Genomic DNA, 450,831 nt, shown 5'->3' with positions numbered 1-450,831 from the left:
CCAGTTCGTCGGTGCGGCGCTCATATTCCTTGGTCCAGTTCTCGGACCGGGGCTGCTCGCGCACGTCCCCCACCTTCATCTGCTGGCGGTCGTTGGAGCCCAGCATAACGACCACGGCGGTCGGTTTCTCGGTCTCGATCAGCGATTTGATCTGTTCGGGCCAGTTGTAGAAATCATCGCGCACGAAGCCGGATGAACCATTGGAGCGCGCGACGATCCTAACGGCTGGGTTGTCGGCAAAGGCTATGTCCAGGCCTTCGGCGAGGCCCGACGCCATGAAGTCGCCGACGACCAGGACGATGCGGGCGTCTGGCGCCTTTTCCGCTATCGGTGTTTGTGGCTCGACCGGCGCACGCGGAACCCTTGGTTTACGCGGCTTTGGTTTTGCCTTCTGGATGTCGAGCGGCGGCTCGACCCGCTCGCTGCGGCGCGGAAAGAGAAGGTCGCGCAACGACCATCCGCGATCTTGCTGCGGCTGCTCCTGCGCCATGGCCGGTACATGGAAGGCGCCGGCGGCGCCGATCGCCAGCAGGACGATCGCCAGAAAAAGGATCGGCGTGCGACGAGCAAGGATCGCGATACGCGCGGCCGAAACCAATCACTCCTCCATCCCCTTGCGCCTGGTTCCGCAAACCGGAGCCGGTTTTGCGGCCGGGCGCAAGTTCAAATTGCCATGGCGCCTGATATGCGCGCCCAAAATGCGCGCGGCGCTGTGGCCGGCTCTATTTTTGCCTGAGCCATTTGAGTACTTCCATGCTCGGGTAGCCGTCCTGGGTCAAGCCAACCTTTGCCTGATAGGCCATGATGGCGGTCTTTGAGCCGTCACCGATCTTGCCGTCGAACTTCCCGTCGTAAAGCCCGTGCTGCGAAAGCCGCTTCTGCAGCTCCTGCCGTTCCTCGAAGGTGAGCTTGGTGAAGGGCCGCTTCCAGTCCTGGACAAGGCCGTTGCCACCGGCGATTTCGTCGGCAAGAAGGCCAACGGCCAGGGCATATTTGTCGGCATTGTTGTAGGCCTTGATGACCGAGAAATTTCGGATCATCAGGAAAGCCGGCCCGCCACGGCCGTCCGGCACTTTCAGCGTCGCCTTGTCGGTGAGGTTCTTGAACGGCTTGCCGCTGGCCCTGGCGACGCCAAGCGCCTGCCATTGCGCCAGCGTCTTCGATCCGCCCGGCAGCTTGCCGGCCGGTATCGTGACTTCGTAGCCCCAGGTCTTGCCGGCCTGCCAGCCATTCTTCTTCAACAGATTGGCTGATGTCGCCAGCGCATCGGGGATGGAATTCCAGATGTCGCGCTTGCCGTTGCCATCCATGTCGACGGCATAGTGCTGGTAGCTGGTGGGGATGAACTGGGTCTGGCCCATGGCGCCGGCCCAGGAGCCCATCAGATGGCTTTCATCGATGTCGCCGGTCTGCAGGATTTTCAGGGCCGCGACCAGCTGGGTGCGGGCATATTTCGACCGCTTCGGGTCGCCATAACCCAAAGTCGCCAGCGACCGGATGACGTTGCGCATGATGTCGTCGCGCTTGAGGATCTCGCCATAGTTCGATTCCATCGACCAGATGGCCAGCAGAATGTAGCGATCGACGCCGAACCGCGCCTCGATCCTGTCCAGCCACGGCTTCCACTTCTTCGCCATCTGCTGCCCGACGGCGACAGACTGGTCGTGGACGCGATTATCGAAATAATCCCAGGCGGGCGCGGTGAATTCAGGCTGGGTGCGCGCCTTCTCCAGCACCACCGGATCGGGCTCTTTGATGTCCCTGAAAGCCTGGTCGTAGACAGCTCCGGAAACGCCACCGGCGACGGCAGTGGCGCGGAAGCTGGCGACCCATTGCCGGAAACCGGCATCGGCGAAAGCGGGTCCGGCAGGCATCAGCAGAGCGAGCGAGAGGCTGGCGGCCGTCATGACGCTGGTGAAACGTTTTGCGGCATTGCGAACGGACATGTTTTCCTCCTTCTCTGTCTCAGGAAAGACCATTCATCGCCGAACCGGGTTAGGAATTAGTTTACCATAGGTGCCGCTTGGAACGAAAAGACACCTCGATGCTTTAACCGGTGGAAGTTTCCCTCACCCGCCCCCACTAATCTTCAATTCCGGCGTGAAAATGTCGCGGGACAGGGATTGCGGAGCCGGCCAGCAAACGGATAATTGAAAGCATGAAGAGAGTTCGCAAGGCAGTTTTCCCGGTCGCCGGTCTCGGCACGCGGTTCCTCCCGGCCACCAAGGCCGTTCCCAAGGAAATGCTGACCGTCGTCGACCGGCCGGTCATCCAGTATGTGGTGGACGAGGCGCGCGAGGCGGGCATCGAGCATTTCATTTTCGTGACCGGCCGCAACAAGGCGGTCATCGAGGACCATTTCGATATCCAGTTCGAGCTCTATGACACGCTGGCCCAGCGCGGCAAGGACGAGCAGCTTGCCCGCCTGCAGCGCCTGCAGCCGGCGCCGGGGCAGACCAGTTTCACCCGCCAGCAGGTGCCGATGGGCCTCGGCCACGCCGTATGGTGCGCGCGCGAACTGGTCGGCGACGAGCCGTTCGCGCTGTTGTTGCCCGACATGATCATGCAGTCGGAAAAGAGCTGCATGAAGTCGATGGTCGAGCTTTACGAGGAAACCGGCAACAACATCATTGCCGTGCAGGAATGCGACCCGGCGGAGGCCCACAAATACGGCATTGTCGGCCGTGGCGAGGATACGCATCACGGCTTCCGCATCACCGAGATGGTGGAGAAGCCGAAGACCGGCACGGCGCCCTCCAACCTCTACATCAACGGCCGCTACATCCTGCAGCCCGAGATCTTCAAGATCCTCGAAGGCCAGGAAAAGGGCGCCGGCAACGAAATCCAGCTCACCGACGCGATGCTGAAGCTGGAGAAGCAGCAGGCTTTCTACGGCTACCACTATCAGGGCCGCACCTTCGACTGCGGTTCCCCGGAAGGTTTCGTCGAGGCCAATGTCGCCTTCGCGCTGTGGCGCAGCGACATGAAGGAGAACATGGCCGGCGTCATCCGCACGCTTCTCGACGAGATGACGCCATCGGAGCGGCGAGTCGCGGTATCTTAGCTGGATGGGTAATGCCAGCGCGAGCGGCTGACCGCCCCTCCTGCGCACGCGTGTTTCAGCGCTGCACTTTCAGGCCGAGGTAGATGCTGTTGGCAGTGTAGTCGCGGCCGGGCAGGTTGCTGGTCAGCTTTTCGGTTCTCACCCGGCTGGTGAGGCCGGCATAGCGGTTCAGCCACCAGGTCAGCCCGGTCTCTGCGCTCAAGATCCTGTCATGGCCGTCGATGCCGACATAGTCGCGCCAGTCGAGGCCCAGGGCCGCGTTCGCTGTAAGGTTGGCGCGGATCTGCCGTTCGGCCGTCAAGCGGCCGGAATAGAGGATATCGCCGCTTTCACCCGCCGTGGTGGTGGTCTCGACAGTGGTCTTGCCGGTCAGGCCGATCGTCGTTCCGCGCTCCGGCGACCATTTGAGATCGGCGTTGACGGTGGCGCCGGAAATCGCCTCCAGGCTCTTGTCGTCGATCGCTTCCCTCAGCCAGCCGGCCGAGAACTCGCCGGAGAGCTTCTCACCCATGTCGAGTTGCAGGCCGGCGCGAGCGCCAAGGCGGGTCGAGGAACGCTCGAAGCCTTCATTGTCGATGCGCTGATCGTAGGCCCGTCGGCCGACCTCGATTTCGGTGAACGGGGTGAGGGCCGGAGAGATTTCGTAGCCGGTGCGCAAGGTTGCCGTGTAGAGCGTGTTGTCCTGATCCTTCTGCGACAGCGTGGTGCCGTCCGAAAGCTCGGCGTCGCCGTAGAAGTCGTGCGAGACCGCGCCGGTCAACGTGTATTGCATCTTGCCGACCGCTTTTTCGACGCCAAGGCTGCCGTCGATCGTCTGCCGCAGCGGCTGGGTACTGACGCCGGCAATGGCGTTGGGCGAGGACGCCGTTTCCGGCACGGCTTCGTAGCCGAGCTTGGCGATGGCGCGCAGCTCGTTGTCGAGGTCGACATTGAGCTGGCCTTCGATGCGGCCCTGCGCATCGTGAACCCGGTAACCCGACACCGTATCGCGGAACAGGCCATAGCCGTCGATGGTGGCGGAGTTTTCGCGCCAGTCGGAGACGGCGGTAAAGCGCAACGCTGTCTCAGACAGCAGCGCCGAGGTGCCGGCACTGCTCGAATCGCCGTTTGTGGTGGCGGTCAACCCCTGTTCGATCGATGGCCGGATGACGAAGGAACCCCATTTGACGCCGGTGGGCGCGAAGGGGTCGTCCTCGGCTTTCTTGTTCTGGCCCTCGATGGCGGCGGTACGCTCGGCGCCAGGGTCGAGTTTTTGCCTATCGGCGCTGTCGACGGTGAGAGCACGGCGGTTAGCCGCTTCCTGGTCTGTCGTGGCGCTGTCGGTATCGTCGGTCGCGGCTTGAGTGGTGTCCGTGGTCGCGGTCGCCGCCTTCTTCTTCTTCGACTTGTCGGCCGTCTTGGTGCCCGTTTTGGTCCTGTCCTGATCCGCCGCGTTTTGGCCGGCGCTTGACGGACGGCGGCGAGGCTTGGGCGGCGTCGGATTGTCGGTGGCCGTGTCGTCGGTCGCCTGCGGCGGATCGAAAATGCTGCCGGTGGCGGCATCCGTGCCCGTGTCGTCGGGCACAGCGCCGGCGCTGGCCGGCAAATAGGTGCGCGGCGGCGCATCGTCCTGTGCGGTGTTGGCCGACTGTTGCTGGCCCTGGGTGGCAAGGGCGAGCTGCCTTGCCTTGCGCTGCTGGTCGGACAGGATCGCCGATTCGGAAACCTCGCCGCGCAGCTCCGTTTCCTGGGCGTGGAGAGGTGCCGGGCGAAGCAAGGCAAACATGCTGGTCGCCAGCAACAAGGTGCATACCGCCTTGCCCCGTCGTCCACTCGATTTTTCTGGCTGGGCCCCGGACATCGCCACCACTGCTTGCGCGGCGCTGTGCGCGCCATACTTACCGAACCGTAAATGGGGATGGTTAACGGAGGGTTGAGGCGGCGATCGTTCGTCCGGTCAAAGTGCCGCTGTCTGCGGGTCCTGTGACCTGTCCGAAGCCTCCGCCGCCCGGGCGCCAGCGCCATTTCTGTTGGACAGGCGGGCGGCAACGCGCTAATCGCATCATCCATGCATGGCAGACCCCTCGATAAGAAGCCCCTGGACAGGCAAGCGTCGATCGATTCGGCACTGAGAACGGTGGCGACCGAGCAGGCCGGAATCGCCGCCCTTGCCGAAGCGCTCGAGAACGGACTGGCCGCGCCTTTCGCGCAGGCCGTCGACATGATTTCGAAGATCGAAGGCCGGCTGATCGTCACCGGCGTCGGCAAAAGCGGCCATATCGGCTCGAAGATCGCGGCGACGCTGGCTTCGACCGGCACGCCGGCCTTCTTCGTCCATCCCGTCGAGGCCAATCATGGCGATCTCGGCATGATCGCCAGGGATGACGCCATCATCGCCATCTCATGGTCGGGCGAGAGCAAGGAGATGCTCGGCATCGTCGCCTATTCCAGGCGTTTTTCCATCCCGCTCATCGCCGTCACATCGGGCGAGACATCGGCGCTGGCGCGCGCGGCCGATGTGGTGCTGCTTTTGCCGCGCACCCCCGAGGCCTGCCCGCACGGGCTGGCGCCGACGACGTCGACGCTGCTGCAGCTGGTCATCGGCGATGCGCTGGCGATCGCTCTGCTCGAGGCGCGGGGTTTCACGCCGGACCATTTCCGCACCTTCCATCCCGGCGGCCAGCTCGGCGCCAATTTGACCATGGTCTCCGAGATCATGCGGGTCGGCGACCAGATGCCGCTGGCCGTGCTCGGCACCAAGATGCCGGAAGCGGTGATGACGCTGTCGCAGAAGAAGGTCGGCTGCGTCCTGATCGTCGACGCCAATGGCGAACTGGCCGGGATCATCACCGACGGCGATGTCGCGCGCAATTTGCACCGCAATCTGGCCGACGTCATCGTCGACGAGGTGATGACCCGCACGCCCAAGACGGTCGATCCGCAGACGCTTGCCGGCACGGCGATCGCGCTGCTCAACGAGCACAATATCGGCGCGCTGGTGGTGACCAGGAACAACATGCCGCTGGGCGTGGTGCATTTCCATGACCTGCTGCGCATCGGCGCCGCCTAGGCATGCCGATATTCAGGTGAGGCCGGTCTGCAAATGGCTGATAGCTGCGCTTCGCCGTTCTACTGCGTCGCAGTAGACTGGGCTCACCTACAAAAAGTACACTCCGCTCCGGCTCTCGTAAGCCACCTGGTTTGGTCGCTTCGCGCCCGTCTTCGAGTCCGGCTTGGCCTGACCTGAATCTGAGCATGCTTACCGAGGTGGGTGCGCTGTGAAAGTTCAGACGCGTTCCACTGTAAGCTCCAGGTCTGTATCCGCGGCACCCGTCACGCGTACCTGTGTACCGGCCGGCAGGTCAGGCCCGGAGACTCGCCACAGCGTGTCGCCGAGCTTGATGCGGCCGCGGCCGTCCTTGATCGGCTCGGCAAGCGTCGCCATGCGGCCGACCATCTGGGCGCCGCGCCGGTTGAGCAGCGGCTGGTCGGTTGGCTGGTCGCGCCCGCCCATGAGTTTCTTGCCGACGAAGGCTGAGACCAGCGAGAGCGCCAGGAAGGCAAGGACCTGGACCTGCCAGCTCCAGATCGCCGCATCCCAGATCAGCAGCGACACCGCGCCGATGATGAGCGCGGCGATGCCGATCCACAGCATGAAGAAGCCCGGCGCGATGACCTCTACGACCAGCAGCACGAAGCCCAGGACCATCCAGTTCCACGGGCCGAGTTCGGAAATGATGCGATCGAACATAAGAGTGACCTCCTACGAACTCAGTTGTCGCTCGGGCGCACGACCGGGGGGCGGGCGGCTTGGCGCTGTGCGCCGGTCGTGCCCTCGCTGCGGAAGACTTCCTTGGCGATCTCGCCGATGCCGCCGAGCGAGCCGATCAGCGACGACGCCTCGAAAGGCATCAGCACGATCTTGCTGTTGGTGGCGGTGCCGATCTTGCCCAGCGCCTCGGTGTATTTCTGCGCGACGAAGTAGTTCAGCGCCTGCACGTCGCCCTTGGAAATCGCTTCCGAAACCACCTGGGTGGCGCGGGCTTCGGCCTCAGCCGAGCGTTCGCGCGCCTCGGCGTCGCGGAAGGCGGCTTCCTTGCGGCCTTCGGCCTCGAGGATCTGCGACTGCTTGAGGCCTTCGGCGGCCAGGATCTGCGCACGCTTGTTACGCTCGGCGGTCATCTGGCGGCCCATCGATTCGATGAGGTTGGCCGGCGGGTTGATGTCCTTGATCTCGACGCGGGTGATCTTGATGCCCCACGGATGCGCCGCCTCGTCGACGACGCGCAGCAGGCGCTCGTTGATGGCGTCGCGGTTGGACAACAGCTCGTCGAGGTCCATCGAGCCCATGACGGTACGGATGTTGGTCATCGTCAGGTTGAGGATGGCGTTCTGCAGGCCGGCAACCTGGTAGGCGGCCTGTGCAGCATTGAGGATCTGGTAGAAGGCGATCCCGTCGACACCGACGATGGCGTTGTCGCGGGTGATGATTTCCTGGCTCGGCACGTCGAGCACCTGCTCCATCATGTTCATCTTGGCGCCAATGCGGTCGACGAACGGCGTGATGATGTTGAGGCCGGGGCTCAGTGTCCTGGTGTAACGGCCAAAACGTTCGACCGTATAGTTGTAGCCTTGGGGAACTGTCTTGATGCCTTTGAACAGCACCAGCACGACAAGCGCGACAAGAACAACGACCGCAATATCGAAACCACTGAAATCCATTTGGCTCTCCCTCAGAAGCGGGCCGCGAGAGCCATTCCCGCGCAGCCGACTTCGCCAAAGACTTAAGTGTGTTTCAGGAGCGTTACAATCAGGTGATGAAGGATTGTTTGTGGGTCTGCACTCACCGGTTGAAGGCAAACAGCTCCGCATCCATGTCGGCGAGTCCCTTGATCGAAGCCGAAACAATTTCGGAAGCGATGCGCGAGAAGGTGATGCCGTTGCCGCCGTAACCCATGACGGCATGGATGCGCGGATGGCGGGGGACGGCGCCGATATAGGGCAGGCCGGTGCTGGTTGTGCCGAAGGAGCCGGTCCAGGCGAATTCAGGCCTGACGTCGAGGTGCGGGAACAACTGGCCCAGCTTGTCGGCAATTCGGGCACTCTTGTCGGCGATCAGTTCGTCGCGCCGCGTCTCGTCGACAAAGTCCTCGTCCTCGCCGCCGCATATGACCCTGCCGTCGGCCGTCGAGCGCATATAGAGATACGGGTCTGACGCTTCCCAGATAAACGCCGGACCCGGCCAGAGTTTTCGCGGTTGCGGGCGCGTCGCGATCGCCCAGGTCGAGATGATCCGGTGGGCCGCCGCCGGCACGATGTCGACCAGTTCGTAGCCGGTGGCCAGAACGACATGCCGTGCCGTGATGCTGGGACCGTCTTTCGTGGCCACGATCACCTCGTCGGCACTGTCTTCGATCACCGTCGCCTCGACGGGAGCGAGGAAGCGGGCCTTGCGCTCCAGCGCCTTGAGCAGCAAGCCGGCCGTCAGCTTGCGCGGGTCGAGCGCGATGTTGCCGTGGCTGAGGATGGCGCCGCCGCGGTTGATGCCGAATGTCTCCGCCAGCGGCTGCGGCGTCAGATAGGTTGCGGCAATGCCCGCCTGCCGCCGCGCTTCGGCTTCCTCGCGCAGCTCCGACGGGCCGAGCACCGTGCCGGCCAGATAGAGCGACTGGGTGCGGCGCAGGCGACAATCGATTGCGAGATCCTCGATACGGCCAGCGAGGTTGGAAACGGCGAGGCGCGAGCGGCGCCAGGCCTGCTGTGCCTTGGCCTTGCCGATCATCTTCGAGAGCGTTGAAAGCGGCTGATCGATTTCAAACTGGACCAGTGCCGTGGTCGCAGCGGTCGAGCCTTTCAGCGGCCCGCGCCGGTCGATGCAGATCACCTGATGCCCGTCCGCCGTCAGCGCCTCGGCCATCATGGCGCCGCTGATGCCCATACCGATGATCAGGACATCGGCCTTGACGTCGCGGGTCAGCGCCGACGCCGGCACGGCAGGCGCCCGATAGGCGGACCAGACGGGCCGGCCGGTTCTGAGGTCGAGTTTGCGGGGCATCGAATTCTCCGAAGGTGCGCCTCAACGCCCCGCAGTGGCCCTTGTTCCGGTTAGAGCGGCGAGCCGCTCTAACTCTCTGGTTGACGAAATTCCCAAGGGAAAGCGCTATGCGCTTTTCCCGCAAAACCGTTTCACATTTTTCCTGGAATTTCTCCTAGACCCAGCCGGACAGTTCGCGCCGCACCATCGCCTCGATCACCGCCATGCCCTCGGCGCTGTCGTTGAGGCAAGGGATGTGAGCGAAGTTCTTGCCGCCGGCGTGATGGAAAGTCTCGGCGACTTCCCGGCCGATCTCATCCAGCGTCTCGATGCAGTCGACGGAAAAGCCGGGATTGACGATGGCGATGGATTTGACGCCGTCCTTGCCCAGTTTCTCCACCGTCTTGTCAGTGTAGGGCTGCAGCCATTCCTGGGCGCCGAAGCGGGACTGGAAGGTGGTGATCAGCTTCTTTTCGTCCCAGCCGAGCCTGTCGCGCAACAGCCGGGTCGTCTTGAGACAGTGGCAATGGTAGGGATCACCTTTTTCAAAATAGGGCCTTGGGATGCCGTGGTATGAGGCGATGACCACTTCCGGCTCGAAATCCAGCGTCGCGAGATTCTGCTCGATCGAACGCGCCAGCGCCTCGATATAGACCGGCTCGTCATAGTAAGGCGGCACGCTGCGGATGGCGGGGGCCGCGCGCATCTTCATCAAGGCGCGAAACAGCTGATCATTGGCGGTGGCCGTGGTCGTCGCGGAGTATTGCGGGTAGAGCGGGAACGAAAGAATGCGGTCGCAGCCCTGTGCGACCAGACTTTCGGCGACACTCGCGGTCGAAGGATTGCCGTAGCGCATCGCCCAGTCGACGACGACATTGGGCAGGTCGCGCAACGCCTCGGCCAGCTTTTCGCCCTGGGCGCGGGTGTAAGTGCGCAGCGGCGACTCGTTCCTTTCCTGGTTCCATATCCGGGCGTAGTTGGCGCCGGACTTCTTCGGCCGGGTGGTGAGCACCAGGCCATAGAGGATCGGATACCAGATCGCCCTGTTGAGTTCGATGACGCGCGGATCGGACAGGAATTCCCTGAGATAACGCCACATCGGCTTGAAGTCGGTGCCGTCAGGCGTGCCGAGATTGATCAGCATGACACCGACCTTGCCGGTCTTGACCGGCGGATGCCCGGCCGGCAGTGGGCCAAGGGCCTTCGCGGCTTTGGGATCGACAGCGATTGTGAGCGTCATAGGGGTTCTCCAGGAGGCGCGAACCTAATCATCCTGCGCGGGCTTTCAATGTCGCGTCTGGCCGCACCTTAACGCGTGTCCAGCTGAAAACAGAACACCCGCCCGGTTTCCCAGGCGGGTGTTGAATGGCAAAAGGCGAAGTGACGTTACTTCGCCGGGATGGTCAGCGTCGCGCCGGGCATCAGCCGGTGCGGCCTTTGACCCTTGTTGGCCTCGTAGATGAGTTTCCACTTGGTGGCGTCGCCATAGGCTTTCTTGGCCAGATCCCAATAGGTGTCGCCGGTAACGATGACATGGCTGCCTGTTGCCGGTGCGGCTTCAGCGGGCTTTGCCGGTTCTGCCGGCTTGGCGGGTTCCGCCGGCGCCGGTGCTGCCGGTGCAGGGGTGGCCTCGGCGGGCTTTGCCGGCTCGGCTGGTGCGGGTGCTGGAGCCGCGGGAGCCGGCGCGGCCGGTGGCGCAGGTGCATTCTCCGTCGATATGGCAGGCGGCGTGTTGGCGATATTGCCCGAATTGGCGGGCAGTTCGGGCATTGCCGGTGCCGCTTCGGCGGGCTTTGCGGCCTCGGCGGGCTTGGCAGGTTCTGCTGGCGCGGGGGCAGGCTTTGCCGGCTCTGCAGGCTTGGCCGGTTCCGCTGCCGGGGCCGCCGCGACGGTCGCGGCGATCTCGGTGATGCGGCCGTCGAGCTTGGGCGTGTAGGGCCGGTGGGCGCCGAGATAGTCGGCCACGACCTGTTCGAGACCGGGGCCGTAGTCGTAAGCATTCTTGGCCTTTTCGGCGAAGACCTTGTAGCCGTCGCCGCCCTGGCGCACGTAATTGTTGGTGGCGACGAGATAGTCCTTGTCGGGCTTGATCGGCGTCCAGGCGCCGTTCTCCATGACCTCGACGGATTTGACGCGGCCGGCATTGGGCGCGACCGATTTGTCGAAGGCGTATTTGAGGCCAGCCACCTGTGGGAAGCGGCCGGCGCCGTCCTCGATCTGGCTGAGGCCGCTTTCGAGGCCGACGACCAGGTCCTTGCCCGAAATCTGGAAGGTCGCCAGCGTGTTCTGGAACGGCAGCACGGTCAGCACCTCACCCATGGTGACGGTGCCCTTGTCTATCGAGGCGCGCAGGCCGCCGCCATTGGAGATGACGATCTCGACGCCCTGTCCCTTGACGCGGTCGAGGATGGCGTCGGAGACAAGGTTGCCCATCGCGCATTCCTTGGCGCGGCAATTCTCGCGGCTGCCGTCGATGACGTCGGTGGTCTCTGCTACTTCCTTGTTCTTCAAAGCCTCGATCGGCGCGCCGAGTTCCTTGATACGGGCGAGCACGGCGGGATCGGGCGTGATCGACTTGTCGAGAAAGATCGGGTCGCCGCTCGCCGACTTGACGACGCCATTGTCGTCGAACACCACCTTGAACTCGCCGAGATATTTCGAATAGGAGGCCGCCTGCACCACCGGCACCTTGTAGCCGCCGGGGTTGTCGACCATCGTCGGGTAGGGGCCCGCCGCCTTCGGATCGGTGTTCGACAAGAGCGTATGGCTGTGGCCGCCGACAACCACGTCGATGCCCGGGATCTTGGCGATGATGTCGCGTTCCCTGTTGTAGCCGATATGGGTCACGGCGATGATCTTGTTGACGCCTTGCGCCTTCAGCTTCTCGACCTCGGCGGTAATCGATTTGACGTCGTCCGCGATTGCGATGTTGGGACCGGGCGAGGCGAGTTCGGGCGTGTCGTTGGTGACGGCGCCGACAATGCCGATCTTCTGCCCACCGACCTCCACGACGATCGACGGCTTGATCTTGCCGGCCGCGCCGGACTTGTCGTTGGGCACGACATTGGCACTGACGATCGGGAATTTTGCCTTGTCGAGGTAAGGCACCAGCGCGCTCTCGCCATCGTCGAATTCATGGTTGCCGAGCGTCACCGCGTCGGGTTTCATCTGATTGAGGAATTCCTCCTCCACGGTGCCCTTGTAGGTGGTGTAAAACAGCGATCCTTGGAAGCTGTCACCCGCATTGAGCAGCAGCACGTTCTGGCCTTCGAGCTTCTTGCGCTCCTGGGCGATCGCCGTGATCAACCGGCCGGCGCCGCCGATGCATTCGCCCTTGGTCTCCTCGTCGGCCGAACAGGTAGACTCATATTTGTTGTTGCCTTCGATGCGGCTGTGCCAGTCATTGAAATGCAGGATATTCAATGTGTAGTCGGCAAAGGATGCGCCGGCCGACAGGCCAAGCGTCGATGCGGACAGGGCGGCAATGGCGGCAAGCTTTTTCATCTTCGTCTCCCGGTGGGCTGATCGGAGGCGTTTAACGCCCTTGCTTGACTGGGGTATAACAGCCAGCGTTTTGACCATGTTCCCATCGCGTTCCGGCTGACGCAAGCGGAAATGCCGCCACTTTTTGCAGGCGCAAAAAAGGACGGCGGCCAATCGGCCGCCGTCCCCAATGTGTCCAGTGTTTGCCGGTTCAGGCGCGTCGCGTCAGCACGAAGTTCTGGCCGGACGAACTGGTGCAGTTCAACTGGCTGGTGGAGATCAGCAGGCAGTTGAAGCTGACCGGCGTCTGGCGGATCAGCGACGTCCCGTTGATCTCGACCGAAGTGGCGCCGGTCATCGTGTAGCTGCCATCGGCCAGCTTCTGGCCGGTGTCGGTGGCGACGGTCGTGAACTTGCCGCCGGTGAAGGTCGACAGGCCGGTGCCCTTGGCATCGATCCACGAGCCCTCGACGCCTTTCGGCGCGGCCGCCATCGGCGGTGCGTCGGGACCGCTTGTGGTACAGGCGGCAAGCATCATGGCAAAGGAACCCGCCACGCCGATCGAAAGAACTTTGCGCGCAATAGTCATCTGAAATCCTCTCCAACCGCATCGGCCCAAAAATCGGTTTCGATTTTGGCAGGCACGATGCGAACGTCCAAAGTGCTGGAACGGGCGTGCGTCCCGCAAGACGCGCGCTGCCCCAGGCCGCATCTCTTCAATCGCCCGATTTCCGGGCGATTGCAAGGCAATGGCGCATGGTGCGCAGGGTGCTATCGGACGAGGATGTTGCGGAATTGCCACGGATCGCTGCGGTCGAGGTCCTCCGGGAAGAGGCCCGGGCGTCGGTCGAGCGGCGTCCAGTCGGTGTAATGGCCTTCGACCGGTCCGAGATAGGGCGACTGGACTTCCAGGCAGCGCTTGTAGTCCATCTCGTCGGCTTCGACGATGCCGGCATCGGGATTTTCCAGTGCCCAGACCATGCCGGCCAGAACCGCCGAGGTGACCTGAAGGCCGGTGGCGTTCTGATAGGGCGCCAGCTTGCGCGCCTCGGCCAGCGACAGGTGCGAGCCATACCAGTAGGCGTTCTTGTCGTGGCCGTAGAGCAGGACACCGAGTTCGTCGACGCCGTCGACCAGTTCGTTCTCGTCGAGCACATGGTGCACCGGCTGAGGCTTGCCGGCGGCGCCGAACATCTCGTCCAGCGACAGGATCGCGTCATTGCAGGGATGGTAGGCGTAGTGGCAGGTCGGCCGGTACTGGACCTTGCCCTTCTTTGAGCGAACGGTGAAGAAATCGGCGATCGAGATCGAACTCGTTGTGCGTCACCAGCAGGCCGTATTGCGCGCCCGGCGTCGGGCACCACGAGCGCACGCGCGTGTTGGCGCCGGGCTGCTCCAGGTAGATCGCGGCCTTGGAGCCGTGCTTATGCTTCTTGGCGTTCTTCGGCATCCATTTCTCATGCGTGCCCCAGCCGAGCTCGGCGGGCTGCAGGCCTTCGGAAATGAAGCCCTCGACCGACCAGGTGTTCCAGAACACATCCATCGGCTTCGGCTTCTTGGTGCGCTGGGTGTCGCGCTCGGCGATATGGATACCCTTGACGCCGGCCTTCTTCATCAGCTTGGCCCAGCCCTCGCGGTCTTCCTGCGCCGGCTCCGAGAACTCGAGGCCAAGATCGGTGGCGAGGTTGACCAGCGCCTGCTTGACGAACCACGAGACCATGCCGGGATTGGCACCGCAGGTGGAGACGGCGGTAGCACCACCGGGCTTGTCCTGCTTCTCCTGGATCATCGCCTCGCGCAGCGCATAGTTCGTGCGGCTGGCATTGTCGGCCTTGGCGTCGAAATAGAAGCCGAGCCACGGCTCGACGACGGTGTCGATGTAGAGCACGCCGAGCTTGCGGCAGAGCCGCATCAGGTCCACCGAGCCGGTATCGACCGACAAATTGACGCAAAAGCCCTGGCCGCCGCCATTGGTCAAAAGCGGCGTCAAAAGTTTCTTGTAGTTCTTCTCGGTCACCGCTTCCTGGACGAAAGCGATGCCGCGCTCGTCGAGCAGCTTGCGGTCGGTGTCGCGTGGGTCGAGTACCGTCATGCGCGACTTGTCGAACTTGAAATGGCGTTCGATGAGCGGCAGCGTCCCCCGTCCGATCGAGCCGAAGCCGATCATCACAACAGGGCCGGTGATCTCACCGTAAACGGGCCAGTTTTCATTCGCCATTTTATCGAGCACTCCTCAAAAAACACTCCGGAACAGCCGCTTGGCCGCGGCGCGACAAACCATAGATCATTGTCACAATAAAGGGAAAAGCAGCGAAACGCCTGGGAACGCAGCTGTGGAAGTGCTCGGCGATGCCACCGGGAGGCGATGGCCTGCCCGATGGCGGATGTTGAGCCGGCGTCGTATCAGCGAGCGCCGCCGGACGCGTTGATGCGTTCGCCGGTAAGCCACGCTGCCTCGTCCGAGGCGAGGAAGGCCACGGTCGGGGCGATGTCGTCCGGCTTGCCGAAGCGCTGGCCGAGGGGGACGCCAGCGATCAGCATATTGCCGAAATCGGTGCCGACCATGCCTTCGGTCATTTCGGTATGGGTATAGCCAGGCGCCACGATGTTGACACGGATGTTGCGGGCTCCGAGTTCTCTCGACAGGCTGAGCGTCAGCGTATCGATCGCGGCTTTGCTGGCGGAATAGAGGCTGGTGTTCGGCACCGGGTTCCAGCTCGAGATCGTGCCGATGTTGACGATGCTGCCGCCGGTCTCGGGGAAGTGGCGCATGGCCGCCTTGGTGGTCAAGATCGTGCCCAGCACATTGGTGTCGAACAGCCGCCGATAATCCGCCTCACTGGTTTCCTCGAAAGTGCCGAAGCTGGCGGTCGCGGCGTTGTTGATCAGAATGCTTGGCTTGCCGAATGCGATCTCGGCGGCCTCGAACATCTTCTCGACTTCGGCGGCCTCGGCCACGTCACCCTGAACCGCGGTCGCCTTGCCGCCGGCGGCGACGATCTCCTTGACCGTGCGTTCTGCAGCCTCACGGCTGGAGGCGTAGTTGACGACGACGGCGGCGCCTTCCGCCGCCAGCCGTTTGGCGATGCCGGCACCGATGCCTCGCGCGGCACCGGTGACGATGGCGACCTTGTTGTTGAGCTTGCCCATTTTGGTTCTCCGAATGGATGGATGGATTTGACATCAAGCCAATTGGCTATTCCCAAACGGGTCAGGTAGAGTGAATTTCACCATATAACTAATTCCAGGGTGGAATAGATGGACAGGCTTATGGCGATGAACACCTTTATAAGGGTCATCGAAACCGGTTCGTTCTCGGCGGCCGCGCGGCATTTGCGCGTCGGGCAGCCAGCCGTCTCGAAGGCCATCGCGCAGCTCGAGGAACGGCTCGGCGTTCGCCTGCTGTCGCGCACCACCCGAGGTCTCTCGCCGACCGATGCCGGCGTCAGCTTCTATGAAGGCGCCAAGCGCGCGGTCGACGAGGCCGACGAAGCCGAGAACACGGCGCGTGGCACTGCGGCGGCGCTTACCGGGTTGCTGCGCATCGGTACGTCGGTGACCTTCGGCCGCCTGCATGTCGTGCCGAGGCTGAAAGCCTTCCTGGATGCTCACCCGAGGCTCGACGTCGAGGTGGCGATGGACGACAGGAACGTCGACCTCGTCGAGGAAGGGGTGGATGTCATGCTGCGCCTGGGTGAAAGCTTCGCTCCCGCTCATATCGGGCGCAAGATCGCCACCTGTCGTCGTCTCGTGGTGGCGGCACCTTCCTACCTGGCACGCGAGGGCGAACCCATCGCGCCGGATGAGCTGTCGCGGCACGAGGCGATCCTTTTCGTCCGGGCAGGCACTTCCAATCGCTGGACATTCCGGCGAGGCGCCGAAGAGGTTTCGCTTGCCGGCCAAGGGCGGCTGCGCGTGACTTCCGCCGAAGGGATACGTGAGGCAGTACTTGCCGGCATCGGCTTCACGGTCGGCTCCGAATGGATGTTCGACGCGGAACTGCGCAGCGGTGCGGTACGGCCGATCCTGGTGGACTGGGCGCTGCCGCCTGTTGAATTGTGGGCGCTGTTTCCAGCCGGACGCAAGGCCAGCGTCAGGGCAAGGACATTCGTCGAGTTCCTGGCCAGCAGCCTGTAGCGGCTTAGCGCGTCATCGTCTTCAGATGTTCGATCAGCCGGTCGCGGTCCGATGTCAGGCCCTTATAGTCGAGCTGATCGAGATCGAGCGCTTCGAGCTGGGCGGCAAAGGACAGTGCGAGCGTCGCCCGGTCCGGGTGCCGCGCCAGCACGGCGAGCGGGTCGAGATGGATGCGGATGGTGAACAGGATGTCGCGTGAGGACGGCAGCTTGCGCAGCGTCTGCCGCTCGACGCGGATGAAGGCGTGCGCCTCGACGTCACCGTCGGGGAAGCGTGTCGGCCGGTTGGTGGCGCGGTCGATGCGCTCGACATTGGACAGCGGATGGTAGAGCGCATTGTCGGCCTGGATCGACCAGTTGAAGCGCTCGACCGCCTGTCCCTGCAGGCCGTCGAACATGCGGTTGATCAGTTCGGCGGGACGCGTGCCCGGACCGAAACCGGGCACGGGCTCGTGGATTTGCTGCAGCGGCTTGCCGAATTTTTCGAGCAGCGACCAGGACGAAGGAAAGCACAGCGAGCCGGCGGCGAGCCGCCAGCCGCTGTCGTCGCGGCGCATCAGGATCAGGTCTTCCTGGACCAGCAGCGAGGCCGCGACCAGCGGCGCGTCGGCAAGATCCGAAGGCAGAGCAGGGTGGTTCGCGGCGCCCACCACCGCGATGCCCGCATCGGTGCGGCGATGGGTGCGCGGAAATCGCTCCGGCAAATACGCGCCGAGCAAGTCGAGCACTTCCCGCTGGGCATCCCGCGTGCCGTCCTCCTCGACGAAAACCCGGTCGGGGATTTGGGCATAAAGCCGGCGCTTCTCGGCGAGATAAGGCAGAAGATGGCCGTCGACCTCGATCCAGTTTGCCGGCTCAAGCGGCTTCAGCCCGATGTTGAACAGCTTCGACGAGCCGTCATAAGGGGTGTGGGTGGGCAGGGCCTCGACCAAACTCATGCTTCCTTGAGAGCGTCGAGACCGGTGGCGGTCATCCTGGCCAGGAATTCGGTGACCGCGTAATCCGCGGCGCCGGCCTTGGCGAAGGGGTCGGCAGCCAGCCTGGCATCGAGGATCTCGCGCGGGCATTGCGCGATAATGATGCCGCCGGTCCGCGGTTTCTTCGGCCCGGAAGCGACGAATATACCATCCGAATAGCAGCCCTTCAGCCATTCGATATGCGCCGCCTGCAAGCGGTCGATCTCGGTCAGGGGCACTTTGTAGTTCAGCGAAACGACGAACATGGCGTTATCCTGGTTCACACAAGCTTTGCGGGAATCAAGCCGCGCAGCGAATTGCCGACAAAGAGTGCCTTGGCCGACTTCAGATCGTCGTAGCTGTAGATTGCTTCTTCCGCCCGGCCTTCATCCAGAAGCTCGGCGCGCAATACGCCAGGCAGCAGGCCGCAATCGAGCCGGGGCGTTGCCAGCACGCCGTTGCCGAAATCGGCGAAGACATTGGTGATGGTGCCTTCGCAGATTTCGCCGCGCTCATTGACCAGGATCACCTCGTCGGCCTGGGTGACGAGATACTCGGAACGGGCATGGGTGTAGAGCTGGCGCCGGCTGGTCTTGTGGCGCAGCAGCGTATTGCCTGAGTCGAGCCGCGTCCGCGCCAGCCGCAGCACCCAGACCTTGTCGGCGGCGAGCGGTTCGTAGGGCTGTGCCGAGGCCGTCGCGTCGCCGTTGCGTGCCAAAGCGAGCCGCGTGCGCATGGCGGTTCGGGCGCCATCAAGGGCGTCGCTCAACACCTCGGCTATCCGTTGCGGATCGCAGGCGAAGCCGAGCTCCGCCGCCGAGCCATAGAGGCGTGCAAGGTGGCGATCGAAGCGCAGGAAGCCCGTCCCGGGCTGCCAGCGCATGGTTTCGATCAGCTCGAAATCGGCGGTGTCCCCGTCGCGAAGCGGGCTTTGAGCAGACACTCCTGATACTCCTCCTCGGGCGTCGAATCGAAGACGATGCCGCCGCCGACATTGTAGACGGCCTCGCCGCTGGCAAAGAGCGAGATGGTACGGATCGCCACGGAAAAGCGCATCGTGCCCCCCGGTGCGATCCAGCCGATGGCGCCGCAATAGACGTCGCGCGGCGTGCTCTCCAGATCGTGCAGGATCTCCATAGCGCGAATCTTCGGCGCGCCGGTGATCGAGCCGCAGGGAAACAGTGCTGCAAACACCTGGCGAATGGTGAGACCCGGCAGCAGCTTCGCCCTGACGTCGCTCACCATCTGGTGGACGGTCGGGAAGCTCTCGATGCGGAACAGTTCCGGCACTTCCAGCGTGCCGACCTCGCTGATCAGCGAGATATCGTTGCGCAGGAGGTCGACGATCATCCGGTTCTCGGCCTGGTTCTTCTCATCGTTGCGCAGGAAGGTCTTCTGCCGCTCGTCCTCGGTCTTGGTCGCGCCGCGCGGGGCCGTGCCTTTCATCGGATGCGTTTCGATCATCCCGGCCGCATTGATCTCGAAGAACAGTTCGGGCGAGCGCGACAGCACGATGGGATCGCCCAGCGTCACCAGCGCGCCGTACTTCACCGGCTGGCGTTCGGTCAGCGCATCGAAGGCGGCAAGCGGGTCGCCCGACCATTGCGCCTGCACCGGAAAGGTCAGGTTGCCCTGGTAGCAATCGCCTTGCCTGATGTGCTGGTGCAGCCGCGAGAAGCGTTTCTCATAGTCCTCGAATGACCAGGCCGCCCGCGCATCGAAGATCGGGCCGTTCGGGGCTGCTGCGTTGCGTGGCGGCACCGCTTCTTCGACCGGAGCATCGAAAGCACCGAGGCAGATCAGCGGCGCGCGACGCCCCTTGGGCAGCAACGGAACGAGTTTCGGCTCGAGCAGATAACCGGCCTCGTAGGAGAAATAGCCGGCCAGCCATTTGCCGGCGTCGTGCGCGGCCTGCGCTGCTTCCAGCGCCGCCTGGAAATCCCGGGCCTCATGCGCCACGATGATATCGGCCGGCCGGTCGAATACGAGCTGACGCGCGCTTTCGTCGTTGCGGAAAATGGCGGCGGGCAGGGACATGGGGACCAGGATCGATGAAGCCGTCGATCGCTCTATATGGGGGGGCGCTCGCGTGCAATCGAGGGAACGGCACCTTGCCCCTCAAAGCCGACCTCGTGGCGACCTTGCCTGCCAAAAAGAAATCAGCGGGGCCTGTGGCCCCGCCGGCTTGATGATCTGCCTTTGCCGCTCAGGTGTTGCTGGCGGTTCCGGCTGTCGGAAACTGCTTGGCGAATTCCTTCTCGTCGCCGGCGGCGAGCAGCTTGGCTTGGTCGATCCAGCGTTCGCGGGCGATGCGGCCGTCGAAGTTCATCACGTCCTCGATCCGCTTGATGTCGGCTGCGGTCCAGGCGGCGATCTGGGCGAAGGTGGTGACGCCCTGCGCCTTGAGCAGCTTCTCGTTGACCGGGCCGATCCCGATCAGCCGGCGCAGATTGTCGGGCTTGCCAGCCGCAGGCTTGGCTGCCGCCGGGGCGGCCTTCTTGGCGGCTGCCGGCTTGGGCGCGGCCGAACTCTTTGCTGCCGAAGCCGTGGAGGCAGCAGGTTTGCTCGCGGCGGGCTTGGCGGCCGCGGGCTTCGGTGCAGCCGACTTGGCGGCGGCAGCCTTCGCCGGCGCCGCCTTCGCGGCTGGTTTGGCAGGCGCAGCCTTGGCCGCCGCCGGAGCGGATTTGGCTGCCGCCGGCGTTGACATCAGGGCGGCCGGCGGCTGACTGGCGGCCTTTGCTCCACCCGTCTGCGCGTCGCGCAACTGGCGCTCGAGGTCGGCGCGGGTCTTGCCGCATGCATTGAGTTCGCCGGTCAGGCGATCGCTGTCGGCACGCAGCTTGTCGCGCTCGCCGCGGGTGCGGTCGAGGTCGCCGCGCAAACTGTCGAGCTCACCACGCAGGCGACCCCAGATGAACCAGCCAACCAAAACGCCTACAAGGAACGCCAGGACCACGTAGAAAAAAGTGCCCATTGTCTCTCTCCAGTCAGATCCGTCTGCCGTGGGTCATGACCTTCGGCGATGGACTACTCGGTGATGGTTCCGCGGGTTCGCAGAACAGCCGGCTTCGGTTCGAGCTGTCGGCGATCGGCTTCTCCAGCCCATGGCCAACGGCCGTTGTCGCGTTCGCCTGAGCGTCAGGACCGGCTGAGATTCTCCCTCGCCGATCCGCATAGGCTCCGGCTGAGCTTGCGGCGAAGGCTATCATAGAGCTTGTGGAAAGCTATGGGAAAAACTTCCGCCTAGAGTTCTTCAAGAACAAATATTTAGCGAAAGAACAGTGCCGTTCCAACATGCATTCCGGCTAAACTGTTCTTTGCAAGCGAGAGCGTCTCAGCCGTCGAGCATTTCCAGTTCATCGATCAGGCCGCTGATGACACCGAGCCCGATCTGCCAAAAGGCGGGATCGGTGGCGTCGAGGCCAAAGGGCGCCAGAAGCTGCGAATGATGCTTGGTGCCGCCGGCGCGCAGCATCTCGAAATACTTGTCCTGAAAACCGCGCTCGGCGTTCTGGTAGACGGCGTAGAGCGAGTTCACCAGGCAGTCGCCGAACGCATAGGCATAGACGTAGAACGGCGAATGAATGAAGTGCGGGATGTAGGTCCAGAACACCTCGTAACCCTCGCGCAGCTTGATCGCCGGGCCGAGGCTTTCGGCCTGCACTTCCAGCCAGAACTGGCCGAGCCTGTCGGATGTCAGTTCGCCGTTGCGGCGCTCGGCATGCACCTTGCGCTCGAATTCGTAGAAGGCGATCTGGCGCACCACCGTGTTGATCATGTCCTCGACCTTCTGGGCGAGCATGGCCTTGCGCTCGCGCCGGTCGGTGGTCTGCTCGAGCAGCGAGCGGAAGGTCAGCATCTCGCCGAAGACCGACGCCGTCTCCGCCAGCGTCAGCGGCGTCGAGGCCATCAGCGCGCCCTGGCCGGCGGCCAGCACCTGGTGCACGCCGTGGCCGAGTTCATGCGCCAGCGTCATCACGTCGCGCGGCTTGCCCATGTAGTTGAGCAGCACATAGGGATGGGCCGACGGCACGGTCGGATGGGCAAAGGCACCCGGCGACTTGCCCGGGCGCACCGGCGCGTCGATCCAGTTGCGGTCGAAGAAGGTGCGCGCGATCTCGGCCATCTCGGGCGAGAAGCGCTGATAGGCGGAGAGCACGGTGTTGCGTGCTTCGTCCCAGCCGATCACGGATTGCGGCGTCTCCGGCAGCGGCGCGTTGCGGTCCCAGTGGTTCATCACGTCCATGCCGAGCCAGCGCGCCTTCATCGCGTAGTAGCGATGCGACAGGCGCGGATAGGCCTCGCGCACCGCGGTGGCGAGGGCGTCGACCACGCCGCGCTCGACGCGGTTGGCGAGATGGCGGGAATCGGCAATGTCCTCGAAGCCGCGCCAGCGGTCGGAAATTTCCTTGTCCTTGGCCAGCGTGTTGGTGATCAGGGTGAAGGTGCGCAAATTCTTGCGGAAGGTCGCGGCCAGCGCCTCGGAGGCGCGGCGGCGCACCTCGCCATCGGCATCCTGCAGGCGATTGAGGGCTGGCTCCAGCGTCAGATCCTCGCCGTCGACGTCGAAGCGAAGGTCGGTCATCGTCTCGTCGAACAGGCGGTTCCAGGCGCCGCGCCCGGTGATCGACTTCTCGTGGAAAAGCTGCTCGACGCGGTCCTCGAGCTGGTAGGGTTTGTCCATTCTGAGGTCGAGCACCCAGGGCCGGTAGTGGCCGAAAGCGGGATCGCTGGTGAGCGCGCTTTCGATCGCGTCGTCGTCGATCAGGTTCAGTTCAAGCGCGAAGAACAGGAGATGCGCGCTGGCGTCGGTCATCTTCTCCTGGATGTCGCCATAGAGCTTGGCACGCTGCGGATCGGCGGTGTTGCCGGCATAGACGAGGCCGGCATAGGAGACGATGCGGCCGATCAGTTCCTCCAGCGCCTCGTAGGCGACCAGCGCCTCGCCCAGCTTGCCGGCGCCGCCGCGCCCGGCCTCGGCGGCGAGCGTGCCCTTCCAGCGGGTCTCGAAAGCGATCGCGTCGGCGGCTGCCCTGGCGATGTCACGCTTCAGTTCCGGGGCTTCCATGCCGGCATAGAGGTCGGCAAGGTTCCATTCCGGCAGATCGCCAAGCTCGGCCGCGCCCTGACCGGACGCCGGTGCCGCAAGCCGCCGACCAAACATCATGCGCATCGACAATACCTTCTGTGAAATATGAGGTCAGAATCAAGGGGATCAGGCAAGCCGGTCAAATCGTAAGGAATTCGTTCACCGGGTTTTTTGAAACCTTATTTAGAACCCTGTGCCAAGATGATCCATGGGGATTTCGGGCGCGGGCAGTTCAAGACAGTCATGACAGGTTCCATACTCATAGTCGATGACGATCCCGTGCAGCGCCGGCTGCTCGAGGCGGCGGTGACGCGGTTCGGCCACACGGCAATCGTCGTCGACGGCGGCGAGGCTGGCCTCGATGCGCTCGACGGGCCTGGCGCCCGCGACATCTGCGTGGTCATTCTCGACCTGGTCATGCCCGGTCTCGACGGCATCGGCGTGCTGAAAGCGATGCGCGAACGCGACATCACCGTCCCGGTCATCGTGCAGACCGCCCAGGGCGGCATCGACACCGTGGTGTCGGCGATGCGCCACGGCGCCTTCGATTTCGTCGTCAAGCCGGCGTCACCCGACAGGCTTCAGGCCTCGATCGCCAATGCACTGAAAGTCGAAGCGGTCGAGGGCGAGGTCAAGCGCACGTCGCGCAAGCGCGGCGGATTGCTGACGTTCAGGGACATGATCACCCACAGCCCGGCCATGGACAGGGTGATACGCCTCGGACAGAAAGCGGCCGGATCCAACATCCCGATCCTGATCGAAGGCGAATCCGGCGTCGGCAAGGAATTGGTGGCGCGCGCCATTCAGGGCAGCGGCGACCGCCGCTCGAAACCCTTCGTCACCGTCAATTGCGGCGCCATTCCCGACAATCTGGTCGAATCGATCCTGTTCGGCCACGAGAGGGGCTCCTTCACCGGTGCCACCGACAAGCACACCGGCAAGTTCGTCGAAGCGCATTCGGGCACGCTGTTCCTCGACGAGATCGGCGACCTGCCGCTCGACGTGCAGGTCAAGCTGTTGCGCGCCGTGCAGGAGGGCGAGGTCGATCCGGTCGGCGGCCGTTCGACCGTCAAGGTCGATATCAGGCTGATCTCGGCGACGCATCGCAACCTCCTGCAGCAGGTCAAGGACGGCAAGTTCCGCGAGGACCTGTTCTACCGGCTCAACGTCTACCCGATCTTCGTGCCGCCGCTGCGCGACCGCCGCGACGACATTCCGCATCTGGTCACGCATTTCATGGAAAAGGTGGCGCCCGCCGACCCGCGCCATCGCCTGCAAGGCATTTCGCCGGCAGCGCTTGCCGTGCTGGAGGCCTATGACTGGCCCGGCAACATAAGGCAGCTCGAAAACGCCGTCTTCCGCGCCTCGGTGCTGTGTGAAGGCGATGTGCTCGATGTCGATGATTTTCCGCAGATCCGCGCGCAGGTGGAAGGCACGGTCAATCTCGAAACGGACGACACGGCACCTCGCCTGTCATCGCCTCCGGAACTCCGCGATGAGGGGGACCTGGTCGGCGATGCCGCTCCAGCCGCCGAGCAGGATCGGCCGACCCTGCTTCAGCCCAGATTCGGCACGCTGCGGGCGCTCGACGAACGCGGCAATGTGCGGGCGCTGGCCGATGTCGAACTCGAGATGATCAAGCTCGCCATCGACCACTACAACGGTCAGATGAGTGAAGTCGCCCGCCGCCTCGGCATCGGACGCTCGACGCTGTACCGCAAGCTCAAGGAATATGGCATCGACCCGGAGACGGGTCGTGTCGACCGCCTCGCTTCCTAAGGTGCGTTGATATTCAGGTGAGGCCGGCCTGCAAACGGCGGCTTCCTGCGCTTCCCCGTTTTACTGCGTCGCAGTAGAACTGTGCTCACCTACGAAAAGTATGCTCCGCTCCGGTTCTCGGTATCAACCGTTTTCGGCTCGGCCTGACCTGAATCTCAACACAACTTGGGAGCGCTGGATCTCTTCCAAAAACCAGGTTCGCGTTTCCGGCACAAGGCCGGGACCAGCTTGCAATGGCAGGATTGGCCTCTATCGGGGTTTCGTCTGGAATATGGCATGCCTGTGGACAGCTCTGTTCACGCATTAACGCTAACGGTAACAGATCGTGTTCGGCCAAAGCCGGAATCCTGATCTAAACCAGCGGTTTACCAAGAAACCTTGTGAACAATTTTTGACGGGATATCGCCATGGTGTTACCGCATTTCGGCTTCAATAAGCGATGATTAACCATTAGGATCGATATTCGGATGTGAAAACGACACATCCGTTTGGGCAAATCCGGGGACAAACGGCAGCCTGCAAGGCCTTTTGATTTGAACAGAATCGAACGACTCAAAAACGGGCGTCATGATCACTTGAGCGTCTGGCCGAGATGGCTGGCAGCGGTGATTGTCGCTTTTGGTTTTGTTGCCGCGGCGGTCACCGGCGCCAGCGCCGAAACACGTACGCTGAAGCTTTATCACCTGCACACGCACGAAAAGGCCGAGATCGTCTACAAGCGCAACGGCCGCTACGTTCCCGAGGGCCTGCGCAAGATCAACATCATCCTGCGCGACTGGCGCCGCAATGAACCGACCAAGATGGATCCGCGCTTGCTGGACCTGGTCTGGGAGGCCTATCGCGAAAGCGGCGCCACCGACTATATCCAGGTTGTGTGCGGCTACCGTTCGCCGGCGACCAATTCGATGCTGCGCAGCCGCAGCCGCGGTGTCGCCGAGAAGAGCCAGCATATGCTCGGCAAGGCGATGGATTTCTATATTCCCGGCGTGCCGCTGAAGAAGCTGCGCAACATCGGCCTGAAGATGCAGGGCGGTGGCGTCGGTTACTACCCGACCTCCGGTTCGCCGTTCGTCCATATGGATGTCGGCAATGTTCGCCACTGGCCCGGCATCAGCCGCCAGGAACTGGTCAGCCTATTCCCCAACGGCAAGACGCTGCATGTGCCGAGCGACGGCCGTCCGCTTCCCGGCTATGAGCAGGCGATGGCCGCTTACAAGGCACGCAAGGGTGCTGGTACGCCCAATGTCGAGCTTGCGAGTGCTGGCGGCAGCGGCAAGAAATCCGGTGGCTTCCTTTCCGCTTTGTTCGGCGGTGGCGGCGACGACGAAGCCGACGACAGCGCCGATGTCGAGACCGCTTCGGCCGCCCCCGCGCCCAAGCCCAGAAACCTGAAGCCGGCCGCGACCGCCAAGAGCGGCAACCTGCCGGGCATCGCCATCGTGGCGCCCGAGAATGCGCAGCGCGCCAACGTTCCGCAGATTGCCGACGAGCAGGCGCCGGAACCGGAAAAGGATACGCCGGAAACGATCATCGCCGCGCTGCCGGCCAAGGAGATTCCGCTGCCCGATTTCGCGCCGCGGCCGAAGGCCGATGTCGGCGCGCAGCCTGAGAACGTTCCGTTCGCCATGGCGGACGCGACGGCTACCACCGAACAGGCCGTGGCGACCGCGCAGGCGCCGGCGAACATGCCGTTCGGCAAGGCTGACCCCGCAGCGCTCGCGGCGGCGGCTGCCGCCGATCCGGCGCAGGTTGCCGTCAACAATATCCCTGTGCCGACATGGCGTCCTGAACGCACGCTGCCGGCGGATCTCGCGCCGCCGCCCAGCAAGGATGTGCTGATGGCGCTGGCGGATACGGCCGAAAAGGGCAAGACCGCGACGGATGCGTTCTCGGTGCTACCCTCTGCGCGGCCCGAGCCGGCCAAGCCGGACGCCGTCAAGGCCGTGCTCGACGAGGCCAACGCCCAGGTCGGCAATGCCGACGAATACAAGCAGGTCGGCAATGCGGACGAATACAAGGTTGCGTCGCTCTCCGAAGAGCCGCGCTCGGCCTTCAACGATCCGTCTTACGTCGATGTCGCCTCGCCGCGCCAGGCCGTTGCCGCCCGTCCGGCCGGTTCCGATCCGGCCGCAGCGATCGGCGCCGGCGTGAAGACAACCCGCAAGGAAGCCAGGGCCACCGCTCGCGACCAGAAGCCGGGCCCCAGGGCCATGGTGGTCGCCGCGGCGCCCCAGGCCGCCCGCTGGGCGCTGACCAGCGGCGACAACGTCGCCACCGTTTCGAGCGCGACGACGGCGCCGGGCTATGCCTACAACATCGTGCATACGCCGCCGAGCGAGGTCTATACGGCCGGCTTCCAGACCGACGCCCAGGCGCCAGATCCCAGCCGCTTCACCGGCAACGCCGTCAAGTTCCTGTCGGTCGCCCGCTTCCAGACGAAGTAGCGGCTGGCCAGATAAAACAGAAGCCGCGCTGGGCAACCGGCGCGGCTTTTTGCTTTTCAGGTTGCGGCAGATGCGATGCCGTGATGTTGGGCATCACACGCGGCTGAACTTCTCGTGAGGCCGGAACGGCACCCTCATTTCCGGGTTAGTGTGTGTGCGTTCCAACCTGAGGATATTCATGAAGAAGATTCTACTGGCGTCAGTTCTGGCATTGGTTGCAGCATCTGCCGCGATCGCTCCATCGAAAGCCGAAACCGTGATCATCAAGAATGGCAAGCATCACTGCAGGACCAGGCTGGTCATTGGGTGCACCATCACAGGGTGACCGAGAAGGTCAGGGTCTGCCACTGATCCGGAACCGATAGGATCCGGGAGAATTGGCCCGGTCGGCGGGAGTCGGCCGGGCCTTTTCGTGCCAGCTGATGCAGCGCGTAGGTCCTGGTTGCGAGCCTTAGTCGATTTCCAGCGTGGCTGCCTCGCCTCTGGCCAGAAGCCGTGCGGCGTCACGCGCCGGCGGCAATCCGAAATGGCGCGCATATTCCCGGCTGAACTGGGATGCGCTTTCATAGCCGACGGCAAAGGCGACACGCGCGGCGCTGCCCGGTTCTGCTATCAGCAGATGACGCGCCTCCAGCAGCCGGACCTGCTTCTGGTACTGGATCGGGCTCATGGCCGTCGCCGCCTTGAAGTGGCGGTGGAACGAAGCGTTGCTCATATGGGCCAGCGCGGCCAGTTCCGTCACATCGATAGGCTCGTTGTAGTGCGATCGTATCCAGGCGGTGGCGCGGCGGATCTGCGACAGGCGGCCGTCAGCGCGCGCGAGCTGACGCAGCTTGGCGCCTTGCGGCCCCTGCAGCAAGCGAAACGCGATCTCGCGTTCGAGCATGGGCGCCAGCACCGGAATTTCGGACGGACGGTCGAGCAGCCGCAGCATGCGGCGCCAGGCATCGAGCAGTTCGTCATCCAGCCGGTTGGTCACGAAGCTGTCGCCGTCGACCGCCGGCTTGTGGTCGATAAGCAGGCTGGCGATCAGCTCGACATCGAGGGCGAAGGCGATGGCCATGTAAGGACGGGCGCTGCTCGCCTCGATCAGCTGGCTGGTGGCGGGCGTCTCCACCGCATAGACGAAATAGCTGCCGGCGCCGTAGCGAAGCGTGCGGTCGCCGATCAGCACAGTCTTCGCACCTTGCAGCACGAACAGCACCGTCGGTTGGCAAAGCTCCGGCAGCGGCGGGGTCGGAACCTCGCTGCGGCCGATCGTAACCCGCGGGATGGCCGTCTTTGTGCGCCGCCCATGCGCATGGCGGCCGGCGATCGCGATCAGTTCCTGCAGGGCGTCTTCCATGTCTTCAGCATTGCCGATCCATGCAGGCCGCGCAACCGGTTGAGAGGATTAGGCAAGAGGACGCGAGTATCCGGCGCGCCAAATCGGCCGGCGCACGTCATGTCTGGGTTTCAAAGAAGGAGATGTGGACATGACGACGAAAACGAATGCGCTGATCACCGGGGCCAACAAGGGCATCGGCCTCGAAACCGCCCGCCGGCTGGCGGCCATGGGGTTCAAGGTCTGGCTCGGCGCCCGCGATGCCGAGCGCGGGGAGGCTGCGGCAAGGGTGTTGCGCAATGAAGGGCTCGACGTCGAATGGCTCGCGCTCGACGTCGCCAGCGACGACAGCGTCGCGGCGGCGGCCAGAAACTTGACGGCGCAGGTCTCCAGCCTCGACGTGCTGGTCAACAATGCCGGCATTGCCCCAGGCTATGTCGACGCGCTCGGACCTGACGGCCGCTACGAACGGCCGCCAAGCCGCGAGGATGTCGCCGACATGCAGGCCACCTATGACGTCAACGTCTTCGGCCCGGTTCGCGTCACCCAGGCCTTCCTGCCGCTGCTCCTGGCTGCGCCGGCCGCCCGTATCGTCATGGTCAGCAGCTATCTCGGCTCGATCGCGCGCGCCGCCGGCAACATCCAGTCGCCCAATGTCATGGGCTACGGCAGCTCGAAGACCGCACTCAACGCCATCACCGTGGCGTTTGCCAGGGAGCTTTCGCCTCGCGGCATCATGGTCAACGCCGCCGCTCCCGGCTACACCGCGACGGACCTCAATGCGCACAGAGGCGGCCGTACGGTGCAGCAGGCCGCCGGGGTCATCGTGCATCTGGCGATGCAAGAGGCTGGCGGGCCGACCGGCGGCTATTTCGACGAGAACGGTCCGTTGCCCTGGTGAGTGAGGGCCAGGCTATTTCCTGAGCTGGCTGGCAGCGCGTGCGAGCGCTTCGATCTCGTCCCATTTGCCGGCCTTGACCATGTCGTCGGGCGCGACCCAGGAGCCGCCGACGCAGATGACGTTGGGCAGGCTGAGGTAGTCGGCGGCGTTCTTGCCGGTGATGCCGCCGGTCGGGCAGAATTTCACGTCGGCCAACGGCGAGGCGAAAGCCTTCAGCGAGGCGATGCCGCCGGACTGCTCGGCCGGGAAGAATTTCAGGAAGCGCAGACCCGCCTCGCGCGCGGCCATGATCTCGCCGGGCGTGATGGCGCCGGGCAGCAGCGGAACCTCGCTGTCGGCGGCGGCCGCCAGAAGCTCGCGCGTGATGCCGGGGCTGACGATGAAGCGCGAGCCGGCTCTGGCCGCCTCGTCGAACTGCCTGCTGTCCAGAATGGTGCCGGCGCCGACAATGGCTTCCTCGACCTCGGCCGCCACCCGCCGGATCGCTTCCAGCGCGTCGGCGGTCCTCAGCGTGATCTCGATCGCCGGCAGGCCGCCGCGTGCCAGGGCACGGGCCAGCGGCACGGCGTTGGCGACATCATCGATCTTCAGCACCGGGATGACCGGCTGGCCGTTGAGGAGCGACAGGAGTTTTTCGGTCATGCTGGGCATCTGCCTCTCCATAGCCAAGGGGTGATTTCAACCGATTAGCAGACGGGTGTTTGCCTGTCCACGAAACCGGTCGCGTCGCGATGTCACGCGCCGCCAGGCAGGTTACGGGCTCCATCCCGACAGGGCCATGACAGATACCGAAGTCCGTTTCGCCTTGAATCGGCTTTTACGAGCGTCTAGTTGCTCTGGCAATGACACCGTCCGACCCATCCCAGCCCGTCCGCGTCGCCGCGCTCTACCGGTTTGCCCGGCTCGACGCCTTCGAGACGCTGCGCGCGCCGCTCGCGGCCTTCTGCTGCGGACACGGCATCAAGGGCACGCTGCTCCTTGCGCATGAAGGCATCAACGGCACCGTCGCCGGCAGCGAAGAAGCGATCGCCGAGCTCATCGACTGCATCGAAGCCATCGACGGGTTGGCCGGCCTGGAGGTCAAGTTCAGCAGTGCCGCGGACATGCCGTTCCACCGCATGAAGGTGCGGCTGAAGCGCGAGATCGTTACCATGGGCGTCGAAGATATCGACCCGGTGGCGAGTGCCGGCACCTATGTCGCGCCCGCCGACTGGAACGCGCTGATTTCCGAGCCCGACACGATCGTCATCGACACGCGCAATGCCTACGAGGTTTCGATCGGCACGTTCAAGGGCGCGGTCGATCCGGCGACCGCGAGCTTTCGCGAGTTCCCGGCCTGGGTGGAAGCGCACCGGGAGGAGCTCGAGGGCCGCAAGGTGGCGATGTTCTGCACCGGCGGCATACGCTGCGAAAAGGCGACCGCCTATGTCAAGTCGCTCGGCTTCAAGGATGTGTTCCATCTCAAGGGCGGCATCCTCAAGTACCTCGAGGAGGTTCCGGCGGAGCAGAGCCTGTGGCAAGGCGAGTGCTTCGTCTTCGATGAACGAGTTTCGGTGTCGCACGGTCTCGCCGAGGGTGACGCGCAACTCTGCCGTGCCTGCCGCCATCCGCTGACGGCGAGTGAGTTGGCATCGCCCAGATATGCCGCAGGCATTTCTTGCCCGCATTGCTTCGACGCCCGCACCGACGAGGACCGTCAGCGCTACGCCGAGCGCCAGCGGCAGGTCGAGCTTGCACAGGCGCGGGGCAAGGGGCCGCATATCGGGTCCTGATCCGGGCGAGGGAGCCCGGCAAAGCGGCGGCCTGTCATTGCAATGTCAGGTTTCGGGACCTACGTCTTCGGCGTTCGAAACCTGCCCGTTCGGCCGGGCAAAAGCTGGAGGCACTGAATGTTCGATCCCAAGAAGCTTCTCGACGATCTGCTCGGCTCGCAAATTCCCGGCACCAGCGGCACCGTCCGCGACAAGGCGGGCCAGGCGGTGCAGATGGCCAAGGACAACCCGCTGGCCGCCGGTGCGCTGGCCGCCGTGCTGCTTGGAACAGGGGCCGGCCGCGAGGTGACCGGTGCCGCGGTGAAGCTGGGTGGATTGGCCGCGATCGGCGGCCTCGCCTACAAGGCCTACCAGAACTACAAGGCCGGCAACGCGCCGGAGCAGGCGCCCGCCGCCGGCGAACCGGAATTGCTGCCGCCGCCCAAGGACACCGCCTTCCATCCGTCGCAGGCGCCGCAGGGCGAGGATGAATTCACGCTGACCCTGGTGCGGGCGATGATCTCGGCGGCCAAGGCCGACGGCCACGTCGACGACGAGGAGCGCAAGAAGATCGCCGGCAAGCTCAGCCTTTCGGGGATCGACGCCGATGCCGAGAAATTCCTGATGGCGGAGCTGGAGCGGCCGCTCGACCTCGACACGCTGGTGGGGGAGGCCAAGACCGACGCGCAGAAGCTCGAACTCTACACGGCATCGCGTCTCACCATCGATCCCGACACGCGCGCCGAGCGCGGCTATCTCGACCTGCTTGCCGGCCGGCTTGGCCTGCCGGACGCGCTGGTCGACCATGTCGAGGCGACGGTTTCGGCGGCCAAGGTGCCCGCAACAAAGGCCGGGACTTCGCCCAATCCACGCAGGTAGGGTCAGATCGGGACAGGCCGTCTTTCCGCGTTAACCTTTCGTTAACTCAGGAAGCGCATGATTCTACACAGTCGGATCGGCTTTTCCTCCTCCCAAGCCCGGTTCAGATCAGGGCGGTCGCCAATGACCGCCCTTTTTGTCGGCCCATGCCGGGGCTTTCTCCGAAAACCGGACATGATTTTTCGAGGGCATGCTCGCGCAGGTCCGCTTGCCATCGCTGCCGTCATTTGCGATGCCTTCTGCCGAGCCAGATCCTGAAAATCAGTCGGGCACGCTCGGCGCTGCCGGAGGACATCAGCCATGACCGAAGAAAGAACCGCCATCGTCACCGGCGCCGGCACGGGCATCGGCAAGAGCGTCGCCACGGCGCTGCTCAAGGCCGGCTGGAACACGGTGTTCTGCGGCCGCCGCAAAGCGGTGCTGGATGCCGCGATCGTCGAGGCAGGCCGGACCGAGGCCAAGGCACTGGCGGTCGCCTGCGACATCAGCAAGGCCGGCGAGGTCGACGATCTGTTCGAAACGGTGGCGGAAGCCTTTGGCCGCGTCGACCTGCTCTTCAACAATGCCGGCATGGGTTACAAGTCGACGCCGATCGACGAGATCCCGGTCGAAGTGTGGAACGATATTGTCGGCGTCAATCTCACCGGTTCGTTCCTGTGCGCCCGTGCCGCCTTCGGTGCCATGCGCAAGCAGCGGCCGATGGGTGGGCGCATCATCAACAATGGTTCGGTGTCGGCCTATGCGCCACGCCCGGGCTCGGTGCCCTATACGGCGACCAAGCATGCCATCACCGGCCTGACCAAGACGCTGGCGCTCGACGGCCGGCCCTACGACATCGCCTGCGGCCAGATCGACATCGGCAATGCGCTGACCGACATGGCGCAGCCGATGACCGTCGGCGTGCCGCAGGCCAATGGCTCCATCGCCGCCGAAGCGGTGATGGATGTCGAGCACGTCGCCGATGCCGTCGTCCACATGGCCAGCCTGCCGCTCGAGGCGAACGTACTGTTCATGACCGTGATGGCAACCAAGATGCCGTTCGTCGGGCGTGGGTGAGCAGCGGACGCTGGCAGGGCCTCCGCCGCCGGCTCATTTGCCCGCCAGCGGCGCGCCGGGCTTGAAAAGCAGGATGGGCCTGATCTCGTAGACGGCGGTCGGATTGACGCGGCGAAGGTCGCGGGCGATGGCGATGGCCTCGTCCCGCGCGGCGCAGTCGACGACATAGAGGCCGAGCAATTGTTCCTTGGTCTCGGCGAAAGGACCGTCGATGACCACGCCGTCGCCCGGACCGCGCAAGGTGAAGGCATCCTGCGTCGCCCCCAGACGCGCAGACGGTCCAAGCGTGCCTTCCTCACGAAGCCTTGTGTTGATCTTCAGCAACTCGGCCATCAGTGCCGCATCTTCCTGCGGCGTCAGCGCCTTGATCGCGTCTTCCACGTGATAGGCAAGGATTGCATAAAACATACGAGGAACCTCACTTCGATCCTTATCCGAGGACCGTAGCCGTTCTCGAGATGCACGCCCAGTCTTGGCCGCTTGCCTGCGGACGGCTCATGACACCGCCATGGCAGCCGGCCACAAACCATCCCGACCCGCGCGGCAGACGCCAAGCCTCACTTGGCGAGGAACGCCCCGATCCGTTCCAGCGCGCGCAAGATGTTCTCCTCGGAGTTGGCGTAGGAGAGCCTGACATAGCCTTCGCCGAGAATGCCGAAATCGGGGCCGCCGATCAGCGCCACGCCGGCGTCGTCGAGCAGCGCGGAGGCGAGCTTCTTTGCCTTCCAGCCGGTCTTCGAGACATTGGGAAAGGCGTAGAACGCGCCCTTGGGCGTGATGCAGGAAATGTTGGGCAAGGCGTTCAGCCCCTCGACCACGACCTTCCTGCGGCGGTCGAAGGCGCGCATCATCGTGTCGACATCGTCCTGCGGGCCATCGATGGCCGCGATGCCGGCGAACTGGCTCGGCGCGTTGACGCAGGACCAGCAATTGACCGCCAGCTTGCGCACCTTGTCGTAGAGATGGGCACCCTTGTCGCCGTTCGGCCAGATCGACCAGCCCATGCGCCAGCCGGTCATCGCCCAGGTCTTGGACCAGCCATTGAGCACGATCAGCCGGTCGCGGATTTCGGGGAAGCCGAGCAGCGAGCAATGCGTCTCGCCGTCATAGGTCATGACGTCGTAGATCTCGTCGGAGAGGATGGCGACATCGGGGTGCTTCTCCAGCCCCTTGACCAGCTTCTCGATCTCGGCGCGCGGCGTGACGCCGCCGGTCGGGTTGGCCGGCGAGTTGAGGATCAAGAGCCTGGTCTTGGAGGTGATCAGCGCCAGCGTTTCCTCGGCTGAAAAGGCAAAGCCGTTTTCCTCGCGCATCGGCACGGGAATGGGGGCCGCACCGGTGAATTCGATCATCGAGCGGTAGATGGGAAAGCCGGGGTCGGGATAGAGGATCTCGGCGCCGGGTTCGCCGAACATCAGGATGGCGGCGAACATGGTCGGCTTGCCGCCCGGCAGGATCATCACCGTCTCGGGCGAGACCTCGACGCCGGTGGTGGTCAGCGTGCGCCGCACCACCGCCTCGCGCGTTGCCAGAAGCCCGTTGGCGGGCGTGTAGCCGTGGTGGCCGTCACGCAGCGCCTTGATCGCGGCCTCGACGATGTGCTGCGGCGTCTTGAAGTCAGGCTGGCCGATGCCGAGATTGACGATGTCGCGACCCTGTTGGGCCAGAGCAGTCGCCCTCGCGAGCACCGCGAAGGCATTTTCCTCGCCGAGACGGTCGAAGGCCGAAATCGTGTGGAGCATTTTTCCCGTCCGTGTGGTTCTTACTGTGGGGTTGCGTTTTTGTGAGCTTCGGCCCGCAAAAGTCAAACGGATTGGAGTCTTCGGTGTCGGAAAATCTCAAAGATTGGCAACCGCGCCCGCGACCCGAGCGCAAAGCGATCGACGGCCGCTATGTCAGGCTCGAACCGCTGAGCGCCTCAAAGCACGGTGACGGGCTCTATGAAGCGTCTTCCGTGTCCGATGTCGACGGCCGCTTCGCCTGGCTGCCCGACTATCCGCCGGAAACCCGCGCCGCCTTCCAGCCCTGGCTGGACAAGGTCGAGGCGAGCGAAGACCCGCTGTTCTTCGCCGTCATCGACAAGGCCAGCGGCAAGGTCGCCGGCCGCCAGACATTGATGCGCATCGATCCCGCCTACGGCGTCATCGAGATCGGCAACATCTATTGGGGGCCGCTGATCTCGCGCAAACCGGGCGCGACGGAAGCGCAGTTCCTGTTCATGAAATACATCTTCGACGAACTGGGTTACCGCCGCTACGAATGGAAGTGCAACAACCGCAACGAACCGTCGAAGCGGGCCGCGGAACGGTTCGGCTTCAAGTTCGAAGGCATTTTCCGCCAGCACCTCATCGTCAAGGGTGAAAACCGCGATACCGCATGGTATTCGATCATCGACAAGGAATGGCCGGCCCTGCGCAAAGCCTATGCAGCGTGGCTCGATCCGGCCAATTTCGACAGCGCCGGCCAGCAGAAGCGACGGCTCGAGGATTTTCGCGCGGATTTCGGCGCCTAGGAGTTTGCCATTGGCGCATTCCCACGACCATAGCGGCCATGATCACGGCGGTGCCGGCCATGTGCATGGCGCGACCGACAAGAAGCGCGTGCTGATCGCCGCCTGCCTGACGGCGGGCTTCATGGTGGCGGAAGCGCTTGGCGGTCTCTTCACCGGATCGCTGGCGCTGCTGGCCGATGCCGGCCACATGCTCGCCGACGCCATCGCACTCGGCCTTGCCTGGTATGCCTTCCATCTTGCCGGGCGGCCGGCGACCGGGCAGCTCACCTATGGCTTCGGCCGGGTCAAGACATTGGTCGCCTACACCAACGGCATCGCCATCTTCGCCATCGCGCTGTGGATCGTCTACGAGGCCTGGCAGCGCCTGCTCACACCGGCGCCGGTGCTGGGCGGACCGATGCTCGTGGTGGCGATCCTCGGCCTGCTGGTCAATATCAGCTCCTTCCTGGTGCTGCATGGCGGCGACCGCGAAAGCCTCAACATGCGCGGCGCCATCCTGCATGTGCTGGGCGACCTGCTCGGCTCGGCAGCGGCAATCGTGGCGGCCCTGGTCATCCTGGCGACCGGCTGGACGCCGATCGACCCGATCCTGTCGGTGCTGGTCTCGCTGCTGATCCTGTCGACGGCCTGGTCGCTGATGCGCGCCGCAGCCCATGTGCTGCTCGAAGGCGTGCCGCCAACCCTCGACCGGGATCTGATCGCCACGGACATCCAGAGCGCGGTCAAGGGCGTGCGCGAGGTGCATCATATGCATATCTGGTCGCTGGACGGGACAAGCACCATGGCGACGCTGCATGCCTGCCTCGACGAGGACCTCGATGCCCATCAGGCCGTCAGCGCCATCAAGAAGCGGCTTGCCAGCGAGCATGGCATCAGCCATGCCACCGTGGAACCGGAATTCGGCCAATGCGCCGACGAGGCCGACGACCACGATCATGAGCATGAGCACGATGCGGCCGCGCATCACAGCCACCATCACTAAGCCCGGTCGGTAACCGGCCCCGCCTCAGGAGTTCCACAGCTTTGAAAGCCAGCTTGACGAATGCCCGCTGCCCCGGTGCTGCATGATGGACCGCGACACCAGGAATGCCGCTATTGCCGCGCTGTGGATCATGCTGCTGTTCGGCATTGCCGCCTTCTACCTGCCAACCGTGATGCTGGCACTCGGCAGTCTCTCAACCGTGCTCGCCGGTATATTCGGCATCGTCTTCGTGCTGGCGTTTTTCCTCGTCTTCTGGCTGCGCGCGCGCAGCCAGCGCAAAAATCAGGACAAGTAAGGGAATTTTGACATGCGCATTCTGATCACTGGCGCCGCGGGCATGGTCGGCCGCAAGCTCATCGCCCGGCTGGCCAAGGACGGCACGCTGCGCGGCAAAAAGATCGCCGCGCTCGACCTGCACGATATCGTGCCGCCGCAGGCCCCGGCCATGGAGGGCGTCAGCATCAGCACCCATACCGGCGACCTTGCGGAAGCGGGCGCTGCCGAAAGCCTTGTCGCGTCGCGGCCGGATGTCATCTTCCATCTCGCCGGCATCGTGTCGGGCGAGGCGGAAGCGAATTTCGACCTCGGCTACCGCGTCAATCTCGACGGCACGCGGGCTTTGTTCGATGCGATTCGCCTGGCGGGTTTTGCGCCGCGCGTCGTCTTCACCTCGTCGATCGCGGTGTTCGGCGCGCCGTTCCCGGATATCATCCCCGATGACTTTCACCCGACGCCGCTGACCTCCTATGGCACGCAGAAGCAGATGAGCGAGGCGCTGCTTGCCGACTATTCCAGGCGCGGCTTCTTCGACGGCATCGGCATCCGCCTGCCGACCATCTGCGTGCGGCCCGGCAAGCCGAACAAGGCGGCCTCCGGCTTCTTCTCCGGCATCATCCGCGAGCCCTTAAGCGGGCAAGAGGCGATCCTGCCGGTGCCGCGCTCGGTTGTGCACACCCATGCCAGCCCGCGCTCCGCGGTGAACTTCCTGATCCATGCGGCGGAGATCGACAGTGCCGTGGTCGGGCCGCGCCGCAATCTGACGATGCCTGGCGTCGCCGTCACCGTCGGCGAGCAGATCGAGGCGCTGGAGCGTATTGCCGGGCCGAGAGTGGTAAAGCTGATCCGCGAGGTACCGGACGAGACGATCTGGGCGATCGTCAAGGGCTGGCCGACCCGCTTCGAGGCGAAGCGGTCACGGGAGCTCGGCTTCAGCGCCGAGAAGAGTTTTGACGAGATCATCCGCGCCCACATCGAGGATGAGCTGGGCGGCCAGATTCCTGGGTAGGAGTTGCCATCCCATTTCGATGGGATGGGGAAGGGCCTAGACGCTGCCGGTCAGGCTGGCCGACAGCAGCAACAATCCGAACAGGAAGACGAAGGCGGCGCCGCCGATCTCGACGATCGAGTGGATGCGGTTGCCCATGCGGCCGTCGCCGGCGAAATACACCGCCCAATTCTTGGCGGTCACGGCAAGCGTTGCCAGCGCCGAGACGGTGATGGCAGTGCCTAACGACATTGCCAGCACCGACAGCAGGCCGCCGATCCAGAGCCCGTTGAGCAGCGCGAAGCTCAGCACGATCAGTGCGCCGGAGCAGGGGCGGATGCCGACGGCCGCCACCGCCGACCAGGCGGTGCGCCAGTCGAAGCGATCGCCCGACAGCAGCGCTGGATCGGGCGCATGCGAGTGGCCGCAGGTTTCGCAGACCTCGCCCACCGCGTGATCGTGATGCGCATGGTCATGATGCGCGTGATCGTGCGCGCCATGGTCGTGATGGTGGTCATGCGCGGCGTGCTCGTGATGGCTGTGCGAATGGTCATGGTCATGGTCGTCATGCCCATGCAGTGCGTGCGAATGCGCATGCGCCGAATGGCTGTGCGCGGCATGCGAATGACCCGCGTGAGAGTGCCCAGCGTGCGAGTGACCCCCATGCGAATGGCCGGCGTGCGCCGCCGAGAGACTGTAGGCGGGCGCCCTGCCGAACAGGCGCAGGATGGACGGGCCGAGCTTGCGCCACAGCAGCCAGGCGCCGAACAGAGTGACGAGAGCAAAGCTCATGATCTCCATGAACCAGGCCGCGTCGGTCATCGAGATGGTTGTGCCGCGCAGGACGAAATAGGCAAGCAGCATGACGGCGATCGCCGTCAGGCCCTGCAGCAGTGCCGAGACGAAGGACAACAGGATGCCGCGCTTGAGCGCCACTTCATTGGCCACCATATAGGAGGAGATCACCGCCTTGCCGTGGCCGGGACCGGCGGCATGGAAAATGCCATAGGCGAAGGACAGGCCGATGAGCACCCAGAGCTTGCTGTTGTCCTGGCGCATCGCCTTCATGGCTGTCGCCAGCGCGCGATAGAATTCCTGCTGGCGCAGGTTGATCCACATCAGGATGTGGGCGAACGGGCCGGTGGTGGGCGCCATGCCGTCATTCACGCCGATGCCGAGCGAAGACTGGGCGTGCGCGGCATTGGCGAAATGCATTGCGGCAAAGGCGAGGGCCAACAGGCCGAATGCCAAACGCAGGGACGGTTTCGTCACCGGCTTCATCCTTCTGGCTGACAGGTCAGTTCGAGCTTGGTGGCAAAGATCTTGCTCATGTCGGTGCCTGTCGGGTCGTTGAAGAAGGCATCCGTCAGGGTCTTCTGGTTTTCCTTGATGGCTTCATCCGGATCCGGACGGATCACCTTGCTGGTGCAATTCGACGGCAGGCCCGCAACGGTGATGTTGGAATCCTCGGTGAAGTCGATCGCCGTGTAGAAGGTCGGATCGTAGACGCCGATGTCGATTGTGCCGGTCAGCTTGATCGGCTCCTTGGGTTCCGACTCGAACAGGATGATCAGCTGGTCGTTGTCGAAATTGGCCATCAGATGTGGAGGCGGCACCATCGTCACGTCCTTGCCGTTCTGCGTGACGAGCTGGAAATAGTTGAATTCGGCCAGCGAGGCATGAACGGTGTCGGCGACCTCCTTCAGCTCCTTGTCGTCAAGCTTCAGGTCGGAGTTTTTGTCGAACTCCATCATCACCGTACTCGAAAACAGGTCGTCGAAGCGCCAGAGATGACGCAGCGCTTTCACACTTTGGTGATCCGGAGAGAGGATCACGTCCAGGCGTGCCTCGGCAAAGACGTGCGGATGCACGTAAGCCGGTCCCGTCGCGGCAAGGGTCGCCGCCAGGGCCGAAGCCGTTATGATTGCGTGCCGTTTGAGGTGCATTCCCGGTCGCGATTCCCTTGGCTTTGGAGAGGACCCGAAGGTTACCAGAAAGGGGGCGAAATTGGGACCGCCAGTGCGCGTCACCCAAAAGTGCGCAGCGGTTTTGGGATCATGACACGCACAAACTCAGTGCGTGTCACCCAAAAGTGCGCAGCGGTTTTGGGATCATGACACGCACAAACTCAGTGCGTGTCACCCAAAAGTGCGCAGCGTTTTGGGACCACGACACGCACACTACAGGAGCCCGGGGCAGGTCAAGCGACCTCACGCGTCCTGAACCACTGCACCAGGAAGTCGACGAAAACACGGACCTTGGCCGGCAGATAGCGGCGGTGCGGGTAGACGGCGAAGATGCCGCCGCCCGACAGGATGCGGTCGTCGAGCGCCGTCACCAGCTGGCCGCTCTTGAGATCGGGCGAGGCGATGAAATCCGGCAGGATGCAAAATCCGAGTCCCGACAGGGCCGCAGCCCGCGCCGCCATCGGGCTGTTGACCTCGATCGGGCCTGATACGGCGACGCTCAACTGATCGTTGTTGTCGCCCTTGAACGCCCAGTTGTTCAGCCCGCGGCCGTTGGTGTCGACGATGCAGGGCATGTGGCCGAGATCCTGCGGCCGCGTCGGCATGCCATGCTTGGCGATCAGTTCGGGCGAGGCGCAGAGTTTCACCGAAAACGGCGCCAGGCGTCTCGCGATCAGCGACGAATTCTCCAGGCGCGAGATGCGCACGGCGAGATCGAAGCCCTCCTCGACCAGGTCGACGAAGCGGTCGTCGAGCTGGATGTCGAGCACGATGTCGGGGTGCTGCTTGGCGAAGTCGATCAGCGACTGGCCGATCGGCGCATCGGCGAAGGTGCGCGGCGCCGACAGTTTGATCCTGCCGCGCACGTCGCCGGAGGATTCGCGCACGGCGTCCGCCAGGCTGTCGACCTCGCGTACGATCTCCGAGGCGCGCCGGTAATAGGTGTGGCCGGCCTCGGTCATCGAGAATTGGCGCGTCGTGCGGTTCAGCAGCAGCGCGCCGAGTTCGTCCTCCAACTCGCGCACATATTTCGACAGCAGCGCCTTGGAGCGGCCGATCTTGCGCGCCGCCGCCGAAAAGCCCTCGGCCTCGACGACGTCGATGAAGGCGCGCATGCGGGTCAGTGTGTCCATGGTTCAGGCCCCTTGTGCTGCGTCGAGAAGTTTTCGGCCGAGCCGTATCAGGGCAATGTCGCTCCCGGAAGGGCCTAACAGCGAAAGCCCGAACGGTGCGCCGGCGACCGAGCCGATGGGCAACGTGATCTGTGGAAAGCCGGAAAGCCCGGCGAGGCACAGAAGATGCAAGGCGCGCTCGCGATAGGCCTGGAACTCCTCCGGCGTCGAGTTCGACATAGGGCGCCGGGCCCGGCACCGTCGGCAGGACAAGGAAGCCGTCCTTGCCGAGCAGGGCGCTCAGCTCGCCACGAAAGGTCAGGCGGCGCACTTTTTCGGCCTGCGCCGTGCGGTCATCGACGGCGCGGCCGAAGCCGAAACGCTCCTCGACGCCGGGACCAAGGTCGCGCTCGCCGCTGGTGATCCATTCGCCATGCATGCCCCAGGCTTCCTTGGCCTGCAGCCGGCGAAAGCACCAGTAGAGTTCATCAGAGGAAGAGCTGAAGTGCTCGGTCGAGGTCGCCGGCGCACCGAAAACCGTGCCCACCAGCGCCTTCATTGCGGCATATCCGGCAAGTGCGGGGCGAGCGACCATCTCGTCCAGCCAGGTGAGCGATATCGGGCGGTCCAGCGAATGCTGGTGCGGGTCGCGGCCGAGCAGCAGCTTGCCGACGGTCTCATAGGTCTCGATGTCGTCGGCGAACCAGCCGAACGTGTCGAAGCTCGGCGCCAGCTTCATGGTGCCGTCGAGTGAAATGCGGCCATGTGTGGTGCGCAGCCCGATCAGGCCGCAAAAACTTGCCGGCGCGCGGATCGAGCCGCCGGTGTCGGAACCGGTCGCGATGTCGGCCAGCCTGCCCGCCACCGCCGATGCCGATCCGGACGACGAGCCGCCGGTGACGCGGTCGGGCGCCGCAGGGTTCACCGGAAACGGAAGATGCGCGTTCTGGCCGAACAGCGCGAAGGCCAGTTCGTCGGTCTGCGTCTTGCCGACGAAGCGGGCGCCGGCATCGAGAATCGCCTGCACGGCCGGCGCCGTGCGCGAGGCGGCATTGCTTTCGGCGAACTTCCTGGAATTGCCACAGCCGGTGCGGTAGCCGGCGACGTCGTAGATGTCCTTGACAGCCAGCCGCAGCCCCGCGAGCGGGCCGAGTTCGGCATGAGCCACTGGCACCTGGCGAAGATCGAGGAAGGCGTTGTAGGGGCCGTGCGTGCCTGTCATCGTTCGATATCCGGATACGGTTGCATGTACATTGTTCGATGCCAGAAATTTTACAACCTGCGATACGATTTTTATTGATTGTGAAATCCTTCGCCCCTATATCGCACTTGCCCAAAGTCGCACGTGCCTGTGGGTGTCCGCCGATCCTCGAATGGTGAGGGAAATCGGTAAGGTAACTGGAGCCAACCCCTCCAGTCGGTCTAGCGGCCAACCGCCAGCCCGAGGACACCTTGAAGCAACGACGGTGCGGGCCTTTCTGGTTCTCTGCCGGTTGTCCAAAGACCGGGGTTACTGAAGAGGCACACCTTCATTGCCGGCAGTGCGGAACGGGGTTCTCCCAATCCAAGCCAAGGCAGACAAAGCGGACCGAAGCCGGGCAAGGCCGAGGTTCATCGCCGCGAGACGGCGTTTCATGGTTCCGGGGTCTCCACCGGCTGGTTCCATGGATTTTCCGTCCCGCCTTTGTCCACCGCGTGTTCGCGAGGCCGACAGCCCGCGTCCGCACCCTTGTGCGCGCCGAAAGGCGTGTTTGGAGAAACCCGATGGCTACCCAGCGCATCCTCGATTTCCTCGCCACCCGACGTCCGTCCGGCCCTTGCCTCGTCGTCGACCTCGATGTCGTGCGCGACAATTTCCGCGCCTTCGAGAAGGCGCTGCCCGATTCCAAGATCTACTATGCGGTGAAAGCAAACCCGGCGCCGGAAATCCTGCGCCTCCTTGCTGCGATGGGCTCGTCCTTCGACACCGCTTCCGTTGCCGAAGTCGAGATGGCGATGGACGCGGGTGCGCCCGCGGACCGCATCTCCTTCGGCAACACCATCAAGAAGGAGCGTGACATCGCACGCGCCTACCAGCTCGGTATCAAGCTGTTCGCGGTCGATTGCGTCGAGGAGGTCGAGAAGATCGCCCGCGTCGCTCCCGGCGCGCGCGTGTTCTGCCGCGTGCTGACCGACGGCGAAGGTGCCGAATGGCCGCTGTCGCGCAAGTTCGGCTGCGTGCCGGCCATGGCCGTCGACGTGCTGCGTCATGCCAAGGGCCTCGGCCTCGACGCCTATGGCGTGTCGTTCCATGTCGGCTCGCAGCAGACCGACTTGACCGCCTGGGACCGTGCGCTGGCCGACGCCAAGAAGGTGTTCGCCACGCTCGCCGAGGAAGGCATCGTCTTGAAGATGGTCAACATGGGCGGCGGTTTCCCGACGCGCTATTTGCGCGACGTGCCGGCGGCCCAGGCCTATGGCCAGGCGATCTTCTCGGCGCTGCGCAAGCATTTCGGCAATGCCATTCCCGAAACCATCATCGAGCCGGGCCGCGGCATGGTCGGCAATGCCGGCGTCATCAAGTCGGAAGTCGTGCTGATCTCGAAGAAGGCCGACAATGACAATGTGCGCTGGGTGTTCCTCGACATCGGCAAGTTCGGCGGTCTGGCCGAGACGATGGACGAGGCGATCCGCTATCCCCTCGTCACTCGCCATGACGGCTCGGAGACCGCGCCTTGCGTGCTCGCCGGCCCGACCTGCGATTCGGCCGACGTGATGTACGAGAAGACGCCGTATCCGCTGCCTCTGTCGCTGACGATCGGCGACGAGGTGCTGATCGAAGGCACCGGCGCCTACACGACCACCTACTCGGCGGTCGCCTTCAACGGCTTCGAGCCTCTTCGATCCTACGTGATCTGACGGTTCGAAAGAACTGATCAGATCATCCCGGACGGGCGCTTGCCGCCCGCCCGGGCTCGCTTGTGGAACAGATCTCCGCTCGCCAGGGATTGCGGAAATGGAAATGTCAGTTGAAATCGTAGCTCATGCGCCGGCCTTCTCGATGGTCGCCGAAACCGTCGCCGACGTCGCGGCACGCGAAGCCTTGCTCGATCGTGCCATGGGGCCGATGCGGCGGAAAAAATCGTCGGAGAAGCTGCGGCGGGGCCGCCGGCCTTCGGAAGGCCTGGCTTTCGTCGCGCGCGATGCCTCAGGCGGCGTCGCCGGCACGGTGCGGCTGTGGGACGTCAGGCTGGGTGAGGGCGGCCCGGCAGCATTGCTGCTTGGCCCGCTCGCCGTCGATCCGTCGCTGAAGAATGCCGGCATTGGCTCGGCGCTGATGCGCCACGCCGTGGCCGAGGCGGCGCGTCTCGGCCACGCGGCGATCCTGCTGGTCGGCGATGCGCCCTACTACGGACGCTTCGGCTTCTCGGCCGACAAGACGGGCCGGCTGGCGATGCCAGGCCCCTATGAGCGGCATCGCCTGCTGGCGCTGGAACTGGTGGACGGCGCGCTCGACGGCGTGCACGGCACGCTGAAGGCTTGCGGCCGCAAGCTGAAGGCCCAGGCGCCGACACTGGCCGCATGAGGCATCGACCCCGCTATTCCTCAAACAAACGCCGCCTGAAAAGGCGGCGTTTTGATTCATTGACCCATCGGGTAATCGTGCGTGCTCAGCCGATCAACTGGCTGAGCGCCATGGCCACCGTCATGTCGCCTTCGACTTTGATCTTGCCGGTCATGAACGCCATGGTCGGGTTCAGGTCGCCAGCGATCAGCGATTCGAGATCGTCGAGCGAGAGCTTTATGGTGCAGTCGGTGGGGGCATCGGTGTTCGAGACGGTTGCGCCGTCGATGACGATGACGCCGTCGCCGCCGGTGTCGAACTTCACGGAACGATCAAACCCGCTGCTGGCCACGCGCGACTTGATCTTCTCGGCAATCTCCTGAACGCTCACGCTGTTCTCCCTGTCTGGTTGTACCTGTCGCGCAGGGCATTTCGGTCCGGCCGAAGCCCATGCGGCATCTCTGGCGATCACGGTCGCTGCCGCATATAGCTTCTGGTTGACGTTTACGTCAACGCAAATCCTGGAGACTGGTTCCTGTCGCCGCGTCAATAGCCTGTCGGGCACCAGTGGTCAGTGGGCCGGCGGCGCTTCCGCTTCGGCAGGCTTCGCGGTCCCGGCAGCCGCGGTGTCGGAATCCTGCCGACGGCGTAGCCAGTTGTCGCGGATCTCGTCCTTGCTCAGGAAATTGACCTGATCGATCAGAACCTCATGCACCAGGTTCGTGCCGACGCGGCTGTTGACGGTGTCGCGGATGGCGGCGCGAAAGGAATCGAGATCGATCGTCGCCTTCTTGGTGAAGTCGATCTGGGGATTGGCGTAGAGGTAGCTGTATACCTGGTCGGTGATGAGCGCTTCGGCCGGAATCGACAGTTTCTTTATCTGCTCCGGTTCGACGGTGTAGACGAGCTTGGCCAGGAAATAGCCGCCGATCTTGGAATCGCGGATCAGCGGCACCGAAATGACGTCGGTCTTGACGTAGTCCAGCCCGCCCAGCATCGGCTTGGGTTTCTCGCCGACGCCGCGTTCACCGGCTGCCTGGAACGAATAGAAGACGGCGCCGAGCGTGGCGGCGCAGACCCAGACCGCGATGGCGATGATCTTGATCATTCAGAGCCCGACATCATCGCGCTCTCGAGCCTGTTCCATCCCAATTCAATCGGGATGGGGCTCTATGTTTGAGCATGATCTTTTCCAAAAACCGGCATCCATTTTTCGGGATCATGCTCTAGCCTTTCATCCGGCCGAACTCGCCGGCGGAGTAGGTGCCGTCGGTTTCGGCGCGCTGGATGGCGCTGCGCAGCAGGCTGGCGACCTCGTTGACGGCGCTCAGATGCGCCAGGATCGCCGCCTCGTTCTTCGCCAGTTTCTGGCGCAGCCGGGTCAGGCCCTCGCGGTGCTGTTCGAGGAACTCGGCTTCGCTGCCGCCCTTCATGGCGCGGGTCAGCTCATAGAGATAGCGGCTCTTGCGGGCGTTCGACGCCTTGAGATCATAGCCGGTATCGCTGCGGATGCCGGCAGTCTCTTCCTCGACCACCTCCTCGATGCGGCCGATGATGGCGGCAAGGTTTCCGGGCCGCGCGAACGGTATCGGAGCCTCCGACGCGGTCGTGCGGGCCGGCAGGTTGGCAGTGAATTCGGAAGAATCGGCCATGGTGTTTCCCAGTCTAGATCTTGATGTCTGTTTTTATGGTTGTCTCGTCGCCGGTCATCGATCTGGCGGCCTTGCGCTGCAATTCCTGGACGAGCGAGGTGGACAGACGGGTCTGCTGATCGATCTCGGTCTTTTCCGGTCCGTTTGACACCGGGCCGATCGGCACCTTGCGCTTGCCGTCCATATAGTGGTCGGCAAGCAGCGACTTGGCGATGCCGATGCCGCCGCGCTCGGCCATGACGTCGGCGACGCGCTCGGCGAGCTGCGACTTCCACATGTCGCCGGCCAGACCCGTGCCATAGACGCCCTCTGTGTCCTTGGGCAGCATGTTCTGGATGAAGGTCTGCAAGACCATCGCCTCGAACTTCTTGAATTTTTTGGCCGGATCGGCTGTCGCCGCCGCCTTGTCGGCCGTGGCGCGCGACAGGATCGAGCCGGCATCGACAGACGAAGCGGTATCTAGCGAACCGGGGGTGTCGACCGAAAAGGCACCGGCAGCGGCGCCCGCGCGCTTGGTCAGCGCGGCGCGGGCAGCCTCGATATCCATCGGATCGGCAGCTCGGGCGACATCCATAACGATGTCGCTGGGTGGAGAAATCGCCAAGAAAGTCCGCCTTTTACCGGGTTTCCTTAGCCAGACCATGCCTCAACAAGCTTGTGGCAGGCTTGCGCGAGGGGGAGGAGGGCGGACTGTGGGGATTGAGCGGCTGCTTCGGGTTCTCGCCGACCTTGCCTGCGGCGGTAGGCGGATGGCCGGAGTGCCCTGCCAACGTCGAAAGTCGCTCCGCTGCCTCTACAGGTCTTGACGGGAATTGGCGTGCCTGTTTGAGAACGGGGGGCGAGACATTCGCTGCATGGGAGACGGGCAAGCGGTGGGCAAACAGTGAAGCGCGTTCTTCGAATGCTTGCCGCCGTGATTGTGGCGTCCGGCCTGGCCGGGTGCACCAGCATTTCCTACTACGCGCAGTCTGTGGAGGGCCACGTGCAGATCATGGCCGCGCGGAAAAATGTCGGAAGGCTTATCCGCGATCCCTCGACGCCCGAGGCATTGCGCGCAAAATTGACGTCGGCCAGCGCCATACGCCGCTTTGCCACGGAAGAACTGGCGCTGCCCGACAACAGCAGCTATCGCAGCTATGTCGACATCGGTCGGGCCGATGTGACCCTTGCCGTTTTTGCCGCGCCGCAATTCTCGCTTACGCCGATAACCTGGTGCTTTCCGGTCTTCGGTTGCGTTCCGTACCGGGGTTACTTTTCCCGGAAATCAGCGGCTGAAAGCGTCGCCGGACTGCAGCGGCAAGGACTGGACGTTTATGTGTCAGGCGTCACCGCCTACTCCACGCTGGGCTGGTTCAGCGACCCGCTGCTCAGCACCATGCTGCGTCAGGACGACACTTACATCGCCAGCCTTATCTTTCATGAGCTGGCGCATCAGAAGATCTATGTGAACAACGACTCCGCGTTCAACGAGGCTTTCGCGGTCGCCGTCGAAACCAGCGGTGTGAGGAGATGGCTCCGAGCTACCGGCAATCGCGCCGGATTGCGCCGCTACGAAGCCGATCGCAACCGCCGGGCGGATTTTCTCGGACTGATAGCGAAAACGCGCGATGAGTTGCGGCAGGTCTATGGAAGTCCCCGCGCCCCTGAGCAGATGGCGATTGCCAAGGCCGCCACGATCGACAGGCTGCGGATGCGCTATCGGCAGATGCGCGACAAAAGCTGGGCCGGATACCGGGGATACGATGCCTGGTTCGATGCCCCGATCAACAATGCAAAGCTCGCCGCGACTGCCGTCTACGGTGAACAGGTTCCAGCGTTCCTTCATCTGTTCGATTTGTGTTCCGGCGATTATCCAAGGTTCTACGCTGCTGTTCGCCGGATCGCGGATTTGCGCGAACCTTCCCGCGCCGAAGCGCTTAAGGCCGCGGATACCTGCAATTGACTTGGGCAAGCACGGACCTAGCAGCCTGGCGTCGCATTGCTCGTCAACAGTGATGATCCAATGTCTGCGTCGAGCGCGAAGCGCTCGCAGCGCTCGCCGTCGAACACATCGATGAAGCTCTCGATGTGCTTGAAGCCGAGCTTCGCCAATATCCGCAGCGACGCGAAATTGCGCGTTGCTGCCTCGGCCGTCACCTGTTCAAGCGCCAGGGTTTCAAAGGCGTAGCGCAGGACTTCGCGCGCCGCCTCGCTGCCCATTCCGTGCCCCCAATGCGCGCGCGCCAGCACAAATCCCAATGCGGCTGCCTTGGCGTCGGTTGTGCCGAAGGACAGGGTTATCGTCCCGATCGCGTCCGATACTCCCGCCTGGTCTATGGACCACTGGATCGCCCTACCGTCGGCGAACCGCTGACGCGAGCGGGCCAACCATCGCTCGCCCGCTCCTATGTCGCTGGGAATGTGATCACCGGCAAGGGAGGCGGATTCGACATCCGTCGCGCGCGCAAACCATGCCGGGATATCCCGTTCGCCGGGCGCCCGAAGCACGAGCCTTGGTGTCATGAGTTTGGGAAATCGGACTGCTTCCATGAGGGCATTTTCGACCCGAGGCGGCGCCAATGCAACGGCGCGGGCAGGCCGCGTCCGCCAGCTGGAAATGACGGCCCCGGTTGCGTCCGGAACCAGCCATTCAGCCGCGATCAGCAAGGTCGCGAATGCGAACCGTTCCTTATGGGACTTCGTAGAGTTCCAGCGGCAATCCATCTGGGTCGCTGAAGAAGGTAAACCGTTGATCTGTATATGGGTCGATGCGGATTGGCTCAACGGCGACGCCGGCGGCTTCCAGGCGCATGATCACGGGATCAAGATTGGCCACGGCAAATGCCAGATGCCTCAGGCCTGTCGCCTCTGGATAGGACGGCCTCGTCGCTGGGGCGGGGAAGGAGAACAATTCCAGCTGGACGGACCCGATCCGCAGATCGGCCTTCCATGACTGTCGCTCTTCCCGATAGACCTCCCGGATCAGATCGAGGCCGAGGAGTTCGACGTAGAACCATCGCGACCGGTCGTAGTCGGTGCAGATGAGCGCGACGTGGTGAATGGCGTTCAGCATGTTGTGAACTCTAGCGAAGCTTGGATTTGAGGCCAAGGTCACCAGCGGGCACGAAGCACTTTGTTATGTCGCCACTCAAAGATACAGTACGGCAGCTTCCAGGCTTGGCGGGGATCGGCGGACGGCGACCATGCGGCGCATTGCTGACCGGCAGATTTTGAGCCGTCAACTTTCCTGGCGCGCCGCGAAATTAGTAGCATTTCACGCTGGTTTCACGACACGTATGGAATACGGTCCAAGGGACGGGGAGAACCGGAATGAACGCTCATCGCGGCACGACTACCGCCGGGCTGGCCGTGTCGGGCGGTGTTCAAGGCATCGCCGGCATTGTCGATCCGCGTCAGGTGCAGTTTCGCAACTTTGGCAATGTTGCCGGCGCGGACGAAGCCAAGCTCTATCATGGCCTGGAGACGCCTTGGGCCACTCAGTGCCTGTTTGCCAAGCTGCTGCGCAGGATGAGTGCGGCATCCGCCGGAGGTGGCAATAAAACCAACGAGCGGATTCCGGCAGGATACACCTATCTTGCCCAGTTCGCCGCACACGACATTATCCGCAATTCCTCGCTCAGTCCCTTGTTGGCGGCCCACGAGGCAGAGCGCCGCAACGAACGCGAGGAGGCGCTCCTGCTCGACGTGCTTTACGGCGGCGGACCGTTCTCGGACCCTGGTTTGTATGTTGTGGCCAAGCCCGGTGAAGTTGTCAGGTCGCTCATGCGTACCGGGACAATGGCACCGCCGTCACCGAACGCCATGGCGATGCCCGCGGGCGCCTGTCCCTTTGCCATGCGCGACTTGCCACGCTTTCAGCAGGCCGATCTGAGCGATGGATTCGAAAGTGGTCGGACGGATGTCTTGGTCGCAGACCAGCGTAGCGACGACAACGCCAACATTGCGCAAATGACGGCGCTTTTCCTGCATCTGCACAATGCCGTGGCCGGTGCACTGAGCAGCAGCGGAATACCCAAAAAAGACGTCGAACTGCCGGCAGGTGCGTATCTTTTCGACCGGACACGCCGCGTCACGACGGCGATCTACCGGAATGTGCTGCAAAATGATTTGCTGCCGCGCCTTATCGCCAAGCCGATATGGGACCTCTACAACGCGAACGGGTTCAGACCACTGGTCGACATGCCGCAAGGTGTCCCGATTGAGTTTTCCCACGCGGCATACCGCTTGGGCCATTCCATGGTCAGGCTTTCCTATGTCTTCAATGACCAGCATCCGGAAGGCGAAGGGCTGGAAAACGTGTTGCTCAACCGCTCCTCATCACGCCCGCATAGATTCCCGGTCTCCGAACACTGGATCGCCGATTGGTCGCATTTCTTCCAGATCGCCGGCTCGACGCCGCAGTTCAGTCGGCGTATCGGACCAACGGTCAACGAAGTGCTGCTGAGTGCCTACAGCATGCCGATCCTGTGCGTCGGCCCGGATTTAAAGCCACTTGACCCCGCCACGGCGGGTCTGTTGAGCGAGGCAGACAGGGCTGCGCTACCCGATCCGAATGCGTCGGGACTTTTGTTCAGCGATTTGGTCCGAGGAACCATTGGTGGCCTGCTCAGGCTCGATGCCTTGATCGAACAATTGCCTCAGGCCGCTCTCGCTACCGCGCCGTTACTCGGCGATGCCGGGAAGCGTGACCAGGCTATTCGATCCTGGCTTCAAGGTTCGACCGTTGCCTTCACCGCGGCCGAGGCGACTGAGCTGGCAGAAAATCCGCCGTTGCTGTTCTGGCTGTTGTTGGAGGCCGCGATCGAACAGGACGGGCTGTGTTTCGGTACCATCGGATCGGTGATTGTAGGGGATGTCTTCATGGCAAGGTTAGCGGCCTCGCGCGCCATGATCGAAGACGACCCAATTACGCAAGACCTCGTCGCCAGACTGTTTCCCACCGGCATCCCGCGAACAATGGCCGACCTGATCCTTTTCGTCGCCAGCGCGCTCAATCTGGGCGACGCCTGGCCCCGGTTTATCACCCCGCCTACAACTCCTGGAGCTTAACCATGGCTGACCCCGTCGACAATCTGGACGCCTTTCCCGAACCGATCCAAACCCTTAACTTCGAGGCGACCGGCCGCAAGGTGGTGCAATGGGCACAGGATCCCAGCACGCGTCCGCGCGACTTGGCCGAGTTCAAGGCGCAACTCGATGGACTCGTCGTCGTGCCGGACCGCTACAAGGAAATCCAGATCGTTCAGGGATACGACCACGTCTTCTTCCTGCGGTTACCGCCCAACAATCAAGTGACGCAATCGCAAAAGAAGCTCCAGGCCGAACAAGGTGGCATGGCCGACTATGGCATTCCGGAATTCTATTTCGATGCCATTCTCGAAAAGGTGCCGTTCAACCGCGACAGTTTCTTCTACTCACGCATTGCGGACTACACCATTCGGGGCTGCCGATAGAACGGGCTCTGGCAAAGGCATATGGCTGACGACAATGCCGGCCCCGGCCAGCCCTTGGCGCAGTGCCTCGATGGCATCTGGACTGTAGATCGGAAAGCTGTCCATGAGCCATGTGCCGACGTTGCCCGGCTCCGGTGACTCATTTCCAAACCACGTCGTCTTCAGCTGCGCTAAAAATCGGTCGGCCTCTTCATGCGCCGCTTTCTCGTTGCCGAGCAAGGCGAGCGCCGCAGCCTTCCAGCCGCCGATGTACGACACACTATCGGCGGCGCGCTCGGCCGCTTCGACGCAACCGGCATAGTCGCCAAGCAGGAACCGCACGCCCGCCTGATAGCTCCATTGCAGGCGTGAAACGCCGAGTCCGGTCTGCAGCGCCAGAGTGGCAATACGCCGCGCGTTCTCGCGATCATCGCAATAGGCAAGCCCGAGAGACGCGGAGACCAAGGTCCAGGGGTCGTTGCCATTGAGTTCGCAGGCCAGAAGGAAGCTGATGGCTGCCTGCTGCGGGATGCCGTTCATGGCGTAGGACCACGCCAGATGCAGTTGGCTTCGGGAATCGATCGGATCGATCTGGGTCGCCTGCTTGGCAAACGTCAGCGCTTCGGCGTGGCGTTCGCGTCGCCGGCCGATGCCGGGGAAGATCAAATGCCGTGAATTGATGATGCCGGCCAACCCGGCGTAGGCGGCAGCGAACCGTGGTGACTCTGCGATGATTGATCTGAACAGAGCCTCGGCCCTCTCCTCTGACTCCGGGCGCCATTGAAAGATCAGCTCCTGCGCCCTCAGCCAGCGGTCGAACTGCTCCAGCGACAGGTCCGGGATGCTGGCGATCTGAACCAGCCGTTCGGACGACATGCTGACGCCCAGCGCGACGGCGATGCGGCGGATGAGCCTCTGCTGGGTCTGGTACCACTGGCTGTTTTCGATGACAAACTGCTCACTCCAGATGTAGCGCCCCGATGCAAGCTGCTTAAGCGTCATGCTGAGACGCAATGTCGGCCCGTCGATAAATCCGGTCGCCTCGATGCAATAGGCATTCTCGGTGAAGCGGGGGGGATGCCCTTCCCATTCCATTACCGCCCAGTCGCGGAATTGCACCAGGGACGCGACCAGTTCACTGCGGAAGATTTGCACGGCGTTCCGCGCGCGGACGGAACCGCTCACCAATTCGAACTCCCGCACGAACAGCAGCACGCCGGCGGCGGGCTCTTGCAGCCGTTGCGCCTGGGACCCGAACGCCTCGGCGGCGATTGCGGTCACCGCCCCCCTGTCCGTGGCCCCGATCGTACCAAGCTTGATGTCACTGACCAGTGCCTGCGTGGCGGCTGAAGGTTCGCTGTCGAACTCCGTTTCAAGCAGGTCCCAAAGCCCCTTATAGGCCCTCAAGGCCGTTGCTTGGTCGCCCATCCGAGCCGACGCTTCCATGACTGCGCGGCACCCGATCTCGTTGGTCGGATCGAGATTGAGCAGGGCTTGTCCGGCTCGCTTTAGCGCTGGCCAGTCTGCCGCAGCCTTCGCCATCGCTTCCAGACACGAGATAAATTCATCCTGAAGGCATTGCCGCTGGACGAGGACCCAATTCCGAAACGAGGGGTCGATGTCGTCCAGGCCATTGAGAAAGCTTTCGGCGACACGCTGCCTCTCCAGAAGGATGGGCGGAATCCTTCCAGCTTTCAGATCGTGCCTGATCTCACTCACATCCACTGTGACGAGCGACTGCTTCAGCGTCACGTTGAGCCGGTCTCCGAGGAAGACCCCTTCGACTTCAGCCAGGCAGGTCTTGAGATCGACTACGGTTTGCCTGAGCGAGGCCCTCGCTCGTGCCTCGTCCGATTCACTCCAGAGCAAACCGCAGATGCGCTCGCGGGTTTCAAAACCATGAGGGCTGAGTGCAAGATAGGCAAGGACGGCACGCGATTTGCGGTTTCTCACGGCGATGTCTCGCCCAGATTGGCTCAGCGCTACCTTGTCAAGCGTCGTGACACGGATCAGCGGCGCAGTCCTCGTTGGGGAGTTGTGCCCGATCATCGTTGTCCCGCAACTGCCTCCGTCTACATAAGATCGGCGCGGCCGCTCGGGCCGGCCTGGTCAATGAGGGAACGAAGCCGACGCGACTGGAACGGCGACGGAAGAGGTTGCAGCCCTGGGACGAAGACTTTGGCGACGGGAATGTCAAACATCGGCGTGGTCAGATCTGCTGCGTATATGCGGTATTGCTTTTTAAGCATTTCGCCAACCAAGGATACGAAATTCAAGCCCTTTTCGGCATTTTTGTGCATCAGCAGGCTACTGGACAGGTGGGAGATGAGGTCCGTGTCGATTGCGCCAGGGGTCTCGGGGCGCTCCTCCTGCCGGCTGTCGACCTCGTCGAGCCTCTCAACTCCCTGTTCTGCGCGTTTCATTGCCGCCACATCGAGAGCCAATTCCATCTGGCACATTTCCAGCAGCGCCGCCCTCAGGGCGTTGCCCGCGTCCAGCCTGCAAGCCAGCCCGACTACCAGACCGCGACCATCCGCGTCGAAGGATAGCGCCGCGATTACAGGCGCGGGAAACTCACCCGATATGTCGAGAAACTGGGTGCATCTGCCGAGCTTCTCCTGCCTTATCCGCGCAAGCAGATCGAGCACGCCCGCGCCGGCAAGCGCTTCCAGTCCGATCAACCGGCCGCCGCGCCTGCTGCGCCACCAGGCGGCAGCCGCATCTCGCTCGATTGCTTCCAGCAGCGCCGAGGTCAGGGCAGCCTCGTGGGTTATCCCTGCGGCGCATCCGCAACTGGTCACCCAGGCGCTCCGGTTGGCGCTGCGAATGAAAAGTGTCTCTGGCAAATAGCCCTGCCGACGGTCGTCCAGCCGGCGCACGGGCACCCATCGGTCACTTTCACCGAAACCGGACTGCACCCGGAAATCATCGAGGTGTTCAGCCAGCCGAACGTCCTGCCAACGGCCTACACCATCTATCATCGTGCGGTTCATCGTCCCGTGCGGCACTTGCCATTCGCTATGATATTCGATGCCCTCGCCGATGCAGGCCTCGAATGCGCGCCCCAGGGTGAGGCCGACACCACTGAAGCTGGCAGAAGCGGGTGAGGCCGAATCTCCCCAACTGCGGCGTACCTGCGCACCAAAGAAGTGCAGCCCCGGTGCGTAGCGGGCGTGCAAGCGGAACAGATTGCCAAAGTTTGCCGCAGCTGAGAGTAGTCCTTGGCGGTTATTTGTCGCTATCAAGCCGGGATCTGTATCACCAGAGTCAAGGTAGCCGAGCGCACCGAGCAACCCGCGTGCCATTGCAGCCTGTTCAGGCGCTAGATCTTGCGGCCGTGAACAAAATCGCGCTGCCAGTTCAAACGCGTTTGCGGCGGTCAATCCACAATCCTCGCTGTTGAAGAAACCCTTTCCCTATTGTCTGCCACTTTCGCCCTACGATCTTGATCGGGTCAACAAAACGTTGCGTGCGAGGCGACCCAAGCTCGGCAAAGACACGGAGCTAAAGATGGCCGTCATCTCACGCTGATTTCACGCTAGCTGGTCTAATGGTTGTTTCCGAGACGTCATCTCGACTGCCCCGGAGCTGAACGACCCGAACCGGACCCATCGAGACGATGGAAGATCGGCGCCAATTCATTTTCCTCCCGGGAGCGGCGCCGCGGGGCCATGACCGGATGGGGCCGGTCTGTGCCTCGCGGCCCACTGGGAAGGGCGAAGCGGCTTCTTCGACACAAGGCCATTCTGGGTTTCCTCCCGGGAGCGGCGCCGCGGGGCCATACCGGATGGGGCCGGTCTGTGCCTCGCGGCCCACTCGGAAGGGCGAATTGGCTTCTTCGACACAAGCCCATCCTCGGATCAAGAAATTCGACAACACAGGAGATCAAAAATGGCAGCGCATGGCACCCCGCCCCGTGGCATTGATGCGACACGATCGCCGTTGTTCGAAGGCCGCTTCGGTCGCATGTTCCGAAATCTGGCACCCGCAACGTTCGGGGCAAACGACCAGGACAACCGACGCAACCTCAAGGCGCTCGGCGCCGCCATGTCTGCTGACATTGACGAGCCGAAAGATGGGCTCGATGCCGAGGAAAGCGGGATTCCTGCCCTCTATACCTATTTTGGCCAGTTCGTTGATCACGACATCACATTCGATCCCGTCAGCACCTTGCGTAAATCGCTGGATCCCGATGGGCTCGTGGATTTCCGCACGCCGAGCTTTAATCTGGATAATGTCTATGGCCGGGGTCCAGCCGACCAGCCTTACATGTATACGAAGGAAGGCCGCTTCCGCCACGGCGATGCAATGACAGGGGCCGGTGGCCAGCCCGGCCACGATCTGCCGCGCTTCGCCGGACGAGCAATCATCGGCGACCCCCGCAACGATGAAAACAGTCTGGTGTCGCAGCTGCAAGGGCTGATGCTCAACGTGCACAACCGGATGGTCGATGACAATCCGGGCCTGGGTTTTGAAGCGGTCCAGCAGCTCGTCCGCTTCCACTACCAGTATGTTGTCGTGAATGACTTCCTCTCCAGGATCGTTTCGCAACCGATCCTAGACGCACTTAAGACGGACGGCCGCTTCGATCAAAAGCGATTGCGGTACTTTCACTGGCGCAACTTGCCGTTCATGCCAGTAGAGTTTTCGGTCGCCGCCTACAGACTTGGCCATTCGATGGTAAGGCCCGGTTATCGGCTGAACGACGACAAGCTGCTGCCGATCTTCCCACGCGCCGGCAAGCCGCATGAGGAGGCGCTTACCGGCTTCCAGACGATGAAGCCCGGTCGCGCTCTGGACTGGGGTCGATTTATCGACATTGACAAGCGCGCAGGTGGATCGGATCCCGAGACTGGAGATCCTGCCAATGTGCGTCGGCTGCAATTTGCCTACAGGATCGATACATCCCTCGTCGGTTTCCTGCACGATCTGCCGAAAGCCGTGGCGGGCGACCCGCCGGCCTCCCTCGGCGAGCGCAATCTCTTGAGGGGCTGGCTTCTCGGCCTGCCGTCCGGCCAGAGCGTCGCACGTGCCATGGCCATCGAGCCCCTGGCCGATGCGGACATCATAATCGGCAAGGCTGTGGATGCTCCCGAGGATGGTGATGTCGTAGGCCCGATCATCGATGCCGTCACAGCCAAGGGTGGCGACGGCAAGGCCTTCGCCGACAACTGCCCACTTTGGACCTATGTCCTTGCCGAAGCGGCAACAAACAAGACCAACATGGCTATCCCGATTACAGGAGGCGGCACACGTTCCACGCCGCAGCTTGGACCGGTGGGCGGCCATATTGTGGCTGAGGTGTTCCTAGGATTGCTGTTCGGCGACGGCATGTCCTACCTGTCGCTCGATCCTTTGTGGAAGCCTGTGAGCGGGGCAGGCTTCAGACTGAAGGATCTGGTCTCCTACGGGCTCGGCATGGGGCCGTCGCTTCACTACCGGTGAGACAGCGCTCGTTGCAAAATAGACCGCTGTGGCCGATCTCATGCGATCGGCCCTGCGTTCAGCGGCGATATCTGCTTTTGAAGGCCGGTAATAGCCGACCAAGTGACCGAGATGCGGCACAAAGCGGCCGTTCGCGTCGTTCAGGGCGTGCGTCCGCAACGGGCGGTGACCAAATTCCCGCAGCTATTCCTCGCTCCGCTTCTGCGCGATCAGGTCCAGCCGTTCGCGGTCGGAGCGTTCGCGCTCGTCGCGGTTGCGCACGTCCTTGTAGGCGCGCTCGACCATGTTGGTGCGGGCATTTGCCGTGGCGATGAGGCCGGCCTCCTGCCTGGCGCTTTCCAGGCTCGTCTCCTGGCGTACCACCGCCTGGGCGATGCGGCGGTGATAGAGATCGGGGAACAGGCCGGAGAGCGAATTGTCCTGGTCAAAATGGCCGATCAATTCCCTGGCCTCGGCTTCCGCCGCGTTAGCCGCGGCCAGGAAAGTGGCGTGTCGGGTCTCGTGGAGCGCCTTCAGCTGTTCCTGCACCTTGACCAGTTTCTTCAGGCGGTCCTTGCGCGTGCTCATCTCACCTCGCCAAAGTCAGGTCGACGAAGCCGTCGACGAACAGCGACAGCATGGTGCCGATGGCGAAATAGAAGATGATCATGCCGCCGGCGATGACGAAGGGCTGGGAGATGAAATAGATCGGGATCTGCGGCGTCAGCTTGTTGACGAAGCCGATCGTCAGATTGACCAGAATGGCATAGGCGACGAACGGGCTGCCGAGGCGGATGACCAGGAAGAAGGTGTCCGACACGGTGTCGGTGATGTCGACCAGGGCGGCCTGCGGGTTGAAGAAGACGTTGACCGGCGCGACCGTGTAGGACGCCACCAAAGCGCGGACGATTTCGTGGTCGAAGTCGAAGACGAACAGCATCAACAGCGCCGAGAACGAGATGATGGCGGCGAGCGCCGCCTGCGGTTCCGGTTCCTCGATCGCCGGCCCGCCCGAGCCGCCATAGCCGATCAGCATGGCGATGGCCGAGCCCATGAAGCGCAATGCCTCCATGTAAAGCCTGGTCATGGCGCCGATCAGCCCACCGACCAGCAGTTCCGATATGATCATCGGCACCAGGATCTGCGGGCGCGGATCGACGAAGGGAATGATGCGGTCCCACAGGAACGCGAGCAGGCCGCCGGTGGCGGCGACCGCCACGAACAGCCTGACCTGCACCGGCACGCGGGCGCTGGACAGGCCCGGCATCAGCATGAAGCAGGCGCCGATGCGGCAGAAGGCGAGGAACGCCGCGATGACGACGCTCTGCGAAAGAACGCTCACGATATGGTCCCGAGCACCCTGATCTCGACGCCCTTGGCGATTTCGACATGCGAGAGCACCGGCAGCGTGGTGAACAGCCGCTCGATGATCATGCGCACATAGGGGCGGGCGTCCGGCGCGGTGACGAGAACGAAGCGCTCGCCGGCCTCGAGGAATTTCTTGATCGCCTTGGTGGCGTCCTGGCCGAATTCCTCGAGCTGGCGCGGGTCGATGTCGAACTCGCGCACCTCGCCCTTGGCGTCGCGCTTGAGGCTTTGATGGAAGGCGAGATCCCAGCGGTTGCCGAGGCGCAGCACCTTGAGTACGCCGCCTTCCGAAAGATCGCCGCAGATCTGCTGGGCCATGCGGATGCGGACGTGCTCGACGATCTGCTCGGTGCGGCGCACATGCGGCGCGATCTCGGCGATGGCCTCGATGATCAGATGCAGATTGCGGATCGAGACGCGCTCGGCTAGCAACAGCTTCAGCACCGCCTGCAGGCCGGGATAGGAGATGTGCGTGGTGCAGATTTCGTCGGCGAGCTTGCGGTATTCCTGGTCCTGGCGTTCGAGCAGCGCCTTCATGTCCTTGTAGGACAGAAGCTGCGGCAGGTTGTTGCGGATGACTTCCGAGAGATGGGTGAGCAGCACGGACATGTTGTCGGCAAAAGTGTAGTTCTCGCGCTTCAAATCCTCGGCGAAGGTTTCCATGACGGAATAGGCGCGCATGCCGAAGGCCGGCTCGCGGATCTCTTCGCCGGGGATTTCGGGTACGTCGCGGCTGCCGAGCAGAACCATGATCTCGCCGACGCGCATCGAATATTCGGCGACCACCGTGCCGTGCACCTTGATCTGATAGCTCTTCGGCGGGATGGCGAAATCGTCGGCGACACGCACTTCCGGCACGACGAAGCCGTATTGCTGGGCGAATTTCTTGCGCATCTTGGCCATGCGGAAGACCAGCTCCTGATGCGAGACCAGAAGCCGGGTCGACAGCTGCTTGCCGATCAGCAGTTCGATCTCGGCGGTGGCGAGCGAGGCCTTGACCGAGTTCTTCTCTTCCTCGGCCTTGGTCGCCTTTTCCTGCGTCTTCAGCGCCTCGGCCTCGGCGAGGACGCGGTTGGCGCGCATCGGGATGATGTAGCCGAGGCCGGCCATGCCGCCGGCCAGCGCGAAGAAGGGGAACAGCGGCAGGCCGGGCATCAGGCCGAGCAGCACCAGCAGCGCCGCCGCCACGTAAAGCGCACGCGGATGGGCGCCGAGCTGGCCGAACACGGCCTGGTTGGTCGAGCCGCGGGTGCCGCCCTTGGAAACCAGCAGGCCGGCGGCGAGCGAAACGATCAGCGCCGGGATCTGGGTGACCAGACCGTCGCCGACCGACAGCTTGATGAACACGTCGGCGGCCTGGCCCATGCCCATGCCGTGCCTGATGTAGCCAATGGCGATGCCGCCGACGATGTTGATGGCGGTGATGATGAGGCCGGCGATGGCGTCGCCGCGCACGAATTTCGAGGCGCCGTCCATCGAGCCGAAGAAGGAGCTTTCTTCTTCCAGTTCGCGGCGGCGCAACTGCGCGGTCTTGTCGTCGATCATGCCGGCGGAAAGGTCGGCGTCGATCGACATCTGCTTGCCGGGGATGGCGTCGAGGGTGAAGCGGGCGCCGACTTCGGCGATACGCGTTGCGCCCTTGGTGATGACGATGAAGTTCACCACGATCAGGATCATGAAGACGATGAGGCCGATGACGAAGTCGCTGGCCATCACCAGCTTGGAGAAACCGGCGATGACATAGCCTGCGGCGTGCGTGCCCTCATTGCCATGCGACAGGATCATGCGCGTGGTGGCGATGTTGAGGGATAGCCGCAGCATCGTGGCGATGAGCAGCACGGTCGGGAACGAGGAGAAATCGAGCGGCCGCTGGATCCACAGCGCCACCATCAGGATCAGCACCGAAAGCGCGATCGAGAAGGCGAGGCCGATGTCGATGAGGAAGGCCGGGATCGGCAGGAACAGCACGGCCAGGATGATGACGATGCCGAGCGCGAAGAAGATGTCGCGGCCATTCTTGGCCACCGCGCCGGGCTGGATGCTTTCGCTGATCGCCATATAAGTCCTCGAACCATAGGCTGCCGCGCATGGGACAGCCCGGCGAGGGTAGTTGGCCAAGCTTGCGCGAGGGTGGGAGAGTGGCTAGATCGACGATCCCGCAAGAAGGAAGACCCATGCTTCTGATCATCGGCACGATCCGTTTGCCTGCCGGAAAGCTGGAGGAAGCAAGGCCGGTGATGGAGCGCATGATCTCGGGCAGCCGCGCCGAGGATGGCTGCCTGGAATATTCCTATGCGCGCGACGTGCTCGATGCGGGGCTGATCCGGGTCACCGAGGTGTGGCGCGACAGGGCCGCGCTCGATGCGCATTTCCGCTCGCCGCACATCGCCGAGTGGCGCGCGAGCTGGCCGGCGCTTGGTATCGGCGAGCGCAATCTCGTGCTGTATGAAGCCGGTGAGCCCATGGCGACCTGATCGACCGCTCTCGGCTGGACAGCAACCGGGGGCAATCAGGACTTGGCTGTGGCGGCTGTGGCGACGCCGACCAGCCAGCGCCTGACGGCGCGTTCTTCCGCTTCCGACAGCCCCTGCGTCAGCTCGCTCTCGATCGCCTGCACGCGCAGACGGCAGGCGTGCAGCAGTGCGCGACCGCTGTCGCTGAGATCGATGTGCTGGATGCGGCCATGCACGGCATGCGGCTTGCGCACCAGCGAGCCGGCCCGTTCGAGATTGGCGACGATGACGCTGAGCGTTTGCGGGGTGAGCAGCGCCAGCCGGGCCAGATCGGCATTGGAGAGGCCGGGATAGGCCGCAAGCATGGTCAGCGTGGCAAATTGCGGCTGCGTCACGCCGAGATCGCCCAGTGCCCTGTCCATCCTGAGCCGATGCGCGCCGGCGGCCTGGCGCAGGAGATAGCCGAGGTAGCCTTCCTCGCCGCGTTTGCCTTCGCCGGGGGCGGGTATCGATGCGTGCGGATTCGGCTTGCGCATAATGTAAGAGCTCTTATATGTTGTTCGTGCACTGATATTAGGGCATTACGGAGTCCCTGACGATGGGTCATCGGATCTTTCTTGCCGGCGCCTCCGGCGCCATCGGCCAGCGACTGATCCCGCAACTTCTGGCCGCCGGCCATCAGGTGACGGGCACGACGCGCAACGCGGACAAGGCCGCGATATTGCGCGCCCTCGGAGTCGGGCCGGTCGTCGTGGACGTCTTCGATGCCGAGGCGCTGTCGCGCGCGATGCTCGCCGCCCAGCCTGATATCGTCGTCCATCAACTGACCGACCTGCCGCCAGGGCTGGATCCGAGCCGGATGGGCGAGGCGGTCGTGCGCAATGCCCGCATCCGCGACGAAGGCACGCGCAATCTGGTCGCGGCCGCCGTCGCGTCCGGTGTCCGGCGCATGGTGGCGCAAAGCATCGCCTGGGCCTATGCACCAGGCCCGGAACCGCATGGCGAAGCCGACCCGTTGGATGGCGGCGCGAGCGGCAATCGCGGCATCAGCGTCGGTGGCGTCATTGCCCTGGAAAAAGCCGTTCTCAACGCGCCATTCGCCGGCGTTGTGCTGCGATATGGCCAGCTCTATGGGCCGGGAACAGGAACCGATACGGCCGCCGGCGCATCGCCGGTGCATGTCGATGCCGCCGCCTATGCCGCGCTGCTCGCGCTCGACAAGGGTGCGCCGGGCGCCTTCAACGTGGCGGAACCCAACCCGGCGGTCTCGACGCAGAAAGCGGTCGATGAACTCGGCTGGCGCCCGGACTTCCGTTTGCCTGCCTGAATTCGGAGACATCGATATGATCGGCAATCAAGCTCGCTTGCGCACCGGCCAATCTCTTATCGCCATCAGCGCCGTAGCGGTCCTGTTTGCGCTTGCGGCAAAGTGGGCCGGCCCGGGTTTCACAGGCGTCGTGCGTGACGGCATGGAAACGCACATACATATGGCAAACGCCGATGCGGACGACACCGCCCGGGCACGGCCGAAGACGGTCGTGACGCCGATCTCCTGCGAGAGACTGCCCAACGTGCCGGGCAAGTCGATCACCACCGCGATCGTGGCGTTTCCGCCAAACGGTTTCACGCCTCGCCACCGGCATCCGGGCTCGGTAAGCGCCTTCGTCCTGAAGGGCACGTTGCGCTCACAGCTACAAGGGAGTCCCGCCGGTACCTACAGCGCGGGGCAGACATGGTTCGAGCCGCCTGGCACCGTCCATCTCTTCGCCGAGAATGCCAGCACCACCGAGCCCGCCGAATTGCTGGCGACATTCATCGCCGACGATGATTGCGGGGCGCTGACCATACCGGACTGACGACAGAACCGATTGCCTCCCGACTATAGCGGGAAGACCTCGTCAGCCGGTTTCACGGCCATAATGGCGCCTTTGATGTCGCCATTGTGGTTGTCATGCCGTGCCGCCCGGCGTATCAGGCAGGTCTGCCTTTTGATATCGGCGAGCCGCCCGAGTGCTTTCCAGAAACCAGCCACAAGTCTATGCCCGCCGGCTGCGCGCGGTGCTTCTGCGATCAATTCCGCTGCTCGAGGCGCGCGGCATCGCCGTGGTCATGCTGGCGGGCGTCGTCGGCGTCATGGCGGGCATACTGGTCACGGCGATGAGCCAGATCGTGCAGGATCTACACGGGCTGTTGTTCGGCGTTCAGCCCGGCGGCCGGCTTTCCGGCATGTTCTCGCTCGCCAATCCCATGCAGGCTCTGATCCCGGCGATCGGCGGCGCCCTGCTTGGGTTGACGGTGATATGGCTGCGGCTGCGCAAATTCCGCACCCCGGTCGATCCGATCGAGGCCAACGCGCTCTATGGCGGTCGCATGTCGCTGACCGACACCTTCATCATCGCCGGCCAGACGATGATCTCCAGCGGCTTCGGCGCTTCGGTCGGCCTGGAAGCCGGCTACACGCAGGTCGGCTCCGGCCTGGCGTCGCGGCTGGCGCGCATCTTCAGGCTGCGCCGCAACGATGTCCGCGTCCTTGTCGGCTGCGGTGCGGCCGGGGCCATCGCCGCCGCGTTCGACGCGCCGCTGACCGGCGCCTTCTACGGTTTCGAACTGGTCATCGGCATCTACTCGGTCGCCAATGTCGCGCCGGTCATGACGGCCGCGATCTCAGCCTCGCTAACGGCGGAAATGTTCGGCGGCGTGCCGTTTCCGTTGGAGCTTTCTGGGCTGCCGCAACTGACCGCCAGCCAATATGTGCCGTTCCTGCTGCTCGGGCTGCTGGGCGGCGCGGCCTCGATCGCCATCATGCAGCTGGTGACGCTGATCGAGCGTGGTTTCAACAGGCTGTCGGTCGATGCCTCGCTGCGCCCCGTCGTCGGCGGTGTCATCGTCGGCCTGCTGGGGCTGATCACGCCGCAGGTGCTGTCCAGCGGCCATGGCGCGCTGCACCGCGAATTCGCCATGAACTACGGGCTGACCGTAGTGGCCAGCGTCTTCGTGCTGAAATTGGCGGCGTCGGCCATCTCGCTGGGCTCCGGCTTTCGCGGCGGCCTGTTCTTCGCCTCGCTGTTCCTCGGCGCGCTGCTCGGCAAGGCATTCGCCGGGGTGATGGCGTTGGTTTCCCCGGCGACCGGCATCGACCCTTCGGTTGCCGCCGTCGTCGGCATGACCTCGCTTGCCGTCGGTGTCGTCGGCGGCCCGCTGACGATGACCTTCCTGGCGCTGGAATCGACCCGCGACCTGACGCTCACCGGGGTCGTGCTGGCCGCCTCGATCATGGCGGCGATCCTGGTGCGCGAAACCTTCGGCTATTCATTCTCGACATGGCGCTTCCATCTGCGCGGTGAGACGATCCGCAGCGCCCACGATGTCGGTTGGATGCGCAGCCTGACCGTCGGCTCGATGATGCGCAAGGACATCAAGACCATCGATGCCGCGACGACGCTGGCGGACTTCCGCAAGCAGATCCCGCTGGGTTCGGCGCAGCGCGTCATCGCCGTCGACCCGGGCGACCAGTATGTCGGCGTGCTGATCGTGGCCGAACTGCATAGCGATCCCGCCGGCGGCGAGGTGCCGGTGCGCGATCTCGCGCAGTACAAGGATGCCGTCCTGGTGCCCAGCATGAACGTGCAGACCGCCGCCGAGACGTTCCAGCGCGCCGGCGCCGAGGAACTGGCCGTCGTCGAGGATTTCACCGACCACATCGTGCTCGGTCTGCTCACCGAGGGCCACCTGATGCGGCGCTATGCCGAGGAACTCGAAAAGGCACGCCGGGACCTCTCGGGCGAAGGATAAGGCTTCTCCCTACGCGTCCCCTTGTCAATCGGCTGCGCGGCTTACTCATGCGACCTCTCCGACTTCCAGGCTGGCCCAGCTAGTGGCGCCGTGCGCCCATGTATGGCTTGTCAATTGTACAGTGGTACTGTACATAGTGTTAAGTGCGGTGAGGAGACGGCATGAGCAAGGGGTCGGACAAGGCTTCGGCGAAAACGGGCGAGACACCGGCCGCGACGCACGCCCACCAAGTGCTGGGCATGCGCCTCAAGAGCCTTCGCCTCGCCCGCAGGCTGTCCTTGCGGGAGCTTGCGGAAGCAACCGGGACGAGCGCCAGTTTCATCAGCCAGCTCGAACGCGGCCTGACAGGGGCCAGCACCGCCTCGCTCAACCAGATGGCCTCGGCGCTCGGCGTTAGCGTCGCCATGCTGTTCGAGGAAAGCACGGCGCAAAACCATGGCGTTCTGAGACGAAGCGAGCGGCCGAGCCTGCCGCCCAGCGACGGCTGCCGCAAGATGCTGCTGTCGCGCCCGCCGCTGAGCGATATGGAGGTCTATGTCGGGGAATTCGACATTGGCGGCTCGACCGGGCCCGATCGTTACACCCACGGCGACGCGCAGGAGATGCTCGTCGTGCTGCGCGGGGTCGTCGAGGTCTCGCTCGGCGACGCCCGTCACGTCCTCGAGGAGGGCGACAGCATCGAATACACGACTTCGACACCGCATCGCTCAGAGAACATCGGCAGTGGCCGAGCCGAAGTGATGTGGATCATCGCGCCGCCGACCTCGGTGCGCGCCGAGCTTGATCAATACACGGCCTGGAAACCGCTCGCGGCCAGGTAGGTCCAATCCAATGCGGGCATCAATGGGAGAATGACAATCATGCAGAAAACGAAAGCTTTGTATCTCAGCGCCGTGATGGCGCTTGGCGTGCTGGCAACCGCAGCGTTCGCACAGGAGAAGCCGGTTGCGGGTGAGGTCAAGGAGGGGTCGCTGAAGGGCAAGACCCTGACGTTCGTCTCCTATGGCGGCATCTACCAGGACGGCCAGGCGGCCGCGCTGAAGGAGTTCGTCGACAAGTCCGGCGTCAAGCTGCTCAATGACGGTCCGACCGAGATCGCCAAGCTGCAGGCGCAGGTCGAGTCCGGCAATGTCACCTGGGATGTTGTGGATACCGACGACCTGCCGCCTTACGTCTATTGCGGCAAGCTGTTCCAGAAGCTGGATCTGACGAAGCTCGACGTCTCGAAAATCCCGGAAGGCCAGGTCGGCGAGTGCTCGGTGCCGGCGATGAACTACGGCGTCGTGCTGATGTACAACAAGGAGAAGTACAAGGATAACCCGCCCAAGAGCTGGGCAGACTTCTTCGATACGGCAAAGTTCCCGGGCGTGCGCGGGATCGACGGCTCCGGCAGCCCGACGGGCGGCTTGCTCGAACAGGCGCTTAAGGTCGCCGGCGGCGATCCGAAGGCGATGACGGTGGCCGATATCGACAAGGCCATCGATGTGGTCCGCAAGCTCGGCCCCGATACCATCTTCTGGAAGACGGGTGCTGAATCGCAGCAGCTGGCGGAGTCCGGCGAGGCCGACATGCTGATGATGTGGACCGGCCGCGCCATGACCGCGGTCAAGAACGGCGCCAAATACGCGCCGGCCTGGCAGGATTGGCTGGTGGTGATGGACCAGATGACGATCCCGGTCGGCGTCAAGGATACGGACGCATCCTACGCGCTGCTCAATGCCTATCTCGGCAAGCATGCACAGGAGGTTCTGGCGGAGCAGACGTCCTACACGCCGATCAACAGCGACGCGCAGCCCAAGGTCGACGCTTCCGTCTCCGCCTTCCTGACCAACACGCCGGAGCGCCAGAAGCAGGGCTACAAGCAGAATTTCAAGTTCTGGGTTCCGAACTTCGCGGTGGCACAGGAAAAGTGGTCGGCGCTGATGGCCGGCAACTGACCGGCTGGCGGAGGCAAAGCCCGTGAGCGCGCTCGAACCGACAACGCCTTCCGTCCCGAAACGGAGTTGGCTATCGCGGCCGTTCGCGCTCACGCTGCCGGCGCTGATCCTGCTGGCAGCCGTCATCGGCTATCCGCTGCTCACCATCGTGTTGCGCAGCCTCTCGGAGCCGCAATGGGGCGTGCAGAATTACCTCTGGTTCTTCGGTGCGCCCGTCAATCTCACGGTGCTCCAACGCACCTTTGTCATCTCGGCATGGGTTACGATCGTCTGCGTGGTCTGCGCCTATCCTTATGCCTATCTGATGACCGCCGTCGGGCCACGTGCGCGGCTCGTCCTGGTGCTCTGCGTGCTCATCCCGTTCTGGGTGAGCGGGGTGGTTCGCACGCTCTCCTGGGTTATCCTCTTGCAGGATTCGGGTGTCATCAATTCGCTGCTGCGCGCGGCCGGGTTCGACGGCATCCGTCTGATCCGCACCCAGACCGGCGTGGTCATCGGCATGGCGCAGGTGCTGTTGCCCTTCATGATCCTGCCGCTCTATTCGGTGATGAAAGGCATCGACCTCAGGCTGATGCGGGCGGCGCAAAGCCTGGGCGCCCGGCCTTCGCGCGCGTTCTTTACGGTGTACCTGCCGCTGTCGCTGCCGGGCGTCTATGCCGGCGCGATCATCGTCTTCATCCTGGCGCTGGGCTTCTACATCACGCCGGCACTGCTCGGCGGCCCGCGCTCGACCATGCTGTCGACGCTGGTGCAGACCCAGGTGCTGAGCCTTTTGCAATGGGGCCGCGGCGGTGCCATGGGCGTGGTGCTTTTGGTCACCACCTTCGTGCTCCTGGCGCTTGCGGCGCCGGTGATGCGGTCCAGGTACCGGGAAGCGGGGCGGCACTGATGGAAATGAAGCCGCTCACACGCGCCATCCTCGGCCTCGTCTGCCTGCTGGTGGCGATATGGCTTGTCGCACCGACGCTGGTCGTCGTGCCGATGTCGTTCAACGAGAACAAGTCGCTCGCCTTCCCGCCGCAGGGTTTTTCCTGGCAATGGTACCAGAACTTCTTCACCAATCCGGACTGGATGTCGAGCTTCCTGAACTCGGTGAAGGTCGCCTCGATCGTGGCGGTGCTTGCGACAGTGCTCGGCACGCTTGCCGCCTTCGGCCTCGACCGCATGAAAGCGCGGCCGGCCAACCTCCTGCGCATGCTCATGCTGACGCCTATGGTGGTCCCCGGCGTTGTGCTGGCCATTGGAATCTACGCCGTTTATCTCGACGCCCATCTCGTCGGAACGCTGACTGGCTTTGTCCTCGCCCACACCATCCTTGCGCTTCCCTTCGTGCTGATCGCGGTCTCCGCCAGCCTCGAAGTGTTCGACCGGCGCCTCGAGACGGCGGCGGCGAGCCTCGGCGCGGGAGCGCTGACCGCGTTCCGCACGGTGACCTTGCCGCTGATCCTGCCGGGCATCCTGTCCGGCCTGCTCTTTGCCTTCGCCACCTCCTTCGACGAGATCGTGGTGTCGCTGTTCATCACCAACCCCTACCTCAAGACCTTGCCCGTGCAGATATTCTCTTCCATCACCCGCGACGCCGACCCGACGGTCGCCGCTGTCGGCACCATCCTGCTTTTGGCCACCACGATCCTGATCGGCGGCGGCATGCTTCTTCTTGGCCGCGAGCGGAAAGGACCCCAATGAAGCCGGGACAGGAGAGCAAGGGCGCGGCGATCGATCTCGAATCGATCAGCAAGGCCTATGGCGGCTTCAAGGCGCTGGACGGCGTGTCGCTGCGCATCGAGCCCGGCGAGTTCATGACGCTGCTCGGCCCGAGCGGTTCCGGTAAGACCACGACGCTGAATGTCGTGGCCGGCTTCACCGATCTGACGAGCGGCAAGCTGCTGGTCGGCGGCAGGAACGTCGTCGGCGTGCCGGCGCACAAGCGCAACATCGGTGTCGTCTTCCAGCACTACGCGCTGTTCCCGCATATGAGCGTCGGCCGCAACGTCGCCTATCCGCTGACGCTGCGCGGCGTCGATCAGGCAGAGCGAAAGGCGCGCGTGGCAAGGGCGCTCGACATGGTCAAGATGGGCGACTTCGCGCATCGCTATCCCAGCGAATTGTCGGGCGGACAGCAACAGCGCGTGGCGCTGGCCCGCGCCATCGTCTTCGACCCACCGCTGTTGCTGATGGACGAGCCGCTCGGCGCGCTCGACAAGAAGCTGCGCGAATGGCTGCAGCTCGAGATCAAGCGCATTCACCGCGAGCTCGGCACCACCTTCGTCTATGTGACGCACGACCAGGAGGAGGCGCTGGTTCTGTCGGACCGCATCGCCGTGTTCAATCGCGGGCGCATCGAGCAGGTCGGCACCGGCCGCGAACTCTACGACGAACCGGCGACGCTGTTCGTCGGCCGCTTCATCGGCGACTCCACGGTGCTGCGCGGAGAGGCGCGAAGCGACGGCACGAGCACGGCGCTGCGCATTGCCGGCGAGACGGTGACGGCACCGCGCCGGATCGCCGGCGAAGCCAGCCCGGTCATGTTGCTGCGCCCCGAAAAGCTCGCCATCCGCCGGTCCGGCCAGGACGCGGCAGGCACCACCAACCGGCTGCCGGGGACGATCGCGGAGGCCATCTATCTCGGCTCGGGATCGAAATACGAAGTCAGGCTCGCCGACGGCTCCGTGGCGATTGTGCGCTCACCGCTGACCGGCGACAGCTTCGGCCTTGGCGACAAGGTGGAGCTCTGCTTCGACGGTGCCGACGCCAAGCTTCTGGCCGACGACAGCTCGGCCGACGCGACGCTGACCTGATCCAATCAATTCGAAAGTCATCCCATGCAAGCCAAGCGCAACGGCGACATATCGTTCTGGTATGCGGACCTGGGAGGGGTTCCCGCGCCCCGGCCACCCTTGCCCGGTGATATCGAGGCAGATGTCGCGATCGTCGGTGCCGGCTATACCGGCCTGTGGACCGCCTATTATCTGAAGAAGGCGAGGCCCTCGCTGCGCATCGCGCTGATCGAGCGCGAGTTTGCCGGTTTCGGCGCTTCGGGCCGCAATGGCGGCTGGCTGTCGGGCGGCTTCTCCTGGTCGCGCGAAAAATATCTCAAGACCTCGACCCGGCAAGGTGTCAGCGCCATGCAGGCGGCCATGGCGGGCTGCGTCGACGAGGTGATCCGGGTGGCGAGCGCGGAAGGGATCGATGCCGATATCCGCCGCGTCGACAACCTGACGGTGGCCACCAACCCGGCGCAGCTCGAACGCGCGCGCGCGGAGTGCGAAACGATCCGCGCCTGGGATTTCGACCCGACCCGCGTCGAGATGCTGGATCAAGCGGCGACGCGGGCGCGCATCAACATCCGCAATGTCATGGGCGGCTTCGTCGTCCACGGCCAGGCGCGGGTGCAGCCGGCCAAGCTGGTGCGTGGACTTGCCGCCGCCGTCGAGCGCCTGGGTGTGGCGATCTACGAACAGACGACGGTGACGGCCATCGCCAAGGGCAGCGTGACGACGAACCGCGGCACGGTGCGGGCGGAAACCATCATCCGCGCGACAGAAGGTTTTACCGCGGGCATTCCCGGCGAAGAGCGGACCTGGCTGGCGCTCAACAGCGCGCAGATCGTCACCGAACCGCTGTCCGAGGCGCTTTGGCGCCAGATCGGCTGGGAGGGTCACGAGCTTCTCGGCAATGCCGCCCACGCCTATTGCTATGCCCAGCGCACGCGCGAGGGGCGCATCACCATGGGCGGGCGCGGCGTGCCCTATCGCTACGGCTCGCGCACCGACGTCAATGGGCAGACGCAGCAGGCTACGATCGACCAGCTGCATCAGATCCTGACGACGCTGTTGCCGCAGACGGCGAGCTGCCGCATCGAGCACGCCTGGTGCGGCGTGCTCGGCGTGCCGCGCGACTGGTGCACGACCGTCGGGCTCGATACCGCGACCCGCATCGGCTGGGCCGGTGGCTATGTCGGGCTTGGCGTGTCGAGCTCCAATCTTTCGGGTCGCACGCTCGCCGACCTGATCCTCGGCCAGGACACCGAGCTTACAAAGCTGCCCTGGGTCAACCGCAAGGTCAGGCCATGGGAGCCGGAGCCGTTCCGCTGGCTCGGCGTGCATTCGATGTACCAGCTTTATCGCATCGCCGACGGGCGCGAGGCCGCCGGGCTTGCGCATACGTCGAAACTGGCCGCGCTCGCCGACGGCATTACCGGCCACTGACTGATGGAGACCAGTTTGATCGACCTTTCGACCTTCCACGATCTCGCCAAGGCCGACATCGGCGCGTTCTCACCCAAGCCCACCTCCATCGAGGGGGACCAGGTCGAGGCGGTGCGCTCGCTTTTCCAATCGCCGGACGGGACCGTCGACATCGGCATCTGGGAATGCACGCCCGGCCGCTTCACCGCCGACCGCACGGGTTCGTCGGAGATATGCCATATCATTTCGGGGCGGGTCGAGGTGAGCCGCGCCGACGGCGAGGCGCGTGAACTGGGGCCAGGCGACCTTCTCGTGCTGCCGCGGGGATGGAAGGGCGAATGGCGCATCCGCGAGACCACGCGCAAGCTCTACATGATCCAGTCGGCCGGCTGATCGGCTGATATCAGCTAGGCGGGGTCAGTGCTCGATCGGCCCCTTGGCCATCACCAGTGCTGTGCCGGCGGTGGTCGGACGCTCGATGACGCGACGCACGCGCGGCGGCTCGTCGCCGCTGTGCAGCGCCCGCAAGCGCTCGCCGACCATGGCGTCGGCATGGGTGATGCGGCCATTGTGGCGCACATATTCGAGCCAGGTCGGCGTGTGGTAGTGCTCGATCCATATCGAGGGATTTTCGAGATCGCGCGCCAGTGTCCAGTTGCGGGCGCCGTCGCGGCGGCGGATGCGGCCGCGTTCGGCCATGGTGGCAAGGAATTCCGCCTCGTCCTCGTGCTGGATGATGTATTCGATCATGATGGCGATGGGGCCGCTGCGCGGCTTCAGGTCGAGCGCCAGATGCGGCTCCTTGAAGCGGTTGAGCGGGTCGAGGTTCAGCACCTGCTGCTGCGGCAGCGGCAGGACAAGGCCGATGGCGCCGCCGGCCAGCATGGCGATGGCGGCGGCGATCAGCGCCGTCTCGGCGCCATGCGCATCGGCGACGACGCCCCAGATCCAGCTGCCCAGCGCGATGCCACCGAAGGTCGCGGTCTGGTAGACCGACAGCACCCGGCCGACCACCCAGCGCGGCGTCGCCATCTGCACGGTGACGTTGAAGTGCGAGAGCGCGATCACCCAGCAGGCACCGCCGACCAGCAGGCCGAGCGACGTCTGCCAGGCGTGATGGCTGAGCGCGGCATTGAAGGCGCAGACGGCGAAGCCGGCGAAGGCACAGCGCACCATCGTCTCGCTGGAGAGCAGCTGCCGCAGCCGCACGCTGATCAGCGCGCCGCCGACGGCGCCGATGCCGAAGGCGCCCAGCATGATGCCGTAGGTCAAGGCATCGCCCTTGACGACGTCGCGTGCCACCAGCGGCAAGAGCGCCAGGACGGCGCCGGCGGAGAAGCCGAAGGCTGCGCCCCTGACCAGCACCTTGCCGATATTGGGGGACATGGCGACATAGCGCAGGCCGGCACCCATGGCAGCGCCCAGCGACTCGCGCGGCAAGGTCGACACCGGCACATCCGGCTTCCAGCGGGCCATCACGATGATGAGGCCGATATAGCTCACCGCGTTCGCCGCGAAGGCGGCCGCGGCGCCGGCAGCCGCGACGATGATGCCGCCGATCGCCGGGCCGACGCTGCGTGTCAGGTTGAAGCCCATGGAGTTCAGCGCAACGGCCGCGGGCACCTTGTTGCGGGGAACCATGTCACCGACGGACGCCTGCCAGGACGGGCTGTTGAGCGCCGTGCCGCTGTCGATCAGGAAAGTGAAGGCAAGCAGCGTCCAGGGCGTGAGCAAATTGTAATAGGTGAACACCGTCAGAAGCACCGAAACGACCAGCATGAAGGTCTGCGCCACCAGCATCACCTTGCGCCGGTCGAAGCTGTCGGCGATGGCGCCGGCGACAAGCGCGAACAACATGATCGGCAAGGTCGTCGAGGCCTGGACCAGGGCGACCTGATAGGGCGAAGTGGCGATCGTGGTCATCATCCAGGCGGCGCCGACGCCCTGGATCAGGCCACCGAAATTGGAAACGAGACTTGCCGACCAGACGGCGCGGAAAATGCCATGCCGAAACGGCGCCAGCGCCGAAACGCCTTCGCTGTCCGGTTTCTCGTCAATCATGGATGGGTTCCTGCCAGAGCGTGCTGATCCTTGCGGTTTCTCCGCATCGTTTGCCGAAACTATGGCATTGCGCCGCAAAGGGCGAACGTCATGCGCGGAAGATCATGGTCCAACAAGGGGATAGAGGAGGGCCAGCTTTGCTGTGAGGGGCCGGGTTCATCCGCGCGCAGCATGCCTTGCATGCCGCGATGAAATCGGCCGATAGCTGGAGCCGTTCTTTCGCGCCTTCATGTTCTGAAGCGGAATGTGCTTTTCCGCGACTTCTTCAGAACCCGTTCTGGATGCGCTGGAAGATGACGTTGGTGAAGGCCGATATCTGGCCGCCAATGAACGGGCCTGTGAGCGCCACCACCAGCATGATGGCGACGATCTTCGGCACAAAAGTCAGGGTGATTTCCTGGATCTGCGTCAGCGCCTGGATGAGGGCGATGCCGATGCCGACCGCCATGGCGACCAGCACCACCGGAGCGGACGCGGTCAGCACCGTCCACACCGCGTACTGGACGATGTCGAGGGCGTCGGCCTCGTTCATGCGGGCGGTTGGCCTAGCTTGCCGGCTTGATCGACACGCCCGGGCCGACGGGGACCTTGGTGCCATCCTGCAGCACCGCGATCAGTCCGCTGCTGGCGAGCGTCACCGAAGCCACTGTTCCGGTGGTCTTGCCGTCGGCCGACGTGATCGAGCGGCCGATGATCGCATCGGCCTGCGACAGCGCCGAGGACTGCATGATCTGGTCGAGCTTGGTGTTGGTCTGCACCGATTGCTCGACCTGCGAGAAGGTGGCGAGCTGGGCGACGTACTGCGTCGAATCCATCGGCTTGGTCGGATCCTGGTTCTTCATCTCGGCAATCAGAAGCTTCAGGAAGGACTGGTAGTCGACCGCCGTCTTCGAGGTCGACGTGGTGGTCGAATTGGCGCCAACCGGTATCGTCGTCGTCATGTCCACGGTCATCAGTAGCGTGCTCCCACGGCCAGCGGGCGCGGTTCGCCCGGAACATCGTCATTGCCGCCAAGCGCGCGGCGTTCGAGAGGATAGAGCGAACGGATCGCCTTCAATGCCTCGTAAATATGATCCTCGCCGACCATACGGTCGATCTGCTTCAGTGCGCTGCAGATATCAGCGTCCTCGAAACTTGCGATGAGCAACGGCAGCGAGCGGCGGAACATTTCGCGGGCGTCATCAGCGCCGGCCGGGTTGATCAGCATGACCTGCACGATGAAGTAAAGCTGCCTGAGCGGCGTCGACGCCTGGTCGGCCTGGATCACATGACCTTCGAGCAGGAACTGCACGTCGTTCATCAGTTCAATGGTGACCTTACGGTCGACGCGGATGACCGCGCCGTTGATGTAGATCTTCTCGTTGGGCTTCAGCGATATCTTCAGCGTGTTGGTCATTGAATGCCGTCGCGGATGATCTGGGACACTTCGATCAGCCCTTCGAAATTGTTTGTGCGGCCCTGGCGGATGTCCTCCGCCTCGCGCAGCAGCCAAAGGCCGATGGAAATCAGGTTGGCACGCAATTCCTTGGGAAGCGCATTGTCGCTGGAGCCAAGATCCTCGACGAAGATTGTCCAGACGCGGTTGGTGAAATTCAGCGCCTCGATCGCCTCCATCGAATCCTGGCCGGCCGTGGCGGCCGCCGACAGCATGTCGATCGAGCGAGTCAGGAGTTCGCGCTCACGGTCCTTGGCGTCCGAGACGGAGGTGCTTTGGACATCGGCGTAGGAGAATTGATACATCGTCGGCTCTACCGTTCCGCTGGAAGTTGTCAGGTCAGGTAATTCAACAGGCTGAGCTGCTGCAGACGCGCTGTCAGGGCGAAGGACGTCTCGATATGCTGAGTCAGATCCGCGACTCTGGTGGCGGCCGTGGCCGGGTCGACGGCTTCGAGATCAAGGATATGGCGTTCGAACAGATCGATCTGCGTCTTCATGCGGTCGCTGGCATCGGAGACGCGCTTCTGCACGATACCGGTCTCCGACTGGACCTGGGCGATGCCGCTCAGCGCCTCGCCGACCAGTGTCTGCGAGTGGGTGACGATGCTATCCTTCGCCGCCCGGCTGATGTTGCTGGACATCAGGCTGGAGACCATTGCCGCGGCCATGGCGAGCTTCCTGATGCCGTCACTGTTGGCGCTGGTCGAGGTCTCGGTGGTTTCGTTGAGCGCGATGCGGCTGACGATCTGCTGGTCGGTGGCGTTTGACATATTGGTCTGCCAGCCGGCGCCGAGGAACTGCGGCGCAACGTCGTTGGTGATGAAATCGTCCATCTGGGCGGCGGTGATGTTGGCCGCTGCCGGATCGTTGGGCGTGAAGCCGAATTTGGCGACGAAGGAGGCGTCGAAGGCGGCCTTGGCCGGTGAGCCGGCGGCCGTGAAATCGTTGATCGGCTTGACGTCGGTGTTGGTGCCGGCAAACAGATATTCGCCGTTGACGCTGGTGTTGAGGATCGAGGTCAGCTGCTGGAGGGTCGTCTGGCCGGTCGACTGCGTCAGGCTGTTGGAGTTGTCGCCCGATGATGCGGTGGTCAGGGCGGACAGGAAGGTCTGCGCCACGCCGGAGAGCTGGCCGAGCGACGTCTGCGTCGACGCAAGCCTTGCGGTGACCAGCCCGTTGGAATCGACGATCACGTTCAGCCGGTCGAGGTCGCGTGAAAAGGTGACGGACTGGGCGGTGCGTCCGCCCAATGCCAGGCCGACATCGGCGACCCTGCCGGTCGAGGATTCTTTCGTGGCTTTGACGAGGTCGGCCTGCATGCGCATCTGTTGATAGCGCATGGCGTTGGTGAGGGCGGCCGAAGAGACTGAAGTCATGGGTTATCCCACCGCGTTCAACAGGGCCGTCATCATGTCGTCGACGGTCTTCATCATCCGGGCCGATGCCTGATAGGTATGTTCGAGGTCGAGCATCAGCGACATTTCCTGGTCGACATTGACGCCGGTCGCATTGGATAGCGCCTCGGAGCTGCGCTGTGCCAGCGCTTCCTTCGCGTCGGCGGCGGTCGAAGCCTGCTGGCGCATGCCCTGCAGCCAGCCGATCGAATTGGCGGCGTAGTCGGAAACGCTTGATGTTGCCGAAATGCCGGCGGCGGGGTCGAACGTCATCGGCTGGTCGAGCCGGTCGCCATAGGCAATCAGAAGGCTGGAATAGGAAGCGCCGCCGCTGGTGTTGGCGACATAGGCCGCACCGTTGGCGCCGCCGTCGCGCAGCAATGTCGGATTGCCGCCAGCGCTCGGATCCATCGCCGCATTGATGCTGATCGTGCCGGCCAGGCCATTGACCAGCGTGCCCGCAGCCGGCACCGCCGGCGCGCCGGACCAGGTGAACAGGCCGGCGGCGTTGGGCATCGAGGGCGCGGTCTCGGCAAAGGCCGTGATCAGGCCGCGCGCGGTCTCGTCGAGCTGGCCCTGCATGGTCGAGGCGACGCCGTCGCGCAGCTGCAGCAGGCCGGCAAGCTTGCCGCTGGCGGTGGTGTTGCCGCCGCTTCCCGCCGAGACCGGCACATTGTCGATATAGATGGTGTTGCCGGGGGCACCGGCGGCATAGCCGGCCGCCGGCGTGAAGCTCACCGTGCGCGGTATCGTCTCGAACAGCGTGGTGCCGTCACCCGTGGTGATGACCATGTCGTTGTCGCCGCGCGTGAAGGTCGATATCGGAACATAGTCCGCGATCTTCTTCAGCAGCGCGTCGCGCTGGTCGAGCGCATCGGAAACATCGGTGCCGGAACGGGTTCCGGAAATGACCGCCTGGTTGGCATCCTGGAACTGGCCGAGCAGCGAGTTGAGGTCCTTGACCGCCGTGTCGATCTGGCCGTCGGTCTGGGTGCGGAAATCCTGAATGGCCTTGGAGCCTTCATTCAGGGAGCGCACGACCTGCTTGGCCGCGTCGATGACGCTGGAGCCGAGATTCTGGTTGGACGGCGAGGTGGCGTAGAGCTGCAGCGCCTGCTGCAGATTGGCGATGGCCGTCGAGGGCGAGGAGGCATTGTCGACGCCGTTGACCGAAACGTCCAGCTGATCCATGCCGCTGTAGAGCGCGTTCTGGCCGCTATAAGCCGACAAGGCACCGAGATTCTGCCGGAAGAGCAGGTCGTTGGCGACGCGCTGGATATCAACCGAACGCGCGCCGGGCGCCGTACTGGTGACGACGGCGATGCGGCGCGCATAATCCGGATTGGAGGCGTCCGAGACGTTGCGCGTGACAACGCTGGTCTGACGCGCGGTACTCATAAGCGCCGATTGGGCGATGCTCAATGCGGAAGATAACGACATGCTGGTCTTTCACGGGCCACGCCCGGTTTATCTCTTCAGGTTGACAAGGACGTCCATCAGGTCGGAACCGGTCTGGAAGACTTTCGAATTGGCGGTGTAGCTGCGCTGCGCCGCGATCATGTCAGTCAATTCCTCGGCGATATCGACGTTTGAATTCTCGAGCGCGCCGGAGATGATTGAACCGGCCTTGCCCTCATTGGCGAAGCCGACACGGATCGCGCCGGAATCGGTGCCTTGCGCATAGACATTGCCGGGCAGGGCCTTGAGCTGGTCCGGGCTTTGCACGTCGGCCAGAGGGATCTTGTAGAGCGGCTTGGTGGAACCGTCCTTGTACTGGGCGTAGATGGTGCCGTCCTTGCTGATCTGGACCTTGTCGATGGTGCTGGGCGCGTTGCCATTGACCTGGGCGTCGGAGACCGTGAAGCCTGTGCCGAGCTGCGTCAGCTTCGACAGGTCGAGATTGAGGCTCGCGCCACCCGGCACGGTGAATGAAACGCCGGTGGTCGCGCCGGTGAGCTTGCCGGTCGTGGTGTCGAAGGTCAGGTTGGCCGTGCCGAGGGCGCCGCCGGTGTAGGGGAACGATGTTCCTGGCGTCGCCTTCGACTGATCGAAAACCGCCACCTGCCAAGTGCCGGCACCGGTATTGGTGAAATAGACGTCGAGCAGTTTTTTGTTGCCGAGGTTGTCATAGGCGACCATCGACGATTTCGAGGTGTACTGCGCCGTGGCGGCGTTGGCGCCGGGCAGGTTGGCGGCGACGACCGGCGTCGCACCCGCTGGCAGATTGCCGCTGTAAGTACCCTGCGTGCTTGGTGTCGCGGTTAGGCCCTGGTCGGAGATGACGACCGGCTCCAGGCCTTCGAAGCCGTTCACCGTCGCCGCCGGGGTGCCATTGGCGTAGCTGTAAGCCATCAGCTGGAAGCCGGCCGCGTTGACCAGCCTGCCCTGTGCGTCGGGGACGAAGGCGCCGGCGCGGGTCAGGAAAGGCGTGCCGCTCGGATCCTGGACGACGAAGAAACCATCGCCGCTGACGGCAAGGTCGGAGACAGAGGTCGTGTACTGCAGCACGCCCGGATCGCTCACCGCCTGCCGGATCGTCGTGGTGACGCCGCCGGAATTATAGGCGCCGCCCGTCGACGGCATGATCAGGGTCGAGAATTCGGCCGAGGACCGCTTGTAGCCGGTGGTGTCGGAATTCGCGATGTTGTCGGCGGTTGTCGACAGGCGGTTGGCCTGGGCGTTCATGCCGGAAACGCCGGTCCGCATCATTCCGTAGAGGCTCATCGAGATGTCTCCGCAATATCCATGCCACTGGTGGCGAGGCTACGCGTCCTGTCTTGCGCGAGGCTGGCGCGGCGCGGCATCAGAAGACGAGCCGGTAGCCGAGGAAGCGTTTGGAATCGATCGGGTCGGTGCCCAGCTTCTCGCGCAGCTTCTTGCGCAATTTGCTGATGTGGCTTTCCACCACGTTCTCCTCGACCTCTTCGTCGAAGATGCCGTAGATGGCGTTGAAGACCTGGGTCTTGGTGACGCGGCGGCCGCGGTTGCTCGCCAGATATTCGAGGATGCGGCGTTCGCGGCGCGGCAGGGGCAGCGGCTGGCCATCGATCTCCGGGTCGCGGCCGTCCATGAAGATGCGCATGGCGCCGATCTCGGTGTAGGCGACATCCTCATGGGCGCGCCGGCGGATGGCGGTGATGCGGGCCAGGATCTCTCTGATGTGGACGGGCTTGCGGATGACGTCGTCGACGCCGCTCTCGAACAACCGCAGCGTGTTTTCCAGGGAATGCTGCTCGCTGAGCGCAATGACCGGAGCGCCGGTGCGGTCGCGGATCTGGCGCGGAGAGATGGCGCCGTCGCGGCAGTCGCCGATCAGGAAGGCCCGCACCGATCGCAGGTCGGTGTCGGCGGCCGAGTTGACCCACTCGCCGAATTCGCCGGGCGCGAAGCCCGCGCAGGCGACGCCCTCGCGATCAAAAAGTGAATTGTATCCCTCAGTTACGAGCTCTCGCTCGTCAACGATCACGATCATCGGCCCCGCCTCCGAATCAGCACATTTGCCCCGTGGGGAAAGGCCTAACCGTTGGCGGGAATCCTGAACAACCGTCATTTCTTGTAACTAGTTTCTTGGGAGTCTGGAATCGTGCCGGTTGCATTAGCGTGCAACCAGATATGCTTGCGGGGGGAAGTTCTGGGTAAGTCAAAACGGCAAGCCCTGAGCAGTGCTACGGGCGTATTAGGGGCAGAAGATACGCTTACGGGTTGCAGAAGGTGCGGGCGTTGGTTGTCCATTTGCCGAAACCGGTGGCGACCATATTGGCGATCACCCTGCAGACATAGACCTTCTGCGCCGGGTCGTTGTCGGGGCCGGCATGGTAGCGGGCGACGGCCATCGACCAGGTCTCGTGGCGGGCATGGAGACTGGCCAGGAAACGCGCTGCATAGTCGACGTTCTGGAGCGGGTCGAGCATGTCCTCGACGCTGCGGAAGTGCGAGGAATGATAGTGGTGGTTGATCTGCATGCAGCCGAGATCGATCAGCGTCTTGCCCTCGCGCTGGGCATTGGCGAAGGTGGCAAGCGCTTCGGCCCGGCTCCTGGGGAAGATCGCTTTTCCTTCTATATTCAATGCGTTAGGCTGAAGGCTGCCTTTCTTGCCCGTCTCGGTCAAGCCGACGGCATAGAGGATGCCAGCGGGCACGCCATAGCGATCAGCGGCGCGCAGGATCTCGGGCTCGCAGGGATTGGTAGCGGCGAGGGCGGCGTTGGCGAGGCTAGATAAAGATATCGCCGCCAGCGCGCTCGCGAGATGGCGAAGCGGCGCGGCCGTGGGCTTGCGCGTCATCATGATTACCCCTTGCGGACTGCTGGCCCGGTTGCTGGCCGCCGGCTCCACCGTTGCCGCCACTGGAGTTTCCGGGCTGAAAGGCGGATTGGTCGCGGCCAGGCGCGGCGGTGAGCGGGGCGGTTGCATCCGTCCGGGTCGTAGCCGGAACTGCCACCGAAGGTTGCATGATGGTGACCTTATCAACCTCGAAGCCCAGCCCGCGCAGCGACTTGACGATTGCCTCGCTGTCGCTGGAAAGCCGGCGGTAGGCGTCGTGTGTTTCGGGCTTCAATTCAATCGAGAGTTGTTCTCCCGAGAGGCGAAGATGGGCGGTGACCATGCCCAGTTCGGCCGGGTAAAGTTCGATCTTCAACACATGTGTCGGAACGGCAACAGAGCCGGCCATCTGGGTGGTCGCGGCGGCGGTCGAAAACGCCTGCTGCGGACCAACATCCGCCGCTACGGCGTTGATTACGTTGAGTGCAGCCTGGCTCATCGGCGCCTGCGGCGGAGCAGGGAAGCTGCGCTCGGAAACCACGTCGACGCGCGCCTGGGCCGAGAGCTGTTTTCCTGGCTCCGACCGCAACGAGGACTGGACGTCGGCGATGGACTTCAGCTGCGGCGCCGCCTGCTTCTGTTCGACGCCCGGCACATCGGCGGTTGTGGTCTCGGGCAGCGGGCCGGCGGCCATTGCATTGTCACGCCGTGGCGCGCCAGTGCCGGCGCTCGCGTCGCGGCCGGATTGGCCGTCGAGCTTCTTCAACGGCCCGTCCACGAGTGAGACCTGCTCGGGCTTCGGCATCGGTTCGAGGTCGTCGTGCCCGGCGGCGGATGTCGCCCGATAGGCTTTTGACAGGAGCTGCCCGTCGAGCGCCGGTTCCTGTCCGGCCTCGCTTGCGTCGGTTGACTTGGCCGATGTCGAGAAATGGCGCAGGTCATGAAATGCCATCAGCAAAGGCAGATGATCGTCGAGCGGCATTGCGCTGGCTTCGGTCGCTGGCGTTTCGGTATCGGCGTCCTTGTCCGCCTCGACGCCCTTGGCGTCCTTCACGGATTTCGCTGCCGTCGATCCGGTGGGCGTGGTCCTCGCCCTGCCGGCCGGCATTGCCTCGTCCTCGCCTGCCTGTGCCGCAAGGCCGGCGGCAAGCTTGCTCCAGCGCGGGTCGCGCGCGCGTCCCTCGGTCGTCGGCTGCTTTTCCGCCTGGCCCGCGCTGCCATGCACCATCTTGCCGAAACCAGCATCATCCTTCTTGCCGGGGGCGGCCGGCTGCTCCGCCGTGCGCGCGGCGGTAAATCCTGGCAGGGCCGGGCCGAGACTGGGGGTCATTTCGGGGCGGCTCCAAGCATCTGGTCGATCAGGTCGAGCTGTCGACGGGTTTTCATCATGGCGGCGTCGGTCGGATCGGTCGTGTCGGGACCGGCAGAAGCTGCCGGCGCCGATGCCGGCAGGACCGTCGCCGAATCGGCTGAAGGCGCCGGCGCGCTCGGTGCGGGGGCCACCGTCCCGCCGGATGGCGAGGCGGCGGGCTGTTCGGAGACGGCACCTTCGACGGGCGGCAATCCGGCCGCGTCGGTGGCCTGTGTGGCGGCGACCTCGGATTTGGGCTGCGGTGCAAGGGGTGCAGACGCCGGAGTTGCCGCCGGAAGGGAAGCAGGCGGCGCCACCACCTCACCGGCGATCGCCTGTGCGGCGTCGAGCAGGGCACGGTCACCGTCCGACAGCTTGCTGCGGTCGATCTTGCCGAGCTTGGTGCGCACATCCTCGATCGTACCGGAAGTCACCGTGGACAGGCTCGAGTAAAGCTCGGCGCGCGGATCGCCCTGATTGGTGTTGCCGTCGCGGCCCTGCTCGGCCCGCGCGGAGGCAAAGGCCGACAATTCGCTGAGGCCGTCGATCGCGGCGCGGCGGGCGATACGCAGATAGATCACCTTCTCGCGCTCGGGATCCATCATCGAGGTGATGTCGGCGAGCTTGTCCTGGCTGATCGACATGTGCAGGGTAATGACGCCGGAGACGAAGGAATCGGCGAACTGGCTGGCATAGGGTGAATAGAGATAGCGCTCGACATATTGGGTGGAGGCACGCGCGAACCGTGCTGCGTCGCCTCTCGTAACGGCGATGCCGACCGAACGCCGCAGGGCCGCTTCCTCGACCAGTGTGCCGGGGCTGAGCAGCTTGGCCTCATCGAGCAGCGTGAGCGCCATCACCGGGTCGTCCGTCGCCATCAGCGACCCTTTGACCAAGGCAAGAAAAGCGCCGAGGTCGCTGGGCAGCGTCATAGGATCGATTGGCCTCAGGACTTCGATCGCACCGGTGGGTCGGCCAACCAGATAGTTTATGACGCCCTTGGCGATTGAGAGGTCTTGGGCATCGACGGCCTTGGCACGAGAAACCGCCGCCTCGACGGTCACGGGATTGCCGCCGCTCATGCCGTAGACCAGCAGCGCGCGAAAATTCTTGGGGTCCTTGAAGTCCTCCGCATCCGCTTCGCGCAGCCGGGTATCAATCATCTCGAGCAGCTTGGCCTGCATCGGCATCGCGGCGTGATCGCCGGCGGCGATGCGGTCCTGGACCAGCTGCAGCGAGCGCACCAGCTGGTAGGGCTGCAGCGTGTCCTGGGCAAAGCCGGCCGACGGATATCCGGCTGCCAGCAGCAACAGGCCCATCAGCCGGCTGGTGACGGCCGCCCGCTTCATCCTCCGGTCGCCATCAGGATCTCGATGCGGCGGTTGGCCGCCGACAGGGGATCGGCCGGATCCTTCGGCTGGCGGTCGGCGAAGCCGGCGACCTCGGTGATGCGGCGTTCGTCGACGCCGCCGCGCACGAGCATGTAGTAGGCGGAATGCGCGCGCGCCGTCGACAGCCGCCAATTGTCGTAGCTGGCGCTGCGGAAGGGGCGCGCATCGGTGTGGCCGTTGATGCTGATCGTGCCCTTCTGGCTGTTGACGATGCGGCCGATCTTTTCCATCGCCAGCACCAGTTCGCGGCTCGGCACCGCCGATCCGACTTCGAACATGCCGAAGTCGAGCTGGTCGGTGATCGAGATCACGACGCCCTTGTCGGTGGCTTCGACCGAGACGCCGTCGTGCAGCTTGTCGCCAGGCTTGAACGCATCGGCCAGCTGTTGCTTGACGTCGGCCGCGGCCTTCACGGCAGCGGCGGTCGGCGGCTTCTCCCCGGCCTCAGGCGCGGTCGTCTCTTGCGCGGCGGCTGCACTATCCGCCTTGGCGGCAGCCACGGCCTTGCTGTCGCCCGCCTTGGCATCACCGGCATTGGCACCGCCGGCCTTGGTTTCGCCAGCCTTGGTTTCGCCAGCCTTGGCCATCGTCGCGGCGGCGTCCTTGCCATCCTCGACCAGGGGCTCGAGCGGGGCATCCTTGACGGGCGGCGCCGGCGGCACGGCCTTTACCTTGGCGACCTGCGTTTCGGCGGCCTTGTCGCCTGGCTTGAGCGGATCGCCCTCGATCTTGGGGCGTTGGGCGCTCGCCTCGGCGGCGGGTGTGGCCACCTGCTGCGACCAGAAGTCCGGCTCGAAGGGATCGCGGTAGGATGCGCCGCCCGAGGCGCCCGTCGCCGGCCCGGCGCTTTGCGCGCCGCCGTCGCCCTTCTGGCTGACATTCTGCATGACGCCGGTGTCGGTGGCGATTTCGGAGAGCACCGCATAGGGGTCGGCGAAGAGGTGATCGTCGGTTTGTTGCGGCTGTTGCTTGTCCTTCTTGGCGTCGGATGAGCCCGCGTCACCGCTGCCAGCCTGGCCGGGTTTGGCTTTCGTCTGCTGCGGTTTGTCGGCCGTCGAGCCAATGGCGCTTGGCCCGTCGCCCAGATCCTCCAGCCCCTTGCGACTCGAATTGCGGTCGACCAGCTTGACCGGGTTGAAGTAGCTGGCGACGGCCGCCTTGGTCTGTTCATTGGCGGCGTTGATGAGCCACATGACCAGGAAGAAGCACATCATGGCGGTCATGAAGTCGGCGAAGGCGATCTTCCAGACGCCGCCATGATGGGCCTCATCGTGGTCGTCATGACCCCGCCGCACGATGATGATCTCGTGCCTGCCGTGATCGGCCTCGGCGACACTCATGACAAGACCTCGGAAAGGGTTGTCGACCATTCGGCCATGCGTGTCTCGAACACGGCCTCGTCAATGGTCACGGTCAGGTCGAAACCTGGCGCCTCGACGAAGTCGAGATTTGCAGCGCGTGGTCCAAGAGATGCCTTCAGCGTTTCGAACAGCGACAGTGGCCCGCGGACGGCGATGCGCACCGCTTCGCCATCGCCGACGGCTTCGCGAACCGCGCCGGCGAGCGCTTCAAGCGAGCGCTTCTGCAGATCGTCGCTGACAATGGCGCCGATGATGCGGGCGACCGTGGCGGTGACAAGATCCGTTACGCGTGCCTCCATGGCGTCGATGCGCAGCGAGACCGCCTTGCCGATATCGCCGCCGAAGCTTTCGAGGAAAACCCTCGCTTCCTCGGCGTGCGCCTGGCGCTCCGCTTCCAGCGCCGCGTCATTGGCAGCGACAAGCCGTTCCGCCAGCGTTGCCTCCGCCTGGGCAACCGCCTCGGCGATCAGCGTGCCGATATCGGCCTGCGGTGCGGATGCTTCCGGCCTGTGCTCGGATGCGGCCTGGGGCTGGCTGACGCGCGGCGTGCGCGTACCGAAATCAGGGAGAAGATCGAAAAGGGCTGCGGAGGCCATGATTTACGCCGCGACTTCCTGGGCCGCCCATTTGCGCAGGATCTGCGCTGTGCGCTCCTCGTTAAGATCGACCATGCGGGCAAGCCGCTCCTGAGGCGCCGGCCTGATCTTCTGGCGAAGATCATCGAGTGGATTGGTGCCCGGCCGCGAGCTAGGCAAGGCGCCGATGGCGGCACCCGCATCGGCGGAAGCAGCCGCCTCGGGTGTCGGCAGCGACCGCTGGACTTCATCGAAGTTCGGGCCCGACAAAGCGGGCGCCGCTTTTGCCGTCAGCGCTGCCGCCATCGGCCGCAGACCGAAGAAGGCCACCAGGAACACCACGACGATGAAAGCGCCGGCGTTGATCAGCGTGCCGGCGTGCTGGCCGATGGAATCCAGCATTCCAGCCTGCGGGATCGCTTCGCCGTCGAGCCCGTCGATGAATTCGACCGCCGAGACGTCGATGACGTCGCCACGCTTGTCGTCGAGGCCGGTGGCCGACGTGACCATCTTCTGGATCTCGGCGACGCGCTTGGCGATCTGCTCCGGGGTCGCGTCCTTGCCCAGGATCGCCTTCAGCCGGTCCTGGTTGACGACGACGGCGATCGACATCTTGGTGACGGTGTAGCCGTTGGAGACGGTGGCAATCTTCTTGGAGTTGATCTCGTAATTGGTGATCTCTTCCTTGCGGTCGTTCGCCGAGGTCGTTTGCGGACCCTCGGTGCTGGCCGCCTGGGTCTCCGGCAGGTTCTGTTCGACGCTCGCCGGGGTCGAAGCCTGCTTCTGATTGCTGTTCTCATTGGCGCGCACCGACTGCACCGAGCGCTCGACACGCGAATTCGGATCGAAAATGGTTTCTTCCGTCTGGCGGGTGTCGGTGTTGACCTCGGCCTTGACGCTGGCGCGGAAATTGTCAGGGCCGAGATATGGCGCCAGCGCGCGGCGGATGTTGTCGCCGATCTGCGCCTCGACCGTCTGCTCGACGCCGAGTGTGCGCGCCGCACTGGTGTTGGAGGGATCATCGCCGGCGGCCAGCAGATTGCCGTTGGAATCGAGCACCGTCACCTTGTCGGCCGACAGGCCAGGCACGGCGGCGGCGACGAGATGGCGGATCGACTGGGCGCTTTTCTCTGCGTCGATGCCGGCATAGCGGATGACCACCGATGCCGAGGGCTGCTGTTCGTCGCGGCGGAAGTTGGCGCGCTCGGACATGACAATGTGGACGCGAGCCGCCTTGATGCCTGATATGGACTGGATGGTGCGGGCGATCTCGCCTTCCAGCGCACGCACGCGGGTGATCTGCTGCATGAACGAGGTCAGGCCCATCGCACCGACATTATCGAACAACTCGTAGCCGGCATTGGCGCTGGTCGGCAGACCCTTTTCGGCAAGCAGCATGCGCGCCTGCGCCGTGGTGCCGGCCGGCACCAGAACCGAGGTTCCGTCGGCGCCGACGTCGAAGCCGATGCCCGCCTCGCCCAGCACCAGGCCGATCTGGTTCACGTCGGAGCGGTCGAGCCCGACATAGAGCGTGTCGTAGGCCGGGCGGTTGAGGTAGACCGAGGCGATGCCGATGACGCCCATCACCAGAACGGCGATGCCCGCCAGCATGGCGAGGCGCTTCACACCAAAACCACGGAGATTCGAGATGATGCTCTGGATCTGTTCCGGCACGATAGAGCGACTCCCAGCATGATTGTCCGCCGGAACACTAACCCTCGAAGCTTGTGCGAAAATGAAATCGGGCCGCGCTTGCGGCGCGGCCCTTGAATTGGAGGGAGCAGTGTCTGCCAGCTACGGCCGGATCAGCCGTTCTTGAACAGCGACAGGATCGACTGCGAGGAGCTGTTGGCGATCGACAGCGACTGGATGCCGAGCTGCTGCTGCACCTGCAGGGCCTGCAGGCGGGTCGATTCCTTGTTCATGTCGGCATCGACGAGCTGGCCGACGCCGCGGTCGATGGAGTCCATCAGGCTCTGCGTGAAGGTTTTCTGCAGGTCGATGGAGCTCTTGGCGGCGCCCAGGATGGTGGCCTGGTCGGTCAGCTGGCTCATGACCTTGTCGATCTTGCCGATCATCTGGGTGATGATGTCGTCGGTCACGCCTGCTGCCGTGATGTCGAGATTGAAGGCGGAAACGTTGTCGATCCTGGGGACCACCGCGCCCGCAGCCGTCTGGCCAGCGGTGTTGGCGGCGATGTCCGTGCCACCGCCGGCGATCGCAGCCGCGTAGGCTGTGTCGTACAGGTTCTGGGCGGCCGCTGTCGCGTATACGGAAGTCTTGCGGTCGAGCGTGCCCTGGTTCTTGACGGCGGTGGAAAGACCGCTGTCGAACAGTTTCGTGCTCTCGACATTGATGTCGATCGTTCCGAGCGAGATGGCGCCGGAGGAGGAGCGATTGAAGGACGCGACGATTTTGGCGTCGGGTTGGACGCCGTCATTGGGGGCTGCGACCTGCGTCGATGTCACCGAAAGGAAATTCGAACCCGAGAAGGTGGCGGCATCGGCAAAGGACTTCATCTGCGCCTGGAGCGTGGTGATTTCCGTCTGTGTCTTTGCCTTTGCGGCATCCGTCTGGCCGACGGTGGAAAGCAGCTTGGTCTTGAGCTGGCCGATCGACGTCAGGACATTGTTCATGCCGGTGTAGGCGGTGTCGACCTTCGAGGCGCCGAGGCCGAGCGCATCCTGCACCGTCGACAGCGCCTGGTTGTCCGAACGCATCGTCGTGGCGATCGACCAGTAGGCGGCGTTGTCGGAGGCCTCGGAGACCCTGTAGCCCGTCGAGATTCGCGACTGTGTATGCTCAAGCGATTTGTTGGTGGCGTTGAGGCTTTGAAGTGCGGTCAACGCCGCAGCGTTTGTCATGATGCTCGCCAAGAAACTCGCTCCTTTTTCCCAGGCCGGTCTTTCTCAAAAAACCGGCATTGCCCTCGCGAGCCGGTGGCCCGCCCGTCGATTGCCGTCGCCCCGACCGGGCCGATTCGCCAATCCGTTGTAAGCTATGGTTAACCATGACTAACGCGTTATGGTTAACGGCCTGTTAAAGGCCCGCTTTCGAGGGTTAAGAAACGAGGGTTGTGCGGGGCTGGAGCAAACGCAAAACGGGCCGCGCTTTTGGCGCGGCCCGTTTGCCTGGTTTGGTCTGCTGCTAGAGCGATCAGCCGCGGAAGAGCGACAGGATCGACTGCGACGAGCCGTTGGCGATCGACAGCGCCTGGACGCCGAGCTGCTGCTGGACCTGCAGCGCCTGGAGGCGGGTCGATTCCTTGTTCATGTCGGCATCGACGAGCTGGCCGACACCGCGGTCGATGGAGTCCATCAGGCTCTGCGTGAAGGTCTTCTGCAGGTCGATCGAGCTCTTGGCGGCGCCGAGCTTGGTGGCGGCGGTCGTCATATCCTTGAGCGCGGCGTCGACAACGGTCATCATCTGCGAGATCTGACTGTCGCTGGCGGCCGTGGTACCAGAGAAGATGGCCAGGCTGGCGACCGAATAGGTATCGGTGGCCGCAGCCGCAGCGCCCAGCGTCGGGGCCGAAGCCGTGGCAGTCTCGGCGCCAGAGACGCCGAGACGATTGGCGTCCAGGATGCCCTTCGACGTAGCAGCGGTGCCGGCTTCATACAGCTTGATGCTTTCCACGTTGACGTCGATCGTCGAGATCGAAACCGCGCCAGCGGAGGTGCGGTTGAAAGCCGAAACGACCTTGACGTCAGCGGCGGTGGTGGCCGTCGCGCCGCTGTTCACCGACAGCATGTTGGTGCCGGAGAAGGTGGCGGAGTCGGCGTAACCCTTCAGCTGTGCCTGAAGAGCGGCAATTTCGACCTGGGTCTTTTCCTTGGCGGCGTCGGTCTGACCGTAGGACGCGGTCAGCTTCTGCTGGATCGCGTTGATGGTGGTGATCGCGCTGCTCATGCCGGTGTAGGCGGTGTCAACCTTGGAGGCGCCGAGGCCGAGCGAGTCCGAAACGGTGGACATGGCCTGGTTGTCGGAGCGCATCGTGGTCGCGATCGACCAGTAGGCGGCGTTGTCCGAAGCCTGGGAGACACGATAGCCCGTCGAGATGCGGGACTGGGTGGTGTCGAGGCTCTTTTGGGTGGCGTTAAGGCTCTGCAGCGCCGTCAATGCAGCGCTGTTCGTCATGATACTGGCCATGGCTACTCGTACCTTGTTTTTACAGGTGTTTTTTTGACATACCGGCTTTTCCGGTATGACGGAGCGGCATCATGCCAATGATCGTCGAGAGATCACCCGCCATCTGCGAGCGACTATGGCGGCGAGTTCCTACCAAAGGGCTAAATCGGACGGTTAATCGAAAATAATTCGAGAAGAAAACGACGATGTCCGGCGCACTGCCCGGTCCTGTCGGCGGACGCGGCTTCGGGCCGGGATCGTGACGTCAGGTGAAGGAGCGCACCAGGCTGCCGACGAGCAGGTTCCAGCCATCGATCAGGACGAAGAACAGGATCTTGAACGGCAGCGACACCACAGTGGGGGGCAGCATCATCATGCCCATCGCCATGGTGATGGTGGCGACGATCAGGTCGATGACCAGGAATGGCAGCACGATCAGGAAGCCGATCTCGAAGCCGCGGCGGATCTCGGAGATCATGAAGGCGGGCACCAGGATGCGCAGGTCGACCGTCTCCTTGGCAACGACCTGGCCGCGCTCGCGGGCGAGGTCGGCGAAAAGGTCGAAATCCTTGTCGCGCACATTGTGCAGCATGAAGGTGCGGAACGGATCCGAAATCTTCTCGAAGGCCTCGGTCTGGCTGATCTGGTTGTCCATCAACGGCTTGACGCCGGTGTTCCAGGCCTGATCGAAGGTCGGCGCCATAACATAGAAGGTCATGAACAGCGACAGTGAAATGAGGATCAGGTTCGCCGGCGTCGACTGCAGGCCGATGCCGGCGCGCAGGATCGAGAAGGCGATGACGAAACGGGTGAAGCTCGTCACCATGATCAGCAGCCCGGGCGCCACCGACAGCACCGTCAGCAGGCCGAACATCTGGATGATGTAGCCGACGGTGGTGCCGTCGGCCTTGCCGATGCCGCCCAGGTCCAGCTGTTGCGCCGCCGCGACGGAGGTGGCGGCGCCGATCAGCGCCGCGGCGAGAAGGAACTTCTTCATTCGAGCAGCAATGTCCTGATGAGAACCTGTTTGGCGTGCCCCTGGCTGCGGATCGAGGCACGTTCCTCGATATCGGCTTTCAGGTGCTGGTAACCGCTGGCGCCCTCGACCTGATGCATCTTCAGCGTGCGCACGAAGGCCAGAAGGTCCTGATGGATGTCCTCCGTCATCGCCGGCGGCTGCGGCGCGTCGTAGACCACGGATACTTCCATCCTGATCCAGGTGTCGGCGGGGGAGGCGATATTGGTGGTGATCGGCGCCAGCGCGACAAGCGTCAGTCCCGTGCCAGGCTGTTGCGCGGCAGCGGGTTCGGCGATCTTGCCCTCATTTTCAGGTGCAGCTGGCACCGATGATGGTGCGCCGGCACCCTTGAGATAGCCGCCGGACATCCAGCCCATGCCGATGGCTGCGACCGTCACCACCAGCAGCATGGCGCCCTGAACCACAAGGGATGGACCCTTGCGAGGCTGGAGTTGTTCGACATTGGCCACGGCGCTTTGTTCTCCAATCCCTAGAACGGAAGAACCTGGTCGAGAACCTGCTGGCCATAGGCCGGCTGCTGGATCTCGGTGATGCGGCCGCGCCCACCATAAGAAATGCGCGCCTCGGCGATGCGTTCGTAGGGGATCGTGTTCTCGGCGCCGATATCGGCCGGCCGCACAATGCCGGCGATGGTCAGCACCCTGAGCTCGGCGTTGACGCGCACTTCCTGCGACCCCGTGATCATCAGATTGCCGTTCGGCAAGACATCGGTGACGATCGCCGCGACATTGAGTTCAAGCGTTTCCGATCGCTTGATTTCGCCATCGGCCGTCGTGTCCGTGGCGGAGTTGAGCGTGCCAGCACCCTTGCCGGCGGTGCTCCACTTATCCCATTGCGCGCTGAGGTCGAAGCCGAGCTTGCGGTTGGCGGTGCGGCTTCTGTCGTTCTGGTTCTTGAAATTGGCGCGGTCGTTGATCTTGATCTTGACGGTCAGGATGTCGCCCTGCGAGAGCGCCCGGGGATCGGTGAAGAGGCGGCTCTGGCGATCGTCCCACAGCGAGAACTTCTTCACCGGTGCCCGAGGTGGCTCGGGGTATTTATACAGGGAAGACGTGTTGCCGCCGTCAATGCCCGAGCCGACCGGCGACAGTGACGGTTCCTTGCCGACTTCCCTGAGGTTGGTGCCGCAGCCGGACAACACTGCTACCGCGCACAGGATGAGCGTTCTGCGGATCATGACGGATCTACCCTTCGGGCTGCGCTGGCCATGATGCCGGTGAGCGTCGCCGCCGCCTTCTGGTCCATTTCGTTGAGAATGACGCCGGCCTTGCGTGAATCGAGCTTCATCAGGATAGCCGCGGCCAGGTCGGCGTTGACAATCGCCAGGCGTTCGGCCGCCGCATCGGGCTTCATGCCCGCATAGATCTTGACGACGCCGTCCTCGGCCCGGGCCAGGAACACTTCACGCCGCTTCAGCCAGGTCTCGTATTCGGCTTTCTTGGCGTCCAGCGCCTTCATGCGCTCGTCGATGCCGGCCTGCAGCTGCTTCAATTCCTCGGCCTGCAAGGCATAGCGGCGGTCGCGGGCGGCGTCGGCGATGTTGGAGCAGAAGCGCTCGATCTCGCTCTGGTCGGGCGCCTTCTCCCGCGCCAGTTGCTGCGGCGCCACCGCGGGCTGCGCTCCGGGCAGTACCTGGCGAACGACATCCTCGCCATGCGCGCCGCCACTGGCAACGGCCATGGCCGCGAGAGTCGCGGCCGCGAACAGGATTGCGCGGGAGGAGCGTCTGTCGCGGGATGGGAGGGAGGGGATCATCGGCATCGCCTATTGAAGAACCAGATCGGCTTGCAGGGCGCCGGCCGACTTGATGCCTTGCAGGATGGCAATGATGCCGTCCGGCTTGACGCCGAGGCGGTTGAGGCCGGAAACGAGGGTTTGCAGGTCGGGTCCATCGAGCACCGCGACGCGGGCATCGGGCCGGCTGGCGTCGATGGCGGTGAACGGCTCGACAGCGGTTTCGCCCTTGGAGAAGGGTTCGGGCTGCACGACGCGCGGCGCTTCGGTGATGCGCACTGTCAGCGTGCCGTGGCTGATGGCGACGCGCGAGATCTTGACGTCGTTGCCAATGACGATGGTGCCGGTGCGCTCGTCGATGACGACGCGGGCCGGGGTATCGGATTCGACCACGAGGTTTTCGATCTCGGCATAGAAGCGCGCGGCCGAAACGCCCTTTGGCCTTCTGATCTGCACGGTGCGGGAATCGCGCTCACCCGCGACGCGCATGCCGAAGCGCTGGCTGGTATAGTCGTTGATCGCGTCGGCGATGCGGATGGCGGTCGAGAAATCGGGATTGCGCAATTGCAGCGTCAGCGTCGACTGGTCGTCGAATTCGGCCTTCACCGAACGCTCGACGATGGCGCCGTTCGGCACCCGGCCGGCGGTCGGCACGCCTTGCGTCAATTGTTCGGCCTGGCCCTGGGCGGTGAAGCCCGAAACGATGACCGCGCCCTGGCCAACGGCGTAGATCTCGCCATCCGCCGCCTTCAGGGGCGTCATGATCAGCGTGCCGCCGGCCAGCGAGGTGGCGTCACCCATCGATGAGACGTCGATGTCGATGCGGGCGCCCGATTGCACATAGGGGGGCATGTTGGCGGTGACGATGACGGCGGCGACGTTCTTGGCGCGCGCGCTGCCGCCTTCGGTGGCGATGCCGAGATTTTCCAGCATGGCGCGGATCGACTGCTCGGTGAACGGCGAATTGCGCAGGCTGTCGCCCGAGCCGGCGAGGCCGATGACCAGGCCGTAGCCGACCAGCTGGTTGTCGCGCGAACTCTGCAACTGGGCGATGTCCTTGATGCGCGAGGCGACCTGGCCGGGCGGCAGCGAGCTTGGCCCGGGCGAAACGCGGAACATGCGGGTAGTGGTCGCCGGATCATATTCCGGATCGTCGTAGACGCCGCCGTTCTTGGCGGCGAGTTCGCGCTTGGCCTTGGGCGTCAGGCCGTCGGCCAGCGCCGGCTGCAGGCCTAGCGTGGCAGCGAGCAGAAGGGCAAACGGGCGCATCATGAAGCGCTGACCTGGATGGTTCCGTCGGCCATCACCGTGCCGGAGAGGATCTTGCCGCTATCGCTGTTGCGAACCTTGATGAGGTCGCCGGCCGAACCTGGTTGCAAGGTTACCGCGGTGGCCGATATCGTCAGTCCGCCGGCGATGAAGAAGACCTGCACGGCAGCACCCTGTTCGACCAGCCAGGCCTCGCGGATGGCGGCGGTCGGGATGTAGCGACCGGGCAGCAGCGTGCGCTTGGCGATCTTGCCTTGAAGCTCCTCGGCGCGGGTCGCCATCGCATCGGGCTTGTGCTTGCCGGGGATGAGGGTCACCTGTTTCAGGGCGGCGAGTTCGATGGTCTCGCCGGGGTAGATGACGCGGCTGGGGATCAGCACGACCTCGCCGGCAGGCTGATTGCTGGCGATCTGCGTTGCCGATTGATTTGTCGATTCCTGGGCGAACGCCGGCAAGCCGCCGGCCACCAGCGCAAGGACCAGCGCGGTGCGGCGGAATGCGGAGCAGGAGATCGGCATGGCCATCATCGCTACCTGATGTTCTTGGAGACGACCGAGGCCATGTCGTCGGCGGCCTGGATCACCTTGGAATTCATCTCATAGGCGCGCTGCGCCGAGATCAGCTCGGTGATTTCCTTGACCGGGTCGACGTTGGAGGCCTCGAGATAGCCCTGCTGGATGGTGGCGAAGCCGGGATCGCCGGGCACGCCGGCATTGGCCGGGCCGGAGGCCGTCGTTTCCTGGAACAGATTGTCGCCGAGCGGCGCGAGGCCCGCCTCGTTGGCGAAGTTGACGATCTGGAGCTGGCCGAGATTCTGCAGGTCGGTCTGGCCGTCGATGCGGGCAAAGACCTGACCGGTCTTGTTGACGATCACCTCGACCGCATCGGTCGGCACGGTGATGGCCGGAATGACATTGGCGCCATCCACCGTCACCAGCTGGCCGGTGGCGTTGGTGTTGAAGGCGCCGGCGCGGGTGTAGAGCGTGCCGCCATCGGCGCCCTCGATCTGGAACCAGCCCCTGCCGGTCAGCGCCATGTCGAAACTGTTGCCGGTGCTGGTCAGTTCGCCCTGGGTGTGCACGTTGCGCACGGCCGTCGTCTTGACGCCGAGACCGATCGAAACGCCTTCCGGCACCAGCGAGGCGTTGGAGCGATTGGGTACGCCTTGCGTGCGGTCGACCTGGTAGAGCAGGTCGGAGAATTCGGCGCGCGCCCGCTTGTAGCCGGTGGTGTTGATGTTGGCGATGTTGTTGGCGATGACTTCCAGATTTGTCTGCTGGGCATTCATGCCGGTGGCGGCGATGGAAAGTGCTTTCATGACCTGCTCCTCAGATACCCATGCGACTGACTTCGAGGTAGGCCGAAACGACCTTGTCGCGGATGGCGACGGCGGTCTGAAGCGCCTGCTGCGCGCTCATCACGGCATCGACGACCTGGCGGGTGTCGGCATCGCCCTTGAGCGCCTGGAGCGACACCTGTTCGGCATTCTGCAGCGTGTTGACGGTCTTGGAGGCTGCCTGGCTCACCGCTTCGGCAAAGGAGGTGCCAAGGTTGCCCGAAGTCGCCGGCGCGACACCGCCCTGAAGCAGGTCGGTCGCCGTATCGCCCAGCCCGGGCTTCAGGTTGAGCGCGCCGATGCCGTTCACGATCATTGGTTCCTCATCAGGTCGATGGTCATTGAAATGAGGTCGCGCGCCTGCTTCACGACTTGCAGGTTGGCCTCGTAGGAGCGGTTGGCCTCGGTCATGTCGGCCATTTCGATCAGCACGTTGACATTGGGCATCTTGACGTAGCCCTTCTCGTCGGCGGCCTCGTTGCCGGGCTGGAATTCAACGGGGAAGACACTCGGATCGCGGTCGATCGAGTTCACTTCAACCGTCGAGGCGCCGGAAGCCCGGTCAAGCTCGGAGACGAAGCTGATGGTCTTGCGGCGATAGGGGTCGGCGCCGGGCGTGGTGCCGGTCGACTGGGCATTGGCGAGGTTTTCAGAAACCACGCGCAGGCGCTCGGACTGGGCGCCGAGGCCGGATGCTGCGACTTTCAGGGCTGCGGTCAGTGCGTCCATGGTCAGCTCTTCACCGCCATCATCATCATCGAGTGGAAGGCCTTGACGATCGCCGTGTTGAGCTCGAAGGAACGGCGCACCTCGCCGGCCTTGAGGAGCTGGTCCTCAAGCACGACGGTGTTCTTGGACGGCATGACCACGCCGTCATCTTCCTGCGGCTTGATGGTGAAGCCGGCATTGGTCGCCGCGCTGCCGAGATGGCCGGCCTCGGTGGTCTGCAACGACACAGCCCTGCGGTCGAGCACCTTCTCGAAGGGCTCGACATCGTTTGCCGTGTAGCCCGGCGTGTTGGCGTTGGCGATGTTGCCGGCGATCGCCGACTGGCGCACGGAAAGCCACTGCGCTTGCTTGGCGGCGAGATCGAAAAGGGAAACGGGCTCCATGGGAATCTCCGGGCATGTGCCCAAAGACTAGGCCGCCAGTCTTGCGCGGACCTTGCGGGCAGCCGCTACCTGGACAGCTGGATAAACTGGTTGGTGCTGGTCAGCATGACCCATTTGCCGTTGCGCTGCTCGATCGACGAGACCGTGCTGGAGTCCGGCAGTATCGAGCCGCGCTGGACGATCCACAGGCCGGTGTCGTCCTCGATCATGGCGCGGCCGTTGGCGACATGAACCATGCGGAATTTCGCGACATCGGCCGGGAAGGGCTGGTCGCCGGGCGGCTGTGCCGGGGTGGCGTCATCCTGCACCGTCCCGGTGGCGAGCAGGTCGATGCTGGTGTTGGGAAGGTCCTTGGCCGTCAGCGGCGCGCTGCGCGAGGTCACCACGCCGCCACCCTCGCGTCCCGAATTGGTGCCGGTGCCGCCAAACTTGATCGCCTGAACGCCGAACTGTTCCTGGTTGAAGAAGATATACCAGGGAAACAGGGCGCAGATCAGGCCGAGCGTGACGCCGAGCGCGGCGATGACGAAGTCGCTGCGCCGGTCCGCCTTCTTGCTCAATTTTGGAAATTGCGCCTTTGGCGGCTGCGGCCATTCGGTGACGGGAAACAGGCCGTCGATCAGCGATTCGCGGCTAGCCTGCGCCATCTCGGCAGGCTCGACGCGGGGGACCACAGGCGCGACGGGCGCGGCAGCCCGAGCCACAGGTTCGGATCGGGGTAGGATCGGCTTGACGGCTCTGGCCAGAACAGCCGCGGTCTTGGCTGCGATGGCGCTGGCGGCTTTTGCCTTGGCCCTCCTCTCCTCCTCGGCTCGAGCTTCCTCGGCGGCGTTCGCCGCGGCGATCATCTCATTCAGGATGCGCTCGGTGTATTGGCGTTCAGTCTCCTGATTCGGCATTCAGCTTTCCCTTGAGATGGCGGGCGAGATCGGAGAACGGATCGGCGGATGGGCGGTCCCTGGGTGATTGCGTCAGCGCCTCGTAGATCAGCGGCACCTGGCGCACGGCGATGTCGAGCTCGGCGTCGGCGCCACCCTGATAGGCGCCGAGCAGGCGGATGTCGCGCGTGTCCTCGAAGCGGGCGATCATCGACTTCAGCCGCGTCACCAAAGCGCGCTGTTCGACGCTCCAGGCCTTGCCGGCCAGGCGCGATATGGACGACAGCGGATTGACCGGCGGATAGCGACCCTGTTCGGCGATCGCGCGGTCGAGCACGACATGGCCGTCGAGGATGCCGCGCACGGAATCGGCGACCGGATCATTGTGGTCGTCGCCGTCGACCAGCACGGAAATGATGGCGGTAATCGACCCCTTGCCTTCGGCCCCCGGTCCGGCGCGCTCAAGCAATTTGGGAAGTTCGGTGAAAACCGAGGCGGGATAGCCGCGGGCGACCGGCGGCTCGCCGGTTCCCGTCGCCACCTCGCGCAACGCATGGGCGAAGCGGGTGATCGAATCCAGCACCAGGAGCACACGGTGGCCCTGGTCGCGAAAGTGCTCGGCGACGCGCATGGCGGTGTCGGGCGCGCGCCGGCGCATCATGGCGCTCTCGTCGCTGGTGGCGACGACGGCCACGGTCTTGGCCATGCTGTCGCCGATCGTGTCCTCGAGGAATTCGCGAACCTCGCGGCCGCGTTCGCCGATCAGCGCCACGACGACGGTGTCGAACGCGTCGGCGCCGGCGAGCATGGCGAGCAGCGTCGACTTGCCGACGCCCGAACCCGCGAAGACGCCCATGCGCTGGCCAAAGCACAGCGGCGTGAAGATGTCGATGACCTTGACGCCGGTCATGAAGGCGGTACCGACGCGCTGCCGCGCCATGGCGCCTGGCGTCGTGGCGCCGCCCGACAGGTCTTCGCCCCTGATCAGCGGCGGACCGCCATCGATCACCCGGGTGAGCGCGTCGATGGTGCGGCCGCGCCATGAAGCATGGGGTGCCACCGCCAGCGGCCCCCTGCGGAACACCGCATCGCCGATGCCGGCATCGGCGCTGCGTTCGAAGGGAGCAACGACCACTTCGTCGCGGCTGATTTTGACGATCTCGCCGCGGCGCGCGCCGGACTGGCCGCGCTGCTCGACGATGTCGCCCAGCCTGGCGAAATCGGAAAGACCTCGCACCTTGTAGTGCGTGGACGTGACTTCGGTGACGAGGCCGCCACGCTTGACCAGCCCGTCGGCGTTGCCGAAACGCCGAATTACCCGTTCCAGTGCGGCGAGCCGATCTTCGGGCGCCGGCTGCAACTGCCTTTCGGGTGCGCGGATGGAGGACCGGTCGAGCGACATACTATGACTTCGAGCCGAGCGTCTTGATCGCCTCGTCAGTGGAAGAATCCGTCTGCCGCATCAGGGCGGCAGTGTTCTCGAAGGCGCGCTGGACCATGATCAGGCGGGTCATCTCCAGCACCGGATTGACGTTGGATTCTTCGACGAAACCCTGGGCGATGCCGACATCGGAGCGGTCGGTGACCGGCTCGGGGGTGCGCGCCGGCACGATGCCGGAATTGCCGTAGCGAACGAAATTCTCGCCCGGGTCGAAATTGTAGAGGCCGATCGAGCCGACAAGCTGGTCGTTCTGGCGCAGCGAGCCGTCGGCGCCGGCCTTGGGCGGACCGTTGCGGGGGTCGAGCTGGATCGGCGCGCCGCCGGCGTCGAGCACCGGATGGCCTTCGATCGACATCAGCTCGCCATTCTCGTTCATCGAGAAGCGGCCGTCGCGGGTCATGACGGTACCGGCCGGTGTGTCGATGGCGAACCAGGCGTCGCCCTGGATGGCGAAATCGAACGGATTGCCGGTCTCGGTCAGCGAACCGTGGGCGCCCGAAAGATAGGTCTTGCCCGACGAGGCGAAGGACACTGATTTCTGCCCAGTGCCCGACACCATGTCCTCGAATTTCACGCCGGTGGCGCGAAAGCCGACAGTGTTGGCGTTGGCGACATTGTCGGCGATGGTGTCGAGCCGGCGCTCGAGCGCCATCTGCGCGGAAAGGGCGACGTAGAGACTATCCTGCATGATCAGAACTTCAACTTCTGCATGGCCATCATCAGGTCGGTGGAGATGCCCGCCGTGACCGGTTGGGCAAAGAGCACGCTGACTGACGTCACGGCCGTCGAGGTCGGATTGTTGATCTCGTACATGCTGGTGAAGCGGGTCAGGAACTTGCCGAGTTTCACGGGGTCGGTGAAATCCGAGATGTCGAGCTTCTGTTCGAAGAGCTGCGCCTGCTTGTCGATGTCGGCAGTGGCGAAGGAATCGGGGAGCCCCAGCGCAGTGCGCACGACGCTTGCAAGGGCGGTGTCGGCGAGCACATCGTACCAGCTGGTGATGTCGGGCGCCTTGCGCTGGAAATAAAGCGCCAGCCGCACGCCCTCATTGGTCTTGCCGGCATCCTCCTCGAGCGTCTGGCGCATATACTTGTCGACAGTCGGCTGCTGCGCCGGATTGATGGTGGTGGCGGCTTCGCCGTACTGCTCGAAGTTGAAGGCCGAGGCCAATGCCGCGTAGGCCGGGTTTTTCTGTTTGTTGGCGACGCTGTTGGGGTCGCGCACGCCACCCTGCAGGACCTGTTTGATGAGGTCCTTGTTCTCCGTCGCCGAATCGAGACCGAACGCGGCCAGCGCGTAAGTGTAGAGCCGGCTGTTCGACATCAGGTCGTCGACCGATTTCACCTTGGTGATGTTGGCGAGATAGTAGGTCGTCTCGCCCTTCACATAGTCCGAATTCGGATCCAGGCCGGCGATCTGCGCCTGCGTGGCGTAATTCTTCGTCACCAGCTGCTGCGCCTTGTTGTAGATGGTGGCGTCGGCGCCATTGGCGGCGAAGTTGAAGGCGCTGACGAATTGGGCATAGCGCTTGTCGGTCAGCTTGTTGGCGAAACTGTTAGGGTCGGTGACGCCTTCCTTGAGCGCCTTGACCATGAAGGCCTTGGCGTAGTCCATGTCCTCCAGCCCGTAGGCCTTCATGGCAAATTTGAAGAGCCGGTCATTGTTGACGAAATCATCGATCGATTTCACCTTGGTTATGTTGGCCAGGTAATATTTGGTATCGCGGTCGACAGTCGGCTGCTGCTCGATGCGGTCGATCGACTTGTTTATGTCCTTGGTGATCAACTGGTAGCTGGTAAAGGTATTGAGCAACGTCATGCCTCCGGCCGAAGCTTAATGTCGCGACAATAACCTCACTTCCTTGCGCGAAACTGAATCGCCCAACATTCGGTTCCGTGGCAGCCCGGATTCAAGCCTCACACAAGGCACGGGGACTATCCCTTGGACCTGTTGTGAAATGCGGAAGGACCTGTCGTGGGCATTCTGATTGGACTTGTGGTGACGCTCGGCTGCGTCCTTGGCGGCTTCATGGCCATGGGCGGGCATCTGCACGTGCTGGTCCAGCCGTGGGAAGCCGTGGTCATCTGTGGCGCCGCACTGGGGACGTTCCTCGTCGCCAACCCAATGAAGACGGTCAAGGATACCGGCAGGGGCATTCTCGAGGCGTTCAAGCAGGCGGTGCCGAAAGAACAGGACTATCTGGAAACGCTCGGCGTGCTGCACAGCCTGATGCGCGAATTGCGCTCGAAGTCGCGCAGCGAGGTCGAGGCGCATATCGACAATCCGGAAGAATCAGCGATCTTCCAGGCCTTTCCGACGGTGCTCAAGAATCACGATCTGATGAATTTCATCTGCGACTACTGCCGCATCATCATCATCGGCAATGCCCGCTCGCACGAGATCGAGGCGCTGATGGACGAGGAGATCCAGACCATCAAGTCCGACAAGATGAAGGCCTATCACGCGCTGGTCGCTGTCGGCGACGGCCTGCCGGCGCTGGGCATCGTCGCCGCCGTGCTTGGCGTGGTCAAGGCGATGGGCGCACTCGACCAGTCGCCGGAAATCCTCGGCGGCCTGATCGGCGCCGCGCTTGTCGGCACATTCCTCGGCATCTTCCTGTCCTATGCCGTGGTCGGGCCCGTCGCCACCAAGATCAAGACGGTGCGCGAGAAGAAGAACCGCCTCTACATCATCGTCAAGCAGACGCTGCTCGCCTACATGAACGGCGCGCTGCCGCAGGTGGCGATCGAATTCGGCCGCAAGACGATCTCGTCCTATGAGCGGCCGACCATCGACGCCGTCGAGCAGAGCACGATGAACACCGGCGGCGCCGAGAAGAAGGCCGCTTGAGCAATGCACGACAGATCGGTGCCGACACGGTCATGACCAGCCCAGGCAGCCCCGCGCAAGCGCGTTCGCTGATCATCGAGCGCCTGGTCGGCGACAGCGGCGAGGCCGATCAGGTCATCGACGCCGGCCGCGCCATGGCCGAACGCGCCGTGCCGCTGCTGCAGAAGGGCCTTTCGGACGAGCTCGGCGTTCCCGTCATCGTCGACCTCAAGGCCGTCGAGGTCAGCCGCGTCCCCGAGGCGCGCTCGCGCGCCGGCGACAATTTCGCCATGACAGTCGTCGGTTCGCCGGCATCCTCTGATGCGATGACGCTCGTCATCGACGCTGCCGCGATCGCGATCATGGTCTCGACGCTGTTTGGCGGCGATCCGGATATGCCGGCGTCGCCGATCGAGCGCGATCTGTCGCCGATCGAGGCCGATGTCTCGACCATGGTGTTCCAGGAGGTGGCGCAGGCGCTGAACGGATCCGGGCGGCGCTCGCTCGACCTGCGTCTGCCCGTGCCGCGGGCGATGTCGGGTACCGAGGCGAAACGGCATGTGCTGCGCGACGGCGCTGCCATCCGCATCGTCCTTGGCATCTCGACGCCGGTCGACAGCGGCTCCATCACGGTGACCATGCCGCAGCGTGTCGTCCTTGCCGGCCGCGATGGCACCGCCGGCCTCAGCGAAGACGATCATGGCAGCAGTTGGCGCGCACGCTTTTCGGAAGAGGTGATGCGCTCGACGGTGGCGCTCGAAGCCACCATGCCGCTGACGCGGCTGACGCTTGGCGACCTCGCCAATCTCCAAGTGGGCCAGGTCATCGACTTCGACGAAACGGCGCAATCACGAGCTCGCCTCAGCGCGCGCGGCCAGACGCTGTTCGTATGCGAGTTCGGCAAACTGGGGCAGAATTACACCGTCCGAATCAAGCATCCCTTCGATGCCGGGCAGGATTTCATCGATGGGCTCATGCCGGCCGGTGCCGGGCGCGCCTGAGCTTTTGGAGACAACGCATGGCCAAGACCAAAGTGGAAGCAGAACTCGACCAGCCGGACGAGCAGCTAGACCGCGCCATCGAGGAATTGCGCGGGGTCCTGCATGAAGAGGAGCAACGCCCAGATGCGGCTTTCAGGGCCGCCGCGGGCGCCAATTCAAACGTCATCATGAACATCCCCGTCGATGTCCAGATCATCCTCGGCAGCACCGAGATGGCGGTGGCCGACCTGATGGCGCTGCAGAAGGGTTCGACGGTGGCGCTCAACCGCCGCATCGGCGAACCGGTCGACGTCGTGGTCAACGGCCGCAAGATCGCCCGCGGCGAGATCACGGTGCTCGAAAGCGATCCCTCGCGCTTCGGCATCAGGCTGACCGAAATCATCGCCGGCACGAAGGGCGCCTAGACATGGCTGGTGGGGCTTGCCGGTTGCAGCGGAGGCGAGAGGCAGCATGACGCCGCTGACGACCTTGACGCGCGCGCAGAAGGCGGCCGCCATATTAGTGGCGATGGGCAAGCCGTCCGCCAGCCGCCTGTTGAAATTCTTCAAGCAGGAAGAGCTCAAGGCGCTGATCGAGGGCGCGCGGCTGCTCAGGACCATTCCGCAGAGCGATCTCGAGCGCATCGTCGCCGAGTTCGAGGCCGAATTCACCGAGGGTGCCGGCCTGCTCGATTCCGCCGACAGGATGGACACCATCCTCAACGAATCGCTGTCGCCCGAAGAAATGAACGCCATCATGGGCAACAAGAAGCCGGAGGCGGCGCCCGAAGGGCCGCCACCGATCTGGCCCGATCTCGAAAAACTCGAACCTTCGCGGCTGGGCACCTTCCTGGCCGGCGAACATCCGCAGACGGCGGCCATGGTGCTGTCGAAGCTGGCGCCGCAGGCGGCGGCGAGCGTGCTTTTGACGCTGACGAAGGAGATGCGCGGCGAAATCATCAAGCGCATGGTGACGATGGCCAATGTTCCGGCGGCCGCCACCAGGATCGTCGAAAACCGGTTGCGCACCAGCGTGCTGTCGGAAACCTCGACCAAGGACACTTCGGCCGGACAGGCGCGCGTCGCCAGCGTGCTCAACGAGCTGGACAAGCCGCTGCTCGAGGAGGTCATGCAGGACCTGGAAGCCGCCGGCACGCCCGACCTCGACGGTGTGAGGGCAAGGCTCTTTGCCTTCGACGACCTGCCGCTGCTCACCCAGAAGGCGCGCGTGCTTCTGTTCGACGGACTGTCGACCGAGCTTGTCACGCTGGCGCTGCGCGGTACATCGGCGGCACTCGCCGAAGCGGTACTCTCGGCAATCGGCGCACGGTCACGGCGCATGATCGAAGCCGAACTTGGACAAGGGTCGGAGGGAGTTCCGGCTGCCGACATACTGGCGGCGCGCAAGACCATCGTGACGACGACCATCCGGCTGTCGCGCGAGGGCGCATTCGAACTTCCCGCGACGCAGAACGCCGCCTAAGGCATGTCCGACGCCGCCGACAAGGACTCCAAAACCGAAGAGGCGACGGAAAAGAAAGTCCGCGACACCATCGAACAGGGCAAGCTGCCCCATTCGAGGGAAACCGCGATTCTCGCCTCCTTCGTCGCCATACTGGTGTTCACCGTCTTCTATGCCAAGGACGCGGTCATCAACCTCGGCATGTTCCTGTCGATGTTCCTCGAGAAGCCCGAGGCCTGGCCGATGAACACCGAGACCGATGTCATCGATCTCTACAAGATCGTCATGCTGGAAGTGGGCCGCGCCGTCGTCAGCCTGCTGGTGCTTTTGACCGTCGCCGGCATCGGCGCCTCGGTGCTCCAGAACATGCCGCAATTCGTCGGCGAGCGGATCAGGCCGCAGCTGTCGCGCATTTCGATCACCAAGGGCTGGAACCGGATGTTCGGTGCCCAGGGCTGGGTCGAGTTCCTGAAATCCCTGGCAAAGGTCGGCTTCGCCATTGCCGTGCTCACCTTCACGCTGTCGGAGGATCACCGCAAGCTGCTTGCCGGGATGATCACCAATCCGGTCGCTTTCGGCCTCGTCATCCGCGGCATCGCGGTCGACATATTGGTGGCGATCGTCTTCGTCATGGGGCTGATCGCGGCGATCGATATCGTCTGGGCGCGCTTCCACTGGAAGCAGGACCTGCGCATGACCAAGCAGGAGGTGAAGGACGAGTTCAAGCAGTCCGAGGGCGACCCGATCGTTAAGTCGCGGCTGCGCTCGCTGGCACGCGACCGCGCGCGCAAGCGGATGATGACGGCGGTGCCGCGCGCGACGCTGATCATCGCCAACCCGACCCACTTCTCGATTGCGTTGAAATATGTGCGCGACGAGGATTCGGCGCCGCTCGTGGTGGCCAAGGGGCAGGATCTGGTGGCGTTGAAAATCCGCGAGATCGCGAAGGAGCACAACATTCCGATCTTCGAGGACGTGACGCTCGCCCGCTCCATGTACAAGCAAGTTTCGGTCGATAATGTGATCCCGTCGCAATTCTACCAGGCCGTCGCCGAACTGGTGCGGATCGTCTACTCGAAAAAGGCTGAGCGCAGACAGATTTCATGAACCGCCAACCACACGCAAAATCCCGCGAGATCATCGTCGCCAGCGCCATCGAGCAGGTGGTCGGCGAACTGAGATTGATCGATGTCGCCGACTACATCGCCTTCATCCGGCTGGAGCATTTCGCCTGCCTTTCGGATCTGGTCGATTCAGCAGTGGAGCTGTTCTTCATGCCGGGCACGCTCAAACTGGGTCATGGCGGCGAGGCGCATGTCGACTGGAGCGGCAGTCCACGCATCGTGCTCGACCTGGAACTCAGGCCACCCGGTGTGACCGTCTATTTCCAGCTGACGCTGAGCGAGGCCGGCAATTCGGTCGCGGTCAATTACGTGTCGTTCGAAAAGCCCGGCGAGGACCCCGAGCACAATACGGCGCTGCTGGAGGCGGTGATCGAACAGGCCCGGATCCGCAAGGTCGAGCCGCTGGCCTTCTGAGGTCTGTTGATATTCAGGTGAGGCCGGCCTGCAATTGGTGGCTCCGTGCGCTTCCCCGTTCTACTGCGTCGCAGTAGAACTGAGCGCACGTACCCAAAAGTACGCTCCGCTCCGGTTCTCGGTATCAACCATTTTCGGCTCAGCCTGACCTGAATCTCAACAGACCTGAGCGCCTTATCAGCGATTACTCGATCAGGCCCAACCGCAGCGCCTTGGCGACCGCCTGGTTGCGGTTGACGGCGTTGAGCTTCTGGGTCGACTGGGTCAGGTACTGGTTGGCGGTATGCACCGACAGCTTCAGGAGCCGCGCGATCTCCTCGCTGGTGTTGCCGTTGGCGGTCAGCTTCAGGCATTCCAGTTCGCGCTTGGAGATGGCTCGCATCCTGCCGGCATCGCTCGGACGGATACGCGCGACAGCGGCGAAGAGGGAAAAACAGCGGGCGTGGATTTCGTAGAGCGCATCCTGCGGCAGCGCGATCTCCGATCCCAGGAAGACGACAAGGCCGCACTGACCGCGATCGGCGTGGACGGGAAAGGCAATGCCGCTGGTGCCGGGCGCCAGGGGGGATATCTGCGCGGTCCAGGCAAGGTTGCCGAACATTTCGGCCATGGCCGCGACGCCGTCATCCGTCCACCAGCGTGGCTCCGTCGAGTTGTGGGTGTGGCGCACGATCTCCTCGCCATTGGCGCCCGAGATGAACTTCGTCGCCACGGCAATGCCGGGATAGTCGGAATCGAAGCACGGCACCAGCCGCGCCCGTTCCGGCGACGGGCTGACGAAGTACAGGCCGAAGGCCGAGGCGTTGATGTCGACCGATATCCAGCGACAGCGGCGCACGGCATCGGGAATGGTGACGGCGTGATGTGTCTCGGAGCTGAGCGAGAAGGCGCCGAAGGGGCTGCGCTGCTCGTTGAAAAGGGCCTCCGCGGCGTCCTTGATGTCGGCGTGTTTCAAATGATGCCACTCCTGATCGCCGTGGCGATGGCCATCGCACGGTTCGAGGCCGCGAATTTCTGGATGGCGTGGGTGATGTAGCTGTTGACGGTGTTGGAGGAGACGCCAAGGATGACCGCCACCTCATCGGTGGTCTTGCCCTCCGAGACCCAGAACAGGCATTCGCGCTCGCGATCGGAGAGCGGATCCTGCATGGCGGCGGCGGCGATCAGCTGCGGGATATGCGAGAGCGCGTAGCAGCATTTCAACTGCGCCTTCATCAGCGCCGGCTGGTCGATATGGCCTGATGTCGCCGCCGAGAACAGGGCGAACAGACGCTGGCGGCCGACATTCAGCCGCAGCGAGTAGATCTCGGCATGGCCGAGCACGTCGAGAAGGCGGGCCTCTTCGCCGGAGACCAGCCCGTCGGCATCGGGCGCCTCGGCGGCCACCAGCGGTCTAGGCCGGATGCCGGGCGCGACCGTGAGGGCCCCTTGGGCAAGGCTGGCGATCAGCCGCTTGCCGATCAGTTCGATGGCGTCGAAGATCCAGTTCGAGGAGACGATGCGCGCGTCGTTGCGGTCCTGGTCATGGACGATGGCGACCAGCATGTAGCTGTCGGCGCCGATCTCGGCGATCAGCTCCATGAAAAAGCTGGTCAGATCACCGCGCGACGTCAGGCGCGAGCCCAATGTGTCGGATTGAAGAAGCGCGGCGGGACTGCTCATTTGTTGCTTTTGGCCGGAATCGTTTCTGCCGTCCGGATGCTGGAGGCCAGCCGCCGAACCCGAAAACGCGTTACTTTTACGAGACACACACGAGGCGCGGGGCCGCGCCCAACCAGACGGAATCCATTCAGGGAACGCGAAGACATCCGCGTCTGGCGCCGGAAGATTCCGGAACGTGAGACTTTGGGTGGTCGCCGCGCCCCCCAAGGACCGGCTGATTCGGGTCTAATCTACCCGCAGATGAATCCGACATCAAACGCGATTTGACAAAATCGAATCCGACGGACTCACATGCGACTCAGAGGTCGACTTTCGCGGCCTTCGAGCGTGCGAAAATGCCGGGACTGCGCAAGCCGGCCATATCCGCGCTCCGTCCGATGCGATAGATTCGCAAGCGCCGAAGGGGTGGGCACCTTCGGCAATGGAGTTCGTAGCTGCGTTACGGCCGCGGTCGTTGGCAGCGGTGCCATGCGGGCTCCCGGCATCTTTTGTTGCGGGGGAAACGATGAGCGATTCATTTCGGGAAGTTACTTCCGTCTCGTGGTTCGGACGGATCAAGCGCGCGGTCGGTGGGGTTATCTTCGGCCTGCTTCTAATCGTGCTGATGGCGATCGGGCTGTTCTGGAACGAGGGCCGCGCGGTGCAGACGGCGCGCTCGCTGGCCGAAGGCGCCGGCGCCGTGGTCTCGATCGGCGCCGACAGGGTCGATGCCGGCAATGACGGCAGACTGGTGCATGTCAGCGGGCCGGTGACGGCCGATAGCGGCCTGTCGGATCCGGATTTCGGCATCGCCGCGCAAGGACTGCGGCTGTCGCGCAGCGTCGAGATGTATCAGTGGAAGGAAGAGTCCAAATCCGAGACCACCAAGAAGCTTGGCGGCGGCGAGGAGACGGAGACCACCTACAGCTATTCGAAAGTGTGGGACGACAGCCAGATCGACTCTTCGGACTTCAAGAAGCAGGACGGCCATCAGAACCCGCCAATGGCGATCCACAGCCGCGCCTTCCAGATCCCTGAAGGCAAGCTCGTCGCCTTCGATCTGGACACGCCGGTGCTCGACCGCATCGACGGCGACAAGGCATATTCGCTGTCGGCCAGCCAGTCGGCGGCGATCAAGGCCGCCTATTCCGGCACGAAGCCGCTCAGCGTCGTTGATGGCAAGATCTATCTCGGCAGCGACAACACGACGCCCGCATTGGGCGACTACCGCATCGGCTACGAACTGGCGCCGCTCGGCGTGGTCAGCATTGTGGCGCGGCAGGCCGGCAGCCGCTTGGAGCCGTACCAGACGCAAGCGGGCGATGCGCTGCTGATGGTCGATACCGGCAACGTGCCGGCCGACAAGATGTTCGCCGAGGCGGTGAGCGCCAACACGCTGATCACCTGGCTGCTGCGCGCCGCCGGTCTTTTGCTGCTGACCACCGGCTTTGCCCTGTTCCTCGGCCCGATCGGCGTGATCCTCGACGTCATCCCGTTCCTCGGCAGCATGGCGCGGATGGGAACCGGCATCATCGCCTTCTTCCTGGCGATCCTGGTCGGCACGACGACGATCGCGATTGCCTGGTTCTGGTATCGGCCGGTTCTGGCGGCAGGCATACTGGCGGCCGGCGTCATCGCGGCGGCGGCGGTCTATTATCTCGGCCGCTCACGCAAGGTTGCCGCGCCAATGGCCACGCCGAGCACAGGTACCGCAACGTAGCTTGCAAAAAAGGGCTGATATGCCGCCCTTTTTCGTCGTACCTCTTATTGTCCGCTCCGGGTTTGTGGGCAGGCTTAGCGGTCCTCGAAACCGGTCAGCACGCCGACGGCGTTGATGCCGATCTCCTCGACGGCATAGCCGCCTTCCATGACGAACAAGGTGGGAAGGCCGAGCCTGGCGATGCGGCGACCGATCTTGGGATAGTCGGGGCTTGTCAGCTTGAACTGGCTGATCGGGTCCTTCTCGAAAGTGTCGACGCCGAGCGAAATGATGACGATGTCGGGCGCATAGGCGGCGAGCTTGGCGCAGGCATCCTCAAGCGAGGCGTTCCAGGCGTCCCAGCCGGTGCCGAACGGCATGGGATAGTTGATGTTGAAGCCTTCGCCGGCGCCTGCGCCGCGTTCATCGGCATGGCCGAGGAAGAACGGGTATTCGACCATCGGATCGCCATGCAGGTTGAGGACCTGCACGTCGGCGCGGTCGTAGAAGATTTCCTGCGTGCCGTTGCCATGGTGGTAGTCGACGTCGAGGATGGAGATGCGTTTGGCGCCCTGGTCGAGGAACCACTGCGCGGCGACCGCGGCGTTGTTGATGTAGCAATAGCCGCCCATGAAGCCGGCGCCGGCATGGTGGCCTGGCGGGCGGCAGAGCGCGAAGGCCGACCTCTCGCCGCCCTTGACCAGGCCGGCCGCGGTCAGCGCCACGTCATAGGACGATTTGATCGCGGCCCAGGTGCCTTCGACGAAGGTGGCGCCGGCATCGAAGGAATAGTAGCCGAGCAGGGCATCGACACGCTTCGGCGGCACGTCGCCACGCAGGCCGCGCGTCGGCCAGGTGAAGGGCATGGCCGTGCCCTCGTGGCCGGAGGCTACCCATTGCGGCCAGACCGTCGGCAGGAAGTCGATATAGTCTGATTTGTGGATGCGCTTGGCGGCGGCAAGATCGTGCTCGAGCGGCAGGACGATCGGACCGAGCTTCTCGCTTTCGACCCGTGCCTTGATGAATTCCGCCCGCGAGGGTTTTTCAAAACCCGGCACGATCGCCGAGGTGACCAGTTCCATCTGGCCGGCATGGCCAGCATGAAGCGGCGAATAGACAGTCTTCATGAAATTCCTCTCGAAATGCGAAATCAGTCAAGGTTGAGATAGGGGCTCACCAGAGCGAGCCACATGGTTTCCACATCGTCCTCGATGAGGTCGTATGTCCTGCGATCTCTCTTCAGTCCGACCAGCCGGCAGGCGTGCCCGACCTCCATCATCACCAGGCCAAGCCGTTTGGCGATCTTGTCTTCGAGAGCCGGATTCACATGCCGCAGCCAGGCGGCGTAAAGCGCGATGATCTGCTGATCATATTCGTCCTGGATAGGCCTGAGATCGGCGTTGCCGGATATGGCCTCGATCACCGGCATCAGGGTCGCGTTTTCGAGATAGATACTGGACGTGTCGATGAAGAGCTTGCGCACTTCGCGCCGAAATTCGTCGCGGTTGGTGGGCCGGGGGACCTTGATGCGCTTCTCGATCACTTCGGGAAAGGAGGACAGCCAGCGCCGGGCGAGGTCCAGAAGAATGGCTTCCTTGTTGGGAAAGTATTGATAGACCGAGCCGACCGACAGGCCCGCGCGCTGCGCAATGGCGAGCGTCGTCGGCGTCCTAGTTCCTTGCTCCCGCGTCAAGATCAGCGCCGCGTCGAGAATGCGGTCGACCACCTTGCTCGACCGTTGCTGCCGAGGCTGCTTGCGCGGCTCGAGCGCTATCCTGGTTTTGCGGTCGAGACTGCGCTTCACTGCTCTATGTCCTCGTTCCCCGCCTGGTCCCAACACGAGCGCAGGGTGCTGTCCGCAATACATTCTAAATTCCGCATGTTGACAAACGCGAATAATCAGTCGCATTCTTTATCCACGCTGTCCCTAGGGATAACAAGGGGAATTTCGAAGGCAGCGGACTGGCATCGTTTTTTGTTCCGTGGCGCCGCTCCGGTGGAGTGGCAGGTCGTTGAGCGCAGGGCTGTCGGTCTCAGTCGGTCATCAAAAGCGCGGAGTCGCGATGTCTGCTACGGGTACGGGTCACAATGCGGATCTGATCGTCATCAATGGTCGTGTGCTGACCATGGACGGTGGCAATCCCGTAGCCGAGGCCGTTGCCGTCAAGGATGGCGCCATCATCGCCGTTGGCAGCCGGGTCGCCATCGAAGAACTCAAGGGAACGGCCACGCAGGTGATCGACGCCAAGGGCGGTTCGGTCCTGCCCGGCTTCATCGAAGCCCATATGCATCTGTTCTCGGGAGGGGCTGAGCTCGCGCATCTTCAGCTTGGCGGTGTCCATGGCTTCGAAGCGCTGCAAAAGGCGATCCGCGACTATGCATCGACCAAGCCCGACGCAAAAATGCTGGTCGGGCAGGGCGTCGACTACACGGTGCTCGGCGACGAGCGGGTGACGCGCCACCATCTCGATGCGATCCTGCCGGATCGCCCGTTCTGCATGGCGGCGCCCGATCATCACACGATGTGGGCCAACACCAAGGCGCTGGAGATGGCCGGCATCCTGCAGGGTCGCGCGCTTGGTCCAGGCAATGAAATCGTCATGGGCGAGGATGGCCTGGCAGCCGGCGAACTGCGCGAGGGCGAGGCCTTCGGCCCGGTGCTCGATCTTGCCGGCGAGGGCCGGGTGCGGCTGGGGCTGGCGACCGGCGGCGAGCCGGATCCAATGCCATCCGCGGCCGAACGCGCCGGCGACCGCGACATCATGCGGCGCGGCCTGGCCTGGTGCGCGCGTCACGGCATCACCTCCATCCAGAACATGGACGGCAATCTCTACCAGCTCGAGCTGCTGGCCGAAATCGAGGCCGAGGAGGGGTTGCCCTGCCGTGTGCAGATACCCTTCCACTACAAGAATTTCATGACGCTCGACATGCTCGACAAGGCATCCGTCATGACCGAGAGCTACAACAGCGAGTGGCTGTCGTCGGGCATGGTCAAGGTGTTCTATGACGGTGTGCTCGATTCCTGGACGGCTGTGATGGTCGAGCCGTATGCCGACCGTCCCGACTGGGTGGGCGAGCCGCTTTTCACACCGCAGCAATTCATCGATCTCGCCGTTGCCGTCGACAGGCGTGGACTGCAGATCGCGGTGCACTCGATCGGTGATGGCGCAGTGCGCGCGGTGCTCGACGGCTACGAGGCGGCGCAAAAGGCCAATGGCAAGCGCGACAGTCGCCATCGCATCGAACACATCGAGGTCACCACCACGGCGGACGTGCCGCGCTTCGCCGAACTCGGCGTCATCGCCTCGATGCAGCCGCCGCACCCGCCCGGCGCCATGGATTTCCCGCTCGAGCCGACCGTGTCGCGCATCGGGCCGGCCCGCTGGCCATTGAGCTATGCCTGGCGAACCCTGAAGAATGCCGGCGCGCATATCGTCTTCGCCTCGGATTGGCCGGTGTCGCCGATCGACCCGATCCTGGGCATTCAGGCGGCAGTGATGCGCAAACCATGGGCAGACAGCGACCCGGACCAGAGTTTTTCGCTGCAGGAATCGCTCGCCGCCTACACGGTCGAGGGCGCCTATGCCGAATTCGCCGAACACCGCAAAGGCACGCTGAAACCAGGCTATGTGGCCGACCTGGTGGTGCTGTCGGCCGATATGGAAAAGACGGCGCCGGCCGATCTGCACAAGGTGCGCCCGGTGACGACGATTTGCGGCGGCAAGGTGACCTATCAGGCCTGACAATGGCATGAGGCTTGCTGGCTAAAGACGGACTGAACTGTGATTCAATGCCGGGCTTGCCAACCTACCGGGCGTGTGGTCACATCGAACAGGGGAACAGCTCCGCCAGCAAGAGCGGGGTCAACAGTGAGGCGTAATCGTGCCGGACAAACCGGATCGGAATGCGATTGAAGTAGTAAACGTCAGTAAAATTTTCGGATCGGGTGAGGGGCAGGTCGCCGCCCTCGACAAGGTGTCGGTATCCATTCGCGAGAACGAGTTCTTCACGCTGCTGGGACCGTCCGGCTGCGGCAAGACGACCCTTCTGCGACTGATCGCCGGCTTCGACTTTCCAACCGCCGGTGAAATCCTGCTCTACGGTCAGGACATCGCGCCGCTGCCGCCCTTCAAGCGGCCGGTCAACACCGTCTTCCAGTCCTACGCGCTGTTCCCGCATATGACGGTTGCCGACAATATCGGCTTCGGCCTGGAGATGCTCGGCAAGCCGAAGGGCGAGATCAAGGCGCGCATCGCCGAGATGCTCAAGCTGGTCAAGATGGAAGCGCTGGCCGGCCGCCGCACGGCCCAGATTTCCGGTGGCCAGCAGCAGCGCGTGGCGCTGGCCCGGGCGCTCGCGCCGCAGCCGAAAGTGCTGTTGCTCGACGAACCGCTCTCGGCACTCGACTACAAGCTGCGCAAGGAGATGCAGATCGAGTTGAAGCGGCTGCAGCACGAGACCGGCATCACCTTCATCTTCGTCACCCATGATCAGGAAGAAGCGCTGACCATGTCGGACCGCATCGCGGTGATGTCGTCGGGCAAGATACTGCAGGTTGGCTCGCCCTGGGATATATACGACAAGCCGGCGGAGCGCTTCGTCGCCGACTTCATCGGCGAGACCAACTTCCTCACCGCCGCCATATCGGGCACCGGCAACGGCAAGACACGCGCGACGCTCAAATCCGGGACGACCATCGAGGCGACCGTTGCCGAAGGGTTCCAGCCGAAGGACAACGCCACGGTGGTGGTGCGGCCCGAGCATGCCAAGCTGACCAAGGACAAGGGAGACCTGTCTGGCACGGTCGAGAACATCGTCTATTTCGGCACCGACACGCATATCCATGTCCAGCTCGACAGCGGCGAGGCCTTCACCGTGCGCCAGCAGAACACGCGCAGCGCAGGCTGCGGTTTCGAGCGCGGCGACAAGGTCGGCATCCTGATCGGCAACGACGCCGCGCAAGTGCTGAGGGACTGATGGCCACCGCGGAAGAAGTCGCCAAGGCAGCGGAACGGCGTGATGTCCGTGACCGCTGGCTTTTGTCAGCACCGGCGCTGCTGGTCATCCTGCTCGCCGCGACCGGCCCGTTGCTGATCGTGCTCGTCTACTCGTTCCTGACGCCCGGCGCCTATGGCGACGTGAAATGGCAGTTTTCACCCGACGCCTGGGTGTCGGTGTTCATGGAACGTGACATTTTCGACGACACGCTTTCGCTTGCGGCGGCGCATGTCACCATCTTCTGGCGCTCGATCAAGCTTGCGGTGGTGACGACGCTGGCGACCTTGGCGCTCGGTTTCCCGACCGCCTATTTCATGGCGACGCGCAGCGAGAAGACCAGGGATCTCTGGCTGTTCCTGATCACCATCCCGTTCTGGACCAACCTCCTGATCCGGACTTTCGCGGTGCTGCAGATCATCCGCAACGAAGGCATCATCAACACGATCCTGCTCAAGCTCGGCATCATCTCGGCGCCGATCCAGATCCTCTACACCGACACCGCGATCCTGATCGGCATGGCCTATGTCTACCTGCCGCTGATGGTGCTGCCGATCTACGCCAGCATGGAGAAGCTCGATTTCCGCCTGGTCGAGGCCGGCTATGATCTCTACGCGACACGCTTCAAAGTGCTGCGGAAGATCATTTTCCCGCTGGTCAAGCCCGGCGTCATTGCCGGCTCGATCCTGGTCTTCATTCCGGCACTCGGCGCCTATGTGACGCCGGTCGTGCTGGGCGGCGGCAAGAACATGATGCTGTCCAACCTGATCGAATTGCAGTTTGGACAAGGACGCAACTGGCCGCTTGGCTCGGCGCTGTCGATCACGGTGATGGTCATCGTCATGCTGGCGTTGCTTGCCTATGTGCGCAACGCCGGCAAGTCAGGGGTGCGTCATGGCTAGCAACTTCTCCATCAAGCACCAGCCGGGCTTCACGGCGATCGCGGCGACCTGCTTCGTCGTGCTCTATTTGCCGATCATCGTGCTGGTCCTCTACGCCTTCAACGCGGCGAGCTCGACATCCGAATGGGGCGGCTTTTCGCTGAGATGGTTCCAGTCGGCCTACCAGAACACGCAGGTCATCGACGCAACGCTGCGCTCGTTCCAGATCGGTGCCATCGCGGCGGTGCTGTCGACCATCTTCGCCACGATGGCGGCACTCGCCACCACGCGCACCGCCCCCTATCCCGGACTCACCTTCAAATATGCGGCAATCAACCAGCCGCTGATGGTGCCCGAGATCGTCACCGGCGTGGCGCTGCTGATCTTCTTCTCGCGCATCAAGATCTTCACCGGCTATTCCGGCCTCGGTTACCTGATCGCCGCGCATACGGCGTTCTGCATTCCGTTCGCCTATCTGCCGATCCGGGCGCGGCTGGAGAATATGGACCTGACGCTCGAGCGCGCCGCGGCCGATCTCTACGCGACCCCGTGGAAGACCTTCCGCCGTATCACGCTGCCGCTTTTGTGGCCCGGTATCCTTGCCGGCCTGATGCTGGCCTTCGTCATCTCGCTCGATGACGTCGTCATCACCGAGTTCGTCAAATCGGGCGGCCAGGACACGCTGCCCACCTACATGCTCGGCCAGATCCGCCGTGGCGTCACACCCGAGATCAACGCGATATCGACCGCCTTCCTGCTGCTTTCGGTCGCGATCGTCACGTTGTTTTTCTTCGTCAGCAGGAAACGAGACTGAACCTGAAAATGGGAGTTAGAACGATGAACTGGAAGACAACGGCGACCGCCATGGGGTTGGCGCTGCTCGCTTCGACGGGCCTCGCCCGCGCCGAGGGCGTGCTCAACATCTACAATTGGGGCAACTACACCAGCCCCGACGTGATCAAGAAGTTCGAAGACAAATACAAGATCAAGGTGACCATCACCGACTACGATTCCAACGACACCGCGCTTGCCAAGATCCGGCAGGGCGGCACCGGCTTCGACATCGCCGTGCCGTCGCAGACCTACGTCCCGATCTGGATCAAGGAAGGCCTCCTGCTCGAGACCGATCCGGGCAAGATGGAGAACTTCAAGAATGTTGCGCCGGAATGGGCCAATCCCGAATTCGATCCGGGCCGCAAATATTCGGTGCCGTGGGCCTGGGGCACGATCGGCGTCGTCGTCAACACCGATGCCTACAAGGGGCCGGCCGATACGTGGGGCATCGTCTTCAACACGCCCGACGAGCTGAAGGGCAAGGTCAACGTCGTTCCCGAGATGAATGACGTCATCTTTGCGGCGATCAAATATGTCGGCGGCCAGCAATGCACCGACGACAAGGCGGTGCTGAAGAAGGTGCGCGACCTTTTGGTGGCGGCCAAGCCGAACTGGATCGCGATGGAATACAACACCATCGAAAAGATGGGTGCCGGCGACTTCAAGGCAACCAGCGACTGGAACGGCTCGGCGCTGCGCCAGCGTCTGGCCAATGCGGCCATCCATTACAACTATCCGAAGGAAGGCTTTGGCCTGTGGAGCGACAATGTCGTCGTCCTGAAGGAAGCCAAGAACGTCGAGAACGCCAAGCTGTTCCAGAACTTCATCATGGATCCGGAAAACGCGGCTGGCCTCTCGGCCTTCCACCGTTACGCCAACGCCATCACCGGCTCGGACAAATACATGCCGGCCGACATGAAGGACGCGCCGGAAGTCGTCATTCCGGCCGACGCCAAGCCGAAAGGCGAATTCCAGAAGATGTGCGCGCCGGAAACGCAGGAACTCTACACCAAGATCTGGACCGAACTGCAGAAATAATCGCTGCATGCCAGACCCGGCGGCAAACACCGCCGGGTCTTTCCTTTTCCGGGAATGGCCTTTCATGGACTCCTATCGCAACAGCGATCCGCGGCCGCCGATCATGCAGGGCTCGCCGCCAGTCATGGTGTTGCCGAAGCTCGACTGGGACCGGCCGCCTTGGAACCGCTGGGCGTTCCAGCACATCAGGGAAATTCTGCCCACCGCCGAAGTCTGGCGCGGCAATGGCCATCGCCATCGGCTCGAACGCGCCGAGGTCGATCTCGACGGGCTGCCGGTCGAGGACAGCGAGGGCAGGCCCTCGACGCTCTCCGGGTTGCTGGACGAGACCTATACGGATGGTTTCCTCGTGCTCAAGCACGGCAGGATCGCCTATGAGCGCTATTTCAACGGCATGGACGTGCGCACGCTGCATCTGTCGCAGTCGATGTCCAAGTCCATCACCGGCTCGGTGTTCGGCATATTGGCCGGGCGAGGCCTGATCGATCCGGCCAGGCCGGTGACCGACTATTTGCCGGAACTCGGCGCCACAGGCTGGGCCGGCGCCAGCGTTCAGCATGTGCTCGACATGACGACGGGCGTGCGTTTTTCCGAAGAGTATACCGACCGCTATTCCGACATCGGCCAGGTCGATGTCGCCACCGGCTGGAAGCCGGTGCCGCCGGGCAGCGATCCGGACTTCCGCTGGCCCTCGCATATGTTCGAGCTGATCCTGGGCTTGAAGGACACGATCCGCCCGCATGGCGCCCAGTTCCAATATCGCTCGATCGAGACCGACGTGCTCGCCTTCATCATGGAGCGGGTGACGGGCAAGCGGCTGGCGCAGCTGGTGTCGGAGGAACTCTGGCAAAAGCTCGGCGCCGACGAAAGCGCCTGCTTCACCGTCGACAGCGCCGGCTATGCGCTGGCCGATGGCGGCTTCAACGCGACGCTGCGCGACTATGGCCGCTTCGGCCAAATGATCCTCGACAATGGCGGCGGCATCGTGCCGGCCGACTGGATCGAGGCGACACGCAATGGCAGGCATGGCCCTGATTTCTCCGCCAGCCTGCCGCAGGGCAGCTACCGCAACCAGTTCTGGATCGAGAATCCCAATTCGCGCGCGCTGATGTGCCGGGGCGTGTTCGGGCAGATGATCCATATCGACTGGAACACGGGAATGGTCGTGGTGAAGCTTTCGACCTGGCCGGATTTCAGCAATCTCGCCTACTCCACGGCGACGCTGAAGGCCGTGCACGCCATCGCCGCCGCGCTGCTCTAGGCCCCCCACAAGAAACGACCTTGAAGGAAACGCCATGACCGGCAAGACCGCGTTCGAGATTCGCCACGGCTTCCGCCGCAACGAGGTGCTGCTTTCCAACTGGCGCGAAAGCCCGTTCAACCGATGGTCGTTCCAGAACCTTGGCGAACTGGTGCCGACGGCACGCGTGGCCGCGGCGTCGGCTGGTGCCGAGGCACAAGCGATGGATTTCGGTGGTTTGCTCGGCGAAAAGGTTTCGGTTGCCAGCGCGCCGGAGACGGTCGCCGAATTCCTCATACGCTCCACCACCGACGCGCTGACGGTGATGAAAGGCGGCAAGGTGATCGGCGACTGGTTCGCGCCGCACATGGATTTCGGCGCCCGCCACATCATCTTCTCGATCAGCAAGTCGGTGACCGCCATTATAGCCGGCATATTGGAAGGCGAGGGGGCGTTCGATCCGGAAGCGCCGGTGACGACCTACATTCCCGAAGCCGCTGGCTCGGCCCATGGCGATGCGAGCACGCGCCATGTGCTCGACATGAGCGTCAGCCTCGATTTCGAAGAGGCCTATCTCGATCCGGAAAGCGCCTTTGCCCGCTATCGCCGCGCCACGCTATGGAACCCGGGTGGCGGCACGGAAAGCCTGCGCGAATTCATCCTGTCCTTGCAGCGACTTGCCGAGCCGCACGGCCAGACTTTTCGCTACCGCTCGCCCAATTCCGACCTGCTCGGCCTGCTGCTGGAGCGCGCGTCCTGCCAGCGCTTCAGCGACCTGATGCGCGAGAAGCTGTGGCTGCCGCTTGGCGCTGTCAGCGAGGCCTCGATCGGCGTCGACATGGAAGGCACGGCGCGCACCGCCGGCGGCATTTCGGTGACGCCGCGCGACCTGGCGCGCATCGGCGAGATGATGCGGCAAGGCGGTACCGCCAATGGCCGCCGCATCGTGCCGGAGGCCTGGGTGCGCGATACCGTCAGCACCGGCGGCAGTGCGGAGGCCTGGCAGCGTGGCACGATGGCTTTCCTGTTCCCCCATGGCCGCTATCGCAACAAATGGTACCAGACAGGCAAGCCGAGCGGCGCCTATTGCGGCATCGGCATTCATGGCCAATGGCTCTATGTCGATCCGAAGGCGGAGGTGGTCATCGCCAAGATGTCGTCGCAGCCGGTGCCGGTCGACGATCCGCTCGATGCCGAGATTGTAGCGTTCTTCGAAGCGCTGACCCAACTGGTCTGACCCGTCGGGCGCGGCTTCGTTGCCGCATGCTTTCCTGTGGACCGCCCGCGACGGTTGAAAACGTCGCGGTTGGCGAGACAGGCGTCTGCGCCTATGGTCGCCGCTCTTTTGATGAGAGCAGGAACGACATGGCATCCGACATCAAGCGCATCGCAGCCATTATCGCGGCAGAGATCAAGGCGCGGCCCGAACAGGCGGCGGCGGCGATCGAATTGCTCGACGAGGGCGCGACGGTGCCGTTCGTGGCGCGCTACCGCAAGGAGGTGACCGGCGGGCTCGATGACACGCAGTTGCGCGACCTTGCCGAGCGGCTCGCCTATCTGCGCGAGCTCGACGCCCGCCGCGACACCATCCTCGGCTCGATCCGTGAGCAGGGCAAGCTGACCGAGGACCTGGAAACCAAGATCGCTGCCGCCGCCACCAAGGCGGAACTGGAAGACATCTATCTCCCCTACAAGCCGAAACGCCGCACCAAGGCCGAGATCGCCAGAGAGCGTGGGCTGGGGCCGCTGGCCGAGGCCATCCTTGCCAACCGTTCGCTCGTGCCTGCCGAGGTAGCGCTGGCCTATGTCACCGAGGAGGTGGCCGACGTCAAAGCTGCACTTGAAGGCGCGCGCGACATCCTGTCGGAGCAGTTCGCCGAGAATGCCGATCTGGTCGGTAAACTGCGCACCTACATGAAGGACCGTGCCTTCATGCGCGCCCGGGTGGTCGACGGCAAGCAGGAGGCCGGCGCCAAATTCTCCGACTATTTCGACCATGTCGAGCGCTGGGCAAACGTGCCGAGCCATCGCGCGCTGGCCATGCTGCGCGGCCGCAACGAAGAGGTGCTGTCGCTCGACATCGAGGTCGATGCCGACGATGCGTCGCCGGTGAAACCGGTCGAACGGATGATCGCCAACGCCTATGCGATCGGCGCCAGCCTGCCCGGCGACCGCTGGCTGATGGAGGTCGCCGGCTGGACCTGGCGCATCAAGCTTTCGCTGCACCTGACGCTCGATCTGATGCGCGACCTGCGCGAGCGGGCCGAGGAAGAGGCGATCCATGTCTTCGCCCGCAATCTGAAGGATTTGCTGCTGGCCGCGCCGGCCGGATCGCGGCCGACGATGGGGCTCGATCCCGGCATCCGCACCGGCGTCAAGGTGGCCGTGGTCGACGGCACCGGCAAGCTGGTGGCGACGACGACGGTCTATCCCTTTCCGCCCAAGAACGATGTGCGCGGCACGCAGGCCGAACTCGCCAAGCTCATCCGCCTGCACAAGGTCGAGCTGATTTCGATCGGCAACGGCACCGGCAGCCGCGAGACGGAGAAGCTGGTGGCGGACATGCTCTCCGACATGCCTCCGGACGGCGGACCGAAGCCGCTCAAGGTGATCGTCAGCGAGGCAGGCGCCTCGGTCTATTCGGCGTCGGCGACGGCGGCGGCCGAATTCCCCGGCCTCGACGTGTCACTGCGCGGCGCGGTGTCGATTGCGCGCCGCCTGCAGGATCCGCTGGCCGAACTGGTCAAGATCGAACCCAAATCGATCGGCGTCGGCCAGTACCAGCACGATGTCGACCAGTACCGGCTCGGCCGCTCGCTGGAGGCGGTGGTCGAGGACGCGGTCAATGCGGTGGGCGTCGATCTCAACACCGCTTCGGCGTCGCTGCTGGCGCGGGTTTCGGGCCTTGGCGCATCGCTCGCCGACGCCATCGTCGCGCATCGCGATGCGACCGGCCCCTTCGCCAGCCGCAAGGACCTTCTGAAGGTGCCGCGGCTGGGACCGCGCGCCTTCGAACAGTCCGCCGGCTTCCTGCGCATCGCCAATGGCAGCGAGCCGCTCGATGCCTCGTCGGTGCATCCGGAAGCCTATGGCGTGGCCAAGAAGATCGTCGCCGCCTGCGGCCGCGACGTGCGCTCGCTGATGGGCGACAGTGCCGCGCTCAAGGCGCTCGATCCGCGCGTCTTCGTTGACGAGCGTTTCGGCCTGCCGACGGTGCGCGACATTCTGGCGGAGCTGGAAAAGCCCGGCCGCGACCCGCGCCCCGGCTTCAAGACGGCGACCTTCGCCGACGGCGTCGATGACATCAAGGACCTCAAACCCGGCATGCTGCTGGAAGGCACCGTGACCAATGTCGCGGCCTTCGGCGCCTTTGTCGATATCGGTGTCCATCAGGACGGGCTGGTGCATGTCTCCCAACTGGCCGACCGCTTCATCAAGGACGCGCATGAGGTGGTCAAGGCCGGCGATGTGGTCAAGGTGCGGGTGGTCGACGTCGACATCAAGCGCAAGCGCATCGCGCTCTCCATGCGCAAGGATGGCGGCGAGGGTGGTGCGTCGCGTGGTGGGCCGCGCGACAATGGCGGCGGCAGACCGCCGCCGCGCTCGCCAGCGCCGCAACGCCAGCCGGAACGGCCGGCCCAGCAAGGGGCCTTCGGTGCGGCGCTGGCGGATGCGCTGAAGCGCAAGTAGCTACCAGGCCAGAACGGCCGGCTCCTTCTCAATCTGCTCCAGCAGCCAATCGCGAAAGCTGGCGACGGGAGGATGGTCGCGCTTGTCGTGCGGGACGACGAGGTAATAGGCGCTGCGGCTTTGCATGGGCTGGCCAGGCGCCGGCACCAACTGGCCGCGCTGCAATTCGCCCGCGATCAGAAGCAGCGGCAGCAGCGCCACCCCAAGCCCCGCCATGCACGCCTGGGCGGCAGTGCCGAATTGTTCGAACTGCATGCCTGGTCCGGCCGGCGCGCTCAGACCCTGATGCTCGAACCATTCGGTCCAGGCGCCGGGTCGCGTCGCCATATGCAACAGCGGCAGGCGGCCAATATCGGCCGGCGTGGCGATGGCGCGGCCGGCGAGGAATTCGGGCGACGCCACCGGCGCGACAGTTTCACGCACCAACAGTGTCGAATCGGCCTCCGGCCAGTCCGGCAGGCCGTAATGGATGGCAGCATCCAGCCTTTCCCTGGCGAAGTCGAAGCGGCCGACGCGGGTGACGAAGTTGATGGTGATGTCGGGATTGCTCTCGACGAAATCGGGGATCATCGGCATCAGCCAGCGCGTGCCGAAGGTCGGCAAAATGGCAAGGTTCAGGATGCCACTATGCCGATTGCTCATCAATCCAAGGGCCGCGTCGCGCAATTGGCCAAGCGCCGAACGCACTGCTTCGGCGTAGATTTCCCCAGCCGTCGACAGCCGGACATTGCGGCTGTCGCGCTCGAACAGGCGGCGGCCGAACTGGTCTTCGAGCAACCTGATCTGCCGGCTGACCGCGCCCTGGGTCAGATCCAGCTCTTGAGCAGCGGCAGTAAAAGACCCAAGCCTGGCCACCGCCTCGAAGGCGGCGAGGGCACTGATGTTGGGCAGGAGGCGGCGCTGGACACTCATGATCTATTCCTAACGCTCATTGATCCGTGAATCAATTTCGTTTGATTTTTTAAGGCTGCGGGCCGATAAGCTGGGCTTCACCCGTTTGAGGATCGACAAGCCATGGCCGCCGACAAGAATGCATTCGTCTGGGAAGACCCTTTCCTGATCGAGGACCAGCTTTCGGAAGAAGAGCGCATGGTGCGCGACGGCGCGGCGGCCTTCGCCGCCGACAAGCTCGCGCCGCGCATCGAGGATGCCTATCTCAATGAAAAGACGGATGCCGGCATCTTTCGCGAGATGGGCGAGGCCGGCTTGCTCGGCATTACCATCCCGGAAGAGTATGGCGGCCTCGGCGCCAATTATGTGACCTACGGGCTGGTCGCGCGGGAAGTCGAACGCGTCGATTCCGGCTACCGCTCGATGATGTCGGTGCAATCGTCGCTGGTAATGTATCCGATCCACGCCTATGGCTCGGAAGAGCAGCGCAAGAAGTACTTGCCCAAGCTTGCCAGCGGTGAGTGGATCGGCTGTTTCGGCCTGACCGAGCCGGATGCCGGCTCCGACCCGGGCGGCATGAAGACGCGCGCCGAGAAGACGGCGAACGGCTACAAGCTCAGCGGCTCGAAGATGTGGATTTCCAACGCGCCGATCGCAGACGTGTTCGTCGTCTGGGCGAAGCTGAAGGGCGAGAACGGCAAGGACGAGATCCGCGGCTTCGTGCTGGAAAAGGGCATGAAGGGGCTGTCGGCGCCGAAGATCGGCGGCAAGCTGTCGCTGCGCGCGTCGATCACCGGTGAAGTGGTGATGGAAGGCGTCGAGGTCGGCGAGGACGCGCTGCTGCCGAACGCCAAGGGCCTTGGCGGCCCGTTCGGCTGTCTCAACCGGGCTCGCTACGGCATCTCCTGGGGCTCGATGGGTGCGGCGGAAGATTGCTGGCACAGCGCCCGCCAATATGGTCTCGACCGCAAGCAGTTCGGCAAGCCGCTGGCCGGCACGCAGCTTTACCAGAAGAAGCTCGCCGACATGCAGACCGAGATCGCGCTGGGATTGCAGGCATCCTTGCGCGTCGGGCGGCTGCTCGATGCAGGCAAGATGGCGCCGGAAATGATCTCGATCGTCAAGCGCAACAATTGCGGCAAGGCGCTCGACATCGCCCGCCAGGCCCGCGACATGCATGGCGGCAACGGCATCCAGATCGGGTACCACGTCATGCGCCACGCGCAGAATTTGGAGACGGTCAACACCTATGAGGGCACGCATGACGTGCATGCCTTGATCCTGGGAAGGGCGCAGACAGGCATTCAGGCGTTCTTCTAAGTCATGCCTCAAGCTGGTTTCAGCTGCTTAAATTAGGTGCACCGCAACATCTGTGCTTGGAGAATGGCCAGCAGATGTGTCAGGGTTCGGCGAATTCGTTTGAAACGCCGATCTCCGGGGCCCCATGGCAATTCTGGCAGCCGTCTACCATCTGACCCATTACAAATACGACCGGCCGGTGGTTCTCGGGCCTCAGATCGTCAGGCTGCAGCCGGCGCCGCATTCCCGGACAAAGGTGTTGAGCCATTCGCTCAAGGTCGAGCCGGCGAACCATTTCGTCAATCTGCAGCAGGATCCCTACGGCAACTTCCTCGCCCGCTTCGTCTTCCCCGAGCCGGTGACGGAATTGAAGATCGAGGTCGATCTCGTCGCCGACATGACGGTCTACAATCCGTTCGATTTCTTCGTCGAGCCGTCGGCCGAGACGTTCCCGTTCGAATATCCGGAAGAGATCAGGGACGATCTCGCGATCTACCGGACGCCTGAGCCGGCAGGGCCGCTGCTTTCGGCCTTCCTGAGAACCATCGACACCAGCGCGAAAAACACCGTCAATTTTCTCGTCGACCTCAATGCGCGCCTGCAGCGCGAGATCGCCTATATCGTGCGCATGGAGACTGGCGTGTTCTCGCCGGAGGAAACGCTGGCCGCCGGCAAGGGCTCGTGCCGGGATTCGAGCTGGCTCTTGGTGCAGATCCTGCGCAATCTCGGCATCGCCGCGCGTTTCGTCTCCGGCTACCTGATCCAGCTGAAGCCCGATCTCATCGCGCTGGACGGTCCGGCCGGCACATCGGTCGATTTCACCGATCTGCATGCCTGGTGCGAGGTCTATCTTCCAGGTGCCGGCTGGATCGGCTTCGACCCGACCTCGGGCCTGCTCACTGGCGAAAGCCATGTGCCGCTTGCCGCAACCCCGCATTTCCGCAACGCGGCACCGATTTCCGGCATGGCGAGCTTTGCCAATGTCGAGTTCGGCTTCGACATGCGGGTCGACCGCATCGCCGAGCACCCGCGCATCACCAAGCCGTTCTCCGACGAAAGCTGGCAGGCGCTCGACGCGCTTGGCAACAAGGTCGATGCGGCACTTGGCGAAGGCGATGTGCGGCTGACGATGGGCGGCGAGCCGACCTTCGTGTCGATCGACGATTTCGAGTCCGCCGAATGGAACACCGCCGCCGTCGGCCCGACCAAGCGCGAAAAGGCCGATGCGCTGATCCGAAGGCTGCGCGAACGTTTCGCGCCCGGCGGTTTCCTCCACTACGGCCAGGGCAAGTGGTATCCGGGCGAAAGCCTGCCGCGCTGGACCTTCTCGCTCTACTGGCGTGCCGACGGTCAGCCGGTGTGGAGCGATCCGTCGCTGATCGCGCGGGAGAAGAGTTCGGCGGATGTCGGTCCGAAACAGGCCGAAAGCCTGCTGACTGCGATTGCCGGCGAGCTCGGCATCGACAAGGCCATGGTCAGCGAGGCCTATGAGGATCCGGCCGAATGGCTGCTCAAGGAAGGCAAGCTGCCGGAAAATGTCGATCCGTCCAATTCGAAGCTCGAGGACCCGGAAGAGCGCAGCCGCATGGCAAGAGTGTTCGAGCGCGGGCTGACCAAACCGTCGGGCTATGTGCTGCCCGTGCAGCGCTGGAACAGCCAGGCGTCGGGACCGCGCTGGCGTTCGGAGAAATGGAAGACGCGGCGCGGCCGGCTGTTCCTGGTGCCCGGTGATTCACCGGTCGGCTACCGCTTGCCCTTGGGCACACTGCCCTATGTGCCGCCGGCGCAATTCCCCTACATCGTGCCGGTCGACCCGTCGCTGCCGCGCGGCCCATTGCCGGCGCGCGAGGCGATCCTGCCCGCTGCGGCGCCGGCCGAACTGGAAGGCGCCGACGAGATGGCGCGCCGCCAGCAGGCGGCGTCGTTCACCGCCGCGACCGGCCAGCAGGACCGGGTCGAACAGGAGATCACCGAGATCGGCGGCGCGGTGCGCACCGCGCTCTCCGTCGAGCCGCGCGACGGAAGGCTGTGTGTGTTCATGCCACCAGTCGAGGCGCTGGAGGATTATCTCGAACTGGTCGCTGCCGCCGAGAACGCGGCGCGTGCCATCGGTCTTCCCGTGCATATCGAGGGCTATGGGCCGCCGCATGATCCGCGTCTCAACGTCATCCGTGTGGCGCCCGACCCCGGCGTCATCGAGGTCAACATCCATCCGGCTTACAACTGGGAGGATTGCGTGGCGACGACCACGGCGATCTATGAGGAGGCGCGGCTGACGCGGCTTGGCGCCGACAAGTTCATGATCGATGGCCGCCACACCGGCACAGGCGGCGGCAACCATGTCGTGGTCGGCGGTGCGACGCCCAATGACAGCCCGTTCCTGCGCCGGCCTGATCTGTTGAAGAGCCTGGTGCTGCAATGGCAGCGGCATCCGTCGCTGTCCTATCTGTTCTCCGGCCTGTTCATCGGCCCGACCAGCCAGGCGCCGCGTTTCGACGAAGCGCGCCACGATTCGCTTTACGAACTCGAAATCGCCATGGCGCAGGTGCCGCATCCGAACCAGGGCGCGGCCCCCTTGCCATGGCTGGTCGACCGGCTGTTCCGCAATTTGCTGACCGACGTCACCGGCAATACCCACCGCTCGGAAATCTGCATCGACAAGCTGTTCTCGCCGGATGGCCCGACCGGCCGGCTGGGACTGGTCGAGTTCCGCGGCTTCGAGATGCCGCCCAATGCGCGCATGAGCCTCGCGCAGCAGCTTCTGGTTCGCGCCATTATCGCACGTGCGTGGAAAAACCCGCTCGACGGCCGCTTCGTACGCTGGGGCACTTCGCTGCACGACCGTTTCATGCTGCCGCATCATGTCTGGGCTGACTTCCTCGATGTGCTCGACGACCTCAAGCTCAACGGCTTCGAGTTCCGTCCCGAATGGTTCGATGCGCAGCTCGAATTCCGGTTCCCGTTCTGCGGCGAGGTCCAGCATGCCGGCATCAAGCTCGAGCTGCGGCAGGCGCTGGAGCCATGGCATGTCATGGGCGAACAGGGCGCGATCGGCGGCACCGTGCGCTTCGTCGATTCCTCGGTCGAGCGGCTGCAGGTCAAGACCGAAGGCCTCAACCCGGAACGCCATGCCATCGTCTGCAACGGCCGTATCGTGCCGATGAAGGTGACCGATAACCGCGAGGTCGCGGTCGCCGGCGTGCGCTTCAAAGCCTGGCAGCCGGCTTCGGGGCTGCATCCGGCGCTGCCGGTCAACACGCCGCTGGTGTTCGACATCTATGACCGCTGGTCGGGAAGGGCGATCGGCGGCTGCGTCTACCATGTCGCGCATCCCGGCGGCCGCAATTACGACACCTTCCCGGTCAACGGCAACGAGGCGGAGGCGCGGCGGCTCGCCCGCTTCGAACCGCGCGGCCATACACCATCGGCCTATGTGCTGCGCGAGGAACAACCGGCGGAAGATTTCCCGATGACCCTTGACCTCAGGCGACCGGCAAGACTCTGATCAGCGATGGCAAAGGGGAATCACAAGAGGATACGCGGCAAGCCGCAGATCCATAGCCTGCTGGAGCACTACCAGCCCATCGACGGCGTCGTCGACGAGATGGTCGACGCCGCAGGCAATCCCCGTCCGGTCTGGAAGCATTTCATCGAGGCGCTCGACGATCTCGGTGCCGAGAAGCTCGGCCAGCGTTTCGCCCGTGCCGACCAGTATCTGCGCGATGCCGGCGTCTATTACCGCGTCTACGACAAGGCCGGCGCCAATGAGCGCGAATGGCCGCTGGCTCATGTGCCGCTGCTTATCGAGGACAGCGAATGGGCCGCGATCAGCGCCGGTCTCGTGCAGCGCGCCGAGTTGTTCGAGGAAACCATCGCCGATATCTATGGACGCAACCGGCTGATCGAAAAAGGCATCCTGCCGGCGGGATTGATCGCGGCCAGCCCCGAATATTTGCGGCCTGTCGTGGGTACCACGCCGGCCGGCGGCCATTACCTGCATTTCTGCGCCTTCGAGCTCGGCCGTGGGCCTGACGGCCAGTGGTGGGTGCTGGGCGACCGTACGCAGGCGCCGTCGGGCGCCGGCTTTGCCCTGGAGAACCGCGTCGCCACGACGCGCGCGCTGTCCGATATCTATGGCGAGATGCATGTGCATCGCCTGGCCGGCTTCTTCCGCCGTTTCCGCGATGCGCTGATCGGCATGGCCAGGGAAAGCGAAGGCCGCGTCGCCATATTGACGCCGGGGCCGCTCAACGAAACCTACTACGAACACGCCTATATCGCCCGCTATCTCGGCATCATGCTGCTCGAAGGCGAGGACCTGACCGTCTCCGGCGGCAGGCTGATGGTGCGCACCGTTTCAGGCCTGATGCCGATCAGCGTGTTGTGGCGACGCCTCGATGCCGCCTTCGCCGATCCGCTCGAATTGCGGTCGGATTCGCAGATCGGCACGCCGGGGCTGGTGGAAGCCATCCGCCGGGGCGCGGTTGCGACCGTCAATGCGCTCGGCTCAGGGCTGATGGAAACACGGGCGCTGCTCGCCTTCCTGCCCAAGATCGCGCGCGAATTGCGTGGCGAGGAGCTGCTCTTGCCGAGCGTCGCGACATGGTGGTGCGGGCAGGCGACCGAACGCGCCCATGTGCTTGCCAATATCGACCGCATGGTAGTCGGCCCGGCGCTGTCGACGAGACTCGCCTTCGAGGATGATGGCCAGACCACGCTCGGCTCGACGCTGTCGGCCGGGGAGCGGGCCGAGCTGGTGGCGCGCATCGAACGCGATGGCGGCGCCTTTGTCGGCCAGGAAGCGGTGACGCTGTCGACGACACCGGTCTTTGTCGGCGGCTGGCTGGAGCCGCGGCCGGCGAGCCTGCGCGTTTATCTGGCGCGCACGCCCGAGGGCTGGACGGTCATGCCAGGCGGGTTCGCCCGCGTCGGGCTGTCGCTCGATCCGACGGCGATCGCCATGCAGCGCGGCGGCCAGGCGGCCGACGTCTGGGTGGTCAGCGACAGGCCCGTCGAGCGCGAGACGCTGCTGCCGCAAGAGGGCGACAGCTTCACGCGCACCAGGCCGGGCAGCCTGCCCAGCCGCGCTGCGGAAAACCTCACCTGGCTCGGCCGCTATATCGAGCGTTCGGAAGACACGGTGCGCATCCTGCGCGCCTATCACGTGCGGCTGGCCGAGACCTCCGATCCAGACATGCCGTTGCTGGCCGACGTCAGGGACTATCTCGAACCGTTCGGCATCGACGTCGAGACGGCGATCCCGTCAGGGCTGATCGGCACGCTCGACAGCGCCGTCTATAGCGCGGGCCAGATCCGCGACCGGTTTTCCCCCGACGGCTGGCTGGCGCTCAAGGACCTGTCGAAGACCATCCACCAGTTCGCGACGACGGTGGCGCCGGGCGATGACGCGACGCGGGCCATGACGGTGATCCTGCGCAAGCTCGCCGGTTTCTCCGGCCTGCTGCATGAGAACATGTACCGCTTCGCCGGTTGGCGGTTCCTTGAGATCGGCCGGCGGCTGGAACGCGGCATCCAGATCGCCCGCACGCTGTCCCGGCTGACCAGCCCCAAGGCGCCGGACGGCGCGCTCGACATGATGCTGGAGATCGGCGACAGCGTCATGACCCATCGCCGGCAATATCCGGTGCAGGCCGGCCGGCGCACGGTGATCGATCTTCTGGCGCTCGACCCGCTCAATCCCCGCTCGATCCTGTTCCAGTTGGAAAGGCTGAAGGCCGAGATCGGCCTGTTGCCGTCGGTCGGCGGCGAGGGGCACATGTCGCCGGCGGCGAAGGAGATCCTGCAGCTCAACACGGCCATAGCCATCAAGGAGCCTTCGGACATGACGGCAAAGGCGCTGGACGAACTCGCCTATGAAATCGGCGGTCTCTACAACAGCCTCGCCAAAGCCTATTTCGGCTAAGCAGGTTCCGCAAAAGTGTCTCACGGTTTTGCGGCAAGAACCTGCGGCAAAACAAGAAAAGTAGTCCATGCTTTACGACATCAGGCTTCATCTCCATTACGACTATGCAGCGGCGGCGGGCGGCGGTCGCCACCAGATCCGCGTGCTGCCATCGACGATATCGGGCGTGCAGCGCGTCATTGCCGCTTCCCTGTCTTTTGCCCCGGCGCCCAATGAACGGTCGGATTTCTCGGATTTCTTCGGCAACAACGTCACTTCGATTGCCTTTCGCGACGCGCATGACGCGCTCGACATCAGGATGAGTGCACGCGTTTCGGTGTCGCGGCCGGAGCCGGGGCTCGACGTGTCGCCCGATATCGGGCGGCTGCGGCAGGAACTGGCCGCGGTGCGGTCGCTGGCGTCTGACTCGCCGCACCATTTTCTGGCGGGAAGCGCTCACTCCGGCATCGATGCGGCGATCACTTCCTATGCGCAGGACAGCGTCGGCACCTCGGCCGCCGGCACGGCAATGGATCTGTGCAACCGCATCCATCGGGATTTCACCTATGACGGCGAGGCGACCACGGTGCGGACCCGCGCCAGCGATGCCTTCAGGCTGAAGCGCGGCGTCTGCCAGGATTTTTCGCACATCATGATCGCGGGCTTGCGCGGCCTCGGCATTCCGGCCGGTTATGTCAGCGGCTTCCTGCGCACCATCCCGCCCAAGGGCAAGCCGCGGCTGGAAGGCGCCGACGCCATGCATGCCTGGGTCAAGGTCTGGTGCGGGCGTGACGCCGGCTGGCAGGAGTTCGACCCGACCAACGGCATGCGGGCCAGCAACGACCATATCACCGTCGGCTACGGCCGCGACTATTCCGACGTCGCGCCGATCGTCGGCGTGCTGAAGACCACTGGCGGACAGGTCGGCGAGCAGGCCGTCGACGTTATTCCGGTTGCGCTCGAGAAGGTATGAAAGCGCGCTGAGAAGCGCGAAGCGTTCCGCTGCGTGGACGAAGCGACTTCTCAAACATCCAAGGGGCCGCTAATCTCTGTTCGTTTCGGCGCGGGCGCGGGGTCTTGTAATTGAAAGCGGTCAGCGTCGTCATCCCTGCTTACAATGCGGCGGCCACGATCGCGACAACGCTGGCGTCGCTTGGCAGTGAGGCCGAGGTCATCGGCGAGATCCTGCTGGTCGACGATGCATCGACTGACAACACGGCTGATGTGGCACGGCAGGCAGCGGCGCAATTGTCTTTGCCGCTGCGTGTGCTGCCGGCTGAATGCCGCGACGCCGGCGGCGCCCGTAACGTGGCGCTGGCGCAGGCGCTCCATCCCTGGGTGTATCTGATCGACGCCGACGATTTGCATCTTCAGGGCGGATTGCGCGCGCTGCTGCGGCAGGCGGAGAACCAGCCGAAAGCCGGCATGATCGTCGGCGCCTACCGGCGGCGGGTGAACGGGCAGGATCGGCAGATCAAGGTGCCGAACGGCTATCAGGCTGCGTGCCTGGCAAATGCTTCGGCCTATGTGAAAGGCGACATACGCTCCGTCGCCGTGGGCAGCGTGCTGGCGTCCCGGCAACTGATCGGCGATACACGGTTTCCGGTGGGCCTTGCCTATGACGAGGACACGCTGTTCTGGGCGCGGCTGATGAGCAAGGCTTCGCTGGCCATGATTCCGCAACCCGTCATGGTCTATGAGGTTTCGCCGGCTCGTTCCGACGACCGCTTCGCAATCAACCCGGTGCGGCGCTTCCTGGAGTGGCGCCGGGAATTGCGTACGCTCACCGATTGCGGCATCCCGGTCTCGGCGCTCAAGACCAGGGAAGGGCTTGTCGCCCTCAAGATCGCCCGCGTCCACTACGCACGTGGCGACCTCGACGTCGCCGCGCGCTTCCTGGCAGTGGCCGCGGCCGCGCCAAAGCGGCGGTCAGAAGCCTGGCGCTGCCTGCGTTACAGGCTCAAGCTCGCGGTGCGACGCCGGCTGTCGGCGCCGCGGGTAGAACTGCAGGGCGTCTTGTAGTCGTAAGGTTCCGCCATTCGCTTATCGCGGCCAGCCGACTTTCGCGCGGCGTGGAACCAGCTGTCGGCCAACAGCTTATCTACGCATATTTGCGTGGAGCTTACATGCTGCAGACATCCGGATTGCCGCACGGCCGGCCAACCGACGGCGCCGTTGCCCCGAAGAACGGGGCGCAAAGCGCGGCTGAGCACGCCGCGCTGACCTATGTCAGCGATGCCGAGCCCGGCATCCGCCGGCTGAAGACCGGCAAGGGATTTACCTACAAGGGACCGGACGGGAAAGCGGTCTCGGATGCCGCCAGGGCGCGTATCGAGGCGATCGTTATTCCGCCGGCATGGACGGATGTGTGGATATCGCCGGATGCCGACGGGCACATCCAGGCGACCGGCAGGGATCAGCGGGGGCGCAAGCAGTATCGCTATCATCCGCAATGGGCCGAAGAACGCGACGGCGCCAAATATTCGAGCCTCGTTGCCTTCGCCGAAAGCCTGGCCAAGCTGAGGCGCACGATCGACGGTGATTTGCGCCGCCACGGCCTGCCGTTCGAGCGCGTCGTCGCCGCGGTCGTCTGGCTGCTCGACAATACGATGATCCGCGTCGGCAATGCCGCCTATGCGCGCGACAACAAGAGCTTCGGCCTTACGACGTTGCGCGACCGCCATGTCGATATCAAGGGATCGAGCCTGCGCTTCGCCTTCAAGGGCAAGTCCGGCAAGGAATGGAAACTGAAGCTGGTCGATCGCCGTATCGCCGGCATCGTGCGGGGTGCGCAGGACCTGCCGGGCCAGAAACTGTTCCAGTATCTCGACGAGGAAGGCAACAGGCGCCCGGTCCGCTCCGACGACGTCAACCGCTACATCAGGGACGCCGCCGGCGATGCGTTCAGCTCCAAGCATTTTCGCACCTGGGGCGGCACCATCCATGCCGCGTCGCTGTTTGCGCAGACGGAGCTGCCCGAAGCCAAGGCCCAGCAAAAGCGGGTGATGAACAGCGTCATCGACAAGGTGGCCGAGCGGCTGGGCAACACGCGCGCTGTCTGCCGCAAGTGCTATATTCATCCGCAGGTTTTCGAAGCCTGGTCGCAGGGACGGCTGCTGGCAGAAATGGCGGAAGCCAACAAGGGCAAGCGGCCCATGGAGGGTCTCGATGACGAGGAAGCGCTCGTGCTGAGATGGTTGAAGACGCACGAACGGTGACTGGCGGCAATTGACGGTCGCTCTATCCGTCTTTTTTTATCGACGTCGTGTCGGGATCGGTCATACTGTTTCGTCCTTTGATACAGAAAAGGACCGACCATGCTCTACGCCATACTCTGCTATGCCTCCGAAGACGTCGTCAGCTCCTGGAGCAAGGCGCAGGACGACGAAGTCATGGCCAATCTCATCAACGTTCAGGACAAGTACGCCAAGGCTGGCCGGCTTGGCCCGGTGGCGCGGCTTTTGCCGACGACAGCGGCGACGACGCTGCGGAAAGTGAAAGGCGAATCGGTCGTCATCGATGGGCCGTTCGCCGAGACCAAGGAGCAGTTCCTCGGTTTCTACACGCTCGAATGCGCCGATCTCGACGAGGCCGTCGAATTCGCCCGTGAGCTCTCCGAGGTCAACCCGAGCGGCGGATCCTATGAGATCCGGCCGGTCTCGGTGTTCAATCCCACTAAGGTGGTCGTATGACCGAACTTGCCTGGATCAGCTCCGCGATCAGCGCTGCTCGCCCGCAGGCAATGGGCGCGCTGCTGCGCTATTTCCGCGATCTCGATACGGCGGAGGAAGCTTTCCAGGATGCCTGTCTCCGGGCGTTGAAGAACTGGCCGCAGAACGGGCCGCCGCGCGACCCGGCGGCCTGGCTGATCTTCGTCGGCCGCAACAGCGGTATCGACGCGGTGCGCAAGCGCGCCAAGCAGGCGCCGATGCCGGAAGAGGACCAGATCTCCGATCTGGAGGACGCCGAGAGCGACATCGCCGAGCGGCTGGACGGCGCGCACTATCGCGACGACATATTGCGGCTGCTCTTCATCTGCTGCCATCCTGACCTTCCGGCAACGCAGCAGATCGCGGTCGCACTGCGTATCGTCTCCGGTCTCACCGTCAAGCAGATCGCTCGCGCCTTCCTGGTCGGCGAGAGCGCCATGGAGCAGCGCATCACCCGCGCCAAGGCGCGCATCGCCGACGCAGGCGTGCCGTTCGAGACGCCGGGCGCTGCCGAGCGCTCCGAGCGGCTCGCCGCGGTGGCGGCGATGGTCTACCTGATCTTCAACGAAGGCTATTCGACCAACAGCGGCGAGGCGCCGGCCCGCGCGCCGCTGTGCGAGGAGGCGATCCGGCTCGCCCGGCTGTTGCTGCGGCTGTTCCAGACCGAGCCGGAGATCATGGGGCTGACGGCGCTGCTTTTGCTGCAGCATGCGCGCGCGCCGGCCCGCTTCGACGCGGACGGCGAGATCGTGCTGCTCGAGGACCAGGATCGCAGCCTGTGGAGCCGCAAGATGATCGACGAGGGGCTGGCGCTGGTCGACAAGGCGTTGCGCCATCGCAAGCCCGGTCCCTACCAGGTGCAGGCCGCGATCGCCGCTTTGCATGCCCGGGCAGAGAAGGCCGAGGACACCGACTGGGTGGAGATCGACCTGCTCTACGGCCTGCTCGAGCAGATGCAGCCGTCGCCCGTCATCACGCTCAACCGCGCGGTGGCGGTCTCGAAAATACGCGGCCCGGAAGCCGCCCTTGCGATGATTGAGCCGCTGGAAGAAAGGCTTTCCGGCTATTTCCACTTCTTCGGCCTCAAGGGCGGGCTGCTGATGCAGCTCGACCGGGGTGAGGAGGCGCGGGTCGCCTTCGACCGCGCCATCGCGCTGGCCAACACGGCGGCGGAAGCAGCCCATATCCGCATGCATATCGACCGTTTGATGAAGGACGGCGCCGTGCGCGTGCCGGCGAAAAAGGCCAACTGAGCCGCGTTTGCCCATCTGGCTCAATCGTGTCGCCCGGGCTTAGACCATGCCGGGGTGGCGATTTTCCCTCGAAACGAGTAAGGCCACGCCATGACTGTGCCTGAAGTGCCTTTTCGGTACGCGGGCGAGATGGCGCGAGGCTTTGACCCGACGCCATATGATGACGACGGATCTGAAAGGGACAAAAATGACCATAGCGAAGGAAACGGCCGAGCTTCTGGCGAAACTGGGTGTGGCCAAGGACGCGCTAGTCGGCGGCGACCTGATCGTGCACAGCCCGGTGACGGGCGAACAGATCGCGGCCCTGAAGACCATCTCGCCGGCCGATGCGGCCAAGACCATCGATGCCGCCCACAAGGCGTTCCAGTCCTGGCGGCTGGTGCCCGGCCCGAAGCGCGGCGAACTGGTGCGGCTGCTCGGTGAGGAGTTGCGTGCGCACAAGGCCGAGCTTGGCCGGCTGGTATCGATCGAGGTCGGCAAGATCCCGTCCGAAGGCTTGGGCGAAGTGCAGGAGATGATCGACATCTGCGATTTCGCCGTCGGCCTGTCCAGGCAATTGTACGGCCTGACCATCGCCACCGAGCGTCCGGGCCATCGCATGATGGAAACCTGGCATCCGCTGGGCGTGGTCGGCGTTATTTCCGCCTTCAACTTCCCGGTCGCGGTATGGTCGTGGAATGCGGCGCTGGCGCTCGTCTGCGGCGACGCGGTGGTGTGGAAGCCCTCGGAAAAGACGCCGCTGACCGCACTTGCCTGCGAGGCGATCTTCAAGCGCGCGGTCAAGCGTTTCGGCGCCGACGCGCCGCAGGGGCTGGCGCCGGTGCTGATCGGCGACCGCGCCGTCGGCGAAATCCTGGTCGACCATCCCAAGGTGCCGCTGGTCTCGGCCACCGGCTCGACCCGCATGGGCCGGGACGTCGGCCCGCGTCTGGCCAAGCGCTTTGCCCGCGCGGTGCTGGAGCTCGGCGGCAACAATGCCGGCATCGTCTGCCCGACCGCCGATCTCGACATGGCGCTGCGGGCGATTGCCTTCGGCGCCATGGGCACCGCCGGCCAGCGCTGCACGACGCTGCGGCGCCTGTTCGTGCATGAGAGCGTCTACGATGCCTTGGTGCCGCGGCTGAAGAAGGCCTATCAGAGCGTGTCTGTCGGCAATCCGCTGGAGACCTCTTCGCTGGTCGGGCCGCTGATCGACAAGGCGGCCTTTGACACCATGCAGAGGGCATTGACGGAAGCCACGGCCCATGGCGGCAAGGTGACCGGCGGTACGCGCGTCGAAAATGGCCACCCGGATGCCTATTATGTGCATCCGGCGCTGGTCGAGATGCAAAGCCAAGTCTCGCCGGTGACGGAAGAAACCTTCGCGCCCATCCTCTACGTGATGAAATATTCCGATTTCGACGCCGTGCTTGACGAGCACAATGCGGTGGGTGCTGGCCTGTCATCGTCGATCTTCACGCGCGATCTGCAGGAATCCGAGCGGTTCCTCGGTGTCGACGGTTCGGACTGCGGCATCGCCAATGTCAACATCGGCACGTCAGGAGCCGAGATCGGCGGCGCCTTCGGCGGCGAAAAGGAGACCGGCGGCGGCCGCGAAAGCGGCTCCGATGCGTGGAAGGCCTATATGCGGCGCGCCACCAACACGGTGAACTATTCCAAGGCGCTGCCGCTTGCCCAGGGCGTCTCGTTCGACATCGATTGAGAACGCCGAGGTCTGCCCAAGATCAGTGTCGGTGATGCTCGGCGAGCATCAATCGACACAGGGCGTACACGTCGCTGTAATGCTGGACAGCTTCTGACGCTTGTCCAGCATCGGCCCTTCGGATACCGCTCCGATCAGCGGGCCGGCCGTAGGACCAAAGGCTTCGGCGAAGCTTGGGCGCGGGCACAGCGATGCAATGCCGGATGAGCGGCAACGCTGGCCATCAATAGTGGGTGAATGTGTACAGTGGCCACAATCACGGACGCAGCTTCATTGCTACGCGGAAGCGCAAAATCGGTATCTCTTCTTGTCCGACCTGATTGCGGACGGAAATCCGCCTTACGCTTTCCCCAAAATCAGCCCTTGTGCAGGGCGCTGCTCAGTCACCGCCTTGCGATGGCGGAAAACAAGCCTTGAAGGCATTGTCGACGACAGCCAGCTTGGCGGCCTGCACGGTCATGTATTCCTCGTAGAACCCGTGCGACACCCACATCACCGAATGGCCGCGTTGGCCGAGCCAGCCAATGCTGCCGAGTTCCTCGGCGGTGCGCAGTTTGCGGCCGAGATGGGTCCGCGACAGCTTGAGCCATTTGGCGAAATCGCCGATCGAAACCACACTGGTCGGAATCCGCTCCAGGCCGGCGTGGTCCGGATCGATGCCGGACATCAGCCAGTCCATGACGATGCCGCCATTGTTGAGCCAGATGAAAAGGGAAAAGGTCTGGTTGGGTTCGCGCACCGGCTTTGAGGTCAGCAGGCCGTCAGCGATCAGCGGCTGCAGCGTGGCAAGCATGTCGGGCCGTTCCAGATATCTGCCCAGCCGGTCGCCGCCATCGATATGGTCAAGCGTGCGCAGATGGGCGGTCACCCAGCCGGTGAACCTCTCGATGGTGGCGGCCGTCGGTTGCAGGGGATGCGTGCGGCCGTCCCCGCCAGCCACATACTCGGCGATGTTGTAGTGCAGCATCTCCTTGATGAATGCATCCGCCGTATTGCGGCTGGCCACGGCGTTCTTGTGCACGACCTCGATAAAACGCGATACGGTCAGTTCCTTGCGGCGGTCGTTCGGGTCCCGCCGGAAGTGCATGGCAAGGCCGACATGGGCCATCAGCCAGCGCTGCTGCGTGGCAAAGATTGAAGCCAGTCGCGGGGTTTCCTCATAGATTCGGATCAGGGACTGCGACTGTTCCTGTACGTAGCGGTGCAAGGCCGGATGGGCGGCTATGTCTTCCAGATTCAGCGCGGATCTCCCGATCTCTTGAATCAACTGGGATAGCGAAGTCACGTTCCCTATTTTTCAGCCTTCAACACCTGTGTCCAGACGTACCATTTGCGGACAACAGGGCCAGCCGAGGCATGGATCGACAGTGACGGGTTATGGCTTGGATAACAGCCGAAGGGCTGCCCGTTGAATCGACCTTCATCAGGCCAGGCATAGTGTCCGTCTCATCCGAGCGGCCGGGGGCACGCCTTTCGGACATGAATGCAGACCAGCCGTGGTTTTGACGAGCGATAAGACATCGCGCGGCGGCGAAGCTTTGCCGCGTTCTACTTCGAAATGCGAGTGGCTGAGTGGATTATTGAAAGAGTATCGCAATTCCCGCCACTGCCAGGGCCTTGGCGACGCTTCCATCTGCACCATCGCCTCGGTCTAGTAGGCTTCCCGCCTTGCTTGCACCACTGTGCGAGGGCCCAGTGAAAAACCGGCGCCCCCGAAATCTGTCTGGGGCGCCGAACGATCATAAGCGGTCCGCGTCAGCCATTCGGGTAATAGCCGCCATCGGAGCCGTCGCCCATGTATGTGCCGCCGCCCGTATCGACCTGCAGTTGCTGGTCCAGCTTCTCTATCTGGCCGAGCAAAGCTCGATATGCGCCGCCACCGGTGGCCGAGCGGTGAATGCTTTCGGCCTGCATCATCAGATCGTGCTCCTGCTGAGGGGTGATCGCCTTTGCATCCATGGCCTCGACGATCCCCTGCCTGACGCCCTGCAACTGGTCCAGGACCGCACTTGCCTCGACGGACATGCCGCCCGGTTCGACCCGATGGCGATGCACCGCGTAGGCGCTCGATAGTGGCACCGCCGCCAGAAGCGATGCGATTGCTATGACCTTCGGTGTAAAATTGCGCATGGTTGCGCCTCCCTTCAACGGGAAAAGCGGTAAGGCTATCGCTTTCCGATCGCGGGCAATCTGCTCCCGTCACGTCGCGATGATCCTCTCATCGCCGGCGGTTCGTGGCCCGTACCCATCGATATAGGGGCGTTCCAAACCGCTGGACGGCAAGGAACGCAAAGTTGACAGTTTGTGATCGGCGGAGAGCCGGCTCACTCTCCCGGTTGTATGCCTGCCTGCCAGGAGTACCGGGTCCGCGACGGCAATCGCCGGCACCAGCGACCAAAACGGTCGATATAGATGTAGATGACCGGCGTCGTGTAGAGGGTCAGGATCTGGCTCAGGATCAGGCCGCCGACGATGGCGATGCCGAGCGGCTGGCGCAGTTCCGCGCCCTCGCCAAGGCCGATCGCCAGCGGCACGGCGCCGAACAGCGCTGCCATGGTCGTCATCATGATCGGGCGGAAGCGCAGCAGGCATGCCTGGTAGATGGCGTCATGCGCCGATTTGTTCTCGTTGCGCTCCGCGGCCAGCGCGAAGTCGATCATCATGATCGCGTTCTTCTTGACGATGCCGATCAAGAGGATGATGCCGATCAGCGCCATGATCGAGAACTCGATGTTGAACAGGGTCAGCGCCAGCAAGGCGCCGACGCCGGCCGAGGGCAGGGTCGACAGAATAGTCAGCGGGTGCGCGTAGCTTTCGTAGAGAATGCCGAGCACGACATAGACGGCGATCAGCGCGGCGAGGATCAGCAGCGGCTGGTCGGAGAGGGAGTCCTGGAAGACGCGCGCCGTGCCCTGGAAACTGCCATGGATGGTGGCCGGCATGCCGATGCGGTCGGCCGCCGCGTTGATGGCCGCGACGCCTTCGCTGAGCGCGACGCCCGGCGCCAGGTTGAACGACAGGGTGGTGGCGACGAAGAGGCCCTGGTGGTTGACGGACAGCGGCGTGCTGCCGGGGCCATAATGCGCGACGGCCGACAGCGGCACCATGATCTCGGCTCCGGTGCTGACCGCCGAGCCGGTCGAGGCGGCCGTCCTGCCGGTGCTTGTGATGGAATTGTTGGCCTGGTTGCGCGCCGCGTCGGCGGCGACCGTCTGGGCGCTGGTGGACCGGCCTGGTGCGACGAATGTGCCGGCAACCGCATTGCTCGCCTGCGATCCTCCAACCGAACCGCCCGATGTGCTGACATAGACGTTTTTCAGCGCATCCGGGTTTTGCCAGTATTGCGGCGCCACTTCCATGATCACGTGGTACTGGTTGCGCTGGACATAGATGGTGGACACCTGGCGCTGGCCGAAGGCGTCGTAGAGCGTGTTGTCGATCTCGCTGGCCGATATGCCGAGGCGCTTTGCCGTGTCGCGGTCGATGGTGACGTCGGCTTCCAGGCCCTTGTTCTGCTGGTCGGAGTTGACGTCGGTGAGCCTGGGTTCCGTCTGCAGCGCGGCGGCGAGCTTCGGCGCCCATTCCGCCAGCTCATCGAAACTGTCGCCTTGCAAGGTGTACTGGTACTGCGCGTTCGATTGCCGCCCGCCGACGCGTATATCCTGCACCGCCTGCAGGAAAAGCGTGGCGCCAGGCACACCAGCCAGTTTGGGCCGCAGCCGGGCGATGACCTGGTCGGCCGAGATCTTGCGCTCGGCCAACGGCTTCAGCGACACGAACATGAAGCCGGAATTGGTCTGACCGCCGCCGGTGAAGCCGACCGCGGCGTCGACCGCCGGATCCTTGCTGACGATGCCGGCGAACTGGCTGAGCTTTTGCGACATCGACTGGAAGGAGGTCGCCTGGTCGGCCTGGATCGAGCCGGTCAGCCGTCCGGTGTCCTGCTGCGGGAAGAAGCCCTTGGGAATGGTGACATAGAGATAGCCATTGAGGCAGAGTGTGGCCGCGAGCACCGCCATGATCAGCAGCGGATTGTCGAGTGCCCAGGACAACGACCGGCGATAGAAGCCCAGCATGGCCTCGAAGATGCGCTCGCTGAAGCGGTAGAGCCGGCCGTGTTCGCGTTCTCCCTCGGGGCGCAGCAGGATCGAGCACATCATCGGCGTGGTGGTGAGCGATATTGCGAGCGAGACCAGGATCGCCGCCGACAGCGTGACGGCGAATTCGCGGAACAGCCGGCCGACGATGCCGCCCATCAGCAGGATCGGGATGAAGACGGCGATCAGCGACAGGCTCATCGACAGCACGGTGAAGCCGACCTCCTGGGAGCCCTTGATCGCTGCTTCCATGCGGCCCATGCCGGAAGCGGTGTGGCGGGCGATGTTCTCCAGCACGACGATGGCGTCGTCGACGACGAAGCCGGTGGCCACCGTCATCGCCATCAGCGACAGATTGTCGATGCTGAAGCCGAGCAGATACATGACACCCAGTGTACCGACGAGGGACACCGGCACGGCCACGATCGGCACCAGCGCCGAACGCACGTCGCGCAGGAAGGCGAAGACGACGAGGATCACCAGGCCGATGGCGATCATCAGCGTCTGCGCGACCTCGCTCAGCGAAGCGCGGATGGTTGTCGAGCGATCGACCGCCAGCGACAGGTCGATGGCCGGCGAGATCGAGGCGCGCAGCGCCGGCAGCAACGCCTTTACCCGGTCCACCGTCGCGATGATGTTGGCGTTGGGCGAGCGGTTGAGGATGATCAGCACGCCCGGCTTGCCGTTGGCAAGACCGGCATTGCGAATGTTCTCGACGAAATCATTGACCTGGCCGACGTCGGAAAGCCTGACCGGCGCGCCATTGCGGTAAGCGACGATGAGGGAACGGTAGGCTTCGGCCTGGTTGGCCTGGTCATTGGCGTAGATCTGGTAGCGCCGGCCGCCGACATCGACGGCGCCCTTGGGGCTGTGGGCGTTGGCCGAGGCGAGTGCGGCGCGCACATCCTCCAGCCCGATGCCGTAATCGTAGAGCACCTGCGGGTTGAGCTCGACGCGCACCGCCGGCAGCGAGCTGCCGCCGACCGACACCTCGCCGATGCCGTCGACCTGCGAGAGTTTCTGCGCCAGCACGGTGCTGGCGGCATCGAAGAGCTGACCCTTGGACAGAGTGTCCGATGTCATCGACAGGACGAGGATCGGGGCGTCGGCGGGATTGACCTTGCGATAGGTCGGGTTGGAACGCAGGCTGGACGGCAGGTCGGCGCGCGCGGCGTTGATCGCCGCCTGGACGTCACGCGCGGCGCCGTCAATGTCGCGGTCCAGCCCGAACTGCAAGGTGATGCGCGCGCTGCCGACGCTGCTCGACGAGGTCATTTCGTTGACGTCAGCGATTTCGCCGAGATGCCGCTCGAGTGGGCTGGCGACGGTGTTGGCCACCACCTGGGGGCTGGCGCCGGGCAGCGAGGCCGTCACCGAGATGACGGGGTAGTCGACCGCCGGCAGCGGCGCCACCGGCAATTGCGGAAACGCCACCAACCCGGCCGCCAGCAGGCCGAAAGTCAGCAGCGTCGTCGCCACCGGCCGCCGAATGAAGGGAACCGACAGGTTCATGGCCCGGCGTCCGCACCATTGGTGCGAGGAAGATTGGGGGCACGGGCAAGGTTGGGTTCGATGCCTCTGAGACGAGCCGAGAGACGATCAAACCAGAGATAGATCACCGGCGTGGTGAACAGCGTCAGCAACTGGCTGAGCAGCAGGCCGCCGACGATGGAGACGCCCAGGGGATGGCGCAGTTCCGAGCCGACGCCGGTGCCGAGCATAAGCGGCAAGGCGCCCAGCATCGCCGCCAGCGTCGTCATCAGGATCGGGCGGAAGCGCAGCAGGCAGGCCTGGTAGATGGCCTCGCGCGGCGTCTTGCCTTCATGGCGCTGCGCGTCGAGCGCGAAGTCGATCATCATGATGGCGTTCTTCTTGACCACGCCGATCAGGAGGATGATGCCGATGATCGAGATGATGGTCAGGTCCTGGCCGGCGATCATCAGCGCCAGCAACGCGCCGATGCCGGCCGAAGGTAGCGTCGACAGGATGGTGATCGGGTGGATGAAGCTCTCATAGAGCACGCCGAGCACGATGTAGACGGTGACCACCGCCGCCAGGATCAGGAACAGTGTGTTGTCGAGCGAAGCCTGGAAGGCGCGCGCCGCACCCTGGAAGCTGGTGATGATGCTGAGCGGCATGCCGATGTCGGCCTGCGCCTGCTGGATCGCGGTGACCGCCTCGCCGAGCGACACACCTGGCGCCAGGTTGAACGAGACGGTGGTGGCGGGGAATTGCCCCATATGGGTGATCTGCAGCGGCGTGGTGGCGATATGGGTGGCTGCCACCACCGATAGCGGCACCGGGGCGCCGCCAGTCGAGGAGGGCAGGTAGACGGAAGAGATCGCCTTGAGCGAATCCTGCTCTGAAGGGGCGGCCTCGAGAATGACCCGGGACTGGCTTGACGTGGTGTAGATGGTCGACACCATACGCTGGCCGAAAGCATCGTAGAGCGCATTGTCGACGGTCGCCGGCGTGATGCCGAAGCGCGCGGCCTGGTCGCGGTCGATATCGACAAAGACGGCAAGGCCGCTGTTCGATAGGTCGCTGGCGACGTCGGCGAGCTGCGGCAGCGTGTTCAGCCTGGCAAGAAGCTTCGGCGTCCATTCTCCCAGCTCATCGGCATTGGCGTCCTGGAGCACGAATTGGTACTGGGTGCGGCTGACCTGGCCGTCGATGGTCAGGTCCTGAACCGGCTGCATATAGAGCATGACACCGGGCACGGCGCCGGCTTCCTGTTTCAGCCGCGCGATGACCTGCGTGATATCAGCGGTGCGCGCTTCATGCGGCTTGAGGTTGATCAGGATGCGGCCGACATTCATCGTCGTGTTGGTGCCGTCGACGCCGATGAAGGACGATAGGCTGTCGACATCGGGATCCCTAAGGATGATGGCGGCCAGCTGCTGCTGCCGGTCGGCCATGGCGGCATAGGAGATCGACTGTGGCGCCTCTGATATGGCCTGGATGACGCCGGTGTCCTGCACGGGGAAGAACCCCTTGGGGATGACCACGTAGAGGGCCGCCGTCAGCACCAGGGTGGCCGCCGCCACCACGAGCATCAGCGTCTGCCGGTCGAGTACCCAGGTCAGCGCCCGGCCGTAGCCGCGGATCACCCAGTCGAAGAAGTCGCGGCTGGCGCGCTGCAGGGCGTTTTCGCGCACCGCCGCCACCGGTTTGAGCAGCTTGGCGCAGGCCATCGGCACCAGCGTCAGCGACACCACCGCCGAGATCAGGATGGTGGTGGCAAGCGTGATGGAGAATTCGCGAAACAGCCGGCCGACGACATCGCCCATGAACAGAAGCGGGATCAGCACCGCGATCAGCGAAACGGTCAGCGAGATGATTGTAAAGCCGATCTGCTGCGACCCTTTCAGCGCCGCCTGCAGCGGCGTAGCGCCCTCCTCGACATAGCGGGCGACGTTCTCGATGACGACGATGGCGTCGTCGACGACGAAGCCGGTGGCGATGGTCAGCGCCATCAGCGAAAGATTGTCGAGGCTGAAGCCGAACAGGTACATGACGCCCAGTGTGCCAACCAACGACAGGGGAACCGACAGGCTCGGGATCAGCGTGGCGCGCGCGCTGCGCAGGAAGACGAAAATGACCAGCACGACGAGGATGATCGAGAGCGTCAGCTCGTATTCGACGTCGCGCACGGAGGCGCGGATGGTCGTGGTGCGGTCGGTCAGCACCTTCACGTCGACGGCGTTCGGCAGCGAGGCCTGGAGCTGCGGCAGCAGCGCCTTGATGCGGTCGACCACGTCGATGACATTGGCGCCGGGCTGGCGCTGGATGTTGAGGATGATCGCCGGCGTGCTGTTCATCCAGGCGGCAAGTCGGTTGTTCTCGGTGGCGTCGACCACGTCGGCCACATCGCTTAGCCGCACCGGCGCGCCGTCCTTGTAGGCGACGATCAGCGAACGGTATTCGTCGGCGCTCTTCAGCTGGTCGTTGGCATTGATGGTGTAGGCGCGGGACGGCCCGTCGAAATTGCCCTTCGGCGTGTTGACGTTGGCGCTGCCCAAAGTGGTGCGCAAATCGTCGAGGTTGAGGCCATAGGCGGCGAGCTTGCGCGGATCGGCCTGGACACGCACCGCCGGCCGCTGGCCGCCGCTGAGGCTGACCAGGCCGACGCCCGGCAGCTGCGATATCTTCTGCGCCAGCCTGGTGTCGGCAAGCTGCTGCACGTCGCGCAGCGGCATGGTGGCCGAGGTCAGGCCGAGGGTGAGCACCGGCGCGTCGGCCGGATTGACCTTGGCGTAGATGGGCGGCGCCGGCAGGTCTGCCGGCAAAAGATTACCGGCCGCGTTTATGGCCGCCTGAACCTCCTGCTCGGCGACATCGAGCGATATCGCCAGGCTGAACTGCAGCGTGATGACCGAGGATCCGGCCGAACTGACGGAGTTCATCTGGTTGAGGTTGGCGATCTGGCCGAGCTGGACTTCCAGCGGTGCCGTGACCGAGGACGTCATGACGTCAGGGCTGGCGCCGGGATAGAAGGTCTGCACCTGGATGGTGGGGTAGTCGACCTCGGGCAGGGCCGAGACGGGCAGATAGCGATAGGCCAGCAGGCCCGACAGCATGATGGCGACCATGAACAGCGATGTCGCCACCGGCCGCAGGATGAAGGCGCGCGACGGGCTCATTGCTGCTGCCCGGACTCCGCGTGACGATGCTTGCGGCCCTGGCCCTTGCGCTTGCCCGTGTCATCCGGCTTTGGCGCATCCGATGCGGGCTGGTCCGGCGCCGACGCCTGTGACTGAGGCGCTGTCCCGGCGGGCGTGGCAGCCGATGCCGGAGGTGACTGCGCCGAGACCGGTGCCGAGGGCTGTGCCGGGGCCGGCGCATCCTGCTGAAGGTTGACATGGGCGCCGTCGCGGAGCTTGTCGGCGCCGTCGACGACGACACGGTCGCCGGGGTTCAGGCCGGCGAGGATCTCGACGTGTTCGCCGTTGGTGACGCCAAGCGTGACCTTGCGCACGGCGACCGTGCTGTCGGGGTTGACCAGATAGGCGAAGGTGCCGGGCAAGCCGCGCTGGATCGCCGCGATCGGGGCGATCGCCACGTCCTTGTGCTCGTCGACGAGAAGCGCGACGTTGACGAACTGGTTCGGGTAGAGGACGCGCGTCTCGTTGGCGAAGCCCGCCCGCAGCTTGATGGTGCCGGTGCTCGGGTCTATCTGGCTGTCGAAGGTTTCGAGCTGGCCGTCGGCGAGCTTCTTGGCTCCGGCGCGGTCGAAAGCCGATGTGGGCAAAGTGGCTCCCTGCTGCATGCGCTGCGCGATCGCGGGCAATTCATCCTCGGGCACGGTGAACAACACACTGATCGGCTGGACTTGCGTGATGATGACGATGCCGTTGGCATCGCCAGGGGTGACGTAGTTGCCCTGATCGACCTGGCGCAGCCCGGCCCGTCCGTCGACGGGAGCCAGGATGCGGCAATAATCCAGATTGAGGGTGGCGGTCTGTATCATCGCCTGGTCGACCTGGACGGAACCCTGGTCCTGCGCGACAAGGGCGACCTGCGCGTCGAGGGTCTGCGGTGTCGCCGTCCCCTGCGCCACCAGTTTCTGGTCGCGGACGAGGTCGAGCTGGGCATCCCTGAGCATGGCCTGGTCGCGCACCAGCTGGCCCTGGGCCTGGGCGAGCGCCGCCTGATAGGGGCGGGGATCGATCTCGGCCAGCAGGTCGCCCTTCTTGACGTCCTGGCCCTCCTTGAAATTCACCTGGATGAGCGGGCCGGTGACCTGCGGCTTGACGGTGACGGTGGAGAGCGAGGTCACCGTGCCGAGCGCATTGAGGGTGACGTCTATCGTGCCCTTTTCGACGGCGGCGGAGCCGATCGTCGTCGGCTGCGCGCCGCGTCTGCCGCCGGGTTGCCTCGCCTCGACATGCGGACGCTGATAGAGATAGGCGGCGGTTGCGGCGACAATGGCAATGAAGATCAGCCACGGGATCCAGCGACGCGATCGGCGTGGCGCGACGGTCGTCTGCAGGGGCATTTCCAATTGCTGGTCCATGGCGGCATTCTTTCACCCCCATCCACCAATATGGCCGAAGCCTGACGAAGTCGAATTAACAGTTGGACAGGTTTGGCGCGGCCTCGCGGACCGCTCAATCACACGGGATTGCGGCTCACTCGGCCGCTTGAACGCGGCTCGCCTGGACGAGGGCGCGGATCTCCGACCTGCAGGAGCCGCAATTGGTGCCGGCCTTCAGCGCGCCGCCGATGGCTTCGACGGTGGTGCAGCCGGCTGCCACTGCCGCCACGATCTGGTTGGCTCCGACGCTGAAACAGGAGCAGACGGTCGCGCCCGCGTCCGGCCGTTCGGCACCGGCACGACCGGCGACGATCCTGAAGCGCTCGCGCTGGCTGGCGTGGACCTCTTCGAGCTGTTCGGCCGCCCAGCCGCGCGATACCGCGACCGGGCCCCGGGCGACGAACAAAGCACCCGTGAGGTGCTCACCGTCGAAGGCGGCGATGCGGTGCTGGCCGGCGTCGCGGTCGTGATAGGCGAGCATTTCGGCCGAGGGGGCCTCGAAGAGCGAGCCGGCGAAGGCTGTCCAGTCGGCGTCGTCGTTGGCAAAGGCAAGTTCAACCCGCCATCCGCCCCGGCACCTGGCAACCGCCCAGTAGTCAGCGGCAATCGCCTCGGGACGGCGGCGCATCACGGCGAACGCAAAGGCCTTTGCGGCAAATTTCTCGATGCGGGCCGCGACATGTTTCAGCGCCGGCTGGCCTGAGACCGGATCGATGAGCGGTGCGGTCAATGCGTCGAGCCGGCCTTTTGCCGCGAACTGATCGGTCCAGTGCATCGGCGCGAAGACGCTGCCTTGGCGCTGGCGTGGCGTGATCAGGGCGCGGACCAGTACGTCGCCGCGCGGGCTGGAGATACGCACGATGTCGGCGTCGCCGATGCCGTGGTGCTGCGCGTCCAGGGGATGGATTTCGACAAAGGGCTCGGCGATGTGCTGGGACAGGCGCGGGCTTTTGCCGGTGCGCGTCATCGTGTGCCAATGGTCGCGGATGCGGCCGGTGTTGAGGATGAGCGGGAAGTCGGGGGTGGTGCGGGTTTCCGTCGTGGGACGGATGGCGATGAAGCGGGCTTTGCGGTCGGCTGTGTAGAAATGGCCGTTGGCGAAGAAACGGGTGGGGTGCTGCTCTGTCGTGCCGCCTCCTGGGCTCGGCGCTGGCCATTGGAACGGCGCCAGCCTTGCATAGCCCTCAGCATCAATTCCGGCATAAGCCCCAATATCGAAGTCCCGCCCACCATCATTCTCGAACCCCGACAGCGCGGCGTGCTCGCCAAAGATCTCCGCCGGCGTCTCGTGCGCGAACGCCTCGCCAAAACCCATCCGCCGCGCCACCTCCGCGATGATCCACCAGTCGGGCCTCGCCTCGCCGGGCGCCGACAGAAACGACCGCTGGCGCGAGATGCGGCGCTCGGAGTTGGTGACGGTGCCGTCCTTTTCGCCCCAGGCGGCGGCGGGCAGCCGGACATGGGCGTGACGCACTGTGTCGGTGCTGGCCAGGACATCCGAAACCACGACGAACCGGCAAGCCTTGATTGCTGCTTCGACGGCGTCCGCGTCCGGCATCGAATCGACCGGGTTGGTGGCCATGACCCACAGCGCCTTGATGCGCCCGTCGGCCACGCCTTGAAACACCTCGACGGCCTTCAGCCCGGGCTTTTGCGCGATGCCGGGCGCATTCCAGAAGCGCTGGACGCGGTCGCGGTGTTCGGGATTTTCGATCTCCATATGGGCGGCGAGCATGTTGGCCATGCCACCGACCTCGCGGCCGCCCATGGCGTTGGGCTGGCCGGTCACCGAGAACGGGCCGGCTCCCGGTTTGCCTATGCGGCCGGTGGCGAGATGGCAGTTGATGATGGCGTTGACCTTGTCGGTGCCGGACGACGACTGGTTCACGCCCTGGCTGTAGACGGTCACCGTCTTCGCGGTCGCGGCGAACAGGCTGTAGAAACGGCCAAGTTCGTCTTCGCTGAGGCCTGTTGCTGTGGCAACACTGGTGAGATCGAGCGCCGATGCGGCGAAAAGAGCTTGCCCGAAGCCGGTCGTGTGCGCCGTGATATAGGCGCGGTCGAGTGCATTGTGCTGGCCGAGCCAGGCGAGCAGGCCGGTGAACAGAGCGACATCGCCATCGGGCGCGATCGCCAAATGCATGTCGGCGATATCAGATGTCATGGTGCGGCGCGGATCGACCAGCACGATCTTCATCTCCGGCCGCTTTTCTCGGGCAGCGGCGATGCGCTGGTAGAGCACGGGGTGGCACCAGGCGAGGTTGGAGCCGACCAGCACGATGAGGTCGGCGCGTTCCAGATCCTCATAGGTTCCCGGCACCGTGTCGGAGCCGAAGGCGCGGCGGTGGCCGGCGACGGACGAGGCCATGCACAGCCGCGAATTGGTGTCGATGTTTGCCGAGCCGACGAAACCCTTCATCAGCTTGTTGGCGAGGTAGTAATCCTCGGTCAGCAGCTGACCCGAGACATAGAAGGCGACCGCATCCGGTCCGTGCTCGGCGATGGTTTGCGAGAAGGTCGAAGCGACGTGGTCGAGCGCCTCGTTCCAGCCTGTCCGGCGGCCGTGGATTTCGGGATGAAGCAGCCTGCCGTCGAGGCCGACGGTCTCGGCCAGTGCCGAGCCCTTGGAGCAGAGCCGGCCGAAATTCGCGGGATGATCGGGGTCGCCGCGGACGGACACTTGCCCGTCCGCGGCGACCTTCGCCAGCACGCCGCAGCCCACCCCGCAATATGGGCAGGTGGTCCTCACCTCGCGTGCTGCGTCGATCTCCATGGTCAGGCGGCGCAGCTCGCCAGCGCTTCCAGCGCCAGGAACAGGCGCTCGCCCTCGACCTTGACTGGGATGGTGCGCACCGCGCCCTCATCGGCGCCGAGCGCCTTGCCTGTCTCCAGCGAGATCACCCAATTGTGCAAGGGGCAGGTCACCGCCGCGCCATGGACGATGCCTTGGCTCAGCGGCCCGCCCTTGTGCGGGCAATGGTCGTCGATGGCATAGACCTGATCGTCCTGGGTGCGGAAGACCGCGACCTTGCCTTGCGGGGTGGCGACACAGCGCGCACCACGGCGGGGGATGTCGGAGAGGGAGCCGATGGCGATCCAGTTCATTGGGCTCACTCCGCCGCCTGCGCAAACCCGACCGAAGCCATCGGCCGGAATTCGTGCTTGTCCTTGCCGGAGACGCGTTCCGACCATGGATCGACCTGGGCGAATTTCTGGCTGAAGACGAAGCGGTCGTAGTAGGCTTTGCGCTTGGCATCGTCGTCCATGATCTGGCGCTTGATCTCGGGGATGCCGATGCGTTTAGCCCATTTGTAGATGCGTTCGAGATATCGGCCTTGCTCACGGTACATCTGCGTCAGCGCCACGATGTGCTCCAGCGCCTCGTCTTCTGTCTTCACAAGGCCGAGCACTTCGGTGCCCTTGATGTCGAGGCCGGCGGCACCGGCGAAATAAATCTCGTAGCCTGAGTCGACGCAGATGACGCCGACATCCTTGCAAGTCGCCTCGGCGCAGTTCCTCGGACAACCGGACACCGCCATCTTGACCTTGGCCGGGGTCCACGACCCCCACATGAATTTCTCGATGCGAATGCCCAGCCCCGTCGAATCCTGCGTGCCGAAGCGGCACCAGTCGGAGCCGACGCAGGTCTTCACCGTGCGCAGGCCCTTGGCATAGGCATGGCCGGAGACGAAGCCGGCCTGGCCGAGATCGGCCCACACCGCCGGCAAATCTTCCTTGCGGATGCCCAGCATGTCGATGCGCTGGCCGCCGGTGACCTTGACCATCGGGATCTCGAACTTGTCGACGACATCGGCGATGGCGCGCAGTTCGGCGGCATTGGTGACGCCGCCCCACATGCGCGGCACCACCGAATAGGTGCCGTCCTTCTGGATGTTGGCATGCACCCGCTCATTGATGAAGCGCGACTGGTAGTCGTCGGCATAGTCGTCCGGCCAATCGCAGACGAGATAGTAGTTGAGCGCCGGCCGGCATTTGGCGCAGCCGCAGGAGGTCTTCCATTCCAGCTCCTGCATGACGGCGGGAATGGTCTTCAGGTGCTTGGCCTTGATCAGCCGGCGCACCTCGTCGTGGCCGAGCGTGGTGCAGCCGCACATCGGTTGCACGGCCGCAGGGTTGTAGGTGTCGCCGAGGGTCAGCACCATCAGCTTCTCGACCAGCCCGGTGCAGGAGCCGCAGGAGGCCGACGCCTTGGTGTGGGCGCGCACATCGTCGAGCGAGGTCAGGCCCTTGGCCGTGATCGCGCCGGTGATCTTTCCCTTGCAAACGCCGTTGCAGCCGCAGATTTCCGCATCATCCGGCAAGGCTGCAACGGCCGCCATAGGGTCCAGCGGGGCACCCCCCTGGTATGACTGGCCGAAGATCAACGTATCGCGCATTTGCGAAATATCGGTCTGCTTCTTCTTGAGATCGTTGAACCAGGCGCCATCGGCCGTCTCGCCATAGAGCACGGTGCCGATGATGCGGTCGTCCTTGAGCACCAGCCGCTTGTAGACGCCGGCCGAGGCGTCGCGCAGCACGATCTCCTGGCGGTCGTCGCCATCGGCGAAGTCGCCGAGCGAGAACAGCTCGATGCCGGTGACCTTGAGCTTGGTCGGCGTGTCCGAATGGACGAAGGCAGCGGTCTCGTCGCCGGCAAGCTGGCTCGCCGCAACGCGCGCCATTTCGTAGAGCGGTGCGACCAGCCCGTAGACCATGCCGTTGACCTCGGCGCATTCGCCGAGCGCGTAGATGTCGGGGTCGTTGCTGCGCATGCCGGCATCGACGACGATGCCTCTGTTGACGGCGATGCCCGCCTCTTTCGCCAGCGCCGCATTCGGCCTTATGCCGACGGCCATGACCACCAGCGTCGCCGGAATGATGGTGCCGTCGGCGAGTTCCACCTGCTCGACCTTGCCATTGCCCGTGATTGCCTGCGTGTTGGCCTTGGTGATGACCTTGATGCCGCGTTGCTCCACCGCGCGCTGCAGGAGATAGCCGGCGGCCGGATCGAGCTGGCGCTCCATCAGCGTCGGCATGACATGCAGCACGGTGACGTCCATGCCTTGCGCGTTGAGGCCGGCGGCGGCCTCCAGCCCGAGCAGGCCGCCGCCGATGACCACGGCCTTGGCCCTGGACTGGGCGGCAAGCATCATCGCCCGGACATCGTCCAGATCACGATAGGTCAGCACGCCGGGCAGGTTATGGCCCGGCACCGGGATGATGAAGGGCACCGAACCGGTGGCGATGACGAGCTTGTCGTAAGGTTTGGTGACACCGTGATCGGAGGTGACGGTCTTGGCCGCCCGGTCGATGGCGACAATCTTGTGGCCCTTGTAGAGGGTGATGTTGTGCTTGATGTACCAGCCGTCACCATGGATGATGATTTCCTCATAGGCCTTTTCGCCCGACAGCACCGGCGACAGCATGATGCGGTCGTAATTGACGCGCGGTTCGGCGTTGAAGATGGTGACGCTGTAGCGGCCCGGCGCCTGTTCCAGCAGGTGCTCCAGCATGCGCCCGGGGGCCATGCCGTTGCCGATGATGACTAATCTTTCTGTCATGATGCTACTCCGCGGCTTCGACGAAGCGGTGGCGTTCGTAGAGGAATTTCAGCACGGCCTCGCGGCAGCGCAGGAAGGTGCGGTCGGAGGCGAGTTCGATGCGCCGGCGCGGCCTTGCCAGCGGCACGGGCAGCACCTCGCCGATGGTCGCTGCAGGACCGTTGGTCATCATGACGATGCGGTCGGACAAGAGCACCGCCTCGTCGACATCATGGGTGATCATGATCGTCGTCGAGCCGAGCCTGGAATGGATGTCCATCACCGCATCCTGCAGATGTGCGCGCGTCAGCGCGTCGAGCGCGCCGAAAGGCTCGTCGAGCAGCAGGATCTTCGGCTCCATGGCGAGCGCGCGGGCAATGCCGACGCGCTGTTTCATGCCGCCCGAGATCTCGGCCGGGCGCTTGTCCCTAGCATGCGCCATCTGCACGAGGTCGAGATTGCGCATGATCCAGTCATGCCGCTCGGCCTTGCTCTTCGAACGGCCGAAGACTTTCGAGACCGCTAGGTTGATGTTTTCGTAGACGGTTAGCCAGGGCAGCAGCGAGTGGTTCTGGAACACCACTGCGCGTTCGGGACCGGGGCTGTCGACTTCCCTGTTCTCGAGCAGCACCGCCCCGGCGGAAACCTTGGTCAGGCCGGCGATCAGGTTGAGCAAGGTCGACTTGCCGCAGCCGGAGTGGCCGATGATGGAGACGAATTCGCCCTTGTCGATGGTCAGCCTGATATCCCTCAGAACCTCGCTGACCTGGCCGCCGCGGGCGAAGGATTTGTCGATATGGTCGAGTTTCAGATAGGCGGTCATCGCACTGTCCTCACTTTGCCGTTGTGCCGCGGGTGACGAAGACGCCGACGCCGGCGACCAGGCGGTCGAGGCAGAAGCCGGTGACGCCGATATAGGCGAGCGCGACGATGATGTCGGGCAGCCGCGACGAGTTCCACGCGTCCCAGATGAAGAAGCCGATGCCGACGCCGCCGGTCAGCATTTCGGCGGCGACGATGGCGAGCCAGGACAGGCCGATGCCGATGCGCAGACCGGTGAAGATGTAGGGCGCGGCGGCCGGCACCATGATCTTGACGAAGAACTCGAACGGGTTGAGCCGCAGGATGCGCGCGACGTTGCGGTAATCCTGCGGGATGTTGCGCACGCCGACGGCGGTGTTGATGATGATCGGCCAGATTGAGGTGATGAAGATGACGAACAGCGCCGACGGGCTGGAATCGCGGAACGCCGCCAGCGACAGCGGCAGCCATGCGAGCGGCGGCACGGTGCGCAGGATCTGGAACACCGGATCGAGGCCGCGCATCGCCCAGATCGACTGGCCGACCAGCGCGCCGAGCGCGACGCCGACGATCGCCGCCAGGCCAAAGCCGATGGCGACGCGCTGCAACGAGATCAGCACCCGCCAGGCCAGCCCGATGTCCTGCGGGCCATTGTCGAAGAACGGATGCGCGATGAGATCGTAGGCCTCGTTCCACACCTGGCTCGGCGGCGGCAGGCTCGATGTGGGCGACGAGCAGGCGACCTGCCAGACGACGAGCATCAGAGCGATGACGATGACGGGCGGCACCAGCGTGCTCGCCAGCTTGCCGGCGATGGCGAGCGGGTCGAAGCGGCGCCGCGCCTTGGCGGCGAAGGCGATCACCTCGGCCGGTTTGGCCGGCGCGGGAAACGCCTTCACCTTGGTGTCCTCGATGGCTTGGATGGACATCTTTTGGAAAGCTCCTTGGGGGCAGGTAGGGGCGACAACGGCGCAAGAGGCGCCATTGCGCTTGGGTCAAGCCGACGCCTTGATCTTCAGGCTGTCGAGATAGGCGGACGGGTTGGCCGGATCGAAGGTCTTGCCGTCGAAGAAGGTCTCGACGCCTCGCGACGAGGAGGCCGGAATGTCGGCCGCCGCCACCCCGAGATCCTTCGCCGCCTCGCGCCACAGATCCTCGCGGTTGACCTGGTCGACCAGCGCCTTGACGTCCGTGGTCGGCGCGAATTTGCCCCAGCGGATGTTCTCGGCGAGGAACCAGGCATCATGGCTCTTGAAGGGGTAGGAAACGCCGCCCTTCCAGAACTTCATGTAGAAATCGGTGCCGTTGGCGACGCGGCCATTGCCGTAGTTGATGTCGCCCTTAAGGCGGCCGATGATGTCGGCGACCGGCACGTTCATCCATTGCCGCTTGCCGATGATGGCGGCCATCTCGTCCTTGTTCTCCTTGGCCTCGCACCACTGCTGGGCTTCCATGACGGCCATCAGGATCGCCTTGGTGGCGTTCGGGTTCTTCTCGATGAATTCGGCGCGCACACCGAGCGCCTTTTCCGGATGACCCTTCCACAATTCGCCCGTGGTGGCGGCGGTAAAGCCGACGCCCTGGTGGACGAGCTGCTCGTTCCACGGCTCGCCGACGCAGAAGACGTCCATGTTGCCGACCTTCATGTTGGCCACCATCTGCGGCGGGGGCACGACGATGGTCGAGACGTCCTTGTCGGGATCGATGCCGCCGGCGGCCAGCCAGTAGCGCAGCCAGAGGTCATGCGTGCCGCCCGGGAAGGTCATGGCGGCCTTGACCTCCTTGCCGGCTGCCTTCTTGGCGGCGAAGGCGTCCTTCAGCTTGGAGGCGTCGAGACCGACGCCGGTGCCGGCATATTCCTGCGCGACCGAAATGCCCTGGCAGTCGTAGTTGAGCCGCGCCACGATCGCCATCGGCATCGGCTGGCTGTTCTGCGTCACCTTGCCGGTGTGCATGAGGTAAGGCAGCGGCGTCAGTATGTGGGCGCCGTCGATGCCGTTTGCGGCACCGCCAAGCATCAGATTGTCGCGCGTCGCGCCCCAGGAAGCCTGCTTCAGCACCTCGACATCGGGCATGCCGAATTTGGCGAACAGGCCCTTCTCCTTGGCGATCATCAGGGGTGCGGCATCGGTCAGCGCGATGAAGCCGAGCTTGGCGCCGGTGACTTCCGGCGCGGCGGTGGCGGCATAGGCGCCGGATGGAAAGAGCTTGCGGGCCGCCATGAACAGGCCGGCCGTCATGGCGCTGCTGACCAGAAAATCGCGACGCGTCACATCCTTTGGCGATGTTCCCGTCCCGATCCAGTTCTTCATCGTCTTCTTCATCGTCGTCTCCGGTTGAACGCGATTCCAAAACAAAAAAGCCGCCGGCCAGGTCTTCGCGCCCGAAAGACCGGGAGCGCGTTTTGACCTGAGCGGCAGCTTTGCCTGTGGCGCCCGCCATTGGACGCCTGTTCCGTGACCCATGAAGGGCCTGGTTATTTCAATGCAGGAACCGTGCCAGTTTCGGATGAAAGGAAAAACATCAATGAAATCAGCGATTCATGTCCGTCGACGGCCTGCCGGGCAATATGGCGAGCAGGCCAAAGATTGTTCATTAGGACCATTGCGCGCACAATTTTTGTGCAATGCACAAGAATGGCGCGGAAATGATCAGGCTTCCGTGCGGACCGATTTCTGGCGCGCTATATAGGCGTCGATCTCGTCGGGATCGAAGATCTGCCCGTCGAAAAAACCGTCCGGGCCGAGCACCAGGCCGGCGCCGGTTGCGCCGACCGCGGTTGCGACCTTGAGCGCGCCCTCGACCTTCGCGTTGGCGCCGGGAAGCGCGACACCGAGCGGCTTCAGCGCCGAGCGGTAGAGATCGGGCCGGTAGCAGTCGCGCGCTATGGCGAGATTGCCGGGCGTGTGGGCGACATGTCCCCAGCGCACCATCTGCGTGTAGAACCACAGCGCATGGCTCTTCCACGGAAAGTTCGCCGCCTTGTCGAAAGGCAGGAAGAAGTCGTCGATATCTCGCTCCGCCCCGCCGCCCAATTGCAGATGGCCGGTCAGGATCGGCATCTGCACCGCCGGCGGCTGGCCGAGGAAGCCGGGCTGCGCCATCACCGCGGCCAATTCGGCGTGGTTGGCCGGATCCTGGCACCAGCGCGCCGAATGGTGCAGCGCGCGCAGCAGCGCCGCCAGCGCCTCGGGATTCTCGTCGGCCCAGGCCTTGCGCACGCCGATCACCTTCTCCGGGCTGTTGCGCCATATCTGCGCCTTGACGGTGACGATATGGCCGGTGCCGGCGGCGACCGCGGCGCTGTTCCAGGGCTCGCCGACGCAGTAGCCGTCGATGCGCCCGGTGGCCAGCGCATCGGCCATGAAGGGCGGCGGCACAATGACGATCTCGATTTCGCGGTCTGGGTCGATGCCGCAAGCGGCCAGCCAGTAGCGCAGTTCGTAATTGTGCCCGGAATGCGGATGCACGACGGCAAAGCGCAGCGGTTCGCGGCCCGCGACCGCCCGATCGCGAATAAATGCGCGCAGTGCCGCGCCCGCGCGCGCGGGATCGAGATCGGCTTCGGCACCATGCGCCGCCATGCCGGCCCAGACAGCGTTGGAGACGGTGACGCAATTGCCGCCGAGCCCGAGCGAGAACGGCACGATGGTCTCGGAAGCGAGCGGCGTCAGCCCGAGATTGCAGGCGAGCGGCATGGGCCCCAGCATATGCGCGAGATCGAAGTGGCCGATGGCGATGCGGTCGCGGATGTTGGCCCAGGAGGTTTCGCGGTGCAGCGTCAGCCCAATGCCTTCGCGGGCGGCGAAACCAAGCTCGCTGGCGGCGACCAGCACGGCGCTGTCGAAAAGCGGCATGAAGCCGGCGGTGATCTGGTGCCTCATGCTCATTCGTCCTCCGCCGGCCCCAGCAGCCCGGCCGCCGTCACCAGGCTCTGGGCGATGTCGCTGATCTTGCGGTTCTGGTTCATCGCCGTCTTGCGCAGCAGCGTGTAGGCGGCCTCTTCGGAGAGGCCGCGCGACTTCATCAGAATGCCCTTGGCGCGATCGATGACCTTGCGGCCCTCAAGTTCACTGCGCGCCTCTTCCAGTTCGCGCGCCATGCGCGAGAAGGCATTGAAGCGGCTCACCGCCATGTCGAGGATCGGCTTGACGCGCTCTTGCCGCAGACCGTCAACGACATAGGCGGACACGCCGGCATCGACCGCGGCCTCGATCGAGGCCTGGTCGGAGCGGTCGACGAACATGGCGATCGGGCGCTTCACGGCGCGCGACAGCTGGAACATGTTTTCGAGCATATCGCGGTTGGGGTTTTCGAGATCGATGACGATGACGTCGGGTTCGATCTCGGCAATCCGCCGGGCAATGCCGGTCACGTCATGGATGACAGTGACAAGCTGATGGCCGGCCTCGCGCAGGCCGGCCTCGATGATCGAGGCGCGGATGCGATTTTCATCGATCACCAGGACGGCTAGGGAGGATCGGACCATGCCTGCATTGTGGGCAAGGCCGAGAAATTGTGCAATGCGGCATAGCACGTCGGTTGAAGGAGCGTGGCTATGCCGCACTATCGCTTGCCGCTGGGATCGCCTGTGAAAACGGCGCGGCGCTTTTATTTCATGGGTAGATCAGCCGCAGACGCGGACCTGCTCGATCACCTTGTGGTGGTGGCGCCAGTGCTTGACCAGTTCGATATGGCAGCGGTGATGGCGGTGGTGGCGTCGATAGTCGCCATTGTAGTTGCCATCATACTGCACGTTCTGGTCGTCGCCATACTGGTTGTCGTAATTCTGCCGGTGATGGCGGCGAACGACAATCTGGCCGTTGTCGGACTGATCGTCCGATGAATATTGGTTGCCATCGTCGGATTGGATAATCACGCTTGCGGCTTGCGTCGGCGCAATGACTGCGGCTGTGGCGGCCAATGCCACCATGGAAGCCAGAAATAGCTTTTTCACGTCTCGTCCTCCTGTGGTTCAATGCGTATCAACTCGCGGAGAGAATTAGCGTTCCAAAATGAATCGCGGCGCTTTTCGAAGCCGGGACGACAAGTCGGTTCTACAGGCGAACGAAGGCCGTGAGCGGGAGATGGTCGGAGGCGACGCGCGAAAGCGGCGTGTCGTGCGCTTCCACGGCTGCGATCATCCCGTGCCGGTTGGTCATGATCCTGTCGAGCGCCAAAAGCGGCAGGTTCGAGGGGAAGGTGGGAACCGCCGGTGGCTGCGGCCCGAACGTCGCGTGCAGTGTGTTGAGCGCCGAGCGGTTGCCGAGCCGCCATTCATTGAGGTCGCCAAGCAGCAAAGTCGGCTTTTCGTCCGGGCTGCTCATTAGATCGAGCACGACACGGGCCTGCTGCGAGCGCGAATGGCGCAGCAGGCCGAGATGGGCGGCGATAATGCGCAGCGTCTCGCTCCCGTTCAATTCGATCTCCGCCACCACCGCACCGCGCGGCTCCAGGCCCGGAAGCCTGATCTGATGCACGTCGCGGACGACGCCCTTCTTGAACAGGAGGACATTGCCGTGCCAGCCATGGCCCTTGCCGGTGGCCGAAATCGGCACCGGCACCAGGCCGGTTTCCCGCTCGAGGCGAGGCAGATCCAGCAGGCCATCACGGTCGCCGAAACGGTTGTCCGCCTCTTGTAGCGCGATCACGTCGGGGTCGATTTCGCGAATGACGCGGCTGGTGCGCTCTGGATCGAACTTGCGATCGACGCCGATGCATTTGTGGACGTTGTAGGAGGCGACCAGCGTTCCAGTGGCGGCGGTCGCCTTGTGCGCAGCCGCGTTTGCCTTGCGCATCCGCCTGTCGCGAATGGTCAAAAGCATGCTCGCCGGGAGGCTGCGCCCGCTCATCCGCATCACATGTTCGCCATTTCATCTGGTCTCACCACACACCTCAAATAGAGCCTTTGCGTCTATGTTCCATGACCGACGTCAAACTATCCGGCAAACACGTCTTTCTATTAAAGCCAGGGGTTCTAGAGATAGGGCGATCCCAGCCACAGAATACGATCGAACAGCCGGATGATGAATGGCCGAGCCCGCAAGGAGTCCAGCGTGACGGGAACGGCCGCTTCGATCGCCGATCCGATCCGGGCTTCGATCTCGCGGGCAAAGCCTGCGTCGAGGACCTCCAGATCGATCTCGAAGTTCAACCGCAGCGACCGGGCATCGAGGTTGGACGAGCCGACATAGGCCCACACGCCGTCGATCGAAAGCAGCTTGGAATGGTCGAATGGGCCTTCCGTGCGCCATATGCGGCAATAATTCTTCAGGATCTGGTCAAATTGCGCGGTCATGGCGCGGTCGACGAGGAAGAGATTGTTGACCGCCGGCACCACTACATCGATCTCGACGCCGCGCCGGGCGGCGGTGATCAAGGCGCTGATCAGTTCGCGGTCCGGCAGGAAATAGGGCGACATCAAACGGATCGACTTGCGCGCCACCGAGAAGGCGCCGATCAGCAGCTTGTGATTGGTCTCATTGCTGGCATCCGGCCCGGATGCGACCGCCCGCACCAGCATCGGCTGGCCGGGGGCCGGCGACAGCGGGGCAATTCGCCAGGCATCGCCCTTCAACCCTTCGTTGGTGGCGAAGCGCCAGTCTTCGGCAGCGACCGAGAACAGGTCGGCGACGACAGGTCCGGTGACCTTGAAATGCGTGTCCCTGGCGCTGTTGGAGCCTGCGAACTCAGCCGAAAATCCCTTGCGGATGTTCATGCCGCCGGTGAAGACAACCGTGCCGTCGACCACCAGGATCTTCCGATGGGTTCTGAGATTGGCGTAGGGCAGGCGCAGGCCCATGACGATATTGCCGTTGAAGACATCGGCGGGGATGTTGGCGCGGCGCAGATGGCCGAGGATGCTGGGAACGGAGTAACGGGCACCGACGGCGTCGATCAGCACGCGAACGGTAACGCCGCGCACGACGGCACCGGCCAGCGATTCGACGAAAAGCAGGCCGACGGCGTCATTGTCGAAAATATAGGTCTCGAGCAGGACGCTGCGCTCGGCGCCATCGATCGCCGCGCACATGGCGGCATAGGCCTCGTCGCCGGTCTCCAGCACGTCGATGGCGTTGCCCGGGTTGAGCGCGCGCCGCGCCACCCTGTCGCCCAGCGTCCGCAGGCCGGTGAAGCGCTGACCGTAGCGCTCGACGATCAAGGCTTCTTCTGCGGCGATGTCGCGCTCATGCTTGGAGGATACCGCGTCGCCGGCAAGCGGGCGCTGCGCGGTGATCGTGGCGCGACGGATGCGGTTGATGCCGGCGACGGCATAGATCAGCACGCCGAGGATCGGTGACAGCACCATCACGCCGACCCAGCCGGTGGCTGCGCGCACATCCTCCTTGGTCATGACGGCATGGGCAATGCCGACGGTCGCCATGACCACCGAGATGATCGCCAGGATTTGGGTCCAATGAGTCGCAATGGTCTCGAACATTGCCGGGACTATCCAGCGAGCGGTTGCAGAAGGCAATGCGGCCGGTTCATGCCGCGCATTCGCCGGGTGGCGGTCGCGACCTGGGTGGGGAGATCTAGTCCCAGGCAGAGTTTGAACCGATGAAGTTCCTCTGAACTCCCGCTTGGGAAAACCAACTTAACGCGAGGGAAAGCATAGAGATGGCCTGGTCCGGCATCGTCCTGGTCGTCCAGGGCTTCCTGTACTTTGGTACCACATCTGTTGTATATCAGGGGGAACGAAATTAGCGGTATAACACTTTAATTGGAGGCGGGGGGAGCGCCGAATGATGAGATTCAACTTCAAGGGGCCTCCCGTGGGGGATGCCGAAATGTCGGTCCAGTGCCAGGGCCAGTTGCTGCCTTTCGTCCAGGAAATCGTCCAGGCGGCGGTCGCGGCCGGCTGGAATCGGGACGATGTCCTCCTGGCCTTTGTCGAACTCACCTGGGATCTGTACGAGAAGCGTCGCGGTGATCCGTAGCCGCCGCTCGTGACCTGTTGGCTCGGCGCCCCATCTTGCCTAGCCGCCGATTTCGGTGCCAAAAAAACGAAGCAATGGATTCTCGGAAGCCTCGCCACGGCTGATAAACGAAACTCGGGGCATGGCGAACACCTGCCGTTCCCGTGGAATGGAATGCTCGTCAACTTCTTCGGTCGGTCATTTTTTCTGTCTTTTCGCGAATAAGAATTTTTCTTTGCGCATGGGAGTTCTTCCCTAGCCGAGACGCCTGCGTTACGTTGGTTCCGGGTTCGGGCAAAGGGGATTTCAGGCGGCGGCAAGGCGGCTGAGGCGACGCGAATGAAAAATGCGGGCGAAGCTCGGGAAAGCGGCGTTTCCCGAGGCGTCGATCGGGTAGCCCGATATGTCCTGGACATCATTCCAGAAAGTGCCGGTCCCAGAAGAGCCACCGCACGTGGCAGCGTCATCCATTCCGTCCGCGGTCCCGGGTCGCAGACGTTCCTGGCCAAGGAACATTCCACGGGCATCGTGCTGAAGCCCGGACGCAAATTCAGAGCCTCGCTCGGCAGCGACAAGATCACGGAATACGATGCGCCGGTCGGATGCCTTGTCATCAATCCCGCTGGAGTCGACAGCAGCCTCACCTGGTCGCAGACCAGGGAAAACGCCGTCGTTTCCATCTCTCCCGAAGCACTGTCGGAGTTGGCTGCGCACGAATTCGATCGTTCCGATGTGGAACTTGAACCGCCTGCGTTCGGCAAGGTCGACCTGAAGGCGCTCAATATTCCCCAGATGATCACCATTCCCCAGATGATCACCGCCGAGCTGACCGGCAAGCTGCCGCCGAACGATCTCTATCTGGACTCGCTGCTCACCGTGTTCGGCGTCCATCTGCTGCGCACCTACACCGGCCGCAGCCGGCCGGCGGCGTCGGCCAAAGGCGGGCTCTCCGCCGCTGGTGCTCGGCGCGTGCGCGAGTACCTCGACGAGAATTTCGTGCGAAAGGTCATGGTCGCCGAACTGGCGTCGGTCGCCGGGGTTTCCTCCAATCATTTCATAGCAAGGTTCGCCAGCACGTTCGGCATTCCGCCGCATCGCTACCTGATCAACCTGCGCCTGGACTTAGCCGAAAAGTTACTCGTTGACGGCGAGCTAGCAATCGCCGAAATCGCCTACCTCGCCAGGTTTTCGGATCAGAGTCATCTGGCCGCAACCATGAAGAAATACAGGGGCAGAACACCGACCATGACCGGATATGCGCCGGGCAGAAACTGAAAGCCTGGGATGGCAAAGTGGCAACACCTGCCGTCCGATAATCCAAGACCGGAATTTCCTACAAGGCTTCCGGAGTTTTCCAAAATACGTCCGTCACGACTATGCCCCAGGCATTACCGGAGTCATTCGAAATAGCATGGAGCCTGTGCATTATTCGCCATCTGGCCGGACTGATCGAATGAACCGGAGCGACAATGCAGCAACAGCTCGATCAATCACGAACTGTTTTTGGGGGGAACGGGGAGGGCGGTCTCGGGTTGAAGTGCATCTGCGAAATATCAAGGGACCGAAAGATGCGGTCTGAAGATGGCCCTCCGGGATCGGCGTCCGGACCCGGTCCCGCGCGACTGCCGGCGCTGAACGTGAAAGGCGGCCTTTCCGCCCACAGCGCGCGCAAGGTGCAGGAATTCCTGGATCAGAATTTTACGCGCAAGATAGCGCTTGCAGAGATGGCGGCGGTTTGCGGGCTTTCATCCTATCATTTCGTGCGGGCTTTCTCCCGGACGTTCCGGGTGCCGCCGCATCAATATGTGCTTGATCTGCGGCTGGACTTCGCTGAGCGGCTGCTTGCCGAAAGCGGCATGACGATCGCCGATATCGCGCATTTGAGCGGCTTTTCGAGCCAGAGCCATTTTACTACCGTAATGAAGAAATACCGGCGATTGACGCCATTGCAGGCCCGCTTCGGCAAGCTTAATTCGAAGCTTAGGTGATATATTGATCGCTTGATTGTTTTACTTTGCCTTATTAAAGCACGAACTAAAGTAACTATCCGTTAACTCCCGCGAAGTTGCCGCAGTTTTTCTGACAAAACAGCAATTTCCTGAAATACGGCAAACCAGAATCGTGGCTTTCTGCGAGTGCTGGAATTTGTCAGACATTTCCTGGCGGCTGGCGAACGGAGAGGACCATGACCGACAATCAGATTTCGAGTGGCTCGTTTGTTCAGCATCGCGCGGCGCATTTCGCCAGGCATTGGATTGCCGGGGCTGATCCCCGCTCTCGCTCGGTTCGCCGCCGGCTGATGGCGGTCCTGCGCATGGCGCATAGCGTGCTCGGCATGCGCCGCAAGCGCCTGGGCCTGGGAGCGCTGGGCGCCGGTGGGGCGCTCGGGGCTGTGGTGGGGATCATGATCCCGCAGGCGGCGCTCGCGCAAGTTGTCATTGGCAACGGGGTTCTGACAAACGCCGCGAACTGCACGAACCCCTCAGCAGGGGTGCAAAGCATAGCGATCGGTTGTGGCAACACCGCCCCCGGCGCCGCCTCAACCGCCGTTGGCAATAACGCCCACGTGAATGGCAATAACGGCGTGGCGTTGGGCACCGGTATCACCGCTACAGGCGATGCTTCGATCGCCATTGGCTATGCGATGGGTGCCAATGGCCTCAACGCCATAGGCATAGGTGTCTTCGCGAACGCGACCGGCGTCAATGCTCTTGCCGTAGGCGGGAACGCCCGCGCACTCGTGGATGGAGCATCAGCCTTTGGCGTCAACAGCACCGCAAATGGGGCGAACGCCGTCGCTCTCGGCTCAACGGCCAGCGCTTCGGGTGGTGCCTCGGTGGCGATTGGATTGTCCTCCAACGCCTCATCGGCAAACGGTTCAGCCATAGCCATGGGCGTCGGCGCCAAGGCAAACGCTGGAGCGGGCGGCGGTTCTCCCGTTTCCATCGGCACGAATGCCAATGCAAGCGGCACCGCTCCTGCCGGCTTCACGTTCGAGGCCGTCGCGCTCGGCACAGCTTCAACCGCAACGGGGGCATGGTCGGCCGCGGTAGGCTCGAGCGCATCCGCGACCGGGACCGGGTCCAGCGCGTTCGGAACCTCCGCCACAGCGTCGGCGAACCAGTCCACGGCAATCGGTAACGGGGCGGCCGCCTCCGGTGTCGGGACCACGGCGATGGGTTACCTGGCCAAAGCCGCCGGGACGAATGCCGTTTCGGTTGGCAACCAGGCCAGCGCCGGAGGGTTGAACTCGCAAGCTCTCGGCAACGTCGCCAATGCTTCGGGCAACTTCGCGCTGGCGCTCGGCAATTCGGCCGTGTCGAGCGGAGTAGGCTCCGTCGCGGCGGGCTCAGGAGCCCAGGCCACGGGCGTGTCCGCCACCGCACTCGGCAACAACGCCGCGGCGACCGCTGCGAACGCAAGTGCGCTGGGATTGGGCGCCACTGCGGGCGGTGTAGACGGCACGGCGATCGGCAAGCAGGCCAATGCGAGCGCGCAAGACGCCATCGCCATGGGCACCACCTCAATTGCGAGTGGCACCGCCAGCACAGCGGTTGGCAACGTCGCCGTCGCCAGCGGCGCGAACGCCTCCTCGTTCGGGTCCGGCGCGAATGCCACAGGAGACAATTCCCTCGCTGCCGGCGTCAGCGCCAACGCCGGCGGACTCGACAGCACCGCTCTCGGCATCGGAACCGTAGCCAGCGCCGACAATTCCACTGCCGTCGGACGTGAAGCCCGCGCCACCGGACTCAACAGTACCGCACTCGGCCGCGGCGCCCAAAGCAGCGCCGTGAACTCCATCTCTCTCGGCGCTGGGACGAGGGCGACCGGGATAGGCGCCGTCTATGTCGGCTCAAGCACTTTTGCAACGAGCGCCAGTGGAGACAACGCCATCGGCATCGGCACGGACGTGACGGCGTCTGAGGACGACGCCATTGCAATGGGGCGCGACAGCCAGGCGACGGCAACCAACGCCATCGCTGTCGGTCTACAGTCCGCCGCGCTCTCCGCCGACTCCGTCGCCATCGGCACGGGCGCGACTACCGATGGCGGCAAGGCCGTGGCCATCGGCGCCGGCAACACAGCCTTTGGCGACGGCGCAGTCGCAATCGGCGATCCGAGTTATGCCAGCGGTACCGGCGCCTTTACCGGCGGCGCCAACAACATCGCCAACAGCGATGGCACGGCGAGCGCCACCGCGGCCAATATGGCGGCGGGCGCTGTCGCCATCGGCAACAACAACAAGGCGATCGGGCAGGGCTCCGTTGCCCTGGGCAATGGCTCGACTGCTGGTGCTGCCGGCCTTGCGGGCAATGTCGCGCTGGGCAATGGCGCGACGGCTGCTGCGAGCTCCGGCGATGTGGCGCTTGGCTCTGGCTCGGTGACCGTCGCAGCGGTGGGCACGCCCAATGCCGTGATCAACGGCACGACCTATGCCTTCCAGGGCATCAATCCGACCTCGACGGTCAGCATCGGCGCGCCGGGTGCGGAGCGCGCGCTCACCAATCTGGCGGCGGGGCGGATCAGCGGGTCCTCGACCGATGCGGTCAACGGCTCGCAGCTCTTCGCCACCAACCAGGCGGTCGATGCCATCGGCACCACGCTCAACAACATCAATGTCGGCGGCGGCATCAAGTATTTCCACGCCAATTCGGCCCTGCCGGATTCCCAGGCCCTTGGAACGAATTCCGTCGCTGTCGGACCCAACGCCGTGGCCAACAATGCTGGTGACGTCGCGATCGGCCTGAATTCGACGTCAGGAGCAACGACCAATGTCGGCGGAGCCACGATCGGCGGCGTGAACTACACCTTCGCCGGCGGCACGCCGGCGGGCGCCTTCTCGGTCGGGTCGGCCGGCGCCGAGCGTCAGATCCAGAACGTCGCGGCCGGACAGTTGAATGGCGGCTCGACCGACGCGGTCAACGGCTCGCAGCTCTTCGCCACCAACCAGCAGGTGACCGCCAACACCACAGCCATCGCCAATATCGGCAGTGGTGTCACCAATCTTGGCAACACGATCAACAACATCGCCGGCGACACCTCGACCGCCTATACCGACGCCAATGGCATAGGCATCCGCTACGCCCGCACCAACGAGGCCGGGCTGGCGCAAACCGATTCCTTCGCGCAAGGGGTAGGCTCCACCGCCGTCGGCTACCAGGCGACCGCGACCGGCGTCAGCGGGCTGGCGCTCGGCCGCGACACACTGGCCAGCATTGACGGCAGCGTGGCGCTTGGTTCGGGTTCCGTGTCCGACCGGGCCGTGGCGCCCGCAACCGGCCAGATCGCGGCCGGTCCTTCCAACTTCATCCAGTACAACACCACCGACAAGACGCTGCTCGGCGCCGTGTCGGTCGGCACCGCCACGTCCTACCGCCAGATCACCAATGTGGCTGACGGCACGCAGGCGCAGGATGCCGTCACCGTGCGCCAGCTGCAGGGTGTGATCGCCTCTGTCTCGGCGACGTCGACCAAGTATTTCCACGCCAATTCGGCGGCCGGCGACTCGCTCGCGGTGGGTGCCGAGTCGGTCGCTGTCGGCCCGACGACGGTCGTCAACGGCGACAATGGCGTCGGCATCGGCAACGGCGCCATTGTCGACCAGACAGCACCGGGCGGCACGGCCATCGGCCAGAACGCCCATGTCATGCTGGCCGACGGACTGGCCCTCGGCACCAATTCGCTGGCGTCCGGCATCCAGTCGGTGGCGCTTGGCGCCGGCGCCCAAAGCACCTTCATCAACAGCGTCGCGCTAGGCTCGCAGTCCATCACCACGGTCGGCGCCCAGGCCGGCTACACGGCCTTTGCACTCACCGCCCCACAGACCTCGTTCGGCGAAGTGTCGATCGGCGCCGCGGGAGCCGAACGCAAGCTCACCAATGTCGCGGCGGGCTCGGCCAATACCGATGCGGTCAACGTCTCCCAGCTTAAGGGCGTGTCGCAAAACGTCGCCAATCTGTTCGGCGGCAGCACCACGGTCAATCCCGACGGGTCTATCACCGGACCGACCTATACCATCCAGGGCAACACTTACTCGACCGTCTATGACGGGTTCACGGCCGTCAACAACGCGCTGACCAACATCAGCAATGGCGGCGGCATCAAGTATTTCCACGCCAATTCGACGCTGGCCGACTCCACCGCCAGCGGCACAGACAGCGTGGCGATAGGGCCGGCCAGCGTGGCCAGCGGCACCAACAGCCTTGCCGCCGGCAATGGCTCGACGGCCACGGGCCAAGGCGCGGTGGCGCTCGGCCAGGGCGCCAAAGCCAACAACGCCAATGACGTGGCGTTGGGTTCGGGCTCGGTGACGCAGACCGCGGTCGGCACCTCCAGCACCGTCATCAACGGCAAGACCTACGCCTTCGCTGGCACCACCCCGATCGGGACCGTCAGCGTCGGCGACGCAGGCGCCGAGCGCACGATCACCAATGTCGCCGCCGGACGGGTCAACGCCGGCAGCACCGACGCGATAAACGGCTCGCAGCTCTACGCCACCAACACGGCGGTCGAGGATTTGAAATCGGGCCTTGGATCGCTCACCCAGAATGCCGTCACCTATGACACCAATCCGGACGGCAGCAAGAAGAACAGCATCACGCTGCAGGGTGGCGACGTCAACGCGCCGGTGGTCATCTCCAATGTCGGCCCGGGTGTTGCCGGCACCGATGCGGTCAACGTCACCCAGATGAACAACCGTGTCGATTACGCCATCAACACCTCCAACAGCTACACAGACAAGGTGGCCGCCACGACCTTGCAGCAGGCCAACAACTATACCGACCAGAAGCTCAGCCAGCTCAACAGCGACTTGGGCGGCATACGCGACGAAGCCCGCCAGGCGGCGGCGATCGGCCTTGCGGCTGCCTCGCTGCGCTACGACGACCGTCCCGGCAAGCTGAGCGTCGCGGCCGGCGGCGGCTTCTGGCGGGATTCGAGCGCCTTGGCCTTCGGTGCGGGCTACACGAGCGAGGACGGCCGCATCCGCGGCAACGTGTCGGGCACGGCCGCTGGCGGTCATGTCGGCGTCGGCGCCGGCATCAGCTTCACCTTGAACTGAGGCAGGAATGAAAGGACTTGTCGTACTGACTTGCCTGGCGCTCTGCGGCGGCCTCGCGCCGGCCGCGGGGCAGGTTGCGTCGCCCTACAGGATCAAGCCTTCGGATGTGGTGCTGCCGCCCGACGTGAAACTGGGAACCTATCAGCGCACGATCCGTCCCTTCGAAAACTGGACGCTGATCTGCGACGAGAACCTCAAGGCGCGCAAGAAGGTCTGCAATGTCTCGCAGGTGATCGAGGACTCCTCGGGCAACATGGCCTTCAGCTGGTCGCTGGCCGCTACGCAGGACGGCAAGCCCTACATGATCGTCCGCACCGCGCCGAACGCCAGGAGCGACGGCCTGGTGTCGCTGAAGTTCGACGGGCGGGACCAGGCGATCGACGTCCACCTGAACGGCTGCAATGAAGTGGTCTGCGTCGGCATGCTGCCGGTCGGCCCCGTCATGCGCCAGCAGATCTCGCAGAACGCCACGCCGGCGATTTCCTATCCGACCGTCGACGGCAAGACGATCACCGTGACCGCAGCAACACTCAAGGGGCTGACGGCAGCCCTTTCGCCACTCAAATGACCGGGGCAGCACAATGAGCCAGCAGGACCAGTTCATGTCCGCAAAACGCAGCAGCCCGGCCGTCGAGGCGGATCGGCAGCGGATCGTCGAACCCAGGCGGCGGCGATGGCCGCGCGTCGTCGGATTTTCATTGTTGGGGCTCGTCGTGGCGGGCCTTGGCTTCGCCGCCGGGAACTATGCCGCGATCGCCAATCTGGTCGGCAGCGCGACCGCCGCACAGGCCGAGACAGCCAACCCCGCACTTCCGGACACGCCTTTCCTCGAGCACGTCAAGCAGGCCGGAGTGCAGGCCTGTTCGACCATCTATCCGGTGCTCGGGCAGATTTTAACGACAGGCACGAAATACAGCGTCAAATCCTTGTGGAACGACCAGGCGGCCGACAAGCATGCGGTCCAGGCCTTCGTCGGCATGGACTATGCGACGGAACGCTATAGCGGGCCTGCCGCCGGCGTCGTTTTCGCATCGCCCACCGCTTCGGGTTGCGAGGGGACGATGGTGCGGGTGGCGCCGTTCGCCAGCCCGTGCGCCGACCTCCCGTCCATTCTTCCACAAGGCAGCAAGATCACCGACCATCTCGGGCAGGTGGAGGTGTACGAGCTCGGCGGCAATGCCGGTGAGGCCCTTCTCTTGCCGACAGGCAAAAGCTGCGTGGTGATCTCCGTCGCTTCAGCGGCGAAGTAGGCGAAGCGACCAGGATCAAGGAAAGGGGTGCCGACCATGAGATTGCGGGCTTTGGCAGTTTTGGGCTTGACCTTGTTGTGGAGCGGACACGTCGTCTCGGCCGACCTGGTGGCGCCTTCGGAGCCGCAGCAGGAGGAAAAAGGCATCTGGGCGGCCATCGCCTATTCGCAGTCCGACAGCAAATACGGCTTCTTCTGGGGGGCGGACAAGCGGCAGGAGGCGAAGGACATCGCGCAGAAACATTGCGAGAACGCCGGCGGCAAGGCGTGCAACGTCGTCTCCGTCTTCCGCAACCATCGCCATTGGACTGACGACGACGAAACCGGCTTTCCCTACAAGCACTGCGGCGCGCTGGCCATGGCCGACAAGGTCGAGAACCGTTTCACGCCCTGGGGCGTGAACTCGGCAGAGACCCGCCGGGAGGCCGAAGACCTCGCCTTGCAGGCCTGCGAGGCGTCAGGGGCCAAATGCAAGATCCGTGAATGGGTCTGCACATGAAGCGTGGCCTCAAGGCCGCCTGCGCATACGGGGCAATCGCATTCTCGTTGATGCCGCCAGCGTCGGCTGAACAGCAGACTGCGACTGCTCCAAATGGGCCGTCATCGCTGCGCGAAGTCTATCAGGACTGGAGCGTGGCTTGCTCTGTCCAGGAGAATGCGAGGGTCTGTACGCTTTCGCAGGACCAGGTCCAGCAGAACGGCCAAAGGCTGCTTGCCATGGAGATACAAAGGCGCGCGGACGGGTCGACGATGGCCACCCTGCTTCTGCCCTTCGGCATCTTGCTCGATCCGGGGGTGACGCCCCAGATCGACGATCAGCCGCCATTGTCCCCTCAGCGCTTCAGGACCTGCTTGCCGACAGGCTGCATCGCGGTGTTTTCCATTGACCGATCCGTGCTCGGAAAGCTGAGGGTAGGCGAGGTGCTGAAGCTCAATGTCACGACAGATGCAGAGACGCCGCTGACATTCCCAGTGTCGCTGCACGGCCTGACCGCGGCGCTCGACCGCATGGTCGCGTTGAGCGCACGGTAGGGACAAGGACCTACGCCCCCGCTTGGGCTGCAGATGATTATTTTTCCCGCATCGCCCGGCGGAAGTTCTGCGTGATCGGCTCGGCGAGGTAGGAAAGCACGGTACGGGCGCCCGTCCGGATCATCGCCTCACTCGACATGCCGGGCAGCAGCTTGCGACCCTCCAGCTTGGCGAGTTCGTTTCTGTCGATCAACACCGTCGCGGCGAAATAGGGTGCGCCGCTGCGCTCCTCCACCATGCGGTCGGCTGACACGATCTCCACGACGCCGTCGAGCGGCGGCAGATTGTAGCGCGCGAAGGCCGGGAAGCTGACGTGCGCGGGCTGTCCGGGAGCGATCGTCTCGACATCCTCCGGTTTGACCATGGCCTCGACCACGAGTTGTTGTCCGAGCGGCACGATCGTCATCAATGTCTCACCGGGTTTCACAACGCCGCCAGCCGTGTGGACCTTCAGGTCCATGACGATGCCGTCGACCGGGGCGACGACATCGGTACGGGCAAGCACGTCCCTGGCGGAACGCTCCTCCTGTCTAAGATCGAACAATTCCGCTTCGACCTTACTCAACTCGTCGACGGCCTCGTTCAGCCGCACTGTGCCGAGATTCAAGATCTGCATGTCGATCTCGGCCATGGCACTTTTGGCACGGGCGATCGCGGCGATGTTGGTAGCGCGATCCCCCTCGATCTCCTGCTGTTGCCGCCTGAGCAAAAGGTTCCGTTCGCGCGTGGTCAGTCCCTTCGCGAGCAGGGTCTCGAGATCTTTGGTTTCACGCTCGATCGCGTCGATCTGCTTATCTTTGGTGACGATAAGCCGCTGCAGCCCTGTTATCTCTTCCTCGGTCTGGCGACGGCGCTGATTGAGAATTTCCTGCTCGTCCGTCAAGTTGTGATGCTTGGCCGCGAACACGTCACGCTGCGCTGCAACCGCGTCCTTCGCGGCGGTGGCGGGATTTGCGAGCAACGCCGGGTCAAACGCGATCACGTCCTTGCCGTCACGCTCGGCCCTGAGGCGCGCGGCCAGCGCCTCTCGCGTGGCGATCCGGTTCTGGATCAGGTAGAGCTGCGCCTTTGCCTGGGTGTCGTCGAGCCGGATGAGGACCGTGCCCGCCTTGACGATATCACCGTTGGCGGCATCGAGCTCCGCGATGATGCCGCCCTCGAGGTGTTGGATGAGCTTGCGGTCGCCAGCGACCTTGACGACGCCCGGTGCCACCGCGGCGCTGTCCAACGGCGCCAGGGCCGCCCAGCCGCCTGCCGCGCCGAAGAACAGGAACATGATCGCGAACCCGGTGCATGTCACGCCCGTTAGACGCAGGGGCACGGGTTCCAGCAGGGAGGGCGGCGGGACGGGTAACGGCACGACGTTCATAGCTGTTCTCATTTCATGCCTGGTTCGCCACGACAGCCGTGCTCATTGCGCTTTGACGCGACGTACGCTTTGAAGAGGGACGCGGCCGGTTGTCGGCGCCGATCACGGCGGCGGAGATTTCCGGCGCCGGATTTGCTGGTATCGCCGGATTTGCGGGTATCTGAGTGACCTGGCGGACGCGCGCGGCGAGTTCGTTGAAGACATGGTCGCGTGAACCGAAGAGGTCTTGTTGGCCCCGGTTGAGAACCAATATCTTATCGACCTTGTCCATCATGTTCGCCCGGTGCGCGATCAGGATAATGGTCGTGCCTGCCGCCTTCATCGCGCCGAGGGCGGCGATCAGAGCGTCCTCACCCTCGCGGTCGAGGTTGGAATTGGGCTCGTCCAGGATGATGAGTGCCGGATCGCCATAGAGTGCCCGCGCCAGACCGATGCGTTGGCGCTGGCCACCCGACAGCACCGCGCCGGCTTCGCCGATCTCGGTGGCGTAACCTTTCGGCAGTCCTTTGATCAGTTCGTGGACTCCCGCCAGCTGCGCTGCCTTGACCACGTTGTTGAAGACCGCCGGGGTGATAGTCGCGAAGCGGCAGATGTTTTCGGAGACGGTGCCGGCGAAGAGCTCGATGTCCTGCGGCAGGTAACCGACATAGTGGCCACGGTCCTCCGCCGCCCATTGGGCAACGTCCATGCCGTCCAGCAACGCACGCCCTCCGGATGGGCGCCAGGCGCCGGCCAGTATCCGCGCCAGGCTTGTTTTGCCGGCCCCGCTCGGGCCGATCAACGCCATGGCTTCACCCGGATTGAGCCGGAAGCTGATGCCTTTCAGGATGTGCTCGCCACCTGGTCGGGCCAGCACGAGGTTCTCGGCCTCGAACCTGCCTTTTGGACGGGGCAGCGGCAGAACCGGCGTCGCTTCCCGGTGGTCTCCGGCGACCGCGGTGAGACGCCGGTAAGCGGCACGCGCTCCGACCGTCGCCTTCCATGTGCCGATCGCTTGCTCGACCGGGGACAGCGCGCGCCCCATCAGGATCGAAGCGGAGATCATGATGCCGGGCGAAGCCTCGTTGCTAAGCACCAGGTAGGCGCCAAGGCCCAGTATGGCCATTTGCAGGGCCAGCCGGTGGCAACGGGCGATGGCCGCGATGACGCCGCCACGGTTGGCGGCAAGAACCTGTCCCTTGTTTGCCTCGTCCTGCTGCGCCTTCCAGCCCTCCAGCAGTGGCTTCAGCATGCCCATCGCCTGCACCACCTCGGCGTTGCGGATCGCCGCCTCGGCTTGCACATAGGCCCGCGACTGTGCGTTCGCGGCCTCGGTCAACGGCTTGCGTGTGAGGTATTCGTTGAGCACCGCCAGGGCAAACAGGACGACCCCGCCGCACAGCGCCAGCCAGCCCAGCCAAGGGTGCATGACGAATATGGCGGCGAAGAACAGCGGTGCCCAGGGCGCGTCAAGGATTGGGAAGATGCTTGGGCTGGTGAAGAAATTCCGGACTTGATCCAGATCGCGCAGCGGACGGGCGTTGGCATGGCCGGGCGCCGAGGCGGCATACTCCACCGATGCGGTCAGGAGAACCGGCGCCAATCGCGCGTTCATCCACGATCCGACGGTCGCCAGCAGACGCCCGCGCACCACCTCCAGCCCCGCCATTGCCACGAGCGCGGCTGCCGCCATCAGCGACAGCATCACCAGCGTCTCAAGGCTGTGGCTGGATAGCACGCGGTGGTAGACCTGCAGCATATAGAGCGCCCCGGTCAGCATCAGCACGTTGACGCCGCCGCTGAACCAGATAAGCGGCCGGATGGCGCGTCTGGCCTCTTTCATCACCACCTGCAGGGCAGGGGGCTGTTGTCTGTTTTTCATCATCGGGACGACATCTCCGTGCAACGGATCGCGGGAGGCAGTGCGGGGGCAGCCATAGCTGCCCCCGTTGGTCAAGCGTCAGGCAACATCTACAAAAATGTGCTGCAGCGCCGTCTGATCCAAGTCCGCGTCCGCCACGTGGAAGGCGAAGTCGAGATGGGCATCCGGCGTCGTGGTCTGCGTCGAGGTGAAGCCGATGTCCGTGATCTTCAGCACATCGTTGTCGGTGGGATCCCAGTTCTGTAGGGCGAAGGTCGTGCTACCACCACCGGAGCCCGTCGCCCGCTGCAGGTCGATCGCCGTCGGTGTCTCCTGAAGGCCGGCTAGGTTCGGGTTGCTATCGGGGCCGGTGAGACCGTTGCCAGACTGCATGATCTGGACACCCTGAAGTACCCAGTTCTCGCCTGCACCGTTGTAGTCGTTCCTCTCGACGATGACGAGACCGTCGTTGTTGTCGAGCGGGAAGTCGGCAGCGTAGGCGGTAGGTACCTGCCCTGTCTTGAAGATGTCGGCGTTTGAGACGTACATCGCCTTCGTGGTAAACGTGTCGGCGGCGGTGCCTGTGCCGCCCGCGACCCCGTCGGTACCGAAATTGACGAGGTTGAGGATCAGCATCAAGTCCTCGCTGTTGCCGATACCGTCGAACTTGATTGCCATATCGTTGGCCGTCTGGTTCGGGACGTTATTGGCACCGTCGTCGGTGACGATGCCGGGGCTGTGGTCGAAGAACCGCAACGTCAGCAACTCACCCTTCTGGATCGTGTCACCGGCAACCCCGTTCGTGGCTTGGGTTGCAGAAACCCAATCCTCGAAGTTGCTGCTGATCTGCTGGCCGGCATTGAAGATGGTGTCGTTAACACCGCCGACAACCGGATTGCCGTCACCCGTCGCGTTGAACCCGAAGGGGCTCCCGTTGGGGTTCGAGTTACCGGTGAACTGCACGAAGAAGTCCCGGTCAGTCTGATCGGTCGTGGTGCTAGCGTCGAAAAGCTTCTCCACCACGATGTTTGGGTGACCGACGTTGCTCACCGGCTCCTTGGACAAGAGCTCAGAGGTGTGCAGGATGTCCTTGGTGAAGCCCTCGACCGTGTCGTTCAATGTGATGGTGTAGGTGTCGGCAACCTTGTTGAAGACAAGGGTGCCACCCGCCGTGGCAGTCTGGTTGCCGGCCGTGTTCGGGTCACTATCGTACGAGATTTGCCAGTTGAACGATGCTGAGGTGTCGCTTTCCGACTGGAGCGTCGCGAACGAGCCAAGGAACGAAGTCGTCCCTGGTGCCGGCACAAGGCCGGTGAGGTTACCGGTGAGCCCGATCTGGATACCGGCAAGGGCTCCCTCGGCATCGACGAAGTCAGAGTGCGCGGCGTCGTAGAACGAGGCCGGATGGCCGTCCGTGCCGATGTCGTACCCGAAGGCTCCGGTAGCCGACGCGTTGAGCGTGTTGGCGAGAGTCTCGTGGGTCCCGGTGCCGTTGCCGGTGTTCTGGTCCCCGTCGAACGGCACCGTGATCGTCGGGCCGTCGTCCCTGATCTGCACCTTGTCGCCAATGGCGATGCTGGTGCTGTTGGTGTCGCCGTCGCCGTCGGTGGCGGTGATCACCGCCAGCAAGGCGCTGTCGAGCATCGTCTTCACATCATTGGGGTTGGTCGTGTCCGGATGGGCGATCGCGACATATTGCGCGATGCTGAGGATGCCGCCCTGGCTGATGGAGATGGCGATGGCGACGGGATCGCCAGTCGTGGCGCCGTCGTTGCCGACGTCGATCCGGCCAACGACGAGGCCGCCCTCGACGTTGAGCAGGATGTTGCGGCCGTCGAGCGAATCGAAGCCGGAATCGGCATTCGCGCCGCTGACGCCGAGCGAAAGCGTCTGGGTGCCGGGGCCGTCGGTGCCGAAGCTCGAATTGGGTGTGACCACCGCCGAGGCGCTGGCCGCCCAGCCGAGCGCTGTGCCGAGCGCCGCGAAGGCGGCGGGCAAGGCGCCGGCTTGGTCATTGGAGCCGGCATCGACGCCGGCCGTCTCGTCATGCAGCACCTTGGCCGCGTTCTCGGTCAAGGCCGCCGTCGGGCCGTCGTCCCTGATCTGCACCTTGTCGCCAATGGCGATGCTGGTGCTGTTGGTGTCGCCGTCGCCGTCGGTGGCGGTGATCACCGCCAGCAAGGCGCTGTCGAGCATCGTCTTCACATCATTGGGGTTGGTCGTGTCCGGATGGGCGATCGCGACATATTGCGCGATGCTGAGGATGCCGCCCTGGCTGATGGAGATGGCGATGGCGACGGGATCGCCAGTCGTGGCGCCGTCGTTGCCGACGTCGATCCGGCCAACGACGAGGCCGCCCTCGACGTTGAGCAGGATGTTGCGGCCGTCGAGCGAATCGAAGCCGGAATCGGCATTCGCGCCGCTGACGCCGAGCGAAAGCGTCTGGGTGCCGGGGCCGTCGGTGCCGAAGCTCGAATTGGGTGTGACCACCGCCGAGGCGCTGGCCGCCCAGCCGAGCGCTGTGCCGAGCGCCGCGAAGGCGGCGGGCAAGGCGCCGGCCTGGTCATTGGAGCCGGCATCGACGCCGGCCGTCTCGTCATGCAGCACCTTGGCCGCGTTCTCGGTCAAGGCCGCCGTCGGGCCGTCGTCCCTGATCTGCACCTTGTCGCCAATGGCGATGCTGGTGCTGTTGGTGTCGCCGTCGCCGTCGGTGGCGGTGATCACCGCCAGCAAGGCGCTGTCGAGCATCGTCTTCACATCATTGGGGTTGGTCGTGTCCGGATGGGCGATCGCGACATATTGCGCGATGCTGAGGATGCCGCCCTGGCTGATGGAGATGGCGATGGCGACGGGATCGCCAGTCGTGGCGCCGTCGTTGCCGACGTCGATCCGGCCAACGACGAGGCCGCCCTCGACGTTGAGCAGGATGTTGCGGCCGTCGAGCGAATCGAAGCCGGAATCGGCATTCGCGCCGCTGACGCCGAGCGAAAGCGTCTGGGTGCCGGGGCCGTCGGTGCCGAAGCTCGAATTGGGTGTGACCACCGCCGAGGCGCTGGCCGCCCAGCCGAGCGCTGTGCCGAGCGCCGCGAAGGCGGCGGGCAAGGCGCCGGCTTGGTCATTGGAGCCGGCATCGACGCCGGCCGTCTCGTCATGCAGCACCTTGGCCGCGTTCTCGGTCAAGGCCGCCGTCGGGCCGTCGTCCCTGATCTGCACCTTGTCGCCAATGGCGATGCTGGTGCTGTTGGTGTCGCCGTCGCCGTCGGTGGCGGTGATCACCGCCAGCAAGGCGCTGTCGAGCATCGTCTTCACATCATTGGGGTTGGTCGTGTCCGGATGGGCGATCGCGACATATTGCGCGATGCTGAGGATGCCGCCCTGGCTGATGGAGATGGCGATGGCGACGGGATCGCCAGTCGTGGCGCCGTCGTTGCCGACGTCGATCCGGCCAACGACGAGGCCGCCCTCGACGTTGAGCAGGATGTTGCGGCCGTCGAGCGAATTGAAGCCGGAATCGGCATTCGCGCCGCTGACGCCGAGCGAAAGCGTCTGGGTGCCGGGGCCGTCGGTGCCGAAGCTCGAATTGGGTGTGACCACCGCCGAGGCGCTGGCCGCCCAGCCGAGCGCTGTGCCGAGCGCCGCGAAGGCGGCGGGCAAGGCGCCGGCCTGGTCATTGGAGCCGGCATCGACGCCGGCCGTCTCGTCATGCAGCACCTTGGCCGCGTTCTCGGTCAAGGCCGCCGTCGGACCATCGTCGTCGGTGAACAGCTTGTCGCCGACCGATTGGGTCACCGTCACGCCTTGCGACAGGTCGACCCGGCCGACGTCGAATTTGCCGACCACCGCCGTCGCCTGGAAGCGGTTGAATGTTTCCACTGCCTGTGTGCTGCTCTTGTCGGTGAACCACTGCACCGTATAAGCATCGTTGAGGTGCTGGGCGGTTATGGTTCCGTCCGCGTTGAAGGTGACGAAGCTGTTCGACACCGTCGTGTCGGTGACCGGCTGCCCGTTGCCGTCCTTGATGACGACGCGAACGATAGCCACCGCCGCATCGTCGGCAAGCGCGCTTTGGCCGGCGTCGTTGCCAAGGTTGCTGCCGCTGCCGAGATTGTTGTCGATATAGCTTCGGCCTTGCTCGGGAGAGGTCGTCGCGCCGCCGGCGCTGAACGCGCCGATCTTGACGGTGAAGTTGGTGCCCGGACTGCCCTCGGTCTGCGAGATGAAGAGCTTGGCGTCGATGACATCGATGAAGTCGGTGTAGCTCATATTATCGATGTCGCCATAAGTGCCCGGTGCCTGACCTTTGACGAAGCTGAACACGGCCGTCTCACCCGGATCGAACATCTGGTTGTTGACGCCGATCGTGGCGCCAATGCCGCCCTGGCTGGTCTTGATGTTGTCACCTGAATTGTCGAGCGATCCGTCTGCCTGGATGACCGGATGTATGCCGCTCACCACCAATCCTGCGCCCGATGTGCCGACTGCCACGAACAGATGGTTGCCGGAGTCGAGATTGTCGAAATTGAATGAGGTCGATCCCGAAGCAGAGACATTGAGAAGGTTGGTCCAGTCGATCCGGTCATCTGGATTCGCGGTATTGGGATGAGCAATGGCCTCGAAGGTCACCATCTCGATGCTGGCGCTGAGATTGTCCCCGGCAGCTTTCAGGTAGAAAGCAGCGACCACATCGCCTACTCCTTCGGTGGCGCTGGTCGTGGCTAGCACGATCGTGCCGTTCGCATAGGAATGCAGATAGATGGCGTCGCCATCGACCGTTTGCAGCGGGCTGCCATTAAAGATGACCTGGTCGCCGTCAAGCGGCGCGCCGCTGCCATCGGAGAAGAACAGCTTGCTGATCGTCGCCCCGTCAGGATTGACCGTGACGAGGCCGGCCGCGCTGACCGCGGCCTCCACATTGTCGGCATAGGCGAGCTGGCCAGCAGACAGTTGCAGGTCACCGGCAAGGCCGTTCAGGAAAGTCTGGAAAGCGGAGGAAAGCCCACTGAGATTGGCGCCGATCACGGTGTCGTTGCCGTCTACCTGCGTCTGCTGCCCCGAAGTCTGATCAAGGATCAATGTGCCGTTGATGGTGATGGTGGTGGCCATGGTCGTCGTCCTCTTTGGCGAGGTTTGATGGCGAGGTTTTATTAGAACGATCCGCACGTCCGGTCATGCCGGAATGCCCCTACCCGAGTGCATCCGGTCGCGCACTGTGCGGCCCTCCTACGCGATTGTGCCGCCGACGCGGAGGACGCGTCCATTCCCGCTTCGATAGTGTTAGGGTGAATGGCCGTAGCTGATCGAACGATATATATCCTTCGATAGATCAGGTCGGCGCGCGGCTGCACTGTTGTCGCGGCCATTGCTATCAGGCGGCTTTCCGGCCCGTTGCGGGCATGTCGATGCCGGGTTGAAAGCGATAATCAGAGCAGGCCGGTTCGGCCTGTTCTTGGACGCTCGGCATCGTTGCCATTCGCTAGCCAGGCCAATTCCGCCCGGCTGCCGAGTTGCAGCTTTTCGTAGACGTGATGCAGGTGCATCTTCACGGTGCCTTCGGATACATGCAGCCGCTGTGCGATGGTCTTGTTGCGCAACCCGCGCGAGACGAGGTCGGCGATCTCGGTCTCCCGCCCGGTCAGCCTGGATTTCGGCTGGGGCTGCGATCGGGGCATCAGCAGTTGCTGGACGATCTTGTTGTCGATCCACTTCTTGCCGACCGCCACCGCATTCACGCATTCGACGAGATAGCGGTGACTGATGCCGTCGAGCAGCAGGCCGTCGCCGTCGAGCGCCTGTATTTCCTTGATGTCGAGCCTGCTGTTCGGTTGCACGATGAAGATGACGCCGAGCGTGCTGTTGCAGGCCTTAAGCCGGGAGGAAAGACCGATCGTCTGCGGATCCGCGATGTTCAAGCCGACGATGACGATATCGGGCCGATGGCGCGCTACATAAGGGAGAATGTCTGCAGGGCGGCGGCACTGGGCGACAACATCGTGTCCAGCCTTGCGCAGTACCCATTCCAGACCGGCGAGATACACCCCCCGCGGGTCCGCAACAACCAAAGTTGACATGCGAACCGTCCGTAAAAAACGCAACGAACTTGTCTAAAAATCCGTAGATCAGGAAACCAGAGCTTAGGCAGTTTGTCAAGAAATAGCTAATATATAGTTTGCTATGATAGCAAGCCAATGCTTTTGAGGCAGCCGGCATGGACACTTCGCACGGCAGCAGGTCGGAATCGTCGTCGCGGCGAGGGCCTTTGAGCACACTCCGATGCATCAGGATCTTTGAGGATCCTCGGGTGCTCGGACTCAAAGGCCGCAGGCCGTGATCGTCGGCAACGGCCCAGCGCCTGGGGTTGCTAGGGGGACTGGCAGCGGAAGGCCGCTGGGCCTGACCGACAGGGGCCTTGAGGACGGGCGGCGCCGGCTGGCGGGAATATGCACTCCTATTGATATCCGCGAAACATGCGAATGAAGGAAGTCAAAGCCGGCTGAAGGCCGTGCGACATGTCACCGGCAAGGAAGTCGAGTTTATCGGATGAAGCGCCCCGCGGCCGGTACAGCCTCCTACTGCTGGGTAGCCCAACAGGCTTAGTTGCAAATTTGCTAATATACGGACAAACTCATTGGAGCGGGGAGGAACCCGAAAACTCACCGCAATGGCCGGTGCGGCGTCCGTCGCGCCCCAAAGCCCACCCGCACCGGCCATTCCCCACGGTTAGCCTACAGCCGATCGAAATCAGCGAGCCCGAGACGTCTTCGCTGACCCTCTGCATATGCCAGGGCAAACGACTCCAGTTCGAATGCTCGGGTTAGTTCCTCGTCGCCATCGACCACACGGACGAACCACTCCCCGCAGGCTTCGATCACTTCAACGCAAGGATTGACCTCGCCGTCACGCGCTACGCTATCCATCGCAAGCTCCTTAGAAAGCAATGGTGAACGTCGATTTTGTAACGGTCGCCCGAATCCGTTTTCAATATCAAATGTGTATCGGGACATTCGTTGTCTCTAGGAATTTATCCGCGCGGCAGGACGGTGCCCTCCATCCTCAGCCGAAGATCAGGCCCCCCGATCGGCACGCACGCCTCTGTCTGAGAGCGCGGGCTTTAAACCGCCTCTTCAGCGACATCAGGAGGCGTTGGCTCCGGACGCGACTTGAAATCATCCACCCGGATGCAGTTGAGGGGATCAAGGTAGCTGATTCTTATTTGAAGAATTTGGTAGCGGGAGAGGGACTTGAACCCCCGACCCCAGGATTATGATTCCCGTGCTCTAACCAACTGAGCTACCCCGCCAGGGCGGCGAAAGGCCCGAAATCCTCCTTAAATCGAAAGGCATTTCGAGGCGTTCGCCAAGGTCGCGCGGATATAAGGTTGGGAGGGCGAGCCTGTCAAGCTTCGAAGCATTCCATATCGCCGCATATTCTCATTGCCGAAAAAAGCTTTGCCGCATGGACATTTGGTTGCAACCGCCGGGGTTGAGTTCGAAGGGGCACGTCGCTATGTCTCGGCCACGAGTTTTTAGAGTTTGAAACAGATGAAGCCGCGCATTGCAGTCCTCGGTTGCGGATACTGGGGCAGCAACCATATCCGCACCCTCAAGGCGCTTGGCGCGCTGCACGCGGTTTCCGACGCCAACCGGGCGCGTGCCGAAGGCTTTGCCAGCGAACAGGATTGCCTGGCGATCGAGCCGGACCAGCTGTTCGGCCGGGACGACATCGACGCCATCGTCATGGCCTTGCCGCCACAATACCATGCCGACCTCTCCGTGCGCGCCGTCGAGAGCGGCAAGGACGTGCTGGTGGAAAAGCCGATCGCACTGACCGTGCCGGATGCCGAGCGCTCGGTGCAGGCGGCCAAGGACAATGGCCGCGTCTTCATGGTCGGCCATGTCCTGCGTTTTCATCCCGCCTTCGAGACGCTGAAGGGGCTGATCGACAATGGCGAGCTTGGCGAGGTCCGCTACATCCACTCGCACCGGCTTGGCCTTGGCAAGTTCCATACCGAGAATGATGCGCTGTGGGACCTGGCGCCGCACGATCTGTCGATGATCCTGGCCATCACCGGTACCGAGCCGATCGAGGTGCGCGGCGAGGGTGCGGCGCTCCTCGACAATCTCAGCGACTTCGCGCATCTGCACATGCGCTTTCCCAACGGCCTGCGCAGCCATCTTTTCACGTCGCGGCTCAACCCCTATCGCGAAAGGCGGCTGACCGTGGTCGGCACCAAGGCGATGGCGGTGTTCGACGATGTCGAGCCGTGGGAGCGCAAGCTTGCCGTCTACCGCCATGCGGTCTGGCAGGACAGCGGCCAATGGGCCTTCACCACCAACGAGCCGTCCTATGTCGCGGTTGCGCAAGGCATGCCGCTGACGCGCGAGCTTGAGCATTTCATCCACTGCATCGAGACACGGGCCGAGCCGCGCACCAGCGGCGAGGAAGCAATCAGGGTGCTGCGCATCCTGACGGCGGGGACGGTCACCCACACCAAGTCCTGAGACCGTTTGGAGATTCTACTCTGGCGGCCATCTGATGGCGTTTTCTGCGCTTCCCCGTTCTACGGCGTGCAGTAGACGTGAGCTCACGGACCCGAATGTCCGCTGTGCTCCGGTCCTCGAAACCACCACCATATGACTCGCCAGAGCGAATTTCGAAACGGTCTCTGAGAGGGTAGTGTCTATTCGGCCGGAATTTGCGCCGGCCTTGCCGCCAGCTTCGTCAGCATGGCTTCGGCCTCGGCGCCGCGCTCTGAGCGCTCGATGAAGCCGCCGCCGAAGACGCGCGCTTCGTTGCCGTCGTCGGAATAGAGCACGCAGGCCTGTCCGGGCGCGATGCCCGACTCGCCGTCGGCCAGTTCGACCGACGTCACTCCAGCGACGTGGCGCAGCACCGCCGGACGCGGCGGCCTGGTCGAGCGCACTTTGGCGAACAGTTCGAGGCCGCCTTCGGGAATATCACCGAGCGGTCCGTCGCCAAGCCAGTTCATGTTGCGCAGATAGATCTTGTGCGTCTCCAGCGCCTCGCGCGGGCCGACGACAACGCGGGCCCGTTCGGCATCGAGATGGACGACATAGAGCGGCTCGCCGGAGGCGATGCCGATGCCGCGGCGCTGGCCGATCGTGTAGCGCAATATGCCCTCATGGCGGCCGAGCACGCGGCCGTCGATGTGGACGATGTCGCCCGGATTGGCGGCGGCCGGCTTCAGCTTGGCGATGATGTCGGAATATTTGCCTTGCGGCACGAAGCAGATGTCCTGGCTGTCCTGCTTGGCGGCCACCGTCAGCCCCATCTCCTCGGCTATGGCGCGCACCTGCGGCTTCGACAGGCCGCCCAGGGGAAAGCGCAGATAGTCGATCTGCGCCTGCGTGGTGGCGAACAGGAAATAGCTCTGGTCGCGGTCGGCATCGACCGGCCGGTAGAGCGCGCGGTGGGCGCCATTGGCGCCGGAGCGGATGTAATGACCGGTGGCGAGCGCGTCGGCGCCCAGTTCCTTGGCGGTGGCCAGCAGATCGGCGAACTTCACGGTCTGGTTACAGGAGACGCAAGGGATCGGCGTCTCGCCGGCGACATAGCTCTCGGCGAAGGGGTCGATGACCGCCTTGCGGAAGCGCTCCTCGTAATCGAGCACATAGTGGGGAATGCCAAGCGTCTCGGAAACACGGCGGGCATCATCAATGTCCTGTCCCGCGCAGCATGAACCGGCCCGGTGCGTGGCCGCGCCGTGATCGTAAAGCTGCAAGGTGACGCCGACGACATCGTAACCTTCGCGTTTCAACAGGCCGGCGACCACGGACGAGTCCACGCCGCCCGACATGGCGACGACAATGCGGGTGTTTTCGGGACGTCCGGGAAGGTCGAGACTGTTCATGATGCTTTCATTCTGCGCGGCGTCTGAATGCCAATGTCGAGAATATAGGTCAAGCTTTGCGGCGGCGCCAGCTTGCAAGGCGATCGACGGATTGCGGGCGATCCGCAATCGGCCGGATTTTTTCCAATCAATTCAAGGCTTCCAGCCGGATGTTTCAAATGCCTGCGAAAAGACTAACGCGGCGTTCACGATCCTTACCTAGTCATTAGGGTCTGCTTAGGCAATTTTTAAAGCTGTGGCGGTAACGTGGCGGGGATTGGGTCTTTGAGTTTTTTGTAGAGAGTACGATGACCGATCTGGTTAGACCTAGAGTTAAGTATGTTATCGGGCCTGACGGCAGCCCTCTCACGATTGCCGATCTGCCGCCGACCAATACGCGTCGCTGGGTTATCCGGCGCAAGGCGGAAGTGGTCGCGGCGGTGCGTGGCGGGCTTTTGAGCCTCGAAGAGGCATGCCAGCGCTACAAGCTGACCACCGAGGAATTCCTGTCCTGGCAGGCGTCGATCGACGAATATGGCCTTGCCGGGCTGCGCACCACGCGCATCCAGCAATACCGGCACTAGGTCCGGGTTGAAGATACAAAAGGGCGCGGCACTCCGCGCCCTTTTGCTTTTAGGTCGTGTCTTTGTTGGTCAAACCGTCAACGCCACCTTGCCGATCGGCTTGGTGGCGAGAAAGGCGTGAGCGGCCCCGGACTCTTCGAGCGGGAAGCTCTTGGCCACATGAACGGTGAGCTTGTTCGCGTCGATCAACCGGCCAAGCTCCATCAGGCCTTCGCGGTCAGGCACGACAGACATGCGCTCGACACGGATGCCGCGCGCGCTAGCCAGCGCCCTGGTGGCCTCGTTGAGGTCCAGCAAGGACACCAACACGCCGCCATTCCTGATGACCTTGAGCGAGCGTTCGGCGTGCTCGCCGCCGATTGGGTCGAGCACCAGATCGATGTCGCTGATCCGGCCGGCAAAATCGCCTTGAGTGTAGTCGATGACCTCGTCGGCGCCGAGCTTGCGGACGAAATCGAGCTTGTTGGGGCTGGCTGTGGCGATGACATAAGCGCCGCGCGCCTTAGCGATCTGCACTGCCAGATGGCCGACGCCGCCGGCCCCCGCATGCACCAGCACGCGCTGGCCCGATTTCAAGGCGCCATGGCGGACAAGGCCCTGCCAGGCGGTCAGACCGGCCAGCGGCAACGCGCCTGCCTGGATATGGTCCGCCGCCTTCGGCTTCGGCGCGACCTCGTCGGCCGGCACGACGGCAAGCTCGGCGTAAGCCGCCGCCTGCTTGGGAAAGCGCGGCATGCCGAACACCTCATCGCCGACCTTGAGGCCGGTGACGCCGGCGCCGAGCGCCTCGACGGTTCCCGAAATATCCCAGCCGAGGATGAAGGGCGGCTCTCCGAGCAGCGGATAGTAGCCGGCGCGCACGGCGCCATCGACCGGATTGATGCCGGCCGCCCTGACGCGGACCAGCACTTCACCGGCCTTGGGAGCGGGATCGGGCTGGTTGGCAACGACAAGGATTTCGGGTCCGCCGAAGGAATTCTGAATAACGGCACGCATGGTGTCTCTCCCTGCTTGGTTGGTGCCGCTATCATTTGGATAGTAATATTATCTTGTCCAGTATGTACCTTTTTGATATATACGTACCCCATGGATAGTGATGACGACTCCCCTTTCGGCTATGATGCGTTCCGGCGGACCTGCCCTTCGCACACGGTGCTTGAGATGCTGGCCAGCAAATGGGTCTATCTGGTGGTGTGCGCGCTGCGCAAAGGCCGGCTGCGCAATGGCGAACTTGCCCGCAAGCTCGAAGGCATCACGCCCAAGATGCTGGCGCAGACATTGCGCGTGCTCGAGCGCGATGGCCTGGTGCGGCGTGAGATCTTTCCGGTCATTCCGCCGCGCGTCGAATATGAATTGACCGAGCTCGGCCAGAATCTAGGGGAGCTGCTTACCCAGATCAGGGCATGGGCGGAGCAGCACGCGCCTGACATCAAGGATGCCCGTGCCAGGGCGATCGCCGTCAATGAAGGGGATTGGGCCGCCTAGAGCGGGGATCTCGCGGCAAGTGGTGGCTCGGGCCGATGGCCCGATGAGCTCCCCGCCCGCGCCGGTGCCGATCTCGCCGGGTCAGCCGATCATGGCGCTGCGGCCGCCGGTTTCGGCTTCGCGGACCTTGGTGTCGCGCGATTCCAGCATTTCAGCTTTGGAAAGCTCCGCTTCAGCTTCGCCGAGTAATGATTCGGCAGTGCTTCGCTGTTGGGCGAGGTCGCTTTGCGAATTTCTGAGGTTGTCGCGGCGCAAGCGCGCCGCCTTGGCGAAGGTCGGATAGGCGAAATGATTGATGTCGGTGATGCCGGCTTTCTTTTCCTCGGCGGTGATCTGAAGCTCCAGTTCGACGGCCATGCGTTCGAACTCGGCGATCATCATGTCGAGCTGCAGCAGCTGCCGCCGCTTCTCATTCACCTGAAACTGTTTCAGCCGAACGAGGTTTTCACGTGACTTCATGATTCGGTACTCCCGGAAACGCACACCCGCACATATCGTCCAAACCACCTGGAAAGGCCCAGGCATTGCCCGTGTCCACCGGCATCTCCCGAACTATGGGAAACAAAACCCTAAAGTTTTTTGCCGGCGGTAACCATTCGTTTACGGGCATTGTTAATCATACGGGTCAGGACTTAAGGCCGGGTAAAAATTCCGGTCGCCGAAGCGAAGGCGCGTCGATGAGTCCCTGGAGTCGCTTAGTCCAGGTTGTTAATGTGTTGCATTAGGAATTTGGGTATGAGATTCGTTATTAGATTCAAGAGGGTGTAGATAGGGGTTAAAAAATCTGATACCGTCATGGACGGGAAATTAGGTTTTGTTAACCATTCAATGGCAGCCTCTGCACAAGGCAACCACTGCTCCGGGGCAGGACGGGTCGTGAAATGGTCCGGCAGCAGAAAAGGGGAATGAAATGCGTGTTCTGCTGATAGAAGATGACAGTGCAACCGCACAAAGCATCGAACTGATGCTGAAATCGGAAAGTTTCAACGTCTATACGACGGACCTCGGCGAAGAGGGTGTCGATCTGGGCAAACTCTACGACTACGATATCATCCTTCTCGATCTCAACCTGCCCGACATGTCCGGCTACGAGGTCTTGAGAACGCTTCGCCTGTCCAAGGTAAAGACGCCGATCCTGATCCTGTCCGGCATGGCCGGTATCGAGGACAAGGTGCGCGGCCTCGGTTTCGGCGCTGACGACTACATGACCAAGCCGTTCCACAAGGACGAGCTGGTGGCGCGCATCCATGCCATCGTGCGGCGCTCCAAGGGCCACGCCCAGTCGGTCATCACCACCGGTGACCTGGTGGTCAACCTCGACGCCAAGACCGTCGAGGTCGGCGGCCAGCGCGTGCACCTCACCGGCAAGGAATACCAGATGCTGGAACTGCTCTCGCTGCGCAAGGGCACCACGCTGACCAAGGAAATGTTCCTCAACCACCTCTATGGCGGCATGGATGAGCCGGAATTGAAGATCATCGACGTCTTCATCTGCAAGTTGCGCAAGAAGCTCGACGCGGCATCCGGTGGCCAGAACTACATCGAGACGGTCTGGGGCCGCGGCTACGTGCTGCGCGAACCCGAAGACATCCGCGTCAGCGCCTGAGCGGTAAGCGCCGCCCGAATCATTTTTCATCTTCAACAGAAAACCCGGCTTCGGCCGGGTTTTTTGCGTCATTGATCAGCGATGAGCGGCCTCTGCTGCCTCAAGCTGCGATTTTCAGGTTGCGAAAGCGCTCGAGCAATTGCGGGCGATTGAACGGCTTCAGGAGATAGCCCTGGGCGCCGGCGCGCTTGGCCCGCATGATCGAGGCGATGTCGAGCTCGACCAGCGAGATCAGGATCTGCGGCCTTATCGGGCTTTCCATGGCGCGCACGCGGCGGATGAGGTCAACCGCCTGTACGTCCGGCAGGGCACCGTCGACGACGATGATGTCGGGCATGTCGGCGGCGCACATCTCCAGTGCGTCAAGCCCGCTGGCTGCTTCGATGACCACCATGTCGGAGCCACCCAGGATGCGTTTTGCAACCTTCCTGATGACGCTTGAATCGTCGACGAACATGCAGCGTTTCATTTCCGGGTCCTCTTTGCCTTGGGGCAATCCGGTCGTGCGGGGCATCTGACGAGCACCCTAGGCCGATCTGGTAAAGAACCCGAAAAGTCTTTAGGTAAAATTTTTGGAAAGATGCCGCCGGAGAGGCTTTTCTTCGCGAATGCTTCGCTGCCGCTGCGGATTGAGCCGTCACGGCAATATTACGCCGTTGAAATACTTTGTTCTCCCGGCAAGCCGGCCGGACGCTCAGGCTGCCGAAAGCACGATTTCTTCCGCCGTCGCATGGATCGATATCGTCATGCCGGCCTCGCGGGCCAGCAGCAGCGTGTAGTAGGGCTGCACCGAATGCGCATCGATCGGCTCTTCCGGCTTGTGACCGGAATGCAGTTCGAGGAATTTCGGCGGCACGCGCAGCATCGGACCGCTTGCCGAAAGAGAAATGCGCGGCTCGGTTTCGAGATTCTCGAGGGTGACGACCAGCTTGCCGCCACGCGGAATGGCGGCGTTGGCGACGAGGATCAGGTTGAGCAGCAACTTGACCTTGTTCTTGGGCAGCAGCGCGCGCGCCCCGTTCCAGGTCAGTTCCGGCTTTTCGTTCTTGAGGAAGGCGATCGCCACCGCTTCGGCGTCGCCGGTGTCTATAAGCATGCCAGCGGAGCCTGCCGCGCCGAAGGCGATGCGGGCGAACTGCAACCGGGCCGAGGCGTTCTTGGCGCTCTGGCGGATGAGCCGCATGGCGTCTTCGTCGGCGCCGCCCTCGTCAAGCAGTTCAAGCCCATTGTTGATCGCGCCGACCGGCGAGATAATGTCGTGACAGACGCGGCTGCACAGAAGCGCCGCGAGGTCAGGCGCGGAAAGGGTGAACAGATCGGCCATCGGTGAAAATCCCTGCAAAATTCCACAATTCCTGGCCGAGCGATTGATCGTCGCGCCTGCCCACACGAATCACGCCTCAACCCGAGGCTTTCTGAATACACAGCACCCGTACGTACAGCAACAAATCCAAAATTGTCGTCGGCAAATGGCGCGTTTGCGCAGACTTTCAGCGCCGCGCGACCCCAAAAGCCAGCCTTCGAACCGCCATCTTCCTGTGGGAGTTAATGGTTGAAAAAGGATTACGGCATAGTTTGCCCCTAACAGTCATCCTTAACGGCCGCCTAAAGAGCCGGACCGGATGCGAGGCGTCGGCGAAAGTGCTCCATGACGGAGATTGGAAGCATGTTTTCCCGATTCTACGACCGGAGTTTCCTCCGTGTCATCTCAGGCCGGAAGTTTATCCGTGTCTGCTCAATGGCGATCACGCTCATGGGCGTTTTCGTCTTCTCGACTTCAGCCCTGAGGGCCCAGGAGTACACCGCTCAGGAGATTGTCGATTCCGGTCACAAGTTCTTCGGCGCGACATCGGGTGGGCTCGCCACGGTCGTCGAGAAGATCTTCGCCTCCTACGGCCTGCCCAATGGCTATCTGCTCGGTGAGGAGGGGTCGGGTGCGCTGATCGGCGGCCTGACCTACGGCGAAGGCACGCTCTACACCAAGAATGCCGGCGATCACAAAGTGTTCTGGCAAGGCCCGTCGCTGGGTTGGGATTTCGGCGGCGAGGGGTCCCGGGTGATGATGCTGGTCTACAATCTCGACGATGTCAGCAACCTCTACAACCGCTATGGCGGCGTCGCCGGTTCGGCCTATGTGGTGGCGGGCGTCGGCTTCAATGTGCTGAAGAACAACAACGTGCTTCTGGTGCCGATCCGCACCGGCGTCGGCGCCCGGCTCGGCGTCAATCTTGGCTATCTAAAGCTGACCGAGCGAGCCACCTGGAATCCGTTCTAAAGTCCACCCGTCATGACCGCAATGCCAAGTTTTCGATGGGAATTGTAGGCCTTTGACCCTCCACACGCTGTGGCAAGCTCTTGCCGCAGCGCCGGATTTCCGCCATGCCAGTGTGATGCGGTCCAGTTCCGGCGGTTGCCGCCGATAGCGGGTAGTCCTTTGGTTCAGTCGGTCCTGTTCTTTGCCCTCGGCTTTCTCGGCGCCGGCCTTCTGGCGCTGATGGTGGCTCCGGCCGTCTGGCGCCGTGCCGTCGCGTTGACCCGCAAGCGCGTCGAGGCCTCCATCCCGCTGACGCAGACCGAAATCCAGGCAGACAAGGACCGCATCCGGGCGGAATACGCCATGGCAAACCGCCGCCTCGAAATGAACGTCAAGGCGCTGCGCGAGAAAGCGGCCGAACAGCTCGTCGAGATCAGTCGTGGCCACGAGGCGTTGAAGGGGCTGGCGATCGAACGGACGGACAAGAACCACGCACTCGCCGAACTCGGCGCCAAGAACGAGGCGCTGCGGCAGCGCGAAGAGGAACTGCACCGGCTTTCGGAGCTGCTCAAGGAAACCGAACGCAAGCTGGAGAAGCGGGCGCTCGAGCTCGAAAAGCTGGAGCACATGTATGACGATGCCAGTTTTTCCTCCTCCAGCCGCCAGATCGAGCTCGTGGCGCGGGAGTCCGAATTGCAGAAGCTGGCCAGCGATATCGCGCTGCTGCGCGGCCAGCGCAAGGAAGCGGACCGGCGCCAGCAGGAGATCGCGGCCGAAAGCAAGGCCGCGCGCGACGCGCTGAAGGCGGAGAAGAAAAGGGTGGCCGAACTCGACAAGAAGGTCGAACGGCTGCTGGCGACGCTCGCCGATCGCGAGGACAAGCTCGACCGCCGCGAAAAGGAGCTGGCGCGGCTGCGCGAAAAGGCGAAGGCCGAGGATGGCGCACCGGCCTTGCGGCTGGTCGGCAAGCCGGATGAAGCGGGCAGGCATGACGATGCCAAACAGCGCGATGATCTGGACCAGGCGATCGCCAAGCTCGATAGCGACCGCGAGCGGCTGGAGGCCAGGCTGACGGCACTGGCGCGCGAGAACAAGCGGCTCAAGGCGGATCTCGGCGCCGCGGCATCGTCCGGCACGGCGAATGCCAGTGCCGCGCTGCGCGAGCAGATGAACGAGCTGGCGGCTGAAGTCGTCCACCTGACGGCCAAGCTCGAGGGGCCCGATTCCCCGATCGCCAAGGCGCTGGCGGCGCCGCAGGACAGCCGATCCAGCGGCGGCGACCGCAGCCTCGCCGACCGCGTGCGGGCCTTGCAGAAGGCGGACGCGAACTGAAACGGCGGTGCCCCGCCGCCGCCCTTGCTCAACGATTCGAGAAGTGATGCAGGGCAATGGCTGACGCGGCGGCGACATTCAGGCTGTCGAAGCCTTTCGACATGGTGATCCGCACGGTTTGCAGGCGCGCCAGCAGGCTTTCTGGCAGGCCTTCGCCCTCGGTGCCGAGATAGAGCGCCAGGCGCTGGGCCGGCCTTGCGTCGCGTATGTCGGTATTTCCGCGCGGCGATAGGGCGAATTGTTCAAAACCCCGTTCGGCGAGCGTCGCCGTAAAGCCTGACGTGTCGGTGAAGGACGCAAACGGGATCTTGAGCGCGGCGCCGACGGAAACACGGATCGCCTTGCGGTAAAGCGGATCGCAGCATGTCGCATCCATCAGCACCGCATCGGCGCCGAAGGCGGCGGCGTTGCGGAAGATCGAGCCCATATTGTCGTGGTTGGCGATGCCGACGAGCACCACCACCAGGGCCTGGCCGGACAGGGCATCCAGCAACGGTCCGACCGCTTGCGGCGTCTCCTTGCGGCCGATGGCCAGGATGCCGCGATGCATGTGGAAGCCGGCGATCGCATCCATCACCGCGCTGGTGACGATGTAGACCGGCAGGTCCGCCGGCGCCTTGTGCAGGATGTCCTCCAGGCCGTCGAGCCGGTTTTCCAGGACAAGAATGGATTCGGCGCCGAAGCGGCCGGACGACAGAAGCAGGTCGAGGACCACTTTGCCTTCGGCGACGAAACGGCCTTGCCGGCCGGCAAGATCGCGCTCGCGGATATCGAGATAGGCGGCGACGCGCGAATCCCGTGGGTCGTCGATGCGGATTGGGTCCATGTCCTGCGCTCAAATATCGAGAGCGTGGTCCGCGCGTCGGGAGAGACGCACAAGCCACGCTCCGGAAATCGTCAGCGAGGTAAGCGGGCGCAGGAGCGTCCGGTCAAGTCCCGGCGCGGCGCAATCTCTGCGCCATCTGGGACAGGTCCTCCTTGCCGGTGCCGAAAATACCATCCAGCACGACAAGCAGTTCGCGCACCGCGTCGGATTTGCAGGAGTAGTAGATCATCTGACGGTCGCGGCGGGTTTCCACGAGGTCAAGCGCTCGCAGCTTGGCCAGATGCTGCGAGAGCGCGGATTGGCTGAGCATCACCTTGTCGGCGATGGCGCCGACCGACATTTCACCGTCGATCAGATAGCTCATAATCAACAGCCGCTTTTCGTTGCCCATGAGCATCAAAAATTCGGCAGCAGATTCGGCGTTTGCGATTAGCTTTGTCGAGACCATGAATGCCCCATGCTGTTTGCTCATCGAGGCGCCATGGGGGCAATGGTGCCTGAATCCATAAATTCACTTGCGAAAGGCCACCGACGAGTCAGCGCCCTCTCTGGAGGGTAGAACATTTCTTTCAAATCTCAAGTGTTGCTTTTGATCAAATGCAATTAAGTTTCATTATTTGCCTGCCCGGCCGCCCGGCCGCCCCTGGCCATTTCGACCAGAACGGGTCGCAATTCCCGCGCTGATACCAGCGGTTGTGGGAAGAATACGCGGCAAACATTGTCTCCCGACACCAGATCCATGCCATCAACGTCCAAACCGGCAATGCTCCAGCCGTCGCCAGATGCCCCGGCGTAATGATGCGCGTAAACGGCGACCGCGTCCAGATGGTCCGCGTTCATGTGCTCGACGGCGGATTGTTCGCCCGCCGCAAGCTCTTGGACGATGGGTCCGACGGTGACGAAATCGGAGCGATCGAGCAGATAGGCCTTGCCGAAACCGCCATTGAGGCTGGCGCGCTGGGGCTCGAGGCGAAAGATCGAGAAGTCGCCGAGCCGGGCATAGAGGCTCGCCTTGGGATTGCGGTTGAGATAGCGGCGCTCGGCGCGGGCGTGCGTGTCAGAGCCACGCTCGAGCCGCGACGCCTGGCAGATCAGCGTCAGGCGCGGATACGCCAGCGGGTCGCCCTTGCCGGGCTCGCCGAGCAGCAGGGAACAGCGTGGATCGGCAAGCATGGCGGGCGTGTGCGCCGAGAGCATCGAGACCAGGATCAGCGGTGCGCCATCGATATCGGTGGCAACACCAACCCGGCTCGCCAGCGGCGACCCGGTCTGCGGCTCCAGCACCGCCAGGGCGCCGAAGCGGGCGCTGCGCAGAAGCGTCTTCGCCAAGCGGATCGCCTCGGCGTCGGTCTGGCGGATCACGTCCTTCTTTTGATCGTCCAAGGGTCTCGTCCTGCTAAGTTGATTTTCATATTCCACTTATCAGACGATGATGCCGGTTTTGGCAAGCGTTCTATGCAAGCCGCCCAAAACCGCATCGCACATCTGGACTGATACTACTTCGGCGCCATGCGGATGGCGCCGTCGAGGCGGATGGTTTCGCCGTTCAGCATCTGGTTTTCGATGACGTGCAGGGCAAGTGCGGCATATTCGGACGGTTCGCCGAGGCGGGACGGGAAGGGCACGGCGGCGCCGAGCGAATCCTGCACCTCCTGCGGCATGCCGGCCATCATCGGTGTCTTGAAGATGCCGGGTGCGATGGTGCAGACGCGGATGCCGGAACGGGCGAGGTCGCGCGCCACCGGCAGGGTCATGCCGACCACGCCGCCCTTCGAAGCGGAATAGGCGGCCTGGCCGATCTGGCCGTCATAGGCGGCGACCGAAGCGGTGTTGACGATGACGCCACGTTCGCCGCCCTGCAGCGGCTCGAGCCTGGCGGCGCGGTCGGCGACCAGGCGGATCATGTTGAATGTGCCGATCAGATTGACCTCGATCACCTTGCGGTATTGATCGAGCGGGTGCGGCCCGTCCTTGCCGATGGTCTTCATACCAATGGCGATGCCGGCGCAATTGACCAGGAGGCGCGGCTCGCCAAGCTTGCTCGCCGTCTCGGCGACGGCGGCGGCGCCACTGTCGGCGCTGCTGACGTCGCATTGCACGGCAATGCTGCCGATTTCGGCCGCGACCTTGGCGGCCCGGTCGATGCCGACATCGAAGATGGCGACGCGGGCACCCTTGGCGGCAAGGGCACGCGCCGTTGCCTCGCCAAGCCCGGAGCCGCCGCCGGTGACGATCGCGATCTGGCCGTTCGGGTTCATGGCGTCATCCTCTCCCGGAGCAATTCACTATTTCACGAAAGCGCCGAACCGTTTCACATTTTCCCGGAATTGCTCCAAGAAGACAGGGACGGATCAGGCCCGGATCGACGGTCAAGGTCAAGCCATCGCCTAGACGTGCTCGGCGACCCTGGCCTGGGTGGCATGGCCGACCTCGCCCGTGAGCCTGGCCACCGCGCCCGGCGTGATCTCGTGCGACAAAAGGCGGTCGAGATCGACAGGGCGCGGCATCGAGATCTGGCCGCGCGGGATGCGCTTGAAGCCGAGCGGCCCATAATAGGGCTCGTCGCCGACCAGTATGACGGCGGGCGCGCCGGCCTTTGCAGCCGCTTCGAGTGCGATCGCCACCAGCCGACGGCCGATGCCGAGATTCTTGAAGGCTGGCCGCACCGCGAGCGGCCCGAGCATCAGCGCGCGGCCGGCGCCGGCGGCGATGCGGGTCATGCGCACCGAGGCGACGACGAGATCGCCATCGACCGCCACAAAGGACAGCGCACGCTCGTGGCCGCCGGCTTCGCGGATCTTGTAGGCGGCCAGCACGAAGCGGCCGGGCCCGAAGGCCTCGTCATTGATGGCTTCGATTTCGGGGTCGTGCGCCGGAGTTTCCGGCAGGTATTTCACGTCGGCAAGGCTCATGGTCTTTGCGTTCCGGTAGAGGAGGAAAGGTTGCTGCAAACGGCAGCGTTCGCCAGTCAGCGCTTCATCAAGCGCGGGCGCCCTTTCGTCGTCGGTCAAACCGGATCAAAGCAAAGTCGAACATGCGGAGTGTCCGCTAGCATCAATTTTCGGCCGCCGCAATTGGCCTGATGTGTTCGCCGTCTCCGTCAAGTGACGGTCTGTTCAGCGCCTGATGTCTTCGGCGGGGCAAGCTTGCGCCTAGATAATGTGAAAGGACGCAAGGAGATTCGCATGGGATTGCTGGTCGAGGGCAGGTGGCAGGATCGTTGGTACGATACGGCGGACAATGGCGGCAGGTTCGTGCGAACGCAGTCGCAATGGCGTGACTGGATCACCGTCGACGGGGCGCCGGCCGAAGGCCGGAGGCGCGGCTTCAAGGCCGAGCCGGGCCGTTACCATCTCTATGTCTCGCTCGCTTGCCCGTGGGCGCATCGGACGCTGATTTTTCGCGCGCTGAAGAGGCTCGAAGGCATCATCTCCGTCTCGGTCGTGCATCATTTCATGGGCGCCAACGGCTGGACATTCCTGGCCGAGGACGGCGCCACGGGCGACACGCTTTACGGCTTGGATTTCCTGCACCAGATCTATGCCAAGGCCGATCCCGCCTATTCCGGCCGGGTGACCGTGCCGGTGCTTTGGGACAAGAAGGAGCAGACCATCGTCTCCAACGAGTCTTCAGAGATCATCCGCATGCTCAATTCGGCGTTCGACGCATGGGGCGATGCAAGCCTTGATTTCTATCCCGAGGATCTGCGCAATGAGATCGACCGCGTCAACGCGCTAATCTATCCCGCGGTCAACAACGGCGTCTACCGCGCCGGCTTCGCCACCACGCAGCGTGCCTATGAGGAGGCGTTCGGCGAATTGTTCGCGGCGCTGGATACGTTGGAGGAACGGCTGTCAAAACAGCGCTATCTCGTCGGCGACCGCATCACCGAGGCCGACTGGCGGCTGTTCACCACGCTGGTGCGCTTCGATCCGGTCTATGTCGGCCATTTCAAATGCAATTTGCAGCGCATCGCCGACTATCCGAACCTGTCGAACTATTTGCGCGATCTCTACCAGGTGCCAGGTGTCGCCGCGACCGTGAACCTCCATCATATCAAGGCGCATTATTACGGCAGCCACGAAACGATCAATCCGACACGGATCGTGCCGGTGGGGCCGGAACTGGACTATGGCGCGCCGCATGACCGGGCAAGGTTCGCGACCTGAGATCTGCAGTCCCCGCGGCGGGGATGGTCGCTATCGGAAGGTTTCCGTGTTGATGCGAGCCTGTCTGTCAAGCTCGGCCTTCAGGAAAGGCATGCTTACCAATAGGGCGACGCGGGTTCCTCCTCAAAAACCTCGGCGATACGTCGCAGCGTTGCCGGCGTCGTTCCCTCCGGCAAACCATCGAGCGGGAAGAAGCCGGCCTCGGCGATCTCGTGGTCCGGCAGCTTCGGTATCGTCTGACTGAATTGCTCGATGACGTAAAAGCCGACATGGTCGCGGCGGCTGGAGCGGCGGTTGAAGTGCATCGACTTCAGCACCGCCGGCGCGTTCAGCGCGATGTTGCCTTCCTCGGCGAGTTCGCGCACCAGCGCCTCGGCCAGCGTTTCTCCGACCTCGACGCCCCCACCGGGAAGCTGCCAGCCGGGCACATAGGTATGGCGGATCAGGAAAACGGAATTCGTCGCGGTATCATGGACGAGGCCGCGCACGCCGAGTGTCATTGGCCGCCGCAGTACGAAATAGAGATGGAACAACCTGGCCCGCAAACCCGACCAGCCGGTCTGGCGGAAGATGTCGTCCGGATTTGCCATCAGGTGCGAAACCGTGGGTGATAAGGAAACCTTGAGTGGAAAGCGGGGCGCTGGTCGCCTATGAGGGATGGATGTTCAGGCTCGCGCATATTTCAGATGTCCATCTGGGGCCGCTCCCCGATGTATCCTATCGCGATCTCGCCTCCAAGCGCGTGCTCGGCTACGTCAACTGGCAACGCAATCGCCGGCGCCATATGCATGACGCCGTCATCGACGCCATCACCGCCGACATCAAGGCGCAGAACCCCGACCACCTCGCCGTCACCGGCGACCTCGTCAATTTGGCGCTCGACGGCGAGATCGAGATGGCCAAGCACTGGCTGGAGACGCTGGGATCGCCGAACGACGTTTCCGTGGTTCCGGGAAACCACGACGCCTATGTGCCCGGCGCCTTCGACAAGGTCTGCCGCTCATGGGCGGCCTGGATGAGCGGCGACGGCGTCAACACGCCGGTCGACCGCAACGCGTTCCCCTATCTGCGCGTGCGCGGCAATGTCGCGCTGATCGGCGTCTCGACGGCGCGCGCCACGGCCCCCTTCATGGCCAATGGCTTCTTCATGGAAGGGCAGGCGGACCGGCTCGGCAAGATCCTGCGCGATACGGCCGGGCAAGGCCTGTTTCGCGCGATCATGATCCACCATCCGCCGGTGCGCGGCGCCGTTTCGCAGCACAAGCGGCTGTTCGGCATCGCCCGCTTCCACAAGGTCATTCGCAAGAACGGTGCGGAGCTCGTCCTGCACGGTCATTCGCATCTGCCGTCGTTGTTCCAGATCGGGCTGCGCGGCACCAAGGTTCCAGTGGTCGGTGTCGCCGCCGCTGGCCAGGCGCCGGGTGGCAAGCATCCGGCCGCACAGTACAATCTGTTCGATATCGATGGCGAAAAGGGCAATTGGCGCATCCGCCTGACGCGGCGCGGCCTGACCGGGCCGGCGATACCGCCCGCCGATCTGCAGACCTTGGAACTGGGTGTGGAGGCCAGCGCTTCTATGGCCGCAGGCTGAACACCATCGCCACGAGGCGGTCCCAGAACAAGGCGACCGACACCGCCAGGCCGACCAGCGCGCCGGCGGCGACCAGGCCAAGGCCTGACAGGAAGGCCGACCAGCCTTTGCCGCGTTGCGGCGACCGCAGCGGCGGCTCGGCCTCCGCCACCTCGGCACGCCTCATGCCGGCGACGGCCGGCTCGACCCCGCCCTCCATCATCCTCTGGCGCTCGACGATGCGCTCGGCGACATAGCGGGTCACGGAATCGGCAACTGGCTTCATCTCGGTCAATTCGGCCAGCACCACACGGCCGATGCGGGTGTCCTTGAGGAAGCGGTAGGTGCGGCGGTCGCGCCCCATAGCGACATGACTGACGGCATCGATCCACAGGCGCGGCTGCAGCCCTGACGAAACGACGAAGTCGAAATTGTCCATGTCGGCGGGCACATCGGCAAAGACGGGTGCGAGTTCGGCGGCCAGGAGATCGAGGCGCATGCGATGCGCCTCGCGCATGTCGACGACGACATCGTCGCGGTCGGCGAAGGCGTTCTTCACATCACGGATGGCATCGGACAGTTTTCTCGACGGATCGATCTTTTCGCCTGCGTCCTTCATCGGCGTCTGCCTCGCGGGTTTGGTTAACACGGGGTTAACACAGACGCCGGCAAAATGCACTGGCGAGATGAAGCGGACAGAGGCGGTCTAGGATGTTGCGCTGAAGCGCGTCGCGTTGCGCGACGCGCTTCAGATCTTTGTTTCATGCATGTCGTTCTCCCAAAACCGAGGTCACTTTCGGGCGACATGCATTAAGCAACTCAACTGGCCGCGGCAGCGAGTTTGGGGCGAACGGGCCTGGCGCGACGGTTCATATTGCGCCGGATGACGTTGGCGATCAGATCGGGCGCTTCCTCGATCAGCATGTGGCCGGCCTGCAGCACGTGATGCACATGAAAGCGCGCCGGCAGGTCGTCGGCCTGGGTGTAGGGCAGCACCGCGTCATCACTGCCCCATACCACCATCACCGGCATGGCCAGCCTGTCCAACAGTTCACGCGGGATGACGCCTTGGCGGTCGTCCCTGGTCATGGCGGCGGCGATCTCGACGAGTTTTTCCGATTGTCCGGGCCGCTTGCGCATCTCGCAGAGCATATCGGCGATGTGATCAAAAGGTCGCGCCAGTGGACCCGACATGGCGGCAAGGCAGGCGAGGATCTCGGACGGGCTCCGTGCGACGGCATAGCGGCGCAACAGCGGCCCGTTGATCTCCGGGCCGAAGCCGCCAGGCGCCAGAAGCGTCAGCGAGGCCACCTTCTCCGGCTCGGCCAGAGCCATCAAGGTCGCCACCGCTCCGCCCATCGAATGACCAACGAGATGGATGCGTTTGACCTTGCGTGCCGCAAGGTCGGCAAGAACGGCCCTTGCTGCCACCTTTGCGGGCCCGGCACCGGCAAAGTCGAACGACAGGCCATGTCCCGGCAGGTCATAGGCAAGCGTGCACGCGGAAGGGGCGAGCGAGGCGATCACGTCGCGCCAGACGTTGTGGCTACCGCCAAAACCGTGCAGCAGGACGATGGTCTTCGAACCAGATCCTTGTTCGGCGGCATAGAGCGATGAAATCATGAAGGTGGGAGCTTGTTGCGGATTGTGAAAAGCGCGGACCTGACACCAAATGCGGCTGGATTGCGCTTCACCCAGCGTCATAGCCAGTAAAATTTTCGCGATTGTTCGCGAAGGCGAGCCTGTAATTCAATGGGGTTTGTCCAGCGGAAGCCGGCAAATCAGCCCGATTGGGGGCCCTTGTTCTCCGTGCGCGACCGCACGGCAATTCCATTGGTCCAATGGCCGGTGTCTGTTGAACTTCAGCTGGCGTCGCCGAGCCCGGCGGCGCGCAAGGCGCCGATCAGCCGCTCGGTCAGGTCGGCCGGATATTTTCGGTCAATGAAGGTCGCGCGAGGATTGGCGGCGAATTTGGGGAATTTGGTGGTGAGTTCATCGAGCAGCTTGCGTGCCAGGCTGTCCTGACCGGAGATCCTGGCGCCGATCAGCCGGGCGGCAAGATAGTGCGATTTCGTTGCCGTGGTTCTCAGTGCGGAGCTGGCGATCGCGGCCTTGCTCGTGTCGCCGAGCATCAACTCGCCGGCGAAAAGCCCGAAATCCCACCATGTCGGATGGCCGCTGGAGGCATCCACCGCATGAGCCAGAAGGGGTGTTCCCTCGGCGTAGCGGCCGGCGAAGACCAACCCATAACCATAGGCGGCCGCCATGGAGACGTCATAGGGGTTGAGATCATGGGCCTTGCGCATCCAACGCAGCGCCTCGTCGGCATTGCCAAGACGCGAATTGATGTAGCCGTAGGAACGATGCGCATAGGGACTGGTCGGGCCCATCTGCACGGCGCGATGGGCGAATGTCATCGCCTTCTCGATCGTCGCATCCGGCGGATAGGCGTAATGGTCGTTCACGGCCTCGAGGTGCAGCGAGGCGAGCTCGGAGTAAACAAGCGACGATTTTGCGCCGTTCTCGGCAAGGGTTTCGAGGCAGCGATAGGCGGCCTCGTGGGTTCTGGCGTTCTGATCGAGATAGTATTTGCCGTTGAGCAGCAGGCACTGCGTCAGGCCGTTCTGAATGCCGCTCTGCTCGATATAGTTGTAGATCGTGCCGGACGCGGGCAGTGCCGAACTCAGGATGCCGGCGATACGGTCCTCGACGGCCGATGGCGCGCTGTCGGCGGCTGTCAGGTTGCGCGACAAAAGCACACGTCCGGTCGCCACGCTCTGCAGCTCGATGGTGATCTCGCCCGCGCCCGGTCCAGGCAGGACATCGAACATGAAGCTCGTTGCACTGGCGACCGGGTCGGTCTTGTCGACCGTGTCGCGGCCGATAAAGTCGATGGTATCGAAGCCGCTCAGGCCGGCACGCAACGACGCGGCGACGCGGCTGGCGTCCGCGCCGCTGGCCTTGACGGCGATGTAGACGAGCGGCAGGGCCTCGCTGGCCGGGGACGGCGCGATGCTGCTGGTCAGGCCGGCGCTCTCGAACGTCGCCGGCAGATCGCCGCCGGCGAGCAGCGCGCCGCCGCCCTGGCGCAGGATCAGGACGCCAAGCATGGCGATGACCACAACGATCGCCATCCAGAAGAACGTGAGATGGCGCGCCACCGAGGGCACGGGTGCCGCCGCCGGCGCCAGCAACGCGGCGGGCGCAACGGCATCCTCGGCAGCACCTGGGTCCTCGGCCGGAGCTGCCGACGCTGGCGTCTGCTCTACAGGTTTGGCCGCTTCCGGCAGTCGGATCGCGTTGAGCTCATAGGCCGGGACGTAGCCGCCGCGTGGAATGGCGATGCGGACGGGCTCGGCGATGCCTTCATTGGCGAAATACTGTTGCAGCAATTCGCGCAGCCGGCCTGCCTGCACCCGCACCACGGCATCGGTCGACGGATCGAAATCGCCGTCCTTGCCGAAGACGTCCATGGCGATGGAAAAGCCCTTGAGCCTGTCGGCTTCGCCGGCCTGCTCGCGTTCTACGAGATAACGGATCAGCTTGCGCGCACGCTCGGACCGTCCGAACGTTTCGCTGGCAAGCAGTCGCTCCAGTGTCTCGCGCACTGCGGGGGCGGCAGGCGTGGCATGCTGCAAGTGTCGATCCTCTCGAAGTCGGCACAGGTTGAGGCGCGATCATATAGGGCTCGCACCACCACACAAGTATACACCCGTTATGCGATCGCGTACCTCACCGGATAATTTTCCGGTGGTTAATGACGCTGCCGATGCCGGCTACAGGATTGGTGTGCCGCCGGTGTCAGCCGTTTGAGGCCAAGGCCTTGTTCGGCTTGAAAAAATGGCTGGCGCGAGAGTGGCTGTGATCTCTCGCGCCAATCGTCGGTAGATGCTACCGCGGTTTGCGGCCGACGATGCGGTTGGCTGCCGACGTCACCGCTTCCAGCGAGGCGGCGACGATGTTGGTGTTGATGCCGGCGCCGAACAGCTTGCCGCCGGGATATTCCATTTCGACATAGGAAATGGCGGATGCATTGGAGCCACGCTGCATCGAGTGTTCGGAATAATCGAGCACCGACATCTCGACGCCGACATGGCGTGACAGTGCATCGACGAAGCCGTCGATCGGGCCTGTGCCGGTGCCTGATATGGTCACTTCCTTGCCCTTGTCGAGGATCACTGCCTCGACCACGCGCCGGCCCTTGACCACTGTATCGGGATAGGTGTGGTGGTCGAGGAATTTCAGGCGCGCGCCCGGCTGGTCGACATAGGTTTCGAGAAAGCGCTCATAGATGCGCTTGGCCGGCACTTCCTTGCCCTCGGCATCGGTGATCGCCTGGATCGCCTGGCTGAATTCGATCTGCAGGTTGCGCGGCAGATTGAGGCCGTAATCGGCCTGCAGCACATAGGCGATGCCGCCCTTGCCGGACTGCGAGTTGATGCGGATGATCGCCTCGTAGCTGCGGCCGACATCGGCCGGGTCGATCGGCAGATACGGCACTTCCCACAGGCTGGTGTTGGCCTTTTTCAGCGCCTTCATGCCCTTGTTGATGGCGTCCTGGTGCGAGCCGGAAAAGGCGGTGTAGACGAGTTCGCCGACATAGGGGTGACGCTCGGGGATCTTCAACTGGTTCGAATATTCATAGACGTCCTTCATCCGGTTGATGTCGGAGCAGTCGATGCCCGGATCGACGCCTTGTGTGTACATGTTGAGCGCCAGCGTGACGATGTCGACATTGCCGGTGCGCTCGCCATTGCCGAACAGCGTGCCTTCGACGCGGTCCGCGCCCGCCATCAAGCCGAGTTCGGTGGTGGCGATGCCGGTGCCGCGGTCATTGTGCGGATGCAGCGAGATGATCAGGTTCTCTCTGGCGTCCAGATTGCGGCACATCCATTCGATGCGGTCGGCATAGATGTTGGGCGTCGACATCTCGACCGTCGACGGCAGGTTGATGATCAGCTTGTTGTCCGACGTCGGCCTGACGATCTCGGTGACGGCGTTGCAGATCTCCAGCGCGACTTCGAGCTCGGTGCCGGTAAAGCTTTCCGGCGAGTATTCGAAGCGATAGCCGCCGCCAGCCTTGGCCGCCATGTCGGTGATCATCTTGGCCGCGTCGGTGGCGATGCGCTTGATGCCGCCGACATCCTTTTCGAAGACGACGCGGCGCTGCAATTCGCTGGTCGAATTGTAGAAATGCACGATCGGGTTGGTGGCGCCCTTCAGCGCCTCGAAGGTGCGCGTGATCAGCTCGGGCCGGCACTGCACCAGCACCTGAAGCGACACATCGGCGGGCACGTTGCCTTCCTCGATGCACCAGCGGGCGAAGTCGAAATCGGTCTGCGAGGCCGAGGGGAAGCCGATCTCGATCTCCTTGAATCCCATGTCGAGCAGCAGGCCGAACATGCGCGCCTTGCGCTCATGGCCCATCGGGTCGATCAGTGCCTGGTTGCCGTCGCGCAGGTCGACCGAACACCAGATCGGCGCCTTGTCGATGACCTTCGAGGGCCAGGTCCGGTCGGTGAGGCGAACGGTCGGATAGGGTTGATATTTGCGGGCCGCGTCGGGCATGCCGCGGGCTGGTTCGACATGCTTGCCTGCTACAGCGGCATCAGGGCGGATCTGTTCTCGTGCGTTCATCGTCTTGTTCTCCCGGCGGCCCTCGGATCCGTCTCGGACGGATGGCTGGCGAGTGGCGCCTTTACCAGATTTTTTCGTTCGCTTGATGTGACTGCCAATTTTGAGACTGGCTAAGGAGCATGCGCTTGCGCGGCGGTTCGACCGCCGGGCGCTCCTTCAGCGAACCCGGCGATCGCCGATAAGGCCGAGAAGAAGCAGGGTCGAGGCAAGCGCGCGCACGGTCTCGCCGGCAAAGCCGGTCTGACGGGAAGCGATGGTGGCGCGCGTGTTCATGCCGGTTCTCATACAGGAGCGCCCCGGCAGAGGCAAGCGGGGGCTGAATCCGTTGAACATTATCCCAAATGCCGGTGCTCTTCCCCAGGCGCCGCAAATGCGCCAGACTTGGATGCCGACGGGGCTGCGGTGCCCTGTCACCGGGAGGTGGTTGTCGATGAATTTCGTGTTCTTCTCGCCGCATTTTCCGACCAACGGCGCCGATTTCTGCGACCGGCTGAAGAAGGCCGGAGCCACCGTGCTCGGCATTGGCGATGCGCCCTATGACGCGCTTGACGGCAGGCTGAAGGCAGCGCTTTCGGAATATTACCGCGTCGCCGACATGGAGGACTACGATCCGGTGTTCCGGGCGATGGGGCATTTCATCCACAAATGGGGCCGCGTCGACCGGTTCGAATCGCTCAACGAACACTGGCTAGAGCTGGAAGCCAACATCCGCACCGACTTCAACATCTACGGCACCAAGCTCGATTTCGTGAAGAACCTGAAGCGCAAGAGCCGCATGCGCGCCTTTTTCCGCAAGAGCGGCGTCGAGACCATCGCGCAGCGCAAATGCTCCGACCGCGCCGGCGCCATGACTTTCATCCGCCGCGTCGGCTATCCCGTGGTGGTGAAGCCCGACAGCGGCTCTGGCGCTTCCAACACTTTTAAGATCTCCAACACAGGGGAGCTCGACCAGTTCTTCCGGGACAAGCCCGAGCACGTGACCTTCGTCATGGAGCAATTCATCGAGGGGCTGGTGGTGACGTATGACGGGCTGGTCAACCGCGACGGCGAGGTGGTGCTGGCGGCCAGCCACCGCTACGACCAGAGCGTCATGGAGGTGGTCAACAAGGACCGCCATATGAGCTACACCTGCTTTCCCCATATCAGGCCAGCGGTCGAGGAGGCCGGCCGCAAGATCCTGAAGGCGTTCGACGTGCGCGAGCGCTTCTTCCACATCGAGCTGTTCGAGACCAGGGACGACCGGATCATCGCGCTGGAGGTCAACATGCGGCCGCCCGGCGCCTGGATGACCGACGCCATCAACTACACGTTCGACATCGACGTCTACGCGGCATGGGCCGACATGGTGGTCAAGGACGCCGCCGGCGGGCCATATGAGGGCAGGTATTTCACCGCCTATGCCAGTCGCAAGCGGCACCTCCACTATTTGCACAGCCATGAGGACGTGCTAGCGGCGCACCGCGACAAGATCGTCCACCATCAGGCCATCGAAGAGGTTTTCAGCCGCGCCATGGGAAATTACGCCTATCAGATGCGCTCGAAGGATCAGGCGGCGCTGCGCGAGGCGGTCGCCTATATCCATGCGGAAAAGGCCTGAGGCGATGGACATCTCCTATCACAAGCATTTCTCCGGCAAGCTCGGCCGCGACATGGAATACAAGCGCTACGGTCATGCCGGCCGGCCCGTGGTGGTGTTCCCGACCTCGCAGGGGCGGTTCTACCAGTTCGAGGATTCCGGCGGGGTGGGCGCATTGGGCGAGTTCATCGACACCGGCCGCATCCAGCTGTTCACGGTCGACGGCATCGATTCGGAATCCTTCTTCGACAAGCATGCCGACGCCGCGCATCGCATCGGCCGCCACGAGGCCTATTTCCGCTATATGCGCGAGGAGGCGCTGCCGGAAATCCTGTCCGCCGCATCGGCTGCCAATGGCGGGCGCAGACTGAAGCCGTTGTTTTCAGGCTGTTCGATGGGCGGCTACCATTCGTCGAATTTCGTCTTCCGCTTTCCCGAACTCGCCAGTGGCGTCATCTCGCTGTCGGGGGTCTATTCGGCTCGCGACTTCTTCGGCAAGGCGCTGGAGGGCGACATCTTCTACAACTCGCCGCTCGATTACCTGCCCGGCATCGTCGATCCGAAGCTTTTGGCGCGGCTGAAGGCGCTGCGGCTGATCTTCTGCTGCGGGCAGGGCGCCTGGGAAGAGCGCATGCTGGTCGAGACGCGCCAGCTGGAACAGATCCTGCGCGACAAATCCATTCCCGCCTGGGTCGACTATTGGGGCGGCGACGTCAGCCATGACTGGCCATGGTGGCACAAGCAGCTGGTTTATTTCTTCGGCCGCTGGCTGGATGATGATCTGATGCACAGGCTCGATTGATGACGACCCCCGACCCCATCCGTCGCTTTGTCGAGGCCACCAATGAAGGTGATACCGAAGCCTTTCTCAACACCTTTGCCGACGACGCATTCTTGAGCGACTGGGGACGATCGTTCCAGGGGCGCGAGCAGATCGCCCGCTGGAACCAGGCCGACAATATCGGCGTGAAGTCGAACCTGAGCGTCGTCGGCATCACGCCGGCGGAAGGCGTCTATCGCGTTCGCATCGCCGTCGAGGGCAAGGGCTTCAACGGCGAGGGCGATATGACCTTCACGCTGGATGGCGACCGCATAGCGAGCCTTGTCATCACCTGACAGAAGGCTGAGCCAGCTATTCTTCCTGGCAAACCGGCACAGAAACAGGCTCGTGCTGCGCCGCCGATCCGCGACGCAGGCCGAGGAAGACGACGAGGGCGGTGACGATGGTGATTGCCGCCAGCACGATCAGCAGCCTGTCGAAAGCCGTCTCATAGGCCTGGACCAGGGTTGCGGCGTTGGCCGTTGGCAGATGCTGCGCCGTTTCACCGACATTGCCGGTCACCAGCAGCTGCGCCGCGGCGGCCGCATCCCTGGAAGATGCTCCTTGAGTAGCGAGTTGCGCCGCGGTGAAGCCTGACAGGGTCGCCATGACAATGGCCACCGCCACGCCCTCGCAAGCGACACGCGTGGTGTTGAAGATGCCGACCGCCATGCCGGCGCGCTCGCGCGGCACGACGCTGACGGCGAGCCCGTCCATCAGTCCCCAGGGCAAAGCGATGCCGATACCGATCAGCACCAGCGGCGCCACAAGCGCGACGGCGACCGGCGGCGTGAGGCTCAGCCAGAGGAGGCCGGCGGCGGCGATGAGCAGGCCAGCGCCGCAGATCGTGGCCGGAGCGATCCAGCGCGCCAGCTGGCCGGCAAGCAAGGGCAGGATCAGCAACGGCCCCGAAAGGCAGATCATCAATTGCCCGGCCTCGATCTCGCTCATCCCTTCAATGCCGATGAAGCGGATCGGCAGAAGCACCAGCAGGACGACGAAGCCATAGGCGGGCGCCGCCGCCAGGAACTGGACGCCGACGAAGCGGGGGAAGCGAAACAGCGTGAGGTCGAGCATTGGCCGGCGCACGCGTCGCTCGAAGATAATGAAAGCGGCGAAGAAGAGGGCTGCCGCGGCGAGCAGCGTGAGGACCAGGGGATCGGTCCAGCCGCTCTGCGGCGCCTGCAGTACACCATAGGTCAGCAAGGCCAGTGCTGTCGTGAAAGTGCCGGCTCCCGCCCAGTCGAGGCCGGTCGCATCCGGGTCGCGCGATTCCCGGATAGTGCGCATGCCAAGCACCGCCGAGGCAATCGCCAGCACTGCCACCAGAACAAAGATCGACCGCCAGCCGAATGCGGATATGAGCAAGCCCGAGGCGATCGGACCGAAGGCGAGGCCGATGCCGAAACTTGTGCCGAGGAAGGAGAAGGCGCGCAGCCGCAGCGGCCCTTCGAATTCCTGGGCAAGTGCGGAGGCGCCGCCGGCGAAGGCCAAGGCACCGCCGATGCCTTGCGCGGCCCTGAACATGTCGAACCAGACGATGCCGGGCGCCAGCATCGCGCCGAGCGACGCCAGGACATAGAGGCAGAGGCCGACGAGGAAGATGCGCTTGCGGCCGTGGTTGTCGGCCAGCGCTCCAGCCGCCATCAGGCTGGCGCCGAAGGTCAGCATGAAGGCGTTCGTCACCCAGTTGAGCGCGATCGGGCTGCCGCCGAGATCGGCCGCGATGCGTGAGAGTGCGACGGCCGGGCCGGTGAAGGTCAAGGGCATGGTCATCGCGGCAAGGCATACCGACAAGAGCACGAGCCATCGCTCGGCTGGGCCGGTTGTGGTCTTCGAGGTCATGAATTTTCCTATCTGAAGCAGCATCCATCGGCATGCGCGTGGGTCGCGGCGCCGGTCGCAACGACAAGATAGGTCAGCAGCCTTTCCGGAAAAATGGTATTATATCTCCTGATATACCGGACTGAAACGCTCGAATGGAAGATTACGATGGATCGTCTCAGTGGCCTGTTGGCCTTCGCCCGCACCGCCGAGTTTGGCAGTTTCATCGCTGCTGGCCGGGCGCTCGGCATTTCGGCCTCCGCCGTCGGCAAGAGCGTCGCAAGGCTCGAACAGGAGCTCGGCGTGCGGCTCCTGCAGCGCAGCACGCGGCGCGTCGGCCTGACGGAAGAGGGCAGGCTGTTCAATGAGCGGGTGCGCCGCATCCTCGACGACATCGACGATGCCGAGGCGATGCTGTCGCGGACGCGGGAAACGCCGCACGGACGGCTGCGCATCTCGACCCCGATTGTCACCTATCATCTGCTTTTGCCGGTGCTGTCGGAGTTCATGTCCCGCTATCCCGAGATCGAACTCGACATCGATTTCAATGACCGCGTGGTCGACGTCATCGAGGAAGGCATCGACGTCGCGATCCGCAGCGGCGAGCTGCCCGATTCACGATTGGTGTCGAGACCCGTTGGACCCTTTCGTATGCTTTTGTGCGCGGCGCCTTCCTATCTCGAGCGCCATGGCACGCCCGACAAACCGGCGGATCTCACCAGGCATTTCGGCATAAACTTTCGCTTTCTCAACAGCGGCAGGCTGCTGGAGTGGCCATTCACGACCGGAAGCGCCGAACCGCAGACCCGCTCGAAGCTGACCTGCAACAATATGGAGGCCTTGAAGGGTGCCACGGTCGCCGGGCTCGGCATCGCCTGCATGCCCGATTTCCTGGTCCGCGAGGCGTTGCTGGACGGAAGGCTGCGCACCGTGCTGGACGATCATATCGACGGCCGTGGCCAGTTCCGGATGCTGTGGCCCTCCAATCGCCATCTGTCGCCAAAGGTGCGGGTCTTTGTCGATTTCCTTCCCGAGCGGCTTGCGGCGGCTGCCGGCCGGTGGGGGTGAAGAGTGGGCACCGAAAGCGCTGCAGCCTGTCAGTCCCGGATGCTTCTGGCAACCAGCCGGGCGACGCTCGGGCCGACGAGCAGCACGACCAGGAACCGGGCCGATTGCAGCGCCATGACGAAGGAGATGTCGACGTTCTGCGCCGCGGCGGCGATGATGGCGACGCTGTCCATGCCGCCGGGGCTGGTCGCCAGATAGGCAGTCAGCGGATCGATGCCCAGGAGATGGCTGATCAGGAAGGCGAGCCCGCCGCAAAAGGCGATCAGCGCCACGATCGAGGCGATGATCTGCGGCAGAGCACGCGTCGCATGGCGCAGGATCGGCCTGGTGAAGTTCAGCCCGATCGACCAGCCGACCATGGCGTAGCTGATTGCCAGCAGCCAGGGCGGCAGCTGCATCTCGACGCCAAGGCCGAGATGGACGACGGTGCCGAAGATGAAGGTGCCGAGGAAGAAGGGCGAGGGCAGCCGGCACAGCTTCCCCGCAAGGCCGCCGACCAGCGCGATACCTGACGTGGCGGCGAAGGCTTGGGCATCGATCGGCGGAAACCAGATGATGGGCGGGACTTCGATGCCCGATGTGTCGACCCACATCTTGGCGACGATCGCCGCCGTCATCGAAACGAAGATGACCCGCAGATACTGCATGAAGGCGACGAGGCGCTGGTCGGCGCCAAAAGCGCCGGCCATCAGCACCATGGCGGTGGCGGCGCCAGGCGAGGAGCCCCAGACGGCGGTGGTGCCGGGCAGGATGCGCCAGCGGCTGATCAGCCAGCCAAGCAGGCTGGAGGCCGCGACTGTCGCAATCACCACGCCCAGGAACAGCGGCCACTCGGCATAGAAGACGGGAAAGATGTCGGCCGAGATCGACGCGGCGACGAGACAGCCGACAATGGCCTGGGCGGAGCCGAACAGCAGGCGCGGCACCCGCACCGTGGCGCCATTGGTGCCGGCGATGATCGCCGCCAGCATCGGTCCGATCAGCAGCGCCGCCGGCAGAGCGGCCAGTTCGAGCGCGCTGGCGAACAGGGCCGAGATGGTGAGCAGGACCAGCCATTGCCAGGGCTTGCCCATACGCGCCATGCGCTCGGTGGCAAGCTGGTCGGGAGGCTGCGCCGAGGAATCCATGTTTCGGTCTTAGACGCCAAGCACGGCGATGCGAACCCCGCCGTGCTGAAAAAGCTGCCCGAAGGCCTCAGCCCGTCTTGCCGTCAGGCAATCCGAAGCCGCCGACCGGATGGGTCTCCACCTGGAACTCGAAGCCGGCGATGAAGGGGCGCGCCTTGGCGATTGCCGCCTGAACTTCCGGAAGCTGCAGCGAGGCCTTGTGGCTTGCCTGGTCAGTCCACACTTCGGTCACCCAGATCGCATCGGCGTCGGCCGGGTCGGTGGCGACGATATAGCTCAGGCAGCCCGGCAGGGCGCCGGTGCTGGCGCGCAGCACGTCCATGACCGAGTCGCGCTGGCCGCGCGCCGCCCGCATCTTGCCGATCAGTCCGTACATTCAGCTGTCTCCCCTTCAAAGTCTTCGACAAGAGTATGCGGACCGTCAGTATGCAGATAGCCGGTCACGGCATCAACTGGCCGCCATTCACCTCGATCACCTGGCCGGTGATGTAGCCGCTCAGCAGGTCCGACGAGAGGAACAGGTAAGCGCCGACGCAGTCTTCCGCCGTGCCGGCGCGGCCCTGCGGAATGGTGGCGACCATGCCCTTGATCTGCTCCTCGGTCGAATAGCGCTCATGGAAAGGGGTGAGAATCGTGCCGGGCGCCACGGCGTTGACGCGGATGCCGAAGCCGATCAGTTCCTTGGCCATGCCGCGTGTGACATTGGAGACGAAGGCCTTGGCCGAGCCGTAGAGGCCGGCGCCGCCGCCGGCACCATTGCGCGCGGCAATTGACGAGGTGTTGACGATGAAGCCGCCCTGCTTCTTCAGCCATGGCATCGCCTTGCGCGAGGCTGTCAGCACCGAACGCGCATTGAGGTCCATAACCGCGTCGTAATGCGCTTCGGTCTGGTCGGCATAGGGTATGCGGCCGAGCATGCCGCCGGCATTGTTCACCAGCCCGTCGAGGCGTCCGAAATGCTGCGCGCTGTCCTCGACGACGCGCTCGACGTCGGCGGGAACGGAAAAGTCGCCCTGGACGAGGAACACCTCGCCGCCGCTGTCACGAATGGTCTTGGCGAGTTTCTCGGCGGCCTCCTGGCTCGAATTGTAATGCAGCGCCACCCTGGATTTCTGCGCGGCATAGGCCAGCGCGAGGGCCGCGCCGATACCGGTCGAGGCACCGGTGACCAGCACCGCCTTGCCGGCGAGATCGGGAATGCTGAGTGTATTGGTGGCTGGCACTGTTGTTCCTCCGGGATGTCTGCCGCCCTTCGTAGGCCTTTGCCACCCCGGTGTTCAAGCCTCAGGGGCGCAGATAGGCATAGCCCTGGCTTTGCAGTTCCGCGAGCTTCACGACGCCACCCTTGTCGGCGGCATGGAAGCCGTCGAGCAGGTCGGCAAGCGAAATATCCATGCCCCGCATGGTGTTGCCGCAGGCTTGCGGCTCGAGCCCTTGCTGCACCAGGCCGGCGAAGCGGCCGGAGATAGCGGCCGATATGCCCTTCGACTTGAAGCTCGCCAGGGCCGGGCCATGCACGACCAGCACGATGTCGGCATTGCCGCCGGTGCCCTCATAGTGGTTCTTGATGTTGCCGAGCACGAAGTTGACCTTGTCCACATCGCTCAGATGATAGGCAACCTTCAGCCGTGGGGTTTCCGTCGCCGCGGCCTGCGCGGCCCGCAGGCCAAGAAACGTCCCGGTTCCGGCAAGAACCGCGCGGAACATGTCGCGTCGGCGCATGGCATCCTCCTCAGATTTCACCGCTATTTGCGTGGCTGCGGCCGCAATACTAGCATAAGTTGACGCTACGTCCTGTCGATGCGAGGAGAGGTCACATGACGTTCAGGGCAAGGGAATGGAAGATAATCGCGGGCGCCGGATTTGGTGCCGCGCTGCTTGGTTTGCTGACAGGCACAGCCGTCGCTGACGACGCGCTCAAGCTCAGGGAACTCAGCCCGAGCGGGGCGGACGTCTGTTTCGGCCGGGTCTATGACGCGGCCCATCTCAAGGCGCATCCGAAGCAGAAGGTGGCACGGATCTTCTTCTACTATGGTCATGACCCGGTCAGCCGGCCGAACGAAGAGCCCACGGCAAACGCCGACACATCCTATAATGGCTTTCTCACCACGACGTTGCGTGGCGCCAAGGCGCCGCAATGGGCCGGCGGCTGGTGCAACCATGAATCCGAGGATGGCACATCAGGGCCGATCCGTTGCGGCATGGACTGCGACCGCACCATGGCCTCGCTGAAGGTCGATGACAAAGGCCGTCTGGTTGTCACCGATGTCTCGGCCGACCTTTATCTCGATGCCGGATCGGAAGAGGAACTCGGCAAGGCCGAATATGACAGGCAGGCGCTGGGCACAGAGGACGACAATTTCCGCCTCGACCCGATGCCGGCCGCGACCTGCAAGGCCGAGTTCGCGCGCATCGACCCGATCGATCCGGCGCTCGGCCTCCCGCTGCGCGAGCGGCTGAAGCCCGACCAGGCCTTCTGCTACGGCCGCGACTATGACGCGGCGCATCTGGCCTCGCATCCCGACCAGCGGACGCAGTCGATCCGAGTTTTCCGCGGGCCGGTGGAACTGGCGTCCTTCGCGTCGGGCGGTGACGTCGCCAACTGGCCTGACGGCGCCGACATCGCCGTTTCGGTGACCACCAGGCTGAAGTCGGGAAAGGTCACGCAGACCTATTCCTGCCAGGGCGAAGCCGACCAGTGGCGCTGCGCGGCAAGCTCGAAGATGAGCGATTTCTCCTGCGACATCGCGCAGAAGGAAATCTTCCTCAAGCGCGGCGCTAACGGCACGATGATGCTGGCCAATCCCAACAGCAGCCTGGCGATCGTCGATCTCTGCTCGAAGGCAGCGGACGGCAAGACGAAGTCGGACGACAAGGTCTATCGGCTGGTGCCAATGCCGCAATCGGCCTGTGCGCCTTGAATACCAGCGCGTGGTCATCCTATGGCGTAGCAAGGAGCGAAGCGACGCGGCTTAGACCATAGGATCCATGCCGGGACTCCTGAGCGCTGCTGCGGTGCAGAATTGTCTTCCGCCGTGTGCTTCATCCTAGGTCGCGGCATGGATCCTCGGGTCTCCGCGACGGAGCTTCGCTCCTGCTCCGCCCGTGGATGACGAAGTCGAGAGGCTTCGACTAATTTTCCAAGGTCGCGCCGGCGAACCGCCTCACGCAAACGGTACGGCCGTCGTGCCTTTCGGCAGCTTGGCCTCGTCGTCGGGCTCGACATGGATGGTGACGCGCACCGAGGGGATTTCGGCTTTCAGCGCGTCTTCGATGCGGTCGCAGATGACGTGGCTGGCGCCGACCGACATGTCGGCGTCGACGACCAGATGGAACTCGATGAAGGTGGCGCGGCCGGCGATGCGGGTTTTCAGGTCGTGCACCTCCAGCGCGCCCTTGCAATTGGCCGAGATGACGTCGCGGATGCGCATGTGTTCCTGCGTGTCGACGGCACGGTCCATCAGGCCGTTCATCGACGAGCCGATGACGTGCCAGCCCTGCCACAGGATGTTGAGCGCGACGATGACGGCAAGCGCCGGATCGAGGATATGCCAGCCGGTCAGGATTGCCCCGACCAGACCGCCGAAGACGCCCACCGAGGTGACGACGTCGGTCATGATGTGGTTGCCGTCGGCGACGAGCGCCGGCGATTTCTCCGCCCGGCCGACGCGGATCAGCATCCAGGCCCAGAAGGCATTGATGACGGTGGCGACGCCGTTGACGGCAAGACCTTTCCAGGGCTGTTCGAGTGGTGCTGGCGTCTGCCAGCTCCGCCAGACCTCGTTGAGGATCAACAGCGCGGCAACGACGATCAGCACGCCTTCGAGCACCGCCGAGAAATATTCCGCCTTGTGATGGCCGAATGGATGATCCTGGTCGGCCGGCTTGTAACTGACCTGGATCGCCCACAAGGCGGCGACCGAGGCAATGACGTTGACGATCGATTCCAGAGCGTCCGAATAAAGTGCGACGGAGCCGGTAATGTACCAGGCGGCCAACTTCAGCGCGAGCACGACAAAGGCGACCACGATCGACCAGAAGGCAAGGTTGGCGACCCTGCGCTTCGCGGCCGCCTTGGCTGCGATCGCCATCGTGTTCTCGGCTTCGGCCATCGAGGTCAGGCTGCCTTTTCCTTCGCCTTGCGCGGCAAATGGGCGACGATGTTCTCGATGATGCGCATGCCGGCATTGTGGCCGAGCGTCATGATCGATTCCGGATGGAACTGCACCGCCGCGATCGGCTCCTTGCGGTGCTCGAAAGCCATGATAATGCCGTCCTCCGTCTCTGCCGTGACGATGAAATCATCGGGCAAGCGCACCGGATCGGCGAAGATCGAGTGATAGCGGCCGACAGTGACTTCCTTGGGCAGGCCGGAGAAGATGATGCCCGGCTTGGAGACGCGGATGCGCGAGGGCTTGCCGTGCATGGGAATATGCAGTTGCCTGAGTTCGCCGCCATAGGCCTCGGCCAGCGCCTGCAGGCCCAGGCAGACGCCGAAGATCGGCAGGTCGCGGGCGCGCGCTCGCCTGATGGTCGCGGCGCAATCGAAATCCTTCGGCGTGCCCGGTCCGGGCGAGAGCACGACCAGGTCCGGCTTCAGCCGCTCGAACACTTCCTCCGGCACCGGCGTGCGCACGGTCGAGACATTGGCACCGGTCTGGCGGAAGTAGTTGGCCAGCGTGTGGACGAAAGAGTCCTCGTGGTCGACGAGCAGGATATTGACACCGTCGCCGACCCGCGCGGTGGTGCGCTCGGTGCTGGCGGAGTTGCCGGTCTTGGCGTCGCGGATGGCGGAGAGCATGGCGGATGCCTTCAGTTCGGTTTCGGCTTCTTCTTCCTCGGGGATGCTGTCGAACAGCAATGTGGCGCCGGCGCGCACCTCGGCGATGCCGTCCTTGATGCGGATGGTGCGCAGCGTCAGGCCGGTGTTCATGTCGCCGTTGAAATTGACCATGCCGATCGCCCCGCCATACCAGGCGCGCGGGCTCTTTTCGTTCTGCTCGATAAAGCGCATGGCCCACAGTTTCGGCGCGCCGGTGACGGTGACCGCCCAGGCATGCGACAGGAAGGCGTCGAAGGCATCCATGCCTTCGCGCAGCCGGCCCTCGATGTGATCGACCGTGTGGATCAGGCGCGAATACATCTCGATCTGGCGGCGACCGATGACGCGCACAGAGCCGGGCTCGCAGACCCGCGACTTGTCGTTGCGGTCGACATCCGAGCACATAGTGAGCTCGGACTCGTCCTTCTTCGAATTGAGCAGTTTCAGGATCTGTTCGCTATCCGAGATCGCATCGTCGCCGCGCTTGATGGTGCCGGAGATCGGGCAGGTTTCGACGCGCCGGCCATTGACGCGCACGAACATCTCGGGCGAGGCGCCGATCAGATATTCGTTTTCGCCGAGGTTGATGAAGAAGGAATAGGGCGAGGGGTTGATCGATTTCAGCTTGCGCGAAATGTCGGAGGGTTGCGTCTCGCAGCGCTCGTAGAACATCTGGCCGGGCACGACCTCGAACAGGTCGCCGCGCTTGAACGAGTCCATGGCGCGCCGCACCAGATTGGCATATTCGCCCGGCTCATGGTCGCCGCGCGGCGGGATGCGGTCGGCGGTCTTGAACGGCTCGGCGATTGCGTCGCGGGCTAAGCCTTCCGTCGAAAATCCTTCGCCCGAATAGTCGTAGCGGTCGGTCCAGGCCTTGGCGGAATAATGGTCGACGACCAGGATCTCGTCGGGCAGGAACAGCACGAGGTCGCGCTGGCTGGGCTTGCGCTCGAGCTTGTAGTCGACCGGGTCGAACTGGAAGGAGAGGTCGTAGCCGAAGGCGCCATAGAGGCCGAGATTGGCGTCTTCGTCGGTTTTGAACAAAGCGGTGATGGCGCGCAGCACGGTGAAGACCGAGGGCACGCGGCTGCGCTCTTCCTCGGTGAAGACGCGGCCGGGTTTGGCGACGTCGAGGCGGATCAGCGTCTTCGTCGTCTCGGCGATGGTGATGTCGGCAAGGCCGCCCAGCGTCTTGCCGATGACCGGCAACAGAGCCTCGCCGCGGCGGTTCAGCGCCTCGATGCGCATGGCGCGGCCGCGCGCGGAGATGACCAAAGGCGGATCGATGATGGCGGTGTCCCAGCGCGTGTAACGGCCGGGATATTCGTAATTCGAGGAAAACACCGCGCCCCGGCGCGAGTTCAGGCCATCGACATAGGCGTCGATCGCTCCCGCATACGGCCGGTCGTGGCGCTCACGCGTGATGGTGATGCCACCCGCGGTCACGAAGCTTTCAGCGCCGTTTTCCAGAACCTTCATCGTCATTGCCGTCTCCATCAGCTTGTTGGGGCAACGGACCCGGGACTGGCTTGGAAAAACAAATGGCCGCCCGGACTTTCCGTTGCGGCCACCCTCTCTTTTCACGCACGCGCGTTCGAACAGGCCGCTGTCAGCAGGCCCACCACCAAATGGTCTTGGTCGAACGCATGTTCATGGCGAAATCCATAGCGGCGAAAAACCGGATGCGCAACAGGTTTGAAAGGCTGTCCGGTGGCCGCCGCTTCCCGGGCTCATGGCACATCGCCACAGCCGGTGGCGTTGCCTAGACTATACATCCGACATCCAGAGAACGGGAAACACCCATGACCGACCAGGCCGAGCGCGCGCGGACGTTCCATTCCCTTCACATCAAGGGCAACCCGATCGTTCTTTACAATGCCTGGGATCCGGGCTCGGCCAAGATCGTCGAGAAGGCCGGCGCCAAGGCCATCGCCACAGGAAGCTGGCCGGTCGCGGCCGCCTTCGGCTATGCCGATGGCGAGAAAATCCCGCTGGAACTGGCGCTCGACAACATCAGGCGCATCGTGCAGGCGGTCGACCTGCCGGTGACCATGGACCTCGAGGGCGGCTACGGCGTCGAGCCGGAAGTCGTCGCCCAGACGGTGACGCGCGCCTTGCAGGCCGGCGCTATCGGCTTCAATTTCGAGGACCAGATCGTCGGCGGCACCGGCCTGCACGACATCACCGTCCAGGTGAAGCGGGTCGAAGCGGCCGCGGCCGCCGTCAAGGCCTCGGGTATACCGGCCTTCCTCAACGCCCGCACCGACATCTTCCTCAAGGCGAAGCCCGATGCGCATGACAAGACGCTGCTCGAGCAGGCGATCGAGCGGGCGCATGCCTATGAAAAGGCCGGAGCGAGTGGTTTCTTTGCGCCGGGCCTTGGCGACGAGGGTCTCATCGAGGCGCTGTGCAGGGCAACAGGACTGCCGGTCAACATCATCGCATTGGCGCATGTGCCGCCGCGCCAGCGGCTGGCCGAACTCGGCGTTGCCCGCATCAGCCACGGTCCGGTGCCGTATCGGCAAATGGCGGAATGGCTGGAGGCCAAGGCGCGGTTGGCGATTTCGGGCTAGGTCAGTCCTCGAGCGTACCCGACCTGGCATCGGCGCTTTTCCTGTCGCCGACCAGCTTCAGCAGATCCTCGCCGGCGCGAATGATGCGACGCGAGCGGCGGGTCAGGATGATGCCGTCCTGCGGCGCGAACACTTCCGCGCGGCCATCGGTTTCGCCCGGCGCGTGGACGATGGTGGCGAGCCGATCGCCCCTGACGACACGGTCGCCGGGCTTCACGTCATAGAGCACAGCGCCAGCTCGGGGGGCGGGCATCATGTCGATGTTTTCCAACGGCGCGACGACGCCCTTGAATGGGCCGGGCGCAGGCAGCGCGCCGTCGACGACCACGCCGCGTGCCACCAGCAGCCGGTAGAGCCCTTCGGCGTCGGCTTTGGCCAGGGCGCCATCGACATCGAGGATGCCGCGATATTCGACCGTGGTGGCGACACGGCGGTCGAACTTCGCCACGTCGGCAGGAACGTTCTGGTAGGGCATGATCGAGGCGCCCTCGAAGGTGCCGTCGGTGTCCTCGCTCCACAGCACCACCGCATCGACGCCCATGGCGGCGGCGCAATCGGCCATGGCCGGCCACAGGCTGGTGTGGATGTAGAGATAGGCAAGGCCCTCATCGTCGCAATGCAGGTCGAGCACGATGTCGTGGCCGAGCGACAGCTGCACCAGGCGGGACTTCAGCCGCTGGTCGGCGCCGCCAAAGCTGGTGTCGGGCAAGAGCTTGGCGTCGGGCGCGGCGAGCAGCGGAAAAGCACGGTTGAAATTGGTGCGGGTGCCCAAATGAAAGCGGCCCTGATGCTCGCCGAAATGATATTGCGCGCGGCCGATCGGGTTGGCCCAGGGCACGATGGTGATGTCGCCCTTGATGCGGCCTTCGGCAGCGGCCTTGTTCAGCGCCGGCATCAGCGCGTCGATGGCGACGACCCCCGGCAACTCGCCGGCATGGAGGGCGGCCTGCAGATAGGCCGATAGCGCCGCCTTGTCGGCGCCGGCGAAGCGAAACACCGGGAATTCGTAGGAAACGCCCTCGCTGTCGCCGGCGATGCGTTCGATCGATTTCTGCATGACTTTCTCCAGTTAGAGCGAGAAGACATGCCCATTTGAGGGATCGCTGTCGATTGGTCCAGTCGGCCGCGCTATGGGCGCAAGATTTCCGTCGCTTTGGCGAATCGACGTCTATTCGGCGGCAGCCTGGAGCGGGACAGGCGCGCGCCGGTCCAGCGCTTGCGACAGCACCGCGACGGTGACCGCCAGCAAGGCGAGCATCGCGCCGACCAGCGGCAGTTGGGCGTAGGAGACGCCCGCCGAAAGCGCCACGCCGCCGATCCAGGCGCCTCCGGCATTGCCGACATTGAAGGCGCCCTGGTTCAGCGTGGCGGCAAGGTTCGGTCCTTCGGAAGCGGCCTCGACGACGCGGATCTGCAGCGGCGGCACGACGACGAAGATGAGCAGTCCCCAGAGGAAGACAATGCCGATGGCGACGCTGGCAATCGCGCCGAACTGCATGAAGCCGACGAACAGCACTGCCATCAACAACAGCGTGCCGATGACGGTCGGCATCAGCTTCCAGTCCGCCAGCCGCCCGCCGATGATGTTGCCGATGGTCATGCCGGCGCCGAACAACAGGAGCACCCAGGTGACTGCAGACGTCGACAGGCCGGACACTTCAGTGAGGTAGGGTTTTATATAGGTGAAAACGGCAAACAGGCTGGCCGAGGCCAGCGAGGCGATGAGCATCGCCAGCCAGACCTGTAGCCTGCCCAGCACCCGCAACTCGCCGCGCAGGCCGCCGCCGCTCGGTTCGGCGACATCCCACGGCACCAGCCAGGCGATGGCAGCGACCGAGATCAAGCCGATGCCGACCACGGCGATGAATGTGGAGCGCCAGCCGAAAGCTTCGCCAAGTGCAGTACCGGCTGGAACGCCCAGAATGTTGGAAAGCGTCAGGCCGGCAAACATCAGGGCCATGGCGCTGGCGCGTTTGTTGCGCGGAACCAGGCTTGCGGCAACGACCGAGCCGATGCCGAAGAAAGCGCCGTGGCCAAAAGCGGTGAAGACACGCGCCGCCATCAGTGTCCAATAGTCAGGCGCGATGGCGCAGAACAGATTGCCGACGACGAACGACGCGGCCAGCCCCACCAGCACCGGCTTGCGCGGCAGATGCGCGGTGGCCATCGCGACGATCGGGGCGCCGAAGACGACGCCCAGCGCATAGCCGGTGACCAGCAGGCCGGCCGAAGGGATCGACACGCGAAGGTCGGCGGCGACCTCCGGCAGCAGGCCCATGATGACGAATTCGGTGGTGCCGATGCAGAAGGACGCAATGGCAAGCGCAAGGATCGGCAGAGGCATGGGGCGTCCAGACTGAATCGGTTCAATTTTCAGACTGCGCGAGTATCCATACCGGGCGCAATGTCTATCGCTGCAATGCAGCAATGCAGAAAGCGAGGAGCAGATCGAAATGGGGCGCCGAGGCGTCCCGTTTGTCGATCATCCGCGGAGGAACTTCCGGATCATGGCGCCTTCGGCAAGGCATAGGCGATGATATAGTCGCCGCGGTCGGGCGATTGGCGCGCCCCGCCCGCCGAGACGACGACGAACTGGCGGCCGCTTTCGGGCGAGGTGTAGGTCATCGGCGTTGCCTGCGCGCCAACCGGCAGGCGGCCTTTCCAAAGCTCCTCGCCGGTGGCGACATCGATGGCGCGCAGATAATAGTCCTGCGTGCCGGCATAGAAGACGAGGCCGCCCGCCGTGGTCACCGGGCCGCCGAGCGACGGCATGCCGATCGGGATTTGCAGGCCGGTCCTCATGCCGAGCGGGCCGGTGTCCTGCAGCGTGCCGGCCGGTATCTGCCAGACGAGTTTTCGCGTGTTCAGGTCGATGGCGCTGATCGTGCCGTAGGGCGGCTGGTGGCAAGGCACGCCGAGCGGCGACATGAAGCCGTTCTTCAGCGCGCCATAGGGCGTGCCGAGCTGGGTGCCCAGACCATCGTGCGCCGCCGAGGGACCGTAATTGTCGGCCACGGCGCGCGGCAGCAATTCGACGAATTGCGGCATGCGGATATCGTTGACGATCAGAGTGCCAGTGGCCTCGTCGATCGAGGCGCTGCCCCAGTTCATGCCGCCATAATAGCCGGGAAATTGCAGCGAGCGCGTCGGGCCGGGCGGCGTGAACTCACCCTCGTAGCGCAGCCTCTTGAAACCGATGCGGCAATAGAGCTGGTCGAACGGCGTGGCGCCCCACATGTTGGCCTCGGTGAATGGCTGATCGCCGATCGAGGGCATGCCGACCGAATAGGGTTGGGTCGGCGACAGGAAGTCCTCCTTGGCGCCGCCGTCCTGCGGCACCGGCTTTTCCTGGACTTCGGCGATCGGCTTGCCGTCGCGGCGGTCGAGCATGAAGATCTGGCCGCGCTTGGTCACCTGGATCAGCGCCGGCACCTTGCCGCCCTTGCCGTCGGGCACGTCATAGAGCGCCGGCTGCGAGGGAAGGTCGTAGTCCCACAGATCGTGATGCACGGTCTGGAATTTCCAGCGCTCGCGGCCGGTGGCGATGTCGAGCGCGACGACCGAAGCGGTGTAATCCTCCGCCGCCTTGCTGCGTTCGGCGCCGAAAAAGTCGGGCGTCGCGTTGCCGGTCGGCAGATAGACGAGGCCGAGCGCATCGTCATAGCTCGGCGTCGACCAGACATTGGGCGTCCCGCGCGTGTAGCTCTGGCCTTCCGGCGGCAGTTTGGTGATGGCGGGGTTGCCGAGGTCCCAGGCCCAGACCAACTCGCCCGTCCTTGCGTTGAAGGCACGGATGGCGCCGGAGGGCTCGCCGGTCTCGACATTGTCCCAGACCCAGCCGCCGACCATGATCAGGTCGCGCATGACGGTCGGAGCCGAGGTCTGGAAATAGAAGCCGGCCTTGATCTCGCCCATGCCTTGCTTGAGATCGACGGTGCCGCCCTGGCCGAAATCCGCGCAGGGCTGGCCAGTCCTGGCATCGATCTCGATCAGCCGCGCGTCGATGGTGGTCATGACGATGCGCCCGGCACAGGCGGCTGGAGAGCCGCCGGGCGCCGCATCGGCCGCGGGCTGGTAGTAGCTCACGCCGCGGCAGCGCTGCCACAGCGGCGCCGAGGCTTTCGGGTCGAATTTCCAGAGCGGCTCGCCGGTCTCGGCGTTGAGTGCATTGACGATATTTGTCGAAGAGCAGGTGTAGACGGTGTCGCCGATTTGCAGCGGCGTATTCTGGTCCTCGGCGCCCTTGGCCGGGACATCGCCGGTGCGGAAGGTCCAGGCGACCTTGAGGTCCTTCACATTGTCCTTGTTGATCTGGCCGATCGGCGCATAGCGGGTGCCGGCGGGCGTGCGGCCGTAATGGCGCCAGTCGGTGCTGGAGGCCGTCGCGACGGCAGGCGCCGGCGCTTGACTGGCGGCGACCGTGTCGCGGATGACGCCATGCGGCTGGAAGGCATAGGCGGCGGTGGCGACCAGGCCGAGCACGAGGATGCCGGCAAGGGTGAAGGGACCACGCTTGCCGCCGCTGGATGACGGGAACAGAGGCGCCAGCAGGAGAGCGATCACCGCAAGCACCGCCGGCGCGACGAGCCGCGGCACTAGCGGCCAGAAGTTCAATCCGGCCTCCCACAACGCCCAGGCAATGGTGGCGAGGAAAATGAGGATGTAGAGCCAGAAGCCGGCGCGGCGGCGCAAGGCAAAGAGAAACCCCGAGATGATGATGCCGGCACCGGCCAGCGCGTAATACCAGGAGCCGCCAAGGCCGATGAGCTGGACGCCGCCATAGAGCAGCGGCAGGCCGATGATCATCAGTACCAGGCCGAAAAGCACGAGCAGCCAGATGCCACCGGAGCTGTTGGAATCTTGGTTCGCCATGTCGGTCCTCACGCTTTTCCGGTTCGGTGCCTCGCTGTCGCGGCGGCCGAAAAGGGCCGTCAGGGCGATCTTTGGAGCTCGGTCGTCGGCTTCCGGTTTTGGCGACGGGGGCTTCGCCAGGGAAAAGAATTTTATCGCAACCTAATAGATAGCATGTTATCTTTTTCGCCATGCCCAAGCAAGACCTGGATCGAGCCAGATTTGGCCAACTCGTTATATCAGTCGCCAGGCTGTGGCGGCGCGCGGCCGACAAGGCGCTCGACGATTGCGGCCTGTCGCATGCCACCGCCATGCCATTGGTGATGCTGTCGCGGCTGGGCGACAATCAGCGCCAGGGCGTGCTCGCCGATCACCTCGGCTTCGAGGGGCCATCGCTGGTGCGCATCGTCGACCTGCTGGTCGAGGAAGGGCTGGTGACGCGCACCGAGGATGCGGCCGACCGACGCGCCAAGATCCTGTCGCTTACCGATGCCGGGCGCAGCCGCGTGACCGAGATCGAGCGGCTGCTGGCGGTGCTGCGCGCCGATCTGCTGAGCGATGTCGGCGACGCCGAACTGAGCGGCGCCATGCTTCTGCTCGGCCGGCTGGAGGCGAAGCTGACCGGGCCGGATACGGGGGAATAGACCTCAGGCCAGCGGCTTCAGTTCCTGGGCAATCGTCGGCAGCAGTTCCGAGACCGTGGGGTGGATGTGCGTCGCGCGCGCCAGCGTGTCTACCGGTGCCTTGGCGTACATCAGATCGAGCACACAATGCACCGCTTCGTCGCCGCCGGGACCGAGCACCGAACAGCCAAGGATTTCCCTGGTGTCGGCATCGACCAGGATCTTCATGAAGCCTTGCGTCTCGCCCTTTTCGACGGCGCGGCCGACACGTGTCATCGGCCGCTGGCCGACCAGCGCGCGGCGTCCGGATTTCTTCACCGCCGCCTCGGTCATGCCGCAGCGGCCGAGTGGCGGGTCGATGTAGAGCGCATAGGCCTCGATGCGGTCGCTGACCTTGCGTGGGTCGTTGTCGAGCAGGTTGGCGGCGACGATCTCGTAGTCATTGTAGGAGGTGTGGGTGAAAGCGCCCTTGCCGTTGCAGTCGCCCATCGCCCAGATGCCGGGCACGCTGGTGCGCAGCTGGTCGTCCACGATAACGGCGCCACGCTTGTCGAGGGCGACGCCGGCTCTGTCGAGGCCGAGATCGTCGGTGTTGAGCGTTCGGCCGAGCGCCAGCAACACATGAGAACCGACGGCGGGCGGCTTGCCGGCCGAGAAGGTCACGGCGATATCGTCGCCCTGTTTGGCGAAGCCGATGTCGTCGGCGCCGACATGGACTGTGATGCCTTCATTTTCGAGGATGGACAGGATGGTGGCCGAGACGTCCTCGTCCTCGCGGCCGGTCAGGCGCGGACTCTTCTCGATGACGGTGACGTCCGAGCCGAAACGGCGGAACATCTGCGCGAATTCGAGCGAGATGTAGCTGCCGCCGACGACGATCAGATGGCGCGGCAGGACCTCGAGATCCATCATCGAGGAATTGGTCAGATAGTCTATGTCGTGGATGCCGGGCAAATCGGGCACGGAAGCGCGGCCGCCGGTGTTGAGGAAGATCTTTCCGGCGGTCAGGAGGTCGTCGCCAACGCGCACCGTATTGGCGGATTCCAAGCGCGCATGGCCGCGATAGAGCGTGCATTTGTCCATGCCGGCGATCCAGCTTTCCAGCCCCGTGCGGGAGGCGCCCGAAACCTTGTCCTTGCGCGCCTTGATCTTGGCATAGTCGACGCCTACAGGGCCACTGAGCGTCACGCCATAGTCGGCGGCACGCCGCGCCAGATGCGCGGCATAGGCGCTCGCCACCATCGTTTTGGTCGGGATGCAGCCGGTGTTGACGCAGGTACCGCCGACCAGCTTGCGCTCGATCAGCGCCACGCTCATGCCGGCTGCGTTCAGCCTTCCGGCGAGCGGTGTGCCGGCCTGGCCGGCGCCGATGATGATGGCGTCGAAAGTTTTTGCCGTCATGCCACCGCCGCCACGATCAGCAGGCCGCCGATGATCGCCACCGCGTCCTCGATGAAGGCAGCGGGCGGATCCTTGCCGAAAGCGGCCGCCAGCCGGCTGCGTGCTTCGGCGCCGCCATAAGTGCCGATGACCGCGCCGATGGCGCCGGCGATCAGGCCGCCTATTGTGGCGCCACCGGTCGCGCCGATCACCGCGCCGGTGAAGGCGCCCATGATGATGCGGGCGCCGAACTGTTGCGGCACTTTACGGCTTGGCGTCGACGGCAGCTGGTCGGTGACGAGCTCGACGATGGCCAGGATGGTGAAGATGCCGACTGCGGCCCAATGGCCCATGAAGCTTGCCCAGGTGCCGGCAACCGGCAGCCAGCCGAGATAGGCGCCCCAGGCGACCGCCGCCGGCGCGGTCATTGCGCGCAGGCCGGCGATGACGCCGATCAGAAGTGCAAGAAGATAGAGCATGTTGATCCCCTCGATCACCAGGCCAGGACGGCCTTAGACGGCAGGCTACCATAGGTCCAATATTTGACCAGTACTTGGCTTGGCGCTTTTCTGCTGGCCGCAACTATGCTTTGCAAGGACGTCAATCGGAGACCCGCCATGGCTGGAAGCGAGCGCGCGAAGATGGCGGCCGGCGAATGGTACACTTGCCTGGATGACGAGCTGGAGGCGCTGCGTGCCCTCGCGCGCGACGCGGTGTTCGAGCACAATTGCCTGCCGCCAAGGCAGCGCGGAAATCTCGGGCCGGGCCTCAAGGCATTGCTCGGCGGCGTGGGCGAGGGCGCCCGCATCGAGGCGCCGTTCCACTGCGCCTACGGCTTCAACATTCTTCTCGGCGATGGCGTCTTCCTCAACGCCGGCTGCACCATCCTCGACACGGCAGCCGTGCGCATCGGCAAGGGAACGCTGCTTGGCCCCAATGTGCAGATCTATTGCGCCGAACACCACAAGGAAGCTGCCGGGCGACAGGCGGGGCTGGAGATCGCCAGGCCGGTCGAGATCGGCGCCCGTGCCTGGATCGGCGGCAGCGCCATCATCCTTGGCGGCGTCAGCATCGGCGAGGGCGCCATAGTCGGCGCCGGCGCTGTGGTGACGCGCGATGTGCCTGCAAACGAGACGGTGGTCGGCAATCCGGCGCGACCGGTCAAGCGCGGTTGACGATCTGGCGCAAAGCGGTCAGGCCTGCGCCACCCGTTCGTCCCAATCTACCCGCCGGGAGAATTCGCGCCGATATTGCGCCGGCGATGTCCGGAGCCGCGCGGCGAAATGCTGGCGCAGCGAGGTGGCGCTGCCGAAGCCGGCCTCGAAGGCGACGATGTCCATCGATTTTTCCGTCGCTTCCAGCAGGCGTTGCGCCAGTTCGATGCGCTGGCTGGTCAGCCAGTCGCCAAAACTGGTGCCGATCGATTTCTGGAAGCGGCGTGTAAAGGTGCGCCGTGTCAGGCCGGCGGCCTCGGCGACGCTGTCCAGGCTGTGCGCCTCGCTGAGTGTCGTCCGGACCGCGTCCAGCGCCTGGGTGAAGCGGTCGGCATCCGCGCTCTTTGCCACGGGGCGTTCGATGAACTGCGCCTGCCCGCCCTGCCTGTGCGGTGAGAGCACGACGTGCCGCGCGAGCCGCAGTGCCGCTTCGGCGCCATAACGGGCGCGCACGATATGCAGGCAGCAGTCCAGCCCGGCGGCGACGCCGGCGGAGGTGACGATGTCGCCATCATCGACATAAAGCACGTCGGCATCGACCGAAATGTCGGGATGCAGGACACGCAGCTGGTCCGTATAGGCCCAATGCGTGGTCGCCTTCCGTCCCGAAAGCAGGCCGGCGGCGGCAATGGCAAAGGTGCCGAGGCACAGGCCGACAATCAGCGCCCCGCGCCGGTGCGCGCGGCCGAGCGCTTCGTTGAGCGGCCTGGCCAGCGGGGCTTCGAGATCCTTCCAGCTCGGGATGATGATGATGTCGGCATCGTCGAGCGCGGACGGCCCATGCGGGACAAGGACGCTCAGCCCGGCGTCGGTCCGGATCATGCCTTGCTCGACCCCGCAGACACGGAAGTCGAAGCGCGGCAGGCCGAGCCTCGTGCGATCGGCGCCGAACACCAGGCAAGGCACGGAGAGATGAAACGGGCTGATGCCATCGAAGGCGAGGGCGGCAATGATCGGGGCGGTCATGGGCGTTTCCGGTTCGGAAGCTGTATTGTCCCAATTCTTTCGAATGATGTCAATCGGGCCACTTTTGGCTGCTCATCGAATGGCTTATTTTCGGCCCATCGCATTCAAGCCGGAAGGAAAACACCATGTCTGCCCCCGCCAACACCACACCGCGCCGCGCGCTCATCGTCATCGACGTCCAGAACGACTATGACGGCGGCAATCTGGCCATCCAGCATCCGCCGTTCCGCGACAGCGTCGTCAATGTGGCACGTGCCATGGACGCTGCGACGGCCGCCGGCATCAAGGTCGTGGTCGTCAAGCAGATGGCGCCCGAGACCTCGCCGATCTTCGCCAAGGGCAGTCACGGCGGTGAATTGCATCCCGAAATCGCCAGGCGCGGCCGCGACCACTATGTAGAGAAGATGCTGCCCTCGGCCTTCACCGGCACCGACCTCGAGGCGTGGCTGCGCGCCAACGCCATCGATACGCTCACGGTGGTCGGCTACATGACGCATAATTGCGACCTGTCGACCATTATCCATGCCGTGCATACGGGCTTTGCCGTCGAGTTCCTGTCCGACGCGACCGGCTCGGTGCCCTATGCCAACAGCGCCGGCTATGCCTCGGCCGAGGAGATCCACCGCGTGGTCACGATCATCCTGCAGTCGCGCTTCGCCGCGGTGCTGAAGACCGCCGAATGGACGGAATGCCTGAAGACCGGCGCCTTGCCGGAGCGCGACACGATCTACGCCTCCAACCAGCGGGCGCTGGCGCGCAACGCGGCTTAGGCCGTTCTGCAAACAGAAAGGGCGCCGCATCGCTGCGGCGCCCTTTGGCATTTGGGATTTTGAAGGGTTCTAGAACAGGCCTTCGATCTGGCCCATCTCGTTGAGGAAGATCTTTTCCGAGGACGGCGCCTTGGGCAGGCCGGGCATGGTCATGACCTCGCCGCAGATGATGACGACGAAGCCGGCGCCCGCCGAAAGCCTGACCTCGCGCACAGGCACGGTGTGGCCGGTCGGCGCGCCGCGCAGGTTCGGGTCGGTCGAGAAGGAGTACTGGGTCTTGGCCATGCAGACCGGGAGGTTGCCGTAGCCGGCCTGCTCCCAGGCGTGCAACTGGTCGCGCACCGACTTGTCGGCAATCGCTTCCGAGCCGCGATAGATGCGCTGGACGATGGTGTTGATCTTCTCGAACAGCGGCATGGCGTCGGGATAGAGCGGCGCGAATTGCGAGGCGCCGGATTCGGCCAGCGCCACCACCTTGTTGGCGAGCTCCTCGATGCCGGCCGAGCCGTGGGCCCAATGCTTGCACAAGACCGCCTCTTCGCCCATCGAGGCGACATAGTCCTTCATCGCCTGGATTTCGGCGTCGGTGTCGGAATAGAAGTGGTTGATGGCGACCACCGCCGGTACGCCGAACTGCCTGATGTTTTCGATGTGGCGGCCGAGATTGGCGCAGCCCTTCTTCACCGCCTCGACGTTTTCCTTGCCGAGGTCTTCCTTCTTGACGCCGCCATTCATCTTCATGGCGCGCACGGTGGCGACGATGACGGCGGCCGCCGGCTTCAGGCCCGCCTTGCGGCACTTGATGTCGAAGAATTTCTCGGCACCGAGGTCGGCGCCGAAACCGGCTTCGGTGACGACATAGTCGGCGAGCTTCAGCGCCGTGGTGGTGGCAACGACCGAGTTGCAGCCATGCGCGATGTTGGCGAACGGGCCGCCATGGACGAAGGCCGGGTTGTTCTCCAGCGTCTGCACCAGGTTGGGCTGCATGGCGTCCTTCAGCAGCACGGCCATGGCGCCGTCGGCCTTGAGGTCGCGGGCATAAACCGGCGACTTGTCGCGGCGGTAGGCGACGATGATGTCGCCGAGGCGCTTTTCCAGATCCTTCAGGTCGGTGGCAAGGCACAGGATGGCCATGACTTCCGAGGCGACGGTGATGTCGAAGCCGGCCTCGCGCGGGAAGCCGTTGGCGACGCCGCCGAGCGAGCAGATGATTTCGCGCAGCGCCCGGTCGTTCATGTCCATGACGCGGCGCCACACCACGCGGCGTGTGTCGATGCCGAGCTCATTGCCCCAGTAGATGTGGTTGTCGATCAGCGCCGAAAGCAGATTGTGGGCGGTGGTGATGGCGTGGAAGTCGCCGGTGAAGTGGAGGTTCATGTCCTCCATCGGCACGACCTGCGCGTAACCGCCGCCGGCGGCACCGCCCTTGACGCCGAAATTCGGGCCGAGCGAGGCTTCGCGGATGCAGACGATCGCCTTCTTGCCGATGCGGTTGAGGCCATCGCCGAGGCCGACCGTGGTGGTGGTCTTGCCTTCGCCGGCAGGCGTCGGGTTGATGGCGGTGACCAGGATCAGCTTGCCGTCCTTGTTGCCCTTCACCGATTTGATGAACTCGGCCGAGATCTTGGCCTTGTCGTGGCCATAGGGCAGCAGATGTTCGGTCGGGATGCCGATCTTCTGGCCGATCTCCTGGATCTGCTTTTTCTTGGCGGCGCGCGCGATCTCGATGTCGGACTTCACTTCGGCCATGACGGCTTTCCTCTGGATTGAACGGTGGAGGGGACGGGGTTGATCTCTATCGCAAGCAGGTTGGAACCGGGCGCGCGGGCATGTTCTAACCCTGTCGCTGCCGTGGCGTCAACTTCCATGCAACTATGTTTCCTATAGAGAAAATTTCTGTGCGGCCGGCCGACCTGTCCTCGGTTCTTTCTGGCTCCGCTTGCCGCGCCGTATAGAAGCCAGAGCGGCGGCGTTTCCGCCGTCTCAAAACAGCCGCACAATGCACGGAATGCGACAGAGGCGACGGCGCAAATTTGCCATCGCTGGAACCGCCACAACCGAACGCTACTGCGTCAGGACGTTGCTGATTTCGACCATGTTGGAGCGCACGCGCAGGATGTAGAAGCCCATCGTCGTCAGATGCGTCGGCAGCAGCCAGCCATCCTCGCGGCCATTGGCGATGATGAACGGCTGTATGCGCAGGGCCGAGACAAATTGCGCGTCCATCGTGTCCCACAGGCTCTGCAGGTGCTTTTCCTTGATGACGTCCTCGAAGTCGGCCTGCGCGCCCTTCATCAGGCCATAATAGGCATAGAGCTGGCCATAGGCGAACCAGTAGCGGTCGTCGGCGCGCGTATCGAACCAGCCATTGTTGTGGTTCTCGGCACGCTCCTTGAGGATGGCGGAGGTCGAGCCAATGTCCGATGCGATGCGGTCGATATATTGCTTCAGATTGTCGGCGCGGGCATCGAAAGTGGCCTGGCAGGTGGCGAGGCGGGCATTGAACGAGCGCAGCTTGCGCACGGCGTCGCGATAGTAGCTCGGGGTCGGCGTCTTCGGGCCGAACGGGCTTACGCCGAAATACCAGGTGTATTCGTCGAACTGCAGATTGCCGCGCGCATCCTGCAGATCGGCATCGATCTGCGAGGTCGTGCGGACGCGGCCGAGATTGTCGGCGAGTTCGGTCGCCGTGCGCCGCACCGCCTGGTTGATGCCGCGCTGGAACGACGCCTTGTTGTCCATCCACGGCGTGTTGTCCCAGTCGATGCCGAACAGGCCGAGCTTGTAGAGGATCATCGACGAGATCCAGGCATTCTGGTTGACGTTGAAGTCGGTCAGGTCGGCCGCGATCTGGGCAATGCCGGAGTTGCCGCAGGTCTTGGCCGTGTCGGTGCCGGTGCCGGCGGCCACCTGCTCGCCGGCGGAAACATTGCGCTTCTCGAACGTGTAGGTGTCCGGATAGTTCGGGTTGAAATTGTTCCACCACTGGGTGGCATAGAAGAAGTTGGCGTAGAGGCCGATTAGCACCAACAGGGCCAGGCCGAGCACGGCCTTGAGGATCCAGCCACGCTGCGTGTACCAGCGGCCGGCCCATAGGAACGGCCACAGGATGGCGCCAATCAGAAGGCCAATGCCGCGGCCGATCCACTGGAAAATCCGGGTGAAGAAATTGACGATCGGATCGAGCATGGCTGTGTCACCCCCTCAAAGCATGATGCCAAAAAGTTGCAGACTTTTTGGATAACATCATGCGCCAAAACAACAAGTTAGAACGAAATGACAGCTCATTTCGTTCTAGTCAGTCAGGCCGTAGAGGCGTGTGCGAAACGCCACCTTGTCCTTCAAATATGTGGTTTTCAGAACGTCCACAACATGCGATCTCCAGGCGTCGCTGAAGCCGTCATAGTCCTTGTAGAAGCCCTGCTTGTTGAAGATGTAGCGCGAGACAAAGTCGCTCGGCACGAAATCCGAGATCAGCCGGTTGGTCAGCCAGGCGTCGGGATGGTCTGGCTTGGCGCGGACCACAAGGAAGCGCTGCTGCGGGAACACATCCTCGATCTTGAGATGGCCAAGCTGGGCGATTTCGCGCTTGGCGGCGTTGAGGAAAGGGAAATTGCCGTCCTTGGTGATCAGGTCGGCATGGCTCTGGATCCAAGTCTGTAGCCAGACCTTGTCGACATCGGTCAGGTTGCGGTTTGGCTCGGCGTCGCGGATCAGCGCGCGCACCACCATCTCGGCGCGGTGCTCGAGATAGCCGGACGCTTCGATCCAGGAGGCGCGCGGCAGTTCGATGCGGCCGGTGCTGGCCAGGAACTTGAAGACCTTGTCGGCGTCGTTGATCGAGAGATAGCTCACCTGCCACGGCCGCGAGCGGCGAAAGCCCGGGGCCGCCGGATCGCTGATCACCGTCGTCATGTCGGGATCGACGAACACGTAGAGCCCGCCGAAATGGCTGGTCCAGTAGGCATTGTGGCGGAAGATCACCTGGTCGGGCACCAGCGCGTTCTCGCGGATGTCGCCGCAGATTTTCGCCAGCTCCACCATGCGGGTCAGCATGGCGTTGTCGCGCCAGGCGTCGGGCTCCTGCCTCAGCCGGTCGACAAGCTTGCCGAGTTCAGCGGCCTTGCCCAGCACGTCCTCGGCCGACAGCACCTTGAACTCAACCTGGTTGATCGACAGCAGGTCTTCGATGTCGTTCACCTTGGGAACGGAATCCTCGATCTCGCCGTAGATGACGTCCTTGATGGTCAGCGCGTCGATGGCGCGCTGGTTCTTGGACATGAACTCGAACATCAGCTGCGAGGTGTTGGAGAAGGCCGTGTGCACCACCGGCAGGTCGATCTGCGACGGCGTCAGGATGATGAAACGGCGATTGACCTCGTTGGGGTCGAGATAGTCGGGGTCGCCGCATTCGTCGGCGATCTCGGGCGAGAAGCCGGTGCGGTCGATCTGGAAGCTCTTCAGCTTGGTGGGAGGCAGGCCGAAGGCGGCCAGCGCCTTGTTGTAACGCTGGATGAGATGCGGCTCGTCGACGGTGAGCAGACGGCCATAGATGAGTTCGTTGTCGCGCAAGAGGTCGGTTTTTTTGGCGGGGTGGCTCATCTTGCCTTCTCCCCGTTCGCGGGGAGAACGAAAGGCCGGTGTGGCTCACGCATTCCAATTGCCCTTCTTCTTCATCTCCTCCATCTCGCGCGCCGCCCGCTCGCGCAGCCGCGCGTCGCGCAGCAGCTTTTCCACGGCGGCGTCGTCGGACTTGTCGGAATAGCGGAACTCGGAATCGGCGTAGCGGTTGATCTCCTGCATGACCATGTCCATCGAGAACGGACCGCGCAGTTCCTCGATCATGGCTTTCTTCTCGTCATAGCTCTTGTGCATGAAGGCTTCCGGCTTCTCGAACCAGTCGTCGGGCAGCTCAATGTCCATGGCGCGCATCTTGATGGCGTCGGTGACGTTCTTGATGGCGCGGCCGGTGAAGCGCGGCTCGGCGTCCTTGATTAGGTGCAGGTAGGTGCCGATGTCGGCCATGGTCTTGGGCGCGCCATTCTCCTTCATGTAGCGCTCGTAGACCTTCATCAGGCCGTCCTCCTGCGGCTTCTCATGCTCCTCATAGGCTTCCTCGACAGCGCGCTGGATTTCCTGCGCGGCGTAGAGTTCATGCTTGCCCAGAGGGATCTCGTGGTTCTTGCCGGCGAGCAGCACGAAGATGTCGATATAGTCGTCGCGGGTCTGCGGGCCGTCGACCAGCCAGCGGGCGCCGGCGCGCTGGCGCAGCGCGTCGTCGACATTTTCGGGATAGTTGGAGAACATGCCGAACGAGCAGTTGCCGCGCACCACGGTTGAAGCGCCGGCGAAGGCGTCCATCAGGACGCCGGTGATCTCCTGCTGGCCGGCAGAGGCGCGGTCGTCGGAGCGGCGCGCCGCCACCTGGTCGATATCGTCGATGGTGCCGAAGCCGATCACGCGCGGGTTGAGCACATTGTTGATGAACTGGCGGCAGTTCTGACCCGATTTGCCCTGATAGGACGAGATCTGGTCGACGCCGAAATTCTCGTAGGCAAAGGGATAGCCGGCGACCTGGCAGTAGCCATTGACCAGGCCGGCGATCATCTGGATCAAAGTCGTCTTGCCGGTGCCGGGCGCACCGTCGCCGATGAAGGTGAACAGGAAGCCGCCGAGTTCGACGAACGGGTTCAGCTCGCGCTCGAAATCATAGGCCATCAGCATCTTGGCGAGCTTGACCGACTGGTACTTGGCGATGTGGTTGCCGACGACTTCTTCCGGCTTCTTGAAGGTCATCACCAGCGGCTTCGACCGCTTGCCGGGCGCGACGTCGAAGCCGTCGAGGGTGAAGTCGTCGGCATCGATGCGGACATGGGCGTTCTCGAACGGGCCGATGCCGTCGAAGCGGCCTTTTCTGGCCAGCAGTCCGTCAATGGCGACGCGGGCGAAGGCGCGTGCCCTGGTCGCCAGGTCGGCATCGTCCTTCGAGCCCGCGATCGCCTTGTCGAGGCCCGCGAGGATCGACTTCACCGCATCCTGCGGCGTGTCGAAAAGGAAGTCGGGTTCGGGGATGTCGTTGGGCGCCTCGCCGTCGCTGTCGATCAGCTGGAACAGGTAGGATGCCAGGCTGAAGGCCGAGATGTAGGCCGACGCTGAGAGCAGCTTCTTGAAGGTCGACGCCTCGTCGCCCTCGAGCGGGGCGCGGGCGTTCTTCGCCTGCAGGCTTTCGAGGTCGGAGCCTTCGGCGAAGACATCCGATATGGCGAGCGCAATCGCCGTACCGCGCCGGGCACGAAACAGAAGCGTGTGCTGCGGGATGGTCAGCAGCTGGTCGTCGGGATGGACGGCGCCGACGGTCCTCGACAGCTCTACCTCGCGCGTGCGGCGCACCGAGCCGACCGAGACGGTGGAGACGAAGCGGCGGTTGGTGCCGGCCAGCGCCGTGCCGGATTCGCGCGACGGGTCCTCCAGCACGACGATGCGGGTGATGAAGCTCTGCGCGGTGGCGCGGTGCTTCTCGATCGCCGCTTCCGGGATGGTGGTCAGGCCGGTGTCCATGAAGGATGCTCCGTGGTGTTACGGTCAGACGTCTGAAATGACCTGTCCGTTCGACAGGATGTGGACCTTGTAGCCGCCAAAGATCTTCTGTGCTTCGCCGGCGGCGTAGAGCGCCTGGTAGGCCTCGTGCGGGATCAGTGCGTGGTTTTCGTAGCTCGACACGCCCTGGCGCGCGGCTTCCAGGTCGTCGGTGTTGATGAAGAATTCCTGCGTCGTCTTCTCGCTGGAAAACAGCCCCTTCCGGCCGGGCTTCTCGCCCTTGGAATAGACCTCCTGGATGGTCCAGGTCAGCAGCCAGGCGTTTTCCGGCTTGCGCACCTTGGCCAGCACTTCGGTCACCGTCGAATTGTTGTCGGTAATGCCCGCGGAATAGAACGGGCCAAGCACGACGCGGCGCAACTGCTTGGGGTGCAGCGGCTCGAAATCCTTGTCTAGGTTTACGGCAATCGTCGCCGGCGAAAGCGTGTAGGCGGAGTTCTTCTCGGTGAAATCGTCGAAACGGTGGGCGAGCTCGGGATTGAGCAGGCCGTCGACCGGTAGCGGGATGTCGACCTTGTCGTTGAGCTTGCCGTTCCGGTCGACGAGCTGGCGGACCATGTTCTCGGAGGAATCCTCCACCGTCACCATGTAGACCAGCGGCAAGTTGGCGCTGCCGTCGAAGGTCGCCCAATGGACGAGATAGTAGGGCAACGCCGTCTTCGGATTGACCGACACCTTGGCCGTCTGCGCCAGCGTGAACGGCCCGAAAGTCTGCTCGCTCTTGACGTCCTCGAGATAGAGACGCTCGGCCATCGACTTCTGCAGCGCCTCGGGGAACTCCTTGTGGCGCAGGATGAAGTCGGCCATCTCCTCGCGCAGCTCTCCGGCCAGCGGGATGTTGGCGAGCCGGCTGTCGGCCTGGCGGCGGTCGTTTTCCAGTTCGAGCAGGTTCTGGAACACCGGAAAACCGCTTTCGGCGCGCGAAATGCGGAACGTGTCCATGAAGCCCAGCCGGTTGCGCCAGCAGCCAAAGGACTTGTCGAGCCGGGCGATGTATTCGGCAACGATCTTGGCGACGATGCCGTGCCGGTAAAGCGGCGAGCGGTCGTCGCGCATGAACACTTCAAGGCCGCTGAGCGCGGCCGTGATTGCCGAGAAATACCGCGCCGCCGCGTCGTTTTCGGGGGTCATTCTGTCAGCCCTGGGATTGTCGCACCGGTGCGCGCGGCAATTATGACTGCACGTAGTTGGCCGAATTGTGCTTCTTCAGCACCTCGTCGAAGCGCCGGGCAAAGGCATCGTCGGCGAGCTTCTTGCGGCGCTGGATATCGGCGCTGGCGACCATGTTCTTCTCGTGCATTTCGAGCAGGTCGCCAATGTGCTTCTGCGAAGCGGCGCCGATGCCGGCCATGGTTTCTTCCGCCGTGTTGTCGACCTGGCTGCCCAGCGTGTTGATCTTGTGGGCGACGTCCTGCTGCGCGGCGGTCTTCAGCGAATCTTCCAGCGCCTTGTAGAGCACGATGCGCTGCTCGGTATCGATGGTCAGCTTGTTGATCAGCGTCGACTGCGCGGCGATCTGGTTGTTGAGCGAATCGACGAAGGTCTGGAACATCGAGGTGTAGCGCTCGAGCGTCTGGCTTTCGGCCAGCAGTTCCTGCTCCTTGGCCTGCTTCTCGTTGTATTCGGTGGCGAGCTTGGAGCGTTCGCCCTCAAGTTGGGTGCGGTCCTTCTGGCTGGTCGAGGCGGCGATCTTGTTTTCGATGTCGAGCAGCATCGGGTTGAGTTCCTCGATGCGTTTCTGCACGGCTTCGAGGTTCGACATGGTGGTCTTGCGGCGCTCGATCACCTGCGACAGGCTGGTCTCGGAGGTCTTGTAGCGCTGGTCGAGGACCTCCTTCTGCGCCTTCAGGATGCCGACGATGGTGTCGGACTTGGCCAGAAGTTCCTGCAGATTGCCGGCCAGCGACATGTTGCGGACGCGGTCGGTGCGCATACGCTGCTTGCGCTGGCTGGAGAAGACACCGACGAAGTTTTCCCAGCCGGTGTAGTTCTTCATGCTCTCGAACTCGGCGCCGAAGACGTTGGTGGCGTCCTCGAGGCCGATGATCAGGTCGGCAATGTTGCCTTCCATCACCTTCTGCTGCTTCAGCACGTCCTCGATGCGGGCGTTCTCGATGTCGAAATTGGCGTCGCCGATCTTCTTGTCAGCGGTGGCAAGCGTGTCGAGCACGGTGCCGGACTGCTCGATCTTGGTGCGCATGTCCTGGACGACCTGCTTGGTCTTGGCAATTTCGGCGTCGAAATTCTGCAATGTCGCCATAGGGGCCTCCCGCTTCGGCTTCCGGTCGCTGATTGCGAACAGCGGCGAATATATGTGGGGCATCCGGGGATTGAAAGACGTGAAGACAAGGGTCGTGTGAAAACAAAAGAATCCGCCAAGGCCTTGAAAGACAATGCAGGTGGGGTCATGGCGTGATTAGCCGGTCAGTCGGGACTAGTTCAGCTGTCATTGAACTTTCATGCCGGCAAGACAGTCGGCCCCGGCCGACGCGGAAATGCTGAATTCGGCAGGGGATTGAACCGGTTGCAGGCAAACATATCAGTGCGGCCGCACCGCACCGACGCGCACTCAGGGCTTCGGATCGGCCTTCAGATAGGCGATGACATTGGCGATGTCGTCATCATTCGTCAGACCACCAAAAGCCATTTTGTTGCCGGGAACTTTGAGCTTAGGGGCCTTGAGATACTCGGTGAGATTTGCCTCGTCCCAGACGAGACCGGCAGCGCCCGCACTCTTCATGGCTTCGGAATAATGGCCAAGGAAGCTTTCCGCGGTGCCCGCGGTGCGGCCGACGACACCCTTGAGATGCGGGCCAACCTTGTCGCGGTCGGTGGCCGCCTCATGGCAGGCCATGCAGCGGTTGAAGACGTGCTTGCCCTGCACCGGGTCGCCGCCGGCATGGGCGGCAATGGAGGTGGCAATGAGAAGAAGGCTGGCTGAGGAAACGGCTCGAAGCATGGCTGACCCCGGAGAGCTCTGGCTGACGGCCTTATAGGACCGAGGCCTTAACAAACGCTGCACCGCGGCGAGTGGGCCGGTCGCACCCAATCCCGTGCGGAGACGATGATCTCAGGCTTGCTGTGCGAGGTCGCGGCGCAGGAAATCATGCAGCCGATCGACCGCCGGCGTGCTCGACAGCGGGTTGCGCAGGATGCCGATCTCGAGATCCGGCAGCACGGGAAGCCCTTCATTGCCGCCGATGATGCGCAGCGATGGCGGTACGCTGCGCTGCGCCAGGCCGGCGACGGCGAGCCCGGCCTGCACGACCGCGATCAGGCCAAGCAGGGAGGCGCTGGAATAGGTGCAACGGTAAGACCGGTCAGCTTCGCCAAGCGCCTGCAGGACATTCATCCTGGCGGCACAGCCGGGCTCGAACAGGGCGACAGGCAAGGGATCGGTCTGCCAGGCGACATGGTTCGGCGAGGCGACCCAGACGAAACGCTCAAGCCGGATGACGTCGAGCGGCTGGTCCGGCAAGCGAGTGACGATCGCCAGGTCGAGCCGTCCTTCCGCCAGGGTTTTCACCAGCGCGGTCGACTGTTCGCAGATCAGTTCCACCGTCACCAGCGGGTGATCCTCGGCAAAACGCGATAGGACAGGTGGCAGAAGGAAGGCAGCGTAATCGTCCGGCACGCCAAGACGCACGCTGCCCGTCTCCTTCGGCCGCGTGACGCTCGCCCAGGCCTCATCCGACAGCTTCAGCAGCCGGCGCGCATAGATGAGAAAATCCTCGCCGATGGCGTTGGGGGTAACCGTTCTCGGTCCGCGCACCAGAAGCTGGTTGCCCACCATCTCCTCCAGCCGCTGCATCTGCATGCTGACCGCCGACTGGCTGCGGCCGACCCGGGGCGCCGCATTGGACAGGCTGCCGCTCTCGACGACGGCGACGAAGGTTTTCAGGAGGTTGAGGTCAAGCGGAGCAGCCATGGTGCTATCAGCATATCGAATAGCCTGATCCAAATCTATTCGCTTGTTTGAAAGCTATACTGGTGGCCAGATGGGTTTCGCCCGTCTGAGGGATTTTCGATGAAGGACATGCCAACTTCCCGTTTTCCGGCCGCGAGCCTGGCCTTGGCGATGACGATAGCCGGCACGGTTGGCGCCTTTGTCACGGAAGCGGGGCTTCATCCCGTGACAATCGTGTTCTGGCGCTGCGTGTTCGGCGCCATGTTCCTCGGCGCATGGTGCCTGCTGCGGGGCTATCTGCCGTACAGGACGCTGTCGCCGTCCCGCCTCGCGCTGGCTGCACTTGCCGGCGCCTGCATGGTGCTGAGCTGGACGGCCTTCTTCGCCGGCTTCGCCATGACGTCGATCGCCACGACGACGATCGTCTATCACGTGCAGCCGTTCTTCGTGGTCATCATCGGGGTGGTCTTCCTCAAGGAGCGTATCTCGCTCGACCAGATGCTGTGGATGCTTGGCGCGTTCCTTGGCGTCGTGCTGGCCAGCGGGCTGGTGGTTTCGCATGCGCAGGCCAGCACGGCATGGGCGCTGGGCATCGCGCTGACGCTGGTCGCCGCGCTGCTCTATGCGGTGGCGACGATCCTCGCCAAGGGCCTGGGCCGGCAGCGCGCGGAGGTCACCGTGCTTTGCCAGACGATCGTCGGGATCGTCATGCTCGCGCCCTTCGCCGATATCGGCCAGCATGTTCCCGTGCATGCATGGGGCTGGCTGGCCAGCATCGGCGTGCTGCACACCGGCATTGCCTATGTGCTGATGAACTCGGCCTTTCCGCGCCTGACGACGCCGGTGATCGGCATCATCACCTTCATCTATCCGGTCGTTGCCATCATCATCGACTGGGCGATCTACGGGCATCCGCTTGGGCCGGCGCAGGCCGCCGGCATGGCGCTGATCGCCGTGGCGACATTCGGTGTCCGGCTGGGCTGGCGGTTTCCGCTGAGGCGCGTCTCTGCGGCCTGACGCAGGGTCAGGATTTCATGAAGCCGATGAAATCGTCGGGCGCGGCGCGGCCCATTTCTTCTTCCCAGTGACGGCGGCAGAGCGAGACATAGACATCCTTGCCGATCGCCACCTGTTCCCCCCGGTGGGCCACCTTGCCGTCGGGGCCGAGGCGCACGACCATCGTGGCCTTGCGGCCGCAGCGGCAAATGGTGCGCACCTCGCGCAGATCATCGGCGATCGCCAGCAGCGCGCGCGAGCCGGAAAACAGCTTGCCCTGGAAATCGGTGCGCAGGCCGTAACACATGACCGGGATGTTCAGCCGGTCGGCGATGCGGGCCAATTGCCAGACCTGCTCTTCCTCGAGGAACTGCGCCTCGTCGACGAAGACGCAGTGCACGGTCGTATGGTCGTGATGTTCGGCGACGCGGGCGAACAGGTCGTCGCCGTCGCGGAACATCTCGGCCTCCGTCTCCAGCCCGATGCGCGACGAGATCAGGCCGCTGTCGCCCTTGCGGTAATGGCCTGCGACGAACAGCATCGTCGTCATGCCGCGTTCGCGATAATTATACGAGGCCTGCAAGAGCATCGTCGTCTTGCCGGCATTCATCGTCGCGTAGTTGAAGTAGAGCTTGGCCATGCCGCTCTTTTAAGCCGACTTGGCCCAAAGCGGGGAGGGGCCGCTGGCGCATTCCCCTGAAAAAGCCGGCTCGCCGCTGAAAAAGATAAGCGGCGTGACAAAAGCGTCAGCCGTGTCGCTGATTGGCCAGTCCGCGCCGTTGATCGTGATTGCCTTAACGCTTGAAACTACACCAGAATGGTGTTTGGCTGACGAAACAAGGCGGGCAGAGAAACCGTTTCCACGCTTCGCCAAAGAATCACAATGGGAGACTGTCTATGTCGCGTATGAATTCCTTTGTCGCCGGCCTCGGCCTGGCGGCTTTGTTGTCCACGAGCGCCGCCTTCGCCGGTGACGCCGAAAGCTGCAAGACCGTGCGTCTTTCCGATGTCGGCTGGACCGACATTCAGGCGACCACCGGTCTCGCTTCGGTGCTGCTCACCGCGCTCGGCTACGAGCCGAAGGTGATCCAGCTGTCGGTGCCGGTGACCATGGCTTCCCTGAAGAACAAGGACCTTGACGTCTTCCTCGGCAACTGGATGCCGTCGATGACCAACGACATCAAGGATTACACCGCCGATGGCTCGGTCGAGACCATCAGCACGAACCTGACCGGCGCCGGCTACGGCATCGTCGTGCCGACCTATGTCGCGGACGCCGGCGTCAAGTCGCTGACCGACCTTGGCAAGTTCAAGGACAAGTTCAACGGCAAGATCTACGGTATCGAAGCCGGCAATGACGGCAACCGCATCATCCTCGACATGATCAAGAACCCGAAGGACAATCTCGAGGGCTTCGAGCTGGTCGAATCCTCGGAGGCCGGCATGCTGACGCAGGCCGAGCAGTCGATGAAGAACAATGAGTGGATCGCCTTCCTCGGCTGGACGCCGCATCCGGTGATGGGCGCCATGAAGATCACCTATCTCGACGGCATGGGCGATAGCGGTTTCGGCGCGGCCACCGTGTTCACCAATGTGCGCAAGGGCTACACCACCGAGTGCCCGAATGCGGGCAAGTTCATCGCCAACCTGAAGTTCAATCTGGACATGGAAGGCCAGATGATGGACGCGATCCTCAAGGGCGGTGACGCCCAGACGGTCGCCACCGACTGGCTGAAGAAGAACCCGGACGCGGTCAAGCCATGGATCGCCGGCGTGACCACCTTCGACGGCGGTGACGCCGCGGCGGCGGTCAAGACAGCGCTCGGAAGCTGAGCCGACTTCGCATCCGGCATGACCGGATGAAGATGGGCAGCCGTTTGACAAAGGGCTGCCCTTTTTCACATCCTGTGACAAGATGACGTTGCGACAGCGCGGGGCCGAAGGCAGAGCCCTGTGGAAGAGGGGTGAGATGGATCCGATTTCCAAATTCATGGTTGATCACAAGATCCCGATCGGCGCCTGGGGAAAGTCCTTTTTCGGGTTCCTGACCGATAATTTCGACACCATCTTCAGAGCCTTCTCCAACGGTCTGAATTTCATTCTCGACGGGCTGGTCGACCTCCTGCTGATGGTGCCGCCGGTGCTGCTGGCGCTGGTTATCGCTGTCATCGCCTGGTTGCTGCAGCGCTCGCGGCCACTCGCCATCGGCGTCTTCCTCGGCCTGATCTTCATCATCAACCAGAACCTGTGGAAGCAGACCGTGCAGACGCTGGTGCTGGTCGTCGCGGCCGCAGCCATGGCCATGGCCATCGGCGTGCCGCTCGGCATCTGGGCGGCGCACAAGCCGAAGGTCTACCGCGTCATGCTGCCGGTGCTCGATCTGATGCAGACGCTGCCGACCTTCGTCTACCTGATCCCGGTCTTGACCCTGTTCGGCCTTGGTAACGCGCCCGGCCTCATCGTCACCATCATCTTCGTCATCCCGACCGCGGTCAGGCTCACGCATCTGGGCGTCGTCTCGGTGCCGAAGTCGATCATCGAGGCCGGCGAGGCGTTCGGCGCCACCAAGAGCCAGCTGTTGTGGAAGGTGGAACTGCCATCGGCGTTGCCCACCATCATGGCGGGTCTGACGCAGTCGATCATGCTGTCGCTGTCGATGGTGGTGTTCGCGGCCCTCATCGGCGCCGGTGGGCTGGGCACGGAGATCAACCGCGCGCTCGGCTCGCGCCGCATCGATCTCGGGCTTGAGGCGGGCCTCGCCATCGTCGTGCTGGCCATCGTGCTCGACCGAATGACCCGCATTGGCGTTGGAGGCAAGAAATGACCGTCGCCGTCGATTTCAAGAACGTCGATATCGTCTTCGGCGCCGACCAGGCCGGTTCGCTTGCGATGATCGACAAGGGCGCTACACGCGCCGAAATCCTGGAGAAAACCGGCAATGTGCTGGGCTGCGCCGACGCCAGCCTTACCGTGCATGAAGGCGAGATCTCGGTGCTGATGGGCCTGTCGGGTTCCGGCAAGTCGACCCTGCTTCGGGCCGTCAACAGGCTCAATGTGGTGTCGCGCGGCCAGGTGCTGGTCAAGGACGGCGACAAGATTGTCGACGTCGTCACCTGCGACGAGCCGACCTTGCGGCGCTTGCGCCAGAAGCAGGTGGCGATGGTGTTCCAGCAGTTCGGCCTGCTGCCGTGGCGCACGGTGGAGGAAAATGTCGGGCTCGGCCTCGAACTTGCCGGCGTGCCGGACGCCGAGCGCAAGGAGCGCGTGCACAAGCAGCTCAAGCTGGTCAATCTCGACCAGTGGTCGAAGAAATACGCGCACGAGCTGTCGGGCGGCATGCAGCAGCGCGTCGGCCTGGCGCGGGCCTTCGCCACCGAGGCGCCGATCCTGTTGATGGACGAGCCGTTCTCGGCGCTCGACCCGCTGATCCGCACCAAGCTACAGGACGAATTGCTGCAGCTGCAGGCCGAGCTGAAGAAAACCATCATCTTCGTCAGCCACGACCTGGAAGAGGCGCTGAAGATCGGCAGCCACATCACCATCATGGAGGGCGGGCGCATCGTCCAGACCGGCGCGCCGGAAGACATCGTGCTGCGACCCGCCAACGACTATGTCCGCGACTTCATCGCCAATGTGAATCCGCTCTCGGTGCTGACCGCCTGGAATGTGATGCGCGACCGCCGCGACCTCGAGCACGGCGACAATGGCTGGGTGTGGCTCGACCGGCGCAAGACGACGCGCTTCAAGATCGACGATCACGGCCTGGTGGCGGCGGCCGAACGCGACGGCAAGCCGGCGGTCTGGGTGTCCTGCGCCGATGTCGAGGCCCAGTCGGAGGAAGCTGCGCAAGTGTTCTGGGCCAATCCCGGCACGTCGCTGAAAACCGTGATGCTGGCCATGCACCGCTCGCAGACGGCCCCCGTGGCGCTGTTCGACGACCAGTCGCGCTTCGTCGGCGCCATCGGCATCAGGGATGTGCTGAGCGCGGTGTTGAGAAGATAGAGCGGTTCAGGTCGCCTGCGGCAGGCGCAGCTCCGTTACAAGCCCACCGTCCGGATGATTGGACAGGCGGATCTCGCCGCCGGCGGCGCGCGCGATGTTGCGGGCGATGGTGAGTCCCAGGCCGAGGCCCCCGGTCTGGCGGTTGCGGGACTGTTCGAGGCGCACGAAGGAGCCGAAGACGGCATCGATCTGCGCCTGCGGTATGCCAGGCCCTTCGTCGCGGATGGTGAGCGTGATCGTGCCGTCCGAGCGGTGCAGGCTGAGATGCGCCTTCTTGCCGTAGGTGACGGCGTTCTGCACCAGATTGGTTACGCAGCGTTTGAGCGCCACCGGCCGCGCAATGCAGATCAGGCCGCGCGAACGGGTGTCGTCATTGTCGAACGAGACCTCCGGATAGGGGTCGGCGATCGATTCCACGAGCGACCAGAAGTCGATGCGCTCGGCCTTCTCCTCGTTCACCTCGAAAGTGGCGAAGTCGATCACGGAACTGGCGATGCTTTCGACATCGGCGAGATCATGGGCCAGCGCCTCGCGAACCGCCGATTTGCGCAACAGTTCGAGCCGCAGCCGCATGCGCGTCATCGGCGTGCGCAAATCATGCGCAAGCGCCGCGGCGAGATGTTCGCGGTCCTCGACATATTCGCGCAGCCTCTTCTGCATGGCGTTGATCGCCCTGGCGGCGGCCCGCACCTCGCGGCTGCCCGACTCGGCGATCGGCGGGCTTTTCAGGTCCTTGCCGATCCGGTTCACGGCGGTTTCCATCATCCGGTAGGGCGCGGTCAGCCGGCGCAGCGACCAGATCGACATGATCACCACCAGGCCGGCGATCAGCGAATAGAGCGGCAGGCTGTCGAAGCTCAGGATCGGGCCGACCGGCGTGATCGGCTCGGTGAAGTTCAGCCACTGGCCGTCGGCGAAGCGCAAGGAGGCCGTCAGCTTGTCGCTCTGGGCGAAATCGGCGGCGAGCACCAGAAGGTCGCGCTCGACCTGGCCGATATCGGGGCCGGATGCTGTGCCGCTGGCGTCGTCGGCCTCACGCGTTGCCGGATCGCGCCGCACGCGCGCATCGGTGATGCCGAACTTCGACAGCCGGCCGACGAGAATATCCTCGAGTTCGGCCAGTTCGTCATCACCGGCGATCGAGGAGGTGACGGCGGGCGTGTCCGAGACGGTAAGGGCGTAAGTCGAGTTGAACAGGCCCGCCGCGGTTGCCTTGCGCTCCTCGGGCGTGGCGCCGCTCATCAGCTGCACCAAGGAGAAGGCGCGGTCGTTGAGCCGGTAGAGGTCGACCACGTCGTTGGCGGCAGCGCGGTCGCGCGACACGATATAGAGGGTCGCGACCTGGCTGATCAGAAGGCCGGCAATGACGATCAGCAGCACCCAGACAGGCAAGGTCTGCGGCAGGAAACGTCTCATTCGGAGGTCGTCTCGGGCAGGAACTGGTAGCCGCCGCTGCGCACCGTCAGGATCAGTTTCGGCGTTTTCGGATCATCTTCCATCTTGCGCCGCAGCCGGCTGACCAGGATGTCGATGCTGCGGTCGAAGGAATAGTCGCTGTCGCCGCCGGAAAGCTCGATGAGCTGGTCGCGGGTCAGCACGCGCTGGGCACTCTTGACGAAGGTCTGCAGCAGGTTGAACTCGGCCATGGTCAGCTCGACCCTGACATCGTCGGGCGCCGTCAGCCGGCGCCGCGAACAATCCATCGTCCAGCCGGCGAAATGGTAGATCTGCTTTGTGGTGGCGCGTTTCGGTTCGGAAGTACCATTGCGCCGCAGCACGGCACGGATGCGCGCCAGGAGTTCGCGCGGATCGAAGGGTTTGGGCACATAATCGTCGGCGCCCATCTCCAGGCCGACGACGCGGTCGGTGGTCTCGGTGACGGCGGTCAGCATGATGATCGGGGTCGAGTACTGGGCGCGCAGGTCGCGGCACAGTTCCAGCCCGCTCTTGCCGGGCAACATCACGTCGAGCACGATGAGGTCCACCTGCGCGCGGCGCAGGACAGCCTCCATCTCGGTACCGTCGGCGGCAACCGAAGTGTGCAGGCCCCGCTTCTGGAAGAACTCCTGAAGCAGGTCGCGGATGCCCTTGTCGTCGTCGACGATCAGTATGTGTGCGTCGGATTTCACGAGGTGCCCTGTCTCGATTGCCGGCCAAGTCATTCCTGGCAGGTGAGCCACACGATAGAATTCGGGCCATATGTTGGCCAGTGCCTTGCTTTTCAAGGGAGAACGAATTCGGCCTTCTCCACATGGAAAGCGATGGCCGTGCTGAAGCTCTTTGTTTCCATGCGTGCGGTTCCCAAAGCCGGGACCGATTTGGACGATACGCATGGGGCGGGCGGGCCAGACACAATCCAGAAACAAAATTCTACAATTGGGAAAAACTCCTGAAAAGGTAGGGCGGCATAACGGAGCCGTGGCGGTCAGATTACCGGCTGCGACGCAAAATCTCCGGGTTCACGGAAAAACCGATGCCAAGCTTGTCGATCAGTTTGTTGGGTGCGTTGCTGGGCCTTGGCCTGGTCACTGCCGCTGTTGGACAATCGGACGCAAAGGCGCCGCTCACCCGGAGCGAACGGTGCGCCAATCTCAGCCACCAATTTGATGAAGCCCTCGAAACCCATGCCACGGCAACGCAGGTCACCGCGGCAAAGGCACTTCAGAGAAAGGGCAACCGGTACTGCGCCGCCAAGAAACAGGCACAGGGCATCCGGATGCTCGCCAACGCTTTGAAGCTGCTTGGAGTGACACCGAACGACCCGGTCCAGTGACACTCAACTTGACCCGCATAAAAAGGAAATGAAGCCATGAAGAAGTCCATCCTCTCCGCCACCGGTCTCGCCGTCGCTCTGGCTTTCGCGATGCCCGCTCTTGGCAACGCCGCTGCCACCACGACCGCTGCTCCGGCTGCTGCTGCCACCACGACCACCCCGGCCCCGGCTGCTGACGCCACCGTCAAGCCCCCGGTGAAGAAGGTCGTCAAGAAGGTCAAGCACAAGAAGGCTCCGGCCAAGAAGGTTGTGAAGAAGGCGACGGACAAGGCTGCTCCGAAGAAGCCCTGATCGGCTCCGAAGCCAGTTTCTATCAAGGCCGTTCCAGCCGTAGCCGGCTGGGGCGGCCTTCTGCCAGGCACCTGATCGAGCGGCTGAATACCGGTGGCTTGCAGCCGGCCACCTCGATCTGACTTAACCCGTTTTCAACGCCGGCCATGTAGGACAATCCGCATGAAGAAGCGGCTTTCGTCCATTTTGCGTTCGATGGTGATTGGCGGCCTGGTTGCCACCGGTGTCGCCAGGGTGCTGATTCTGCTCACCGCCAGCCCCGTGCCCGATCCTGCCAGTGGCCGCACCGAGCCCTCGCTGTTCGCGCCGATAATTTCCAGCAACTGGGACTACATCACACCTGTCCAGGCGTGGCTGCTGATCGTGTTGCTTGCCGTGACGCTGGTCTGCGTCGTCGGATGGCCGATCGCGGCCTGGATGGAACGCCGGGCGGATGCCGGTGCCAACCGCCGTATCTTCGGCCGCCAGGGCCGTTGAACCGCGCCCGACAATTTCCCACATGATTGTGAATACCGGGCCGGCCCGCCGGCCGCCCGCATGCCAATCAAAATGGACGATCGCTGCCGCCCGTGGCAAAATACCGGGTAAAGCCCGATCGCGAAACTGTCGGTTCCGATGCCAGAAATCACCACAAAACCGCGAACCAAGGTCAAGCCGCAGACCGAGCGGCCGAAGCTCTACAAGGTCATCCTCATCAATGACGATTTCACGCCGCGGGAATTCGTCGTCACGGTGCTCAAGGGCGAGTTCAAGCTCAGCGAGGACCAAGCGCACCGCATCATGATCACCGCGCATCGGCGTGGCGTCTGCGTGGTCGCGGTCTTCACCAAGGATGTCGCCGAGACCAAGGCGACGCGTGCCACCGACGCCGGCAAGGCCAAGGGCTACCCGCTGCTGTTCACGACCGAGCCGGAGGAGTAGAGGTGGGGCGCCTCTTCCTTCTCCCCCTGTGGGAGAAGGTGGCCTCGCGAATCGAGGTCGGATGAGGGGTGTTCCAGCGAACACCAACGCCTCACTCCGCTGTAACAGCACTCAACCGTCTCGGCGCTGCGGGCCGATCCACCTTCTCCCACAAGGGGAGAAGGAAGAGGCGCTGCGCTACCGCCCCTCGCGGTACCACATCGAGCCCATGGCCAGGAGCAGCAGGCCGAGGCCGAGGAAGCCGCCGAACAGCGGCACGCGCGAGACGGCCTTCAAGACGCTATCGTCGGTGGTGCGCAGGCCGATCCAGTCGCTGCCGGAGGCATCGCCGGCCGAGCGCACCGGCACGATGGACGGCAGGGTCACGTCGCTGCCCAGCGCCGTCGATGACGCCAGCCGGCGCACGCTGCCGCCGGTGGCTTCCGCCGGTGCCTTCAGCCGGTTTTCGGTGGAGACGACGTCGGCGAATTCCGGCGCGTTGACCGGTCCGACATGGGCGAGCGCGGTGAGATCGCCATTAGCGACCTGGAAGAGGCCGATCTCATTGGTCTGGACGCTGCCGAGGAAAACGCCGGGCTCGGATTTATCGAGCTTGACGGTCACTGTCTTGCCTGAGGGCGTGATGATCTGCGCGGAGCCTGGATCGTCGGCCATGGTCTGGCGGCGGATCTCCAGCACCATGCCGCGTCCCTCGGCGGTCAGCCGCTCTTCCTCGAGTTCGGGCTCCTTCATCAGCCAGTGGGCGATGCGCCTGTAGAGCTGGACATGCGGACCACCGCCCTCGAAGCCGCGCGCCCACAGCCAGCCCTGGTCGGACAGAAGCATGCCGACGCGGCCTTCGCCCTTGCGGTCGAGCAGCAGCAGGGGCCGGTTGTCGGCGCCCTTCATCACCACCTCGCCTTGCGGATTCTGCACGCCGATGGTGCGGAACCAGCGGCTCCAGTGCGGCGGCTCGGTGGCCGAACCATCGAGACCGCGCGTCACCGGGTGACGCTGGCCGAGGTCGGTCAGGCGCGGATAGAAGGCCTTTTCCACCACTTCGCCGGTGGGCATGGCCGGCAGCGCTGACATCAGCGGCGTGCGCGCGATCGAAGCCTCGCCGGCATATTCGGGGCCGGCGGCGATCAGCAGCGCGCCGCCCTTCTCGACATATTCGGAGATGTAGTCGTAGTAGAGGATCGGCAGCACGTCGCGGTGCTGGTAGCGGTCGAAGATAATGAGGTCGAAATCCTTGATCTTCTCGACGAACAGTTCGCGCGTCGGGAAGGCGATCAGCGATAATTCGTTGATCGGCGTGCCGTCCTGCTTTTCCGGCGGTCGCAGAATGGTGAAGTGGACGAGATCGACCGAGGCGTCGGATTTCAACAGATTGCGCCAGGTGCGCTCGCCCGCATGCGGTTCGCCCGAAACGAGCAGCACGCGCAAATTCTCGCGGATGCCGTCGACCAGCGCGATGGCGCGGTTGTTGGTGTCGGTCAGTTCTCCGGGTTCGCGGTCGATGGCGAGTTCGATGATGTTGCGACCGGCGCCGGGGATGGTCACCTGCAGCGGCATGGCCTGGCCGACGGTGGCATGCTCGACCGAGACCTGCTCGCCATTGACCGAGACGCGCACATCGACCGGGGCGCCTTCGTTTTCAGTCGAGATGACGCGGTAGGTCATGTCGAGCGGCTTGCCGACGATGCCGAAACGCGGCGCGTTCTCGAAGCGGATGCGGCGGTCCTTTTCGTGGTCGTTGCCGGTGATCAAGGCGTGCAGCGGCGCGTTGAAGTCGGGCGCACCCGGGGGCGCGTCATGCACCTCACCATCGGTGATCATGATGGCGCCGCCGATGCGCGACGGCGGCACGTCGCGGAAGGCGCCTTCCAGCGCGCCGAACAGCCGTGTTTCGGTACGCTCCTCGGCGGCATCGGACTTGCCGGCCTCGACGACGCGGACGTCGAACTGCTTGAAGCGGCCTAGACGCTGCTGCAGTCCGGCGAGCGCTTCATCGGTCTGCTTGGTACGGTCGCCGATGTCCTGGCTCTGGCTGCGGTCGACGATCAGCGCGACGACGCTCTTCAGCGGCTCGCGCTCCTCATTGAGGAACACCGGGTTGAACAGGGCGGCGGCCAGCGCCAGCAGGGCGACGAAGCGCAGGACACCGCCGCGCTGGCGGAACCACAAGCCGACAAGCGCCAGCAGCGCCAGCGGCACCAGCACGAGGGCCAGCAATGGACATGAGATCAGCGGTTCGAAGGAGATCGACCAGTTCATTGGTCACTGCCCCAGCCGTTCGAGCAGAATGGGGACATGCACCTGGTCGGATTTGTAGTTGCCGGTCAGCATATACATCATGATGTTGACGCCGGCGCGCAGCGCGTAGACGCGCTGCATCGGGTCGGCTGGCACGGTCGGCAGCAGCGGGTCGCCATTCTCGTCGACCGCCCAGGCGCCGGCGAAATCATTGGCGGTGATCATGATCGGCGAGACGCCGTCGCCGGTGCGCACCGGCCGGTTGTCGGCGTTGCTGGCGTCGAGCGAGGCCTCGACCCAGAGCGGGCTGCCGGCGAAGCGGCCGGGGAACTCCGGCAGGATGAAGAAGGACTTGGTCAGCACGTGGTCCGACGGCACGGGCTCCAGCGGCGGCACGTTGAGGTTGGCGAGGATGTCGCGCAGCCGCTCTGTCGCCGGGCTGGTCGAATCGGCGCCGATGCCGTTGGCGAACTGGTCGCGCGTGTCGAACAGCACCGTGCCGCCCTGTTGCATATAGGCGTCGATGCGGGCGATCGCAGCCTGGCTCGGCATCGGGGCGGCCGGATCGATCGGCCAGTAGATCAGCGGATAGAAGGACAGTTCGTCCTTCGCAATGTCGACACCGGCAGGCGCGCCGGGTTCCAGCGCGGTCTTTTCGATCAGGAAGCGGGTCAGGCCCTCGAGCCCGGCGCGGCTGATCGAATCGTCGCCCGGCACGCCGGTCAGCACATAGGCGATGCGGGTCTTCGAAATCGCCGTGATGGCCGCCTCGTCGCCCGGCTTGGCATCGTCGGCGCGGGCGAAATCGGCATGGCCGAACAGCGCGCCAAGCGCGATCACGACCGCCGCGGTGGTGGCCACAGCGCCGGCACGGCGCCGCCGGCGCGAGAACAGCCCGCCCATCCAGAACACGGCCAGCGTGTCGAGCAGCATCAGCACCAGGGCTGATGAGACCAGCGGACCTTTCAGATTGCGGGATTCATCGAAGGCGTACTGGATTGATGTGACCGGAACAGTGAGTTGCGGGCGTGCCAGCGGCACGAACGTGCTTGCGGCGTCGAGCAGGTTGTGGGCGAAGACGCCGGTATCCGAGCCGTAAAGGCCGGGCGGGTTCTCGAAGGTCACCCGCGCGCCGGCGCTCGGCACCAGCGGCCGTGCATCCGGCGTCGGCGGCACCAGCGAGCCGTCGGCCGCGATCATGCGGTAGGGTGCCAGCGATGTGGCGGCGGCTTCGGCATTGGCGATCGCCGCGCCCTGGTTGCGCGACAGCTGCACGATGCGGCGCAGCATCTCGACGAAGCTGCCCGAGATCGGCAGGTTCGACCATGTCGCCTCGGGCGTGACGTGGAACAGCACCAGCGTGCCCTTGCCCTTCTTCAGCCCGGTGACCAGCGGCGTGCCGTCGGCAAGAGCGGCCCAGGTGCGCTCGACGATATCGGGCGTCGGTTCGGCCAGCACCTGCCTGCTCACGGTGACTTCAGTGGGCGGCGCCAGATCGGCGAAGGGACCGGCCTTGGGGAATTCGGTGACCGGCTGCGGCGAGGTCCAGGACAGCGCGCCACCGAGCGAACGCTCGCCGGTGCGCAGGCGAACCGGCAGCAGATCGTCGTCATTGCCGGCGGCGGCCAGCCGCGACCCAGCGAAACGCACCAGCGTACCGCCATTGTCGACCCAGTCGACCAACCGCTGCCGGACCTGCGCCGGAATGGTGCCGATGTCGGCCATGATGATCATCGCCGGCTTCTGGTCGAGGATCTGCGGGATGGCGTCGGCGAGATCGGCGCTGGAGGGTTCGACCAGATCGGCGAAGGGCTGCAGCGCGCGCCTGATATAGTAGAGCGGTGACAGAAGCGGCTGCGCCTGGTCGGCCTCGGCCTGCGATAAGAGCCCGACGCGGCGGCGCTTGGAACTTTCGTCGAGCACGCGCACCGCACCCGCCTGGCGTTCGCCGTCGAGGGCGATCGAAGCGAAGTCGTTGCGCAACTCGAACGGCACCGCCATGGTGCCGGTGGCGGTGGCTTCGCCGGGCGCGAAGGTCAGCGTCGCATCGGCGATGCGGCGGCCCTTGTCGTCGAAGGCGCCGGCGGTGACCTGCGCCGGTGCCGGGTCACCCGGCGCACGGACGGCGGTGAGCGCGAAACCGTCGACCTGGTTGTCCGCGGCGGTGAGGCCGGTCAGCGAAAGCCGGTCGGCCGTTGCCCAAACCACGCGTGCCGCATTCTTCGACAACAGCGTGTTGAAGGCGGCCTCGTCGCCCTTGGCCGCGAGGCCGTCGGCCAGCACGGCGACACTGGCGCCGGGCAAGGTCTGCAGCACGCCGGCGACGCGGGCATAGACGGCGGGCCGGTCGGTCGGGATCGGCCGCGGCTTGGCGGCGCGCAGCCGGTCGAGTGCGGCGGCGGCATCGAAGGGGCCGATCTCCGCATTGGCCTTTTCGGCGGTGAAGGCGATGATGACCGGCACGCCGTTCGAGCCGGCATCCTTGATGAGCCGCTCGGCGGTGGCGACGCGTTTGTTCCAGTCGGCGGCACTCGCCCAGTCATTGTCGATGACCAGTGCAAGGGCCGCACCCTCGGCCGGCAGTTTTTCGCGCGGGTTGAAGACCGGTTCGGCCAGGGCCGCGACGATGAGGCCCGCCATCAGCAGCCTGAGCATCGTCAGCCACCAGGGGCTTTGATGCGGCGTCTCCTCGCGCTTCAAGACGCGCGCCAGGATCTTCAGCGGCGGGAAGATCTCGGCCTGCGGCTTGGGCGGCGTCAGCCTGAGCAGCCACCAGATCACCGGCAGCGCCAGCAGGCCCCACAGCACCATGGGAGCGCCAAAGGAGAGCGGCAGCCAGCTCATGCGCCGACCACCTTTCCAGGTTGACCGCCAGCGGCGGTCGGCCTGAATTGACCAGCGCGGCTGCCGGCGCTAGGCCCGGCATAACCCCCATCGGCGGTCATGGCCATGTGCAGGCGCACCAGCGCGTCGGACGCGAGCCGATCGGTGTGGTTGACGGTAAAACTCCAGCCGAGCCGCTTGCACCAGCCGGCCAGCTCCTGGCGGCGGGCGGTGTAGAGCAGGCGGTATTCGTCACCGAGCATTTCGGCGCGTCCGGCGGTCAGCTTTTCGCCGGTCTCGGGGTCGGTGAACTCGGTGCGGCCGGCATAGGGGAAGGTTTCCTCGGCCGGGTCGGCAACCTCGATCAGATGGGCACGCACGCCGTGGCGGGCGAGCACGTCGAGCCATTCCATCGTCTCCTCGACCGGGTCGAGGAAATCGCTGGCGATGACGATGTCGCAGAAGCGCCTGATGTCGGTGAGGTCAGGCTTCGCCGGCAAGTCGCCGGCATGCATCAGCTGGGCGGCGATGCGCTCGGCGCCGTTGCGGGCGGTGAACGGATCGGTCAGGCCCGGCCAGGCGATGCGCTCGCCGCTGCGCGACAACAATTCGGCCATGGCCAGCGCCAGCACCAGCGCGCGCGACTGCTTGGAGACGCTGGCGCCGGTCGATTTGTAGAGCATGGACGGCGAGGGGTCGGCCCACAGCCATACCGTATGGGCGGCTTCCCATTCGCGGTCGCGCACATAGGTGTGGTCGTCGCGCGCCGAGCGGCGCCAGTCGATGCGTGAGGAGTCGCCCTCGACATAGGGCCGGAACTGCCAGAAATTCTCGCCGATGCCGCGTTTGCGGCGGCCATGCCAGCCGGCGATCACGGTGTTGACGATGCGCCGCGCCTCGACCAGCAGGTCGGGCACCAGCGAAGCCCGCAACCGGCCACGGGCGAGCGCATCGCGCGTCGCTGCTGGAGCCTGGACCTCGCCGATACGCGCCATCAAATCCCTTTCACGAGTTTCGCCACCACGTCACGTACGCTGGTGCCCTCGGCGCGGGCGGCGAAGGTCAGCGCCATGCGGTGCTGCAGCGCCGGCTCGGCCAGCGCCCGCACGTCGTCGACCGAGGGCGCCAGCCGCCCATCGTAGAGCGCGCGCGCCCTCGTGCACAGCATCAGCGCCTGGCTGGCGCGCGGGCCGGGACCCCAGGCGACATGCTTGTCGGTCTCGGCATTGCCTTGGCCCGGACGCGCCGAACGCACCAGAGTGAGGATCGCCTCGACGACGCTTTCGGGCACCGGCATGCGGCGGATGAGCGTCTGGATCTCCTTCAATCGCGCCGGCTGCAGCACGTTCTGCGCCTTGGCGTCCTCGATGCCTGTGGTTTCCAGGAGGATGCGGCGCTCGGCCTCGATTTCGGGGTAGAGGATATCGACCTGCATCAGGAAGCGGTCGAGCTGGGCTTCCGGCAACGGATAGGTGCCTTCCTGCTCCAGCGGGTTCTGCGTCGCCAGCACATGGAAGGGGGCGGGCAGATCATAGCGGGCGCCGGCAATGGTGACGTGGTATTCCTGCATGGCCTGCAGCAGCGCCGACTGGGTGCGCGGCGAGGCGCGGTTGATCTCGTCGGCCATCAGCAGCTGGGCGAAGATCGGCCCGGGGATAAAGCGGAAGGAACGTTTGCCGGTCTCGTCCTGCTCCATCACCTCGGAACCGAGGATGTCGGACGGCATCAGGTCGGGCGTAAACTGGATGCGGCGCGAATCGAGGCCGAGCACGATTCCCAGCGTTTCGACCAGCTTGGTCTTGGCGAGGCCGGGAACACCGACCAGCAGCGCATGGCCACCGGCCAGCAGCGCCACGAGCGTCCGCTCGATAACACTCTCCTGGCCGAAGATCACCCGGCCGACCCCGTCGCGGATTCTGGAAATGTCGGCCAGCGCCTTTTCGGCCTCGGCGATCATATCCGTTTCGCTGATCGGGCTTTCCTTGACCATCACGCTCATTCGGCTCGATCCCTTTGGTTGGAAATACCGGCCCGCACCATATCATAGGTTGCCGCGATTCGGCCTCGCGTAGCGCCTATGGTCGAACTTAAATCACAGACTTAGGCTGACAAGCGGAACAACAGTGACTATTTCGTGACGATGACGGAACACGACGAGCATCGCCAACAAAGCCTTACGCAGGCAACCGAGGCGCGCGGCCTGGAAGCGCTGATCTCGCGCGCGGCGCGTGCCGGCAAGGGTGCGGCGCCCGTCGAACGCTGGAATCCCGACTTTTGCGGCGATCTCGACATGGAGATCAAGGCCGACGGCACCTGGTTCTATCTCGGCACGCCGATCGGCCGCATGCCGCTGGTGCAGCTTTTTTCCTCGGTGCTGCGCAAGGACGCGGACGGAAGGACTTATCTGGTCACGCCTGTGGAAAAGGTCGGCATCCGCGTCGCCGATGCGCCGTTCATCGCCGTCGAAATGGATGTTTCGGGCAGTGGCGACGAACAGATCATCACCTTCCGCACCAATGTCGGCGACGTGGTCGAGGCGGGGCCGGAACGGCCGCTGCGTTTCATCGACGAGAACGAGACCGGGGGCCTGAAGCCCTATGTGTTGGTGCGCGGCAGGCTGGAAGCGCTGGTCGGTCGGCCTGTCATGTACGAGCTGGTCGGGCATGGCGAGGAGATCGAGATCGGCGGCAAGGCGATGTTTGCCGTGCGCTCAAAGGGCGCGGTGTTCCCGATCATGCCGGCGGACCAGTTGAAACGGCTCAGCGCATGATGGACCGCGTGTCACTGATGCCGTTTTCATCGGCGGATTTTCGCGCGCGCTTCGCCGCCCAGCCGGATGCGCATGCCGGCGACGATTATGGCGACCATCGCTTCAATCCGGGCCATCCGCGGCTGAACCCGGGCAAGCCGCTGCGCAATGCGGCGGTGCTGATCCCCGTGGTCGATCACGAAGACGAAGCGACGGTTTTGCTGACCAAGCGGGCCGAAAAGCTGCGCAACCATTCGGGGCAGGTGGCCTTTCCCGGCGGCACCATCGATTCGACCGATGCCAGCCCGGAGGCGGCGGCGCTGCGCGAAACCTTCGAGGAGATCGGCCTCGATCAGGACCGCATCGAGATCATCGGCCGCATGCCCGACTATGTCGCCGGCAGCGGCTATCGCATCGCGCCGGTGCTGGGCATCGTGCGGCCCGGCTTCCAGCTCGACTTGAATGCCGACGAGGTCGATGCCGCCTTCGAAGTGCCGCTGCGCTTTCTGATGGATCCGGTGAATCACAAGCGCGACAGCCGCATGTGGAACGATCTCGAATGGTTCTTCTACGACATGCCCTATGGCGACCGCCGCATCTGGGGCGTCACCGCCGGCATCATCCGCACCCTCTATGAAAGGCTCTATGCGTGAGTGTTTCGATCGCGGGCAGGGCCGACTGGCTTGCCGACAAGCATTTGCAGCGCCTGCTTGCCGCCCTGGCAGAAGGCGGCGAGGAGGCCCGTGTCGCCGGCGGCGCCGTGCGCAACACGCTGATGGGCCAGCCGGTCGCCGATGTCGACATCGCCACCACCTGTTTGCCGGAGGAAATCATCCGCCGCGCCGAGACGGAGGGTTTCAAGCCGGTGCCGACCGGTATCGAGCATGGTACCGTCACGGTGGTCGCCGGCGGTAAGCCCTATGAAATCACCACTTTGCGCGCCGATGTCGAGACCGACGGCCGCCGCGCCAAGGTGTCGTTCGGGCGCGACTGGAAACTCGATGCCGAGCGGCGCGACTTCACCATCAACGCCCTCTACGCGGACGCGGATGGCTCCGTCGTCGATCTGGTCGGCGGCATCGCCGATATCGAGGCGCGGCGGCTGCGCTTCATCGGTGATGCGGAGGCACGCATCCGCGAGGATTATCTGCGCATCCTGCGCTTCTTCCGCTTCTTTGCCTGGTATGGCGAAGGCCGGCCGGACGCCGAGGGGCTGAAAGCCTGCGCCCGGCTGAAGGATGGCCTGGCGCAACTTTCGGCGGAGCGCGTCTGGTCCGAGCTGAAGAAACTGCTTTCGGCGCCTGATCCGTCGCGGGCGCTGCTGTGGATGCGGCAGGCTGGCGTTTTGACCGCCGCGCTGCCGGAAAGCGAGAAATGGGGCATCGACGCGATCCACGGGCTGACCAAGGCCGAGAAGGATCTGGGCTGGGCGGCCGATCCGATGCTGCGGCTGGAGGCGATCGTGCCGCCGGATGCCGCGCGCATGAAGACGCTGGCCGAGCGGCTGAGGTTTTCGACCGCGGAATCAGATCGTTTGCGCTACTGGGCGCTCTCCACGACCGTCGAGCCGAAGACGACCGAGGGCGAACTGGCGAAAAGGCTCTATCGCGGCGACCGGCAAGGGGTTGTCGACCGCCTGCGGCTGTCGCTTGCCGGAGCCCGGATGCGCGCTGTCGAGGACAATAATGCGCTGCTCGAGGCCGGCGGCTTTTCGCGCCTGCTGGCCTTCGCGCTCAAATGGGAAAAACCGGTGTTTCCGCTGAAAGGCGCCGACCTGACGGCGCTCGGCGCCACGCCGGGGCCGAAACTGGGCGAAATCCTCAAGAACCTCGAGACGGAATGGATCGAGGCGGGATTTGCCCCCGATCGCGGCGCGCTACTCGAACGCGCCGCGAAGGCGCTTGAAGCTTAGACTTGATCCTGGCCGGACGACCGTGCCGAAAGAAAAGCCATAACCGAGGCGACGATTTGACCGGGCGAAGCGTCGCTTTCCTACCTGATCGCCGTGGGAGCCAGCGCGCGCGAAAGGCTTGCCTCGCCCTTGCCGTAGACGGAGGCGTTGTAGTTGACCAGCGTGTCGGTACGAGCCGTGTTGAGCAGATCGTTGGTGATCTGGATTGGCGTGGCGCTGGTGAATTTGCTGCCGATGATCGCCGCATATCCTGAAATGATCGGTGCGGCGAAGGAGGTGCCATAAAGGCCTGTCTTGCTTCCATCGACACCAACAACGAGGAAGTGGCTTTGCACCAGCGGATTGGAGCCGGCGGTGTTGGAATACCAGGCAAGCTGGGCCTTGCTGGACGTCGTGCCGTTGGTGGACAGCGCACCGACGAAGATCGCGGATGGTTTTCCAATCAGGGCAAGGTCGAGATAGTCCTGCTGGCCGTTCGTGATCCCGCCCACGGCAACCGAATTGTTGCCCGCGGCCTTCGAAACAACAGCCGTTCCCCTGGTGGCATAGGAGATGATGGAGGCCTCTTCCGGGGCCCAGCCGATCTGGTTCGAGCTGTAGCCCGCCCTGGCGTACATGCCGTAGCTCAGATTGAGCACGTTCAGGCCGGGCGCCAGGCCGACGGCGGAACCGGTTGAGAAGTCCTTCGACCTGATGGTCGCCAAGGGCGCGATCATGCCGGCTTCCTCACGCGTCCATTCACCGTGGCGCTGGGTTTGAACCCCGACACCGAAATTGCCGGAGAAGCGCGATGTGCTGGAGAAATCGTCGACTATCGTGATCGTGACGCCCTTGCCCTTGTATCCCGCCGCCCAAGCGGCGCCTACGTCGGGGCTCATCCACCGCTGCACTGTTGGCGTGCCCGCGGCCGGGATCGTTGCGCTCACGCATGTGGACAGGCCGCCGCCGTGGCACAGCGCGGCCATCTCGTCCGCACTGACCGCCTCCTGTGCCGACGCCATCGGCGCCGACAGGATGGCGAGAGCCGTGGCGATACCGAATTTCAGGCAACTCCGGGACATGCTCTTACTCCGTTCAGACAAGAACCAAGACGGGTGATCGCGAATTTCGGGGCGAGATGATTTTCTCATTTACATCCTCCCGGCGATCAGAAAGTAACACGGTAATTCAGCCAGATGTGCTGGCTCTCCGGTTTAGCGTTAACCAGATATTTCAAGGTTTCCTCAGGCGCCATCTGGCTGGCCGCGAGCCGGCAATTGACGCTGTAGGTGCCAAAATCACCGTAGTCGGCTTCGCAGGACTTTTCGGTGAGCTTGCCGCCGATGGTCGTGGTGAGTGAAAGGGAAAGGGTGCTGTTCGGGTTCGGATGCATCTGAGTGAGGAAGCCAAGCTTGAGGCTGGGCTCGATCCGATACTTCTCGCCCTGTTCGCCGGTCCCAAATCCCCAAAGGATGCCGGTATCCTCCGTGATCTGGGTGAGCAGGTCTACATGCATGTCGACCCAGCTTGCCCGGTACCATTGGTTGAAGGAGACAAAGGTCCCGTTCTGCAGTTCGTAGCCGCCATTGCCCAGGCTTCTCGCGCGATCACTGAGCGGCGAGCCCTGATGTATGTCGACCAACGATGTCGTCATGTCCTGGGCAGCAGCCGGGGACGCCCCGATGAGCGCGCCCAGCAGGAACGCCATCGTGCCGAACCTCACTCGACTGCCGGACTTTTCGCGCATGCGCGAAACACCTCGCCCCACTGATTCCGGACCAGTGCCTGGTGGCGAAGGGCTTCTCTGGCAGCCCACTGTAGCCGGATTATCCGTCCGACAGTGGCACGGGTTCGGTTACCGCGTGGTTTATTTTAGCTGAGGCAAATATGACTTTTTTGACCCTGCGGGGTCTGGCTCGCTCGGCGTCCGCGATGGCGCTTCCATTCAATCTCGAAGCGCCAACGCGGCTGTTTTTCTGTTGCCGACGGCTCCTGGCCAGGGCAAAGCCTAGGCGGCGTCGCGCACCTTCTCTATGCGCGAGCGGATCGCTTCGATCATAGTTTCGCGGATTGTCGTCTCGCCATGCGTCTCGCGCATATGCTCGACGGCACGGCGCATCACTTCGGCTTCCTCGTCGGCACGGGTGTGCCACTCACAGCCGGGAACAAGCGAGCCGCAGTGGAATTGCTTCATCGGATTTCTCCTTTTCCTCCAGGGAGCCGGTCGAGGCTCCGCCACTTTTTTGGCCCACGGTCCATTCCCGGACGTGGGCGGGGCGAGAACTATAACACGGGAGGGGCGGTCTGGTTGCATCAAAGCATCGTGCGCCACCCGCCCTGTCTCCTCGACTTGACGCGATTCCGGACGGGATTGCTCCGGCTGATCCTATGGCCAGCGCACCTCCGGCGGCAGGCTGGACAGGATCGAGGCGACATTGCCGCCAGTCTTCAGGCCGAAGATGGTGCCGCGATCGTGAAGCAGGTTGAATTCGACATAGCGACCACGGCGGATGAGCTGTTCGTCGCGGTCGCCATCCGTCCAGTTTTCGTTGAAATTGGCGCGCACGAGGTGGCCGTAGACGACGAGGAAGGAGCGTCCGACGTCCTGGACGAAGTTGAAGTCGGCGTTCCAGCCGCCCTTGTCCTCGCCAGAATGCAGCCAGTCGAAGAAAATCCCGCCAACGCCGCGCGGCTCGTTGCGGTGCGGCAGGAAGAAATACTCGTCGCACCAGGCCTTGAATTTCGGGTGGTCGGCAATGGCGGCGTTCTTCTCGCATGCGAACTGCATGGCGCGGTGGAAGGCGACAGTGTCGGGGTCGTCCTGGGTGCGGCGGCGGTCGAGCACCGGCGTCAGATCGGCGCCGCCACCGAACCATTGCCTCGAGGTGACCACCATGCGTGTGTTCATGTGCACGGCCGGAACGTTGGGGTTCCAGGGGTGCGCGATCAGCGAGATGCCGGAGGCCCAAAAACGCGGGTCTTCCTCGGCGCCGGGCATCTGCTTCCTGAATTCGGGCGAGAACTCGCCGTAAACGGTCGAAGTGTGGACGCCGACCTTCTCGAAGACACGGCCATGCATCATCGACATGGTGCCGCCGCCACCCTTGCCGGCATCACGTTCCCAGGGTGTCTTTTCAAAGCGGCCCGGCGACCATGAGGCGAGAGGGCCCTGGAGATCCTGCTCGATCTGCTCGAAAGCGCCGCAGATGCGTTCGCGCAGCGCCTCGAACCACAGGCGCGCCTTCATCTTCTTTTCTTCGATGTCGGCGGGCAGGCCTACCAGTATTTCAGGTCGTTCCAAAATGCCGTCTCCGGTTGCGGGGCGACCGCCCCTACAAATGACTCGTCTTTTGCCGGCGCGATCCCTAATCTCTTAGGGAACAGGGTCAAGTCACTTTGCTTTTGCGCATGATCCTTTCCGAAACTCGGATTCCGATTTTCGGGGATTATGCGCCAGGTGCAGGGAGTTGTTTGGTGCGCACCCCGGCAAGACCGCCGCTGGATGGCCTGAAGAAAAGGCTCGATCAAAGCCGGGCTGAGCGCGCACGCATGCCGCGCGACGGTTTTCTGCGCGAGACCTTCGTCCTGCCGCGCTCCGATGCGCGGCTCAAGGCCAAGGAGTGGTTCGAGCGCTTTCCCAAGCAAGCCTACTGGACCGAGATCGAAAGCTGGTTCGAACGCCCGGGCGACCTGATCGAGTTCACGATCAGGCGGTTGCCGGCGGCGGACTAAAGAACGTCACGAGAAAAATAGGTCGCGCAATTTTGGAGAATCCAGGATCAGGTTCTCGCCAAGTAGCTTGCCGAATTTTTCAAAGCCCATTTTCCGCGCCTCGTCGAAGCTCAACGACGTAAAGAGCGTTGGCATGCCGCCGGAGTCCACCCGGTAGATCGTAATGAGTTGTGTCTCTTCTTCAGGTTGGATTAGATGTCCCAGCACTGACGGTTCCTTCCGTATCGCCTCATAGTCGCATTGCTTTCATTCAGGTTGCAACCAACCTTCTCGCCCCAGTGCCTTCCTTCGCCAGCCGGTCGCCCTTGTTCCTGAGCGGGCATTTGTCGATCGACATGCAGCCGCAGCCGATGCAGTCGGTCAGCCCGTCGCGCAGTTTCTTCAGCTGGGCGATCTTGTGGTCGAGCGCGTCGCGCCAGGCGGTCGAAAGCAATCCCCAGTCGTCGCGCGTCGGCGTGCGGCCTTCCGGCAGGGAGGCCAGTGCCTCGCCGATTTCGGCCAGCGAGATGCCGACCTCCTGCGCGACCTTGATGATTGCCACCCGCCGCAGCACGTCGCGGCCATAACGCCTCTGGTTGCCCGACGTGCGGTGGCTGCGGATCAGCCCGCGCGTCTCATAAAAATGCAGCGCCGACACCGCGACGCCGCTGCGCATGGCCACCTGGCCGACCGTCAATTCCGTTACCGGTGCCATTTCTCACTTTCCGCTTGACCTCAAGTTAAGTTGAGCTTGTAGCGAAGAAATGTTGATTGGGCAATGACAGGAGAAGGCGATGTGCGCCTGGGTGAGAATGACCGGAGAAACCGCTGTCGTCGGCGACGGCGAGGCCATCGATGGGCCGCCGATCCTATCCGAGCTGCCGGACGGCTTCGCCCGCCACCATGGCGACGGACAGCGCGACATTGATGCTGCGCGCGCTGCCCTGCATGGGGATGGTCAGCCGCGCATCCGCTGCCTGATGGACAGGATCCGGCACGCCCGCGGATTCGCGGCCGAACAGAAGCATGTCGCCGTCGGCAAAGCTGAAGTTGGTGTAGGGGGTCGCCGCCTTGGTCGACAGAAGCACCAGCCGGCGCCCGTCCTTCTTGCGCCGGTCCTCGAAGGCGTTCCAGTCGACATGCCGGGTCAGGGCAGCCATTTCGAGGTAATCCATGCCGGCGCGCTTGAGCGCCTTGTCGGAAAGCGGAAAGCCGGCCGGCTCGATGATGTCGACGCCAAGGCCGAGACAAGCGGCGAAGCGCAGGATTGTCCCGGTATTGCCGGCAATGTCCGGCTGGTAGAGCGCGATGCGGAGACGACAGTTCATTTCCGCATCCTTCTAATAAGTGGCAGATCGGCCACAGGAGTTTCCCGGTTTTGGAAATTCCTGGACCTGCGGGTGGCCATTTTCTGCGAAGTCGGGTATGTCAGTCGCATTGTCAACCCGAACCGATGGAGGGGACACTCATGATGACCATGCACATCCAGCGCCCCTCTCGTGGGCTTGTACGCCTGCCGGCGGCTTCGGTTCGACGATTCTCCTGACTCTCTAAGACTTGATCGCACCGATTCCCGCCGAAACGATTTTTCGGCTCTCGAAGGAATCCTGCGATGTTTTTCAAAAAGTCAAAAGGGCTGAACGCCCCACCTGAACATGTCCGGACCGACTCGTTCAGTCGCGTCCGGACCGACACTTGTCGTGTCCAGACCGATGCCGAGCGTCGGTTGCGGACCGAGGCAATCCGTGCCTCCGGCCGAATGCCGGCGGACGATGTTGCTTGGCCTTTTCATCTCTATTTTCATACGGAGGACGGACCGATGTTCGATCCCTACAGAATACCGGGCTCGAGGAGCCTGCATATCCACCGACTGCCGACCTGGGCACTGCTGATCGGCGAGACCCATTCGTCGGCGGTCCATGCCGAAGTCCGGCGCCGGCCGCATCGCGGCATGCTGCCGGATGTCGATTTCTCGCACGCTGTTCCGGACCCCAGCCGGCCTTCGCTGGTGCGCCGGATCACCCGGCTGATCCGGCCGGGCGCGAAAATCCGGCTTGTCGACACCGCGCCGTCAGGATCAGCAAACGAGCCTGTCGGCGAAAAGCCCGCGAACCCCTATATAGCGCGAAGCAGGGCCGACGGTCCGGATGATTCCGGACCGTCGGCCCTCGGCGCCACACGGTCCGAGGACTTCGTACGTTCACGCGCCGCGTAAGCGGAAAACAGATTTTCACAGGCATGACCTATGTTGTTGTTCAGCTGGTTTGAAAGAAGGCTCGATGCGTTCCCCGCGGCGGAACCGGTCGAGCCGCCCAAGACTCTGGTGGCCTTCTGCCTGCATTATACGCGCGGCGCCTGGCCCTATATCCTTGTCGACGCGGTGCTGGTCGCGGCCATCGCCATCGCGGAAGTGTGGATGTTCGGCTTCCTTGGCCGCATCGTCGACTGGCTGTCGGGGCAGAATCGCGAAACCTTCCTTCAAACGGAAGGCTGGAAGCTTGCCGCCATGGCCTTCATCGTGCTGTTCGCACTGCCGAGCACGGTATGGGTGCATTCGCTGCTCAACCAGCAGACGCTGATGGGCAACTATCCCATGCGCATCCGCTGGCAGGTGCACCGCTACTTGCTCAACCAGTCGATGAGCTTCTACCAGGACGAGTTCGCCGGCCGCATCGCCACCAAGCTGATGCAGACCGCGCTCGCCGTGCGCGAATGCGTCATCAAGGTGATCGACGTGCTCAACTACGTCATCGTCTATTTCCTGGGCATGCTGTTGATCGTCGGCTCCGCCGACTGGCGGCTGGCCGCGCCGCTGGGCGTCTGGCTGGTCGGCTACATCCTGTTGCTGCGTTACTTCATCCCCCGCCTGGGCAAGGTCGGCGAGGAGCAGGCCAATGCGCGCTCGGTCATGACCGGTCGCGTCGTCGACAGCTACTCCAACATCCAGACGGTCAAGCTGTTCAGTCATGCCAAGCGCGAGGCGACTTTCGCCAGGGAAGGCATGATGGGCTTCCTCGACACGGTCTACCGGTCGATGCGGCTGGTGACGGTGCTTTTCGGCACGCTCTACATCCTGAACGCCCTGCTGCTGTTCTCGGTCACCGCCATTTCGCTGTGGCTGTGGATGGGGCAAGTGGTGACGATCGGCGCGGTCGCCGTGGTCATCGGCCTGGTGCTGCGGATGTGGGGCATGTCGCAGTGGATCATGTGGGAGATGTCGGGCCTGTTCGAGAACATCGGCACCGTGCAGGACGGCATCGCCTCGATCTCGCTGCCGCGCCTTGTCGAGGACAGGCCGGACGCGAAGGAGATCGCCGTTTCCAGGGGCGAGATCCGCTTCGAGGATATCCGCTTCCACTATGGCAAGCAGAAGGGCGTGATCGAAAACCTGTCGCTGACGGTGAAGCCGGGCGAGAAGGTCGGCATTGTCGGCCGCTCGGGCGCCGGCAAGTCGACGCTGGTCAATCTGCTGTTGCGCTTCTACGATCTGGAAAGTGGCAAGATCCTGATCGACGGCCAGGAGATCGCCGGCGTGAAGCAGGATTCGCTGCGCGCCCAGATCGGCATGGTCACGCAGGACACCTCGCTGCTGCATCGGTCGGTGCGCGAGAACATCCTCTACGGCCGGCCTGATGCTTCGGACGAGATGCTTGTCGAGGCGGCTCGGCGGGCCGAGGCGCTGGACTTCATTGGCGGGCTCGCCGATCACAAGGGCCGCAAGGGGTTCGACGCCTATGTCGGCGACCGCGGCGTCAAATTGTCCGGCGGCCAGCGGCAACGCATCGCCATTGCTCGCGTTATGTTGAAGGATGCGCCTATACTTATCCTTGACGAGGCGACGTCGGCGCTGGATTCCGAGGCGGAAGCGGCCATCCAGGAGAACCTCTACAAGCTCATGCAGGGCAAGACCGTCATCGCCATCGCCCACCGGCTGTCGACAATCGCGGCGATGGACAGGCTTGTGGTGATGGATCAGGGCCGAGTCATCGAGGAAGGTTCGCATGACGAACTGGTCGCCAAGGGCGGGCTCTACGCGCAGCTCTGGCAACGCCAGTCGGGCGGGTTCCTGCTCGAGGACATACCGGCCGAAATCGCCAATGACGTGATCGCGAAGGGGCAAGCCGCAGAATGATGGCCGCCGCATGATGACAGCCATCTATCGCTGGTTCGAGAACTGGGTCTATCCGTTCAGGGAGCCGGCGAATCTTCGGCCACCGTCGAGCGTCGGCGGCTTTCTCTGGCACTATGTCGGCCAGGCGAAGTTCGCCTTCTTTGCCATGCTGGTCATTGGCGGCATCGCGCCGCTGGTCGAGGCCGGCCTGTTCTACTTCGTCGGGCGGCTGGTCGATATACTCGACCAGCTTCCCGGCGAGCGCAGTTGGCACGCGCTGTGGACCGCCGCCGGCCCCGAGCTGGTGTTCATGATCGCGGTCGTGCTGGTCATCCGTACCATCGTCGTCGGCCTGTCGGCACTGGTCGACGAGCAGACGATCACGCCCGGCTTCTACAATCTGGTGCGCTGGCAGGCGCACCGGCATGTGTCGCGCCAGTCCTATGCCTTCTTCCAGAACGATTTCGCCGGCCGTATCGCGACGAAAGTCTGGCAGGCGGGGCAAGCGACCGGCGACCTGATGGAGAGTTTCATCGAAGTCGTCTGGTTCATGGTCGTCTACACGGTGACGACGCTGGCGCTGGTCGCCGGACTGGATCTCAGACTGGCGGTGCTGGTGGTGATCTGGATCTCCGCCTTCGGCTGGCTGGCAAAGCTCTATCTGCCTGCGATCCGCAAACATGCCGAGGCGACCGCCGAGGCCGGCTCGATGATCAATGGCCGCATCGTCGATTCCTATTCCAACGTGCAGACGCTGAAACTGTTCACGGCCGACGGCGACGACCGCTACATCCGGAACGGCTTCGACATTTATCTCGACGCGCTGCGCCCCTTCACCCGCCGGCTGACCGGCGTGCGCATGGCGCTGACGACGCTGTCGGGCATCATGATCACGGCGATCGGTTGTTTTGCCGTCTATCTCTGGGTCGAGGGCTCGATCACCGTCGGTGCGGTCGCCTTCACGCTGTCGCTGGTGCTGCGGCTCAACATGCTGCTTGGCCGGCTGATGATGCAGCTCAACAGTATTCTGCGCAATCTCGGTGTGCTGGAGAATTCCAAGGCGCTGATCTCGCAGCCGCTCGGGCTTGTCGATGCGCCCGACGCCAGGGAGCTTGTCGTGGCCGGCGGTCGCATCGACGTAAAAGGGGTCGAGTTCCACTACGGCAAGGGGTTCGGCGTGCTGAACGGCATCGACCTCGTCGTCAAGCCGGGCGAAAAGGTCGGACTGGTCGGGCCATCGGGTGCCGGCAAGACCACGCTCGCCAATCTGATCCTGCGGCTCTACGACCTGGAGGGCGGGTCGATCACCATCGATGGCCAGAATGTTTCCGACGTGACGCAGAATTCACTGCGCGCCAATATCGGCGTCGTCAGCCAGGACACCGCGCTCTTCCACCGTTCGCTGCGCGACAACATCAAGCTCGGCATGCCTGACGCAACCGACGCCGACGTGATCGCCGCGGCAAAAAAAGCCGAGGCGCACGACTTCATCCTGGGCCTGCGCGACAACCGGGACCGAGCCGGCTACGAGGCCTTTGTCGGCGAGCGCGGCGTGAAACTGTCGGGCGGCCAGCGCCAGCGCGTGGCGATCGCCCGTGTCTTTCTGAAGGACGCGCCGATCCTGATCCTCGACGAGGCGACCTCGGCGCTCGATTCCGACATCGAGGCGGCGATCCAGGAGAATCTCGCCCGGCTGATGGAGGACAAGACGGTTATCGCCATCGCCCACCGGCTGTCGACCATCGCCGCGCTCGACCGTCTTGTGGTGCTGGACGGCGGCCGCATCGTCGAGCAAGGCACGCATGACGAACTGGTGGCGCTCGACGGGCTTTATGCGCGGCTGTGGAAGCGGCAGTCCGGCGGCTTCCTCTATCACGAGGAAAGCGTGCTCGAAGAGACGCGGCCGGCGGAGTAGGCGCATGGGCGGAACGCCGGAAGTCGGTTATGTGCTCAAGCGGCTGCGGCCGACCACGCCGGCCTTCGACAGGCTGAAGGATGAGAGCCGGCTGGAAGGCTACTGGATGCTGGTGCGCCTGGCGGATGGTTGGGCAAGCGGCCGCAACAAGTTCCTGAAGCGGGGCGAGGCGTTGTTCGGGGCGTGGCATGGCGCCGAACTTGCCGGTGTATGCGGGCTGAACATCGATCCCTATGTCGAGGGCAGGGACCAGGGGCGGGTCCGGCACCTGTTCGTCAGCGCGCCTCACCGCCGCGCCGGCCTCGGCCGCATGCTGGTCGAGACCGTCATCGATCGGGCACGCCGCTATTTCACTGCGTTGAACACCCGCGCGCCGCAGGACGCCTTCGGCTTTTATGAAAGGCTTGGCTTCCGGCGCGTGGAAGGCGAAGAATTCGTCACCCACCGCATGCGTTTCGGGAAGGGGAACTGAAATGTCCTTGCGTCCACCATCCCATCTTGCCGGCTCTTCAGCCGCTGAAGCGGCCTTTGACGCGCTTGGCCACGAAATCCTGGCCGAAAAGGCGGCCGCACTTGGCCGTGCCGGCCAAAAGGTCGAGGAAACGCTGGCCAGGTTGCGCGACAATGCAGATGAGGAGTTGCGCCCCAGGCTTCTCAAGGAGGCCGCCGAGGCGGTGCACGGCTATTTCATCCAGCGCGAGCTGTGCGGCTTGCGCAAGCACGATGGCGTCATCCGCGAATACGACATCCCCAGGGCTGTGCTGGTCAGGCTCGGCGCCCGGTAGGCTCGGAGCTTGCGGCGCTGATTTCCCTATGGAATAGCGCCAGGCGGATGGCGAGCGCTTCGGGATTCTCGTCGGCGACGAAGTGCCCGCTGTCGGCGATGATGTCGCCCACGACTTTTGAGAGCCCGGCCGCCCGCAGGCCATCGACATAGTCGCCGATCTCGCCGGGCTCGGCCGCACCCCTCAGATACAGCACCGGAACCGCGATCGGCTTGCCGGCCCACTTGGCATTGGCCTCGGCATCCTCGGGGAAGGCGCGATACCAGCCGAAACCGGCCTGGAGGCTCTCGGGCCGGGAATAGGCCCTTGCGTAGATTTCCCTGGCATCGTCAGCGATCGAGGCCCCGTCCTTCGAAAGCACATTGAAGAAGAAGTCGAAATAGGCGCTCTGATGGCCGCTCACCAGCGTTTCCGGCAAGGCTGGAACGGCATGGAATGCAAAGTGCCAGATCCGCGGATTGCGAATGACCTTCTCCCATGGCGCTACGCCTGGAATGACGACATCCATGATCACCGCGCCGGACAGAATCTCCGGATGGTCGCGCAACAGGGCGAATACGATCTGGCCGCCGACATCATGGCCGGCAACCACCAGGTGCCGCAGCCCGCAAGCTTCGGCGACGCCTCTCATCAGCCTTGCCAGGGTCCGCTTGTCGCCGGCCCGGGGCATGCCTTGCGAGCCACCGATGCAGGGCAGGTCGGGGACGACGACCCGGTAGTCGGCTGCCAGCCGGCTGATCACCCGTTCGAACGCGTAGGAGCTTTGCGGCCATCCATGCAGCAGGAGGAATGCCGGCGCTTCGGGCGGACCCGCCTCGCGGATGGCAATGCTCAGCCCTTCGATTTCGACGGTCGAGATTTGCATGTCCTGATCCTGCCGACTGCCTATGCCATAGATCTAGTCGGCAATCGGGAAATCGACAGGGCTATCAACCGTCACTCGAGCCACTTCGTGATGAACGTGCCGTTCTCGTGAATGTCGGTCGTTTCCAGCGGACCCGGACCGAGATTGGTGAATTTGTGCGGCGTGTGGGGTGGCACGATGACAATCTGGCCGGCGGAAGCCTCGATTTCCTTGTCGCCCACGGTAAACAGGCCAGTGCCCTGGCGGATGATGAAGATCTCGCTGTAAGGGTGGGAATGCAGCCGCGGGCCGCCGCCTTCATCAGGCAGGTAGTTGAAGATCAGGCAGGAGTTGGAGCCGTAGGCGCCGCCTTGCAGCTCGCCCTTCCAGTGGTCGGAGCGAACCGCCCATTCCTCACGGTCTATGACGTGTGCCATGCCTGGGAGGATAGATCACACCGGCGCCCTGTGTCGAGGCAAGCTGGAGCCCTTGGATTTACGGTTGTTTCCCGGTTGTTTAGCCGCCTTTTGCGGCCATTCGCCGTCCCGCCGGACAATAGGGGATTTTGTCCCCGCGACAATCTGCCCTTGTGCCTTGACCCGTCTGGACAAAAACGGGCTTCACGCATAAACCGAAGTCCAAATGCCGGAGGAATTCGCTAGCCTGTTCGCCATGCGCTGTCGGGTTGGCGTGATTGAGCGGGGAACAAGGCTCGGCCACCGGCGCGGAAGAGGCGAAAGGATCAGGCACCCGTGAGCGCAACCGATATCCACGATCCCAATCGTCGAGATTTTCTTTATGTCGCCACGGGCATGGCTGCCGTGGTCGGGGCCGGCGCCGTCGCCTGGCCTTTCATCGACCAGATGCGCCCCGATGCCTCGACGCTGGCGCTCGCCTCGGTGGAAGTCGATGTCGCCTCGCTGACGCCTGGCATGTCGCTGATCGTCAAGTGGCGCGGCAAGCCGGTCGTGGTGCGCAACCGCACCGAAAAGGAAATGAAGGACGGCGAGGCCGTCAACCTCTCCGATCTCAAGGATCCGATCGCCCGCAACGCCAATCTGCCGGCCGATGCGCCGGCGACCGACGCCAACCGCACCACGCCCGGCAAGGAAGCCTGGATGGTGATGGTTCAGGTCTGCACGCATCTGGGCTGCATCCCGCTCGGCCAGGAAGGCGATTTCGGCGGCTGGTTCTGCCCGTGCCACGGTTCGCAGTACGACACGGCCGGCCGCATCCGCAAAGGCCCGGCGCCCGAGAACATGGCTGTGCCGGTATTCAAATTCATTTCCGATACCAAGATCCTTATCGGTTGAGGCAGGGGATATTTCGATGAGCGAGGGACACTCGACCTATACGCCCAAGACCGGTATCGAACGCTGGTTCGACGCCCGCATGCCGCTGCCGCGGATGGTCTACGACAGCTTCATCGCCTATCCGGTGCCGCGCAACCTCAACTATGCGTGGACCTTTGGCGGCATCCTGGCGATCATGCTGGTGGCGCAGATCCTGACCGGCATCGTGCTGGCCATGCACTACACGGCCGACACCAATCTCGCCTTCGGCTCCGTCGAAAAGATCATGCGTGACGTCAACTCCGGCTGGCTGTTGCGCTATATGCATGCCAACGGCGCCTCGTTCTTCTTCATCGCTGTCTACATCCACATCTTCCGTGGCCTCTATTACGGCTCCTACAAGGCGCCGCGCGAGTTGCTGTGGATCCTCGGCTGCATCATCTATCTCCTGATGATGGCGACCGGCTTCATGGGCTATGTGCTGCCATGGGGGCAGATGAGCTTCTGGGGCGCCACCGTCATCACCGGCTTCTTCAGTGCCATTCCGCTGGTCGGCGACTGGATCCAGCAGCTGCTGCTCGGCGGCTTTGCCGTCGACAACCCGACGCTGAACCGCTTCTTCGCGCTGCACTACCTCTTGCCGTTCATGATTGCCGGCGTCGTCGTGCTGCACGTCTGGGCACTGCATGTGGTGGGCCAGTCGAACCCGACCGGCATCGAGGTCAAGTCGAAGACCGACACCGTCGCCTTCACGCCCTACGCGACCATCAAGGACGCGTTCGGCATGATCGTGTTCCTGTTCTTCTTCGCCTATTTCGTCTTCTACCTGCCGAACTATCTCGGCCATCCGGACAATTACACGGTCGCCAACCCGCTGAAGACCCCGGCCCATATCGTTCCGGAATGGTACTTCCTGCCGTTCTACGCGATCCTGCGCGCCATCACCTTCAACATCGGGCCGATCAATTCCAAGCTCGGCGGCGTGCTGTGCATGTTCGGCGCCATCGTCATGCTGTTTCTGGTGCCGTGGCTCGACACCTCCAAGGTGCGCTCGGCGGTCTACCGGCCTTGGTACAAGCTGTTCTTCTGGCTGTTCGTGGCCGATGCCATCCTGCTGGGCTGGCTGGGCTCGCAACCGGCGGAAGGCAGCTATGTGTTCATGGCGCAGATGGCGACGCTGTTCTACTTCGCCTTCTTCCTGGTCGCGCTGCCGGTGCTTGGCCTGATCGAGACGCCGCGCAGGCTGCCGAACTCGATCACCGAGGCGGTGCTCGAAAAGAACAAGGGCGGCAGCGGGCATCCGGCGGGCGCCACGGCCGCGCCAGAGACCAAGGGCTGAGCGGTAGAGAATCTAAGGGGATTTGGCATGAAAAAGATTCTCACCTCGCTGGCGCTGGTCGGCCTTGTGGCTGCCGGCACCGCAGCGTTCGCGGCCGAAGAGGCGCACAATGCGGCGGCACCCACGCATTTCCCGATCAACGAGCCGAAGGAAATGAGCTGGAGCTTCACCGGCCCGTTCGGCACCTATGACAAGGCGCAGCTGCAGCGCGGTCTGAAGGTCTACAAGGAAGTCTGCTCGGCCTGCCATTCGATGAACCTGGTGGCGTTCCGCACGCTGTCGGACCTCGGCTACAACGACGCCCAGATCAAGACGCTGGCCGCCGAATACACCATCCATGACGGCCCCAACGACGCCGGCGACATGTTCGACCGTCCCGGCAAGCCGTCCGACCATTTCCCGGCGCCGTTCGCCAATGAGGAAGCCGCGGCTGCCTCCAATGGTGGCGCCGCCCCGCCCGACATGTCGCTGCTGGCCAAGGCGCGCGGCGTCGAGCGTGGCTTTCCGCAGTTCGTCTTCGATATCTTCACCCAGTATGACGCGGGCGGGCCCGACTACATCCATTCGCTGCTGACCGGCTACGACCAGACGCCGCCTGCCGGAATGGTCATTCCCGAGGGCACGCACTACAACCCGTACTTCATGTCGGGTGTGTCGTTGAAGATGCCCAAGCCGCTCTCCGACGGTCAGGTGACCTATGACGACGGCTCGCCGCAGACCGTCGACCAGTATTCGCGCGACGTATCGGCCTTCCTGACGTGGGCCGCCGAGCCGCACATGGAAGACCGCAAGAAGACGGGCTTCCGCGTGCTGGTGTTCCTGCTGCTCTTCGGCGCGCTGGTCTACCTGACCAAGCGCAAGGTGTGGGAAGGCGTGGCCCACTAAGCCGCGCAACCAACGACCAAAAAGGCGCCGAAAGGCGCCTTTTTGCTTTTCCGGCGACAGGCTGTGTCACATGGCCGTCACCGCCAACAGCGATCCTGCGCCATTCCCAACAAAGGATCGCACCCATGAAGAAATTCGCATCGCTGACTGCCGGTCTGCTGTTGCTGGTCATCGGCTCGGCCGCCCAGGCCGAAGACGCAAAACCCTTCGTCACGAACAAAGACATCGACCTAACGATGATCCTGCCGCCGCCACCGGCAAACGATTCGGCGCAGACCAAGGCCGAACTCGGCGAGGTGCTGACGCTGCAGGTGACGCGCACGCCCGAGATGGCAGCCAGCGCCGTTGCCGACTCCGAGGAGAATGTCTGGCGCTTCGCCAATGTGATGGGGCTGAATTTCAACAAGGAGAAGCTGCCGAAATTCAGCGCCTTCTTCGATCGCGTGGTCGAGACCGAAGGCGCTGTCGTCGATCCGGCCAAGGATGTCTGGAAGCGGCCGCGTCCGCATCAGCTCAGCGATCTCGTCAAGCCGGCGGTCAAGCTGTCGAGCTCCGGCTCGTGGCCGTCCGGCCACGCCACCGTCGGCACCATGATGGGCATCATCCTGGCCGACATGGTTCCGGAGAAGCGCGCCGAGATCATGGCGCGCGCGGCCGAATACGCCCACAACCGTGAGGTTGGCGGTATCCACTATGCGTCCGACGTAGAAATGGGCAAGATTTCCGGCAGCGTCATTGCCGCGGTCCTGCTCAACCGCGACGACTTCAAGGCCGAATATGAAGTGGCCAGGGCAGAGCTTCGTTCCGATCTCGGCATGTAATCTTCGTCAGCAGTCGGCTTCGATGCGAGGGGCGCTTCAGGCGCCCCTTTTCTTCTCACGGCCATGCTCGGCGGCAGTTCAGCAATTAGTCCGTTGGCAGGGCTGCATCGGATTGATATTCGAGGCATCGAAGGGCGGCGAATGTTGGCCCGCCACGGCCTTGGAAATCGATGATGCGACTCAACGACTGTCATAACTTTTCCGATTTCCGCCGCATGGCGCAGCGAAGGCTGCCGGGCCCGATCTTCGACTACATCGATGGCGCGGCCGACGATGAGGTCACCTATCGCCGCAACACCGAAAGCTTCGAGACCTGCGACCTCGTTCCCAACGTGCTGCGCGGGGTGGGCGAGATCGACATGTCGGTGACGGTGATGGGGCAGAAGCTGGCGATGCCGTTCTATTGCTCGCCGACCGCCCTGCAGCGACTGTTCCACCATCAGGGCGAGCGCGCGGTGGCCAAGGCCGCCGCCAAATACGGCACCATGTTCGGTGTCTCTTCGCTTGGCACCGTCAGCCTCGAGGAAGCGCGCGGGATCAGCGCCAGTCCGCAGGTCTACCAGTTCTATTTCCACCGGGATCGCGGCCTCAACCGGGCGATGATGCAGCGGGCGAAGCAAGTTGGCGTCGAGGTGATGATGCTGACCGTCGATAGCATCACCGGGGGCAATCGCGAGCGCGACAAGCGCACCGGCTTTGCCATTCCCTTCAAGCTCAACCTCGCGGGGATGGCGCAGTTCGCGCTCAAGCCGGCTTGGGCGATCAATTATTTCACCCATGAGGGGTTCAAGCTGCCGCAGCTCGACGAGCATGTCGACATGGGCGGCGGCACGATGTCGATCAGCCGCTATTTCACCGAAATGCTCGACCCGTCGATGACCTGGGACGATGTCGCCGAGATGGTCAGGCAGTGGTCGGGGCCGTTCTGCCTCAAGGGCGTCATGTCGGTCGAGGACGCCAAACGCGCCGTCGAGATCGGCTGCAGCGGCATTGTGCTTTCCAATCATGGCGGCCGGCAGCTGGATGGCTCGCGGGCGGCATTCGACCAGTTGGCCGAGATCGTCGATGCCGTCGGCGACCGGATCGACGTCATCATGGATGGCGGCGTGCAGCGCGGCACGCATGTGCTGAAGGCGTTGTCGCTCGGCGCCAAGGCGGTTGGCATCGGCCGTTACTATCTGTTTCCGCTGGCGGCGGCCGGCCAGCCGGGTGTCGAACGGGCGCTTGAACAGATGCGGGTCGAGATCGAACGCGGCATGAAGCTGATGGGCTGCAGTTCGATCGGACAATTGTCGCGCGAGAACCTGCGCTTCCGGTGACCAGCAGAGCATCGGCGCGGACGGTCACTGCACCGGTCCAGGCCAATCCTTTGCCGGACACGCTTGTCTCGGCCGCCACATCGCGCTAGCCGTTGTCGGTCGCGTCGGGCTACGATCTGCCTCCCGCGCGTTTCAAACCTGTCAGCTGGATCATCCGGAGCCGCCTCATGAAACCTTCGCTCGAAGACACGCTGCTGGCCGCGATCCGCACCATCCCGGATTATCCCAAGCCCGGCATCCTGTTTCGCGACATCACGACGCTGCTCGGCAATGCGCGCGCCTTCCGGCGCGCCATCGACGAACTGGTGCATCCCTATGCCGGCCAGAAGGTCGACAAGATCGCCGGTATCGAGGCGCGCGGCTTTATCCTGGGTGGCGCCGTCGCTCACCAGCTTTCAGCCGGCTTCGTGCCGATCCGCAAGAAGGGCAAGCTGCCTTTCGAGACGGTGCGCGTCGCCTACAGCCTGGAATACGGGCTGGACGAAATGGAGATGCACAAGGACGGCATTTCCCCTGGCGAAAAGGTGATCCTGGTCGACGACCTGATCGCCACTGGCGGCACCGCGGAAGCGGCGGTGAAGCTGCTGCGCCAGATCGGCGCCGATATCCTGGCTGCCTGCTTCGTCATTGACCTGCCGGACCTCGGCGGTCGCGCCAAGCTCGAGGCGCTTGGCGTGCCGGTAAGGACGCTGATCGGGTTCGAGGGGCATTGAGGCAGCAAAATACTGCACGGAGACAAGTACGGGGTCGAGCTTGATGTCCGCGGCCTGCCGGGTCCCCGCTGCTTCGCAGCGTCCCCGCGTTCGTCAGCCTTTCATCGTGCCACTGGCACGATGAATTCGCTTACGCGAACCGGCTACTCACCCACCTTCACCAGCACGGCGCTTTCAAACTCCAGCACCTTATCGCCGGTCGAATCGAACGCTTCCGCGCGCAGCGACAGCATTCGCCAGCCGGGGCGCGAGGCGATGGCGCGATGGGACAGCGCGGTGCGGCTGAAGGTGATGGTCTCGCCGGCATGGACCGGCTTCAGCCACTTAAGGTTCTTGAAACCGGGCGAGGGGCCGAATTCCGGGACCGGGCCGGGGCCGTTCCAGCTGGCCCCCTCGGCATCCATGCTCGCTTCGAGGTTGAGCTTCATCCAGGTGGCGGAGGTGTGCCAGCCGGAGGCGCAGAGCCCGCCGAGCACGCTCTTCCTGGCAGCCTCCTCGTCGATATGGAAGATCTGCGGGTCGTATTTGCGGGCGAACGCCTTGATCGCCTCGGGTTCGAATGTGTGCGAGCCCAGCGTCACCGTGGTGCCGATGCGGAAGAATTCATCCAAGGTCATGCCTGATACCCCGCGGCATCGCGCGTCAGGAACATGACGGAATTCTCAAGCTCGAAGACGCTTTCGCCGCGCTGGTTGACCAGCTCGCTGCGCATGGTGATGAAGCCCAGTTGCGGTTTCGATCGCGACAGGCGTTTGGCCAGGACAACCAAATTGCCTCTGAGCGTATCGCCGGCCAAGACCGGTTTCTTCCACTTGACCTGGTCGACGCCGGGCGCGCCCTGGCAGGTGGAGTCCAGGAGGAAGGCATCGCACAACATGCGCATGAACATGGCGCAGGTGTGCCAGCCCGAAGCCGAGAGGCCGCCGAGGATGCTGGCCTTGCCGGCTTCCTCGTCGAGATGCATCGGCTGGGCATCGAATTCACTGGCGAACTCGATGATCTCGGCCGCGCTCACCTGTTTCGTGCCGAGGTCGAACGAGGCGCCCTCGACGAAATCCTCATAGGCCCATGTCTTTGCGGTCATGTCGGCAATCCGGCTAAATCCCAAGGATCGGGCAACCCGGATGCAGGCCGGCAGCGATTTGGTCAAGTCCTTTCTGGTGAGCCAGGCCGAGGGCGCGGCTGCCCGTCGCGGCGCTCAGAGCCAGCCTCGGCGGCGGAAATACCAGAAGGGCAGGATCGCCGACAGGATCATCAGGCCGATGGCGAAGGGATAGCCAAGCTCCCATTTCAGCTCGGGAATAACGTCGAAGTTCATGCCGTAGATCGAGGCGACCAGTGTCGGCGGCAGGAAGATGACGGCGGCGACCGAGAAGATCTTGATGATGGCGTTCTGCTCGATCGAGATCATGCCGAGCGTGGCGTCGAGCAGGAAGGAGATCTTCTGCGACAGGAAGGTGGCGTGGTCGGCGAGCGACAGCACGTCGCGCGACAGGGTCTTGATGCGGGCGCGGACATCCTTGCTCATCTTGGTCTGGGTCGCGACATGGGCGAGGAAGCCGGCAAGGCGCTGCAGCGAGATCAGGCTGTCGCGCACGGACGAGGCGATGTCTTCCTTGCGGCCGATGGCCTTCAAGAGCTCCTGGAAGTCGCGGTTGCGCTTCGACACCTTGGTCGAGCGTGCCTCGAAAATGTCGCGCGAAATCGCCTCGATGTCGCGGCCGGCGCGTTCGAGGATGTCGGCGAGACGGTCGACGATCGCCTCCAGCAGGCCGATCAGGATGGTGTCGCCACTGGTGCAGCCGGTCGCCACTTTCTCGGCGCGCAGCGGGAAGGTCTTGAAGGCCTTCGGCTCATGGTAGCGAATGGTGATCAGCCTTTTGCCGGCAAGCGCGAAGGTGACCGGCGACATCAGGGGATCGTCGACCTCGGTCTGGGCAGGCAAAGTGGCGGTCATGAAGTAGGCGCCATCCTCGATGTAGAGACGGCTGGAAATCTCGATCTCCTCCATCTCCTCGCGGGTCGGGATGGCGACGCCGAGCCAGCTCTCGATGGTGGCTTCTTCTTCCTTGGTCGGACTGATCAGGTCGGCCCAGACGACCCTGTCGCCATCGGCCAGCAGGTTGTCGACGACGCGCAAGCGATCATTGTCCACGACAAATGCCTTGATCATCGCCAGATCTCCCCTGCGAAGGTTCGGATTGCGCGTCGTGTCGGATTGCACGGCTCTTCGTCGTGTGCGCGACCGTGTGGCAGCCGCTTAGACCCGTGCCATGACAAAATCAAGACAAGCCCTGGAGCCGGGCCGGGATCGGGTGCTCAGAAGAACTCGTCGAGCAGCCGATACCAGGAAAGCTTCGCCGGCTCGGTTTCCGGCGGCCCGTACCGTTGGAGAAGAGGCACTATCCAGGCCTCTGCGAGATTGTAGCGGATGCTCCGGCAGGCGAGCGCCAGATCCTGGTGGCGATCCGCCAGGCGTCAGGTATTGAACTTGAACAGCATGATGTCGCCGTCCTGGACGACATATTCCTTGCCTTCGTCGCGCGCCTTGCCGGCTTCCTTGGCCGCCACTTCGCCGCCCAGCGTGACGAAGTCGTTATAGGCGATGGTCTGGGCGCGGATGAAGCCGCGTTCGAAATCGGTGTGGATGACGCCGGCCGCCTGCGGGGCCTTGTCGCCCTTGTGGATGGTCCAGGCGCGCGTCTCCTTCGGCCCGACGGTGAAATAGGTGATGAGATGCAAAAGCTCATAACCGGCGCGGATGACCTTGTTGAGCCCCGGCTCGTCGAGGCCGAGCGAGGACAGGAATTCCATCTCTTCCTCGTCGGAGAGCTGGGCGACTTCGGCCTCGATCGCGGCCGAGATCACCACGGTGCCGGCGCCTTGCGCGGCGGCCATCTTTTCCACGGCCCTTGTGTGCTCGTTGCCGGTCGCGGCATCGGCCTCGGCGACATTGCAGACATAGAGCACGGGGTGCGAGGTCAGCAGGTTCAGACCCTGCAGGATGCGCAAATCGTCGGCGGAAATACCCTTGAGCAGGATGCGGGTCGGCTTGCCGGCCTGCAGCAGTTCGAGTGCCGCCTCCATCATCGGCAGCACGGTCGTTGCTTCCTTGTCCTTGCTGCCGGCGCGCTTACGGATCTGGACGATGCGGCGCTCGAGGCTGTCGAGGTCGGCGAGCATCAGCTCGGTCTCGACCGTCTCGGCGTCGGCGACGGGGTCGATGCGGCCCTCGACATGGGTGATGTCGTCATCCTCGAAGCAGCGCAACACATGCACTATGGCGTCGACCTCGCGGATGTTGGCGAGGAACTGGTTGCCCAGCCCTTCGCCCTTCGAGGCGCCGCGCACCAGGCCGGCAATGTCGACGAAGGAGATGCGGGTCGGGATGATCTCCTTGGACTTGCCGATGGCCGCGATCTTCTGCAGGCGCGGGTCGGGCACCGCCACCTCGCCGGTGTTCGGTTCGATGGTGCAGAACGGATAGTTGGCGGCCTGCGCCGCCGCCGTCCTGGTCAGCGCGTTGAAGAGCGTCGACTTGCCGACGTTGGGCAAGCCAACGATGCCGCATTTGAAACCCATTTTGTCCAGTCCTATCGGAAAAGCGAAATTTGATGAGGGCTATGGGCGATAGGGGTGATCAACGTCAAGCCCCGTAAGGCCGCATGCGTGCCCGCTCAGTCCTTGTTGCCGAAGAGTTTCTTCAGCATGGCAGCCATCGGGCCGGTCTCCGGCAGTTTGGCGGGTGCTTGTTGCGACCGCGCCTGGCGGATGTGGCTTTGTTGTTTAGGCTGCTGCTTCTGCGCCGGCTTTTCCAGCTCGGCTATCGCCTTGCCCTGGACGGCAAGGGCGGCCTTGTTCATGAAGCCGGATTCGTCGCCCTTGACGATCATGGCGGCGTTGTCGGCGATCGCGTCGAGCAGGGGATCGAGCCATTCGCGGTCGGCCTTGGCGAAATCGCCGAGCACATGGTGCTGGACCATTTCCTTGACGCCGGGATGGCCGACACCGATGCGCACGCGACGGTAGGCGTTGCCGACATGGCCGTCGATCGAGCGGATGCCGTTGTGGCCGCCGGCGCCGCCGCCGGTCTTGATGCGCAGCTTGCCTTCGGCAAGGTCGATCTCGTCATAGAAGACGGTGAGCGCGGAAAGCTCGAGCTTGTAGAAGCGCAGGGCTTCGCCGACCGACTGGCCGGACAGGTTCATGAAGGTCTGCGGCTTGATCAGGATGATCTTTTCGCCGGCAATCGTGCCCTCGGCGATCAGGCCCTGGAATTTCTTCGACCAGGGCGAAAAGGAATGGCGGCGGGCGATTGCGTCCGCCGCCATGAAGCCGACATTGTGCCGGTTATCTGCGTATTTCGCGCCCGGATTGCCGAGACCTGCAAATAGCAGCATCGTCTGCTCCGGGCGGAAAGAGTTACTTCTCTTCGGCGGCAGGGGCTGCTTCAGGTGCAGCCACTTCAGCCGTCTCTTCCGTCTCCGGCTTCATCGCCGACGAACCGGCAATGGTCGCGATGGTGAAGTCGCGGTCGGAGATGACCGGCTTGACGCCGGCCGGCAGCTTGACCGCCGAGATGTGGATCGAGTCGCCGATGTTGGTGCCGGTGAGATCGATGGTGATGAATTCCGGGATCGCGTTGGCCGGGCAGTGGAACTCGACTTCGTGACGCACGATATTGAGCACGCCGCCGCGTTTGATGCCGGGCGACTTGTCCTCATTGATGAAGTGGACAGGCACGTCGACATTGACCTCGGTGTCCTTGCCGATGCGCAGGAAGTCGACATGGACAGGGAAATCCTTGACCGGGTCGAGCTGGAAGTCCTTGGGCAGGACCTGGATCTTCTTGCCGTCGACATCGATCGTGGCGATCGTGGTCAGGAACCCGCCGCCATGGATCTTGTAGTAGATGTCCTTGTAGGTGAGAGCGATCGCCAGGGGAGGCTGCTTGTCACCGTAGATTACTGCAGGCACTTTACCGTTGCGGCGAACTGCACGGGCGGACCCCTTACCGACCTGTTCGCGCGCTTCGGCCTTGAGCTCGTAAGTATCGTGGCTCATGGCTTTTCCTTTCGCGTGTTATGGAGCGTTTGCGGGAAGGCAATTTGCCCAAGCCGTAAACGTCGAAAGCCGCCAGACCTCGATGTCCGAATGCGGGCACCCGTTTTGAGACGGAGCTTTGTTCGGGATCACAAGGGAAGGCAGCCTTCCGCCGCGTTGCCTCCAAGGGTGTCTACGCGGGTGGCGGCTCTATAGCGGAAGGTGGCGAGAGGCGCAAGCGGTTGGGCTGGAAGGCATGAAGAGCCGTTCGAGGGTCGATCTTCGTCTGACAGTCCGCCAGCGCTTGCCATGCCTGCGGCGGACAACCAGCGATGGCAGTCATCATTGCCGCGGCATATGTTTAGACAACCAGCGGCGAAGCTTTTGGATCAAAGTGCGTCTGACTCGCGCTCGGGAGCTGATCTGCACGCGCCAGTCCGGAATAACATTCTCGGATTCCGTGCTCCCCGCCCGGACCTTCTGCGCCAGCCATGTCATGTCGACGAGCGCGTATCCATTGGCTAGCAACCGGTTGGTGAGCATCAGCTCATTGAGAATAGCCCGAGCCTTGCTTTCGAAAAACGGTAGCGTTTCAGGTGTAAGATCGAACCTTGAATGCCAGATTACTCCCTCGCCAGCTCCGTCGCCGGTGAGCCAATGCAGCAAAGACTGCTGATATGCTCGCGAGATCGGTGCGTCATCACGGAAGGGCTGTCGAGGGTTGCCGGTGAAGATCGGCGCGTCCCTGCCGACGCTTACCAGGGATCCCAGGCTGCTGAGTTGCCGCGGGTTCATCAAGATGAACGAACTGCGGAGCCATGCCTGCGAGCGGATTCCGAAAATCGAGAAGGCCTCGCGGCGAGAATCAATGCAACCCAGCGCTCCCTGCAAACCAAGCAACGACCGCAACGAGCCACCATCAATCAATTTGAGATGGTCAGGTGCGGATGCCGCGAAAGCCGAAGTGGCCAAGTGGACCAGATCATACTGATGAAGTTTGGCGCCGGTATGATTGATGCCGCAGTCCCATGCGGAGAATTCCCAATCTTCATTCGACCCGCCGATCAGTTCGACCCCGCGGTCCAAATCAGAGCCATGACCGACTGGCAGCGAATTGTCGATCACGAGCATGCGATGCTCAACGTCCGGCATCTGGCGGGCGAACATAGCTCGCAAGTCCTGCCATGCGGTCGGATATTTTTCGGTGCCGTGACGCACCAGAAGGGTCAAAACACGAAGCGGCTGGGCGTGCATGGCGAATCCAGAAAAAGCGCAGAGAACGCAAGCAAGTCTTGGGAATTTCTCCGCTGCCGCAGGTCATGACGAAGCCACTTATCCTGGGGCTGATCACACCCATTCATCTCATCTTCGCCGCGGCATTCCCTATAGCAGAATCGAGAGCCTGTGGGTCAATTCCCCGCGACTCGGCATGCTCGAATTTCGTTTCATGCCAGCCTGGGCACGAGAAGCGAACTAGGGAGCATTTCGATGCCGTGCGAGCGCGGTCAAGCCGCGCCGAGGCAGTCAAGAGTCAGCCGGTGGCTACCGATCGCCGCTCAACGTATCGCGCAGCGCCTGGATTTGCCGGTTCAGCGTATCGAGCTCAGCCAGCGTCATGCCCGAGCGCTCGATCAAGGTCTCGTTGAGGCAGTTGCACTGGACGAGCAGCGCGCGCCCGGCCGATGTCAGGTCGACCTGGACCTGGCGCTCGTCCGCCTGGCTGCGCTGGCGGGTGACCAACCCGGCCTGTTCCATGCGCTTCACCAGCGGGGTGACGGTGCTCGATTCCAAAGCGAGCCGATGGGCGACCCCGCCGACCGACATGCCATCGGCCTCGCCCAGCGCGTTGAGCACGAGATATTGCGGATAGGTGATCCCCATCTCGTCCAGCATCGGCTTGTAAGTGCGGTTGATCGCCATCGAGGTGGCGTAGAGCGTGAAGCAGAGCTGATTGTCCAACGGGAGGGGCACGACGCATTCCTTTGCCGATTAATCACGAAATATGTACCACGAAAAATGATATCGCGATACATATTTTTGTGGACATGGCTTCCGCGCTGCGCTAGCCATATAGATATCGCGATATTGTTTATCGCGAAAAACAATCAAAGGAGATTGAGATGGCTTCGCAGGCAAAATCCGGTTCCGGCAGCGGCACGATCACCACCAAGGACGGCACGCAGATTTTCTACAAGGACTGGGGAACCGGTCAGCCCATCGTCTTCCATCATGGCTGGCCGTTGAGCAGCGACGACTGGGACGCACAGATGCTGTTCTTCCTGGCACAAGGCTACCGCGTCATCGCCCATGACCGGCGCGGCCATGGCCGCTCGACGCAGACGGATATCGGCAACGAGATGGATACCTACGCCGCCGATGTCGCTGAACTTGCCGCGCATCTCGACCTCAAGAACGCTATCCATGTCGGCCATTCGACCGGCGGCGGCGAGGTGGCGCGCTATGTCGCGAAGTACGGCTCGGGCGGCCGCGTCGCCAAGGCGGTGCTGATCGGCGCGGTGCCGCCAATCATGCTCAAGACGGCTGCCAATCCCGGCGGCCTGCCGATCGAGGTCTTCGACGGTTTCCGCGCTGCCCAGGCTGCCAACCGCGCCCAGTTCTTCCGCGACGTTCCTGCCGGTCCGTTCTATGGCTTCAACCGTCCGGGCGCCGAGGTTTCGCAAGGCGTCGTCGACAATTGGTGGCGCCAGGGCATGATGGGCGGCACCAAGGCGCATTACGATTGCATCAAGGCTTTCTCGGAAACCGACTTCACCGAGGATCTGAAGGCGATCGACGTGCCGGTGCTGGTCATGCATGGCGACGACGACCAGATCGTCCCGATCGCCGACTCGGCGCTGCTGTCGATCAAGCTGCTCAAGAAGGGCGAGCTCAAGGTCTACAAGGGTTTCCCGCACGGCATGGCGACAACCCACGCCGATGTCATCAACGCCGACCTTTTGGCCTTCTTCAAGGCATAGGTCGCACCCGGCACAACAGCGGCACCCGCCATTGCGGCGGGTGCTTCGGTCGGCTTCAGACGATGCCCATCGGACGCGCCTGGCAGCGCTGGCGGCCTGTCGCGGTCGCACTTCAGCCGGGCGTTGCATTGCGCGCGGCCGTGAACGATAGTTTCTTGACCGGACAGGCGTGAGACATCGGATCGAGCGTTTTTGCGCCCTCCGCCTCCTCCGGCATTCGTGATCCGGAGGGTGGAAAATGAACGCGGAATCGATCGACTACAACGGCCTGATGCAGGCTAACCTTGCGCGAGTATTCGGCGAACGCGATGCCGACCGGCGCCTTGTGGCGATCCGCGAACTTTACGCCGGCGATGCCGTGCTTTACGAGCCGGATGCTTCGGCAACGGGCCATGCCGCCATCAATCATGCGGTGAGTAAGCTGCTGTCGAGCCTACCGCCGACGTTCGCCTTCACGGCGACGGGCCCTGCCGTCGGCCATCACGGCGTCGGGCGGCTGCAATGGCAGTCCGGGCCGCTCAACGGCCCTGTCGCCGTCACCGGGATCGATGTCGCGCATTTGCACGGCAACCTTATCCACTCTCTTTTTGTTTTTCTCGATCCCGCCGGCACCTGATACGCCCGTTCACTGAACGAGTTGCCATGCCCGAAACCGGCCTTGGAGCCTTGCTTCGCCGCGTGAGAAGGAGGGCAACGCGGCGTATGATCTTATCCACGCCCACGCTGCCTCCGTCTTTAGCAACGACTGTCTAGGCTTTTCTTGCTTCCTTCATGTTGGGCAGGAACACCGTCAGCAGGCCCAAGAACGGCAGATACGAGCAGATCTGGAAGACGAAATCGATGCCCTTCATGTCGGCGACGACGCCGAGCACGGCGGCGGCAATGCCGCCCATGCCGAAGGCGAAGCCGAAGAAGATGCCGGCGATCATGCCGACGCGGCCCGGCACCAGTTCCTGGGCAAAGACGACGATGTTGGAGAAGGCCGACGAGAGGATGAGGCCGATCAGAACGGTCAGAACCATCGTCCATTCCAGATTGGCGTAGGGGAGCGCCAGCGTGAAGGGCAGCACGCCGACGATCGAGAACCAGATCATCGCCTTCTGTCCGTAGCGATCGCCGAACGGGCCGCCGAGCAGGATGCCCAGCGCCGAGGCGCCGAGGAACAGGAACAGCATCACCTGGCTCATCTGCACCGACACTCCGAACTTATGGATGGAGTAGAAGGTGTAGTAACTGGCAAGGCTGGCGATGTAGGCGTTCTTGCTCAGCACCAGCAGCGTCAGCACGACCAGTGCGCTCATAACCTTGCGGCGCGGGAAGGGCGAGACGAAGCTTGCCGCCTTGCGGGTGCCTTGCGCGGCGCGCAAGCGGCTGTACCAGCCGCCGACCTGCCACAAAACGACGATGCCGATCAGCGAGCCGACGGCGAACCAGGAGATGCTGGTCTGTCCGAACGGCACGACGATGAAGGCCGCCAGCAGCGGCCCCATCGACTGGCCGAAATTGCCGCCGACCTGGAATAGCGACTGCGCCAGGCCAAACCGGCCGCCCGAGGCGAAACGCGCGATGCGCGAGGATTCGGGATGGAAGATCGCCGAGCCGACGCCGATCAGCGAGGCGCCGATCAAGAGCAGATAATAGTGCCCAGCATAGGCCAGCACGACCAGGCCGATCAGCGACGAGGCCATGCCGTAGGGCAGGGAATAGGGCATCGGCCGCTTGTCGGTGATCATGCCGATCACCGGCTGCAGCAAGGACGCCGTCACCTGGAAGGTGAAGGTCAGCAGGCCGATCTGCCAGAAATCGAGGCCGTAATTCTGTTTCAGAAGCGGATAAATGGCCGATAGCAGCGACTGCATGATGTCGTTGATGCAATGGCAGAAGCTCACCGCCAGGATGACGGTGAAGGCCGTCGCCTGGGCTGAGGCGTGACTGGCGGTCGCTGGTGACGCGACGCTGGCGGCTGTCGTATCGGTCAAGGCAGGCTCCGTGGTCTTTTTGGCGGGCACGCCCGCAGGCAATCTGGCGGACGCTCCCGCGGCCGCCTTAGGGACGGTTGCCTTATAGGCCGCTTGCCGCGCGACTTCTTTCGTGGTTTGGTCCAATAGTTTCGCAAGTGGGCCATACAAGATGCCGCATGGCAGGGAAATCTTCCGCGCCGGCAATGCCGATCTCGGCCAATTGCACCAGAGCCGCTGGCAATGGCTGGAGGAAGTCGCCGGACCGGCGGTGGCATTGCCGACCGAATATCCCGACGGCTACCACGTGCCGCAACACCGCCACAGGCGCAGCCAGTTGCTGCACGCGCTGGTCGGCGTCGTGCTGGTGACGACGCGGCATGGGCGCTGGATGGTACCGCCAGACCATGCGATGTGGATTCCGGCCGGCATCGAGCATTCCGTCGAGATGCTGGGCGATGTCTCGATGCGCTCGGTCTATGTCATGCCGGGCGCGATCCCGGGGCTGCCGGAAGGCTTGCGCGTCGTCGGCGTCACCGCGTTGATGCACAGCCTGATCGTGGAATCAGAGAAGCTGCCGCAAGGCGGCGAACTGGAAGGACGCGGCGGGTTGATCATGAAGCTGTTGCTGCATGAGATCCCGACCTTGCCGGAACGGCCGCTCGGTCTGCCATTCCCGTCCGATGCAAGGCTGGCGGCGCTGTGCCGCCGCTTCGTCGCCGCACCGTCACCGCATGCGACGATCGACGAATGGGCCGATGCCGCCGGCATGAGCCGGCGCTCCTTCACGCGCGCCTTCCAGCGCCAGACCGGCCTGTCGCTGTCGACATGGCGCCAGCAGGCCTGCCTGTTCGCGGCGCTGCCGCGGCTCGCCGATGGCGAGCCGATCACCCGGGTGGCGCTCGATCTGGGCTATGACAGCGTGCCGGCCTTCATCACCATGTTCAAGCGCATGCTGGGCTCGTCGCCGCGCGGCTATATGCGCGGCGCGCGAGACAATGGCGAAGGCATAAGGCGAGCCCCGCCTCGCCTTGAGGCTCCTGCGCCATAATAAGCGGCGCCGAGCGCACTGACGCCTAGTCCATCTGAACGCCGCTCGCCTTGACGATCGGCTCCCACTTGGCGAGTTCAGCCTTCACATGCGTTGCCAACTCTTCCGGGGTGGAGGCCACGATCGTGGCGCTGAATTGGCCCATGCGCGCAATCACATCGGGATCCTGCAGCGCCTTGGCTGCTGCCTTGTGAAGAACCTCGATCACGTCCGCCGGGGTGCCGGCGGGCGCGAACAGGGCGTTCCAGCTGTAGGTTTCATAGCCAGGAATGGTTTCGGCGATTGCCGGCACGTCAGGGAAGGAGGGAACGCGCTCCTTGGTGGTGACGCCCAGGGCCCTCAGCGTCCCGCCCTTGATATGCCCCGATGAAGACGGCAGGTTGTCGAACATCATCGGCACCTGATTGGCGATGACGTCGTTCAGGGCCGGCCCGGCGCCCTTATAGGGTATGTGCTGCATGCTCACGCCGGCCATCGTCTTGAAAAGCTCGCCCGAGAGATGCAGCGGGGTGCCGTTGCCCGATGAAGCGTAGGCGTATTTGTCCGGGTCCTTCTTCAATAGGTCGATCAGTTCCTTGACGTCCTTGGCTGGAAATTGAGGGTTCACGACCAGGACGTTCGGTACCAGCACAAGCAGCGATATCGGAGCAAAATCCTTCTCCGCATCGTAGGGCTTGGTCTTGAGGATGAGCGGGTTGAGTGCGTGTGTCGCAACCGTGCCCATCAGAATCGTGTAGCCGTCCGGATCCGCCCGGGCGACTTGGGCCGCGCCGATGCTGCCGCCGGCGCCGCCGACATTTTCAACGACAATCTGCTGGCCGAGGTTTTCGGACATCTTGTTGGCGACGAGGCGCGCGACCAGATCCGTGGAGCCGCCCGCGGAAAAGGGAACAACCATCGTGATGGTCCGGTCCGGGAAATCGGCGGCCCAAGCCGTCGGCGCCGAAAAGAGAGCCGCGACGGAAACGGCAAGCCCGAGCAAAGTCCTTCGCCGGATTGGCATAATGCTACTCCTCCATTGTCTACGGGGGCAGTATGCCACGGCGGGCGCGCCAGGAGAAATGTCTGCTCGCGAGGGGCGCAGACAAGGAGACGACGGTAGGGGCGTACGCTCCGCCCGGCCGACGTTTCGTCGATCGCCGGGGGTTAGTCGAACAGGCTCGACACCGATTCCTCGGTCGCTGTGCGCGAAATCGCTTCGCCCATCAGGTCGGCGATCGAGATGACGCGGATGTTGGGGGCGTCGAGCACGCCTTGCGTCGGCTGGATGGAATCGGTGATCACCAGTTCCTGCAGCTTCGAGCCGCTGATGCGCGCGACTGCGCCGCCCGACAGCACGCCATGGGTGATATAGGCGGTGACGCTGGTGGCGCCGTTGGCCAAGAGTGCATCGGCGGCATTGCACAGCGTGCCGCCGGAATCGACGATGTCGTCGATCAGCAGGCAATCCTTGCCGGCGACCGCGCCGATGATGTTCATGACTTCCGATTCGCCCGGGCGCTCACGGCGCTTGTCGACGATGGCGAGCTGCGCGTCGAAGCGCTTGGCCAGCGCACGTGCCCGCACCACGCCGCCAATGTCGGGCGACACCACCACGACATTGCCGAGCTGCTTGTATTTCGCCTTCACGTCGCGCGCCATCACCGGCACCGAGAACAGATTGTCGGTCGGGATGTCGAAGAAGCCCTGGATCTGGCCGGCATGCAGGTCGAGCGTCAAAACGCGGTCGACGCCGGCGCGGGTGATCATGTTGGCAACCAGCTTGGCCGAGATCGGTGTGCGGCCCGACGCCCGGCGGTCCTGCCTGGCATAGCCGAAATAGGGAATCACCGCCGTGATGCGCTTGGCCGAGGAGCGCATGAAGGCGTCGATCATGATGAGCAGTTCCATCAAATGATCGTTGGTCGGGAAGGAGGTCGACTGCAGGATGAAAACATCCTCGCCGCGCACGTTTTCCTGGATTTCGACGAAGATTTCCTGGTCGGCGAAGCGCCTGACACTGGCCTTCCCCAGCGGGATGTTGAGATAGCGGGCGACCGCTTCGGCCAGCACCCTGTTGGAATTGCCCGCGAAGAGTTTCATGCACCGTTCCTGGTGGAGGATGGGAAGGCCTGACAGACTCTCCCGGACCTTTTAATCGGGCTTTTAGCGGCCCGCGCTGGTATTGCAAGCGCCGAGATCGGGAATCCGCCGGCTAAGCTGAAGAAAGGTTCGGGCCATCGCCGAGAGGCAACACTCAAGCATGCCTTGCTAGCCAGCCTTGCCACCCAGGAATGCCGCGAACTGGTCGATGGTCTGGTCGGCGATCGCCTGCATGGTGGCCGGAGAGACGCCCTTCCAACTGTCGGCGCCCGTGCCGGAGCTGACCGAAGGCGCCTTCATCTGGCCGTTGATGCGGTGCAAGCGGTTGCCCGAGGGGTCGTAGACGTCCCAGACATAGATGACGGTGGTGTCCTTGCCCTCCGAAATCGCCGAGAAATAGCCTTTCAGCACATGGGTCGCGGTCTGGTCGGCGCTGCCGGCGAGCGTAATTCCACGCTGCCTGGCGCGCGTCTGCAGTTCCGCCGTCAGCGGGGTCGCGGCCTCGACCGAAGCACCGACGATCGGCGCGATCTGCAGCCGTGTCTTCGACAGGATGGCAGCACTTTGCGCCAAGGTGAGCGGCGTGGTGGTGGTTGCAGCAGGCGCGGTGGGTGACGCAACTGCAACGGTGGCCGTCGTGCTGCCCTGGGCTCCCGGCGCAACCGGCCCCGAAGTCGCCGGCGGGGTGATGGCGGAAGGTTCGAGAACGTCCTTTGCGTTGGTGCAGGCAGCCAGAGCCAATGCCACAAGCAATGACACGGTCGTCACATGCGATCGTCTCATTTGCCTTCTAACTCCTTGGCGAAGAACGCCTCCCATTATGGATTCACTGTACGATCAAGTCGAGATCATGGCGGGAAAGCGGCTTCGGCTGGGATTCGGTGGTCAGGTAGGTGCGGCCAAGCGTCATCGCCGTCTCGGTCTCGGAATCCATGATGATCATGTGGGCGAACAGCGTCATGTGCGGCGCGATCGGCTCGGGATTGCCCTGGTAGAACATCGGCATGTCCATCCAGGACGGCGTGAAGCGGGCGCCGACGGAGTAGCCGCAGGCGTTCAGCCGGTGCTTGGTCAGGCCGTGCGCCTCCATGGTGCGGGCGTGGGCGTCGAAGACGTCGCCGAACGTATTGCCCGGCGTCATCGCCTTTTCCACCGCGAGAAGGGCGGCACGCGCGGCGTCGAACAGCTCCTGATGGCGCTTCGACACCTTGCCGGTCAGCACCGTGCGCATCATCGGCGCATGGTAGTGATGGAAGACACCGGCCCATTCGAGCGTCAGCTGATCGTTCTTGGTGAGCTTGCGGCGGCCGGCCTTGTAGCGGCACAGCAGCGCATCGACGCCCGAACCGATGATGAACTCATTGGCGGGATAGTCGCCTCCGCCGGCAAAGATCGCGCCCTGCATGGCGGCCAGGATCAGCGCCTCGTCGCCGCCCTGCTTGATCAGCGGCAGTGCCGCGTCCAGCGCGTCGTCGGAGAGATTGGCGGCCTTCTCGGCCTTGGCGATCTCGGCCGGGCTCTTGAACAGTCGCAGCCGGCCGACAATGCCGGATGCGTCGGCGATCTGGCCGAAGGTCTGCAACTGCTCGTCCAGCCGGCGGCCATTGTAGGCGGTCAGGCCATGGGTGTCGTATTCGACCCCAATACGGGCGCCAAGCAGGTCGAGGTCGTTGAGCAGGTTGCGCAGGTCGACCGCCGGGTTGGCGCCGTTGCGGTCGGTCCACAGCACGATGTTGTCGATGATCGAGGTGTGGCGCGCCTGGCGCAGGTCGGCCGAGCGGGTCAAGAGCACCATCGAGCCGTCGGCCTTCACCACCAGGCACTGGAAGAAGCAGAAGCCGAACGTGTCGTAGCCGGTCAGCCAGTACATGCTTTCCTGCGCGAACAGCAGGATGGCGTCGAGTTTCTTCTCGGCCATCTCGATCATCAGCCGGTCGCGCCGCGCGTCAAATTCCGATCGTTCAAAATGCAGCGCCATTATTCACTCTCCAAAACGATGGCCGAAACCTGCCGGCCGTAATCGGGTTCCTTGCGGTGCGTGGTGCGCCGGTAGGAGTAAAACAAATCTTCCTCGGCATAGGTGCAGCGGCCGAGGCCTTCAGCGGTCACGCCGGCCCTGATGAGCCGGTCGACCGTGTAGCTGACGAGGTCGAACATGGCATGGCCTGATGTGGCGGAGGGCGCGAAATAGCCGATGTTCTCCGCGTCGGCCTCGACGAAGCGGGCGACGAATTCCGGCCCGACTTCGTAATTGGCGGGGCCGATCGAGGGGCCGAGAACGGCGACGATGTTTTCGCGCCGGGCGCCCAGGCTTTCCATGGCTGCAACTGTGTTCTCCAGCACGCCCGTAAAAGCGCCTTTCCAGCCGGCATGCGCCGCGCCGATGATGCGTGCGCCGGAATCGGCAAACAGCACCGGGCCACAGTCGGCGGTCGAGGCGCCGATGGCGATGCCCGGGCGGTCGGTGACGATGGCATCGGCCTTGGGCCGTTCGCCGGCAAAGGGTTCCCTGGCGACGATGACGTCGGGCGAATGGACCTGCCAGGCGGTCAGCAGATGGCTTGCCGGCACGCCCATCCAGGCGGCGACACGGGCTCGATTCTCGGCCACCAGCGCCTTGTCGTCATCCGACCCGGTGCCGATGTTGAGCCCCTGGTAGATGCCGGTCGAGACGCCGCCCCTACGGGTGAAATAGCCGTGGCGGATGCCTTGTGCCTGCGCCTTGTCCAGCAGCGGTGACCGAACGGGATCCGGTTTGGTCTGATTCAGCATGCGGGCGTTGTTGTCCGTGTGGGCGGTTTCGTCAAGAAAAAGTCGGGAAGCGAGACGGCCGGCGGTTCGGCCGCTCTTTTACCGGACGCGAGATTGGGAGGGGTAGCGGTGAAAAGTCAATCCGCCGTCGAAAAGGGCCGGATCGGCACTCCGCGCGGCAGGACGGCAAGCACCTTGAACAGTTCGCCCATGGCCTGCGGCCCGGCGAGACGCTCGACATCGCCTGATATCTTGTCGCGGGCCGCCTGGTCGCCATCGGCGCCAAGCCGGCCGGCGCGCTCGAGAATGCCCATGCCGAGCAGGAAATCGCCTTGCGTCGACAGATGGGCGTCGAGACCATATGCGCGCACGGTGGCGGCAAGGGCGGCGAAATCGACATGCGAGGTGAGATCGGCCTCGCCGGGGTTGGCCAGCACATCTTCGTGATTGTGCTGGCGCAGAGCCTGCAGCGTGTCGCCGACCCCCGGCTGCAGATGGCCATAGTCGAGAAACAGGCCGGCGCCGCCGTTTGGGGCCATGCGGCCGGCAATGGCGGCCATCAGCGCGGTGCGAGCCGGTGCCACTTCGACGATCGCACCCTGCGGTGCTTCAGCGGCGTCGGGGGGCAGCAGCGTCGGGTCGACCGAGCCGGCGCCGGCGAAGAAACAGAGCGTGTCCTCGTCGTCGAGGCCGACCATGCGCTCGCGCCAGCCCGTGCCGGCGCGGACGAACTGGCGGACCGGCACGGCGTCGAACAATTCATTGCCGACGATGAGCAGCGGCTGATCGGGCAGGGTGTCGATGGTCTCGTGCCAACGAACCGCGAAAGGTGTCACGTCGAGCGTCTGCTTCTGGATTTCAGTCAGGCGCGGGCTGGTCTCGATCATGGCGAAGGCGGCGCCATTGGCCAGATCAGGATCGAGCCGCGACAGGGTGCGCAGCATGTCCTTCATCAGCGTGCCGCGACCGGGGCCGATCTCGGCGATGGTCACTGGCATCGGCCGGCCAATCGCTGTCCAAGCTTGATAAAGCCAGACCGCGACGAGTTCGCCGAACATCTGGCTGATCTCCGGCGCGGTGACGAAGTCGCCAGCGGCGCCGAAGGGCTCGCGTGTCGTGTAGTAGCCGTCCGCGGGGTCGAACAGGCACATGGCCATGTATTCGTTGACGGGAAGGGGGCCGAGCGCCTCGATCAGGTCGACGATGCGGGTCTTCAGCCGCGTCATGTCGCCTGCGGCTGTGCTTGCTTCACCGGCTTGGCTGTGGCCATCGCCCAGATGCCGGCCAACACCATCGGCGTCGACAAGATCATGCCCATTGTCAGCCAGTTGGTGCCGAGGAGGTAGCCGAGCTGCTGGTCGGGTTCGCGGAAGAACTCGACGAAGATGCGCGACAGGCCATAGCCGCAGATGAAGGCGCCGCCGACGAAGCGCGGCGTCTTCAGCTTGAGGCGCGAATGGGTGAGGATGCGCAGGACCAGGAACAGAACCAGGCCCTCGAGCACGGCCTCGTAGAGCTGGCTCGGATGGCGGGTGAACGGCCCGCCATTGGGGAATTCTATTGCCCAGGGCACATCCGTCGGCCGGCCCCAGAGCTCGGAATTGATGAAGTTGGCGACGCGCACCAGACCGAGCCCAACCGGCACGCCGGCGGCCACGACATCGAACAGCGACCAAGTGCGGATGCCGCGCTTGATGGAAAACAGCGTCATGGCGAGGATGACGCCAAGCAGGCCGCCATGGAACGACATGCCGCCTTGCCAGACGGCGAAGATGTCGAGCGGGTGCGCGATATAGCGCGCCAGGTCATAAAACAGCACATAGCCGGTGCGACCGCCGAGGACGACTCCGATGGCCGCCCAGACGATGAAATCGTCGAGATCCTCCGGCTTCATAGGCAGGACACCGTCGGGCCAAAGCTTCGGATTGGCGGCGAGCCGCTTGGCATACCACCAGGCAAAGAGGATGCCGACGATGTAGCCGACGCCGTACCAGTGCACCGCCAGCGGCCCGATCTGGATGAGGATCGGGTTGATGTTTGGGAAGGGCAACGAGGCCAGCGGCAGCAGGAAATATTCGTTCAACGGGGAGCTCTCGGTTTCGGTCGCATTCGGGCGCGGACCATGCGGCAGGGTTTTGGCAGGGTCAAGGCAAGCTGGTCGCCGTCAAGTGTCGCGACGGGTCACCATTGCCAGCCATCGCGCCGTGGGGGTGGTGCGCTCAACCCTTTGCGGCCACCCATTGCCGCAATGCGTCGTTGATCCTGTCCTGCCAGCCTGGACCGTCTTCCTGGAAATGGTCGAGCACGGCCCGGTCGATGCGGATCGAAACAAGCTCGCGCACATTCGGGGCGGTCGAGGGTTCGCGAACGGGCGCTGCCGGCTTCTTGACCGGCTTGAAGGCCGCTTCGGCGGCCGCGAACGGATTTGTCGGTCGGCGTGGGGGCGTTGCCATTGGGTGACCCTGACTGGAGGTGACTCGTGCTTGGCGGAAGTCGCGATGAAAACGCCACAATAGGCGACTTAGCGCCAGCCCGTATAGGGCGCCTTCATGTTGTCAATTTTCCGGAAACAAGATCGTCTCGATGTCCATCGCACCATGTATTATGTGCAGTACCTCCACGGTGTCGGTGCCAACGCGATAGAAAATCAGATAGTTGCCGTGGACGCGTCGCCGGATCCCTGGCGATCGATGCCGCTCAAGGAGCGGATAGCGCTCCGGCATGGTGCACAGCTCCATACAATCGCGGCGCAATTCCTGGATAAACGTTATGGCCCGGAATGGACTGTTGAGCGCGATGTAATCACCAATGGCTTCAAGGTCTGCCTCGGCTTGATCTGTGAAGACCAATTGCCTCACTTGGTCTTCTCTGCCATTGCCCTGTATTTGGCTTCAAGCCTGTTCAGTACCTCGTCACCGGGCTTAACTCTGCCTGCATTGGCATCTGCGATGCCTTTGGTGAGGGCTGCATCGAGGGCGGCGAGGCGCTTCTCCCGCTCTTCGACGAGGCGAACGCCCTCACGCAGCACTTCGCTCTTCGAATTGTAGCGGCCCGTGCTGACGAGCTGGTTCACGACATCTTCGAGACGGCTGCCCAAGTCTGCGCTGATGGCCATGACGGCGCTCCTAAAAATACCCTAGAACAATAATAGTTATTGATCGAGTTTGCCAGTGATTTTGCCAGTGATTTGGTGAGGGATCCGACTTGATGCCGCACCGGCCCTCAACGTTCTTGCATTCGGCGCTCCGCGCCACTACGTCATTTCGAGCAAAGCGAGGATTTGCCATGTCGACCGGACCGAACCGCATTCTCGATGAATTCGCCAAGCTGATGACTGATGCAGCGGGTGCCGCGCAGGGCGTGCGCCGCGAGGTCGAGACCGCCTTCAAGGGCCAGGCGGAGCGCATCCTCAATTCGATGGACGTGGTGCAGCGCGAGGAATTCGAGGCCGCGCGCGAGATGGCCGCCAAGGCCAGGGACGAGAATGCAAGGCTTGCCGCCCGCATCGAAGCGCTCGAGGCCAAGCTCGCCGAATTCGCCGGCGATGCCGCACCAGCGGCGGCGGCGAAGCCCCGCGCAAAAAAATAATCGTTAAACTTTTCCACATAGTCCGATCCTGAAAATCGCTTTGCCGTGAATCGCTTAACGGCATTGCATGAATTTTTGTGACAGCGCCTTTCCACATGCGAATGACGCAGTGCGAAAAATTGGGCTGTTCACGCGACTCCCGATCAATAGACTGAATTTGTTGCATGATTCGGAGCAGGGTCATGCGGCCGGGCGGTGGGGTCCGGTCTGGGGTCTTTGCGTCGAGAAGTAGTCTTTAGCGCGAAGAAAGTCCTGGCCGTCCGAGTTCTAGATCAGATTGTTCGTTGTGTGTGCCCTCCCGCGGAGCGTGTGGCGGCGCTCCTCAGAACGACAGGAAGCATTCCATGGAACTTCTCGAACTCGAATTCTCCCGCGAAATCCATCCAGTGGATGTTATCGAGCAGGTGGCCCACAACAATGACTGGTCCTTCGAACGGGCCGGCGACGATGAAATTTCGATCTCGGTCGCAGGCAGCTGGACCGACTATCACGTCTCCTTCTCCTGGATGGAGGATTTCGAGGCGCTGCATCTGGCCTGCGCCTTCGATATCAAGGTGCCGGAGACCCGGGCGCTGGAAGTGATGCGGCTGTTGTCGCTGATCAACGAGCAGATGCTGTTCGGGCATTTCGACCTCTGGGAGCAGGAAGGCGCGATCATGTTCCGTCAGTCGCTGCTTTTGGCCGGCGGGGTCGAGCCGTCGAGCCAGCAGGTGGAGGTGCTTTTGTCCTCGGCGCTGGAAGCCTGCGAATGCTATTTCCAGGCTTTCCAGTTCGTCGTCTGGTCGGGAACCTCGGCCAAGGATGCGCTGGCCGGCGTGCTGTTCGAGACCTACGGCAACGCTTGAGCGGCGGCGAGGCAAACAAGACGAGATGAGTTCGAGCAGCGAGCGTAAGCCTGAGATCAGTTTTGCCGATTTCGATCGTGTCGACATCCGCGCCGGCACGATCGTCGAGGCCGAACCGTTTCCGGAAGCGCGCAAGCCTGCCTTCAAGCTTAAGATCGATTTCGGACCCGACATCGGCATCAAGAAATCGTCGGCGCAGATCACCAAATACTATGCGCCGGAGACGCTGGTCGGCCGGCAGGTGTTCGCCGTGGTCAATTTTCCGCCGCGCCAAATCGGGCCGTTCATGTCGGAAGTGCTGACGCTGGGTTTTCCCGATGAGGAGGGCGCCGTGGTGCTTGGCGCCATCGAGCGCAAGGTGCCGGACGGCGGGCGGCTGTTTTAGGATGCGTTGATATTCAGGTGATGCCGACCTGCGAACGGCGGTCTCCTGCGCTTCCCCGTTCTACTGCGTCGCAGTAGAACTGAGCTCACGTACCAAAAGTACGCTCGTCCCCGGTTCCCGGAGAGCACCAATCTCGGCTCGGCCTGACCTGAATCTCAACACATCCCAGGCCACGATGTCCTTAGGCCGCCAGCTTGCGCGTCCTGCCGAGCGCTTCCTCGACCGTGTCGAGAAACATTTCCGCACAGGCTTTCCAGCTGTAGCGCATGGCGCGTTCTCGTGCCTGCGCACGGTCGACCCCGAGCGCGGCGAGCGCGGCTTCGCGCAAATCGTTGGAGACCGCGCCGCCAAAGCCGTCGCCGACAATGTCGATTGGCCCGGTCACCGGATAGGCGGCGACCGGCGTGCCGCTGGCCAGCGCCTCGATGATGACATTGCCGAAGGTGTCGGTGCGGCTGGGGAAGACGAAGACATCGGCCGAGGCATAGATCTCCGCCAACTCGTCATTGGGACGATGGCCGAGGAAATGCGCGTTGGGGTAGCGGGACTTGAGCTTGGCAAGCTCCGGACCTTCGCCGACGATCACCTTGCTGCCGGGCAGGTCGAGGTCGAGGAAGGCGGAGAGGTTCTTCTCGATGGCGACGCGGCCGACGCAGAGGAAGACCGGGCCGGGGAGGCCGAGGTCCTTGCGCTTGTCCGGGCGGAAATGGTCGGTGTCGACGCCGCGCGTCCATGGCCTCAGCTTGTTGAAGCCGCGCGCCGAAAGGTCATCGGCGAGCGACTGGGTGGCGACCAGCGTGCCCTGGCCGGAATTGTGGAAGTCGCGCAGCCAGCGATAGGCCCAGCTTTCCGGCACCGGCAGGCGGGCGCTGAGATATTCGGGAAAGCGCGTGTGATAGCTGGTGGTGAACGGCCGGCCGGCATTGCGGCAATAGCGCCGCGCCATGATGCCGAGCGGCCCTTCGGTGACGATGTGGATGTGGTCGGCCTTGTAGGCGTGGATCAGGCGCGCGACATGGCCTGGCGTGGTCAGCGCCAGCCTGATGTCGGGGTAGGTCGGCAGGGGGAGCGTGCGGAAGATGTTGGGTGTCAGAAAATCCAACGCGACGTCGAAGGATTTCAGCGTTTCGGTGAGCCGCTCCAGCGTGTGGACGACGCCATTGACCTGCGGGCGCCAGGCGTCGGTGACCATCAATATGCGCATGGCGGCCCTTTGCTGAAAAGGTCGACGGTTGCCTTGAGACGATGCCGGAACGGCGACCAGCCGCCAGCCCTCGCTTCGCTCCAGCGCACCCGGGCGGGGACGGGATCGAAGCGAGGCGGCAAGGCCGAATCAAGTGAAGTCGCGCGTTTCATGCGCGCTCTTCACCATGATTTCATGACGGGCGGATGAAGCAGTCCTTCTGGGAGCATGATCTTATCCGAAAACCGGTTTCCACTTTTCGGGATCATGCTCCGCCTAGGCTGGAACCTTGATCACCGCGCGCAGGCCGCCGAGCGGGCTGTCGTCGAGGGTGATGTCGCCGCCATGGCTGCGGGCGATGTCGCGGGCGATCGACAGGCCGAGCCCTGTGCCGCTGGCATCGAGGTTGCGGGCTTCGTCGAGCCGCACGAAGGGTTTGAACACGTCCTCGCGCCTGTCGGCCGGAATGCCGGGACCATTGTCGTCGACGGTGACCACGAGCGAGCCACGGCCGTGATCGGCGCTGACCTCCACCGTCTTGGCATAGCGGAAGGCATTGCCGATGACGTTGGACAACAGCCGCGCGAAGGCGTTCGGCCGCACATGCACGGTCGGATCACCCGAAAGCGTCGTCGACAGCTTGCATTTGCGCAAGGCGGCCTCGTCGCTGAGCTTCTGGAAATAGGCTTCGAGATCGAAACGTCCCGGGTCCTCCGAGGCTTCGCCGCGGGCAAAGGCGAGATAGCCTTCCAGCATCGACTGCATGTCGTCGATGTCCTGGTTGAGCGCCGCCTTGGTCTCGGCCTTGCCGCCGGCCAGCGCCAGCTGCAGCTTGAAGCGGGTGAGGATGGTCCTGAGATCATGGCTGACGCCGGTCAGCATGGCGGTGCGCTGGTCGATCTGGCGCTCGATGCGCTCGCGCATCTGGATGAAGGCAAAGCCGGCGCGGCGCACCTCCTCGGCGCCGCGCGGGCGAAAATCGCGCGGCATCGGCCGGCCCTTGCCGAAGCTTTCGGCGGCCTCGGCAAGCGTCAGGATCGGTCGGATCTGGTTGCGCAGGAAGGGGATGGCGATCATCAGCAGCACCAGCGAGGTGCCGACCATCCAGATCAGGAAGATGTGGGTGTTGGAGGCATAGGCCTGGCTGCGGCGCACGAAGACGCGCAGCACCTTGTTCTCGAGCTGGACGCGCACCTCGACGATGTTGGAATTGCCGACCGTGTCGATCCAGAACGGCCGGTTGATCTGGCGGGTGATCTCGGACGAGAGAACGTCGTCGAGGATCGAGAAGAACGGTTTGGGACCGGGCGGCGGCAAGGGATCCGGCGGCAGCAGGTCAACCTTCAGCTGCATGCGGTCCTGGGCGATGCGGATGACGTTGGCGTAGTCGCCGTCGTGCGGATAGGTCTCGATCAGGTCGATGATGGCGGCGATGTCGCGCACGGTGGCCTGCGACAGGCGCTGCGTCACCGTTGCCCAATGGCGCTCCATGAAGACGAAGGCGACCACCGATTGCAGCAGGATCATCGGCGCGATGACGATGATCAGCGAGCGCGCGTAAAGGCGCTTGGGCATGTAAAGCGAAACGAGCCGCCAGAAGCGGTTCCAGATGCGCGCCACCGCCTTGAGCGTTCGCGTAGCGCGTGCGCTCAAGCCGTCAGGTCCCGGCCCTTCCAGTTCCGTCGTTGCCATTGGCTCTTTTCATTTCGCCCGCGGCCCTCGACCAGGAAGACGATTCCGTTAAATCGTCTTCCTGATCTAACTCTTTGTTGGAGCACGATCTTTTCCGAAAACCGGTTCCCACTTTTCGGGATCATGCTCCAGAGCCGCGGCCGGTATTCTATTCCACGCTGAGCCGATACCCAATACCGCGCACGGTCTGCAGCCAGACAGGATTGGACGGATCGCGCTCGATCTTGCGGCGCAGCCGGTTGATCTGCACGTCGATGGTGCGCTCGCCGACCTCCGAATCGTCGCCGACCAGTTCGTGGCGCGGGATGGTCTCGCCGGCCCGCGCGGCAAAGATGGCCAGGATCTCCTGCTCGCGGTCGGTCAGTTTCAGCGCCTCGCCGCCGCGCTTCAGTTCACGCCTGGCGATCTGGAACGTGTAGGGGCCGAAGACCAGCTGTTCGACCTTGGGCGTGGTCGCCGGGCCGCCGCGGCGCAGGATGTTGTTGATGCGCAGGATCAGCTCGCGCGGGTCGAAGGGTTTTGGCAGATAGTCGTCGGCGCCGGCCTCGAGCCCCAAGATGCGGCTGTCGGTTTCCGAAAGCGCGGTCAGCATCAGGATCGGCACGTTCTTTTCGGCGCGCAGCGATTTGGTGAGATCGACGCCGCTTTCGCCGGGCATCATGACGTCGAGCACAAGCAGGTCGAAGTCGAGGCCGGCGAGCTTGCGCCTGGCCTCGCCGGCATTGCCGGCGACGGTGACGCGAAAGCCGTTTTCAGTCAGATACTGTTTGAGAAGATTGCGGATGCGGGTGTCGTCGTCGACCACAAGCAGATGCGGCGCGTCGTCGTCCGGTGCGGCCGCCTGATCGACCCTCTCAGTGCTCTCCATGGCTTTTTCCTGACATTTTTGCGGACCCAACGTCGATCTGAGCTCTCAGTTCCGGATTGACCATCGCTTCGAGGAAGCGTTCCACCAAGGCCCGTTCGGTGGCGCCGGAATCTTCCAATGCAGCACGGATGCGGCGTGACTGTGGCCGCGCCAGGGCCAGCGCCAGCGCGCGGCCCTTGGCGGTAGGATAGAGTTCGCGCTGGCGGCGGTCGCGCGGACCTTGCAATTGCACGACATGGTCGGTGTCGATGAGCTGCTTGAGCACGCGCGCCAGGCTCTGCTTGGTGATCTTCAGCACGTCCAGCAGTTCGGCGACCGTCAGGCCCGGCCGGCGGTTGACGAAATGCAGCACCCGATGGTGGGCGCGACCGAAGCCATAGTCAGCCAGGATCTGATCAGGATCGGAGGTGAAGTCGCGATAGGCAAAGAAGAACAGTTCGATGATGGCGAAGTCTATGCCGTCCTCGATTGACATCGCGGTCCTGATCGGCTTTCCGGCGGCTGGGCTTCGATCCGTCATCATTTCTCCATGGGAACGGGAGATTATGTCAGTACTATTGACGTAATTTCCCTGCAATGGTAATTTTTGACAAGCTTTTGGGCGGATTGCGAACGAAAAGGCAAGGCAGGCCGGTTTTTCCGGAACTTCCTGAGTTTGCCAGAGCGCGATTATCCGCCTACGCTTCGCAACACCAGCCGGCGTCTCCAATCACACGGCGCGGCCAAAAAGAACACGCTACGACACTAAGGATATGCGGGCCGCAACCCGCGGGAGGTTACCATGGCATCCGTTCCCTTCGATCAACTGGACGGCTTCATCTGGATGAATGGCGAATTCGTTGCGTGGGGCGACGCCAAGATCCATGTTCTGACCCACGGTCTGCACTACGCCAGCGCAGTCTTCGAGGGCGAGCGCGCCTATGGCGGCGAGATCTTCAAGCTCAACGAGCACACCGAGCGCCTGCATGAATTGGCGCGCCTGCTCGGCTTCAAGATTCCCTATTCGGTCGCCGAGCTCAACGACGCCTCGACCACGCTGTTGAAGAAGCAAGGGTTCCAGGACGCCTATGTCCGGCCGATCGCCTGGCGCGGCAGCGAGCAGATGGGCGTTTCGGCGCAGAACAACCGCATCAACGTCGCCATCGCCATCTGGCAGTGGCCGAGCTATTTCGATCCGGCGCAGAAGCTGAAGGGCATCCGCCTCGATGTCGCGGAATGGCGCCGGCCCGACCCGCGCACGGCGCCGTCGAAGTCGAAGGCCGCCGGCCTTTACATGATCTGCACCATGTCCAAGCACGCCGCCGAAGCAAAAGGCTATGCCGACGCCATGATGCTCGACTGGCGCGGTCAGGTCGCCGAGGCAACCGGCGCCAACATCTTCTTCGTCAAGGACGGCAAGATCCATACGCCCAAACCCGATTGCTTCCTCGACGGCATCACCCGCCGCACGGTCATTGGGCTCGCCAGGGACCGTGGCCTGGAAGTGATCGAACGCGCCATCCTGCCGGAAGAACTCGAAGGCTTCGAACAATGCTTCCTGACTGGAACGGCGGCGGAAGTAACGCCGGTTTCGGAGATTGGACCTTACCGATTCGAGGTTGGCGAAATCGCCAAGAATCTCATGAATGACTATTCTGCCGCGGTTCAGCCGAAGCACGCGATCGCCGCAGAATAACGATAGTCACAGCTTTTCGCGCAAGCAGGGGCGGTTTTCGGGCCGCCCCTTTTATTTCAGCGTTTCTGCATTTGACTTTCAGTCAATTCGGCGTCTCATGATGGTGTCGGCCCGGGAGGCTGGCAGCTATGGAGGGACTAATCATATGGAAACGCTTCTTCCGATCATTGTACAGGTGATTACGGGTATCATCGGTGGTCAGGCGGTCGGTGTTGCACTCAAGAACGCGGCGATGGGCCAGCTTCCCAAGATTCTGGGTGGCGCCATTGGCGGCGTCGGCGGCGCGGCAATCCTCGGCAGCCTGCTTGGCCACGGCGCGGTCGATCCGGCGGCGGCTGCTGCAGCGACGAGCGGTCTCGGCAGTGCGCTCAACCTCGACAACATCATCGGTGGCGCCGGCGGCGGCGCGATCCTGACCGGCATCATCGGCGCCGTCATGGGCGCCATGAAGAAGTAAGTCTGACGGTCTCGGGTTTGTTCAAATGGGCGGCTTCGGCCGCCCATTTCTGTTTGTGCAACGACTGACTGTTCGTCTTTCGAGGGTGGACGCCCTTCATTCGCGCCTCTACATCACCGCGTGAACATCGAAAGGACGATCATGGGTCAGCTCAATGCCGGCATCGTGCCGGTCACACCGTTTCAGCAGAACTGCACCATCCTGTTCGACATGGACGACAAGCACGGCGTCGTCGTCGATCCGGGCGGCGACATCGACAAGGTGCTGGCGGTGCTGAAGGACAATGCGATCACAGCCGAGGCGATCTGGATCACGCACGGCCATATCGACCATGCCGGCGGCGCCATGGAGCTGAAGGAAGCGCTCGGCCTCGACATCATCGGCCCGCATGCAGCCGACAAGCCTTTGCTCGACAATCTGGAGAAACAGGGCAGGCTCTACGGTATTGCCGGCGCGCGCAACTGCGTGCCCGACCGGTTCCTCACCGAAGGTGAGACCGTGTCGTTCGGCGGCCACGTATTCGAGGTGCTGCATTGCCCCGGCCATGCGCCCGGCCACGTCGTCTATTACAACCGCGCGGCCAAGTTCGCCCATGTCGGCGATGTTCTGTTTCGTGGCTCGGTCGGCCGCACCGACCTGCCCGGCGGTGACCACGCAACGCTGATCGCCTCGATCAAGGACAAGCTCTTGCCGCTCGGCGACGATATCGGCTTCATCTGCGGCCACGGCCCTGGCGGCCGTTTTGGCGAGGAGCGGCGGACCAATCCGTTCCTGGTCTAAGATCAGCGCCTCCACTCGAGGTCGTAGAGTCAAAACAAAGGAGCGCTGGCCTTGCGGTCAGCGCTCTTTTGTTTGGGGCAGGGAAGCCTCAGTTTGCAGTGCAAAAATGCTGCTCGCCGTCATTGCCGGTGAAGGTGCCGGTGCGGGAGTTGAAGCTGCGATAGCGGTCCGAGCAGTATTCGTACCAGTCACGCGTCCACGGCTCGGCATAGCGATTCGCATAGACCACCCGCGGTTCGACATAGTAGCGGCGAACCGGTGCCGGGCGGATCCGCACGTCACGATCGTAGTAACCGTCATTGTAGTAGCCGTCATCGTAGTAGCGGTTAGCATCAGGCGGTGGCTGGTCATTGGCCAGCGCGCCACCGATCAGGGCGCCGGCGGCGAGGCCAAGCACACCGGCGGCAATGGCGTCGCCATTGCCGTGGTGGCGGTGATGGCGCCATTCATCGGCGTTGGCCGCGGGCAAGGCCACAAGCATGGTGGCCGCCATGGCGGCGGACAGCACGGCTGTCTTGAAAATTCTGTTCATCTTGGTCTCCTTCGTACCGGGCCGTGCAGTTTTGCAGGGGATGCGGTCCGGCTTTACCCAAGACTAATATGCGACCGTGGCTGAACGGAGGCTGAACGGATTTCGACCTGCCGATCCAAGAGAGGCGTCAAAAACCAGGCTCTGATCGAGCTGGCTGCGCTGCTGGAGCCGACAGTCTCAGCCGACCGACAGGTTGACGGCCTTGGGTCCCTTGCCGCGCTTGTCCGGCTCGGTGTCGAATGTTACTTTCTGCCCATCTTCCAGACCGGGAAGACCCGACGCCTGCACGGCCGAAATATGGACGAAGACATCCTTCGCGCCATCGTCCGGCGTGATGAAGCCGAAGCCTTTGGCATGATTGAAGAATTTGACGGTGCCGGTCTGCGGCATGGGAAGCTCCTTTGATCCCATAAACTCCAGTCTCGGGCCGGCAAATGCCCGAGAGGAAATTTGTCCTTTATTTTAGCGTCATCGGCAAGAGAAAGTTTTGTGGGCACTTAAAGCGCGTCAGCTTTAAGCCCTTGTTATGATGCATGTCGTTGACACGGAGCAGGATCCACTTCTGGCCGACATGCACTTATGCTGCGCCACGGACATGAAAAAGGCGCGACGAAAATCGCCGCGCCCTTTTTAAAAAATCTGTCTGCATGCCCACAGGCTGGGCAAGCTTCAAACCCTCGTTCGCCCGCCGTCAGGGACGCGCGGCGCCGATGGTTCAGGCAGCGCGGAGGTTGACCGCCTTCGGGCCTTTGCCCATGCGGTCCGGCTCGACGTCGAAGGTGACCTTCTGGCCGTCGACGAGCGTGCGCAGGCCCGATGCCTCGATCGCGGAAATATGGACGAACACGTCCTTGGCGCCGCCGTCGGGCGTGATGAAACCGAAGCCTTTGGTCGCGTTGAAGAATTTAACGGTGCCGGTCTGGGCCATTGGGGAAACTCCTTCACCCGTTCAGTCTTTGGTGGTCCTGCCCGCCACCTGGCGTCGAGGGCAGTTCCCGGTGGTTGCTTTCGGCAGTCATGCATTGGCGCATGGTCAAACCCCCCGCCGAAAAACGGGGCCGTCAGAGATTCACAGTATCGGGGAAAGGTCGTCCAAAACGTTCCGCTCTCCGGGTCGCAAATGCCCGAACACGGAATTTATCGCACGGAAACGTGAAGGTTGCAAGATAGCGCCGCGGGCCGCCACACAGAGCGCATCCCGACGCAAGAATCGACCGATCTGAGCGTCGACGGGCCGCAAATAGGCCTCGTTGCCGGGCCGGTCATTGACCCACAGAGAGGATCGCGCATGGGCCAGTGTTGCGGGCGGATGCCGGCCATGGCCGTTTCCGCCCCTGCGAACGCGGTTGCATCCGACAGGGTTGCATTTGACAGGGGAATGGCGAGGATCGTGATCGGGGATGGGATCGAGGGAGAAATCAGCATGAAATTCCTGGCGTCGGTTTTTTCGCGGCAAGGGTTTGCCGTCCTGTTCCTGTCGGCGCTTCTGGCCGCCTGCACCGTGGTCGTCGATGATGGGCCAGGACCACGCCCGCGGCCGCCGCGTCCTGAACCGGAATTCTGCACCAGGCAATACGAGCCCGTTTGTGCCCGGCGCGGCGGCGACCGCCAGACCTTCGCCAATGCCTGCCTTGCCGACCGCGCCGGCTACCGCATCGTGCGCGACGGCCCCTGCCGCGGCGACGGCGGCGATGGTGGTGGCGAAGAGCAGACGTTCTGCACCCGCGAATACGCGCCCGTCTGCGCCCGCCGCCATGGCGAGATGCGCAGCTTTCCCAATGCCTGCGAAGCCCGCGCCGCGGACTACCGCATCGTCGGCGATGGCCCGTGCTGAGAGGGCAGGTCCGCCTTCTCCCGGGAGAAGGTGGATGCTGCCTAGAACAAGAGTTAGACCTTGCCAGACGGCACTTTCGCCCGGCGGCAATAGGCAATGAAGTCGGCTGCGGGCATGGGCCTGGCGAATAGCCAGCCCTGGCCATAGTCGACATCGCGTTCCAAGAGGTAGTCGGCCTGGGCCTGCGTTTCGACGCCTTCGGCGACAATCTTCAGCTTCAGCGTCTTGGCCATCTCGATAATGTGCGGCGTGACCGAACTGGTGGCGGAATTCGTGCTGATCGTGTCGATGAACGACTTGTCGATCTTGAGCGCATCCAGCGGAAGCCCTTCGAGATAGGACAGGCTGGAATAGCCGGTGCCGAAATCGTCGATCGCCACCGCATGGCCAAGTTCGCGGGCACGCGTGAGCGTCGATCGCGCGGCCTCGATATCCACGAAGCCGCGCTCCGTTGCCTCGAGCCAGATCTGTCTTGGCTGGATTCCCGTATGCTGCAATGCCCTTGCGATAACCGGCAGAACCCGCTCCGTGCCGACGTCGGTGGCGCTGAGGTTGATGGCGATATGAAGGGAGCGATCGGCAACCAGAAGGCTGTTGAGGTCGGACACGACGAGCGCAATGACCTGATCGGTGATCGCCGTGATCAGTCCGCTCTCTTCGGCAAGTGGAATGAAATGATCGGGCTGGACCAGGGATCCGTCCGGCCGCTTCCAGCGCGCCAGCGCTTCCGCGCCGATGCAAGTGCCGGTCCTGAGTTCGACGATCGGCTGATAGTGGACGATGAATTCGCGCTTGCGCACGGCGATCTGCAATTCGCCCAGGGGCGAAAGACGCCTCCGCGACAGCCAGACGACCACGCCGATGATGAAGGCGGCAATGAAGGCGCCGAGCGGGAGCAGCAGACGCTGCTGCCGGCGCACACCGTCCAGGATCTGGCTTTGCGGTTCGGTGGCGACGGCGATCCAGCCGGTCCCGCGCGCCGTGGCAAACAGGAGATCGTCGTCCAGGCCTTCTTCAGGACCGGCGACGATCTTGCCGATACGGGCGGGATCGGGGGCGTTCAGTGCGCCGACCAGGATGCCGTTTTCCGTCGTCAGGGCAAGTTGGACACCGGGGTCGACGATAATGTCGGCAAAACGCACCGGATCGACAAGGGCGTTGTGGTCCTTGTAGCGCAGCGCCATCAGCGTGTGGCCCGCGCTCATCACCGGCTGCATGCGAGCGGTGACGGCAATGCCGTCGCTGGTGACAAAGTCCGGCTTCGATTGCGCGACGCGACCGTCGGTCGGTCCCCATGACGAGCATTTGAGCAGGCCATTTTCGAAATAGCCCATTTCCTCGATGGTGCGTGTGTTGATGGTGAGCTGTCGCATGCGGGCGATGTGATCCGCCGAACAAGGGATGCCGGTGAAGCGGTCGATCTGCCGCAAGGCATCCCGCGCTTCGTTGAGCGACATGTCGGCCCTGGCGATGGCACGGCCGGCGAACAGATGCAGCCGTTCGTGTTCGTTCTGGACGGCCTGGGTCCATGAAAGGTGAAACATCGCCGCGATGGGCGCGATGGCGCCAGCCAAGCCCAGCACCACCGCCGTCACGATGATGCGTAGCCTGTCCATACGCCTCCTGCCCCGGCCGTGGCTGGCGATCTTGCCAGCCGAAATAGTCTCGGGCCCCCGTTTTCGGCGGCAGGCGGATCTTATTGTCTCGTCCTTACACGAACTTTAATGGGACCCGCGGCAAGCACGGCTTCTTCGACAGCCGGCTAGGATGGATAAGCCCCGTCGGCCGGCCCGGCATAGAGCTCGCTGCCGTGCTCATCGGAAATGCGCAGGCGGTCGGGGATTTGCGGCATTGCGAGCGTGTGGAAGAGTGCGGCCGCGGCCTGCAAGGCGGCGCGCAAGGTCGGCGCTTCCAGCGACACCTTGTCGAGCGTTGCCTCCTCGGCGTCGCGTGACCGGTAAAACTCGATGACGAAGTTCAAGCAAGCCTCCGTGGCAGGACTTGGCATGGGCCTGTTGTCAGTTCATCGCCTGCCCAGGCAGGGGATGGGGCGCATGCGAAGCATCCCAAGGCTGTCAGCCCTTGGACTTCGGCTTCAGGCCGCTCTCCGCCTGCTTGACCGCCGAACCGAACGGGGAGGCGGGCTTGGCCAGGACCTTGTCCTTCTTCGGCTTGCGCGCTTCGCGATTGCTTCGCTGTTGACCTTTGGACATGGACTGCTCCTTGTGCGTTTTGGCTGGCGGTTCGGGATCTCAGACCGCTGGATTGTTGGCGACAGCCGGATTGTCGGCCGGTTCGAGATTGTCTTCCGTGGTGACCCGCTCGTGGGTCTCCTGCTCACTGCGGATACGGTATTGCGGCGAGCCGTCCTTGACCGGCAGCCTGCTCTTGATCTCGAACAGTTCGGCCGTCTTCTGGACGAGGCCGGTGCGGCTCTTCATGCGCACCGTCTGGCCGATGGCGAAAAGGTGCGAGGGCGTGTCGTTGCGCGGACGCGCATTCTGCTGGAAACGGATCATGCTGCATTCTCCCGGTCGCGCTTCAGCGCGGATTCGAGTTCGAGGTGGTCGATGGCGACAAGCTGGCTGGTCGTGGGGTTCTTTACCGCCCTTGCCGGCAGGTGGATAAAGGTGGCGACGCGGCGCCAGGCGATGCGTGACATGCCCTCGATCAGCTCTTCATCATGATCGATGTCGTAGTCGCCGGCCGGCAACGGTCCTTCCAGGCCTCCGAGCATGAAGGATGCCGTGAAATGGGCGATGGAATAGGTGGTACGGTCCGGCATTGTCCTGGCCTTGGTTGGTTCACACCTTGGGCGTCACGTAATAACAGCGGCCTGAACGCAAAAAAGCGGGGACGAGCCCCGCTTTTCTATTTCCGGCCATCGCTGGAAATAAGCCGCTTTCGAGAGCTGCCAGTACATCCGTGGTCAGCGTTCATCGAATTCGGCCGGATCAGATCAGTTGCAGATTGGCGGCCGACTCGCGGCCCTTGCCGTCACGCTCCAGGTCGAACTGCAGCTTCTGGCCTTCGGCGAGGCCGGGAAAGCCGGCGCGCTCCAGCGCACTGACATGGACGAAAACGTCCTTGCCGCCGTCAGCTGGTTGAATGAAGCCAAAACCCTTCTGGCCATTGTAGAATTTCACGATTCCCGTGGTCATATCTGTCTTTCGCGGATTGAAAGATCGTCGCAGGGCGAATGTGCCGTGCGTCATCGACGATTTGGAATGAGATTGGCGGGTCGAGAACCTCTGACGCCGCGAGATGCCAATTCTGGCCAAAACGATCCATCTTATGTAGATCGATTGGCGCGGATATTCAAGACGATTTGGAAATTAAACCCGTTCAAATTGAAAAATAGATGGCTACAGGCGCTCCGATATTTCTGCTATGGTTCAGCATATTTCTAAAAAATTCTTGAGAGCGTGTCGGAATTTTTCTCCGGCTCGGTATTTTTTATTTACTCCGGAACGAGGATAAAACCATGGTTTCCACAAGAGGCTCAAGGGGGAAGACCGTCGCGGTCAATCCGATCATCAAGCCAATCGCCATCCACGCCATTGCCGTTGGCCCGACCGGCCAGCCGATGATCGTCAAGTCGGCACGGCTGACGATCAGAAGCGATGAGGCGGCAAGGCGGACGATCTCCGATACCGATGGCACGGTGAGGCGGGCGAGGCAGGTTGCCGAGACCAACCGCCTGATCTGATCGCTCAAGGCATCCCAAAAGAGCTCGGAACCCCGCGAAGACTTGAACCTGCAGCGCCAATGGCCTAGATCGCGGCAGGCGGACAAACACGGCAGGTTTCCCATTAACAGAGATCAAAGAAGAGCGGCGGGTGCGGGAACCAGGCCAGGCGCTGGCGGACAGCCGCCGCTGGGTCTCGACCAGTATGTGCAGCAGGCCCTGCAACTGCACCAGGCCGGGCGCCGGCAAGAGGCAGAATCGATCTACCGGCAAGTCTTGGCGCGCCAGCCCAAACACGCGGCGGCCGCGCATTTCCTGGGGCTGCTGCTGCACCAGACCGGGCGCAGCGAAGAAGGGTTGGATCTCATCGAGCGGTCGGTGAGCCTGCAGCCGACGAATGCCGATTTCCTCAACAATTTCGGTACGGTGATGCGCGATCTCGGCCGCGTGGCCGCGGCAATCGACTTTTTCCGCGGCGCGGTGGATCTGCGGCCGGAGCAGCTCGCCGCGCGCGACAATCTCGGCTCGTCGCTGAAGCAGCTCGGCCGGTTCGAGGAGGCCGAAGAGATCTATCGCGGCACGGTCGCTCGCAATCCCTTCCATGTGCGCGCCCGCATCGGGCTTGCCGAAACCCTGCAGGAAGCCGGACGGCTGGACGAGGCGCTGGCTGTCTTCCGCGAGTCACTGACCATCCGCCCCAAGGATGCCGACCTGCTGCATGGGCTGGGCGTCGGAATGATGGAAAAGGGCAAGCTCGACGAGGCGGCCGAGCTGTTCCGGCAGGCGCTGGCGGTCAACCCGGGCATGGCAACGGCGTGGCTGATGCTGACGCAGGTCAAGCGCCAGAAGGAGCGCGACGCCGAATTGTCCGGCATGGAAGCCCAGCACGCCAAGGCGCCGCAAGACAGCCTGGCGCGCATGCAACTGTCGTTCGGCCTCGGCAAGGCCAATGACGATCTGAAGGACTATGAGAAGGCCTTCGACTATTTTGCCGAAGGCAACGCCATTCGCCGCAAGGGGATCAACTATGATCCCGTCAGGACGCGCGAGGAATTCGCGGCGATGAAGACGGTGTTCGATGCCGGCTTCTTCGAAAGGCACAGACCGAGCCCGATCACCGATGACGCGCCGATCTTCGTCGTCGGCATGCCGCGTTCGGGCACGACGCTGGTCGAGCAGATCATCGCCAGCCATCCGCAGGTCTATGGCGCGGGCGAGCTCAGCATCCTGAAGAACGCGGTCGGCAAGCAGTTCCCAGCGACCATGCCGGGTGGCTTTCCGTGGGGCGTAAAGGATACGGACGATGCGGATTTCGCCGAGGCGGGCCAGGCCTATCTCGACATGCTGCATGCCCGCTATCCGCATATCAGCCACGTCACCGACAAGATGCCGGGCAACTTCCTGCTTGTCGGCTTCATCCACACGATGATGCCGAAGGCCAAGATCATCCACTGCGCCCGCGATGCGGCGGCAACCTGCCTGTCGATCTACAAGGTGCATTTCCGCGGCGACAGCCACCGCTACGGCTACGATCTCGGCGAGCTCGCCGACTTCCACAATCTCTACACCGACATCATGGCGCATTGGCACAAGGTGCTGCCCGGCGTCGTGCATGATGTGCGCTACGAGGATTTCGTCGCCGACCAGGAAGGGCAGAGCCGGGCGCTGATCGAGTATCTCGGCCTGCCGTGGGACGATGCCGTGCTGTCGTTCCACGAGACCGACCGGCCGGTGCGCACGGCTTCCGCCGCGCAGGTGCGCCAGCCGATGTATCAAGGCTCGGTCGACCTGTGGAAGCGCTATGGGGACCGGCTGAAGCCGCTGCTCGACAAGCTGGACTGAGATTGAGGTGAGGCCGGCCTGCGAACGGCGGTTCCCTGCGCTTCCGGTACTCACTTACTTAAGTACGTTCCGTTCCGGTTCTCGGAAACCACCATTCTCGGCTCGGCCTGACCTCAATCTCAACCAATCTTGGGGCAGAGCAATTCAAAGCTCGATGAAGGGCTGGAAGCCGCCGAAGATCATGCGCTTCATATCGAAGGGCATGGGCCCCAAATCGGGTGTCAAACGCGGGTCGGCCATCACCTTGGCCATCACCGTGTCGCGGCTCTGCCTGGATTCATAGAGCGCCCAGGCGAAGACGACGATCTCGTCGTCCTTTGCCTGAACGGCACGCGGAAACGAGGTCAGTTCGCCATAGGGCACGTCGTCGCCGATGCATTCGACATAGGCGAGCGCGCCGTGTTCCATCCAAATGGGGCCTGCGAGGTTGGCCAGCTTCTTGTAGTCGTCGAGTTTGGCCTTTGGCACGGCAAGCACGAAACCGTCGACATAGGACATGTGAACTCCTTTGCTGAAAAACGAGCGCCGGGTCGGCGGGGATGCGACCCGGCGCGGTGAGCGCGTCAGCCCTGGCGGGCGACGCCTGCTCGCTACTTCACCGGCGCGTTCATCGCCCAGGCGACGCCGAATGGATCGTTCAGCTGACCCCAGCGGTCGCCCCAGAACATCACCTGCAGCGGCGTGACCACTGCGCAGCCGGCATCGACGGCGCGCTGCCACCAGGTCTCGATGTCGCCGTCGTCGAGATGGAGCTGCAGCGTGTAGCCCTGCGCCGCCTTATGCGGATGGCCGTGCTCGGGATAGGCATCGCAAAGCATCAGCGTCGAGCCGTTGACGTGGAGATGAATGTGCATGGTACGGCCCTGCTCGTCGGCCGGGTAGGCAAAGACCTGCTTGGCGCCAAAGGCCTTCTTGTAGAAATCGGCGGCCTTGAAGGCGCCGTCCACCTGCAGATAAGGCGTCAATCCGCCGAGCACTTCTGCCCTGGGCTGAATGGGGGTCTGGTCAGTCATGTCTCGCTCCTCTTTGCGTTCGGCTTGGCCTAGCGAACCACAGGACGCACGAGGTGACGGCAATCCTACATGGCCGCGAAATTTTTTTTGCGGGCCGGGCCCGGACAGACCGGGCAGCCGGCGGGTTTGAGGGGCAATCGCATGGACAGGCTGGTCGCGGTCATATGACCTTGGCCGAGAAGGTTGTTGCACGGCGGCTGTTCTGCGCGTCGAAGAGTTCCGGGAAGCCAATGTCCTTGCGCAATTCGGCTGGCAGCGAGAGCAGGATGCGTTCGCTGCGATGGCGGGCACGTGCTGCCGCATATTGGGTTGCGATGCGACCGATGGATGAAAGGACGGACATGATGTTCTCTCCCTGGGTTGATGCCGGCATCATCGTGTCGGCATCCCAAGGACGCGGCAGGTTCAGGCGATCCGACAGAGCGCTGGATCTTTTTTCGGGCAGCTTGAGACCGGCTGTTCCAGCGCGGTCTAATTCAGGCAGCTGTGCCCAAGCGCTCGATCGTTTCAAGGTCGGCTTTCTTGGCCTCTCCCTCTACGGCAAGGTCGTAGCTCGCCTGCATGTTCATCCAGAATTGCGGCGTGGTTCCGAAAAACTTTGCAAGGCGTAGCGCGGTGTCGGGCGTTACCGGTGTCGCCTCGCTTGCCAGGCGCTCGATGCGCGTGCGCGGCACATGCAGCTTTTTGGCTAGCGTGTAAGGCTTCAGGCCAAGCGGGACGAGGTATTCCTCTCGAAGGATTTCTCCGGGATGAATGGGAGGGTTGATGTTCAGCATTTGAGACCTCCTTCAATGGTAGTCAGTTATTTCGACATCCTCAACCTGCCCGTCCACCCAGCGAAAGCAGATGCGAAACTGGTCGTTGATGCGGATCGAATGCTGACCGGCACGGTTGCCCTTCAAGGGCTCGAGCCTGTTGCCTGGGGGAGTCTTCAGGTCCGACAACTCGGTCGCGTTGTCGATCATGAACAGTTTCCGCTGGGCCGATCGAACAAGGTCCGACGGGAAGCCCTTTGGAGACTTGCCATTCGAAACGGCCTCGCTGGTCTTGTCCTTGAACGAGCGTATCATCAGTCGAATCCAAGAAACGTACCATGGCATGATACGTTTCGGGAGTCAACGATACGTCTCATGAAATGATACGAAATTCTGGCCTGCCGACGGCAAGCCGGAATTCTGCCTCGCCGGTCAGCCGCCGCCTTCAGCCACATCGCGGAAAAAGCCCTCGGGGTCCTCGACCTCTGTCAGCTTCCGCTTCTCGATCAGCCAGAAGCGGTTGCCTGTGGCGCGGATGAAGGAGCGGTCGTGTGAGGCGAGCACGCAGCTTGCCTGGTGCTTCAGCAACTCCTCCTCCAGCGCTTCCTGGCCATCGATGTCGAGATGGTTGGTCGGCTCGTCGAGCAGATAGAAATTAGGATTGGCGAGCCTGAGCGCCAACATCATCAGCCGCGCCTTCTGGCCGCCGGACAGCACGCCGATCCTTTTCTCCTGCATCTCGATGACCACGCCGGCGCCGGCAAGCAGCGAGCGGGCGCGCTGTTCGCCGACATCGTAGCGGCGCGAGACCATCGCCAGCGGCGTGTCGTCGCCGCTGATGCCCGACAGCGCCTGGTCGCTGTGGCCGAGCACCGTGGACGGTGTCACCTTCACGTTCACGATCGTATCGGGTTCGGCGATGGCGTTGCGGATCAGGCTGACGAAGCGCGACTTGCCCACACCATTGCGGCCGAGCAGCACGATGCGGTCGCCCTGGCAGATATGGCGCTTGCCGGTCCTGAACAGCAGCGTGCCGTCGGGCGTTTCCACCGCCAGGTCGTCGAGCGTGATCAGCACCTTGGCGTGGGTGCCGCGATTGGCAAGCCGGATCGCTCCGGCCGACTTCTCGCGATGTGCCGATACCGCTGCCTCTTCGAGCTTCTCCGCCCGTTCCCTGAGCTGCTTGGTTTTCACCACCAAAAGGTCGCTGCCGGAATTGATGCCGATATTGTTGAGCTTGGCGGCCTGCTTTCGCAGCTGCTGGGCGATCTTCATGTCGCGCTCGAATTTTCGCGCTGTCGAGGCGTCGACCTCGTCGAGCGCCTGCCTGGCGCGGGAGTAGGGCAGCGCAAACACCGGCGATTGTTCCGGGCGCAGGAACAGCGTCCTGTTGGTGGTGGCGTCGAGGAAGGCGCGGTCATGGCTGGCGATGACGACGGGCACGTCGCGCGGCAGCGCATTCAGCCAACTTTCCAGCTGGCTGATGCGGGCAAGGTCGAGATGGTTGGTCGGCTCGTCGAGCAGCAGCACGTCGGGATCGGTCACCCAGACACGGGCGATCAGCGCCAGCCGCTGCCAGCCGCCGCTCAGCGCCTGCATTTCCCGCTCGCGCATCGTCTCGGGCACGTCGAGAGAATCCAGCACTACGTCGACGCGCCACATCTCGCTTTCGGCCTGCTCCGGCGGCAAGGCGTCGGCCACCACCTGATGAAAGGTGCGGCCGAGAAGGGCAGGGGGAACCGATTGCTCGACATGGCCGACGCGCAAGCCGCGCGTGCGGGTGATGTCGCCTGATGTCGGCTCCATCTCGCCGGTCAGGCATTTGAGCAGGGTCGACTTGCCGCGGCCATTGGCGGCAACGATGCCGAGACGGTCGCCGGCGCCGATGGTGAGGTCGAGGTTTGCGAAGAGCGGCGCACTCATGGTGACGCCGAGGGATTTGAGGCTGATCAGGGCCATTTGGATTTCTCTGGTCTTGCCGGAAACAACTCCGGATGCACTTTGACGGTGCGCGTGCTGGCCATCAGGCTCGGCGTTGCGGCACCACGAAGGGCAGACCAAAAAATCGAAGCGGGAAAAACCCGGACCGTCCCTGGTCAGCCCTGCAAGCTGGCTTGCAGGGCAGAAATCGGGCCACGCTGACGATGGTGACGATGAAACGTGAACACGTGAGCCCTCCTTTCAAGACGTTCGAGTGTGCGAAGCGATTACACCAAAGGCGGGGCGGATGGCAAGGCCGCCGCTTTCGCCCGGCGCGGGAACGGATCCAGCACCAATATGCAGCCGCCGATGATCGCCACCGCGCCGAAGGCCTGGATGATTGTCAGCGACTCGCCAAGCATGATGGTGCCAACCAGTACGGCGATCGTGGTCACTGCGAATTCGACGCTGATCGTCCTGGTCGCGCCGATGCTGGCCACCAGCCGGAAATAGACGACGTAGGTCACCGCGCTCATCACGCAGGCGAGAAGGACGAGATAGAGGAAATCGACAGGACGCGGCATGGCCGGCACCGGCACGGCCAGCAGCAACGGCAGCGTCATCAGCCCGCCGAACAGGAAGGCGGCGCCGGTGAGTTCGAACGAGCCGGCCGAGCGCAGATGGCGATTGGCGTAGTTGCTGCCGAAGGCGGCGGAGAAGGAGCTGAACAGCGAGGCGGCGCAGCCGAATACGAAGGACGGCGTGATCGGCACCGAGGGGAAGCCGACCAGGACCACGATACCCGCGGCGCCGAGCAGCAAGCCAGCCAGCCCGCGAACGGTGATGCGCTCGAGTCCCCATAACTGGCCAAGGATCATCGAGAATAGCGGGATCGCGGCGACGAGGATGGCCGCCATCGCCGTGCCGATACGCGGCGTGGCGTAGGACAAGCCGATCAGCTGCGCCGCGACGGTCGTCGCGCCGACCATGGCGAAGTGCCCCCAGCCGGCGCTGAAATCGAGCCGTCGCCGCGTTGCCGCCGCCAGCAGGAAGAGCGTGATGCCGGCGATCAGCGAGCGCAAGGTCACCGCGCCGACCCAGCCGAATGCGTGCACCACCTTGAGCAGCACGAGGAACGACAGGCCCCACGTGACGGCAAGGAAGGCGTAGGCGGCGATGTCCCTGGGTTTCATGAGCTGGGGGCGGATGGGAGCTTTGCTGGCAGAGGCAGGATTGCAGCCGTGCTATCGCTTCCACCGCCTGGCGGCAAGCGCGAGCGCATAGTCCAGAGGCTGTTCCGACTCAAGGTGCGCCGATGGAGCGCTTTCCTTCTCCCCTTGTGGGAGAAGGTGGCCTCGCGAAGCGAGGTCGGACGAGGGGTGATCCAGGGAACACCAACGCCTCATTCTGCCGGAACACCTCTCAACCGTCTCGGCGCTGGCGCGCCGATCCACCTTCTCCCACAGGGAGGGGGAGAAGGAAGAGGCCGCTACTTCCCCGGCCTGCCCGTTTTCCCGGGCCGGCGCTTCTCCCGACGCGCGTCGCCTGGGTCCTCGTAGGAGCCGATGCCGGTGCGCTGGCGGATGATCGGTTTTTCGTCGCGATCCTTCGCGTCTATCCTGCCGGCGCCCACAGGGGGGGAGATCGGCTGGGGCTTCGCCGGCACTTTTCCCTCGACCGGTTTTTCCGTACGCCGCACGGTCATCTCGTCGAGCGAGTTCTTCTTGAACAGCGGCTTGACCGGCTCGCCGGGAATGCCGAAGTCGGAGCCGTGCGCTTCGGACGCCGACTGCTTCTTGAACAGCGAGCGCGACACCGCACCTGCCGGTGTCGGCATGTCGGTGCCAGGCCCCATGTCGTCGATCGAGGGTTTGGCGAACAGCGGTTTCTTCACCGGCACGGCGCTGTCGGCACCCATCTCGTCGATATCAGGCTTGCGGAAGAGGTTGGGCCGGGCAGCTCTGGCGGCCTCTTCGGCGGCACGTGCCTCGTCGAGCTTGCGGAAACGCTCCTGTTCCTCCGCCGTGCGATGCTTGGCCACACCCTTGTTGTGCTTGCCCTTTTCGCGGCCCGAGACCGGGCTTTCCATGTCGGCGTATTTGGCCAGCGGATCTTCGGAGATGGACAGTTCCATCTCGCGCAGCCGCTTGATCTCGTCGCGGATGCGGGCAGCCTTCTCGAAGTCGAGATTGGCGGCGGCGTCGCGCATCTGTTTCTCCATCGCGTCGAGATGCGCCTTGAGGTTATTGCCCATCATGGCGCCGGCGCTGTCGGTGAACTGCGAGATGTCGGCGCGGACATGGTCCTTCTCGTAGACCGAGTCGAGAATGTCGGAGATGCGCGACTTCACCGATTCCGGCGTGATGCCGTTGGCGGCGTTCCATTCCATCTGCTTTTCGCGGCGGCGGTTGGTCTCGGCCATCGCCCGCTCCATCGAACCGGTGACCTGGTCGGCATAGAGGATGACCTTGCCGTCGACGTTACGGGCGGCGCGGCCGATGGTCTGGATCAGCGAGGTTTCCGAGCGCAGGAACCCTTCCTTGTCGGCATCGAGAATGGCGACGAAGCCGCATTCGGGAATGTCCAGGCCTTCGCGCAAAAGGTTGATGCCGACCAGCACGTCGAAAGCGCCGAGGCGCAGATCGCGCAGGATCTCGATGCGCTCCAGCGTGTCGATGTCGGAGTGCATGTAGCGTACGCGCACGCCTTGTTCGTGCAGGTATTCGGTCAGGTCCTCGGCCATGCGCTTGGTCAGCACCGTGACCAGCGTGCGGTAGCCGGCCTTGGTCGTTTCGCGGATCTCGCCGACGACATCGTCGACCTGGCTTTTGGCCGGGCGCACCTCGACCGGCGGGTCGATCAGGCCGGTCGGGCGGATAACCTGTTCGGCGAAGACGCCGCCGGACTGTTCCATTTCCCAGCCGCCGGGCGTCGCCGAAACGGCGACGGAGAGCGGACGCATGGCGTCCCATTCCTCAAAGCGCAGCGGCCGGTTGTCCATGCAGGAGGGCAGACGGAAGCCATATTCGGCCAACGTCGCCTTGCGCCGGAAGTCGCCGCGATACATGCCGCCGATCTGCGGGACGGTGACGTGGCTTTCGTCGATGAACACCAGCGCATTGTCGGGAATGTATTCGAACAAGGTCGGCGGCGGATCGCCCGGCTGGCGGCCGGTGAGATAGCGCGAATAGTTCTCGATGCCGGCGCAGGAGCCGGTGGCTTCCAGCATTTCGAGGTCGAAGCGGGTGCGCTGTTCCAGCCGCTGCGCTTCCAGCAGGCGACCGGCGCGCTCCAGTTCGACCAGACGCTGCTTGAGCTCTTCCTTGATCGACTTGATCGCTTGGTTCAGCGTCGGGCGCGGCGTCACATAGTGGGAGTTGGCGTAGATCTTGACGCTCTTCAGCTCGCCGGTCTTCTGGCCGGTCAGCGGGTCGAATTCGGTGATCTGCTCGATCTCGTCGCCGAACATCGAGATCCGCCAGGCGCGGTCTTCAAGGTGGGCCGGGAAGATCTCGATCGTGTCGCCGCGCACGCGGAACGAGCCGCGCACGAAATTGATGTCCTGGCGCTTGTACTGCTGGGCGACGAGGTCGGCGAGCAGAGCGCGCTGGTCGAGCCGGTCGCCGATCTGCATCTGGAAGGTCATCGCCGTATAGGTCTCGACCGAACCGATACCGTAGATGCAGGACACCGAGGCGACGATGATGACGTCGTCGCGCTCGAGCAGCGAGCGCGTCGCCGAATGGCGCATGCGGTCGATCTGTTCGTTGATCGAGGATTCCTTCTCGATGAAGGTGTCGGTGCGCGGAACATAGGCTTCCGGCTGGTAGTAGTCGTAGTAGGAGACGAAATACTCCACCGCATTGTCGGGGAAGAATTTCTTGAACTCGGAATAGAGCTGCGCGGCCAGCGTCTTGTTCGGCGCCAGGATCAGGGCAGGACGCTGCGTCTCCTCGATCACCTTGGCCATGGTGAAGGTTTTTCCCGAGCCGGTGACGCCGAGAAGCACCTGGGTGCGGTCATTGTTGTCGACGCCTTCGACAAGGTCCTTGATGGCGGTCGGCTGGTCGCCCGCCGGCTCGAAGTCCGACACCATCTTGATGGCGATGCCGCCTTCCGACTTTTCCGGCCGGGCAGGGCGGTGCGGCGTCCACAACACGCCGTCCTTGTGCAGCGGATTGCCGGATTCGATCAGCGCCGACAGGGCGGCCACCGTGGCGGTGACGCCACTGGAGGTCATCGTCTCGGCTTCTTCCAGCGAGATGTCGAGGCCGGCGACCGGATTGAGGCCGGCTGCGGTGCGCTCCCTGGCTGTCGCCGCGCCACCCATCGAGGTGCCGCGCGCGGTGCGGCCGGGGGAGGTCGAGCGCTCGGGAATCTTTTTCGCCGCCTTCGGCGCTTTGCCGCCGTCGCCCTTGCCGGCCTGGCGCCCTTCGCGCTCCGCCTCCTGCTCGATCTGCTCGGCCCAGTCGGCGATCGAACCGGTCAGCGGCGTGCCCGACAGTTCGGCCTGCGGCATCTCGGCGAAGCCGCCTCTGTGCAGCGGTTCCGAGGCGTCGAGGAAATCGGTCAGCGGGCTGCGCCGCTTCGGCGCGGCGCGGTCGTCATTCGCCGTCGGCGGCGTTCTTTTCTCGGGGGATTTGGCCATGCCCCGAATATGGGAGGTCTTGGCGAAAATGGAAAGAGCGCGATGCGGTGGGGCGCATGCCTCGATGCGGCTCCTGACAGAAGGCTGTCAGGAGGAGGCAATTGCCGAGGGGGTACCTGCCCGCGGTCAGGCGCCGCGGGCGTTGTCCGTCGCCACCTGGGTCGGCGATCCGTTGAGGCGCGGGACCACGACGAGACGTGTGACCTTGCCCTTCTTGAAGGCGGCGAGGAAGCGGGCATAGTCCCTGAAGACGACGCAGCCATTGGACTCGGCGCGGCCGCCGCGCAGCATGTAGGTATGGGCGAGCAGGCCGTCGCGGTTGTATTTGTTCCCACCGCCGACCGGAGTCAGGCGCAGGGCCTCGACGCCATGGAAGCGCGATTCACGCAGCGACAGATTATAGGTGTTAGGCGGCGTCGGGCCACGATCCTTCACGTGGACATAGCGCGGCTGGTCGACCATGGCGCCGAGGCCGGAATGCGCCTCGAGCCGCTGGCCGTCCGGCATGTAGACGGTCTTGGCGCTGATGTCATAGACGGCGACGCCGTGGCCGGCTCCGCTTCCGCCGCTTGGTCCGTTGAAAAGATTCCTGAACGCCTGGCCAAGGCCGCCCGACGGCGTATCCGGCTTGGCATAGGCCAGCACATCGCCGCCCTCGCCAGACCGGCCGGCCCGGGCAGGCCTTGTGGGCTGGGCTTGCTGGACCGGCTTTGCCTGCGGCGCCGGCTTCTGCTGCGCGATCTTGGGCTGAGCAAACTTGGGCTGCGGCGCCGGCTCATCCTGTTCCACCACGGCCTTTGGCTGCCGCGGCGCGTCGTATTGCGGGCGGCGGGTCGGCAGCGGCACGTCGTCGGTCAGCGCATCCGGCAGCGAAGCGGCGTCACCGGGCTGTTGCGGCTGGGTCTCGGCAGGTGCAATCGCGACATCGGCGGAGGATTCGGTCATCGGCAGCGGCGAGGCGAATGCTTCGTCCTCGACCGGCAGCGACTGGACGAGGGCCAGCGCCAGCTGCGTGTTGTCAGGCGTCTGCGACTGGGCGAGGCCCATCGGCGCCGGCGCGGTCTGGACGACGCCGGTATCGGCACGGGCAAAGCGTTCCGCCACGGGAGCCGGCATGTCGCTCGACAGGCTGGCCATCACTTGGACCGACGGAACTAGCGACGCCTCGGTAATCTGCGGTGCGGCCTGGGAAATCACCGGGCGGGCGTCGGCCGTGGCGACGGGCTTGCCGGCGCCGGCAAAGGCGGCGGCGAGCTTGGTCGGCGACAGCGACGCCTCCATGCGGTCGAAGCGCTCCTGCGCCTTCGACTTCAAGATTGGCTGTTCGGGTCTTGCATGGATCGTGAGGCGCGCGGATTTCTCACCCAGCGGGCTCACTCGGGCCAGCTTGAAGCAGCTAGCGCCGCATTGCACGGCATGGTCATGCAGGGCCTGGGCGCCGCCATGGGCATTGGCCAGCGCGAACGGCGCCGAAGACCTCAGAAAATGCTGTTTCAGCGGATCGGCCATCGCCAGCGAGCCCGGCATGGCCAGGGTCTGGGGCAGGCCGCTCGATGTCGCCGACAGCGAGGCGCCGACGGAACTGAGGCCGGCCATGGTGCCGATCAGCCAGAGGCCGACGGCGGCGCTGGCACCGGGCACCGCGATCCAGCGGACGATCCGTTTCGGGTTGAAGGAAGGGGTGCGCTGCGCATCGACGAACTCGCCGCCCTCGCGCTGGTCCCGGATTATTTTGTGTTTACTCGACAACGCCATGCAACCAATCTCGCTCCAATCGGTTTTCCCCGTACGTGGCCTTGTCAGCCGCGACGACCATTCTGCGAGTGATCCCAGGGTGGTCCCCGACGCGTTTGCCGCGCCTGTCGTTGATTGCCGATTGCTTCAAAATATGGACAAAGTTGGTTAACCAATCCCTCTCAAAACCAACCGAGAGACGTGGACTTTGTGCCAAAAAAGGCTCGTCCACGATCATGCACGCGGTATTTCAGCCCTTCCGATACTGGTTTGCTGCCTGTTTTTGCCGACCGAGTCAAGCAAAACAGCCATTGCTAATATAAGGCAACGCTGCTCCGGCGAGCCCTGCGGCAATGCGGCGCGCCATTGTGCGGGGCTGCAAAAGCCGATGGCATCGGCAAAACTGTTGCCCGCTTGCCACATTTTTTCGGCCCGCACGGTCGCCCCTCGACGCCCATTGACTCGTTTTGGGAGGCGGTGCAATCGGGTTGAAGTGCTTGGTTTTGGGGTGGCAAAGGCCACTTTTGGAGGCTTTTTCCATGAAGCGTCGGGATTTCTTGACGCTGTCGGCGGGTGCGGCGGCGTTCTCCATTCTTCCAGCCACGGTCCGGGCCAACGTGCCCGTGCCCTACGACCGCAACGCCGAAGTGCCGTTCAACGACAAAAAATCGTTCATCGACTGGATGGTGGCCAATCGCGGCGAGGATCCGAAGTTCTTGGCGCAGCGATTCGATCGCTTCCAGATCATGGTCTACAACAAGGACGTGCTGGACGATCGCAACAAGCGCGCCTTTCTTTTGACACCGCGCGAGGAATTCGTGCTGCCGCAGAATCTGGGCCGCGCCTACGACCATGCCTTCCTCGACATCGGCTATGGCGTGACGATTTCGGGTCCGCACCTGGTCGGGCGGATGACGACGTCGATCGACGTGCAGTTCGGCGAGGCGGTGCTCGAGATCGGTACTGGCTCGGGCTACCAGTCGGCCTATCTCGCCAACCTTACCGACAAGGTGCACACGATCGAGATCATCAATCCGCTGGCGCAGCGCACGCGGCGCACCTATGACGGGCTGGTCGAGCGCGGCTACAGTGAGTTCGGTTCGGTCACCAGCCGCAATGCCGACGGCTATTATGGCTGGGACAGCGTCGGCCCGTTCGACAAGATCATCGTCACCTGCGGCATCGACCACATCCCGCCGTCGCTGCTGCAGCAGCTGAAGCCCAATGGCGTGATGGTCATTCCGGTCGGCCCGCCGGGCGCGCAGCACGTGCTCAAGGTGACCAAGCAGCAGCTCGCCGACGGCACGTTCAACATCGTCCGCTCAGACATCTACAATGGCAAGGTGGTGCCGTTCGTGCCGTTCACCAAGCTGGAAGGCGACCAGATCGTCGGCACGCATAACGGCTGAGTTGCCGTGCCGGTCCAAGCCCGTCGGGCTAAACTGCCGCATCAAGGGGCCTGAATGACGGCTGTTGTATCGACCTCTCGACCTAGCATCGCCTCGCTGGAGGCGCCACGGCTCGCGCATTACCTCGCTGTCGGGCTGATCGCCGGCGCCATCATCGCGCTGCAGATCGCTGTCATGCGCGTGTTCGCCGTCGGCAGCTGGTCGCATTTCGGTTCGCTGGTGGTCAGCCTTGCCATGCTCGGCTTTTCGCTGTCCAGCGTCGTCATCTTCGCCGGCAAGGGCTGGTTCGACCGCCACTGGCAAGGTGCCGCCACCGCGGCCCTGCTGCTGATCGGCCCGCTCGCCGTGGGCTCCAACCTGGTCGCCCAGACGGTGCCGTTCAACGCCATCTTCCTGGTTTCCGACCCGGCGCAGAAATGGCGGCTGCTCGCCAATTTTCTGCTCTATCTCCTGCCGTTCCTGGCCGGTGCGTTCTTCCTCGGCATCGTCTTCCTGAAAAGCCGCACCGCCTTCGGCCGCGTCTATTTCGCCGACCTCACCGGTTCGGGGCTCGCCGGCCTCGCCGTGCTGGTGTCGCTCTATCTGTTCGCGCCGGAAACCATCATCGTCGTGCCGCTGCTGTTGTGGGCAGCCGGCTCGCTGCTGTGGTTCTTCGCATTCGGCGCCTGGAAGAGCGTCGTCGCCGGCGTGGCCGTGGCGGCGCTGTCGATATCAGGCTATCTCATGCTGCCCAACCTGCTCGGCATCCCCGACATTGCCGTGTCGCAATACAAGGGCGTCGCCTATGCCCGCAACTTTCCGGACGGCAAGCGCATCTACCGCAGCGTCTCACCCTTCGGCGACCTGCAGGTCTATGCCAGTTCCTACATGCATTTCGCGCCGGGCCTGAGCGACAATGCCGCCTTCGGCATGCCTGAAGTGCCGGCCAACACCTATGTCGGCATGTATCGCGACGGCGACGGGCCGGAAGGCATCATGCGCAACCTGGCGCCAGCCGAGCAGGTCTATTTCCGCTATCTGCCGATGCATTATCCCTATGTCATCAAGGACAAGCCCAAGACATTCGTCGTGCAGTTCGGCGGCGGCATCTCCACGCAGGCCGCGCTCAATGCCGGTTCGACCTCGGTGACCGTCGCCGAGAGCAATCCGATGACATTGCGGGCGTTCCGCGACCCGGTGCTGAAGGACGTCACCGGCGATATCCTGGCCGAGCCGCGGCTCAAGGTCATCGATTATGACGGACGGCTGTTCCTCGCCAACACGAGCGAGCGGTACGACGTCATCGACCTCAGCCTCGCCGACAGTGTCGGCCTGTCCAATCCCGGCGGCTTCGCCATCTCGGAGAAATACGCCTACACGCGCGAAGCGATGCTGAGCTACATGCACGCACTGGCCGATGGCGGCGTGCTGTCGATCACCTTGTGGAACAAGGAAGAGCCGCCGAAATCGGTTCTGAAGCTCTATTCGACCGTCGCCGAGGCGGCGAAAACCTTCGACCCGCAGGGTGCCGCCAACGACATCTTCGCCGTGTCGAGCTATCTCTCGACCACGACCGTGCTGTTCAAGCGCGGCGGCTTCTCCGAGGCCGAAATCAAGACGCTGCGCGACTACACCAAGTCGATGTCGTGGGAGGAAGTCTATTATCCAGGAATGATCTATGACGGTTCGGGCGCGCGAAAGGTACTCGACGATTACCGCGCCTCGATCTTCGGCAGCGGACAGGACGCGACGCTGACGCAGCAGCCGGCCGCCGACCCGACCGCACCGGCAAATCCCGATTGCGACCCGACGGCGCCGGCCGATCCGACGCTCGACGCCTGCGCGGGGGCCGGCGGCGATGCCGGCCCGCAAGTGCTGCCGGCGACGGAACTGCAGCGCATGACCTGGCACGCGCTTTTGACAGGCGGCTGGGAAAAACTTGCCGGCGACTACGTCTTCGACGCGCGGGCGCTGAGCAACGACCAGCCCTATTTCGCCGCCTATGTGAAGGTCGCCGATTTGCCGCGGACGCTTGACCGGCTCGACCTGTTCCAGGACGATTGGGGCTATCTGTTGATCTGGGCGACGCTCGGCATTGCCTGCGTTACGGCGGCGTCGCTGGTGCTGCTGCCGGTCATCTTCGGCTGGCGCATCGTGTTCTCGCGCTCGCGCGGCAAGCTCGGCACCATCCTCTATTTCGCCTGTCTCGGCCTCGGCTACATCATGGTCGAGGTCGGGCTGATCAGCCGCTTCACCGTCGCGCTGGCCAACCCGACGGTGTCGGCCTCGGTGCTGATCTCCTCGATGCTGGTGTTTTCCGGCCTCGGCAGCCTGTTTGCCGAGCGCATCTTCGACCGCGCCAGGACGATGTTGCCGCTCGTGCTGCTGGCGGTGTGCGGGCTGCTGCTCGCCTATGGCTTCTATCTGTCGCCGGTGCTCGACCGGATCGGCGCCTATCCCTATACGGTGCGCCTGCTGCTCTGCTTTCTCCTGGTGTCGCCGCCGGCCTTCCTGATGGGCATGCCGATGGCCACCGCCATGACCTGGCTGGCGCGGCTCGGCAAGGAGCATCTTTTCGTCTGGGCCTGGGGCATCAATGGCTGTTTCTCTGTCATCGGCTCGGCCGCCGTGCCGATCGTCGCCACCAGCTTCGGCTTAAGCGCCGTGCTGCAATGGGCGGCGATTGCCTATCTCATCGCCATTCCGGCCTTCTTCGCCGTGCTGTTGCCGTCGAAGGCGCCGTCCATCCGGCTGGTGGCGGCCTGATGCCGGACCGGCGCGCCATCGTCGCCGGATTGCTGGCCACGGCGATGTTTCCGGTGGCCAGCCAGGGGGCGCGCTTGCGCAAGGCCATCTCCACCATCGTGCCGTTCAAGGCATCGCCCTTTCCCTACTGGGGCAAGCTGCCCGACGGCTCCGCGCCGTTTCTCGACGTCATGGCGGCGGACGGAAGGCGCGGCCACACCTCGCCGCGCGGCGGCATTTATTGGGAAGACGAGACCTATTCCGACCGCTCGACGCTGCTGGCCGTGCCGAAAGGGTTCGATCCGGCCAAGCCGGCGGTCATCGTGGTGTTCTTCCACGGCAATGGCGCCACCTTGCAGCGCGACGTGGTCGGCCGCCAGCGAGTGGTCGCGCAGGTCGAGGCGTCGGGCCTCAATGCCGTGCTGGTGGCGCCGCAATTCGCCAGCAACGCGCAGGATTCCAGCGCCGGTAATTTCTGGACGCCGGGCTATTTTGCCAAATTCATGGCCGAGGCTGCGCAAAGTATGGCCAGGCTGACCGGCGCCAAGGCGGCAAAGTTCGACGCCATGGCGGTGGTGCTGGTGGCCTATAGCGGCGGCTACAATCCGGCCGCTTCCATTCTCAGGAACGGCGACATCGGTGGACGCCTGCTCGGCGTCGTCCTGCTCGACGCCGTCTTCGACGAGGCCGACATTTTCGCCAGCTGGATCGCGCAGCACCGGCAGAGCTTCTTCGTCAGCGCCTATGGCAAATCCTCGGCCTCCGGCAATGCCGGAATCCGGCAGTTGCTGGCGGGCCAGGGCATCGCCGCCAGTCCCGACCCGCCGCGCCGCCTCGAAGCCGGCACCATCGCCTTGCTTGCATCCGATGCCGCCCATGACACGTTCGTCACCCGTGCCTTCGTCGGCAATCCGCTGCAGTGGCTGCTCGCCCGGTTGCACGGGTTCCCGCGCTAAGACCTTTTGGCACTCCAGTCCCAGTTCTTATCCATGCTTCTGATTGCTATTGTCATCGCCCAGATGTTGGATCCGCTGCGGATCCTGCTGGTCGGGATCGCCTATTTCCTCAGCCGGTCGGTTAAGCGGCCGGGCGTGGCCTGGCTCGGATTGTGCGCGGCGATTGTCGTCATCGCCGCTGCATTTCCGTTCGTTGTCCTTGGCCAATCCGGCGACATTGCCTGGACGACCACCGCGATCGGCGTGATATCGAACGCACTGATAGTAGCCGCCATGGCCGGGTTGCTGCGGCTCCAGCGATGGCTTTTCCAGCTTTTTGTTTGACGTAATTTCTGCGGGAAAACCGTTTCACGATTTTCCCGCAATTGCTGGCGGACCCGGCGGATACTGGGTTCCTTTCACCACTTGGCGAGGGCAGGGACCCAGGTTCTCAGTTAAACCACAGCGCGAACGTCAAAAACCCGCCGCCGCCGAATTCGCGCTGGATCTGGTCGAAATCCTCGCTGGTCAGGATCCTGCCGTTTTCCAGATAGGGCGCGATGCCAGGGCCGGTGATCGACAGCACCAGGTCGAAAGGCTTCGGCTCGTCGAAGAAGCGCTTCATGTTGATGCCTTTGCCGGTGATGCGGAAATGCGGCAGCAGCGCGCGGCCTTCGAGCAGGTCCTCCGCCATGCTCAAGGTGGCCAGCCAGGCCTGCACCTGCTCCTCGCCGACTTCGAGGCCGGTCAGCGGGTTCTCGCCCTTCTGCTGCGGCCCGGGCAGCCATTCGCGGTCATTGTCGGTCTCGGCGCGGATTGCCTTCCAGTCTTCGCGCGACAGCCGGATCATTTCGAGCAATTCCTGGCGTGCGGCCTTGCGGCGCTCCGGCTCGACCACCGGCCAGTTGATCATGTGCACCATCGAGATGAAATCGGCGATGCGCCACTCCGAGGAGAAGATGCTGGAGCCCATCTCGCTGGGCGGCGGCACCAGGATGTCCTGCAATGGCAGTTTGGCGCGCGGGAACAGCATGTGAAAGGAGCCGTCGAAAGTGGTTCTGAAATCATGCGCCAGCCAGAAATCGGCCTGCGCCATCAGGAACTCGGCATAGCCTTGCAGCCAATAGCCGTCGGCGCGGTCGAAACGGAAGGTCAGCACCGGTGCGCTATCGCCCTGCGAAATGCTGCCGTGCGACAGCGCGGCCATGATGGCCGCCATGCTTTCGTCCGGTGCGATCATGCCGTCCTCGTTGAGGTCGATGCCGACATGGGTGAGATCGATGACCATGCCGATATCGGCATCGGCCGGCACCGAGCCCAGCGTCGCGGCGGATTTTGCCAGCCTGTCGCGGAACGCGACCAGTATGGCGCGGAACTCTTCGTAGGTCAGCGGCTCGGGATTGGGATTGGAGGGCACCGGCAGCTGCATCAGCGGCAGCATGAAGGATTGCGGGCTTTCGAAACCGTGGCGGTGCAGGCCGCTGGCGAGCAGTTCCAGTGCGGTGCGGAACTCACCGGCGCCGGCGGCATAGGCCGATGCCGGATCTTTCGGTGCGGCCGCCTCCAGCGTCGACAGGGCGCTGTCGCGTGCGGCGACGGTCTTCGCCTCGAAAAGCGCGGTTGCCGCTTCGGGCATGGCGGCTTGCGCCGAAGACAGCGGCACAAGCAGAATGAATGCGGATGCCATCAGGCTTGCTATTCGTGTCATCTTTCCCTCCCAAGCATTTGTCGCCGACGACCATACACAGATTTGCGGCTATTTGCGGCGTCGCGCCCGTCAGCGCCGATGCGCTGTCCACATCGTTGCATGATTGTCGAGGGATGCGCTTCAACCCGCCCGGCGGACGGTTTACAGAAGGCAAACGATTGGGCGTCGCGTGTCGAATTATCCGCTCTCCTACAAACTGTCCTGGCTGCCGCGTTTTCTGAAGCCGTCGCTTGGCGGTGACGGCAGCGGGTTTGCGCCGATGGCGGGGAGGTTGATGGAGCCGCCGCCAAAGCGGACGGTGCGGCTGGCCTTCATCGGGGATATCTCGGCTGTGGCCAACCGCCGGGCGCCGCACTGCGATCCGGCGATCAAGGCCTTGCTTGGCGCTGCCGATCTGGTGATCGGCAATTGCGAAAGCCCTGTCGTGGGCAGGCCGAGCGCGGTGCTCGGCACGAAGCTCGGCACGCATCATGCGATGAGTGAGCGGTTTCTGGCCGAGGCGCTCGCTGTGGCCGGCATCGCGCACGAAAGACTGGTGCTGTCGCTGGCCAACAATCACGTGCTCGACCAGGGCGTCGCCGGTTTCGACGAGACGGTGGCGGCGCTGAAGCGGCTCGGCATCCGCAGCATAGGCCTTGCCGCCGATGGCTCGGTGCAGCCGGTCAAGGTCGGGCTGTTGAATGTCGGCTTCGCGGCCTTCACGCTATGGTGCAATGCAGATGAGAGCCTGTTTGCCGGGCGTGTGTCGATGGGCAGCGATGCAGAGCGCTGGCCGCGCGGGTTCGACCTTATTTGCGCCGTGCCGCATTGGGACTGGGAGTTCCGGCATTTTCCGCAGGCCGGGACGAAGGCGCTGGCGAGGCGCCTGGCCGGGCAGGGCGTCGGGCTGATCGCCGGCCATCACGCCCATGTGGTGCAGCCGGTGGAACGGATCGGCGAGACTGTCGTCGCCTATGGGCTCGGCGATTTCCTCGGCACTGCGCTCGCCCGCCAGCCATGGCCGGGGCGCATTGGCGGGATTTTTGTCGCGGATGTCAGCGCGGAGGAGGGGACGCGCGGTGCTGTTGCGGCTTACCAGGTGCATCCGTTCCTGCGGCTGCGGGACGGAGATCATGAGCGGCTTGTGCCGGTGGAGGCGTTGGACGGTGCGATGAGGGGAAAGATTGAAAGACGGTTGAGAGCAATCTTTCCTTAGAGCTGCAAGCGGCGAGACTATTCTACAAGCGTCGTGCTGCCCCTCATCCGCCTGCCGGCACCTTCTCCCCGTATAGTGACGGGGAGAAGGGAGTTTAGCCGTGCCGGCGGCGCTCCACTTGCAACGCTGGCAATTGGCGAGACCATCGATAACGGCGTCCTTCGCCCCGTTTGCGGGGAAAAGTGCCCGGCAGGGCGATGAGGGGCAGCGCGAGCATCTGTTGAGGTGGCACCGCAGTCGATACATCCGACAAAACCAGCTATCATGAACTTGTCGAGGCGAGGGGGTGGCGGTGGAAGCAGCGGATTTCATGCCTGATGAGGCTGTCATCGCCGGCATCCGGAAAAACATCGAGATCTATGAGGCGGCGCGGGCTTCGGCGGTGCGGCAGGTGCGCTGGCGGGTGCCGCTGTTCGTCGGGCTGGTGCTGGTGGCCGTGGCGGTGATCGCCTGGCTGTTCAACAAGGTCGCCGACCCCAACGAGCAATGGTTCTCGACGCCGCATGTGTTCCTCTATGTCATCGGCCTTGCCGCTTCGATCCTGCTGTATTTCCAAGCCATGAAGCCGGCGACGCGGCTGCAGCAATCGTTCCGCGAAACGCTGCTGCCGATCATCTTCGGTTTCATCCGTGACATCGGCTACCAACATGGCGGCAGACCGAACTCGTTCGACCGGCTGCCGCGCGAGGCGGTCGGGCCTTTCAACCGGCAAACGTTCGACGATGTCGTTTCCGGCGGCTACGAAGGGTTCCCGTTCGAGCTCTACGAAGCCGAACTGCGCGAAGGCACCGGCAAGGGCTCATCGACGGCCTTCAAGGGCGTCATCGTCGCTTTCGAGGCCATCGAGCCGTTCCCGGGAATCCTGGTGGCGACGCGGCGGACCAATGCGGTCGTCGGCTTTTTCCGCGGCCTGTTCGGGTCCAAGCTGCAGGAACTGTCGTCGGGCGAGCCATTTCTCGACGCGGCCTACGAATTCCGCACCGACAATGTCGAGGCGGCGCGGCCGCTGGTGACCGGGCGTCTGGCGCAGGCGCTGAAATGGCTCGGCGAGACCTGGCCCGACGATCCGGCCCGCGTCGCGCTCAACGGCGGCGACGGTTTCCTGCTGTTGCCGCAGGCGAAGAACTTCTTCGAGCTGCCGGAGATTTCAGTGCCTCTCGACTACACCAGGCATGTCGCGCCGATGATTTCCGACATGGGCGCCATGCTGGCGACGGCGGCGCTGGTGCGCAAGATCGGGGCGAAGGACGAGGCAAGCTAATCCGACCGGGCATAAGATCAACAATCGTAACCGGATTCCTCGTGCATGGTGTCTGCTTCTTCCTTAGACATTCTCTTGAACATCACACAGACGGTGAAGCTGCCGACTTGACGCCCGTCGCGTCTGTATCCCCAGTCGGAAATATCGTCCCTGGTGAATTCTATGTTCTGGCCGAGGACGACATTGCGCACTGCTACCGGTTCGTTTGCCAATATGCCGACGAAGCCGGTTTCGGTGCGTCGGAACGGGATGACCCAGAAGTGCTCGCTGATATCCCCATCGTGCACCTCGACCTTTAATTTGAACCTGTCCGTCCCCGAGGGCGGCGCTTCGGTCAGGGCCAGGAACTCATCCAAGCTGGCACGCGCCTTCGCAATCGCTACCGCCATCTCGGGATCGTCCCTAGCAAACATAACCGTTTTGTCGCCGCCTGGCTCAGCGCCTTGTGCGCCGGCCAATCCCGGCGCCAGCACCAGCATCAGGGATATCATGGTTCGGACTGCCAGTTTCATGGTGAGTTCCCCCTCGTCGTTGCGGTTGCAATGATCCTGTATCCATTTCGAATTTGCAACCACGGCGCGAGTTTTGTCCGCTTTTGCGGTGGCGGTTGAGCTGGTCCATGAAACAAAATTTGTATCAACCGAAGGTCAGCGGGCTGTTGCGTGATGCAATCCGGGGCGGATTATGGCGGCTGCGTGATGGCCTCGATGCACCCGCCGCAATCGCCTAAACGATTCTTTTCGTGGGCGAACAGCGCTCGTCGAGGCAAACGAAACGGCTGGAAACCGCGTCAGCCGCAAGCAATGTGTCAGAATTAAGCCTATGATTTCCTTTGCGAAAAGTCACTCAATGTGATTTGCGGCCAGCAGACTTTCAGGCCCAGTGTCGGCTCGTTCGGTGCTGTCGTTGCCCAACGCGGCGGCCCCGGAAAAGTGAAACAGCACGGAGTGCTATCGATGAAAAAGACCCTCGCAACCACCGCCGCTCTGCTCGCCTTCCTCGGTACGGCCTATGCCGCGTCCGTTCAGGGCACCATCCAGGCGGTCGATCCGACGACCAAGTCGATTACGCTCGACGACGGCAAGATCTACCAGCTGTCGCCGGAAGCGAAGATCGGCAAACTGAAGGTCGGCGCCAAGGTGGCGGTAACCGTCGATGACAAGACCGGCATGGTGACGTCGATCAAGAAGGCTTCGTAGCCGCGAGCGTTATGCGTCGGCAGACCTGCTGACCGTACTTTTCAGCCCCTGCTCCAATCTTGGCCGGTTCCTTCGGGGATCGGCCATTTTCGTGCTCTTGGTCACTCACCGCCAGGCGGCCAGGGTGGCGGAACGCTGCCCCGACGGCGCCCCTATGGTTTTTGCCAAAGAGCCGCGCTATCCCTTGGCCAACGGGGGATCCGCATGGCTGACGAACAGAAGGGGTTTCGCCTGTCGCGCCGGCTGGTGCTCGGCGCGGCTGTCGTCGGCGGCGCGGTGCTGTGGGGCGGAACAACAATGGCGCGGCTGGCACGCGGACCGTCGGGGCCGAAGAATGCCGGGCGTATCGCCGACATCGATGGCATTGCCCTCCCGCTGAAACCGATCGCCAGTCCGCCGGCCTTTGACCCCTCGCTGCCCTGGTCGGCCAAGGGCGGCGACATCAACGATGCCAGCGGCCTGTCGCGGACGCCGGTCTATGGCGTCGTCGAGGTCAGCGAGGAGGACCATATCGCCAAGGCGCTGGCCTTTGCCCATGCCAACGGGCTGAAAGTGTCGCTGGCGGCTGTCCGTCATTCGATGGGCGGCCATGCCTTCGATGACAATGCGCTGGTGCTCGACCTCAAGAAATTCAACAAGGTCAGCGTCGATGCGGCGGCCAGGACCATGACGCTGCAGCCCGGCGCGCGCTGGCACGACATCCAGAACCTGCTGCATCCGCGCTTCGCGGTAAAGGCGATGCAGTCGACCGACATTTTTTCGGTCGGCGGCTCGCTGTCGGTCAACGCGCATGGCATGGACCACCAGGCGGGTTCGGTTGCCGGCTCGATCCGCTCGATGCGGATGATGCTGGCCGACGGGTCGGTGACGACCTGCTCGGCCACGCAGAACAGCGAGCTGTTCCGCCATGTCGTCGGCGGCTACGGCCTGTTCGGCGTGGTGGTGGAGGCAACGCTCGATATCGTCGACAATGCCGTCTACCGCACTTCGCGCGAAATCATCAAATCCGACGATTTCCCAAAGTTTTTTGCCGATGTGCTGGAGCCGAACAAGGATATCGGCCTGTTCTACGGCCATCTGTCGACGGCACCGGGCAATTTCCTCGAGGACATGATCGTCTATCGCTACGACAAGGTGGCCGAAGAGCCGCCGACCGACCAGCCTGATATCGGCGAGCCGGGCTCGGTCGGGCTGAAGCGGGTGATCATCAATCTGGCGAAATGGGGCAGCGTGTTCCAGGAGCTGAAGTGGTTCACCGAAAAGACGCTTGAGCCGAAATTCGAGAACTGCACCGTGGCGCGCACAACAGCAATGGCGCAAGGCGAGGCCTGCCTCGTCACCCGCAACAACCCGATGCACGATTCGGTGCCGTATCTGTTCAACGATCTAAACGACGAGACCGACATACTGCACGAATATTTCATTCCGCGCGCCGCCTATGTCGAGTTCATCACCGAAGCGCGCGAGATCCTGCGCAACCAGTCCCTGCCGGTGCTCAATGCCTCGGTGCGCATCGTCCATAAGGAGGATGTGGCGCTGACCTATGCGCCGGAGCCGGCCTATTCGCTGGTGCTCTACATCAACCAGCCGACCGATACCGACGGCAATGCGAAGATGCGGGCGCTGACGCGGGCGCTAATCGACGTGACGATCAAGCATGGCGGGCGCTTCTTCCTACCTTACCAGCTACATTATACGGGCAAGGAGTTGCTGGCCTCCTATCCCGAACTGCCGGCCTTCCTTGCGGCGAAGCGGCACTATGACCCGACGGAACTGTTTTCCTCGACCTTCTACCGTGCCATCAAGGCGCTGAGCGGGGTGGCGTAGGAAGCAGGAGAACAATCGATGCGCATGCTATCGGCGGCAGCCCTTACTCTCATCGCGCTGTGCGCTGGACCGGCCGGGGCCGAGGACCTCAAGGCCTTCAAGCTGACCATCGACGGCGTGGCGGTCGATATCGATCCCGGCGAGAGCACGACCATCACGCTGCCCGGCGGCAAGCAGAGCAAGGTGACGCTCGAGCGCAACGACTTCGCCACCTTTTCAGGCGGTAGCTTCTCCTTCGTCCATCCGACCGGCATTTCGGTGACCAAGACCGATCTCGGCGAGAACATCACGCAATATCTGATGGCTTCGGCGCTGGGCACGATCGTCGTCGTGCAGGAATACGGCAAGATGAATCCGGTGTCGCTCAACCAGCTGATGCTGCAGGAGATGACCAGGGAATCGGTGCAGGCCGGTGCGACGCTGACGCAGCAGCCGACGACGCGCAAGCTCGCCGACGGCAAGGAACTCACCGGCATCCGCGCCGAGGTGAAGACGCGCACCGACACCGCGTATTTCGAGATCGTCGGCTACGGCCTGGCCGATCGGGGGCTGTTGTTCGTCACGCGCGTCGGCAGCGGGGATCTGGCCACCGAACAGCCGCTGATCGACAAATTCTGGGAGAGCCTGAAGCTCAAGATGTAAAGGGACTAAAGCCCCGTTGGCACCAGGCCGGCCAGCCAGTTCACTGAGCGTTTGGCTGCATCGGCGGTCGCGGAAGCTGCACGGCCAAGATCGGTCTTGACCACGGCATAGCCGTTCTTGGTGCGGTAGAGCACGCCGGTTCCGCCATCGACCACCTGTTCATAGGCGACGGGCCGGGCGGCATCCGCGTCGACGGTCGTCGTCGGCGAGCCGACGGGCACGCTCGGCCGATGGCTCAGTTCCGGAGGCAGCGGGCTTTCCGTTCGCACGATCCTGCTGGCGGGCTTGAGTTCCGGGCGGGATGCGGTGGCGGCCAGTTGCGAGGAGGATGACGAACCCTTGGGGCGGCAGATGCCGGACACCAGCGGATAGTCGAAATTGCGCTGGTGCAGGATCTGGCTCTTCATCGCGGCTTCGCATTCGGCGATGGTCGACCACTTGGCAGGCGTCTCCCCGATATATTCGCACAATTTGGCGTCGCAGTCGCAGCCGACAATGGTCATGGCGACAAGGGCGGTCTTGATCACGGTCTTGTCCCTTCGAGATGCCCCCCGGCAGCCCATTCAGGTGCATGTCGCCCGTCAGGCAACGTGCACCATTCCATCGCGCGCGAACAAGGCGGGATTTGGCCGCGATTGTGGAATGAGCATGGCCGCGCGTCTGATCTTGGCCGGGCGTGGCCGAAAGGCCTCAATAATCGTAGACGTGTTCGAGCTTGGCGCCGGCCTTCATCAGCGACGATAGCACCAGATGCAGCTTGCGCACGGCCACGACCATGCCGGTGCGGCGCGTCGAAGGATCGGCCGGCAGCGGATAGCTGAAGAGGATGCGCATGCCTTCGGGGACGGCGATCGAGTCGGTCGACAGCATGGTGACCATGATCTCGTCATTGCCGCCGATCTCGACGAAGGAGACGCCCTTGTCGATCAGCCGCGGCATCATGTCGGTGAAGACCTGATAGCGCTTGGTGACGAAGATGGTGCCGTCAGCACCTAGGTCGCGCTCCAGCAAGGTGTCGGGCTCGTTGCGGGTGGCTTCGCCGACCGGGCCCTTGGCCCAGACATGGATGTCGAGGAAGGCCGGGTCGGAGGTCGCGGCGAGCGCCTTTTTGATCAGGTCGGCATAGCCCTGCTTGATGGTGTCGGCGAGGCCGAAGGCGAGCTTGCGTTCGCTGGTGCGGACGGAGCTGTCGCCCGGCGCCGGCTGCACGGCAAACAGGCCGGCGCGCTTTTCGGCATAGGCGAACTGGTACCACGGCACCTGGTCGAGGAAGGCGGCGTAGTCCGCCGCCACCTTGGCCTGGTAGATGTCGGCGGCGGTGCGTTTGGCCGATGTCGCCTCGGTGACGCGGCCGACCGTGTTCTCATAGGCCCATTGCAATATGTGCTCGATCGAGTGGCTGGTGCCGATGATGACCAGCATCTGGTGGTTGGCATAGTTGAACTTGTATGGGGAACTGGCGCGGATCACGGTGGCGTAGTCCTGCCAGAAGCGGCCGACATAGGACCAATAGGGAAATCCGCTCGGCTGGTCCTTGGCGACGAAGCCGGCATATTCGCGCGCGGCGTAGACAATTGCCCATTCGGGATAGGTGAGGAAGGTCGATTCCTCAGGCCGTTGGTAGCCGGGGATTTCGGCGCGGACATTGTCGGCCAGCGCCTTGGGCGGCGCGCCATCGGCAATGCCGGGCAGCGGCGTCTTGTCGAGCGACGGCGTCGTCAGGAAACCGTAGCTCAGCCCGACGATCGGGATGAGGATGATGATGACGATCAGCCAGACGATCGTCTTGATGACGCGCTTCAGCCAGCGGAACAGCAACATGGCCGGTCAGGCCGTGGCGAAGTGGTCGTGTATGCGCTTCGACAGCCAGAAGCCGACATAGACGGCGAAGCCGCCGATGACGAGATGCGGCAGGTTGGCGAAGAAGCGGGTGGGGAACTCGATGTCGTTGAGGGAGCGGAAACCGTTGATGAAGATGCCGGCATCGAGGCAGCCGGAGCCGGTGATCAGCCCGAGCACCCCGTCGAACAGATAGACCGATCCGAACAGCTTGAAATAGAACACTGCCTGGCGATGCGAGATGAAGGCGGCGGCCAGCGCCCAGACGCCGGAGAAGGCGTGCAGCAGGTCGTCATACCATTGCAGCGAGAACAGGCCGAACAGATTGCCGTTGGCATCGTTGAACGCCGGTATGTAGCCGATGGCGACGACCGCGAAGAACAGGAAAGCATAGGCAACGGCAAGCTTCTGGATCAGCGTCATGAAGTATCCCCCTCCTACGAGCCCGTTAAAACGGACTCTGACGACGTTGGGATACTAACCGATTTTAGCGCGCGGTGAAGCGGCGCCCGCAAGATCGCCAGCAAAGGAGATCAAGGGCCAAAACGACAGTCGGCGCCGGGATTTCTCCCAGCGCCTCCCTGTCAGATCAGGACACGGTCGCGGCAGCAACTTCCGTAAAGTCGTCGCGCCATGCCGGCCTTGATTTTGACGGTCCTGCCAGCCACCACCCCAAGGCAGTGTCCGTTCCAGACCACGCTGGTCTTGGCCCTTGCGGGCTTTGCCCTGCGTGCCATCGAAGGTTTTTGCCGTCCTTCATGGCAGCATCGGTCCGCCGTCGGCGTTGGCACGCTTTCCGCGGCCCCGTAGGTCTCGGCTACCGTCCCTCGAAACAGGCAAGCCTGCTCTCGCTCCGGGCCGTACGGGCCTCAGGAAATCCGCCTTTCACTTTCGCCTTTCGGCTTGGCGATCGGTGGCCGCCTGAGATGGGTTTAACGTACGCCGGGTAAGGGCCCTGGGGAATGGCCATGGGCCTGTGGATAGCGGGATTATCGGGGACCGTTTGGCGAGGGCCCGGGACCTTCGGTGCCTGCTGCCTTAAACAGCCGTCCCCTCTTTTCGGCGCTCGGATCGACAGCGCCCCTTGCTCCGCCGCCGGGCGCGGGCTTCAATGCCGGCAAACGATCGGACATGGATGTCCGGCGCCGGGGAGGGTGCGTATTGAAAGTCGGGGTGGTTCTCAATCCGATAGCCGGTGGCGGCCGGCTGAAGCGGCATTGGCCTGAGGTTGCCGCCTCGCTGAAAAAGCACTTCGGCGATTTCGAGCTGCGCGAGACACAGGCCGAGGGCGATGCCGAACGGTTGGCCATCGACCTCGCGGCAAACGGCTTCGACCTGGTGATCGCCGCCGGTGGCGACGGCACCGCCAGCGAAGTGGCCGACGGGCTGCTGCAGGCATTCGAGGAGAGCGGCAGGACGACCGAGCTTGGCCTGCTGCCATGCGGCACAGGCATCGATTTCGCACGCGGTCTTGGCCTGCCGAAAGCGGTGGACGCGACCTTGAAGCGGATCGCCGGGGCAGAGGGCCGCAAGGTCGATGCCGGGCGCATCTGCTACATCGACGACCATGGCGCACTGGCCAGCCGCCACTTCATCAACATCGCAAGCCTTGGCCTGTCGGGCGCCACTGACCGCGCCGTCAATGCCGACAAGCGCAAGGGCAAGATGTCGGCCAAGGCGCTGTTCCTGTGGCGCACCGTGGTCGAGTTCATCCGCTACCGCTTCCAGCATGTGCGGATCACCGTCGACGACGGCGCGCCGGTCGAGGCGCGCATGGCGCTGGTGGCGGTGGCGAACGGCAAGTTCTTCGGCGGCGGCATGATGATCGCGCCGGATGCCGAGCTCACCGACGGAGAGTTCGACATCGTCATCCTGCGCGCGGCTGGCAAGCTGAAGCTGATCTGGGATATCCGCCTGCTCTATGGCGGCCGGCACCGCAACCATCCGGCGATCACGATCCTGCGCGGCAAGAAAGTGGTTGTCGAACCGCTCGACGATGTGGAAAAGAACGGCGCGCTGGTCGACATAGACGGTGAGTCGCCCGGACGCATACCGGCGACCTTCGAGATCCTGCCTGGCGCGCTGACGCTCAGATATTGAATCAAGGCGTTGCCAGATTGATTCAAGTCTCTTCGAAACTGAATCCGGCTATCGATTCAAGCAGATGAAATTGCTTGGTTTTCCGGTCTCCGGTCAGATTTCCAGTCTGGCTGGAAAACCAGGCGCGCGCAGGTCGGTGCCGACGGCATCTTCGAGCAATTTGACGATCCGGGTCGACCAGGCGCTGCCGCCATAGGCCGCCTTGCCCTGTTCGAAAATCGCATTGACGCGGGATGCCAGCTCCAGCGGCACGCCGAAATCCTTGCCCATGCCCAACGCAAAACCGAGGTCCTTCAGCGCCAGGTCCATGGTGAAGCCGATGTCATAGGAGCCGTTGAGGACGAGCTGGCTTTCGGTCTCGTGGACGAAGCTGTTGCCGGAGGAGGCAACGATGGCGTGGTAGGATTGGGCGAGGTCGAGCCCGCCCTGCTTGGCCAGCATCAGCGCTTCGCCGGCGGCGACGAGGTGTATGAAAGCCAGCATGTTGGTGATCACCTTGATCACCGCGGCCGAGCCGATCGGCCCCATCAGGAAGGAACGTGCGCACATTGCTTCGATGGCCGCGCGATGGCGTTCGTAAAGGGCTGCATCGCCGCCGACCAGGGCGGTGATTTTGCCGGCCGCCGCCAGATGCACGCCGCCGGTGACCGGGCACTCCAGCGTCTCGACACCCGAGGCGAGGGCGGCAAGCCGCACGATCTCGTCGCGGCCATTGGTCGACATCTCGATCCAGGTGCCGCCCTTGGGCAAGCCCTCGAGCAAGCCGCCGGGTCCGGCAAGCACCGCTTCGCTGACCTTGGGCGAGGGCAGGCAAGTGATGGCGTTGCCGGCCCGCGCCGCCGCGTCGGCAGCGCTGTCGGCTGCGGTGGCGCCGAGCGCCACGAGGCGCTCGACGGCAGCCGAGTCGCGGTCGAAGACAGTGACCGCAAAGCCGTTGCGGATCAGGCTGGCGGCAAGGTTGCCGCCGAGATGGCCGAGGCCGATGAAGGCGTAGCTCTCGCTCACGGCATCAACGGGGTCTGCATCATCTGCAGATGCAGACCCTTGCCGGTGTAGGGATGCGCATCGCAAACCGCTTCGTTGAGCTCGACGCCCAGCCCCGGTTCCTTCGAGGGGATGACGTTGCCGTCCTGCCACTCGATCTTCTTCTTCAGGAGCGTGGCGTGGAAGCCGTCCCACTGCTTCAGCGATTCCAGGATGAGGAAGTTGGGCAACGTCACCGCCAGCTGGATGTTGGCCGCACCGACGATCGGCCCGCAATAGCAGTGTGGCGCGACCTGAATGTGATAGGCCTCGGCCATCGCCGCGATCTTCTTGGTTTCGAGAATGCCGCCGGAGCGGCCGAGATCCGGCTGCAATATGGTCGCGGCGCGGTTTTCGATGACGCGGGCGAATTCGAACTTGGTCGTCAGCCGCTCGCCGGTGGCGATCGGGATCGAGGTCGCGCGGGCGACCTGCGCCATCACTTCGGGCATGTCGGGCGGCACCGGCTCCTCGAACCACAAGGGATCGTAGGGCTCGATGGCGCGGGCCATGCGCAGCGCGCCCGACGCGGTGAACTGGCCGTGCGTGCCGAAGAGGATGTCGGCACGGTTGCCCACCGCCTCGCGGATCGCCTTGACCATGCGGGTGGAGACGTCGATGTCGATGAGGCGCGGCTGATGGCCGTCGAAGGCGGTGTAGGGACCGGCCGGGTCGAGCTTGACGGCATTGAAACCCTGCTCGACATATTCGAGCGCGCAGGCCGCCGCCATTTCGGGGTCGTTGTAGACATTCCTGCCGTCCGGCGCGTCCTCGGAATGGACACTGCCGGTGTGCGGGTAGAGGTAGGTGTAGGAGCGCAGCGTCTCATGCACCTGACCGCCGAGCAGTTTGTAGACCGGCTTGTTGGCCTCCTTGCCGATAATGTCCCAGCAGGCCATTTCGAGCGCCGAAAAACAGCCCATGCCGGAAACATCGGGGCGCTGGGTGAAGCCGGAGGAATAGGCGCGGCGGAAGAAGTTCTCGATGTCGTGCGGATCGCGGCCGACGAGATAGCGCTCGGCCATGTCCTCGACCATTTTCGCCGTGACATGGGCCGAGAAGGTGGCGTTGTAGGCTTCGCCATAACCGACCACGCCGCCATCGGTGGTCAGCTTGACGAAGATGAAATACTTGCCGCCGATGCCGGGCGGCGGGTTGCCGACAACCCAGGTCTTGACGTCGGTGATCTTCATTTTTGGTCCTCCAGAACCAGTTCGGCGCCCTTCCACCCGGTCATGACCGAGGCGGCGTTGGTGTTGCCGGTGATGTTGTCGGGAAAGATCGAGGCGTCGATGACGCGCAAGCCTTCAAGCCCGTGCACTTTCAGGCGCGGATCGACGACGGCGCGCGTGAGATCGGGCCCCATGCGGCAGGTCGAGACCGGGTGATAGACGGTGCCGGAGCGCTTCCTGAAATCCGTGATCAGGTCGGCGTCGGACTGGATCGACGGGCCGGGCAGGACTTCTTCCCTGATGATTTCGGCCATGGCCGGCATCGAGGCGATCTTGCGCACGAACTTCACCGCCGCCAGCATCTCCTCGACATCGGCATTGGTCGAATAGGCATTGGCGGTGATTTTTGGATAGTCCAGTGGATTGCTGGAGCGGATCATGATCTCGCCGCGGCTCGACGGGCGGCAATTGGACAGGCCGATGGAGAAGCCCGGCCAGGGATCCGGCGTCAGGATCGGCCGCTCGCCGCTCTTCGGGATGACGGTCGAGAAGGCCTGGAAATAGAGCTGCATGTTGGGGCGCGAGAACGCCGGGTCGGTGCGGAAGAAACCGCCGCCATGGTTCATCGACAGCGATAGCGGCCCCGAGCGCGTCAGTATGTACTGCATGCCGACCAGCAGCTTGCCCCACCAGGGACGCAGGATCTGGTTGAGCGTCGGCACCTTGCCCTTGAAGGTGTAGTTGATGCCGACATGGTCCTGCAGATTGGCGCCGACATTCTCGTTGGCGTGGACGACAGCGATGCCCAGCCCTTTCAGAAGCGCCGAGGGGCCGACGCCCGACAATTGCAGCAGCTGCGGCGAGTTGATCGAGCCGGCGGAGAGGATCACCTCGCGGCCGGCCCGCGCCGTCTTCGTCTGACCGTTCTGGAGATATTCGATGCCGACGGCGCGTTTGCCTTCGAACAGAATGCGGCTGGCCAGCGCGCTGGTCTCGACGCGGACATTGCCGCGCTTCATCGCCGGGCGCAGGAAGGCGCGCGCCGCCGACATGCGGCGGCCATTCTTGGTCGAGATCTGGTAGGTGCCGACGCCTTCCTGGGCAGCGCCGTTGAAATCGGGGTTGAGCGGCAGGCCGGCCTGCTGGCCGGCGGCGAGATAACGCTTTGTCAGCGGGTGGACGGCGTTGGCCGTGTCGCTGATGTGCAAGGGGCCACCGGTGCCGCGCCATTTGTCGGCGCCGGCCTCATTGTCCTCGAGCGCCTTGAAGATCGGCAACAGCTCGTCATAGCCCCAGCCGGGATTGCCGGCGGCGCGCCAATCGTCGAAATCCTCGCGCGCACCCCGGATCCAGACCATGGCGTTGATCGAGCTCGAGCCGCCGAGCAGCTTGCCGCGCGGCCAGTGGTCGACATTGCCGCCGAGACCGGGGTCGGCTTCCGTCTTGTAGTTCCAGTTGACCGCCGGATCGAAGAACGTCTTGCCGTAGCCGAGCGGCATCTGCACGTAGAAGCGCTGGTCCGTGCCGCCGGCCTCCAGCACCAGAACTGAGAAGCGGCCCGAGGCCGACAGTCTGTCGGCGAGCACGGAGCCGGCCGAGCCGGAGCCGACGATGATGAAGTCAAAAGTCTGCATGATTGAAACGGGCGGCTCCGGAAATCTGGCCGCAGCCTAGACGCGAGGGGTTCGCCGCGTCGCCGGGCCTTCCGGCATGCGTTGTGAAAAATGCGACTGGAATGCGAGGTCGAGTTGCGGGGAATATCGACAATCGCGCTTGATAAGCATGGGGTCGACAGCCTATGCGAGGGCATTCGATTGCTCTGGCCACTCTGCGGAAGGCAGGAAATCATATGCGGACCCTGTCGGATGCGTTCATTCCCGAACTGCCGGGTTACTACAAGGGCAAGGTCCGGGAAAATTACGATCTGGCCGACGGGCGGCGCATCATCATCGCCACCGACCGTCTCAGCGCCTTCGACATCATCCTGACCTCGATCCCGTTCAAGGGCGAGATCCTCACCCAGACGGCGCGCTACTGGTTCGAGGAAACCGCTGATATCTGTCCGAACCATGTGCTCGAATATCCCGACCCGAATGTCGTTGTCGGCACGAGGCTCGACATCCTGCCGGTCGAAATCGTCGTGCGCGGCTATCTGGCGGGGACCACCAGCACCTCGATCCTGACCCGTTATCGTCGCGGCGAGCGGGAGATGTATGGAATGCGCCTGCCTGACGGCCTGCGCGACAATGAGAAGCTGGCCGAGCCTGTCATCACGCCGACGAGCAAGGCGGCGGATGGCGGCCATGACGAGCCGCTGTCCAGGGCGGAGATCCTCGAACAGGGACTGCTCACGCAGGCGCAATGGGACACCGTCTCGGATTACGCCTTGAAGCTGTTCGCGCGCGGCCAGGCGCGTGCCGCCGAGCGCGGCCTGATCCTTGCCGACACCAAATACGAATTCGGCACAGACAGAAGCGGCACCATCATCCTGGCCGATGAAATCCATACGCCCGACAGCAGCCGGTACTGGATCGCGGCGAGCTATGAACAGGCACTGGCCAGCGGCACGCGGCCGGACAGTTTCGACAAGGATTTCATCCGCTCCTGGGTGGCGGCGCGCTGCGATCCTTACAAGGACCCGATCCCCAGGATTCCAGACGAGATCGTCGAACAGGCCTCGCGCATCTATGCCCAAGCCTACGAGGCGATCACGGGCAAGGCATTCGTTCCCGACCTTTCCGGGGACACGGTTCTCGATCGCATCCGTTCGAACCTGGTGCGCTACTTCTAGCAGCCAGGCGAAGCTTTGCCCGGCGCGCGTTGACGCGTCCGCGCCATGACGCTACGGGATCGAGGGCAGTCGATCTCAAGCCTTCGACCTCGGGGGATTTCTCGCATGGTGCACTACGCGGACGGACGGCCGATCGGAGACCTCACATTGCGCACCCTGGCCATGCCTTCGGACGCCAACGCCGCCGGCGACATCTTCGGCGGCTGGGTGATGGCGCAGATGGACCTTGCCTGCGGCATCCGCGCCGCCGAACGCGCCAGGGGCCGCGTGGTGACGGCGGCGGTCAAGGAGATGTCCTTCGCCAAGCCGATGAAGATCGGCGACACGCTGTGCATCTACACCCATGTCGAACGCGTCGGCCGCACCTCGATGACGCTCAAGGTCGAAGCCTGGGCGCAGCGCTATCTCTCCGATTTGATGGAAAAAGTCACCCACGCCGATTTCGTCATGGTGGCTTTGGACGGCGAGGGCAAGCCGAAGGCCGTTCCGGCCGAGGGTTGACGAGCCCATTCTCGCGTCCCGTTTTTCCAGCGCAGGGCAATTGTAACATCGCCCGTTCCAGCGATGCGCTCCGCGACATTCAATGGTTGCTTTCACGCCCGATCGTGCCGGCGTTGGGGGAGAGACAATGCGTCAACACATACTGAACAGCTGGCTCGTGGCAGCCCTTGTCGCTTTGGTCTGCCTGCTCGGCGTAACCGCCTATGCCGAAGTCAAAAACGACCTTCGGCCCATCGCATGCCCGCAAGGCGACAAGGGTGACCGGAAGCCGGCCGCGACATGTGTGCCCTGAGCACGGCGCCCTGCGATGGCCTGGCGCCGAGAAGCTGAAGGAGTTGCTTTTGGTCCGCGATTGTCGTCCTCAAAATAGCGTGTGTGCTGGTCTGCCACCGGCGCCCTAGGACAAAGTTGCGAGCCCGCGTCAAGAGGACCACGACTTCCCTGCCGTCCAGGCAATTCCGCTCAACGCAAAACTCTGGATTCCTTGCCGTGCAAGGGTTTCAGCCATGCATGACGTCGAATTTTTCGCGTGCCTCGCGCACACGCTGCGTGTTCCTGCGTGCCCATTCGCCAAGCGCGCTGACCGGGATCAACAGTTCGTGACCGAGCTCGGTCAGTTCGTAGTCGACGCGCGGCGGAATGGTCGGAAACACGGTGCGGGTGACGAAGCCGTCGCGTTCCAGGCCGCGCAAGGTGGTGGTCAGCATCTTCTGAGAGATGCCGCCGACAGCGGCACGCAGCTCGTTGAAACGCAGTGGTCCGTGGCCAAGCTTGCCGACCACGAGCACGGTCCATTTGTCGCCGACGCGCTGCAGGATTTCCGAAATCGCGCGACAGTCTTCGGTGTTGTGCGGGTGCCTCAGTAACAAAACGGTGCCTCCTTGCGTCGGCAGTTGACAGTATCTCATATAGCGCCGGTATCTAAATGATACCAGCTTATTACCGGAATGGAGAGCCCCCCATGTCAAAGCCGAAAATCGCCATCATCGTCGGTTCGACGCGCGCCGCGCGCTTCGCCGATGTGCCCACGCAATGGATCGCCAAGATCGCCAAGTCGCATGCCGACATCGATGTCGAGGTCGTCGACCTCAGAGATTTCCCGCTGCCCTTCTTCGACGAAGTCGCCTCTTCCGCATGGGTACCGTCGACCAACGAAGTGGCGCAGCGCTGGCAGAAGAAGGTCGCCGAATATGACGGCTTCATCTTCACCGCCGCCGAATACAATCACGGCCCGACGGCCGTGCTGAAGAACGCCATCGACTACGCCGCCAACGAGTGGAACAAGAAGCCGGCCGGCTTCGTCGGCTATGGCAGCGTCGGCGGCGCCCGCGCCGTCGAGCAGCTCCGCCTCCATGCCGTCGAACTGCAGATGGCGCCGGTCAAGTCGGCCGTCCATATCGCCTGGGGCGACTTCCTCGCCGTGCGCCAGGGCGAGAAGAAGCTCGAAGACCTCGACCACCTGAACCAGGCCGCCACCGCGCTGGTCAACGACGTCGCCTGGTGGGCCAAGGCGCTGAAGAAGGCGCGCGATGCCGACGTGGTCGACGAGGAAATCAAGGCGGCCTGATCGCCGGTCGAATTGTCCTCCCAAGGGATATGGGGCGGCGCTTGCGCCGCCCTTTTCAATTGTGAAACGCTTGTTGCCGGTTGCCGGTTGCCGGTAGCCGCTAGCAATCCGATTGCCACACGCCCGACACCAGCCCGAACGCCTATGGGCAAGGCCAAGGGCGGGCGGTGAGAGGCCTTAGTGCCCCCTAGCTAGACCGGCACCGTCAGAGCGAACACATCGCGCCAGAAGCGGGTCCCGAGCCGCAACGAGCGTAAATCGGCCGCAAGGTCATCATATCCCGTCCAAGTTGTGGACACATCCTTTTTCAGGGCGCACTCTTCAAGCACGAAACCCAAGCAAGAGTTTCGCCCAATGCCTCACATGCTTGAGACGCGTCGCTGATTGCATGACCCATCCGGATATTTCCGGGTGGAAGTCGTTTCTTTGTGCGCCTGTCCGAGATCAGGCTACGGCCCAAATAGCACGCTGCAGCCCGTTCCGGATCAACTGGGAGGGAAACAGCATGCCTCATCTTCAACGCAGAGAACTTATCCAGGGAAGCGTGGCCGTTGCCGCAATCGCGGCTCTCCATGCCTCGCGGGCTTACGCTTTTCCGACACGGCCCGGCGAGGAAGTCGTCAAATGGCTCGATCAACTGCCGCCGAATCCGGTTCCGCAGGTCATCAAGAATCAGCTCGTCTGGGAGGATCTCGATGCCTGGGTAACGCCCAACGACAAATTCTTTTCGATCGCGCACTTCAACCGGCCGGTCATCGAGGAAAGCACGTGGAAGCTGGAAATCGGCGGGCTGGTCAAAAAGCCGATGGCCCTGACGCTTGCCGACATCAAGTCCCGGCCGCGCGAGGAAGTCACCTTCACGATCGAATGTTCGGGCAATACCGGCCTGCCGTTTTTCAACGGCGGAATCGGCAATGCCCGCTGGGCGGGTACGCCGCTCGCTCCGATCCTGAAGGAGGCCGGGGTTCACGACAGCGGCATCGAGGTTGTCTTCTGGGGCGCCGACGAAGGTGAGATCAAACGCGCCGACGAGGTCACGTTCAAGCAGAATTTCGCGCGCAGCATGTCGCTCGCCGAAGCAATGGATCCAAAAAACATCCTTTGCTACGAGATGAACGGCGCTCCTTTGCCGCCCGACAACGGCTTCCCGCTGCGGCTGATAGCGCCGGGCTGGTACGGGATCGCGAACGCGAAATGGCTCAAGCGCATCGACGTGCGCGACCAGCGCTTCGAGAGCCGGTTCATGGGACGCGACTACGTCACGGTCCGCGAGGAAGACCATAATGGCGAGACCGTGTGGGCGGAAACCTCCGTCGGACGGGCAAGGCTCAAATCGGCACCGGCCAGGGTTACCCATATCGGCAACGACTACCGAATCGTCGGAGCCGCCTGGGGCGCGCCAGTCGACCGGGTCGAGGTGAAGATCGACGATGGGCCGTGGATGCCGGCGACCATCGACGACGCCGACAAGGCGGAGTTCGCCTGGAAGATGTGGTCTCTCGATTGGCCCAAACCTTCCGCCGGGGAGCACACTGTCACCTCACGCGCGATCGATACGAGCGGCAACATCCAGCCGGCGATGAGTGATCCGTGGATCGCCAAGAAACACACCTACTGGGAGAGCAACGGACAGGTGACGCGCCGCATTCAGATCGGTTGACGGTTGCGCCGGGCAAGTCCGCCGTCCATATCCTGGCGCGACTTCCTGGCCGTCCATCAGGGCGAGAAGAAGCTCGAAGACCTTGAGCACCTAAACCAGGCGGCCACGGCGTTGGTCAATGATTTCGCCTGGTGGGCAAGGCGCTGAAGAAGGCGCGCAATGCCAAGGGATACGGGGCGGCGTTTGCGCCGCCCTTCTAGTTATAGCGGCTCAAATCGAAAGCTGCCGCCCGACCGGACGACGCGGCCAATGCCGGGCGAGTCCAAATGCGCGCCGGCAACGAGGTAATGATCGTCCGCCGCAAGGGCCAGCAGCCGCAACCGGCTCTCGCGCGCCTGGTCCTGATCCGTATCGAATTCCCACGTCACCTCGGGCCGATCGAACTGCAGCGATGGGACGTGAACGGTATCGCCCCAGATCAAAATGCTCTCGCCGCCGCTCGAAGCGCGAAAGCAGCTGTGACCCACTTCATGGCCGTGAGCGCCGATAATGTCGACATGGGTCCCGAGACGGTCTCCGGCCTCGAACGGTTCCGCCATGTCGTGAAACCGCTCGAGCCGCGCTTCGGTGCGGAAGAGGTCGAGTTCCTGCCTGGGAACGAGCAGGCGCACCAGGCGCGGAAAAGCGTCCCGGCCGTCGGCAAGCACAAGACCCTGGATGTGGTCGAGATGCGTATGGGTGAAGCAGACGGTACGGACTTTTTCGACATCGATGCCGGCTTCGTCCAGCACCTGGGGAAGCCGGCCCATGGTCGGGTGCCAGGCATTCGCAGCGCCGGTATCGATCAGTGTTATCTCATGTCCATCGTCAATCGCGAAGGCGTTGACGGAAAGCCTGAGTTGGCCGCCAACCAACGCGACTTGTTCGGGCAACTCATCGCCAAACGGCTTGTCGCCGCGTTGCCGAAGCCGCCCGACCGGCATGTCGACGTAGCCATCGCGCAAGGCGGTGATGCGCAGGTCACCAAGAGTGTAGGTCCGATAAAGTTCGCCCGAAGCTATGCGGTGCATTTGCCGATCCGTTTCTGCAGACAATCTGTGACGGGCAGCCGGCGTCGGCAACCCGGCAAGTCAATTCGATCTAGGCCATAAGCGCGTGCTGCGCCTGCCGCGGCCGGATGATGCAGTCGGCGAGACGATGCTTCTCGTCCAGCGCATCAGCATGGTGCTGGCCCCATTGGCAGAGCGCCAGCAGGATCGGCTCGAGGCTGAGGCCGAGGCTGGTCGCCGAATATTCGACGCGGGCGGGCACTTCGGCGAAGATCTCGCGGCTGACGAGGCCATGCTCCTCCATTTCGCGCAGCTGCTGGATCAGCACTTTCTGGGTGATGCCAGGCATCATCGCCTTCAGCGCCGACAGCCGCCTTGGACCATCGAAGAGATGGTAGAGGATGACCGCCTTCCAACGCCCGGCGATCACCTTCAGCGCGCGCTCCGCCGGCAGCATCGGCAGTCGCTTGATCGGCATCTTGCTGGCTGGGCCGGCCATGGTCACCTCCTGGTCAGCAGGGGAGAAATGAGTGTGTAGTCGCGGCCTCGCAGATAGTGGCAAACCACCGCCGATGCCAGTGCGATCGGAGTTTGCCATGAAAGCCGTTCAATTCAGCCGCTTCGGCGGCCCCGAGGTGCTGGAGGTCGTCGAGCTGCCGGCGCCGGTGCCGCAGGCCGGCGAGGTGCTGGTCCGCGTTCACGCCGCCGGCATCAACTTCTTCGAGGTGCTGATGCGCGCGGACCGCTACGCGGTGACGCCGCAACTGCCGATGTTTCCCGGCGTGGAAGTGGCTGGTATCGTCGAGGCCGTCGGCGAAGGCGTGGATGCTGCGCTTCTGGGGAGACGTGTCGCGGCGCCGCTGTTTGCCTCGCAGCGCCCTTATGGCGGCTATGCCGAGCAGGTCACGATATCAGCCGATCTGACCGTGCCGCTGCCGGATGACGTCTCTTTCGAGGAAGCGACAGCGCTGATGGTGCAGGGGCTGACGGCACTGCATTTGCCGCGCCAGAGCCCGCCTGAGGGCAGGACGGTGCTGGTGCCTGCCGCTGCCGGTGGCGTCGGATCGCTGCTTGTCCAGCTTGCTAAGGCAAAGGGCGCGGCCAAGGTGATCGCGGCCGCCGGCGGCGCGGGCAAGATCGAGCTTGCTCTGTCGCTCGGCGCCGATGCCGCCGTCGATTACATCGGATCGGACTGGCCCGCGCGCGTCCGCGCGCTGACAGGCGGGGAGGGTGCAGACATCATCTACGACACGGTTGGCGGCGCGCTGACGGCTTTGTCACTGCAGGCTTTGGCGCCCGGCGGCGAACTGGTGTTCGCTGCACTCGGCCGCTATGGGCTCGAACCTTCTGATCTGGAAGCCATGATCGGCCGTAACCAGTCGCTGAGGGGTTTCGCGCTGCTGCCGCTGCTGTCGCCGCAGGTGTTGCGGGCGAGCCTGTCGGAACTGTTCCAGCTGGCGGCGAGCGACCGGTTGCGGGTCGCGATCGGTGGCCGGTTCTCGCTCGGCCATGCCGGCGAGGCGCACCGGCTGCTGGATGAGCGACGCTCGACCGGCAAGGTCGTGCTGGTGCCCTGACGGTATTATTCCCTGGAGAGGCCATCGAGCAGCCAAGCGGGAGAGGACTTTATCAACTCACCCCGACGGCACGTCGCGCTGCGTTCTCCAGCGCCGCAGCCATGATTTGGCGGCGGCGCCACTACCCCTTGGGCCTATCTCATTTCCCCGATCTGCACTCGTTCCCCCGATCACGCCCGAGTGACTTGCATAATGCAACTAACTTGGCTATGTGTCACTTTCATTTTGAAAGAGACTTCCGGCCATGGTTGCAAAAACAAGCTTCGAAACTCGCCCGTGCCCCATAGCGCGTAGTCTCGACGATGTGGGCGAATGGTGGAGCATCCTGTTGCTCAGGGACGCGTTCCAGGGGCTGACGCGCTTCGACCAATTTCAGAAGAGCCTGGAGATCGCGCCCAACATTCTCACGCGCCGGCTGAACAGCCTGGTCGAGCGCGGCCTGTTCGAAAAGCGCGCCTACTGCGAGCGGCCGCTGCGCCATGAATATGTGCTAACCGCCAAGGCGCGCGATTTCCGACCGGTGCTGCTTTCGCTGCTCGCCTGGGGCAACAAGCATCTGGCGCCCGAAGGCCCGAGCCTTGTGGTGGTGGACAGGGCGGACGGGCGCTGGGCCGAGCCCGTGCTGGTCGACCGCCAGACCGGTCGAGAACTCGACGGCGAGGGCTTCACCATGGCGACAGCCCCCCGGGCCACCGACCGCATGCGGCAGCGCTATCGCTTCAGCACGGAGGGTTCGGGCCTGCCGCTCATCGACAATGTCGATCAAAGCCGTGAAGAGGCGCGGGGCAAATGAACAAGGTTCTCTCCGCCGCCGAGCTGCAGCCGGCGCAGCCATCCGCCGTCCAGATCCCCGCGCCCGCCAAAAGCCGCCGCAAGCCGTTCGTCATGCTGGGCGCCGCGATCGCCATCGGCGTCGCCGGCTGGTATGGCTTTCAGTGGTGGCAGGCCGGCCGGTTCCTGATGTCGACCGACGATGCCTATGTGGGCGGCAATGTCACGCCGCTGGCGCCACGTGTTGCCGGGCATATCGATCAGATCCTGGTCGAGGACAACCAGCATGTCGACGCCGGCCAACTCATCATCCGCATCGACGACCGGCCGTTCAAGGCGGCGGTGGAGCGTGCGCGGGCTTCCGTCCAGCAGCAGCAATCGGCGCTCGACAATCTTCGCGCCCAGATCTCGCTGCAGAATTCGCTGATCGAGCAGGCGCAGGCCGATCTCGAAGCCAAGAGTGCCGCCGCGACGTTCACCGCACAGGACGCCAAGCGCTATGAGGTGCTGGCCAGCACCAGGGCCGGCTCGCAGCAGGACGCCCAGAGAAGCCTTGCCGCCGATGGTCAGGCCAAGGCTTCCGTTTCCGCCTCGCGTGCCGGGCTTGCCGCCGCCAGGCAACAGCTCGACGTGCTCAACACGCAGATATCGGAAGCGACCGCCGCCGTTCTGGCCGCAAAGGCGGATCTCGACACGGCTGAACTCGATCTCGGCTTCACGCAGATCCGCGCTCCCATCGACGGTATCATCGGTAACAGGCTGGCGCAGGTCGGCACCTATGTCTCGCCGGGCAGCTATCTGCTGACGATCGTCCCGCAGAGCGGGTTGTGGGTCGATGCCAATTTCAAGGAAGATCAGTTGCGGCGCATGGCGGATGGACAGGCGGCGACGGTCTATACCGACATCGCGCCCGACCAGCCGCTCAAGGGCCATGTCAGCAGCCTGGGGCCGGCGACGGGCGCGATCTTCAGCGTGATCCCGGCGCAGAACGCGACCGGCAATTTCACCAAGATCGTCCAGCGTGTTCCCGTCCGCATCACCATCGACCCGGACCAGGCGCACAAGGTCGCGCTGCGGCCGGGCCTCTCCACCGTCGTGACGGTCGATACCGGCGCGCACTGAGGGCATCATGTCGGAGCGCCCGCAATCCTTCTTCGCCAGCATCCTGCCGTTCATGGTGATGTGCGTGGGGATGTTCATCGCGCTGCTCGACATCCAGATCGTCGCGTCGTCGCTGCAGGACATTGGCGGCGGCCTGTCGGCGGCGCAGGACCAGATCGGCTGGGTGCAGACCTCCTATCTGGTGGCGGAGATCATCGTCATCCCGCTGTCGGGCTGGTTGACACGGGTGTTCTCGACACGCTGGCTGTTCACCATCTCGGCGGCCGGCTTCACGCTGGCAAGCATGCTGTGCGGCTTCGCCTGGAGCATCGAAAGCATGATCGTGTTCCGCGCGCTGCAGGGGCTGCTCGGCGCGTCGATGATCCCAACCGTGTTCACCTCGTCGTTTCACTATTTCCAGGGGCCGAGGCGGGTCTATGCGGCCGCGGTGGTCGGCAGCATCGCCTCGATCGCGCCGACGCTCGGGCCCGTCATCGGCGGCTGGATCACCGATACGCTCAACTGGCACTGGCTGTTCTATGTCAACGTCATTCCGGGCACCATCATCACCATCCTGGTTGCGGCTCTGGTCAAGATCGACAAGGCCGATCCGTCGCTGCTGAAGGGCGCGGACTATATCGGCATCGTGCTGATGGCGGTCAGCCTGGGCACGGCGGAATACGTCCTGGAGGAGGGCTCGCGCTGGAACTGGTTCGACGACGCGACCATCCGCAATGGCGCTATCGTCGCCGGCATCACCATGGTTCTGTTCGTCATCCGCAGCCTGACCTATTCGCAGCCGGTGGTCGATTTCCGCGCCTTCGGCAACCGCAATTTCGCCATCGGCTGTTTCCTGTCCTTCGTCACCGGCATCGGCATCTTCGCCACGATCTATCTGACACCGCTGTTCCTTGGCTATGTCAGGGGCTACGACGCCTTGCAGACCGGGCTCGCCGTGTTCTCCACCGGCGTCGCCTCGATGATCGGCGTTCCCGTCTACATCTTTCTCGCCAAGCGCTTCGATACGCGCTGGCTGATGATGTTCGGTCTGGCCTCCTTCGGCGCGTCGATGTGGAGTTTCAGTGCCATCACCAGCCAGTGGGGCGCGGCCGAACTGCTGATCCCGCAGCTGTTCCGTGGCTTCCCGCAGGTCTTCGCGGTGGCGCCGAGCGTCAATCTCGGCCTCGGCAGCCTGCCGCCCGAGCGGCTGAAATACGCCAGCGGCCTGTTCAACACGATGCGCAATCTCGGCGGCGCGGTCGGCATCGCCATTTGCGGCGCGATCCTGAACGACCGCACCAACTTCCATTTCCTGACGATCGCCTCGCATCTGACGCCGCAGAACGAGGCCGCAATGCGGCTCGTCGACAACGTCGCGCTGCGCTATGGCCAACTGCCCGGCGCTGTCGCCGATGGCCATACCGCCTCGCTGAAGCAGCTGTGGGCGCTCGCCTATCGCGAGGCATCGACCATGGCCTATGCCGATGCATTCCTGGTGATCATGGCCGCCTTCGTCATCGCGACCGCGCTGGTGCCGTTCCTGCGTAACGTCACGCCGAAGGCACCGCCGCCGGACGCCCATTGAGGTGGACCACCGCACCGGCTTGCGGTGGATGCAGGCCTATGAGCTAGTCGCCCGCGCGGGCGCGCAGCAGCGCGCGCTCCCTGTCATTGCCGGTCAATTCTGCAGCCTGGCGGAACGCGGCACGGGCTTCCGCCTGATGTCCGAGTTTCTCCAGAAGATCGCCGCGCACCGTGGGCAGAAGATGCGAGTCCTTCAGGCGCGGCTCGTCCTTCAGCGCCTCGACGATGGCGAGGCCCTGCGCAGGCCCGAACGCCATGCCAACGGCCACCGCCCGGTTGATTTCGACGATGGGCGAGGGGGCCGCCAAGGCAAGGGCCTGATAATAGGCTGATATTGCAATCCAGTCGGTGTCGGCTGGTGTCGCGGCGCGGGCATGGCAGGCGGCGATCATCGCCTGCAAGAGATAAGGGCCTGGTGTCGATGTCAGGGTCATGGCGCGGTTCAGGCCGTCGAGGCCGCGCCGGATAAGCGACCAGTTCCAGCGCGTGCGGTCCTGGTCGAGCAGCAGGATCGGCTCACCCGCCCGGCCGGTGCGGGCAGGGAAACGCGAGGCGTTGAGTTCCATCAGCGACACCACCCCCTGCACCTCGGGCTCATCAGGCATCAGCGCCGCCAGGGAACGACCAAGGCGCAGCGCCTCGCCACAGAGATCGGCACGCAGCCAGTCCGGTCCAGCGGTCGCCACATAGCCTTCGTTGAAGATGAGATAGACCACCTCCAGGACCGCGGCGAGGCGTTCGCGCCGCTCTTGCCCGCGCGGCGTCTCGAACGCGATGGCGGCATCGCGAAGTGCCCGCTTGGCGCGCACGATGCGCTGGGCGGCGGTGGCTTCGGGCACCAGGAAGGCGCGGGCGATCTCAAGCGTCGACAGCCCGCCCAACAGGCGCAGGGCGAGGGCTGCGCGCTGCTCGGCCGGCAGTACGGGATGGCAAGCGGTGAAGATCAGCCGCAAAAGGTCATCGTCGATATCCTCGTCGAGCGCCGCCTCGATGTCGGGCATCTCGCGCTCCAGCTCGGCGAGGTCGATGGCGAGTTCGCGGTGCTTGCCGTCGATCATGGTGGTGCGGCGCAGCCGGTCGAGCGCCCGGTTCCTGGCGACCTCAGTCAGCCAGGCCGCCGGGTTGCGCGGGATGCCGTCCCGGGGCCAGCGCTCCAGCGCCAGCAGGAAGGCATCGCCGGCGACCTCCTCGGCCAGCCCGATATCCCTGAGATAGCGGGCAAGCCTGGCGGTGAGCTTCGGCTGCTCGATGCGCCAAACCGCTTCGATGGCACTATTGGCCGTCAACCCTTCAGCTCGCTGAAGCCTTCCACCACCTTCTGGACGTCCTCGGGGAAATCGCTCATCTCAAAGACGCGTCGAACCTCGATCACCTCATTTTCCCCTGCGGGGCAGCGGCGGGCCCATTCGATGGCTTCCTCACGTGAGCGCACGTCGATGACCCAATAGCCCCCCAGCACTTCCTTGACCTCAGCGAACGGCCCGTCGGTGACGACGGGCTTGCCGCCCTTGAAGCTGACCCGCGCGCCCGATGACGGCGGATGCAGCCCATCGAGCGCCAGCAACACGCCGGCCTTCTTGAGCTCCTCATTGTATTTCATCATCCCCTCCACCCCCTTGGCGTCGGGCCTGACGTCCGGCGCCGCCTCTGCGTAGCCGCCGGGGATCATCAGCATCATGAACCGCATGGTCTCTCTCCTTGGTTGGGTTGGTTCGATGATACGACGAACGAAGGGCGGCGGAATCGACAGGGGTGCGAAGAAAAGTTCGAATCCCTAATCGTCGGTCGAAGACGCTCCGGGGCTTCGGCTCCCCGGCCTCTCGTTGGCGGATGTCCGTCACGGCGCATTGTCGGCGATGCGGTCAATGGCGTCGATCAGCCGTTTCCGCTCCTTGTTGATCCACTGGCCCTCCGCGTAGTTCTGGAGAAACGTTTCGACAAACTCGACGGGGTTGTCGCCGACGATCGCGCGGATCGGGGTTCCGTGCGCCGCGCTCTGCTCGAAGAGGTCGGCGAGATCCTCCAGCATCGACACCATGGTGTCCCCGTCCGTGATCGCCCCGAAATACATGAGGTACCGGTCCAGCGCCTCGATCGCCGCGCGATAGTTCGCCGGAAGCTTTTCCGTGCGCGCCTTGTACTGCCGGTAGCGCTTCTTCTGCTCGATCGACCCTGTGATCTTCTCGATCCATCCTGTGACCATGTCTATTTCCTTTCCGTGTTGAGCTGTTCGAGCCGTTCCGCGAGGAAGGTCCACGTCCTCCAGAACTCTTCGAGGTAGTCCCGTCCCCGGGCGTTGATCGAGTACACCTTGCGGGGCGGGCCCTTCTCGGACGGGATCTTCTCCACGTCGACGAGGCCCTTTTGCTCGATCCTGACGAGCAGGGCGTAGACGGTGCCTTCGGCGATGTCCGAGAAGCCCTGATTTCGCAACAGCGCCGTGATCTCGTAGCCATAGGCGCGCCGCGCGGACAGGATCGCGAGAATGATCCCCTCCAGCGTGCCCTTGAGCATCTCCGTCATCTGCTTGCCCATGGAATACCTCTTCATGCTACTCAGTGTTGATGAGTACTGGTACTTAGCATCGCTTATTAGTGATCGTCAAGCCCTGCAACGACAATGACAAAGCAGGATGTCGGCATGTTCACTTGCGGCTCGACCGGTCCGAGCCGGCGGCAGGACCGGACAAGTGAAAGGGCTGCCTTGGGTGACCGGTTGGACCGCCATATGGGCGGGGCTGCCATCTGGCCCCGTCCTTTTGCCCTGATATGTCAGCTGCATCCGTCATCGAGAAAGCCCGCGTGAAATCATCCAGCCTGGCCGGCGCCGTTTCCCCCACGATCCCGGTGCTCGTCTGCGCCTTCGGCATCTTCCTTCTGTCCGGCATGGATGCGGCGATGAAGGTGCTGGTCATCGCGGTCGGCGTTTACAACACGGTGCTGTGGCGCAGCATGCTGGCGACATTGGTCGCCGGCACTGGCTGGCTGGCGGGGCCGCGCTCGCTTCCCGCCGCCTCGGTGCTGAGGCTGCATGCGCTGCGCGCGGTGGTTGTCGGTATTGTCCTGCTGTCATTCTTCTGGGGGCTTGCAAGGCTGCCGCTGGCGGAGGCGGTCGGGCTCAGTTTCGTGGCGCCGCTGTTCGCGCTCCTGCTGGCCGCGCTGCTTCTGGGCGAAAGGATACAGCGCAAGGCGATCTGGGCGTCGCTCGCCGGCATTGCTGGCGTCGCAATCATCGTGGCGGGCCAGTTCGGGCAGAAGACCTATGCCGGCGATGCGCTGCTCGGCACCGCTGCGGTGCTGGTCTCGACGGTGTTCTATGCCTACAATCTGATCCTCGCGCGGCGACAGGCGATGCTGGCCAAGCCAATCGAGATCATGCTGTTCCAGAACCTTTGTGTCGCGGTCATGCTTGGTCTTGCCGCGCCCTGGCTCGCTATTGCGCTGCCCGGCAATCTTTGGCTTCCGCTTGCCGGGGTGACGGCTCTGTCGCTCGCCGGCCAATTCCTGATGAGCTGGGCCTATGCGCGGGCCGAAGCGCAATATCTGATCCCGACCGAATATTCGGCCTTCATCTGGGCGATCGCGCTCGGTTGGTTCTTCTTCGACGAGGCGGTGACCTGGACCACGCTGGCGGGAGCCGGCCTCATCGTGGCCAGCTGCCTGATCGCCGCGCGCTCCAATCCCAGACTTGCCGAGCCGATCGAAGTCGCGGTTTGAGAGGAAGTGCCATCCCGGCGTGTCGTCGCATTGTTGCCAAAGCGGAAATCGCACGACCCTGTCAAAAGCAGGGAGCGCTTTTGCAAGTAGATCCGCGCCTATTGTAAAATTTTATTAAATATTTCGCCGGTCGAATTACGGCCTGTAGACCATTCGTCGGGTTGTTGTGCTTCCAGTCCCGGAAAACGTCACTCAACGGTCGATGTCATGGTGAACTATGTGGCAAGTTCCTGGAACGGTATCGTGCATGGCAATTTTGGTCCGGATGCGGTCGCCTGGAACTCGTATCGAGCGATCCGAGCAGGCCAGGCATCACGAGGAGGATTTATCCGATGAGCTTCTTCGTCAATGCCCTAGGCGTTCCTCTTCCCTATAGCGGCGCTTCCAACCATTGGTACTCTGCGGCAGGGTCCGGGCCGGACCTGTATGGCAGCTCCGGAAACGACTCATTCTACGGAGCATCCGGTGTCAACGTCACCATGCACGGAGGCACAGGCGATGACATCTATTACCTCTATGCGGCGGGCAACAAGGTGGCCGAGGCCGCTGGGGCAGGCATCGACACGATCAGCACATGGATGAGCTATAAGCTCCCCGACAACGTCGAGAATCTCGTCGTCACAAACGCCAACAACTATGCTTTCGGAAATGGGTTGGACAACATCATCACCGCCAAGGCCGGGCACCAGACTCTGGACGGCGGCGCGGGAAACGATGTGCTGATCGATAGTGGCGGCGGTTACGACACTTTCATCGTCTCGAAAGGCAACGGAAGCGACCTGATAGCGAATTTTGCCGCCACCGATACGGTCCGCCTTAATGGCTATGGGTTCACGTCGTTCGACGCCATCCACTCAAGCATGATCCAGGCGGGATCGAACGTGCTGTTGAACCTCGGGTCCGGCGAGATCCTCGCGTTCAAGGACACGACCATCGACAAGCTGCAGCCCAGCCAGTTCGAATTGCCGATCGACAAATCCGGGATGCAGCTCTCCTTCAGCGACGATTTCAACACGCTGAACCTTCACAATAGCCAGGGCGGCACGTGGGATTCCAACTTCTGGTGGGGAGCGCCGAACGGCAGCACCTTGAGCAGCAACAACGAGCTGCAATGGTATATCGACGCCAACTACGCACCGACGAGTTCCGTCCATCCGTTCAGCGTGAACAACGGCGTGCTCACCATCACCGCGGCGCAGGCGCCGGCGGACATCAAGCCGCTGATCAACAATTACGAATACACCTCCGGCATCCTGACGACCCACGATTCCTTCTCGCAGACCTATGGCTATTTCGAAATACGGGCTGATCTGCCGGAGCACGCCGGCGCCTGGCCGGCCTTCTGGCTGCTTCCGGAAGACGGTTCATGGCCGCCGGAACTCGATGTCGTGGAGACGATCGGCCAGGCCCCGAACTCATTGATCATGACGGCGCACTCGAATGAAACGGGGACGCACACCAAGGTCACGTCGATAGTGAGTGTCTCGAACCCCGACGGCTTCCACACCTATGGCCTGCTCTGGACGCCGGACAAGCTCGTCTGGACCTATGACGGCGTGCAGGTCGCGGAAACGGCGACGCCGTCCGACATGAACAAGCCCATGTACATGCTGGTCGATCTTGCGGTCGGCGGCTTGGCCGGCACCCCTCCGGATCATCTGGCCACGCCGGCCGAGATGAAGATCGACTATGTCCGCGCCTATACGCTGGACAATGCGCCGGCAAACGCCCTGAACATCACCAGCACCGCCCAGCACAGCACTGCAACGCACAGCAACAGCTTGGCGCACGGCGGCTCCGAGTTCGGGGGCCACGCGTAAGGTCTCGGGAACATGCAGTGTCGGGGAATGTGGAAATGACTGGACCGGCTGGCCTGCGTCCGGTCTTCATGCGCGCCATCGCCGATGTCGGCGTCTTCTCGCTGTTGATCAACGTCCTGCTGTTGGTGATTCCGCTCTACCTGCTGCAGGTCTATGACCGCGTGCTACCGTCCTCCAGCGTCGAGACGCTTGTCTATCTTTCGGCCATTGCGGTTCTCACGCTCGCTTTCCTCGGGCTTCTGGACGCGATCCGCGCCGTTTACACGCAACGCGTTGCGGCGACCCTCGACCAGAAACTGGGCGCCAGCACATTCGCCGTTTCGCTTGGCGCGAAATATGCCGGCGGCCTGTCGCCGCTGCGCGACCTCGCCTCGGTCTGCGCCTTCATCAGGTCGCGCGGCGTGGCGGTGTTGTTCGACCTGCCTTTCGCCCCTGTCTTCCTCGCCTTGCTCTATCTCATCCATCCGGTGCTGTTCTGGGTGACGGTCGCCGGCGCGGCGCTTCTGCTTTTGCTGGTCGTGGCCAACCAGCTTGCCATCGGCAGGAACGACGCCTTGTCCGCGGAGCGTTCGGCCTTGGCCAGCCAGGCGGAACAGGCATTTGCCCGCAATGCGGAGACGCTGCGCGCCATGGGCATGGTGGAGAACGCCGCGCGGGTCTGGGGACGGCACGTGGCGGCAGCGCTCACCTTGCATGACCGTTCCTCGAGTGCCAATGCGATCTTCAGCGGCGCCTCGCGGGCGCTGCGCATGATGCTGCAACTGGCGATCCTGGGCGCCGGCGCATGGCTGGTGCTCAAGGGGCAGATGACGGCAGGCATGATCTTCGCCTCCTCGCTGGTGTCGTCGCGCGCGCTGCAGCCGCTCGACCAGTTGATCGGCGCCTGGCGGCAGATCGCCGACGCCCGGCGGGCGTGGAAACGGCTTGAGACGGCGTTTGCGGCGCGTCCGGCTGAAGCGCGCAAACTGCTCCTGCCCGATCCGGCAGGCGCGATTTCCGTGCAGGACGTCTTCTTCATGGCGCCGAATGCGCAGCCCGGCACCGAACCCATCCTCAAGCGGCTGAACTTCCAAATCGGCGCCGGCGAAGCGTTGGCCATCGTCGGCCCGAGCGGCGCCGGCAAATCTACGCTGGCGCGGTTGCTTGTCGGTGCTGCCCGGCCGACCGGCGGTGCCGTCAGGATCGACGGCGCCGACCTCAGGACCTGGGACGAAAACCAGCTCGGAAAGCATGTCGGCTACCTCGCGCAGGTAGTCGAGCTCTTTCCAGGATCGATCGCGCAAAACGTCGCCCGCTTCGACCCCGATGCGGATGACGCCGCGATCATCGAGGCAGCAGGGCGGGCTGAGGCGCATGAGCTGATCCTGGCGCAGCGGGACGGCTACCAGACATTGATAGGCCCGTCGGACAGAACGCTGTCGGGCGGTGAACGCCAGAGGATCGGGCTGGCGCGCGCCTTCTACGGCAATCCCAGAATTCTCGTCCTGGACGAGCCCAGCACTCATCTCGACGGCACCGGCGAGGCGGCGCTCGAGGCGGTACTCGCCGCCGCGAAGGCGGCCGGCGTCACGATGGTCGTGATCACGCATCGCCCTTCGATTGCCGCGTCCTGCGACCGCGTGATGCTTCTGCGCGGCGGCACGATCGAAGCCTTCGGCCCAAGCAGCGAGGTGCTGCGGCATTCGGTCGTTGGCAAGGGCCTTCCCACGCAGCCGAATACGGTGGTGACAGGGTCATTCGCCACGACGATCCGCACGCATAACATCCGTTTTGGGTCGTAGATGATGGTGGTGCAGAGCCTCGCCTGGGAGGGCAGCCCGCGTACCAACATAAGACGCGTGGCATTCGCCGGATACGCGGCAACGGCGCTGTTGGTGGGTTGCTTTGGCTATTGGGCCGTCAGCGCACCCTTATCCGGAGCGGTGATGACGCAAGGCACGATCTCGGCGACCGGCGGCAACATACTGATCCAGCATCCCGACGGCGGCATCATCGAGGCGTTGCTGGTCCATGACGGCGATCGCGTGCAACAGGCCCAGGATCTGATCGTGCTGGATCCGACAGCCGCGCAGGCCGAGCTCAACCGGCTGACGAGACAGTCGATCGCGCTCAGGGCGGCTGCGGCGCGGCTGGAGGCGGAACGCGACGGGTTGGACAGGCTCGCGCCGATCACCAAACCGGCGCCGGCATCGCTCCAGGCCGATTTCGAAGCCCTGATCCGAGAACAGCAAAAGGAATTCGACGCCAGACTCGCCCGCTTCCGATCGGAACAATCGATCCTCGCCCAACGACTGGCGATGCATCGGCAGTCCGTGGTGGGATTGCAGTCCCAGAAAGAGGCCGTTCGGCAACAAGCCGAAATCGTTAAGAAGGAACTCGGCATCAAGACAAGCCTGCTGGACAAGGGCCTCACCAATCGTACCGAATACTCGCAGCTTTTGCGCAGCGAGGCCGATCTCGTCGGGCAGGCCGGGGCGCTGGAAGCCAATCTGGCGGCGGTCAACACCCAGATCGTCGAAGCCCAGGAGCAGATCGAGCGCCTGACCACGCAACGCGTGGAGGAGGCGCTGACGAAGCTGGACGAGGTTCGTTCCAACCTGGCCGACATCGAGGAACAGATCAGGGCGGCCGAGGCGGTGCTGCGGCGGACGACGATCAAGGCACCGGCCGCGGGCATCGTGGTGTCCTCGACCTACAATGCCAAGGGCAGCGTGATTGCCCGCGGTGAGAAGATCATGGAGATCCTGCCTACGGCACCGGGTCTGATTGTCGATGCAAGGCTGCGGCCGAAAGACGTCGATCAGGTCCGTGTCGGCCAGCCGGCGAAACTGCGATTGTCCGCCTTGAACATGCGGCTCACCCCCGAGGTTTCAGCCACCGTGGCACAAATTTCCGCGGACCGGCTCATCGACGAGGCCACGCACGAGCCCTATTTCCGCGTCAAACTCAGGATTGCCGCCGACCTGCCGCCCGGCGTGAAGCCCGAGCAGCTCTATCCCGGAACGCCGGTCGAGGCGTTCATCAGCACTGGCGACCGGACTTTCTTCGAGTATCTGGCGCGGCCGATGCTCGATTCCTTCGCTCGCGCGTTCACGGAACGGTAGTTGCAGCCGGCCGCGCAATCCGCCGGCCAACCGTCAATGACCGCCAGGACGCAAAGCCGACATTCAGACAATCACCGCACCGCCTCGCGGTGGGTGCCGGGCAGGCGGGTGGCGATCAGCTTGTCGATGCGGCGGCCGTCGAGGTCGACCACCTCGAAGCGCCAGCCTTGCGCGTCGACGCATTCGCCTGTCGCCGGCAGGTGGTGCATATGCGACAGCACATAGCCGGCAACGGTCTCGTAGTCGCGGTTTTCGGGCAGGTCGAAGCCCAGTATCTCGGCCATCTCGTCGGCCTGCATATAGCCGGCGAGCAGCCATGAGCCGTCCTCGCGCTTGACGGCGTTTTCCTCGTCACCGGCATCGAGGTCGGCGCGGAACACGCCGGTGATGGCTTCGAGAATATCGGCCGGCGTGACGATGCCTTCGAAATGGCCGTATTCGTCATGCACCAGCGCCATCGGCACGTCGGATTCCTTGAGTTTGTGCAGCACGTCGAGCGCGTCGGCCTGGTCGTAGACGATGGGCGCGGCGCGCACATGCTTGCGCGGGTCGAGCGTGCGGCCGGCAAGGATCGCGGCCAGCACGTCGCGCGTCTGGACGACGCCGACCATCACATCGACGCCGCCGTCACCCGCCGGCAGGCGCGAATGCTGGGTTTCCATGAGGAGCTTGCGGATCGTCGTGTCGTCGGACTGCAGGTTGATCCAGTCGACCTCGGTGCGCGGCGTCATCACCGCGCGCACGGCGCGGTCGCCAAGCCGCATGACCCCGGCGATCATGCGCCGCTCGTCGGATTCGATGGTGCCGTGATGCTCGGCCTCGGCGACCAGCATCTTGATCTCCTCGTCGGTGACCTTCTCCTCGCTTTCGCCGCGCTGGCCGAGCAGCCACAATATGGCGCGGCCGGAAATGTCGAGCAGGAACACCAGGGGCGCCGAGACGGTGGCGAGGATGGTCATGGCCGGGGCAGCGCGGGCGGCGACGCGCTCGGGATCGCGTAGCGCGATCTGCTTGGGCACCAGTTCGCCGACGATCAGCGAGAAATAGGTGATGATGGCAACGACGATGCCTACGCCGAGCGGATCGGCGACACTTTCGCGCATGCCGGTCGTGGCCAGGAACACGGACAGCCGGTCGCCCAGCGTGGCGCCGGAAAAGGCGCCGGAAAGCACGCCGACCAGCGTGATGCCGATCTGCACCGAGGACAGGAACTTGCCGGGATTGGAGCCAAGATCCAGCGCCCGGCCGGCGCCGTTGACACCACGGTCGATCATCGCCTTGAGCCGTGCCGGGCGCGATGAAACGATGGCGAGTTCGGACATTGCCAGAAGGCCGTTCACACAAATGAGGACGACCACGATAGCGATTTCGACGTATAGCATGAGGGCTCAATAGCATTGCGACGGGTCGCTCGAAAATAGTCCGGCAGCATTTTTAGAAAATGACAGTTCGGGCTGATGAAGCGGTACGGTTACGCGGCGTCGCACGGACCATGCATTGTTAGACCGCTTCCGACCACGGCCCTCTCTTAAGGTACATTTCACTGCGGCTGCTTCAGCACGCCGATGATTGCCTTGCCGTCGGTGAAATAGGGGTCGCCGCCGCCGTTGCGGCCGGTCCTGGTGGCGCCGATCCCGGCCATGTCGCTGGTCGATGCCAACTGGCCGGCAGCTTTGAGGTCGCCGATCAGGAAGTCGCGTTCGGCGTCGATATCGGGACCGATATGATGGGTGATGGCGCCAGTGTCGTGGCTGAGGCCGACGCCGCGATCGAAGCTGGCGGCACCCAGCCAGAGCGGGCGGCCATCGTCGCCGACCGTATCGGTCTGCCAGAAACGGACGTGATGGCGCCGGTCGGCGCTGTCGCCCACCGGCTTTTCGAAAGCGAGATCCTGGGCGCGTCCCTCGAACAGCAGGCGGCTCATCGGCGCATCGGGATAGGGGCGGGAAAACAACACACTTTCGCCGATGTCGATCGCCGTTCTCAAGGTGACGGCGTCAGCAGTGTCCCAACCGGCAATGGCGAAGGCATGGACCACCTCCCTCTCGGTGCCGACAAGGCCGACATTGATCGGGTCGCCGGGAATGCCTTGCGGCGTGTGCGTCACCATTTCGAAGCGCTGGTCGCGAAAGCCGCGCTCCCGGAACGTCCAGAATTCCGGCGCCGCGACATAGGCAAGCGCCAGATAAGCGGCCAGCAAGGACGCCAGCCAGATTGTCGCGCGTCGCCGAAGGCTTCGTTGGCTCATGAAGAAGGCTCGATCCGTACGGTATCTGTTGCCTGACAGCCCTTGGAAATCAATGGCCAGGAATGCGCAGCCGGTCTATTGTCAGCCATCGTTTTTGCGCGGGGGCAAGAATGAAGGGGAAACCGACAAGCCGCGGACCGATGGCGTTGACCGCCGACCTTGTCGCGAGGGTCGAGCGCATCGAACCGGATCCCGGCCCCGAGCCTGGAACAGCCGAGCATACCGACGCGGAGTTCGACGGCCTTGTCGAGCAACTCCTGTCGCAATACCGGCCTGAAGCGCTGTGGGTGTTTGCCTACGGCTCGCTGATCTGGAATCCTGAATTCGTTCCTGTCGAGCAGCGCCCGGCCACGGCGCCAGGGTGGCACCGCTCATTCTGTCTGAAACTGACCCGCTGGCGTGGGACCCGCGAATTGCCTGCCTTGATGCTGGCTCTCGACCGTGGTGGCAGTTGCAACGGCATTGTTTACCGGCTGCCGGTGGAAGATCATTTCGGGCAACTCGGCCAGTTGATGCGCCGCGAGATCGATGCCAACCCGCCAACCAACGTGCCGCGCTGGATCAAGGTCCGGACGAGGGACGGTCCGCTGCGCGCCCTGGCCTTCGTCGCCGCGCCAGATGGCAGAGCCTATGCGGGACGGCTGCCGCCGGAGCAGGTTGCGGATACGCTGGCGCGGGCCGCCGGACATTGGGGCTCGTCGGCGCAATATCTGTTCAGGACCGTCGCCAAGCTGGAGGAAAGCGGTATCCACGACCGGAATCTCTGGCGCGTCCAGGATCTGGTGGCACGGCACATCATCGCTACCACCGCTGGCGCCGGGCCTGACTGATCATCTGCTAGCGACAGGCGCGGTAACCGTTCCTGCGGTTCTTGATGTCGAAGTGGAAATGGTTGCGGTGGTCGTAATTGTAGCCGGGGCCGAGCACGGTGGTGAAATACTGGCAGCCGTCGGCGCGCACATTGTTGAGGAAACCGCGCGTGCGGAAGGCGAACAGGCCGGGCTTGCGCACGTCGATGTCGTTGCCATTGTTGAGCTCGATGCTCATCACGTCGAGCGCGTTGCCCTTGCCGTGCTCGGACAAAACACCTTCGCCGGCGATGTTGCGGCAGGAATAGCTCGAGCCCTGGTGGATGGTCTTGACGCCGGAGAAGTAGCGCCAGCGGGCTGAAGGAACGAGTTCGTTCTTAGTCCAGGCGGCGAAGGTGGCGGCCATGTCGCAGGTCAGCGTCGCGGCGGGCTTCATCTCGACACTGCCGATGGCCGTGACTTTTACGGGATAGTCGATGCCGCACTGGCCTTCACGGATCGGCGCGAGGTCGGTATAGGCGACATCGAGGCGCTTCAACTGCTGGCGGCAGTCGACTTCGCTGGCCGGTATCTGCTCGACCGGCGACATCGGCTCATCCATGCGCGGATAGGCGGCCTGCGTCATGTAGGGATTGGACGGAACAAGCCGCTGCATGCCGGTATATTGCGGCACGGCCGCGGTTTGCGCGCCGACATCGACCGCCGGCTGCAGCGACAGCACGCTGCCGGTGTTGCAGGCCGAAACCGCCGCGAGGGTAAGGCCGGCGGCCAGCAGCGTCGCGGGTTTCGATCGGCGCGCGGTGGCGAAAAACACGGCGCGAAATTTGCCGGCCATTGGCGGAATCCTGTCCCCGAACCTGATCCCGATCAGGTTCTACCTTTTGCCTGACCATGATCTTTTCCGAAAACCGGTTTCCACTTTTCAGGATCATGGTCGGATATCCGGCATTTTAACGATCAAGGGTAAAGGAAAACTCAGCGAGCGCGTTCACGTCTGCGGCGGAAATGCGGCGGCGATCCTTGAGGACCTACTGGCAGAACGTGCCGCCATTCCTGCGCGGTTCGAGATCGAGGTGGAAGTGCAAGGCGTGGTCGGCGTCGGCGCCCGGTCCGAGCACGGTCTTGAACGGACCGCAGGCGGCCTTGCGCACCACGTTGAGGAATTTGGCCTCCTTTTCAGGCGGCGCTGGACCGACCTCGACCTTCCTGCCGTCGGACAAGGTGAAGCTGGCGATGTCGAGCGCGTTGCCGAAGGCGTGCTCGGACAGTTTCCTGGTGCCATGGCGCGGACGGCAGACGAAGGCCGATGCCTGGCTGATCGACCTGAGGTCGGCGCCGAATTCGGCTTTCGCCGCCGGTTGGATGACGTCGGCGGCAAATCGCGCCGCCGCTTCGGCCATCGGGCAGTTGAGCTCGGTGCCGGGGGCGATGGCGATCGACTTGCCAAGGCTCTTCAGCACCAGGGGGTAGGGGATGGAGCAGCCGATTTCGGGATTGCTTTCCGCACTATGCTCCTCGAATTCGACGCCGAGCGCCTTCAGCCGATCGCGGCAGGCGACTTCCTCGGCGGGCATCTTTTCTCCGGGCCGGTCGGCCGAGCGCGGATCGGGAAGCATTTTCTCATCGCCGGCATCCGCCGGTTTTGGCGGCGGCTGCGGGGCTACGGCAGGAGGCCCAACCTCTGGTTCCGTAGTTTCGGGCCTTTGTGTCGGGATCGGCACCTCGGCTGGCGGCTCCGGCTCGCTTTCCGTTTCGGTTGACGGCTCTCGGGACGAAGGTTCGGGGGCTGACGGCTCGGTATGTGCCTGCTTTGCCTGACGAGACTTTTCCTCATTGAGCTGGTTGGAGGCGTCCGGGGCCTTTGGACCTTCCGTCTTTTGCCCTTGCGCCGGTGCGGCGTCGGCCTTTGGCGCGTCCGTGGGACGCGGCTCGGGCACTGGCACCTGGGTGGGCGAGGCCTGCTGCTCCTGCGTTTCCTGCGGCGTCTGCTTTGGCGCGATCTGCTGCTTGCCGCGTGATCTGCCGCGGTGCTTGCTTTTCGGCCTCAATGGCTGGTCCAGACGCTGCGTCAACGATTGATCCATCCGAGGGGACAGCGGCTGGTAATGCCTGTGACGATGTCTGGCGTCGGCCGGCGCTGCCAGCAGAACCGCGGCCGCCAGAGGCAGCGCCAAGGTGCAAAGTCGGGAAAAGCTCAGCGTTGCCATCGCTCCGAAACGGCGCCGGCATGCTGAAGTTGCCTGGACGGACGCTTTCCGTCGATCACAATCGGTTACCGCGGCGTTACGCGCCGATCGCTTCGAGGCCTTCCTCCAGCCAGTCGGCGAGCAGCGGCATGCCAAGCAGGTACTTGGCCGTGCGCTTGTTGGCACGTTCGCGCGCCGCCGTCACGGCATCCACCCATTCCGAGGCGTCGTAGTCGCCGCGGCCGACCCAGGCGAGCGCGACCAGTTCGGCGGCTTCATCGACATTGAGGTCGTTGATCAGCTCGCGCAGTTCCTCTTCGGTCAGGTTTTCCGAGCTTTCCTCGGCAAGGCCGTCATGGTGATGATTGTCGTGCGTATCGCCGTCGAACTCGATCTCGTGTTCGGCGCCGTCGGCATAGTCCTCGTTGACGGCGGCACTCAGCGCCTTGGCCTTGAGGATGAACAGGCGCACGGTGTCGGGGCCGATCGAGAGTTCCCAGTCTTTTTCAAGCCGCCGCTGCACGGGCCGTCTCCGTCAGTCGTTTGCCCGGATGATAGCGGATTTCAGGCATCCGTCACCTGATGTTCTCCACGTGAATTTTTCCGGGATGAAACGCGGGACGCTTAGCGTTAGTGTTGCATTCTCACCCCTCAAGGAGGCTTCGATGCACAAAAGAATGCTGATCCAGGCCGCGACTGCCCTTGTCGCGCTGCAGTTCTTCGCTGTCCCGGTATTCGCGGCGGGCAGTAGCGGTGGTGGCAGCGACCAGACTGTCACCCAGTGCAAGAAGGGAGAGGTCTGGGACAAGAAGAAGAAAAAGTGCGTCGCACCCCAGGAAGGCATGCTGGATGACGACAGCATCTATGATGCCGGCCATGCGCTGGCGATGGCCGGGCGCTATGACGAGGCGATCTCGGTGCTCACCCTTGCCGCCAACAAGCAGGATCCGCGCATTCTCAACTATCTCGGCTATTCGCACCGCCATTCCGGACGTGTCACCGTCGGCCTCGGCTACTACGAGGAAGCGCTGCGCATCGACCCGAACTACACGCTGGTGCGCGAATATCTCGGCGAGGCGCATCTGCAGATCGGCGACCTGGCCGGCGCCCAGCAGCAACTGATGGAAATCGAGAAGCGCACGGGCAAGGGTTCGCGCGAATACGGCATGCTGTCCGAACAGATCGAGCATTTCATGCGGAGCTGATCAGCCCCAAAAGAGTTACCGAAGCGGCCGCGAGCGATCGCGGCCGTTTTGTCGCCTCCCGCCTCGTCAGCCGCTTCCTCAGGTGAAGGCGGGGATGATTTTTGCAAAACCGATTTTTGGGCGTGAAAAACCCGCGAAGATTGCTATATTAGGGCAAATTGCGGTGAAACGGTTCCGTTAGCCCGAGGCTGCCGGACCGTTTTCTTTTTGTACCCAACGACAAGGCCTCCCCCGAAACGCGGGGGCGGCGGCAGGAAAGGTCAGGCATCATGAACAAGGTCCCGATGACAGGCGAGGGGTTCGCGTCATTGAAGGAAGAACTGCGTTGGCGCCAGCAGGAAGAGCGGCCGCGCATCATCGAGGCGATCTCCGAGGCGCGCTCGCATGGCGACCTGTCCGAAAATGCCGAATACCACGCCGCCAAGGAGGCGCAGAGCCTCAATGAGGGCCGTGTCAACGAACTTGAGGACCTGATCGCGCGCGCCGAGGTGATCGACGTCACCAAGCTCAGCGGCGACAAGGTCAAGTTCGGCGCCACCGTCGTGCTGGTCGACGAGGACACCGAGGAAAAGAAGACCTACCAGATCGTCGGCGACCAGGAAGCCGACGTGAAGTCCGGCCGCATCTCGATCTCCTCGCCGATCGCGCGCGCATTGATCGGCAAGGAAGTCGGCGACGCCATTGAGGTCAATGCGCCCGGCGGTGCCAGGGGGTATGAGATCGTCCAGGTGCAGTTTATTTAGGACCTTTTGATAATTCTACTCTGGCGGCCGACTAGCGCGGTTTTCTGAGCTTCCGGTGCTCACGTACTTTAAAGTACGCTCCGCTCCGGTTCTCGAAAACCCCGCTATTCAACTCACCAGAGCGAATTCTGAAAAGGTCCTAGGCTGGCGCTTGTAATTTAAGATTAAGCAGCCTGTCCGCCTCCGCCACTACCTCAGCCGGCGTCAGACGCTCACCAGGCGCGGCCAGCAGTGTCATGGAAAACTGCCCGCGCGGGCCTGTCAAACCCGGCTCCGTCGCCAAAAACACCGCGACCGTCGGCAGGCCGAAGGCGCTGGCGAGGTGGGTCAGGCCGGTGTCGGCGCCGATGACCAGCGTCGAGCGGCCAAGGATGGCGGCGATGTCGGCCAGCGGCGATTTCGGCACCACGACCGTGGACGGCACGGCCCTGGCGATGGCTTCGGCAACAGACTTCTCACGTTCGTTCGACCAGGTGGTGACCGGTGTCATGCCGCGCTTGATCAGCAGGCGGGCGGTTCCGATCCAGTCTTCTACAGGCCATTTCTTGTCCTCGCGGCTGGTGCCGTGCAGCAGGAAGGCGGTCTTTCCGGTGATGGCGGCGAGAGCACCGGGTGGCGGCACGATGCCTGAAGCGAGCGTCGACAGATCGGGCTGGTAGCCCAGTGCCAGTCCGAACAGCCGCCGCGTCCGTTCGATGGCGTGCAGGTCGCGCGGCACGCCGTAGGTGACGTCGTAGAACAGCGTGGCCGAGGGTTCGCGCGCGCTCGACCGGTCGAAGCCGGCGATCGGTGCGCGCGCCTGGCGCGCCACCAGGGCCGATTTCAACAGGCCCTGTGCGTCGATGACCAGATCATAGCGGCATTCGCGCAAGGTTCGGCGCAGCGCGGCAGCCTCGCGCCAGGTGCTGCCCTTCAACAGCGCCTTGCGCCAGCGCCGGATGGCCACCGTGTGGATCCTGCCGATCGCCGGGTGCAGGGCGACGATGCCGGTAAACGCCTCCTCGACGCACCAGTCGAAGGATACGTCGGGCCGGTGCAGGCTGGCATCCTCGACGGCCGGAAAGGTATGGATGACATCGCCCATGGACGATGTCTTGACGATCAGAACCTTCATGCCGCGGCCGGGAATTCCAGCAGCCGCCACGCCGCCGCCGCGACCTGGCCTACTTCCAATGTCTTCAGGCAGTTGAGATGGCCGAGTGGGCAGATTTTCTGGTGGCAGGGCGAGCAGGAGAGGTGCAACCAGACCAGCTCGCGCCGCTCCGCCAGCGGCGGCGTGTTTTCGGGCGAGGTCGAGCCGTAGACGGCGACGATCGGCGTGCCGACGCCCGCCGCGACATGCATCAGCCCGCTGTCGTTGGAGACCGCCAGCCTTGCCGCTGCGATCAGGTCGATGGCATCCTCCAGACGCGTCTGGCCGGCGAGGTCGACGACGCCGCGAGCAAGGGCCGCGATCTCGGCGGTGACGTCGCGGTCGTTCTTCGAACCGAACAGGGCGACCTTCAATCCCTTATCCATGAATTCGCGGGCAAGGCCGGCATAGCTTTCGCTCGGCCAGCGCTTGGCCGGGCCGAATTCGGCGCCAGGCATCAGGGCCGCGAATTTCTGCGGCGCCAGCCCGAAACGGTCGAGCAAGGCGGCCTGGTTGCCGGCATCCACGGTCAGATGCGGCGCGCGGAAACTGCCGCCCTTGGCGAGGCTGAAATAGGCCTGCGCGGTGCGCCGTTTCACGGCATCCGGCAGCGGCACGATGTCGGTCAAAAGGCCATAGCGCATCTCGCGCAGATGGCCGACACGGCGCGGAATGCGGGCAAAGAAGGGGATCAGCGCCGATTTCCAGCTGCCGGGCAGGATATAAGCCATGTCGTAGCGACCGCGCAGCAGGCGGCCGAAGCGGCGGCGATGGGTGAATTCGAGCGCGCCGGGCTTCAGCGGGAAATCGATCTGCTGGCGGATCTCGGGCATGCGCTTGACCAGCGGTGCCGCCCAGGCCGGCGCCAGCACGTCGATCGCGGCGTTGGGATGGAGCTCTTTCAGCGCCGAAAACAGGCACTGCGCCATCACCATGTCGCCCACCCAGCGTGGGCCGATCACGAGGATCGTTGGGCTTTCAGCCATTCGACATAGTCTCTGACACCGGTTTCCACTGTCCGGAACTGGCCGTTGTAACCGGCCGCGCGCAAACGGGACATATCAGCTTGCGTGAAGCTCTGGTAGCTGCCCTTGAGGTGGTCGGGGAAGGGGATGAACTCGATCTCGCCCTTGCCCAACGTGTCGATGACGGTTTCGGCGATAGCGCGGAACGGCTGGGCGTGGCCGGTGCCGCAGTTGAAGATGCCGTTCGCGCCTCGCTTCCACAGCCACAGATTGACGTCGGCGACATCGCCGACATGGATGAAGTCGCGGCTCTGTTCGCCGGAGCCGAAACCGTCATAGGCGCCGAACAGTTTCGGATTCTCGCCGCGCTCGACCTGGTTGAACAGATGGAAAGCGACCGAGGCCATGACGCCCTTGTGCGCCTCGCGCGGGCCATAGACGTTGAAATAGCGCAGGCCGGCGACCTGCGAGTGATCGGTGTCGAAGACGGTGCGCCTGACATAGTCGTCGAACAGTTTCTTCGAATAGGCATAGACATTGAGCGGCCGCTCCAGCGCCGGATCCTCGCGAAACTCGGAACCGCCGCCATAGACGGAAGCCGAGGAGGCGTAGAGGAAAGGCACGCGCAACGCCTGGCATGCATGCAGCAGCCGCTTCGAACAAGCAAAATTCACCTCCATCATGAACTTGCCGTTCCACTCGGTGGTGGTCGAGCAAGCACCTTGGTGGAACACGGCCTCGACGCGGCCGAGCGACCCGGCCTCGATGCGCGGCAGGAAGTCATCCTTGTCGAGATAGTCGGCTATTTTCAAATCGGCGAGATTGGCGATCTTGTGGCCGTCGGTGAGATCGTCGACGACGAGGATGTCGTCATGGCCTTCGGCATTGAGCGCGGCGACGATGTTGGAGCCGATCATGCCGGCGCCGCCCGTGACGATGATCATGAAGGCCTCTGGTTGATTGCGATTCCGGTCCTTATAAGGGAGGCCAGCCGGGCTGTCGACAAAGCAGGTGCAGGCGTCACAGTGGCGCCGCAAAAGCTTCCGCTCAGTCAGCACCGATCATGAGGGACAAAAATGCCGTCGACCGAACTGCTCATCGCGTTCTTCGCCACCACGGCGATCTTCGCCTACATCCCCGGTCCGGCCATGCTTTATGCGGCGGCGCAGACGATGGCGCGCGGGCGCTGGTCGGGCCTGACGGCGGCACTTGGCATCCATCTCGGCGGTTATGTCCATGTCTTTGCCGCCGCCGCGGGCCTGTCGGTGCTTTTCCATGCCGTGCCGCCGCTCTACATGGCGGTCAAGCTGGTCGGCGCGCTTTATCTGATCTGGCTCGGTGTCTCGCTGTTTCGCAAGCGTGTTGAGGGCGACGTGGCGCTGCCCGCCATCGAGCGCAAATCGGCCCGCCGCGCCTTTTTCGAGAGCATCACCGTCGAGGTGCTCAATCCGAAAACCGCGATCTTCTTCATGGCGTTCCTGCCGCAGTTCATCGATGCCTCGGCGGCCTTGCCGGTGTGGCTGCAATTCGTGGTTCTGGGCACCATCGTCAACCTGATGTTCTCCTCGGCCGACATCGTCTGCGTGTTCCTGGCCGGCCTCGTCATCGGCCGGCTGCGGCGATCGAGCCGGGCGCAGCGGCTGATGCAGCGGGCTGGTGGGGCCGTGCTGGTCGGGCTCGGCGTCCACGTTGCCCTGCAGAAGACCTGACGCGGCGCCGCCGTTGCGCCGGTTCGAATTGCGGTATATCGGCAGGCATGAACGACCGCCAGCCGACACCCTATATGTTTCAGCGACTGTTTTTCCCCGCGCGTTGCCAGTGATATGATCAAGCACAATCCGCCTTCTCCCGAACCCTTGCATCGAGCCATTGCCCGCTTTGGCGGCGTCACCGTGCTGGTGGTCGGCGACCTTATCCTCGACCGCTTCGTCAACGGCGTCATCGAGCGGATTTCGCCGGAGGCGCCGATTCCCGTGCTGCATGGGCGCGGCGAGACCTCGGCCATGGGCGGCGCCGGCAATGTCGTGGCCAACATCGTCTCGCTTGGCGCGCGGGCCATCCCGGTTTCGGTGATCGGCACGGACACCGCCGGCGACAGCCTGGTGCGCATGCTCGGCGAGCTTGGCGCCGAGACAGCGGGACTTTCGCAGCAGCGCGGCCGCATGACCTCGTCGAAGAGCCGCTTCAGCGCGCTCAACCAGCAGGTGCTGCGCTTCGACGAGGAAGAGATCAAGCCGCTGCACGAGACAGAGCGGACAGGGCTGATCCGGCATTTCCGCGCGGCACTGACGGGGGCCGACATCGTCATCCTGTCCGACTACGGCAAGGGCATCCTGCTCGACGGCGTCGCCGCCGAACTCATCGCCATCTGCCGCCAGGCCGGCAAGCCGGTGCTGGTCGATCCCAAGGGCCGCGACTATGCGCGCTATGCCGGCGCGACCGCCATCACCCCCAACCGCAAGGAGCTTGGCGAGGCCGTCGGCCATGCGGTGTTCGCCGATGACGAGATCGTGGCTGCGGCGCGCGAACTGATTTCGGCGCATGGTTTCGACTTCGTCGTCGCCACGCGCAGCGAAAAGGGCATGAGCGTGGTGGGCCCGGACGAGGCGCGCCATATCGCTACCCAGGCGCGCGAAGTGTTCGATGTCTCGGGCGCCGGCGATACGGTGATCGCGACGTTCGCGCTGGCGCTTGCATCGGGGGCTGATCCGGTCGCGGCGGCCTCGATCGCCAATGCAGCCGGCGGCGTCGTGGTGGGAAAGCGCGGCACCGCGCGGCTGACGGTCGAGGAGCTTACGGGCGCGCTGTTTCGCTCGCACGGACCGACCGCCCACAAGGATGCCATCCTCGATGCCTCGTCGGCCGCGCGCATGGTGGCGGCCTGGAAGGAAGAGGGCCTGAGCGTCGGCTTCACCAATGGCTGCTTCGATATTCTGCATGCCGGCCATGTCAGCCTGCTGCACGCGGCGCGCAGCCAGTGCGACCGGCTGGTGCTCGGCCTCAACAGCGATGCTTCGGTGCGGCGGCTGAAAGGGCAGGGCCGCCCGGTCAACGACCAGCATGACCGCGCCTGCGTGCTTGCCGCCCTTGCCTCGGTCGATGCCGTCGTTGTCTTCGAGGAGGACACGCCGCTGGCGCTGATCGAGGCGCTGCTGCCCGACATCCTGGTCAAGGGCGCGGATTATACGATCGACACCGTGGTCGGCGCCGATGTGGTGCAAAAGGCCGGCGGGCGCGTCGTGCTGGTCGATCTCGTCGCCGGCAAGAGCACCACCGGCACCATCGGCAAATTGCGCGCCGGCTCTACAAGCTGAGGTTTTGATGTCTGAACTGAACGACTATCTGGCCCGCTCGGCGGCCGCGATCACGGCGATGGTCGAGCGTGACCTGACCGGCGAGATGGAGCGGGCGGCGAACGCCGTGGTGACGGCGCTCTCGTCGGGCAAGGCCTTGTTGATCGCCGGCAATGGCGGTTCGGCGAGCGACGCCATCCACATAGCCGGCGAACTGGTCGGCCGCTTCCTCAAGGAGCGCAAGGCCTACAATGTCATCGCGCTGCCGGCCAATGCAGCGGTGCTGACGGCCTGGGGCAATGATTACGGCTTCGACACGGTGTTCTCGCGCCAGGTCGAGGCGCATGGCGCGGCCGGAGGCGTGCTTCTGGCGATCTCGACCAGCGGCAATTCGCCGAGCATCCTGGCCGCCGCCGAACAGGCGCGGATGATGGACATGACGGTGATCGGCCTGACCGGCGACACCGGCGGCAAGCTCAAGCCGCTGTGCGACATCCTGCTCAACGTGCCCTCGACCTCGACGCCGGTCATCCAGCAAGGGCATCTGTGCCTCTACCATCATCTCTGCGAAGTGGTCGAAGCGCGTCTCAGCAATGGCTGACAGGACGGCCACGCCACATCCGCTGACCGAGCCGGGCGTGTGGATCGAGCGGATTGGAGACCGGGTTTTCCCGCCGCATCTGCCGGCGCTGTTCCTCGACCGCGACGGCACCATCAACGTCGATACCGACTATCCCAGCGACCCGGCCGAGATCGAACTCAGGCCGCAGATGCTGCCGGCGATCGCGGCCGCCAACCGGGCGGGAATCCCGGTTGTCGTGGTCACCAACCAGTCCGGCATTGCGCGCGGCTATTTCGGCTGGAGCGTCTTTGCGGCGGTGAATGGCCGCGTGCTCGACCTGTTGCGCGATCAGGGCATGTTCGTCGACATGGTGCTTGCCTGCGCCTACCACGAGGCCGGTGTCGGACCACTTGCCATTCCCGATCATCCGATGCGCAAGCCCAATCCGGGCATGCTGGTCGAGGCGGGCAAACGCCTTGCTCTCGATCTCCAGCGCTCGCTGATCGTCGGCGACAAGCCAGCCGACATGCAGGCGGGAGAGCGCGCCGGTCTGGCACGGGGCTGGCTGGTCGACGGCGAGGCGGCGGTCCAGCCCGGCTTCGCCATCAGGCCCTTGCGGGACAGCAGCGACCTCGGTGACCTGCTCGCAGCGATTGAAACGCAAGGCCGGGACAACAGGTCCTGATCCAGGCCTGACTGCTCACACGGGATCGTTGCGTTCCGAGGCTTCGTAGAGCTTTGCCTCCGTGGCGAAGGAATAGATCATCACCGACATCGAGTAGACGAAGCCATGCCGGCCGCACAGGAAATAGCGCTTGGCTAGGTAGAATTTCAGGAAGTTGCCGAACGGCGACAGCACCAGCCGCACCAGGCCGGGCTTCTTGCCCTTCTCGACCAGCGTGACGGCCTTGAGGCTGGAATAGGCGTTGGCCCGGGCAAGATCCTCCTCGACCGATATTTCACGGCGATGCAGCAGGACGCCCTCTTCGATCGTGCCGGTCTCGCCGGGCACCTGGAAGGCTTCGTGCACTCGCGCGGTGAGATCGATGGTGGCGCCTTCCCGACGGAAAAGCCGCATCAGCCTGTTGTGCAGCACCCAGCGGTGCGCATAGCCGTAGCCCTTCAGCCAATCGCGGCGGCGGATGTACCAGCCGCGGATCTTGTCGTCGGCGGCCCGAGTGATGGCCACGATCGACTGCCGCAACTGGTCGTCGACGCGCTCGTCCGGGTCGATCGAAAGGCACCAGGGCTGGGTCGCGTGGTCGAGCGAGAATTGCCGCTGACGGGGAAAACCCGGCCAGTCATTGTGCAAGAGCCTTATCGGGTAGCCCTTGGCGATATAGCTTTTCACGCATTCAATCGTGCCATCCGTCGAACCGGAATCGACGATGATGATCTCGGCGCAGAAGTCGATGCTTTCCAGGCACGGGCCGATCATATCGGCCTCGTTCACACAGATGATAAGCGCCGAGACCGGGCTTGCAAATCGAGTCATGGTCCCCTTCCCATGGCGGGCCGCCCCCAGAGCAACGCTGCTTTCGCCATCTGTACCCAAGCAAATCCGCGCGGAAAACCGTTACACACTTTTCCTGGAATCGCTTGAGAAACCAATCAAGCGGTCAGTCAAGCGACGAAGTCCGGCAGAGCCGTCCAGCCTTGTACATCAGCGTCTGTCGAATACCAACGCGGTGTCGGTGTGGCGAAGGCCAGGAATTCACCGGCGCACAGGCGTTCGTCAGACCTCAGGGACGCTCGAAGGAAACCAGGCCTTCATCCTTGACCCTGCGGATGGTGAGCGCGGTGCGCACCGTGTCGACATTAGGGGTCGAGGTCAGCTCCTCGATGACGAAGGTCTGGAAGGCGCCGAGGTCGCTTGCCACGCAGTGCAGCAGGAAATCGGATTCGCCCGAGACCATCCAGGCATCGCGCACGATCGGCCAGCCGCGCGTGCGCTCGGCGAAGGTGCGCAGTTCGGCATCGGCCTGGTGATGCAGGCCGACCAGGCAGAAGGCGACGACATCGAGGCCAAGCGCCGGGGCATTGAGCAGCGCGCGGTAGCCGCGGATGATGCCGGCCTCCTCCAGCCGCTTTACCCTGCGCAGACAGGGTGGGGCCGAAATGCCGACGCGGTTCGACAGCTCGACATTGGTCATGCGCCCATCCGCCTGCAGCTCGCGCAGGATCTTCCAGTCGATGGCGTCGAGGTCGGCTTTCAGGGGCATGGCGGTCTCAGCTCGGCGCAAGAATCTTTCGCGATTTTGTAATTAAACGACTTTTGTGTTGGCGCCAGCCCTCATCAACGCGATTTTTGAACGGTAACGAAAGCGGCAATGACGCGAATAACCGCTTGGGCCGAAGCTTTCCGGGGACGACGGCCCGTTCGTCTTGCTGGCGTGGTTGGCAACCCTTACATTAAGCGCGAATTCCAAGTCTTTTCCCACGGCACTGTCTGCCCCGCAGAGGTTTTAGATGACCACCAAGCACGCGCCCGTTCTCATCATCGGTTCCGGCCCCGCCGGCTATACTGCGGCGGTCTACGCCGCTCGCGCCATGCTGAAGCCGATGCTGGTTGCCGGCCTGCAGCAGGGCGGCCAGCTGATGATCACCACCGATGTCGAAAACTATCCCGGCTTCGCCGATCCCATCCAGGGACCGTGGCTGATGGAACAGATGCTGAAGCAGGCCGAGCATGTCGGCACCGACATCATCAACGACATCATCACCGAAGTCGACCTCAACGTGCGGCCGTTCCGCGCCAAGGGCGATTCCGGCACAACCTACACCGCCGACGCGCTGATCATCGCCACCGGCGCGCAGGCCAAGTGGCTGGGCATTCCGACCGAGCAGGATTTCATGGGCTTCGGTGTCTCGGCCTGCGCCACCTGTGACGGCTTCTTCTATCGCGGCAAGGATGTCGCGGTGGTGGGCGGCGGCAATTCGGCGGTGGAAGAAGCGCTCTATCTGTCGAACCTCGCGAAGAGCGTCACGGTCATCCATCGGCGCAGCGACTTCCGCGCCGAGCGCATCCTGCGTGAGCGGCTGCTGCAGAAGGACAATGTCCGCGTCATCTGGGACACTGTGGTCGACGAGATCACCGGTCGCCCCGGCAAGGCGCCGCTGCCGCCGTCGGTCGAAGGGCTGAAGCTCAAGCATGCGGTGACCGGTGTCGAAAGCCATCTCAAGGTCGACGGCGTGTTCGTGGCGATCGGCCATGCGCCGGCGGTCGAGCTGTTCGTGGGCAAGCTGAAGCAGAAGCCGAACGGTTACTTGTGGACGGCCCCGAATTCGACCCGCACCGACGTGCCTGGCGTGTTCGCGGCCGGCGACGTGACCGACGATGTCTACCGCCAGGCGGTGACGGCGGCGGGGCTCGGCTGCATGGCGGCACTCGAGGCGGAAAAGTATCTGGCCGGCATCGAGGTGCATCGCGAAGCAGCCGAATAGCGGCCGCTTTGAACTGTTAAAAAAACGGCTTAGAAACGCCGTGTAAAAGCCTGATTTTTCATTCAGACGCCAAACAGGACGAGGGGAATCATGGCGTTGGACTGGGACAAGCTACGCGTGTTTCACGCTGCGGCGGAAGCGGGGTCGTTTACGCACGCGGCCGAGACATTGCACCTGTCGCAATCGGCGATCTCGCGGCAGGTCAGTGCGCTCGAGCACGATGTCGGCGTGCCGCTGTTCAACCGCCATGCGCGCGGCCTGGTGCTGACCGAACAGGGCGAGATGCTGTTCCGCACGGCGCATGACGTGCTGATGAAGCTCGAGACCATCAAATCGCGCCTGACCGAGACCAAGGACCGGCCCTCCGGCGTGCTTCGCGTGACGACGACCGTTGGCCTCGGCGCCGGCTGGCTGACCGAACGGGTGCAGGAGTTCATCGAGCTTTATCCGGAAATCAGCCTGCAGCTGATCCTCGCCAATGAGGAACTCGACCTCACCATGCGTCAGGCCGATTGCGCCATCCGGCTGCGCCAGCCACAGCAGCCGGACCTGATCCAGCGCCGCCTGTTCACCGTGCATTTCCATCTCTATGCGGCCCCTTCCTATGTCGCCAAGCATGGCAAGCCGGCCTCGGTCTCGGAGCTGAGAAATCATCGCATCGTCACCTTCGGCCTGCCGGTGCCGTCGCATCTGTCGGAGTTGAACTGGCTGGAGACGGTCGGCGATTTCGAGGGCGGCCAGCGCGTGCCGTCGCTACAGATCAACGACATCTTGTCGATCAAGCGCGCCGTGCAGGGCGGCGCCGGCATCGCCATGCTGCCCGACTATGTCATCAACAAGGACTCCGGCCTGGTACAGCTTTTGCCGGAAACCGAGGTGCCGTCCTTCGACACCTATTTCGCCTATCCCGACGCGATGAAGAACCAGGCCAAGCTGCACGTGTTCCGCGACTTCATTATCGCGAAAGCGCGCAGTTGGTCATTCTAGCCCTAGCGGACGATCGGCGACACTGGTGATCTGTTCGCCCCGCCAGGGCGTCAGGCGCGGCAGCCAGCCGGGGACGTTGCGGCGGTAGGTTTCATAGTCGGCGCCGTAGCGGCGGGCGAGCGTCGGCTCCTCGTAGAATTTGACGAAGGAGCCCATGACAACAGCGCCGATGACGGCATAGGCGACAAGCGTCCAGCTCGAGAACAGCAGCGCCTGGCCGAGGATGATCGACAGCACGGCGACATACATGGGATTGCGGACATGGCGGTAGATGCCGCCGATCACGAGCTTCTCTGTCGGCGCGACCGGGGCCGGCGTGCCCAGCCCCTCGAGCGCGAAACGGGCGAAAGCATGCAGCAGAACGGCGGCAGCAGCGGCGATGAGGACGCCGCCGGCAGGAACAAAGCCCGGCACGGTGGACCACGGCAAGCGATAATGATCGCTGAGCAGCCAGGGAACCAGCCCGGCGACCACGCCGGGTGCTGCGATGAAGAAGGCCATGCTGCCGGCAATCGCCGAAAACGTCCGCATTGGCTGCTTTCTCTCCGATTGCCTCAGAAATGAACGTCTGCTGCCTGCTTCGACATCATTGCGTAGTTTTGGTGGCTTGGGGCGAAAACCGGCCGCGATTCACGCTTCTGTAGTGACGATTGCGTGGTTGAGCGCCCCATTTTTGAAGATTCTGCTGGTCCTATTGGCTTCTGGAGTGGGTTGGACCACAGCCTATGTCTTTTTGCATGCGTGTGTTGCAAAATAGATGCTTGTTTCTTGGGCATGTTGAGCACATATATAGATCATCTCCTGGGCGCGTTCTCCTCCCATTAGCGCCCTCGAGTGTTCCCCTCTGGAGGTTAGCCTTAACCGGCACTTCCAATCAAACTCAGCCGGATCTTCATTGATCCGGCTTTTTTGTTGCCCGGACCCTGCCGGGATGGCTGAGAATTTCACGAGAGTTGCCGCGTAACAGTGTCATGTAACCTCTGGTAACATGACAACGATGGCTTCTGCTGCTATGAAGGGCGCAGGACGCGGTGTGGTTCGAACGGGAGATGGGGGCATCACTCGTACGGCCCGGGCTCAGGCGGCTACCGCGTCCCAACCCCTTTCCGCCGAAAGCGGCGACTGTACATGCGGCGGACCTGCCGTTTCCCCTCCCAAGAAAACGGTCCGCAAACAAAACGGCGTCCGGCTTCCCGGGCGTCGTTTTTGGTTTTTGTCCCCTCGAACAAGGGTTCGAGGGGATGGTGCGTCAAGATCAGGATCAGGCTGCCTTGCCGCTGGTATTCATCGCTTCGTCGGCGAGACGGCCGGTGAGTTCGGCCATATGGTCGAAGACGGCGCGATAGCTGGCGACGCCCGCGGTCGCCGAGCGCAGTTCGATGATCAGGTCGCCGATCTCGGCCTGCGGCATGGTCGCCTCGACGACATCCCATCCCGGCCATCCCGGCCGCGCATCATAGCCGAGGATCTGCCCGCGCCGCTGCGGGATCAGCGCGATGATCTTCGACGTCGCGTCGGACGGCGTGACGATCTCGACCTTCATCACCGGCTCCAGCAGCACCGGCGAGCAGGCGGCCATGCCTTCCTTCATCGCTAGCTTGGCCGCCATCTGGAAGGCCATGTCGGAGGAATCCACCGCATGGTAGGAGCCGTCCGACAGGTTGACGGCGACGTCGACAACGGGGAAGCCGAGCGGGCCGTTCTTCAGGTAATCGCGTATGCCTGTCTCGACCGACTGGATGTAGGTCTTCGGCACGACGCCGCCGGTGATGGTGTCGGTGAACTGGAAGCCGGAGCCGCGCGGCAGCGGCTTGATCTCGATCACCACATCGCCGAACTGGCCATGGCCGCCCGACTGCTTCTTGTGGCGGCCACGCTGCTGCGCCGATTTGCGGATCGTCTCGCGATAGGGCACCGCCGGCGCGTGGCCTTCGACCGGGATCTGGTTCTTGCCCTCCAGCCGCTCGCGCACGACGCGCAGATGCATTTCGCCGTGGCCTGACAGCACCGTCTCTGCCGAGTCCTGGTTGTGGCGCAGGCTGAGCGAGGGATCTTCCTCGGCCAGCCGCTGGATGGCGGCCGACATCTTAACCTCGTCCTTGCGTTCCTTCGGCCGCAGCGCGAAGGCGAAGACAGGCTGCGGCGGCTCGAACGTAAACAGCTGCTTGGTGCCGCCCTTGGCCGAGGTCAGCGTCTGGCCGGTCTTGACCTCGTCCAGCTTGCCCAGCGCCACCGTGTCACCGGCCTTGGCGGCGGCGAGCTTGAACTGGTCCTTGCCGAGCATCTTGTAGATGCCGGAAACCTTGGCGGTGTCGCCGCCGGGCAGCCACAGCTCGGAGCCATCGGCGACCTGGCCGGACAGGATGCGCGACACCGACAGCTTGCCGCCATGCGGCGTGTGGATGGTCTTCGTCACCTGGACCACGGTGGCGCCGCCGTCCGAGGCACCAAGCCGCTTGCGGGTCGCCTCGATGTCGGGCGCGTCGTGGCGGATCGCCTTCAAGAGGCGCAGCACGCCGTTGCCCCTCTCGGCGGTGCCGATCAGCACCGGCGTCACCACGCCTTCGCGCAGGTCGGCGGCGAGATCATCGAAGATCGCGTCCTTCGGCGGCTCGATCTCCTCGAGCAACTGTTCCATCAACTGGTCGTCATGGTCGGCCAGGGTTTCCAGCATCGAGAAGCGCGCTTCCAGTTCGCGCGCCTTGTCGTCGCCCGGTATCTGAGCCACCTCGCTTTCGGCATATTCGCGGTAGATGTAGGCACGCTCCAGCGCCAGGTCGATCGAGCCGATGACGACGCCGTCCTTGCGCAGCGGAATCTGGCGCAGCAGGAGCGGCACCGAGCTTGCCGGCTGCAGCATCTTCAGCGTGTCGCGCACGCCTGAAATCGCCTTGTCGACCTTGTTGAGGAACAGGATGCGCGGCACGCCGAGATCGTCGAGCTTGCGCATGATGAGCTGCAGGGCAGGAATCTTCTTTTCGTCCGCCTCGGCCACGACCACCGCGAGGTCGCAGGCGGCCAGCACCGGCTCGGCCTCGAAGGAGAATTCGATCGAGCCGGGACAATCGACGAAGGTGATCTGCTCGCCCATGAATTCGGTGGTTGCGATCGTCGCCTCGACGCTCATGGCGTGGGCGCGCGCCTCCGGCGAATGATCCGAGACGGTGCTGCCTGATGAAACGGGATTTTGTCGGGGGATGGCGCCCGTACGGGCCAATATGGCTTCGAGAAGTGTCGTCTTACCGCTTGCAAAGGGACCGACTATGGCAATGCATTTCGGTCCCGTGCGTCGTCCTCCGGCGCGAGTACCCATGGCTGACCTCCACTCAGGCGTTTCCCTAGGGACCGACTGGCATGCATGGTTCAGGCGTGGTCAATCGGTCCTGAGCGGCGGCCGGCCTGTTCGACCGTCGCGGGCGGGGTTCTTTTCCTGTTGCCACCTGCCCTGAAGCATCGTCCCACTTGTTTGCCGGCAGGGCAAGGGAAATAGAAATCCGCTGCCGTGCGGTGGGGGTCTCAGGCGCTCAGCGCCAAGGGTTCGGCATCGATGGCGCGCAAGGGCGCCACCTTGTCGCGGGGCGCCGGCCTGCCGAAGAAGTAGCCCTGGAAACGGTTGCAGCCGGCGGCCTTGGCCAGCGCGAACTCTTCCTGCGTCTCGACACCTTCCGCCACGATGGTGACGTCCTGGATGCGCGCGATCTGCGCCAGCGCCGAAACGAAGATCTGCGCCACTTGGTCATGGCCAAGGCTGCGTATGTAGGAGCGGTCGATCTTGATGCTGTCGATGGGCAGGGTTTTCAGATAGTTGAAGCCGCAATGGCCGGTGCCGAAATCGTCGAGCGCAATGTGGAAGCCGAGGCCGCGCAACACTTCGAGGCGCCGCAGGATTTCCGGCGTGGCGGCGGTCGCCACGGTCTCGGTGATCTCGATGATGAACTGCGTCGCCGAGCAACCGGTTTCCTTCAGCACGCGGTCGCACATGGTGACGATCTCGTCGCGCTTCAGCTGCTCGCCCGAAACATTGATGGAGATGCGGCGCCCGGGGAAATGGCCGACATCGGTGCAAGCCCGCTTAAACACCCATTCGCCGAGCATGTCGATCAGGGTCGAGCGTTCGGCGATGGGGATGAACTCGGCCGGCGAGATCAGCCCGCGAACCGGATGACGCCAGCGGATCAGCCCTTCGAGAGCATAAGCGGACCCGTCCGGATTGACGATCGGCTGGTAGTGCAGTTCGAGTTCGCCCAGATAGACCGCCGCGCGCAACTCCCGCTCGACCAGGCGCCGGTAGCGCTTGTCGGACAGCATCTCCTCATCGAATACGGTGACGCGGCCACGGCCGGCCGCCTTGCTTTCGTAGAGCGCCAGGTCGGCAACCAGCATCAGTTCCGCCGTGTTGGAGGCATGAGCCGGCGCCAGTGCCACGCCGACCGAGATGGAGAGCGGAATGGTCTTGCCTTCATGCGATTTGCCGGCTCGCATCGTATCGAGCAATTGCCTGATGTCCTTGTTGATGGCGGCGAGGTCGCCATGCGGAATGATGACGCCGAATTCGTCGCCGCCCAACCGTCCGACCATGCCACCGGCAAAGACGCGTTCCGACGTCTTGACCAGGTGCACCAGGGCCAGGTCACCGAACTGGTGCCCGAACGTGTCGTTGAGCTGCTTGAAATGATCGACATCGATCAACAGCAAAGTCGCCTCGCGCCGGTCGCGCATGGTGCCCAAGCTATCGCGCAGCGCTTCGAGAAAGTAGCGCCTGGTCATCGCCCCGGTCATGGCGTCCCTGGTCAGGAAATGATGTTTTTCTGCTTCCGCCGCTTCCGCCGAGCGCAAGCGATGGACGACGCTGCTGCGCATGTACATCAGTGCCAGCAAGGCAAGGCCGGTGGCCAGGCTCGAGACGGCGAAGGCGCCGCCCGAGGGCAGGTTGCGCGAGATGTCGAAAGCGCCGAATGCGGCGGCGCCGATGCTCAGCAAAAGCAGGGCCTGGATGCCGCGATAGATCCGGCCGCTATGGTCCTTGATCGTCGCCAGTATGCTCATCCGACGGCCCCCGCAATGCAGGCTCACGGCTAGTGGCGAGCCGTTAAGAAGACATTGAATTCGCCGTTGCTTCGCCCCGTGCCGTCATGCGCGAAAGGTTCATGGTTAAGGAGAGAAAACCGCTTCTTCCTCCAGACAGCCGAAACGGCCGGTTGCGCCTCGGGCGATATCGGCGGACAATGCTTTTGCCTCGACGAGCAGCGGCGTTTGCCGCCGGTCGCTTCACCACCAGTTTCAGGATCAGACGATGAAGATCATTGCTTGCGGCAGCGTGCCGACCATCATAGCGCCGGAGAAATACTTCACCGGCCGGGTTCTGCAGACGCCGATCATCGAGGCGGAGGCGCCGGCGCGGCTGAGAGCGACACTGGTCAGCTTCGAACCGGGGGCGCGCACCCACTGGCACACACATCCGCTCGGCCAGACGCTCTATGTCACCTCGGGCGCTGGGCTTGCCCAGACATGGGGCGGCCCGGTCCAGGAGATCAGGGCAGGCGACGTGATCTGGTTCGCGCCCGGTGAGAAGCACTGGCATGGTGCCGGGCCGAAGACGGCGATGACGCATATCGCCATGCAGGAAGCGCTCGACGGCGTCCATGCCGACTGGCTGGAGGCGGTTTCCGGCGAGCAATATGACAGCTAAGACCTGACCAGCCGCGGACGGCGGGCCTATTTGGGTCGCACCATGCTCAGGAACAGCGCGGAAAGGTTTGCCGCGAGTTCGCTGCCGTCGCGCACGCCACCTTCGATGGCGTGATCGACTGCGCCGTGCAGCCCGTTGAACAGGACGATTGCGGCGAGGTCCTGGTCGTCGACGGACCAGGCGCCGGCTTTCGTGCCGGCCGCCAGCAGGGCAGAGAGATCGCCGAGCAGCGGGTTGTCGCCTTTCATCTGCCGCTGGTCGGGGCGATGGTCGTGGAAGACGACGTCGTGCAGCCGATGGTCATCGAGATAGGCCTCGATGCCGGCGCTGACGAAGCTCTTCAGGCGCCCGGTCCAGTCATCAGTCGGGCAGGCCTCCATGGCGCTCAGGATGCGGGCGCGAAACCCCGCCACGAACCGCTCGCGCAGGGCGGCAACGACATCCTCCTTGGAGGTGAAGTAGAGATAGAAGGTGCCTTTGGCGACTTCGGCCCTGGTGGCGATCTCGTCGATCGTCGTGGTGCCGACGCCCTTGGCAACGAACAGCGACGTGGCGGCCCGCAAGATATCGTCACGGCGCACCTCGGCTGGCTTGGTGCGTGGTTTCAGTGCCTTCCTGGCAATGACAGGCATAGGGTTCGGCTCACCGTTCGGGTCTTTCCGCAGCACTGGCTTATCGATTTTCATTAACCTGCTTCTAACGGCCTAGACAAGCTTTTTATAATGATTCCAAAGTGACTTATCCATATTGACTGACCGTCGGTCAGTGGCATAGATGGCTGCATGTTTCATGTTGGGATAGACCATGCCGAAGAACCGCCTGCCGCTCGTCGCCGCCGTCTATCTCGGCACGTTTGTCGCCTTGCTCGACGTCAGCATCGTCAATGTCGCGCTGCCGACCATCCAGCAGGCGCTGCACACCGATTTCGGCGGCATGCAATGGGTGGTCAATTCCTACACGCTGTGCCTGTCGGCCTTCATGCTGTCGTCGGGGCTGATCGGTGACCGCTATGGCCGCAAGCGCTCATGGCTGGCCGGCGTCGGTATCTTCGTTGCCGGTTCGCTGATCTGTGCCGTCGCGCCCAATTTGCCGGCGCTGCTCGCCGGCCGCGTGGTGCAAGGCATTGCCGGCTCGCTGCTTATTCCTGGCGCGCTGTCGATCCTGACGCAGGCTTTTTCCGATCCACGCGAGCGGGCCGGCGTCATCGGCGGCTGGGCCGCGTTCGCCGCCGTTTCTCTGGTCGTCGGCCCGGTGCTGGGCGGCATTCTGGTGCAGACAGTCGGCTGGCAGAGCATCTTCCTGATCAATCTGCCGCTAGGCCTTTTCACCATCACGCTGGGCGCCGTGTCGATCGAGGAGACGGCGCATCCCGAACATGCCCATCTCGACCTTGTCGGCTTGGCGCTCTCGATCCTGTGGCTCGGCGCGCTGACCTTCGGCCTGATCTCTGCCGGCGAGAACGGCTGGGGCGATGCCTGGACCATCACGGCCATCATTGCCGGTGTCGTTGGCCTGGCGGCCTTCCTTGGCTTCGAGGCGCGCACGCCACGGCCCATGCTGCCGCTCGGCCTGTTCCGCGACGTGCGCTTTGCCGTCGCCAACGTCGCCTCGTTCGCACTCGGCTTCACCTCCTACAGCTGCGTCTTCTTCTTCTCGATGTTCCTGCAGCAGGTGCAGGGCTGGTCGCCGACGCAGACCGGCCTGCGCATGGCGCCGGCCTTCCTTGTCCAGATTGTTGTGTCACCCTGGATCGGCCGGCTGAGCGGCCGCTTTGGGCATTCGCTCTTGATGACGGCGGGCTATGTGCTGATCGGGCTTTCGATGCTCGGCATGTGCTGGGCCGGGCCGTCGACGCCATACGCGTTGCTCTGCGCCCTGTTCATCATCAACGGTCTCGGCAATTCGCTGGCGATCCCGACCGGCAGTGCCGCCGCCATGTCCTACGCGCCACGCGAGCGCTCCGGCATGGTGTCGGCCGTCATCAACGCCACCCGCCAGAGCGGGCTGGCCATCGGCATCGCGCTGCTTGGCGCCTTGATGAGCATGCGGGCGACGAGCCTGTTGACCGGATATCTCCGCGATGCCGGTGTCGGCAATGCCGAAGCGGTGGCTCGTGCCGCCATATCACGGCATGATTTCGCAACCGACGCGGCAATCGGCGCGGGTGGCGTGCATCGGCTGTTCGCCACCGCCTATGCCGGCGGCTTCCACGCCGCGATGCTGACGGCGGCGATTGCCGCCTTCCTCACCGCCGCTCTGCTGATCATGGTCCTGGCGCCGGCCGAGGCGCGTTCGGCCAGGCAAGCAAAGCAGCAGGCGTAAGCACCCTCGCCTCCAACAAAAAACCCGGCGATGATGGCGCCGGGTTTCTTTTGTCGCCAGATCGATCCGATCAGGTCAGCGATGCCGTGAAGCGCTGGATGCGCGTGCAGGCTTCCTCCAGCAGCGTCTCCGAGGTCGCATAGGAGATGCGGAAGTTGGGGCCGAGGCCGAATGCCGAGCCGAACACCACCGCAACACCTTCCGCCTCGAGCAGTTCCGAACAGAAGGCTTCGTCGGTGTCGATCACCTTGCCGGCCTTGGTCTTCTTGCCGATCAGCTGGGCGCAGGACGGATAGACATAGAAGGCGCCTTCCGGCGACGGGCACGTGATGCCGCGCGCCTGATTGAGCATCGATACGACGAGGTCGCGCCGCCCCTGGAAGATCGCCTTGTTCTTCGCGATGAAGTCCTGCGGGCCGTTGAGCGCCTCGACGGAAGCCCATTGGGCGATGGTGCAGGCGCCCGAGGTCTGCTGGCCCTGGATCATGTCCATCGCCTTGATCAGCTGGACCGGACCCGCTGCATAGCCGATGCGCCAGCCGGTCATGGCATAGGCTTTCGACACGCCGTTCATGGTCAGCGTGCGCTCATAGAGCTTCGGCTCGACTTCGGCGATGGTCTTGAAGACGAAGTCGCCATAGGTCAGGTGCTCGTACATGTCGTCGGTCAGCGTCCAGACATGCGGGTGCTTCAACAGCACGTCGGCCAGCGCGCGCAGTTCGGCTTGCGTGTAGGCCGCGCCCGACGGGTTGGACGGCGAGTTCATCAGCAGCCATTTGGTCTTCGGCGTGATCGCCTTCTCCAGCACTTCGGCCGTCAGCTTGAAGCCATTGTCGATCGAGGTGTCGGCGAACACCGACGTGCCGCCACAGATCGCCACCATTTCGGGGTAGCTGACCCAGTAGGGGCGGGGGATGATGACCTCGTCGCCGGGGTTCAGCGTCGCCATGAAGGCGTTGAACAGGATCTGCTTGCCGCCGGTGCCGACAATGGTCTGCTCGGGCTTGTAGTCGAGATTGTTCTCGCGCTTGAATTTTTTTGCGATCGCCTCGCGCAGCGGCACAATGCCCGAAACCGGCGGGTACTTGGTTTCGCCACGGCGGATGGCTTCGATCGCCGCATTCTTGATGTTGTCGGGCGTGTCGAAATCCGGTTCGCCGGCGCCGAGGCCGATAATGTCACGGCCGGCATTTTTCAGCTCGCGCGCTTTCTGCGTCACCGCGATGGTGGCGGAAGGCTTTACGCGGGAAAGGGTGTCGGCAAGAAAGGCCATGACCAGATATCTCTCCTTGGGAAGATCGGCGCGGCCAGGAGCGGCCGCGGCGCTTCTCATGTCGCATGATTTCGCTCAGTGCAAGCATTGTCGGCTGATCCAGGCCTCAACGAGCCGTGATTGCCACCTGTAGGCGGCAACAAAAAATTCATTAACGGGCGGTAAGGGCTTGAGTGGCAGGATCGCAATCCATTCCGCCATTTCGCGGAGCGAGGGAACCCTTGTCGCGCAGCATCGGGCTTGCCCATATCATCCGTCATGATGACGGCACCTCGTCAGGTGTCTGGGGCATCTACACGCTGCAAAGCGCCTTCCAGCCGATCTTCGCGTTCAAGGAGGGCAAGCTGTCGGTTGCCGCCTTCGAAGGGCTGATCCGGCCGTTTCGCGACGGCGAGCCGCAATCGCCGATGGCCTTCTTCTCGACCTGTCCGGCCGCCGACCGCCTGCATGTCGAGGCGCTGACCAGGACATTGCATCTGCTCAATGCCGGCGCCTGCCTGCCGCAGGAGGCGTCGATCTTCGTCAATTTCGACCCGTCGGTGTTCACCGAGCGGTCGATCGCCGACAATGCCCTGCGCGAAATGCGGCTGGTGCTGCACGAGGCCGGCATCGATCCGGGCCGTGTCGTGTGCGAGGTGACCGAGCAGAGATCGGCATCGCAGGAGACCCTGCACAGCTTCGTCGCCGCACTCAAGGGCAACGGGTTTCGCATCGCCGTCGATGACTATGGCGCCGACGATTCCGACATCAACCGCATCAAGGAGTTGCGGCCCGACATCGTCAAGTTCGACGCCACCTGGATCACGCAGTTGATGGAGTCCGGCGCCGGCTTCGCGCTGTTAACGACGATGGTCAAAAGCTTCGAAGAACAGGGCATCCGCACGGTGTTCGAGGGCATCGAGGAAGGGTGGCAGCTGGAGCTCGCCGAAAAGTCCGGCGCTTCCATGGTCCAAGGTTTCGTGCTGGCGCGGCCGGAACTGGCGCCGACGAGTTTCCGTGTTTTCGGGAAAACTCCGGACCCGGTTGCCGCCGCAAGTGATGCGTCCACTGCCTCCATCGTCGCTCCGCGTACGGCGCGGCCGGCAAAAGCCTTCGGGCGCAGGGTCGCGCCATGAGGATCGAGCGGCGGCGCAATGTCGGCGAGGCGATCTTCGTTGACGAGATCGGCATCGAATACGGCGTCCATGGCGAGTTCCGCCTGCGCAGCGCCTATCAGCCGATCTTCGCGCCGCTTGGGCGTTCGCTGCACGCAGTGGCGGTCGAGGGCCTGATCGAGCCGCACCGCGCCGGCAGGGCAGGGTCGGCGCGGGCGTTCTTCGAAAGCGTTGCCCCGGCGGACCGGGTGTTTGTCGAGACCATGTGCCGGGTGCTGCATCTCAGGAATTTCCACAATATCGGCGTCGACGGGCTCGATCTGTTCTTCAACTACAATCCGATGGTCAACGACCATTCCGGGCGGGCGCTGGCCGAGATCAGGCTGATGAGCCGGCATCTCGGCGAACTCGGCCTCGCCCCCGGCATGCTGGTCTGCGAAATCACCGAACAGGCGGCGGACGAAGCGCTTCTGGCCCACCTGGTGCGTGAAATGCGGCGCGACGGCATCCGCATCGCCATCGACGATTTCGGTACCGGCCATTCGACCGAGGAGCGGGTGAGCCTGCTTCAGCCCGACATCGTCAAGATCGATGGCGGCTGGTTCGCGGAGTTCTGCCGCCACGCCGCCGCCGAACGCTTCTTCCGCCCGCTGGTCTCCAGCCTGCACGACCGCGGCGCCAGGGTGCTGGTCGAAGGCATCGAGCAGCCCGTCCATCTGCGCGTCGCGCTCGACGGCGGCGTCGACCTGCTGCAGGGCTATCTTCTCGCACGGCCGGCGCTGGCCGGCACCATCTTCAACGAAGAACCGCTCGTTATCGATGCGCTGCTGGGCAGGGAGAACAATGTCGTGCCGCTGTTCGGCTAAGCGACTTCGGCGACTGGCGAAAGCGGTGCCACAGCATCCTTCTCCCCGTTCTACGGGGAGAAGGATGCTCTCATCAGCGCCGCTGATGGTCGCGCCAAAACAAATCATTGGTTGAAGGCGAGGCGGCTGCGATAATCGCCTGGTCAAGGCAGCTCCGGGGACCGTCCATGATACTCTACAGCATGATCGACAGCGGCAATTGCTACAAGCCGCGCCTGCTGATGGCCAAGCTTGGCCTCGCCTTCACCACGATCGAGGTGAGTTCGCATACCGGCGACACGCGCAAAGCCGATTTCGTTGCCAAGAACCCGAATGCCATGGTGCCGCTGCTCGAACTCGACGACGGCCGCCGGTTGGCCGAGTCCAACGCCATCCTGCTCTATCTCGCCGAAGGCACGCGCTTCCTGCCGGCGGACAAGTATGAGCGTGGGCTCGCCTATCAATGGCTGTTCTTCGAGCAATACAGCCACGAGCCCTATATCGCCGTGCGCAAGGCGCTCCTGACCTTCCCCGAACGCGCCAGGGATGCGACGCCCGAGCGGCTGGCGATGACGCTGGAGCGCGGCCACAAGGCGCTCGGCGTGATGAACAGATATCTGGAGAACAACGCCTTCTTCGCCGGCACTGCCTTCAGCGTCGCCGACATCGCGCTCTATGCCTACACGCATACGGCCGAGCAGGGCGGCTTCCAGCTCGACGCCTATCCGGCTGTCGTGGCCTGGCTTGGCCGCGTCGAGGCGGATCCGGGGCACGTGCCAATCGAGTGGGTGGGTTGAGACCTTCTCAATAATTCTACTCCGGCGGTCACCTAGCGCGGTTTTCTGCGCTTCCGGTGCTCACGTACTTAAACGTACGCTCCGCCCCGGTTCTCGAAAACCACGCTATCTGACTCGCCAGAGCGAATTCTTGAAAAGGCCTCGGCGCTGCGGCTAAAGACGTCGAAAGTTTCCGGCTCGAACTTCGGCCAACGCCTTTTTGGCAAACTCGTCCAGTCGACCTGCCTTTGCATCGGCCTCGATCATCGGGGTTGCAAAGTTAAATGGCTGAACCCAGACAAACAAAAAGGCGGGATAAATCCCGCCTTCCCATGCTTGGTAGCCTGATTGGGAGCGTCCGGTCCGGGCTGGCAGCTATCTGCTGTTCCAGCTTGTCGGGTCTTTCCGCTCCGGGCCCGCTTCTCGCGCGACCGTCAGTACATCCGTGACTTGCCGCGCGCCCCGAGCTCTCGCCCGGCGCGCGCCATTCGCAAAATCAGGCTGCCTTGCTCAGAGATCCAGCGGACGACTTGCCAGTGCGGCGGTCCTGCTCGATCTCGAAGTTGATCTTCTGGCCTTCGACCAGGGTCGACAGTCCAGCGCGCTCGACAGCGGAGATGTGGACGAAAACGTCCGCGCCGCCCGCGTCAGGCTGGATGAAGCCGAAGCCCTTGGTGGCGTTGAACCACTTGACCGTTCCAGTTGCCATAAAAATAGTCCTTGCATTTGCTTTGGTTTGACCGGACCGAAGTCCAGCCGGTGTGCATCGAGATTTTGGAGATAGACGTCAGCAAACGCGAAGATCGCGAGGCCCGGATCGATCGGCCGAAATATCAATGGGGCTGATATAGGCTGCTTTCGTTCCAAAAACAAGACTGCGTGAGAAAGCTGTGATTGAAGGCCTGCCCAACGGCCGCCCCAATCTGGTGGAACCGTCGCGGCGGATCGCGCTGTCCGTGGGCGGCGGATCAGGGGAGGAAACCATGAAAACCATAGTGCTTGCCGCCTGTCTGACGCTGGTGGCCGCCGAGGCGCAGGCGATCTCGCGCTATGACCCGACGCATATGAGCTGCGGCAAGGTGCAGTCGACGATCGCCAGGCAAGGCGCGGTCATCCTGCGCTACCAGTCGAAACGCGTGCCTGGGCTGCCGCTCTACGACCGCTATGTGCAGAGCCAGCAATTCTGCACCATGGGCGAGGTGCGGACGCGCGCCTATGTGCCGAGCGCCGACACCAGTTCCTGCCCGGTCTACAACTGCAAGCGGCCGGACAATGACCGGCATTTCCGCCGGCGATTTTTCCACAACAATTAGGGCGACGCCAAGTAGGGGCAGCGTCCGCGCCGGCGGTTCAGAACCCGAAGGACACCTGCGCCGGCGGCGGCGGGCCGACGCGCACGCCTTCCATGGCCAGCATCTTCTCCTTGGTAACGGAGCCGCCGGGCGCCGAGAAGCCGCCGATCTTGCCGCCGGCCGCCAGGATGCGGTGGCAGGGGATGACCAGCGGCACCGGATTGGCGCCGAGGGCCGCACCGGTTTCGCGCGGCAGGCCGGCATGACCGGCGCGCTTGGCGAGTTCGCCATAGGTGATGGTCTCGCCATAGCTGAGTTTTCGTGCCGCGTCGTAGATGGCCAGGCGGAAATCGTCGACGCCGTCGAGATCGACCGGCACATTGGAGAAATCGACGTCCTCGCCGGCGGCGTATGCCTTGATCGAGGCGATCAGCTCGACCACCCATGGCGGCTGCGCCGTGGAGGCGGAAACACCGCTATGGCGCATCAGCCGCCGCTCCACCGATTCACGGCTGCGTTCGGGCAGGCAGAGCCGGATCAGGCCCTTTTCGCTCCAGGCGATGCCCATGAAACCGATCACTGTTTCTAACACTGCGTGGCCAGCTGTGATCGACGGTGCCGTTTCCATGATGCGCTCCTTTCCGCAAAGCGGCGAAATCCGGGATTCCTGCCGGTACATATCAGGAACAATATGGCATCACCGCCTGCGTCTCGCCACCCGAAAACCACCAGATGGCCCCGATTGCTACCCTGGAATCGCTGGTGTAAGGGATTTCTTAACACCCCGACGAACCGGACCCGAGCGCGGCTTGCCAGCAAAACAAACCCTTATCGCGATCGGCGTGATCGTGGCGGCAGCCGGCATCAGCGGCTGCACCTCGACCTCGCAGATGAAGCCTGCGCCGTCCCTGACCGAAACCGCGACCGTTGCCGGCAGCGATGCCGGCTTCACCATACCGCTGCCTGAGACGGTTTCGGTGCTGCCGCAATCCTCGGGTATTCCGCCCGTCCAGACCGCCGAATTGACGCCGGCGACCGCGCCGGCGCTTGATCCCGCCGCCCAGCCGGCCATGGCGACCGCCGCCTTTGCCGGCTCCACGCCGGCCGCACCCGCCGTGCCCGCTGTCATGACCGCCAACGCCTGGCAGGCGCCGCCGCCGGCCAGGGCGGGTAAGCCCGTCAAGGCGGCTCAAACGGCTGAGACCTACACCACCGCCGGGCTCATTGTGCCGGCGGTCGCCGGCGGCGGCCAGAAACTGCCGGGGGTGCAACAGGTCGGCTATGTGGTGCCGCAGAACCCGGCTTCCCTGGTGCAGTTCCCCTCCGCGCCGGTTGGTCCGGCGCAGGAAGAGCACACGGGCATGCGTGGCGATGTCGACCGTCTGATCGTCAAATACGCCGCGCTCTACCAGGTGCCGGTGGATCTGGTGCGCCATGTCGTCAACCGCGAGAGCACCTTCAATCCCAAGGCTTACAACAATGGCCATTGGGGGCTGATGCAGATCAAGCACGCGACGGCGCGCGGCATGGGCTATGACGGGCCGGCCAAGGGCCTGTTCGACGCCGAGACTAATTTGAAATACGCGGTCAAGTATCTGCGCGGCGCCTGGCTGGTGGCCGGCGGCAACGCCAAGAAGGCCGACTGGCTCTACCAGACCGGCTATTATTTCGACGCCAAGCGCAAGGGCCTGCTCGAGGCGACCGGCCTCGGTGTCGACCGCAAGCGACGTCCGCAGCCCGACGCCTGAGCGCGATGCCTGAACCGCGCCCGCCGGCCCTCAACGACATCCGGCTGCGCAAGATCCTCGACGAGACGCTCGTTGCACCGCACTGGCCTGATGGTTTTGCCATGCGTTGCTTCGAGCCAGGCGACGCACGACCCCTTCATGCGCTGCTGAGCGAGGTGTTCGACGACGGCGCCGACGGCCCGTTCGACGAATGGTGGCCGCGCATATCGGATGATCCCGAATTCGACCCGGCGCTGTGCTTCCTCGTCATCGACGGCAAGGGCCGGCTGGCGGCAGCGGCGCTGTGCTGGACGTCTGCTTTCATCAAGGATCTCGCCGTTCACCCCGGGGCACGCGGCAAGGGCATCGGCGAGGCGCTGATGTGGCAAGCCTTCGCCACCTTTCGCGACCGCGGTGCGGCCCATGTCGACCTCAAGACCAACACGGTCGAGAATGCCGCCGCCGTGCGGCTCTACGAGCGGCTGGGGATGATGCCCGTAGCCTGGGAAGGCTAAGGGCCGATCGCTTCCTGCCGGTTGGTGCCGGCCGATTTTCCCGCCGCCGAGCGGAAAACCCGGCGCAATGTGAACAGCTTCACATAAGCGGCCGTCGGTCCATGCTAACGAAGCGTCATGACGCCAAACGGCTGATCTGGATCGTCGATCAGCTGGGCACAGGAGGAAGCCGCACCGGCATGTGTCGGCGCCTCCAAGGCAGGTCCCGCGCTGGGGTTTCGGGGCCTGCCTTCATGCGCGATCTTCTCCCTAAATATCCGGCGCGTTGCCGATCTTCTGCTTGATCTCCAGCGCCCAGGCGCGGCCTTCATCGCCACCCCACAGCAGCCAGGCGATATAGCCGGCCGACGGGTTGTCCTCATTGCCGTAATTCTTGCCGCGCTTGTCGACCTCGTGGCGGGCGAAGTAGCTGACCATGCGGCGGATGGTGGACGGCGCGAGCTTCTCGCGGTTCTTCAGTTCGGTCGCCCGCGCCACGCCGATCTCGGTGCCGCCACGGCCGAACTCTCCGCGCAGCCGCAAGCCCTTGGCGGCATTGTCGGCCACCACTTGCGGGCAGCGCAGGTCGATCTCGTCGGCTTCGTGCATTTTGTCCCCCCCACGGCTCGCTTTACCTTGCCGTGAGAATGCCGGGAAGCCTGGGAGGTTCCCTTGCAATGAATTGCCGCGCCATCCGAAGAAATGTCGGGAACCGGTCGTCGCCAAACGTCCTTGGGTCGCAGAACAACAGCGCCGGGACGCCGGCGCCGACTTAAGGGAGCCGATCATGATCACCTTTCCCAACGAATTCGCGAAATATCGCACCGCCCGCGAAAAGCTTCTGAAGAAGGAAATCGAGCTGCGCCGCGCCATGGAAGCCGTGGCCGAGGCGCGGCGCGCGCTGCCGCCGGGCGGGCTGATCCGCCAGGACTATGTCTTCGATGCGCTCGGCGCCGACGGCAGGCCGGCGAAGACAAAACTGTCGGAACTGTTCGCGCCGGGCAAGGATTTACTCATCCTCTACCAGATGATGTTTCCGCGCCATCCGCAGGAAACGCGCGACGTGGCGGTGAGCGGCGGCACGGCCAAGCTCGCCCGTCCCGACCAGCCATGCCCGTCCTGCACGGCGCTGCTCGACCAGTGGGATGGCGCCGTCGGGCATCTGGAAGCCGCCGGCTTCAATTTTGCGGTTGTGGCGAAAACCGCGCTGGAAAATCTGGTCACGCTTGGTCGCGACCGCGGCTGGAAGAACATGCGGCTGGTGTCGTCGGCCGCCAACAGCTTCAAGCGCGACTACAATGCCGAGACTGCCGGCGGCGCGCAGATCCCGCTTTTGTCGGTGTTCCACCGCGACGGCGACGGCATCAGGCATTTCTGGTCGTCCGAGCTCGGCTTCGTGCCGCCGGAGCCCGGCCAGGACCCGCGCGCCATCGGCACCTGCGAGATCCTGTGGAACCTGATGGATTTCACCCCGCAAGGCCGGCCGGATTGGCACGAGCAGCTGCAGTATGGCGAGGCGTGCTGTCACTGACATCAGGACGTGTCGGCTTCAGTCGCCGCGCTTCAGCTTGGAACGGCTTTTCGGCAAGTGGTCGCTATCCCACCTGCTCGACGAGCCAGGCGGGGCTGGTGCCTGCTTCGGCCGGAACATCGGAAGGCCCGCTGCATTGATAGGAGACGGTTTCGACCCCCTTCACGGATTCGAAATGCGACCGACAACAGTCAGCAGCCTGTGGGACTTGGTGCGAGAAAGCCTGGTTGGCTTTGTCAACGACAATGCCCTTAGCCACGGCGCGGCGATGGCCTTTTATGCCGCCACGTCGCTGGCCCCGGTTCTGATAATTGTCGTCGCGATAGCAGGCATTGCGTTTGGGCATGACGCAGCGCAGTTGGCTTTGTCTGCTCAGATCTCGGGGCTGATGGGTTCAGACAGCGCGGCGGTCCTTCAAACCGCGCTCGAAGGGGCATCCAGCAAATCATCGGGGGCCTTGGCGGCCATCATCGGCACGGCCACTTTGCTCGTCACCGCCTCCGCGGTGTTCGGCGAGATGCAGCAGGCCCTGAATGCAATATGGAAGGTTGAAGCGAAAGGGAGTTCGCTGTCGCGGCTCTTGCGCGCCCGTGCGGCAAGTCTTGGCCTGGTCGCCGCCCTCGGCTTTATGTTGCTGGTCTCTTTGGTGGCGAGCGCGGCGATCTCGGCTTTGGGCAATTTGATCAGCGCTCAATTGCCGTTCGGCGAATTTGTTCTGAGCGCGATCAACACCCTGATATCCTTTTCCCTGATCACCGTGATGTTTGCCGCGATCTACAAAGTCCTGCCGGACCGTGCCTTGGAATGGCGGGATGTCTGGATCGGCGCTGTCGTCACCGCCGCTCTGTTCACGTTGGGGAAGTCGCTTATCGGTTGGTATATCAGCACAAGTACAATCGCTTCCTCATATGGCGCGGCCGGAGGGCTGCTCGTCATACTGCTCTGGGTCTACTATTCATCACAAATCTTTCTACTCGGTGCGGAGTTGACCCGCGCCTATTCCGTTCGGCATGGCAGCAGGTCCGACTTGTACGGACTGGTTCACAATGCTCGCGCTTCAGAAAACCTTGTTTCAATTCGCCGCAGGACCGGCGCTTCGGGCGCCGTTGCGTTGTTGGCGGTGGCGTGCGTGAGCGCAACCATGACGGCCTTCCTGCTGGGGCCTCGTCGCCCGTAGAGCAGGGGTCACGCTGCAATCGTGAGGCCGCTTTTCATCCTTCGGACTGGAGAAGCGGCGCGTCGGCAACCTCACCGCCTCCGCCGCGTTGGGCCTTCGAGGACACCTCTCACGGAGCGCTTCGATGAAACCGCATCTCGCCACCGCCATGCTGGCCCTTCTCGCCGGAACGCCTTCAGCCTTTTCCCAACAGCCGTCCAGCGACGTGCCGCCCGTTTCTGAGAACAAGGTCGACACCGAAACCTTCACCAGGACCCTGGCCAGCGCCAACCGCTTCGAGATCGAAAGCGGCAAGCTGGCCGAGAAAAAAGCCGTCGCGGCCGATGTGAAGGATTTCGCCGCACTGATGGTCAAGGATCACACCAAGGCCGGCGAAGATTTCAAGGCGGCGCTTGAAAAGAGCCAGACCACGGCGTCAGTCACCCCGCAAGGCCCGCCGTTGCAGCCGAACGACCAGGCGATGCTCGACCAGCTCAAGGCGCTCGACGGCGACGCCTTCCAGGCCAAATACATCACCTTGCAGACGCAGGCACACAAGCAGGCCGTGGCGATGGTTTCCACCTATGCGCAATCCGGCGACGACCCGGCGCTGAAGGAATTCGCCAAGAAGACGCTGGAAACGCTGAAGATGCACGAGATGCATTTGAAGGATTTGGCGGCGGTGCATTAGGGCGCGGCTTGACCCTTGGCTTTTCGAGCTTCGAACGCCCTGAGCCATGCGAAGGGCCGGGGGAGGCTGATCCACCTGCCGGGTCCCCGCTGCTTCGGAGCGTCCCGGCGTTCGCCGGCCTTTCATCGTGCCACTGGCACGATGAATTCGCTTCGCGAACCGGCTGCTTACCCCACAAGGGGAGAAGGGAAGAACGACGCTGGCGTTCGCTGGCCGCCACGATAAGCTCCCCCCAACCCAGGGAGACCACCATGAAAAAACAAGTCATCGAAGTGCCGGTCATGTCGGACAAGGTGCGCTCACTCGGCCTGCCCTGTTCCACGGCAGTGAAGGCCAATGGCTTCGTCTTCATCTCGGCGACGCCGCCGGTGGACATGGTGACCGGCGAGATGGTGCGCGGCGACATCGAGGTGCAGACCGAGGCGTCGCTGAAGGCGCTGAAGCACTGCCTGGAAGCGGCCGGCACCTCGCTGGAAAATGTGGTGATGGTGCGCATCTACGCCGTCAATTCCGGCTTCTACAACGCCATCAACCGGGTCTATGCCAAGTATTTCTCGACCAACCCGCCGGCACGGAGTTTTGTGCCGGTGGCGTCATGGCCGATGGAGTTCGATATCGAGATCGAGTGCGTGGCGGTGGCGTGAGTCTTCCTTGGTGAGCCGGCATCCATGGTGGTTGTTTCCTGAAGTCTTGGGTCTGCAGAAAAACGCCGCTTCATGGTGACGCTTGGTTTCCATTGAGCGGCGGCTTCTGGACGACAATATCGAGCGCTGGCGTTCAGCCTGGAGCGCGATAAGCTCGCCGTAACCACAGGGAGATCGTCATGACCAAGGAAATCATCGAAGTGCCGGTGCTGTCGGCGGCGGTGCGTGCGCTCGGCGTGCCGCTGTCGCTGGTGACCAAGGCCGCCGGGCTGGTCTTCGTCTCCGGCACGCCGCCGCTCGATCTTACGACCGGCAAGCTGGTCAAGGGCGACATCGAGGTACAAACCGAGGCGTCGCTCAAGGCTCTGAAACACTGCCTGGAAGCGGCCGGCACCTCGCTGGACAATGTGGTGATGGTGCGCATCTACGCCGTCAATGCCGGCTTCTACGGCGCTATCAACCGGGTTTATGCGCGGTACTTCCCCGAGAACGCGCCATCGCGGACGTTTGTGCCGGTGGCGTCGTGGCCGATGGAGTTTGATATCGAGATTGAATGTGTGGCTGTGGGGTGAGGGCCCGCACCGGCTAATATTGTGTACACAAAAGTTTCTGTGTACGATCCCTCGCGGGGATTGGGGATTTATATGGAACACAAGAATCTAAAAGCGCTGGGAGAAATCGAGCAACTTATCGAGGAGCCTCCTGCAACGAGCCGGATCATTGATATCGATCCGAAAACTGCAAAAATTCTTTTGGACGAAAGAAACAAGGGAAATCGACCACCAAAGCCAAATAAGGTCCAGCAATTTTCTTCCGACATTTCCTTAAATAGGTGGGGGCTTACCGGAGACACTATCAAGTTTGGTAGTGACGGTCGCCTTCTAGATGGCCAAAATAGGCTTGCGGCCTGTGTCAGGTCAGACAAGAATTTAAAAACCCATGTCGTTTTTAATATCGATCCAGGCCTTTTTGGTCGGATGGATATTGGGAAGCCGCGAAACGCCGCAGATGTCCTACATATTGCCGGGTACAAGTATGCCTCTACGCTCGCGTCAGCGGTACGGTGGGCATACCTGATCGACACAAACCCCAACAATCGGGATACATTAGGCCCCGATTTTGTTCTTGGCTTGGTGAAAAGCAAGTATCCCGATATCGAGGCTTTCCTGTCAAAAGGGCGAGCCATAAATAAACAGTATGCCCACCCGGCGGGGCAGGCCGCAGCCCTCTTGTACAAATTCTCAAAGGCTGACAGCAGCAAGTGCTCAGATTTCTATGACGCTTGGATGACCGGAAAGAGAAATGGTCCGTACCAGATAATAGACACCATGCAGGCACTTCTTCACTCGCAGAAAGTGAATAATAATGGCCGGATACATGAGCTTGTACGTGCCTCCATTATTATAAAAGCGTGGAATATATTCAGGCTTGGGCAAAAGGGTTCGCTGGCCCAGCTGCAAGCCGCCATGAATGCTCCGATCGAAAAGATCGGGTAGCGTCCCAAGATTGCTCTCGGCCGTGATCGAAGTCGATTTTTAAGGCAGAAATGAATGAAAGTTCGTCCTTACGACAAAACCATTCAAACGCTATTTGATAGCGGGTTTTACGTCATACCGAGATTCCAGAGGCCATACTCTTGGGAAAAGGAGCATATTTCTGATTTTTGGGTAGATATAGTGGAAAACGAGGATAATGATTATTTTATAGGATCGATGGTGCTTTATAGCCATAAAGCTGAATTTATGGTCGTTGATGGCCAGCAGCGCTTGACGACAATAACGATATTGCTTTGCGCGATTCGCGACAAATTCCTTGACCTGGCAGAGAAGGATTTGGCCGAAGGGCTTCAAGGTGTCCTTGAGCGCAAAGATATAAATGCACATGTGCGTTACACGCTCTTTTCCGAAGCTCCTTATCCGTTCTTCCAAAATCACATACAGAAAATGGGAAAACCTGACCTAAAAGCAAAAGTTGGCGACGAAGAGGCGGCTCTGAAATCTGCTTATGATGATTTGCTGGCGCTGTTGGGTGAAAAATTGAGCTTGATCGATCAGGACGGCACCATTTCGAGCGAGAAAAGACAATCTGAGAAGGTTGGTTTTCTCAAGTTGATGCGTGACAAAGTTTTGGGGCTGCAGGTTATAGTTGTAGAGTTGGACAACGAGGATGACGCATATCTCATTTTCGAGACCCTCAACACTCGGGGAAAGGAGTTAGAGGCGTCCGATCTGGTAAAGAATCATATCACGAAATTGATGAAACCTTCTAACGTCAACAATGATGTTGCGAAGGAGAAATGGAGTGAGATTTCTCGTATTATCGGAGAGGCGGAAGCCGACATTGATATTAGCCAATTTTTGCATCACCACTGGCTGTCTTTTCGTGAATACACAACTGAAAAAGCCCTCTTTAAAGAGATTAAGGGATACGTGAAAGCAAATAATGTAGATCAGTATCTTGATAAAATTTATAGAGAGGCCCCATATTATAGAACTATTTTCGAGCCAAAGTACCGCAAGTGGGGAAACAACGAGGACGATATACGGGACTCCCTGGAGGCTCTCCAATCCTTCAAAGTCCGGCAAGCTACGCCTGCCGTTTTGTCTATAGTTCACGACTATTTTTCTGACCTTCTTACTAGGAGGCAATGTGAAACCATTTTAAAGAAACTTGAGAATTTTCATTTTATTTTTACTGCTGTTACCTCTCAGAGGAGCTCAGGCGGGATTTCTTTTATGTATTCTCACGCGGCCCGCTCTATTAGAAATGCCGTGGACAAGGACAAAAAGCAAATTGCTCTCAAAGACCTATCTGGAAAGTTGTCTGAAAAGGTTCCAGATTATCCAGAATTTATGCTTGGATGGGGTAATATTCTTTTTTCTAATACGTACACCCGCCAACGAGGGTTGGTTAGATATATCTTGAGGAAATTCGACAGCTATTACCGAATGGGAGCAAATGTAGACTACAGCAGATTTACGATCGAGCACATTATTCCTCAGAGCGATACGAGATTCTCGGAGGAAGCTAAGGCATCGTTGGGAAATTTGATTTTTTGTGACGCTGAATTAAATCACGAGAAGTTGAAATCAAAGGATTTTAAGGACAAGAAGAAAATCTTGATCGACAATGGCGTTGTTCTTGATGAGATACTCATTGATACCGAAAAATTCGACTTGGCTGCTATCGAAAGTCGAAATGAGCTTCTAGCTAAGGTTGGCTACGAGAAGATTTGGACAGTCTGACACTCGAAGTTTTCGCGCGCGTGCCCATCATGCATGCCGGTAGCCCTCTCGTATGTGAGCGGGAAGGGGTAGTTGTCATTTCGCGGTCGTCTTAAGCAAAATACTCCTGCAGCGGCCTGACCTCCAGGCTGCCCGCTTTCAGCGCGGCAATCGCCTCTGCCACAGCGGCCGCACCCGACAGCGTCGTGTAATACGGCACCTTCTGCATCAGCGTCGCCCGGCGCAGCGACTTCGAGTCCGACACCGCCTTCTGGCCATCCGTCGTGTTGAAGACGATCTGGACCTGGCGGTTGCGGATGGCGTCCTCGATGTGGGGGCGGCCTTCCAGCACCTTGTTGATCTTCTCGGCCACCACGCCGTTTTCGGCGAGGAAGCGCTGCGTGCCTGATGTCGCCAGTACCTTGAAGCCGAGGCCGGCCAGGCGCTTCACCGCCGGCAATATGCCTTTCTTGTCCTCGTCGCGCACCGAGACGAACAGCGTGCCGGAGCGGGGCAGGTCGACGCCGGCGCCGAGCTGGCTCTTGGCGAAGGCCAGCGCGAAATCGCGGTCGAGGCCCATGACCTCGCCGGTCGAGCGCATTTCCGGGCCGAGCAATATGTCGACGCCGGGGAAGCGGGCGAAGGGGAAGACGGCTTCCTTGACCGCGATGTGGCCGGGGTTGCGCGGATCGGGCATGGCGCCGTAATGGGCGAAGGCGTCTTCCAGCGTCTCGCCGGCCATGATGCGGGCGGCGATCTTCGCGATCGGCCTGCCGATGGTCTTGGCGACGAAGGGCACGGTGCGCGAGGCGCGCGGGTTGACCTCCAGCACATAGACCGTGCCGTCCTTGATCGCGTACTGCACGTTCATCAGACCGCCGACATTGAGCGCGCGGGCAAGGGCTGCCGTCTGGCGCTCCAACTCGTCGACCAGCTCGGAAGGCAGCGAGTGCACGGGCAGCGAACAGGCCGAGTCGCCCGAATGGATGCCGGCCTCCTCGATGTGCTCGAGAATGCCGGAGACGAAGGTCGCCTTGCCGTCGCAGAGGCAGTCGACATCGACCTCGATGGCGCCCGAGAGATAGGTGTCGAACAGAAGCGGGTTCTTGCCCAACAGCGTGTTGATCTGGCCGGTCTTGTCGTTCGGGTATTTCTGCTTGATGTCCTCCGGCACCAGGCCGGGCACGGTGTCGAGCAGGTAGCTCTGCAGCATGCTCTCGTCATGGATGATCTGCATGGCGCGGCCGCCCAGCACATAGGACGGGCGCACCACCAGCGGGAAGCCGAGTTCGCCGGCGACGAGGCGGGCCTGCTCGACCGAATAGGCGATGCCGTTCTTCGGCTGGCTGAGGCCGAGCTTGTGCAGCAGCTTCTGGAAGCGGTCGCGGTCTTCGGCGAGATCGATCATGTCGGGCGAGGTGCCGAGGATCGGGATGCCGGCCTTTTCCAGCGCATCGGCCAGCTTCAGCGGCGTCTGGCCGCCGAACTGGACGATGACGCCGACCAGTTCGCCCGAGGCCTGTTCGGCGCGCAGGATCTCCAGCACGTCCTCCGCCGTCAGCGGATCGAAATAGAGCCGGTCCGACGTGTCGTAGTCGGTCGAGACCGTCTCCGGGTTGCAGTTGATCATGATCGCTTCATAGCCGGCATCGCGCAGCGCAAACGCCGCATGGCAGCAGCAATAGTCGAACTCGATGCCCTGGCCGATGCGGTTCGGTCCGCCGCCGAGGATGACCACCTTCTTGCGCGACGAGACCTGCGCTTCGTTGGCCAACGCGCCGGCAAACGGCACTTCGTAGGTCGAGTACATATAGGCGGTGGGCGAGGCGAATTCGGCAGCACATGTGTCGATGCGCTTGTAGACGGGATGAACGTCGAGCTTGTCGCGGATTTTCGCGACCACTTCGGCATCGGTTTTGGTCAGCGACGCCAGGCGGGCATCGGAGAAACCCATGGCCTTCAGCATGCGCAGGTTGACGGCGTCCTGCGGAATGCCGTGCTCGCGGATGCGGGCTTCCATGGCCAGGATGCCGGCGATCTGTTCGAGGAACCACGGGTCGATCTTGCACATTGCGTGCACGTCTTCCAGCGAGGTGCCCATGCGGATCGCCTGCGCCACCATGCGCAGCCTGTCGGGCGTCGGCGTGCCGAGCGCGGCACGGATGGCGTTGCGGTCGTCGGCGTGGTTGGCAACCGTCGCCCCATGGCCGAGGCCGGGGATTTCGATCTCGTCGAGGCCGGTCAGGCCGGTTTCCAGGCCACGCAGTGCCTTCTGCAGCGATTCCTGGAAAGTGCGGCCGATGGCCATGACTTCGCCGACCGACTTCATGGCTGTCGTCAGCACCGGCTCGGCGCCGGGGAATTTTTCGAAGGCAAAGCGCGGGATTTTGGTGACGACGTAGTCGATCGACGGCTCGAACGAGGCGGGCGTCGCGCCGCCGGTGATGTCGTTCTCCAACTCGTCCAGCGTGTAGCCGACGGCAAGTTTGGCGGCGATCTTGGCGATGGGGAAGCCGGTCGCCTTGGAGGCGAGTGCGGAAGAGCGCGAGACGCGCGGGTTCATCTCGATGACGACGAGGCGGCCATCGGCCGGGTTGACGGCGAACTGCACGTTGGAGCCGCCGGTCTCGACGCCGATCTCGCGCAGCACCGCGATCGAGGCGTTGCGCATCATCTGGTATTCTTTGTCCGTGAGGGTCAGGGCAGGGGCGACGGTGATCGAGTCACCCGTATGCACGCCCATCGGGTCGATGTTTTCGATCGAGCAGACGATGATGCAATTGTCCGCCTTGTCGCGGACGACCTCCATCTCATACTCCTTCCAGCCGAGCACGCTCTCCTCGATCAGCACTTCGGTGGTCGGCGAGGCGTCGAGGCCGGACTGGACGATGTCGTAGAATTCGGCCCTGTTGTAGGCGATGCCGCCGCCGGTGCCGCCCATGGTGAAGGAGGGGCGGATGATGGCGGGTAGGCCGACATGGTCGAGCGCCTGGGCGGCGATCGCCATGGCATGGCTGATGTAGCGCTGCTTGCGGTCGCCTTCGCCGAGGTTCCAGCGGGTTTCCAGCGCGTCGAGTTCGGCGTCGAGATTTTCCGGCTTCTCGGCCTTCAGTGCGGCGCGCTCCGCCTCATGCGTCTTGCGGTCGGCGTTCTTGACGTCGGTGGCGTTGGCCAGCATCGACTTCGGCGTTTCCAGGCCGATCTTGCTCATCGCCTCGCGGAACAGCGCGCGGTCCTCGGCCTTGTCGATGGCGGTGGCGTCGGCGCCGATCATCTCGACATTGTAGCGGTCGAGCACACCCATGCGGCGCAGCGACAAAGCCGTGTTGAGCGCGGTCTGGCCGCCCATGGTCGGCAGCAGCGCGTCCGGCCGCTCCTTGGCGATGATCTTGGCGACGACTTCCGGCGTGATCGGCTCGATATAGGTGGCGTCGGCCAGTTCCGGGTCGGTCATGATGGTGGCCGGGTTGGAATTGACCAGGATGACGCGGAAGCCTTCCTCCTTCAGCGCCTTGCAGGCCTGGGTACCGGAATAGTCGAATTCGCAGGCCTGGCCTATGACGATGGGGCCGGCCCCGATGATCAGGATCGACTTGATGTCGGTGCGTCTTGGCATGTCATAGGTCCGTTCGGCGGGCGGCTTGCACAAAAAACCGGGACGGGAAGACCCGGCCGGTTGTGCTCGCGATTCTGGTATCAGGCTAGGTGGGCCTTATAGGGAAGAGTTTTGGCGGATGTAACCCCGAAAATGCGGGATTAGGCAGCAGGAAATAGGCAGCAGGGGTTGGGCAGGAGGCAGTAGGGCTTTTCAAGCGCCTTGGACGTACGCCCCTACTGCCTATTCCCTACTGCCTACTGCCTAATCCCTAGCGTCCAAACGCCACTGTGTCGGTGATCTCGAAGCGTTCGGAGACGCCAATGCGGATCATGCTCAGGCTGCCCTCGCGGGTGAAGCGGAAATCGCCCTTGGTGTCCGAGCCGGCCGGCAGGCCGGCATAGAAGGAGATGAGGCGCGTACCGCCATCCGGCCAGGTCACGGTGATATCGGCCTTGTCGGCGCCCTTGTGCACGATGGCTGCCGCGCAGCGCTGCATCGGCTGGCCGACATAGCGGGCGCAGGGGATTTCGACGCCACCGCCCTGGGCAAGGGAGGTCGGCTGCGGCGGCAGTTCGGCGACGGTCTGCGTGTCGACGGCGGGCGCGGTGCCGTCAGGACGCGGCGTGGGAACGGGAAGCGATCCCGCCGCAGAGCCGCTATCCGCGGCCGCATCCTGCGCGAGGGCGGGGATTTCGCCAGTCGACGGGGTTTCATTCGCCGCCAGCGCCAGGCCATAGGCATCCTGCATGGCGATCTCCGCGGTGGATTTCATCGGGGCTTCTGGCGCGACGGGGTGGGCCGCGCCGCCAAGCCGCGCCGTCAGGTCGGGCTGTGCCGCCGCCGGCGGCGTCGCCGCATCGGGCGCCGCGCCGGCATCCGCCTGGTCGAGGGGCACCGTCGCCGGGTTGAGGGGAATGAGATAGCGCGCCGGAGCCCAGCCGATGGCTTTGGGATTGTCAGACTGGACCTTGCACCAGGGGTGTCCGTCAATGTCGTTGCAGCCGAGGTTCCTGACGCTGGCGCCGGCGGCCAGACGTGCCTCGGTCTTGCCGATCGCCGAAGGTTTGGCGCGGATATTGAGCAGGTCGTCAGGCGCGAGGCCGGTGACGACGGAGATGAAGGGCGTCTCTTCGGCATGGGCCGGGACAACGGTGGACCACGCCGCCATCAGCAGCGGAGCGGCCATCAGCGCCAACAGCGTTGTCCGCAGCGTAATTCGGCGCCTCGTCACTTGGCTGTCGGCGATCAATTGCATTCCCAAAGGCACCGCCAGAACCCAAAACGCTGCCGCACGCGAAGCCGGTTTTATAAGCGACGCTGCGCCGCCGTGTCTACAAGCGAGATGTTTTGCGCCTTGAGTGTGGCCGCGAAGGCGTTTCAGGCGGCCCTCGGCCGGGGAGCTGCATGCAAGGCATTCCGCTGGGGCACGAGCTTCGCTCAGCCCGGCATGAACCCAGTCCTGAGCCCATGGGCCCATTCCGGCCTTCCCGCCTGTTCGGCCTGTCGTGCCGCCGCTTCGTGGTCGTAGTCGACGGCGATCGTCTCGAAGCGGTCGGGCCGGCCTTCGCCGCCCAAGGTGACGATGCCGTAGCGCGCATGCGGCGAACCCTGTTCGGAAACATGCGCCGGCGGGGTGGAATTGTCATAGGCGGGGCAGCCGATGCTGCCCGGATTGAAGATGACAGGACCGTCGGGGATGCGGACCAGTTCCGGTCGGTGGCTGTGGCCGCACAGCGCGATGCGGCAGGCGGGGTCGAGCGCCTTCAGCCGCCGCCTGATCGCCGCCAGCGGCGCGCGCACCAGCTGGCCGTCGACGATCGCGTCGAGCAGATATTTCTCGTCATGGTCGGGGCGGGCGTGGAAGGCGACGATGCCGGGCGCGACCTCCAGCGTCAGCGGCTGCGCGAACAGCACCTGGCGCTGCGCCTGCGTCAGCCGCTCCTGCGCATAGACGTCGGACGCCCACATGGTCTCGTCGGCCGGATCGACCGCGACGCGGCGGTCATGGTTGCCGCGCACCGTCGGCAGGTTCAGCGCTTCCAGGCGCTCAAACGTCTCGCGCGGCCAGAGCGGGCCTGAAACGCTGTCGCCGAGATTGATGGTGAGCTCAGCGCCGCCGCGCTCACGCAGATCCTCGAGCACGGCGTCGAGTGCCAGGACGTTGCCGTGGATATCGGCGAGGACGGCTATGCGCATGCGGCGGGCTCCCATGGTGCGGCCCCATCGGGACTCCGGCCCGTCTTCGTTATCAACCCGCCGCCTTTGTTATCAAGTCCCCGCTTTCGTCATCAAGTCGTTGAGACGGTTCGGGGCAAGCGGGGCACCCGCGCGGCCCGCCCACGGCTATCGCGGTAGCACTCCATCTGCTACCGTCCACGCCGTCCCAGTTCATCTATCTACGTAGACAGCTCCGGAAGGCACAGGCGATGACCCGTGACCAGATGTTCGCTCACCTCCGCGCCGCCAATGACGTGGCGCGCGAGGCCGCCGCGCACGGGCACCATCCTTTCGGCTGTGTGCTCGTCGGCCCCGATGATCGCATCCTGATGCGGCAAGGCAACATCAACACCGTGCGCCACGCCGAAACCGAGCTCAGCCGGCGTGCCGCGGACGCCTATCCGCCGGATTTCCTCTGGTCCTGCACGTTGGTCACAACTGGCGAGCCCTGCGCGATGTGCACCGGAACGCTCTACTGGGCAAATATCGGCCGGCTGGTCTACGGCTTCGAAGAGACCAAGCTTCTCGCGCTGACTGGCGACCACGCCGAGAATCCGACGATGAACCTCTCGTCACGCACGGTCCTCGGCTCCGGGCAGAAGCCGGTCGAGGTCCACGGCCCCATCCCGGAGATGGAGGAGGAACTTCTCGCCCCGCATATCGGTTTCTGGCAGCGCTAGCGGCGACAGAGCTTTAGCTTGGAACCTGCAGATCTAGGCCGGCACCTCAATATCGTGGCCGCCGACCGCCGGCAGAGCGGGGTCGTCGACGGCGGCGGCGATGACGCTGTCGAGCAGGCCGGGGAAGCGGGCGTCGAGGTCGGCGCGGCGCAGCGTGATCATGCGGTTGGTGCCGACCACTTCGGCGCGGGTGACGCCGGCCTCGCGCAGCTTGGCGAGGTGGTAGCTGAGATTGGTCTTGGAGCCGAGATCGAGGAACTGGCTGCAGTTCAGCGCCACGCCTTCCTTGCTGGCGAGATAGCGCACGATGGCGAGCCGTGTCGGATCGCCGAGCACGCCAAGCACGATCGGCAGGCTGATCTGGTCCGTATTGGGATGAGGTAGCGTCATGGCTGGAACCTAAGCGCAGTTCGGGCCGATTTCAACGCATCCGTCCTCGCTGGCCCGTACACACTGTTTCTCCATTTCGATCCGTGCCGAACGACCGTGCTGACACAGGGCTGTCAGGATGGTTCAGCTATTTTGCCCTGGCTTCATTGACATCATGCCCTGCTATGTCCAATTGTTCAATAACTTTTGAACTAAGGACACATGCCATGGACAAGCGGATCTTCTGGCTTGCGCTCGGATCGTTTGCGATCTCGACCGAAGGCTTCGTCATCTCCAGCCTTCTGCCCGACATCGCCAGGGATGCCGGCATTTCCATTCCACTCGCCGGCACGCTGATCACCGCCTTCGCGCTCGCCTACGCCATCGGCACGCCGATCCTGGCGACGCTGACCGGCGAATGGGACCGGCGCCGCGTCATCCTGTGGACGCTGGTGTTCTTCGTCATCGGCAACATCGCCGCCGCCCTGAGTTCCTCCTTCGAAGTGCTTCTGATCGCGCGCATCATCATGGCGCTGTCGTCGGGGCTGTTCGCCGCGACCGCGCAGGGCACTGCGGTGGCGCTGGTCGATGACCATCACCGGGCACGCGCCATCGCCGTCGTCGTCGGCGGCACCACGGTGGCCGTCGCCGTCGGGGCGCCGCTCGGCGCGCTGGTCGCGACGATCGCCGGTTGGCGCGGCACCTTCTATGCCATTGCCGGGCTCGGCGCGCTCGCCGGCGCCATCCTGTGGTACCGGCTGCCGCGCGGCATCGTCGGCACAAGGCTGCCGCTGAAGCGCCGGCTGGCGGCCGCCATGCGGCCCGGCGTGATGCCGATCCTGGTGACGACATTGCTGGCGCTGACCGGCGCGTTCACCGTCTTTGCCTATGTCGCGCCGCTCGCCATCGAGGGCGCCGGGCTCAGCCAGATCGCGCTGCCCGGCATGCTGCTCGCCTTCGGCGTCGGCGCCGTCATCGGCAACATTGCCGGCGGCCAGGCGGCCGACCGCTTCGGCGCCACCCGCACCGTCGGCTGGTCGCTGACGCTGAGCGCCGCCATGCTGGTAATGCTGTCGGTCGTGCCGGCCTTCCTGCCGCAGCACATTGCCGGTCCGGCACTGATGGCGATGATGGTGCCGTGGGGCATCGTCGGTTGGGCGTTCCCGCCGGCGCAGGCCAGCCGCATCATCAAGCTGGCGCCCGATGCCGCGCCGATCGTGCTGTCGCTCAACGGTTCGGCGCTCTATCTCGGCGTGGCGCTGGGCGCGGTGGTGGGCGGTGGCGTGCTGCGCTACGGCTCGCCGGTCGATCTCGGCCTGGTTGCCGCGGCCTTCCCGATCGTCGGGCTGGGTATCGTGCTGGCCGGCCGCTGGGCGGCACGGCCGGTCGCGATGCCGGCCGAATAGTCTCTTCGAAAGCCGTCGGCGGCCAATCCATTTTGACGCAATTCCCAAGGGAAAGCGCTACGCGCTTTCCCGGGAAAACCGTTTCACACTTTTCCTGGAATTGCTTAGGTAGCCGGCGGCAAATCAAAATCCAGCGCGCTGATGTCATCCAGCACCGCGCGCAGGCGTTCCGCCTTTTCCTTGCCCACCACATCCTCGAAGCGCTGCTGGGCGGCTTGCCACAGCTTCATCGCCTCATCGAGCTTGGTCCGCCCTTGCTGGGTCAGCCGCACCCGCTTGATGCGGCGGTCGTCCGGATCGGCGAAGGTCTCGACAAAACCGTCGCGGATCAGCGGCTTCAGCGTGTGGCCGAGCGCCGAAAGGTCCATGACCAGGGCAGCGGCAATGGCGCCCATGGCCGGTTCGTCGCCGATGTGTATCTGGTAGAGCAGGCCCTGCTGCGTGGCCTTGAGGCCGGACGGGGCCTGCACGTCATCATAGAACTGGCCGAGCTTGCGCGTCGCGCGCCGCAGCATGGCGTAGTTGCAGGCTGTCAGCCCGGGCAGGGTGTCTTTCGGCATGGTGGTTCCTCGGCGCCGGAGAAAATCCTGTCCGGTCGCTGCCCGACAAATAATCCCGAACGCACTCATTGACAAGATAGTGGCATATGCCTATTTCGTCGAAAGTGGTATATGCCACTAAATCAATCAGGCGGCATGTCGGCGCGCCGAGGCGAATGGCCTGCGGTGCCGGCGGCCAGGTCGAAGCGAACAGAGATAGAAGGAACAGGACAATGAGTGGACAGGCAAACAAGGGCACGGCGGTCGTCACAGGCGCCTCATCGGGCATCGGCGCGGTCTATGCAGACCGGCTGGCCGGGCAGGGCTATGATCTCGTGCTGGTGGCGCGGCGCGCCGACCGGCTCGAGGAACTGGCCGAGAAGCTGCGCTACGCCTACGATCGCAAGGTCAGCTTCATCGCAGCTGATCTGTCCGACGACGACGATGTGCGCCGTGTCGAGCGGATGATATCTGCCGATGACAGCGTGACGCTGCTGGTCAACAATGCCGGCCTTGGCGGCCAGCAGGTGGTGGCAACGGCCGACGCCGACGCGGCCGAACGCATGATCAAGGTCAATGTCATTGCCTTGACCCGCCTGACCCGTGCCGTGCTGCCGGGGCTTCTCGCGCGCAACCGCGGCGCCATCGTCAACATCGCCTCGGTGCTCGCCTATGAAACGTCGTTCGGCGGCATCTACAGCGGCACCAAGGCCTATGTCGTCAACTTCACCGAAGCGCTGCAGCGCGAGGTCGCGGGCACGGGTGTGACGGTGCAGGTGGTGCTGCCGGGGGCGACCCGGACCGATTTCTGGGAACTGGCCGGCAGCGATATCGACCAGCTTCCCAAGGAAATCGTCATGTCCGCCGACGATATGGTCGATGCCGCGCTTGTCGGCCTGGCCAGGGGCGAAGCCGTGACCGTACCGGCACTTGCCGATGCCGCCAAACTGGACACGTTCCTCGGCGCCCGCCAAGCCTTCTACGGCAGCCTGCACGCCGACAAGCCGGCGGCGCGCTACGCGGCTTGAGGGCTATCCATGCTTGGGTTCCTCGCCCCCACGAATGTGGGGGAGAGGTGGCTCGGCGAAGCCGAGACGGAGAGGGGGATTGGCGCAATCCTGTCCGTGAATTGGCTTCAAGAAGCCCCTTCCAGCCGCTGGCGCCGCCTCTCCGACCGCTTCGCGGCCTTTCCCCCGCTCTAGCGGGGGCGAGGAACCCAGGTCCTGCTAGGACGGTGTTCTAAGCCGGCCCCCACATCGGGATGATAGACGCGGCCAGCACCAGCGCCAGCACGATGTTGAGGGCGCGCCATTGCCATTCGGTCTTCAGCAGCCGGGCCAGCACCATGCCGGCCATGCACCAGACGGACAGAGAGATGGCGGCGGTGAGGCCGAAGGTCGAGCCGAGCAGCAGAGCGAGTTGTCCCGGCCCATCGGCCAGTGCGGCGAACGACGCCGCCGCGCCCAGCCCCATCGCCCAACCCTTGGGGTTCATCCACTGGATGCCGGCGCCGCCGAGAAAGCTGTTCGGTTTGGCCATCGTCACGTCGAGATTGGGTGGCCCGGCACGGCCGATCTTTACGGCCAGCCACAGGAGATAGAGCGAGCCAATCACCTTCATCGCCAGTTGCAGGGACGGCACCGCAAGCAGCAGGCCCGCAAGCCCGGCCGCGGCGGCAGCCGTCACCGTAGCGAGGCCGGCGGCGCTGCCGATCATCAGCGGAACCGAACGGCGAAAACCGAACTGCGCGCCCGAGGCGGTCGACAAGGTCGTGGCGATGCCGGGCGTGGCGGTGGCCACGAAGGCAAACAGGATGAGCGGCAGGATAGGCTGGAGCATGGGGCGTCCTTTGTCGTAGCTCCCATGGTAGGCCCGTTCTGGCATCAGTAAATGCAATGTTTGCGATATTCGGCATTAGCATCTATAATGCTAAGATGATCCGCAACCTCGATACGGCGCTGCTGCGCACCTTCGTCACCGTCGCCGACAAGGCCAGCATGACGGCTGCCGCCAACGCCCTGCATCTGACGCAAGGCGCCGTCAGCCAGCAGGTCAAAAGGCTGGAGGGGACGCTCGGCTGCAGCCTGTTCGAGCGTGACCGGCGCGGCCTGCGCCTGACGCGGTCTGGCGAGCGGCTGTTCGACAAGGCCAAGCGCCTGCTCAGCCTGAATGACGAGATCTGGGCCGAGATGGCGGGCTCGGCCGTGGCCGGCCAGGTGCGGCTCGGCGTGCCGTACGATCTGGTCGGCACCTTGCTGGCGCCGGTGCTGAAGACCTATGCGGAAACCTATCCACAGGTCGAGATCTCGCTGGTCTGCGCGTCATCGCCGGAATTGGCGTCAGCGCTTGCGGCCGGAACCATCGACCTTGCGGTGATCGAGGAGCGGGTCGGCCCGACATCGGGCGAATGCCTGGCCATCGACCGGCTGGTCTGGGTCGGCGCCCGAGGCGGCACTGCCCGCGCCAAGCGGCCGCTGCCGGTGTCGATCGTCGCCGACACCTGCGCCTTTCGCCCTGTCGTGCTTGCGGCGCTCAACGAGCATGGGCTGGAGTGGCGCACCGTGTTCGAGAACGGCAACATCGACGCCACGACGGCGACCGTGCGCTCCGACCTCGCCGTCACCACCTGGCTGGCCTCCACCGTGCCGGCCGATCTCGACATCTTGCCGTTCGATGTCGGGCTGCCGCCACTGCCGAATTTTGCCATCAATCTGCATCTGCCGCGGCACGGCGTCGGCCCGGCCGCGCAGGAATTCGCGCGGCATATCAGGGATGGGCTGGCGCGGCGACCGGCGGCGGCTTGAGACCGTGCGGAACTTGGGTTCCTCTCCCCCGTCGATCGGGGGAGAGGTGTCGAGCGAAGCTCGACGGAGTTGGGGGTCGATCTTTTTCCGCTTGATTACCGCAGGCCTCCAGTCTTCTTGGCCGCCTGTTCTGCCTGTCTTACGGCGGTACGTTTGGCGGATGGCTTCCCCCACTCCGTCGCTGCTTGGCACCTTTCCTCTCCCCCCTCCGGAGAGAGAGGAAAGGTGCCAAGGCCGTCCGCTACTTCCAGTTCCTGCGCCGCTCGAGTTCGGCGTCGGACGGCTCGCCCGTGACAAAGGAGCCGACCTCGATTTCGCCAGATCGTTCGTAGGTTGCGATGATGATGCCGGTGCTGGACGTCTGCGACTTCACGAGCTTGAATGCGGCCGGCATCGCGTCATCGCCGAACAGCCGCTTGCCCTTGCCCAGCAACAGCGGGAAGATCATCAGCCGGATCTCGTCGATCAGCCCGTTGGCGAGCAAGGTCTGGATCAGGTTGGCCGATCCCTGGATGAGCAGGTCGGGTCCATCCTGCTGCTTGAGGCGGCGCAACGCCGCGACGATATCTTCCCCAAGCCATTGCGTGTTCTGCCAGGTGAGCGTGTCAGGCCGATGCGTGGCCACATATTTGGTCGCGGGGTTGAAGGCATCGGCGATAGGATCCTTCTGGTACGGCCAATAGGCGTTGAAGATGTCGTAGGTTCTGCGGCCGAGCAGCAGGGCGAAAGGTTTGGAGAAGAGTTCGTCCATTGCCGCGCCGCCCACCTCGTCAAAGTAATGGAAGGTCCAGCCGCCGAACTTGAAGCCGCCGACCGGATCCTCTTCCGGTCCGCCGGGGGCCTGCATAACACCGTCGAGGCTGACGAAGGTGGCGGCGATGATCTTTCTCATGGGTCTCTCCCTTGTTCCATCCACGCCGTCGCGGGCGGATTGTGGCCCAAGGACGGCTGGCCCGCACCCACCCCGACAGGGCCTGAGAAATTTTGGCCAAATCCGCGCATCGATGCCTCAGCTGCCGGGTTTGGCACGGACGTCTTTCGTCGAGAACCAGACGTCGCCGAAGATCGCCGTGGCGGTGCGATCCGGCGCCTTGTGCTGCGTAAGCCAGATCGAGCGGCTGCGCATGGCCTGCTCGCGTGTCGGGATCTTTGCCGCAAGATCCGCAACCGAGGCACCGATGCAGGGGATGAACCAGGAGCGCATGAAGGGATCACAGGCAAAGCCCTTCTCGGTGCGGGTCACCATCACCGCCAGCGGGACGCGTTCGGACGGGCGCCAGGGGAAGATCATGCGACCGCCGGGGCGCAGCGCCTTCAGCCATCCGACCGGCGGGGCGACGACGCCGGCGTTGACATAGATGATGTCGGATGGCGGCAAGGGCGTGGTCACGGCGTCGCCATGGACCACCGTCGCATTGCCGTAGATTTCGAGATTCTTGCGCGCCAGCTCGGCCAGCCTGCCGTCGAGCTCGAAGGCGGTGACGGTGCCGCGAGGTGAAACCAGCCTGGCCAGCACGGCGGAGTAGTAGCCGGTGCCAGCGCCGATATGCGTGACGGCCTCGCCGGGTTTCGGCGCCAGTTTCCCGATCCACATGGCGTGCAGGAACGGCTCGCCATTGTTGATGCCCTTGTCGGCATCGAGCGCCACGAGCACGTTCTGGTAGATATGCGCCGGGTCGGCGCTCGGCGTGGTGACCTTGCCGCTCCCGGCGACGATCGTCCATGGTCCCGGGCCAAGAAAGGCTTCGCGCGGAACAGTGGCGAAGACCTCCTCCAGGCGTGGATCCGATGAGGCGGCATTGGCCGCCATCAGCCGGGCGTAGAATTTCCTGATGTCTTCAATGCTGCTCATGACGCCAGCAAAGATAGCGCGATTTGGCGGTTTGTCGCGCTGTCTGGCGGAATTCTAGCTGACCCCGAACAGCGTGTCGTAGAGCAGCTTGAAGTTGAGCACGAGGATGATCGCCGCGACCACCCAGGCGAGTGCGGCCACGCCGCGCGGAATGGCGAGGTTGCCCATCTTCTTCTTGTCGGAGACGAACTGCACCAGCGGCACCACCGCGAAGGGCAATTGCATCGACAGGATCACCTGGCTGAACACCAGCAGCTGGCCGGTACCCTTCTCGCCATAGAGCGCGGTCACAACCACCACGGGAATGATGGCGAGGCCGCGCGTCAGAAGCCGGCGCGCCCAGTTGGGGATGCGCAGGCGCAGGAACCCTTCCATGACGATCTGGCCGGCAAGCGTCGCCGTCACTGTCGAATTCAGGCCGGAAGCGAGCAGCGCCACGGCAAACAGGATCGAGGCAATGCTGAGGCCGAGCAGCGGTGACAGCAGCTCGAAGGCCTGGTCGATCTCGGCCACATCCTGGTGGCCGGTGTTGTGGAAGGCGACAGCCGAGACGATCAGGATAGCGGCGTTGACGAACAGAGCCAGCATCAGGGCGATGGTGGAGTCCGTCGTCGCCCATTTGATGGCGTCGCGCTTGCCCTTTTCGGTGCGCTCATAGGCGCGGGTCTGCACGATCGAGGAGTGCAGATAGAGATTGTGCGGCATGACCGTGGCGCCGATGATGCCGATGGCGATGTAGAGCATCGCCGGATTGGTGACGATCTCCGAGGACGGCACGAACATCGAGTGCAGGATCGTGCCGGCCGGCGGCGCGGCAACGAAGATCTGGATGGCAAAGCAGCTGAAGATGATGATCAAAAGCGCGATGACGAAGGCTTCGAGATAGCGGAACCCCTTGTTCATCAACATGAGCACCAGGAACGCGTCGAGCGCGGTGAGGATCGCGCCGCCGATCAGCGGAATGCCGAACAGAAGCTTCAATGCGATCGCGGTGCCGATGACTTCGGCGAGGTCGCAGGCGATGATGGCGAGTTCGCAGGCGATCCACAGCACGAAATTGACCGGGCGCGGATAATAGGCGCGGCAGGCCTGGGCGAGGTCGCGGCCGGTGGCGATGCCAAGCCGGGCGGCCAGCGCCTGCAGCAGGATCGCCATCAGGTTGGACAGCATGATGATGAACAGCAGCGTGTAGCCGAACTGGGCGCCGCCGGCGAGGTCGGTCGCCCAGTTGCCCGGGTCCATATAGCCGACCGAAACCATGTAGCCCGGGCCCATGAAGGCGAACAGCCGGCGGAACCAGACGCCCGAGCTCGGCACGGCGATGGTGGAATTGACTTCGCGCAGGCTGGGCTGATCGTCCTCGTCCCGTCCGGCGAACCGCCATGAGGATCGAGGGGCTGTGGCTTCTGCGTCTGACATGAAAAGGCTTTCTGAGACTTCCGCGGATATCCATAAGCTATGCCATGGCTCAACATTATGCAATATGCTATATTTCATTGTTTGTGCTTTTTGCCGGACGTTCGGCCGGGTTTGCGAAACCGCAATCGGAAACGCCGGTTGCGCCTGTGGGGGAATGCAAATAAACGGCCTGAAGAATCAGAGCCCGTGCTATAAAGCAGGAACGGCTAAACTCCCGAGGAGGAGCGCATTGGCGCTGAAGAACAGACCTGTCCCGCGTGAGCCATTGCCCGACGCCGATGTCCATTCGGAAGGGTTCCGGCAGCAGCGCCAAGCGCGCCGCAGCGCGCTGGTCGAAGATTATGTCGAGCTGATCGCCGATTTGATCGAGGACGGCAACGAGGCACGCCAGGTCGACATCGCAGCGCGTCTCGGCGTCGCGCAGCCGACGGTGGCCAAGATGCTGACGCGCCTTTGCGCCGACGGGCTGGTGTCGAGAAAACCCTATCGCGGCGTGTTCCTGACCGAGGCCGGCCGCAAGGTCGCGGAGGCAAGCCGCATCCGTCACCAGACGGTGGAGGCTTTCCTGCGCTCGCTCGGCGTCAGCGCCGAGACCGCGCGCATCGATGCCGAGGGCATCGAGCACCATGTCAGTGCCGAGACGCTGGAAGCGTTCCGCAAGGCGATGACGGCGCTGCGCTGAGGCGCCCGATCGTTCCTGGGAAGATGGAACCGCAGCCCCTTGCGCACGTTGCTCCTGACATAGCGCGATATCGCACCAAGGGAGGAAGAAATGGGCGTCGAACAAGCACCAACCGCTAAGGGCAAGCAGGCCGCCAAGGGATTGAAGCAGGCCGCGGCGAAGGACGAGCGCAAGACCGAAGCCGAGACCGGCCATCCCCTGAAGAAGGGTGCGGCGCGTTTCGAGGAGCGCTCGAAAAGCTCCGATGGCAAGAGCGCAGGCGCCAAGCAGAAAAGCTGAGGCCGCGCCGACGTCGGCGGCAGGCGGAAGCCGTCTGTTCAGCTGCCGGTTGCCCTCCGCTATGGCTCCGGATGCTCTAGCCCTTTGAAAGGTCCAGTGGACCTTTCAATTTGCCTGCGGCAAACCGTTCCCTCACTCGCGGACATCCTGCACCCAGCTTCTAGGGTGGCCGTCGACGCGGAACTGGAAGATGAAATAGGGCGGGATGCAGGTGCCTTCGCCAGGCTTGGCCTGGGGTAAATCGTCATAGCCGGCGGTGCAGATATAGTCCTCGCGGCAGGGATGCGCCTTGTCGCAGGCGCGCAGGCCGGCGGTCTTGGTGAATTCCCTGGTGCAGAATTTGTGGTCCTTGCCCGAGGCGATGCAGTCGTTGAAGCCGGTCTTGGCCAGACGGCCGCAGGTCGCCTCGTCGGGAAGCTTGTCGCAGCTCGCCTTGCGCAGCATGCCGCCGGGAAAGCCGCCGGTCTTCTGATCAGGATTGTCGTAGCGCTGGCGCGCCGCGCCATAGCCGGCGAGTTTGACCAGTGGTTTCTTGTCCCGCGCGGGATCGATGGCGCAGGCCTTGGCGGTGGCCGGCGACAGGCGGCAATACTGGTCGTTGCCCCATGACGACATTTTGATCTCGCCGAATTCGACGGGATCGCCGACCGCGGTGCCCTTCTCGCTGACGCAGGTGCCGAAGCCCGGATGGATGGCGCTTTCGTGGACGCCGGCGCAACGCAGGCCGGCACCGCAGGTCCAGTCCTTGAAGCTTGCGTCGTCACCGCGATAGCAGATCGAGCCCCAGCCATTGTAGAGATCCGTGCCGTTCAGCGCTTCAGCATATTTCTGGTCCGGGCGGGCGGCGAAACCTCTGGTGAAATCGGGATGGCCGCCGGCGGCGAATTGTTCGACGATGGCGCGGCGGCGCGGCAGGTCGGCGAAGAACACAGCCGAGCCCGGCACGAAGACGGCGTTGCGGCGCGGTTCGCTGGCCGGGTCGGCGCCGGTGTAGTGGAAGCCGGCAATGCCATGCGTCTGATGGCAGCCGGTGCAGCTCATTTCGTTCAGCCGCAAATTGAAGCCGGCGACCGACTTGATGGTGGCCAGGGTATTGCCCTTGGCGACATAGTCCTTCAGCGCCTTGTCGATGTCGGCGTCGTCGAGCAGCCCATAGGCGATGTTGTTCTGCGAGCGGCTCAGGCCGCCGGGCGCGACGGAAACGGCGTTCTTGGCCAGGAATTTTTCGTCAATGACGAGCCGGCCATGGTCGAGATCGTAGATGTTGCGGTCGGTGAGCAGCCATTTGGCGAAGGACTTGCCGTCGGCCAGCACCGTGGCGCGGTCGATCTGGTTCTCCATCTTCGCTTCGTAGAAGCTCGAGGTCGCCGGATCCCATTTGAAGATCTTCAGGAGATATTCGGCATGGCCGCCGAAATCGCGCCGTGTCGAAGCCGACAGCCGCAGCACCTGCATGTTGAGTTCGAGCCGCATGATCTGCGAGGAATTGAGCATGGCGCCGGACAGCGGGCCTTCGTCGGAGCGCAGCCAGGCGGCCAGTTGCTCGGGCGGCAGGTCCTTCTGGCCGGCGGCGAGCCAGCGTTGGGCGACGTCGGCGCAGGATACGTCGGTGGCACTTGGCAGATCCTTCGAGGCACGCGCCTGCACACGCCTCGGCTTGGCGTTGAAGACCAGGCTCATGGTCAGCGGCAGGCGCGAGGAGATGCGCTGCGCCACCTTGCCCTTGGCCGGCTTTTCGGTGACCGAATAGTGGAAGCGGTAGATCAGCCTGATCTCGCCGCATTCGGTGTGGCCGAGATAGCCGCGATCCATGCGGTTGACGACGCCGGTCAGGTCCAGCGTCGAGCCGTCATCGTCGATGTATTTCGGATTGAATTTCTGGCTGGCGTCGTTCGATTTGGCCATGGCGGCGACATAGGGGTCGGGGCTGGTCTTCGGCTCGTCCGATATCTCCTGCTTGACCGTGTCGCGCACCGTGGCCAGCGCCGGCACGGAAAACAGGCCGCGATTGTCGACATCGCGGGTGAGGCCGAGCGCGGGTCCGAGCAGGCGGCTGATCGACAGGCCGCCGCGCTCCAGCGCCTCCAAGGTGGCCGGATCGGTGACGGCGACGCTGGAATCAAGCGTCACAGCGCCGGCCGGCCCGAGGCCAAGGCCAAGCAGCGATGCAAGCAGCGACAGGAATTGGCCGATCGTCTTCAAGTCTCGCTCATCCCCCCATGTGGACGATGCTACAGACCTTAAGCGCGCGGGGCCAGAGCGATGTCCACGTGGTACCGGCATCGAAAACACTGTGACTTGGCGCAACCATTGGGATAATTGTTTGTTGGGTTGAGCCGGCCTTGCCGGAGCAACGAGGAAGTTCATCACGGGGAGTTGCCATGCTCTGGAGAGGCCGTCGTCAGAGTGACAATATCGAGGACGACCGCAGCGACAGCGGCGGTGGTGGGATCGGCGGCGGCGGCGGGTTCCAAATTCCTATCGGCGGCCGGACCGGTGGCGGCGGCAGCATCCTCCTCGTCATCCTGGTGGTGATCGCGGGATGGTATTTCGGCTTCGATCCCTCGGCGATCCTGGGCGGTGGCGATGGCGGCCTACTGCCGGGTGGCGGTGGCCAGATATCGGACAATAGCGGCGGCCAGGGCGGCGGCACGGCACCCGCCAATGACGAGATGAAGCAATTCGTCGCGACCGTACTGGCCGAAACCGAAGACACCTGGACTGGTATCTTCAAGTCGCAAGGCCTGACCTATGAGGACCCCAAGCTGGTGCTGTTTTCCGGCCAGGTTCGCTCGGCTTGCGGCTTTGCCTCTGCGGCGGCCGGGCCGTTCTATTGTCCGGGCGACCACAAGGTCTATCTCGACATGACCTTCTTCCAGCAACTCGACCAGCAATTTGGTGCCTCGGGCGAGTTCGCGCGGGCCTATGTCGTCGCGCATGAGGTCGGTCACCACGTGCAGAACCTCACCGGCATCATGTCCAAGTTCAACCAGATGCGGCAAGGCATGAGCGAGGCCGATGCCAACCAGCTTTCGGTGCGCATCGAACTGCAGGCCGACTGCTTCGCCGGCGTGTGGGCACATTACACGGCGCAGAAGGGCATATTGGAGCAGGGCGACATCGAAAGCGCGCTCAACGCCGCCAAGCAGATCGGCGACGACACGCTGCAGAAGAGGACGCAGGGCTATGTCGTGCCGGAAAGCTTCAACCATGGCACTTCGCAACAGCGGCAGACCTGGCTGGCGCGCGGCTACAAGAGCGGCAAGCTTTCGGACTGCAACACGCTGAGCGGCCCGATCTAAGCACTCGCCTCACGGGGCTGGCCTGACGACGAAGTCGTCGTCAGGGAGAGTCAGGATCAACGATTCCTGGCTGTTCTCGCATTGTTCCTTTTTGCGCGCTCGCCTATAAGGTTCGTCCGCCTGCGCCCCGGGCGACCAGAGGAGCCTGACCCATCATGATCGACCCCAAAACCGCCAGGCGGGGCCTCGCGCTGGTTTTCACCACGCTGCTGCTGGATATTATCGGCTTCGGCATCATCATGCCGGTGCTGCCGGCCTATTTGCAGGAATTGTCCGGTGTCAGCATCAGCGGCGCGGCGATCGAAGGCGGCTGGCTGTTCTTTGTCTATGCGGCCATGCAGTTCTTCTTCGCGCCAATCATGGGCGGGTTGAGCGACCGGTTCGGGCGGCGGCCGATCCTGCTTGCCTCGGTGCTGACCTTCTCCATCGACAATCTGATCTGTGCCGTCGCCTGGTCCTATCCGATGCTTTTCATCGGCCGTGTGCTGGCCGGCATTTCGGGCGCCAGCTATTCGACGACGTCGGCCTTCATCGCCGATATCTCGAACGATGAGAACCGGGCGAAGAATTTCGGCCTGCTCGGCATCGCCTTTGGCGTCGGCTTCGTCATCGGCCCGGTCCTGGGCGGGTTGCTCGGAACGTTCGGGCCGCGCGTGCCGTTCTATTTCGCCGCCGGGCTCGCTTTAGTGAACTTCCTGATCGCGATGGTCTTCCTTCCCGAAACGCTCGACGAGAAGCATCGCCGCCGCTTCGAGTGGAAACGCGCCAACCCGGTCGGCACGCTGCTGCAGATGCGTAGGTATGAGGGCATCGGCTGGATCGGCCTCGTCTTCTTCCTGATGACGCTCGGCCACATGATGTATCCGGCGGTCTGGTCGTTCGTTTCCAGCTATCGCTACGGCTGGAGTGAGCAGCAGATCGGTTTTTCGCTAGGCGCCTTCGGCCTGTGCGGCGCGATCGTCATGGCTACCGTGTTGCCGCGTGTGATCCCGAGGCTCGGCGAGTGGAAGACGGCGGTCATCGGCCTGACGTTCACGGCGGTGAGCGCCTTCGGCTATGCCTTCGCTTCGCAGGGATGGATGATCTATGCGGTTATCGTCGTCGGCTGCCTGGAGGCGCTGGCCGACCCGCCGCTGAGAAGCCTCGCCGCCGCCAAGGTTCCGCCTTCGGCACAAGGCGAGCTGCAGGGCGCGATGACCTCGCTCTTCTCGATCACCTCGATCATCACGCCGCTCCTCTACACGGCGATCTTTTCCTGGTTCACCGGGCCAAGCGCGCCCGTGACCTTCGGCGGCGCGCCCTATCTGGTCGGTGCGTGCTTCCTGGTGCTGGCGCTCATCGTCTTCGTCACCAAGGTGGCGAGACCGGTGACGGTCGCGAGCGCCACCACCGACGTCGCGGAAGATGGAGCACAGGCATGAGCCATGGCAGCCGCATCGCGCTGACCAGGGACGGGGTATCGCTGTCGCGGCTGGTCTTCGGCGCCTGGCGCCTGCTCGACGGCGGCGCCCGCCCGGATGCCGATCAGGTCGCGCGGCTGATCGGCACCGCCGTCGATCTCGGCCTGACCAGTTTCGACCATGCCGATATCTATGGGAACTACGAAGTGGAGGCGGCGTTCGGCGCCGGGCTGTCGCGCTGGAAGGGCAAGCGCGATCAGATCGAGCTGATCTCGAAATGCGACATCATGCTGGCCTCGGCCAACCGGCCGCAGAACCGGCTGAAGCATTATGACACCAGCGCCGCCCACATCACCGCGTCGGTCGACCGTTCGCTCGCCAATCTCGGCACCAACTATCTCGACCTGTTGCTGCTGCATCGGCCGGATCCGCTGATGGATGCCGATGAGACGGCGGCGGCATTGGCCGGGCTGGTCAAATCAGGCAAGGCGAGGGCGGTCGGCGTTTCCAATTTCACGCCGTCGCAATTCGATCTCCTGGCCTCGCGGCTGCCGTTCGCGCTCGTCACCAACCAGATCGAGATGTCGGTGCTGAAGACGTCCGCACTGGCCGACGGCAGCCTCGACCACGCGCAGCGCCTGGCCTACGCGCCGATGATCTGGTCGCCGCTCGGCGGCGGCTCGCTGTTCACCGGCAAGGAAGGCCGGGAGGCAAGGGTGCGGGCGGCGCTCGCGGCGGTCGCCGCCGAGGTCGGCGCCGGCGATCTAGCCGCCGTCGCCATCGCCTGGCTGCTGCGGCATCCGGCCCGGCTGGTGCCGGTGCTGGGGTCGATGAAGCCGGAACGGCTGGCGGCCATGGTCAAGGCGCTGGAGATCAATCTCGACCGCCAGCAATGGTTCGCCATATTGGAGGCGAGCGAGGGGCGGCCGGTGGCTTAGGATCAGGCCCGTTCGGCCAGCAATTCCTCGCCGCGCTTTTGCCGGATCAGGTTGACGAAGCGGCGGAACAGATAGTGCGAGTCCTGCGGGCCGGGCGAGGCTTCCGGATGATGCTGGACCGAGAACACCGGACGGCCGGTGAGTGCGATGCCGCAGTTCGAGCCGTCGAACAGCGAGACGTGGGTTTCCTCGACGCCCTCGGGCAGCGAGTCCGCGTCGACGGCAAAACCGTGGTTCATCGAGACGATCTCGACCTTGCCGGTGGTGTGGTCCTTGACCGGATGGTTGGCGCCGTGATGGCCCTGGTGCATCTTGGCGGTCCTGCCGCCGAGCGCCAGCGCCAGCATCTGGTGGCCGAGGCAGATGCCGAACACCGGAATGTCGGTCTTCAGCAGATCCTGGATGACCGGCACGGCATAGTCGCCGGTGGCTTCCGGATCGCCGGGGCCGTTGGAGAGGAAGATGCCGTCCGGCTGCATGGCGAGGATTTCTTCCGAACCGGTGTTTGCCGGAACGACAGTCACCTTGGCGCCGAGGCCGGCAAGCAGGCGCAAGATGTTGCGCTTGACGCCGTAGTCGATGGCCACGACGTGCAGCGACGGCTCAGCCTGCTCGCCAAAACCTTCGTTCCACACCCAAGGCGTCTCGCGCCAGACCGAGGACTGGCCCGAGGTGACTTCCTTGGCGAGGTCGAGGCCGATCAGGCCAGACCATGCGGCAGCGCGCTGCTTCAGATCGTCGAGGTCGAACACGCCGTCGGGCGCATGCGCGATGACGGCGTTGGGCATGCCCTTTTCGCGGATCAGCGCGGTGAGCGCGCGGGTGTCGATGCCCGAGAGCGCGACGATGCCGCGCTTCTTCAGCCACTGGTCGAGGTGGCCTGCGGCGCGGTAGTTGGACGGGTTGGTGACATCGGCCTTGAACACGGCCCCGACTGCGCCGGCGCGGGCGGCCGGGTTGAGGTCCTCGATGTCCTCGCCATTGGTGCCGATATTGCCGATATGCGGGAAGGTGAAGGTGACGATCTGGCCGGCATAGGACGGATCGGTGAGGATTTCCTGGTAGCCGGTGAGCGCGGTGTTGAAGCAGACTTCGGCGACGGCGGAGCCGGTGGCGCCCAGGCCGCGGCCCTCGATGACGGTGCCGTCGGCCAGCACCAGAAGGGCGGTCGGCTTTTCGGTGGCCCAGGCGGGCGTCATCTCGGCCATGGCGGCACTCCTATCTGGCTGTGCGCTTCGATGACGGACCATCCGCGCAGCAAACGGCGTGGCAGCGATTTCTCGAGCCTCAGCACGTCAATTCATTGTCTTATGCAAGGCCGAGTACATAGGGGAAGGTGCCAGAACGGTCAATAATGCAGCCAAGGCCCCGCATCGATTTATTTCGTCGAACAATATCAGTGGTTTGTCGGTCAGTTCAAGATTTGCCTTGTGCTCCCGGCGAGGTTATGGTCCGCGCCGTTTGTAGGAGAAGAGCACGATGCGCGGAAAGATCGCCGAATCCCTGAAGAGCGCGATGAAGGCGCAGGACAAGCACCGGCTGCCGACATTGCGGCTGATCCAGGCCGCCATCCACGACCGCGACATCGCCAATCGCGGTTCGGGCAAGGATCCCGCCAGCGATGAGGAGATCCTGCAGATCCTGGCCAAGATGGTGAAGCAGCGCGAGGAATCGGCGAAGGCATTCGAGGACGGCAAGCGCCCGGAACTGGCCGCACAGGAGCGTGGCGAGATGGAGATCATCCGCGGCTTCCTGCCGACGCAGCTTGACGATGCAGCGATCACGGCCGCGGCCCGAGAGGCGATCGCGGCGACGGGTGCCGCCAGCCAGAAAGACATGGGCAAGGTGATCGCCGCGCTGAAGCAGAAATATGCCGGCCAGATGGATTTCGGCAAGGCCAGCGGCATTGTCAAAGGGCTGCTGCAGTAGGGCGTCGCCGACACGATCCAACCGTCGAACCATGTTCAAAGAGGTCGACATCGCCCGCCTGAACTGGGACGGTGTGCGCATCGCGCATTGCCGGCTGCCGCCTTCGCAGGCGCATGAACTCGTTCCGGCTTCGGAGCCGGGCGCGATAGCGACAGGCTACAATGGCCAGCGCCAGGCGGTAGTCCAATTGGCCAACGGCAGGACCGTCGCCCGCACAATACCGCGCGGCACGATCGGGCTGACGGGCGCAGAGCCCATCTACTGGCTGCGAACGCAGCGGTCCGCGGAAATCCTGGAGATGAGCGCATCGCCGGAGTTGCGGTGCGAGATCGCGACGGCGTTGGGTGTCGGCAACCATGCCGATCTTGCCGACATGCACGGCTGGGCGGACCATCATGCATGGGCGATCCTCGACCGGTTTCGCGCCGCTGCACGAAATCGGCTGGCCTTGTCCGATGTCGTGCGCGATGGCCTTGTGCGGCAGCTTTATAACAGGGTCTACTGCGCGAAGTTTGGCGGTAGCGCCGACGCCTGGCGCGGATCGCCGCTGGACGGCCGCCGGCTCGGCCGCACGCTGGAATTCATCGAGGCGCATGTCGATGCGAGCTTGAGCATAGCAGCGCTCGCCGCCGTTGCCGCCTACAGCCCGTTTCACTTCGCGCGCTCGTTCAAGCTGACGACGGGATGGTCGCCGCACCAATATGTGATGGCCAGACGGCTCGAGCATGCACGGGCGCTGTTGTTGGAAGGGAACAGGTCGACGGTGGAGTCCATCGCCTACCGCTGCGGCTTCACCAATCTCAGCCATTTCCGAGGGCTGATGCGCTCGCGGTTGGGCGTCCTGCCCAGTGAGGTCGTGAGCTAGTTCAAAACAGCAAGATTCGACCTGTTCGCCGTCCGCCCGATCGCCCTACCGTGCCTTGCAATTCATTCTGGCAACGCGAACCGGGGTTGGCTCATGGCAACGACAAATGCTCCCCTTTCAGGCAAGGTGGCTGTTATCACCGGCAGCGCGCGCAATATGGGGCGCGCTTTCGCCGTTGCGCTGGCGCGGCTCGGTGCAGACATTTCAGTCCATCATCATGGGACCGCTTCAAAGAGCGATGCCGAGGAAACGGCACGGCTGGTGCGCGAACACGGCACGCGCACCATCATCGTCGACGGGGACCTGACCGACACCAAGGTCGTCAAGCACTTGTTCGAGGCGACCCTCGGCGCGTTTGGCCGCGTCGATATCGTCATCAACAATGCCGGGCTGGTGATCAAGAAGCCATTCACCGACATCAGCGAGGCCGAATTCGACCGCTCCTTCGGCATCAACGCCAAGGCCGCCTTCTTCGTCATGCAGGAGGCAGCACGCTGCATCGCCGATAATGGCCGCATCATCAACATGGGCACGACCATCCTGGGCGCGACCATTCCCTTCTATTCGGTCTATGCCGGGGCGAAGGCCGCGCTCGAAGATTTCACCCGTGCGCTGGCCAGGGAAATCGGCGGGCGGGGCGTCACCGTCAATGTGGTCGCGCCCGGGCCGATCAACGACCCCTTCTATCACGGTGCCGAAACGCCGGAGTCGGTTGCCCGGGCAACGACCGCCAGCGTTGCCGGCCGACTGGGGCATGTCGAAGACATTGTTCCGCTGATCGAGTTCCTGGCTTCGCCACAATCGCAATGGATCACAGCGCAGACCCTTTTCATCAATGGCGGTTACCTGGCCCGATAGGGTCAGCAGGCCGAAATGCGTACTGTCAGGCCGCGCCGGCGGCGATAGGGACTGTCCTTACCATGACTTTGGCTCTCGCCGCCTCACACAAGGGTTGCGGGGCCAAATAGGTGTTTTCACGCTACCTTGCATAAACAGGTAGCGTGCTATATACAGGTCGCGAATTCGAGGCCTGCCATGACCGACTCCATCCTCGTCCAGTTGCGAAAAGGCGCGCTTGATCTGTGCGTCCTGGCCGTGCTGTCGCGGGGTGAGAGCTATGGCTATGAAATCGCCAGCACGCTGGTTGCCGCGGTGAACATGGGGGAAGGCACGATCTATCCCCTGATGCGCCGGATGCAGAATGACGGGCTGGTCGCTACCCGCATCGTCGAGTCGAGCAGCGGGCCGCCGCGTAAATATTACCGGCTCACGCTACTCGGCCAGCAGGCTTTCGAAGCTCACCGCCGCGACTGGCGATCCTTCGCGGGGGCCGTCGACAAACTTCTCGAGGATTTGCCATGACCAGGGATGCCTTCTTGCGCACGCTGAGACAGGGACTCGCCGGCCTGCCGCCGCAGGAGATCGAGGATATCGTTGGGGACTATGCCGCCCATTTCGCCGATGCTTCGGGCCGCGGCGAAGCGGAGGTCGCGGCGGCCCTGGGTGATCCGACAAGGATCGCCCGCGAGCTGCGCGCCGAGGCCGGCCTGCGCCGTTTCGAAGCGCATTGGAGCGTGTCGAACATGCTGGCGGCGACAATCGCCCTGGCCGGCCTTGCCTTCGTCGACATCGTCTTCCTGTTGCCGTTGCTCATCACGGCGGTCGTGCTTGCGCTCGGGCTTGGTATCACGCTCGTTGCCATCGGCGTGCTCGGCATCAAGATCATTCTCACCACGCTGATGTTCGAGCCGGGCACTGCCTTCTCGCTCACACTGGGACGCCTCTTCATCGGCGCTGGACTGGTGAGCGGCTTCCTTGGCGGCGGCGCCTTGCTGCTGCTGGGCATGGGCGCGGGCATACGGGTTGTCGGGCGCTACGCCCGGCTGCATTCCCGCATTGTCCAGCCAGACCGCTCCGTTTGAGCGCCGCCAAGCGCTTGCAATTCGTCATCACGTTGAAGGAAACGGATCATGACTGGAAAACTGGCACTTGTCGCAACTGCCGGGTTGGTCGGCGCAGCCCTGTTCTTGGCCGTTGGCATCGGGCTTGCAGGACCGGATTGGGTCAACGCGGGAGGATCGTGGATCAGCGGCCAATCCACCTGCGGCGCGATCACGTCCGTCAGAAAGGAAGTTACGCTGCCGTTCAGCGCCAATGACAGCTTCACCATCGCTTTGCCGGCTTCGGTCCGCTACCAGCCGGGCGACAAGGCCGAAGCTGTCGTCAGCGGCGATTCCACGCTGATCGATCATGTGCGCATGGAGGGCAGCCAGCTCAGCCTGGATTGTGAGACGGGCTGGTTTTCGCCCCGGCTCGACGTCACCGTTTCGGGACCGGCGATTTCGGACTGGAGACTGGTCGGCAGTGGCGAGCTAACCCTGTCGCAGGTCAACCAGCCCGAGCTGCGGCTGAACATTCGCGGCAGCGGCAGCGTGGTCGCCACCGGAACCACCCAAACGGTCGATCTGGAGATCTCCGGTTCGGGCTCGGGGCGGCTCAAAGACCTGATCGCCCAATCCGCGCAGGTCGAGATCCGCGGCAGCGGCGACGCGGAGGTTACCGCACAGGCGGATGCGGATGTCTCGATTTCCGGCAGCGGTGACGTCGATCTCTATGGGCACCCGACCATGCGGCGGTCGCAGGTCAGAGGCAGCGGCAGCATCACGCAGGTGCCGTAGCCCGCGGCCTGCAATCCTCGAAAGGCTGGATCGTGACAGGCTTTAGGGCTTGCGGGCCCGGCCCGGGGAGCGCTCGGCATCTCTCAGGGGATTTTCCGAGGCTCCAATGCGCGGCGCAAGGCCGGCGCTTCCTGCTGGATGTGATCCCATAGCCGGTTGGCGACCGGCCCGTGCGGCCGGTCGCGGCGGCGTGCCACCACCAGTTCGTCGGTGCGGCCCGGCATATGGCGGCCGGCAATGGAGCGCAGGCGTCCGTCGTGTAATTCGTCCTCGATCAGGAAGCGGGGCAAGTGGCCCCAGCCAAGGCCCTGCAGGATAATCTCCTTCTTCATGCCCTGGTCAGGCACCAGGCATTGCGGCGCGCCTTCGACCATGAAGTAGTCCTGCCGTGGCGAATGGAGGGCGGTGTCGCGCATGACGCATTGGGTGAGCGCCCGCATCTGGTCCAGCGTGATCGGCTGCGTGAGGCGCTCGGGCAGGAAGCCCGGCGCCACCACCGGAATGAACGGCACCTTACACAGATCGATCCATTCCACCCGCGCGTCGCCCTTGTCGATCCAGTGCAGGATCAGATCGGCCTCGTCATCGAAAAGCCGCTCCCAAGGGCCGCCGACGGCTTCGAAATGCAGATGCAGCCGCGTGCCCGGGCATTGGGCGAAGAACCGTCCGAGCATGCCCAGCACCTGCGGCCGCGGGCAGAGGTCGCCGATCACGACATGGATCTCGCTTTCCTCGCCCATCGAGAGCTGGGCGGCATGGACGCGCAGGCCTTCCAGTTCGCGCAGCAGCGATTGCGCCCGGCGGTGGAACGACAGTCCCGCCTCGGTCGGGCGCACGCGATAGCCGGTGCGATCGAGCAGAACGAGGTCGAGCTGTCGTTCGAGCTTGGCGACGGCGGCGAACACCGCCGGGTGCGAGCGATGCAGCAGTGCCGCCGCAGGCTGAAAGCCGCCGGTGCGGATCACCGCATCGAAGCACTGCAAATCGTGCAAGGTGAATTCGGCCATGTCAGATTCAACTACAGAGCTTGTCCCATCTTTGTAATATCAACAAAAGCCCGCCACGACTACGTTCCGCCTCATTCAACGTTCCAGAAGGACTTTTCATCATGAGTGAGCTGAATTTCGTGACTGTCGGCGACGGCACGCGCATCGCCTATCGCTTCGATGGCGATGCCGCAAAGCCGGTGCTGGTGCTGTCGAACTCCATCGGCACCACGCTGCACATGTGGGACGGGCAGGCTGGCGAGTTGTCCAGGCATTTCCGTGTTCTGCGCTACGACTTTCGCGGCCATGGCGGCTCAAGCGCCCCGGTCGGTGCCTATTCGCTCGACCGACTTGGCCGCGATGTGATCGAGCTGCTCGATGCGCTCGGTCTTGGACGCGTGCATTTCCTCGGACTGTCGCTCGGCGGCTTCGTCGGGCAGTGGCTTGGCATCCATGCGCCGGAGCGGATCGACAGGCTGATCCTGAGCAACACCTCATCGCATCTGGCGCCGGCAAGCTATTTCGACGAGCGGATTGCCGTTGTCCGACAGGCGCCCGACATGGCTGAAACCGCCGAAATGTTCCTCAACAACTGGTTCCCCGCGCGGATGGTGGCGGCCAACGAACCGGTCATCGAGGAATTTCGCACGATGCTGCTCGCTATCGACCGGCAAGGCCTGGCTGGCCTGTTCGCCGCCGTTCGCGATGCCGACCTTCGCCGCACGGTGGCGCTGATCAACCGGCCGACGCTGGTGATCGCCGGCGAGCATGACACGGTGACGGCTGCCAGCCACAGCGAACTGATCGCAGCGGCCGTGCCCGGCGCGAAGCTGATTGTGCTGCCGGCGGTCCACCTGTCGAATGTGGAGTATCAGGCGGAGTTCATGGAGGCCGTGCTCGGTTTTCTGCGCTAGCCGAGAGTCTACTCCCGTGGGGTCTGCTGTGGAGCGGACCTCACGGCCCCTTGCACATCGGCACCGGCTGCGGTGGCGGTGCCGGGTGGTCCTGCTTGTATTGGGCGATGATCGGTTCGAGGGTTTTTCGCGGCCAGAATTTCGGCGTGCCGATTTCCTTCAGGCAGGATGCGTTCCAATAGGGTGCTTCGCCCGATGGCGAATGGCTTTTTGCCGCCTGCGCGACAGCGGCGATGTCACGCGATTCCGGATAGATGTAGAGCGTCGTCGGATTGTCCTTGACCATCGCGATGATCTGCTGCGCATCCGTCGGTGACCAGCTGGTGCAGCCATTGCTCCGGCCGCCGGCATAGTCCACCAGCTTGCCGAACGGCACCAGGCCGTCATGGTCGGCGTAGGAGCTGTTGGGGCTTTTGCGCATGCACATTCCGCGCAGCACCTGCGCCGCGTGGCCGCCGATCACCCGCTGCCTGGCATTGGCGGCTTCGCCTTCGCCGTCGAACTGGATGAAGGTGCGCTGGAAAGCCACGTCCTGTTTCGCGCCGGTACGATAAAAACCCTTGAAGGATGTCTTCGCCTCGCTGGTCATGTAGGCGCCGCCGGCGGTCAGTTCGGAATCCATGGCATTGCCGAAGTTCTTGGAGCACCGCCTACCGTTCGAAAAATCGACCGTGCCTTTCAGATTCCGGCCGCCGCCGTGACCTGACGAGATGGCGTGAAACGACTGGCTGGCCTCGCAAATGACGTAGTATCGGCGCCCGAGCACGCCATTGCCCATGTCGCCGGGACGCGTCGCATCCATGGCGAAGTAACAGGGGTTCCTGACCGCCCCTTGCGCCACCTTTTTCAGGTAGAGCGCGCGTGCCCGCTCCAGCACCACGGTCGAGATCTGGCCGTCATTGTCGCCGACATGGGCCTGCAGCCAGGCCGGGATGGCCGAGGGCGCGGCAATGGACCGGGCCGTCGCGGTCAGGGCAACGACGATGACGAGAAAGCTGAGGGTGACGACCACACCCAGAGGGAAAAATCTCAACCGCACCGGTTCAAGTCTCCTGCCGAGGCCATGCGAATCCCTGCGATGTCATATCCGCAATCCATCATAAAATGTCTCGCGGCAATCGGCGAAACACATCTTGTTTAGCGCGCCGCAAGTCCGCACGAAGAACCGGGGCCGGCGCGCACCGCCCATAGGCCGGGATGGTGGTCCAAGGCTTGCGGCTCCACCGACATGCGCGATTTTCGATCCGCAAGGGTTGAGCTATGATGTGATTCTGGCGTGGCCCACGCCTCCTCCCTCCAATGGGAAGCATCAGTTCATGCGGGGCACTCTCATCACCGAACCGACTGTTCGAGCGCAAGGCATAAGGAGGGGTTGCGAAAACGGCTCGCACCGGGAGGTTTGCCATGAAACTATCCGCGCCCATCTACCATCTGAAACGTCAGGCCAGGCTGTTGTCGCGCCAGGCAGGAATTCCGCTCCACCAGGCGCTTGATCTCGTTGCCGCGCAGCAAGGTTTTTCCAGCTGGAGCCTGTTGGCGGCCAAACTGTCCGAGGCAGCGCCCGCCGGCAGATTGTTCGAGCAACTGAGACCCGGCGACCTGGTCCTGGTCGGCGCGCGACCCGGCCACGGCAAAACGCTGATGAGCCTCGAACTCGCGGTCGAGGCGATGAAGTCAGGCCATCGCAGCGTGTTCTTCACGCTGGAATATACGCAACGCGATGTGCTGGACCGGTTTCGCGCCATCGGCGTCGAGCCGGCCCGGTTCGACCAGTTGTTCGAATTCGACACTTCCGATGCCATCAGCGCCGACTACATCGTCAGGATCTTGCGATCGGCGCCACGCGGCACGCTGGCGGTCATCGACTACCTGCAATTGCTCGACCAAAGACGTGAGAACCCCGGCCTGATGGAACAGGTGTGCACACTGAAGGCTTTCGCGCGCGACAGCGGCGTCATCCTGGTTTTCATCTCGCAGATCGACCGATCCTACAATCCCGAGACCAAGCCGGTTCCCGATATCGGCGACATCAGGTTGCCCAACCCGCTCGATCTGTCGCTGTTCGACAAGGCCTGCTTCCTGAACAAGGGCGAGATCCGCTTCCAGGCGGCTTGAGCGCTCCAACGGCCAAGGCTATCTCTGCCTAACTTGGAGAGCATCGATCATGGTTGAGATCGTCAAACCCGCGCTTGAACATCTGCCTTCCTACAAGGCGGCGCTCGAGCGCGGCTGGTCGCCGGATAATGTCCGGCTCCAGGAGGCGGCGCGCGAGCAGTTGGCGGCGATAGAGCAGGATCCGGTCGCCTTTCTGGCCAGCCTCGACGATGCCGAGGCCAGGGGTGGCCCGATCACCTTGCCCGACGGCACGCAAGTGCCGCGCCTGCCGGGCTTCCGCCGCTGGATCTGGGATGGCGAGGCATCGGGCTCGATCGGCTTTCGCTGGCAGAAGGGCACGGCGGAACTGCCCTCGCATGTGCTTGGCCATATCGGCTATGCGGTGGTGCCGTGGAAGCGACGGCGCGGCTATGCCACCGAAGCCTTGCGGCAGATGCTGGACGAGGCGAGGTCGGTCGGCCTGCCCTATGTCGAGATCACCGCCAAGCCGGGCAATCCGGCGTCGCACAAGGTGATCCTGGCCAATGGCGGCAGGCTGGTCGAGCGCTTCTTCGAGGACGCCGCCTATGGCGGGGTGGAGAGTTTGCGGTTCCGGATCGAGCTGTAGGTCGCCTTCTGGGCGACATTAGCTAGCGTTGCTGATCGCGCAGCCAGTCGGCCAGCGATGCGCGATGCTTGCCGGCCCTGCCGGTGAAGGCCCCGGCGGACAGCATGGAGTTCAACACCGCCTCGTGCGTGGCTTCCGCCGCCGCGCGAAAAAGGATGTCGATGCGCGCCTCATTGAGCGCGAGCAGGGGCACCAGATCGCGGCTTTCATCGTGGTCGACCAGATTGCCGGTGCTGAAGGCGATGGCGATGTCACCACTGCCATGGCCCCAGAAGGAGCCGAGCCTGGCGATGCCGGCTCCGGCGCGGCGCGCCACTCTTTCAAGCTGGCGGTGTTCGAGCGGCACATCGGTTGCCAGCACGATCATGACCGAACCGCGCTCGACCCCGGCCGGTTGTCCGGGGTCCGGCCGGCGCCCATCGGGCAGAACGAGGTCTCCGGGTCTGCCGAAATTCGATAGAACGAGAACACCGAGGTGATAGCCGCCGCCGAGCGCGATTCTTCTGGACGCCGAGCCGATGCCGCCCTTGAAGCCGAAGCAAGTCATTCCCGTTCCGGCGCCGACATTGCCTTGTTCGACTTCGCCCTCATGCGCGTCCGCCAGCGCGGCGAGGGCGTGTTCCTCTGATATCGCCAGAGCCTGGATGTCGTTCAGCGGACCGTCATTGCATTCGCCGACCAGCGGATTGACGGTTCCGGTGGAGCGGCCGATATCCGGGTTCTGGCGGATGGCGTCGCGGATCAGCGCCGTGGCGCAGGTGCCGACCGAGAGCGTGTTGGTCAAGAGAACAGGCGTTTCGATGGTGCCAAGCTCCTGCACTTGCGTCAGGCCGATGGTCTTGCCGAAGCCGTTGATGACATGGCTTGCCGCCGTCACCTTCTTGCGAAACAGATTTCCGCCATGCGGCAGGATCGCGGTCACGCCGGTGTTGGTGTCGCCGTTGCGCAGCGTGCAATGGCCGACGCGTATACCGGGCACATCGGTGATCGCATTGCGCGCGCCCCCCGGCAAGATGCCGCAGCTCAGGCCGAAATCGCTGACAGTGCTCGCCATGTCTGCTCCTGGTCTCACGAGCGCACGCGCCCAAGCCGAGGTCCGCGCCGGACCGGATTTCGCTATCAGACGTGCTCGTCCGCACACAGCGCATGGTCGGACAGCGCGCGAATGACGTAGCAGTCGCCGACCGTCTTGCCGTCGCAGCAGGAGGCGATGCGCTCCAGCTCGGTTTCCAGCCGCTTCAGTTGGGCGATCTTTTCGCGCACCGAAATCAGCTGTTCCTGCGCGATCTTGTCGGCATGGCCGCAGGGCTGCTCGGGATGACCGCTGAGATCGATCAGGGCGCGGATGTCTTCGACGGCGAAGCCGAGGTCGCGGGCGTGGCGGATGAAGGCCAGCCGTTCCAGCTCGTGCCGGGAGTAGCGGCGCTGGTTGCCTTCCGAGCGCTCGGCCGCCGCGACCAGGCCCATCTGCTCGTAATAGCGGATGGTCGGCACCTTGACCCCAGTGCGGCGGGAGAGATCACCGATCGAAAACATGCATTTTGCCTCTTGAAGCTCTAGTGACTAGAGCAATTACAGTGGCTGGCATCAGGGTTCAAGACCCGTGCGGCGGCACGCCGCGTGGGTGAGAAAGCAGACGGGTGATGGCATGACTTCTCCTCTAACGCAGACACGGTTCAAGATCGGCGGCATGGATTGCGCGTCCTGCGCGGCCAAGATCGACACGGCGGTGCGCCGTCTCGACGGTGTCGCGGATGTCTCGGTTTCGGTGACCGGCGCCAGCATGACGGTCAGCCATGGCGGGCCGCTCAACGACGACAAGGTGCTGCGGCAGGTGGCGCGGCTGGGCTACGGCATCGTCAAGGCGGAGGCCAGGACCGATGGGCCGGAGACCAGGGCGCATGATCATGCCGCTCATGATCACGAACGCCATGACCATGGCGGCGGCCAACAAATCACCAAAGAGGCCGCCGGGTCGTCCCATCTGCACAGCCACCCCGCACCGGGGCAGGCGTGGTGGCGTACCCGCCGTGCGGCGCTGACGCTGGCTTGTGCCGCAGCGGTGCTCGCCGCCTATGGCATAGGCCATCTGTTTCCTTCGGCCGAGCGCTGGGCTTTCCTGGCGGCGTTGCTGGTCGGTCTCGTGCCGATCGCGCGGCGCGCGCTGATGGCTGCCTTGGCCGGAACGCCGTTCTCGATCGAGATGCTGATGACCATTGCCGCTGCTGGTGCGGTGATGATCAATGCAACAGAAGAAGCCGCCGCCGTGGTGGTGCTGTTCCTGATCGGCGAGCTTCTGGAAGGGGTCGCCGCCGGCCGGGCGCGGGCCAGCATACAGGGCCTGGCCGATCTGGTGCCGAAGACGGCGCTGGTCGAGCGGGGAGGCGGCACGGTCGAAGTTCCCGCCGAACAGCTCGCCGTGGGCCACGTCATCGTGGTGCGGCCGGGCGATCGCATCCCGGCCGATGGCGAGATTGTGGAAGGCTCGAGCGACATTGACGAGGCGCCGGTGACCGGCGAAAGCACGCCGAAGCGCAAGGGTGTCGCGGAACCCGTCTTCGCCGGCACGATCAACAGCGATGGCGTGCTGAAAGTGCGCGTGACAGCGGCGGCTTCCGACAACACCATCGCCCGCGTCGTGCGCCTGGTCGAGGAGGCGCAGGAGGCCAAGGCGCCGACCGAGCGCTTCATCGATCGCTTCTCGCGATACTATACCCCGGGCGTGCTGGCGGTCGGCGCGTTGGTGGCCGTGCTGCCGCCGCTCATCGCCGGCGGCGACTGGAGCGAATGGATCTACAAGGGCCTGGCGATCCTCTTAATCGGCTGCCCCTGCGCGCTGGTCATCTCGACGCCCGCCGCGATCGCCGCCGGTCTGGCGACCGGGGCGCGGCGCGGCCTGCTGATGAAGGGCGGCGCGGTGCTGGAAGGCTTTCGCCGGATCACGGCGGTGGCCTTCGACAAGACCGGCACGCTGACCGCGGGCAAGCCTGCCATTACCGACATCGTTGCCTATGGCCGCGATGAGCGCAGCGTGCTGGCGCTGGCGGCGGCGCTCGAACAAGGCTCCAGCCATCCGCTGGCGGTAGCGATCCTGGACAGGGCCAGCGCCGCCAAGGCGCCGGTGCCGCCGGCGCTGGCCGCCAGAGCGATCTCGGGCAAGGGGGTTGAGGGCAGTGTCGGCGGCGTGGCTGTCTTCCTCGGATCCGGCCCGGCGGCGGGCGAACGCGCAGATATTACGGAAGCACAGCGCCTTGCCATCGACAGCCTCAACGGCCAGGGCAAGACCGTGTCGGTGCTGGTCGCCGATGGCGTGGTGGCCGGGCTGATCGCCATGCGTGACGAGCCACGGCCGGATGCGGCGGCTGGCATTGCGGCGCTCAAGGCGGAGGGCATCCGCGCGGTGATGCTGACCGGCGACAATCGCCGCACGGCGCAAGCCATCGCCGCTTCGCTCGGCATCGAGGCGCGGACGGAACTGCTGCCGCAGGACAAGCAGCGCATCGTCGGCGAATTGCAGCGCGAGGGGCTGAAGGTGGCCAAGGTCGGTGATGGCATCAACGACGCGCCGGCGCTCGCCGCAGCCGACATCGGCATCGCCATGGGCGGCGGCACCGACGTGGCGCTGGAGACGGCGGACGCGGCGATCCTGCATGGCCGCGTCCTGGACGTTGCCCGCATGGTGCGGCTGTCGCGGGCGGTGATGGCCAATATCGGCCAGAACATCACCGTGGCGCTGGGACTGAAGGCGGTATTCCTGGTCACCACCATTTCAGGCATTACCGGCCTGTGGCCGGCGATCCTGGCCGACACCGGCGCCACCGTGCTGGTCACCGCCAACGCCATGCGTCTGTTGCGCTGGCGCGGGTGAGGCTACTCCGCCGGTGCCGTCAGCGGCGGCGTGGCGTTGCTGCGCGCTTCCCAGACCTGGGAGATGGCAGCCACCACCACGGCGACCAGCATGGCGAAAGCGCCCACCACGGGCAAGCTGCGGTAGCCGTAGCCGGCATTGAGCATGGCGGCGCCCAGCGACGCGGCCAGCGCGATGCCGACATTGAAGCCGGACGGGATCAGTGATGAGGCAAGATTGGACGCGTCGGCCGTCCAGGCCAGGATGCGGGTCTGGATCGGCGTGCCGATGGCGAAGTTGAGGCCGCCCCAGATGACGATCGCCACGATCATCGGCACGGGGTAGGGGCTGACGGCATAGATGACCGCCAGCGTCACCGCTTGCAGGGCCAGCATGGTGATGAGCGACGGCATCAGCTTCCAGTCCGACAGCTTGCCGCCGAGGAAGACGCCAAGCGTCGCGCCGACGCCGTTGAGCAGCAGCACCCAGGGCACCAGGTCTTCGTCGAGCCCGGTGACCTCAAGCAAGGTCGGCGTGATGTAGGTGAACAGGCAGAACTGGCCGAGCATCAGCATGAGCATCAGGATCAGCGAGGTCCAGACCTGCTGGCGCGCCAGCACGCGGACCTCACGCGCCAGCCCGGCGGGCTTGGCCTGATACCCGGCGGTGCGCGGCAGAAAGGCAGTCATCGCGAGCGTTGCCGCCACGCCGAGCACACACATCACCCAGAAGGTGGCGCGCCAGCCCCAGATGTTGCCGATGGCGGTGCCCGCCGGCACGCCGATGACGTTGGAGACGGTGAGGCCGGACAGGATGACCGCGACCGCCATGCCGCGTTTGTCCTCGGGAACCAAGCCGACGGCGACCACCATGGCGACGCCGAAATAGGCGCCGTGCGCGACTGCCACGGCGATGCGCAGCAGCAGCATCGAGGTAAAGTTGGGCGCCAGCGCGCAGGCCGCCTGGCCGATGGTGAAGACGATGGCGAGGCCGAGCAGCAAGGTCTTGCGCGGCAGGGATTTGGTGGCGAGCGCCAGCAGCGGGCCGCCAATGGCGATGCCGCAGGCATAGCCGGAGACGAGATAGCCGGCGGATGGAACCGAAACGCCGAGCCCTTCCGCCACTTGCGGCAGCACGCCGGCAATGACGAATTCGGTGGTGCCGAAAGCGAAAGCGGCGATGAACAGGGCAATGAGCGGAAGCGACATGGGAAAGCCTTGACTGGAACGGCGTCAAACCACGGATGGGCGGCGCGGGCAATCCAGAAATTTTTGTCGCGACTTTAGGTTTTCTTGACCGAATTCCCTCGCGTCAGCCGCTGGCTTGGCAATCGGCAGTGCATGCCGGCAGTGGGCAAGCTGCTAGACCGGGGTCCTGCGCCCGTAAGGGATCTTCAGCCATGCGCGCTCATGAAAATAGTAGAGCAGCGACTTGGTGAAGACCTCCGTCACGCCGATGGCGGCCGCCAGCTTGATGCTACCAGTCACCACAAGCGAGATGATCATCGTGTCGATGGTGCCGGTTATGCGCCAGGAAAGCGCCTTGGCGAAACTGCGCGAATGGGTGTCCATCGATTTCCTCCCGGGGGCATCAGATGCTTAGCCGACGGGCGGGAGGGTGAGCAAAGACTAATTTTGCCGTTCGAGCCGGAACGACGCAAGCTTGTTCCCAAATTGACGCCGCCGTGGCAAATCCCTTCTCGTTAGCTGGCCTTCAGTCGTGATCCTGTGAGAAGGCCGCGCTCTTCGAGCACCGGATAGGCCATCGAGGCCAGCAGTGAATTGATCTGCTTCAGGTCGCGGATGGTGTCGAGGTGGATCGAGCTGGTCTCGACGCTTTTGGCGGTGCCTTCGCGCAGCCGCAGGAAATGGCTGGCGCTGGTTTCCTTCTCGCGGTCGCGCAGCTGGTCCTTCTCCAGCACCAGCTGACGCGCCGTTTCGGGGTCGCGCGAGACCAGCACGTTGAAGGCAAGCCTTGCATTGGCCAGCACCGAGCCGTGGAAGGCGCACAATTCGCTCCAGCCCTCGTCGGTGAACTCCAGCCCGCGATCGACCTTCTTCTTCACGTGCACCAGCATGTTGCGCACGATGATGTCGCCGACCTGCTCGAGCTTGACGCAGGCGCCGATCAGTTCCTGGCAGCGCAGCGCCTCGTCCTCGGTCAGCGGGTTCTTGGTGACCTTGGCGAGGTAGAGTTTGATCGCCGCATGCTTGCGGTCGACACGGTCGTCGAGGGCGGCCAACGCCTTGATCTTGTCGGTGTCGGCACTCTCGTAGAGCTCGATGATGCGCTTCAGCATGATCTCGACTGTCTCGCAGACCCGCACCACCTCGCGCGTCGCATTGGCCAGCGCCTGGCTCGGCACATCCAGCGCGCTCTCGTTGAGCGCGGACAATTCGATGACGTCGAGCGAGGCGGCCGGCGCTGCCTTGGTGCCGAGCGCGACGATCTTCTCCGAGGCGCGGTAGACGAAGCCGGCCAGCGGTAGGCCGGCCAGCAGGATGATGACGTTGAACAGGATGTGGGCGTTGACTATCTGGTCGGCCGCCGTCGCGCCGAGGAAGCCGACATGCGGCCGGACGATCATGAACAGGACCAGCATGACCAGCGAGCCCAGCCCGCGCATCAGCAGATTGCCGATCGGCACGACGCGCACAGCGGGCCCGGCTGACCGGGTCAGCATCGGGGCGATGATGGAAGAGCCGAGATTGACGCCGAGGATGAGGACGACGCCGAGTTCAGGGCTGATCAGGCCGCGGCCGGCCAGGGTCGCCATCAAAAGCACCGCGGCGATGCTGGACTGGAACAGCCAGGTGATCAGCGCCGCCAAGAGATAGGCGGTGATGGAATCGCTGGAGAAGTAATTGATGATGACCGGCATGAGCTGGCTGTTGCGCAGCGGCTCCGACGCCTGGCCGATCATTTCCAGCGACAGGATCAAGAGGCCGATGCCGACCAGGATGCGGCCGGTCTGGCGCCAGTCGCGACGCTCGGTGGCCATAAACATCACCGTGCCGGTGATCAGGCAGAGCGGCACCAGCAGCGTGAGGTCGAAAGTCAGCAGCTTGACCACCAGCGCCGAGCCGATCTCGGCGCCGCGCACGGCCAATTGGCCGGCGGCGCCCGAGACGATACCAGAACCGGCGAAGGAGCCGACCAAAAGCGTCACGGCAGTCGAACTCTGCAGGGCGATGGCAAGGCCGGTGCCGGCCAGCACCGCCATGATCGGATTGCGCATGGTGGCGCGCAGCCTGTGGCGCAGCACATCGCCATAGGCGCGCTCGACGCCGGTCTTCACCATGCGGGTGGCAAACAGCATCAGCGCCACGGCGCCGGCCAGATGCAGAAGGACGACGGAGCCGCTCATTTCGGCGCCTGCATGAGGACAGGGCACGCAGTGCGGGCGGCGCGGCGAACAGGCGGAAAAGCAAGGGTTCGAATCATGATCATGACACTGTGAATAATAGCGGGAATATTTTAGCCGGATAATAAAACTTTGTCGATTTCAAGAGGCCGCCGCGTGGCGACAGGCCGTGTCGGGAAATGGACGGGTACGCAAATGGTTGCACAGCCGGGCTTTGGCCGATCCGGAGAACGGCTGCTTTTGCCGAGTGGCCGACACTCGTCTTTGCGATGATGTTCAAATATCTGCAATAAGCAGAAGATTTCATTACACAATTGTAATGCCGGCGTTCAGTTTCAGTTCATCCGTCGGCCGCTATTCCTCGGGCATCGACAACCAAGGAGATTTCTCATGAAGCGCATTGTTCTTTCTGTCCTCGCCGTCTCGATGCTGGCCGCCACCTCACTTGCCGGCCAGGCCGCGCCGATGAACGCGCCGGTCGCGCCGCAGTCGAATTACACCAAGGTCGACTGGCAGAAGCCGGGCCACCACAATGATGTGAGGAAGCGCGTCTTCAAGAAGAAGGTCGTCGTGAAGCGGAACCACTGGCGCAACGGCCAGAAATATTCGGGCTGGAGGCAGCACCAGCCGATCCGCGACTATGGCCGCTACGGCCTGCATCGTCCCGGCCGCGGCCAGGAATGGATCCGCGTCGGCAACGACTATGTGCTGGTGAGTGTCTTATCCGGCATCATCTTCGGCGCGATCGCCGCGCATTAAGCTTCCAGCATTGGCCTGGAAAAGAGGGCGGCCCGCAACGGCCGCCTTTCTTTTTGCCCTGTGGAAACCGGGTATGGCCGGTATTGGGGGTCGTCGGATTTCGCTGGCATGATTATATGGTGGGGAAACGAGTTCCCTCAATGCGCTTTCCGCCCGCCTTTCTCGACGAGATCCGCGACCGCGTGCCGATTTCATCGGTTATCGGCCAGCGCGTCGCGTGGGATCGCAGGAAGACCAACGCGTCGCGTGGCGACTTTTGGGCCTGCTGCCCGTTCCATGGCGAGAAGAGCCCGTCTTTCCACTGCGAGGACAAGAAGGGCCGCTACCATTGTTTCGGCTGCTCGGTCTCGGGCGATCATTTCAAATTCCTGACCGAACTCGACGGAATGAGTTTCCCCGAAGCGGTCGAGAAGATCGCCGACATGGCAGGCGTGCCGATGCCGGTGCGCGACGCCCAGGAAGAGCGGCGCGAGAAGGAACGCGCCAGCCTGACCGACGTCATGGAGATGGCGACCACCTTCTTCCAGGAGCGGCTGCAGGGGCCTGAGGGGGCAAAGGCCCGCGCCTATCTCAGGGACCGCGGGCTGACGCCGGCGACGCAGCAGTCGTTCCGGCTGGGCTACGCCCCGGACAGCCGCAACGCGCTCAAGGAACATCTTGCCGCCAAGGGCGTGCCGAAGGCCGATATCGAAGCCTGTGGGCTGGTGCGGCACGGCGACGACATTCCGGTCTCCTATGACTGGTTCCGCGACCGCATCATGTTCCCGATCCCGGATTCGCGCGGCAAGATCATCGCTTTTGGCGGCCGGGCGCTGGCGCCCGATGCGCTGGCCAAGTACATGAACTCGCCCGATACCGAGCTCTTCCACAAGGGCAACGTGCTTTACAATTTCGCCCGGGCGCGCAAGGCGCTCGCCAAGGATGGCACGGTCATTGCCGTCGAAGGCTATATGGACGTCATCGCGCTGGCGCAGGCCGGGTTCGAGAATGCCGTGGCGCCGCTCGGCACCGCGCTCACCGAAAACCAGCTCGAACTGTTGTGGCGCATGGCGCCGGAGCCGATGCTGTGCTTCGACGGCGACAAGGCCGGGCTGAAGGCGGCATGGCGTGCCGCGGATCTGGCATTACCGTCGGTGCAGGCCGGGCGCTCGGCACGTTTTGCGCTGCTGCCGGAGGGCAAGGATCCCGACGACCTGGTCAAGGCCGAAGGGCCGGACGCGTTCCGCGCCGTGCTCGCCGACGCGCGGCCGCTGGTCGACCTGTTGTGGATGCGGGAGACTGCGGGCGGTGTCTTCGACACGCCGGAGCGCCGGGCGGAACTGGGAAAGACGCTGCGGGAGTTGACCAGCCGCATCCGCGACGAAAGCACGCGCTATCACTATCAGCAGGAAATGCGTGAGCGGGAAAAGAGCTTCTTCGGCTCGCAGCGCGATACACGGCAAGGGCGCCAGGACTGGAAACCGGGGCAGGGCAAGGCAGCCGCACCCGGTGGGCAGTTCGCCAAGCCCGGTGCCGGCCGCATGGCGATCACCGAAAGCCTCGGCCAGTCGGCGCTGGTCAAGCGCGGCAGCGAGGGCATGTCGGTGCGCGAGGCGACGATCATCGTGGCGCTGGTCAACCATCCGGCGCTGATCGACGAGAATTTCGCCCATGTCGAATTTCTCGACCTCGCCAATTCCGAGCTGCAGCGGCTGCACGCCGCCATCCTCGACGCGATGGCGCATGACATGGCCAATGACCGCCACGCCGTGGTGGCGACGATCGAGCGTGCCGGCTGCGCCGAGATCTGGGAGCGCGCCGTCGGCCTGATCCGGCGGGCACGGCAATGGCCGGCGCTGGAGACGGCAGCACTCGACGACGCCCGCGACGCTCTGAACCAGGCGCTGCACTTGCAGCGCAGCGCGCGCACCTTACATAAGGAGCTGAAACAGGCGGAAGCGGCGCTCGAAGCAGATCCATCGGACGAAAACTTCCGCCATCTGATCGAAATTCAGGCGCAATTTCAGGATGTACAGGCGACGGAAGCGCTGATCGAAGGATTCGGCGTTTCGTCGGGCAGGGCTGGGCGAGCCTAAGTGCAACCGAGTGCAGGAATGAGAGCGTGGCCGGGCTTCCCAGGGGAGCAAGGCGCGCTAAGTCGGGTAATTGATTCGCTTTTTTCATGCGAATCATGCCAGAGGCGCTTGACCTTCAGACAGAATGGCGGAATCAGGACGATTCGAAACGTTAACCCGCACCCGCGCCGACGGGAAATGAGCGATGTGAGGTACTGGTCACTGGACAGGCAGGCCGCCTGCCACAGATATCAGGGTTAATCTGGACTTAACGATCAATGAAGTTAGTGGCCCGGTGAAGCGCGTTTCGAAACGAGCCTATCCGATTTGACTGGTCCGACAGCTTACGCGGCCCCGATGCCCGGCCGCTAGGAGAAGATAAAAATTATGGCGACTAAGGAAAAGGAAGAGGTCGAGACCGAACGCGAAGGCGCCACCGATGGCCCTCTGCTTGACCTTTCCGATGATGCTGTCAAGAAGATGATCAAGGCCGCCAAGAAGCGCGGCTATGTCACGATGGACGAGCTGAATTCGGTGCTGCCTTCCGAGGAAGTGACCTCCGAGCAGATCGAGGACACGATGGCGATGCTGTCCGACATGGGCATCAACGTCGTCGAGGATGACGAGCAGGGCGAAGAGGCCGAGGCCGGCGACACCGCGGCGGACGCCGAGGAAGACGCCAACGAGCTGGCCGAACAGACCGGCACGGCGGTCGCCGCCACCACCACCAAGAAAGAGCCGACCGACCGCACCGACGATCCGGTGCGCATGTATCTGCGCGAAATGGGCTCGGTCGAGCTGCTGTCGCGCGAGGGCGAAATCGCCATTGCCAAGCGCATCGAGGCCGGTCGCGAGACGATGATCGCGGGCCTGTGCGAAAGCCCGCTGACCTTCCAGGCCATCATCATCTGGCGCGACGAGCTCAACGAATCCAAGATCCTGCTGCGCGAGATCATCGATCTCGAAGCGACCTATGCCGGCCCGGAAGCCAAGCAGGCGCCGGTGGTCGAGCGCATCGAGGAAGCGCCGAAGGCCGAGGAAAAGCCGCGCCGCGGGCGTGACGATGAAGACGACATCACCAATGTCGGCGCCGATACGCGCGGCATCGGGGACGATGACGAGGAAGACGAGGACGAGGCGAGCCTGTCACTGGCGGCGATGGAAGCCGAACTGCGTCCGCAGGTGATGGAGACGCTCGACGTCATCGCCGACACCTACAAGAAGCTGCGCAAGCTGCAGGACCAGCAGGTCGAGAACCGTCTGGCCGCCGCCGGCACGCTGTCGCCCAGCCAGGACCGCCGGCTGAAGGAGTTGAAGGACCAGCTGATCAAGGCGGTGAAGTCGCTGTCGCTCAACACGGCGCGCATCGAGGCGCTGGTCGAGCAGCTTTACGACATCAACAAACGCCTGGTGCAGAACGAGGGCAAGCTGTTGCGCCTCGCCGAAAGCTATGGCGTGCGCCGCGAGGAGTTCCTGAAGGAATACCAGGGTTCCGAGCTCGATCCCAACTGGACGCGCGCGATCGGCAATCTGACCTCGCGCGGCTGGAAGGAATTCACCAAGAACGAGAAGGATGCGATCAAGGACCTGCGCGCCGAGATCCAGCACCTGGCCACTGAAACGGCGATCTCGATCCTGGAATTCCGCAAGATCGTCAACCAGGTGCAAAAGGGCGAGCGCGAAGCCGCGATCGCCAAGAAGGAAATGGTCGAGGCCAATCTGCGCCTCGTCATCTCCATCGCCAAGAAATACACCAATCGCGGCCTGCAGTTCCTCGACCTGATCCAGGAAGGCAATATCGGCCTGATGAAGGCGGTCGATAAGTTCGAATACCGCCGCGGCTACAAGTTCTCGACCTACGCGACGTGGTGGATCCGGCAGGCGATCACGCGTTCGATCGCCGACCAGGCGCGCACCATCCGCATCCCGGTGCACATGATCGAGACGATCAACAAGATCGTGCGCACCTCGCGCCAGATGCTGCACGAGATCGGCCGCGAGCCGACGCCGGAGGAACTGGCCGAAAAGCTCGCCATGCCGCTCGAAAAAGTGCGCAAGGTCTTGAAGATCGCCAAGGAGCCGATCTCGCTCGAAACGCCGGTCGGCGACGAGGAGGATTCGCATCTGGGCGATTTCATCGAGGACAAGATGGCGATCCTGCCGATCGACGCGGCGATCCAGGCCAATCTGCGCGAGACCACCACGCGGGTTCTCGCCTCGCTGACGCCGCGCGAGGAGCGTGTGCTGCGCATGCGCTTCGGCATCGGCATGAACACCGACCACACGCTGGAAGAAGTCGGCCAGCAGTTCTCGGTCACCCGCGAGCGTATCCGCCAGATCGAAGCCAAGGCGCTGCGCAAGCTCAAGCACCCGAGCCGGTCGCGCAAGCTGCGCAGCTTCCTCGACAGCTGAGACAGACCGACAGCAAAATCTAAAAGGGCGCCACTGGCGCCCTTTTTCGTTTGTGGCGCGCGCTCTTGCAGCTCGCAGCCTTCGGGAGGATAATTTCCAGGTCGGATGCATTTTCTGGGCGACAACCCGGATGCCCGCCCCGGCGAAGATGCCGTGCTCCGTGGCCCCGGAGGGAGGTGTGCCATGACAAGCTACATCGTGCTGATGAACTGGACGGAGCAGGGCGCGAAGAACGTGCGCGATTCGCCGAAGCGGCTCGATGCCGCAAGGAAGCAGCTGGGCGACATGGGTGGCTCGTTCAAGGCGTTCTACCTGACAATGGGTGAATACGACATGGTGGCGGTGGTCGAAGCACCCGACGATGCCGTCCTGGCACGTTTCTCGCTGATGCTTGCGGCGGCCGGCAACATACGGACGCGGACGCTGAAAGCCTTTCCCGAATTCGCCTACCGCGAGATCATCTCGTCGCTTGGATAGCAAGCGGCAGGTTTGAAGGCGATGACAAGGGTATCCGGCCTGACGGCGCTTTGCCGCAGGACAGGACGCTTCGCCGTGATAGACTGCGGCCAGGGGAACGCGATGAAGAAAGTCTCGATACTGGCCGCCAGCCTTGCCTTGATATCGCCGTTCGCCGCAGGTGCTGCCGCGCAAAAACCGGTCGGCATGGCCAATCCGGCATCCGCCCATTGCGGCGAGATCGGCGGGCGCCTGGTGATCAGGAAGGACAGAGCCGGCAACGAATACGGGTTTTGCCGGCTGCCCAAAGGGCGCCTGTGCGAAGAGTGGGCGCTGTTTCGCGACAACAAATGCATCGGGCCAAAGGCGGCGATGGGCGGCAAATGAAATGCGCGCTGTCATAGGGTGAGATGATGTCCGAAACACATTCGCATCTTTGGCCCGGCGTGCCGCTCGCCCTTGGCTCGGCCGCTCTGTTCGGCGCGACGCCGCCGCTTTCCAAGCTGCTGCTCGATGCCGTGAACCCCTTCATGCTGGCTGGCCTGCTCTATCTCGGCGCCGGTCTCGGCCTCGCTCTCTATCGCTTGCTTCGCGGCAAGCAGGCGGCGGCTGGCGAACCGCAACTGGCCGCCCGGGATATCCCTTGGCTGGCGCTTGCAATCGGCATGGGTGGCATCCTCGCGCCGGTGCTGTTGATGTTCGGCCTCAGCCTCAACACGGCATCCAGTTCAGCGCTGCTGCTCAACCTGGAAGGGTTGGCGACGATGGCGATCGCCTGGCTCGTCTACCGCGAGAATGTCGACCGGCGCCTGCTTTTCGGCGCCTTCGCCATCCTGGCGGGCGCGGTGCTGTTGTCGTGGGACGGCGGCGGCGTTGCCTTCAACCCGGGCGCCCTGCTGGTGGCGGGGGCTTGCGTGGCCTGGGGGCTGGACAACAATTTCACGCGTAGGATTTCAGCCACCGACCCCGTGGTGATCGCCATGCTGAAAGGCCTGGTGGCGGGTGCAGCCAATGTCGGGTTGGGGCTGGCTGCCGGGGCGTCGTTTCCCACGACGCCCATTGTCGCGGCCACGGCCGCGGTCGGCTTCCTCGGCATCGGCGTCAGCCTGGTGATGTTCATCCTGGCGCTGCGCCATCTCGGGACGGCGCGCACAGGCGCCTATTATTCGCTGGCTCCGTTCATTGGTGCGCTGCTGGCCATCGCCATGCTGGGCGATGCCGTCACACTCAAGCTGGGGATCGCGGGGCTTCTGATGGGCGTCGGCCTGTGGCTGCATCTGTCGGAACGCCACGACCATGAGCATGACCATGAGGCGCTGGAACACGAGCACAGCCATGTGCATGACGAGCACCACCAGCACGATCATGACGGGCCTGTGAGTGAGCCGCATTCGCATTGGCACCGGCATGCGCCGATGCGCCACCGGCATCCGCATTATCCGGACCTGCATCATCGGCATAGCCACGGCTGAGCATGCCAAGATCATGCTCAAGCAAACACCCAAGCCTGAACTGACCGTCTGGTACAACACGCGTTGCCCTGTCTGCGATGCGGGCATCATCTGGCAAAAGCGGCGGCTGATCGAAGCGGTCAAGGCCGGGCGGATCGAGTTTCGCGACATCAATCTGGAGCCGGCGGCGCTTGGCCGTTTTGGCGCCTCGCTGGAAGACATCCGCCGCCGGCTGCACGCCACCGACGCGGCCGGCCGGCTGCTGGTCGGCGCCGATGTCGCGATTGCCATATGGCGGGCGACACCGGGCGAGGGCTGGCTTGCCACGCTTTTCGGCAATCCGATGGCCTTGCCGCTGACACGCCTTGCCTATGATCGCTTCGCCGACCTGCTCTACGCCTGGAACCGGCGCAAGGGCCGCTGGTAATCCTTGTCTTGCCTGTCGCCTCTCGCAGCGTTGACTTCAATCAATGCTGCCCCGCTCGATAGCACCGACTATGGAACCATCACTTTTGATGAGGGTCTGGGATGGAGAAGATCGACTTCAAAAAAATCATGAAGGCGTTCTGGCAGCCTCCTGCCGGTGTGTTTTCCCTGGTCGATGTTCCCAAGCTGCAGTTTGCGATGATCGACGGCAAGGGTGACCCGAATACCTCCGAAGAATACCGGCATGCGATCGAATGGCTCTACTCGGTGAGCTATCCACTGAAGTTCATGTCGAAAAAGGAACTCGGCAAGGATTATGGCGTGGCTCCGTTGGAAGGCCTCTGGTGGGCCGAGGACATGTCGAGCTTCCTGACGGGCGACAAGGATCTCTGGTCGTGGACCATGATGATCATGCAGCCGGACTGGATCCCAGCCGAAATGTTCGAGGCGGCTCTCGAAAAGGCGCGCGCGAAGCTCGGGCAGCCGCCCGAAAGTCTCAGATTGCAGTCCTTTCACGAAGGGCTGGCGGTGCAGATCATGCATATCGGACCCTATAGCGCGGAAGGGCCTACGATCCTGCGCCTGCATGAGGAATTCCTGCCCGCCAACGGTCTCGTCGAAAGCGGAAAGCACCACGAGATCTACCTGGGTGACCCCCGCAAGGCGGCACCAGAAAAACTGAAAACGGTGATCCGCCAGCCGGTCAAGAAACGATAGACCTGACGACACCACAGGTCGAAGGGGCCTGAAGGTACCTTCGAGACCGATGTCAGACGCTCGCGCAATGGTCGTCGACCCGCGAAGCGCCTTCTAGCCGCGTGTCCGGCGAAAGCAAGCCTCTGGTTCCATGCCTCGATACATCGTAAGATATATCTTGACTCGGAGAGGGCAGCTGCTTAATTAAGATATATCGTAAGATAGAACTCAAGGAGCAATCATGCACAGACATAGTCATTTCGGCGAACGCATGTTCATGCACATGGCCGGCAAATTCGGTGGCAGAGGGGGCGGCGGCTTTGGTCCGTTCGGCCATGGCGGTCGTGGCGGCGGACGTGGTGGTCCGGGCGACATGTTCCGCGCCGGCCGCATGCTGGCCGACGGCGACCTCAAGCTGATCACGCTGTCGCTGCTGGCCGAGGCGCCGCGCCATGGCTACGACATCATCAAGGCACTGGAAGAGCGCACCAGCGGCATCTACAGCCCGAGCCCGGGCGTGGTCTACCCGACGCTAACCTTCCTGGAAGAGGCCGGCTATGCCGTCTCGTCGAGCGAAGGCAACAAGAAGGTATTTTCCATCACCGAGGCCGGACAGACGCATCTTGCCGACAATCGTGAGATGATCGACGGCGTGCTCGACCACCTCGAGCGCTTTGGCCGCAAGATGGCCAAGGCGCGCGATTGGTTCGGCTGGAACGATGATGGCGAGGACCGCCGCGGCGGCCGGGGCGGCCGTGGCGAGCGTTCGGAGACGCGCGACGAATTCCGCGCCATCCGCCACCGCCTGCGCGCTGCGCTGGGCGACATCGTCGATGCCCCGGCCGAAAAGCAGGCCGAGGCGATCGCCATTCTCGAAGCCGCGGCGGAAGCGCTGGAAGCGCTGACGCACCGCTGATCCAGGCGCAACAAACGCATGAAAAAAGCCCGGGGCGACCCGGGCTTTTTTGCGTCAGCGCAGATGCGGATCATTCCTTGCCGACATATTCGCTGATCAGCTTTTCGTTGCGGGCCTTCTCGATCTTGGCGGTCATCTCGGCCGACAGGCGCTCATCGGTGCGGTACTTGACCAGGTTCACGAGGCTGCCCGTGAGCAGAAGGATGCCCATGGCCCAGTAGCCCTTGGTCGACAGGTCGACTGGCGCCAGCCATAGCGACAGGCCGAGCATGAAATAGGCGGCTCCGACCGAGGCGGTGTTGAACATGATGTAGGTCTGATTGGCGTTCATTGGAGTTGTCCGTGGGTTCGATGGTGTTGGGTTGATGGAGTCAGGTCTGCGAAGACCGGTTTCAGTTGATGGTCTTCAGGCGCTCGAGCACGTCCCTGGCGCGCACCCTCACCGCCGGACCGTGTCCAGCATCGGCAAGGCGATCGCGGATCGCTTCGTGACGCAATTCGCCGTCGACCTCGTCGAGAATGCCTGCCTCCTCGAACGGATCGCTGGCTGCCTTGATGCGGGCGAGCAATTCCTCGGCGTCGTTGAGGCTTGCCGAATGGCCGATCGACCTGACGAGGCGTGACTGCGCCTTGCGCTCGGCATCGATGGCGCGGGCCGAGATCATGCCCTGGTTCAAGTCGATGATGCGGCGATGCGCCCGCTCCACCGAAACGCGCATCCGTAACGTCTTTTCGCCAAGGCTCTGCACCGTGGCGCGACGGACTTCGCGCTCATTCTCCAGTTCGGCGATGGCCGCGGCACCGCTTTCGGCAAGCCCGGTGTTGCCGGCGGCCAGCGCGCTGAGCGTGCGGCTTTCGAGATCGGCGTGGCGTCGTTCGAGCTGGTCGAGACCGGCCTGCTCGGCGCGCTGGCGAACGATCAGCGTGGCGAGTGTCTGCTTGGCGGCGGCAAGGCCCGTCTCGGCGTCGCGGATGCGTTGCGCCAGAAGGTCGATGGCGAAGCGATCCTTCAAGCCGTCCTCGGCCCGTGCGCTGGCGCCGTCGAGCAATGTTCTGATCAGGCTAAGCATGGTTCTTCTCCCTTCGAGTGTTGCCGTGAACAATGTTCACGAAGCCAACGTAGCAGGAAATGAACATTGTTCAAGATGATTTTTGAACGCTGTTCACGAAATCCCGGATGTGGTAAACGGAGGGGCGATCGTGGTTCGAACAGCCCGGTTCGAGGGCAAGGGCATCCATAAGGACAAGCATGGCACTGGACAGGGAAGAAATAGGCGAGCGGGTGCTGGCGATTGCCGAGGTGCTGCTCAACGAGGGCGGCATGGACAATCTGAAGGCCAGGACCATCGCCGAGCAGGCGGGCATTTCGGTCGGCTCGGTCTACAATCTGTTTTCCGACCTCGACGGAGTGCATCGTGCCGTCAACATGCGGCTACTCGACCGGTTGGGCGCGGCAGGGGCGGCGGCGATGGCCGATCTTTCCCAGCGCGGCATCACCGATGTGCGCCAGCGCCTGCTGGCACTGGCCAGCGCCTATGTGCGTTTCGTCGAGGCGCATCCGGGCAGCTGGCCGGCGCTGCTCGCCTTCAACAGGCGCCGTCCGACGCTGACCGAGCCGGATGCCTATGAGGCGCGGCTCGACCAGCTGTTCGAGATCATCGCCGGCGTGCTCGCCGGCGGCGACTTCGACCTCGACGACCACACGCGCCGGATCGCGGCCCGCACATTGTGGTCAAGCGTGCATGGCATCGTCACCAGCGGCTATGCCGGCAGGTCCGTTCGCCGGCAGGCCGACGAGATCGACCAGCAGATCGAGCTGCTGGTCGCCGTCTTCATCAGGGGGCTGGAGCACGGCGGCGCATTCGCGCATGCTGGGACAACAGCGTAGTGGCTTGACGTCGAGGGTTGACGCGTCGCTCGGATTCGCGAACGTGGCAGAGCGGGGCAATGAAGAGCCGGATGATGACGACAGTCAACGATTCTACCCCAGCAGCGCGGGAATTATATCTTGATCTCCTGGTCAGGATATTGCTCAACACCATTTACCGGGATCCCGCCATCAACCCGGGGGTCCGTCCGATGGTGGTCGAGCCGTTCAACCCGAAAACCCGCGCGATCGGCAAGGATTGGCCAACCCAGGCTCACACGATGGTCGGCCAGGCTCGCCTCGAGAGCTTGCGCAATCTATCGCAGCAGGTGCTGGACGACGGCATCGTTGGCGACTTCATCGAAACGGGCGTCTGGCGCGGTGGCTGCTGCATCCTGATGCGCGGGGTTCTTGCCGCGAACCAAATCCATGACCGCAAGGTCTATGTCGCGGACTCGTTCGCCGGCCTGCCGGCGCCAAACGAAGAGCTCTATCCCCGAGATGCCGGATGGAACCTTAACGTGTTCAAGGAGCTGGCAGTCTCGCTGGAGACGGTCAAGGACAATTTCTCACGTTATGGGCTGCTCGACGAGCAGGTCGTGTTCGTGGAAGGGATGTTCAGCGACACGCTGCCGTCGCTGTCGGCCGGGCCGTTCGCGCTGCTGCGGCTCGATGGCGATCTGTACGAGTTGACCATTGTGGCGCTGAATTCCCTTTACCCCAAATTGTCCCGGGGCGGTGTTGTCATCATCGACGATCGCGCCCTCGATCCATGCCAGCGCGCGGTGATCGATTTTCGCGATCGACACGGCATCACGGCACCGATGCAGGAGGTCGACTGGACCGGATCCTGGTGGCGCAAGGAATGAAAGTTGTTAGCGAACGCGACGGAGATAGCCGTTGACGTTCCACGTCACATTGGTGCCGAAGTGGTCGCAAAGGCCGGTATCGATTTCATAGTTCTGTCCACGATCGCGCAAGAACAGCTCGACCGCACGGCGCGGGCCGCCCATCAGCCTGGCGACATATTCAGGGCCATAAAGATCGTCGACAATACCGTCCTCGACGACAATATACTCTCCGGCAACCATCCAACGATCGAAGAAGCGCAGCACGGCGAGCGTCGTCTCGCAATGATGGTCCGCGTCCTCGATGACGAACATCGGTCTGGGGAGGTTCTCCATCAGATCCGCCGGTAAGGTTGCCGCCAGGTTGCGACCGTCGCCACGATGAAACGTCACGTCCGGCACGCTGATCGAGGGCGGCGTGATGTCGATCGAGTGAATGACGCAGTCGACCCCGAAGCTGCGCAGGATATCGGCAAACCAGAGCGCGCTGCCGCCCCATTTGGAGCCGATCTCGATCAATGTCCGGGGCTTCTGCTGCCAAAGCAGCATTTGGTACAGCGCCAGATCGAATGGATTTTTGTAGGTGGGCACGCCCTTGTAAGTGTAGCGCATCGCGCCGTCTTGAATGCGCGCAAGCGGTGCACCAAGCAATGCACTTCCGATGGCAAGACGTTCAATCATACGGTTGTCCTTCAAGCCGACGTCAAACCCGATTATCCGGTATGCCGCCGAGAAAAAGCGTGAGCGGGACACTCTTCGATTGGCGGTTCAGAAGGCAGTTGCGGAAGAACTCGTTGGCCATGAACGGCTTACTGGTACGAAATATCGTCACCCATATTCAAGGACATTCATGGCAGGCAGCGGTATATTGCCGATCGCGATTGAATTCCCATGCGCCCCCCGCAACCCACACCGGTCACCAAGACAGGGGCGGAACAGTGAGAGGGGGCTGGAACGCGGCGGCACATTCGCGCATGCTGGAACAACAGCGCCGTGAATCGCGAACTGGGCAGGCCGCGATTGCAGGGCGAACAAGGAGATTTGAGCGATGTCTTTTTTGAAACGTCTTTTCGGCGGCGGCGGTGAAGCGGCCGAGCCCAAGAGTGCGGCACCCGCCAAGCAGGTCGAGCACAAGGGTTTCCTGATCAGCGCCACGCCCTACAAGAACGATGGCCAGTACCAGACCTGCGGCATCGTCTCCAAGGAGATCGACGGCGTGGTGAAAGAGCACAAATTCATCCGCGCCGACCGCTTCGCCGGCCTCGACGACGCCGTCGACATCTCGATCAAGAAGGGCATCCAGCTGGTCGATGAACAGGGCGAGCGGATGTTCGGCTAGGGCTCGGCCACGTGCCGCCAGCATAAATCCAGCTTATCATTACCCCTAGTTTTTGAAGACGTTACAGTGTCTTTCGCCATCTGTAGCTTCGACGCTACAGATGGGAAATGACTGGGATTTGGTGGGTTGATGCAGACACATGCGCGGGTGGTGATTGTTGGCGGCGGGTGCGTCGGCGCGGGCATCCTCTACGGTCTGGCGAAGCGCGGCTGGACCGACATCGCGCTGCTCGAACGCACGCAGCTGACGGCCGGCTCGACCTGGCATGCGGCCGGCCTCGTCCCGTCCTATGCCCGCAACATCAATATTGGCCGGATGATCAACAAGACCATCGAGATCTATGAAGGGCTCGAGGCCGAGACCGGGCAGCCGGTCGGCTGGCACAAATGCGGCCAGCTGCGCATTGCCAATTCCAGGGACCGGCTCGACGAATACAAGAGCTATATGAGCGTGGCCGAGGTTCAGGGCATGCGGGCGCATTTGCTGTCGCCGGCGGAGGCGAGGGCGCTCTGCCCGCTTCTCGACAACAAGCAGATGCTGGGCGCGCTCTATCATCCCGATGACGGCCATATCGCGCCGGCCGACGTGACCCATGCCATGGCCAAGGGCGCGCGGGATCTGGGCGCCAAGATTTATCTGAACACCGAGGTCACCGGCTTTCAGCGAACCGCCGGCGGCGAATGGCGGGTCCAGACGAACAAGAGCGACATCATCTGCGAGCATGTGGTCTGCGCGACCGGCAATTACGCGCGCCAGACCGGCGCGCTGCTCGGCCTCGACATCCCCGCCATCCCGATCCTGCACCAGTACTGGATCACCGAGCCCGTGCCGGAGATCGTCGAGCGTAAAAAGCAGGGACGCGCGGAAATGCCGATCCTGCGCGACGAGGGTTTCGAAGGCTATCTGCGCGAGGAGGGCGACGGCTTCATGTTCGGGCCCTACGAGCGCACCGAACACCTCAAGCTGTTTGCCGAGGATGGCGTTCCAGCCTGGTTCGGCGCCGATCTCGTCGAAGAGGATTTCGAGGCGGTGTCGTGGAACTGGGAGCAGGCAACGCAGCTCGTGCCGGCGCTGGGACGCGCCGGGATCAAGGCCAATGTCCGTGGCCCCTTCCAGATGACGGCGGATGAGCTTCCCCTGATGGGACCGGCCTGGGGCCTGCCCAATGTCTGGCTGGCCGAGGGCGTGCCGGGCGGCATATTGTGGGGCGGCACGATCGGTTATTATCTGTCGGAGCGGATCGTCGAGGGCGGCAACAGCCTCGACATCTCCGATCTCGATCCGCGCCGATTCGGCGACTACGCCAACAAGGCCTGGACGCGCGAAA

The 450,831-nt window shown here is 63.7% G+C and carries 433 protein-coding genes, 1 tRNA gene and 3 pseudogenes (2 of these 437 running past the window's edge); 194 read left to right on the top strand and 243 right to left on the bottom strand.

What is annotated here, in order from left to right:
• Positions 1–598 carry the beginning of an SGNH/GDSL hydrolase family protein gene (locus ACLGL5_RS34490; protein ID WP_069093082.1) on the bottom strand. Its footprint begins 632 nt before the window's first position, so the window shows 598 of its 1,230 coding nt (coding positions 1–598); the start codon lies at positions 596–598; the stop codon falls past the left edge of the window.
• 124 nt (positions 599–722) lie between these two features.
• Entirely contained in the window at positions 723–1,946 is a 1,224-nt protein-coding gene (locus ACLGL5_RS34485; protein WP_038653326.1) for a lytic murein transglycosylase, read from the bottom strand.
• Positions 1,947–2,158: 212 nt separating this feature from the next.
• Here ACLGL5_RS34485 and galU point away from each other — a divergent pair, with 212 nt between their 5' ends.
• Positions 2,159–3,064 (top strand): UTP--glucose-1-phosphate uridylyltransferase GalU, encoded by a 906-nt coding sequence (gene galU / locus ACLGL5_RS34480; protein ID WP_010911358.1) that lies wholly within the window; start codon positions 2,159–2,161, stop codon positions 3,062–3,064.
• Positions 3,065–3,119: 55 nt separating this feature from the next.
• On the opposite strand, the gene ACLGL5_RS34475 is transcribed toward galU, so the two are convergent.
• A complete protein-coding gene (locus ACLGL5_RS34475; RefSeq protein ID WP_038649436.1) occupies positions 3,120–4,904 on the bottom strand; it encodes an outer membrane beta-barrel protein in 1,785 nt (594 codons plus the stop codon).
• A gap of 207 nt (positions 4,905–5,111) precedes the next feature.
• Between ACLGL5_RS34475 and ACLGL5_RS34470 the strand changes: the two genes are divergently transcribed.
• Positions 5,112–6,113, top strand: a complete 1,002-nt coding sequence (locus ACLGL5_RS34470; protein WP_038649433.1) for a KpsF/GutQ family sugar-phosphate isomerase — start codon at positions 5,112–5,114, stop codon at positions 6,111–6,113.
• A 216-nt stretch (positions 6,114–6,329) separates the two neighbouring features.
• Here ACLGL5_RS34470 and ACLGL5_RS34465 read toward each other — a convergent pair whose 3' ends face one another.
• The 8 genes and pseudogenes from ACLGL5_RS34465 to ACLGL5_RS34430 all read right to left on the bottom strand — a co-directional run bounded on the left by ACLGL5_RS34465 (position 6,330) and on the right by ACLGL5_RS34430 (position 15,710).
• Positions 6,330–6,794 carry an NfeD family protein gene (locus ACLGL5_RS34465; protein WP_019861052.1) on the bottom strand — a complete coding sequence of 155 codons (465 nt, stop codon included), beginning with the start codon at positions 6,792–6,794 and terminating at the stop codon, positions 6,330–6,332.
• A 20-nt stretch (positions 6,795–6,814) separates the two neighbouring features.
• Positions 6,815–7,765 (bottom strand): SPFH domain-containing protein, encoded by a 951-nt coding sequence (locus ACLGL5_RS34460; protein WP_019861051.1) that lies wholly within the window; start codon positions 7,763–7,765, stop codon positions 6,815–6,817.
• Positions 7,766–7,886: 121 nt separating this feature from the next.
• The gene (locus ACLGL5_RS34455; RefSeq protein WP_069093081.1) at positions 7,887–9,098 is read right to left on the bottom strand and encodes an NAD(P)/FAD-dependent oxidoreductase; all 1,212 of its coding nucleotides are present in this window, start codon (positions 9,096–9,098) and stop codon (positions 7,887–7,889) included.
• 154 nt (positions 9,099–9,252) lie between these two features.
• A complete protein-coding gene (gene hemH, locus ACLGL5_RS34450) occupies positions 9,253–10,317 on the bottom strand; it encodes a ferrochelatase (protein WP_069093080.1) in 1,065 nt (354 codons plus the stop codon).
• Positions 10,318–10,463: 146 nt separating this feature from the next.
• On the bottom strand, positions 10,464–12,581 hold the full coding sequence (locus ACLGL5_RS34445; RefSeq protein WP_069093079.1) for a bifunctional metallophosphatase/5'-nucleotidase: 2,118 nt from the start codon (positions 12,579–12,581) through the stop codon (positions 10,464–10,466).
• Between the two features lie 190 nt (positions 12,582–12,771).
• Complete coding sequence (omp10, locus tag ACLGL5_RS34440; RefSeq protein WP_027047370.1) at positions 12,772–13,149, bottom strand: outer membrane lipoprotein Omp10; 378 nt, start codon at positions 13,147–13,149, stop codon at positions 12,772–12,774.
• A 182-nt stretch (positions 13,150–13,331) separates the two neighbouring features.
• Positions 13,332–14,778, bottom strand: a pseudogene (locus tag ACLGL5_RS34435) (homospermidine synthase).
• 185 nt (positions 14,779–14,963) lie between these two features.
• Positions 14,964–15,710: an SDR family NAD(P)-dependent oxidoreductase gene (locus tag ACLGL5_RS34430; protein WP_064980783.1), complete on the bottom strand. Its 747-nt coding sequence runs from the start codon at positions 15,708–15,710 to the stop codon at positions 14,964–14,966.
• Positions 15,711–15,818: 108 nt separating this feature from the next.
• Here ACLGL5_RS34430 and ACLGL5_RS34425 point away from each other — a divergent pair, with 108 nt between their 5' ends.
• On the top strand, positions 15,819–16,697 hold the full coding sequence (locus tag ACLGL5_RS34425; protein ID WP_019861044.1) for a LysR family transcriptional regulator: 879 nt from the start codon (positions 15,819–15,821) through the stop codon (positions 16,695–16,697).
• A gap of 4 nt (positions 16,698–16,701) precedes the next feature.
• Here the strand turns inward: ACLGL5_RS34425 and ACLGL5_RS34420 are convergent, their stop codons facing one another.
• The 6 genes from ACLGL5_RS34420 to ACLGL5_RS34395 all read right to left on the bottom strand — a co-directional run bounded on the left by ACLGL5_RS34420 (position 16,702) and on the right by ACLGL5_RS34395 (position 22,825).
• The gene (locus ACLGL5_RS34420) at positions 16,702–17,634 is read right to left on the bottom strand and encodes a heme-dependent oxidative N-demethylase family protein (RefSeq protein WP_064980781.1); all 933 of its coding nucleotides are present in this window, start codon (positions 17,632–17,634) and stop codon (positions 16,702–16,704) included.
• Positions 17,631–17,918 carry a YciI family protein gene (locus tag ACLGL5_RS34415; protein WP_064981668.1) on the bottom strand — a complete coding sequence of 96 codons (288 nt, stop codon included), beginning with the start codon at positions 17,916–17,918 and terminating at the stop codon, positions 17,631–17,633. The genes ACLGL5_RS34420 and ACLGL5_RS34415 overlap by 4 nt, the downstream gene beginning before the upstream one ends.
• 14 nt (positions 17,919–17,932) lie before the next feature.
• On the bottom strand, positions 17,933–18,595 hold the full coding sequence (locus ACLGL5_RS34410; protein ID WP_019861040.1) for an aminotransferase class IV family protein: 663 nt from the start codon (positions 18,593–18,595) through the stop codon (positions 17,933–17,935).
• Positions 18,544–19,701 (bottom strand): aminodeoxychorismate synthase component I, encoded by a 1,158-nt coding sequence (locus tag ACLGL5_RS34405; protein WP_420871156.1) that lies wholly within the window; start codon positions 19,699–19,701, stop codon positions 18,544–18,546. Before ACLGL5_RS34405 ends, ACLGL5_RS34410 begins: the two co-directional genes overlap by 52 nt.
• Before the next feature lie 157 nt (positions 19,702–19,858).
• Entirely contained in the window at positions 19,859–20,626 is a 768-nt protein-coding gene (locus ACLGL5_RS34400) for a helix-hairpin-helix domain-containing protein (protein WP_038649407.1), read from the bottom strand.
• Between the two features lie 360 nt (positions 20,627–20,986).
• Positions 20,987–22,825, bottom strand: coding sequence for a M3 family oligoendopeptidase (locus ACLGL5_RS34395; protein ID WP_019861036.1), 1,839 nt, complete (start codon positions 22,823–22,825; stop codon positions 20,987–20,989).
• A 159-nt stretch (positions 22,826–22,984) separates the two neighbouring features.
• On the opposite strand from ACLGL5_RS34395, the gene ACLGL5_RS34390 reads away from it, so the two are divergent.
• Entirely contained in the window at positions 22,985–24,520 is a 1,536-nt protein-coding gene (locus ACLGL5_RS34390; RefSeq protein ID WP_069093528.1) for a sigma-54-dependent transcriptional regulator, read from the top strand.
• Between the two features lie 575 nt (positions 24,521–25,095).
• Positions 25,096–26,964, top strand: coding sequence for a peptidoglycan L,D-endopeptidase MepK (locus ACLGL5_RS34385; RefSeq protein ID WP_069093078.1), 1,869 nt, complete (start codon positions 25,096–25,098; stop codon positions 26,962–26,964).
• A 451-nt stretch (positions 26,965–27,415) separates the two neighbouring features.
• On the opposite strand, the gene ACLGL5_RS34380 is transcribed toward ACLGL5_RS34385, so the two are convergent.
• Positions 27,416–28,309: an AraC family transcriptional regulator gene (locus tag ACLGL5_RS34380; protein ID WP_064980769.1), complete on the bottom strand. Its 894-nt coding sequence runs from the start codon at positions 28,307–28,309 to the stop codon at positions 27,416–27,418.
• A gap of 130 nt (positions 28,310–28,439) precedes the next feature.
• Here ACLGL5_RS34380 and ACLGL5_RS34375 point away from each other — a divergent pair, with 130 nt between their 5' ends.
• Positions 28,440–29,189 (top strand): SDR family NAD(P)-dependent oxidoreductase, encoded by a 750-nt coding sequence (locus tag ACLGL5_RS34375; RefSeq protein WP_069093077.1) that lies wholly within the window; start codon positions 28,440–28,442, stop codon positions 29,187–29,189.
• Between the two features lie 12 nt (positions 29,190–29,201).
• On the opposite strand, the gene ACLGL5_RS34370 is transcribed toward ACLGL5_RS34375, so the two are convergent.
• Positions 29,202–29,840, bottom strand: coding sequence for a 2-dehydro-3-deoxy-phosphogluconate aldolase (locus ACLGL5_RS34370; RefSeq protein ID WP_069093527.1), 639 nt, complete (start codon positions 29,838–29,840; stop codon positions 29,202–29,204).
• Between the two features lie 191 nt (positions 29,841–30,031).
• Here ACLGL5_RS34370 and trhO point away from each other — a divergent pair, with 191 nt between their 5' ends.
• From trhO to ACLGL5_RS34355, 3 genes are all read left to right on the top strand, one after another.
• Positions 30,032–30,961 carry an oxygen-dependent tRNA uridine(34) hydroxylase TrhO gene (gene trhO / locus ACLGL5_RS34365; protein WP_069093076.1) on the top strand — a complete coding sequence of 310 codons (930 nt, stop codon included), beginning with the start codon at positions 30,032–30,034 and terminating at the stop codon, positions 30,959–30,961.
• 117 nt (positions 30,962–31,078) lie between these two features.
• Positions 31,079–31,819: a tellurite resistance TerB family protein gene (locus tag ACLGL5_RS34360; protein ID WP_069093075.1), complete on the top strand. Its 741-nt coding sequence runs from the start codon at positions 31,079–31,081 to the stop codon at positions 31,817–31,819.
• Positions 31,820–32,119: 300 nt separating this feature from the next.
• On the top strand, positions 32,120–32,875 hold the full coding sequence (locus ACLGL5_RS34355; protein WP_069093074.1) for an SDR family oxidoreductase: 756 nt from the start codon (positions 32,120–32,122) through the stop codon (positions 32,873–32,875).
• A 33-nt stretch (positions 32,876–32,908) separates the two neighbouring features.
• On the opposite strand, the gene ACLGL5_RS34350 is transcribed toward ACLGL5_RS34355, so the two are convergent.
• Together ACLGL5_RS34350 and ACLGL5_RS34345 are read right to left on the bottom strand one after the other, a co-directional pair.
• Positions 32,909–33,283, bottom strand: a complete 375-nt coding sequence (locus ACLGL5_RS34350; protein ID WP_069093073.1) for a YciI family protein — start codon at positions 33,281–33,283, stop codon at positions 32,909–32,911.
• Between the two features lie 149 nt (positions 33,284–33,432).
• Positions 33,433–34,617: a pyridoxal phosphate-dependent aminotransferase gene (locus ACLGL5_RS34345; protein WP_019861023.1), complete on the bottom strand. Its 1,185-nt coding sequence runs from the start codon at positions 34,615–34,617 to the stop codon at positions 33,433–33,435.
• 83 nt (positions 34,618–34,700) lie between these two features.
• Here ACLGL5_RS34345 and ACLGL5_RS34340 point away from each other — a divergent pair, with 83 nt between their 5' ends.
• From ACLGL5_RS34340 to denD, 4 genes are all read left to right on the top strand, one after another.
• Entirely contained in the window at positions 34,701–35,387 is a 687-nt protein-coding gene (locus ACLGL5_RS34340) for a GNAT family N-acetyltransferase (RefSeq protein WP_027047365.1), read from the top strand.
• Between the two features lie 10 nt (positions 35,388–35,397).
• Entirely contained in the window at positions 35,398–36,369 is a 972-nt protein-coding gene (locus tag ACLGL5_RS34335) for a cation diffusion facilitator family transporter (protein WP_069093072.1), read from the top strand.
• A gap of 82 nt (positions 36,370–36,451) precedes the next feature.
• Positions 36,452–36,664: a hypothetical protein gene (locus ACLGL5_RS34330; protein ID WP_019861021.1), complete on the top strand. Its 213-nt coding sequence runs from the start codon at positions 36,452–36,454 to the stop codon at positions 36,662–36,664.
• A gap of 12 nt (positions 36,665–36,676) precedes the next feature.
• Positions 36,677–37,654 carry a D-erythronate dehydrogenase gene (denD, locus tag ACLGL5_RS34325; protein ID WP_019861020.1) on the top strand — a complete coding sequence of 326 codons (978 nt, stop codon included), beginning with the start codon at positions 36,677–36,679 and terminating at the stop codon, positions 37,652–37,654.
• Positions 37,655–37,690: 36 nt separating this feature from the next.
• On the opposite strand, the gene ACLGL5_RS34320 is transcribed toward denD, so the two are convergent.
• The 4 genes and pseudogenes from ACLGL5_RS34320 to ACLGL5_RS34305 all read right to left on the bottom strand — a co-directional run bounded on the left by ACLGL5_RS34320 (position 37,691) and on the right by ACLGL5_RS34305 (position 41,934).
• Positions 37,691–38,914, bottom strand: coding sequence for a nickel/cobalt transporter (locus ACLGL5_RS34320; protein WP_069093071.1), 1,224 nt, complete (start codon positions 38,912–38,914; stop codon positions 37,691–37,693).
• Positions 38,911–39,579: a DUF1007 family protein gene (locus ACLGL5_RS34315; RefSeq protein WP_069093070.1), complete on the bottom strand. Its 669-nt coding sequence runs from the start codon at positions 39,577–39,579 to the stop codon at positions 38,911–38,913. Before ACLGL5_RS34315 ends, ACLGL5_RS34320 begins: the two co-directional genes overlap by 4 nt.
• A gap of 254 nt (positions 39,580–39,833) precedes the next feature.
• Entirely contained in the window at positions 39,834–40,733 is a 900-nt protein-coding gene (locus tag ACLGL5_RS34310) for a LysR family transcriptional regulator (RefSeq protein ID WP_019861014.1), read from the bottom strand.
• Positions 40,734–40,736: 3 nt separating this feature from the next.
• A pseudogene (locus ACLGL5_RS34305) lies at positions 40,737–41,934 on the bottom strand (amidase).
• Between the two features lie 542 nt (positions 41,935–42,476).
• Here ACLGL5_RS34305 and odc2 point away from each other — a divergent pair.
• Both odc2 and ACLGL5_RS34295 read left to right on the top strand, forming a co-directional pair.
• The gene (odc2, locus tag ACLGL5_RS34300; protein WP_069093068.1) at positions 42,477–43,610 is read left to right on the top strand and encodes an ornithine/lysine decarboxylase; all 1,134 of its coding nucleotides are present in this window, start codon (positions 42,477–42,479) and stop codon (positions 43,608–43,610) included.
• 97 nt (positions 43,611–43,707) lie between these two features.
• Positions 43,708–44,277, top strand: coding sequence for a GNAT family N-acetyltransferase (locus ACLGL5_RS34295; protein WP_069093067.1), 570 nt, complete (start codon positions 43,708–43,710; stop codon positions 44,275–44,277).
• An 85-nt stretch (positions 44,278–44,362) separates the two neighbouring features.
• On the opposite strand, the gene ACLGL5_RS34290 is transcribed toward ACLGL5_RS34295, so the two are convergent.
• The 4 genes from ACLGL5_RS34290 to ACLGL5_RS34275 form a co-directional block, all read right to left on the bottom strand.
• Positions 44,363–44,647: an SCP2 sterol-binding domain-containing protein gene (locus ACLGL5_RS34290; protein ID WP_064980753.1), complete on the bottom strand. Its 285-nt coding sequence runs from the start codon at positions 44,645–44,647 to the stop codon at positions 44,363–44,365.
• 180 nt (positions 44,648–44,827) lie between these two features.
• Positions 44,828–45,364 (bottom strand): hypothetical protein, encoded by a 537-nt coding sequence (locus tag ACLGL5_RS34285; RefSeq protein ID WP_038649373.1) that lies wholly within the window; start codon positions 45,362–45,364, stop codon positions 44,828–44,830.
• A gap of 118 nt (positions 45,365–45,482) precedes the next feature.
• Positions 45,483–45,908: a hypothetical protein gene (locus tag ACLGL5_RS34280; RefSeq protein WP_027047362.1), complete on the bottom strand. Its 426-nt coding sequence runs from the start codon at positions 45,906–45,908 to the stop codon at positions 45,483–45,485.
• A gap of 13 nt (positions 45,909–45,921) precedes the next feature.
• A complete protein-coding gene (locus ACLGL5_RS34275; protein WP_069093066.1) occupies positions 45,922–46,551 on the bottom strand; it encodes a rod-binding protein in 630 nt (209 codons plus the stop codon).
• Between the two features lie 258 nt (positions 46,552–46,809).
• On the opposite strand from ACLGL5_RS34275, the gene ACLGL5_RS34270 reads away from it, so the two are divergent.
• Entirely contained in the window at positions 46,810–47,850 is a 1,041-nt protein-coding gene (locus ACLGL5_RS34270; RefSeq protein ID WP_069093065.1) for an aminopeptidase, read from the top strand.
• Positions 47,851–47,867: 17 nt separating this feature from the next.
• On the opposite strand, the gene ACLGL5_RS34265 is transcribed toward ACLGL5_RS34270, so the two are convergent.
• Both ACLGL5_RS34265 and gloA2 read right to left on the bottom strand, forming a co-directional pair.
• Positions 47,868–48,554 carry a GNAT family N-acetyltransferase gene (locus ACLGL5_RS34265; RefSeq protein ID WP_245307232.1) on the bottom strand — a complete coding sequence of 229 codons (687 nt, stop codon included), beginning with the start codon at positions 48,552–48,554 and terminating at the stop codon, positions 47,868–47,870.
• A gap of 22 nt (positions 48,555–48,576) precedes the next feature.
• The gene (gloA2, locus tag ACLGL5_RS34260; RefSeq protein ID WP_019861004.1) at positions 48,577–48,960 is read right to left on the bottom strand and encodes an SMU1112c/YaeR family gloxylase I-like metalloprotein; all 384 of its coding nucleotides are present in this window, start codon (positions 48,958–48,960) and stop codon (positions 48,577–48,579) included.
• A 257-nt stretch (positions 48,961–49,217) separates the two neighbouring features.
• Here gloA2 and ACLGL5_RS34255 point away from each other — a divergent pair, with 257 nt between their 5' ends.
• Positions 49,218–50,957, top strand: coding sequence for a peroxidase family protein (locus ACLGL5_RS34255; RefSeq protein WP_494372847.1), 1,740 nt, complete (start codon positions 49,218–49,220; stop codon positions 50,955–50,957).
• Between the two features lie 2 nt (positions 50,958–50,959).
• Complete coding sequence (locus tag ACLGL5_RS34250; protein WP_038649365.1) at positions 50,960–51,361, top strand: hypothetical protein; 402 nt, start codon at positions 50,960–50,962, stop codon at positions 51,359–51,361.
• On the opposite strand, the gene ACLGL5_RS34245 is transcribed toward ACLGL5_RS34250, so the two are convergent.
• Positions 51,323–53,389, bottom strand: a complete 2,067-nt coding sequence (locus ACLGL5_RS34245; protein WP_494372846.1) for an AfsR/SARP family transcriptional regulator — start codon at positions 53,387–53,389, stop codon at positions 51,323–51,325. The genes ACLGL5_RS34250 and ACLGL5_RS34245 overlap by 39 nt on opposite strands.
• A 23-nt stretch (positions 53,390–53,412) precedes the next feature.
• Positions 53,413–54,723 (bottom strand): YcaO-like family protein, encoded by a 1,311-nt coding sequence (locus ACLGL5_RS34240; RefSeq protein ID WP_245307230.1) that lies wholly within the window; start codon positions 54,721–54,723, stop codon positions 53,413–53,415.
• Positions 54,724–55,231: 508 nt separating this feature from the next.
• On the opposite strand from ACLGL5_RS34240, the gene ACLGL5_RS34235 reads away from it, so the two are divergent.
• Complete coding sequence (locus ACLGL5_RS34235) at positions 55,232–56,785, top strand: peroxidase family protein (protein WP_032920738.1); 1,554 nt, start codon at positions 55,232–55,234, stop codon at positions 56,783–56,785.
• A gap of 183 nt (positions 56,786–56,968) precedes the next feature.
• Here the strand turns inward: ACLGL5_RS34235 and ACLGL5_RS34230 are convergent, their stop codons facing one another.
• The 3 genes from ACLGL5_RS34230 to flhA are packed head-to-tail and all read right to left on the bottom strand — an operon-like array spanning position 56,969 to position 60,190.
• Positions 56,969–57,352, bottom strand: coding sequence for a hypothetical protein (locus tag ACLGL5_RS34230; protein WP_064980747.1), 384 nt, complete (start codon positions 57,350–57,352; stop codon positions 56,969–56,971).
• A gap of 1 nt (position 57,353) precedes the next feature.
• Positions 57,354–58,106 carry a flagellar biosynthetic protein FliR gene (fliR, locus tag ACLGL5_RS34225; RefSeq protein WP_038649353.1) on the bottom strand — a complete coding sequence of 251 codons (753 nt, stop codon included), beginning with the start codon at positions 58,104–58,106 and terminating at the stop codon, positions 57,354–57,356.
• Positions 58,103–60,190 (bottom strand): flagellar biosynthesis protein FlhA, encoded by a 2,088-nt coding sequence (gene flhA, locus ACLGL5_RS34220; protein ID WP_019860996.1) that lies wholly within the window; start codon positions 60,188–60,190, stop codon positions 58,103–58,105. The genes fliR and flhA overlap by 4 nt, the downstream gene beginning before the upstream one ends.
• A gap of 116 nt (positions 60,191–60,306) precedes the next feature.
• Here flhA and ACLGL5_RS34215 point away from each other — a divergent pair, with 116 nt between their 5' ends.
• Complete coding sequence (locus ACLGL5_RS34215) at positions 60,307–60,606, top strand: putative quinol monooxygenase (protein WP_069093060.1); 300 nt, start codon at positions 60,307–60,309, stop codon at positions 60,604–60,606.
• A gap of 35 nt (positions 60,607–60,641) precedes the next feature.
• On the opposite strand, the gene ACLGL5_RS34210 is transcribed toward ACLGL5_RS34215, so the two are convergent.
• Entirely contained in the window at positions 60,642–61,121 is a 480-nt protein-coding gene (locus ACLGL5_RS34210; RefSeq protein ID WP_069093059.1) for a MarR family winged helix-turn-helix transcriptional regulator, read from the bottom strand.
• Between the two features lie 62 nt (positions 61,122–61,183).
• On the opposite strand from ACLGL5_RS34210, the gene ACLGL5_RS34205 reads away from it, so the two are divergent.
• The 10 genes from ACLGL5_RS34205 (at position 61,184) to ACLGL5_RS34160 (ending at position 70,894) form a co-directional block, all read left to right on the top strand.
• Positions 61,184–61,912: an NAD-dependent epimerase/dehydratase family protein gene (locus ACLGL5_RS34205; RefSeq protein ID WP_069093058.1), complete on the top strand. Its 729-nt coding sequence runs from the start codon at positions 61,184–61,186 to the stop codon at positions 61,910–61,912.
• A gap of 16 nt (positions 61,913–61,928) precedes the next feature.
• Entirely contained in the window at positions 61,929–62,441 is a 513-nt protein-coding gene (locus ACLGL5_RS34200) for a cupin domain-containing protein (protein WP_069093057.1), read from the top strand.
• Positions 62,442–62,595: 154 nt separating this feature from the next.
• Positions 62,596–64,377: a chloride channel protein gene (locus ACLGL5_RS34195; RefSeq protein WP_019860990.1), complete on the top strand. Its 1,782-nt coding sequence runs from the start codon at positions 62,596–62,598 to the stop codon at positions 64,375–64,377.
• A 161-nt stretch (positions 64,378–64,538) separates the two neighbouring features.
• A complete protein-coding gene (locus ACLGL5_RS34190; protein ID WP_019860989.1) occupies positions 64,539–65,198 on the top strand; it encodes a helix-turn-helix domain-containing protein in 660 nt (219 codons plus the stop codon).
• Positions 65,199–65,237: 39 nt separating this feature from the next.
• On the top strand, positions 65,238–66,314 hold the full coding sequence (locus tag ACLGL5_RS34185) for an extracellular solute-binding protein (RefSeq protein WP_027047358.1): 1,077 nt from the start codon (positions 65,238–65,240) through the stop codon (positions 66,312–66,314).
• Positions 66,315–66,336: 22 nt separating this feature from the next.
• On the top strand, positions 66,337–67,203 hold the full coding sequence (locus ACLGL5_RS34180; protein ID WP_069093056.1) for an ABC transporter permease: 867 nt from the start codon (positions 66,337–66,339) through the stop codon (positions 67,201–67,203).
• Entirely contained in the window at positions 67,203–68,000 is a 798-nt protein-coding gene (locus ACLGL5_RS34175; RefSeq protein ID WP_069093055.1) for an ABC transporter permease, read from the top strand. Before ACLGL5_RS34180 ends, ACLGL5_RS34175 begins: the two co-directional genes overlap by 1 nt.
• On the top strand, positions 67,997–69,112 hold the full coding sequence (locus ACLGL5_RS34170) for an ABC transporter ATP-binding protein (protein WP_019860981.1): 1,116 nt from the start codon (positions 67,997–67,999) through the stop codon (positions 69,110–69,112). Before ACLGL5_RS34175 ends, ACLGL5_RS34170 begins: the two co-directional genes overlap by 4 nt.
• Positions 69,113–69,136: 24 nt before the next feature.
• Positions 69,137–70,522, top strand: a complete 1,386-nt coding sequence (locus ACLGL5_RS34165; protein WP_019860980.1) for an NAD(P)/FAD-dependent oxidoreductase — start codon at positions 69,137–69,139, stop codon at positions 70,520–70,522.
• Positions 70,523–70,525: 3 nt separating this feature from the next.
• A complete protein-coding gene (locus ACLGL5_RS34160) occupies positions 70,526–70,894 on the top strand; it encodes a cupin domain-containing protein (protein WP_019860978.1) in 369 nt (122 codons plus the stop codon).
• A gap of 24 nt (positions 70,895–70,918) precedes the next feature.
• Here ACLGL5_RS34160 and ACLGL5_RS34155 read toward each other — a convergent pair whose 3' ends face one another.
• The 31 genes from ACLGL5_RS34155 to ACLGL5_RS34005 form a co-directional block, all read right to left on the bottom strand.
• On the bottom strand, positions 70,919–72,562 hold the full coding sequence (locus ACLGL5_RS34155; RefSeq protein ID WP_069093054.1) for an MFS transporter: 1,644 nt from the start codon (positions 72,560–72,562) through the stop codon (positions 70,919–70,921).
• A 265-nt stretch (positions 72,563–72,827) separates the two neighbouring features.
• The gene (gene fliQ / locus ACLGL5_RS34150) at positions 72,828–73,094 is read right to left on the bottom strand and encodes a flagellar biosynthesis protein FliQ (RefSeq protein WP_010911298.1); all 267 of its coding nucleotides are present in this window, start codon (positions 73,092–73,094) and stop codon (positions 72,828–72,830) included.
• Positions 73,095–73,107: 13 nt separating this feature from the next.
• A complete protein-coding gene (gene flgD / locus ACLGL5_RS34145) occupies positions 73,108–73,515 on the bottom strand; it encodes a flagellar hook assembly protein FlgD (protein ID WP_019860975.1) in 408 nt (135 codons plus the stop codon).
• Positions 73,515–73,958, bottom strand: coding sequence for a flagellar biosynthesis repressor FlbT (gene flbT, locus ACLGL5_RS34140; RefSeq protein WP_038649334.1), 444 nt, complete (start codon positions 73,956–73,958; stop codon positions 73,515–73,517). Before flbT ends, flgD begins: the two co-directional genes overlap by 1 nt.
• The gene (flaF, locus tag ACLGL5_RS34135; protein ID WP_019860973.1) at positions 73,955–74,302 is read right to left on the bottom strand and encodes a flagellar biosynthesis regulator FlaF; all 348 of its coding nucleotides are present in this window, start codon (positions 74,300–74,302) and stop codon (positions 73,955–73,957) included. Before flaF ends, flbT begins: the two co-directional genes overlap by 4 nt.
• A 29-nt stretch (positions 74,303–74,331) precedes the next feature.
• Positions 74,332–75,375, bottom strand: a complete 1,044-nt coding sequence (locus tag ACLGL5_RS34130) for a flagellar hook-associated family protein (protein WP_019860972.1) — start codon at positions 75,373–75,375, stop codon at positions 74,332–74,334.
• 3 nt (positions 75,376–75,378) lie between these two features.
• Positions 75,379–76,833: a flagellar hook-associated protein FlgK gene (gene flgK, locus ACLGL5_RS34125; protein ID WP_069093053.1), complete on the bottom strand. Its 1,455-nt coding sequence runs from the start codon at positions 76,831–76,833 to the stop codon at positions 75,379–75,381.
• A gap of 27 nt (positions 76,834–76,860) precedes the next feature.
• Entirely contained in the window at positions 76,861–78,117 is a 1,257-nt protein-coding gene (locus ACLGL5_RS34120) for a flagellar hook protein FlgE (protein ID WP_019860969.1), read from the bottom strand.
• 79 nt (positions 78,118–78,196) lie between these two features.
• On the bottom strand, positions 78,197–78,865 hold the full coding sequence (locus ACLGL5_RS34115) for a response regulator transcription factor (RefSeq protein ID WP_010911291.1): 669 nt from the start codon (positions 78,863–78,865) through the stop codon (positions 78,197–78,199).
• A 223-nt stretch (positions 78,866–79,088) separates the two neighbouring features.
• Positions 79,089–79,676 carry a transglycosylase SLT domain-containing protein gene (locus ACLGL5_RS34110; protein ID WP_069093526.1) on the bottom strand — a complete coding sequence of 196 codons (588 nt, stop codon included), beginning with the start codon at positions 79,674–79,676 and terminating at the stop codon, positions 79,089–79,091.
• Complete coding sequence (gene fliK / locus ACLGL5_RS34105; RefSeq protein WP_069093052.1) at positions 79,606–80,985, bottom strand: flagellar hook-length control protein FliK; 1,380 nt, start codon at positions 80,983–80,985, stop codon at positions 79,606–79,608. Before fliK ends, ACLGL5_RS34110 begins: the two co-directional genes overlap by 71 nt.
• The gene (locus tag ACLGL5_RS34100) at positions 80,982–82,355 is read right to left on the bottom strand and encodes a MotC family chemotaxis protein (RefSeq protein WP_069093051.1); all 1,374 of its coding nucleotides are present in this window, start codon (positions 82,353–82,355) and stop codon (positions 80,982–80,984) included. Before ACLGL5_RS34100 ends, fliK begins: the two co-directional genes overlap by 4 nt.
• A complete protein-coding gene (locus tag ACLGL5_RS34095) occupies positions 82,352–83,737 on the bottom strand; it encodes a MotB family protein (RefSeq protein ID WP_069093050.1) in 1,386 nt (461 codons plus the stop codon). Before ACLGL5_RS34095 ends, ACLGL5_RS34100 begins: the two co-directional genes overlap by 4 nt.
• Complete coding sequence (locus ACLGL5_RS34090; protein WP_019860962.1) at positions 83,734–84,354, bottom strand: hypothetical protein; 621 nt, start codon at positions 84,352–84,354, stop codon at positions 83,734–83,736. Before ACLGL5_RS34090 ends, ACLGL5_RS34095 begins: the two co-directional genes overlap by 4 nt.
• A 3-nt stretch (positions 84,355–84,357) precedes the next feature.
• The gene (gene fliF, locus ACLGL5_RS34085) at positions 84,358–86,007 is read right to left on the bottom strand and encodes a flagellar basal-body MS-ring/collar protein FliF (protein ID WP_019860961.1); all 1,650 of its coding nucleotides are present in this window, start codon (positions 86,005–86,007) and stop codon (positions 84,358–84,360) included.
• Positions 86,008–86,138: 131 nt separating this feature from the next.
• Positions 86,139–87,209, bottom strand: a complete 1,071-nt coding sequence (locus tag ACLGL5_RS34080) for a flagellin N-terminal helical domain-containing protein (RefSeq protein ID WP_019860960.1) — start codon at positions 87,207–87,209, stop codon at positions 86,139–86,141.
• A 280-nt stretch (positions 87,210–87,489) separates the two neighbouring features.
• Positions 87,490–88,482: a flagellin N-terminal helical domain-containing protein gene (locus ACLGL5_RS34075; protein WP_019860958.1), complete on the bottom strand. Its 993-nt coding sequence runs from the start codon at positions 88,480–88,482 to the stop codon at positions 87,490–87,492.
• A 244-nt stretch (positions 88,483–88,726) separates the two neighbouring features.
• A complete protein-coding gene (gene fliP, locus ACLGL5_RS34070) occupies positions 88,727–89,458 on the bottom strand; it encodes a flagellar type III secretion system pore protein FliP (protein WP_019860957.1) in 732 nt (243 codons plus the stop codon).
• Positions 89,455–89,949 (bottom strand): flagellar basal body-associated FliL family protein, encoded by a 495-nt coding sequence (locus tag ACLGL5_RS34065; protein WP_064980728.1) that lies wholly within the window; start codon positions 89,947–89,949, stop codon positions 89,455–89,457. The genes fliP and ACLGL5_RS34065 overlap by 4 nt, the downstream gene beginning before the upstream one ends.
• A 20-nt stretch (positions 89,950–89,969) precedes the next feature.
• Entirely contained in the window at positions 89,970–90,677 is a 708-nt protein-coding gene (flgH, locus tag ACLGL5_RS34060) for a flagellar basal body L-ring protein FlgH (RefSeq protein ID WP_038649312.1), read from the bottom strand.
• Positions 90,674–91,261 (bottom strand): MotE family protein, encoded by a 588-nt coding sequence (locus ACLGL5_RS34055; RefSeq protein WP_019860953.1) that lies wholly within the window; start codon positions 91,259–91,261, stop codon positions 90,674–90,676. The genes flgH and ACLGL5_RS34055 overlap by 4 nt, the downstream gene beginning before the upstream one ends.
• A 3-nt stretch (positions 91,262–91,264) precedes the next feature.
• Positions 91,265–92,506 (bottom strand): flagellar basal body P-ring protein FlgI, encoded by a 1,242-nt coding sequence (locus ACLGL5_RS34050; protein WP_019860952.1) that lies wholly within the window; start codon positions 92,504–92,506, stop codon positions 91,265–91,267.
• A complete protein-coding gene (gene flgA, locus ACLGL5_RS34045) occupies positions 92,503–93,027 on the bottom strand; it encodes a flagellar basal body P-ring formation chaperone FlgA (RefSeq protein ID WP_171903312.1) in 525 nt (174 codons plus the stop codon). The genes ACLGL5_RS34050 and flgA overlap by 4 nt, the downstream gene beginning before the upstream one ends.
• Positions 93,028–93,032: 5 nt before the next feature.
• Positions 93,033–93,821: a flagellar basal-body rod protein FlgG gene (flgG, locus tag ACLGL5_RS34040; protein ID WP_019860950.1), complete on the bottom strand. Its 789-nt coding sequence runs from the start codon at positions 93,819–93,821 to the stop codon at positions 93,033–93,035.
• A 10-nt stretch (positions 93,822–93,831) separates the two neighbouring features.
• Positions 93,832–94,155, bottom strand: a complete 324-nt coding sequence (gene fliE / locus ACLGL5_RS34035; RefSeq protein WP_019860949.1) for a flagellar hook-basal body complex protein FliE — start codon at positions 94,153–94,155, stop codon at positions 93,832–93,834.
• Positions 94,152–94,568, bottom strand: a complete 417-nt coding sequence (gene flgC, locus ACLGL5_RS34030; protein ID WP_010911274.1) for a flagellar basal body rod protein FlgC — start codon at positions 94,566–94,568, stop codon at positions 94,152–94,154. Before flgC ends, fliE begins: the two co-directional genes overlap by 4 nt.
• A 2-nt stretch (positions 94,569–94,570) precedes the next feature.
• Positions 94,571–94,951 carry a flagellar basal body rod protein FlgB gene (gene flgB / locus ACLGL5_RS34025; protein ID WP_069093048.1) on the bottom strand — a complete coding sequence of 127 codons (381 nt, stop codon included), beginning with the start codon at positions 94,949–94,951 and terminating at the stop codon, positions 94,571–94,573.
• Between the two features lie 65 nt (positions 94,952–95,016).
• Positions 95,017–95,850 carry a hypothetical protein gene (locus ACLGL5_RS34020; protein WP_069093047.1) on the bottom strand — a complete coding sequence of 278 codons (834 nt, stop codon included), beginning with the start codon at positions 95,848–95,850 and terminating at the stop codon, positions 95,017–95,019.
• Entirely contained in the window at positions 95,831–97,231 is a 1,401-nt protein-coding gene (fliI, locus tag ACLGL5_RS34015) for a flagellar protein export ATPase FliI (RefSeq protein WP_069093046.1), read from the bottom strand. Before fliI ends, ACLGL5_RS34020 begins: the two co-directional genes overlap by 20 nt.
• A gap of 1 nt (position 97,232) precedes the next feature.
• Positions 97,233–97,958 carry a flagellar basal-body rod protein FlgF gene (gene flgF, locus ACLGL5_RS34010; protein WP_019860945.1) on the bottom strand — a complete coding sequence of 242 codons (726 nt, stop codon included), beginning with the start codon at positions 97,956–97,958 and terminating at the stop codon, positions 97,233–97,235.
• 2 nt (positions 97,959–97,960) lie between these two features.
• A complete protein-coding gene (locus ACLGL5_RS34005) occupies positions 97,961–99,082 on the bottom strand; it encodes a DUF1217 domain-containing protein (protein ID WP_038653309.1) in 1,122 nt (373 codons plus the stop codon).
• A gap of 162 nt (positions 99,083–99,244) precedes the next feature.
• On the opposite strand from ACLGL5_RS34005, the gene motA reads away from it, so the two are divergent.
• Genes motA through ACLGL5_RS33975 form a run of 6 tightly spaced genes read left to right on the top strand, consistent with a single transcriptional unit; the run spans position 99,245 to position 104,078 of the window.
• Positions 99,245–100,120, top strand: coding sequence for a flagellar motor stator protein MotA (gene motA / locus ACLGL5_RS34000; RefSeq protein WP_019860941.1), 876 nt, complete (start codon positions 99,245–99,247; stop codon positions 100,118–100,120).
• 32 nt (positions 100,121–100,152) lie between these two features.
• Positions 100,153–101,100 carry a FliM/FliN family flagellar motor switch protein gene (locus ACLGL5_RS33995; protein ID WP_020629030.1) on the top strand — a complete coding sequence of 316 codons (948 nt, stop codon included), beginning with the start codon at positions 100,153–100,155 and terminating at the stop codon, positions 101,098–101,100.
• A 17-nt stretch (positions 101,101–101,117) separates the two neighbouring features.
• Positions 101,118–101,504, top strand: coding sequence for a flagellar motor switch protein FliN (gene fliN, locus ACLGL5_RS33990; RefSeq protein ID WP_019860938.1), 387 nt, complete (start codon positions 101,118–101,120; stop codon positions 101,502–101,504).
• A gap of 46 nt (positions 101,505–101,550) precedes the next feature.
• Positions 101,551–102,561, top strand: a complete 1,011-nt coding sequence (locus ACLGL5_RS33985) for a flagellar motor switch protein FliG (RefSeq protein WP_019860937.1) — start codon at positions 101,551–101,553, stop codon at positions 102,559–102,561.
• 3 nt (positions 102,562–102,564) lie between these two features.
• Positions 102,565–103,647 carry a flagellar biosynthesis protein FlhB gene (gene flhB / locus ACLGL5_RS33980; RefSeq protein ID WP_069093045.1) on the top strand — a complete coding sequence of 361 codons (1,083 nt, stop codon included), beginning with the start codon at positions 102,565–102,567 and terminating at the stop codon, positions 103,645–103,647.
• Entirely contained in the window at positions 103,644–104,078 is a 435-nt protein-coding gene (locus tag ACLGL5_RS33975) for a BspJ family T4SS effector nucleomodulin (RefSeq protein ID WP_038649297.1), read from the top strand. The genes flhB and ACLGL5_RS33975 overlap by 4 nt, the downstream gene beginning before the upstream one ends.
• Positions 104,079–104,262: 184 nt before the next feature.
• Here ACLGL5_RS33975 and ACLGL5_RS33970 read toward each other — a convergent pair whose 3' ends face one another.
• Both ACLGL5_RS33970 and ACLGL5_RS33965 read right to left on the bottom strand, forming a co-directional pair.
• Positions 104,263–105,033: a helix-turn-helix transcriptional regulator gene (locus tag ACLGL5_RS33970; RefSeq protein WP_019860934.1), complete on the bottom strand. Its 771-nt coding sequence runs from the start codon at positions 105,031–105,033 to the stop codon at positions 104,263–104,265.
• On the bottom strand, positions 105,030–105,740 hold the full coding sequence (locus ACLGL5_RS33965; RefSeq protein WP_027047354.1) for a helix-turn-helix transcriptional regulator: 711 nt from the start codon (positions 105,738–105,740) through the stop codon (positions 105,030–105,032). Before ACLGL5_RS33965 ends, ACLGL5_RS33970 begins: the two co-directional genes overlap by 4 nt.
• A gap of 505 nt (positions 105,741–106,245) precedes the next feature.
• Between ACLGL5_RS33965 and ACLGL5_RS33960 the strand changes: the two genes are divergently transcribed.
• Positions 106,246–107,439 carry a TMEM43 family protein gene (locus ACLGL5_RS33960; RefSeq protein WP_245307228.1) on the top strand — a complete coding sequence of 398 codons (1,194 nt, stop codon included), beginning with the start codon at positions 106,246–106,248 and terminating at the stop codon, positions 107,437–107,439.
• A 74-nt stretch (positions 107,440–107,513) separates the two neighbouring features.
• On the opposite strand, the gene ACLGL5_RS33955 is transcribed toward ACLGL5_RS33960, so the two are convergent.
• Together ACLGL5_RS33955 and ACLGL5_RS33950 are read right to left on the bottom strand one after the other, a co-directional pair.
• A complete protein-coding gene (locus ACLGL5_RS33955) occupies positions 107,514–108,545 on the bottom strand; it encodes a histone deacetylase family protein (RefSeq protein WP_064980712.1) in 1,032 nt (343 codons plus the stop codon).
• 23 nt (positions 108,546–108,568) lie between these two features.
• Positions 108,569–109,222, bottom strand: a complete 654-nt coding sequence (locus ACLGL5_RS33950; protein ID WP_019860928.1) for a TetR/AcrR family transcriptional regulator — start codon at positions 109,220–109,222, stop codon at positions 108,569–108,571.
• Positions 109,223–109,481: 259 nt separating this feature from the next.
• Here ACLGL5_RS33950 and ACLGL5_RS33945 point away from each other — a divergent pair, with 259 nt between their 5' ends.
• The 8 genes from ACLGL5_RS33945 (at position 109,482) to ACLGL5_RS33910 (ending at position 120,096) form a co-directional block, all read left to right on the top strand.
• Positions 109,482–111,161 carry an amidohydrolase gene (locus ACLGL5_RS33945; protein ID WP_069093043.1) on the top strand — a complete coding sequence of 560 codons (1,680 nt, stop codon included), beginning with the start codon at positions 109,482–109,484 and terminating at the stop codon, positions 111,159–111,161.
• Positions 111,162–111,300: 139 nt separating this feature from the next.
• Complete coding sequence (locus tag ACLGL5_RS33940; protein ID WP_019860926.1) at positions 111,301–112,395, top strand: ABC transporter ATP-binding protein; 1,095 nt, start codon at positions 111,301–111,303, stop codon at positions 112,393–112,395.
• Complete coding sequence (locus tag ACLGL5_RS33935; protein ID WP_019860925.1) at positions 112,395–113,315, top strand: ABC transporter permease; 921 nt, start codon at positions 112,395–112,397, stop codon at positions 113,313–113,315. Before ACLGL5_RS33940 ends, ACLGL5_RS33935 begins: the two co-directional genes overlap by 1 nt.
• Positions 113,308–114,108 carry an ABC transporter permease gene (locus ACLGL5_RS33930; RefSeq protein WP_019860924.1) on the top strand — a complete coding sequence of 267 codons (801 nt, stop codon included), beginning with the start codon at positions 113,308–113,310 and terminating at the stop codon, positions 114,106–114,108. Before ACLGL5_RS33935 ends, ACLGL5_RS33930 begins: the two co-directional genes overlap by 8 nt.
• A 23-nt stretch (positions 114,109–114,131) precedes the next feature.
• Positions 114,132–115,166: an ABC transporter substrate-binding protein gene (locus tag ACLGL5_RS33925; protein ID WP_019860923.1), complete on the top strand. Its 1,035-nt coding sequence runs from the start codon at positions 114,132–114,134 to the stop codon at positions 115,164–115,166.
• Positions 115,167–115,230: 64 nt separating this feature from the next.
• The gene (locus ACLGL5_RS33920) at positions 115,231–116,427 is read left to right on the top strand and encodes a serine hydrolase domain-containing protein (RefSeq protein WP_069093525.1); all 1,197 of its coding nucleotides are present in this window, start codon (positions 115,231–115,233) and stop codon (positions 116,425–116,427) included.
• A gap of 34 nt (positions 116,428–116,461) precedes the next feature.
• A complete protein-coding gene (locus ACLGL5_RS33915; protein WP_069093042.1) occupies positions 116,462–117,643 on the top strand; it encodes a serine hydrolase domain-containing protein in 1,182 nt (393 codons plus the stop codon).
• A gap of 128 nt (positions 117,644–117,771) precedes the next feature.
• Positions 117,772–120,096, top strand: a complete 2,325-nt coding sequence (locus tag ACLGL5_RS33910) for a Tex family protein (protein ID WP_069093041.1) — start codon at positions 117,772–117,774, stop codon at positions 120,094–120,096.
• Here the strand turns inward: ACLGL5_RS33910 and ACLGL5_RS33905 are convergent, their stop codons facing one another.
• Complete coding sequence (locus ACLGL5_RS33905) at positions 120,097–121,008, bottom strand: LysR family transcriptional regulator (protein ID WP_069093040.1); 912 nt, start codon at positions 121,006–121,008, stop codon at positions 120,097–120,099.
• A 102-nt stretch (positions 121,009–121,110) separates the two neighbouring features.
• Between ACLGL5_RS33905 and ACLGL5_RS33900 the strand changes: the two genes are divergently transcribed.
• The 9 genes from ACLGL5_RS33900 to amaB all read left to right on the top strand — a co-directional run bounded on the left by ACLGL5_RS33900 (position 121,111) and on the right by amaB (position 134,853).
• Positions 121,111–122,307 carry an acyl-CoA dehydrogenase gene (locus ACLGL5_RS33900; RefSeq protein ID WP_069093039.1) on the top strand — a complete coding sequence of 399 codons (1,197 nt, stop codon included), beginning with the start codon at positions 121,111–121,113 and terminating at the stop codon, positions 122,305–122,307.
• Positions 122,308–122,431: 124 nt separating this feature from the next.
• Positions 122,432–125,791, top strand: coding sequence for a transglutaminase family protein (locus tag ACLGL5_RS33895; RefSeq protein WP_069093038.1), 3,360 nt, complete (start codon positions 122,432–122,434; stop codon positions 125,789–125,791).
• A gap of 6 nt (positions 125,792–125,797) precedes the next feature.
• Positions 125,798–128,209, top strand: coding sequence for a circularly permuted type 2 ATP-grasp protein (locus ACLGL5_RS33890; protein ID WP_019860914.1), 2,412 nt, complete (start codon positions 125,798–125,800; stop codon positions 128,207–128,209).
• A gap of 67 nt (positions 128,210–128,276) precedes the next feature.
• The gene (locus ACLGL5_RS33885) at positions 128,277–129,161 is read left to right on the top strand and encodes a transglutaminase family protein (RefSeq protein WP_019860913.1); all 885 of its coding nucleotides are present in this window, start codon (positions 128,277–128,279) and stop codon (positions 129,159–129,161) included.
• Between the two features lie 110 nt (positions 129,162–129,271).
• Entirely contained in the window at positions 129,272–130,210 is a 939-nt protein-coding gene (locus ACLGL5_RS33880) for a glycosyltransferase family A protein (protein WP_019860912.1), read from the top strand.
• Between the two features lie 104 nt (positions 130,211–130,314).
• Positions 130,315–131,406 carry a DNA topoisomerase IB gene (locus ACLGL5_RS33875; protein WP_069093037.1) on the top strand — a complete coding sequence of 364 codons (1,092 nt, stop codon included), beginning with the start codon at positions 130,315–130,317 and terminating at the stop codon, positions 131,404–131,406.
• Positions 131,407–131,505: 99 nt separating this feature from the next.
• The gene (locus ACLGL5_RS33870; RefSeq protein ID WP_064980706.1) at positions 131,506–131,880 is read left to right on the top strand and encodes a YciI family protein; all 375 of its coding nucleotides are present in this window, start codon (positions 131,506–131,508) and stop codon (positions 131,878–131,880) included.
• Positions 131,877–133,151, top strand: a complete 1,275-nt coding sequence (locus ACLGL5_RS33865) for an RNA polymerase sigma factor (protein ID WP_064980704.1) — start codon at positions 131,877–131,879, stop codon at positions 133,149–133,151. The genes ACLGL5_RS33870 and ACLGL5_RS33865 overlap by 4 nt, the downstream gene beginning before the upstream one ends.
• A gap of 187 nt (positions 133,152–133,338) precedes the next feature.
• Positions 133,339–134,853, top strand: a complete 1,515-nt coding sequence (amaB, locus tag ACLGL5_RS33860) for an L-piperidine-6-carboxylate dehydrogenase (protein WP_069093036.1) — start codon at positions 133,339–133,341, stop codon at positions 134,851–134,853.
• Between the two features lie 379 nt (positions 134,854–135,232).
• Here amaB and ACLGL5_RS33855 read toward each other — a convergent pair whose 3' ends face one another.
• The 16 genes from ACLGL5_RS33855 to ACLGL5_RS33780 form a co-directional block, all read right to left on the bottom strand.
• Complete coding sequence (locus ACLGL5_RS33855; RefSeq protein ID WP_223217920.1) at positions 135,233–135,961, bottom strand: hypothetical protein; 729 nt, start codon at positions 135,959–135,961, stop codon at positions 135,233–135,235.
• A 647-nt stretch (positions 135,962–136,608) separates the two neighbouring features.
• Positions 136,609–136,983: a hypothetical protein gene (locus tag ACLGL5_RS33850; protein ID WP_069093034.1), complete on the bottom strand. Its 375-nt coding sequence runs from the start codon at positions 136,981–136,983 to the stop codon at positions 136,609–136,611.
• 194 nt (positions 136,984–137,177) lie between these two features.
• On the bottom strand, positions 137,178–140,462 hold the full coding sequence (locus ACLGL5_RS33845) for an efflux RND transporter permease subunit (protein WP_494372845.1): 3,285 nt from the start codon (positions 140,460–140,462) through the stop codon (positions 137,178–137,180).
• Positions 140,459–143,593, bottom strand: a complete 3,135-nt coding sequence (locus tag ACLGL5_RS33840) for an MdtB/MuxB family multidrug efflux RND transporter permease subunit (RefSeq protein WP_069093032.1) — start codon at positions 143,591–143,593, stop codon at positions 140,459–140,461. The genes ACLGL5_RS33845 and ACLGL5_RS33840 overlap by 4 nt, the downstream gene beginning before the upstream one ends.
• The gene (locus ACLGL5_RS33835; RefSeq protein ID WP_069093031.1) at positions 143,590–144,966 is read right to left on the bottom strand and encodes an efflux RND transporter periplasmic adaptor subunit; all 1,377 of its coding nucleotides are present in this window, start codon (positions 144,964–144,966) and stop codon (positions 143,590–143,592) included. The genes ACLGL5_RS33840 and ACLGL5_RS33835 overlap by 4 nt, the downstream gene beginning before the upstream one ends.
• 115 nt (positions 144,967–145,081) lie before the next feature.
• Positions 145,082–147,760, bottom strand: coding sequence for a nitrate reductase (locus ACLGL5_RS33830; RefSeq protein ID WP_069093030.1), 2,679 nt, complete (start codon positions 147,758–147,760; stop codon positions 145,082–145,084).
• Between the two features lie 2 nt (positions 147,761–147,762).
• Positions 147,763–148,092: a nitrite reductase small subunit NirD gene (nirD, locus tag ACLGL5_RS33825; protein WP_019860900.1), complete on the bottom strand. Its 330-nt coding sequence runs from the start codon at positions 148,090–148,092 to the stop codon at positions 147,763–147,765.
• Between the two features lie 5 nt (positions 148,093–148,097).
• Positions 148,098–150,548: a nitrite reductase large subunit NirB gene (gene nirB / locus ACLGL5_RS33820; protein ID WP_494372844.1), complete on the bottom strand. Its 2,451-nt coding sequence runs from the start codon at positions 150,546–150,548 to the stop codon at positions 148,098–148,100.
• Between the two features lie 4 nt (positions 150,549–150,552).
• Positions 150,553–151,350: an ABC transporter ATP-binding protein gene (locus ACLGL5_RS33815; RefSeq protein WP_032931488.1), complete on the bottom strand. Its 798-nt coding sequence runs from the start codon at positions 151,348–151,350 to the stop codon at positions 150,553–150,555.
• 10 nt (positions 151,351–151,360) lie between these two features.
• Complete coding sequence (ntrB, locus tag ACLGL5_RS33810) at positions 151,361–152,257, bottom strand: nitrate ABC transporter permease (protein ID WP_010911232.1); 897 nt, start codon at positions 152,255–152,257, stop codon at positions 151,361–151,363.
• A 66-nt stretch (positions 152,258–152,323) separates the two neighbouring features.
• The gene (locus tag ACLGL5_RS33805; RefSeq protein ID WP_245307226.1) at positions 152,324–153,652 is read right to left on the bottom strand and encodes a CmpA/NrtA family ABC transporter substrate-binding protein; all 1,329 of its coding nucleotides are present in this window, start codon (positions 153,650–153,652) and stop codon (positions 152,324–152,326) included.
• A 327-nt stretch (positions 153,653–153,979) separates the two neighbouring features.
• A complete protein-coding gene (locus ACLGL5_RS33800) occupies positions 153,980–155,218 on the bottom strand; it encodes a CmpA/NrtA family ABC transporter substrate-binding protein (protein WP_069093028.1) in 1,239 nt (412 codons plus the stop codon).
• Positions 155,215–155,817: an ANTAR domain-containing response regulator gene (locus ACLGL5_RS33795; RefSeq protein ID WP_027047351.1), complete on the bottom strand. Its 603-nt coding sequence runs from the start codon at positions 155,815–155,817 to the stop codon at positions 155,215–155,217. The genes ACLGL5_RS33800 and ACLGL5_RS33795 overlap by 4 nt, the downstream gene beginning before the upstream one ends.
• Before the next feature lie 138 nt (positions 155,818–155,955).
• The gene (locus tag ACLGL5_RS33790) at positions 155,956–156,285 is read right to left on the bottom strand and encodes a hypothetical protein (RefSeq protein WP_038649225.1); all 330 of its coding nucleotides are present in this window, start codon (positions 156,283–156,285) and stop codon (positions 155,956–155,958) included.
• 100 nt (positions 156,286–156,385) lie between these two features.
• Complete coding sequence (locus ACLGL5_RS33785; RefSeq protein WP_027047350.1) at positions 156,386–157,186, bottom strand: endonuclease/exonuclease/phosphatase family protein; 801 nt, start codon at positions 157,184–157,186, stop codon at positions 156,386–156,388.
• 119 nt (positions 157,187–157,305) lie between these two features.
• Entirely contained in the window at positions 157,306–158,769 is a 1,464-nt protein-coding gene (locus ACLGL5_RS33780) for a phospholipase D-like domain-containing protein (RefSeq protein WP_069093027.1), read from the bottom strand.
• Positions 158,770–159,073: 304 nt separating this feature from the next.
• On the opposite strand from ACLGL5_RS33780, the gene ACLGL5_RS33775 reads away from it, so the two are divergent.
• The 8 genes from ACLGL5_RS33775 to ACLGL5_RS33740 all read left to right on the top strand — a co-directional run bounded on the left by ACLGL5_RS33775 (position 159,074) and on the right by ACLGL5_RS33740 (position 168,588).
• Positions 159,074–159,268, top strand: coding sequence for a hypothetical protein (locus ACLGL5_RS33775; protein ID WP_069093026.1), 195 nt, complete (start codon positions 159,074–159,076; stop codon positions 159,266–159,268).
• Between the two features lie 318 nt (positions 159,269–159,586).
• On the top strand, positions 159,587–160,522 hold the full coding sequence (locus ACLGL5_RS33770) for a helix-turn-helix domain-containing protein (RefSeq protein WP_069093025.1): 936 nt from the start codon (positions 159,587–159,589) through the stop codon (positions 160,520–160,522).
• Between the two features lie 194 nt (positions 160,523–160,716).
• Positions 160,717–161,235 (top strand): helix-turn-helix domain-containing protein, encoded by a 519-nt coding sequence (locus ACLGL5_RS33765; protein WP_019860890.1) that lies wholly within the window; start codon positions 160,717–160,719, stop codon positions 161,233–161,235.
• A 197-nt stretch (positions 161,236–161,432) separates the two neighbouring features.
• On the top strand, positions 161,433–166,307 hold the full coding sequence (locus tag ACLGL5_RS33760; protein WP_069093024.1) for a beta strand repeat-containing protein: 4,875 nt from the start codon (positions 161,433–161,435) through the stop codon (positions 166,305–166,307).
• Between the two features lie 7 nt (positions 166,308–166,314).
• On the top strand, positions 166,315–166,875 hold the full coding sequence (locus ACLGL5_RS33755) for an invasion associated locus B family protein (protein WP_019860888.1): 561 nt from the start codon (positions 166,315–166,317) through the stop codon (positions 166,873–166,875).
• Positions 166,876–166,888: 13 nt separating this feature from the next.
• Entirely contained in the window at positions 166,889–167,557 is a 669-nt protein-coding gene (locus ACLGL5_RS33750) for a hypothetical protein (RefSeq protein ID WP_069093023.1), read from the top strand.
• Positions 167,558–167,593: 36 nt separating this feature from the next.
• Positions 167,594–168,055 (top strand): DUF4189 domain-containing protein, encoded by a 462-nt coding sequence (locus ACLGL5_RS33745; protein ID WP_027047348.1) that lies wholly within the window; start codon positions 167,594–167,596, stop codon positions 168,053–168,055.
• Entirely contained in the window at positions 168,040–168,588 is a 549-nt protein-coding gene (locus ACLGL5_RS33740; RefSeq protein WP_069093022.1) for an invasion associated locus B family protein, read from the top strand. Before ACLGL5_RS33745 ends, ACLGL5_RS33740 begins: the two co-directional genes overlap by 16 nt.
• 37 nt (positions 168,589–168,625) lie before the next feature.
• Here the strand turns inward: ACLGL5_RS33740 and ACLGL5_RS33735 are convergent, their stop codons facing one another.
• From ACLGL5_RS33735 to ACLGL5_RS33710, 6 genes are all read right to left on the bottom strand, one after another.
• Positions 168,626–169,957, bottom strand: coding sequence for an HlyD family type I secretion periplasmic adaptor subunit (locus tag ACLGL5_RS33735; RefSeq protein WP_171903311.1), 1,332 nt, complete (start codon positions 169,955–169,957; stop codon positions 168,626–168,628).
• A gap of 13 nt (positions 169,958–169,970) precedes the next feature.
• Positions 169,971–171,818 (bottom strand): type I secretion system permease/ATPase, encoded by a 1,848-nt coding sequence (locus ACLGL5_RS33730; protein ID WP_245307224.1) that lies wholly within the window; start codon positions 171,816–171,818, stop codon positions 169,971–169,973.
• A gap of 78 nt (positions 171,819–171,896) precedes the next feature.
• The gene (locus ACLGL5_RS33725) at positions 171,897–176,900 is read right to left on the bottom strand and encodes a beta strand repeat-containing protein (protein WP_494372843.1); all 5,004 of its coding nucleotides are present in this window, start codon (positions 176,898–176,900) and stop codon (positions 171,897–171,899) included.
• 317 nt (positions 176,901–177,217) lie between these two features.
• Positions 177,218–177,865, bottom strand: a complete 648-nt coding sequence (locus ACLGL5_RS33720) for a response regulator transcription factor (protein ID WP_069093020.1) — start codon at positions 177,863–177,865, stop codon at positions 177,218–177,220.
• Between the two features lie 654 nt (positions 177,866–178,519).
• Entirely contained in the window at positions 178,520–178,798 is a 279-nt protein-coding gene (locus ACLGL5_RS33715) for a hypothetical protein (RefSeq protein ID WP_245307223.1), read from the bottom strand.
• A 219-nt stretch (positions 178,799–179,017) separates the two neighbouring features.
• A tRNA-Met gene (locus tag ACLGL5_RS33710) sits at positions 179,018–179,094 on the bottom strand.
• A 241-nt stretch (positions 179,095–179,335) separates the two neighbouring features.
• Between ACLGL5_RS33710 and ACLGL5_RS33705 the strand changes: the two genes are divergently transcribed.
• Positions 179,336–180,295, top strand: coding sequence for a Gfo/Idh/MocA family protein (locus ACLGL5_RS33705; protein ID WP_019860760.1), 960 nt, complete (start codon positions 179,336–179,338; stop codon positions 180,293–180,295).
• Between the two features lie 179 nt (positions 180,296–180,474).
• Here ACLGL5_RS33705 and mnmA read toward each other — a convergent pair whose 3' ends face one another.
• On the bottom strand, positions 180,475–181,665 hold the full coding sequence (gene mnmA / locus ACLGL5_RS33700; protein ID WP_032933708.1) for a tRNA 2-thiouridine(34) synthase MnmA: 1,191 nt from the start codon (positions 181,663–181,665) through the stop codon (positions 180,475–180,477).
• 287 nt (positions 181,666–181,952) lie between these two features.
• Here mnmA and sciP point away from each other — a divergent pair, with 287 nt between their 5' ends.
• Positions 181,953–182,228, top strand: coding sequence for a CtrA inhibitor SciP (sciP, locus tag ACLGL5_RS33695; RefSeq protein WP_006203587.1), 276 nt, complete (start codon positions 181,953–181,955; stop codon positions 182,226–182,228).
• A gap of 69 nt (positions 182,229–182,297) precedes the next feature.
• Here the strand turns inward: sciP and ACLGL5_RS33690 are convergent, their stop codons facing one another.
• Positions 182,298–183,224: an NADP-dependent oxidoreductase gene (locus tag ACLGL5_RS33690; protein WP_032931470.1), complete on the bottom strand. Its 927-nt coding sequence runs from the start codon at positions 183,222–183,224 to the stop codon at positions 182,298–182,300.
• Between the two features lie 90 nt (positions 183,225–183,314).
• Between ACLGL5_RS33690 and ACLGL5_RS33685 the strand changes: the two genes are divergently transcribed.
• A complete protein-coding gene (locus ACLGL5_RS33685; RefSeq protein ID WP_069093019.1) occupies positions 183,315–183,713 on the top strand; it encodes a winged helix-turn-helix transcriptional regulator in 399 nt (132 codons plus the stop codon).
• Positions 183,714–183,794: 81 nt separating this feature from the next.
• On the opposite strand, the gene ACLGL5_RS33680 is transcribed toward ACLGL5_RS33685, so the two are convergent.
• The gene (locus ACLGL5_RS33680; protein WP_027047321.1) at positions 183,795–184,172 is read right to left on the bottom strand and encodes a flagellar export protein FliJ; all 378 of its coding nucleotides are present in this window, start codon (positions 184,170–184,172) and stop codon (positions 183,795–183,797) included.
• A gap of 451 nt (positions 184,173–184,623) precedes the next feature.
• On the opposite strand from ACLGL5_RS33680, the gene ctrA reads away from it, so the two are divergent.
• Entirely contained in the window at positions 184,624–185,319 is a 696-nt protein-coding gene (ctrA, locus tag ACLGL5_RS33675; RefSeq protein ID WP_006203583.1) for a response regulator transcription factor CtrA, read from the top strand.
• Positions 185,320–185,419: 100 nt separating this feature from the next.
• Here ctrA and ACLGL5_RS33670 read toward each other — a convergent pair whose 3' ends face one another.
• Both ACLGL5_RS33670 and chpT read right to left on the bottom strand, forming a co-directional pair.
• Positions 185,420–185,788, bottom strand: a complete 369-nt coding sequence (locus ACLGL5_RS33670; protein ID WP_019860755.1) for a response regulator — start codon at positions 185,786–185,788, stop codon at positions 185,420–185,422.
• A 225-nt stretch (positions 185,789–186,013) separates the two neighbouring features.
• Positions 186,014–186,643, bottom strand: coding sequence for a histidine phosphotransferase ChpT (gene chpT, locus ACLGL5_RS33665; protein ID WP_019860754.1), 630 nt, complete (start codon positions 186,641–186,643; stop codon positions 186,014–186,016).
• 414 nt (positions 186,644–187,057) lie between these two features.
• Between chpT and ACLGL5_RS33660 the strand changes: the two genes are divergently transcribed.
• Positions 187,058–187,594, top strand: a complete 537-nt coding sequence (locus ACLGL5_RS33660) for a DUF1134 domain-containing protein (protein WP_245307221.1) — start codon at positions 187,058–187,060, stop codon at positions 187,592–187,594.
• 159 nt (positions 187,595–187,753) lie between these two features.
• The gene (locus ACLGL5_RS33655; protein ID WP_069093018.1) at positions 187,754–188,905 is read left to right on the top strand and encodes a coiled-coil domain-containing protein; all 1,152 of its coding nucleotides are present in this window, start codon (positions 187,754–187,756) and stop codon (positions 188,903–188,905) included.
• Positions 188,906–188,933: 28 nt separating this feature from the next.
• On the opposite strand, the gene ACLGL5_RS33650 is transcribed toward ACLGL5_RS33655, so the two are convergent.
• The 5 genes from ACLGL5_RS33650 to ACLGL5_RS33630 form a co-directional block, all read right to left on the bottom strand.
• Complete coding sequence (locus ACLGL5_RS33650; protein ID WP_069093017.1) at positions 188,934–189,731, bottom strand: TrmH family RNA methyltransferase; 798 nt, start codon at positions 189,729–189,731, stop codon at positions 188,934–188,936.
• A gap of 103 nt (positions 189,732–189,834) precedes the next feature.
• Positions 189,835–190,179 carry an ArsR/SmtB family transcription factor gene (locus ACLGL5_RS33645; protein ID WP_027047319.1) on the bottom strand — a complete coding sequence of 115 codons (345 nt, stop codon included), beginning with the start codon at positions 190,177–190,179 and terminating at the stop codon, positions 189,835–189,837.
• Positions 190,180–190,334: 155 nt separating this feature from the next.
• Positions 190,335–191,114, bottom strand: coding sequence for a HugZ family pyridoxamine 5'-phosphate oxidase (locus tag ACLGL5_RS33640; RefSeq protein WP_069093016.1), 780 nt, complete (start codon positions 191,112–191,114; stop codon positions 190,335–190,337).
• A 113-nt stretch (positions 191,115–191,227) separates the two neighbouring features.
• Positions 191,228–191,989 (bottom strand): 3-hydroxyacyl-CoA dehydrogenase, encoded by a 762-nt coding sequence (locus ACLGL5_RS33635; RefSeq protein ID WP_069093015.1) that lies wholly within the window; start codon positions 191,987–191,989, stop codon positions 191,228–191,230.
• A 129-nt stretch (positions 191,990–192,118) separates the two neighbouring features.
• The gene (locus ACLGL5_RS33630) at positions 192,119–192,643 is read right to left on the bottom strand and encodes a GNAT family N-acetyltransferase (protein ID WP_038653290.1); all 525 of its coding nucleotides are present in this window, start codon (positions 192,641–192,643) and stop codon (positions 192,119–192,121) included.
• Between the two features lie 273 nt (positions 192,644–192,916).
• Between ACLGL5_RS33630 and ACLGL5_RS33625 the strand changes: the two genes are divergently transcribed.
• Positions 192,917–193,900 (top strand): glutathione S-transferase family protein, encoded by a 984-nt coding sequence (locus tag ACLGL5_RS33625; RefSeq protein ID WP_069093014.1) that lies wholly within the window; start codon positions 192,917–192,919, stop codon positions 193,898–193,900.
• Between the two features lie 95 nt (positions 193,901–193,995).
• Here the strand turns inward: ACLGL5_RS33625 and ACLGL5_RS33620 are convergent, their stop codons facing one another.
• On the bottom strand, positions 193,996–194,490 hold the full coding sequence (locus ACLGL5_RS33620; protein ID WP_019860745.1) for an NUDIX domain-containing protein: 495 nt from the start codon (positions 194,488–194,490) through the stop codon (positions 193,996–193,998).
• Between the two features lie 71 nt (positions 194,491–194,561).
• On the opposite strand from ACLGL5_RS33620, the gene ACLGL5_RS33615 reads away from it, so the two are divergent.
• Positions 194,562–195,491, top strand: a complete 930-nt coding sequence (locus ACLGL5_RS33615) for a metallophosphoesterase family protein (RefSeq protein WP_081295907.1) — start codon at positions 194,562–194,564, stop codon at positions 195,489–195,491.
• Here the strand turns inward: ACLGL5_RS33615 and ACLGL5_RS33610 are convergent.
• From ACLGL5_RS33610 to leuA, 4 genes are all read right to left on the bottom strand, one after another.
• Positions 195,475–196,089, bottom strand: coding sequence for a hypothetical protein (locus tag ACLGL5_RS33610; RefSeq protein WP_494372842.1), 615 nt, complete (start codon positions 196,087–196,089; stop codon positions 195,475–195,477). The genes ACLGL5_RS33615 and ACLGL5_RS33610 overlap by 17 nt on opposite strands.
• A 200-nt stretch (positions 196,090–196,289) precedes the next feature.
• Positions 196,290–197,093, bottom strand: a complete 804-nt coding sequence (locus tag ACLGL5_RS33605) for an alpha/beta fold hydrolase (protein ID WP_069093521.1) — start codon at positions 197,091–197,093, stop codon at positions 196,290–196,292.
• A gap of 239 nt (positions 197,094–197,332) precedes the next feature.
• Positions 197,333–199,108: a tetratricopeptide repeat protein gene (locus ACLGL5_RS33600; RefSeq protein WP_069093012.1), complete on the bottom strand. Its 1,776-nt coding sequence runs from the start codon at positions 199,106–199,108 to the stop codon at positions 197,333–197,335.
• A 253-nt stretch (positions 199,109–199,361) separates the two neighbouring features.
• A complete protein-coding gene (gene leuA / locus ACLGL5_RS33595; RefSeq protein WP_083246879.1) occupies positions 199,362–201,107 on the bottom strand; it encodes a 2-isopropylmalate synthase in 1,746 nt (581 codons plus the stop codon).
• A gap of 430 nt (positions 201,108–201,537) precedes the next feature.
• Between leuA and ACLGL5_RS33590 the strand changes: the two genes are divergently transcribed.
• From ACLGL5_RS33590 to ACLGL5_RS33580, 3 genes are read left to right on the top strand one after another with little or no spacing between them, the layout of a single operon-like run.
• Positions 201,538–202,704, top strand: a complete 1,167-nt coding sequence (locus ACLGL5_RS33590; protein WP_069093011.1) for an ATP-grasp domain-containing protein — start codon at positions 201,538–201,540, stop codon at positions 202,702–202,704.
• Positions 202,705–202,708: 4 nt separating this feature from the next.
• On the top strand, positions 202,709–203,485 hold the full coding sequence (locus ACLGL5_RS33585; RefSeq protein ID WP_069093010.1) for an esterase family protein: 777 nt from the start codon (positions 202,709–202,711) through the stop codon (positions 203,483–203,485).
• Positions 203,485–203,799: a nuclear transport factor 2 family protein gene (locus ACLGL5_RS33580; protein ID WP_038649185.1), complete on the top strand. Its 315-nt coding sequence runs from the start codon at positions 203,485–203,487 to the stop codon at positions 203,797–203,799. Before ACLGL5_RS33585 ends, ACLGL5_RS33580 begins: the two co-directional genes overlap by 1 nt.
• 16 nt (positions 203,800–203,815) lie before the next feature.
• Here ACLGL5_RS33580 and ACLGL5_RS33575 read toward each other — a convergent pair whose 3' ends face one another.
• On the bottom strand, positions 203,816–205,348 hold the full coding sequence (locus tag ACLGL5_RS33575) for an MFS transporter (protein WP_069093009.1): 1,533 nt from the start codon (positions 205,346–205,348) through the stop codon (positions 203,816–203,818).
• A gap of 147 nt (positions 205,349–205,495) precedes the next feature.
• Between ACLGL5_RS33575 and ACLGL5_RS33570 the strand changes: the two genes are divergently transcribed.
• Positions 205,496–206,395, top strand: coding sequence for a LysR family transcriptional regulator (locus ACLGL5_RS33570; protein ID WP_069093008.1), 900 nt, complete (start codon positions 205,496–205,498; stop codon positions 206,393–206,395).
• A 29-nt stretch (positions 206,396–206,424) separates the two neighbouring features.
• Here the strand turns inward: ACLGL5_RS33570 and ACLGL5_RS33565 are convergent, their stop codons facing one another.
• From ACLGL5_RS33565 to ACLGL5_RS33550, 4 genes are all read right to left on the bottom strand, one after another.
• Positions 206,425–207,522, bottom strand: coding sequence for an AbrB family transcriptional regulator (locus ACLGL5_RS33565; protein ID WP_019860735.1), 1,098 nt, complete (start codon positions 207,520–207,522; stop codon positions 206,425–206,427).
• Positions 207,523–207,589: 67 nt separating this feature from the next.
• On the bottom strand, positions 207,590–207,898 hold the full coding sequence (locus tag ACLGL5_RS33560) for a putative quinol monooxygenase (protein ID WP_019860734.1): 309 nt from the start codon (positions 207,896–207,898) through the stop codon (positions 207,590–207,592).
• A 64-nt stretch (positions 207,899–207,962) separates the two neighbouring features.
• On the bottom strand, positions 207,963–208,745 hold the full coding sequence (locus tag ACLGL5_RS33555) for an SDR family NAD(P)-dependent oxidoreductase (RefSeq protein ID WP_019860733.1): 783 nt from the start codon (positions 208,743–208,745) through the stop codon (positions 207,963–207,965).
• A 61-nt stretch (positions 208,746–208,806) separates the two neighbouring features.
• The gene (locus ACLGL5_RS33550) at positions 208,807–209,244 is read right to left on the bottom strand and encodes a DsrE family protein (RefSeq protein WP_019860732.1); all 438 of its coding nucleotides are present in this window, start codon (positions 209,242–209,244) and stop codon (positions 208,807–208,809) included.
• Positions 209,245–209,339: 95 nt separating this feature from the next.
• On the opposite strand from ACLGL5_RS33550, the gene ACLGL5_RS33545 reads away from it, so the two are divergent.
• The gene (locus ACLGL5_RS33545; protein WP_069093007.1) at positions 209,340–210,443 is read left to right on the top strand and encodes a hypothetical protein; all 1,104 of its coding nucleotides are present in this window, start codon (positions 209,340–209,342) and stop codon (positions 210,441–210,443) included.
• Positions 210,444–210,686: 243 nt separating this feature from the next.
• On the opposite strand, the gene ACLGL5_RS33540 is transcribed toward ACLGL5_RS33545, so the two are convergent.
• Together ACLGL5_RS33540 and ACLGL5_RS33535 are read right to left on the bottom strand one after the other, a co-directional pair.
• Complete coding sequence (locus ACLGL5_RS33540) at positions 210,687–211,634, bottom strand: cation diffusion facilitator family transporter (protein ID WP_019860730.1); 948 nt, start codon at positions 211,632–211,634, stop codon at positions 210,687–210,689.
• Positions 211,635–211,639: 5 nt separating this feature from the next.
• Positions 211,640–213,829, bottom strand: a complete 2,190-nt coding sequence (locus ACLGL5_RS33535) for an anthranilate synthase (RefSeq protein WP_064981644.1) — start codon at positions 213,827–213,829, stop codon at positions 211,640–211,642.
• A gap of 317 nt (positions 213,830–214,146) precedes the next feature.
• Here ACLGL5_RS33535 and ACLGL5_RS33530 point away from each other — a divergent pair, with 317 nt between their 5' ends.
• Complete coding sequence (locus ACLGL5_RS33530; protein ID WP_064980633.1) at positions 214,147–214,917, top strand: isocitrate lyase/PEP mutase family protein; 771 nt, start codon at positions 214,147–214,149, stop codon at positions 214,915–214,917.
• Between the two features lies 1 nt (position 214,918).
• Here the strand turns inward: ACLGL5_RS33530 and ACLGL5_RS33525 are convergent, their stop codons facing one another.
• The 3 genes from ACLGL5_RS33525 to ACLGL5_RS33515 form a co-directional block, all read right to left on the bottom strand.
• Entirely contained in the window at positions 214,919–215,974 is a 1,056-nt protein-coding gene (locus ACLGL5_RS33525) for a M14 family metallopeptidase (protein WP_064980631.1), read from the bottom strand.
• A gap of 111 nt (positions 215,975–216,085) precedes the next feature.
• A complete protein-coding gene (locus tag ACLGL5_RS33520; protein ID WP_069093006.1) occupies positions 216,086–217,261 on the bottom strand; it encodes an MFS transporter in 1,176 nt (391 codons plus the stop codon).
• A 161-nt stretch (positions 217,262–217,422) separates the two neighbouring features.
• On the bottom strand, positions 217,423–219,789 hold the full coding sequence (locus ACLGL5_RS33515) for a membrane-bound PQQ-dependent dehydrogenase, glucose/quinate/shikimate family (RefSeq protein ID WP_069093005.1): 2,367 nt from the start codon (positions 219,787–219,789) through the stop codon (positions 217,423–217,425).
• A 170-nt stretch (positions 219,790–219,959) separates the two neighbouring features.
• On the opposite strand from ACLGL5_RS33515, the gene ACLGL5_RS33510 reads away from it, so the two are divergent.
• Positions 219,960–220,412: a MarR family winged helix-turn-helix transcriptional regulator gene (locus tag ACLGL5_RS33510; RefSeq protein ID WP_019860723.1), complete on the top strand. Its 453-nt coding sequence runs from the start codon at positions 219,960–219,962 to the stop codon at positions 220,410–220,412.
• A gap of 3 nt (positions 220,413–220,415) precedes the next feature.
• Here ACLGL5_RS33510 and ACLGL5_RS33505 read toward each other — a convergent pair whose 3' ends face one another.
• Positions 220,416–221,792, bottom strand: a complete 1,377-nt coding sequence (locus ACLGL5_RS33505; RefSeq protein ID WP_069093004.1) for an FAD-containing oxidoreductase — start codon at positions 221,790–221,792, stop codon at positions 220,416–220,418.
• Positions 221,789–222,250 carry a DUF4126 domain-containing protein gene (locus ACLGL5_RS33500; protein ID WP_069093003.1) on the bottom strand — a complete coding sequence of 154 codons (462 nt, stop codon included), beginning with the start codon at positions 222,248–222,250 and terminating at the stop codon, positions 221,789–221,791. Before ACLGL5_RS33500 ends, ACLGL5_RS33505 begins: the two co-directional genes overlap by 4 nt.
• Positions 222,251–222,388: 138 nt before the next feature.
• On the opposite strand from ACLGL5_RS33500, the gene ACLGL5_RS33495 reads away from it, so the two are divergent.
• Entirely contained in the window at positions 222,389–222,946 is a 558-nt protein-coding gene (locus ACLGL5_RS33495; RefSeq protein WP_038653272.1) for a sugar O-acetyltransferase, read from the top strand.
• An 18-nt stretch (positions 222,947–222,964) separates the two neighbouring features.
• On the opposite strand, the gene ACLGL5_RS33490 is transcribed toward ACLGL5_RS33495, so the two are convergent.
• Positions 222,965–223,951, bottom strand: coding sequence for a helix-turn-helix domain-containing protein (locus tag ACLGL5_RS33490; protein ID WP_069093002.1), 987 nt, complete (start codon positions 223,949–223,951; stop codon positions 222,965–222,967).
• Between the two features lie 125 nt (positions 223,952–224,076).
• Between ACLGL5_RS33490 and ACLGL5_RS33485 the strand changes: the two genes are divergently transcribed.
• A complete protein-coding gene (locus tag ACLGL5_RS33485; protein ID WP_069093001.1) occupies positions 224,077–224,721 on the top strand; it encodes a cysteine hydrolase family protein in 645 nt (214 codons plus the stop codon).
• Positions 224,722–224,790: 69 nt separating this feature from the next.
• Here the strand turns inward: ACLGL5_RS33485 and ACLGL5_RS33480 are convergent, their stop codons facing one another.
• The 8 genes from ACLGL5_RS33480 to ACLGL5_RS33445 all read right to left on the bottom strand — a co-directional run bounded on the left by ACLGL5_RS33480 (position 224,791) and on the right by ACLGL5_RS33445 (position 235,246).
• Entirely contained in the window at positions 224,791–226,470 is a 1,680-nt protein-coding gene (locus ACLGL5_RS33480) for a formate--tetrahydrofolate ligase (RefSeq protein ID WP_069093000.1), read from the bottom strand.
• A 315-nt stretch (positions 226,471–226,785) separates the two neighbouring features.
• A complete protein-coding gene (locus ACLGL5_RS33475; protein WP_019860715.1) occupies positions 226,786–227,910 on the bottom strand; it encodes a DUF2333 family protein in 1,125 nt (374 codons plus the stop codon).
• Between the two features lie 105 nt (positions 227,911–228,015).
• The gene (locus tag ACLGL5_RS33470) at positions 228,016–229,323 is read right to left on the bottom strand and encodes a DUF6638 family protein (protein ID WP_069092999.1); all 1,308 of its coding nucleotides are present in this window, start codon (positions 229,321–229,323) and stop codon (positions 228,016–228,018) included.
• Between the two features lie 45 nt (positions 229,324–229,368).
• Positions 229,369–231,279 (bottom strand): AAA family ATPase, encoded by a 1,911-nt coding sequence (locus ACLGL5_RS33465; RefSeq protein WP_069092998.1) that lies wholly within the window; start codon positions 231,277–231,279, stop codon positions 229,369–229,371.
• Positions 231,280–231,303: 24 nt separating this feature from the next.
• Complete coding sequence (locus tag ACLGL5_RS33460; RefSeq protein WP_038649149.1) at positions 231,304–232,449, bottom strand: hypothetical protein; 1,146 nt, start codon at positions 232,447–232,449, stop codon at positions 231,304–231,306.
• Positions 232,450–232,489: 40 nt separating this feature from the next.
• On the bottom strand, positions 232,490–233,578 hold the full coding sequence (locus tag ACLGL5_RS33455; protein WP_027047308.1) for a hypothetical protein: 1,089 nt from the start codon (positions 233,576–233,578) through the stop codon (positions 232,490–232,492).
• 309 nt (positions 233,579–233,887) lie between these two features.
• Positions 233,888–234,277, bottom strand: coding sequence for a c-type cytochrome (locus tag ACLGL5_RS33450; protein ID WP_064980616.1), 390 nt, complete (start codon positions 234,275–234,277; stop codon positions 233,888–233,890).
• A gap of 111 nt (positions 234,278–234,388) precedes the next feature.
• The gene (locus ACLGL5_RS33445; protein ID WP_010911153.1) at positions 234,389–235,246 is read right to left on the bottom strand and encodes a LysR substrate-binding domain-containing protein; all 858 of its coding nucleotides are present in this window, start codon (positions 235,244–235,246) and stop codon (positions 234,389–234,391) included.
• Positions 235,247–235,345: 99 nt separating this feature from the next.
• Here ACLGL5_RS33445 and ACLGL5_RS33440 point away from each other — a divergent pair, with 99 nt between their 5' ends.
• Positions 235,346–236,242: a DMT family transporter gene (locus ACLGL5_RS33440; RefSeq protein ID WP_069092997.1), complete on the top strand. Its 897-nt coding sequence runs from the start codon at positions 235,346–235,348 to the stop codon at positions 236,240–236,242.
• 7 nt (positions 236,243–236,249) lie between these two features.
• On the opposite strand, the gene ACLGL5_RS33435 is transcribed toward ACLGL5_RS33440, so the two are convergent.
• Positions 236,250–236,861, bottom strand: coding sequence for a thymidine kinase (locus ACLGL5_RS33435; protein WP_038649140.1), 612 nt, complete (start codon positions 236,859–236,861; stop codon positions 236,250–236,252).
• A 257-nt stretch (positions 236,862–237,118) separates the two neighbouring features.
• On the opposite strand from ACLGL5_RS33435, the gene ACLGL5_RS33430 reads away from it, so the two are divergent.
• The 3 genes from ACLGL5_RS33430 (at position 237,119) to choV (ending at position 240,223) form a co-directional block, all read left to right on the top strand.
• Positions 237,119–238,054: a choline ABC transporter substrate-binding protein gene (locus ACLGL5_RS33430; protein WP_020629012.1), complete on the top strand. Its 936-nt coding sequence runs from the start codon at positions 237,119–237,121 to the stop codon at positions 238,052–238,054.
• Positions 238,055–238,190: 136 nt separating this feature from the next.
• Positions 238,191–239,045: a choline ABC transporter permease subunit gene (choW, locus tag ACLGL5_RS33425; RefSeq protein WP_069092996.1), complete on the top strand. Its 855-nt coding sequence runs from the start codon at positions 238,191–238,193 to the stop codon at positions 239,043–239,045.
• A complete protein-coding gene (gene choV, locus ACLGL5_RS33420; RefSeq protein ID WP_019860704.1) occupies positions 239,042–240,223 on the top strand; it encodes a choline ABC transporter ATP-binding protein in 1,182 nt (393 codons plus the stop codon). Before choW ends, choV begins: the two co-directional genes overlap by 4 nt.
• 6 nt (positions 240,224–240,229) lie before the next feature.
• Here the strand turns inward: choV and ACLGL5_RS33415 are convergent, their stop codons facing one another.
• Both ACLGL5_RS33415 and ACLGL5_RS33410 read right to left on the bottom strand, forming a co-directional pair.
• Positions 240,230–241,639, bottom strand: a complete 1,410-nt coding sequence (locus tag ACLGL5_RS33415) for an ATP-binding protein (protein WP_019860702.1) — start codon at positions 241,637–241,639, stop codon at positions 240,230–240,232.
• A complete protein-coding gene (locus ACLGL5_RS33410; protein ID WP_027047307.1) occupies positions 241,636–242,352 on the bottom strand; it encodes a response regulator in 717 nt (238 codons plus the stop codon). The genes ACLGL5_RS33415 and ACLGL5_RS33410 overlap by 4 nt, the downstream gene beginning before the upstream one ends.
• A gap of 344 nt (positions 242,353–242,696) precedes the next feature.
• Here ACLGL5_RS33410 and ACLGL5_RS33405 point away from each other — a divergent pair, with 344 nt between their 5' ends.
• From ACLGL5_RS33405 to clpS, 4 genes are all read left to right on the top strand, one after another.
• Positions 242,697–242,996: a hypothetical protein gene (locus ACLGL5_RS33405; protein WP_019860700.1), complete on the top strand. Its 300-nt coding sequence runs from the start codon at positions 242,697–242,699 to the stop codon at positions 242,994–242,996.
• Between the two features lie 36 nt (positions 242,997–243,032).
• The gene (locus ACLGL5_RS33400; protein ID WP_069092995.1) at positions 243,033–243,287 is read left to right on the top strand and encodes a hypothetical protein; all 255 of its coding nucleotides are present in this window, start codon (positions 243,033–243,035) and stop codon (positions 243,285–243,287) included.
• A gap of 162 nt (positions 243,288–243,449) precedes the next feature.
• Entirely contained in the window at positions 243,450–243,764 is a 315-nt protein-coding gene (locus ACLGL5_RS33395; RefSeq protein ID WP_032920723.1) for a hypothetical protein, read from the top strand.
• 138 nt (positions 243,765–243,902) lie between these two features.
• Positions 243,903–244,208, top strand: a complete 306-nt coding sequence (clpS, locus tag ACLGL5_RS33390; protein WP_010911143.1) for an ATP-dependent Clp protease adapter ClpS — start codon at positions 243,903–243,905, stop codon at positions 244,206–244,208.
• Between the two features lie 177 nt (positions 244,209–244,385).
• Here the strand turns inward: clpS and ACLGL5_RS33385 are convergent, their stop codons facing one another.
• From ACLGL5_RS33385 to ACLGL5_RS33370, 4 genes are read right to left on the bottom strand one after another with little or no spacing between them, the layout of a single operon-like run.
• Positions 244,386–246,464, bottom strand: a complete 2,079-nt coding sequence (locus ACLGL5_RS33385; protein ID WP_069092994.1) for a hypothetical protein — start codon at positions 246,462–246,464, stop codon at positions 244,386–244,388.
• Between the two features lie 3 nt (positions 246,465–246,467).
• A complete protein-coding gene (locus tag ACLGL5_RS33380) occupies positions 246,468–249,287 on the bottom strand; it encodes a DUF4159 domain-containing protein (protein ID WP_069092993.1) in 2,820 nt (939 codons plus the stop codon).
• The gene (locus ACLGL5_RS33375; RefSeq protein ID WP_069092992.1) at positions 249,284–250,261 is read right to left on the bottom strand and encodes a DUF58 domain-containing protein; all 978 of its coding nucleotides are present in this window, start codon (positions 250,259–250,261) and stop codon (positions 249,284–249,286) included. Before ACLGL5_RS33375 ends, ACLGL5_RS33380 begins: the two co-directional genes overlap by 4 nt.
• Positions 250,261–251,265, bottom strand: coding sequence for an AAA family ATPase (locus tag ACLGL5_RS33370; protein WP_019860694.1), 1,005 nt, complete (start codon positions 251,263–251,265; stop codon positions 250,261–250,263). Before ACLGL5_RS33370 ends, ACLGL5_RS33375 begins: the two co-directional genes overlap by 1 nt.
• Positions 251,266–251,406: 141 nt before the next feature.
• On the opposite strand from ACLGL5_RS33370, the gene ACLGL5_RS33365 reads away from it, so the two are divergent.
• From ACLGL5_RS33365 to ACLGL5_RS33355, 3 genes are read left to right on the top strand one after another with little or no spacing between them, the layout of a single operon-like run.
• Positions 251,407–252,036 carry a DUF1285 domain-containing protein gene (locus tag ACLGL5_RS33365; RefSeq protein WP_019860693.1) on the top strand — a complete coding sequence of 210 codons (630 nt, stop codon included), beginning with the start codon at positions 251,407–251,409 and terminating at the stop codon, positions 252,034–252,036.
• A complete protein-coding gene (locus tag ACLGL5_RS33360) occupies positions 252,036–252,668 on the top strand; it encodes a CoA pyrophosphatase (RefSeq protein WP_069093519.1) in 633 nt (210 codons plus the stop codon). The genes ACLGL5_RS33365 and ACLGL5_RS33360 overlap by 1 nt, the downstream gene beginning before the upstream one ends.
• Positions 252,665–253,927 carry a CCA tRNA nucleotidyltransferase gene (locus ACLGL5_RS33355; protein WP_069092991.1) on the top strand — a complete coding sequence of 421 codons (1,263 nt, stop codon included), beginning with the start codon at positions 252,665–252,667 and terminating at the stop codon, positions 253,925–253,927. Before ACLGL5_RS33360 ends, ACLGL5_RS33355 begins: the two co-directional genes overlap by 4 nt.
• A gap of 80 nt (positions 253,928–254,007) precedes the next feature.
• Here the strand turns inward: ACLGL5_RS33355 and ACLGL5_RS33350 are convergent, their stop codons facing one another.
• The 4 genes from ACLGL5_RS33350 to hemF form a co-directional block, all read right to left on the bottom strand.
• The gene (locus ACLGL5_RS33350; RefSeq protein WP_494372841.1) at positions 254,008–254,988 is read right to left on the bottom strand and encodes a S8 family serine peptidase; all 981 of its coding nucleotides are present in this window, start codon (positions 254,986–254,988) and stop codon (positions 254,008–254,010) included.
• An 86-nt stretch (positions 254,989–255,074) separates the two neighbouring features.
• Entirely contained in the window at positions 255,075–255,653 is a 579-nt protein-coding gene (locus tag ACLGL5_RS33345) for a hypothetical protein (RefSeq protein WP_038649121.1), read from the bottom strand.
• A gap of 261 nt (positions 255,654–255,914) precedes the next feature.
• On the bottom strand, positions 255,915–256,100 hold the full coding sequence (locus ACLGL5_RS33340; RefSeq protein ID WP_027047304.1) for a DUF1059 domain-containing protein: 186 nt from the start codon (positions 256,098–256,100) through the stop codon (positions 255,915–255,917).
• Positions 256,101–256,292: 192 nt separating this feature from the next.
• A complete protein-coding gene (gene hemF / locus ACLGL5_RS33335) occupies positions 256,293–257,207 on the bottom strand; it encodes an oxygen-dependent coproporphyrinogen oxidase (protein WP_019860687.1) in 915 nt (304 codons plus the stop codon).
• 173 nt (positions 257,208–257,380) lie between these two features.
• Here hemF and ACLGL5_RS33330 point away from each other — a divergent pair, with 173 nt between their 5' ends.
• The gene (locus ACLGL5_RS33330; protein ID WP_023770299.1) at positions 257,381–257,638 is read left to right on the top strand and encodes a hypothetical protein; all 258 of its coding nucleotides are present in this window, start codon (positions 257,381–257,383) and stop codon (positions 257,636–257,638) included.
• A gap of 6 nt (positions 257,639–257,644) precedes the next feature.
• Here the strand turns inward: ACLGL5_RS33330 and ACLGL5_RS33325 are convergent, their stop codons facing one another.
• From ACLGL5_RS33325 to ACLGL5_RS33315, 3 genes are all read right to left on the bottom strand, one after another.
• Positions 257,645–257,845 carry a hypothetical protein gene (locus ACLGL5_RS33325; RefSeq protein ID WP_038649117.1) on the bottom strand — a complete coding sequence of 67 codons (201 nt, stop codon included), beginning with the start codon at positions 257,843–257,845 and terminating at the stop codon, positions 257,645–257,647.
• Positions 257,846–257,888: 43 nt separating this feature from the next.
• Positions 257,889–258,332 carry a redox-sensitive transcriptional activator SoxR gene (gene soxR / locus ACLGL5_RS33320; protein ID WP_019860684.1) on the bottom strand — a complete coding sequence of 148 codons (444 nt, stop codon included), beginning with the start codon at positions 258,330–258,332 and terminating at the stop codon, positions 257,889–257,891.
• Positions 258,333–258,486: 154 nt separating this feature from the next.
• Complete coding sequence (locus tag ACLGL5_RS33315) at positions 258,487–258,945, bottom strand: tRNA (cytidine(34)-2'-O)-methyltransferase (RefSeq protein ID WP_038649114.1); 459 nt, start codon at positions 258,943–258,945, stop codon at positions 258,487–258,489.
• 491 nt (positions 258,946–259,436) lie between these two features.
• On the opposite strand from ACLGL5_RS33315, the gene ACLGL5_RS33310 reads away from it, so the two are divergent.
• From ACLGL5_RS33310 to ACLGL5_RS33290, 5 genes are read left to right on the top strand one after another with little or no spacing between them, the layout of a single operon-like run.
• On the top strand, positions 259,437–259,832 hold the full coding sequence (locus ACLGL5_RS33310) for a hypothetical protein (protein WP_083246998.1): 396 nt from the start codon (positions 259,437–259,439) through the stop codon (positions 259,830–259,832).
• Positions 259,833–259,862: 30 nt separating this feature from the next.
• On the top strand, positions 259,863–261,749 hold the full coding sequence (locus tag ACLGL5_RS33305) for an ABC transporter ATP-binding protein (RefSeq protein ID WP_069092989.1): 1,887 nt from the start codon (positions 259,863–259,865) through the stop codon (positions 261,747–261,749).
• A 10-nt stretch (positions 261,750–261,759) separates the two neighbouring features.
• Entirely contained in the window at positions 261,760–263,643 is a 1,884-nt protein-coding gene (locus ACLGL5_RS33300; RefSeq protein WP_038649108.1) for an ABC transporter ATP-binding protein, read from the top strand.
• A 4-nt stretch (positions 263,644–263,647) separates the two neighbouring features.
• Complete coding sequence (locus ACLGL5_RS33295) at positions 263,648–264,115, top strand: GNAT family N-acetyltransferase (RefSeq protein ID WP_051726863.1); 468 nt, start codon at positions 263,648–263,650, stop codon at positions 264,113–264,115.
• Between the two features lies 1 nt (position 264,116).
• On the top strand, positions 264,117–264,428 hold the full coding sequence (locus ACLGL5_RS33290; RefSeq protein ID WP_019860676.1) for a DUF6665 family protein: 312 nt from the start codon (positions 264,117–264,119) through the stop codon (positions 264,426–264,428).
• On the opposite strand, the gene ACLGL5_RS33285 is transcribed toward ACLGL5_RS33290, so the two are convergent.
• Both ACLGL5_RS33285 and ACLGL5_RS33280 read right to left on the bottom strand, forming a co-directional pair.
• A complete protein-coding gene (locus tag ACLGL5_RS33285; RefSeq protein ID WP_069092988.1) occupies positions 264,409–265,293 on the bottom strand; it encodes an alpha/beta fold hydrolase in 885 nt (294 codons plus the stop codon). The genes ACLGL5_RS33290 and ACLGL5_RS33285 overlap by 20 nt on opposite strands.
• Positions 265,294–265,364: 71 nt before the next feature.
• Complete coding sequence (locus tag ACLGL5_RS33280; RefSeq protein WP_019860674.1) at positions 265,365–265,709, bottom strand: cupin domain-containing protein; 345 nt, start codon at positions 265,707–265,709, stop codon at positions 265,365–265,367.
• Between the two features lie 315 nt (positions 265,710–266,024).
• Here ACLGL5_RS33280 and petA point away from each other — a divergent pair, with 315 nt between their 5' ends.
• The 6 genes from petA (at position 266,025) to ACLGL5_RS33250 (ending at position 271,641) form a co-directional block, all read left to right on the top strand.
• Positions 266,025–266,585, top strand: coding sequence for a ubiquinol-cytochrome c reductase iron-sulfur subunit (gene petA, locus ACLGL5_RS33275; RefSeq protein ID WP_010911121.1), 561 nt, complete (start codon positions 266,025–266,027; stop codon positions 266,583–266,585).
• 16 nt (positions 266,586–266,601) lie between these two features.
• Positions 266,602–267,903 carry a cytochrome b gene (locus ACLGL5_RS33270; RefSeq protein ID WP_019860673.1) on the top strand — a complete coding sequence of 434 codons (1,302 nt, stop codon included), beginning with the start codon at positions 266,602–266,604 and terminating at the stop codon, positions 267,901–267,903.
• Positions 267,904–267,930: 27 nt separating this feature from the next.
• Positions 267,931–268,788: a cytochrome c1 gene (locus ACLGL5_RS33265; RefSeq protein WP_038649099.1), complete on the top strand. Its 858-nt coding sequence runs from the start codon at positions 267,931–267,933 to the stop codon at positions 268,786–268,788.
• A 125-nt stretch (positions 268,789–268,913) separates the two neighbouring features.
• Positions 268,914–269,609 carry an acid phosphatase gene (locus ACLGL5_RS33260; protein WP_069092987.1) on the top strand — a complete coding sequence of 232 codons (696 nt, stop codon included), beginning with the start codon at positions 268,914–268,916 and terminating at the stop codon, positions 269,607–269,609.
• Positions 269,610–269,782: 173 nt separating this feature from the next.
• Complete coding sequence (locus ACLGL5_RS33255) at positions 269,783–270,928, top strand: alpha-hydroxy acid oxidase (protein ID WP_027047300.1); 1,146 nt, start codon at positions 269,783–269,785, stop codon at positions 270,926–270,928.
• 167 nt (positions 270,929–271,095) lie between these two features.
• Entirely contained in the window at positions 271,096–271,641 is a 546-nt protein-coding gene (locus ACLGL5_RS33250; RefSeq protein WP_027047299.1) for an adenine phosphoribosyltransferase, read from the top strand.
• A 143-nt stretch (positions 271,642–271,784) separates the two neighbouring features.
• Here the strand turns inward: ACLGL5_RS33250 and ACLGL5_RS33245 are convergent, their stop codons facing one another.
• From ACLGL5_RS33245 to ACLGL5_RS33210, 8 genes are all read right to left on the bottom strand, one after another.
• On the bottom strand, positions 271,785–272,258 hold the full coding sequence (locus ACLGL5_RS33245) for a MaoC family dehydratase (RefSeq protein WP_064980604.1): 474 nt from the start codon (positions 272,256–272,258) through the stop codon (positions 271,785–271,787).
• Positions 272,255–272,725 carry a MaoC family dehydratase gene (locus ACLGL5_RS33240; protein WP_019860666.1) on the bottom strand — a complete coding sequence of 157 codons (471 nt, stop codon included), beginning with the start codon at positions 272,723–272,725 and terminating at the stop codon, positions 272,255–272,257. The genes ACLGL5_RS33245 and ACLGL5_RS33240 overlap by 4 nt, the downstream gene beginning before the upstream one ends.
• Positions 272,726–272,839: 114 nt before the next feature.
• Positions 272,840–273,814, bottom strand: coding sequence for a magnesium/cobalt transporter CorA (corA, locus tag ACLGL5_RS33235; RefSeq protein WP_064980603.1), 975 nt, complete (start codon positions 273,812–273,814; stop codon positions 272,840–272,842).
• Positions 273,815–274,119: 305 nt separating this feature from the next.
• Positions 274,120–275,223, bottom strand: a complete 1,104-nt coding sequence (ychF, locus tag ACLGL5_RS33230; protein ID WP_069092986.1) for a redox-regulated ATPase YchF — start codon at positions 275,221–275,223, stop codon at positions 274,120–274,122.
• Positions 275,224–275,318: 95 nt separating this feature from the next.
• A complete protein-coding gene (pth, locus tag ACLGL5_RS33225; protein WP_038649090.1) occupies positions 275,319–276,041 on the bottom strand; it encodes an aminoacyl-tRNA hydrolase in 723 nt (240 codons plus the stop codon).
• Positions 276,042–276,063: 22 nt separating this feature from the next.
• Complete coding sequence (locus tag ACLGL5_RS33220) at positions 276,064–276,705, bottom strand: 50S ribosomal protein L25/general stress protein Ctc (RefSeq protein ID WP_019860662.1); 642 nt, start codon at positions 276,703–276,705, stop codon at positions 276,064–276,066.
• A gap of 321 nt (positions 276,706–277,026) precedes the next feature.
• Positions 277,027–277,938, bottom strand: a complete 912-nt coding sequence (locus tag ACLGL5_RS33215) for a hypothetical protein (RefSeq protein WP_069092985.1) — start codon at positions 277,936–277,938, stop codon at positions 277,027–277,029.
• 288 nt (positions 277,939–278,226) lie between these two features.
• Complete coding sequence (locus ACLGL5_RS33210) at positions 278,227–278,655, bottom strand: MarR family winged helix-turn-helix transcriptional regulator (protein WP_019860659.1); 429 nt, start codon at positions 278,653–278,655, stop codon at positions 278,227–278,229.
• Positions 278,656–278,804: 149 nt separating this feature from the next.
• On the opposite strand from ACLGL5_RS33210, the gene ACLGL5_RS33205 reads away from it, so the two are divergent.
• Both ACLGL5_RS33205 and ACLGL5_RS33200 read left to right on the top strand, forming a co-directional pair.
• A complete protein-coding gene (locus ACLGL5_RS33205; protein ID WP_069092984.1) occupies positions 278,805–279,662 on the top strand; it encodes an alpha/beta fold hydrolase in 858 nt (285 codons plus the stop codon).
• Between the two features lie 238 nt (positions 279,663–279,900).
• The gene (locus ACLGL5_RS33200) at positions 279,901–280,278 is read left to right on the top strand and encodes a nuclear transport factor 2 family protein (protein ID WP_019860654.1); all 378 of its coding nucleotides are present in this window, start codon (positions 279,901–279,903) and stop codon (positions 280,276–280,278) included.
• A 133-nt stretch (positions 280,279–280,411) separates the two neighbouring features.
• On the opposite strand, the gene ACLGL5_RS33195 is transcribed toward ACLGL5_RS33200, so the two are convergent.
• The gene (locus ACLGL5_RS33195) at positions 280,412–281,641 is read right to left on the bottom strand and encodes an MFS transporter (protein WP_064981639.1); all 1,230 of its coding nucleotides are present in this window, start codon (positions 281,639–281,641) and stop codon (positions 280,412–280,414) included.
• A 151-nt stretch (positions 281,642–281,792) separates the two neighbouring features.
• Here ACLGL5_RS33195 and ACLGL5_RS33190 point away from each other — a divergent pair, with 151 nt between their 5' ends.
• The gene (locus ACLGL5_RS33190; RefSeq protein WP_019860652.1) at positions 281,793–282,671 is read left to right on the top strand and encodes an AraC family transcriptional regulator; all 879 of its coding nucleotides are present in this window, start codon (positions 281,793–281,795) and stop codon (positions 282,669–282,671) included.
• Positions 282,672–282,696: 25 nt separating this feature from the next.
• On the opposite strand, the gene ACLGL5_RS33185 is transcribed toward ACLGL5_RS33190, so the two are convergent.
• The 10 genes from ACLGL5_RS33185 to ACLGL5_RS33140 form a co-directional block, all read right to left on the bottom strand.
• Positions 282,697–283,674 (bottom strand): Bug family tripartite tricarboxylate transporter substrate binding protein, encoded by a 978-nt coding sequence (locus ACLGL5_RS33185; RefSeq protein ID WP_027047297.1) that lies wholly within the window; start codon positions 283,672–283,674, stop codon positions 282,697–282,699.
• Between the two features lie 143 nt (positions 283,675–283,817).
• Positions 283,818–284,753 carry a ribose-phosphate pyrophosphokinase gene (locus ACLGL5_RS33180; RefSeq protein WP_019860650.1) on the bottom strand — a complete coding sequence of 312 codons (936 nt, stop codon included), beginning with the start codon at positions 284,751–284,753 and terminating at the stop codon, positions 283,818–283,820.
• Positions 284,754–284,921: 168 nt separating this feature from the next.
• Positions 284,922–285,536: a hypothetical protein gene (locus ACLGL5_RS33175; protein WP_069092983.1), complete on the bottom strand. Its 615-nt coding sequence runs from the start codon at positions 285,534–285,536 to the stop codon at positions 284,922–284,924.
• 43 nt (positions 285,537–285,579) lie between these two features.
• A complete protein-coding gene (locus ACLGL5_RS33170; RefSeq protein WP_019860648.1) occupies positions 285,580–286,731 on the bottom strand; it encodes a M24 family metallopeptidase in 1,152 nt (383 codons plus the stop codon).
• Complete coding sequence (gene pgeF, locus ACLGL5_RS33165) at positions 286,731–287,525, bottom strand: peptidoglycan editing factor PgeF (RefSeq protein ID WP_069092982.1); 795 nt, start codon at positions 287,523–287,525, stop codon at positions 286,731–286,733. The genes ACLGL5_RS33170 and pgeF overlap by 1 nt, the downstream gene beginning before the upstream one ends.
• Positions 287,526–287,641: 116 nt before the next feature.
• Positions 287,642–288,730: a class I SAM-dependent methyltransferase gene (locus ACLGL5_RS33160; RefSeq protein ID WP_027047296.1), complete on the bottom strand. Its 1,089-nt coding sequence runs from the start codon at positions 288,728–288,730 to the stop codon at positions 287,642–287,644.
• Positions 288,727–289,587 (bottom strand): prolipoprotein diacylglyceryl transferase, encoded by an 861-nt coding sequence (gene lgt / locus ACLGL5_RS33155; RefSeq protein WP_083246878.1) that lies wholly within the window; start codon positions 289,585–289,587, stop codon positions 288,727–288,729. The genes ACLGL5_RS33160 and lgt overlap by 4 nt, the downstream gene beginning before the upstream one ends.
• 136 nt (positions 289,588–289,723) lie before the next feature.
• The gene (locus ACLGL5_RS33150; RefSeq protein ID WP_019860643.1) at positions 289,724–289,957 is read right to left on the bottom strand and encodes a BrnA antitoxin family protein; all 234 of its coding nucleotides are present in this window, start codon (positions 289,955–289,957) and stop codon (positions 289,724–289,726) included.
• Positions 289,958–290,059: 102 nt separating this feature from the next.
• Complete coding sequence (locus ACLGL5_RS33145; protein ID WP_069092981.1) at positions 290,060–290,362, bottom strand: type II toxin-antitoxin system RelE/ParE family toxin; 303 nt, start codon at positions 290,360–290,362, stop codon at positions 290,060–290,062.
• Positions 290,359–290,619: a type II toxin-antitoxin system ParD family antitoxin gene (locus ACLGL5_RS33140; RefSeq protein WP_019860642.1), complete on the bottom strand. Its 261-nt coding sequence runs from the start codon at positions 290,617–290,619 to the stop codon at positions 290,359–290,361. Before ACLGL5_RS33140 ends, ACLGL5_RS33145 begins: the two co-directional genes overlap by 4 nt.
• Before the next feature lie 170 nt (positions 290,620–290,789).
• On the opposite strand from ACLGL5_RS33140, the gene ACLGL5_RS33135 reads away from it, so the two are divergent.
• The 3 genes from ACLGL5_RS33135 (at position 290,790) to ACLGL5_RS33125 (ending at position 292,322) form a co-directional block, all read left to right on the top strand.
• A complete protein-coding gene (locus ACLGL5_RS33135) occupies positions 290,790–291,092 on the top strand; it encodes an accessory factor UbiK family protein (protein ID WP_019860641.1) in 303 nt (100 codons plus the stop codon).
• A 344-nt stretch (positions 291,093–291,436) separates the two neighbouring features.
• A complete protein-coding gene (locus ACLGL5_RS33130; RefSeq protein WP_013893499.1) occupies positions 291,437–291,937 on the top strand; it encodes a type III secretion system chaperone family protein in 501 nt (166 codons plus the stop codon).
• Positions 291,938–291,962: 25 nt separating this feature from the next.
• Positions 291,963–292,322 carry a tRNA-binding protein gene (locus ACLGL5_RS33125; protein ID WP_069092980.1) on the top strand — a complete coding sequence of 120 codons (360 nt, stop codon included), beginning with the start codon at positions 291,963–291,965 and terminating at the stop codon, positions 292,320–292,322.
• Between the two features lie 181 nt (positions 292,323–292,503).
• Here the strand turns inward: ACLGL5_RS33125 and ACLGL5_RS33120 are convergent, their stop codons facing one another.
• The 4 genes from ACLGL5_RS33120 to ACLGL5_RS33105 form a co-directional block, all read right to left on the bottom strand.
• The gene (locus ACLGL5_RS33120; RefSeq protein ID WP_069092979.1) at positions 292,504–293,526 is read right to left on the bottom strand and encodes a glycosyltransferase family 4 protein; all 1,023 of its coding nucleotides are present in this window, start codon (positions 293,524–293,526) and stop codon (positions 292,504–292,506) included.
• A 255-nt stretch (positions 293,527–293,781) separates the two neighbouring features.
• On the bottom strand, positions 293,782–295,197 hold the full coding sequence (locus tag ACLGL5_RS33115; protein ID WP_083246876.1) for an ATP-binding protein: 1,416 nt from the start codon (positions 295,195–295,197) through the stop codon (positions 293,782–293,784).
• Between the two features lie 148 nt (positions 295,198–295,345).
• A complete protein-coding gene (locus tag ACLGL5_RS33110; RefSeq protein WP_019860633.1) occupies positions 295,346–296,065 on the bottom strand; it encodes a response regulator in 720 nt (239 codons plus the stop codon).
• A complete protein-coding gene (locus ACLGL5_RS33105) occupies positions 296,052–296,585 on the bottom strand; it encodes a MarR family winged helix-turn-helix transcriptional regulator (RefSeq protein WP_027047295.1) in 534 nt (177 codons plus the stop codon). Before ACLGL5_RS33105 ends, ACLGL5_RS33110 begins: the two co-directional genes overlap by 14 nt.
• Before the next feature lie 261 nt (positions 296,586–296,846).
• Between ACLGL5_RS33105 and ACLGL5_RS33100 the strand changes: the two genes are divergently transcribed.
• The 3 genes from ACLGL5_RS33100 (at position 296,847) to ACLGL5_RS33090 (ending at position 298,977) form a co-directional block, all read left to right on the top strand.
• Positions 296,847–297,740 carry a branched-chain amino acid aminotransferase gene (locus ACLGL5_RS33100; RefSeq protein WP_494372840.1) on the top strand — a complete coding sequence of 298 codons (894 nt, stop codon included), beginning with the start codon at positions 296,847–296,849 and terminating at the stop codon, positions 297,738–297,740.
• A 145-nt stretch (positions 297,741–297,885) separates the two neighbouring features.
• Complete coding sequence (locus ACLGL5_RS33095; RefSeq protein ID WP_019860630.1) at positions 297,886–298,197, top strand: hypothetical protein; 312 nt, start codon at positions 297,886–297,888, stop codon at positions 298,195–298,197.
• A gap of 141 nt (positions 298,198–298,338) precedes the next feature.
• Positions 298,339–298,977, top strand: coding sequence for an MBL fold metallo-hydrolase (locus ACLGL5_RS33090; protein ID WP_027047294.1), 639 nt, complete (start codon positions 298,339–298,341; stop codon positions 298,975–298,977).
• Between the two features lie 88 nt (positions 298,978–299,065).
• Here the strand turns inward: ACLGL5_RS33090 and ACLGL5_RS33085 are convergent, their stop codons facing one another.
• From ACLGL5_RS33085 to ACLGL5_RS33075, 3 genes are all read right to left on the bottom strand, one after another.
• Positions 299,066–299,509, bottom strand: coding sequence for a BA14K family protein (locus ACLGL5_RS33085; RefSeq protein ID WP_019860628.1), 444 nt, complete (start codon positions 299,507–299,509; stop codon positions 299,066–299,068).
• A gap of 177 nt (positions 299,510–299,686) precedes the next feature.
• Complete coding sequence (locus ACLGL5_RS33080) at positions 299,687–299,899, bottom strand: cold-shock protein (protein ID WP_008877668.1); 213 nt, start codon at positions 299,897–299,899, stop codon at positions 299,687–299,689.
• A gap of 325 nt (positions 299,900–300,224) precedes the next feature.
• A complete protein-coding gene (locus ACLGL5_RS33075) occupies positions 300,225–300,437 on the bottom strand; it encodes a cold-shock protein (RefSeq protein ID WP_006202520.1) in 213 nt (70 codons plus the stop codon).
• A 495-nt stretch (positions 300,438–300,932) separates the two neighbouring features.
• On the opposite strand from ACLGL5_RS33075, the gene ACLGL5_RS33070 reads away from it, so the two are divergent.
• Positions 300,933–301,343 carry a Kazal-type serine protease inhibitor family protein gene (locus ACLGL5_RS33070; RefSeq protein WP_027047293.1) on the top strand — a complete coding sequence of 137 codons (411 nt, stop codon included), beginning with the start codon at positions 300,933–300,935 and terminating at the stop codon, positions 301,341–301,343.
• Positions 301,344–301,396: 53 nt separating this feature from the next.
• Here ACLGL5_RS33070 and ACLGL5_RS33065 read toward each other — a convergent pair whose 3' ends face one another.
• The 6 genes from ACLGL5_RS33065 to ACLGL5_RS33040 all read right to left on the bottom strand — a co-directional run bounded on the left by ACLGL5_RS33065 (position 301,397) and on the right by ACLGL5_RS33040 (position 304,504).
• Positions 301,397–302,959 (bottom strand): EAL domain-containing protein, encoded by a 1,563-nt coding sequence (locus ACLGL5_RS33065; RefSeq protein ID WP_069092978.1) that lies wholly within the window; start codon positions 302,957–302,959, stop codon positions 301,397–301,399.
• 146 nt (positions 302,960–303,105) lie between these two features.
• A complete protein-coding gene (locus ACLGL5_RS33060) occupies positions 303,106–303,324 on the bottom strand; it encodes a hypothetical protein (RefSeq protein WP_019860622.1) in 219 nt (72 codons plus the stop codon).
• 94 nt (positions 303,325–303,418) lie between these two features.
• Positions 303,419–303,556 (bottom strand): hypothetical protein, encoded by a 138-nt coding sequence (locus ACLGL5_RS33055; protein WP_019860621.1) that lies wholly within the window; start codon positions 303,554–303,556, stop codon positions 303,419–303,421.
• Positions 303,557–303,595: 39 nt separating this feature from the next.
• Positions 303,596–303,862 (bottom strand): hypothetical protein, encoded by a 267-nt coding sequence (locus tag ACLGL5_RS33050; RefSeq protein ID WP_019860620.1) that lies wholly within the window; start codon positions 303,860–303,862, stop codon positions 303,596–303,598.
• On the bottom strand, positions 303,859–304,128 hold the full coding sequence (locus tag ACLGL5_RS33045) for a hypothetical protein (protein WP_019860618.1): 270 nt from the start codon (positions 304,126–304,128) through the stop codon (positions 303,859–303,861). The genes ACLGL5_RS33050 and ACLGL5_RS33045 overlap by 4 nt, the downstream gene beginning before the upstream one ends.
• 169 nt (positions 304,129–304,297) lie before the next feature.
• Entirely contained in the window at positions 304,298–304,504 is a 207-nt protein-coding gene (locus ACLGL5_RS33040) for a cold-shock protein (protein ID WP_010911078.1), read from the bottom strand.
• A gap of 323 nt (positions 304,505–304,827) precedes the next feature.
• Here ACLGL5_RS33040 and ACLGL5_RS33035 point away from each other — a divergent pair, with 323 nt between their 5' ends.
• Entirely contained in the window at positions 304,828–305,052 is a 225-nt protein-coding gene (locus tag ACLGL5_RS33035; RefSeq protein WP_019860617.1) for a hypothetical protein, read from the top strand.
• 186 nt (positions 305,053–305,238) lie between these two features.
• Positions 305,239–306,873, top strand: a complete 1,635-nt coding sequence (locus ACLGL5_RS33030) for a tetratricopeptide repeat-containing sulfotransferase family protein (RefSeq protein WP_069092977.1) — start codon at positions 305,239–305,241, stop codon at positions 306,871–306,873.
• 144 nt (positions 306,874–307,017) lie between these two features.
• On the opposite strand, the gene ACLGL5_RS33025 is transcribed toward ACLGL5_RS33030, so the two are convergent.
• From ACLGL5_RS33025 to ACLGL5_RS32980, 10 genes are all read right to left on the bottom strand, one after another.
• Entirely contained in the window at positions 307,018–307,371 is a 354-nt protein-coding gene (locus tag ACLGL5_RS33025; protein ID WP_019860615.1) for a DUF1428 domain-containing protein, read from the bottom strand.
• A 92-nt stretch (positions 307,372–307,463) separates the two neighbouring features.
• Complete coding sequence (locus tag ACLGL5_RS33020) at positions 307,464–307,886, bottom strand: VOC family protein (protein ID WP_069092976.1); 423 nt, start codon at positions 307,884–307,886, stop codon at positions 307,464–307,466.
• Positions 307,887–308,046: 160 nt separating this feature from the next.
• On the bottom strand, positions 308,047–308,229 hold the full coding sequence (locus tag ACLGL5_RS33015) for a hypothetical protein (RefSeq protein WP_032920719.1): 183 nt from the start codon (positions 308,227–308,229) through the stop codon (positions 308,047–308,049).
• Between the two features lie 133 nt (positions 308,230–308,362).
• On the bottom strand, positions 308,363–308,662 hold the full coding sequence (locus ACLGL5_RS33010) for a HigA family addiction module antitoxin (RefSeq protein WP_069092975.1): 300 nt from the start codon (positions 308,660–308,662) through the stop codon (positions 308,363–308,365).
• Positions 308,663–308,674: 12 nt separating this feature from the next.
• On the bottom strand, positions 308,675–308,956 hold the full coding sequence (locus ACLGL5_RS33005) for a type II toxin-antitoxin system RelE/ParE family toxin (RefSeq protein WP_069092974.1): 282 nt from the start codon (positions 308,954–308,956) through the stop codon (positions 308,675–308,677).
• Between the two features lie 117 nt (positions 308,957–309,073).
• Positions 309,074–310,600 carry an ABC-F family ATP-binding cassette domain-containing protein gene (locus ACLGL5_RS33000; RefSeq protein WP_069092973.1) on the bottom strand — a complete coding sequence of 509 codons (1,527 nt, stop codon included), beginning with the start codon at positions 310,598–310,600 and terminating at the stop codon, positions 309,074–309,076.
• A 248-nt stretch (positions 310,601–310,848) separates the two neighbouring features.
• Positions 310,849–311,754, bottom strand: coding sequence for a DMT family transporter (locus tag ACLGL5_RS32995; RefSeq protein WP_069092972.1), 906 nt, complete (start codon positions 311,752–311,754; stop codon positions 310,849–310,851).
• Between the two features lie 296 nt (positions 311,755–312,050).
• On the bottom strand, positions 312,051–315,209 hold the full coding sequence (uvrB, locus tag ACLGL5_RS32990; protein ID WP_069092971.1) for an excinuclease ABC subunit UvrB: 3,159 nt from the start codon (positions 315,207–315,209) through the stop codon (positions 312,051–312,053).
• Positions 315,210–315,335: 126 nt separating this feature from the next.
• Positions 315,336–316,964, bottom strand: a complete 1,629-nt coding sequence (locus tag ACLGL5_RS32985; RefSeq protein WP_019860606.1) for a DUF2778 domain-containing protein — start codon at positions 316,962–316,964, stop codon at positions 315,336–315,338.
• Between the two features lie 213 nt (positions 316,965–317,177).
• Complete coding sequence (locus ACLGL5_RS32980; RefSeq protein ID WP_141700977.1) at positions 317,178–317,381, bottom strand: hypothetical protein; 204 nt, start codon at positions 317,379–317,381, stop codon at positions 317,178–317,180.
• A gap of 101 nt (positions 317,382–317,482) precedes the next feature.
• Between ACLGL5_RS32980 and ACLGL5_RS32975 the strand changes: the two genes are divergently transcribed.
• The 4 genes from ACLGL5_RS32975 to ACLGL5_RS32960 are packed head-to-tail and all read left to right on the top strand — an operon-like array spanning position 317,483 to position 322,356.
• Positions 317,483–318,352 carry a protein-L-isoaspartate O-methyltransferase family protein gene (locus ACLGL5_RS32975; RefSeq protein ID WP_038649039.1) on the top strand — a complete coding sequence of 290 codons (870 nt, stop codon included), beginning with the start codon at positions 317,483–317,485 and terminating at the stop codon, positions 318,350–318,352.
• A gap of 54 nt (positions 318,353–318,406) precedes the next feature.
• Positions 318,407–321,097 (top strand): hypothetical protein, encoded by a 2,691-nt coding sequence (locus ACLGL5_RS32970; protein ID WP_069092970.1) that lies wholly within the window; start codon positions 318,407–318,409, stop codon positions 321,095–321,097.
• Positions 321,097–322,032, top strand: a complete 936-nt coding sequence (locus ACLGL5_RS32965) for a hypothetical protein (RefSeq protein WP_069092969.1) — start codon at positions 321,097–321,099, stop codon at positions 322,030–322,032. Before ACLGL5_RS32970 ends, ACLGL5_RS32965 begins: the two co-directional genes overlap by 1 nt.
• Before the next feature lie 33 nt (positions 322,033–322,065).
• A complete protein-coding gene (locus ACLGL5_RS32960; RefSeq protein ID WP_019860599.1) occupies positions 322,066–322,356 on the top strand; it encodes a hypothetical protein in 291 nt (96 codons plus the stop codon).
• 106 nt (positions 322,357–322,462) lie between these two features.
• Here the strand turns inward: ACLGL5_RS32960 and ACLGL5_RS32955 are convergent, their stop codons facing one another.
• The gene (locus tag ACLGL5_RS32955; protein ID WP_069092968.1) at positions 322,463–323,719 is read right to left on the bottom strand and encodes a hypothetical protein; all 1,257 of its coding nucleotides are present in this window, start codon (positions 323,717–323,719) and stop codon (positions 322,463–322,465) included.
• Between the two features lie 169 nt (positions 323,720–323,888).
• On the opposite strand from ACLGL5_RS32955, the gene ACLGL5_RS32950 reads away from it, so the two are divergent.
• Both ACLGL5_RS32950 and ACLGL5_RS32945 read left to right on the top strand, forming a co-directional pair.
• Positions 323,889–324,914 (top strand): CapA family protein, encoded by a 1,026-nt coding sequence (locus ACLGL5_RS32950; protein WP_069092967.1) that lies wholly within the window; start codon positions 323,889–323,891, stop codon positions 324,912–324,914.
• Positions 324,915–325,224: 310 nt separating this feature from the next.
• The gene (locus ACLGL5_RS32945; RefSeq protein WP_171903310.1) at positions 325,225–326,175 is read left to right on the top strand and encodes a DUF3137 domain-containing protein; all 951 of its coding nucleotides are present in this window, start codon (positions 325,225–325,227) and stop codon (positions 326,173–326,175) included.
• 17 nt (positions 326,176–326,192) lie between these two features.
• Here the strand turns inward: ACLGL5_RS32945 and ACLGL5_RS32940 are convergent, their stop codons facing one another.
• Complete coding sequence (locus tag ACLGL5_RS32940) at positions 326,193–326,687, bottom strand: YegJ family protein (RefSeq protein WP_069093515.1); 495 nt, start codon at positions 326,685–326,687, stop codon at positions 326,193–326,195.
• A gap of 444 nt (positions 326,688–327,131) precedes the next feature.
• On the opposite strand from ACLGL5_RS32940, the gene ACLGL5_RS32935 reads away from it, so the two are divergent.
• The 3 genes from ACLGL5_RS32935 to ACLGL5_RS32925 all read left to right on the top strand — a co-directional run bounded on the left by ACLGL5_RS32935 (position 327,132) and on the right by ACLGL5_RS32925 (position 329,843).
• The gene (locus ACLGL5_RS32935; protein ID WP_027047290.1) at positions 327,132–327,374 is read left to right on the top strand and encodes a DUF1344 domain-containing protein; all 243 of its coding nucleotides are present in this window, start codon (positions 327,132–327,134) and stop codon (positions 327,372–327,374) included.
• A gap of 204 nt (positions 327,375–327,578) precedes the next feature.
• Positions 327,579–329,201: an FAD-binding oxidoreductase gene (locus ACLGL5_RS32930; protein ID WP_069092966.1), complete on the top strand. Its 1,623-nt coding sequence runs from the start codon at positions 327,579–327,581 to the stop codon at positions 329,199–329,201.
• A gap of 18 nt (positions 329,202–329,219) precedes the next feature.
• Entirely contained in the window at positions 329,220–329,843 is a 624-nt protein-coding gene (locus ACLGL5_RS32925; protein ID WP_019860592.1) for a hypothetical protein, read from the top strand.
• A 5-nt stretch (positions 329,844–329,848) separates the two neighbouring features.
• On the opposite strand, the gene ACLGL5_RS32920 is transcribed toward ACLGL5_RS32925, so the two are convergent.
• From ACLGL5_RS32920 to ACLGL5_RS32910, 3 genes are all read right to left on the bottom strand, one after another.
• Positions 329,849–330,370 carry a hypothetical protein gene (locus ACLGL5_RS32920; protein ID WP_027047289.1) on the bottom strand — a complete coding sequence of 174 codons (522 nt, stop codon included), beginning with the start codon at positions 330,368–330,370 and terminating at the stop codon, positions 329,849–329,851.
• 163 nt (positions 330,371–330,533) lie between these two features.
• The gene (locus ACLGL5_RS32915) at positions 330,534–331,664 is read right to left on the bottom strand and encodes a hypothetical protein (RefSeq protein ID WP_069092965.1); all 1,131 of its coding nucleotides are present in this window, start codon (positions 331,662–331,664) and stop codon (positions 330,534–330,536) included.
• 6 nt (positions 331,665–331,670) lie between these two features.
• The gene (locus ACLGL5_RS32910; protein ID WP_032931388.1) at positions 331,671–332,105 is read right to left on the bottom strand and encodes a membrane protein; all 435 of its coding nucleotides are present in this window, start codon (positions 332,103–332,105) and stop codon (positions 331,671–331,673) included.
• 738 nt (positions 332,106–332,843) lie between these two features.
• On the opposite strand from ACLGL5_RS32910, the gene ACLGL5_RS32905 reads away from it, so the two are divergent.
• On the top strand, positions 332,844–333,782 hold the full coding sequence (locus ACLGL5_RS32905; protein ID WP_069092964.1) for a diacylglycerol/lipid kinase family protein: 939 nt from the start codon (positions 332,844–332,846) through the stop codon (positions 333,780–333,782).
• Between the two features lie 93 nt (positions 333,783–333,875).
• Here the strand turns inward: ACLGL5_RS32905 and ACLGL5_RS32900 are convergent, their stop codons facing one another.
• Genes ACLGL5_RS32900 through ACLGL5_RS32890 form a run of 3 tightly spaced genes read right to left on the bottom strand, consistent with a single transcriptional unit; the run spans position 333,876 to position 337,611 of the window.
• A complete protein-coding gene (locus tag ACLGL5_RS32900; protein WP_069092963.1) occupies positions 333,876–334,787 on the bottom strand; it encodes an NAD(P)-dependent oxidoreductase in 912 nt (303 codons plus the stop codon).
• Positions 334,784–335,998, bottom strand: a complete 1,215-nt coding sequence (locus ACLGL5_RS32895; protein ID WP_069092962.1) for a mandelate racemase/muconate lactonizing enzyme family protein — start codon at positions 335,996–335,998, stop codon at positions 334,784–334,786. The genes ACLGL5_RS32900 and ACLGL5_RS32895 overlap by 4 nt, the downstream gene beginning before the upstream one ends.
• Positions 335,995–337,611: a GMC family oxidoreductase gene (locus tag ACLGL5_RS32890; protein WP_069092961.1), complete on the bottom strand. Its 1,617-nt coding sequence runs from the start codon at positions 337,609–337,611 to the stop codon at positions 335,995–335,997. Before ACLGL5_RS32890 ends, ACLGL5_RS32895 begins: the two co-directional genes overlap by 4 nt.
• A gap of 215 nt (positions 337,612–337,826) precedes the next feature.
• On the opposite strand from ACLGL5_RS32890, the gene ACLGL5_RS32885 reads away from it, so the two are divergent.
• The 3 genes from ACLGL5_RS32885 (at position 337,827) to ACLGL5_RS32875 (ending at position 339,561) form a co-directional block, all read left to right on the top strand.
• Positions 337,827–338,768, top strand: coding sequence for a phosphoribosylaminoimidazolesuccinocarboxamide synthase (locus ACLGL5_RS32885; RefSeq protein ID WP_069092960.1), 942 nt, complete (start codon positions 337,827–337,829; stop codon positions 338,766–338,768).
• A gap of 105 nt (positions 338,769–338,873) precedes the next feature.
• A complete protein-coding gene (locus ACLGL5_RS32880; RefSeq protein WP_010911043.1) occupies positions 338,874–339,269 on the top strand; it encodes an acyl-CoA thioesterase in 396 nt (131 codons plus the stop codon).
• A 127-nt stretch (positions 339,270–339,396) separates the two neighbouring features.
• Entirely contained in the window at positions 339,397–339,561 is a 165-nt protein-coding gene (locus ACLGL5_RS32875; RefSeq protein ID WP_019860580.1) for a hypothetical protein, read from the top strand.
• Between the two features lie 208 nt (positions 339,562–339,769).
• Here the strand turns inward: ACLGL5_RS32875 and ACLGL5_RS32870 are convergent, their stop codons facing one another.
• Complete coding sequence (locus ACLGL5_RS32870; RefSeq protein WP_027047286.1) at positions 339,770–340,138, bottom strand: winged helix-turn-helix transcriptional regulator; 369 nt, start codon at positions 340,136–340,138, stop codon at positions 339,770–339,772.
• Between the two features lie 92 nt (positions 340,139–340,230).
• Here ACLGL5_RS32870 and ACLGL5_RS32865 point away from each other — a divergent pair, with 92 nt between their 5' ends.
• The 3 genes and pseudogenes from ACLGL5_RS32865 to ACLGL5_RS32855 form a co-directional block, all read left to right on the top strand.
• Positions 340,231–340,836: an NADPH-dependent FMN reductase gene (locus ACLGL5_RS32865; RefSeq protein WP_019860578.1), complete on the top strand. Its 606-nt coding sequence runs from the start codon at positions 340,231–340,233 to the stop codon at positions 340,834–340,836.
• Between the two features lie 505 nt (positions 340,837–341,341).
• Positions 341,342–342,496: a sulfite oxidase gene (locus tag ACLGL5_RS32860; protein WP_019860577.1), complete on the top strand. Its 1,155-nt coding sequence runs from the start codon at positions 341,342–341,344 to the stop codon at positions 342,494–342,496.
• Positions 342,493–342,696, top strand: a pseudogene (locus ACLGL5_RS32855) (FMN reductase); the annotation flags it as partial. The gene ACLGL5_RS32860 and the pseudogene ACLGL5_RS32855, both read left to right, overlap by 4 nt.
• On the opposite strand, the gene ACLGL5_RS32850 reads toward ACLGL5_RS32855, so the two are convergent.
• Both ACLGL5_RS32850 and ACLGL5_RS32845 read right to left on the bottom strand, forming a co-directional pair.
• Positions 342,697–343,506, bottom strand: a complete 810-nt coding sequence (locus ACLGL5_RS32850) for an MBL fold metallo-hydrolase (RefSeq protein WP_069092959.1) — start codon at positions 343,504–343,506, stop codon at positions 342,697–342,699. It abuts the pseudogene before it with no gap.
• Between the two features lie 70 nt (positions 343,507–343,576).
• Positions 343,577–343,984, bottom strand: a complete 408-nt coding sequence (locus ACLGL5_RS32845; protein WP_019860574.1) for a winged helix-turn-helix transcriptional regulator — start codon at positions 343,982–343,984, stop codon at positions 343,577–343,579.
• 97 nt (positions 343,985–344,081) lie between these two features.
• On the opposite strand from ACLGL5_RS32845, the gene ACLGL5_RS32840 reads away from it, so the two are divergent.
• From ACLGL5_RS32840 to ACLGL5_RS32825, 4 genes are all read left to right on the top strand, one after another.
• Positions 344,082–345,062 carry a quinone oxidoreductase family protein gene (locus ACLGL5_RS32840; RefSeq protein ID WP_069092958.1) on the top strand — a complete coding sequence of 327 codons (981 nt, stop codon included), beginning with the start codon at positions 344,082–344,084 and terminating at the stop codon, positions 345,060–345,062.
• A 244-nt stretch (positions 345,063–345,306) separates the two neighbouring features.
• The gene (locus ACLGL5_RS32835) at positions 345,307–345,855 is read left to right on the top strand and encodes a winged helix-turn-helix transcriptional regulator (RefSeq protein ID WP_027047284.1); all 549 of its coding nucleotides are present in this window, start codon (positions 345,307–345,309) and stop codon (positions 345,853–345,855) included.
• Entirely contained in the window at positions 345,852–346,955 is a 1,104-nt protein-coding gene (locus tag ACLGL5_RS32830) for an HlyD family secretion protein (protein ID WP_019860571.1), read from the top strand. The genes ACLGL5_RS32835 and ACLGL5_RS32830 overlap by 4 nt, the downstream gene beginning before the upstream one ends.
• 7 nt (positions 346,956–346,962) lie before the next feature.
• The gene (locus ACLGL5_RS32825; RefSeq protein ID WP_019860569.1) at positions 346,963–348,519 is read left to right on the top strand and encodes a DHA2 family efflux MFS transporter permease subunit; all 1,557 of its coding nucleotides are present in this window, start codon (positions 346,963–346,965) and stop codon (positions 348,517–348,519) included.
• 43 nt (positions 348,520–348,562) lie between these two features.
• On the opposite strand, the gene ACLGL5_RS32820 is transcribed toward ACLGL5_RS32825, so the two are convergent.
• The 4 genes from ACLGL5_RS32820 to ACLGL5_RS32805 form a co-directional block, all read right to left on the bottom strand.
• Positions 348,563–349,804: an RNA polymerase sigma factor gene (locus tag ACLGL5_RS32820; protein WP_038649002.1), complete on the bottom strand. Its 1,242-nt coding sequence runs from the start codon at positions 349,802–349,804 to the stop codon at positions 348,563–348,565.
• The gene (locus tag ACLGL5_RS32815) at positions 349,801–350,205 is read right to left on the bottom strand and encodes a YciI family protein (protein WP_038649000.1); all 405 of its coding nucleotides are present in this window, start codon (positions 350,203–350,205) and stop codon (positions 349,801–349,803) included. The genes ACLGL5_RS32820 and ACLGL5_RS32815 overlap by 4 nt, the downstream gene beginning before the upstream one ends.
• Positions 350,206–350,355: 150 nt before the next feature.
• Complete coding sequence (locus tag ACLGL5_RS32810) at positions 350,356–350,721, bottom strand: DUF1048 domain-containing protein (protein WP_019860565.1); 366 nt, start codon at positions 350,719–350,721, stop codon at positions 350,356–350,358.
• A gap of 2 nt (positions 350,722–350,723) precedes the next feature.
• A complete protein-coding gene (locus tag ACLGL5_RS32805; RefSeq protein WP_019860564.1) occupies positions 350,724–351,053 on the bottom strand; it encodes a PadR family transcriptional regulator in 330 nt (109 codons plus the stop codon).
• 233 nt (positions 351,054–351,286) lie between these two features.
• Here ACLGL5_RS32805 and ACLGL5_RS32800 point away from each other — a divergent pair, with 233 nt between their 5' ends.
• The 4 genes from ACLGL5_RS32800 (at position 351,287) to ACLGL5_RS32785 (ending at position 357,158) form a co-directional block, all read left to right on the top strand.
• A complete protein-coding gene (locus ACLGL5_RS32800) occupies positions 351,287–352,234 on the top strand; it encodes a DMT family transporter (RefSeq protein WP_019860563.1) in 948 nt (315 codons plus the stop codon).
• A gap of 332 nt (positions 352,235–352,566) precedes the next feature.
• A complete protein-coding gene (eglC, locus tag ACLGL5_RS32795; RefSeq protein WP_038648997.1) occupies positions 352,567–354,054 on the top strand; it encodes an endo-1,3-1,4-beta-glycanase EglC in 1,488 nt (495 codons plus the stop codon).
• A 35-nt stretch (positions 354,055–354,089) separates the two neighbouring features.
• The gene (locus ACLGL5_RS32790; protein ID WP_019860561.1) at positions 354,090–355,835 is read left to right on the top strand and encodes a type I secretion system permease/ATPase; all 1,746 of its coding nucleotides are present in this window, start codon (positions 354,090–354,092) and stop codon (positions 355,833–355,835) included.
• Positions 355,836–355,838: 3 nt separating this feature from the next.
• Positions 355,839–357,158, top strand: a complete 1,320-nt coding sequence (locus ACLGL5_RS32785; RefSeq protein ID WP_069093514.1) for an HlyD family type I secretion periplasmic adaptor subunit — start codon at positions 355,839–355,841, stop codon at positions 357,156–357,158.
• A 71-nt stretch (positions 357,159–357,229) separates the two neighbouring features.
• Here ACLGL5_RS32785 and ACLGL5_RS32780 read toward each other — a convergent pair whose 3' ends face one another.
• Together ACLGL5_RS32780 and ACLGL5_RS32775 are read right to left on the bottom strand one after the other, a co-directional pair.
• Positions 357,230–358,540, bottom strand: coding sequence for a hemolysin family protein (locus ACLGL5_RS32780; RefSeq protein WP_019860558.1), 1,311 nt, complete (start codon positions 358,538–358,540; stop codon positions 357,230–357,232).
• A 158-nt stretch (positions 358,541–358,698) separates the two neighbouring features.
• Positions 358,699–359,406, bottom strand: a complete 708-nt coding sequence (locus ACLGL5_RS32775; RefSeq protein WP_038648990.1) for an LssY C-terminal domain-containing protein — start codon at positions 359,404–359,406, stop codon at positions 358,699–358,701.
• A 110-nt stretch (positions 359,407–359,516) separates the two neighbouring features.
• Between ACLGL5_RS32775 and ACLGL5_RS32770 the strand changes: the two genes are divergently transcribed.
• The gene (locus ACLGL5_RS32770) at positions 359,517–360,236 is read left to right on the top strand and encodes a gamma-glutamylcyclotransferase (RefSeq protein ID WP_020629006.1); all 720 of its coding nucleotides are present in this window, start codon (positions 359,517–359,519) and stop codon (positions 360,234–360,236) included.
• Between the two features lie 7 nt (positions 360,237–360,243).
• Here ACLGL5_RS32770 and ACLGL5_RS32765 read toward each other — a convergent pair whose 3' ends face one another.
• The 3 genes from ACLGL5_RS32765 to ACLGL5_RS32755 form a co-directional block, all read right to left on the bottom strand.
• Entirely contained in the window at positions 360,244–361,050 is an 807-nt protein-coding gene (locus ACLGL5_RS32765; protein ID WP_069092957.1) for an extensin-like domain-containing protein, read from the bottom strand.
• A gap of 193 nt (positions 361,051–361,243) precedes the next feature.
• Positions 361,244–362,299 carry an extensin-like domain-containing protein gene (locus ACLGL5_RS32760; RefSeq protein ID WP_069093513.1) on the bottom strand — a complete coding sequence of 352 codons (1,056 nt, stop codon included), beginning with the start codon at positions 362,297–362,299 and terminating at the stop codon, positions 361,244–361,246.
• Positions 362,300–362,498: 199 nt separating this feature from the next.
• Complete coding sequence (locus ACLGL5_RS32755) at positions 362,499–362,924, bottom strand: DUF3775 domain-containing protein (RefSeq protein ID WP_019860553.1); 426 nt, start codon at positions 362,922–362,924, stop codon at positions 362,499–362,501.
• A 142-nt stretch (positions 362,925–363,066) separates the two neighbouring features.
• Here ACLGL5_RS32755 and ACLGL5_RS32750 point away from each other — a divergent pair, with 142 nt between their 5' ends.
• Positions 363,067–363,606, top strand: coding sequence for a tetratricopeptide repeat protein (locus ACLGL5_RS32750; RefSeq protein ID WP_038648984.1), 540 nt, complete (start codon positions 363,067–363,069; stop codon positions 363,604–363,606).
• Positions 363,607–363,875: 269 nt separating this feature from the next.
• Complete coding sequence (greA, locus tag ACLGL5_RS32745) at positions 363,876–364,349, top strand: transcription elongation factor GreA (protein WP_008877613.1); 474 nt, start codon at positions 363,876–363,878, stop codon at positions 364,347–364,349.
• Between the two features lie 139 nt (positions 364,350–364,488).
• On the opposite strand, the gene waaC is transcribed toward greA, so the two are convergent.
• The 3 genes from waaC to rfaD are packed head-to-tail and all read right to left on the bottom strand — an operon-like array spanning position 364,489 to position 367,390.
• The gene (waaC, locus tag ACLGL5_RS32740) at positions 364,489–365,463 is read right to left on the bottom strand and encodes a lipopolysaccharide heptosyltransferase I (RefSeq protein ID WP_069093512.1); all 975 of its coding nucleotides are present in this window, start codon (positions 365,461–365,463) and stop codon (positions 364,489–364,491) included.
• A complete protein-coding gene (gene waaF / locus ACLGL5_RS32735) occupies positions 365,460–366,467 on the bottom strand; it encodes a lipopolysaccharide heptosyltransferase II (RefSeq protein ID WP_069092956.1) in 1,008 nt (335 codons plus the stop codon). The genes waaC and waaF overlap by 4 nt, the downstream gene beginning before the upstream one ends.
• A complete protein-coding gene (gene rfaD / locus ACLGL5_RS32730; RefSeq protein ID WP_069093511.1) occupies positions 366,440–367,390 on the bottom strand; it encodes an ADP-glyceromanno-heptose 6-epimerase in 951 nt (316 codons plus the stop codon). Before rfaD ends, waaF begins: the two co-directional genes overlap by 28 nt.
• Before the next feature lie 132 nt (positions 367,391–367,522).
• Between rfaD and ACLGL5_RS32725 the strand changes: the two genes are divergently transcribed.
• The 4 genes from ACLGL5_RS32725 to gmhB all read left to right on the top strand — a co-directional run bounded on the left by ACLGL5_RS32725 (position 367,523) and on the right by gmhB (position 370,986).
• The gene (locus ACLGL5_RS32725) at positions 367,523–368,155 is read left to right on the top strand and encodes a LysE family translocator (RefSeq protein ID WP_019860549.1); all 633 of its coding nucleotides are present in this window, start codon (positions 367,523–367,525) and stop codon (positions 368,153–368,155) included.
• 114 nt (positions 368,156–368,269) lie between these two features.
• Complete coding sequence (gene rfaE1 / locus ACLGL5_RS32720; protein ID WP_019860548.1) at positions 368,270–369,760, top strand: D-glycero-beta-D-manno-heptose-7-phosphate kinase; 1,491 nt, start codon at positions 368,270–368,272, stop codon at positions 369,758–369,760.
• A gap of 7 nt (positions 369,761–369,767) precedes the next feature.
• On the top strand, positions 369,768–370,340 hold the full coding sequence (locus ACLGL5_RS32715) for a D-sedoheptulose-7-phosphate isomerase (RefSeq protein WP_019860547.1): 573 nt from the start codon (positions 369,768–369,770) through the stop codon (positions 370,338–370,340).
• On the top strand, positions 370,333–370,986 hold the full coding sequence (gmhB, locus tag ACLGL5_RS32710; protein ID WP_019860546.1) for a D-glycero-beta-D-manno-heptose 1,7-bisphosphate 7-phosphatase: 654 nt from the start codon (positions 370,333–370,335) through the stop codon (positions 370,984–370,986). The genes ACLGL5_RS32715 and gmhB overlap by 8 nt, the downstream gene beginning before the upstream one ends.
• 15 nt (positions 370,987–371,001) lie before the next feature.
• Here the strand turns inward: gmhB and ACLGL5_RS32705 are convergent, their stop codons facing one another.
• Both ACLGL5_RS32705 and ACLGL5_RS32700 read right to left on the bottom strand, forming a co-directional pair.
• A complete protein-coding gene (locus ACLGL5_RS32705; protein WP_069092955.1) occupies positions 371,002–371,796 on the bottom strand; it encodes a glycosyltransferase family 2 protein in 795 nt (264 codons plus the stop codon).
• A 247-nt stretch (positions 371,797–372,043) separates the two neighbouring features.
• Complete coding sequence (locus ACLGL5_RS32700; protein WP_019860544.1) at positions 372,044–372,523, bottom strand: Lrp/AsnC family transcriptional regulator; 480 nt, start codon at positions 372,521–372,523, stop codon at positions 372,044–372,046.
• 247 nt (positions 372,524–372,770) lie between these two features.
• On the opposite strand from ACLGL5_RS32700, the gene trxB reads away from it, so the two are divergent.
• Both trxB and ACLGL5_RS32690 read left to right on the top strand, forming a co-directional pair.
• Positions 372,771–373,745: a thioredoxin-disulfide reductase gene (gene trxB / locus ACLGL5_RS32695; protein ID WP_064980528.1), complete on the top strand. Its 975-nt coding sequence runs from the start codon at positions 372,771–372,773 to the stop codon at positions 373,743–373,745.
• A 90-nt stretch (positions 373,746–373,835) separates the two neighbouring features.
• Entirely contained in the window at positions 373,836–374,732 is an 897-nt protein-coding gene (locus tag ACLGL5_RS32690) for a LysR family transcriptional regulator (RefSeq protein ID WP_010911008.1), read from the top strand.
• Here ACLGL5_RS32690 and ACLGL5_RS32685 read toward each other — a convergent pair.
• From ACLGL5_RS32685 to ACLGL5_RS32675, 3 genes are all read right to left on the bottom strand, one after another.
• Positions 374,724–375,263: a methyltransferase family protein gene (locus ACLGL5_RS32685; protein WP_069092954.1), complete on the bottom strand. Its 540-nt coding sequence runs from the start codon at positions 375,261–375,263 to the stop codon at positions 374,724–374,726. The genes ACLGL5_RS32690 and ACLGL5_RS32685 overlap by 9 nt on opposite strands.
• A 730-nt stretch (positions 375,264–375,993) precedes the next feature.
• On the bottom strand, positions 375,994–378,045 hold the full coding sequence (locus ACLGL5_RS32680; RefSeq protein ID WP_069092953.1) for an elongation factor G: 2,052 nt from the start codon (positions 378,043–378,045) through the stop codon (positions 375,994–375,996).
• Between the two features lie 203 nt (positions 378,046–378,248).
• Positions 378,249–379,778 carry a putative bifunctional diguanylate cyclase/phosphodiesterase gene (locus tag ACLGL5_RS32675; protein ID WP_069092952.1) on the bottom strand — a complete coding sequence of 510 codons (1,530 nt, stop codon included), beginning with the start codon at positions 379,776–379,778 and terminating at the stop codon, positions 378,249–378,251.
• Between the two features lie 247 nt (positions 379,779–380,025).
• Here ACLGL5_RS32675 and ACLGL5_RS32670 point away from each other — a divergent pair, with 247 nt between their 5' ends.
• Positions 380,026–380,421, top strand: a complete 396-nt coding sequence (locus ACLGL5_RS32670; RefSeq protein WP_069092951.1) for a (R)-mandelonitrile lyase — start codon at positions 380,026–380,028, stop codon at positions 380,419–380,421.
• Between the two features lie 26 nt (positions 380,422–380,447).
• On the opposite strand, the gene ACLGL5_RS32665 is transcribed toward ACLGL5_RS32670, so the two are convergent.
• A complete protein-coding gene (locus tag ACLGL5_RS32665; RefSeq protein ID WP_081295864.1) occupies positions 380,448–381,107 on the bottom strand; it encodes a TetR/AcrR family transcriptional regulator in 660 nt (219 codons plus the stop codon).
• Positions 381,108–381,225: 118 nt separating this feature from the next.
• Between ACLGL5_RS32665 and ACLGL5_RS32660 the strand changes: the two genes are divergently transcribed.
• Positions 381,226–382,743 (top strand): MFS transporter, encoded by a 1,518-nt coding sequence (locus ACLGL5_RS32660; protein WP_494372839.1) that lies wholly within the window; start codon positions 381,226–381,228, stop codon positions 382,741–382,743.
• Between the two features lie 70 nt (positions 382,744–382,813).
• On the opposite strand, the gene ACLGL5_RS32655 is transcribed toward ACLGL5_RS32660, so the two are convergent.
• Positions 382,814–384,016, bottom strand: a complete 1,203-nt coding sequence (locus tag ACLGL5_RS32655; RefSeq protein WP_069093510.1) for a pyridoxal phosphate-dependent aminotransferase — start codon at positions 384,014–384,016, stop codon at positions 382,814–382,816.
• A gap of 221 nt (positions 384,017–384,237) precedes the next feature.
• Between ACLGL5_RS32655 and ACLGL5_RS32650 the strand changes: the two genes are divergently transcribed.
• The 3 genes from ACLGL5_RS32650 to ACLGL5_RS32640 all read left to right on the top strand — a co-directional run bounded on the left by ACLGL5_RS32650 (position 384,238) and on the right by ACLGL5_RS32640 (position 386,752).
• Positions 384,238–385,131: an EAL domain-containing protein gene (locus ACLGL5_RS32650; protein WP_069092949.1), complete on the top strand. Its 894-nt coding sequence runs from the start codon at positions 384,238–384,240 to the stop codon at positions 385,129–385,131.
• Positions 385,128–385,976, top strand: coding sequence for an EAL domain-containing protein (locus ACLGL5_RS32645; protein WP_038648960.1), 849 nt, complete (start codon positions 385,128–385,130; stop codon positions 385,974–385,976). Before ACLGL5_RS32650 ends, ACLGL5_RS32645 begins: the two co-directional genes overlap by 4 nt.
• Positions 385,977–386,143: 167 nt before the next feature.
• Positions 386,144–386,752 carry a glutathione S-transferase family protein gene (locus ACLGL5_RS32640; RefSeq protein ID WP_038648957.1) on the top strand — a complete coding sequence of 203 codons (609 nt, stop codon included), beginning with the start codon at positions 386,144–386,146 and terminating at the stop codon, positions 386,750–386,752.
• 475 nt (positions 386,753–387,227) lie between these two features.
• On the opposite strand, the gene ACLGL5_RS32635 is transcribed toward ACLGL5_RS32640, so the two are convergent.
• The gene (locus ACLGL5_RS32635) at positions 387,228–387,440 is read right to left on the bottom strand and encodes a cold-shock protein (RefSeq protein WP_010910991.1); all 213 of its coding nucleotides are present in this window, start codon (positions 387,438–387,440) and stop codon (positions 387,228–387,230) included.
• Between the two features lie 274 nt (positions 387,441–387,714).
• Here ACLGL5_RS32635 and ACLGL5_RS32630 point away from each other — a divergent pair, with 274 nt between their 5' ends.
• The gene (locus tag ACLGL5_RS32630; protein ID WP_027047277.1) at positions 387,715–388,044 is read left to right on the top strand and encodes a hypothetical protein; all 330 of its coding nucleotides are present in this window, start codon (positions 387,715–387,717) and stop codon (positions 388,042–388,044) included.
• 37 nt (positions 388,045–388,081) lie between these two features.
• On the opposite strand, the gene ACLGL5_RS32625 is transcribed toward ACLGL5_RS32630, so the two are convergent.
• Positions 388,082–388,651 (bottom strand): methylated-DNA--[protein]-cysteine S-methyltransferase, encoded by a 570-nt coding sequence (locus tag ACLGL5_RS32625; protein ID WP_019860531.1) that lies wholly within the window; start codon positions 388,649–388,651, stop codon positions 388,082–388,084.
• Between the two features lie 181 nt (positions 388,652–388,832).
• On the opposite strand from ACLGL5_RS32625, the gene ACLGL5_RS32620 reads away from it, so the two are divergent.
• Positions 388,833–389,771, top strand: coding sequence for a lytic transglycosylase domain-containing protein (locus tag ACLGL5_RS32620; RefSeq protein WP_081295863.1), 939 nt, complete (start codon positions 388,833–388,835; stop codon positions 389,769–389,771).
• 5 nt (positions 389,772–389,776) lie between these two features.
• Entirely contained in the window at positions 389,777–390,265 is a 489-nt protein-coding gene (locus ACLGL5_RS32615) for a GNAT family N-acetyltransferase (protein ID WP_019860528.1), read from the top strand.
• A gap of 249 nt (positions 390,266–390,514) precedes the next feature.
• Here the strand turns inward: ACLGL5_RS32615 and ACLGL5_RS32610 are convergent, their stop codons facing one another.
• The gene (locus tag ACLGL5_RS32610) at positions 390,515–390,853 is read right to left on the bottom strand and encodes a hypothetical protein (protein ID WP_069092947.1); all 339 of its coding nucleotides are present in this window, start codon (positions 390,851–390,853) and stop codon (positions 390,515–390,517) included.
• Positions 390,854–391,031: 178 nt separating this feature from the next.
• Here ACLGL5_RS32610 and ACLGL5_RS32605 point away from each other — a divergent pair, with 178 nt between their 5' ends.
• The 7 genes from ACLGL5_RS32605 (at position 391,032) to ACLGL5_RS32575 (ending at position 397,511) form a co-directional block, all read left to right on the top strand.
• Complete coding sequence (locus tag ACLGL5_RS32605; protein WP_494372838.1) at positions 391,032–391,775, top strand: DUF899 family protein; 744 nt, start codon at positions 391,032–391,034, stop codon at positions 391,773–391,775.
• Between the two features lie 175 nt (positions 391,776–391,950).
• Positions 391,951–392,952: a YihY/virulence factor BrkB family protein gene (locus ACLGL5_RS32600; RefSeq protein ID WP_069093509.1), complete on the top strand. Its 1,002-nt coding sequence runs from the start codon at positions 391,951–391,953 to the stop codon at positions 392,950–392,952.
• 124 nt (positions 392,953–393,076) lie between these two features.
• Positions 393,077–393,622 carry a DUF4142 domain-containing protein gene (locus ACLGL5_RS32595; RefSeq protein ID WP_069092945.1) on the top strand — a complete coding sequence of 182 codons (546 nt, stop codon included), beginning with the start codon at positions 393,077–393,079 and terminating at the stop codon, positions 393,620–393,622.
• 251 nt (positions 393,623–393,873) lie between these two features.
• Entirely contained in the window at positions 393,874–394,266 is a 393-nt protein-coding gene (locus ACLGL5_RS32590) for a RidA family protein (protein WP_069092944.1), read from the top strand.
• Between the two features lie 179 nt (positions 394,267–394,445).
• Positions 394,446–394,838 (top strand): RidA family protein, encoded by a 393-nt coding sequence (locus ACLGL5_RS32585; RefSeq protein ID WP_069092943.1) that lies wholly within the window; start codon positions 394,446–394,448, stop codon positions 394,836–394,838.
• A 72-nt stretch (positions 394,839–394,910) separates the two neighbouring features.
• Positions 394,911–395,762: a hypothetical protein gene (locus tag ACLGL5_RS32580; protein ID WP_069092942.1), complete on the top strand. Its 852-nt coding sequence runs from the start codon at positions 394,911–394,913 to the stop codon at positions 395,760–395,762.
• A 54-nt stretch (positions 395,763–395,816) separates the two neighbouring features.
• Positions 395,817–397,511 carry a DUF262 domain-containing protein gene (locus tag ACLGL5_RS32575; RefSeq protein ID WP_069092941.1) on the top strand — a complete coding sequence of 565 codons (1,695 nt, stop codon included), beginning with the start codon at positions 395,817–395,819 and terminating at the stop codon, positions 397,509–397,511.
• A 91-nt stretch (positions 397,512–397,602) separates the two neighbouring features.
• Here the strand turns inward: ACLGL5_RS32575 and carB are convergent, their stop codons facing one another.
• The 3 genes from carB to ACLGL5_RS32560 form a co-directional block, all read right to left on the bottom strand.
• Positions 397,603–401,106 carry a carbamoyl-phosphate synthase large subunit gene (carB, locus tag ACLGL5_RS32570; protein WP_069093508.1) on the bottom strand — a complete coding sequence of 1,168 codons (3,504 nt, stop codon included), beginning with the start codon at positions 401,104–401,106 and terminating at the stop codon, positions 397,603–397,605.
• A 250-nt stretch (positions 401,107–401,356) separates the two neighbouring features.
• Positions 401,357–402,343 (bottom strand): SH3 domain-containing protein, encoded by a 987-nt coding sequence (locus ACLGL5_RS32565; RefSeq protein WP_069092940.1) that lies wholly within the window; start codon positions 402,341–402,343, stop codon positions 401,357–401,359.
• 182 nt (positions 402,344–402,525) lie between these two features.
• Positions 402,526–403,284, bottom strand: a complete 759-nt coding sequence (locus tag ACLGL5_RS32560; RefSeq protein WP_494372837.1) for a metallophosphoesterase family protein — start codon at positions 403,282–403,284, stop codon at positions 402,526–402,528.
• Positions 403,285–403,514: 230 nt separating this feature from the next.
• Between ACLGL5_RS32560 and ACLGL5_RS32555 the strand changes: the two genes are divergently transcribed.
• Entirely contained in the window at positions 403,515–403,985 is a 471-nt protein-coding gene (locus ACLGL5_RS32555) for a nucleoside deaminase (RefSeq protein WP_019860517.1), read from the top strand.
• A gap of 33 nt (positions 403,986–404,018) precedes the next feature.
• Here ACLGL5_RS32555 and ACLGL5_RS32550 read toward each other — a convergent pair whose 3' ends face one another.
• Positions 404,019–404,375 carry an ArsR/SmtB family transcription factor gene (locus ACLGL5_RS32550; RefSeq protein ID WP_038648931.1) on the bottom strand — a complete coding sequence of 119 codons (357 nt, stop codon included), beginning with the start codon at positions 404,373–404,375 and terminating at the stop codon, positions 404,019–404,021.
• A 206-nt stretch (positions 404,376–404,581) separates the two neighbouring features.
• Here ACLGL5_RS32550 and ACLGL5_RS32545 point away from each other — a divergent pair, with 206 nt between their 5' ends.
• Entirely contained in the window at positions 404,582–405,760 is a 1,179-nt protein-coding gene (locus ACLGL5_RS32545; RefSeq protein WP_019860515.1) for an MFS transporter, read from the top strand.
• A gap of 104 nt (positions 405,761–405,864) precedes the next feature.
• On the opposite strand, the gene ACLGL5_RS32540 is transcribed toward ACLGL5_RS32545, so the two are convergent.
• Positions 405,865–406,320: a MarR family winged helix-turn-helix transcriptional regulator gene (locus tag ACLGL5_RS32540; RefSeq protein ID WP_019860514.1), complete on the bottom strand. Its 456-nt coding sequence runs from the start codon at positions 406,318–406,320 to the stop codon at positions 405,865–405,867.
• Between the two features lie 212 nt (positions 406,321–406,532).
• Between ACLGL5_RS32540 and ACLGL5_RS32535 the strand changes: the two genes are divergently transcribed.
• On the top strand, positions 406,533–407,327 hold the full coding sequence (locus ACLGL5_RS32535; RefSeq protein ID WP_069092938.1) for an SDR family NAD(P)-dependent oxidoreductase: 795 nt from the start codon (positions 406,533–406,535) through the stop codon (positions 407,325–407,327).
• Positions 407,328–407,538: 211 nt separating this feature from the next.
• On the opposite strand, the gene ACLGL5_RS32530 is transcribed toward ACLGL5_RS32535, so the two are convergent.
• A complete protein-coding gene (locus ACLGL5_RS32530) occupies positions 407,539–408,138 on the bottom strand; it encodes a LysE family translocator (RefSeq protein WP_069092937.1) in 600 nt (199 codons plus the stop codon).
• 95 nt (positions 408,139–408,233) lie between these two features.
• On the opposite strand from ACLGL5_RS32530, the gene ACLGL5_RS32525 reads away from it, so the two are divergent.
• Positions 408,234–409,103, top strand: a complete 870-nt coding sequence (locus ACLGL5_RS32525) for a LysR family transcriptional regulator (protein ID WP_083246997.1) — start codon at positions 408,234–408,236, stop codon at positions 409,101–409,103.
• Positions 409,104–409,344: 241 nt separating this feature from the next.
• On the opposite strand, the gene ACLGL5_RS32520 is transcribed toward ACLGL5_RS32525, so the two are convergent.
• From ACLGL5_RS32520 to ACLGL5_RS32510, 3 genes are all read right to left on the bottom strand, one after another.
• Positions 409,345–409,995 (bottom strand): dihydrofolate reductase family protein, encoded by a 651-nt coding sequence (locus ACLGL5_RS32520; protein WP_064980500.1) that lies wholly within the window; start codon positions 409,993–409,995, stop codon positions 409,345–409,347.
• A 117-nt stretch (positions 409,996–410,112) separates the two neighbouring features.
• Positions 410,113–410,955 (bottom strand): protein-L-isoaspartate O-methyltransferase family protein, encoded by an 843-nt coding sequence (locus ACLGL5_RS32515; protein WP_019860508.1) that lies wholly within the window; start codon positions 410,953–410,955, stop codon positions 410,113–410,115.
• A 54-nt stretch (positions 410,956–411,009) separates the two neighbouring features.
• Complete coding sequence (locus ACLGL5_RS32510; RefSeq protein WP_019860507.1) at positions 411,010–412,374, bottom strand: Nramp family divalent metal transporter; 1,365 nt, start codon at positions 412,372–412,374, stop codon at positions 411,010–411,012.
• Positions 412,375–412,603: 229 nt separating this feature from the next.
• On the opposite strand from ACLGL5_RS32510, the gene mntR reads away from it, so the two are divergent.
• Both mntR and ACLGL5_RS32500 read left to right on the top strand, forming a co-directional pair.
• Positions 412,604–413,056, top strand: a complete 453-nt coding sequence (mntR, locus tag ACLGL5_RS32505) for a manganese-binding transcriptional regulator MntR (protein ID WP_069092935.1) — start codon at positions 412,604–412,606, stop codon at positions 413,054–413,056.
• A 90-nt stretch (positions 413,057–413,146) separates the two neighbouring features.
• Entirely contained in the window at positions 413,147–413,335 is a 189-nt protein-coding gene (locus ACLGL5_RS32500) for a hypothetical protein (RefSeq protein ID WP_019860505.1), read from the top strand.
• Between the two features lie 132 nt (positions 413,336–413,467).
• Here the strand turns inward: ACLGL5_RS32500 and ACLGL5_RS32495 are convergent, their stop codons facing one another.
• A complete protein-coding gene (locus tag ACLGL5_RS32495; protein WP_069092934.1) occupies positions 413,468–415,537 on the bottom strand; it encodes a hypothetical protein in 2,070 nt (689 codons plus the stop codon).
• A gap of 179 nt (positions 415,538–415,716) precedes the next feature.
• Here ACLGL5_RS32495 and ypfJ point away from each other — a divergent pair, with 179 nt between their 5' ends.
• The 3 genes from ypfJ (at position 415,717) to ACLGL5_RS32480 (ending at position 418,975) form a co-directional block, all read left to right on the top strand.
• Positions 415,717–416,637: a KPN_02809 family neutral zinc metallopeptidase gene (gene ypfJ / locus ACLGL5_RS32490; RefSeq protein ID WP_069092933.1), complete on the top strand. Its 921-nt coding sequence runs from the start codon at positions 415,717–415,719 to the stop codon at positions 416,635–416,637.
• A gap of 155 nt (positions 416,638–416,792) precedes the next feature.
• Entirely contained in the window at positions 416,793–418,058 is a 1,266-nt protein-coding gene (locus ACLGL5_RS32485; protein WP_069092932.1) for a TCR/Tet family MFS transporter, read from the top strand.
• On the top strand, positions 418,055–418,975 hold the full coding sequence (locus ACLGL5_RS32480; protein WP_069092931.1) for an aldo/keto reductase: 921 nt from the start codon (positions 418,055–418,057) through the stop codon (positions 418,973–418,975). The genes ACLGL5_RS32485 and ACLGL5_RS32480 overlap by 4 nt, the downstream gene beginning before the upstream one ends.
• A gap of 2 nt (positions 418,976–418,977) precedes the next feature.
• On the opposite strand, the gene carA is transcribed toward ACLGL5_RS32480, so the two are convergent.
• Positions 418,978–420,183 carry a glutamine-hydrolyzing carbamoyl-phosphate synthase small subunit gene (gene carA, locus ACLGL5_RS32475; RefSeq protein WP_019860501.1) on the bottom strand — a complete coding sequence of 402 codons (1,206 nt, stop codon included), beginning with the start codon at positions 420,181–420,183 and terminating at the stop codon, positions 418,978–418,980.
• Between the two features lie 271 nt (positions 420,184–420,454).
• On the opposite strand from carA, the gene ACLGL5_RS32470 reads away from it, so the two are divergent.
• The 6 genes from ACLGL5_RS32470 to ACLGL5_RS32445 all read left to right on the top strand — a co-directional run bounded on the left by ACLGL5_RS32470 (position 420,455) and on the right by ACLGL5_RS32445 (position 424,447).
• Positions 420,455–420,904, top strand: coding sequence for a GatB/YqeY domain-containing protein (locus ACLGL5_RS32470; protein ID WP_019860500.1), 450 nt, complete (start codon positions 420,455–420,457; stop codon positions 420,902–420,904).
• 31 nt (positions 420,905–420,935) lie between these two features.
• On the top strand, positions 420,936–421,769 hold the full coding sequence (locus ACLGL5_RS32465; RefSeq protein ID WP_069092930.1) for a helix-turn-helix transcriptional regulator: 834 nt from the start codon (positions 420,936–420,938) through the stop codon (positions 421,767–421,769).
• A gap of 93 nt (positions 421,770–421,862) precedes the next feature.
• Positions 421,863–422,627 carry an SDR family oxidoreductase gene (locus ACLGL5_RS32460; protein ID WP_069092929.1) on the top strand — a complete coding sequence of 255 codons (765 nt, stop codon included), beginning with the start codon at positions 421,863–421,865 and terminating at the stop codon, positions 422,625–422,627.
• A 177-nt stretch (positions 422,628–422,804) separates the two neighbouring features.
• Positions 422,805–423,131, top strand: coding sequence for a PadR family transcriptional regulator (locus tag ACLGL5_RS32455; protein WP_027047270.1), 327 nt, complete (start codon positions 422,805–422,807; stop codon positions 423,129–423,131).
• Positions 423,128–423,691, top strand: coding sequence for a DUF1700 domain-containing protein (locus ACLGL5_RS32450; protein ID WP_069092928.1), 564 nt, complete (start codon positions 423,128–423,130; stop codon positions 423,689–423,691). Before ACLGL5_RS32455 ends, ACLGL5_RS32450 begins: the two co-directional genes overlap by 4 nt.
• Before the next feature lie 48 nt (positions 423,692–423,739).
• Positions 423,740–424,447 (top strand): GIN domain-containing protein, encoded by a 708-nt coding sequence (locus ACLGL5_RS32445; RefSeq protein ID WP_069092927.1) that lies wholly within the window; start codon positions 423,740–423,742, stop codon positions 424,445–424,447.
• A gap of 83 nt (positions 424,448–424,530) precedes the next feature.
• On the opposite strand, the gene ACLGL5_RS32440 is transcribed toward ACLGL5_RS32445, so the two are convergent.
• On the bottom strand, positions 424,531–425,454 hold the full coding sequence (locus ACLGL5_RS32440; protein WP_069092926.1) for a LysR family transcriptional regulator: 924 nt from the start codon (positions 425,452–425,454) through the stop codon (positions 424,531–424,533).
• A gap of 101 nt (positions 425,455–425,555) precedes the next feature.
• Here ACLGL5_RS32440 and ACLGL5_RS32435 point away from each other — a divergent pair, with 101 nt between their 5' ends.
• Positions 425,556–426,347: an alpha/beta fold hydrolase gene (locus ACLGL5_RS32435; RefSeq protein ID WP_069092925.1), complete on the top strand. Its 792-nt coding sequence runs from the start codon at positions 425,556–425,558 to the stop codon at positions 426,345–426,347.
• A gap of 40 nt (positions 426,348–426,387) precedes the next feature.
• On the opposite strand, the gene ACLGL5_RS32430 is transcribed toward ACLGL5_RS32435, so the two are convergent.
• On the bottom strand, positions 426,388–427,386 hold the full coding sequence (locus tag ACLGL5_RS32430; RefSeq protein WP_069092924.1) for a hypothetical protein: 999 nt from the start codon (positions 427,384–427,386) through the stop codon (positions 426,388–426,390).
• Between the two features lie 365 nt (positions 427,387–427,751).
• Between ACLGL5_RS32430 and ACLGL5_RS32425 the strand changes: the two genes are divergently transcribed.
• Positions 427,752–428,462 (top strand): DNA helicase, encoded by a 711-nt coding sequence (locus tag ACLGL5_RS32425; RefSeq protein WP_069092923.1) that lies wholly within the window; start codon positions 427,752–427,754, stop codon positions 428,460–428,462.
• Positions 428,463–428,511: 49 nt separating this feature from the next.
• Positions 428,512–429,069, top strand: a complete 558-nt coding sequence (locus ACLGL5_RS32420) for a GNAT family N-acetyltransferase (protein ID WP_069092922.1) — start codon at positions 428,512–428,514, stop codon at positions 429,067–429,069.
• 22 nt (positions 429,070–429,091) lie between these two features.
• On the opposite strand, the gene ACLGL5_RS32415 is transcribed toward ACLGL5_RS32420, so the two are convergent.
• Complete coding sequence (locus tag ACLGL5_RS32415) at positions 429,092–430,123, bottom strand: DmpA family aminopeptidase (RefSeq protein WP_069092921.1); 1,032 nt, start codon at positions 430,121–430,123, stop codon at positions 429,092–429,094.
• A 65-nt stretch (positions 430,124–430,188) separates the two neighbouring features.
• Positions 430,189–430,605: a MerR family transcriptional regulator gene (locus tag ACLGL5_RS32410; RefSeq protein WP_069092920.1), complete on the bottom strand. Its 417-nt coding sequence runs from the start codon at positions 430,603–430,605 to the stop codon at positions 430,189–430,191.
• A 112-nt stretch (positions 430,606–430,717) separates the two neighbouring features.
• Between ACLGL5_RS32410 and ACLGL5_RS32405 the strand changes: the two genes are divergently transcribed.
• A complete protein-coding gene (locus ACLGL5_RS32405; RefSeq protein ID WP_069092919.1) occupies positions 430,718–432,937 on the top strand; it encodes a heavy metal translocating P-type ATPase in 2,220 nt (739 codons plus the stop codon).
• A 2-nt stretch (positions 432,938–432,939) separates the two neighbouring features.
• Here ACLGL5_RS32405 and ACLGL5_RS32400 read toward each other — a convergent pair whose 3' ends face one another.
• The 3 genes from ACLGL5_RS32400 to ACLGL5_RS32390 all read right to left on the bottom strand — a co-directional run bounded on the left by ACLGL5_RS32400 (position 432,940) and on the right by ACLGL5_RS32390 (position 436,283).
• Positions 432,940–434,124, bottom strand: a complete 1,185-nt coding sequence (locus ACLGL5_RS32400; protein ID WP_069092918.1) for an MFS transporter — start codon at positions 434,122–434,124, stop codon at positions 432,940–432,942.
• Positions 434,125–434,277: 153 nt separating this feature from the next.
• A complete protein-coding gene (locus ACLGL5_RS32395; protein ID WP_019860487.1) occupies positions 434,278–434,487 on the bottom strand; it encodes a DUF2061 domain-containing protein in 210 nt (69 codons plus the stop codon).
• A gap of 131 nt (positions 434,488–434,618) precedes the next feature.
• Positions 434,619–436,283 (bottom strand): Na/Pi cotransporter family protein, encoded by a 1,665-nt coding sequence (locus ACLGL5_RS32390; protein ID WP_019860486.1) that lies wholly within the window; start codon positions 436,281–436,283, stop codon positions 434,619–434,621.
• Between the two features lie 387 nt (positions 436,284–436,670).
• Between ACLGL5_RS32390 and ACLGL5_RS32385 the strand changes: the two genes are divergently transcribed.
• The 9 genes from ACLGL5_RS32385 (at position 436,671) to ACLGL5_RS32345 (ending at position 445,450) form a co-directional block, all read left to right on the top strand.
• Complete coding sequence (locus ACLGL5_RS32385) at positions 436,671–437,039, top strand: RcnB family protein (protein WP_019860485.1); 369 nt, start codon at positions 436,671–436,673, stop codon at positions 437,037–437,039.
• 140 nt (positions 437,040–437,179) lie between these two features.
• Positions 437,180–439,114, top strand: coding sequence for a DNA primase (gene dnaG / locus ACLGL5_RS32380; protein ID WP_069092917.1), 1,935 nt, complete (start codon positions 437,180–437,182; stop codon positions 439,112–439,114).
• A gap of 366 nt (positions 439,115–439,480) precedes the next feature.
• Positions 439,481–441,505: an RNA polymerase sigma factor RpoD gene (gene rpoD, locus ACLGL5_RS32375; protein ID WP_019860483.1), complete on the top strand. Its 2,025-nt coding sequence runs from the start codon at positions 439,481–439,483 to the stop codon at positions 441,503–441,505.
• 183 nt (positions 441,506–441,688) lie between these two features.
• Positions 441,689–441,982 (top strand): GYD domain-containing protein, encoded by a 294-nt coding sequence (locus ACLGL5_RS32370; RefSeq protein ID WP_027047268.1) that lies wholly within the window; start codon positions 441,689–441,691, stop codon positions 441,980–441,982.
• A gap of 102 nt (positions 441,983–442,084) precedes the next feature.
• Complete coding sequence (locus ACLGL5_RS32365; protein WP_019860481.1) at positions 442,085–442,348, top strand: putative hemolysin; 264 nt, start codon at positions 442,085–442,087, stop codon at positions 442,346–442,348.
• Positions 442,349–442,374: 26 nt separating this feature from the next.
• Positions 442,375–443,433 (top strand): DMT family transporter, encoded by a 1,059-nt coding sequence (locus ACLGL5_RS32360; protein ID WP_027047267.1) that lies wholly within the window; start codon positions 442,375–442,377, stop codon positions 443,431–443,433.
• A 13-nt stretch (positions 443,434–443,446) separates the two neighbouring features.
• Positions 443,447–443,839: a thiol-disulfide oxidoreductase DCC family protein gene (locus tag ACLGL5_RS32355; RefSeq protein ID WP_027047266.1), complete on the top strand. Its 393-nt coding sequence runs from the start codon at positions 443,447–443,449 to the stop codon at positions 443,837–443,839.
• 101 nt (positions 443,840–443,940) lie between these two features.
• Positions 443,941–444,555 (top strand): GyrI-like domain-containing protein, encoded by a 615-nt coding sequence (locus ACLGL5_RS32350; protein ID WP_019860478.1) that lies wholly within the window; start codon positions 443,941–443,943, stop codon positions 444,553–444,555.
• Between the two features lie 220 nt (positions 444,556–444,775).
• Positions 444,776–445,450: a PadR family transcriptional regulator gene (locus tag ACLGL5_RS32345; protein WP_069092916.1), complete on the top strand. Its 675-nt coding sequence runs from the start codon at positions 444,776–444,778 to the stop codon at positions 445,448–445,450.
• A 70-nt stretch (positions 445,451–445,520) separates the two neighbouring features.
• Here ACLGL5_RS32345 and ACLGL5_RS32340 read toward each other — a convergent pair whose 3' ends face one another.
• Complete coding sequence (locus ACLGL5_RS32340) at positions 445,521–445,781, bottom strand: YiaA/YiaB family inner membrane protein (protein WP_019860476.1); 261 nt, start codon at positions 445,779–445,781, stop codon at positions 445,521–445,523.
• A gap of 61 nt (positions 445,782–445,842) precedes the next feature.
• A complete protein-coding gene (locus tag ACLGL5_RS32335) occupies positions 445,843–446,520 on the bottom strand; it encodes a PspA/IM30 family protein (protein ID WP_069092915.1) in 678 nt (225 codons plus the stop codon).
• Between the two features lie 179 nt (positions 446,521–446,699).
• On the opposite strand from ACLGL5_RS32335, the gene ACLGL5_RS32330 reads away from it, so the two are divergent.
• On the top strand, positions 446,700–447,338 hold the full coding sequence (locus ACLGL5_RS32330) for a TetR/AcrR family transcriptional regulator (RefSeq protein WP_069092914.1): 639 nt from the start codon (positions 446,700–446,702) through the stop codon (positions 447,336–447,338).
• Positions 447,339–447,409: 71 nt separating this feature from the next.
• Positions 447,410–448,186, top strand: a complete 777-nt coding sequence (locus ACLGL5_RS32325; protein WP_494372836.1) for a TylF/MycF/NovP-related O-methyltransferase — start codon at positions 447,410–447,412, stop codon at positions 448,184–448,186.
• Positions 448,187–448,192: 6 nt separating this feature from the next.
• Here ACLGL5_RS32325 and ACLGL5_RS32320 read toward each other — a convergent pair whose 3' ends face one another.
• Positions 448,193–448,861, bottom strand: a complete 669-nt coding sequence (locus ACLGL5_RS32320; RefSeq protein ID WP_494372835.1) for a CmcI family methyltransferase — start codon at positions 448,859–448,861, stop codon at positions 448,193–448,195.
• A 352-nt stretch (positions 448,862–449,213) separates the two neighbouring features.
• On the opposite strand from ACLGL5_RS32320, the gene ACLGL5_RS32315 reads away from it, so the two are divergent.
• Both ACLGL5_RS32315 and ACLGL5_RS32310 read left to right on the top strand, forming a co-directional pair.
• Entirely contained in the window at positions 449,214–449,504 is a 291-nt protein-coding gene (locus ACLGL5_RS32315; protein ID WP_019860471.1) for an HlyU family transcriptional regulator, read from the top strand.
• A gap of 129 nt (positions 449,505–449,633) precedes the next feature.
• Positions 449,634–450,831, top strand: partial view of a GcvT family protein gene (locus tag ACLGL5_RS32310; RefSeq protein WP_069092913.1) — the 5' end (the start) only. It continues 1,241 nt past the right edge of the window; only the first 1,198 of its 2,439 coding nucleotides appear in the window; the start codon lies at positions 449,634–449,636; its stop codon lies off the right edge, out of view.

This window comes from Mesorhizobium sp. U510 (genome assembly GCF_059180695.1).
Note: the sequence above shows the minus strand (reverse complement) of the source record. Positions and strands in the feature narration are given on the sequence as shown.

Coding starts and splice junctions, on each gene's coding strand:
- ACLGL5_RS34485 (WP_038653326.1), bottom strand. CDS start 1,946: ATGTCCGTTCGCAATGCCGCAAAACGTTTCACCAGCGTCATGACGGCC.
- galU (WP_010911358.1), top strand. CDS start 2,159: ATGAAGAGAGTTCGCAAGGCAGTTTTCCCGGTCGCCGGTCTCGGCACG.
- ACLGL5_RS34475 (WP_038649436.1), bottom strand. CDS start 4,904: ATGTCCGGGGCCCAGCCAGAAAAATCGAGTGGACGACGGGGCAAGGCG.
- ACLGL5_RS34470 (WP_038649433.1), top strand. CDS start 5,112: ATGCATGGCAGACCCCTCGATAAGAAGCCCCTGGACAGGCAAGCGTCG.
- ACLGL5_RS34465 (WP_019861052.1), bottom strand. CDS start 6,794: ATGTTCGATCGCATCATTTCCGAACTCGGCCCGTGGAACTGGATGGTC.
- ACLGL5_RS34460 (WP_019861051.1), bottom strand. CDS start 7,765: ATGGATTTCAGTGGTTTCGATATTGCGGTCGTTGTTCTTGTCGCGCTT.
- ACLGL5_RS34455 (WP_069093081.1), bottom strand. CDS start 9,098: ATGCCCCGCAAACTCGACCTCAGAACCGGCCGGCCCGTCTGGTCCGCC.
- hemH (WP_069093080.1), bottom strand. CDS start 10,317: ATGACGCTCACAATCGCTGTCGATCCCAAAGCCGCGAAGGCCCTTGGC.
- ACLGL5_RS34445 (WP_069093079.1), bottom strand. CDS start 12,581: ATGAAAAAGCTTGCCGCCATTGCCGCCCTGTCCGCATCGACGCTTGGC.
- omp10 (WP_027047370.1), bottom strand. CDS start 13,149: ATGACTATTGCGCGCAAAGTTCTTTCGATCGGCGTGGCGGGTTCCTTT.
- ACLGL5_RS34430 (WP_064980783.1), bottom strand. CDS start 15,710: ATGGGCAAGCTCAACAACAAGGTCGCCATCGTCACCGGTGCCGCGCGA.
- ACLGL5_RS34425 (WP_019861044.1), top strand. CDS start 15,819: ATGGACAGGCTTATGGCGATGAACACCTTTATAAGGGTCATCGAAACC.
- ACLGL5_RS34420 (WP_064980781.1), bottom strand. CDS start 17,634: ATGAGTTTGGTCGAGGCCCTGCCCACCCACACCCCTTATGACGGCTCG.
- ACLGL5_RS34415 (WP_064981668.1), bottom strand. CDS start 17,918: ATGTTCGTCGTTTCGCTGAACTACAAAGTGCCCCTGACCGAGATCGAC.
- ACLGL5_RS34400 (WP_038649407.1), bottom strand. CDS start 20,626: ATGGGCACTTTTTTCTACGTGGTCCTGGCGTTCCTTGTAGGCGTTTTG.
- ACLGL5_RS34395 (WP_019861036.1), bottom strand. CDS start 22,825: ATGCGCATGATGTTTGGTCGGCGGCTTGCGGCACCGGCGTCCGGTCAG.
- ACLGL5_RS34390 (WP_069093528.1), top strand. CDS start 22,985: ATGACAGGTTCCATACTCATAGTCGATGACGATCCCGTGCAGCGCCGG.
- ACLGL5_RS34380 (WP_064980769.1), bottom strand. CDS start 28,309: ATGGAAGACGCCCTGCAGGAACTGATCGCGATCGCCGGCCGCCATGCG.
- ACLGL5_RS34375 (WP_069093077.1), top strand. CDS start 28,440: ATGACGACGAAAACGAATGCGCTGATCACCGGGGCCAACAAGGGCATC.
- ACLGL5_RS34370 (WP_069093527.1), bottom strand. CDS start 29,840: ATGCCCAGCATGACCGAAAAACTCCTGTCGCTCCTCAACGGCCAGCCG.
- trhO (WP_069093076.1), top strand. CDS start 30,032: ATGACACCGTCCGACCCATCCCAGCCCGTCCGCGTCGCCGCGCTCTAC.
- ACLGL5_RS34360 (WP_069093075.1), top strand. CDS start 31,079: ATGTTCGATCCCAAGAAGCTTCTCGACGATCTGCTCGGCTCGCAAATT.
- ACLGL5_RS34355 (WP_069093074.1), top strand. CDS start 32,120: ATGACCGAAGAAAGAACCGCCATCGTCACCGGCGCCGGCACGGGCATC.
- ACLGL5_RS34350 (WP_069093073.1), bottom strand. CDS start 33,283: ATGTTTTATGCAATCCTTGCCTATCACGTGGAAGACGCGATCAAGGCG.
- ACLGL5_RS34345 (WP_019861023.1), bottom strand. CDS start 34,617: ATGCTCCACACGATTTCGGCCTTCGACCGTCTCGGCGAGGAAAATGCC.
- ACLGL5_RS34330 (WP_019861021.1), top strand. CDS start 36,452: ATGATGGACCGCGACACCAGGAATGCCGCTATTGCCGCGCTGTGGATC.
- denD (WP_019861020.1), top strand. CDS start 36,677: ATGCGCATTCTGATCACTGGCGCCGCGGGCATGGTCGGCCGCAAGCTC.
- ACLGL5_RS34320 (WP_069093071.1), bottom strand. CDS start 38,914: ATGAAGCCGGTGACGAAACCGTCCCTGCGTTTGGCATTCGGCCTGTTG.
- ACLGL5_RS34315 (WP_069093070.1), bottom strand. CDS start 39,579: ATGCACCTCAAACGGCACGCAATCATAACGGCTTCGGCCCTGGCGGCG.
- ACLGL5_RS34310 (WP_019861014.1), bottom strand. CDS start 40,733: ATGGACACACTGACCCGCATGCGCGCCTTCATCGACGTCGTCGAGGCC.
- odc2 (WP_069093068.1), top strand. CDS start 42,477: ATGGCTACCCAGCGCATCCTCGATTTCCTCGCCACCCGACGTCCGTCC.
- ACLGL5_RS34295 (WP_069093067.1), top strand. CDS start 43,708: ATGGAAATGTCAGTTGAAATCGTAGCTCATGCGCCGGCCTTCTCGATG.
- ACLGL5_RS34285 (WP_038649373.1), bottom strand. CDS start 45,364: ATGATCAAGATCATCGCCATCGCGGTCTGGGTCTGCGCCGCCACGCTC.
- ACLGL5_RS34280 (WP_027047362.1), bottom strand. CDS start 45,908: ATGGCCGATTCTTCCGAATTCACTGCCAACCTGCCGGCCCGCACGACC.
- ACLGL5_RS34275 (WP_069093066.1), bottom strand. CDS start 46,551: ATGGTCTGGCTAAGGAAACCCGGTAAAAGGCGGACTTTCTTGGCGATT.
- ACLGL5_RS34270 (WP_069093065.1), top strand. CDS start 46,810: ATGCTTGCCGCCGTGATTGTGGCGTCCGGCCTGGCCGGGTGCACCAGC.
- gloA2 (WP_019861004.1), bottom strand. CDS start 48,960: ATGCTGAACGCCATTCACCACGTCGCGCTCATCTGCACCGACTACGAC.
- ACLGL5_RS34255 (WP_494372847.1), top strand. CDS start 49,218: ATGAACGCTCATCGCGGCACGACTACCGCCGGGCTGGCCGTGTCGGGC.
- ACLGL5_RS34250 (WP_038649365.1), top strand. CDS start 50,960: ATGGCTGACCCCGTCGACAATCTGGACGCCTTTCCCGAACCGATCCAA.
- ACLGL5_RS34245 (WP_494372846.1), bottom strand. CDS start 53,389: ATGATCGGGCACAACTCCCCAACGAGGACTGCGCCGCTGATCCGTGTC.
- ACLGL5_RS34235 (WP_032920738.1), top strand. CDS start 55,232: ATGGCAGCGCATGGCACCCCGCCCCGTGGCATTGATGCGACACGATCG.
- ACLGL5_RS34230 (WP_064980747.1), bottom strand. CDS start 57,352: ATGAGCACGCGCAAGGACCGCCTGAAGAAACTGGTCAAGGTGCAGGAA.
- flhA (WP_019860996.1), bottom strand. CDS start 60,190: ATGGCGATCAGCGAAAGCATCCAGCCCGGCGCGGTGGCCAAGAATGGC.
- ACLGL5_RS34215 (WP_069093060.1), top strand. CDS start 60,307: ATGCTTCTGATCATCGGCACGATCCGTTTGCCTGCCGGAAAGCTGGAG.
- ACLGL5_RS34210 (WP_069093059.1), bottom strand. CDS start 61,121: ATGCGCAAGCCGAATCCGCACGCATCGATACCCGCCCCCGGCGAAGGC.
- ACLGL5_RS34205 (WP_069093058.1), top strand. CDS start 61,184: ATGGGTCATCGGATCTTTCTTGCCGGCGCCTCCGGCGCCATCGGCCAG.
- ACLGL5_RS34200 (WP_069093057.1), top strand. CDS start 61,929: ATGATCGGCAATCAAGCTCGCTTGCGCACCGGCCAATCTCTTATCGCC.
- ACLGL5_RS34190 (WP_019860989.1), top strand. CDS start 64,539: ATGAGCAAGGGGTCGGACAAGGCTTCGGCGAAAACGGGCGAGACACCG.
- ACLGL5_RS34185 (WP_027047358.1), top strand. CDS start 65,238: ATGCAGAAAACGAAAGCTTTGTATCTCAGCGCCGTGATGGCGCTTGGC.
- ACLGL5_RS34175 (WP_069093055.1), top strand. CDS start 67,203: ATGGAAATGAAGCCGCTCACACGCGCCATCCTCGGCCTCGTCTGCCTG.
- ACLGL5_RS34170 (WP_019860981.1), top strand. CDS start 67,997: ATGAAGCCGGGACAGGAGAGCAAGGGCGCGGCGATCGATCTCGAATCG.
- ACLGL5_RS34165 (WP_019860980.1), top strand. CDS start 69,137: ATGCAAGCCAAGCGCAACGGCGACATATCGTTCTGGTATGCGGACCTG.
- ACLGL5_RS34160 (WP_019860978.1), top strand. CDS start 70,526: ATGGAGACCAGTTTGATCGACCTTTCGACCTTCCACGATCTCGCCAAG.
- ACLGL5_RS34155 (WP_069093054.1), bottom strand. CDS start 72,562: ATGATTGACGAGAAACCGGACAGCGAAGGCGTTTCGGCGCTGGCGCCG.
- fliQ (WP_010911298.1), bottom strand. CDS start 73,094: ATGAACGAGGCCGACGCCCTCGACATCGTCCAGTACGCGGTGTGGACG.
- flgD (WP_019860975.1), bottom strand. CDS start 73,515: ATGACCGTGGACATGACGACGACGATACCGGTTGGCGCCAATTCGACC.
- flbT (WP_038649334.1), bottom strand. CDS start 73,958: ATGACCAACACGCTGAAGATATCGCTGAAGCCCAACGAGAAGATCTAC.
- flaF (WP_019860973.1), bottom strand. CDS start 74,302: ATGTATCAATTCTCCTACGCCGATGTCCAAAGCACCTCCGTCTCGGAC.
- ACLGL5_RS34130 (WP_019860972.1), bottom strand. CDS start 75,375: ATGACTTCAGTCTCTTCGGCCGCCCTCACCAACGCCATGCGCTATCAA.
- flgK (WP_069093053.1), bottom strand. CDS start 76,833: ATGTCGTTATCTTCCGCATTGAGCATCGCCCAATCGGCGCTTATGAGT.
- ACLGL5_RS34120 (WP_019860969.1), bottom strand. CDS start 78,117: ATGAGCCTCTACGGAATGATGCGGACCGGCGTTTCCGGCATGAACGCC.
- ACLGL5_RS34115 (WP_010911291.1), bottom strand. CDS start 78,865: ATGATCGTGATCGTTGACGAGCGAGAGCTCGTAACTGAGGGATACAAT.
- ACLGL5_RS34110 (WP_069093526.1), bottom strand. CDS start 79,676: ATGACGCGCAAGCCCACGGCCGCGCCGCTTCGCCATCTCGCGAGCGCG.
- fliK (WP_069093052.1), bottom strand. CDS start 80,985: ATGACCCCCAGTCTCGGCCCGGCCCTGCCAGGATTTACCGCCGCGCGC.
- ACLGL5_RS34100 (WP_069093051.1), bottom strand. CDS start 82,355: ATGAAGCGGGCGGCCGTCACCAGCCGGCTGATGGGCCTGTTGCTGCTG.
- ACLGL5_RS34095 (WP_069093050.1), bottom strand. CDS start 83,737: ATGAGTGTCGCCGAGGCCGATCACGGCAGGCACGAGATCATCATCGTG.
- ACLGL5_RS34090 (WP_019860962.1), bottom strand. CDS start 84,354: ATGGCCTCCGCAGCCCTTTTCGATCTTCTCCCTGATTTCGGTACGCGC.
- ACLGL5_RS34075 (WP_019860958.1), bottom strand. CDS start 88,482: ATGGCCAGTATCATGACGAACAGCGCTGCATTGACGGCGCTGCAGAGC.
- fliP (WP_019860957.1), bottom strand. CDS start 89,458: ATGAAGAAGTTCCTTCTCGCCGCGGCGCTGATCGGCGCCGCCACCTCC.
- flgH (WP_038649312.1), bottom strand. CDS start 90,677: ATGATCCGCAGAACGCTCATCCTGTGCGCGGTAGCAGTGTTGTCCGGC.
- ACLGL5_RS34055 (WP_019860953.1), bottom strand. CDS start 91,261: ATGCCGATGATCCCCTCCCTCCCATCCCGCGACAGACGCTCCTCCCGC.
- ACLGL5_RS34050 (WP_019860952.1), bottom strand. CDS start 92,506: ATGATGCGCCCGTTTGCCCTTCTGCTCGCTGCCACGCTAGGCCTGCAG.
- flgA (WP_171903312.1), bottom strand. CDS start 93,027: ATGGCCATGCCGATCTCCTGCTCCGCATTCCGCCGCACCGCGCTGGTC.
- flgG (WP_019860950.1), bottom strand. CDS start 93,821: ATGAAAGCACTTTCCATCGCCGCCACCGGCATGAATGCCCAGCAGACA.
- fliE (WP_019860949.1), bottom strand. CDS start 94,155: ATGATCGTGAACGGCATCGGCGCGCTCAACCTGAAGCCCGGGCTGGGC.
- flgC (WP_010911274.1), bottom strand. CDS start 94,568: ATGGACGCACTGACCGCAGCCCTGAAAGTCGCAGCATCCGGCCTCGGC.
- flgB (WP_069093048.1), bottom strand. CDS start 94,951: ATGGAGCCCGTTTCCCTTTTCGATCTCGCCGCCAAGCAAGCGCAGTGG.
- ACLGL5_RS34020 (WP_069093047.1), bottom strand. CDS start 95,850: ATGCCGAATCAGGAGACTGAACGCCAATACACCGAGCGCATCCTGAAT.
- fliI (WP_069093046.1), bottom strand. CDS start 97,231: ATGTCGCTCGACCGGTCCTCCATCCGCGCACCCGAAAGGCAGTTGCAG.
- flgF (WP_019860945.1), bottom strand. CDS start 97,958: ATGCAGGATAGTCTCTACGTCGCCCTTTCCGCGCAGATGGCGCTCGAG.
- ACLGL5_RS33995 (WP_020629030.1), top strand. CDS start 100,153: ATGACCAGCCCAGGCAGCCCCGCGCAAGCGCGTTCGCTGATCATCGAG.
- fliN (WP_019860938.1), top strand. CDS start 101,118: ATGGCCAAGACCAAAGTGGAAGCAGAACTCGACCAGCCGGACGAGCAG.
- ACLGL5_RS33985 (WP_019860937.1), top strand. CDS start 101,551: ATGACGCCGCTGACGACCTTGACGCGCGCGCAGAAGGCGGCCGCCATA.
- flhB (WP_069093045.1), top strand. CDS start 102,565: ATGTCCGACGCCGCCGACAAGGACTCCAAAACCGAAGAGGCGACGGAA.
- ACLGL5_RS33975 (WP_038649297.1), top strand. CDS start 103,644: ATGAACCGCCAACCACACGCAAAATCCCGCGAGATCATCGTCGCCAGC.
- ACLGL5_RS33965 (WP_027047354.1), bottom strand. CDS start 105,740: ATGAGCAGTCCCGCCGCGCTTCTTCAATCCGACACATTGGGCTCGCGC.
- ACLGL5_RS33960 (WP_245307228.1), top strand. CDS start 106,246: ATGAGCGATTCATTTCGGGAAGTTACTTCCGTCTCGTGGTTCGGACGG.
- ACLGL5_RS33955 (WP_064980712.1), bottom strand. CDS start 108,545: ATGAAGACTGTCTATTCGCCGCTTCATGCTGGCCATGCCGGCCAGATG.
- ACLGL5_RS33945 (WP_069093043.1), top strand. CDS start 109,482: ATGTCTGCTACGGGTACGGGTCACAATGCGGATCTGATCGTCATCAAT.
- ACLGL5_RS33935 (WP_019860925.1), top strand. CDS start 112,395: ATGGCCACCGCGGAAGAAGTCGCCAAGGCAGCGGAACGGCGTGATGTC.
- ACLGL5_RS33930 (WP_019860924.1), top strand. CDS start 113,308: ATGGCTAGCAACTTCTCCATCAAGCACCAGCCGGGCTTCACGGCGATC.
- ACLGL5_RS33925 (WP_019860923.1), top strand. CDS start 114,132: ATGAACTGGAAGACAACGGCGACCGCCATGGGGTTGGCGCTGCTCGCT.
- ACLGL5_RS33920 (WP_069093525.1), top strand. CDS start 115,231: ATGGACTCCTATCGCAACAGCGATCCGCGGCCGCCGATCATGCAGGGC.
- ACLGL5_RS33915 (WP_069093042.1), top strand. CDS start 116,462: ATGACCGGCAAGACCGCGTTCGAGATTCGCCACGGCTTCCGCCGCAAC.
- ACLGL5_RS33910 (WP_069093041.1), top strand. CDS start 117,772: ATGGCATCCGACATCAAGCGCATCGCAGCCATTATCGCGGCAGAGATC.
- ACLGL5_RS33905 (WP_069093040.1), bottom strand. CDS start 121,008: ATGAGTGTCCAGCGCCGCCTCCTGCCCAACATCAGTGCCCTCGCCGCC.
- ACLGL5_RS33900 (WP_069093039.1), top strand. CDS start 121,111: ATGGCCGCCGACAAGAATGCATTCGTCTGGGAAGACCCTTTCCTGATC.
- ACLGL5_RS33895 (WP_069093038.1), top strand. CDS start 122,432: ATGGCAATTCTGGCAGCCGTCTACCATCTGACCCATTACAAATACGAC.
- ACLGL5_RS33890 (WP_019860914.1), top strand. CDS start 125,798: ATGGCAAAGGGGAATCACAAGAGGATACGCGGCAAGCCGCAGATCCAT.
- ACLGL5_RS33885 (WP_019860913.1), top strand. CDS start 128,277: ATGCTTTACGACATCAGGCTTCATCTCCATTACGACTATGCAGCGGCG.
- ACLGL5_RS33875 (WP_069093037.1), top strand. CDS start 130,315: ATGCTGCAGACATCCGGATTGCCGCACGGCCGGCCAACCGACGGCGCC.
- ACLGL5_RS33870 (WP_064980706.1), top strand. CDS start 131,506: ATGCTCTACGCCATACTCTGCTATGCCTCCGAAGACGTCGTCAGCTCC.
- ACLGL5_RS33865 (WP_064980704.1), top strand. CDS start 131,877: ATGACCGAACTTGCCTGGATCAGCTCCGCGATCAGCGCTGCTCGCCCG.
- amaB (WP_069093036.1), top strand. CDS start 133,339: ATGACCATAGCGAAGGAAACGGCCGAGCTTCTGGCGAAACTGGGTGTG.
- ACLGL5_RS33855 (WP_223217920.1), bottom strand. CDS start 135,961: ATGGCCCATGTCGGCCTTGCCATGCACTTCCGGCGGGACCCGAACGAC.
- ACLGL5_RS33850 (WP_069093034.1), bottom strand. CDS start 136,983: ATGCGCAATTTTACACCGAAGGTCATAGCAATCGCATCGCTTCTGGCG.
- ACLGL5_RS33845 (WP_494372845.1), bottom strand. CDS start 140,462: ATGAACCTGTCGGTTCCCTTCATTCGGCGGCCGGTGGCGACGACGCTG.
- ACLGL5_RS33840 (WP_069093032.1), bottom strand. CDS start 143,593: ATGAGCCCGTCGCGCGCCTTCATCCTGCGGCCGGTGGCGACATCGCTG.
- ACLGL5_RS33835 (WP_069093031.1), bottom strand. CDS start 144,966: ATGGACCAGCAATTGGAAATGCCCCTGCAGACGACCGTCGCGCCACGC.
- ACLGL5_RS33830 (WP_069093030.1), bottom strand. CDS start 147,760: ATGGAGATCGACGCAGCACGCGAGGTGAGGACCACCTGCCCATATTGC.
- nirD (WP_019860900.1), bottom strand. CDS start 148,092: ATGAACTGGATCGCCATCGGCTCCCTCTCCGACATCCCCCGCCGTGGT.
- nirB (WP_494372844.1), bottom strand. CDS start 150,548: ATGACAGAAAGATTAGTCATCATCGGCAACGGCATGGCCCCCGGGCGC.
- ACLGL5_RS33815 (WP_032931488.1), bottom strand. CDS start 151,350: ATGACCGCCTATCTGAAACTCGACCATATCGACAAATCCTTCGCCCGC.
- ntrB (WP_010911232.1), bottom strand. CDS start 152,257: ATGTCCATCCAAGCCATCGAGGACACCAAGGTGAAGGCGTTTCCCGCG.
- ACLGL5_RS33805 (WP_245307226.1), bottom strand. CDS start 153,652: ATGAAGAAGACGATGAAGAACTGGATCGGGACGGGAACATCGCCAAAG.
- ACLGL5_RS33800 (WP_069093028.1), bottom strand. CDS start 155,218: ATGAGCATGAGGCACCAGATCACCGCCGGCTTCATGCCGCTTTTCGAC.
- ACLGL5_RS33795 (WP_027047351.1), bottom strand. CDS start 155,817: ATGGTCCGATCCTCCCTAGCCGTCCTGGTGATCGATGAAAATCGCATC.
- ACLGL5_RS33785 (WP_027047350.1), bottom strand. CDS start 157,186: ATGCGGATGAGCGGGCGCAGCCTCCCGGCGAGCATGCTTTTGACCATT.
- ACLGL5_RS33780 (WP_069093027.1), bottom strand. CDS start 158,769: ATGTTCGAGACCATTGCGACTCATTGGACCCAAATCCTGGCGATCATC.
- ACLGL5_RS33775 (WP_069093026.1), top strand. CDS start 159,074: ATGATGAGATTCAACTTCAAGGGGCCTCCCGTGGGGGATGCCGAAATG.
- ACLGL5_RS33770 (WP_069093025.1), top strand. CDS start 159,587: ATGAAAAATGCGGGCGAAGCTCGGGAAAGCGGCGTTTCCCGAGGCGTC.
- ACLGL5_RS33765 (WP_019860890.1), top strand. CDS start 160,717: ATGCAGCAACAGCTCGATCAATCACGAACTGTTTTTGGGGGGAACGGG.
- ACLGL5_RS33760 (WP_069093024.1), top strand. CDS start 161,433: ATGACCGACAATCAGATTTCGAGTGGCTCGTTTGTTCAGCATCGCGCG.
- ACLGL5_RS33755 (WP_019860888.1), top strand. CDS start 166,315: ATGAAAGGACTTGTCGTACTGACTTGCCTGGCGCTCTGCGGCGGCCTC.
- ACLGL5_RS33750 (WP_069093023.1), top strand. CDS start 166,889: ATGAGCCAGCAGGACCAGTTCATGTCCGCAAAACGCAGCAGCCCGGCC.
- ACLGL5_RS33745 (WP_027047348.1), top strand. CDS start 167,594: ATGAGATTGCGGGCTTTGGCAGTTTTGGGCTTGACCTTGTTGTGGAGC.
- ACLGL5_RS33740 (WP_069093022.1), top strand. CDS start 168,040: ATGGGTCTGCACATGAAGCGTGGCCTCAAGGCCGCCTGCGCATACGGG.
- ACLGL5_RS33735 (WP_171903311.1), bottom strand. CDS start 169,957: ATGAACGTCGTGCCGTTACCCGTCCCGCCGCCCTCCCTGCTGGAACCC.
- ACLGL5_RS33730 (WP_245307224.1), bottom strand. CDS start 171,818: ATGAAAAACAGACAACAGCCCCCTGCCCTGCAGGTGGTGATGAAAGAG.
- ACLGL5_RS33725 (WP_494372843.1), bottom strand. CDS start 176,900: ATGGCCACCACCATCACCATCAACGGCACATTGATCCTTGATCAGACT.
- ACLGL5_RS33720 (WP_069093020.1), bottom strand. CDS start 177,865: ATGTCAACTTTGGTTGTTGCGGACCCGCGGGGGGTGTATCTCGCCGGT.
- ACLGL5_RS33715 (WP_245307223.1), bottom strand. CDS start 178,798: ATGTCCCGATACACATTTGATATTGAAAACGGATTCGGGCGACCGTTA.
- ACLGL5_RS33705 (WP_019860760.1), top strand. CDS start 179,336: ATGAAGCCGCGCATTGCAGTCCTCGGTTGCGGATACTGGGGCAGCAAC.
- mnmA (WP_032933708.1), bottom strand. CDS start 181,665: ATGAACAGTCTCGACCTTCCCGGACGTCCCGAAAACACCCGCATTGTC.
- sciP (WP_006203587.1), top strand. CDS start 181,953: ATGACCGATCTGGTTAGACCTAGAGTTAAGTATGTTATCGGGCCTGAC.
- ACLGL5_RS33690 (WP_032931470.1), bottom strand. CDS start 183,224: ATGCGTGCCGTTATTCAGAATTCCTTCGGCGGACCCGAAATCCTTGTC.
- ACLGL5_RS33685 (WP_069093019.1), top strand. CDS start 183,315: ATGGATAGTGATGACGACTCCCCTTTCGGCTATGATGCGTTCCGGCGG.
- ACLGL5_RS33680 (WP_027047321.1), bottom strand. CDS start 184,172: ATGAAGTCACGTGAAAACCTCGTTCGGCTGAAACAGTTTCAGGTGAAT.
- ctrA (WP_006203583.1), top strand. CDS start 184,624: ATGCGTGTTCTGCTGATAGAAGATGACAGTGCAACCGCACAAAGCATC.
- ACLGL5_RS33670 (WP_019860755.1), bottom strand. CDS start 185,788: ATGAAACGCTGCATGTTCGTCGACGATTCAAGCGTCATCAGGAAGGTT.
- chpT (WP_019860754.1), bottom strand. CDS start 186,643: ATGGCCGATCTGTTCACCCTTTCCGCGCCTGACCTCGCGGCGCTTCTG.
- ACLGL5_RS33660 (WP_245307221.1), top strand. CDS start 187,058: ATGGCGATCACGCTCATGGGCGTTTTCGTCTTCTCGACTTCAGCCCTG.
- ACLGL5_RS33650 (WP_069093017.1), bottom strand. CDS start 189,731: ATGGACCCAATCCGCATCGACGACCCACGGGATTCGCGCGTCGCCGCC.
- ACLGL5_RS33645 (WP_027047319.1), bottom strand. CDS start 190,179: ATGGTCTCGACAAAGCTAATCGCAAACGCCGAATCTGCTGCCGAATTT.
- ACLGL5_RS33635 (WP_069093015.1), bottom strand. CDS start 191,989: ATGAACCCGAACGGCCAGATCGCGATCGTCACCGGCGGCGGCTCCGGG.
- ACLGL5_RS33630 (WP_038653290.1), bottom strand. CDS start 192,643: ATGAGCCTTGCCGACGTGAAATACCTGCCGGAAACTCCGGCGCACGAC.
- ACLGL5_RS33625 (WP_069093014.1), top strand. CDS start 192,917: ATGGGATTGCTGGTCGAGGGCAGGTGGCAGGATCGTTGGTACGATACG.
- ACLGL5_RS33620 (WP_019860745.1), bottom strand. CDS start 194,490: ATGGCAAATCCGGACGACATCTTCCGCCAGACCGGCTGGTCGGGTTTG.
- ACLGL5_RS33615 (WP_081295907.1), top strand. CDS start 194,562: ATGTTCAGGCTCGCGCATATTTCAGATGTCCATCTGGGGCCGCTCCCC.
- ACLGL5_RS33610 (WP_494372842.1), bottom strand. CDS start 196,089: ATGAAGGACGCAGGCGAAAAGATCGATCCGTCGAGAAAACTGTCCGAT.
- ACLGL5_RS33605 (WP_069093521.1), bottom strand. CDS start 197,093: ATGATTTCATCGCTCTATGCCGCCGAACAAGGATCTGGTTCGAAGACC.
- leuA (WP_083246879.1), bottom strand. CDS start 201,107: ATGAACGCACGAGAACAGATCCGCCCTGATGCCGCTGTAGCAGGCAAG.
- ACLGL5_RS33590 (WP_069093011.1), top strand. CDS start 201,538: ATGAATTTCGTGTTCTTCTCGCCGCATTTTCCGACCAACGGCGCCGAT.
- ACLGL5_RS33585 (WP_069093010.1), top strand. CDS start 202,709: ATGGACATCTCCTATCACAAGCATTTCTCCGGCAAGCTCGGCCGCGAC.
- ACLGL5_RS33580 (WP_038649185.1), top strand. CDS start 203,485: ATGACGACCCCCGACCCCATCCGTCGCTTTGTCGAGGCCACCAATGAA.
- ACLGL5_RS33575 (WP_069093009.1), bottom strand. CDS start 205,348: ATGACCTCGAAGACCACAACCGGCCCAGCCGAGCGATGGCTCGTGCTC.
- ACLGL5_RS33570 (WP_069093008.1), top strand. CDS start 205,496: ATGGATCGTCTCAGTGGCCTGTTGGCCTTCGCCCGCACCGCCGAGTTT.
- ACLGL5_RS33565 (WP_019860735.1), bottom strand. CDS start 207,522: ATGGATTCCTCGGCGCAGCCTCCCGACCAGCTTGCCACCGAGCGCATG.
- ACLGL5_RS33560 (WP_019860734.1), bottom strand. CDS start 207,898: ATGTACGGACTGATCGGCAAGATGCGGGCGGCGCGCGGCCAGCGCGAC.
- ACLGL5_RS33550 (WP_019860732.1), bottom strand. CDS start 209,244: ATGCGCCGACGCGACATGTTCCGCGCGGTTCTTGCCGGAACCGGGACG.
- ACLGL5_RS33545 (WP_069093007.1), top strand. CDS start 209,340: ATGACGTTCAGGGCAAGGGAATGGAAGATAATCGCGGGCGCCGGATTT.
- ACLGL5_RS33540 (WP_019860730.1), bottom strand. CDS start 211,634: ATGGCCGAAGCCGAGAACACGATGGCGATCGCAGCCAAGGCGGCCGCG.
- ACLGL5_RS33535 (WP_064981644.1), bottom strand. CDS start 213,829: ATGACGATGAAGGTTCTGGAAAACGGCGCTGAAAGCTTCGTGACCGCG.
- ACLGL5_RS33530 (WP_064980633.1), top strand. CDS start 214,147: ATGACCGACCAGGCCGAGCGCGCGCGGACGTTCCATTCCCTTCACATC.
- ACLGL5_RS33525 (WP_064980631.1), bottom strand. CDS start 215,974: ATGCAGAAATCGATCGAACGCATCGCCGGCGACAGCGAGGGCGTTTCC.
- ACLGL5_RS33520 (WP_069093006.1), bottom strand. CDS start 217,261: ATGCCTCTGCCGATCCTTGCGCTTGCCATTGCGTCCTTCTGCATCGGC.
- ACLGL5_RS33515 (WP_069093005.1), bottom strand. CDS start 219,789: ATGGCGAACCAAGATTCCAACAGCTCCGGTGGCATCTGGCTGCTCGTG.
- ACLGL5_RS33510 (WP_019860723.1), top strand. CDS start 219,960: ATGCCCAAGCAAGACCTGGATCGAGCCAGATTTGGCCAACTCGTTATA.
- ACLGL5_RS33505 (WP_069093004.1), bottom strand. CDS start 221,792: ATGACGGCAAAAACTTTCGACGCCATCATCATCGGCGCCGGCCAGGCC.
- ACLGL5_RS33500 (WP_069093003.1), bottom strand. CDS start 222,250: ATGCTCTATCTTCTTGCACTTCTGATCGGCGTCATCGCCGGCCTGCGC.
- ACLGL5_RS33495 (WP_038653272.1), top strand. CDS start 222,389: ATGGCTGGAAGCGAGCGCGCGAAGATGGCGGCCGGCGAATGGTACACT.
- ACLGL5_RS33490 (WP_069093002.1), bottom strand. CDS start 223,951: ATGACCGCCCCGATCATTGCCGCCCTCGCCTTCGATGGCATCAGCCCG.
- ACLGL5_RS33485 (WP_069093001.1), top strand. CDS start 224,077: ATGTCTGCCCCCGCCAACACCACACCGCGCCGCGCGCTCATCGTCATC.
- ACLGL5_RS33480 (WP_069093000.1), bottom strand. CDS start 226,470: ATGGCCGAAGTGAAGTCCGACATCGAGATCGCGCGCGCCGCCAAGAAA.
- ACLGL5_RS33475 (WP_019860715.1), bottom strand. CDS start 227,910: ATGCTCGATCCGATCGTCAATTTCTTCACCCGGATTTTCCAGTGGATC.
- ACLGL5_RS33470 (WP_069092999.1), bottom strand. CDS start 229,323: ATGAGCCACCCCGCCAAAAAAACCGACCTCTTGCGCGACAACGAACTC.
- ACLGL5_RS33465 (WP_069092998.1), bottom strand. CDS start 231,279: ATGGACACCGGCCTGACCACCATCCCGGAAGCGGCGATCGAGAAGCAC.
- ACLGL5_RS33460 (WP_038649149.1), bottom strand. CDS start 232,449: ATGACCCCCGAAAACGACGCGGCGGCGCGGTATTTCTCGGCAATCACG.
- ACLGL5_RS33455 (WP_027047308.1), bottom strand. CDS start 233,578: ATGGCGACATTGCAGAATTTCGACGCCGAAATTGCCAAGACCAAGCAG.
- ACLGL5_RS33450 (WP_064980616.1), bottom strand. CDS start 234,277: ATGCTTCGAGCCGTTTCCTCAGCCAGCCTTCTTCTCATTGCCACCTCC.
- ACLGL5_RS33445 (WP_010911153.1), bottom strand. CDS start 235,246: ATGGCTGCTCCGCTTGACCTCAACCTCCTGAAAACCTTCGTCGCCGTC.
- ACLGL5_RS33440 (WP_069092997.1), top strand. CDS start 235,346: ATGAAGGACATGCCAACTTCCCGTTTTCCGGCCGCGAGCCTGGCCTTG.
- ACLGL5_RS33435 (WP_038649140.1), bottom strand. CDS start 236,861: ATGGCCAAGCTCTACTTCAACTACGCGACGATGAATGCCGGCAAGACG.
- ACLGL5_RS33430 (WP_020629012.1), top strand. CDS start 237,119: ATGTCGCGTATGAATTCCTTTGTCGCCGGCCTCGGCCTGGCGGCTTTG.
- choW (WP_069092996.1), top strand. CDS start 238,191: ATGGATCCGATTTCCAAATTCATGGTTGATCACAAGATCCCGATCGGC.
- choV (WP_019860704.1), top strand. CDS start 239,042: ATGACCGTCGCCGTCGATTTCAAGAACGTCGATATCGTCTTCGGCGCC.
- ACLGL5_RS33415 (WP_019860702.1), bottom strand. CDS start 241,639: ATGAGACGTTTCCTGCCGCAGACCTTGCCTGTCTGGGTGCTGCTGATC.
- ACLGL5_RS33405 (WP_019860700.1), top strand. CDS start 242,697: ATGCCAAGCTTGTCGATCAGTTTGTTGGGTGCGTTGCTGGGCCTTGGC.
- ACLGL5_RS33400 (WP_069092995.1), top strand. CDS start 243,033: ATGAAGAAGTCCATCCTCTCCGCCACCGGTCTCGCCGTCGCTCTGGCT.
- ACLGL5_RS33395 (WP_032920723.1), top strand. CDS start 243,450: ATGAAGAAGCGGCTTTCGTCCATTTTGCGTTCGATGGTGATTGGCGGC.
- clpS (WP_010911143.1), top strand. CDS start 243,903: ATGCCAGAAATCACCACAAAACCGCGAACCAAGGTCAAGCCGCAGACC.
- ACLGL5_RS33385 (WP_069092994.1), bottom strand. CDS start 246,464: ATGAACTGGTCGATCTCCTTCGAACCGCTGATCTCATGTCCATTGCTG.
- ACLGL5_RS33380 (WP_069092993.1), bottom strand. CDS start 249,287: ATGAGCTGGCTGCCGCTCTCCTTTGGCGCTCCCATGGTGCTGTGGGGC.
- ACLGL5_RS33375 (WP_069092992.1), bottom strand. CDS start 250,261: ATGGCGCGTATCGGCGAGGTCCAGGCTCCAGCAGCGACGCGCGATGCG.
- ACLGL5_RS33370 (WP_019860694.1), bottom strand. CDS start 251,265: ATGAGCGTGATGGTCAAGGAAAGCCCGATCAGCGAAACGGATATGATC.
- ACLGL5_RS33365 (WP_019860693.1), top strand. CDS start 251,407: ATGACGGAACACGACGAGCATCGCCAACAAAGCCTTACGCAGGCAACC.
- ACLGL5_RS33360 (WP_069093519.1), top strand. CDS start 252,036: ATGGACCGCGTGTCACTGATGCCGTTTTCATCGGCGGATTTTCGCGCG.
- ACLGL5_RS33350 (WP_494372841.1), bottom strand. CDS start 254,988: ATGTCCCGGAGTTGCCTGAAATTCGGTATCGCCACGGCTCTCGCCATC.
- ACLGL5_RS33345 (WP_038649121.1), bottom strand. CDS start 255,653: ATGCGCGAAAAGTCCGGCAGTCGAGTGAGGTTCGGCACGATGGCGTTC.
- ACLGL5_RS33340 (WP_027047304.1), bottom strand. CDS start 256,100: ATGAAGCAATTCCACTGCGGCTCGCTTGTTCCCGGCTGTGAGTGGCAC.
- soxR (WP_019860684.1), bottom strand. CDS start 258,332: ATGGCACCGGTAACGGAATTGACGGTCGGCCAGGTGGCCATGCGCAGC.
- ACLGL5_RS33315 (WP_038649114.1), bottom strand. CDS start 258,945: ATGAACTGTCGTCTCCGCATCGCGCTCTACCAGCCGGACATTGCCGGC.
- ACLGL5_RS33310 (WP_083246998.1), top strand. CDS start 259,437: ATGTTCGATCCCTACAGAATACCGGGCTCGAGGAGCCTGCATATCCAC.
- ACLGL5_RS33305 (WP_069092989.1), top strand. CDS start 259,863: ATGTTGTTGTTCAGCTGGTTTGAAAGAAGGCTCGATGCGTTCCCCGCG.
- ACLGL5_RS33300 (WP_038649108.1), top strand. CDS start 261,760: ATGATGACAGCCATCTATCGCTGGTTCGAGAACTGGGTCTATCCGTTC.
- ACLGL5_RS33295 (WP_051726863.1), top strand. CDS start 263,648: ATGGGCGGAACGCCGGAAGTCGGTTATGTGCTCAAGCGGCTGCGGCCG.
- ACLGL5_RS33290 (WP_019860676.1), top strand. CDS start 264,117: ATGTCCTTGCGTCCACCATCCCATCTTGCCGGCTCTTCAGCCGCTGAA.
- ACLGL5_RS33285 (WP_069092988.1), bottom strand. CDS start 265,293: ATGCAAATCTCGACCGTCGAAATCGAAGGGCTGAGCATTGCCATCCGC.
- ACLGL5_RS33280 (WP_019860674.1), bottom strand. CDS start 265,709: ATGGCACACGTCATAGACCGTGAGGAATGGGCGGTTCGCTCCGACCAC.
- ACLGL5_RS33270 (WP_019860673.1), top strand. CDS start 266,602: ATGAGCGAGGGACACTCGACCTATACGCCCAAGACCGGTATCGAACGC.
- ACLGL5_RS33265 (WP_038649099.1), top strand. CDS start 267,931: ATGAAAAAGATTCTCACCTCGCTGGCGCTGGTCGGCCTTGTGGCTGCC.
- ACLGL5_RS33260 (WP_069092987.1), top strand. CDS start 268,914: ATGAAGAAATTCGCATCGCTGACTGCCGGTCTGCTGTTGCTGGTCATC.
- ACLGL5_RS33255 (WP_027047300.1), top strand. CDS start 269,783: ATGCGACTCAACGACTGTCATAACTTTTCCGATTTCCGCCGCATGGCG.
- ACLGL5_RS33250 (WP_027047299.1), top strand. CDS start 271,096: ATGAAACCTTCGCTCGAAGACACGCTGCTGGCCGCGATCCGCACCATC.
- ACLGL5_RS33245 (WP_064980604.1), bottom strand. CDS start 272,258: ATGACCTTGGATGAATTCTTCCGCATCGGCACCACGGTGACGCTGGGC.
- ACLGL5_RS33240 (WP_019860666.1), bottom strand. CDS start 272,725: ATGACCGCAAAGACATGGGCCTATGAGGATTTCGTCGAGGGCGCCTCG.
- corA (WP_064980603.1), bottom strand. CDS start 273,814: ATGATCAAGGCATTTGTCGTGGACAATGATCGCTTGCGCGTCGTCGAC.
- ychF (WP_069092986.1), bottom strand. CDS start 275,223: ATGGGTTTCAAATGCGGCATCGTTGGCTTGCCCAACGTCGGCAAGTCG.
- pth (WP_038649090.1), bottom strand. CDS start 276,041: ATGCTGCTATTTGCAGGTCTCGGCAATCCGGGCGCGAAATACGCAGAT.
- ACLGL5_RS33220 (WP_019860662.1), bottom strand. CDS start 276,705: ATGAGCCACGATACTTACGAGCTCAAGGCCGAAGCGCGCGAACAGGTC.
- ACLGL5_RS33215 (WP_069092985.1), bottom strand. CDS start 277,938: ATGCACGCCCAGCCGCTTCGTGTTTTGACCCTTCTGGTGCGTCACGGC.
- ACLGL5_RS33205 (WP_069092984.1), top strand. CDS start 278,805: ATGGCTTCGCAGGCAAAATCCGGTTCCGGCAGCGGCACGATCACCACC.
- ACLGL5_RS33200 (WP_019860654.1), top strand. CDS start 279,901: ATGAACGCGGAATCGATCGACTACAACGGCCTGATGCAGGCTAACCTT.
- ACLGL5_RS33190 (WP_019860652.1), top strand. CDS start 281,793: ATGCCGCATGGCAGGGAAATCTTCCGCGCCGGCAATGCCGATCTCGGC.
- ACLGL5_RS33185 (WP_027047297.1), bottom strand. CDS start 283,674: ATGCCAATCCGGCGAAGGACTTTGCTCGGGCTTGCCGTTTCCGTCGCG.
- ACLGL5_RS33180 (WP_019860650.1), bottom strand. CDS start 284,753: ATGAAACTCTTCGCGGGCAATTCCAACAGGGTGCTGGCCGAAGCGGTC.
- ACLGL5_RS33175 (WP_069092983.1), bottom strand. CDS start 285,536: ATGAGACGATCGCATGTGACGACCGTGTCATTGCTTGTGGCATTGGCT.
- ACLGL5_RS33170 (WP_019860648.1), bottom strand. CDS start 286,731: ATGGCGCTGCATTTTGAACGATCGGAATTTGACGCGCGGCGCGACCGG.
- pgeF (WP_069092982.1), bottom strand. CDS start 287,525: ATGCTGAATCAGACCAAACCGGATCCCGTTCGGTCACCGCTGCTGGAC.
- ACLGL5_RS33160 (WP_027047296.1), bottom strand. CDS start 288,730: ATGACGCGGCTGAAGACCCGCATCGTCGACCTGATCGAGGCGCTCGGC.
- ACLGL5_RS33150 (WP_019860643.1), bottom strand. CDS start 289,957: ATGGCAACGCCCCCACGCCGACCGACAAATCCGTTCGCGGCCGCCGAA.
- ACLGL5_RS33140 (WP_019860642.1), bottom strand. CDS start 290,619: ATGGCCATCAGCGCAGACTTGGGCAGCCGTCTCGAAGATGTCGTGAAC.
- ACLGL5_RS33135 (WP_019860641.1), top strand. CDS start 290,790: ATGTCGACCGGACCGAACCGCATTCTCGATGAATTCGCCAAGCTGATG.
- ACLGL5_RS33130 (WP_013893499.1), top strand. CDS start 291,437: ATGGAACTTCTCGAACTCGAATTCTCCCGCGAAATCCATCCAGTGGAT.
- ACLGL5_RS33125 (WP_069092980.1), top strand. CDS start 291,963: ATGAGTTCGAGCAGCGAGCGTAAGCCTGAGATCAGTTTTGCCGATTTC.
- ACLGL5_RS33120 (WP_069092979.1), bottom strand. CDS start 293,526: ATGCGCATATTGATGGTCACCGACGCCTGGCGCCCGCAGGTCAATGGC.
- ACLGL5_RS33115 (WP_083246876.1), bottom strand. CDS start 295,197: ATGGCAACGACGGAACTGGAAGGGCCGGGACCTGACGGCTTGAGCGCA.
- ACLGL5_RS33110 (WP_019860633.1), bottom strand. CDS start 296,065: ATGGAGAGCACTGAGAGGGTCGATCAGGCGGCCGCACCGGACGACGAC.
- ACLGL5_RS33105 (WP_027047295.1), bottom strand. CDS start 296,585: ATGACGGATCGAAGCCCAGCCGCCGGAAAGCCGATCAGGACCGCGATG.
- ACLGL5_RS33100 (WP_494372840.1), top strand. CDS start 296,847: ATGGCATCCGTTCCCTTCGATCAACTGGACGGCTTCATCTGGATGAAT.
- ACLGL5_RS33095 (WP_019860630.1), top strand. CDS start 297,886: ATGGAAACGCTTCTTCCGATCATTGTACAGGTGATTACGGGTATCATC.
- ACLGL5_RS33090 (WP_027047294.1), top strand. CDS start 298,339: ATGGGTCAGCTCAATGCCGGCATCGTGCCGGTCACACCGTTTCAGCAG.
- ACLGL5_RS33085 (WP_019860628.1), bottom strand. CDS start 299,509: ATGAACAGAATTTTCAAGACAGCCGTGCTGTCCGCCGCCATGGCGGCC.
- ACLGL5_RS33080 (WP_008877668.1), bottom strand. CDS start 299,899: ATGCCGCAGACCGGCACCGTCAAATTCTTCAATCATGCCAAAGGCTTC.
- ACLGL5_RS33075 (WP_006202520.1), bottom strand. CDS start 300,437: ATGGCCCAGACCGGCACCGTTAAATTCTTCAACGCGACCAAAGGCTTC.
- ACLGL5_RS33070 (WP_027047293.1), top strand. CDS start 300,933: ATGAAATTCCTGGCGTCGGTTTTTTCGCGGCAAGGGTTTGCCGTCCTG.
- ACLGL5_RS33065 (WP_069092978.1), bottom strand. CDS start 302,959: ATGGACAGGCTACGCATCATCGTGACGGCGGTGGTGCTGGGCTTGGCT.
- ACLGL5_RS33055 (WP_019860621.1), bottom strand. CDS start 303,556: ATGTCCAAAGGTCAACAGCGAAGCAATCGCGAAGCGCGCAAGCCGAAG.
- ACLGL5_RS33050 (WP_019860620.1), bottom strand. CDS start 303,862: ATGATCCGTTTCCAGCAGAATGCGCGTCCGCGCAACGACACGCCCTCG.
- ACLGL5_RS33045 (WP_019860618.1), bottom strand. CDS start 304,128: ATGCCGGACCGTACCACCTATTCCATCGCCCATTTCACGGCATCCTTC.
- ACLGL5_RS33040 (WP_010911078.1), bottom strand. CDS start 304,504: ATGACCACGGGAATCGTGAAATTCTACAATGGCCAGAAGGGTTTTGGC.
- ACLGL5_RS33035 (WP_019860617.1), top strand. CDS start 304,828: ATGGTTTCCACAAGAGGCTCAAGGGGGAAGACCGTCGCGGTCAATCCG.
- ACLGL5_RS33025 (WP_019860615.1), bottom strand. CDS start 307,371: ATGTCCTATGTCGACGGTTTCGTGCTTGCCGTGCCAAAGGCCAAACTC.
- ACLGL5_RS33020 (WP_069092976.1), bottom strand. CDS start 307,886: ATGACTGACCAGACCCCCATTCAGCCCAGGGCAGAAGTGCTCGGCGGA.
- ACLGL5_RS33015 (WP_032920719.1), bottom strand. CDS start 308,229: ATGTCCGTCCTTTCATCCATCGGTCGCATCGCAACCCAATATGCGGCA.
- ACLGL5_RS33010 (WP_069092975.1), bottom strand. CDS start 308,662: ATGCTGAACATCAACCCTCCCATTCATCCCGGAGAAATCCTTCGAGAG.
- ACLGL5_RS33005 (WP_069092974.1), bottom strand. CDS start 308,956: ATGATACGCTCGTTCAAGGACAAGACCAGCGAGGCCGTTTCGAATGGC.
- ACLGL5_RS33000 (WP_069092973.1), bottom strand. CDS start 310,600: ATGGCCCTGATCAGCCTCAAATCCCTCGGCGTCACCATGAGTGCGCCG.
- ACLGL5_RS32995 (WP_069092972.1), bottom strand. CDS start 311,754: ATGAAACCCAGGGACATCGCCGCCTACGCCTTCCTTGCCGTCACGTGG.
- uvrB (WP_069092971.1), bottom strand. CDS start 315,209: ATGGCCAAATCCCCCGAGAAAAGAACGCCGCCGACGGCGAATGACGAC.
- ACLGL5_RS32985 (WP_019860606.1), bottom strand. CDS start 316,964: ATGGCGTTGTCGAGTAAACACAAAATAATCCGGGACCAGCGCGAGGGC.
- ACLGL5_RS32975 (WP_038649039.1), top strand. CDS start 317,483: ATGAAGCGTCGGGATTTCTTGACGCTGTCGGCGGGTGCGGCGGCGTTC.
- ACLGL5_RS32970 (WP_069092970.1), top strand. CDS start 318,407: ATGACGGCTGTTGTATCGACCTCTCGACCTAGCATCGCCTCGCTGGAG.
- ACLGL5_RS32965 (WP_069092969.1), top strand. CDS start 321,097: ATGCCGGACCGGCGCGCCATCGTCGCCGGATTGCTGGCCACGGCGATG.
- ACLGL5_RS32960 (WP_019860599.1), top strand. CDS start 322,066: ATGCTTCTGATTGCTATTGTCATCGCCCAGATGTTGGATCCGCTGCGG.
- ACLGL5_RS32955 (WP_069092968.1), bottom strand. CDS start 323,719: ATGACACGAATAGCAAGCCTGATGGCATCCGCATTCATTCTGCTTGTG.
- ACLGL5_RS32945 (WP_171903310.1), top strand. CDS start 325,225: ATGCCTGATGAGGCTGTCATCGCCGGCATCCGGAAAAACATCGAGATC.
- ACLGL5_RS32940 (WP_069093515.1), bottom strand. CDS start 326,687: ATGAAACTGGCAGTCCGAACCATGATATCCCTGATGCTGGTGCTGGCG.
- ACLGL5_RS32935 (WP_027047290.1), top strand. CDS start 327,132: ATGAAAAAGACCCTCGCAACCACCGCCGCTCTGCTCGCCTTCCTCGGT.
- ACLGL5_RS32930 (WP_069092966.1), top strand. CDS start 327,579: ATGGCTGACGAACAGAAGGGGTTTCGCCTGTCGCGCCGGCTGGTGCTC.
- ACLGL5_RS32925 (WP_019860592.1), top strand. CDS start 329,220: ATGCGCATGCTATCGGCGGCAGCCCTTACTCTCATCGCGCTGTGCGCT.
- ACLGL5_RS32915 (WP_069092965.1), bottom strand. CDS start 331,664: ATGTTGCTGTTCCGCTGGCTGAAGCGCGTCATCAAGACGATCGTCTGG.
- ACLGL5_RS32910 (WP_032931388.1), bottom strand. CDS start 332,105: ATGACGCTGATCCAGAAGCTTGCCGTTGCCTATGCTTTCCTGTTCTTC.
- ACLGL5_RS32895 (WP_069092962.1), bottom strand. CDS start 335,998: ATGAAGATCACCGACGTCAAGACCTGGGTTGTCGGCAACCCGCCGCCC.
- ACLGL5_RS32890 (WP_069092961.1), bottom strand. CDS start 337,611: ATGCAGACTTTTGACTTCATCATCGTCGGCTCCGGCTCGGCCGGCTCC.
- ACLGL5_RS32885 (WP_069092960.1), top strand. CDS start 337,827: ATGCGGACCCTGTCGGATGCGTTCATTCCCGAACTGCCGGGTTACTAC.
- ACLGL5_RS32880 (WP_010911043.1), top strand. CDS start 338,874: ATGGTGCACTACGCGGACGGACGGCCGATCGGAGACCTCACATTGCGC.
- ACLGL5_RS32875 (WP_019860580.1), top strand. CDS start 339,397: ATGCGTCAACACATACTGAACAGCTGGCTCGTGGCAGCCCTTGTCGCT.
- ACLGL5_RS32865 (WP_019860578.1), top strand. CDS start 340,231: ATGTCAAAGCCGAAAATCGCCATCATCGTCGGTTCGACGCGCGCCGCG.
- ACLGL5_RS32860 (WP_019860577.1), top strand. CDS start 341,342: ATGCCTCATCTTCAACGCAGAGAACTTATCCAGGGAAGCGTGGCCGTT.
- ACLGL5_RS32850 (WP_069092959.1), bottom strand. CDS start 343,506: ATGCACCGCATAGCTTCGGGCGAACTTTATCGGACCTACACTCTTGGT.
- ACLGL5_RS32845 (WP_019860574.1), bottom strand. CDS start 343,984: ATGGCCGGCCCAGCCAGCAAGATGCCGATCAAGCGACTGCCGATGCTG.
- ACLGL5_RS32840 (WP_069092958.1), top strand. CDS start 344,082: ATGAAAGCCGTTCAATTCAGCCGCTTCGGCGGCCCCGAGGTGCTGGAG.
- ACLGL5_RS32835 (WP_027047284.1), top strand. CDS start 345,307: ATGGTTGCAAAAACAAGCTTCGAAACTCGCCCGTGCCCCATAGCGCGT.
- ACLGL5_RS32830 (WP_019860571.1), top strand. CDS start 345,852: ATGAACAAGGTTCTCTCCGCCGCCGAGCTGCAGCCGGCGCAGCCATCC.
- ACLGL5_RS32825 (WP_019860569.1), top strand. CDS start 346,963: ATGTCGGAGCGCCCGCAATCCTTCTTCGCCAGCATCCTGCCGTTCATG.
- ACLGL5_RS32815 (WP_038649000.1), bottom strand. CDS start 350,205: ATGCGGTTCATGATGCTGATGATCCCCGGCGGCTACGCAGAGGCGGCG.
- ACLGL5_RS32810 (WP_019860565.1), bottom strand. CDS start 350,721: ATGGTCACAGGATGGATCGAGAAGATCACAGGGTCGATCGAGCAGAAG.
- ACLGL5_RS32805 (WP_019860564.1), bottom strand. CDS start 351,053: ATGGGCAAGCAGATGACGGAGATGCTCAAGGGCACGCTGGAGGGGATC.
- ACLGL5_RS32800 (WP_019860563.1), top strand. CDS start 351,287: ATGTCAGCTGCATCCGTCATCGAGAAAGCCCGCGTGAAATCATCCAGC.
- eglC (WP_038648997.1), top strand. CDS start 352,567: ATGAGCTTCTTCGTCAATGCCCTAGGCGTTCCTCTTCCCTATAGCGGC.
- ACLGL5_RS32790 (WP_019860561.1), top strand. CDS start 354,090: ATGACTGGACCGGCTGGCCTGCGTCCGGTCTTCATGCGCGCCATCGCC.
- ACLGL5_RS32785 (WP_069093514.1), top strand. CDS start 355,839: ATGGTGGTGCAGAGCCTCGCCTGGGAGGGCAGCCCGCGTACCAACATA.
- ACLGL5_RS32780 (WP_019860558.1), bottom strand. CDS start 358,540: ATGCTATACGTCGAAATCGCTATCGTGGTCGTCCTCATTTGTGTGAAC.
- ACLGL5_RS32775 (WP_038648990.1), bottom strand. CDS start 359,406: ATGAGCCAACGAAGCCTTCGGCGACGCGCGACAATCTGGCTGGCGTCC.
- ACLGL5_RS32770 (WP_020629006.1), top strand. CDS start 359,517: ATGAAGGGGAAACCGACAAGCCGCGGACCGATGGCGTTGACCGCCGAC.
- ACLGL5_RS32765 (WP_069092957.1), bottom strand. CDS start 361,050: ATGGCCGGCAAATTTCGCGCCGTGTTTTTCGCCACCGCGCGCCGATCG.
- ACLGL5_RS32760 (WP_069093513.1), bottom strand. CDS start 362,299: ATGGATCAATCGTTGACGCAGCGTCTGGACCAGCCATTGAGGCCGAAA.
- ACLGL5_RS32750 (WP_038648984.1), top strand. CDS start 363,067: ATGCACAAAAGAATGCTGATCCAGGCCGCGACTGCCCTTGTCGCGCTG.
- greA (WP_008877613.1), top strand. CDS start 363,876: ATGAACAAGGTCCCGATGACAGGCGAGGGGTTCGCGTCATTGAAGGAA.
- waaC (WP_069093512.1), bottom strand. CDS start 365,463: ATGAAGGTTCTGATCGTCAAGACATCGTCCATGGGCGATGTCATCCAT.
- waaF (WP_069092956.1), bottom strand. CDS start 366,467: ATGGCTGAAAGCCCAACGATCCTCGTGATCGGCCCACGCTGGGTGGGC.
- rfaD (WP_069093511.1), bottom strand. CDS start 367,390: ATGATCATCGTCACGGGCGGCGCCGGCATGATCGGCTCCAACATCGTC.
- ACLGL5_RS32725 (WP_019860549.1), top strand. CDS start 367,523: ATGCCGTCGACCGAACTGCTCATCGCGTTCTTCGCCACCACGGCGATC.
- rfaE1 (WP_019860548.1), top strand. CDS start 368,270: ATGATCAAGCACAATCCGCCTTCTCCCGAACCCTTGCATCGAGCCATT.
- ACLGL5_RS32715 (WP_019860547.1), top strand. CDS start 369,768: ATGTCTGAACTGAACGACTATCTGGCCCGCTCGGCGGCCGCGATCACG.
- gmhB (WP_019860546.1), top strand. CDS start 370,333: ATGGCTGACAGGACGGCCACGCCACATCCGCTGACCGAGCCGGGCGTG.
- ACLGL5_RS32705 (WP_069092955.1), bottom strand. CDS start 371,796: ATGACTCGATTTGCAAGCCCGGTCTCGGCGCTTATCATCTGTGTGAAC.
- ACLGL5_RS32700 (WP_019860544.1), bottom strand. CDS start 372,523: ATGCCCCTGAAAGCCGACCTCGACGCCATCGACTGGAAGATCCTGCGC.
- trxB (WP_064980528.1), top strand. CDS start 372,771: ATGACCACCAAGCACGCGCCCGTTCTCATCATCGGTTCCGGCCCCGCC.
- ACLGL5_RS32690 (WP_010911008.1), top strand. CDS start 373,836: ATGGCGTTGGACTGGGACAAGCTACGCGTGTTTCACGCTGCGGCGGAA.
- ACLGL5_RS32685 (WP_069092954.1), bottom strand. CDS start 375,263: ATGCGGACGTTTTCGGCGATTGCCGGCAGCATGGCCTTCTTCATCGCA.
- ACLGL5_RS32680 (WP_069092953.1), bottom strand. CDS start 378,045: ATGGGTACTCGCGCCGGAGGACGACGCACGGGACCGAAATGCATTGCC.
- ACLGL5_RS32675 (WP_069092952.1), bottom strand. CDS start 379,778: ATGAGCATACTGGCGACGATCAAGGACCATAGCGGCCGGATCTATCGC.
- ACLGL5_RS32670 (WP_069092951.1), top strand. CDS start 380,026: ATGAAGATCATTGCTTGCGGCAGCGTGCCGACCATCATAGCGCCGGAG.
- ACLGL5_RS32665 (WP_081295864.1), bottom strand. CDS start 381,107: ATGAAAATCGATAAGCCAGTGCTGCGGAAAGACCCGAACGGTGAGCCG.
- ACLGL5_RS32660 (WP_494372839.1), top strand. CDS start 381,226: ATGCCGAAGAACCGCCTGCCGCTCGTCGCCGCCGTCTATCTCGGCACG.
- ACLGL5_RS32655 (WP_069093510.1), bottom strand. CDS start 384,016: ATGGCCTTTCTTGCCGACACCCTTTCCCGCGTAAAGCCTTCCGCCACC.
- ACLGL5_RS32645 (WP_038648960.1), top strand. CDS start 385,128: ATGAGGATCGAGCGGCGGCGCAATGTCGGCGAGGCGATCTTCGTTGAC.
- ACLGL5_RS32640 (WP_038648957.1), top strand. CDS start 386,144: ATGATACTCTACAGCATGATCGACAGCGGCAATTGCTACAAGCCGCGC.
- ACLGL5_RS32635 (WP_010910991.1), bottom strand. CDS start 387,440: ATGGCAACTGGAACGGTCAAGTGGTTCAACGCCACCAAGGGCTTCGGC.
- ACLGL5_RS32630 (WP_027047277.1), top strand. CDS start 387,715: ATGAAAACCATAGTGCTTGCCGCCTGTCTGACGCTGGTGGCCGCCGAG.
- ACLGL5_RS32625 (WP_019860531.1), bottom strand. CDS start 388,651: ATGGAAACGGCACCGTCGATCACAGCTGGCCACGCAGTGTTAGAAACA.
- ACLGL5_RS32615 (WP_019860528.1), top strand. CDS start 389,777: ATGCCTGAACCGCGCCCGCCGGCCCTCAACGACATCCGGCTGCGCAAG.
- ACLGL5_RS32610 (WP_069092947.1), bottom strand. CDS start 390,853: ATGCACGAAGCCGACGAGATCGACCTGCGCTGCCCGCAAGTGGTGGCC.
- ACLGL5_RS32605 (WP_494372838.1), top strand. CDS start 391,032: ATGATCACCTTTCCCAACGAATTCGCGAAATATCGCACCGCCCGCGAA.
- ACLGL5_RS32600 (WP_069093509.1), top strand. CDS start 391,951: ATGCGACCGACAACAGTCAGCAGCCTGTGGGACTTGGTGCGAGAAAGC.
- ACLGL5_RS32595 (WP_069092945.1), top strand. CDS start 393,077: ATGAAACCGCATCTCGCCACCGCCATGCTGGCCCTTCTCGCCGGAACG.
- ACLGL5_RS32590 (WP_069092944.1), top strand. CDS start 393,874: ATGAAAAAACAAGTCATCGAAGTGCCGGTCATGTCGGACAAGGTGCGC.
- ACLGL5_RS32585 (WP_069092943.1), top strand. CDS start 394,446: ATGACCAAGGAAATCATCGAAGTGCCGGTGCTGTCGGCGGCGGTGCGT.
- ACLGL5_RS32580 (WP_069092942.1), top strand. CDS start 394,911: ATGGAACACAAGAATCTAAAAGCGCTGGGAGAAATCGAGCAACTTATC.
- ACLGL5_RS32575 (WP_069092941.1), top strand. CDS start 395,817: ATGAAAGTTCGTCCTTACGACAAAACCATTCAAACGCTATTTGATAGC.
- carB (WP_069093508.1), bottom strand. CDS start 401,106: ATGCCAAGACGCACCGACATCAAGTCGATCCTGATCATCGGGGCCGGC.
- ACLGL5_RS32565 (WP_069092940.1), bottom strand. CDS start 402,343: ATGCAATTGATCGCCGACAGCCAAGTGACGAGGCGCCGAATTACGCTG.
- ACLGL5_RS32560 (WP_494372837.1), bottom strand. CDS start 403,284: ATGCGCATAGCCGTCCTCGCCGATATCCACGGCAACGTCCTGGCACTC.
- ACLGL5_RS32555 (WP_019860517.1), top strand. CDS start 403,515: ATGACCCGTGACCAGATGTTCGCTCACCTCCGCGCCGCCAATGACGTG.
- ACLGL5_RS32550 (WP_038648931.1), bottom strand. CDS start 404,375: ATGACGCTACCTCATCCCAATACGGACCAGATCAGCCTGCCGATCGTG.
- ACLGL5_RS32545 (WP_019860515.1), top strand. CDS start 404,582: ATGGACAAGCGGATCTTCTGGCTTGCGCTCGGATCGTTTGCGATCTCG.
- ACLGL5_RS32540 (WP_019860514.1), bottom strand. CDS start 406,320: ATGCCGAAAGACACCCTGCCCGGGCTGACAGCCTGCAACTACGCCATG.
- ACLGL5_RS32535 (WP_069092938.1), top strand. CDS start 406,533: ATGAGTGGACAGGCAAACAAGGGCACGGCGGTCGTCACAGGCGCCTCA.
- ACLGL5_RS32530 (WP_069092937.1), bottom strand. CDS start 408,138: ATGCTCCAGCCTATCCTGCCGCTCATCCTGTTTGCCTTCGTGGCCACC.
- ACLGL5_RS32525 (WP_083246997.1), top strand. CDS start 408,234: ATGATCCGCAACCTCGATACGGCGCTGCTGCGCACCTTCGTCACCGTC.
- ACLGL5_RS32520 (WP_064980500.1), bottom strand. CDS start 409,995: ATGAGAAAGATCATCGCCGCCACCTTCGTCAGCCTCGACGGTGTTATG.
- ACLGL5_RS32515 (WP_019860508.1), bottom strand. CDS start 410,955: ATGAGCAGCATTGAAGACATCAGGAAATTCTACGCCCGGCTGATGGCG.
- ACLGL5_RS32510 (WP_019860507.1), bottom strand. CDS start 412,374: ATGTCAGACGCAGAAGCCACAGCCCCTCGATCCTCATGGCGGTTCGCC.
- ACLGL5_RS32500 (WP_019860505.1), top strand. CDS start 413,147: ATGGGCGTCGAACAAGCACCAACCGCTAAGGGCAAGCAGGCCGCCAAG.
- ypfJ (WP_069092933.1), top strand. CDS start 415,717: ATGCTCTGGAGAGGCCGTCGTCAGAGTGACAATATCGAGGACGACCGC.
- ACLGL5_RS32485 (WP_069092932.1), top strand. CDS start 416,793: ATGATCGACCCCAAAACCGCCAGGCGGGGCCTCGCGCTGGTTTTCACC.
- ACLGL5_RS32480 (WP_069092931.1), top strand. CDS start 418,055: ATGAGCCATGGCAGCCGCATCGCGCTGACCAGGGACGGGGTATCGCTG.
- carA (WP_019860501.1), bottom strand. CDS start 420,183: ATGGCCGAGATGACGCCCGCCTGGGCCACCGAAAAGCCGACCGCCCTT.
- ACLGL5_RS32470 (WP_019860500.1), top strand. CDS start 420,455: ATGCGCGGAAAGATCGCCGAATCCCTGAAGAGCGCGATGAAGGCGCAG.
- ACLGL5_RS32465 (WP_069092930.1), top strand. CDS start 420,936: ATGTTCAAAGAGGTCGACATCGCCCGCCTGAACTGGGACGGTGTGCGC.
- ACLGL5_RS32460 (WP_069092929.1), top strand. CDS start 421,863: ATGGCAACGACAAATGCTCCCCTTTCAGGCAAGGTGGCTGTTATCACC.
- ACLGL5_RS32455 (WP_027047270.1), top strand. CDS start 422,805: ATGACCGACTCCATCCTCGTCCAGTTGCGAAAAGGCGCGCTTGATCTG.
- ACLGL5_RS32450 (WP_069092928.1), top strand. CDS start 423,128: ATGACCAGGGATGCCTTCTTGCGCACGCTGAGACAGGGACTCGCCGGC.
- ACLGL5_RS32445 (WP_069092927.1), top strand. CDS start 423,740: ATGACTGGAAAACTGGCACTTGTCGCAACTGCCGGGTTGGTCGGCGCA.
- ACLGL5_RS32440 (WP_069092926.1), bottom strand. CDS start 425,454: ATGGCCGAATTCACCTTGCACGATTTGCAGTGCTTCGATGCGGTGATC.
- ACLGL5_RS32435 (WP_069092925.1), top strand. CDS start 425,556: ATGAGTGAGCTGAATTTCGTGACTGTCGGCGACGGCACGCGCATCGCC.
- ACLGL5_RS32425 (WP_069092923.1), top strand. CDS start 427,752: ATGAAACTATCCGCGCCCATCTACCATCTGAAACGTCAGGCCAGGCTG.
- ACLGL5_RS32420 (WP_069092922.1), top strand. CDS start 428,512: ATGGTTGAGATCGTCAAACCCGCGCTTGAACATCTGCCTTCCTACAAG.
- ACLGL5_RS32415 (WP_069092921.1), bottom strand. CDS start 430,123: ATGGCGAGCACTGTCAGCGATTTCGGCCTGAGCTGCGGCATCTTGCCG.
- ACLGL5_RS32410 (WP_069092920.1), bottom strand. CDS start 430,605: ATGTTTTCGATCGGTGATCTCTCCCGCCGCACTGGGGTCAAGGTGCCG.
- ACLGL5_RS32405 (WP_069092919.1), top strand. CDS start 430,718: ATGACTTCTCCTCTAACGCAGACACGGTTCAAGATCGGCGGCATGGAT.
- ACLGL5_RS32400 (WP_069092918.1), bottom strand. CDS start 434,124: ATGTCGCTTCCGCTCATTGCCCTGTTCATCGCCGCTTTCGCTTTCGGC.
- ACLGL5_RS32395 (WP_019860487.1), bottom strand. CDS start 434,487: ATGGACACCCATTCGCGCAGTTTCGCCAAGGCGCTTTCCTGGCGCATA.
- ACLGL5_RS32390 (WP_019860486.1), bottom strand. CDS start 436,283: ATGAGCGGCTCCGTCGTCCTTCTGCATCTGGCCGGCGCCGTGGCGCTG.
- ACLGL5_RS32385 (WP_019860485.1), top strand. CDS start 436,671: ATGAAGCGCATTGTTCTTTCTGTCCTCGCCGTCTCGATGCTGGCCGCC.
- dnaG (WP_069092917.1), top strand. CDS start 437,180: ATGCGCTTTCCGCCCGCCTTTCTCGACGAGATCCGCGACCGCGTGCCG.
- rpoD (WP_019860483.1), top strand. CDS start 439,481: ATGGCGACTAAGGAAAAGGAAGAGGTCGAGACCGAACGCGAAGGCGCC.
- ACLGL5_RS32370 (WP_027047268.1), top strand. CDS start 441,689: ATGACAAGCTACATCGTGCTGATGAACTGGACGGAGCAGGGCGCGAAG.
- ACLGL5_RS32365 (WP_019860481.1), top strand. CDS start 442,085: ATGAAGAAAGTCTCGATACTGGCCGCCAGCCTTGCCTTGATATCGCCG.
- ACLGL5_RS32360 (WP_027047267.1), top strand. CDS start 442,375: ATGTCCGAAACACATTCGCATCTTTGGCCCGGCGTGCCGCTCGCCCTT.
- ACLGL5_RS32355 (WP_027047266.1), top strand. CDS start 443,447: ATGCTCAAGCAAACACCCAAGCCTGAACTGACCGTCTGGTACAACACG.
- ACLGL5_RS32350 (WP_019860478.1), top strand. CDS start 443,941: ATGGAGAAGATCGACTTCAAAAAAATCATGAAGGCGTTCTGGCAGCCT.
- ACLGL5_RS32345 (WP_069092916.1), top strand. CDS start 444,776: ATGCACAGACATAGTCATTTCGGCGAACGCATGTTCATGCACATGGCC.
- ACLGL5_RS32340 (WP_019860476.1), bottom strand. CDS start 445,781: ATGAACGCCAATCAGACCTACATCATGTTCAACACCGCCTCGGTCGGA.
- ACLGL5_RS32335 (WP_069092915.1), bottom strand. CDS start 446,520: ATGCTTAGCCTGATCAGAACATTGCTCGACGGCGCCAGCGCACGGGCC.
- ACLGL5_RS32330 (WP_069092914.1), top strand. CDS start 446,700: ATGGCACTGGACAGGGAAGAAATAGGCGAGCGGGTGCTGGCGATTGCC.
- ACLGL5_RS32325 (WP_494372836.1), top strand. CDS start 447,410: ATGATGACGACAGTCAACGATTCTACCCCAGCAGCGCGGGAATTATAT.
- ACLGL5_RS32315 (WP_019860471.1), top strand. CDS start 449,214: ATGTCTTTTTTGAAACGTCTTTTCGGCGGCGGCGGTGAAGCGGCCGAG.